We start from the raw sequence: 461,373 nt of genomic DNA, 5'->3' as shown, positions 1-461,373 counted from the left end.
TATTGCCATCCTCATGTACTCTTTTGTTATAATAAAGCTATCCTCATAGTTACGGTAGGTATAGTGTAAGTGCATTGTACTGTCGTGCTTCTCTTCATTTATAATTCGAATTTCTTTCTCCAGCATTTGTTGCTTCACTTTGGACAAGTCTTTGTAGATAGTCGTTGCAAGGATCTGGGCTGTTTTGGCATAAAGCGCTTTTAACGTTTCAGAGGAGACCTCAACTTCGTGAATTTTCTTGGTTACCAGTGTGTACATGACCGGAAGCAGAATATAATCACGCATTAATTCAATATCTTCCCTCTTCGGTTGGCTTGCTGTATCACTCGGTGTGTCACGTTGTCTGTTCAACAAAGCTTCCCGATGCTGCGGCAGCATCATCCGGCTGGACTCCCACAGGCCATTCTTCTCCAGCTTTTTACTCATTTATAATGCCCCCCGATCTTTATGGATCTTTCTAGCGCTTGACCTGCACCGGTAAGGGAGGAAGCTCTTACAATTGCTGCACTGCCGTATCGTTCTTTAATGGTATCGGTCACTTTATCCAATGCTCGAGTTTTCTCCTGATCCTCGAAGAGTGTCAGTTGATAGTGCTGGTCATCCACCAACGTGCTTAACATAACGCCCGCACGGCGTACAGGCATATGGTCCCAATATTGATAAAAGATTTTTTTTACCGTCTCAAATACTTTATTCGTATTGTTCGTCGGGTCTGGCATTTTCATTTGACGTGAAAATCCTGTAGGAGATTCATACGGACTGCACATGCAGCTCACGGTTACAACCCAGCCCATATATCCTTTCAACCGACAATCTCGGCATACCTCCTCCGTCAATTCAAGCAGAATTGTATCGATCTCTGCGGAAACTGCATAATCTCGGGGCAAGGTCATCATGTGGCCAATGGACTTTGGCGGCGTATGAAAGGTACTCGGTGTAACTGGGCTATCATCTAGTCCATTTGCCGTCCGCCACATCACTTCGGCGTGAATATCCGACTGCTTGCCAAAGCGAGCCCGAAATTTATCTTTAAGCTGCGGCAGCGGAGTTGTTGCAATATCCCCGATTGTCACCATTCCTAGTTTGGCAAAGTGCTTGCTCATCCGCGACCCGACACCAAACATTTTATGGACGGGTTCTTTCCAAAGGGTGGTTGTAATATCGGATGGGGGTAAGGTAAAAATACCGGTTTTATTTTTCTTTGCCCAGATGTCTGTCGCAATTTTAGCCAATATTTTATTGGTACTGATTCCGATACGAATCCTTACTCCTGTCTGCATCATTACTCGTTGTTGGATCGTCTTGGCAATGGTGATCGGGTCACCAAAGATCGATAGGCTTGCGGAGACATCTAGAAATTGTTCATCAATACTGAATACTTCAACTAAATCTGTAAAATCCTCATATATTTGAGTAATCATCAAAGAAACATCGATATAGTGCTGCATACGAGGACGCATAATAATAAGATCAGGACATTTTATGAGGGCTTCCCCTAACCGTTCGGCTGTCGTCACACCAAAACTTTTAGCAATCGGGCACGCGGCTAGAATAATACCTGACCTTCGTGTAGGGTCGCCAGCTACTGCTACTGGTTTATTTTTATATTCTGGATGTTCCGCTTTCTCTACGCTCGCATAAAAACTTTCGCAGTCTGCTAAAAAGATAACCCTTTCACTTTTTTGACTCACATTAAGCCCTCCAATTATTAAGACCGTGGTACTAACCTAAATTATGAACATTGTAAAGCCAGAGCGGCAAGTAATACTTAATTTATCCACGAAGGGAACGTATATTCTTGTTTTATTATATACCGAACATACATTCGTTATGCAAGTGAATTTTCTGGAATTACTTATACAAATAGCGTTGTTTTTACTAAAATTATAAGGGGGATTTATGTAAATATTGATATATTACTGTTTGACGTATAGGTGCCCTTAAAGTATAATTTGAGCATCTAATGGAAAGGCGGTGTCTATTTGGTGGTATGCCTGATAGATGCCTTATTACGCATAAAAGTGGGTATAGTCTAGTGCTATAGCTGCTTTTTCTTTGTAAAGCATTTTAAAAATGTTATATTTTTCATTAAAACACTTTTTCTAAAATAGGTGGTTAACTATGAGTATAGTAATAAGACAAGAAAGCATCGAAGATATTGACGAGGTATTTTATGTAGTGAGGAAGGCTTTTGAAAAGGCTGACTATTCAGATCATGATGAACATCATTTAGTAAACAGACTAAGAAAAAGCGACATGTTTATTCCAGCGTTGTCGCTTGTAGCTGTAGATGAAGACAGAATCGTTGGTTATATTCTGTTTACAGAAATAAAAGTTAGGGATCATATTCTGGTTGCTCTTGCGCCTGTTGCTGTACTGCCAGACGTGCAAAAGAAGAGCATAGGGAAGCTCCTGATTATGGAAGGTCATCAACTCGCCTCCCGGCTCGGATATAAAGGTTCTATTGTTATGGGCCATGAACAGTATTATCCTAAGTTTGGTTATCAAAAAGCTAGTCAATATCAGATTAAAGCTCCATTTGAAGTACCTGACGAATGTTATATGGCCATTGAGCTTACAGAGGGTGGTCTTTCAGGAGTACATGGTGTTGTGGAATATGCTAAAGAATTTTTCAGCAGTAGAAGCCAGTAAATGGTCTCTTGTTTCGTTTATTCAGGGCGTTCGATACAACCCGTAATAAAAAGTAGTCGATTCGATGAGATCGACTACTTTTCACAGGAGCTCTGTAATATGAACTGTCCTGGCTTAGCCTTGTCCTGATGCCATTACGGTGCGATCGTATCCGGTTGTGTCGAAGAATGAATATGCAAGTAACGCTTCATTAGGCCAGTGACCTCGGTGCGCAGCAGGCCGCGCAGCATATAGAAAGAATGCTCGTATCCTCTGCACATGTAATGTACGCGTATACCATGAGTTTGTCGCTCTTCATCGTATACTTTGATTCCTCTTTGTCTGAATTGCTTACGAATGCGATAGAGTTCTGCGGTCGCCTCGTCCTGAGCTTGGCGCAGACTTTCTATGTAAATATAAGCCATCTTCAGCGAGGAAGCAGCTAGTCTGGCTATATCACGCTCCAGAACATCGAGGACAAGCGTCTGCAGCACATAATGCTTTACGAGTAGTGCATCGTCGGTGTGGTGGGGCAGCGTCCCTCGAGGGGACATTGGACGGGAGCTCATCTGACTCCTCCTTCATATCGTTATAATTAATTAATATACGAACTTGTGTTCTTATTATATTCAATATAACGAACAAATATTCGATTATCAAGCGGAAGTGAGTGCCAAAGGGCAGGAATGAGAAGGACATTGTCGAAATGTATCAATGGCTATAACAAAGGAGTGTGGGCAGCAGATGATTAAATTAACGAAGGAACAACGGGAAGTGCTAGTAAGTGAAGTTCAGCATTATTATGAGGTTGAACGATCAGAAACAATTGGAGAGCTTGCATCGGCAGACATATTGGAATTTATGCTGAAGACGATAGGTCCGTACGTTTACAATCAAGCATTGGAAGATGCCCGTAAGATGTTAAATGATCGTTTTGCGGCTGTTGAGGATGAATTGTATGCGATGCACAAGCGTCCACTGAGATAATACCAAACAATCCCTATTCAAGCAGTCAAGTAAAAGGACCAAGTAGGCTGCAAGGAGTATCGATGCAGGTTCGTTCGAGCATTGAGGCGAGGAAGGGTATGATTTTACTGTACGTGCAAACAGGAATATTTTATATCCTGTTCAATGACATCCGATTACGATAATGTAGGATAGGGGGCATGTGTGATGCCGGATAGCAAGCAATGGCTGCTCTGGGCACGACAGCTTCAGGCCATTAGTCAGAACGGCTTGGCCTATTCAAAGGACCCGTTTGATGTGGAACGATTTGAACAGATTAGACATATAAGCGCAGCTATAGCTGCTTCGCATACGGATACAGATGCGGAGCAGCTTGTTCAATTGTGGTCAGGGGAGCAAGGCTATGCGACACCCAAAGTAGATGTAAGAGCCGTTATTTTGCATGAAGACAAGCTGCTGCTTGTGCGGGAGAACAGTGATAATCGTTGGGCGCTTCCAGGAGGCTGGGCGGACAGGGGATTGTCTGCCGCAGAGAACGTTGTGAAGGAAGTGTACGAGGAGGCAGGGTTCCAGGTGGAAGCCGTCAGACTACTCGCTGTGTTGGATAAGCACAAGCATGAGCACCCACTTGGCTGGAATGATGTGTACAAGTTATTTTTCCAGTGCACAATTACAGGAGGAAGTGCTGCACAAGGCATGGAGACGAGTGAGGTGGCATTTTTCCGCATAGGAGAATGGCCTGAACTCTCGGAATCACGCAACACTGCGCAGCAGTTAGATCGTGTGTGTCGTTTGGCGGTTAGCACGGACTTAGGGGTGTGGTTTGATTGATGAACCGTACGGATGGAGTCGGTAGATGGAGCTTCAATGAGGCAGAGCAGCGTATACTGGCCTGGATTGCTGAGGATGAGATCAGAATGTCAGAATTGCAGGCTGTTCGGGAGATGAACTTGCCAGATTGGTGTATCGGAGCGGGCTACGTACGCAATTTGGTATGGGACAAATTGCATCGTTATGCAGAGCCCACACCTTTGAATGATGTCGATGTTGTCTATTATGATTCGATATGTACACAGGAATCGATTGAGAAACAATATGAGCAAGCGTTTCAAGCAAAGCTGCCGCATCGAAAGTGGTCGTTTAAGAATCAAGCGCGCATGCATATGCTGAGACGAGACGAGCCATTTATTTCTACGGCAGACGCTATGATGCATTGGCCGGAGTTGATGACGGCTGTAGATGTACGAATGGAGGCTGATGGGGCGCTGACCTTCATATGTCCGTGGGGGGAGCAGGGCCTTCAAGACTTAATGGAGATGAACATTCGCCAAAGCCCCAAATTTACGGATCGTGCGTATTATGAGGCGCGGGTACGCAATAAGGGGTGGCTGGTCACATGGCCCCATGCGCGCATGAAGTAGCAGCTATAATCAGGGATGAACGGGGGATTATAGCAGAACGGAGGATACGAGTGATAAACCATGTACAATTTGAGCGGATTGCAGAGGAAGGAAGCAAGGCTACCTATGAATTTCGTGCGGAAGGAGCAGGACCTGATGAGGTCGTGCAGGGCATGTTTGATATCGATCTGGAGCGGTACCGGAACATGGAAGCCGAGGGGCATGACGAGGCAATGAATCAGGCCATTTATTGGTTGACACCAATTCAGAGCGATAAGCAATATTGGCTCGGGATGCGGGTCTTTTTCCGTATCTACAAGCATTACTTGGAGCAGGGCGTTTACATAGAACATCAGGAAGCTTAGACACTGTGTGGCTGATCCACAGACGTGGACAAGGCTGATCAAGCGCTGTTATGTATTTTGGAGCATGTACATGGCGAGAGAGACGCAGGTAACAGGGCGGTGTATGAGTATGGTCAGATGGAGGGGCATATAATGAAAATGACGTTGCACAAAGGGGAAGTGCTGTTCCATCAAGGGGATCCTGGCACTTATTTATACCGTATCATTAGTGGATTGTATAAAGTAACACGTCTGCATGAGAATGGGAATATTGTGTTGTTTAATATTTTATATCCGGGAGAGGTCGTGCCGCACCATTCGCTGATTTCTCCTAAAGATTTTCATGGCACAGCGACAGCCTTGACACATGGGGAAGTGGAGCGCATCTCCGCGAAGGATTGGTACGCGGAATTGGCTATAAGCACAGACAAAGCATTAGATGCCGCCAAGCTGCTGCAAGAGAAGCTGCGGTTTATGCAGCAGCGTATCGATCATCTGACAATTGGATCGCCGGCGGAACGACTGGAGCTGCTGAAGAGGTGGATGAACAGTTATGCCAAAGAAGAACGGGTGACGGATCTGCTCACGCAAGAAGAGATCGGCCAATTTATTGGTGTTCGTCGCGAGACAGTAAATCGGCTTATTCGGCAAGGGGTATAGTGATAACGATGAGCGTGTAAGAAGCGGATGTTGTATCCTGTTCCATATGATGTCGGTGTGCTGCAAGGAGTGCTGTCGAGCATCAGGCATTAAGGAAGCGTCAAATGGTGTGACTAATAAAGAAAGCCAAGAGACCGTTCCTGTAGGACGGTCTCTTGTGTATTTAATATGCAATATAAGGATATTATTTAAACAGGGTATGTTTTACTTTCCATTTTTCCAGTGCTATAAATAACCAAAAACTGTATATACCAAACGTGATAATACACAATAGCCACCACTTAATCCAATTGCCGAACAGACCGACTGCGGTTCCTGTAAACGCCAAACGTCGCCCCTCAATGACCGTATGCTCTACTTTCCAACGATACAGCATTGTAAAGCTCCATGGCAGACAAATGCCAAGCGTACACACCGTCACCATAATGCCTAGAATCGTTAACCCGATGTACTGCAGCAATCCTCCATCAAAATAAGAGTCTCCACTCACCTGATCCTGCGCATATGGACGCGCATTCATCGTCATACTCATCTTGTTTTCCCCTTTTCTATGTAATCTACAAGTATACTTCCATTTCCATGTTGCTTTTTCCTGCCTTGTTTTTAAATATGAACTTTTTTTCACATATTTAAAGCCGAAGCCTTGATGATAGCGCAATAAAGGCTCTGGACTAAATTCCAGAGCCTTTCATCTAATATATATTTTTAGTTGGTCGGGAGTATGGTTGATCGTCGTTATGATGAAGGGATAAATTCTATTGCTGATACTTAAAGATTCTAGGTTTTTTTGAACACGTCACACAATACTTAAATCTACGTATTAGCACTACCTTTTTTTTCGTTATCAATTTGCTGTTTGAAAATAGAACGAAAAGAGTAAAGGTATAATATCCACAAGACTAGAGCAACAACATCTATCACGTATGATTTTCCAAAAGAAATTGAAAGCAATAAACCACGGATACTCATGGCAATGCCTAGAAGTCCACATAAATATACGAATAGACGCCTGTATTTCATAGCTGCTTAACCTCCTGAATAATTGGACTAAAGAAAAAATCTGCATTTTACTCGTGCAGATTTTTCTTGTTTACCTACAAAATTGAGTATGCATTTTTCATGGCATCGTTAAGGTCTTTCCAAGCGCTGTAACCTTGATAGGCAAGTGCTATCGCAGTTCCTCCAGCAATTATTGCTGCAATGGCATTACGAATGGGATTGCTCCAGTTGTACCTGCGATAGCTAGTGCATACGCTATTCCGCTATTGTTATATATAGAAACCGAGTTAGCAGCTTGTGTTGCATAAAGCTTAAAGTCTGAAATTGTAGGGTTATTCGTACTGTTTTTCACTAAATACTTTTCTTTGTACGCGTTGTGTACATCTTGCAGATTGTAAGATACTCCAGAGCCAGTGTACAAGTAACATTGAGTTTGTGAGTCGCAATTATAATTGGTGTATTTCCAGTGGCCGCCAGAGTCGAGGGAAGAAAAGTCATCATTTACTTCTAGGGGAGTAACTAATTCGTTGTCGATATAATTGTTTCCGAGTTTGTCATGGGAAAATGTTGTAGTGCGTGTAGTAGTATTTAGCTTATCCTTTAAGTCAAAATCATCATTCAGTTCAAAAGAAATAACTTCTGTTACAGTAACGTGTATAGTTCCATTAGAATCATGAACAGGGGCTCCTAAAGTAACCTCTTTCTTTTGCTTTCCTACCACGTTCCCGTCGAGGTCAGTATAGTCGTAGTAGAAAACATTGCTAGTTGCAGTTGTATTCTGCGCTGAAACAGGTGTTGCGGTCAATAACAAACAGACGACTAGGAACAAAGACAAAGAATGAGAAAAAATTTCTTCAAAAGAGCACTCCTCTCAAAGTGTAATATATTTCCTTAAATAGAATAGCATTCAATCAGATAGATATCTATGGTTCTTTAGAATGAAAGTAATTCCATCTTCAAGTAGAATTTATGAGAGATTTTGGCGATTTTCAAGAAGGCCTGAAAAATTGTGAGGACAACAGGAAAAAAGTCCATGTTATATTGGATACATCGAATTAAGCGATGTTGAAACGCACAGTGGTTTAACACAGCACATTGACTTGTGGCGGGAACTGTTTTCTAAAATGCCGCTATGATTAACAAGTAGATTTGAGTGCAAAGGAGTTAGGTTCTCTGAGTAAGTAACCAGCCGCCGATTGATCTCGACGGCTGACTAAATTTTGCAAAGCGTTTTGATTCCTGTCTCAAAAATGTGATCGGCTCCTGCTATACAACAGACGGCTAATCATTATTGCTCCCAATACTTTCCTGTCGTCAGACGCTCGGCGAGTCGCTTGCTCGATTGACGGCGAATCTTGCGCAGCTCAGAGCGTTCCGCTGCCGATTCGTGCAGCAGGCATTCTTCTTCTGTCTCGGGAACGACAGGGGCTACCGGACAAGGCTTTCCATCCTCATCTCGGGAGACAAAGGTCAGGAACGAAGTGGCTGCGATGACACGTTCGCCTGTATATAAATTTTCAGCGACAATCTTAACGAATACTTCGATACTTGTTCTTCCCGTATGGGTGACAAACGACTCCAGGCATACGGAGTCCGTTTGATGGATCGGCCGCAGGAAATCAACGGAATCCGTGGAAGCTGTCACAACGTTGCAGCGGCTGTGCCGCATAGCGCTGATAGAGGCTACTTCATCGATCAAACTCATTAATTTGCCGCCGAACAATGTCTTATGATTGTTCACATCATTTGGAAATACACGGCCAGTCCGAAATACTCTGGATTCTTTGCACTTTTTCGGTTCAAGCTGGAAGTTAATTGATTCTGGTTGTTGAGACATGATGAGACGCCCTTTCATGAAAAATGACAATGGTCTAATTATAGCGGATTATAGCCAGATGTCGATATCAAATAGCATTGATGCTAATTACACCATTTATTCCTTACAGGGTCTAGCTTGCATGGAACTATTAACGACAAGAAGCCGTCAATCCACACCTGTTGGTGGAATTGACGGCTGTGCACAGCTTGAACAATCAAGCATACTTCGTATGCATAAGCGCCTGATAGATTGCCTTCATTATACAGACCACGCTTAGCAGGAAGTCTGGCCGTGGCTTAGGACAGCTTTCTTACTGCTCCAAGGAGCCGGCAGGACCAAAAAATTCATAATGTACGCGGGAGCGGTCCACTTGCAGTGTTTCCAGCGCCTGATAGATTGCCTTCATAAAAGGGACAGGTCCGCAAAAGTATACATCAGCTTCTGCCAAGATTGCAGCAGGTACAACGGAAGCCAGCCAAGCCGCATCTATATAGCCAACATGGTCGCATGTGTCACTGTCGCTGGCCTGCTCGTAGCAAACAAACGAATGGACACGCTCATGTTCCTCAACGAGCGCAGCGATCTCGCTGCTCAACGCGTGCATTGCGCGGTTCTGCGCCGCATGGATGTAATACACTTCGCGTTCCGGCTCCTCAGACGCGAGTGTATGCAGCATACTTGTCATCGGCGTTAAGCCTACGCCGCCGCTGAGCAGTAGAACCGGCGCGGAAGTACCGCGCTTCAGCGTAAAGTCACCAGCGGGCGCAGTCGCTTCAATGATATCACCTTCATGCACAGCAAGGTGAAGGTAGCTGGATACTACGCCAGCAGGGGAACTAGCGTTGCCGTCCTCCCGCTTTACACTGATGCGATAAGTGTCCGAACTCGGTGCATTCGACAGACTGTAGTGGCGATAATGCGTATTTTTATGGCCCTCGGGCTGCACACGAACAGTCAAGTATTGACCAGGCTCAAAAGAAGCGATCGCTTGGCCGTCCTCCGGCTTCAAATAAAAGGACGTGATAACATCGCTCTCTTCTACTTTGCGTGCGACCACAAAGCGACGCACGTCTTTCCAACCGCCGCTTTGTGTCTCTGCTTCCTTGTACATGTCCTTCTCGACTTGAATAAAGACGTCTGCGATTACACCGTACGCCTCCGCCCAAGCGTTTATAATATCGTCCGTAGCAGCTTCGCCAAGTACATCTTTGATAGCGAGCAGCAAATGCTTGCCGACAATTGGATAATGCTCAGGCTTAATGCTCAGCGCGCGATGCTTTTGGGCGATCTGCTTAACGACAGGGATAATCGTCTCCAACTGATCGATATTGGCTGCAGCTGCGTATACGGCGTTCGCGAGCGCCATCGGCTGACGGCCCTGACGTTGATTCGCATGGTTAAACACATTCAGAAGCTCAGGATGATTGGTAAACATCAATTCGTAAAATCGTGTTGTAATTGCAGGACCATGTTCCGCCAATACCGGAACGGTAGCTTTAACTAATTCAATTGTACGTGGACTTAACATGAGGACATCCTCCTTAATTATAGGTCAAAGTTAAAATGATACTGCTGGATTGTGAAGTGCTCTATAGCACCAAATGGTCAACATGGCTGAATGAGCTTGAGTCACATTAAAATGTCTGAGTTGTTCCTGCTGCCCGGACAAGCTCTTCGGTAGACGCATAACCTATCATGTAGGGCGGACAGCAAAGCGAAATGTTTATAACAGCAAGCAGCTTACAGTTGTCATTTTACGGATGTGATAAACATCACAGTGTGATCGAACGCACATCAAATGTGATCGCTTCTTGAACATCTGTATCATCTATTATGGTTATTTACCATAGTATGGATACGGGGGGGCAACTTAAGTAGGAAATGTTGGAAAAGTGTAAATGCGTCAAATTCACGAGCATAGCAGAGCAAATACAGCAGGAAGCAGACCATAGATGGGACTGGTTCAGGCTCGTTCCCGTTAAATGCGGTTAAATCCAGACGGCAGCGATATTTGAAGAATGGATGCGGTTTGGAGGGCATATAGATTGTGGTATAATATCTTTAGCTAAGGTTAACCCAAAAACAATTACAGAAAGGATCAGGATACCAATGCGTCCCCGAAGGATGATGCCCCAAAGGACAATCTGGAAACGTTATGATCTTTCCTACATCTAGCTTCTCTCGCAGATCGTGAAGTCACTTGACGAATGAGACTGACTGCGAAGGAAGCGTGACGAAGATGAATCGAAGGATGAAGTCCTCTATTTGTATTCCCGCAGTCAGTCATAGGCAAACTATGCGACAGACGAGAGGGAACAAAGATGAGGAAAAACGAACAATTACGTAACATAGGTTGGATGTTGTTAGGATCAATTTTACTTGCTTTTAGTTATTATCACATTAATTTTCAGAACCATTTAGCAGAAGGCGGGTTCGTAGGCTTGGCGCTTATCGGCAAATATACATTTGACTGGTCGCCTGCTCTCACCGTATTGCTGCTCGACATTCCGGTATTTATTGCGGCTTGGTTCTTCAAAGGCCGAACCTTTATTATGAACACAGCGATTGCTACAGGCGTATTCTCGCTTACTTATGAGCTGTGTGAACGGTTTTCGCCGTTTGTGTTTGATTTTGGTTCGAATTTACTGCTTGCGGCTATTGTGTCCGGGATACTGACTGGATTAGGCGCAGGAATTGTGCTTCGCTTCGGCGGCGCGACAGGCGGCGATGATATTGCAGCACTGTTTATAAGTCGTATTACGAAGCTGAGCGTAGGTACAGTATTTATATTGATTGATGTCGCGGTATTGCTTGTGTCGATGTTTTTCCTACCGCTTATGGATACGTTGTATACGATTTTGGCGGTAAGCGTAGCGGGCAAAGTGATCACGTGGACCGTTCAAGCAGGTACGGCACGTCGTCCGGTAAAGGTAGCTTCCAAAGTACCTGCAGTGCCGGCAGTTCGGCATCAGCATGGATAATAGACATTTAATAAGGAACCGTTCGATTGCTGCCTGTGAAGGGGAGGATCGAACGGTTCTTTTTGCCTTGCGCTGTACAGCTGATTGTGCCACAATGGGGGTAACTCAGGATGTATGTCGGACGTGATTAACGGGGGAGCTATGGAATACGAGAAAATTAGAAAAAGCATCGAAGCAGCGAAGCTGTATTATTTGCACGACTACAGCCAACAAGATATTGCAAGTCGACTCGGCGTGTCGCGTCCAACGGTATCGCGCCTGCTGCAGCAGGCCAAAGAAGAAGGATTCGTAGAAATTCGTATTATGGACCCAAGGGAAGACAGGAAGCAGCTTCAGGAGGAACTGGAGCAGGCGTTTGGGTTGGAGCAAGCGTTGGTCGCTTCGATTCCGGCATTTGATGAGCCGATCATTAAGCAGTACATTGGTATGCTTGCAGCGGAATACGTGAACAGCATCGTGAAGGATGGAGATATCATTGGCACGACATGGGGAACGACCTTGTATCAAGTTGCTGCACATCTGGAGCACAAAGCATTAAAGGATGTACAGATTGTACAGCTCAAGGGGGGCGTTAGCCATTCCGAACAGAAAACATATGCATCTGAGATTTTACATTTGTTCGGACAAGCCTATAACGCGATGCCTTATCATCTACCGCTGCCAGCCATTGTGGACCATGTAGTAGTGAAGCAAGCAATCGAAGCGGATCGCCATATCCGGAGGCTGCTGGATTTGGGCAGACAGGCGAATATTGCGTTATTTACAGTAGGTGTTCCGGATGCAAACGATTCGTTATTGTTCCACCTTGGTTATTTTACGGAAGAAGATATTCAATTGTTGTCCCAACATGCTGTTGGTGATATTGGATCGCGGTTTATCGACAGAGAGGGACGAATTTGCAACGAGCAGTTAAACGCAAGGACGATTGGAATTGAATTGGAGGAGTTAAGGCAGAAGGAAAAGTCGGTATTAATTGCGGGCGGAGCACAAAAGGTTGACGGTATTCGTGGAGCCTTGCAGGCGAAGTATGCCAATGTGCTGATTACAGATCAATTTACGGCAAGACTTCTGTTGAATCGGGATAATCTGAATTAGCTGTACAGCTCTTTCATAAAAATAGATCATACTAGAGATACTGTCATAAGGCAGTATCTCTTTTTGTGCTTGTGTGTACATAAATAGAAATTAACAATTTGAGATGTTATGATTTTACAAATGTTCAATATGGTATGTGAGGAGGTAAAGATTAAAGAGAAGATGATACAAAATAGTTGAATTGGGAATGAATACGTTGTGGAAATGCTGGAAATAAAGCAATATTGAATAATTTAAGAACATGAAGTCGAATGAATATAACATTTGTTCAAAATAGTATTTACAAAAGTTCAAATGCTTAGTATATTACATTCGTAAGGCGTACATGATTGCGGACGTGCGAATCAGGGTACTGATTAGCGTGTTATTCGTTAGAAAGTAAGCGCTATTATAAAGCAACACATTAAAGAGCTGGAGGCTATAGAATGAAATTTGTGTATGCCCTGTTAGGACTGCTGCTTGTCTTTGGACTGGCGTATGCGGTCAGCAATAACCGCAAAGGTATTCGTTACAAACCGATATTTGCGATGATCGTTACGCAATTGGTGCTCGGATTTATCGTATTAAATACGGAAATCGGGATTGTGTTGATTAAATTTGTATCAGGGCTCTTTGATAAGCTGATGCAGTTTGGTATAGGCGGCGTGGAGTTTGTATTTGGTGGTCTGCAGAATGAAGGGGCTTCTACATTCTTCTTAAACGTATTGCTGCCAATTGTCTTTATTTCGGTACTGATCGGAATATTAAACTTCATTAAAGTCCTGCCCTTTATTATCAAGTATGTCGGATTAGCTTTAAGCAAGCTGAACGGCATGGGCAAGCTGGAGAACTACGTTGCGGTGTCCGCAGCCGTGCTTGGACAATCGGAAGTGTTCCTAACGACAAAAAAACAATTGGGACAAGTGTCCAAACAGCGACTCTACACTTTGTGTACGTCAGCAATGAGCGCAGTAAGCGTGGCGATCGTTGGAGCGTACATGACGATGCTGGAACCTAAATATGTCGTAGTTGCGATCATCTTAAATATCTTCTCGGCACTTATTATAGCGAGTCTGATCAATCCTTATAAAGTGACGCCAGAGGAAGATGTTGCTGTTGTACAAGAGGAAGGCAAGAAGGAATCGTTCTTCCAAATGATTAGTGAGAGTATAATGGATGGCTTTAAAGTTGCCATTATCGTTGGCGCGATGTTGATTGGTTTTATCGCATTAATGAATATGATCAACTGGGTATTTGAAGCTATCTTCCAAATATCGTTCCAAAACGTACTTGGCTATATATTCGCTCCTGTCGCTTTCTTAATGGGAGTTCCTTGGTCCGAAGCCGTATCTGCGGGTGGCATTATGGCTACAAAGCTCGTAACCAATGAATTTGTGGCGATGCTTAACTTTAAAGAGATTGCGAGTGGTATGTCCGACCGCGCGGTTGGTATCGTATCTGTGTTCTTGGTAAGCTTTGCTAACTTCAGTTCCATTGGAATCATTACCGGTGCTGTCAAAGCACTAAATGACAAACGTGGTGACGAAGTGGCGCAGTTTGGCTTAAAGCTGCTGTTTGGATCTACGCTGGCTTCCATTTTATCGTCAACATTAATTGGATTATTCTTGTAATTGCGGTTTTACCGGCTAAGCCGGATCACTATAAACGCATCGTTGGAGAGGATGGCTTATGATGAGAATGGTTGACTTGATTACGAAAAAGCGGGATGGCGGACAACTGACGAAGCAAGAAATCGACTTTATTATTGAAGGTTACACAAAAGGTACGATTCCGGATTATCAGATGTCTTCCTTCTTAATGTCCGTATTTTTTAAGGGCATGACACCTCAGGAAACAGCAGACATGACAATGGCAATGGTGGATTCAGGCGATACGATTGACCTGTCCGCTATTAAAGGAATAAAAGTAGACAAGCACAGCACAGGTGGTGTGGGCGATACAACAACAATTGTGCTGGCTCCCCTAGTCGCAGCAGTAGGAGTACCAGTGGCAAAGCTGTCTGGGCGTGGTCTTGGCCATACCGGAGGCACGGTTGACAAGTTCGAAGCAATTCCTGGCTTCCATGCGGAAATTGACAATGAACAATTTATCAAGCAGGTGAATGAAGTTAAAGTTGCGGTTACAGGACCCACAGGCAACTTGACTCCTGCAGATAAGAAAATCTACGGATTGCGCGACGTAACAGGAACGGTAAACTCGATACCGTTGATGGCAAGCTCGATTATGAGCAAGAAGATCGCCTCCGGATCTGATGCGATTGTGCTTGATGTTAAGGTTGGCGCAGGTGCGTTTATGAAAGACTTGGAGGGGGCCAAAGCGCTTGCCGAAGCGATGGTTGAAATCGGCAGTAATGTTGGCCGCAACACGATGGCGGTCATTTCCGATATGAATCAGCCGCTCGGATATGCGATTGGTAATGCGCTTGAAGTGAAGGAAGCAATCGACACGCTGCGTGGCGAAGGTCCTGACGATCTGCACGAACTGTGCTTAACGCTTGGCAGCCATATGGTGTATTTGGCTGAACATGCCAAGAGTGTTGAAGAAGCGCGCCGTCAGTTGGAGGATGCGATTGAGAGCGGCAAAGCGCTGGCAACGTTTAAGGCGTTTATAGAGGCACAAGGCGGCGATGCATCCATCGTGGATGAGCCTTCCAAGCTTCCAGCAGCAAACTATCAGATCGCTGTTAAAGCGAAGCAGGACGGTTATGTATCCGAGATCGTTGCAGATAGCATTGGGACGGCCGCTATGATTCTAGGTGCTGGCCGTGCGACAAAAGAGTCTGAGATCGACCTTGCTGTCGGACTTATGCTGGAGAAGAAGATTGGTGATGAAGTGAAGCAGGGGGATACGATTGTAACGATCCACAGCAACCGCGAGGCAGTAGAAGATGTGATTGAGCGTATCTATGAGGCTTATACCATCACAAGCAATAAAGTGGAGCGTCCAACGCTGGTTCACGCAGAAATTCATTCCAAGTAAGCTGCAGCATAAGGAAGTGGCAAGTAAAATATAACCCAATTGAGTGGAGGAACCCTACATGAACACTGAACAAATTGCACGTTTAATCGATCATACTTTATTAAAGCCAGACGCAACGCGCGATGCGATTATCCGCCTAGCGGAGGAAGCAAAGCAGCATCATTTTGCATCAGTATGTGTGAACCCTGCTAATGTAAAGACGGCTTATGAAGTATTAAAAGATACGCCTGACGTCAAGGTGTGTACAGTAATTGGTTTCCCGCTAGGGGCTTCTACACCTGAGGCGAAGGCATTTGAGACACAAGATGCGATTGCTAACGGAGCCACAGAGGTAGACACCGTTATTAATGTAGGCGCGTTAAAAGACAAGTTGGATGAGCTTGTAGAGCGTGACATTCGTGTAGTTGTGGAAGCAGCAAAAGGTAAAGCGCTTGTTAAAGTTATTATCGAAACATGCTTGTTGACGGATGATGAGAAAGTTCGTGCTTGTGAGTTGTCTGTACGCGCAGGCGCTGACTTTGTAAAGACATCAACTGGTTTCTCGACAGGTGGCGCAACAGCGGCCGATATCGCGTTAATGCGTAAGACTGTAGGGCCTGACGTAGGCGTCAAAGCTTCGGGCGGTGTCCGCAGCGCAGAAGATTTCGCAGCAATGGTACAAGCTGGCGCGAGTCGGATTGGAACGAGTTCCGGTATTGCGCTGGTGAAGGGTGAGCAGTCTAATTCGGCTTACTAAGTCGGACGGATAAGATGTTTAAAAGACTTTGATATAAATAGAACGTCAGGAGCTGTCTTTGGTGTACGTGGCCAAAGGCAGCTCTTTTTTGCGCGGGTACATAGTTATAAACAGAATTAATAATGGAAATAAAAACAACCCTACCCATTAAGAATGCATGTTCGCCCATACCTGCGCATATGCTTGTATTATACAGGCATTATGATGCGGATGGAGGCGTTATGATGGAAGCGATCATAAAGGCAATGTTGGAGAAGCTGCCGCCTTGGGGCTATCATTTGTTTACCGTTGTTATATCTGCAGGCATCATATTTTATTTTTTTAAAACGCTGTATATTAATAAAAAATTGAGTGATATGGTATCAGACGTGATGACAAGAGATGAGCGCATGCAGACGTATCAGGAAAAGTTGGATACGCTTCGCACATCTCAAATGGACAGTGAGCACGCTGCTCAGCAATCTCTTTCCGCGCTGCGCAACTTGAAGACATTCACAGATACATGTAGTGACCTGCGAATGCTATTAGACCCTTACATGGCGCTGACAGAGTCGGCTTTTTTGCTACAGCGGATGCTGGACATGCTTGCAATCGACATGAAAATGAAGCCGGGAGGTCACCATCGTTGTGGAATATGGTTGTACGCAGATCAGACCTTAACGCTTCGCTTTGCGTCTGCGGGCTTCCCCAAAAAGTATGTTGGTGAGCGGCAGCTGCATGTCGATCGCTCCGTAGCAGGCCGCTCCTTTCGAAAGCAGACGGCAGTTCATTGTTCCGACGTTAAAAAGGATGAGGACTGGGAACGTAATCTAGATTCCAAAAGTCCGTATCAATCACTGCTCTGTCTTTCGTTAGGTGTGCATGGTGTATTAACTATTGATGGGCTGGAGCCCTTCCATGAAGCAGGCAGAGTCATTGCTGACATGTATGCCAGCCTTATGATAGGCGTGCTTGCAGACCATGCTGCCGCCTTCCAGCTATGGGCAGCTTCCAGGCTGGAAGAACAGGGGGGAAACGTAACCGCATAGGCCGCATAGGCGCCCTAGCTTTCTGCGGACCTCCTGCAGACTGTTAAGGATCAATATGAAACTCCGAACCGCATTAAAACGATAAAGGATAACTTCTATTTTACAGTGTGCATGCCTTACACTTAGCAGATGGAGCAGTTGCAAGGACAGACCATACGTTTTGATGATGTTGGAGTCCTGCTCATGATGCAGTCACCGTGCATAAGCCTTTAAGAATAACGAACACTACCTCTGTATTGTGATGAGATATGGAGGCTGATGTAGGCATGAATCGATTTGGTACACAAAATGTGCTTAAGTCCCGACAAACATCCCGATGTTTAGTACTGGGAGTCCTACTGTTAATCGGGCTGTGCAGCGGCACAGCAACTGTAAGTGCGAGGTCGGTCAACCATCCAGGACAAGAAGTGAATCAACAGATCGACTACCCGCAAGCTGCCTACATACGCGCTGGATCGCTGTGGATTAGCAAGGGTGGTGTGGAATACCGAGCTACTGATCAGACGAGGGCGAGCTTGCCCAAATGGTCCGCAGATGGCAAGTTTATTGCTTATTGGGTGGCAGAGCAGAACTTGTGGGTATATGACGTGGAGCGCAAGCGAAGTGCACTTGTAGTGGAGAGCGCAGATCAATACAGTTGGTCTCCCAAGGAGCATATACTGGCTGTTAGGGAAAATGGACTGCTAAGTGTTGTGGATATTGCACGGCTAGCGGCAGGACAGCTCCAGGTCCAGCAGCCAGTCGTATCAGGTGTCGGAAATTATTCATGGACACCTGACGGAAGTGGCTTTCTTGTGTCATCGCTAGCTCAATTGCAGCCTACAGGCTGGACCAATGTCAAATTGTATGTGGTTCCACTCACGGCCAACATGGACCCCAAGCAGGTAAAACAGCTTTATATGCTGCCAAGTCAATCGGACGACTTTTTTGCGGTAGGGACAAGTATATTTAAGTGGTCTTCAGATGGGAAGTGGATCGCCTTTATCGCCAAGCCTACCGCATCGTTGTCGGCGGACGGCAATCTATTATGTGTGTTGTCTCGTGACGGATCGAGATTTTACACGCTAGACAAAATGTTAGGTTATCCGTCTTGGTTTAATTGGGCACCACAAACGAATAAGCTGGCTTCTATTGCAGGTGAAGGGCGATTCTCTGTTGAAAATAAACAGCTAACAGTGGATGAACTTCCAGTGATCCAATCCAAATCCTATACACCAAGCGGGTATGCGGACCGAGACTTTACATGGCTTGATGACTATCATATCGTAGTTGCACGAGCAAAAGAGCGGGCATGGTCAAACACACCGGGAGAAAGACCACTACCCGCATTGTACAGAATTGGGTTAGATGATAACCAACAAATCCGAATAACAAACCCTCCATCGGGAAGTGGAGATTTCTTTCCTCAGCACATGAAGTCCCGTAGTGATCGTTTGACTTGGATCCGGACAACCCGAAAGCAAGCAGATGCATGGTCATCGGGACCATCAGGCGATAAACCGTATCTGATCATAAAGCAATTGGACATGCCAAATGAATATTATGATCATTTCAATTGGGAAGAAGTCATTGCGTGGTATGGGGGAGAAAGGGGGGACTTCCAATAAGAACTTCCTACGGACGGTTAACGCTGTCTCATATTTTCTGTCTGTAAATAAGAATGAGTTGGTAATTGTTTCTACCAACTGATATGATAATATGTACATTTGGAGTATATATTTCTTATAAGAGACGGAGAATCGTAGATGTGGAGAAATCGAAACGTATGGATCGTGTTGGCAGGTGAATTTATTGCGGGGCTAGGCATGTGGACCTCCATTATTGCGAATCTCGAATTTATGCAGCAGCATGTTCCATCTGACTTTATGAAGTCACTTATTTTATTTACAGGTTTGCTAGCGGGAATTATTGTAGGTCCTTTAGCTGGGAGAGTTGTTGATTCAAATCGAAAGAAGAAAGTATTGATTATATCAGGTGTAGGCCGGCTGATCAGTGTATGCTTTATGTTTCTGGCGTTGGCCTTTGACTCTGTGACATGGATGGTGGTGTTCGGGGTAGCGTTGCAATTGTCGATGGCATTTATGTTCCCGGCTTTGCAGGCGCTCATCCCGCAGATCGTGGCAGAGAAGGATCTGATGACACTGAATGGTGTATTTATGAATGCATCAACAATTGCAAGAATTTTGGGAACGGCTCTTGCGGGTGCACTGCTGCTTGTCATGAGCTTGTACACGTTGTATTTATGCTCCTTTATCGCGTATGCGTTGCTGCTTGTTTCTACCTGCTTCCTGAAAGTAGATGAGGAGATATCGACTGACAAGCAGGGCAAGAGTAACAGCAAAGGTGCGTTTAAAGAGATGATACCAGTATTAAAAACAATGCCTGTCGCGATGATGATGCTGGGTATTTCATTGCTGCCGATCTTGTTTCTTGGATCGTTTAATTTGATGGTTATTAATATCAGTGAACTGCAGAACAGCGTGCAGATTAAAGGTTTATTGTACGCAGCAGAGGGGATTTGCTTCTTTATCGCCGCATTGTTTGTCAAACGTATAATGGGTAAAGGCAGCACATTAAAAAAGCTGTTTGGATTATCGGTCGTTATTGCCATTTCACAATTCCTGTTATTTTTTGCGGACGTTCCAATCATCTCGATCGTGTCGTTTGGTCTGTTAGGATTTGCTCTGGGTTGTTTCTTCCCGCTCGTCGCAACTTATTTTCAAACGGGAATTCCCAAGGAGTATCATGGTAGATTCTTTTCGCTGCGCGGTATGTTAGAACGATTATTATTCCAAGTTGTACTGCTGTCATCCGGATTTTTCCTGGATACGATCGGATTAAAATACATGGTGCTGATCTTTGGCGCTTTATCCATTACTATAGTGCTGTATGGTCTATTTCAGGCTAAACGGTTATCCGCATATAAGCTGGAGGCTTCTAGCTCCGTTTCATAATCGGCGTCAATCAATTGCATATACGAAGACCTGTGACCTGTTGCTCCATTGGAGTTGGCAGGTCTTTTTTTATTTTAGGAATGCAGTGTAGAGTCTCGATTATAAAAGCTTAAATCAGAATTAAACAACCATAAGCGTACATAAATGATCAGTCACGAATCTGTTGTGAGAATTGCGGGCAAACTGAACGAGACATTGAACTTATTCCCATTCCTAATGTTCGAAGTGTCGAAGAAAGATAGGTTGAACATGGAAGCTAAGGGGGCTGGCACGATGAGTTTTGGATTAAAGTGCATGCTGCGAATAAGCTTATTTATAAGTTTAATAACAATAAGCACAGCAGGCTGTCTGTGGCCCGAATCAAGGGCGGTGTCCGTTGACGACAAGCCAAGCCAATTCAACGGATATATTGTGACACATCAGGTAAAAGAGGAGCAGGTGCTGTTTGTTTGGGGTAACATCAGAGCACAGGACTTGGAGGACAAATCGGTGCAGCAGCTTATACAGTTGGTCAAGCCGAATGCACTTTGGGTAGATATCCGCTCCATTCCACAATCATTCAGTCCAGGCGACAAGGTTCATTTATGGATTTCCGAACGCGATGAGATAGCTTATCCAGGTACGGCCAAGGCGATCAGATTGGAGATTATAAACGGATCAAAATAAGAAGCAGCTGCGTGCAAGAAAGCTGCTTCTCTGGCGTCAGCCGCGTAGATATGAATGTATGCTCCCTTGTTACATCAGTGCAATGACAAGAAGCTCAAATAACACTAAAGGTAAGATGACGTTGTTGTAGTAAGGATTGAAGGCACGGTAAAAATCGTAAGGGCTAGGGCTGTGACCGTAGGAGTGGCAGCCGCAGGACTGGCCGGGCATGGACTGCATAGGAGTCTGATGCATGTAAGTCATATCATATGAATAAGGCATAGGCTGTTGCGGTTGAGGCTGCGGCTGGCCTGCAATGCTTAAATGAAGGATGCTGCCCTCGACTTTGACAATGACTCCTTCATAAATTTGACCGTCAATGGTTGTGATTTTGACAGGGGAGTTAATATAAGGGCTAACGGCTTGCTGCGCCCGCTCGCGGACGCCTTTCAGATTGGTAACCGTATTTGGTGTGGCTTGATACACCACTGCAGATTCGCTAGCATTAGATGACATATGAATAACCTCCGATATTGTAAATAGGGATAATGTATCGTATGCGTTAGCCCATGGATAGGTTCACAAGTGCAGAATCGAGGGCAAAGATGATTTGTTCGGTAACAATGTGTATAATATGACATATATTAAACTGAATTCCGAGGTGAACAGGCAGAAATGAATATTGTAGTGGGAGTAACAATAATTGCACTTGTGATAGGAATGGGAATTGTGGCGGCGAGCTTATATTTTTACAAATTGGCGGTCAAACGATCGAGCAAGTCGTTTCTGTCAGGCGACCCGGATACGGAAATAGCCAAGGAATGGAAACGTCACGCAGAAGAGAACCAGCAATGGTTGAGCCGTCAAAGTTATGAAGATGTAGAGATTCAATCGTATGACGGGTTGAAGCTGCATGGCTACTATATGGCAGCGAAGCAGCCGACGAATAAGTTAGCCATATTAGTGCATGGTTATTCCGGTCAAGGACGCGACATGGTATCTTACGCAAGTATTTATTATGACTCGTTAGGATATAACGTGCTTATGCCGGACAATCGGGGACATGGTCTTAGTGAAGGCCATTACATCGGATTTGGTTGGCATGATCGCAAAGATTATTTAAAATGGATTGAGTATCTAATCACACGGTTCGGCAATGAGGTAGAACTTGTTTTGCATGGGGTATCTATGGGAGGGGCGACCGTATTGATGACTAGCGGGGAGGATCTTCCGGAACAAGTCAAAGTGATCGTGGCTGATTGTGCGTACACTTCTGTGTATGACCAATTGACTTACCAGCTCAAACAGATGTTTAGGTTACCCAGCTTTCCGCTATTATCCACAACCAGTCTGGTGTGCAGACTTCGCGCAGGCTATTCTTTTAAGGAGGCAACTGCACTGAAGCAGGTAGAGCGTGCCAAGACGCCAATTCTGTTTATACATGGGGAAGAAGATACGTTTGTTCCGACTCAGATGGTATATCCACTGCATGCGCGATGCAAGAGCGACAAGGAGTTATGGATCGTTCCTAAGGCAGCTCATGGTGCCTCGATCCTAGTGGATTACGATGGATACGTGGAGAAAGTGAAAAATTTTGTAAATCGATATATTCCCGTATAAACAACATGTTTAGATGGATCTGTTTATAGGCTTCCAATCGACTTAGGTGCACCATGAAGAGACATGTTGCAGCTCTTTCGATGGGGTCTATTTGGTCATTTTACCTCTAATTAAAAAACGGAAACCCACATACTGTCCGCGTCTTAATGTATGATCTATAGCTTTTGATCTCCTACTTGTTGCTGTTCTTACCAGGTGATGAAATGTGATTTGACCCGATACTGCACGTCATGAAAAAAGGCCCTCGGAACTAGTCCTACGGCCTTGGAATCAAAACGATATCGTCTTATATGTTAATTAGCGTAAAATGTAACCCCCGTCTGGGAACAGGGTACTGCCTGTTGTGTAGCCATTTGTCATCAAATAAATAACGGTATGTGCGGCTTCAGCAGCCTGCCCCACTCTCCCCAACAGATTCATACTGGTGTAGGCATCGTAAGCTTGATCTCTTACTTCCTGCGCCGCGTCTTCCCAATTAAATGCTGTATAGATGGTGCCAGGGGAAATGACATTTACCCGAACAGGAGCTAGTTCAACTGCTAACGCTTTGCCCAAGCTTTCGATGGCTCCGTTACAGGCGGCATATGAAGCACCGTCAGCCAGCGGTCGTTGACCAAAAGCGCCAGACATCAGCACGATCGAACCATGCGGATTAAGATATGGAGCCGCATATTTTGCTGCATTGTATTGTGGCCAGAACTTGGCGTCAAAGCAGCTGTGTGCTACCTCTGTACTAGAGGAGAGCGGACCTCTTACATAAGAGGCACCAGGTGTAAATAAGTGATCAAATTTGCCAACCTGCTCAAAAAAAGGCTGCAGCTCCGCTTCATTTTGATTATCTAAAGGGAAGGTTTCTACAGAATCATTGTTTAGATACTGAAGGGCGATATCAAGCTTAGTCTGCGAGCGACCTGCAATAATGACATGTGCTCCTTGTTCGATGGCTTGCTGGGCAGTAGCCAGACCTATACCTGAGCTGCCTCCAATTATGACCACACGTTGATTGTTTAGCGAAATGACGGGCATCTGTACTCTCTCCCTCTCCATAATTAAGCACTGCCAGTTATAGACTTGTTAGAGCTGTGCTCTTCTTATTATTGGGTACAACGGGAGCGTTGCAAAGTACGCACTTGGTTCGTACTTAGTACGAACATTCGTACCATAGTGCATATCATGGGCTTGCGAGCTGACAGAAGGATTCACAATAGTGGTGCAAGATGAAAAATCATTTTGTATGATGGACAAAGAGGTGAATCTGATGAACAGGAATAATCAGGAGCCGCGATTAACAGGCGTACTCACAACACTTGACATCGTCGGTGGCAAATGGAAGCCATTGATTTTATTTATTTTGCTGACGGATGGTACCAAACGTTTTGGCGAGCTTAAACGGATGATACCGGAAGTTTCACAAGGAACATTAACCAAGCAGCTGCGTGAGCTGGAACATGACCAACTGATCGAACGTGTGGTCTACCAAGAAATACCGCCGCGAGTGGAATATAGCGTATCAGAACATGGTCAATCTTTTAGATCTGTGCTGGATAGCATGTGTGTTTGGGGAAGAGCGCACACAGATTATATAAGTGCGGATGACGAGGAATAGGGGAACAGGAGATGGAGAATATAAGTTATCTATTGTAGATGTATTTTCACAAGGGAAATATAGATGCAGCCATTATGGCCGAAGTCCTACATATAGACCAAGATTGGATGGATGATCGTTATCCGATACAAGAGGTATCAACTGGACTTCCAGTCCTAGTTGTCCCTTTAAAGTTATTGGCAGCAGTTAGAAGTGTGCACACATTCAGATGGAGAAATATACGGAACTCATTAGGGATAGAGCGGCAAAAGCAGTAGTGATGTTTTCGCCAGATGCTGATCCGCTGATCATGGCAGTAGGGGATACGATTAAACTTAACAAAGCGGCCCAAAGTCCACAGAACTTGAGCCGCTTAGCAAGATCCTATTTGATTGCTCACGAAGAGCTTTGTAAGGGGCTGCTTTACCCTGCTGCTCCTCTATTTTTATCCTTATGATTATAAATTATGACTGCACACGGGACCATAATGCTGGTACGATAGACGGCTCCCAGCCCGTCAATGAGGTATGTGGCTGTATACATTTATATGCGAATCCACCATATGAGACAAGATCGCCAGCTTTGTAAGCAGTGCCTGCCCGCCATGGAGTGGTTCCCGTATCTTTGTCGGGCAGCTTCGTTGTTACAGGTGAGCTATGCGGCGACACTTTGCCCTCGGCATTTTTAGCCCTGACTGTAAATGTGTAGGTTTGCCCCGAAGTAAGCCCGGTTACCGTATAATTTTTCACCGCAGTAGTGGCGATAAGGTTCCCTTGATTAAATACTTCGTATTGGAGGCCGAGCGCAGTACCGTTAGGATCGATCCATGTCAGGCTGGCCGTATCATAAGTGACACCGGTCACCGTTAACTGCTCAGGTGCTTTCAGTACCACAGGCTCTGTATCACCGGGAACGATATCGGCATTATTACCTGACACCACTAATGCGAACGGTTGCGCGCCTTGTGGTACGTTGTAGCCTTTAATGGTCACAATGTAGTCGCCAGTTGACGGTGTGTTCAGATAGACGTTTTCAACGTTGTTGACGTGGTCAGAACTGGCGCATGTAGAGCTTGCTGTGTTCTGTACAAAACAGTTGCCTTTTAATATTTCATTATTTGGAGCTTTTACCTCAAGATCAAGATCGTTTACCAATTGCTTGCCTGCTTGGACTGCTCCTTGGTAATCGCTCCAAACGAGAGAGATTTTTAATGGCTTGCCTGCTGTAGATTTCACGCGGTACGATATGGAACCATTTGTATTTAATCCAGCTTGGTTGTCAATAAAGCCGCTTTGTCTTCCATCGGTTGGGGTAAGTGAGTTAACCAAATTCACACGGCCCCAGCCTGTCTCTCTACTCATCCAGCCATAACCTACATCTTCTGCTCCGTTAATAAGTGTAGCCTTGATGAGTGCCGACGATGGTGTTACCTGTTTATTTTGGATATAAAATTGGCGAACAATTGCAGCTGAACCAGCAACGGCTGGAGTGGCCATGGAAGTGCCTGATAAGCTGGTGTAATAATTGTTCGGGTTAGGCGTTCTGGTTGAAGCAGATGATCGTGCCGATATGATATTGGAACCGGTTACAACAAGATCCGGCTTAATCCGGCCATCAATGGCATACCCTCTGCTGGAAGTTGAGGCGATTTGATTCGGGTTCGATTTTTGTAGGTTACCAACCGTGATCGTGTTTTTGGCATTGCCGGGAGTTGAGATGGTATTGTTCGAGCTGCCGTCATTTCCAGCTGCGAACAGAACCGTGAAGTCCTTGTTGTTGAACGTAAATTCGTCAACACGCGAAGAATTGGCGTTATAGGAGTAATTCAAGCGGGCTCCCCAGGAGTTGGTATGGATGGCTGCTCCCTGCTGCTTCGCTGTACCGAACAAGTCGCGCACATCGCCAGGGCAAATGGAATCTCCACCGCAGCCTATCGCCTGGAAAAGTAGTTTGGCGCCGTAGGCAACACCTTTGTACTTACCGTTAGACATGGCTCCGCTGCCAAGCACGGTACCGGCTACGTGGGTACCATGGCCGTTCGCGTCAGACCAGGTACCAGTTGATGGGTTCGGGGCTGGCGTGGCATGAAGCTGTCCTTCAAAATCCTTGTGCAGCGTGCTTAAGCTTCCTGAATCCAGGCCGCTGTCAGCCACACTAACCACTTGGCCACTGCCTGTCCAACCTTTGCTCCACACACCGGTTGGTGTAGAGGCGTTTATTTGATTAGTAATAAAGTCATTGGATATTCCGTATTGTGGCTTTTGCTCAACGAAGGTTACATCTGAGTGCTGGAGTACTAGAGGAATTTGTTCATCACGCAGTACGGCTTCGATGAAGCCTTGCTGTACATCGGTAATTGTAATTGCTTGCTGCTGCAACGAACCGGCTACTTGTGATTCGCTTCCTTTGAATATGGAGATGACGTAATTGTTAGATTGGCTGTGTGTTGAAGATAGGGTGGTGCCGTCCTTCCATTGGGCTTGAAATGGAGTGACGTTGTAAATGAGTTCGTTTGCGGCGAGGATGCCGGCTTGTTGTGGATTCATACGTACGAGATAAGCATAATCAGGAAGATAGTCGCCAATTTCCGCCCCAGTCTGAAGCAGCAGCTGCTTGGATGACTCGGTTATGACATCCCTGAATTGAACGACGTACAATTTATGCTCCGTGCTGCCACTCTCCTCCAGGAGATCGTCGTTCCATGTTCCCTCCTGTAGATTGACACTTCCTGTCCTCAGATGGAGTAGTCTCTCAGACGGTCCGCTCATCTCAGACTTTTCGTATGCCCCGACTGCTGAGGGCATTAGGCTGAGCGCCATAGCAAGCGATAGAACAAGGGAAAGTATTCTTTTGTTTTTCATTTTTCATTAATTCCTCCTCTATAAAATAGGTATGCTTTCCGTAATTGCGGATAAACCAAATAACATCATCACTCCCTTGTATCAGGATTACATTTTCGCACCATTAAAGTTCATTAATAGTTCTTAATAGATTAATAATTTGGACAAAAATGTATATTGACATCTTATTAAAGATCATATTAGATTTCAATAGCTTTCTTGTATTTTTTAATATTTTTTTAATACTTCGTATAAGACAAGGGCAATAAAGACTGGAAGCCTATACTCACATGCATGTGCTCTGTTTTATCATGTTGAATCCTTTTTCATATATGATGTGTTCAAATTATAGGTCAATTCTTTCGTTTAATGATGGTATTTTGAACTATTTTGAGAGGCTTCTTGCACATGAAGTACCTTCATGAGAGAAAAAGGAGATCCATGCACACACCCATTTCAATGTTCTTAGGACTAAAATAGACCTAAGGTCAAGTTAAACATAAAATAACGTTACCTGACGTATAAATAGCTTGTTACAAAATTAGTTTACAAAATTGATTAACTGGAGTATTATACATTGCGGTCCAATAGAACAAATAAGAAAAATTTTAATTCGCTTAATTTCCAAAATGGAAAGCGGGGGAACCATTATGTGATGTATGCATACATGCATGTCCATCATATGTGGGTGAATCCTGATGCGTTGGACAATTATGAAGTCCGTTAACGAATCAGGTAGGGCTACTCTCACGGCCCGAATCCGTCAGCTAACCTCGTAAGCGTTGATTGGGAGGTACGAACTTAGGGTAGAAAACACAGGGTTAGATGCTGTGTTTTTTGTTTGCCTAAAAATGACTAAACGATTTAGATCCGGAGTTTATTTTTGAATTGCAGGGTACTATACAAATAAAAAAAGTGGAGTGAAACTCATGTGGTCTTCGCTAAAAAGATTTTTAATTGGGCGACCATTAAAATCGACTGAATTGGGCGAGCAGAAATTAAATAAAACAAAAGCGCTCGCTATTCTCTCTTCAGATGCTTTATCCTCAGTGGCATACGGCCCTGAACAAATATTGTTAGTCTTAATTACGGTTAGTGCTGCGGCTTATTGGTATTCGATCCCGATCGCTATTGGGGTGTTAGTGTTATTGACAGCCCTTATCTTGTCGTATCGCCAAATTATTTTTGCGTATCCTCATGGTGGAGGCGCTTATGTTGTCTCAAAAGAAAATCTAGGGAAGTACTCAGGGCTGATTGCGGGAGGATCTTTATTAGTTGACTATATTTTAACGGTTGCTGTAAGTGTATCAGCTGGGACGGATGCGATCACATCGGCGTTTCCAAGCATGCATGATCATAATGTAATTATCGCAATTGGATTCGTTATTTTTATAACGATATTAAATTTAAGAGGAGTAACAGAATCTGCTTCCATTTTAGCTTATCCGGTTTATTTGTTTGTTCTTGCTTTATTTATTCTCATTGGTGTAGGGGTTTACAATATTTTGTTTGGTCATGTATCACCTGAACTGCACACACCCATCGGAACACCCGTTGCTGGAGTTAGTTTATTTCTGCTTCTGCGAGCATTTGCCTCGGGCAGCTCCGCATTAACCGGGGTGGAAGCTATTTCAAATGCGATTCCTAACTTTAAAAGCCCAGCACCAAATAATGCTGCCAAAACGTTAATCGCAATGGGCTCCCTGCTTGCAATCTTATTTTCAGGAATCGTTATTTTAGCTTATTATTATGGAATTAGTCCTCTAGCAGAGGCAACGGTTGTTTCTCAAATTGCTGAACAAACGTTTGGCCGCAACTTTATGTATTACTTTATACAAGGCACTACTGCATTAATATTAATTCTGGCTGCGAATACCGGCTACTCTGCTTTTCCATTGCTGGCTGTTAATCTGGCGAAGGATAAGTTTATCCCGCGAATGTTTACGGTTAGAGGAGATCGATTAGGTTATTCCAATGGCATTGTTATTTTAGGGCTGTTTTCCATTCTGCTCATTATTGCTTTTGAAGGGCAGACCGAACATCTTATCCCCCTTTATGCAGTAGGGGTATTTATTCCATTTACACTGTCTCAGACAGGAATGATGCTGAAATGGATTCGTGAAAAACCTGCTGGCTGGATGTCGAAATTTATCATTAATACAACAGGAGCATTGATAAGCTTTATTGTTACGATGATGTTCTTTTTAACAAAATTTATGCAGGTTTGGACAGTGTTTGTATTTTTACCAATCATCATTTTTATTTTCCATCGTATTAACAAGCATTATGAAGCAGTGGCTGATCAATTGAGAATCACAACCTGTGAACCATCCGTGCCAATTGAGGGAAATGTGATCATTCTGCCTGTAGCGGGTATCACCCATGTAGTAGAGAACTCCTTAAATTATGCTAAATCATTGTCGGCTCATCAAATTATCGCTGTATATGTGCCATTTGAAAGAGAAGATGAATTGGCGTTTGAGGAGAAATGGAAAAAATGGCAGCCTGATGTGAGATTAGTGACATTAATCTCTCCATATAGAAGCATCATTCAGCCATTAACTAAATTTATTGATACCGTTCAGCGTAAAGCGAATGAATCCAATTATCAGGTTACTGTTATTATCCCACAATTTATACCTAAGAAAGGTTGGCAGAATATATTGCATAACCAATCCAGTTTGCTGATTCGTGCCCATTTGCTGTATCGAAGAAATGTGATTGTTACAACGGTACCGTACCATTTGAAGTTTTAAGATCTAGTTAACATTTATGATCCGGTTAACGTTAAGAGTCAAGGAAATAGGGGCTGCATCCCGTCAATGAGACAGGGATCAAAGCACCTCGCAAAATGTAAGCAGCCAGTCGTCGAAAATCAATCGGCGACTGGTTATTTTAATTCGTTTGAATAGGATAGAGTTTATCCGATGGCCTATTTTTTCAGCAGGACACATTTTTTGTTTTTTATTTTTTGAATCACCACCCCATATAAAATGAAAAACTGCAGACTATGGGAGTGGAAAGACCCCTATATTATTAATACATTAATGGTGCATACATAAGAAACGGTAACTAGTATGACTTTTTGTGGGTAAGAATCAAAGATGCTCAAAAACAGAAGATATTGCTCAATAATTGCAGGCAATACGGAAAATGTTAATGAGTGATGATTGATATTAGCAGTATGCTGCATTTTTTGTTTAGAAGGGAATGAATAAACGTGAAATTATGGGAGACGGCTTATCGTATTAACAATAGTAGTATAAGAACCACAGAGACTAATCATTCACCCTATAATCATCCAGATATGTATGTCGGTAAATTAATCGGAGAAAATTGGATTCCATTTGATGTATACACGTATGAAGAGGGAGAATATACAGATTTTTATAATTATTTTGGCGGTCTGCCTGTTATAAATAGAAAGACATATGAATGCCTAAGACCTTATTTGGAAGGTGAGGTAGAGTTTCTGCCTATTAATCATCCTGGAGCAGAACTGTTTGTCATGAACGTTGTCAGTGTACTTGATGTTCTAGATTATGAGAAGACAATTGTCCCAATATCACCGTTTGGTAATAATATGAGATATGTCGACTTTGTTTATTTTTCAGAGGAGAGAATAAATCAAAGTGTGTACATTTTCAAAGTTCCAGAAGCCGTTACCTCAAGATCGTTTGTTACTGAGCGTTTTGTAGAGTTGCTAGATCATTTTAAATTAAGAGGACCACAGCTCAATCTTAGTTGGAGAACTGAATTTATTTCTGATGTATCCCAGAACCAAATCGAACGTTATAATCAGGTATTACAACAATTATGGAATGATGTAACTAGTGAAAAAATTCCTTTTTCACAGGCTCTAATTGACATTCAATCAAACAAAACGTATAGAAGTGGCGAATATAAGCTTCGTTTCGAGTATGAGAGCATTAGGCTTGGGACACTAACCAATGAATGTAAAATTGCTTGGAGGAGCCTTAACTACATCACGCCTAAATTAGAAGGACTGTTATGGCACGAAGATGATACAAACGATTTTGGCGACTTTATTTAATACGGGCTCATGGAAATAAGCAGGATTTATTTTTACTTATCGGTACTATAGTTTTTCAAATTTATTGTTGTTTTACTATACAATTAAAGTGTGAAATACGGAGGAACCAATGCAAGGGATTATTTCGAAAATAAACGGTGCGTCACTTTGGCATATTGTTCAAGGTCAGGGTATACCAATTGTGCTTATACATGGGGGGCCAGGCTCGTATGACTATTTAGAACCTGTGGCTGAATTGTTGGATAAGAGTTGTTTCCAAATTATTCGATATGAACAACGAGGGAGCTGGAGGTCTGAGAAAACCGGTCCGTATGACGTAGAGACTTTTATAGAAGATTTAGAACAACTAAGGATACATTTAGGTGTGAAAAACTGGATTGTATGTGGACATTCTTGGGGTGCGTCACTGGCGTTGGCATATTCCACAAAATATAATTCTAATGTTACAGCACTGATCTATATATCGGGAACAGGGATAAATCCAGCTTGGCATGCTGACTATCGTGTAAACAGACTTAATAGAATGAGTCTCGCAGATAAAGAAGAATACATCTATTTACGATCAATTATAGAAACATTAAGAGACGAAGAAAGAGATCATACAAAAGATCGAATACGTGAGATCAGTTTAAGAACTGATTTAAATGATCAGGTTAACTATGATAAGCTGCCTCGTAGTGACGGACCATTTGTAAACAATGAAGTGAATCAAAAAGTTGGTGCAGAATGTAATGAGTATTTTGAAAATGAGAAATTTAAAACAACGGTTATATTAAATAGTTTTCCCTCTCTCTTTGTCCATGGAGAGACAGATCCTCGTCCGTATAAATATGTGAGAGAGCTTGCGTTCAATTTGCAAAATAGCGAATTTATATTGATTCCTAATGCTGGGCATTATCCATGGCTTGATAATCCTAATGCTATAGGAAAATCTCTTAATGAGTTCTTGACTAGAATTAACCTCTACTTGTAATTATTTCGTATAGCCTATCCATTATCACTTTTAATTGTTTGATTGACGAATGGAAATTATTGCAATAAACTAATGGTGTTCAAGCGTCTTGACAAATAATAGAAGGGAATGATGGATCAATGGTTAAAAAAGGCATATCAAGGGTGATGATACTTGCGCTTTTGTTGAGCTTTTCGTTAGGTACAAACGTAGGTGTGTTCACACCTTCTGCAGAAGCTGCCTCAAGCAGTGCCACGTTTAACTGTACTAGTTATGGAGTGACCACCATTGTACCCATCGGCACGACGCTGCCAGCTGGCTGGATCATTTCGCTGAAAAACGGCGACACATTCACTGCTCAGTGCTTAATTGGTGGTGCGACAGGCGTGACGGCCATTGCTATGCTTGGTTCTGCAGTTCCGAGCGGTTGGGTGGTCATCAATCAAACAAGCACTTATCTTAACCTTCAAAATACAAACGGAGCTAGTTATGGTGTAACATATACTGTCGTTCCTATCTCGCCGCTGCCAGCTGGCTGGGCGATGATAAACAGAACGGACAGTACAGTGTGGATCAAAAACCTCAATGGCGCACCTAAAGGTGCTCAGGTCACAGTTCTGATTGGTACTCCATTACCGAATGGATGGGCGATTGTCAATACAATAGGATCAACGATGACCATTAAGTACTTGATAGGAGCAAGCTTCGGCGAGATCACTACGATCTTACCGATCTCACCGCTCCCATCTGGTTGGGCGGTCGTTAACAAAACAGATAGTACGGTTTGGATTCAGAATCTGAACGGGGCTAGCGTGGGTACGACGGTGGATGTCCTTCCGGGTTTCCCTATACCAGCGGGCTGGACAGTAATAGGGACAGTAGGCACTGTTGTTAAGATTAAATATACAGGATAATTCCAGAGCAATCGCTAGCGCTCCGGAAGCATCAGCCATCATTTTGTACTGCCGCTAGGAAACGCAGTCCGCATGTGTGCAGAAGGGTGCCTTCGCATAGATATATGAGCGCATATACTGTATTTTTACAAAGAGTCGAGTAGAATCCTACGACTCTTTTTTTATGTAACATTTGTTTCAATGTGTCTGTTCAATTTACTGTAGCCGATTCAAAGAATGCAGGAATGAACAAGTAAATCTACAAGCAAGATCATGCAGTTATTAAGTACGTGCGATGTACTTGAAACGTCTGTTATATTACAAATCGAAAATGCTTTACTAATGAAATCAAGGGCTGTATCTGCGTATGCAGTTAAATGTGGGATTGATAAGGGTCAGAGATAGGAGAGGTCTAAAGTATTCATAAATAAGAAATCGTCCCCAATTGTACCCAATAGCTAAGATTGTGGTGTTATGAAAATGAAGGAAGATTACAAATCCCTTGATACATAAGGTTTAATAAACATTAATTGAGCGCCCTATTGCTAGGGCGCTCTCATGGGAGAGGAGAAACCGGACGAAGAGCTTATGGGGAAACGTAAGTCTTCTCCGCGGTTGTCTACGACATTCGATGATGTCGATAATTAAAGGATTGCCCATACGGGTTGAAATATACCTGCTTCATATAAAAAATTTACACAAGCATGAAATGGAAGGTCATACAAACGAGCAATAGGGTATTGCAGTTCATGTGAAGACGCATGTTATGGAGGATGTCTTTAACTGTGAAGATGCTGGTCGTCATCAACATTTTGGAGGAGGATATTTTGCCATGAAATATGTAGTTATTAACACACATCCGAACACAGAAAGCTTTAACTACGCGATACAAGAGACAGCAGTAGCAGCACTACAGGATGCAGGGCATGAAGTGCAGTTGCGCGACTTGTATACGCTGAACTTTAATCCCGTATTGTCTGTGGAAGACTTTGCGGGATCGAAGTCCGGCCAATTACCTGACGATATCAAGGCGGAGCAGGATTTAATTAGTTGGGCGGATGTTCTAGTTGTCATTTATCCACTATGGTGGGCCTCGCTGCCTGCCCTGCTAAAAGGGTACATTGATCGTGTATTCTCTTATGGATTCGCCTATTCAATGGATGGAAATGGACTTAATAAACTGCTTGTCGGAAAAAAAGCAATTTTGTTCACAACGATGGGAAATACAGAAGCACATTATCAGGAAACCGGTATGTTTGATTCTCTGGCGAACACAGTAGACAAGGGAATTTTTGATTTTGTAGGGATCGAAGTGCTGGAACATCGTTATTTTACTTCCGTAACGACCGTTGATGATGCAGAACGTAAAAAAATGTTAGACGATGTGAAAACAACGCTTGGCAAAGTAGGATCTTAATTCAATTTAGCGGTAGAGCTCCTTTCTATATACTTAGGAAGGGGCTTTATTTTATCGAATTAGCTTCCAAGTTCAAAATGGTTATTGTCATTAAACGTATGCTCATTCATATGAGCATTTTCCCGTTTATGTGGCGGTCTTATGACAGGATTGACTCAACAATCGATATAAAATGTGTTACGATATACGACGAAACAACGAAATTGACGTGTCAATTGAACAACGAAGAATGAAATGTGGTGAGCTATCGTGCGAGTGATATCGGGAACAGCCAAGGGGCGTCAGCTTAAAGCGGTGCCTGGCAAAGGGACACGTCCAACGACAGACAAAGTAAAAGAAGCGATGTTTAGCATGATCGGGCCGTATTTCGACGGCGGGCTAGTGCTGGATTTGTTTGCAGGTACAGGAGGTCTAGGGATTGAGGCGCTGAGTCGAGGTATGGACAAAGCTATTTTCATTGATATGGACCCTAAGGCTATAGAAGTAATCCGTCATAATGTGCAAGCTGCTGGTGTAGGCATCCGCTCTGAAATATATCGCAATGATGCTAGACGTGCGCTTAAAGCATTGGCTAAGCGAGGTACAACATTTGACCTTGTGTTTATGGATCCTCCTTATCGGTTAACGGATGCTGATACGTTACTGACAGATATGATGGAGAGTGACTTAATTGCGAATCATGCAACCATTGTTATGGAGCATGATACAGGTCATGAGTATCCGGAGCAGATAGGTCTTTTTGTAATATGGAAGAAAGCAAATTATGGCGAAACGACATTAACGATGTACCAGCAGCGTCCACGGACAGAGCATGTTGATTCAGATATGTAAAGGAGTCGAAAAGTAATGACAGTACCATTAACGCACCAACCGCGCATTGCCGTCTATCCAGGCAGCTTTGACCCGGTGACATTAGGACATCTTGATATTATAGAACGTGCGGCCAAGCAATTTGATCGTGTTATTGTAGCCGTATTAAATAATTTGAGCAAAAAGCCTTTATTCACGGTTGAGGAACGTAAGGAATTAATGAAGGAAACAACTGCTCATTTGCCTAACGTAGAGATTGACAGTTTCCGAGACCTGCTCGTGAACTATATGGATCAGAAACAAGCACATGTGATCGTACGTGGTATTCGTACCGTTACAGATTTTGAATACGAACTGCAGATGGCCAGCACGAATCAAAAGCTGAATCCGCGTATTGAGACTATCTTTATGATGACGAATCCGAAGTACTCCTACTTAAGCTCCAGCATGGTTAAAGAAATTGCACGTTTTCGTGGCTCTGTAGTGGACTTAGTTACGCCTGAGGTAGAGTCAGCTATGCGTAGCAAGTATTCCGAATTGAAGGAATAGGGACTGCAGTCATCGGGTAAGGCGGGATAATAAATAACAGATGGTACTCACGCAGACAAGCAAGCAGATAAAAAGAGTACATGCTGTTAGTAACACGAGTGGCTGCTGCCATCCTTCTATCTGAGCGACAATCTGTATAAAATGCAAAATGTCGAACGAACCAGCTTCTGTTACCATTTGGCTGCTTCCGTGAATGGTTGGGCTCGTCTCAAACACAGGTGCGGCTTGCTCTGAACCCCGCAGCCAGATTTGCATTGGAGCCCAAATTACATAAGTGAGGCCAAATGCTACAGCCGCATGAAGCAAACGGAACCGAAGAAAGCGTGAATAACGCAAATCGGTTCCTTTTATTAAGCTGTGAACTTGCAAATGGGCGCTGGCACCGCTCCAGGCGATTACGGCACCCATTAATGCAGCTTGAAATACAGGTGAATCGAATGCAGCGGTGCCGATCGCAAACGTACCCAGATTAATTTCAAGCAGCCCGTTTAGCATAAAGCTGCCAAATTGTTGGGGGATTGCGATTCGCAGAACCTGCACAATGACGGAAAAGATCATCATGTAACCGCCGATCATCATCAATGTCTGCACGGCGGTCGTGACGGCATCTCCAAGGAGTTTGCCTAATGGACGACTATCATGACGGTGAGCATTCTCCATAGCCATGATAAGGCTTGTGCTGAATGAAGAAGGGGGCGTCTTCTCTTGGTTATTAGAAGAGGTCCTGTCTGACACTGATGGCTTAACGGGTTCTTGAAAACTGCTGGAAGAACCAGTGCTGGTTCTATTCGAAATAATGTTATATTTTAGATTATCCAACACCCTGAGTAGCAGCATGGATAAGAGTGCAGCAGCCCAGTGCACAATAGCGATAATTAGCCCTGTGTCTGCATGCTGCATGAATCCGACACCTACAACGGCAATGATAAACACAGGGTTGCTGGCGTGAGACAAACCAAGCAATCTTTCACCTTCTTGCCGGTTAACGAGTTGTTGACGACGCAGCTTGACGACCGCCTCTGCACCAGCAGGATAGCCGGCCGTCCAACCAACTGCCCAAGCCCATCCGCCTACTCCAGGAAGCCGCAGCAGCCAGCGCATAATGGGATTGAAAAGCACACCTAAGCCATGCACCCATCCATAGGCCACGAGCATTTCCGATAGGACAAGGAATGGTAAGAGAGCAGGGAAAATAATGTTCCACCAGACTTTTAGCCCCTGCAAAGATGCTTTGAAAGCGGCATCTGGGTAAGATACAATGCAGACAACCAGAATAAGTGCGATAGAACCCGCAATAGCTGTATATAAAGGATGCTGCGATCGGTTAGAACGAAGAAAACGGGATAATTGCATCAATGGTCACCTCTTTGTAGAGTGGGGATCTTGTCCAATCAACGGATATGCACATATACCTTATGTTTACGTATCGAAAAAGGTCTTTAGACCTGTGACTGCTAGAGGAGGTACAACTTTATGACGGATGAGAACTTGCCATATAAGAATCCTGTAAAAAATTCTTGGTCTGCTTGGAAATGGTTTGTTGCCGGATTATTACTTATTTATTTTTTGGTGTTTATGCCGACTCCCTATGTAATATATGAGCCAGGCAGTGCAGAAGCAGTTAAACCGATGGTAGAGGTAGCAGCGGGGGACAATGTGGAACGGGGTACCTTTATGTTGACTACTGTTAGGCGTACATATGCCAATATGGCATTGCTGGCTTGGAGTTCACTGGACAAGACCACTCAGATCGCAAAGAAAGAGGATGCGCTTCAGGGACGTTCGGAGGCAGAATATTCAACAGCACTTACCTTTATGATGAGCGGGTCGCAGAGCAATGCAGTACTTGCTGCTTATAACAAAGTAGGAGTGCCTTATCAGATTGTTAAGCATGGAATTTTTGTGATATACAACGATCCGAAGATTGCACACAATGAGTTTGTGACCAACGATCGCATTGATACGATTGAAGGAGTAAAGACAAACGGGTATGAGGATATACAGAAGGCGCTTCACAATCGTAAAGCAGGAGAAACTTTAACGGTAAAGGTGGAACGCGAAGGTAAATTGATCGATGTGAAAGCAACGCTTGCCGCGTTTGTATCTTCACAGAGTCCTGATAAGAAGATAATCGGATTTGGTATTCAGTACGGGGAGAAAAAGGAAATTGTACCCGCTGACAGTGGAAAAAAAATAGTATTTAAAGACAGTGATATCGGTGGACCTTCTGCGGGGCTGATGTTTACGTTAGAGCTGATTAACCGTTTGACGCCAGGAGATTTGACACATGGCCATAAAATAGCAGGTACAGGTGAGATCACGCCTGATGGTCAGGTGGGTATTATCGGAGGCATTCAGCATAAAGTGGTTGCTGCGGACCGTGAGGGTGCTGTGATGTTCCTTGCGCCTGAGGGTAACTATGCAGAAGCTAAAGCGAAGGTGGACACGATGGACACCAAGATGAAGCTGGTGTCCGTGCGCACGCTGGATGATGCATTGCGTGCGCTGGACGAGCTTGACGCTGCGGGCAAATAAGCCGATTCACACGGCTTGTCCGCCAGTGTCTTGTTAAGGTGTGCGCCGTGGCGGCTCATAAAAGTCACGCCGCGCCGCGCGCCCATTCCATTGCGGGCTTGCGGCTGCATATACCGCAGTGGCCTGTGCATCGGCGGCGAGTCCGCAGGGGCCGCCAAGACCGCTGTTCTCTCTAGTCATCTGATGGATGACAGGAAGGGCAGCGGTCTTCTTCATGCGCTTCAAGAGTGCTTGTCCCCGTGCATTGAAGCCGAGCACTCGAATGTATGCAGGTCCTGATGCCAATGCTGGCGGGCCGAATGCTTCCTTCGTATGACCAAGCAGAATGTGCGTCAGCATGCGCTGCAGTTTCGTTCTGGTGTAACGTTTTGTCTTGAGCGCTTGCAGCAGCAATTCGACAGATGGAGCCTCCAGAGTGGACAATGTTTGCAGTAAACGATATTCGAGTCCCTCCGTTACTTCCAATATGTTCGTCAATTGTTCACGGGAATCGATGGACAGCTTATAGAATAACAAATGTGCGAATTGCTCCCAATTCATGGGCAGTCTTTCGCGTGATCTCTCATCTTGCAGGATACGTACAGTGGAGGTGGGAACGTATCCTGAGATAGGTGTGTTCTGCTTAGTGGCGCTGATCAAAGGAGCGTCTGTACTACCAAATAAGAGACGCCGAATAGCAGTAGCGCTCGCGATGGGGCTGTCGTTAACCTCCACATCGTGATACCCCGCTTCTTGCCTTGTAATCGTATATGCCTCGATACTACTGCCTAATCGCTGCAGCGCCATCATATAATGCAAGCCTAACGAATTGTTAGGCTTATCTAGCCAACCTTCAGCGGAAGCAGCCAAGGTAAAATCATCATCTTTATGAACCGCTTGTAGATGGGATACAAAATTGGACTTATGTGCCTGTCCCTCAGAAGTTATATGGGCTGCTTGTTGGCTGTCTTGAGCGGCATAAGCATAAGCGGATGGGTAACTGAACCCTTTTTTTAGGGCGGCTTGCAGCCGCTGCGTGAACACGGTTGTTTCACAAGTCAATTGACGTGCTGCTTCACTTATCGCAGCAATATTTCCGATCTCGCTGCCAAAGCAGAGCGCATCGACGACTCCTGTCGCGTGCAGTGTGGCAACTGCGCCGTGAGCAAACCATTCTGCAGGCTGCACGGCATAAGCAACAGGCAATTCCAACACAAGATCCACGCCTTGCGCAAGCGCCATATCTGCGCGAGCCCACTTATCGAGCAGCGCGGGCTCGCCTCGCTGCAGAAAATGACCGCTCATTACAGCTATTGATGCGTCTGCTCCGGCTACGATCTTGGATTGTTGGAGATGATATACATGTCCGTTGTGCATCGGATTATATTCGACAATGATGCCGACTGTACGCATACTAACACCCCCTTTAGATGAACAGATTCCTTCTTATTCCACATCATTAGACATAAGGAGGCTATTGTTTTTTTGATGAAACTATCATATCATGAAGCAATCGCTTCCGCACAAATAGGCGGCTGCTATGGTCCTTACAAACTGTCAAACGAATTTGGTTGACAAAGCATGAGAATAATCGCTATAATTAATTTTGTTTGTTTGGAGTGATAACATGAACTTTTCTTTTCGGGATACCATTAAAGGTCATAAAGTGCATATCCACGACACATTCCGTGCTGATGAAGTCATCAAGGGACGTAGCGATATTCGCCATATTGAACCGGTTGACGTCGACTTAACAGCTGTATCGGAAAGCGACGACAGAATTGGTGTTAGCGGCCAGTTGAAGGCAAATTTGGGCATTGTATGCTCACGTTGCTTGACACCGCATACCGAGACGGTTGTCATTCCGTTTCACGAGCAATTTAAGCTGACGGACTCTACTGATCTTCCAACAGATGACGAGGATGACGTCATTACATTGACGGATGATCGCGTTGATCTGACACCATATGTGGAGGAAGCGGTGTTCGTTCATTTGCCGTATGCGCCTCTATGCAGAGAGGACTGTCAGGGTTTGTGCCCTACTTGCGGTTCGAACCGCAATGACAATCCTTGCGGTTGCTCGAATGAACGAATTGATCCGAGACTTGCAGGGTTGAAAGATTTCTTTAAGAAATAACAACCAACAAAGTTGTAGTACGTAATTTTGGTAAGGAGGTGGGAACATGGCAGTACCTCAAAGAAGAACGTCCAAAACACGCCGCGACAAGCGTCGTACTCATTTTAAATTAGAGGTTCCAGGTATGGTCAAGTGCGAACAATGTGGTGAGTTGAAGTTGGCGCATCACGTATGTAAAGTTTGCGGAACATACAAAGCAAGAGAGATTATCAAACAATAATCTCATACTTATGGAGCGCGCTGCTGTAAGGCTGCACACACTCCAGTACGGGGAAAGTAGTATCTCATTTTGGATGAGGTACTACTTTTTTTGTTTTTAGGACACGCGTTTATCTATATGGGATACGTGCTGGTTACTAGAAGGAGTAATACTCGATTTTTAGGGGAAATAGCTGATTTTTGGCGCAGAACAAAAACTGGCGCTTTTCATCGGGCTGATTTTTATATATACTGGTTTAGTACCAGGTTCTAAGATGTGCCGTTAACGCTGTGAGAAGTAGCAGCTTTATTGGCTTACGTTACATAGCATACGATTACAAAGTATAACTTAACCAATATAGAGCCTTGGAGCGAGGTAAAGGTGGTGCGGGACATCGAACGGTTACCGAAACGACAACGGCAGCAGCAGCTTGTTCATATAATTGAGGATAATCCATTTATTACGGATCAGGAATTGACCCGCATGCTTCGAGTCAGTATACAGACGATTCGACTTGATCGCATGGAGCTTGGTATCCCTGAATTGAGGGAACGTCTCAAGTTGATGGCAGAACGCACTTACGATCAAGTACGATCCTTGCCTTTACATGAGGTAATTGGAGACATTATTGACTTGCAGCTTGATAAGAGCGGTATTTCCATCTTTGAAATAAGCGAAGAACATGTGTTTTCCCGTACGCAAATTGCAAGGGGACATCATCTGTTTGCACAGGCAAATTCCTTGGCTGTGGCGGTTATTAATGATGAAATTGCTCTGACTGCGTCAGCTGATATACGATTTGTGCGCTCAGTGAAGTTGGGAGAGAAATGTATTGCTAAGGCATATGTACGCTCCATTTCGGGCGAGCGCAGCAAGGCCAAAGTGGAAGTGTTTAGTTATGTGGGGGAAGAACTTGTTTTCCAGGGGCACTTTATCATTTTTCGCTCGACAACAGAGATAGCCAGCGTCGAAGGAGGATACAGTCATGAAGATCGTCATTGATGCAATGGGTGGAGACAACGCCCCGCAAAGTAATGTGGAGGGCGCGTGTGAAGCTGCGCGTAACTGGAAAGATATTGAGATTGTCCTTGTCGGTGATGAGGCGCAGATTAAGCCGTTTATGAAGCAAGCGCCAGCCAACATAACTGTCGTGCATACAGAAGAACGGATTGAGCCGGATGATGAGCCGGTTAAGGCGGTGCGTCGCAAGAAAGGCGCTTCTATGGTTATGGCAGGCCGAATGGTAAGAGAGGGCGAAGCCGATTGTATGATATCGGCCGGCAATACGGGCGCACTGATGACGACGGGGCTGCTCGTTGTAGGTCGTATGGATGGTGTGGAGCGTCCCGCCTTGGCGCCGATGATTCCAACGATGGATGGTAGAGGAGTATTGGCGCTTGACCTCGGGGCCAACATGGATGCCAAGCCAGAGCATCTGTTGCAATATGCGCTGATGGGCAGTATATACCGTGAGAAGGTGCACGGTATTGAACGACCTCGGATTGGATTGCTTAACGTCGGTACGGAAGCAAAAAAAGGTAATGATTTGACCAAAGAAGTTTATCCGCTGCTGGAAAAGGCACCCGTACACTTTGTTGGAAATGTAGAAGCAAGAGATGTACTGGAAAGCAACTGTGATGTGCTGGTATGTGACGGATTTGTTGGTAATATTATGTTGAAGTCGTTTGAAGGAACGGCTGGCTCCTTGTTTGGCGTATTAAAGCGCGAGTTTACGCGCAATTGGATGACCAAGCTCGCAGCGGCTGTGCTGATGCCTGCCTTGAAACGACTAAAGAAGACGATGGATTACAAAGAACATGGTGGTGCGCCGCTATTAGGATTGAACGGACTTGTGATCAAGGCCCATGGCTCATCAGACAGCAGGGCTATGCTGAATGCAATCCGACAAGCACGTACAGCCTTGCAGCATGATCTGATTCGGACGATCTCTGCTGAGATTAACGGGAATACTAGCGGGAAGTGAGTGATAGACAGTGAACATGCGATCAGTTGGGATCATTGGAACAGGGAAGTATGTGCCTGAGCGTATCTTAACAAATGAAGACCTGGCACAATTAGTAGATACAAACGATGAGTGGATTGTCAGTCGAACAGGAATGAAGGAGAGACGTATTGCTGCAGAGCATGAGGCAACATCGGATTTAGCTTACAAGGCTGCGGTGCGGGCTCTTGAATCATCAGGGATAACGGCTGAACAGTTGGACTTGATTGTTGTATGTACAGTTACGCCTGATATGGCTTTTCCGTCAACGGCGTGTCTTGTCCAAGAGAAGCTAGGTGCTAAGAAAGCTGCTGCATTTGATCTATCGGCTGCTTGCGCAGGATTTATATACGGATTAGCTACTGCCTCTAATTTTGTCAAAACGGGTATCTATAATTATACATTAGTTATTGGTGCAGAATGCTTGTCCCGCATTACAGATTACACGGATCGTAATACATGTGTACTGTTTGGTGACGGTGCAGGTGCAGCGGTACTCGGTCCTGTAGCAGAAGGGCGAGGATTCCAATCCTTTGAGCTTGGCGCAGATGGCACGGGGCAGGAACTATTAAAAATCGAAGGTGGCGGATCACGTCTTCCTGCTTCCGTAGAGTCACTTGAAGACAAGCGTCATTATATTTATATGAATGGACGTGAAGTGTTTAAGTTTGCTGTGCGCATCATGGGCAGTGCTGCTGAGGAAGCACTGGCTAAGGCCGGTAAAACCAAAGAGGATATCGACTTGTTCATTCCACATCAAGCCAATATGCGTATCATTCAATCGGCTATCGAACGACTGAATGTGCCAGTGGAAAAGTGTGTGATTAATTTGCCGCGCTATGCAAACACTTCGGCGGCTTCGATCCCGATCGCTTTGGCAGAGGCTGCTGAGGAAGGGCGCTTATCAGAAGGTGATATCGTTGTGTTGGTCGGCTTTGGTGGCGGACTGACGTGGGGCTCTTCTGTTATTACATGGTAGCTGGAATCAACGGAGTCAGGTTGTTAAGCGCATCATCGAGATATCGTCAAGTTAGAAGGAGTGGACATGTTGGGTAAAGTAGCATTTGTGTTTCCCGGTCAAGGCGCACAAGCTGTGGGCATGGGATATGACGTTTATGAGAACGTTGCTGCGTCGCGGCAAGTATTTGACATTGCTAACCGGGTTCTTGAATACTCGCTATCCGATCTGATCTTTAATGGTCCGGAAGATCTGCTTAAGCAAACGGCTCATACGCAGCCTGCACTGCTTACGACAAGTTATGCATTGTATAAAGCATTCGAAGAGAAGGGCGTTCGACCGGATTTCGTTGCAGGTCATAGCCTGGGCGAATACAGCGCGCTTGTTGCCGCAGGTGTCATGAAATTCGAGGAAGCAGTAGCGGTTGTTCGCAAGCGTGGACAGTTCATGGAAGAGGCGGTTCCAAATGGGGAAGGCGCGATGGCAGCTGTGCTTGGCGCAGATCGTGTGAATCTGGGTGCGTTGTGCGATGACATTACCGCTTATACAGGTCCTGTTGAGATGGCAAATGTCAATTGTCCGGGGCAGATTGTGGTCTCTGGTTCTACTGCGGGTGTACAAGCCATCGTGGAACGCGGCAAGGAAATCGGTGCAAAGCGTGTTATTCCGCTTGAAGTTAGCGGCCCGTTTCATTCAACTTTGATGAAGCCCGCAGCTGAGCGTTTGGAAGCGGCCCTGAGTGAACTTGACCTTCGCGACACGGACATACAGGTAGTCGCCAACGTATCCGCACGCCCGGAGCAATCAGCTGAACGTATCCGCGAATTGCTTGTAGAGCAGGTATGTTCCCCAGTGCTCTGGGAGGATAGCGTGCAGTATATGATTGAGCAAGGTGTAGACACTTTTATCGAGATTGGATCAGGTACGGTGTTGGCAGGGCTGATTAAGAAAATCAATCGTTCTGTTAAAGTCGTGTCGATTAATAGCTTGGAAGCTATTCAAGCTTATGAAGGGTAGATGAAATAACCTACGAGGACTCTGTTTGAGCTTCTGGTTATGAAGCTTTTGCGACGTTATTTAATAGCTGCATTATAACTAAAACATGCGGGCATACCCCGCTGCGGCGTATGCCCGTAAATGGGTCAAGGAGGGTAAAGGATGTCCAATGTGGAAGGTAAAGTGGCACTTGTCACCGGCGCATCCCGTGGAATCGGACGCGCAATCGCCATATCGCTGGCGGCTGCTGGAGCCGATGTTGTGGTGAACTATGCTGGCAGCACTGCCGCTGCATCCGAAACTGTCGCGTCGATTGAAGCGATGGGACGCCGCGCCATTGCGGTGCAAGCGAATGTTGGGAAGGCTGAAGAGGCAGAGCAACTGGTGAAGACGACGTTGGAGCAATTTGGACGCGTTGACATTCTTGTGAATAATGCCGGCATTACAAGAGATAATTTAATTATGCGGATGAAAGAGGAAGAATTTGATCAAGTCATTGAAACAAATCTAAAAGGCGTATTTAATTGCCTAAAGGCTGTTACAAGACCAATGATGAAGCAGCGCTCGGGCCGCATTATTAACATCTCTTCCGTAGTCGGAGTGCTCGGAAATGCAGGACAAGCCAACTACGTAGCAGCCAAAGCAGGAGTCATCGGCCTAACGAAGGCTTCGGCACGTGAACTGGCTTCGCGCGGTATTACCGTGAATTGTGTAGCCCCTGGCTTCATTGAAACGGAAATGACCGATGTGCTGTCAGAAGACATGAAGGCACAACTGTTGGCGGGCATTCCACTTGCTCGACTCGGACAACCTGAGGACATCGCCAAAGCCGTGTTGTTCCTTGCATCCGAAGATGCACAGTACATGACTGGCCAGACACTTCATGTTGATGGCGGTATGTATATGTAAGGCTTACCAGTCTATGTTTCATAGACTTTGAGCATTTTTTGTTAGTTGTGCTGTATGGCAATTTAAAAGGTTTTCTCGTATAATACCAAAGAGGAGGTGAACCGGATGTCTGCTGAAGTATTTGAGCGTGTTAAGCGTATCGTCATTGAGCGTCTTGGCGTTGACGAGGCTGAAGTTACTCTCGAAGCATCTTTTAAGGATGATCTTGGCGCTGATTCCCTCGATGTGGTGGAATTGGTAATGGAATTAGAAGATGAGTTTGATATGGAAATCTCTGATGAAGATGCAGAGAAGATTACATCAGTTGGTGAAGTAGTCAACTACATACAATCTCATACGTAAGATTGTTGAAAATGAGTCCCGTTCGTACGTAACGTAACGGGACTTCTCCTCATTAATGGAATGGAATAAGTAGTCATGGTAAGAGGTGTGAATGATACCATGCGTTGAAATATATTCGGGAACTGAAATAGGCTGAGGTGATTTCGATTGAAGCAAAACAGGGTTGTAGTGACCGGTATGGGTGTTGTAACTGCCCTCGGTTCGGACCTTGCCACGTTTTGGAGTAATCTGGTAGAAGGCAAGTCGGGAATATCCTTAATCGAGGCATTTGACGTGTCGGATTATCCGACCAAGATTGCAGCGTCCGTCAAGGACTTTAATCCGGAAGCATACATGGATAAGAAGGAAGCGCGTCGTATGGACCGCTTCGTTCAGTTCGCTGTTGCAGCCAGTGTTATGGCGCTGGAAGACGCAAAGCTGAACGTAAGAGAGCAGACAGACCCAGAACGCGTCGGCGTAATCGTCGGTTCGGGCATCGGTGGTTTAGGGACATGGGAAGATCAGCATACGGCCTTGATGGAGAAAGGCCCCAAGCGTGTGAGCCCGTTCTTTATTCCAATGATGATTGCCAACATGGCTTCGGGACAAGTGTCCATGACAGTTGGAGCTAAAGGGCCTAACACGGCGGCAGTATCCGCTTGTGCGACAGGCACGCATTCTATTGGCGATGCCTTTAAGATCATCCAACGCGGCGATGCTGACGTTATGATATGCGGTGGGGCCGAAGCAACGATTCGTCCGCTTGGTATGGCAGGCTTCTGCTCAATGCGTGCGATGTCGACGCGCAACGAGGAGCCAGAACGTGCCAGCCGCCCGTTCGACACAGGACGAGACGGCTTTATCATGGGCGAAGGTTCCGGCGTACTTGTCATTGAGTCGCTCGAACATGCGGTAGCACGCGGGGCCCATATTTATGCTGAGATCATTGGCTACGGTATGAGCGCCGATGCGCATCACATGACAGAACCAGATCCGACAGGACCAGCACATTGCATGAGACGCGCGCTCAAGGACGCAGGCTTAAATCCGGAGGACATTGACTATATCAATGCTCACGGTACATCGACTCCGGTTGGTGATAAGTCGGAGACGACTGCAATTAAGAACACGTTTGGCGATTATGCTTACAACGTTGCGATCAGTTCCACGAAGTCCATGACAGGACATCTGCTCGGCGCAGCCGGCGGCGTGGAGGCGGTAATATGTGGTCTTGTTTTGGAGAAGGGCTGTATACCTCCTACGATTAACCTTGAGAATCCGGACCCATTGTGTGATCTGGATTATGTACCAAATGTTGCGCGTCAAGCTGATGTCAACGTAGCGATGTCAAACTCGTTCGGTTTTGGCGGGCACAATGCAACGCTAGTATTAAAGAAATACGAAGCATAAGGGGTCAGGCAGTTGAGTGCAGATATGAAGCAATTACAACAGAAACTGAACATTTCATTTCGGAATCGGCAGCTGTTGAAAATGGCATTCACTCATGCATCCTACGTGAACGAACACCGCTTCGGACACCACCAAGATAATGAGCGTTTGGAATTCCTTGGTGATGCCGTGTTGGAGTTAACGGTCTCCGAGTTCTTGTTTGACCAATGCCCAACACGGCCTGAAGGTGAGCTAACGAAGATGCGTGCATCTATCGTATGCGAACCTTCACTCGTCAAATTTGCGAACCATCTCGAATTTGGACAGTACGTTTTGCTAGGCAAAGGCGAAGAGCTGACAGGGGGCCGGACACGGCCAGCTCTGTTGGCTGATGTGTTTGAGTCGTTTATTGGCGCGCTGTATTTGGATCAAGGACTTGATCCTGTCCGTGATTTCTTGCGGCGCTTCGTCTTTCCACACATTTCGCTCGATGGTAAGCTGCAGACGAATGATTATAAGACGCAGCTCCAGGAGCTAACGCAGCATCACAATTTAGGCGTGCTGGAATATCGCATTGTCGAGGAGCGTGGACCGGCGCATGAGCGCGAGTTCGTATCCGAGGTGTATATGGGAGAACAATGTTTGGGTCGCGGAGCAGGCCGCTCCAAGAAGGAAGCGGAGCAGCAAGCAGCAGCACAAGCTCTTGAACATGTAGTCATACCGAAATCATAACGTACTGAGGGCCGGCGCGATTGCCGCCGGCTCGTTTCGCAGAAAGAGCAAAGAACAGCGTGCGAGACGGGGCAGAAGCCATACCGTTAGTGGCTGGTTTTTGCTCTTTCTTTTCCGAATGGGAGAACTTGGCGAGGATATGGGCGCATAATCGCAGTCGGATAAGCGATTCGAGTACAAGAGAGACGTTGAGGTGAGTAAAGAAAGATGTTCTTAAAGCGGTTGGAACTGGCAGGCTTCAAGTCGTTCGCAGATCGAACCGAATTGGAGTTTGTGCAAGGGATTACAGGTGTCGTAGGTCCGAACGGCAGTGGTAAAAGTAACATATCGGACTCCATCCGCTGGGTACTTGGCGAGCAGAGCGCAAAGTCGCTGCGTGGAGGCAAGATGGAAGATATTATTTTTGCTGGCAGCGACGCACGCAAGGCAGTCAACTACGGGGAAGTGTCTTTGACGCTGGACAACAGCGATGAGGCGCTGCCGCTTGATTATAACGAAGTGACCGTCACACGTCGCGTTCATCGCAGTGGAGACAGTGAGTATTTTATTAACAAGCAGTCGTGTCGGCTGCGTGATATTACCGAGCTATTTATGGATACAGGTATCGGGAAAGAAGCCTATTCAATAATTGGGCAAGGGCGTATAGAGGAAATATTGAGCACCCGATCGGAAGATCGGCGCGGCATATTTGAAGAAGCGTCAGGAATTGTGAAGTACAAGTCGAGGAAAAAGGATGCTACAAGAAAGCTCGATGAGACGGAACAGAATCTGCTGCGGATCCATGACCTTGTGACAGAATTGGAAGATCAAATCGGGCCACTTCGAGAGCAATCGGAGAAGGCGCGCCATTTTAAGCAGCTTCGAGAATGGTTAAAAACAAAAGAAATTGCTGTATACGTACACCAGATCGAGCAGCTTCACCACAATTGGCAGGAAGCAAATGACAAGCTGGCTCGCTTGAAAGAAAGAGAGCTGTCGCTTTCTACGGTTGTGAGCGAGCATGATGCCAAACTAGAGGTCCACCGGATTGAACTTCGCAAGCTGGAAGAAGAATTGGAGAAGCATCAGGCCACGCTGCTTCATTACAGCGAAGAATACGAGAAATGCGAAGGACAGGGAGAAGTACTGCGCGAGCGTAAGCGTAACCTGGTTGCGAATGAGCAGCAGCTGAAGCAGTCCATCGCGTTGACCTCTGAACGGATGCAGGCTAAACAGATTGAGCTGCAGACTGTGCGAGACAAGCTGCGTGCTGTAGAGATTGAAATTCAAGAAGTCAACCACCTCATACAAGCGGAGCAGGAGCGGTTAGTCGGTGTTGCTGGTGGGGCTAGCTCTGATGCTGAGGAGTCGCTTAAAGGGCAATTGCTGGAGATTATGAACCAGATGGCCCAGCAGCGCAATGACATTCGGTATTATGACCAGCAGAAAGAAGCGCTTCAGAAGCGGCTTGATAAGATGTCTGCGGGGCGCAACAAGCGTGAAACCGAACAGAAAGAACTGCATAAGAAAATGGATGATACCAGACGTCGCATGGAATCGATGGCGAATGATCTGGTATATATACGCAATCGTTACATGCAGGAGAGCGAGCAACTGAAACAGGACGAACTTCTGCTCGAAGAAGGGCAACTTGCGGCTCGTAAGTGGCAGCAGAAGTATGATTCGATTCTATCACGTCGCGATACGATGCAGGAGCTTCAGGATGATCTAGACGGCTTTATGCTCGGCGTGCGCGAAGTGCTGAAAGCTGCCCGACGTCCGAATGGCTTAGCAGGTGTTCATGGTGCAGTAGCAGAGCTTATCAGAGTTCCGGAGCAATTGGAAACGGCGATGGAGACTGCTTTGGGAGCGGCGCTGCAGCATGTTGTGATGGAAAATGAATCTGTGTCCCGACAAGCCATTTCTTTTTTGAAGCAGCGTCAGCTTGGACGAGCAACATTTCTTCCATTAGACGTTATTCGTGCGCGCTCCATGCATGATTCGGATCGTCGGGTTGTTGACGGCATGGAAGGCTTTGTTGGTATTGCCGCCGATCTGGTAGAGACACAAAGCGCATATGCGCAAGTGGTTGGCAGCTTGCTTGGCAATGTTGTCATTTCCAAAACACTTGAAGATGCGAACCGGATTGCAGCAAAGCTTAATTACCGTTATCGTGTTGTCACCTTGGAAGGTGACGTCGTCAATGCCGGTGGCTCAATGACCGGGGGAAGTTTGAATAAGAAATCTGCAAATTTGCTTGGCCGCCAACGCCAACTGGAACAGCTTGGCAAGGAAATTACGGAAACAGAAGCTCAGCTCAAGAAGCTGACAGATTCAATAGCAGAGCTAAAGCAGCGCACAACTACTGGTGTGAAGCGGTTGGATGACTTGCGTGAGCAAGGAGAAGCCAAACGAATTAGCGAACAGCATCTGGCAAGTGAGCTTCAGCAAATAGAAAAAGAAGATCGACAGCTGCATATACAAGTAGAAGCGGAGCAACAGGAGCTTGCCCTTGCAAGTGACGAGATGAAAACGTTGGAGGCGGGACGTCACACAGCAGAACAGCGTTTGGCTGAGCTGAAGGTAGACGAAGACCGCATGCATGTGATGATTCAAACAGCAGAGTCGGCAAGACGAGCTAGTGAATCCGAAAAGGAAGAATTACAATCCCAATTGACTGATTTGAAGGTCCGCCAAGGTAAATTGGATCAAGAGCTATTCTCGTTAAGTGAGCAATCGCAGCGAGCTGAACAGGAATCTAAGACTTACGAGCGGGAATATTCTCATCAAACACAGTCGTTAATTCAGGTTCAGATTGATTTGGAGACTGTTGAACGTGAGACAATGAAACAGACGGAAGACTTGAATCATTTCGGTGTGAAAAAGCAGGAAGCTACTACTAGCATCGAATTCAAACGCGCAGATCGGGCGGTATCCGTACAAAAGCTGGATCTTGCGGAAAGTGAAACTCGTGAGCAGCGTACGGAATTAAAGCAGGTAGAAGAAGCGATGCGGCACACGGAGATTCAGGCGAATCGCCTGGATGTTGAGTTGGACAACTTACTGCGCAAGTTAAGCGAAGAATATGAGATGAGCTATGAACTGGCGAAGCATCGTTATCCGATGCCTGAGGACATACAAGCTGCACAGTTGGAAGTTAAGGATTTAAAGCGGCAAATCTCTCAGCTTGGCGAAGTCAATCTTGGCGCGATTGAAGAATATGAGCGTGTGAATGAACGCTATCAGTTTTTGAGTGAGCAGAAAAACGATCTAATCGAAGCCAAAACAACTCTTTATCAAGTCATTAAAGAAATGGATGACGAAATGTCCAAACGATTCAAACATACTTTTGACGCGATTCGCAAGCAATTTGTCGTCGTATTCTCGAAGTTGTTTGGTGGAGGACGAGCTGATTTGGTTCTGATTGAGCCAGACCGCATATTGGATACAGGCATTGATATTGTAGCCCAACCACCGGGCAAAAAGCTGCAAAATCTACAACTGCTATCTGGCGGAGAACGTGCACTGACAGCTATGGCGCTGTTGTTTGCCATTTTGCATGTGAAGCCTGTTCCGTTCTGTGTATTGGACGAAGTAGAAGCGGCGTTGGATGAAGCTAACGTTACACGATTTGCGCAATATTTACGTGAGTTTTCGGAGCAAACCCAGTTTATTGTGGTGACTCACCGCAAAGGTACGATGGAAGAAGCCGACGTTTTGTACGGTGTCACGATGGAAGAAGGCGGCGTATCGAAGCTCGTATCTGTGAGACTGGAAGATGAAGAAGCAATCATTGCATAGAGCGGAGGAAGACAATGAGCTTTTTTAAGAAGCTAAAAGACAGTATAGCGGCAAAAACAGAAGCAGTGACATCGATCTTTAAAGATGGTCTGGAAAAAACCCGCAAAGGATTTGTTGAAAAGGTTACAGATCTGATCACGCGACGTAAAAAAATTGATGAAGAATTTTATGAAGAATTAGAAGAAATTCTAATTGGTGCGGATGTCGGCGTTACGACTGTTATGAATTTGATTGATGATTTGCGTGCTGAAGTGAAGAAACGCAAGATAGAGGAAGCAAAGGATTTGCAACCGATTCTATCTGAGAAGCTAATTGAGCTGCTGCGTGGTGATGAAGCCAACGATTTGCGAATGAACCCTGACGGATTAACCATTATTCTATTTGTGGGTGTTAACGGAGTAGGGAAGACAACTACAATCGGCAAGCTTGCACACCGCTTTAAACAGCAAGGCAAAAGTGTACTCTTGGCAGCCGGGGATACATTCCGTGCGGGAGCGATCGAGCAGTTGGAAGTGTGGGGACAACGAGTTGGTGTGGATGTTGTGAAGCATCAATCTGGTTCAGACCCTGCAGCGGTCATGTATGATGCGGTACAGGCTGCTAAACAGCGAAATGTTGACGTACTGCTCTGTGATACAGCAGGTCGTTTGCAAAATAAGTCCAATCTGATGGAAGAGCTGAACAAAATATTCCGTGTTATTCAACGTGAAGTTCCTGACGCGCCGCATGAGGTACTGATGGTACTGGACGCAACGACTGGGCAAAATGCGCTATCACAAGCTAAGCTGTTCGGAGAGAAGAGTGGAGTTACAGGTTTAGTATTAACTAAACTTGATGGTACGGCCAAAGGTGGTATTGTTATTGCGATTCGCCAGGAGCTTAACTTGCCAGTGAAGTTTGTCGGTCTAGGCGAGAAGATGGATGATTTGCAGCGGTTTGATTCGGAACAATTTGTGCATGCCTTATTTGCAGGCTTGATTCAAGAGCAGGAACAGAAAGAACAGTCTGAAGAACAATAGGCTGCATAGAACAGGACTGTCTAACCTACGGTTGGACGGTCCCTTTTTATTTGTAGTGTTCAGTAGATAGGGGACTCGGTTTATTTAAAACATTGGGATACGCAAGGGGCGTCCTTTAGTTTAGTTCTTTTGCATGACTAAAGAGACGACCCTTCATAGGATGAATTCTGATAAAGTCAATGATGATGTGCTATACTCCATCTCGTCTACTGTACGGAATGCATAGACACTTTATTACTCTATGTAAACAGTGAAGGGTCCACATAAGCAGATTTTGTATGACGACGTAACCAAATACCAATTATGGAGGAGACAAAGAACATTAGACCACCTGTCAAATATACAGCTCTCGCTCCAAAAGTGTCGGCAATCAAACCGCAGAACACGATCGATAAACCAAACAGGATAGTGGATAAAGATTGTTGGGCCGCAAAAAGTATCGGCTGTTCCTCCAACGGAATGATGCGCTGAATATAGGTACGCTGAGCCACATCACGCAGCTGATAGCATGGACCCATAATAAGAACCAACAACAGGGCAACGTAGGGAGTGCTGTTCCAAGCATAGAACAATACCAGCAAACTGAAGCTGAACGAACCGATGATGATAGATCGTACCAGGTGATGCTCTACCTTATTTGCTAACTTGACAATTAATAATCCCCCAAGTAGAGTCCCTGCATAATAGGCTGCATTAATATACCCCCACCAAGCCTCTGTCTGGCCAAGAACTTGTTGGACAAACACAAGTGTAACCGCACCAATCCATATACCGCTGGCTATGCCTTCGATGATATCCATAATGGTGATCATCCTGACATGGGGCAGCGTAAAGAGAATGCTCCAACCAGACCTTAAAGAAGTCTTAGAAGTTGTCGATCCGTGACTTTCCTGCAGACGTACACAGAACAAAATTAAGCTGCTTAGTCCTAATAGAAGAGCACTTAGCTGGAGCACGGGAATTTCTCCAAGAGTATGTATAATGATCCCTCCAACGGTCCAGCCAAATAAGGATATCATTTGCGTGCCGGTTGAGACTAGGCTGTTGGATTTCACCCACTGATCTTGCCGTACAACTCGTGGAAATATAGCAGATGAAGCGGCAGATGCAGCACCTTCCGAATATCCGATACATGCTGCACAGACAAGAGCCGTCACAATAAGAAGGTTATTCGAGAAGTTGTTCTGAAAGGGCAGCAGAGCAAAGGTAAACAAGATACCAAGCATGAACTGTAACAGTTGAAAACGGTGGGCGACTATGTGCAAGGGGTACTTTTGATACCAAAAAGGTAACGATAAACCACTTAATAACACAGCTATGGAGCGTACAAAAGTAACGGCACCAGCCATCAAAGCGGACTCTGTTGCTCCGTATATAATGGCTATCCATGTCATTAACCAGAGCGAGCTTGCTAAACTGGACAGTGAACGGCTTGTCCAAAGCATGTAAAACAATCGATTCATCCTTGTCACGATCCCTTATCACTTAGTAAATAAAAATGTTTCATAAGTGTATAATCGTCTTCCATCATTTGTCTATACGGAGCTGCGCTGCAATTATCCAATTGCAATGCAACTGCATATATTGTTAATCCAAAAGGGAATAGGCAGGTGCGGAGGGGGATGATGCAATGACAAGTAATCGAGCACAGCGGGAAGAATGGGCAAATACTTGGACACATGGATGGGGGCTTATCCTAAGTATCATTGCAAGCACTGCACTCTTTATTAAAGTGGGATGGAGCGGGACGGCGAGTCAGCTATTAGGTGTAGTTGCTTATACATTATCATTAATGTTAATGTTTACAACTTCATCACTTATGCACCGATTGCCAGAGGGGGCGAAAAAAGAACGATACATTATGTACGATCATATGGCCATCTACATATGTATCGCAGGTACGTATACTCCATTTTTACTGTTAAAAATAGGTACTTTTGCAAGTGCTGTACTTCTAATAGGTATATGGATTCTTACCATTGCGGGTGTGGTGTGGAAAAGATATTATACCGGTAGATTTATATTATTATCTACACTTATATATCTAGTAATGGGCTGGTCTGTTGTACTGATCTGGGATAATTTAGCTGATGCCTTGTCGATTGAAGGTGTTGGATGGCTCTTGAGCGGCGGAATAGCTTATACAATCGGTATCATATTCTTTCTATGGCGGGGATTGGTCTATCATCATGCGATCTGGCACGTTATGATCATTATTGGCGCAGCTTGTCACTATATATGTATGTGGAGGTATGTATTCACATGAAGCAATGCCCAAATACCCCTGGTATCATCTCATCCATGAAAGGGGTATTGTAGTGGGGTTATTAGCCTGTGTGTTGTTCGCTGTCACTTGACCATTCGTTGTTAGTTCCATAATACTGCCGCAGTTCTTTCACATAGTGGCTCTGTTTTCTGGTGTCAAAGCCGTTAAATAACTGGTGCTGTTCAAGCACACAATCCCCGTTCAAGTGCGCAATGGTACGGTCGACGGTCTGAATAAGTGTCTGTAGACGTTCTGCTTTCTTTAATAGCAGTTCCCGGTGGTGGTTTAATGCTTCTAACTGATCGAATGAATCTTGAATGATCAGTTCTTGAATCGTTGACAGCGGCATATCTAGTTCACGAAAAAAAAGGATGTGTTGTAGCTGAACGAGCTGGGCTTGCTCATAATAGCGATAGCCGTTATCCCCATAGTAAGCGGGGTTCAACAATCCAATCTGATCATAGTAACGAAGTGTGCGGATACTTACGCCAGATAGTTCAGATACCTCTTGAACGGTGTAGGCCATGGGTCATCTCCTTTCGTGATACTAGCATAAAGGATGACGTAACGAGAGAGTCAAGTATTATTTCATCAATTGTTTATTGTCCATCCTTATTTATGTCTGTGATTTTTAATAATATGATTTGCTTATGAATCTCATAGTGACAACGCTATCATTTTGATATTATAATAGATTTGGAAGTGACAATATAATCCAACGGGAGGCGAATTGATGAATTTAAAATTTCCGTACTCGCGCAGCTTTATGGTGCGAAGTTTAAGCGCTTTGCTCGGGGTGACGATGCTAGCATCCGGAACCCTTACGCTAACGGCCAACGCTCAAGGGACAACAAGTGAAGTAGTCTCACAAGCAGCCGTGCAAGCATGGCAGGCGAACAAGGCATTTGTTGCCGGTGACATTGTGTCTTATAGTGGAAAGCTCTATAAGGCAAAGTGGTGGTCCTTTAACAGCAGACCAGATCTGAATGCCGATTCTTCCTGGGAACTGCTTAGCAGCGAAGATACAACGCCGCCAACAGCTCCTACCAACCTTGTTTCGACTTCACAAACCGCCTCATCGATTACGTTATCTTGGATTGCTTCTACTGACAACGTAGGTGTTATCGGATACGACATCTACCGTAATGACATCAAAGTGGGATTTACTGTCTCCAAACTTTTCACCGATTATGAATTACAGCCCGACACTTCTTACCAATATGTTGTTAAAGCCCTTGATGCGGCAGGCAACCAGACGAATAGCTCATCCATATCTGTGAAAACGATTACAGGAGCGCCAGAACTATCAGTAGGTGAAAGTCGGTTATTGACAGATTCTCAGATCATTTCTTTGTGGAACGGGATTGATTCGCAATATAGTCCCGACAAAGCAGAGGCAGCGATCAATGCAGCACTTCCTAAAGCACAATATGAAGACTTATTCCCGTTACGCGCGGGGACACCAGAGTGGCACGCTATTGCAAAAGGAAAGTACTACTATAAAGAAGGTCTTACAGATTATTACTCGTATGACAATTTGATAGCTGCTGTACGAGAGGTAGCTAACGTCAAGTACAAAGATGTATATCGTGAAGGCGACGTATTCGCCAAGCAGATTTACCGCCTTGATAAGGCATCAAAGAAAGAGACGCTAGTCTATCAGTCTGCTGACTTTAAAGCTCCTAAAAATGTGAACAAGCCGCTGATCAATCGGATTGTGGATTTTGGTACGTTTGTGAAGGAAGGGGCGGAGAACAACCGCAAGCGTGAGCTGGCAGCATTTCTAGCTAATATTGCCCATGAGACTGGCGGTGGCTGGGCGACTGCACCAGGCGGCGAACTACGTTGGGCACTGTTCTTTAACGAAGAGTTAAACTACGTCAATGGCACGGGTGGTATTGGCTATGTAGATCAAGATCATCCCGACTACCCTCCTGTTCCAGGCAAGTCATATCATGGTCGCGGTCCCATTCAATTAAGCTGGAACTACAATTATGGCTTGATTGGCGCCATCATTTATGGGGATCAGAATGTGCTGCTCCAGAATCCTGACGTTGTAGCTCAAGACGGTAAGATTGGGTTCATGACTGCACTCTTGTTCTGGATGATTCCGCAAGATCCAAAGCCATCCAACCATGACATTATGGTAGGAAATTATGTGCCTACGGCAGAGCAGTTGGCGAAAGGGCTTGTTCCTGGGTTTGGTGCTACTATTATGGTCATTAATGGTGGACAAGAAGGCAATTTGGATGAGTCTGATGTTCGTATCAAGCGCCGTGTAGGCCACTACCTTGATCTAACAACGCGCAGCGGGGCGAACATTGAAGGCGAGAAGCTGAACACACTTGGCATGCAGCCGTTCTAATTTAAGAGGAGGTATCTTCGTACAATTTGACTTACTCATACCAGTATTCATACGACAGGGAATATTTGGCCCTGAATCACACTAACTTAGGAGGCTTATTATGTACTCAAAATATCCTTTTTCGCGTGCCTTTATTCTTCGTAGTTTAAGTGCAGTGCTTGGGGTGACATTATTATTGTCCAACACTCCGATCGCGATGGCGGCTGGAGAGCCAGCACCAAGCGTACAGGACGCAACAACCCAATCGACCGCACCTGCGTGGCAGGCTGCTAAAGTCTACGTTGGCGGAGATATCGTATCGCATGAAGGCAAGCTGTTTAAAGCCAAGTGGTGGACACAAGGCGACAATCCTAATGCTGCACTAAGCAGTTCAGATTCACCTTGGCAGCATATTGGTTCTGATACAGGCGGAGGAACTGATACAACGCCTCCAAGCACCCCACCAGGACTTTCCTCGACAGCTCAGACTTCCACTTCGATAACGCTTGCTTGGAACGCAGCTACTGATAATGTAGGTGTGACACAGTATGATATTTACCGCAACAATGTTAAAGTTGGCTTCTCCGCGACGACTTCATTCACTGATAATGGCTTACAAGCAGATACGACTTACAGTTATACGGTCATCGCATTGGACGCTGCTGGAAACGCTTCAACGTTAAGTTCTGCCTTATCGGTCAAAACTGCAGTTGATAACGGTACTGGTGGACCGTTCCTGCAAGTCGGTCAAAGCCGTGTTATTACAGATGTGCAAATACAAGCGACTTGGGGGGGGATAGACCCGCATTATGCACCTTCTCAAGCAGCAGCATCCGTGACAGCGGCGCTTCCTCAAGCGGATTATGAAGCTTTATTCCCGCTTCGTATCGGATCTGCTGAATGGCACACGGTTGCGGTCGGCAAGCCATACTATAAGCCAGGTCAAGTTGACTATTATTCATATGATAACTTGATTGCTGCTGTACGTGATGCTGCAAATATTAAATACAAAGAAGTGTACCGTGGCGGCAGCACTTGGACCAAGCAAATCTGGCGCTTGGATAAAACGGCCAAGACAGAAACGCTGTTATACCAAGAGCCAGAGTTTAATGCTGAATGGAATCTTAATAAACCGACAACATCGCGTATTGTCGACTTTGGCACTTTCCTTAAGGAAGGTACAGAAACCAACAAGAAACGTGAGCTTGCTGCGTTCTTGGCAAATATCGCCCACGAAACAGGCGGTGGTTGGGCAACTGCGCCAGGCGGCACATTACGCTGGGGCCTGTTCTTTAATGAAGAAGTCTCTTATATTAATGGACAGGGCGGCGTTGGATATGTACAAGCCAATAGTGACTATCCAGCAGTTGCAGGCAAATCTTATCATGGTCGTGGCCCGCTTCAATTAAGCTGGAATTATAATTATGGACTTATCGGATCGATTATATTCGGCGACAAAAATGTCTTACTTCAAAATCCTGAAAAGATAACACAAGATGGCAAGCTCGGCTTTATGACAGCGATGCTGTTCTGGATGACACCACAGGATCCGAAGCCATCGAGTCATGACATTATGGTTGGCAACTATGTGCCGACCGCTGCTCAGATAGCCAAGGGACTCGTTCCGGGGTTCGGAGCGACAATCATGGTTATCAACGGCGCGTTCGAAGGCAACAAAGACGAAAGCGATGTCCGAGTCGGCCGCCGAATTGGCCATTATCTTGACATTACAGGACGATCAGGTGTTAATGTGCAAGGAGAGAAGCTGAATACGTTAGGTATGCAGCCTTTCTAAGGATTATATAAGTGGTTATAAAAGATCCAGTTCCCGAGGCAAACAGCTTCGGGAACTATTTTTTTGGATGTTGGTTTTATGTTAAGGTAAACCCCTTGACATCTGCTCTGTAATTCGATATGATAAGGAACGTCGATGGGCTGTAAAGTGTTTTTCCTTGACGAAAGGAGTGGCCCGTATGAACGATGAACAGTTGTTAGCCAAGACGAATCGCATTAATATGTTATTCGACTTTTACGATCAGTTGCTGACTGAGAAGCAACAGACTTTTCTGAAATGTTATTTTCAAGATGATTTTTCCTTAGGCGAAATTGCTGCAGAGTTTGGTATTAGCAGGCAGGCCGTGTATGAGCATATTAAGCGGGCGGAGCAGACGTTGGAGACTTACGAGAGCAAGCTTCAATTGCTTGTGAAGTTTGAAGCTCGCACGAAGCTGCATGCCCAACTGCAGAACGCCCTTTCGGATATAATGTACATACCCGACCCGCAGCGCGCGGAACTGCAGATGATTGTCCGTGAACTGCAGGCGTTGGAATAAGGGAACGGGGTGAAGGTTATGGCATTTGAAGGATTATCAAGCCGATTGCAGAACGTATTTAGCAAGTTGCGCGGCAAAGGCAAAGTTAACGAGGAAGATGTAAACGAAGCAATGCGCGAGGTGCGACTTGCACTTCTTGAGGCGGATGTTAACTTCAAAGTCGTTAAAGATTTTATTGCTAAAGTTAAAGAAAAAGCCATAGGCCAAGAAGTGATGAAGAGCTTCACGCCTGGGATGGTTATTATCGACATCGTTAATAAGGAATTAACGGAACTGATGGGTGGTACAGCTGCCAAGCTGGAGAAAGCAACCAAGCCTCCTACCGTCATTATGATGGCTGGTTTGCAAGGGGCAGGTAAGACAACGACGTCCGGCAAGTTGGCTAAGCTTCTTCAGAAACAGAACCACAAGCCACTTCTCGTGGCTGCGGATGTATATCGTCCGGCTGCAATTAAGCAGCTCCAAGTGTTGGGTAGCCAGATTAACGTGCCGGTGTTTGCTTTGGGAGATCAAGCAAATCCGGTTGATATCGCGAAGCAGGCGCTTGACCATGCACGTGAGAATCATCTAGATTATGTCATTATTGATACAGCAGGTCGACTGCATATTGATGAGGCATTAATGGATGAACTAAAGCAAATTCATGCCACAGTTAATCCGTCTGAAGTACTGCTCGTGGTTGATGCCATGACAGGTCAAGATGCTGTTAACGTTGCAGAAAGCTTTAACCAACAGCTTTCGTTGACAGGTGTTGTCTTAACGAAGCTGGATGGAGATACACGTGGTGGTGCAGCACTTTCCGTTAAAGCAGTAACGGGTTGTCCGATCAAGTTTGCGGCGCTCGGAGAGAAGATTGACGCACTGGAGCCGTTCCATCCGGAACGTATGGCTTCACGTATTCTCGGCATGGGGGACATGCTGTCGCTTATTGAGAAGGCGCAGGCAGGTATTGATGCAGATAAAGCTAAGGAAATGGAGATGAAGATGCGTAACGCATCATTTACCTTCGATGATTTCCTGGAGCAGATGCAGCAAGTTAAGCAGCTTGGGCCGATCGATCAGATTCTGGATATGATTCCTGGTATGAATAAGGTAAAGCAGACACAGAACTTGAAGGTTGATGAGCGTCAGATGGGACGCATCGAGGCGATTGTACGTTCAATGACACACGCAGAACGTCAAGACCCTGATCTGATTAACCACAGCCGTCGCAAGCGTATTGCTACGGGTAGCGGAACTACGCTGGCCGATGTGAATCGACTCATCAAGCAGTTTGATGAGATGCGTCGTGTGATGAAGCAGTTTTCAGATATGATGGGACCCAAAGGTCCGAAAATGATGAAGAATCTCAAAAGCAAAGCCGGTAAAGGGATGAAATTCCCGTTCCGTTAATGCCTATAGTTAGATAATTCCGTTAAGGAGGTGAATTTCGTGGCAGTACGTATTCGTTTGAAACGCATCGGTGCTCATAAAGCGCCTTTCTACCGTGTAGTTGTTTCTGATTCCCGTTCCCCGCGTGACGGTCGTTTTATCGAGGAAATCGGTTACTACAATCCGGTAGCACAACCTGCAGTAGTTAACATCGACGAAGAAAAAGCGTTGAAATGGCTGCAAACAGGTGCTCAGGCTTCTGACACGGTTCGCAACTTGCTTAGTCAAGCTGGCGTGATGAAGAAGTTTCATGAATCTAAATTGCAGAAATAAATAAATCGTTCGGAGGGTCGCGAATGATAGAGTTAGTGTCAGTAATTGCACGGGCTTTGGTCGATCATCCGGATGAGGTCCGTGTTGAAGTTGTCGAGAAAGAGCATGTTGTCATCTATGAGCTTTACGTTCACCCCGACGATGTCGGAAAAGTGATTGGGAAGCAGGGCCGCATTGCCAAGGCGCTTCGCACGGTCGTCACATCGGCAGCCGTTAAGGTTCCTAAACGGGTTGCTGTGGACATTATTTCTTAATAGGTCGATGAGGGTTAGGAGAAATCCTAACTCTTTTTCGTATGAATAGAGCAGTTGAATTACTGTACTGCGTTGTGTTCAGCAGTAGTCAGAGTCAGAAGTTGACTTTACATACACGTACTGATAGGCTTCATCTAGGCAATAATAAAGCATATTATGAAGATAACCCCGTTGCAGGAGGATAAAGATGGCTGAACAATTATTTACGGTGGGCAAGGTTGTTAATACACATGGCATCCGAGGTGAGATAAAGGTTATCTCCCATACCGATTTTCCAGAAGAACGATTTGCGCCTAAAAGTAATCTTGTATTATTTAACGAAGAGTCTCGTCAGACAGTAGATGTCACAGTTGAGAGCTCCCGCTCACATAAGAACTTATTTATTATGAAGCTGAAGCAATATTCCAATATTAATGAAGTGGAGAAATATAAAGGCTGGCTGTTAAAAGTATCAGATGAGCATCGTGCTGAGCTGGAAGAAGATGAATATTACTACAGTGATATTATTGGCTGCAGGGTTGTATCAGACGAAGGCGAGGAATTGGGTACAATTAGCGAAATATTAGCCCCAGGTGCCAACCATGTCTGGGTAGTTAAGCAGCCTAAGGGTAAGGAATTATTACTTCCCGTTATTGATGAGGTTGTGCTGAACGTCAATGTAGAGGACAAGCTTATCACGGTCCATGTGATGGAGGGATTGATCTAATGCGAATTGACGTGCTGACGCTGTTCCCGGAAATGTGTGAAGGTGTGTTCAGCACCAGCATTATGGGTAGAGCGCGGGAAAAAGGGCTCGTACAGCTCCAAGCAACGAACTTCCGTCAATTCTCGACAAACAAGCATTCGACCGTAGATGATTATCCGTATGGTGGAGGAGGCGGAATGGTATTGAAGCCAGAGCCGATCTTTGCTGCGGTTGAACATTTGATGGAATTAACATCGATGCAGCCTGCACAGGAGAGTACTCTGTTAACGGATGTACAAGTCTCTGCAGCAAGTGGGATACCTGAGCAGGATATGTCAAGAGATGCTGGCATGAAATTGCGAGAAACAGGGATCGACGATTCCTGCCATGAGGACCAGGTACATTCCTCTTCGAAGGCTGCTTCGCCCAGGATCATTCTGATGTGCCCACAAGGTGAAACGTTCACCCAAGCTAAGGCAGAAGAACTGGCTCAGGAAGAGCATCTTATATTTATTTGTGGCCATTATGAAGGATATGATGAGCGTATTCGTGAGCATCTTGTCACGGATGAATTGTCGATAGGTGATTACGTATTGACAGGAGGAGAGCTTCCCGCGATGGTCATCGCCGATGCGGTAGTACGTTTGCTGCCAGGTGTACTTGGCAACGAATCGTCAGCAGTAACCGATTCATTCAGTACTGGGCTACTTGAATATCCGCATTACACACGTCCAGTCGAATATAGAGGCTGGCAAGTGCCGGATGTGCTTATATCTGGTCATCATGCGAATGTGGACAAGTGGCGTCGTGAACAGTCGCTTAGACGTACATGGGAGCGCAGACCGGATTTGTTGAATAAGGTCGAGTTGAGCGCGAAGGAACGAAAGTGGCTGCAGGAACTGAAGTTGCAAGCTGTAGAGGCACGCAAAGACTAACAGAAGGAGGTCATCCTGTGTGGAAGAGGATGACTTCTTATATTTGCTTGTACGATGAATTTGCATTTGAATTTGAAGAACAACGTATATAAAAAAGGCCGCTTCAGAGGTTAGTGGGTACTCCATGAAACGGCCGCTTTAGTTCCTACTTGAGAATACTGCGGTGATCATATTTGGTTTAGCTAAAACGACAAAAGCCCTACCTCTCTTCCGTCCTTGCGGCTCCTTGACCGCGCCAGTGTGAATCAGTATTACCAATTGAATCGTCAATTCTTTAGGGTTAGTTGGGAATTAGACTTTCATATGAGGAGTTAGCTATTCTTGCTTGAGGAACTTAATGTGAGGATGGATCTCACATGCAACTATAATAGTATATCATTAATGTATAATTAAAGCTAGCAAGTTCTGTTGTATGGAAATTATTTCATTATTTCTGCTGTACCCATTTCAAAAAGTAGAAAACATAGGAGCGAGATATGAACCATTTGGACGTAAACATACTAACATTAAGAGCAGAAACAATCTTGAACGATTTAGATCAATCGGATGGCGAAGTTAGAATCGTAATGAAAGAAATGATTGATAACCTGCGAATGCTAGAAAAACAAAATGAAAGCTTACGTAAACAAATCGCAGCTCAACAAAAAAATAAAATGTCCAGTAAGCTAAGAGATGCATTGTATGAATAGCTATTTATAGCTCCTTTAATCAATCGTATTGTTAAAGTTATAGATGCTGTTTCTGCTGTTCAAATGTTTGATGTAAAAGTGACTATACAACTGAAAGAGCAGCGTTTATAGAGATGCAAGGTCCCTGTTAATAAATTGGTTATGCGCAACCGTGCCACACCACTTTATGCAACGGGGGCTTTTTTATTTTTTCATGAGGCTTATATTTTCCTTTAATGCAATTAAATGTTTAGACAATAAAATGATCATATGATAATTTATTTATTGCTTATGTCATATCCATTAAATTGTTTAAAAACTAAATAATTTTAAAAATGTATATTTTTTAAAAATTAAGACGTGGATAGACAGAGTTACAGCATATATAAAATTATCGGGGGAGTTTGGGATGAAGAGGCTTAAATTATCATTTGTTTTATTGTGTTCAGTAGTATTATTGTTAACGGTTAGTCCAGTATTTGCTGCAACAAGTCAATATACGAATGGTTTGTTGGATAAGGTGCCTATATATGTTGGCTCGGCGGTAGGAGAAGGTACTACAGTTTCCGAGATGACTGATGATAATCCAGCAAACAGAGCTATTGTAGATACAAATAAATTAGCATGGTATAAATTTTCCACTCCGCAGGTGATCAATTCGTTCGTTCTAAAAACGAATGGTGAAACAAAAATTGAGTTTTACGATGAGAAACTAGAATTGTTAGAAAAAGTTAATCCATTGCCTATTGATGGGATACAAACATTACCTAAGGCAATCACTAAGGTATCAATAATAGTCTTGAAACCAACTACCTCTGCTTATGTGCATGAGTGGAACGTATTTGAAACTCCTTCAACTCCGCCGTCTGCGACAACGATCACCTGGATTCAGGCAGGCGATAAAATGGTGAATTTCGACTGGAAGTCCACAGGTGCAAAGTCATACAATGTCAAACGAGCGACATCGTCTGGTGGGCCCTACACAATCACTGCATCTAATGTTACAACTACTACATATACAGACAAGACTGTAAATAACGGAACAACTTATTATTATGTTGTTTCAGCAGCGAATGAAGCAGGAGAAAGTGCGAATTCACCTGAAAAGGGAATAAAGCCAGAAGCAACACAGTATACGGGGGGGTACCTGGATCGTATTAAAATTAACTTAGGGCCAAACATAGGGAGTGTCTCGGAATCAGTAAAAGAGATGACTGATAACGATCCAAACAGTAGAGTTGCGATTTATGGTAATAAATTTGCATGGCACACCTTTGCAGATCCTGTGGACATAAGTTCAGTGGTCGCTAAATCGAATGGTGATACTATTATGGAATTTTATGATGATCAGTTCGGGTTGCTACTAAAATATAAGCCATTATTAAATGATGGCATTCAGACTTTGCCAGAGACTCTTACAGATGTGAAAACTATTGTTTTTAAGCTTACTTCACAATCTTCATCATATATTCATGAATGGAACGTTTTTGGAACACCATCTATGGCACCAGCGCAAACAAAAATTAATTGGATCTATGGTGGAGATAAGCTTGTTAAGCTAGAGTGGGTCGATACAGGTGCTAAATCATACAATATAAAACGTTCTACTTCAAAGGGAGGGCCCTATGCTTCACTCGCAGCAAACATAACGGGTACTTCATACATCGATAAAGCTGTCACTAATGGAACGACATATTATTATGTAGTAGCATCAGTAAATGAAGCAGGAGAAAGTGCATACTCACCTGAAAGATTTATCAAACCACAAGCAACCAATTACACTGGGGGCTTACTTGATGGCCTTACGTTAGATGCAGGTGACAGATTCTTGGATCCAACTACAACTACAAAAGTGCGAGAGTTAACAGATAATGATACAGATACTTCTTTATCAGTAGGTAGCAGAACGGCGGTAGTATGGTATACATTTGATTCTGCAAAAGAAATTTCATCTTTTATTGTTGGATCCCGTGCTTCATTTAAATTAGAACTATATGATAAAAAAAATAAATTGTTGTATGAGCAAGCAACTGCGGTAAAAGAAGGTGTTCAGCTACTTCCATCACCTATCGGAAACGTATGGACTGTTGTGCTAAAAGGTGAGAATTGGGCGAGTGAATGGAACGTGTTCGGTAAAAATGAACATCAACCTGTGCCAGCGCCGCTAAACCTGACTGCTACAGCTGGAGATAAATCAGTTGTTTTGAACTGGAGTAAGGTCAACAATGGAACAGGATATAATGTAAAACGCAGTACAAAAGCAGGTGGCCCGTATGTGACGGTTGCTACCGTAACAGGCAGTACTTACAGCTACACAGACAATACAGTCACAAATGGTACGACTTACTACTATGTAGTATCTGCAGTAGATGCGATTAGTGAAAGTGGAAATTCCAACGAAGCATCTGCTACGCTAAAAGGTGGAGACGTTGTTATTCCACCGATAACAGATGATGGCCAATCCGGTAATCGTGCATTGCTGCGCCTCATTCTGAACAACGGCATTGAAAAAGAATTTGATTTGTCGATGAAAGAAGTAAATGCTTTTATTACTTGGTACGAAGGCCGGGCAGCTGGAAAAGGATCTGTTATGTTTGCAATTGATAAGCACAACAATAATAAAGGTCCATTCAAAAATCGTAAAGATTATGTGTTCTACGATAAAATCATTACATTTGAAGTGAACGGCTATGATTCGGCTGATCAACCATCAGTACCAGAGCAAAAGCCGAATGGCAACGGTTCAAATGGCAACAACCAACCTGAGCCTGAAGAGCTAATGTAACAATAGTTTGAACGTTTATGATATGACTGTAAAGGTATTATCTCTTAGATGACAATTGGATAAATACTTAACAACAAAATATCATTGATATGTCTTAACAAGTTGGAATCCAATGCTTCATTTAGAAACAGAACTCCATATGATGGTTGTGTTGGCAAAGTTCGTTATTGCTTTTCATGAATTGTTCAGTCTCCTTCACTAAAATAGGTACAAAAGACTATTTTCTTATAGTGGAGGAGCCCGAGAGATGCAAGAAGAAACACAATCTGAAAAGGAATACTTATGGGTAGGGGCTTTATTAGTTGGTGTGTTTATCGGTTGCTGCTACGTTATAGGACAATCGTAATGTACTGATAAATGAGCTTGAAGTGTGCCTCTCTACATATTTGTTGTATTCCGCTGCAGGATATGCTACAATACATCTGTTGTGTTGAATACGGCGGTCCTCTACATACTGTGACGAGTAAGCCATTGATGCTGCTCTGAGGTGTAAGAACGTCTGTGTGGAAGGAGGGAGTCATAGATGAATATCGTACAAGCAATTACACAAGAACAACTTCGTAAAGATGTACCAAGCTTCCGCCCTGGTGATACTTTGAAAGTATTTGTTAAAGTTATCGAGGGAACTCGTGAGCGCGTTCAGCTGTTCGAAGGTGTTGTAATTAAGCGTCGTGGTGGTGGAATCAGTGAAACATTCACTGTTCGCAAAATTTCCTACGGTGTAGGTGTTGAGCGTACATTCCCAATTCACTCGCCAAAAATCGATAAAATCGAAGTGGCTCGCCGTGGTAAAGTGCGTCGTGCGAAGCTTTATTATCTTCGTAATCTTCGCGGTAAAGCAGCGAGAATTAAAGAAATTCGTTAATTGGAACAACCGGGGGCTTGCACATAGCGCAAGCCCCTTTTGCTATCTATTGCGAAATGGTTTACGCTTATAGCATGATATAGACAATCTATACGCATCCTAAGAAGAAAGCGGGGCAAGCTTGTGGAGCAAGAAAAGCAATTAAACGAAACGAATACAGTGGATCAATCCAGTGTACAAGCGCGTAAAAAAAATGAACTTGTTGAATGGATTAAAGCGATTGCAGTAGCTGTAGTGCTGGTTGTTGTAGTCAGATGGTTATTATTCGCCCCGTTTATAGTGGATGGTCCATCGATGGAACCTAATTTTTGGACGGGAGAGCGGCTTATCGTTAACAAAGTGCTGTATGATTTCCGAGATCCGAAGCCGGGAGAAGTAGTTGTATTTGAGGTACCGGCAGAGGGACGTGATCTCATTAAGCGTGTAATCGGCGTAGCTGGTGATACAATTGAGTACAAAGGTGACGATTTGTTCATAAACGGCAAAAAAGTAGAGGAGCCTTACATACAAGAAGCATTGGATAAAGCGCACCAGGACGGCGGGCTTTATAACAACAAGGATTTCCCGAATGAGATGCTAAAAGACAACAAAGTACCAGAGGGGTACATTTTTGTGATGGGGGACCATCGTAATAACAGTACGGATAGCCGAGTGCTTGGTTTTATACCATTAAAGGATATTATAGGTAGAGCGGATGTCATCTTCTGGCCTTTGAAGGATATTCAAATGATCAAACATCACTAACACATAAACATCAAGAGAACAGATAGGGGGTGGATAGCGATGTCGATTCAATGGTTCCCAGGACATATGACAAGGGCGCGGAGACAAATACAAGAGAAGCTTAAGCTGATCGATGTGACAATAGAGCTACTGGATGCTCGATTGCCGTTGTCTAGCCGCAACCCGATGATTCATGAGATACTCGGTGATAAGCCAAGGCTCATATTGCTTAACAAGTCAGATCTGGCTGATCCTGACGTGACAGCTAGATGGATAGACGTATTTCGTAAAGAAGGCCATACAGCAATTACGGTCGATGCTTCATCCGGAACGAATATACAGAGCATCCAGGTAGAGGCTCGCAAGCTGCTGGAAGAGAAATTTGCTCGTCAAGCGGCAAAAGGGATGAGACCACGTCCTGTAAGGGCTTTAATCGTAGGAATCCCGAATGTTGGCAAGTCAACCTTGATCAATAAACTTGCGGGTCGCCAAGTAGCAGCTACAGGCGATCGCCCCGGCGTCACGAAAGGGCAGCAATGGATTCGGGTTGGCAATGAGATGGAATTGCTCGATACACCAGGTATTTTATGGCCCAAGTTCGAGGATCAGATGGTTGGTTACCGTCTAGCTGCGACTGGTGCAATAAAGGACCAAATATTAAATGTTGAAGATGTAGCTTTCTATGCAATAAAATATTTATCCACCCATTACAGCGAGCGATTGCAGGAACGATTCGAACTAGAGTCGCTGCCTAATATTGAGAACGATGATCCGAATGAGATTGTTGCCGTGATGGAGCAGATCGGACGAAAGCGCGGCTGTCTTGTTAGCGGCGGACGTGTTGATTTGGAGAAGGCATCAGGGATCATTTTGCGTGAGCTGCGTGCAGGTAAGATGGGAAGGCTAACGTTCGAAGTACCTGAGGCGCGCAAGCGTTCTTAGAATACGAGACATGCAATAGTTATAATAAGTAAGCCGTCAGCACTTAGGGTGCTGACGGCTTTTAAGTGTTGCTCTCTTGAATGGATAAAGTAGCTCTATTAAACGAATAAAAATAAGATAATTGATGTAAATGTTTCTAGTTGTATTGCCGTCACTAGGCATCTGGATATACAATATACGGATGAACCGGAGAGGGGGATCGGAATGGCACGTGCAAAACAAGAGAGTGCAGATGTGGATCTGCTATTATGGGAGAAACGATATTGGGATCAGGGGTATGAATGGATAGCGGGAATCGATGAAGTAGGACGCGGCTGTCTGTTCGGAGACGTAATAGCCGCCGCTGTGATTTTACCTAAGGGAGTTATAATTAAGGGGATTAATGACTCTAAGAAGTTAACAGAGAAGAAGAGAGAGTTTTTATATGATCAGATTATTGGACAAGCTGCGGCTTGGGCTGTAGCAAGAATGGATGCAGCGAAGATTGACGAAGTTAATATTAAGCAAGCTACACGTTTAGCGATGAAAGAGGCAGTTACTCAACTGCAGATACGTCCTGATGTTTTATTAATAGATGCGGAACGGATAGAATGTAATTTACCTCAGGAATCCATCATTAAAGGGGATGCAACCAGTCAGTCAATAGCTGCAGCATCTATTGTTGCCAAGGTAACACGAGATCGCTTGTGTGCAGGTGAGTGGGATCAACTATACCCTGCATATGGGATTGGTGTACATAAAGGATACGGCACGAAACTCCACCGTGAGAAGCTATTGGAGCTGGGACCAACTCCTATGCATCGTAAATCCTTTTTAACAAAAATATGGGATGAACAGCTGACCTTATTCTAGTGAAATTAAAAGTATGCCTGATGAAGACATTCCCAAGGGAGTGTCTTTTTTCGATAGACTGAGCTGCATAATATTGCCGGTATATCCAAGCGAAATGATATGTTATGATATTCGTGCTTTTGAAGTGTACAAACGTCCATTCAAAGAGGACAAAATGCAAGGTTTGTCCGCAAGACAGCTAGAGAGGGGAACATCAATGAAAAAAGTGGGCCTGTTAAGCCGTATCATAATTGCGATCCTATTAGGAATCGGTCTTGGGATGATTGCTCCGGATTGGTTCATTCGAATATTTGCTACATTTAATGGGATTTTTGAAAGTTTTTTGAGCTTCTGCATTCCGCTAATTATCGTTGGGTTTATTGTGCCTGGTATTGGCGAACTTGGGCGGGGTGCTGGCAGAATGGTTGGACTAACTGCTATTATCGTATATGCCTCGACGATTGGGGCAGGCATGTTGGCTTACGGTACAGCAGAGCTGACGTTTGATTCGTTGTTGTCAGGATCTTCACTTGTCAATTCGGGTAATCCAGCGGAAAAGCTTTTGAAAGGTTACTTTTTACTAGAGATGCCACCGCTGTTTGATATAATGACTGCCCTTATCTTGGCGTTTATGTTAGGGATCGGGATAACGGTTGTGCAGGCAAAAACGCTAATGAGTGCCTCCGTTGAGCTAAAAGGTATTATAAGCAAAGTGATATCAACTATGATTGTTCCATTGCTTCCGTTTCATATTGCTGGAATCTTTATGAATATGACACAGGCAGGAACTGTTGCAACGATACTGCAGGTGTTTATTAAAGTGTTTGCTGTAATCTTATGTTTGCATGTCATCAGCTTGCTGCTGCAATACTCGATAGCAGGAGCTTTAAATAAGCGTAATCCATTTAAGATGCTGCGGACAATGCTGCCTGCATACTTAACTGCACTTGGTACTCAGTCCTCTGCTGTCACAATTCCTGTTACACTACAGCAGACTAAGAAGCTTGGGACTGACGAGGAAGTAGCAGACTTCGTTGTACCCTTGTGTGCTACGATTCATATCACGGGCTCTACGATTACGATCACATCTGTGGCAGCGGCTATTCTGATGTTGAACGGACATATGCTAACGCTGGAGCAGATGTTTCCATTTATCCTGATGCTAGGTGTTACCATGATTGCTGCGCCAAGTGTTCCAGGTGGTGGTGTGATGGCTGCGCTTGGATTGTTCCAGTCCATGTTAGGATTTGATGCTGCGATGATCAGTTTAGCGATTGCGTTGTACGTGGCGCAGGATAGCTTTGGAACTGCAGCAAATGTGACAGGAGATGGAGCGATTGCCCAAATCATTCATTATTTTAAAAATAAGAGCAAGCAGAAAGATCGTCTGAGGCTTCAGGAGAAGAGTGTTCCTGTGCAGGGATAGAATCAGTTGAATTGAAGTCATGACGCCGCTAATTTTGCGGCGTTTTTGTTATGATGCCATGATCAAAACGTCTGGAAGACCAGAAAATGGTGCATGCGGTTTGTTAGATATGAAAATGAATTTAACTGCCGCAAGTGGTAGGTAAATGTGATATGTTAAAATCAAAGATTGAATATATCAAATAAGTTCGGATGTCGCTTGAAGGGGAGAACTTTATGCCAAATATGATGTCTAAGCTGATATGGTTGATTGGCGCAATTGCGTTAGTATGGCTGAATAATAAGGTGCTGGACTATGGAAGTATGTGGTCTAGTAAGGAATACGTGAATACCTATAATGTTATTGCAAAAGTGCTGGTTGCATTTTGGTCAGGTGCGTACTTGGCTTTAATAGGAGGATTAAGAAGAAGAAAACCCATTCAGAAAATGTTGCTGCTAGGTGTCAGTCTTCCATGTTTGTTTATTGTAATTTTACCGTATTTATCATGGAATATACCCTACGTTAACGTGTGGTTGTTTGAGTTGATGAAAAATTCATATCATGTAACCTATTTTAGTATAGCTAGTGGTTTTACAGCCATGTTGTCCTTCTTCAGATTTCAGATTTGAAGAGGTAAAGTAAACACGCGGAGAACTGTTTTACTCTTTTTGCGATAGCTGTTATTAAAATGTCGATTAAATATATTGGATAAATTGCCGATAAAAAGTATATCAAAGGAAGTTGTAATAGGCGGGGGATCGCATTGAATATAACAAATATGGTGCGCGGTATGATGGGGGATGCAAAGCCCGGAGAGACACGCGCGTTAGAATTAAAAACAGGCCAACAGGTCAGAGGCGTTGTCATGAGTACGTCTGAAAATGGCCGTGAGGCAGTTGTGCAGATCAATGGTGTATCTGTGCGTGCTGTATTAGATACACCTATGCAGCCCGGACAGGCGACATGGCTGCAAGTTCAGGGTCAGCAAGAGGATGGGATGGTTATTCTTAAGCCGTCTGAAGGGCCTAACTCCAAGCCATTGCCATCCATTGCTGAGGCTTTGAAGCAGTCTGGACTGCCAAATGAGCCATGGGCAAGACAACTGCTGAGCGAGTTGCAGAAGAGTGGTATGCCACTTACAAAGGAACTTGTAGATAAGTTGGCGCAAGCGATGGTGATGAAGCCGTCAGGAGTTTCAACAGAACAATGGATGCAGGCTGCAGCAGTTGCGATGAAACGTCAGCTTCCGCTGACTGCGGATAGTTTGCGCGGCTTGCAGCAGGCGATGTTTGGCAAGCCATTGCATGATCTGCTTGCAGCCTTTTCGCGTGCGGGTGATATGCCAGCGCCCATCGGTGCAGGACAAGCTGCTTGGGCTGCGCCGCTCAAGGAAGCGCAAGCGCTTATGCGGGCTTTAGTAGCTGCGATGCCACAAGCAGAGGGGCAGTCTCCTCATTCGGGAAGTCAGTCAGGTACGCCTGTGTCAATGCTTCGTGCGTCAGCCGAAGGCGCACTCCAACAGGGAAGTGGAGCAGGGAATAAAGGCAATAGTACGGGGGCGAGCCAAGCGGGTACTTCGGCTCAAGCGTCACAAACTGGCTCTACGGGAACAACTGCTGGGAGCGGGACGGGCTCGGGGATTAATGGCACAGCTACGGGAGTTGGAAGCACCCAGGGAACAGCAGGGAGTGCTGCGAATATTGGCGCTACGGCCGGTAACGCTGCAGGAGCCTCTACTGTGGGGACATCCGCTAACGGCATAGGATCAGGTCAGCCTCAAGGATCAGCAGGTATTCATTCATCAACAGCAGCACAATCGAACAACGGTGTGTCTACACCAGCATCTGCACAATCAGGCAGTGTTGTTTCGTCAACAACGGGAGCAATAACAGGACAACAAGCTGGCACGAATCAAGTGGCTGGAGCTGGACATGCTGCACCTGAAGGGGCAGGGAATGTAATAGGTCGTATGTTGTCGTTGTTAGGCGTGTCACATGAGCGTGAAGTGCAGCGGGCCATACTGCCGCAACTCTCTCTTTCTGCATCGTCAAATGCATCTGCGCAAGCTCCGGCCTCGGCGCAAACTTCAGCGCCGAATGCACAAGCGGCCCTGGCGTCCGCGATGCCGGACGCAGCGCAGGACGCGTCGCGTGCCACACAGGCGGCACTGACGCGCACGGGCATAGACGCGGCATTGCCCGCTGCTATGCCGCAACAACATGCAGCAGGCACAGCTGCTGCTGCATCTGAGTCGCTGAAGAGCACGCTGCTTCAGCTCCTGCAGAGTGAAGGACTGCCGCCTCACATGAGGGAGGCAGCCCAGCAGATCGTGCAGCACATTACAGGGCAGCAGTTGCTGCTTACAAGTGATCGCTCCCTGCCGTTTTCGCATGTTACGCTGTTTGTCCCGCTTGTTACGCCAGATGGGACGCAGACTGCTGCAGTTCATATCCAATCTCGTCAAGGCGGGAAAGGGGAGCTTGACGCTTCGAACTGCCGTCTTTGGTTTGATTTGAATCTCAAATCAATGGGGCGTACATTGGTAGACGTTAATGTAGTTGATAAGTTAGTTGCCCTTAATGTTCATCATAACGATGAACAAGTACAGGAAATGCTGCAGCCGTTACGACCTGAGATCGATGCGGCCATATCTAAGATTGGCTATCAGTTGTCAGCGTTTAGAACTTTGCCGCTTCCTGATCGTGAGTCTGAGCTGCAGACGCCAGAGCGAACATTTGAGGATTACGCTCCTAAGAATTATAAAGGAGTGGATCTTCGTATATGAGCTCGGAGTCTGTTAATAAGAAGCACAACACGGCCAAACAGCCGGCCAATAAACGAGCAAAGGCAGTCGCCCTGACATATCAGCCAGGACAAAGCGAGGCTCCAGTCGTCGTCGCAAAAGGGCAGGGCCTCATTGCTGAGCAAATATTGTCCAAAGCTAAGGAAAGCGGAGTACCCATTCAAGAGGATGCTTCTCTTGTAGAGGTGCTGTCGAAGCTGGACATTGATCAACAAATTCCTGCAGAGTTGTATCAACTTGTAGCAGAGGTGCTCACGTTTATATACCGTTCTGATCAACGCGCTGCAAAAGGGAGGATGAATCATGAAACGTGATTCTTCCTCTGCCGACAATGGCAATAGTAAAGCAAGAGCTGCGCGTAATAAAGATGACCGCAGAGCACGCGGAGCTAGAGCAGAGCAACTTGCAGCTGCGTACATTGAATCATTGGGATGGATGATTGAAGCGCGTAACTGGCGCTGTCGATCAGGTGAAATAGATCTCATTGCTAGAGATGGGGATTGTATTGTATTTATTGAGGTGCGTAGCCGCAGCATGGCTGCCGCGTCTTTTGGCACGGCAAGAGAGGCACTTGATGTACGAAAGCAGTTGAAGGTCCGGTCGATTGCTGAAGTATACGCAGCTCGCAATCGGCTGGAAGGTAACAAGATGCGCTGTGACGCGGTTGTGATCACGTATTATGAGTTTGGGCAGGAACCGGTGTTGGAGCACATCCAGTCTGCTTTCTGAACGGGGGATGCACAGTAAGGAAATGGATTAAGTTTGTGAGCATTTGATAAATCTGTAATCTTATCTGAATGATTCCCAACGTACAAAGACTTTGTCTATGTTTTACCAATTGAAACAGAAATAATTTTGCAGGTCAATCCGCAAACCCTCTCTAAATTGAAATAGGCTTCACAGGAATACAATTCTTATCTATTACCACACATTCTCCAGTGGACTTCGATTTCACTTTTATGTCCAGAGCAGTCGTGCGGTGTCTGCAGCAAATTGTTAACTCTCCTAATAGATGTACCTCTAACGATTACTCACTATAATTACACTGAATGTGCTTGTCCGCTTAATCTACTTCATAGCTTTGTATTAGGGGCACACCTTATTTGCAGTCTTTTATAATCCCGATGCATTGTATTAATAAGTAAACAACACTACTCATCGTTTTCATTACTGATTTTAAAAAAATGTAGTGAGCGTCTGAGTAGTTGTAGTTTTGAGGCCCCTTTCGGGCAATTTATTTGGGCTGACTCAATTATGATACTTATAGAGCGTATTTGACCAAAGTAGCAGTTGACACAGGAGCGATGATTTTTTTGATTGTTCCTAACTATGAAGCCAGTTTATCATCCCATAAAACCATCGATGGTTCCGATAATTTACCGGATCTAACTGATATAAGGAGAGGGTTAGAATGGGTCTCTGTTTGTCTAACAACGCTTCAATTATTTTTAATTTCATGGTGTTTCTGAATCAAAAGGAGAACGAAAAAAGGGAGTTATTACATAATAACTTCCCTTCATTATTTACTATGAAATGGAACGGCCTTGTGGATGATTTTGTTCCTCAATCTGTGGATGAAACAAACAGAGATTTTGTTCGTTGGGATAACAAACATGTGCTAGAACGAACTGATTTTTTTGGCCCCATGTTTCGTGATAACAATTCTTTAGAGTATGCTTGGAACAGGTTCTCGGACATCTGGTATACAGACACATTCATGCATATTTTAGACATTAATTCAGATCAAGTAATTCCACGGATCGGTGAACACTTGATGCAGATGGGTAGGTCTGAAGGAATAGATATAAAAGGAAACTATTGCATTCAAGTTATAATAGATAAACCTAGCTATGATGTGACAATGCAAAATAAAAACTTCATCCTTGCAACGGTTAAAGAGCTTGAATCCATACTCGATATTTCGAAGAAATTATATGATATGATCAAAGTAAGTTAAATAGAAACCTGTACTTTCTTCTTGTGATAACCTAGCAAATTTTAATATTTTCACATCAAAATAATGCAGCAAAAGCATTATCACCCGCTGGTGCGCCTTCAGAATTACTTGCCTCAAATAACATTATAACTGTAATCCGTAAAAGCATGAATGTAGATGCCCTATCTGCCTCATCTCAGCCAGCTGTATGAATGACAATGTTTGCAACGTCGAAGGCTTGTTATGATAAATCTGTAAACATATGCTTATAGCAGTAACATGAAGTGTTTAATAATGCTCTAGCGACTTATTTTAATTTGTCCATATTACGATAAAGGACGGCCTCTGCGATATGAGCTACGTCTATTTGTTCACAATCATCAACGTCTGCGATCGTGCGTGCAACTTTTAAGATACGATCATGGGCCCTTATACTTAGGCCTAATTGCTCATATACATCCCGCAGCATCTGGGCAGCAGAAGAGGAGAGTGGGCAAAATCGTTGCAGGAGGCTTCCACGTAGCTCGCTATTAAACTGCAATGGGAGCTGCTTGTACCGCGATGCCTGCCTTTCCTGAGCTGCTATCACTTTTAGCTTCATGTCAGCAGAGGAGATGACGGTTCCCGTCCACTCGGCAAGTGGTGCGCGTGGCACCTCGAGCTGAATGTCAATTCGATCAAGCAATGGACCAGAAAGTCGAGAACGGTATTGACTCAGACGAGCAGGTGAACACGTGCAGGTATTCGGAGAAGATCCCCGGATTTTACCACAAGGACATGGATTCATCGAGGAAGCGAGCATAAAGTGAGCTGGGAAACGGAACACTGCGCGAGCCCGGCTGATAGTGACGTGCCTATCTTCCAGCGGTTGGCGTAGAACTTCCAGTGCTTGTCTAGGGAATTCAGGAAGCTCGTCAAGAAAGAGCACGCCGCGATGTGCAAGACTGACTTCTCCTGGCTTCGGAATGGAGCCTCCGCCGATTAATCCAGCTGCTGAAATGGAATGGTGGGGCGCACGAAATGGCCTGCTGCGGATAAGTCCATTTGAAGTTCGATCCCATTTGCCAGACACGCTGTATAACTTCGATACTTCAAGTGCTTCCGTGTCAGTCAAGGCAGGTAGAATTGAGGGCAGTCGACGGATCAGCATTGTTTTTCCTGTACCTGGGGGACCGCTGAGCAGAACGTTATGCATTCCTGCCGCAGTGATGGTTAAGGCTCGTTTAGCAGTTGCTTGTCCTCGTACGTCTGCATAGTCTTCTATATCATCGTCGTAAAGAGGGCGCATCTCGTTATAAGAGGAATCATCTTTATCATCCAGCCATTGCAGCGGAGCGAGCTGAATAATGCCTGCTGTTGAAGTACATTCACGAAGCTGGGATAAGCTGCGAAGACCGTATACGTGAATACCTTCAACTAGCGCTGCTTCTGCTGCATTCCCCTCGGGCAGTAGTACACTGGTTATGCCGTGGCGTTTTGCTTCGTCAACCAAAGAAAGCACCCCTGGGATGACACGTGTGGTGCCATCAAGTGCAAGCTCACCAATGATTAACATCGACTCAAATGGTGCTTCATTCATCTGTTCGCTCGTAAATAACAGTGCGATTGCAACCGCCAAGTCAAATGTTGTACCTTCTTTGCGCAAATCAGCTGGAGCTAAATTAATCGTTATCCGCTCTAGCGGGAATCGCCATCCACAGTTTCGAATCGCACTTCGGACACGATCAATAGATTCCCGCACCGCTGCGTCTGGAAGACCAACGACGTTGACTTGGGGCAGTCCGTGTGCAATATCTATTTCAATCTCAATCAGCTTGCCGTCCACGCCGTAGACGGATGCGCTGCATACTTTTCCATACATAAAAAACACCTCTCCCTTCACATTTCGGGTATGTCTGCCATACTGCGAAATGCGCAAAGAAAGGTGCTTCCTCTACCTTTACGCTTATCTTTAAATTCATTATATGAGCGTTTTCATGCAGTGGTCAATACGAGATTATTTAATAGAGACTGTATAACCAGTTAACAATTTACCATCTATATCAAAATGCGATTGAATCGATATCAAATAAATGTACATTCTTGACAATTTAGGGGCAGTCACGGCAATTGAATCATGATACAATGTGTTCGGATTGGTTTATATTACCGTCGATGCCGACCGTGTCGAAGCAGACGGAAGCGTTTACTTTTTTCGCGTTCTTGTCAGAGCGGTGGGAGATGCATTATGCACTGTGGTGGTTTTTTTAATAAGATTATAGCCAAGCACAGCATCGACATTTACCCAGCTCGCGTCAGTATTTACTTTTACAGGCAAACGATCGGATAGGGGGATTACAATGAATATCCATGAATATCAAGGCAAGCAAGTATTGAAACAATACGGCGTTGCCGTACCAAATGGCAAGGTTGCTTTCACAGCAGATGAAGCAGTAGCAGCAGCTCAGGAATTGGGTACACCGGTAGTTGTCGTAAAGGCTCAAATTCACGCAGGTGGACGCGGTAAAGCAGGTGGCGTCAAGATTGCGAAGAGCTTGGATGAAGTGCGCGAATATGCACAGGAACTGATCGGCAAGGTGCTTGTAACGCATCAGACGGGCCCAGAAGGAAAAGAAGTGAAACGTCTGCTCATCGAGCAAGGCTGCGACATTAAGAAAGAGTACTACGTAGGTATAGTTGTTGACCGCGCAACTGGCCGTGTCGTTATGATGGCATCTGAAGAAGGCGGTATGGAGATCGAAGAAGTGGCTGCACATTCTCCAGAGAAGATCATTAAAGAAATCGTAGATCCTGCGATTGGTCTGCAAACTTTCCAAGCGCGTCGTTTGGCGTACGCTATTAATATCCCAGCTGAGCTGGTGAATAAAGCAGCGCAGTTTATGCTGTCTTTATATCAAGCTTTCGTAGATAAAGACTGTTCAATTGCAGAAATTAATCCGCTTGTAGTGACAGGCGATGGACAAGTTATGGCACTCGATGCGAAGTTGAATTTTGACTCAAATGCGTTGTTCCGCCACAAAGATATCTTGGAACTGCGTGATCTGGATGAAGAAGATGAGAAAGAAATCGAAGCATCCAAATATGACCTTAGCTATATTGCCCTGGATGGCAACATCGGATGTATGGTGAACGGTGCGGGTCTGGCCATGGCTACAATGGACATTATCAAATATTATGGCGGCGAGCCTGCTAACTTCCTTGATGTAGGGGGCGGTGCGACGACCGAGAAAGTTACGGAAGCGTTTAAGATTATTTTGTCTGACAAGAATGTAAAAGGTATCTTCGTCAATATTTTTGGCGGTATTATGCAGTGTGACGTAATTGCGAATGGTGTGGTCGAAGCTGCTAAGCAGATTGGTCTGGATCGCCCGCTTGTTGTACGCTTGGAAGGTACCAATGTAGAACTTGGCAAACGTATTTTGGAAGAATCCGGCTTGAACATCGTATCTGCGGATTCCATGGCTGACGGCGCGCAAAAGATTGTCGCACTGGTTTAATAATCTGCAGACGAAAGGATGGATTGTCGATGAGCATCTTAATCAATAAAGATACAAAAGTAATTACACAAGGTATTACGGGCAAGACTGCTTTGTTCCATGCAAAGGGTGCCTTGGAGTATGGGACACAGATGGTAGGTGGCGTAACCCCTGGTAAAGGCGGCCTTACTGCCGACATCACGCTGGATAACGGAACACTTGTTCAACTGCCGATTTATAATACAGTTGTTGAAGCTAAGCAAGCGACTGGCGCTACAGCTAGTGTAATCTACGTTGCTCCAGCTTTTGCTGCAGACGCCATCATGGAAGCGGTTGACGCAGACTTGGATATCGTCATCTGCATTACAGAAGGTATTCCGGTTCTAGATATGGTCAAAGTGTCACGCTTTATGGAAGGCAAACGTACCGTGCTGATTGGACCAAACTGTCCTGGCGTCATCACGCCTGGAGAGTGCAAAATCGGAATTATGCCTGGATATATCCACACGCCTGGTCATGTAGGTGTTGTGTCACGTAGTGGAACATTGACTTACGAGGCTGTTCATCAATTAACGACTCGAGGAATTGGCCAGTCGACTGCTGTAGGTATCGGTGGAGATCCCGTTAAAGGATTTGAATTTATTGATGTATTAAGCCGTTTTAATGAAGACCCTAACACTTACGCTGTCATTATGATCGGAGAGATTGGTGGAACAGCAGAGGAAGAAGCTGCAGAATGGATTAAAGCCAACATGAAGAAACCTGTTGTGGGCTTTATCGGTGGCGCAACAGCACCTCCAGGTAAGCGCATGGGTCATGCTGGTGCAATTATTTCTGGTGGTAAGGGTACAGCGGCAGAAAAGATCGCCGTGCTTGAAGCATGTGGTGTTCAAGTAGCGCCTACACCTTCTGAGATGGGATCTACGCTTGTTAAAGTACTGGAAGAACAAGGATTGCTTGACAAGTGCATTACGCATCAACACGCTTAATAAGATGAAGGTAAGCAACCTTCCGACGCCATTGCGTTGGGAGGTTGTTTTTTTATTATCAGCCTGTAGGAACATAAGAACATCTGTGAACACAGCGCATTCATACTTGCAATATTTAACGGACTCAAGCACAATAAGGAAAGTGGTCTAACGCTTTCCTTCATTATAAGAGTGGAGGGTTAGAACGATGGGAATATGGTCTAAGCAGCAGCTGTTATTTGGGTTACATTGTATTTCGGGTGTGGGTTGGCATACGATTCAGTTATGCTCTCATACAGTTGGTCTGAATGGCTTGGAGGCATGGCTCGACCGTAATGAAAAGGATTGGCACGAGCTGGGTGTAAAGCCAGCAGTAGCGCAGCGATTGTCCGCCGGGTTTACTGTGGATAGTCTAGATAGACAATTAGAATTGACGTATAAATCAGGGACGCAATGGATTACGCTTATAGATGAGCCATATCCCGAACTGCTCAAGCATATACATGAACCTCCGTGGGTATTGTTTGGCCGCGGAGATATGTCACTTTTAAGCAGACCTTCAATTGCCATGGTGGGTACTCGACAGCCGACTGTATATGGCAAGAAAGTAGCCCATAAGCTAGCGGCGGAGCTGACAGAGCGCAAGTTAATTGTAGTTAGCGGTTTGGCAAGAGGGATCGACGCTGCGAGTCATGAAGGCGCTCTCACAAAAGGTGAGACGATTGCAGTCTTGGGAACTCCCTGCGAGGTTACCTATCCTCCCGAACATTCGGATCTGGCGAGACGTATATCATTAGCGGGTATAGTTATTTCCGAATATCCGATGGGAACAGCACCTCATCCAGGCCTTTTCCCTAGACGTAATCGTATTATTGCAGGCCTGACACTGGGGACAATTGTTGTTGAAGCTGCGCAAAGGAGCGGCGCCTTAATAACCGCCTATTCGGCAATGGAATCATCACGTGAAGTATACGTAATTCCAGGACCAATAACGTCACCTAAGTCTGCAGGAACCTTGCAATTACTGAAAGATTCAAGTGCTAAAGCGATTGATTCGGCAAACGATATTATAACTGATCTTCGGTGTCGGTTGACAACACTCCCCGAGACAGACAATAATGGAACGGTCATGAATTGTTTCAATGAAGCGGCATTGACTGCGTCAGAACAGGCAATACTGGACAGAATTGAAGATAAACCATCTACAATGGACGAATTGCTGCGTGATAGTGAACTGTCATTTGCAGAACTGCATCACATTTTGTTATCCTTACAGTTGAAAAAGCGAATTCATGAGCGCCCAGGCGCTGTATATGATTCGATATGGACGTGAAAGGTTGTTGGAGAGGAGGGTGCGCCTATGGCGGATTCACTAGTAATTGTAGAATCGCCTGCGAAAGCCAAGACCATTGGCAAGTATCTAGGCAGCAAATATATTGTTAAAGCATCTATGGGCCATGTACGTGACTTGCCCAAGAGTCAGATCGGGGTAGAGGTAGAGAATAATTTTAATCCCAAGTATATTACGATTCGCGGTAAGGGATCCGTACTTAAAGAGCTTAAAGATGCAAGTAAAAAAGTGAAAAAAATATATCTCGCGGCTGACCCGGATCGCGAAGGTGAAGCTATTGCATGGCACTTGGCGCATGTGCTTGATATAGATGAGACTCAAGCATGTCGAGTTGTATTTAATGAAATAACGAAGCAAGCGGTGAAGGATGCGTTTAAAACACCGCGTCAAATTAATATGGACCTCGTTCATGCCCAGCAAGCGAGACGTATCCTTGACCGTTTGGTCGGTTATAAGATTAGCCCGCTTTTGTGGAAAAAGGTTAAGAAGGGCTTATCGGCAGGTCGTGTTCAATCGGTGTCCGTTAAGCTAATCATTGATCGTGAGAATGAGATTGATGCCTTTATACCTGAAGAATATTGGACGATTACCGCAATGCTAGAGACGGGAAAAGCAGTCGTTGAAGCTAAGTTTCACAGCTTGAATGGTGCAAAGCGGGAACTTGGATCGGAGCAAGATGTACAGCTAGTGCTGCAAGCGATCCAAGACGGCGATTTTGCCGTTGCAGAGGTGAAAGAGAAAGAACGTTTGCGGAATCCATCTCCGCCATTTACAACGAGCTCAATGCAGCAGGAAGCAGCCCGTAAGCTGAATTTCCGTGCATCCAAGACGATGTCCGTCGCACAGCAGTTGTATGAAGGTGTGGATTTAGGCAAAGAAGGAACGGTCGGTCTGATTACATACATGCGTACGGATTCGACACGTGTTTCCCCTACAGCACAGGAAGAAGCCAATGGATACATTGTCGACAAGTACGGACCGGACTATTGGCCAGAAACGCCGAGACAATACGTGAAGAAATCTGCGAATGCACAAGATGCGCATGAAGCGATACGTCCGACTTCTGTGCTGCGTGATCCAGAGTCGATGAAGCCATTTTTGAGTCGGGATCAATTCCGTCTCTACAAGCTTGTGTGGGAGCGATTCGTCGCAAGTCAGATGACATCTGCCATCATGGATACGATGACGATTGAAATCACGTCAGGAGATGCTGGCTTCCGTGCTAACGGTTCCAAAGTGCGATTCCCTGGTTTCATGAAGGTATACGTGGAAGGTAACGATGACGGTACAGTAGAGACAGATAAGCTGCTGCCGCCGTTGTCTGTAGGAGATAAGCTAAAGAAGCAGGCACTAGAGCCAAAGCAGCATTTTACACAGCCGCCTCCGCGATATACAGAAGCTCGTTTGGTGAAGACGCTGGAAGAGTTGGGAATAGGACGGCCAAGTACTTATGCGCCAACGTTAGAGACGATCCAGAAGCGCGGCTACGTAGCTATTGAAGAGAAGAAATTCATGCCGACAGAGCTTGGGGAGCTTGTAATACAGCAGATGGAGCAGTTTTTCCCAGAAATACTGGATGCGGAATTTACTGCACACATGGAAGAAGATCTTGATCACGTTGAGGAAGGTCAACAGGATTGGGATAAAGTCCTTGCCAATTTCTATGAGTCTTTTGAAAAACGATTAGAAGTGGCAGAAGAAGAAATGAAGGAAATCGAAATCGAGGATGAAGTTTCCGATGAGATTTGCGAGAAATGCGGACGGCATTTTGTATATAAAATGGGGCGCTTTGGTAAGTTTCTTGCATGTTCGGGCTTCCCAGACTGTCGTAACACTAGACCTATCATCAAGGATACAGGGGTAGGTTGCCCTAAGTGCAAGGACGGCAAGCTAGTTGAAAGAAGAAGCAAGAAAGGACGTATCTTCTATGGATGCGACCAGTACCCCACTTGTGATTATGTGATGTGGGATAAACCATCTACGAAGCCTTGTCCATCATGCAGCAGCTTAATGATTGAGAAGCGATCCAAACAAGGCACGAAGCTGCAGTGTACACAGTGTGAGCATACAGAGCAAGTACAAGAATCAGATGACGATGAATAGAATTTAGAGGGATGGCCGCTGGAGCGTTCTGCGGCCATTTCGCTTAAGCAGCAATGAGGGGGAGCATATAGATGAGCAAGTCAAAAGTGACTGTGATTGGAGCGGGTCTAGCAGGAAGTGAGGCTGCTTGGCAGATTGCACAGCAAGGAGTACCCGTGACCTTATATGAGATGAGGCCTGTAGTCAAGACACCTGCCCACCACACGGACCAATTTGCTGAATTGGTGTGTAGTAACAGTTTACGGGCAAATGGTCTCACAAACGCAGTTGGAGTGCTTAAAGAAGAGATGCGAATGATGAATTCGTTAATTATGTACGCTGCGGACAAACATGCTGTTCCCGCAGGCGGTGCGCTTGCGGTGGACCGTGAAGGATTCTCGGAAGAAGTAACTCAGCAGCTGAAAAACCACCCGTTAGTGGAAGTTCGTCATGAGGAAATGGAGTCGATCCCTGTTGATGGCCTAACTGTCATTTCGACAGGTCCGCTGACGTCTCCTTCGTTGTCTGGGCAGATCAAACAATTAATGGGGGAAGAGTATTTCTACTTCTATGATGCAGCTGCGCCGATTGTTGATAAAGACTCTATCGACATGGAGAAAGTATATTTGGCTTCCCGGTATGACAAGGGCGAAGCAGCTTATTTAAACTGCCCGATGACGGAAGAAGAATTTAATGCCTTCTATGAGGCGTTAACTACAGCAGAGACGGCCGAGCTGAAAGAGTTCGAAAAAGAGATATATTTTGAAGGCTGCATGCCAATTGAAGTCATGATGAAACGGGGGAGGCAGACTGCATTATTTGGTCCAATGAAGCCAGTAGGGCTTCCTGATCCGCGTACAGGCAAGACGCCATTTGCGGTAATTCAGCTTCGCCAGGATAATGCAGCGGGTACTTTATATAACATTGTTGGTTTCCAGACACATTTAAAATGGGGCGAACAAAAACGTGTATTCCAGATGATTCCAGGATTGGAGCGGGCGGAATTTGTACGTTACGGTGTTATGCATCGTAATACATTTATTAATTCGCCAAGACTGCTTGAACCGACCTATCAGTTTAAAGAGCGTCCAAACTTGTTTTTTGCTGGTCAAATGACAGGTGTAGAAGGGTATGTAGAGTCGGCAGCTTCAGGATTAATCGCGGGAATTAACGCAGGACGCTGCGCTGCTGAAGAACAGTGTATTACGTTCCCGCATGAGACGGCACTTGGTAGTATGGCGCATTATATTACTACAGCAGACGCTAAGCATTTCCAACCAATGAATGCTAATTTTGGGCTGTTTCCTGCGCTTGAGACCCGTATCCGCAACAAGAAGGATAAGAATGATGCGTTGGCACAACGTGCATTGGATGTGCTGCGCAGCTTTAAAGAACAGCTTGGAACGAAACAACAGTAAAGCACGTATAAAGAAGCAGCCAGAATACTAGCTGTTTCTTTTCCATTTTGAAAGAAGGGTGTGGATACAGATGGAAATGCAATTTCATGCAACAACGATCTGTGCGGTCAGACATAATGGCCACGGCGCAATTGCCGGAGATGGGCAGGTTACTTTTGGGCAAAATATGGTAATGAAGCAGCATGCCCGCAAAGTTAGACGGTTGTACCGCGGTCAAGTTTTGGCTGGCTTTGCTGGATCTGTAGCGGATGCAATAACGTTGTTTGAGAAATTTGAAGGCAAGCTCGAGGAGCATCATGGTAATTTGCAGCGTGCTGCAGTGGAATTGGCTAAAGATTGGCGTCAAGATCGAGTGCTGCGCAAGCTTGAAGCATTAATGATTGTGATGGATGCCCAGCACATGCTGCTTATATCGGGTAATGGTGAAATTATTGAACCAGATGACCACGTCTTAGCGATTGGCTCAGGTGGTTCCTTTGCCTTATCGGCAGCTCGTGCATTGAAGCGACACGCGGCTGACATGACCGCAAAGGAAATGGTAGAAGCATCACTTCGTATCGCAAGTGAGATTTGTGTATATACGAATGACAATATCGTTGTAGAAGAATTGTAAACGCAACATAAAGAGTGGAGGGATTACAATGAGCGAGCAAGCATGGACGCCGCGACAAATCGTTGCTGAATTAGATAAATACATCGTAGGTCAGAAAAAAGCGAAGCGATCCGTTGCGATTGCACTACGCAACAGATACCGCCGCAGTTTATTGGATGAGTCGATTCGAGATGAAATCGTACCTAAAAATATTTTGATGATTGGGCCAACTGGTGTGGGCAAGACAGAGATTGCCCGACGATTAGCGAAGCTGGTCAAGGCTCCATTTGTCAAGGTGGAAGCGACGAAGTTTACAGAAGTAGGATATGTAGGCCGTGATGTGGAATCTATGGTTCGCGACCTTATCGAAACTTCTATTCGTATGGTGAAGCTGGAACGGACGGAGAAAGTAAAGGATAAAGCTGAGGAAATGGCTAATGATCGACTTGTTGAGCTATTGGTGCCATCTTCAGATAATCAAAAAAATCAGCGTAATCCGTTTGAAATGCTATTTGGACAAAATAACAATCAACAGGCGACAAAATCTGAGCCGGAACCAGACGCAGGCTTACAAGAGAAGCGGCGCAAAGTGAAATTTGATTTGCTGTCTGGCAACTTGGAGCAGGATATTGTCGAGATTGATGTGGAAGAAGCGACTCCAAATATGTTTGACATGTTTGCGGGACAGGGCAATGAGCAGATGGGGATGAATATGCAGGAAATGCTCGGAAGCCTTATGCCAAAGCGGACGAAGAAGCGTAAACTGTCCATTAAGGAAGCGCGTAAAGTGCTTACACAAGAAGAAGCAGGCAAGTTAATTGATATGGATGATGTAATACAGGAATCTATTCATCGTGCGGAACAGTCGGGTATTATTTTCATCGATGAGATCGATAAGATTGCTTCGGCCACACGTGGGTCAGGACCAGATGTATCCCGTGAAGGTGTGCAGCGCGATATCCTGCCCATCGTAGAGGGTTCTACGATCATGACGAAGTATGGTGCAGTAAAGACCGACTACATCTTGTTTATGGCAGCAGGTGCATTCCATATTGCGAAGCCGTCGGATTTGATCCCAGAGCTCCAGGGGCGTTTCCCGATTCGGGTCGAATTAACAAGTTTGTCCATGGAGGATTTCGTATCGATTCTTACGGAGCCTGAGAACGCATTAACTAAACAGTACGTGGAACTGCTAAAAACGGAACGCCTGGAATTGGAGTTTTCATATGATGCAATTGAAGAGATTGCCCGTATAGCCCAAAGTGTAAATCAAAATATGGAAAATATAGGGGCTAGACGCTTACACACCATTATGGAAAAGCTGCTCGAGGACCTCTCCTTTGAAGCGCCTGAACTAAATTTGGGGCAGTTTGTCATCACGCCAGAGTATGTCCGTGAAAAGTTAGTCGATATTTCACAAAACCGTGATCTTAGCCAGTATATTTTATAAAAACATGAACATATAGTCATATATAATACTTGTTTTGCACGCAGTATATATATGTTAATTAAATTGTTTTCCACTATTTGCCCTGTCTTTCAATCGAAAGATAGGGCTTTTTTCATATTGTTTTCTCTTGTAAAGTTTAAGATGATAAAAGTGCGCAATTTCAGACAAAATGTTTAATTTTGAGATGTCGAGTCGTTTTTTATGCAAGTTATGGCAAGGGATTTACGAATGCTCACGCCTGTCAGTAGTAATTTGTAATTTTTAATCGAATTTTGTCGATTAAAAGCAGGAAAAAGCAGTTTAACGTTGAATCATGAAATAAAGATTCATTTGTGGAGAAAGCGGGGGAGACCATGTGGATTTATTGAATGGCTTACAATTTAGACAACTTGAAGGTGCCATTCAGGCAGCTGCCGCAAGGCAGAACGCAACTGCCAACAATATCGCCAATGTAGATACACCATATTACAAGCGATCTGATGTTCAGTTCGAATCGATCCTTCGCGATCAAATGAATGGAGGATCGTTAACTGGCCGACGGACAAATGAAAAGCATTTTTATATTGGACCGTCACAAGGTGTGCCAGAGTTCAAAACCGTCCAAGACGAATCAACTGTTATGGGTAACAATGCAAATAACGTTGATATGGACCGGGAGATGGCGCTGCAGGCGGAGAACCAATTACGTTATTTTACATACGTACAGCAAGTCAATCATCACATTAACATGATGCGTACCGGTATGGATGTCAGGAGGTAAGTTGAGGAATGAACATTAGTAACAGCTTTCAGATCAGTTCTTCAGGATTAACGGCACAACGGTTACGGATGGATGTGATCTCTTCGAATATTGCGAATGGAGAGACAACTCGTGCTCAGGTAGTTAACGGGCAAGTCGTACCTTATCGTCGAAAAGTAGTTGTGATGTCGCAAACGCAGCCATCCTTTCAACAAACATTGGATTCTGCAATGCAAGGAACAAAATCAACAAGTGGCGTAAGAGTGAGTCGAATTCAAGATGATGCTTCGCCTTTTAAGCTTGTGTATCAACCAACCCATCCGGATGCGGATGCGAACGGTTATGTATCCATGCCGAATGTAGATATGGCTAGAGAAATGGTTGATATGATATCAGCTACTCGATCTTATGAAGCCAATGTCACAGCGTTAAATGCTTCAAAGTCCATGATTACAAAGGCATTGGAAATTGGAAGGGCATAACGGGCATTGAACTTGAACTAATGCGAAATGAGGGTACAGGATGATCACGAACACGATGATGTTGCCGATGCAACCATCTCAAGTGCAAGCCACAGTTAGTAACATCTCATCATCAGCTCCAGCAACACCAGCGGAAATGACCAAGTCATTTGGGGAATTTCTAGCGGATTCACTTCAACAAGTTGATGCACAAGAGCATCAAGTCCAAAGTATGAACAAACAATTTATGATCGGTGAAGTTAACGTAGACCAGCTCATGATCGCCTCAGAACGCGCGCTTCTAAGCTTACAGTTGACGACACAAGTACGAAATAAAGTAGTCGAAGCTTATCAAGAAGTCATGCGCATGCAAATGTAAAGACGTCTTGTCTTACACAGTTTTGGTGGGGTGACGAGAATTGAAAGAGAAAATAGGCCAGTATCGGGAACGAGCTTCTCAATACTGGAATCAATTTGGTAAAAGAACGAAGTGGATCCTAATATCCACCTTGGTACTGTTGGTTGTTGCGATTAGCTTAATAACCTATCAGCTATCTAAAACGGAATATGCGTTAGCATTCCGAGATCTGAACTCGAATGACGCAGCTGGAATTATTGAATATCTGAACACTAACAAGATACCTTACGAATTAAGTGCTGACGGCAGTTCAATTTCTGTCCCCGAGGCGTCTGCGTCCAAAGTAAAAGTAGACATCGGTGCACAAGGTATCGTTAAAAATGGCTCTATTGGCTTTGATTCATTTGGTGCCGACGGTCTTATGGGCGGCATGACGGATAACGTGTTTGATGTTCGTTACAAGGATGCCTTGAATGGCGAAATAGAACGACTCCTTCGGAACATGCAAGGGATTAACGATGCACAAGTACTGGTTAATCTGCCTAAAGAAAGTGTATTTGCAACAAATGAAGAACAACAAGCATCTGCATCTGTATTATTAAAGTTCAAACCAGGCTACAGCCCGAAACAAGAAGTTGTAGATGGATACTTTAATCTCGTCAAATCGGCAGTGCCTAACCTTACAGCTGACAACATTACGTTATCAAGCGATGAAGGACCTATGTATGCTTCCGGTTCGCCAGGTTCAGGGAAATCCGGAATTGCAAGTGAAGTCGAAGAGCAACTGGTCATCCAACGCCGCTATGAACGCGACTTGGGCGATAAAGTACGCAGCTTCTTAGCTGGTGTTGTCGGTCCCGAGAACGCAAATGTCTTGGTATCCGCCAATCTCAACTTTGATAAAGTGAACAAAGAAGAAAATATGGTGACTCCTGTTGATGCTGAGAACATGAAAGGTATTGAAATCAGTGTTCAAGAGCTGCAGGAAACATTCACGGGTAAAAGTGCGCAGCAAGGTGTAGCGGGTACAGGCAGTGAAGATGTTACCAATTACCCAGGTGCGACCGGAAACGGAGATACCTCATCAGAGAAGTCTCAGAAGACCGTAAACTATGAAGTGAACCGGATTAAAAACCTGATTCAGTCCAGCCCGTATGCTGTTAAAGATTTAACCATTCATGCTGCAGTTGAATCGCCTGATCTTACGGATGAGAAACTCAAATCCGTGGAGAAAGTTCTTCGTTCTATCGTAGCAGCTCAACTGAAAGAATCAGGCTCTACTATAACTGACGCGGAATTAGAAGGAAAAGTTTCTGTCATTTCACAAAATGGGACTAATGGCGGAGTTTTGAGTACGACTTCTATCCCGACTTGGGTATGGTATGGGGCTGGAGCACTTGCTCTATTGTTAATTGGTGGAGGAATTGCATTTGCAGTTGCTCGCAAACGCAAAAAGCGCGAAGAAGAATTTATCGATGAAGATGGAATGAGCTATATTCCAACGCATGTTGAACTTCCTTCGATTGATTTGGAATATGCAACAAACGAGAATCAGGTGCGCAAGCAATTGGAATCGTTGGCGAAGAAGAAACCAGAAGAATTCGTCAATTTGCTGCGGACTTGGCTAGTTGACGAATCGAGGTGAGCATAGATGGCTAGAAACAATCAAGGTTTAACAGGCAGACAAAAAGCGGCGATCTTGCTCATTTCATTAGGTCCTGAAGTATCGGCGCAAATATTTAAGCATTTAAGAGATGAAGAGATCGAGCAATTAACGCTTGAAATTGCAAATGTAAGAAAAGTTGACTCTGTTGATAAAGAAACCGTGTTAAGCGAATTTCATCAAATTTGTTTGGCGCAAGAATATATTTCGCAAGGTGGTATTACGTACGCCAAAGAAATATTGGAAAAAGCGCTGGGTGCTTCTAAAGCGGTGGACATTATTAACCGTTTGACGGCAACTTTGCAAGTTCGTCCGTTTGACTTTGCTCGCAAGGCTGATGCTTTGCAAATTTTGAACTTTATTCAGAACGAGAGCGCGCAAACTATTGCTCTCGTCCTATCCTATTTGCAGACCGAGCAGTCATCTCAGATCTTGTCATCGTTAAGCCCAGATAAACAAGCAGAGGTTGCACGCAGAATCGCGTTAATGGACAGCACTTCTCCAGAGGTAGTCAGTCAGGTGGAAAGTGTGCTTGAGCAGAAGTTGTCTGCTACAGTAACGCAAGATTATACAAGCGCAGGTGGTATCGAATCGATTGTCAATATCTTAAATGGCGTCGATCGCGGTACAGAACGTACCATTTTGGATTCTCTTGAAATCCAGGATCCTGAATTGGCAGAAGAGATCAAGAAACGGATGTTCGTGTTTGAGGATATTGTCAATATTGACAATCGATCGATCCAACGTATTATTCGGGACATTGATAACTCGGACTTGCAGCTTGCACTCAAAGTGGCAAGCGAAGATGTACGAGGTGTTATTTTCCGCAATATGTCGAAACGGATGGCGGATACTTTCAAAGAAGAAATGGAATTTATGGGACCTGTGCGGTTGCGTGACGTGGAGGAAGCGCAGACGCGCATCGTTGCTACAATTCGTCGCTTAGAGGAATCGGGCGAGATCATTATAGCGCGCGGCGGAGGAGACGATATCATTGTCTAACGTGATTAAATCTTCCCACTACATTCCTGTTGAACAAATGAGAATGCTGGAGGCAGTACGACGTCACCAAGAACGACTGTTAGAGCAACAAGAGCAGGCGGACGAGGAAGAACTAACGGGTGACAATTTGTTAGCCAAAGACACGCAGTTGGCTGCTTTGCGTCAAGATATTCTTGCAGACGCGCAAGCATTTGCAGAAGATCAAGTCCGAGTGGCATCAGAACAATCTGAACAGATGTTGGAAGATGCGCGTGCAGAGATCGAAGCCTGGTGGGATGAGCGCAGAACACAAGACGACGAGCTTCGCAGTGAGATTCAACAGCAAGCTCAGACCGAAGGATACGAAGCTGGAGTATCACAAGCCGAACAAGCTATTAAAGAGGCTTATGAGTTAAAAGTCAGCGAGGCGGGTGAATTGCTGAAGCAGGCCTATGCAGCAAAAGATCAATTGATTCAGGAAGCCGAACCTTTTGTTGTATCCTTGAGTTGTTCTATTGCGGAGAAGATTATTGATCAGCAACTGACGGTGCAGCCTGAGCTTATCTTGGAAATGGTGAAGAAGCAGCTATCGCGTAAGCGGGAAAGTGGAGTAATTACTCTTTGTGTATCTCCTGCGCAATTTATGTTTATCCATGCAGCACGCGAAGAATTAAGCATTGCGATTGATTCACAAGCGGAACTTCAGATTATTCCGGATGGAAGTGTTCAGGATCACGGCTGTGTCATTCGTTCGTCATTGGGAAGCATCGATGCGAGAATTGATACACAACTGGAAGAATTAAAGAAGGCGCTGATTCAAGTAGCCGTTCATCACGGGGAGCATGTCAACGATGAAATCTAATGCAGAGCACGTTTGGAATGTAGATAAATATACAGAGTTTCTCAAACACGTGGATCCCGTTCGCGTGAATGGAAAAGTAACTCAAGTTATTGGATTGACAGTAGAATCAGAAGGGCCAGATGCCAGCATCGGTGAGGTATGTTTTATTCATCCGAATAAAGGTAACGTCCCCTTAATGGCTGAGGTGGTAGGTTTCCGCGACAACAAAGTGCTGTTAATGCCGTTAGGTGAGCTTAACGATATTGGCCCAGGCTGTGATGTCGTTGGAACTGGCAAACCATTGACCGTACAGGTAGGATCGGAACTTCTGGGGAAAGTGCTGAACGGATTGGGTCAGCCTCTGGATGGGTCCTTCCTCCCAACGAGGATGGCCAAGTGTTCTACGTCGAACATTCCATCGAATCCGCTGAAGAGACCACGTGTTCAAGACCCCATTGGTGTTGGCGTACGTGCAATCGATGGGCTGCTTACGATTGGAAATGGACAGCGTGTAGGGATATTTGCTGGCTCCGGCGTTGGTAAAAGTACGCTGCTTGGTATGATTGCGCGTAATACCGCTGCCGATGTGAACGTCATAGCTCTTGTAGGAGAGCGAGGTCGAGAGGTACTCGAGTTTATCGAGCGAGATCTGGGTCCTGAAGGGTTGGCACGCTCGGTTGTTGTGGTGGCAACATCGGATCAACCAGCACTTGTTCGAATTAAGGGTGCGGTAATAGCAACTACGATAGCTGAATACTTCCGTGATCGGGGCATGAATGTCATGCTGATGATGGATTCCGTCACACGCTATGCGATGGCGATGCGGGAAGTAGGGCTTGCGATTGGTGAGCCGCCTGCAACCCGCGGGTACACGCCATCCGTATTTGCAAGCCTGCCCAAGCTGCTTGAGCGCAGCGGTACAGGCCCGAACGGCTCGATAACCGCATTTTATACGGTGCTTGTTGATGGTGATGACATGAACGAACCTATTGCTGATGCGGTGCGCGGGATATTAGATGGTCATATTGTGCTTAATCGTAATATTGCGCAAAAAGGACATTTTCCAGCGATCGATATATTGGCGAGTGTAAGTCGAGTCATGAAAGATATCGTACCTGAAGAACATCAGCTTGCGGCGGAACAATTAAAACGTTTGTTGGCCGTATATAGGGAATCAGAAGATCTCATTAATATTGGTGCGTATCAACGAGGTTCGAATGCTGCTATCGACGAAGCAATAGAAGCAATTGATGACATTTATGGTTTTACCAAGCAGCGTATCAATGAATCAATGTCATATGAAGAAACGATTGAGCGGTTGACCATGCAATTTCAAGGGAGATGAGTAGCGGATGCGCGCTTTTCAATACTCTTTTCAGAAAGTATTGGATCTGAAGACAAACACGAAAAAACAATCCGAGTGGATGCTTTCGCAGGCCATTGGACATTTGCAGATTGAAGAGGACCAATTGGTGCGAGTGAAGAATGAACGGAAAGAGGCTGCCGACACGCTACAGAGCATGATTGACTCAAGTGCCCCAGCTCATGAATTGCAGCTCTGGCAGCATTATATCGCCCATATGGATTCACAGATTTTTGCAGCCAATGAAAGAGTGCTGGCCGCTGAAGGGCGTGTTAGAGTCAGACAAGACAATCTGAAAGATTGCATGACAGATGAGAAGTTGTGGAAGAAAGCACGCGAGAAGGCGGAAGACCACTTTAAACAGCAACTTGCACTTATCGAACAAAATGAAATGGACGAAATGGCGACCGTACGTTTCCATATGGCAACTCGATAGAATTGTGACGGAAAAGGTTAACCGCCGCTGAAGCAGGAGGGATGGCAGTGGCTAAGGAAGTGCTGGAAGATAACGGAAGTCAGTATTCAGGTTTTGAACGATTTTTGTTTTTTGCAACGCCAATCTTGTTTACGATTGTGCTGTTAGTAGTCCTGCTAACGTTATTTAACGTCGACTGGCGAAATAATATTTTGAACTGGGCGCAGGATGTTCCTGTAATTAATAAAGTACTTCCTGCTCCAGATGAGAAGGAAGCAGAGAAAGACAGCAAGGACAAGAAAAGTAAAGAAGCAGCTCCTACAGAAGCAGAGCAAATTGCCGACTTGAAAAAGCTTCTGGCTTCCAAAGATAATGATCTGCGTGTGTTGGCCGAGAAACGTAAAACATTAGAGGACGAAGTCAACAAACTGACGCAGCAAGCCAATCAATCGGCGCAAAAACAAGAACAGCAGCGTGTAAACGCTGACCAGTATGATAAACAAGTGAAAGATCTCGCTGGTATGTATGCCAAAATGATGCCAAGCAAGGCTGCGCCAATACTAGAGAATTTGACGAAGGAAGAAATGGTTCTGGTGCTGCACGCGATGAAGCAGGAAGAACGCGTCAAAATACTAGAAAAAATGAATCCCAAAACTGCTGCGGAAGCATCTATTCAATTAAAAGATGTGCAGACGTCTGATAATTTGAAAATTGCTGCATTGCAGGCTCGTCTCAAGAAAAATGAAACGACTGCACCTGCAACAACAGGTTTGGACAAGACACAACTCAGCAAGACTTTCTCGAGTATGTCACCAAAGAGTGGTGCCAGCATCTTGCTAGAAACATCCAGAATAAATCCAGGAAAAGTCTTGGCCGTATTAAATGCAGTAGATGACGCAACACGCTCCAAATTGATTGATGCCATGACGGAAGCGGACAAGCAAGCAACTGCTAAGCTAGTGTCCAAGTTGTTCCCGAACAAATAAAGTAGCGTACTGCTGTGTTTGAAAGGAGGTGATATATATGTCAATGTCAGTTTCTTCAGTACCAACAGCTAATGCGGTATCCGGAGCAAGTGGCGTCTCCACAAAAGGAGGAGCTACTGATGCCGGTGTGTTTTTCGCCACTTTATCACAATGTATGAATACGGGTTCGACGGGTCAGGAAACAATGGCGTCTCTTATGCCACTGGTTGCTTTTGCCGAAGCAGGTTCGCTAACGGATGAAGCGCTTGGTTCACTTGACGAACTTATTCAATCTTTACTGGCTGCGCTGCAGAATAACGAGTCACAGCTAGAGACTGATCCAGCATTGCTTGAATTACTTCAGCAATGGATAGGTCAAGCACAGGCGCTGCTCACACCGCTGCAAGTAGATGTCACACCTGAGCAAGAGGCGTCAATTGATTTGCTCGCTAAGCAGCCTCAGACTGTTGCCTTTGTCGTTCGAGATCAACTGGAACAAATTCAACATTTGTTACGACAAGCGAACACGGGCACTACAGGAAATGCTGCATTGAATGAGCAAGCTGGCAAGTTGTTGCAGCAATTAGGTCAAGTGCTGAATCGACCTGCCGCACAAACGGATGCTGGATTATCGCAAGCTGCAGTTCCAGCCCAAGCACAGGCGGAAGTTGGTCATACAGCTGCTGTAGCCAAGGGGACAAACGTCAATTCACAAGCAGGGCAAGGTCAATCTTTCGCGAGCTTGATGGGAGGACAGGAGTCTACAGGTGTAACAGATGATGGATTGGACCTTAACAATCAAGTCATGACAGCAGGCCAATTTGCAATGAAAGCTGAAGGCTTAAATGCTACCAAGCAAGTTCCTGTTATTCGTGCACAGCATTTTGCTCAAGAAATGTCTGGATTTATGGTAAAACAAATGCTGATTACATCACGTAACGGTGTGTCCGAAGCCAAAATTACATTGTATCCAGAAAATCTGGGGCAAGTAAATGTGCGATTAACGATGCAGAATGGTCAGTTGGTGGCACAGTTTATGACGGAGCATGCTGCAGCTAAAGATATGCTTGATCAGCAAATGTCCATGCTGCGCGGTGCACTTCAGTCACAGGGAATTCAGGTAGAGAAGCTTGAGGTAAGTCAGCAGACTGCTGCTGCTTCAGAAGCTTCCATGTCCTTCTCTATGTTCCAAGGAGACAGACAACCTAATGCGAACCAAGAACAACGTTCTTCACGTCGTTCAGCGGGGGGCGGGGACGATAAAGAAAACAACGGAGAGCCGATAAACGGAGTAGATTCGGAAACGGCTCGAGCTGTTCAGTCCCTTACAGGGTCTTCCTTTACCGCTAGTGTGTAATTGGTCTCAATTAATCGAGTCATAAGGAGGTGTACACATTATGACTGCGAATGCAGGTGTGGTTAACAGCTTGTTGTGGCCGAACTACAGCAAAGAAAACCTGGATCGGCTCAAGCCGACAGGTGAGATGAAGCAGTTGGGTAAGGATGACTTCCTTAAAATCTTGATCACGCAGCTGTCTAATCAAGATCCTACTCAGCCACTGCAAGACAAAGACTTTATTGCTCAAATGGCACAATTTACGTCTGTGGAACAGTTGACGAACATTTCTTCGCAACTGAATTTCTTACAGCAATCGCTTGGAATGTCATCAAACCTGATTGGCAAGGAGATCTCTTGGATCGCAAAAGATCAATCAACTGGGGATGGTTCGGGCGAGACAGTAGTGTCATCTGGCGTGGTGGATTCGATCGTTGTTCGAGCGAATGTTCCATATGCTAAGGTCGGTGACGCTGAAGTTGAGTTAAAAGATATTACGGAGATTAAAGGTCCGCATGCTGAAAGTGGTGGCAATGGCGCTAATGCCAATGCAGGGGCCGCTGTCGGGGCGGGTGATAAGCAGTGAATATAAAGTTCCCGCTTGGAGGGATTGGCGCCAACACGCCGGTTCAACCGATACAGCAATCTTATCGTAAAGACAACAAACAACCGTTACATAACGGCCAGGACGTGTCGTTTAAGCAATTACTGAATCAGGAATTAATCCGATCAGATAAACTTAACTTCAGTCAACATGCTTCACAACGTATTCAGGAGCGCGGCTTAAAGATGACACCGGAGCTAGTCGGTAAAATGTCTGATGCGATTGAGCAGGCGGCTGCTAAGGGCTCCAAGCAGTCACTGCTGATTATCCAAAACGCAGCTTATATCGTTAATGTTCCGACACGTACAGTTATTACAGCGCTTGATGACCCTTTTAAGCAGGGGCATGTATTCACGGCAATTGATAGTGCTGTATGTATTGAATAACAGAAGCAAGGCAGGCTGGACCATTCTGGAGGCCTGTGCTCATGGAACGATTGAAGTGAGCAGAATGTGATCTATTTATAAAAAGGAGGAATAATTGGATGATTCGTTCGATGTATTCAGGTGTTTCGGGTATGCGCGGTTTCCAAACAAAGCTGGACGTAATCGGCAACAATATCGCTAACGTGAATACGACGGGCTTTAAAGCTGGTCGTGTCATGTTTAAGGATATTATGAGCCAGACGATGTCAGGCGTTACAGCACCTGAGGAAGGCGAGCGTGGCGGCGTTAATGCTATGCAGGTAGGCCTTGGAGTTCAAGTAGGTTCCATCGACACAGTCCACACAGGCGGTAGTGCGATGACAACAAACAAACCACTCGATTTGCGTATTGACGGAGATGGATTTTTTGCAGTCAAGCTGAACGGTGATCAAGAGGTACCGTTTTTGACTCGTGCAGGTGATTTTCATCTGGATGCAACGCGTCAATTAGTCACATCTGACGGTTTGTTGGTTTGTGGTGCAGACGGCGGTCCAATCCAGTTGGATGAAGACGTTACTGCATTTACCATCTCCCAAACGGGCCAAATTATCGCAAAACGGTCTGATGGTACAACAGAAGCAACGGATCTTCAAGTTGGGGTAGTAAAAGTAGTTAACCCAGAAGGTTTGGAGAAACTTGGAGGCAACTTGTACCGCACGACACCAAATGCGAATCCTGATGGAGAGATCGAAGTGGTAGCAGCTAACGATCCTACACTTGGAACGGGTGCTATCATTTCCGGTCAACTTGAAATGTCCAACGTTGATTTGACAAACGAGTTTACCGAGATGATCGTTGCACAACGTGGATTCCAGGCGAATTCACGTATCATTACGACGTCTGATGAAGTGCTGCAAGAAGTTGTTAATCTGAAACGATAACATTAAGATTGCAACGCCATGCCTGATAATCCTAAGCCGCTCTAGAGCGGCTTAGGAAATGGCGCGGTATAAGGGGGTAGAGGGACCATGATTCAAGTGACGAGATTAAACGGCTCTTCTGTATGGGTGAACGCGCTGCTTGTAGAGGCAGTTGAAGAAACACCTGACACTTACATCACACTTTTTAACGGTAAAAAACTAATCGTCTTAGAAAAGGCCCCTGAGATCATCCGCCTTATTACTGAGTACATACAAAAGGTCGGTGCGGTTGGAGGTACCATCAAGTTGCAATCAACGGAGGGACAATCATGAAACGAATGCTGCCATGGTTGGTAACCATGCTGTTGGCCATCACGTTAATCGCGCTTGTCTTTATTATGCTGATGAATTCGACGAACAGTTCGCCGTCGAAGGGCACTGACAGCGCGCAGGAAATGCAGATCAAACGACTTAGCGCAGATGAAATTGTAGAAATGACAGCTACGGTTACTGATGTAAAAACGAATCTGGCAACCAACGATTATGTGGTACTGACTGGATTTGCATTTCAGTTGGACAACAAGAAGACCAAAGAACAATTTGAGAAAATTAAGGATCTAAAGGTCAAGGCTGTCATCTTAAAGACGTTGGCAGATATGAAGCCTGAGGATTTACAAGGCACTAAAGGTCAGGATCAGTTATGCGCAAAGCTGCTGGATCTGATTAACAAGACATTGCCTGAAGGTAAAGTGATTCAAGTCGATATTACCGATTTTATTATGACTCGCATCTAGCATCTTACGAAATTGATGCAGCTGATACCTGTAAGGGGGTGAAACGATTGGTTGACGTTTTGTCGCAGAACGAGATAGATGCTTTGTTAGCAGCGCTGTCTTCTGGGGAAATGGATGCGGAGGAACTGAAAAAGGAAGAAACACAGCGTAAAATCCGTTCCTACGATTTCAAGCGAGCCGTTCGTTTTTCGAAAGATCATATTCGTACATTAACACGCATCCATGAAAATTTCGCGAGATATTTGACGACCTACTTCTCAGCGCAATTGCGCACATTTGTTCAAATTAATGTCGTTCAAGTCGAACAGTTACCTTACGATGAGTTTATTCGTTCTATACCGAAGATGACCATTTTGAACATTTTTGAAGCAGAGCCTCTAAAAGGCCGCATGGTGCTTGAAGTCAATCCGAACGTAGCTCTAGCCATGCTTGATCGTTTACTTGGAGGCGCAGGGCTCGCACCTTCCAAGATTCAAGGTTTGACCGAGATTGAAACGACAGTTATGGAGCGTATTTTTAGCAGAGCATTTGATAGTTTGCAAGAAGCGTGGAAGACGGTATTGGATATTCGTCCACGTCTTGAAAGTCTGGAAACCAATCCGCAATTTATGCAGATTGTGTCTCCCAATGAAACGATTGCCCTAATATCTTTAAGCACAAAAATCGGGGATACGACAGGCATGATCAATATATGTATTCCTCATGTCGTCATCGAGCCTATCATGCCGAAGCTGTCGGTGCATCACTGGTTTGTATCTGAGAAAAAAACAAGTGAACCGATAGAAATTGAAAAGCTGCGTGAACGTGTATCGCGAGCAGAGCTCCCAATAGTTGCTGAATTAGGTAATTCGCAAATAACGGTGCATGAGCTTATGCAGCTTTCGATTGGGGACGTCATCCCACTACGCAAAAAAGTAGAAGAGGGATTGACGATCCGTGTCGGGGATCGTGCCAAATATATTGGAACGCCAGGGAACGTTAAAGACCGGTTAGCTGTACAAATCGAGCAAGTGGTAGAGGAAGGAGTGGAAGAGCATGACGAGTAAAGAGTACTTGTCTCAGGAAGAGATCGATGCATTGTTGAGAAAGTCAGGAGAAGATTCCGTAGAAGCAACGCCAACTCCTTCAGTTGAACAGTTTCTAACACCTTTAGAGATTGATGCGCTTGGTGAAATTGGCAACATTACGTTTGGTAGCGCTGCTACTGCGTTATCTACTTTGCTTGGTCGTAAAGTTGACATTACAACTCCAATCATCAAATTGTTAGATAAGAAAAATCTGGAAAGTGAATTCCCGCATCCGCACGTAGCTGTTCATGTTCACTATGTGGATGGATTCCAAGGGGTTAATTCACTAGTGATTAAGACATCAGATGCCCAGATTATCGCTGACTTGATGTTGGGTGGAGACGGACGCAACGTTGCTGGTGAATTAAATGAAATTCATATTAGTGCAGTACAGGAAGCGATGAATCAAATGATGGGTTCATCAGCTACTTCCATGTCAACAATTTTCAATCAATTGGTTAATATTTCCCCTCCAGGCATCGGCATTTTAAATGCTGAAAAAGGGGAAGGGAATGAGATGCTGCCAGAAGATGACGTGCTGATCAAAATATCATTCCGCTTGACGATCGGCGATCTTATTGATTCTACAATTATGCAGTTATTGACCATCCCGTTTGCCAAAGACATGGTGAACCGCTTGATGGGTGCAGCGGAATCCATGACTGAGATGGAAACAGAGGCTCCCGCAGCAGTTGCCGTTGACCAACCGGTTTCTTCAGGACAGATCCCGAATACACCGACGCAGCCAACTGCAATGCCAAACCATTACGAGGAACATGTTGGAGGAGGATATCCGGTGGCTCATGAATCGTATCCGAATGCTCCGCAGCAACAGGCGAATATGCATGCTTCCATGAATGCACATCAAGGTTCAATGCATGGACACTATGCGGCAGCTTCAATGGGAACAGCACCTTCACGTCCAGTGAATGTACAGCCTGTTCAATTCGCAAATTTACAAACTTCGACATATGTGCCAGCTGATGATTCAAATATAAATTTATTGTTGGACATCCCGCTAAGAGTCACAGTAGAATTAGGTAGGACACACAAACAGATTAAAGATATTTTGGAACTATCACAAGGTTCTATCATTGAATTGGACAAGCTGGCAGGCGAACCTGTGGACATTCTGGTCAACAACAAGCTGATTGCCAAGGGTGAAGTCGTCGTTATTGATGAGAACTTCGGTGTGCGCGTTACAGATATCATTAACCAGTGGGATCGCATTCAAAAACTACAATAAAAGATTTAGGGAGGATTCTCAGCGATGGCAAACCGTATTTTAATCGTAGATGATGCAGCATTCATGCGCATGATGATTCGTGACATTTTAACTAAAAATGGTTACGAAGTCGTAGGTGAAGCAGCGGATGGTGCTCAAGCGATTGAAAAGTATAAAGAACACAAACCAGACCTCATTACAATGGACATTACAATGCCTGAGATGGACGGCATTACAGCATTAAAGGAAATTCGCAAGTCTGACCCAAGCGCAAAAGTAATTATGTGTTCAGCAATGGGACAACAAGCAATGGTTATCGATGCGATTCAAGCAGGAGCAAAGGACTTTATCGTCAAACCGTTCCAGGCTGATCGTGTTATTGAAGCGATTAAGAAAACGTTAGGATAAGGTATGGTTCCAGACACACAACTACAGCAAACGTCCGGTTTCGATTACATGGGTAGCTTGTTTACCGTACTGTTATCACTGGCTGTCATTATTATTCTGATTGTGCTATTCATCAAGTTGTTAAGCCGGAAAAATAAAATGTGGCAGATGAACCAGAGTATTCGTACGTTAGGCGGAACCGGACTAGGACAAAACAAGTCGCTGCAGGTGGTCGAAGTGGGAGATGTCGTATACTTGCTCGGTGTTGGTGAGGATATCACCTTGATCGACAAGGTAAGCGATCCTGAGCAGGTTGCACATCTTTTATCTACCTTTGAACGAGTACAGGTGGCACAAGGCGCTCTGCCTGTCTCTGTCTCGGCATGGATCAAGCAATTACGCAATAAGAGACGCTCCCACACGGATAATGCTGCGCCTCATCAAGAAGAGACGGACTCATCATCTGTATCCTTTCACGAGATGCTGCATGCGAAGCTGGAGAAACAGCCTGATCGCAGCGCTCGCGTGGAACGATTGTTGAATGACAATACCAAAGAAGATCGGTAGATGGATTCATGAAGAAGAAATGCTTAGTTGCTCTGACTGCAATGACCCTATTTTCTTGCTTTGCAGCCAATTGGGCGGGAGCAGCTCCTGTCATTCCCGGAATCGATATTAAGATCGGAGATGGCGGAGCACAGTCGGGCGTAACGTCGATGTCATTAGTGCTGTTAATTACGGTATTGAGTCTGGCTCCGGCTATTCTCATCCTCATGACTTCGTTCACTCGAATTGTGATTGTTCTGGGCTTTGTTCGTACTTCTTTAGGTACCCAGCAGATGCCGCCCAATCAGGTGTTAATCGGCTTGGCGCTCTTTATGACATTGTTTGTGATGTCCCCAACACTAGGTCAAGTTAACGAAGTAGCGCTGCAGCCTTATTTGAAGGGTGAAATTACCCAGACTGCTGCTTTAGAGAAAGCTGCAGTGCCAATGAAGAAATTTATGTTCTCTCATACGAGAGAGAAAGATTTACTATTGTTTATGAAATATACGAAGACAGAGAAGCCAAAGTCATATGAAGATATCCCGATTACCGTATTGGTTCCTGCTTATGCGATCAGTGAACTAAAGACGGCATTCCAGATGGGATTTATGATCTTTATACCGTTTTTGGTCGTTGATATGGTAGTAGCAAGTACCTTGATGTCAATGGGGATGATGATGCTGCCTCCGGTCATGATTTCATTACCTTTCAAAATACTGCTCTTCGTTATGGTAGATGGCTGGTATCTCGTTGTGAAGTCGCTCTTGATGAGCTTTAATACCTGAAGACGCTGCTTGGCAGTCCGGCAGCGATTCACGCGTGAATATCATTAGTGAGTGCAGGGAAGGGATCAGTCGATGAGTGCAGAGTTTATTATCGGATTGGCCGGCCAAGCAGTGTTTGCTGTATTAAAGATCAGCGCTCCGATGCTGATTGTAGCTCTGGTAGTCGGCTTGTTAATTAGTATATTTCAAGCGACAACCCAGATTCAAGAACAGACGCTTGCGTTTGTTCCAAAGATTGTCGCCGTGTTTATTATTATTTTAATTTTTGGACCGTGGATATTAACCACAATGATAGATTTTGCGTTTAATATTCTTAACAATTTGCATCAATATATCGGTTAGGCTGTGGAACCATGGAAATCGTAACTCAGGCGTTCCCTGTTTTTTTGCTTATGTTGTGTCGAATTAGCGCGTTCTTTGTCGCAGCACCTGTCTTTTCTTCGCGAGGCGTGCCGAATATGTTTAAGATTGGACTCGCTTTTTTTATCAGCATCATCGCCTATTTATTGTTTGGCCTGGGGCATAGTGTCCCTACGGATGGCACGTACATAATAATTGTTGTCCGTGAGATATTGATAGGGTTGCTCATTGGATTTATTGCGCAGTTGTTCTTTACAATTGTGCAGATTGCGGGTTCCTTTATCGACATGCAAATTGGCTTCGGGATCGCCAACGTTATCGATCCGCTTACTGGAGCTTCTGCACCGGTCATTGGTAATTTTAAGTACATATTTGTGGTACTGCTGTTTCTCGGTATGAATGGCCACCATTACTTTATCGACGGTGTGATGCAGAGCTTTAACTGGCTTCCCGTTAGCAACGATACTTTTTTTCAGCAGATCAGCAACGGCACTGTTCATCAGTTTGTACTGAAGTCGTTTGCTCAAGCTTTTATGATTGCGTTTCAAGTAGCTGCACCATTAATAGTTGCATTGTTTTTAGCAGATATTGCGCTTGGATTCCTGGCTCGAACTGCGCCGCAGTTTAACGTGTTTGTCATTGGGATCCCATTCAAGATTATTATCGGTTTGGCTATGTTGCTACTAATTGTACCGGGTTTTGTGTATGTGATGCAGCAAATATTCGAAACGCTGTTTAAAGCGATGGGCGAACTACTGCGTGTGCTGCCGGGAACGGGGGCCTAAATTAATGGAACATCTAAAACCTAAATATCGGCTCTCGTTGGATTTGCAGCTCTTTTCACAGGAGAAGACAGAAAAGGCAACACCTAAGAAACGCGATGATTCGCGGAAGAAAGGGCAAGTTGCCAAAAGTATGGACCTTTCGGGTTCATTCATTTTATTAATATCATTTATGAGTCTGTTTATGTTAGGCGGCTTTTTTAAGGAACGACTTATATCCATGTTCAGCGATCCGTTGCAGCATCGGCTTAACATGCAGTTGTCAGTGAACAATATTGTTGACTATTTTGGTCATTTATTGGTTCAGTTCCTTATTTTGCTTGCTCCAATCTTTATCGTTGCGGTTGTAATGGGATTGTTAGTGAATTACATGCAGATTGGCTTTCTATTTACTGGCGAGCCGCTAAAAATGCAATTCAGCAAAATCGATCCGATTAAGGGTTTTAAAAACATTTTTTCCATGCGTTCAGTAGTCGAATTCCTTAAGTCTATTATTAAGTTGACTGTGATCGGCGTGATTGCGTACATCTCCTTGTGGGGGGAACGGGATCGAATCATCGAGCTCAGTCATGTACCACTAGGCGGTATATTGTCTTATACGGCAGAACTTACAGTCATGCTGGGAATTAAGACAGGAGCAGCCTTAACGGTCTTGGCAGTATTCGACTATATGTATCAGAAGTATGAATTCGAGAAAAGCATCCGGATGTCGAAGCAAGATATTAAAGATGAATATAAGAAGATGGAAGGCGATCCGCTAATTAAAGGAAAGATCAAGGAACGCCAGCGTCGAATGGCTCTTATGAGAATGATGCAGGAAGTTCCAAATGCGGACGTTGTCATCACGAACCCGACGCACTTCGCCATTGCCTTGCGTTATGAGGGCAATTCGATGGAGGCTCCTAAAGTGATTGCGAAAGGACAAGATTATGTCGCTCTGAAGATAAAAGCAATTGCACAGGAGAACGGCGTCATGACTATGGAGAATAGGCCACTCGCGCGAGCGTTATACGAGCGAACTGAAATCGGCGATTCCATTCCGGCCGATTTGTTCCAAGCGGTCGCAGAAGTACTGGCATATGTATACAAATTAAAAGGCAAAGCAAAATGAGCGGACAGGGATGGAGGACAATTCCGTGAAAGCGAAAGCGAGAGACATATTCGTCCTGGTGGGCGTCATCGGCATCGTATTAATGATGGTTTTGCCGATACCCAAAGTATTATTGGATATTTTACTTATCATTAACATTTCAATAGCACTTATGATTTTGCTTATTGCGATGAATACGCGAGAAGCGTTGCAATTTTCCATCTTCCCAGCTTTGCTGCTGATCACAACGTTATTCCGATTGTCTCTGAATATTTCGACCACTAAGCTTATCTTAAGTGAAGGGGAAGCAGGAGACGTTGTTCACACGTTTGGTGAGTGGATTACACAAGGAAATATTGCTGTAGGTATGGTTGTCTTTCTAATTCTAGTAATCGTTCAGTTTATCGTTATTACGAAAGGATCTGAGCGCGTCGCAGAGGTGGCTGCTCGCTTTACTTTGGATGCAATGCCAGGTAAGCAGATGGCGATTGATGCGGATTTGAACGCAGGTCTAATTAACGAGATGCAAGCGAAAGAACGACGACAAAAGATTGAACGCGAAGCAGACTTCTTCGGGGCGATGGACGGTGCCAGCAAATTTGTCAAAGGGGATGCCATCGCAAGTATTATTATTCTAATTATAAATCTCTTAGGCGGATTTATTATCGGAATGGCCATGCATGGCATGGACTTTGGCACGGCAGCTCAGACTTATTCCATTCTCTCCATTGGTGATGGACTTGTGAGCCAGATTCCGGCGCTTCTTATTTCGACTGCTGCGGGTCTAATCGTTACACGTTCCGCATCAACAGGCAATCTGGCTGAGGATCTGAGTTCACAAGTGCTCGCTTATCCTAAGTTGTTGTACATCGTATCCGCCACAATTGCTATGCTTGGCTTATTTACTCCAATCGGCCCGCTTGCTACTTTGCCGTTTGCAGGATTGATGGGTTATGCAGGTTATAGAATGCAGCAGACGCTGGATCGAAATACGATATCTGAGGAGCAGCTTGAAGAAGAGCAGCAGATTGAAGAAGTTCGGAGTCCAGAAAGCGTCATTAATTTGCTGCAGGTGGACCCGATCGAGTTCGAATTCGGCTACGGCTTGATACCACTTGCTGATGTTCAGCAAGGCGGGGATCTGCTCGATCGTATCATCATGATTCGTCGCCAATGCGCACTGGAGCTAGGACTAGTGGTACCAGTGATTCGTATTCGCGATAACATTCAGCTTAAACCTAATGAGTATGTCATTAAGATTAAGGGTAATGTTGTGGCGCGAGGGGAATTGCTGCTTAATCACTACTTGGCGATGAGTCCAGGTTATGACGATGAGACTGTAACAGGCATTGAGACGGTAGAGCCTGCATTTGGTCTGCCGGCATTATGGGTAGACGAAACGATGAAGGAACGAGCAGAGATGTCTGGTTATACGGTCGTTGACCCGCCTTCTGTTGTGGCTACGCATTTGACGGAAATGGTTAAGAAGCATGCGCATGAACTAATTGGCCGTCAAGAAACAAGGGCATTGGTTGATACGGTCAGAGAGCAGTATCCTGCCATTGTCGATGAGTTAATTCCGAATATTCTGTCCATCGGTGATGTACAGAAAGTACTTGCCAAGTTGTTACGTGAGAAAATATCTATTCGTGATCTCGTATCCATATTCGAAACACTGGCGGATTACGGATCTTACACTAAAGATCCTGACGTATTAACGGAGTATGTAAGACAAGCGTTAGCGCGTCAGATTACGCAGCAGTTTGCTGTGCCAGGCGAAACACTTCGTGTCATAACGGTTGGACCAACGCTGGAGAAGAAAATTGCAGACAGTGTGCAGCAAAATGAGCATGGCTCTTATCTGGCAATGGACCCAGGAACGACACAGCAAGTGTTCCAACGGTTTCAAGATCAGATTGGCCGTATTATTCAATCAGGTTATCAGCCTATTGTGTTGGCATCTCCGACGATACGGATGTATCTTCGTCAGCTTATGGAACGTGCCATGCAAGATATACCGGTATTGTCATATAACGAATTAGAGCCAAATGTTGAAATTCAGAGCGTTGGAGTGGTGAATGTATGAGGGTGAAAAAATACCTGGTCGAGACGATGCCGGAGGCTATGAGCCAAATTCGTCAAGAGTTAGGAAAGGACGCCGTCATTGTCAGCACAAAAGAGGTTAAAAGCGGCGGAATTCTAGGCATGTTTGCGAAAAAGATGATTGAAGTCACAGCAGCAGTCGATGATTCCCCGGCTAAGCAGACTCCACAACCTAGGCCTGCGGCAAGACCTGCTGTCCCAGCCGCAATGGCTCGCAATGCCTATGCTGGTAAGCCGCCTAATCCACCGAAGTCGCCAGCTGTCACACAACGGCATGAGCTTGCCTCACCTGCTGCTGATCAGCTAGACGAAGCGTTGTTTAAGGACTTGCTGCAAGAATTACGTGGCGGTGGCGAAGCAAAACCTGCTGAGCCCACACAGATAGCACCAGCCACTATAACTAATTCCGTTAAGGCTCCTGTTACACAGCAGGAGCCTTGGCGGGATGAAATACGTGAAGTAAAAGAGATGGTTAAGTCTATGCTGCGTAAATCAGAGCATGAGAACTGGACAGCTTATGCGAAACAATTGGAGACACGATTGTTGGAGCAGGGAATTACTTCTGAGCTTAGCTACAGCATTATTGATCGTGCGATGTCTAGCTGTCGTACGGAAGGCTCCGCTGAACCAGCACCAACGCTGCTTCACAGTCGTGTGGAAAGCGTACTAGAAGAAAAATTGGCTCGTCAATGTAAGCCAGGCCTCTCACGAAGCACTAACGTCGTGTATTTTGTAGGTGCTACAGGTGTAGGTAAGACGACAACGATTGCCAAGCTTGCAGCGGACCAGATGTTCCATCATCAACGCAAAGTTGGATTTATTACTTCTGATACGTACAGGATCGCAGCTGTTGAACAGCTACGTACCTATGCGTCCATACTGAATGCTCCAATTGAAGTGGTTACTTCGCCTAATGACTTGCAGCGTGCACTGGAATCATTGCAGGATTGTGATCTTATCCTGATGGACACCGCTGGACGCAACTATCGGAATGACATGCATGTCAATGAGATTAATTCAATGTTGAAGCCTGTCGAAGGCTCCGAAACGTTCTTGGTGTTAAGTCTAACGTCTAAGACCGAAGACATGATGGCGATTATTAACCGATTTGCGAAACATACGATAGATCGCATTATCTTTACGAAAGCGGATGAGACCGACACTTGTGGTTCTATCGTTAATTTGACTGACAAGACGGATATTCCTTTTAGCTATGTGACTTGCGGTCAGAATGTGCCAGATGATATTAAGTCGTTTGAGCCGAAGGAAATCATTCGTTTGCTGTTAGGGGATTGACAACATGATGGACCAAGCGCAAGCACTGCGCAGATTAGTTGCGAGGTCAAATTCATCCGCCTCATCCGTTGACGATCCGTCAACACGCCAGCATCGCACGAGGGTTATTACTGTAACCAGTGGTAAAGGTGGAGTAGGCAAGTCTAACTTTACGTTGAACTTTGCAATGATGCTGCAGGAGGCCGGCTATCGGACATTGATATTTGATGCGGATATTGGCATGGCCAACATTGACGTGTTGATCGGTTCTCCTGCTTCCGTCAATTTGTATCATGTGCTTAGCGGCATGAAGCGTCTCGAAGATATCGTTCAGATCGGACCGAAAGGAATTCACTATGTCCCGGGCGGTTCCGGTTTTCAGGATTTGTTGAACATGCCGGAAGAGTCGCTGGAATCTTTTCTGTCTGAGCTTGAGAATTGGGCTGAACGTTACGATGTTATCCTTTTTGACACAGGTGCAGGTTTAAGTAAAGAAACGATCCGATTTGTTATGGCGGCCGATGAGACGTTTGTGATTACAACGCCTGAACCGACTGCAATTGCAGATGCTTACGCCTTAATCAAAGTTGTGTATGGCATGTTTCCTGATACCAAATTCCGTCTCGTCGTCAATCGAATATCGGATTGGGCGGAGGGCCAGCAGACGGCTGAACGGGTTACATCCGTCGCCAGAAGATTTTTGCAGCTTGAGATTCCGGTACTGGGTTACATGTTTGACGATCCGCATGTGATGCAAGCCGTTAAGAAACAAACACCTTTCTCCCTTTTGTATCCCAATATCCGGGTGACAGAACAGGTAAGGCAATTAGCTAGGGCTTATATGAACAACGGACAGCAGCCAAAGAACGATGGCGGAATGAAGAACTTTATTAGCAAGTGGTTAAAGCGTTGGACATGATTGTTGTAGTCGAAATGGCTCGTAACATGTAAGATGGAGATATAGCTAAGCAGCCATCCCACGATTCATCCATACGTATTCCATAACTAAGGAGTGTGTGGTAGATAATGACAACAAAGAAGATTCTTGTCGTGGACGACTCGCCTTTCATGCGCACGATTATTTCAGATTTGATTGCGCTGGATACTGGCTTTAACATTGTCGGAACCGCTCGAAATGGGGTAGAGGCAGTTGAGAAGGTCAAACTTCTTACTCCTGATGCGGTGACCATGGATGTGGAAATGCCAATACGCAATGGATTGCAGGCGTTGCAAGGAATTATGGCTGAGTGCCCAACGCCTGTCATCATGCTGTCCAGTCTGACGGAAGAAGGACGTCAAGAGACCTTATCGGCGCTTGAACTGGGTGCATTTGACTTTGTATGCAAGCCGAGTCCTACCAGCGGAAGTCAGGATATACATAAAGTTGGTGAGATGCTGCACGAGAAGCTGCATGCTGCAATTCTTTCTCACGAACGGCGCCAATTACTAAAGAGAATGCGCGAAGAGTTATCGAAGTCGTATGCCCGCGAAACAGAAGCACGCCAGCATAAGGTTAGCAAGTCAAAGGCACTGGAAGCTAAGCAGTCGACGGGCAATCATGAAACTCGCGTTTCTAAAGATACGGTTAACAAAGTACCAAAATATTCGGCAAATGATAGCACGACCAACTTAAAGCAGCAGCAGATGCTGCCCAAATCCGTCATGCCTGTGCCGAGTAAGTCAGTGCCAAGCTCAACCGCCTCAAGGCAGCAAGAATCTGTCACTCGAACGCAGTCTAGCGAGGAAAAGAAACAAGCACCGCGTAATATGGGTGCAGCGGACTCCCTTGATAAACAATCGGTGCAGAAGACGGAGCAGCAAACCTCCGGCAAGGACTTGAAGCAAGCGGTGGCATTGGATACTGGGGTTAAGAAAGTCTCTAGTAGTTCGACTGCGAGAAGTTCTCATTTCAAACATATTGTAGCTGTAGGAACTTCAACAGGAGGACCACGAGCACTAAAAGAGCTGTTGTCTCAGCTTCCAGGGACACTTAAAGCACCAGTGCTGATCGTTCAGCACATGCCGCCGAACTTTACGAAGTCTTTGTCTCAACGGCTTCATTCCTATAGTGAGCTTGAAGTACGAGAGGCACAGCATGGCGACGTTCTTCAGGCAGGGGTGGCCTATCTTGCTCCTGGAGGTCAGCATATGACTGTAGTCTTACAAGCAGACGGCAGTTATGCTGTGTCTCTGAATCGCCAAGAGCCACGCAGCGGTCATCGGCCATCGGTGGACATGATGTTCGAGTCTTTGCTTCCGTTTAAGCAGCTGCAGCGACACATTGTGCTCCTGACGGGAATGGGGAGCGATGGTGCACGGTCGATGCGGAAATTGTACGAGGAAGGGGTCCGCTCTACCTTTGCCGAAAGTGAAGATTCATGCGTTGTATTCGGAATGCCAAGAGCCGCTATTGAATTAGGCTGCGTCTCTCGTATCGTACCGATTCAAGATATGGCTCAAGAAATAGTCAGAGCAATCAATTAGCGGCTGAGGCCGACGAGGATACTGTTTAAGGGGGTGTTCGAGCATGGATTTGAATCAGTATTTGTCCATGTTTCTAGATGAAGCAAACGACCATCTGCAAGCTTTGAATGAGCACATGATGGAACTGGAGAATCAACCGGAAGATGTAAGTATCGTTCAAGTTATCTTCCGTTCGGCACATACGTTGAAAGGGATGTCAGCAACGATGGGCTTCGAAGATCTGGCATCTCTTACGCATGAGATGGAGAACGTGCTCGATTTGGTTCGCAACAATCAGTTAGCGATGGACGGTTTTATATTTGATACCTTGTTTAAGAGCTTGGATGCGTTAGAAGGTATGGTTTCTGATATCGCGAATGGCGGAGACGGCAAGGCAGATGTTTCCGCTATCGTGAAGTCACTTCAGTCTATTGTCAGTGGTGATCACAAGAAGCAGGAGCCAGCCGCGGCTGTTGAGGCTGAGGTTGTTCCAGAACAGAACACCGACGAACGTTTGGATGAATTCCAACGTAGTATCATAGAGCAGTCTATTGAAGCAGGAATGACTGCTGCCTACATAAATATTACACTTCGTGAAGATTGTGTGCTTAAAGCGGCACGTGCTTATATGGTATTTCAGGCGCTTGGCGAAATGGGTGAGGTCGTCAAGACATCCCCGCCAGCACACGATATCGAGCAGGAGAAGTTCGACAAGGGTTTCTCTATCTTCTATGTGACAACAGAAAGTGAAGAACAAGTTCGCAAAGAGGTCGCCAACGTATCTGAGGTGGAGCAGGTAGATCTGCAAGTGCTGACATTAGAGGCGCTTAAGGACTGGAATGCTCGAATCGAAGAAGTAAAAGCTGGCAAGTCTGAGGCTGCTGCTACCACTGCATCGGCAGGGGCTGCAACTGCAGAAGTAGCTGACGCACCTGCGAATCAGGTTGTTAGATCACCAGAAGGGCAAGTCAACAAAAATGCAGGGGCTACAGCGCAAGCCAAGCCGTCTCAAAATCGAACAATTCGTGTAGATATTGAACGTCTGGATGTACTGATGAACCTGATAAGCGAAATGCTAATTGACCGTGTTCGCCTGGAAGAGATTGCATCCGAAGTCAAAAAATCAGAACTGACAGAAACCGTTGAGCATTTGGTACGCGTAAGCGGTGACTTACAAAGCATCGTGCTCAAATTGCGGATGGTACCGATTGATGTTGTGTTTAATCGATTCCCACGAATGGTTCGTGACCTTGCAAAGACACTGGACAAAAAAGTCGACTTTGTTATTACAGGGGCCGATACAGAACTTGACCGTACTGTCATTGATGAGATTGGTGATCCGTTGGTTCACTTGCTGCGGAATTCACTTGACCACGGTGTAGAATCTATTGCAGAACGAAGAGCTACAGGCAAACCTGAGACAGGAACGGTACAACTACGAGCATATCAAAGCGGTAATCACGTCTTTATTGAGATTGAGGATGACGGCAAAGGGATCAACCGTGATATCGTCCTTAATAAAGCGATCAAAAATAACGTGGTCACACCAGAAAAAGCTGCTACGATGACAGATGAACAAGTTTATCAGCTATTATTCGCTTCTGGTTTTAGTACGGCTGAAGTTGTCTCGGATATTTCTGGTCGCGGAGTTGGTCTTGACGTTGTCAAATCAAAGATCTCTGCACTCGGTGGACATGTAGTAGTTAATTCCAAGCTGGGACAGGGTACTACATTTGTTGTGCAGCTTCCATTAACACTGTCGATCCTCTCGGCTATGCTGTTCCGTCTCGGAGATGAGAAGTACGCGATTCCGTTAACTTCGATCGTAGAGACTGGTCTGGTGCAGCGAGAGAACATTCGTCGTGTACATGGTGGCATCCGAATGATAGATTATCGGGATAGTGTTATTCCTTTACTGTCGCTTAGCGCTTTATTTGAATGCCCTAGCTACTCTGATTTTGACGAGGAAGAGGTTGAGATCATTATTATCCGTAAAGGAGATCGTATTGCAGCATTGGCTGTAGACGACTTCATCGGTCAAAATGAGATTGTGCTAAAACCGTTAGGCAACTATTTAAAATCAGTTCCTGGCGTATCTGGAGCGACCATTCTGGGAGACGGTCAGGTCGCACTGATTGTCGATCCGAATGCGCTATTAAAGTAATCATTGGGGAGGAACCATCATGGCGGAGGATTTAAAAGTTGTTGTCTTTAAGCTTGCTGATGAAGAATATGGAATTGAAGTAGATAAAGTACAGACGATTGAACGAATGATGCCGATCACACGTGTTCCCAAAACGTATTCCTTCATTAAAGGTGTTATTAATCTACGTGGCATTGTTGTGCCAGTGATGGATCTGAATGGTCGCTTCGGACTTCCAGAAACAGAGACGACAGATCAAACGCGTATCATTATTGTTAATGCGCATGAGATGGAAGTTGGATTTATCGTTGATTCTGCTAGTGATGTCATCGACATGAACGAAGAAAACATCGAGGAAGCACCCGAGATGGTAGGCGGAATTAAAGCGAAGTACTTGCGCGGCGTAGCCAAAATTGGAGATAGTCGGTTGCTCATCATGTTAAATTTGGCTGAGGTGCTGAATCGTAGCGAGATCATTCAATTGGAACAGTTAGAGGTTTAACGTCATGCAACTTCATGAGATTCTAGGCGAGTTTAAACTTGACGTACTGAAGGAGATCGGGAACATTGGTGCTGGCAACGCCGCAACAGCACTTTCCAGACTCTTGAACCGTCCAATCGATATGGCAGTACCTAAAGTACGGCTGCTTCCGTTTGAGTGTGTAGCGGATGAAGTCGGAGGTGCAGAGCAGGTTGTTATCGCCATTTATTTTCGGGTGGAAGGCGAGGCACCTGGGCACTTGTTCTTCATTTTTGAGATCGAGCCTGCCAAGAAACTATTGTCTTATTTGCTAAAAATGAGTACGGAAGAAGAATGTTTATTCTCAGATATGGAAATATCCGCATTATCTGAAATTGGAAATATATTGGCCGGGTCGTACTTATCTTCTTTAGCTGACTTTACCCATCTAGCAATGTCACCAACTGTTCCACAGCTTGCGATAGATATGGCGGGAGCTGTTCTGAATTATGGGCTCATTCAATATGGGGAAATGGGCGACAGTGCCCTGTTGATAGACACGAAGTTCTTGGAAGGGTGCGAAGAAATACAAGGGACGTTCTTTCTCATTCCAGACCCGGACTCATTCTCTAAAATATTTGCTGCATTGGGAGTGCCATCTGAATGATTGAAGAGTCTACAGTAGTAAAAGTCGGCATGGCCGACCTTAATATTACAAAAGTTGGAGCAATCCGGACGACGGGGCTTGGCTCTTGTGTCGGGCTGACTTTGTTTGATCCGATGATCAAGATCGGAGGGATGGCCCACGTCATGCTTCCGTCCTCCGACATCGCAAGAGAAGGTACGCTGAATATTGCAAAGTACGCCGATACGGCGATTCCTGAGCTGATTCGGCGTATGGAACTAGAGGGAGCTCGATTGTCCAGGCTAATTGCCAAGATGGCAGGGGGGGCCCAGATGTTTGCATTTTCATCAGGAAACGACATGATGCGAATCGGGCCTCGTAATGTAGAATCCTGCAAACAGATGCTCCAAATTCACAATATCCCTCTTTTGGCAGAGGATACAGGGGGAAACTACGGCCGTACGATCGAGCTGCGGTGTGAAGACGGTCTTTTAAATATTCGCAGTGTGCAAATGGGGATAAGGGATATCTGATGAGTGGATCAATACGTTGGAATTTTGGGCTTGGCGTTTTAGGTTTTTTTATTACGTTTTTGGCTTCTTTAAGTTCTAACCTGATGACAACAAGTCTCGTTAGGGGCGCAATTGCATTTGTTATATGGTTTGGATTAGCGTTTGCGATACGTTGGGTAGTAGGGGAACTCACTCAGCCTAATCGCCATGCTGACGGGGGCACAAGTGTATTCGAAGGGATTGAGTCCGATCGTGGATCTAACGTAGATATCACTACACCTGACGAGACTGAATCGCTGCATAATTTATTGAAAGACAATTCAGTAGCGGATCCAGCAGAGAAGAGTGAGGCCAATGAACAACAAACGGGCTTTGAGCCGTTGGCGCCACCTAAACTAGTTAGTAAAACGCCGTTGAAGGACGAACAATTGGCACAAGCCGTTCGTTACATGAAAGACAAGTAAGGAGGTTAAGAGTTCATGAGCGTGCAGAAGACTACCAAATGTTCTAATTATGAGCTGTGGGTGCAATGGAAAGAACATGACAACTTAGAAGCAAAGAAACAGCTAATAGAACTCTATTTACCGATTGTCGACTTTGTGTCTAACCGAATGGCTGCGGGATTGCCGCGCAGTGTTTCCAAGGATGATTTATCCAGCAATGGCGTGATGGGGCTGATTGATGCGATTGAAAAGTTTGATTACCGTCGGGGGCTGCAATTCGAAACCTATGCATCATGGCGAGTTCGCGGGTCCATACTTGATGGCCTGCGTTCTGGTGATTGGGTGCCTCGTTCAGCAAGAGAAAAGGCAAAGAAGATAGAAGAAGCATACCAACACTTGGAGCAGCATTATTTGCGTTCTGTCACTGACGCAGAAATGAGTGCATATTTGGATGTCACTGAACAAGAGTTTCATGGTATGCTTCAAGATGTAGCTATAATGTCGTTATGTTCATTGGAAGATCCGATTCGCGAAGAAGAATCGGAAATGCGCATTTCCGTTATGGTTGATGAAAAGGCAAAGAATCCGGAATATAAAGTAAATGAGCATTATTTGAAGCAAACTTTGATTGAAGGTATTCACAAGCTAACGGAAAAAGAACGAACGGTCGTATCGTTGTTCTACTACGAAGATTTGTCGTTAAGTGAGATTGCAGAAGTGATGACTTTATCCCCTTCGCGAATCTCGCAATTACATTCGAAAGCAATCATGCGTTTACGCTCCGTATTAGAGAAGAATAAATCGATGCTTCTGGAAGCATAAACGCTGTTACTTAATAAGTAGATAGACTAGGCGAAAGGGGGAGCGGCCATGAGTACAACTATCTTGTTGGAGGATTATTTGGATATTACGTTATCCGATGACAAAATGGAAGCTTATATGCATTTTTTGAAATTCGATGATACGTTTCAATGTCGCAAGGATGATCTAGAAGGGTTCTTGCTTAGCAATCAAATAAAATTTGGTGTTAGCCATGAAGTGTTACGTGAAATTACCCATCAGCCGCAATTGTTCACTAAGGGTCCTACTATGATAGCTAGTGGCAAAAGAGCAACAAACGGCAAAGACGGTCACATTAAAGTATTGTTGGCTACGGATGAAGCGGTTCGGCCACAAGAGCAAGAGGACGGCTCTGTTGATCTTAAAGAAATTAATCAACTAAACAATGTGAAGCGAGGCCAACGTATCGCTGAACGATTCCCAGCTAGCAATGGAGTACCTGGTATGAACGTGCTTGGTGAGCTCGTTGCTGGTAAAGACGGTAAGGAAGCACGCTTTAAGATTGGGAAAAATGTCGTATCGGATGATGCAGGAGTGGCTTTATATGCTGCAATAGACGGTCTCGTTGTTCGTACAGAAGGTGATAGACTTAACGTTTTCCCTGTCTATGAGGTTAACGGCGACGTTGATTATCGAACAGGAAATATTGATTTTGTAGGGACAGTAGTCATCAGAGGAAATGTATTAACAGGCTTCAAAATTAAAGCTTCCGGAGATATACGCATATATGGTGGGGTTGAAGGAGCACAACTCGAAGCGTTGGGCTCTATCGAAGTTATTGGTGGTATTATTGCCGGGAATAAAGGATACATACATGCTAGGCAACAAGTAAAATGTTCGTTTGTACAGGAGGCCAGAATTTCAGCAGGTACAGATGTTATTGTATCACAAAGTATTATGCACTCTCAGGTCCGGGCTGGCAGACAAGTCATTTGCAACGGGACTAAGGGACTTATTGTAGGCGGTACTATCCAAGCAGGAGAACGGGTGGAAGCGCGTACAGTTGGTAACGGTATGTCAACTGTCACTGTGATTGAAGTTGGTGTTGTACCCGAGACAAGAAACGAACTTCAAGAATTGCGCGTACAATACAAAAACAGTATGGATAATTTGGAGAAGACCGAAAAGGCTCTCCGTATTTTGGATCAATTTGCGTCTACTGGACAATTGACGGCAGATAGGATGGAAATGAGACATAAGCTGAATACAACGAAAAAAAGTGTGTTGGCTGAACAGGCGGACATGCGTGAGCGCATTTTTGATATTGAAAAAATGCTAGAGGACACCGTTGTTGCGCGTGTTGATGTAAATCAGACGATCTATGGAGGAACAAAGATAGTAATTGGGCGTTATACCCGTTTCGTCAAGGACGTATGTAAACGTGCTACATTCCGGCTTATAGATGGTGAAGTTAATATGAGTTCACTATAAGGCGTCATTCAGCTAGACTTTTTCATAAATGAGGTGATGAGATGAATATGAAGTCCGTTGAACTGCAAGTTGCAATTCCTCGTACACAAGAAGTATCATCCATTCATCAGCAGATGCAACAACGCCCCACGATAGAACAATCGATGCTGAATGAACAAGCAGCTAAGCTTACAGAGTCGCTAAGACAACGTAACGAGAAAGTAGATGCGTCTTCAGAAGGGCGAATCCGCGACGACGAAGAGCACGCTTCCCACCACGATTCTTCCACGCCAGATAAACAACCAGAAGACCCGGAGAAGAAGAATGCCGCAGTGCCGGCAGAACATCCCTATAAAGGCAAACACATAGACTTTTCGGTCTAAAGAGACGCCGTTGTTCCGGGAAACTGGAACACGGCGTTTGTGTGGTTAGCATGGTTAGGCGGGAGATAGGGAAACGTACATCGATAAATATCACGATCAGCGTCAGTAGATTAGAGGAGTCACAGCAAAGGTAAAGGGGGCACAACATGAACGAGCCGTGGATATATTTGGCGCTGCTTGGCGGCGTAGTTGCTGTTGTTGGTCTGGTCCGCCCAACTTCACAGGATAGTCATGCCAACTTGAAGCAGAACATTGAAGAAACATTAGAGCATTATGTACAAGAAATCAGTGAAGAAAATGAGAAGCTGCTGCAGGCAGTTGAGCGGCTCAAAAAGGAAGCTGATCTTCGCGATGAAGCGATGCGGCGCAGAATGGACATGCTGGAAGCGTCTGTGCAGCATGCGGGCGAACAACAGCGTCAACAGGTATCACAGATCGAGACTCTTTCTTCGTTAGTGAACAGACCGCAGATCGTTCAAACTGTGCAAAATAAGGACACTGCGGAGCAGAACACCTTTGAAGGTATGACAGCGGTAGAAGCAGCTAGTGGAGTAGAAGTTGTAGAAGATTCACCCCCAACAATACGAGATCGTTATGTTGATTTGTTTGCTTTACATATGAAAGGGGTAAAGGCGGAGCAAATTGCAGCACGATTAAATATGCCATTAGGTGAAGTGCAGCTTATATTACAACTCAGTCTGCAGGAGGATCAACGTGTTTAGAAATCGTTATTTTCTAATCGGATTAGGGACGGGCATTATTATTGGCGTATTATTACTACAGATCATGCTAATTGGTCAAAAGTCAGTGCCACAACTAACGGAGCAGCAATTAATCCGGGAGGCGGAGCGTCAAGGATTTGATCTGGTTCAAAAACGAAGTAGTGCGCTGTCAGAGCGTTCATCTACGACGGAAGCAAATCCTCCTGCGAAGGATACAGTCCGAACGTCAGCTCTCGATCAGCCTAGTAAAGCAGATAAGGCAAGTAAGGATGCTGGCGCTGTCAGCAGCATCAGCAAGCAGCAGCCCGATAATATAAAGATAAAGCAAGTTGACAAAACACAGGTATCATCAGTCCCAACAAATGTGAAGAAAGACAGCTCGCAGAAGACAAGTACCAAGCCCAAGGAAAAGCAGTCTAAAAGCATTCGAATTATTCCTAATTCGAGCGCCAGCTCCGTGTCCAAGCAGCTTGCTGATGCTGATATCGTGGATGATGCAGCCTCATTTGAAGCTTATATTAAGAAGCAAAAGAAGCAAACAAAACTTCGTGCAGGAACGTTTAATTTTGAGGTGTTATCTTCATACGAGAAAGCGTTGGCTGTATTAACATCACATCCAAATGCCTAGTTGTGAAAATGGTTGCATCTAATAGTTCATTGTGGTATATTAATTGACGGTGTTAAGAACACACGCTGATTAATTTTGTCAAGGGTGCTTGTTGTCGTGGGTAACCGTGGGGCAAGTCTTGTCGAAAGATGATATCGGCGGCGGAAAAATAACCATATGTAGGAGGTGTAGTGAAGATGGCAGTTATCTCCATGAAACAGCTTCTTGAAGCTGGTGTACATTTCGGTCACCAGACTCGTCGCTGGAACCCAAAGATGGACAGATATATCTTCACAGAACGTAACGGTATTTACATCATTGACTTGCAAAAGACAGTGAAAAAAGTCGAGGAAGCTTACAATTTCGTAAAATCCCTTGCAGCTGACGGCGGCACTATGCTGTTTGTTGGTACTAAGAAACAAGCTCAAGATTCCGTTAAGGAAGAAGCTGAGCGTTGTGGTATGTACTTCATCAACCAACGTTGGTTGGGTGGTACATTAACGAACTTCCAAACGATCCAAAAGCGTGTAGACCGTCTGAAACGTCTCGAAGCTATGGAAGAAGATGGAACATTCGAAGTATTGCCTAAGAAAGAAGTTATCTTGCTCCGCAAGGAGAAAGATCGTCTTGAGAAATTCTTGGGTGGTATCAAGAACATGAAAGACTTGCCAAGTGCATTGTTCGTAATCGATCCTCGTAAAGAGCGTATTGCTGTTGCAGAAGCTCGCAAATTGGGTATCCCAATTGTAGGTATCGTTGACACGAACTGTGATCCGGACGAAATCGACTATGTTATCCCTGGTAACGACGATGCAATCCGCGCGGTTAAGTTGTTGACATCCAAAATGGCTGAAGCCATTATGGAAGGTAACCAAGGCGAAGAAACAACAGCTTAATTCATACGAATGAGATGAACAAAAGGGTGGCAGGCAGGTGATACACCTATCTCCACCCTTTTTTTGAGTCGTAAAGTAATGCCAGCTTAGTTTCCATCAAGGAGATGGCGGCATAATAAACGGTTGGAGGTAAACGACATGGCAGTTAATGCTAGTGCAGTAAAAGAGCTTCGCGAGAAAACAGGCGCAGGTATGTTGGATTGCAAAAAAGCTTTGGAAGAAGCTAACGGCGATATCACTAAAGCTGGTGAGATTCTTCGTGAAAAAGGCTTGGCAGCAGCAGCAAGCAAAGCAGGCCGCATTGCAACAGAAGGTGTAGTTCAATCTTACATCCATGCTGGTGGACGTATCGGCGTATTGGTTGAGATCAACTGCGAGACAGACTTCGTAGCTAAGACAGACCAATTCCAAGAATTTGCTCGTGACATCGCAATGCATATCGCGGCATCTGCACCGAAGTATGTTCGTCGTGACGAAGTGCCTACTGAAGATCTTGAGAAAGAAAAAGAAATTTTGAAAGCTCAAGCGCTTAACGAAGGCAAGCCTGAAAAAATCGTTGAAAAAATGGTTGAAGGCCGCATCGGTAAGTACTATGAAGAGTTCTGCTTGATGGAGCAATCCTTCATTAAAGACCCAGACAAAACAATCGACAATCTGCTGAATGAGAAAATCGCAGCAATCGGTGAAAATATCTCAATCCGTCGCTTCGTTCGTTATGAACTTGGTGAAGGTATGGAGAAAAAACAAGATAACTTTGTTGAAGAGGTTATGGCACAAGCGAAAATGTAATCCTGCTGGATTGCATTTTACACGTAAGCCAATAGGCGATCAACAAACGCTCTGGAAAAGTTGGAACACATTGTGTTCCTTCTTTTTTAGCAGTCGTTCGGAAAAAGTGGAGGGTATACATTGGAACAACCGGTTTATAAACGCATCGTATTAAAAGTTAGCGGAGAGTCGTTAGCAGGTCAAGCTGGTTACGGCATTGAATCTGATATGATCAATTCAATTGCAGAACAAGTGAAGGAAGTCGTTGAACTTGGCGTGGAAGTAGCCATTGTATGTGGCGGCGGCAACATTTGGCGCGGCATTGCAGGCAGCGAAAAAGGAATTGACCGTGGAACGGCTGACTACATGGGAATGCTTGCTACGGTGATGAACTCGCTAGCCTTGCAAGATGCGCTGGAACAAATCGGCGTACCTACACGTGTCCAGACTTCGATTGCTATGCAGCAAATCGCTGAGCCATACATTAGACGTCGCGCAATCCGCCATTTAGAAAAAGGCCGCGTCGTTATTTTTGCAGCGGGCACAGGTAACCCGTTCTTCTCGACGGATACGACTGCAGCGCTGCGTGCTGCTGAGATTGAAGCAGATGTTATTTTGATGGCAAAAAACAAAGTTGATGGTGTGTATTCTGCTGATCCATTTAAGGATGACACAGCTGAGAAGTTCGATCAATTAACGTATTTGGAAGTGCTAAACCGCAACCTTGGCGTTATGGATTCGACAGCAACATCACTTTGTATGGATAACAACATTAACTTGCTTGTATTCTCCATTAGCGAACAAGGTAACATTAAACGAGTCGTACTCGGTGAGAAGATCGGAACAATTGTAAAAGGGAGTGTAGACTAATGCCACAATCCGTGAAGAAGCATGCCGAAGATCGTATGGAGAAAGCCATTGCAGCTCTTAGACGTGAATTAGCGACACTTCGCGCAGGTCGTGCTGCTCCAGCATTGCTTGACCGCGTGCAAGTGGAATACTACGGTGCAATGACTCCTGTTAACCAACTAGCGAATATTAATACACCTGATCCACGCACGTTGATGATTCAACCGTGGGACAAAACATCGATTGGTGCCATCGAGAAAGCGATTATGAAATCGGATCTCGGTTTGACACCTGCAAACGATGGCTCAATGATTCGGATCACGATACCTGCTCTGACGGAAGAACGTCGTGCTGAGTTGGTTAAGCAAACGAAGAAATACGGAGAAGAAGCTAAAGTTGCGATTCGTAATATTCGTCGTGATGCGAATGATGATATCAAGAAGATGGAGAAGACAGATATTTCAGAAGATGAATCTCGTCGTCATCAGGAAGATATCCAGAAATCAACAGACAAGTTTATTACGGAAGTCGACAAAGTGTTGGTTACAAAAGAAAAAGAAATTATGGAAGTGTAAGGAAAGACAACTTTCACAATTTATGCCCCTCCGAACGGTGGGGTTTGTTGTCTTTTTGTTTGAAGACTTCATGAGAACATCTTCTTATCCGTTAACTAACTGTTGTGTACAGCCATTCGGATGGTAGATGGCTTTAAAGTTACGTTAACTCATTACCGTGGTTGGAGGAGACCGAATGATTAAGCGAATCCAAGCGTGGTTTAAGCAAAAGGGAACAGACCATGCGCCACTGGAGCTTTCGTCTGACAATATCCCGAAGCATGTCGCCATCATTATGGATGGCAACGGGCGTTGGGCTAAAAAACGCGGTCTGCCCCGAATCGCTGGTCATCATAGTGGGATGAAGGCGGTTAAGCGTGTGACGATCGCGGCCAATGACTTAGGTGTCAAAGTGCTTACCATGTATGCTTTTTCAACAGAGAATTGGAAACGCCCAAAGGAAGAAGTCGATTTCTTAATGAAGCTGCCCCAGCAGTTTCTTGCGATTGAGTTAGATGAATTGATCGCTAACAATGTTCAAGTACGGATGATGGGATTACGTGATGGCCTGCCAAGTCATACGATTCAAGCGCTTGAAGAAGCAATTGAGCAGACCAAGCATAATACAGGACTCATTTTAAACTTCGCATTAAATTACGGTGGGCAGCGGGAATTGGTAGAAAGTGTGCGTTCGATTGCACAACATGTTCAAGCCGGCAAACTAAAGATTGAGGATATCGAAGAGGCCGTAGTACAGGAGCATCTGATGTCCAGCGAACTGCCCAATCCCGATCTGTTGATTCGAACGAGCGGTGAATTGCGTTTAAGCAACTTTATGTTATGGCAGATCGCATACAGCGAACTTTGGTTCACAGATGTGTATTGGCCAGAATTTAATGAACGGCATTTGAAAGAAGCTGTGGCTGAATATCAACGCCGTTCCCGGCGATACGGTGGACTACAATAGGTTGGAGGATTAATCGCTATGAAACAGCGCATCATCACGGGGGTTATTGGAGGAGCGATATTTGCAGGGTTCGTGTATATCGGTAGCATCCCTTATGAATTGCTGTTGATTGCTTTAGCACTCATCGGTTATTTCGAATTCGCTCGTATGCATCATGAAAAGGCATTTGATCTGGCATCAATTGTCGGTTATGCGCTTGTATTAATACTAGCTGTGCCGTGGGCCAAATGGGGAGTCAGCTTCCATGTGTCAATGGAATCAACGATGTGGCTCGTTATGTTTGCCTTTTTGTGTGTAACGGTTGTGACTAAGAATAGGGTGCCGATTCAGACCGCGTCTCAGTTATGGCTTGGCGCATTTTACATCGGTATCGGCTTTAAATATATGATACTTACTCGTACCATGCTAGACGAGGGTTTGTTCTGGACAATACTTATGTTTGCGGCAATTTGGGCCTCCGATATCGGGGCTTATTTTACAGGACGAGCTATCGGCAGGCATAAGCTTTGGCCTGCAATCAGTCCGAATAAGACAATTGAGGGAGCGGTAGGCGGCATTATATCAGCAATGGTTGTGTGTGTGCTTGCTCTCTTCGTTCGGCCCGATGTACTGGGTGTGCCGCAAGCTTTAGGAATCGGAATTGCTGCATCAATCGTTGGACAGATGGGGGATTTAATTCAATCGGCCTATAAACGAATTCGCGGTGTCAAGGATTCAGGTACTTTGCTGCCGGGTCATGGTGGCGTGCTTGATCGTTGTGACAGTTGGCTTATTGTATTCCCATTTATACATCTGATTGGCTTAATTACGCTATAGCCTATAATTTAATAGATAAAGAGGTGTTAGGATGAAGCGGATATCCGTACTTGGTTCGACAGGATCTATAGGTACTCAGACCCTAGATGTTGTTGCTAATCATCCCGAACATTTTCAGATTGAAGCAATGGCAGCAGGTAGAAATGCTGCCTTATTTTTAGAGCAAATTAAACAATTCCATCCCAAACTGGTCTCCGTTCAGGATAAAGCTACGGCTGACCAAATACGCCCTGAGCTGCCTCAAGGGACTAAGCTTGTTTATGGAGATGAAGGTTTAATTGAAGTCGCGGCTCATCCGGCTACCGATACCGTTGTGACAGCTGTCATGGGCAGTCTTGGACTGAAGTCAACTTTAGCTGCAATAGAGATGGGAAAATGGATTGGCCTTGCGAATAAGGAAACGCTCGTAACAGCAGGACACTTGGTTACTGCGGCGGCTGCACAAAATAACGTCAAGCTCATGCCTATAGACAGCGAACATTCAGCTATTTTCCAATGTCTAAATGGAGAACCAAGACGAGCACTTCAAAGCATTACGCTGACGGCTTCTGGTGGAAGTTTTCGCGATTTTTCGCGAGCGGAACTTGAGGGTGTATCAGTAGAGCAAGCGTTGCAGCATCCGAATTGGTCCATGGGAGCCAAGATTACGATTGACTCTGCAACGATGGCGAACAAAGGATTAGAAGTAATTGAGGCACATTGGTTATTTGGACTCAATTATGATGATATTCATGTGATGCTGCACCCAGAGAGTATTATTCATTCTTACGTGGAATACGTGGATGGCTCTGTTATTGCTCAATTGGGTACACCGGATATGCGTGTGCCGATTCAGTATGCACTCACTTACCCAGAACGTTTCCACAATTCATCTCCTAAGCTGAACTTGGCGCAGATTGGCACTCTTCATTTCCGTGAATTGGACATGGAAAGATACCCGATGGTCCGTTATGCTTATGAAAGCGGCAAATTGGGTGGTACAGCTACTACAGTATTTAACGCTGCCAATGAAGTTGCTGTTGCACGATTCCTTCGTGGAGAAATTTCATTTTTGGATATTGAGCGTATCGTAGAACAAGCATTGGAACGTCATCAAGTTGCGGCAGAACCTACGTTGGAAGAGATCGAAGAGACAGATCGCAAGACACGTCAGGAAGCAGATAAAGCTTTTCTATAAAAATAAAATACGGGGTAAATTGGCGCATTGCATCCATAAGTGGACAAAAGGGGATTCTCTTGTGCGAGATCGGAGAATAATGTTAATCTATAAGACATACGGCGACCCGAAAACGTAAAGGAGGATGCAACGCTGTGCAAATGGTTCAAGTCGTATTTTTATCAATACTCGTGTTTTTCGTAATCGTCACGATACATGAATGGGGACATTTCATCTTTGCGAAACGTGCGGGTATTCTGGTGCGTGAGTTCGCAATCGGGTTTGGGCCAAAGGTGTTCTCTCATACTCACAAAGAGACACGATATACCTTGAGGCTGCTGCCAGTAGGCGGGTTTGTTCGTATGGCAGGCGAAGACCCGGAAGTGGTTGATATACAGCCCGGCCAGACGATAGCCGTTCGATTAAAAGACAATCAAGTGACAAAGTTGTATCTCGATCAGCTTGACCTGCGCAAGCAGGTTATCCGTGGGGAAGTAGAGTCTATTGACATCGAGCATCAGTTAAGTGTCACGCTGGATGTGGAAGGGGAACATGTCACATACCCGATCCATCCCCAGGCCATGATGGTAGTTAAAGGACAAGAGATTCAGATTGCACCTTACAACCGTCAATTCGGCAGCAAGTCCGTTGGCAAGCGTGCAATGGCCATTTTTGCGGGCCCGCTGATGAATTTTATTTTGGCGTTTGTTTTGTTCGGGGTGTACATACAGCTGGCGGGTATGCCAGTGGAGAACCCGAGTTATGTCAAGATTGGTGAAGTCACAGACAAGATGCCAGCTGCCAAAGCTGGTTTGGTCAAAGGTGACGTCATCAACAATGTGAATGGTATTGCCATTGGCGGCGATCGTGAGCGATTAATTAAGATGATTGAAAATTCAGAGGGGAAACCGATGAATTGGAGCATCTTGCGTGATGGGAATCCATTAAACGTTACGCTGACACCTGTTAGCATGGCGGGACAGAAGGGCGGCAAAGTAGGTATTGCCCCGATCTTGCCGACACGAACGGCGTCTTTTGGTGAGACGATTAATTATGCCGGCAACGCTATGGTAACGATGACCAAAAATATATTTGAAGGCTTCAGACAACTTATTTTTGGTCAGTTCAAGTTGGATGACTTGGGTGGTCCAGTGCGAACATTTGAAGTAACTGGGCAATTTGCTAAGCAGGGTATTGACCAGCTCACGTTGTGGACGGCAATACTCAGCTTATATCTTGGTATATTCAACTTGCTGCCGATACCGGCATTGGACGGAAGCAGACTTGTGTTCTTAGGTATCGAGAGTGTGCGCGGCAAGCCTATAGATCCAAACCGCGAGAGTATGGTGCATTTTATTGGCTTTGCGATGCTGATGCTGCTCATGCTTGCGGTTACCTACAACGATATATTACGATTAGTCAAAGGTTAATAATGTTTAAGGCACATATGAGGTTTAGCTCTAAGCTATTTTGTATGTGCCTAATTACGGGAGGATCATATCCGTTATGTCGAAGGAGAAGCAGTTCGTTACTGAAATTACACCACAGCAAGAGGACTTCTCGCGCTGGTACATTGATGTGATAAAGAAAGCTGATTTGATGGATTATTCGCCTGTTCGCGGGTGTATCGTATTCCGTCCTGACGGCTTTGAGATTTGGGAACATATTCGTGAAGAATTGGACCGCCGCTTTAAGGAAACAGGACATCGTAATGCTTACTTTCCTATGTTTATTCCAGAGAGCTTTTTCCAGAAGGAAAAGGAGCACGTGGAAGGATTTAATCCAGAACTTCCATGGGTGACGGAAGCAGGTGGGGAGAAGCTCGAAGAAAGATTGGCAATACGTCCAACCTCAGAGACGATGATTGGGCATATGTATTCCAAGTGGATTCAATCTTACCGTGACTTGCCTGTACTCATTAACCAATGGGCTAACGTAGTCCGTTGGGAGAAGCGTACGCTTCCATTCCTACGTACAAGCGAATTTTTGTGGCAAGAAGGGCACACTGCTCATGAGACAGAAGATGAGGCTCGTCAAGAAACGATGCAAATGCTCGACATTTACCGTGATTTTGTGGAGAACTACTTGGCAATTCCGGTAATCGTAGGTCAGAAAACTCCTTCTGAGAAGTTTGCAGGAGCTGTAGACACATATTCCATCGAGGCGATGATGAAAGACGGTCGCGCCGTCCAAGCGGGCACCTCGCATTATTTAGGAACTAACTTTGCGGTTGCGTTTGATATTCAGTTTTTGGGCCGTGAAAATACTCAGGAATATGTGCATACAACCTCATGGGGTGTAAGTACTCGCCTTATCGGTTCGCTTATTATGGTGCATGGAGATGATCGCGGCTTGGTACTGCCTCCGAAGGTGGCGCCGACTCAAGTGATTATGATTCCAATCGGTCCTGCCAAGATGCGCGAGCAAGTCGTTAGTCGTGCAAATGAGCTGTTCGCAGAATTGAAGTCTGCGGGCATTCGTGTTGGTATGGATGACAGAGCGGACATGAGCCCAGGCTGGAAGTTTAATGAATACGAAATGCGCGGTGTTCCTGTCCGTTTGGAAATAGGGCCACGCGATATGGAAAATGGCGTTTGTGTACTCGTATCTCGAGTATCGGGTGAGAAACGGGTCGTAGAGCAAGCGAATCTTGCTGCAGAAGTGAAGAAAATGCTGGCGGACGTTCACGATGAGATGTTTAACCGTGCACTTGAATTCCGCAATGAGCATTACTACTCCGTGGAAACGATTGACGAGATGAAGCTGCTTATGGACGAGAAGCGCGGCTTCACAATTGCTGGTTGGTGTGGTTCTACGGCTTGTGAGAAGCATGTCAAGGACGAGACAGGTGCCACTAGCCGTAATATTCCGTTTGAGCCCCAAGAGAAGAAGACGAAATGTCTTGTTTGTGGAGAGGATTCAAAGCATACGGTAGTATTTGCCCGCGCTTATTAAGCACGATAGATTTATTGGAATGGATGAAATGGCTTCCTATGCGGGAACATCCAACGGAACACCGGACGATGACTCGACAGATGGGGGCCTTTTCTGTTCTTTTTGCACAGGGGGGATGAAGCAACTATGGATGATAAAAGACAACGATTGGAACTGTTAATGAAGCAGGTTGATTTGCCTTTTGAACTGGTGACCAACTATTTTCACGATAGCTGGATTCAACAGGTGGAGACAAGCCGCTCCAATCGGGAGTGGACAATTCATATCGGCAAAAAATCCGTCCTGCCTGCTGACGCTTACCGTACATTCTGTTTGAAGGTACAGGACAAGATGTCGCATATTGCAAAGATACGTATCATTTTTCATTATGAGGATATGGTACCGCATCAAGAAGTGGTAGAAGCGTATTGGCACTTGTTTGTCGAGTGGGTCAAACGTGAGGTTGCCTCTGTTAATGGCTGGTTGCATCGGGCGCAATTCGAAGTAGAAGGTGATCTCTTGCACCTGCTGTTAACCGACGCTATGACGTTGGAAATGGCGAAGAAGAAACAAATTGATACCTACATTAAAACGTTTTTTGAGACTTATTTTTCTCGTTCGCTGCGGGTTCAGATGAAGGTTGGCACGCAAGATCAAGAGGCAGTGGAAGCGTTCCAAGAGAAGCTAATGCAAGAAGAGCGCAAGGCTATCCAACAATTGATGGAAGATGCTGAGCGAGAAGCTGCTGATCAGGCGGCTGCTGAAATTGGAGAGATCCCAGATAAGCTGCAGTACGGCTATGACATCAAAGACGCACCAGTTTCTATTATGGATGTGCAGGATGAAGAGAAGCGTGTGACCCTTCAGGGGACAGTATTCGGTTTAGAAGTAAAGGAGTTAAGAAACGGCAGCACACTCTATACGTTTAACGTGACGGATTTCTCCGATTCTATGCTGGTAAAAATGTTCGGCAAAAACAAAGAAGATGTATTAAAGCTGAACTTAATCTCCAATGGTAAGTGGGTGAAGGTGCGCGGGCGTGTTGAATATGATCGCTTTATGATGACACCGGAGCTTGTTATGATCGCATCCGACATTCATGAAGTGACGGCCCCGCCGGAACGCAAAGACACAGCACAGGAGAAGCGGGTCGAATTCCATCTTCATACAACAATGAGTGCGATGGATGCTGTAGCCTCTGTAGATGCTTATGTGAAGCAGGCTGCAAAATGGGGACACAAAGCAATCGCGATTACGGATCATGCTAATGTTCAATGTTATCCGGATGCTGCTAAAGCAGGCAAGAAACATGGTGTTAAAGTGATCTATGGCCTTGAGGCCAATATAGTTAACGACGGCACTGAAGTTGTGTTAAATGCGGAGCCGCGCAATATTAAAGAAGCGGTTTATGTCGTATATGATATTGAAACTACAGGTCTGTCTGTATCCAACAATAAGATAATTGAACTTGCGGCTGTGAAGGTGCAGGATGGCAAGGAATTAGAGCGTTACAGTTCATTTGTTGACCCTCATGAGCGTATCCCGTACAACATTCAACAGTTAACTAATATTACAGATGAGATGGTTGCGGGCGCACCGGAAGTAGATGAAGTGCTAAAGGGCTTTATTGAGTTCGCAGGCGATGCTATTTTAGTTGCGCATAATGCTCGTTTTGATATGGGATTTATACAACATAATCTCAAAAAAATAGGACTGCCTGAGATGACGAATCCAGTATTGGATACGTTGGAACTGGCACGCTTGATTTTCCCAACTCTTAAAAATCACCGTTTGAACACATTGGCGGATAAATATAAAATCTCCCTTGATAATCATCACCGCGCGATTGATGACACGGCTGCATTATGTGGTATCCTTCAAGGCTTGTTAAATGATGCTTATCAGATCAAAGGGATAGAGATGCTCGATCGCCTTAATGATTATGTAGGTCAGAACTTATTTAACAGCCGCCCATTCCATTGCAACATTTATGCGCTTAACGATATCGGCAAGAAGAATTTGTATAAGCTTGTCTCTATGTCACATACGCAATATTTCCACAGAGTGGCTTGCATCCCGAAGAGCAAGCTTGTTGAAATGCGCGAAGGCTTGCTGCTGATGTCCGGTTGTGAGAAGGGTGAGTTCTTTGAGACCGTGCTGAACAAGTCGCAGGAAGAAGCGGAAGTTATTGCGGAATTTTATGACATACTAGAAATTCAACCCGTTACCATGTATATGCATTTGGTGGAGAAAGGGTTTGTTGGCTCCCCCTCTCAGATAGAGGACGCGTTGCGCAAAGTCTGTGATATCGGAGCCAAGCAGGGCAAGCCGGTAGTCGCGACAGGAAATGCTCATTATTTAAATCCACGAGACAAATTGTTCCGTGATATTACGATTCATGGCATTACCGGATTTAGCCCGTTAAAGGACATAAAGAAGCCGGATGCCCATTTCCGCACGACAACAGAGATGCTGCAAGAATTTGAATTTCTTGGCAAAGAACAAGCATATCAAGTCGTTGTCACTAATACAAATGAATTGGCGGATCGGTTCGAGACGATCAACTTGTTCCCTGATAAATTGTTTACACCAATTATTGATGGCGCTGATGAAGAGATGCGTAATACGTGTTATGATACCGCCAAGCGTATATACGGTGATGCCGTGCCAGAAATCGTGGTAGCACGACTTGAGAAAGAGCTGGAACCGATCATTAAATACGGATTTTCGGCCAACTATTTGATCTCGGAGCGTTTGGTGAAGAAATCCAATCAAGATGGGTATCTGGTTGGTTCCCGGGGGTCTGTCGGATCTTCTGTCGTAGCAATGTTCCTTGGGATATCAGAAGTTAATCCGCTCCCGCCTCACTATGTATGCCGTAATGAGTCCTGCAAGCACAGCGAGTGGTTCACGGATGGCAGCATTCCTAGTGGATTTGATTTGCCGGATAAAGCATGTCCGAACTGTGGCCAGACGATGAGAGGAGACGGACAAGATATTCCGTTTGAAACCTTCCTCGGCTTTAAAGGGGACAAGGTTCCAGATATCGACTTAAACTTCTCAGGTGAGTATCAGCCGATTGCCCACAACTATACGAAGGTTTTGTTTGGTGAGAAATGTGTGTTTCGTGCGGGTACGATTGGTACAGTAGCAGAGAAGACCGCATTTGGATTCGCTAAGAAATATGAGGAAAGCTACCATAAGAAATGGCGTGGAGCGGAGCTGAACCGGCTCGCGTCTGGCTGTACAGGAGTTAAGCGAAGCACAGGTCAGCATCCAGGTGGTATTGTCGTTGTACCTGACTATATGGATGTTGAAGATATTACACCAGTACAGTTTCCCGCTGATGATAAGAATGCGGAGTGGAAGACAACGCACTTTGATTATCACGCTTTTGACGCTAACTTGTTAAAGCTTGATATTCTCGGGCATGATGATCCGACGATGATGCGCATGCTGCAGGACTTAACGGGAGTGGATCCGACTACGATTCCGATGAATGACCCGAAGGTAATGAGCATGTTTAACTCCGTTGAAGCGCTTGGTGTCACATCAGACCGGATTCGTACTCCGGTAGCCACCTATGGAGTGCCTGAGATGGGGACGCGGTTTGTGCGACAGATGTTAGTTGAAGCGCAGCCGGCTACTTTTGCCGATTTACTCCAAATATCTGGACTTTCGCATGGTACAGGTGTATGGCTTGGCAATGCGCAGGAGTTAATCAAGAGCGGAATATGTACGATTAAGACCGTTATTGGTTGTCGTGATGAGATTATGTTATTTTTGATCTACAAGGCGGGGATGGACGCAGGCCTTGCCTTTAAGATTACGGAGAATGTCCGTAAAGGGAAAGGGCTGTCACAAGACTGGATTGACGAGATGAAGAAGTGTAACGTTCCGCAGTGGTATATTGATTCGTGTTTGAAAATTCAGTATATGTTCCCGAAGGCCCATGCTGCTGCATATGTCATCTCGGCTGTGCGAACTGCCTATTTTAAGCTGTATCATCCGATTGAGTTTTACGCCACTTACTTTACTGTGCGTGCGGAAGATTTTGATATCGAATTGTGCTGCCAAGGGTATGAAGCGATTGGTCGCAAGATAGATGAAATCGAGGCAAAGGGCTTCCAAGCAACAACGAAAGAAAAAAGTATGATCGCGATTCTGGAAATGGCGCTTGAGATGACCGCTCGCGGTTTCTCATTTAAGCCGATTGATCTATATCGGTCAGATGCGTCCAAATTCCAGGTTGACGGTAATTCGCTCGTTCCGCCGTTCTCTGCTGTGCAAGGAATTGGTGAGAATGCCGCGAAAAATATTGCAGCTTCCCGCGAAGGAACTGAATATTTATCTATTGAAGATTTCCAGCAGCGCTCGAAAGCTACCAAGACGATTGTAGAGATGCTGACGCAAATGGGCTGCTTCCGCGGCCTGCCTGAGAGCAATCAGCTCTCCTTGTTTTAAAAGTAAGTCGTGTGCACATGTGTCGAGAGGCCACTGGTAAAGGGGTTGTTAAGGTCACACCCTTGCCATTTGTCAACTGGCTATGATATAATTTTTTTGGTAATCATGTGGATACATCCGTTGCGTAAAGAGTGGGGAAACCCACTCTTTCATATTTGATACCGACTTTATTCGGGCTTGGTGCACCGCAGCGGGTTTCAACATATTAGTGAGTGACACCTTATTCGTCATTTGGGAGGTACCCAGCTTGAGCATACCGAACATCAGATCGGTCGTTGAAGACATGGTCAATCCGTACTTGGAAGAACATCAATTTGAATTGGTGGACGTTGAGTACGTAAAGGAAGGCAGCAGTTGGTTTTTACGAGTGTATGTGGACAAGGATGGCGGAATCGATATCGAAGATTGCGGCCGCGTCAGTGAATATTTGAGTCAGAAGCTGGATGAGAATGATCCGATTACTGACGCTTATTTTTTGGAGGTATCTTCTCCAGGAGCAGAGCGTCCACTCAAGAAAGCTAAAGATTTCATGAAGTCTATCGGTAAACATGTGTACGTGACTACATATGAGCCTATTGACGGCAATAAGGAATTCGAAGGAACACTTGTTTCATTTGATGAAGCAACAGTAGTCGTTCGAGTCGGCAAAAAAGAGCATTTGTTGCCTTATGATAAGGTTGCAAGCGCCCGATTGGCGATTATTTTCTAAATTGGTATGATTTTTAGTGCTCTGTACACACCACATTTTAATTCATATTCAAAGAACGCGAATGAGCCAGTTATTGGCTGAAAGGGGGAACCAATCACATGAGTATTGATTTTATCGAGGCACTAACCGAGATAGAGAGAGACAAAGGGATTAGCAAGGAGATTTTGATCGAGGCGATAGAAGCGGCCTTAATTTCCAGTTACAAGCGTAATTTCAACGCTGCGCAAAATGTCCGTGTGGATATTAACCGTTCAACAGGTGTTATTAAAGTATTCGCCCGCAAAACGGTTGTTGATGAAGTGATGGATCCGCGTCATGAAATCTCTGTTCACGCATCACGCGAGTATAATCCAAATTACATGGTAAATGATGTTTGTGACATTGAAGTTACACCGCGAGAATTTGGGCGTATTGCTGCACAAACGGCAAAACAAGTGGTAACACAGCGCATTCGTGAAGCGGAGCGCGGGCTTATCTATAACGCTTTTATCGACAAAGCGGATGATATTGTTACAGGGATTGTGCAGCGTCAAGATACACGCAATGTTTACATTGATCTGGGTAAAGTAGAGGCTGTGCTGCCATTAAACGAAATGATGCCAAACGAGAAGTTTAAGCACGGGGATCGTGTTAAGGCATACATTACGAAAGTGGAGAATACCACTAAGGGGCCACAAATCATTTTATCGCGTACACATCCAGGGTTGCTGAAGCGTTTGTTTGAACTGGAAGTACCTGAAATTTTCGAGGGTGTAGTAGAGATCAAATCCGTTGCTCGTGAAGCAGGTCAACGTTCCAAGATTGCGGTATATTCCCGCAACCCGGAAGTGGACCCGGTTGGATCATGCGTAGGGCCTAAAGGCTTGCGGGTCCAAACGATTGTAAATGAACTTCGCGGCGAGAAAATCGACATCGTTCGCTGGTCTGAAGATGTGGAAGAGTACGTAGCTAACGCACTCAGCCCGTCTAAGGTGGTCGAAGTTGATGTGCATGAAGAAGAGAAGATGGCGCGGGTTATCGTGCCTGACTACCAATTGTCATTGGCTATCGGCATTAAGGGCCAGAATGCCCGTCTTGCTGCGAAGTTAACGAGTTGGAAGATCGATATCAAGAGTGAATCCCAGGTCGAGCAGCCAGAGTCGAACTCAAGCGGCATAACATGGAGCGACGAGCTTGATATGAGATCGATGCATTAATTGTTGAAGGTGAACCAATACCGTATGACTCGGTCGCCTTCAGCTGTGGCTGGGGATGATAACTTCAGTCGTTGAAGGAAAGATCGGATCGTAAGGAGGGGGATCGTCATGAAACTAAGAAAAATTCCGCTGCGCAAATGTGTGGCGTGTCAACAAATGATGCCAAAGAAGGAACTTATCCGTGTGGTTAAGTCTCCAGAGGATGAAGTGCTGATTGACTTGACAGGCAAAAAGTCAGGAAGAGGCGCTTATCTGTGCGGTAAGTTATCGTGTTTTAAATTGGCTCACAAATCTAAAGCTCTTGACCGTGCACTGAAACATCCAGTGCACGCCAATATATATGAACAGTTAGCGCAAGATTTTATTCGCGTCGAAGATGAGTTTCTCGCGAGCAAGGAGCGGGATCATGATGATGAAGAATAAAGTGCTGTCTCAGCTAGGACTTGCACAGCGCGCCGGGAAGTTAGTTACCGGAGACGACATTGTGTTTAAAGCAATACGCAGCAATCAAGCTCGTTTAGTGTTTGTGGCAAGCGATGCTTCGGAGAACACTCAGAAGAAGTTTCGTGACAAATGCCAGACCTATAACGTACCGCTTGTCATTGGATTCACACGCGATGAGCTAGGGGAGAGCTTAGGGAAGCTGGACCGAGTAATTGTGGGTGTGACAGACAACGGCTTCGCGAGCATGATGAAGAACGGGCTTATTACTTTGTCGGAGGTGGAGTATATTGAGTAAACAAGAGAAGGAAAATAAGGATAAACTAAGAGTTTATGAGTATGCTAAGCAGTTGAATATGAGCAGTAAAGAAATTATTACGATTCTAAAGCGACTTGATTATCCTGTAAACAATCATATGAGTGTAATGGAGAATGATGCTGTGGGTAAAGTAGAACAGTTTTTTAAAGACGTCAAAGCAAATGCGCAAGCGAAGCGTGAAGGTCAGCCTTCGAAGCAAGAAGCGCAAGTCAGCCAAGTAAATCCATCTGCCGAGGCGCCGAAGCGCTCGGATCAGCCTGCTCGTCAAGAACGTGCAGAAGGACAACGCACGGGAGACCGAGACAGTCGTCCATCTCAAGACGGTCGTGAACGGACTGGTCAATCTGGCGGTAATCGTGACGGTCAACGTCGTGACGGTAATCGTCAAGGCCAAGGACAAGGAGATCGTCCGTCCCGTCCGTACAACAGCCAAGGCCGTCCGCAAGGACAAGGTGGCCAAGGTCAAGGACAAGGAGATCGTCCGTCCCGTCCGTACAACAGCCAAGGTCGTCCGCAAGGACAAGGTGGCCAAGGTCAAGGACAAGGAGATCGTCCGTCCCGTCCGTACAACAGCCAAGGCCGTCCGCAAGGACAAGGTGGCCAAGGTCAAGGACAAGGAGATCGTCCGTCCCGTCCATACAATAGCCAAGGCCGTCCGCAAGGACAAGGTGGCCAAAGTCAAGGACAAGGCAACCGTGATAACAGAGGCGGTCAAGACCGTCGTCCACAGAGCGGTGGAGCACCTGGTGCTAACCGCAGCTCCTTCCAGAAACCTGCTGCTCCAGCAGCAGCTCGTCCAGTTGGAGAGAAGCCGCAACCGGCTCGTTTGAACCAAGGTACCCGTCCTACTAAGTATGATGACAAAGGTGCAGGGGATCGAAACAAGCCAGGTGCAAGAGGCGCTGGCAAAGGCGGCAGAACGGATAATAAACGTTTTGACGACAGCCGTAATATGCGTGGTGGCAGAGGCAAAGGCAGAGGCAAGAACCAACGTCATGGTGAAGTACGCGAAAAGGTTGATAATACACCAAAGAAAATTATCGTGCGCGGAGATATGACTGTTGGTGATCTGGCAAAGCTGCTTCATAAAGATGCTTCCGAAGTTATCAAAAAGCTCTTTTTGATGGGTCTTATGGCTACAATTAACCAAGAGATCGATCTGGATACGATTCAATTAATTGCTGACGACTATAAGGTCGAGGTAGAAGTGAAGCTTCCAGTGCAAGAAGATCCGTTTGAAGAAGAAGAAGAAGTAGAAGAAGCGGAGAACTTAGTCGTACGACCTCCAGTTGTTACGATCATGGGTCACGTTGACCATGGTAAGACGACGCTGCTTGACTCGATTCGTAAAACAAACGTTACAAGCGCAGAAGCAGGCGGTATTACGCAGCATATCGGTGCGTACCAAGTCGAGATTAACAATAAAAAAATCACCTTCTTGGATACACCAGGTCACGAAGCATTTACATTAATGCGTGCTCGTGGTGCCCAAGTTACGGACATTACCATTATCGTTGTAGCAGCGGATGACGGCGTTATGCCGCAAACGGTAGAAGCAATCAGTCATGCTAAGGCAGCTGGTGTCCCTATTATTGTAGCTGTCAACAAAGTCGATAAGCCTGGTGCTGATCCAGACCGTGTTAAACAAGAATTAACAAACTATGAGCTCGTTCCAGAAGAGTGGGGCGGAGACACTATCTTTGTAAATGTGTCTGCTAAGCAGCGTACGGGCTTAGAAGAGTTGCTGGAAATGATTCTCCTTGTTTCTGAGGTGAATGAATTCAAAGCGAACCCTAATAAGCTGGCTCGTGGTACAGTTATTGAGGCTGAGCTAGACAAAGGTCGTGGACCAGTTGCACGTATTCTGGTTCAACAAGGTACGCTTAAAGTCGGTGATCCATTAATCGCTGGTACGTCCTTCGGGCGTGTGCGCGCCATGGTAAATGACCGAGGCCGTCGCTTAAAAGAAGCGGGTCCGTCTACTCCAATCGAGATTACTGGTTTGACTGAGGTTCCACAGGCAGGGGATCCGTTTATCGTATTCGAAGACGAGCGCAAAGCACGCTCCATTTCGGAGAAGCGTACAACGACACTTCGCCAAAGCCAATTAGGCGCCAATACACGCGTTACATTGGATGATCTCTTCAAGCACATCAAAGATGGTGAAATGAAAGAACTGAACGTAATCATCAAAGCCGACGTTCAAGGTTCTGTTGAAGCCCTCAAAGGCTCCCTTCAGAAGATTGAAGTAGAAGGCGTGCGCGTGAAGATTATTCTTTCCGGAGCGGGTGCGATTACGGAGTCTGATGTTATTTTGGCAACAGCATCCAATGCTATCGTTATCGGTTTTAACGTTCGTCCTGATGCACAAGCTAAGTTGACGGCAGATCAAGAGAAAGTTGACGTTCGCTTGCACCGTGTCATCTACAAGATCGTTGAAGAAATCGAACAAGCGATGAAGGGCATGCTTGATCCAGAATATAAAGAAGTAGTACTTGGTCATGCTGAAGTGCGTAACACGTTTAAGATCGGTAAAGTCGGTACAATCGCAGGTTGTATGGTAACATCCGGCAAGATCGTGCGCAACGCGGAGACTCGTGTTATCCGTGAGGGTATTGTAGTCTTCGAAGGCAAGATCGATTCCTTGAAACGTTTCAAAGATGATGCCAAAGAAGTGGCCCAAGGCTATGAGTGTGGTATTATGCTTGAGAAATATAATGATCTTAAGGAAGGCGACATCATCGAAGCGTTCGCAATGGAAACAGTAGAACGCAAGTAGTCGCTACCGAGAATAAGAGGTGATTTTTATGGCTAAGATTCGTACAGGTCGCGTCGGTGAGCAGATTAAGAAAGAATTAAGTCTGCTTATCCAGACAGAACTTAAAGACCCTCGTATCGGCTTTCTCACCGTCACAGGTGTAGATGTAACGAATGATCTGTCTTTGGCTAAAGTGTACTTGAGTGTTCTGGGAGATGAAGAAGCCCGCGAGAATTCTTTAAAGGCACTGGATAAAGCGAACGGATATCTTCGTTCGGAGCTGGGCAAACGTATTCGTTTTCGTCACACGCCAGAGCTTGTATTCAAGTTGGATACGTCCATTGAGTACGGCAGCCGCATTGAACGGTTGCTAAATGATGTTCGTGATGGGAACGAATCCCATGGCGAATAAGTTTGATGCTGCCAATCAATTAAATATGGGAATAACAACATCTGCAGTGAGTATGCATACTTCTGCAGATGGGTTGTTCCACCCTACATATGCGCACGATCTTGATCGTGCGTTGCGGTTTATTCAGGAACATGATCAGTTTCTGGTTGTGGCACATGTAAATCCTGACGGTGACGCTATAAGCTCTACGCTTGCTATCGGCTGGCTGCTGAACTTGTGGGACAAAACGTTTACCATGGTTAATGAGAATCAGATACCAGTCCGTTTGCAATTTATGGCTAATACAGACAACGTCATGATACATGAGGAGCTGGATCAGGCAGAAGCGCCTGCTTTTCAAGCGGTCATATGTGTAGATTGTGCGGATTATGACCGAATTGGCAGGATCAAGGAATGGATCACGTCAGACGTTCCTCTGCTGAACATCGATCATCATCCGACTAACAATCGTTATGGAAGTGTTGCATGTATTCGCGATAATGCTGCCGCAACGGCTGAGATCTTGTTTGATATGTTTGTACAAGGCAAGGTCACATTGGACCTTGACGTCTCTACGATGCTGTATACGGGATTGCTGACGGACACAGGCGGATTCCGCTATAGCAACACTACACCTCATGTAATGGCAATAGCCTCTGCACTGCTTGCGCTGGGTGTAGACGGCAATGATATAGCAGATCGTTTGTTAGAAAAGATGTCCTTTGCTCAAATGAGCCTGATTCAAAAAGGTCTTGGCCGACTTGCATTTTCAGATGATCACCGGATTGCTTGGTTGTATATAACACCAGAAGACATGACGGAGACGGGTGCTTTAAACGAGGATCTGGAAGGGCTGGTCAACTACCCGCGAAATGTAGAGGGTGTCGAGGTAGGTTTGTTGTTTAAAGTTAATGCGAATGGCCGTATCAAAGTGAGCATGCGTTCAGCTGGTAAAGTCAACGTAGCTGAGGTTGCACAAACGTTTGGCGGTGGAGGACACGTGAGAGCAGCAGGCTGTACGTTGACCGAGCCGCTGGATGACTCGATAAAAGCCGTATTAGAGCAGGTGAAACAACGATTATGACAAGTCTAAATGGCATCCTTCCGGTTTGGAAGCCAGAAGGATGGACATCACATGATGTCGTCGCCAAAGTGCGCGGCATCGTAAGAGAGAAGCGAATCGGCCACACGGGGACACTTGATCCGCAAGTAACCGGTGTGTTACCGCTATGTGTAGGCAAGGCAACTCGAATTGTGGAATATTTGCAAGAGCTGCCCAAGCAGTACGAAGCCGTGCTTCGTTTTGGAGTTGCTACGGACACGGAAGATAGCAGTGGAACTGTTATGGAAAGAATGGATGCTGCTCATCTTACAGAGGAACGGATTCGAGAAGTTATGGCATCATTCTCAGGTCAGATTGATCAGGTTCCACCGATGTATTCGGCCGTAAAAGTCAACGGACAGCGACTTTATGAATTAGCTCGTGAAGGCAAGACGGTGGAACGTAAATCACGCACCGTAACCATCCATGATATTGAAGTGTTGGATATGAATCTGGGTGTGAGCGAACCAACAGTTCGATTCCGGGTCACTTGTTCGAAAGGGACATATATTCGCACTTTATGCGTGGATATTGGACGGGCATTAGAGGTGCCATCTACGATGGAATCTTTAATTCGAACGATGTCTGCTCAGTATACTGCAGAACAATGTTATACGATAGAGCAGATTCAACAGGCGGCAAATGAAGGATCGGTCGAGGCGCTTCTGCAGCCAGTTGAGCAAGCGATGTCACATGTACCTGCTATACACATGCTTGACGCTTTTGCTCATTATGCCGTTCAAGGTCGAGGCATACCATTTCGAGCCTGTTCATTCCAACCTTTGACGAATCAGTTGTATCGGTTGTATGATGAACAAGAAGCATTTTACGGGTTGTTCCACGTACCTGTCGAAGATACGTGCTTGCGACCGGTTAAAGTGTTTTTACCATCAACAACTTAATTAAGATGGCGCAAGCATGAAGTCGCTGTTTAAGCTTGCGCCCTTTTCGCAGCAGATATTGTGAATGGAAGAACATACTAATCCCGGGGTGGATGTAGGAGTTTAGAGAACAATGCAGACAATAGTACTTCAAAATTCATTAGAGGATGCCACTTGGGAGCTGAACCAAGCGGAACAAGTGCTCGTTCTCGGTCACTTTGACGGCATACATCAAGGACATGCACATGTTATTGCGCGTGCTTTGAAGCATGGTAGAGAACATGGCCTTTCTGTAGGTATGATGACTTTTCATCCACATCCGAAGCATGTATTTGGCAGAACAGGTTACGACCGTTATTTAACGCCACTGCATGAGAAGGAACGTATTTTGGCTGAGATGGGACTGGATCGATTATATGTAGTCGACTTTGACACAGACTTTGCACTTATTACGCCAGAACAATTTGTACAAGCTGTATGCAGGCTTGGTGCCAAGCATGTGGTGTGTGGCTTTGATTATCGTTATGGCCATCGCGGAGCAGGAACTGCTGAGAACCTGAAGGTGGCTGGAAGCAATTGCTTTACAGTTGATATTGTAGAGCCTTGCGATGACGAGGGTGTGAAGGTTAGCAGTACACGGATTCGGGGTTGTCTGCTCGAAGGTGATATGAGGCAGGCTAACCATTTGCTTGGGCGCACTTATTCTATACGCGGCGAGGTTGTGCATGGTGAGAAACGTGGACGTACAATCGGGTATCCGACTGCTAATGTTCATCCAGAAGAGCCTTATTTTATTCCGCGTCTTGGCGTATATGCGGTTCGTGCATTTGTACGCGGCAAGATGTATGACAGCGTAATGAGTATAGGATTAAAGCCTACGTTCCGCAGCGATATCATGGAGCCGGTCATCGAAGCGCATCTGTTTGATTTCGATGAAGATATCTATGGCGAGACCATGACCGTGCACTTAGTAGAGTATTTGCGCTCCGAGAAGAAATTTTCTTCTGTACACGAGTTGATCGATCAGATTCAACGCGATGCGGATGCAGCACGGAAACGTCTGCAGGCGTTTCCGTCATAATGTTTTACTTTGCGTGGAATTGATGATATACTGATAACATTGTCGCGTTATTCGCGGCTTGTCCATAGCTTGGTTACTCGATCTCACCGACGGTGACGAGGCTTTCGGATATACTATATTATTTATTTTGGGAGGTGAATAGGATGGCTTTGACTCAAGAACGTAAGCAACAGCTTATCGAAGAGCACAAGACTCATGCTTCCGACACGGGTTCTCCGGAAGTTCAGATCGCTATCCTCACGGAAAACATTGTAAACTTAACAGATCACTTGCGTACGCATAAGAAAGACCATCATTCCCGTCGTGGATTGTTGAAAATGGTCGGTCAACGTCGTAAGCTGTTGGCTTACTTGAAAAACAAAGATGTTACCCGTTACAGCGCTTTGATCGCCAAACTCGGTCTGCGCCGTTAATAGCTTGAACCCAAGCAGCCTGGTTGTGATACGCCGCCGACAACGCGGCCTGCAACCGGGTTGCTTTTTATCGTAAAGCGGATGTTATTCACTGAGGCACCTTCGGGTGCTTTATACATAACTAATGGTTGTTGTCCTATAGATGGCATTAGTGCCGATTGCCCTTGTCATAATAAAGTTGGGAAGAGCACGGTTTTTGCGGCTTATAGCAGGAAATAATGGGATTAGCATAGAAAATAGTAACGTTACATTAAGGAGGGATTTCCCATGCATCGCATCGAGATGGATCTCGGCGGCAGACCGTTTGCCTTGGAGTATGGCCATTTGGCTAAACAAGCAAACGCAGCGGTTAAGGTGATTTACGGAGATACAGTTGTGTTGTGTACCGTAACCGCATCTAAAGAACCTAAAGATTTAGACTTTTTCCCGCTCACAGTTAACTATGAAGAGCGTTTGTACGCTGTAGGTAAAATTCCAGGTGGATTTATTAAACGCGAAGGACGTCCAAGCGAGAAAGCAATATTGGCAAGCCGCCTCATAGACCGTCCAATTCGTCCATTGTTCCCGGAAGGTTTCCGCAACGATATTCAGATTATGGATATCGTTATGAGCGTGGATCAAGATTGTCCACCAGAAATTGCAGCGATGATCGGTACTTCCGCAGCACTTTCGATATCGGACGTTCCATTTAACGGACCAATTGGCGGCGTAATCGTTGGCCGTGTTGACGGACAATTTATTATTAATCCAACGGTAGAGCAAGAAGAGAAAAGCGATCTGCACGTAGTTGTATCAGGTACTAAGGATGCCATTATGATGGTGGAAGCTGAAGCAAATGAAGTATCCGAAGAAACGATGCTGGAAGCTATCATGTTTGGTCACGATGTAATTAAAACAATCGTAGCTACGATTGAGAAATTTGTGGCTGAAGCTGGCAAAGAAAAGATGGCTGTAAAGCTTCATACGGTTGATGCAGAAGTGAATACAGAGGTTCGTGCATTTGCTCAGGAGCGCTTAGTGGAAGCTATCCGTATTCCTGAAAAGCATGCTCGGCAAGATGCAATTGATGTTATCAATCAAGAAACAGTTGAACATTTTACTGCAATGTACGCTGAACAACTGGACAAGCTGGATGACGTCAAAGAAACTCTTTATGACATCGTGAAGGAAGAAGTTCGTCGTTTAATTACACATGACAAAGTTCGTCCTGACGGTCGTCAATTGGCGGAAATTCGCGCTATCGAGTGTGATGTGAAGCAATTGCCACGTACGCACGGTTCTGGTCTGTTTACACGTGGTCAGACACAAGCTTTGTCGATTTGTACGCTAGGTGCACTTGGTGATGTGCAGATTCTTGATGGCATTGGCCTGGAAGAGTCCAAACGTTTTATGCATCATTACAACTTCCCTCCGTTTTCCGTTGGTGAAGCTCGTCCATTGCGTGCGCCAGGTCGTCGTGAGATCGGTCATGGTGCATTAGGTGAACGTGCTTTGTCCAAAGTTATTCCATCTGAAGTGGAATTCCCATATACGATCCGTCTCGTTTCCGAGGTATTGGAATCCAATGGTTCTACATCACAAGCGAGTATTTGTGCAAGTACTTTGGCTATGATGGATGCTGGCGTACCTATTAAAGCTCCTGTAGCGGGTATTGCAATGGGCTTGATCAAAGATGGAGAACATTTCTCAATCTTGTCTGATATTCAAGGGATGGAAGACCACCTTGGCGATATGGACTTTAAAGTAGCAGGTACAGCTGAAGGTGTGACTGCCATTCAGATGGATATTAAGATCAATGGTATTGACCGCGATATCTTGACGCAAGCGCTGGCACAAGCACGTGAAGGCCGACTTCATATACTCGGCAAGATGATGGAAGCCATTCAAGAGCCACGTGCAACGTTGTCTCCATATGCGCCTAAGATTTTGACGATGAATATTAATCCTGACAAGATCCGTGACGTAATCGGCGCTGGCGGTAAAGTCGTCAACAAGATTATTGAAGAAACTGGCGTCAAGATCGATATTGAGCAAGACGGCCGTATCTTCATCGCTTCACCGAGCCAGGAATCGAATGAACGTGCCCGTGAAATTATTGAAGGCATCGTTCGTGAGGTTGCTGTTGGTGAGGTGTACACAGGAACTGTTAAGCGGATTGAGAAATTTGGCTGCTTTGTTGAAGTACTTCCGAACAAAGAGGGCTTGGTTCATGTATCCCAGCTGTCGACAGAACGTGTGGCTAAGGTTGAGGATGTTGTAGCGATTGGCGATAAGATCGAGGTTAAAGTGACCGAGATTGATCAACAAGGTCGTATCAACTTGTCACGTCGTGTATTGCTTGAACCTGCGGGCGCAGAAGGAGCAGCAGCACCGGCTCCACAATCAAGACCGCAGCGCTCTGATCGTCCGGATCGCGATCGCAGACCAAACAGCGGACCACGTCCGCCGCGTAACGATCGTCCGACACAATCCTAATTGCCCAACCTCTTATTACAATATGTACTAAGAGGTTGTTTATACCGTTAAGGAAAGAGGCAGATCCAATTCTGGCTCTTTTTTTGCATTTGTAATATTAGGTTATTAGACTTGTCCGCATAACGTTATCCTTTTTAGCATAGAATGGAAAAGGACAATGGTATGAGAAGGGATGGACAAGATGGGGCCAAATATACGCAAAGCAATAACGGTCATAATGAGCTGCATCTTTGTATTAGCGATTGTACGGCTGACAGAGGTAGGCTCTTTTATCAAAGAGCAAAAAACCACTGCTTCATGGATGCATGCCTTTGACAGTAATGAACAGTCGGTTATGGTAGCTGATCCATTAATGGAACGTATTATGGATATAGCAAAATCTCGTTCAATTCAACCTATAAACGCAACGATAGATCGTGTGTGGAAAGCCATTCCAGGTTACAACGGGCTCGAAGTAGATGTTGAACAAAGTTATGCGCTTAATAAACGTGTGGATGAAACAAAGACGCCGCTTCAGCTTGCTTATCGCGAAACGGAGCCGACTGTTACATTGTCGCAGCTTCCCCCGAGCCCGGTATTTAAAGGTAATTCGAATAAACCTATGGCTGCTTTGATGATTAATGTGGCGTGGGGAAACGAATTTATCGAGCCCATATTAGAGACACTGCAAAGTGAGCAGGTAAAAGCGACCTTTTTCTTTGATGGATCTTGGCTAACCAAAAATCCAGAGCTGGCTAAAGCGATTTATAAGGCAGGACATGAGGTTGGCAACCACGCTTATACACATCCTAATATGAGTACGCTTAGTGAAGGACTTCAGCATCAAGAAATAGCAAAGACCGAGAAAGTAGTTAAAGCGACCTTTGGTGTGAATAGTAAGTGGTTTGCCCCACCTTCTGGTGATTTTAATGCTCTTACAGTCCGAACAGCTGCTTCGCTTGGGATGCGAACCGTTATGTGGACGTTTGATACGTTGGATTGGCGTCATCCAAGCCCTGCGACGATCGTCCAACGGCTAAGGGCGAAGCTCGAGGCGGGTACCTTAATTCTCATGCATCCGACATCGTCTTCAAGTTCAGCCCTTCAAAGTATGATTCATGTGATCAAACAGAAGAAGCTGGCTCTCGGAACGGTAAGCGAAATATTGTCGGAGAAGCGGCATGGGGAGTTAAAAGTTGAGCCGTGACCATTTTTTTGATAGGATTAGATAGGCATTGATCACGGTTGAGGAGGACCTCCGTTGAAGAAATTGCAATTGCGTAACGGCTTGAGAGTCGTATTAGAGAAAATACCTACATGCCGTTCGGTCTCGTTTGGTATCTGGGTCAAGACTGGATCCCGTAACGAGAATGAGACAACGAACGGAATTTCCCACTTTATTGAACATATGCTGTTCAAGGGAACAGAGAGATTCGATGCACAAGCAATCGCGGAATCATTCGATGCTATTGGCGGAAACGTTAATGCTTTTACATCGAAGGAATATACGTGTTACTATGCAAAAGTGTTAGATGAACATCTTCCGATCGCGGTAGATGTACTCTCAGATATGTTTTTCCGATCTAATTTTGACCCATCAGAATTGGATAAAGAGAAGAACGTCATTTTAGAAGAAATTGCGATGTATGATGACACACCGGACGATACGGTTCACGATCTGGTGACACGTGCGGCTTACGGATCTCATCCGCTTGCCTACCCGATCTTGGGAACTGAAGAGCGGCTGCAGCCGATGAAGGCCGAGCATTTGCGTCAGTACATGAAGCAGCATTATAGTGTAGCAAATACGGTTGTTGCGGTTGCTGGCAACTTTGATGACTCAATCATAGAGCTGTTAGAAAATCATTTTGGTCATTATCATAACGATCATGAAGAGCAGCAATATGATGCACCTGCATTTCACAGCGATTTGTTGTATCACGAGAAGAAGACAGAGCAGAACCATATTTGCTTGAGTCTTCCTGGTTGTTCAATGACAGATCCACGCTTATACGCGATGATTATTCTGAATAATGTCATTGGCGGCGGAATGAGTTCTCGTTTGTTCCAGGAGATACGTGAAAAGCGTGGTCTCGCCTATTCTGTATATTCTTATCATTCTTCTCATGCGGACAGCGGCCTATTTACGGTGTATGCGGGTACTGCGCCAAAGCAGACGACTGACGTGCTTAACCTAACGCTGGAAGTGCTTGAAGGGATGACAGCAAAAGGATTAACCAGTGACGAGCTGATGAAGGGCAAAGAGCAGCTCAAAGGCAGTCTCATCCTGAGTCTGGAAAGTACAGGCAGCAGAATGAATCGTCTAGGCAAGAACGAATTGATGGTAGGCAGACATTATACATTAGATGAAATTATCGCTCGCATTGAAGCTGTTACGATGGATGATGTGGATCACATCATTAAGCAAATGGTTTCCAAGCCCTTTGCTGTGTCCATGGTAGGTGCCAATGATCAGGCGATTTCGGCTTTTAGGAGGGATTATCTTGTTGCAAGCGACTTACGAGGTACAAATTAAGAAATTACCAGGTAACGAGGATGTTCCGATGCCACAGCAGATGTCTGAATTGGCAGCGGGATTTGATCTATATGCAGCAGTTGAACAGCCAATAACTCTCGCTCCAGGACATCGTGCGCTTGTACCCACTGGATTTGCGATGGCGCTACCGCCTCAGTTAGAAGCACAGGTTCGACCACGAAGCGGGTTAGCGTATAAACATGGCGTAACATGCCTTAACTCACCAGGCACAATTGATGCCGATTATCGTGGTGAGGTCAAGGTGTTATTAATTAACCATGGTCAGGTGGCATTTACGATCGAGCGAAATGAACGTATTGCTCAAATGGTGATTCAAAAAGTTCCAACCGTCCACCTTATTCAGGTTGATGATTTGTCTGAGACGGTACGTGGTGAAGGCGGATTTGGCCACACAGGTACTAAATAATGTCATAATGAACAGCACGACCTCCGTTAGGAGGCTGTGCTGTTTTTTTATCACTACGCGGAAATAAAGATATTCTTCTTTCATGAGTGCATCTCTACATTTTTAGTGCGACAGCTGCTGCACCCTTTCTAGGCTATTGCATAAAATGTTCTATATGTGTAGTAGGGCAATTAGAAAGGAGTGAAGGGCGAACATGTTGACCGGAGTTCATGTCGTGTTCATAGGCGGAGATGCCAGACAACTCGAAATGTTTCAGAAGCTTGCGGAGCTGGATGCCAGCGTGACCTTAATCGGATTTGACCAATTGTCGAATCCCTACCATGGTGTACAACGTCAACCGTTGTCTCCCGAGCTGCTGCAGTCCGCAGATGCACTTGTGCTGCCGGCAGTCGGAACGGACGAGAACGGTCGTGTACATGCGATATTCACTTCCGAAGAGTTAACGCTGACAGAAGAGCTAGTCGCAGCGCTTCCAAAGCATGCGGTTGTTTTTACAGGCATGGCCAAACCTTACTTAAGCAATCTTTGCGGAACACACAACATCCAGTTGGTGGAATTGTTCGAACGTGATGACGTAGCTATCTATAACTCGATTCCGACAGCGGAGGGTGCCATTATGATGGCGATCCAGCATACGGATATTACTCTTCATGGCTCTGAGACAATTGTTCTTGGCATGGGAAGAACAGGATTCACAATGGCTCGAAGCCTCTTAGGTCTGGGTGCAAATGTGCGTATTGGCGTGCGCCGAGATGAACATTTTGCACGAGCTACCGAGATGGGTTTTAAGCCGTTTTATGTGGGTGAATTGTCAACTCAAGTGACAAATATCGACTTGCTTTTTAATACGATACCGACTATGATAGTCACAGCACAGGTCATCGCTCAGATGCCGAACCGTGCGGTGCTTATAGATTTGGCTTCTAAGCCAGGAGGCATTGATTTTCGTTTCGCTGAGAAGCGTGGAATTAAAGCCATGTTAGCCCCTGGATTGCCAGGAATCGTAGCACCGAAGACCGCGGGCCGCATTCTCGCTCACATCATCAGCCAACTGCTGTCGGAGATTACGCAGAAGCGGGGGAATGAGGCATGAGCCTTGATTATAAGGGGATTACCGTCGGGTATGCTTTGACGGGATCTCATTGTACGTTCGAAGAAGTAATGCCGCAGATTCAGCGATTTGTAGATTTGGGTGCACGTGTTGTTCCCATCGTATCCAATACGCTTATGACAACAGATACCCGCTTCGGGAAATCGCAGTACTGGCAGCAGCAGTTGAAAGATATCACGGGGAATGATATGATTTCTTCAATTGTTGAGGCTGAACCATTAGGGCCTTCCAAGCTGCTGGATGTACTTGTTATCGCACCATGCACAGGGAATACAACAAGTAAGCTCGCAAACGCCGTAACAGACAGTCCAGTATTAATGGCTGCTAAAGCACAGATGCGCAACTTAAGGCCGCTAGTGCTTGCGATATCCACCAATGATGGGTTGGGTCTGAATGCAGCTAACATTGCGAAATTGCTTGTAACGAAGAACATATACTTTGTCCCGTATGGTCAGGATAATCCGGCACAGAAGCCGAATTCATTAGTTGCTAGAATGGAATTGATTCCTGAAGCGTGTGCAGCGGCTCTTGAAGGGAAACAGTTGCAGCCGCTCATCATTGAACGCTTTCAGTATAAATGACATGGCTTGACCGAGCGTGATGATCGATGATATCACGCTCTTTACGCACTTATGCGGGGTAGAGGGGAGAAACGACAAATGACGAATCAAAAGCGGTTTAATGTAGCAGTAGTAGGCGCAACAGGGGCAGTTGGGGAGCAGATTTTAAAGCTGCTCGCAGAACGCAATTTTCCTATTCAGGAACTTAAGCTCTTGTCTTCTGCCCGTTCCGCTGGCACCAAGATCAACTTTAATGGTGTAGAGCATACGGTGGAAGAAGCTCATCCAGAAAGCTTTAATGGAATTGATATCGCGTTATTCAGTGCAGGTGGAGATGTAACAAAAGCACTTGCTCCAGCGGCTGTCGAGCGTGGTGCGGTTTGTATCGACAATACGAATGCTTATCGTATGGACCCGAACACTCCGCTAATTGTTCCTGAAGTCAATGAGGATAAGATTAAAGAGCATAAGGGAATTATTGCAAATCCGAACTGTTCGACGATTCAAATGGTAGCAGCTCTCAAGCCGCTGTATGACCGTTATGGCATTGATCGTATTATCGTTTCTACTTACCAGGCAGTATCCGGCGCAGGTAGTCGCGCTATTGACGAACTGCTCCGTCAATCCAAGGAAGTATTGGATGGCAATGCGGTTGAGCCTGACCTTTTGCCGGTGTCTTCTTTACCGGTAAAGCATCAGATTGCATTTAACGCAGTTCCGCAGATTGATAAATTCCAAGATAACGGCTTTACGTTGGAAGAAATGAAGATGATCCGTGAAACGAAAAAGATTATGGATGATGAAGATCTCCAAGTTACTGCGACATGCGTACGTATACCGGTCGTGTATGGCCATTCGGAATCCGTATACGTTGAGTTGAAAGACGACTTTGACTTGGCAGAAGTTCGCCAATTGCTGCAAGATGCTCCTGGCATTACGCTGCAAGACGATATCGCCACTCAATCTTATCCGTTAGCTACAGAAGCAGCGGGCAAGCCAGATGTATTTGTTGGCCGCTTGCGTCGTGACTTATACCATCCTCGAGCACTCAATATGTGGGTCGTTTCCGACAATTTGTTAAAAGGCGCTGCTTGGAACGCGGTACAAATTGCAGAGTACATTGCATCGGAGCGGCAGGAGTAGCAAGACCGCTCCTGCTTTTTTGTCCAGACCTACGTTCTGGCAGTCAGTCTTCATTGTTGGAGGAATTACGCATGCGTATACTTGTACAGAAGTTCGGTGGAACTTCCTTATCTACATCTGAAGCCAGAGAACGGGTTATCCACCATATTCGCCGTGAATTGGCACAAGGGTATCACATTGCTGTTGTCGTTTCCGCCATGGGACGCAAAGGGGAACCTTACGCAACGGATACTTTGTTAGATTGGATCGATCATAATGGCAATCAACTACCTGCTCGCGAACAGGATTTATTGCTGTGCTGCGGTGAAATTATATCAGCTACCACTTTATGCAGTTTATTGTTAAGCGAAGGCATACCTGCCACGGTATTTACAGGAGCACAGGCAGGGTTTAAGACAGATCAGCATTTCGGCAATGCTCGCATTCTCGATATTCGTCCTGATCGTGTTCTAAATGCATTAAAAGAGAACAAGGTTGTTATCGTAACTGGGTTTCAGGGACAAACAGAACAAGGTGACTTTACGACATTGGGACGTGGTGGTAGTGATACTTCGGCAACAGCACTTGGTGCGGCATTACGTGCCGAAATCGTGGATATTTATACCGATGTTAACGGAATATTAACAGCAGACCCACGTCTGGTAGAGGATGCGAAGCCTTTAACGATTGTTAGCTATGCTGAAATATGCAATATGGCCCATCACGGGGCTAAAGTCATTCATCCTCGTGCGGTTGAGATTGCTATGCAGGCGCAAGTTCCTGTACGCGTACGGTCAACCTTCTCAGATGATGAAGGGACGTTGGTAACTCATCCCGAAGGGTTCAGTGATTTCCACCCAGGTATTGTTGATCGCTTTGTAACGGGAATTGCATACGTTAGTAACGTTACACAGATTACGGTTGAGGCACACGATGGTGCTGAAGACCTCCAGTTAAACGTATTTAAAGCGATGGCGCATAACCAGATAAGTGTTGACTTTATTAATGTTACCCCATCTGGCGCCGTATATACGGTGTTTGATAGTGATGCGGAGCGGGCACTTGAAGTACTTCACCAACTAGGCTATAAGCCGAAGTCATTGCCAGCGTGCGCTAAAGTATCTGTAATTGGGGGAGGCATCAATGGAGTGCCAGGTATTATGGCCCATATTGTAGAAGCACTTACGAAGCAGGAGATTCAAATTTTACAATCGGCAGATTCCAACACTACCATCTGGGTACTTGTTCGTAAGGAAGACATGGTACGTGCATTACGCGCATTGCATGCTAAGTTTGAACTTCATCGCTAAAGTCATTTGTTGTGTAATTGGTTTTCTTGGCTTGCAGAATGAATGCGCAAGAGAGGAGTCCACTAATGGAATTCGGAAGATTAATTACGGCGATGGTTACGCCGTTTCATGAGGACCTGACAATTAATTGGCAGCAAGCAGAACAATTAATCGATTACTTAATTGACGTTCAACGAAATGATAGTCTTGTCATTTGTGGGACAACTGGCGAATCACCTACGTTATCGGATGAAGAGAAAGAGGCCATGTTCCGCTTTGCTGTAGAGAAGGCTCGCGGTCGAGCACGTATTATTGCAGGAACAGGCAGCAACAATACAGCACATTCCATCCATCTGACGCGTATTGCTGAAATGTCAGGGGTAGACGGGGTGCTGCTTGTTGTTCCATACTACAATAAGCCAAATCAGGAAGGCATGTACCAGCATTTTAAAGCTATTGCAGAGTCTACTCGACTTCCTGTTATGTTGTACAATGTACCGGGGCGGACAGGTGCAAGCATCAGTGTAGATACAACACTTCGATTGGCACGAGACGTATCGAATATCGTTGCCACAAAGGAATGTGTTTCTATTGAACAGATGTCATTAATCGCTGCGGGAGCGCCCGCTTCATTCCGTGTGTACAGCGGAGATGATGCTGCTACCTTGCCATGTTTAAGTGTAGGCGGCTATGGTATCGTGAGCGTAGCAGCTCATCTTGTAGGTGCTCAAATGAAGCAGATGATAGAATCATATGTGGCTGGTCATGTGCAAGAGGCAGTGGACCTTAATCATCAGCTTCATCCTGTTTTTAAGGGGCTTTTCGAAGCGCCGCATCCCGTGCCGAACCCTGTGGCAGTCAAGTATGCTCTACAGCTAATAGGGTACGAGGTGGGCAGTGTACGGCTTCCTCTCGTACCGGCTTCGATTGATGAGCAGGCTTTTATTCGACAACTGGTTCAGAAATCAGTCGAACTTTAAGCTCCTAATTTTCGAGAATTTTATTATCATTTAAGTTATCAATAATACTTATTTACTGCTTGTTAATTATGGATACGTAAGAGGAGCGGCCTAAGGCCGCTTCTTTTTATGAGAACATTCTAGGATCGCTTATGATGTCTAACCAGCCATCCAATCGGTCATTTTAGCTATTTTTATGAGTGAAATGATAAGAAGTTTATCCGAATTAGCTGATATCAGCATCTCTTTTTCATTTTCAGGGGAAGATATTCGTATCAAAACGCTGACTTGTGTTTTTTCCTAACGTTCATGTATAATGATTATCAAGTGACTGGGTGCGGTATATTTTTCATAACAAAGAGTGTTCGTTGGTGCGACGGCCAACTGAATATATAGGAGGTTTAAGATTACATTGTCGAAGAAGACCAATACAGATAAATTGTCTATTTTTGCTTTGGGCGGCGTAGGTGAAATCGGAAAAAACATGTACGTCGTTCAGTACGGTAACGATATCGTAGTAATTGATGCCGGATTAAAGTTTCCTGAAGAGGATATGCTTGGAATCGATATCGTCATACCTGATATATCATACTTGACTGAGAATCGTGACAAAGTTAGAGGAATTATCATTACGCACGGACATGAAGACCATATAGGTGGTTTGCCGTATGTATTACGTCATTTGAACGTTCCGGTTTACGGCACACGTTTGACACTCGGCTTGATCGAAAGCAAGCTGCGTGAAGCGAATTTGCTTGGTGACACAAAGCGTATCTTGATAACAGCTGATTCGGAAGTGCCGCTTGGAACGATCACAGCGAGCTTCTTTAAGACAAATCACTCGATTCCAGATTCGGTCGGCGTATGTCTGGACACACCTGAAGGTGCAGTCGTACATACGGGGGACTTTAAGTTTGACCATACACCTGTGAACGCGCAGTATGCAGATCTTAACCGAATGGCCGAGATTGGCAAGCGCGGGGTGTTGGCATTACTGTCTGACAGTACTAATGCAGAACGTCCAGGCTTTACTCCCTCCGAGAGCAGTGTAGGAGTGAAACTGGAAGAGATCTTTAGAAAGTCTCAACAGCGAGTAGTAGTAGCTACATTCGCTTCCAATATTCATCGTGTGCAGCAAGTTATTGAAGCAGCACATGCCACTAATCGCAAGTTAACCGTAGTAGGTAGAAGCATGGTGAACGTCGTCACTATCGCTTCGGAACTCGGATACCTTAACATTCCAGATGGGATGTTGATCGAGCCAGAAGAAGTTAACAAGATGGCTGCTGATCGTGTTGTTATTTTGTCAACTGGAAGTCAAGGCGAACCGATGTCAGCATTGACTCGTATGGCTCGCTCTACGCACCGTAAAGTTGATATTTTACCAGGCGATACCGTCGTAATCGCTGCTACACCTATCCCAGGTAACGAGAAATATGTTGGACGAACTGTTGATGAATTGTATCGCCTAGGGGCTAACGTTATCTATGGCGGATCTTCTACAGGTGTCCATGTATCAGGTCACGGTAGTCAAGAAGAATTAAAGCTTATGCTGAATCTGATGCAGCCGAAGTATTTCATTCCTATCCACGGTGAGTATCGTATGCTTCGTCATCACGCGCAATTGGCGGAAGCTGTCGGTATTGAGCGTGAGAACATCTTTATCACAGATATCGGTGACACGGTAGAGATTCAGAATGGCGTTGCACGCCGCGGATCCAAGGTTCCATCCGGATATGTACTCATTGACGGACTTGGTGTAGGAGATGTGGGTAATATTGTGCTACGCGACCGCAAGCTGTTGTCGCAAGATGGCATCTTGGTAGTCGTGGTCACTTTGAGCAAGCAGGATGGCACGATTCTGTCGGGGCCAGACATCATCTCTCGCGGATTCGTTTATGTACGCGAGTCAGAAGGTCTGCTTGATGAGGCGAACCGAATCGTTACGTCGACTCTTCAGCGCTTAATGAGTGAGAACGTCAACGAATGGGCGTCATTGAAGACTCACGTCAAGGATGCGCTCGGTCGTTTCTTGTATGAGCAGACTCGACGTCGCCCAATGATTCTGCCGATAATAATGGAAGTTTAATGTTATTAATACCAGTAGTGTGACCTTTGGTCGCACTCAAGTCACTGCATGTCTAGAGCTCTTGGTGATATCCCTTTACCGCAGGGATACTGCCAAGAGCTTTTTTGGTTTCCGAATAAGTCTATACCGGATAGAGCAACCTATGACAGCATCGGTATAGAATGGAGGGAACGATGTGTCACAAAACGAAATACAGTCGGATCAGGGAACTCCCCAATTTAATAGGAATAAGGTGCCTAATTCAAATTGGATTACGAATGATCAACCGCCCCAGGTGCCTGCTTTTCCGCAAGAGCCGATCGGTGATAAAGCACCCCCAACTGTACAGAACATACAGCAGCTAGGTACTGCATCTATACCTAGTCCTGGGGAATCCAATATTTATTGCCTTAATATTATTGGGCAGGTGGAGGGGCATATTATTTTACCTCCGCAGAATAAAACAACAAAATACGAACATATCATTCCACAATTAGTCGCTGCAGAGCAGAATTCGAAGATTGAAGGCGTTCTTGTTATTCTTAATACGGTTGGAGGAGATGTGGAGGCTGGGTTGGCGATTGCTGAAATGATTTCCTCATTGTCTAAACCTACGGTCACATTGGTGTTGGGCGGAGGACATAGCATAGGTGTGCCTATAGCGGTAGCATCCAACGTCTCGATTATTGCAGAAACAGCAACGATGACGATCCATCCGATTCGACTTACTGGATTAGTTATCGGTGTGCCTCAGACTTTTGAATATTTGGATAAAATGCAGGAGCGGGTTGTTAGGTTTGTTGTAAGTCATTCAAATATCACAGATGTTGCCTTTAAAGAACTAATGTTTAAGACTGGTGAGCTGACAAGAGATATAGGTACAACCGTGATCGGCACAGACGCAGTGCGTGTAGGACTGATAGATGAGATTGGCGGTATTCAGACTGCTTTACAGCATCTAAATCGTCTTATTGAAGTGAAGCGGGCTACAGGGACCACGGATGGTATTGTGAATAAAAAAGGCCTCGTCGAAAACGGAAATATACAAAATAACTTAGCAGAGGGGCAGCAACCTACAGCACCGATGTATACAGAACATTCTCAGTCATCGATATCGCAACAAACGAACCCTCCAGGACGAGGGAACTAATCATGACGATGTATACAATAATGCCGCTTGAAGTGGTGACGCAGGGAATGGACAGTCATAAACCAGTATTTGAGGAAATGAGCTGGCAGGGCAGGATGCTCTTGGTTGAACGGATCTCTATGCATGAGGTGAGAATAGAGCGCTTGCTTCAAGGTACGACAATTAGCGACTACTTAGAAGCTGCTTTGCAACCCGGACATATTATTCGCTTCTCATAGTGAAAACGACACCCTGCGTGGTTAGTCTACAGAAATTGTCGGGGACTGACATAATGCATAGGATGGAACCGTACAGATCATGTACGGTTCTTTGTGCGGAATGCTGCAATGACAGCGCTAACGGCACATAGGAAGAACGGCTGTTCTGTGATATAATGTCCGTTGGAGGTGGCAACATTTGGCCCGAAGAAAACGCAAGAAGCAGTCGTTTAGCAAGAATCTCAAATATGAAATATACGGCATTTTGCTTATTACAAGCTCTATTCTCGCATTGTCTGGCGTAGGACCCTTTGGACGTGTGTTGTCCATGCTGTTTGGTTTTATGCTTGGTAAATTTTATTTTTTCATACCTTTAACCTTGATCTATTCAGGTCTTAGCGTGATGATCAGGCGCAATTGGCAGTTAAGCTGGAATCCTCGCATCTCAGGCATCGCGTGTATTCTTGTTGCGCTTACTTTAATCAGCACCATAGCAGCGGCTAATGAAGTCATCGTGCGCCATACACCAGTAATGCAAGGGGAGCTAAGTGCAGGCAAAATATTTAGCGAAGTTAACAAGGACATGCTTGCCGAGTTGTGGAAGCCTGTTCATACAGGCACAGTCAGTGATATGCTGCACAAAAATATTAGCGGTGGATACATAGGTCTGTTGGCGTATTGCTTCCTGTATGCGCTCTTCGGATCACTTGGCACGAAGTTAGTAACTATTGTACTTTTATTTATTGGTTTTATGTTGTCAACCCAATTATCGTATGTGGAATTGGTTCGACTCATTCAAACTCAAATGAAGAAAATTTATTCCGCCTTTATGAAGAAACGTAAGGCACGTTTGAATGAACGTCGACTGGAGGAAGGGACGCGACCCGCTAGAAAGTCTGAACGTGAACCGATTCCTGACTTCTCTGAGGATGATGATGAATATGGACCGCCTAAGAAAGGTTATAAGACACCTGTCTTTTTCCAATTGTTTAATATGAAACGAACACTGGAGCGCGGTCAAGATATGGAAGATGCAAATGATGATTGGGAAGCGCCAGAGGCGAAGCCAAGCAGAAGGCGCAGACGCGACGATAGTCAAGATGCTGATTGGCATGAATTCCATGAGGAGCAGGGACCAACAGCAAGTGTATCCAATCCAACGGCTACTAATGTTAATGCCAGACGATCTGCAGCTTTGGCTGCTGGTGGGGCTCATCTTACGTCAGCGATATCTGATGCGCAGCATGAAGGGCCTGTGTTCCATGATTTTACTGCCGAAGCGCATCAATCGTCATGGGACCAGCAGGATCATACGATACCTGGACAGGATGACATTGATGATGATTGGTCTGCACAACCCATAATACCAAACCCCCATGCACAAGCTCTTGGTGATATTCCAGTCGTGCTGGAAGAGGAATTGGAAGGTATGGGACTTGACAATAACATTTCGTCAGCCGTGGATCAACAAGAAGGCTTAAGCTTAGAGACTGAGGGGACAGATCAAGTGGAGTCAACTCCTGTTGAGCCACCCAAGCCTCCTGTGAAGCCCTATAAGCTGCCAAGCTTTCAATTGTTGTCCAAGCCGCAAGGCAGTGGCAAAGGCGGTGATCAGGCTGATTTTATGCAAACTGCACGTAAGCTTGAAGCAACGCTCGAAAGCTTCGGAGTAAGAGCAAAGGTGCTGCAAGTCGTTCGTGGCCCAGCAGTAACACGTTATGAGATTCAACCTGATATTGGGGTGAAAGTGAGCCGTATCGTTAGTTTGACGGATGATATTGCGCTGGCACTCGCTGCCAAAGATATTCGTATGGAAGCGCCAATACCAGGTAAGTCGGCTATAGGTATCGAAGTGCCTAACAATGATGTATCGATAGTTACGATGCGCGAAGTGATGGAAACGCCAACCTTTGTGGATGCTGCTTCGAGGATAACGATCTCGCTAGGTAGAGATATCGCCGGCACACCGATCATTGGCAACTTGGCAAGAATGCCCCATTTACTCGTTGCAGGAGCAACAGGCTCAGGTAAGTCTGTCTGTATAAACGGGATTATCACTAGCATTTTATATAAGGCGAAGCCAGATGAAGTGAAGTTTCTAATGGTGGACCCGAAAATGGTGGAGCTTAACGTGTATAACGGTATCCCGCATTTGCTGGCTCCTGTTGTAACAGACCCTAAGCGAGCATCGCTTGCACTCAAGAAGATTGTTGTTGAGATGGAGAAGCGGTATGAACTGTTCTCTAAGTCAGGCACACGTAATATAGAAGGATATAATAAGCATGTTGAAGCAGATAAGGATAAAGTGTTGCCTTATATTGTTGTTATCGTTGATGAATTGGCTGATTTAATGATGGTAGCAGCCAACGATGTAGAGGATGCAATATGCCGTTTGGCACAGATGGCGCGTGCGGCTGGTATCCATCTTATCATTGCAACGCAGCGCCCATCCGTTGATGTCATTACAGGTGTAATTAAAGCCAATATCCCATCTCGAATTGCTTTTGGAGTATCGTCACAAGTCGATTCCCGAACGATATTAGATATGGCTGGGGCTGAGAAACTGTTAGGCCGCGGAGACATGCTGTACTTGCCGATGGGCTCTTCCAAGCCAATTCGTGTGCAGGGAGCATTTTTATCCGATGAGGAAGTGGAAGCTGTTGTGTCCTACTGCAGCGATCAAGCTGCAGCTAATTACGATGAGGGACTTGTACCTGAAGTAGATGAAAATGGTATGGCTGCTGATGAACCAGTCGATGATTTGTATGAACAAGCTGTTCAGATTGTGCTAGAAGGGCAGCAAGCTTCGGCTTCGTTATTGCAGCGTAGACTGAGAGTCGGTTATAACCGTGCGAGCCGGCTAATTGAATTTATGCAAATGCAAGGCATTATCGGTCCTCCGGACGGTAGTCGTCCACGTGAAGTGCTTGTGACATTGGAGCAATACCAGCAGGCGAAGATATCCTCTTAAGGAATTCATGTATAGAACGATTACCATTTTCTCATAATAATGTTGCCAATCCTGTCAATACATCAAGAGAGAGGTAGACATTAGATATGAGAAAACGGATGATTTGGATTACAGCTTGCATCGTGCTCGTTCTGTTTGGCGCATATCAATTGAAGCACGTATCCGATACGGTTGCTACGTTCAGCAGCGCCACGTTGAAATACGGCTCTAAAGGCCAGGATGTTAACGAGCTTCAAGGACGTCTCAAATTTCTTGGTTATTATTATGGAAAAATAGATGGCGTATACGGGACGGCTACACAGAAGTCGGTCAAATGGTTCCAGTCCGAATTTGGTATTAAAGTGGATGGAATCGTGGGTGCTAAGACTAAGGATAAGCTGGTCAAAGCCACGAAAAACTGGAAGCCGTCCTCTTCGTCATCAGGAGGAAGTAAACCGCCAAGCTCAAAACCATCGGATTCTAACGTTAGCAACTCAAACAACATGGGTTACTCCGAGAATGACCTGAAGCTAATGGCAAACGCTGTGTACGGAGAGGCTAGGGGTGAGCCGTATGAAGGGCAAGTGGCTGTAGCTGCAGTCATATTGAATCGTGTGAAGTCGCCAAGCTTTCCAAATTCAGTCTCTGGCGTCATTTTTCAACCGAGAGCCTTTACTGCTGTTGCGGATGGTCAGATATGGTTAACACCTAATGAAAGAGCACGCCAAGCCGTTCAGGATGCGATAAACGGCTGGGACCCTTCGGGAGGTTGTTTGTATTATTTTAATCCCGTCACCGCTACTTCCAAGTGGATTTGGTCTAGACCTCAGGTAAAAACAATAGGCAAGCACATATTCTGTATGTAATGTATGTGCAGAAAGCGGGAGAAGCGATGGCAGAACCATCTGCTTCTTCGTTTTGTATTCAAGACTGCCCATAACGTTTATGCAGGCTAAAGAGATAGCAATGCTCTATAGCTGCATATATATCGAATATAAGATATGATCAACCGTAGTCTGCTTGATGCGGGAAAAGGAGAGCCTGCTATGATGACAACTCGGACACCTGCTTTTGAGAGAGGTGCTGTTAATGGCATACGATTGCATGTAATGCCTACGACACGATTTAAGACGTTTGCAATTGCTGTATATATTGGAATTCCGCTTCGGGAAGAGACGGTTACACCTGTGGCTTTGACGCCATTTGTGTTACGACGTGGAACTGCGGAGCTGCCTGAGACAATCCAATTTAGAGAACGATTGGATGAGTTGTATGGTGCTGGTTTTGGTTTTGATGTTTACAAACGGGGCGATTATCAGATCATTCAATTTCGTATGGATATCATTAATGATGCTTTTGTTCAAACGAAGGATCCCCTGTTAAAACGAGGGTTTCAATTCCTAGGCGATGTAATTACATCTCCAGCATTGGAAAACGGCATTTTTCGTTCGAAATATGTGCAGGAAGAAAAGGAAACGGTGCGAAAGCGCCTCGAGGCTATCGTTAATGATAAAATACGTTATGCGCAGGAACGATGCTTGGAAGAAATGTGTAAGGATGAGCCGTACCGACTTCATCCCCTTGGTAACCGGTCTGAGTTGCCTCCGCTTGAAGCAGAACAATTGCACGAGCGATATAAATGGTGGCTTGATCAAGCTTGTATTGATGTGTACGTCATAGGTGACACTAATTTGAATGAGATTGAACAATGTGTGAGTGAGCATTTTCATGTCAGTCGTCAAGAGATAGCCCCAAAATATGCAAGAACAGTGCCCGTCCCTCGCATAGGCGAAGCGCAGCAAGTCATTGATCGACTTGACGTCACACAAGGAAAGTTAAACATGGGGCTGCGCTCTACGATCACGTACCATGACGATTCGTACCCCGCTGCATTGTTATATAATGGTGTACTGGGCGGTTATCCACACTCTAAATTGTTTATTAATGTCCGCGAGAAAAACAGTTTGGCATATTATGCCTCTGCTCGGTATGACGGTCATAAAGGCATTTGCGCCATCCAATCTGGTGTGGAGTTTGATCTGATTGAGAAGGCTACTGCAATTATTAAGCAGCAATTGGATGCGATGCAGCAAGGGCAGATTGAAGCTTTGGAGTTGGATCAGACAAAGGCCATGCTGGCTAACCAGCTTCGTGAAATTGACGACTCCGCATTTGAAATGATCGGCTTTGATTTTAACCGTGTTTTGTCCGGCAAAGAACGAACTACAAGCAGCTTGATCGAACAGTTAATACACACGACAGCAGACCAGATTCAGACAGCGGCATCGACGTTCCACCTCGATACGATATATGTTCTGCGCAATCGAGAGGAGGTATGAGGAATGGAACAACGACAGTTTAAACAGGTGCAGGAAACGTTGTATTATGAACGAATGGATAATGGTTTAGATGTATTTGTACTGCCTAAGCCGGGCTTTCAAAAGACGTATGCGACGTTCTCAACTCGATACGGTTCGGTAGACAATCATTTTCAAGTGGAAGGCCAGACACCGATTCAAGTGCCGGATGGGATCGCACATTTTCTGGAGCACAAGATGTTTGAGGAGCCAGAGGGCGATATCTTCGCAACCTTTGCCCAGCAAGGTGCCTCGGCTAATGCTTTTACTACGTTTGATCGGACGGTTTATTTGTTCTCGGCAACAAATCACGTTGACCAGAACTTAAGTACACTGGTTGATTTTGTGCAGCGCCCTTATTTTACAGACGAAAACGTCAATAAAGAGAAAGGGATTATTGCTCAGGAAATAAACATGTATCGTGACAACGCGGATTGGCGCGTATATTTTGGATTGATTGAAGCTATGTATCATCAATATCCGATTTATATCGATATTGCGGGAACCGTTGAATCCATTAATACCATAACCAAAGAAACGTTGTTTACATGTTATCATACCTTCTACCACCCTACTAATATGATGCTATTTGTGGTAGGTGGTGTAGATCCTGAGGCGATTATGAAGCTCGTGCGCGACAATCAAGCAGCCAAGCCATTTAAACCGCAGGGTGAGATTAAGCGGATTTTTGAAAAAGAACCCGAAACGGTACGAACGCCTCGTTTTGTCACCAAGCTGCCGGTATCTAGTCCCAAGTGTCTGTTTGGCTGCAAAGAGCCTCGTCCTGGTTTAACTGGAACTGAGCTGCTTCGGTTTGAGCTCGAAACACGAGTTATGATGGATCTAATGCTCGGTAGCAGCTCACCCTTGTCCCAATCGTTGTATGAATCAGGACTGACGTCTGATAATATAGGTCATGAATATAACTGTGAGACCGAATATGCATTTTCTATCATGGGCGGCGAGACGAAGGACCCTGACGAATTGGTGAAGCGGGTACAGGCTGCGATTGAAGAAAAGAAGAAAGAAGGCTTTCAAGAAGCAGAGTTTGAACGGATTCGTAACAAACGAATTGGAACCTACTTAAGAATGTTGAATTCACCTGAATCTATTGCTAATGAGTTTACCAAATACAAGTTCCGTGAAACTGATTTGTTTGATATACTGTCGGTATACGAGTCCTTACAGTTGGATGAAGTTAACGACAGGCTGCGCAGTCATTTCCAATGGGACCGCTTGGCGGTATCGATCGTTGAGCAGCCTTAAGCATGGAATGTAACGATTTCAGGCGTACCTTCATTACCGAAGGTACGCCTTTTATTATGTGGCGTTATGTTTTACACACTCTTATATAGGGGAGCGGATGTCAATGAAATTATTATCAGAAACGACCGTGCTTATAACGGGAGGCAGTCGGGGAATTGGTGCAGCTATAGCTGAGCGCTTTGCTTCAGTAGGAATGCGGATTGTCATCCATTATTTAGAAGCACATGAAGCGGCAAATGAAGTTGCACGCCGTTGTATTGCGCTTGGGAGCGAAGTGATGACGATTAGTGCAGATTTGCGTTCCAAAGAACAGCTGCGTAGGATGAAGGAAAAGCTAGATGCCGAGGGCTTTGTTCCGGATATTGTGGTTAATAATGCGGGTGTGTCCTACTATGGATTATTTACAGATGTAACCGAGGAAGAATGGGACGAATGTATGGCGATCAATTTAAAAGGCACATTTATGTGCAGTCAATTATTTGTTCCACATATGATTCGTCAACGTTATGGCAGAATTATTAATGTATCCTCTGTCTGGGGAATAGCGGGCGCCTCTTGCGAGGTCATGTACTCAGCTGCAAAGGGTGGAATTAATGCCTTCACCAAGGCATTAGCTAAGGAGTTGGCTCCATCAGGCGTTACTGTTAATGCAGTAGCTCCTGGAGCCGTAGATACGGATATGATGAAACACTTGGATGAAGAAGAACGGATTTCTTTGCAAGCTGAGATTCCGGCAGGGAGAATGGCAAACCCCGATGAGATTGCGTCACTCATTTATTTCCTTGCGCTGCCTGAATCCAGCTACATAACCGGTCAGATCATTAGCCCTAATGGAGGTTGGCAGGCTTAAAGCTTTAGGAGCTAACATTCGATGGCGTTACGAATAAGCAAGCTGTCTTTCGCACATATTACGACTGTAAGTTGCTGTGTACAAACACAGGGCTAGTTACTATGCGCTTAAAGGAGGCTTACTTATGTCATCTGTATTAAAAAACTTCGATTCGTGGAAAAACTTTCTTGGAGACCGTGTTAAAACGGCAAAAAACTTAGGAATGAACGAAGAGACAATCGCTAAACTGGCGTTTGAAATCGGTTCTTTTCTCGACGAGAAAGTAGATCCACAGAACCTTCAAGAACGTGCTATCAAAGAACTATGGGATGTAGGCAGCGACGATGATCGCAAAACGATCGCTCGTTTAATGGTAAAGCTAGCCGAAAAAAACGGGTAATTGTGAATTTTTGCGGAGAGGACTTGACAAAAGTCCTTATTCCGCTTCTTTTTTTCAAATGACACATGAATACATGCTCACTATCTGCTATAATGAATAGCGGCTCCAACTTCACCAATGGGTTTCACTATGATAAGCGCTTTAATTTTAATTTTTAGGCTGTATAGTGGAATTCAGGTGGTTTGTATTGTAGAATGGAATCGGACAATCGCAGATTGGGGTGTGTCATGGAATATAAACAGTGGTATATGGAATATAAGATACATAAGAACCGTCCCGGACTATTAGGTGATATTGCTTCACTGCTCGGGATGTTAGAGGTTAATATATTAACGATCAACGGCGTCGAGGGCAAGACAAGAGGGATGCTCCTTCAGACAGACGACGACGAGAAAATTGAGATGATGGGACAGATGCTGAAAAAGGTGGACAACATCACGGTATCTGCACTGAGGCAGCCCAAGTTAGTGGATATCCTTGCTGTTCGTCACGGCCGTTATATCGAACGTGATTCAGACGATCGTAAAACATTTCGTTTTACGCGGGACGAGCTAGGTCTGTTGGTTGACTTTTTAGGTGAAATCTTCAAGCGTGATGGTCATCAAGTGATAGGTCTTCGCGGGATGCCAAGAGTCGGCAAGACAGAGTCAATTATTGCTGGCAGTGTATGTGCAATGAAGCGTTGGACATTTGTATCCTCAACACTGCTGCGCCAGACTGTTCGTAGTCAAATGTCCGAGGAAGAGATGAACCCACATAACATTTTTATCATTGACGGGATCGTGTCAACAATTCGTTCGAATGAGAAACACGAGATGCTGCTGCAGGAAATTATGAATATGCCTTCTACTAAAGTAATTGAGCATCCGGATATTTTTGTCCGTGAGACCCATTATGATTATGATTTCTTTGATTACATTATCGAGCTGCGCAACGCGCCTGATGAAGAAATTACGTACGAAACGTTTACCGTCAATTACAACGATTTATAATAGATATATATATAGTCTAAAAAGTTGGGACATACATTCTAGACAGGAGGTGAAATTGTGTCAGAATTAGGTCAATTGCTTAAAAAGGCCCGATTAGAGAAAGGTCTGTCACTGGATGATGTACAGGAAGCTACTAAGATTCGAAAACGGTATTTGGAAGCAATCGAAGAAGGGGATTATAAGATCCTTCCGGGATCGTTTTACGTACGCGCCTTTGTGAAGACATATGCGGAAACTGTCGGGCTGGATCCGGATGAGGTTGCTCAGTATTATCGTCAAGACATTCCTGCCGCAGAACCAGAGCCTACTATTGAACCTATGATTCGGAAAAAACGTTCCGTTCAACATAGTGACAAATTTGGGAAATGGGCGACGACACTGCTCATGTGGTCATTCGTTATTTTAATTATCGTTATTGTGTACTATTTCTGGGTGAAGGCGTCCGATACTGGCAATAATTCGAATAGTGCAGATTCGAGTAATATTACGAATGGCATTAATCAGAATGAAAAGCCAAACAGCGGTAACAACACACAAGGTAATGGCCAGACAACAACACCAGAGCCAACACCTGAACCGGAAGAAACTAAAGATCCGATTGTTGCTCAGGTTAGCCCTGCACTTGTAGTCGTCTCTGCTGCAGATGAGAAGCCGTTTAAGCTTGAAATTAAGATCGAAGACGGCGTGTGGCTTGGAGTTCGTACGATAACGAATGCCAACCAACTGGCTAAGGATGTATTTGACAAAGGGCAAGATCAGACGTTTGACTTGGGAAAAGACGGGCTGGATATCACGTTTGGTAATGCAGGACGTTGCAAAGTGCTCATTAATGGCCAGACTATTGACATTGGACAAGGAATGAACAAGAAAGTTCGGTTCGAATGGAAGACTTATGAAGAGGCATTGCAACTAAAACAAGGTTCGTCTGTGAGTGATGATACGGGAACCACTGCGGATACGAATAACGGATAACGTCCTAATCATAGCTGTTCGGAGAGGTGGATAATTTTTCTTGATTGCCATTACCGCATAATCTGATCTCCTCGGGAGAGAATAGGGAGGCGGCGATTTATTCTCATTTTAGAGAGGGGTCGTTATCATGGCAGCAAGTTGGGTTGTTACAGGTCTCGGTGTCATTGTCAGCTTGTTAGGTTATTATTTGACGCCTAGTGCATGGGGCTATGGGATTCTTGGTTTCGGCTTGGCCCATATTGTGCTTGGGGTGCTGGACATGTTTCGCACACCAGTTCGAGGCCGCTACTAAGCCCGGTTCAAACACGATGAACAGCAGCACATGGGCATTCTTTTGCGATTTCGATTGCAAGGGGATGCCCTTGTGCATTTTCTTACATAATTTAAGAATTATATGAACCTATTATGAAGGAGGATATCGCAAATGGCAGACAGTTCATTTGATATTGTATCTAAAACAGATTTGCAAGAGGTAAGCAACGCGGTTACACAGGCGGAGCGTGAGATCGAAACCCGATTTGATTTTAAAGGCAGCAAGAGTTCCATTAAGCTGGAAAAGGAAGAGTTGATTATTGCATCGGATGACGAATACAAGCTGAAAAGTGTCATAGATATTTTGCAATCCAAACTTATTAAGCGTGGAATCTCCATCAAAAACATGGAATTTGGCAAATTGGAAGGTGCATCAGGCGGCTCCGTGCGTCAGCGTGTAAAGATGAAGCAAGGAATTGAACAGGATATTTCTAAAAAGATCAATATTTTAATCCGTGATTCTAAGCTGAAAGTTAAGAGTCAAATTCAAGGAGATCAAATTCGTGTAACGGGTAAGAACAAGGATGATTTACAGGCAGTCATGAAATTGTTGGTCGATGCTGATTTGCCGCTTGACTTGCAATTCACGAATTATCGCTAGAGAAAAGCATATCCTTTCGCGGGAATTGCCGCTCTATAAGGTGATATGTTTAGTTTTGATTACGATTTTGACTAAGAGGTCACCCTGTATTATACTTGACTAGATAAAGAGGGCCGTTCAGAGAGGCTTCATTGCGCGGCAGAAGACGAACTGCAATACCTAATTGGGGGATGCATTCATGACAGAGAAGATTAAGATCGTGACATTAGGCTGCGACAAGAACTTGGTTGACTCCGAGATTATGTCCGGTCTGATTCATGAGCGTGGATATGAATTGGTCACTAATGAACTAGAAGCTACTGTTATTATTGTCAATACATGCGGATTTATTGATGCTGCCAAGGAAGAATCCGTTAACACTATTCTCGAGCTCGCAGACCTCAAAGAAACGGCACAACTCAAGGCATTGATTGTATCTGGCTGTTTAACACAGCGTTACAAAGAACAACTTCTGGACGAGATGCCTGAGATAGATGGTATCGTGGGTACGGGCGACTTTGACAAAATTGCTACAATCGTTGATGAAGCGCTTGCTGGCAGTAAGCCAATACATGTTGGTAATCCCGTATTTAACTATGATCAGGCGCTCCCGCGCAAGGTGGCAACTCCTAGATATACGGCTTACGTTAAGATTGCGGAAGGCTGCGACAACAATTGTACGTTTTGCAGTATTCCAATTATGCGTGGCAACTTCCGTAGTCGCACGATGGAGTCCATTCTGGCTGAAGTCACACAGCTTGCAACTCAGGGCGTTAAAGAAATCAGTCTCATTGCTCAAGATTCAACGAACTATGGTACTGACATTTACGATGGTTTTAAGCTGCCTGAGCTGATGAATCAAGTGAGCAATATTCAAGGTGTAGAATGGGTACGGCTCCATTACGCATATCCTGGATTTTTCTCGGATGAACTCATTGAGACCATTGCAAGCAACCCTAAGATTTGCAAATACATTGATATGCCGCTGCAGCATAGCGAAGATAATGTATTAAAACGTATGCGGCGGCCTGGCCGACAACGTGATGCTCGTGAATTAGTACAGAAGATTCGTACGCGCATCCCGAACGTTGCAATGCGAACATCCATTATTGTGGGGTTCCCTGGGGAGACGGAAGCAGACTTTAACCGTCTGTGTGAATTTGTTCGTGACATGCAGTTCGACAAGCTCGGAGTATTTACGTATTCTCGTGAAGAAGATACACCTGCTACACGACTGAAGGGGCATTTAGACGAAGAAGTGAAGGAATGGCGGGCCAATACGTTGATGGAGATTCAACGTGAGGTGTCGAAGCAAGTAAGTGAGAAGCGGATCGGACAAGTCATTGATGTGCTTGTTGAACGTTACGACGGGCGAAATGACGTGTTTATTGGTCGTTCGCAGTTTGATGCGCCAGAAATTGACGGCGAAGTATTTATTTCCAACAGCAAGCTCAGCATCGGAGAACTCGCACAGGTTCGGATTACGCATGCGTTGGAGTTTGATTTGGCTGGGGAGGGTATCCAGTGAATTTGCCTAATAAGATTACATTAGTTCGTATCTTCTTAGTGCCTATTATGATGTTCTTTTTGCTGGTTAATTTTGATTATTTCAAGCCTATCCAGATAAACGATTTCTCGATTACGTATAATCAAATCATAGCCGCGCTTATCTTTATCATTGCGGCTAGTACGGATGGGTTGGACGGTTACATCGCCAGAAGTCGGAAGATGGTCACAAATCTGGGCAAGCTGCTTGATCCGCTGGCGGACAAGCTGCTTGTTGCTGCCGTTCTTATCTCGCTAGTTGAGATGGGCAAGTGTGATGCATGGATAGCGATCGTCATTATTAGCCGGGAATTTGCCGTGACAGGCTTACGGCAAGTAGCTTTGCTTGAGGGAACAGTTGTGGCGGCAAGCAAATGGGGCAAATGGAAGACAGCAACGCAGATCACTGCGATTATTGCGATGCTGCTTAACAATTTCCCGTTTGTGTTGTTTGATATTCCATTTGATATCATTGCAACATGGCTTGCAGCTTTGATTACGGTTTATTCAGGCATCGATTATTTTGTTAAAAACAAAAGCGTACTACACATGTCATAATATACGGACACTTCAGTAATAGGTTCAATCCTTCGCAGCGCGAAAGGGCGGGGCCTATTACTGCTTTCAGAGGAGACGATTGTTATGAAAGCGGAAATGATTGCTGTAGGAACTGAATTGCTGCTAGGTCAAATCGTTAACACAAATGCACAATACTTATCCCAACAGCTCGCTCTATTGGGCGTGGACGTCTACTACCAAACAGTAGTCGGTGACAATCCCCATCGTCTTAGAGATGTGATTCAGACAGCCAGCAAGAGAGCAGACATCGTACTGCTCACAGGTGGTCTGGGCCCTACACTGGACGATATCACAAAAGATGTTGTCGCAGAACTGCTAGGGAGAGGCATGCTAATTCATGAGCCATCCATGCGCAAGATGGAGGATATGTTCAAGGGTAGAGGCATACATATGGTAGACAGCAACCGCCGTCAAGCCAATTGGATCGAAGGTTCGGATGCACTAGCCAATGAGGCAGGTTTAGCGGTGGGGAATGCTGTCCTGCATGAGGACGTGGCGTATATCTTATTGCCAGGACCGCCAAAAGAAATGAAGCCTATGTTTCAGTTGGAAGTTGTCCCTTGGCTGGAGAAGCATTTGTTTGATGAACGGACATCATTGTATACTCGTATGTTAAAGTTTGCGGGCATTGGAGAGTCGAATCTGGAAGCGCAGTTGCTTGACCTGATCGAGTCTCAGTCTGATCCGACGATTGCGCCTTATGCAAAGGAAGGAGAGGTTCTGATCCGACTCGCGACCAAAAGCGACTCGAAGCAAGAAGCAGGTCGCAAATTGGATGAATTGGAATCTGTTATCCGCGGAAGGTTGGGACAGCATATATTTGCAACAGAAGATGTCTCCTTGGAGCATGTCATCGTGGAACAAATGACAAAGCTAGGTCTAACCTTGTCTGCTGCTGAAAGCTGTACGGGGGGCTTGTTCTCCGAGCTGGTTACATCTGTACCGGGTAGCTCGGTGATGTTCCATGGAGGGGTAGTCTCGTATGCCAACGCACTCAAACAGAAGCTGCTTAACGTTCCCTCCGAGCTGTTAGAAGGAGAGAATGCTCCAGGGGCGGTTAGCCAAGAGACGGCGAGAGCGATGGCAGAAGGCCTGCTTCAGTTAACAGGTACTGATATTGCGGTATCCATAACGGGGGTTGCAGGTCCAGGTCAGTCGGAGCGTAAGCCAGCTGGCTTGGTATTTATCGGAATAGCGCAAGCTGGACAGGAGACGTTGATTGAGGAACTGCGGCTCAATGGTAATCGAGATATGATCAGGCTGCGTGCGGTCAAAATATTGCTGCATCGTATTTGGCGGCTATTGCAGGAGCGGAAGTAGTCGGCTTTTGTATGACAATCTACTTTTCTACTTCGCAAACCGCACGATGCGGTTGGACTTTCAGAACCTATGTCATATTTCGTGCCTATTATATCGGACTGCCGCCGTGTCATATTGTATATGATGAGATATGGTGAATGTTGGAGAGCAAGCATATAAGGTCTTGTGATTAGAATTGAAGTATGGTATATTTTTCATGATTTTAGCTGCGGAAGAACCGTAATAAGGCGCTATTAGCCTTGTTGCGGTTTTTTAGTATGAACAAAATGTAAAAAAGAGGTTTTACATCCATTTAGAAGGTGGTGTTGTTCTAAAAATCGAATGTATGTTCGAAAAAATGCTTGGCAAAGGTACAAAAACACGGTATTATGAGTATACAACGTTAATGAAGGAAGTGAGTATGTGTCAGATCGTCGTGCTGCATTAGAAATGGCATTGCGTCAAATAGAGAAGCAATTCGGTAAAGGTTCCATTATGAAGCTTGGAGAATCCAACCACATGCAAGTTGAAGTTGTACCTAGCGGATCGTTAGCACTTGATATCGCACTTGGTATTGGAGGATTGCCTCGTGGCCGTGTCATTGAGGTGTATGGACCTGAATCATCCGGTAAGACAACCGTATCCCTTCACGCGATTGCGGAAGTACAGAAGACAGGTGGACAAGCTGCATTTATTGATGCGGAGCATGCATTGGATCCTCAATATGCCAGCAAGTTAGGGGTCAACATTGATGAGTTGCTCTTGTCTCAGCCAGACACTGGGGAGCAGGCTTTGGAGATTGCTGAGGCGCTTGTACGAAGCGGAGCAGTGGATATTATCGTTATTGACTCCGTAGCTGCTTTGGTACCTAAGGCGGAGATTGAAGGCGAGATGGGAGATTCCCACGTAGGTCTTCAAGCACGACTTATGTCGCAAGCTCTTCGGAAGTTATCTGGAGCTATTAGCAAGTCCAAGACTATTGCAATCTTTATTAACCAGCTTCGTGAGAAAGTTGGCGTAATGTTTGGTAATCCAGAGACAACACCTGGCGGACGTGCCTTGAAGTTCTATTCTAGTGTTCGTTTGGATGTACGTCGTGTGGAATCAATCAAGCAAGGCAATGATATGGTAGGTAACAGAACCCGAATTAAGGTCGTGAAGAATAAAGTTGCACCTCCGTTTAAGCAAGCGGATGTTGACATAATGTATGGTGAAGGCATATCGAAAGAAGGCAGTATTGTAGACATTGGTACCGAGATGGATATCGTGCAGAAGAGCGGCGCATGGTATTCCTATGAAGGAGAACGACTTGGACAAGGACGTGAGAATGCCAAGCAGTTCTTAAAGGAACATACGGACATTTCTCTTGTTATTGAGAACAAGATACGTGAGGCAAGTAACTTGACTACTGTAATCTCTAGTGATGCTTCAGTTGATGACGAGGACGAAGCGGAATTGTTGGAATTGGAAAAGGAATAATAGCTTTGCAATAGCTGTTACTTGGGACAAGCACCTTCATCTAATGAGAGAGGGTGCTTGTCCTGTTGCATATAGGCACGTATGGAGAGCAGCAGAGGGGGCACGTTGTGAGTGAACAGGGACAGACAACTGTCATTATACGAGTAGAGCAAGATGAAGCACAAAAAGGACGGTATACGATCCACTTCGAACATGCGGCTCCATTGAACGTGCATGAAGATGTTATGATAAAGTACCGCTTGTTAAGAGGGGCCGAGGTATCGCTCGATTTTATGGAAGAGATTGTGCGAGCGGATGAGAAGACAAGGGCTTATGTGCAGGCACTTAAATATTTGCAGCGCAAGCCGCGGACAAGTACCGAAATTTCACGGAATCTCATCCAAAAAGGCTACGATGAGGAGATTATCCAAATCGTTGTGCAACAATTGGAACGGGAATGGCTGGTTGATGACGGTGCATACGCAGAGCAATGGACGGAACAGCGGGTGACCCGACATCTTAAGGGTAGAAGATGGGTGCAGCATGAGCTGAAGCAGAAAGGAGTCCATGAACGTCATATTGCAAATGCAATGGCCTCTCTAGACCCTGAACAGGAGTTGGAAAGTGCATTCCATGCAGCACGTAAGAAGTGGCGTCAGACAAGCGGAGAGGCGCATCTGAGACGGCAGAAGGTAGCTGCTTATCTGGCTCGCAGAGGGTTCCCAACAGACATGGCGAGAAAGGCAGCTTATGAAGCATCTCAACATATGGAAATAGCAGACGATGAAACTAGCGATGAATGACAAGGTATAGTTGACGATTGCTTGACAATATCTTTAACTGAATACTAAAATGAACATGTATCTTTATTTTCACGAAATCAATCTCTCCTTCCAGATATTGATTTCTAAATGATTCATTTCGCCAATGAATGGTTTCCGAATATCGCCGCAGGGCGATACACGTGTATGCAAGCGCGTGCACTTTCGCCGACATATGATGTCGGTCCTTCAATTGAATTGGAATGAAACGCACGAACAACCGAAAAAAAACCTAACCCAAGCAGTGCTTGGAGGAACCAACGGGGAGGTGGAAATGATGCCAATTTGGCTCGATATCGTTCTCGTTGTGGCCGCATTGTTCTTAGGGTTTGGAATCGGTTATCTGATTCGCAAATCGCTTGCGGAAGCGAAAATAACGAGTGCCGAGCACGCCGCGGAACAAATAGTGGAAAGCGCGCGTAAAGAAGCGGAGGCACTGAAGAAAGAAACAGTGCTCGAAGCTAAAGACGAGATCCATAAACTTCGCACCGAAGCGGAGAAGGATACCCGTGAACGCCGGAACGAGATTCAACGACTTGAACGACGTGTACTACAAAAAGAAGAGTCGCTGGACAAGAAGTTAGATTCGCTAGAACGTAAAGAAGAACAACTGGTTCTCAAAGAGAAACGAATTGAAGAAACACAAGAACAGGCTGATCGTATTCATCAGCAGCAGATTACCGAATTGGAACGCATTTCGAACCTGTCCATGGAGGATGCAAGACAGATTATTCTGACCAATGTGGAACAGGAAGTACGACATGAGACAGCCCAAATGATCAAGGAAATCGAGCAGCAAGCTCGCGAAGAAGCGGACAAGCGCTCGCGTGACATTATCACGCTTGCGATTCAACGTTGTGCAGCCGACCATGTAGCAGAGACAACCGTTTCTGTAGTCGCATTGCCTAATGAAGAGATGAAAGGCCGCATCATTGGCCGTGAAGGTCGAAACATTCGTGCGCTTGAGACGCTTACTGGTATTGACTTGATTATTGACGATACACCGGAAGCGGTTATATTGTCAGGGTTTGACCCGATTCGTCGCGAGATTGCTCGTACATCACTTGAGAAGCTGGTTGCGGATGGACGAATTCACCCTGCACGCATCGAAGAGATGGTCGAGAAATCACGTAAGGAAGTGGATGAGCGCATCCGTGAGTACGGGGAGCAAGCAACCTTTGAAGTTGGCGTGCATGGATTGCACCCTGATCTTATCAAGATTCTTGGCCGCTTGAAGTTCCGTACAAGTTACGGACAGAACGTGCTCAAGCACTCAATGGAAGTAGCTTATCTTGCTGGCCTAATGGCAGGAGAGCTAGGCGAGGATGTAACATTGGCAAAGCGTGCCGGTCTGTTGCATGATATCGGCAAAGCCTTGGATCATGAGGTGGAAGGATCTCACGTCGAAATCGGCGTAGAGTTGGCGAAGAAATATAAAGAACATCCTGTTGTTATTAACAGTATTGCGTCCCACCACGGTGATTGTGAAGCGACTTCTGTTATAGCTATGCTGGTTGGAGCAGCAGACGCCTTGTCTGCAGCACGTCCAGGCGCACGCCGCGAGACACTTGAGACGTACATTAAACGTCTGGAGAAGCTTGAGGATATTTCCGAATCATTTGAAGGTGTCGAGAAATCGTATGCTATTCAAGCGGGGCGTGAAGTGCGTGTCATGGTACAGCCAGATAAGATCGATGACAGTGAAGCTTATCGTCTTGCTCGTGAAATTACGAAGAAGATCGAGGGTGAACTCGATTATCCGGGGCATATTAAAGTCACGGTTATCCGAGAGACACGCGCAGTGGAATACGCGAAGTAAGTTGAATAACGGGAAGATGGAGAAGTGGCCGGTGGCGGCCACTTCTCTCATTTGTAAGGGGGACTGGATCCGATGAAAGTCATGTTTATCGGCGATATCGTCGGGAATACCGGCCGTAAGGCTCTGAAGCTTCTGCTGCCAGAACTGAAGCAGAAGTATAATCCGCACATCATTATTGCAAATGCGGAAAATGCTGCAGCTGGACGCGGGGTTACTGCTGCAATTATCAAGGAATTTATGGAATTGGGTGTTCATGGTTTTACGATGGGCAACCACACATGGGACAACAAAGATATATTTGATTGGATTGACGATGAGAAACGGGTCATCCGTCCGGCAAACTTCCCGCCAGGAACACCAGGTCATGGGATAGCAACAATTAAAGCGAACGGGAAAGAGCTTGTCATCATCAATCTGCAAGGCCGTACTTTCTTGCCAGCTATAGATTGTCCATTCCGCGAGGTTGATGATTTGATTGCTTCGCTAGGGAAAAAGCGCAAGCCTGTACTTGTTGATTTCCATGCTGAAGCTACTTCAGAAAAGATCGCAATGGGCTGGCATTTAGATGGCCGAGCTTCGATCGTTGTCGGCACACACACACACGTTCAGACAAACGATGAGACTATCTTGCCAGGCGGTACCGCTTATTTAACGGATTGCGGCATGGTCGGCTCAAAAGATGGCGTATTGGGTATGGAACGGGAAGCTGTGTTGCGCAAATTTAAGTCCCAACTTCCAGTTCGATTTACGGTATGTGAAGGAAAATGGCAGTTCCACGCCATCATTGTCGAAATAGACGATGAGACGGGGGCAGCCAAAAAGATAGAGAAGATTCGCCTGCGAGAAGATGAATGGATTATGAGCTAACAAATGGATAAGGTAGATCTAACGTGTAATCCGAACCTGTCAGGGGTGGATTACACGTTTTTATTACCAATTGATTGAACCGGCAAAAGAAGGTATTTCTAAAACTTCGGGAATGAGATGCCAAGCACGCGCATAGTAGTGATACATAGCGATAAACGTGCATGACCGTTGTGCAAGTGTTGTCCGTAAACCGCACATCAGGACAGGAATGTTTACGATGTTCACGAATATGCTGTATTAATGGAATCTCACCCACATTCCCGAGGAGGTACTTTCCATGGAAGTATTAAAAGTTTCAGCAAAATCCAATCCTAATTCGGTAGCTGGTGCTCTAGCAGGAGTGTTGCGCGAACGGGGAGCTGCCGAATTACAAGCGATTGGAGCCGGTGCTTTAAATCAGGCTATTAAAGCAGTTGCAATCGCACGGGGGTTCGTAGCGCCAAGCGGAGTAGATTTAATCTGTATACCCGCCTTCACCGATATTGTCATCGATGGAGAAGACCGCACGGCTATTAAGCTCATCGTGGAACCACGATAAGCACGAAATGCAGCAGACGTTGTACCTATGTCTTAACCTGTTTACGTTGTAAGCAGGTTTTTTGCTGTCATTAGATCAGGATCTTGATTACGATATCAGGGCTTGGGTGTGTTAATCTATATTGTAGAATGCATACTTGGATCGGACAAGCTGTAGACGGTGCGAAAGCTATGCAGAGCACGATTATCTGTAGGTGGATACAACGCGCTCGCACCAATTGAAGTCCAAGTCTATGTGAATAAAGGAAGGAATGACACGATTATGACTCGTCGAGTTATTGATTTTCATTGTGATGTACTATACAAGATGCTGTACGAGGGCAAGGTGAATATATCGCAAGAAGACCTTATGGACGTTACGATTCCAAGACTTCGGCAAGGAAATGTAGGTATCCAGGTACTTGCGTTGTTTCTTGAGCCTCATTTGCTAACAGGTCCACCACGGTTCTCACAAGTATTACGTGCAATTGATCTCTACCGGGAACATATCCAGTCACATGAGGATGTGATAGACATTCGCTGGCAGGAAGACTTGGTACGATGGAACGAACAGCCCGATAAGCTTGGGATGATTCTGTCACTGGAAGGTGTTGATGCACTGGAAGGGGATATGGTGTATCTGCGTACGATATACGAGCTTGGTGTGCGATTCCTGGGTCTTGCTTGGAACAATGCCAACTGGGCCGTAGACGGGGCGCAGGAGCCGCGTAAGGCCGGATTTACAAGAGAGGGGATCACTTTAATACAGGAGTGTGATCGTTTAGGAATCACACTTGATGTAAGTCACTTAAATGAGAAGGCATTCTGGCAATTGCTTGAATTAACGGACAAGCCGATTATCGCATCACATTCTAACAGTGCCTACATTATGCCGCACGTACGCAATTTGACAGACGAGCAGATTCGGGCGATTATTGCACGGGACGGCCGAATAGGGGTTACATATGTGCCGTATTTTGTAGCGGAAAAAGGGCGTGTTGAGATTGAAGATCTCGTGCGCCATATTGATCGGATATGTGAACTTGGAGGACGTAATCATATTATGTTAGGTTCTGACTTTGACGGAATCGATAAAAAGATTGTTGGCCTGGAACATGCTGGGATGCATGGAGATTTGTTATCTGTACTGGATAAGAAATACGGTGCGGCCTTCACAGATGAGATTGCTTCTGGCAACGCAAAGCGATTTTTGGCTGCGCACTTGCCAAGACGCGAACAATAAGCATTAATTCATCTCGCAACGGTATTAAATCTATCTAAAGTTGCTATTAAGAGGCGCAGCGAAAACGCTTGCTTTTTAAGAATACCGGACATACAATTGTGGTGACTCACGCATTAGAAAAATTTTACTTCTTACATTTGTCAAATCATAATGCGTCTCTGAAGTGGGAGAGGCCAGTGCGAGTCACTTTAAAGGAGTGGGCGAGCTTGATAAGTCAATTGTCATGGAAAATCGGGGGGCAACAAGGGGAAGGCGTAGAAAGTACGGATCGTATTTTCTCGACAGCATTAAATCGTTTAGGTTACTATTTGTACGGCTATCGTCACTTTTCTTCGCGGATTAAGGGTGGCCATACAAACAACAAGATTCGCATTAGTACGAAGCCAATTCGTGCAATCTCAGATGATCTGGATATTTTGGTCGCATTTGACCAAGAAACGATTGACTTGAACGCACATGAACTACGCCAGGGGGGCGTAATCGTAGCTGATGCCAAGTTTAATCCCGTGGTACCAGAAGGTGTAGAAGCACGGTTATTTGCCGTGCCGATTACGGCAATTGCCGAAGAGTTGGGAACGTCTTTAATGAAGAATATGGTTGCTTCCGGCGCATCTTGGGCGCTGCTCGGGCTGCCGCTTGAAGTATTTAATACAGCTGTAGAAGAAGAGTTCGGACGTAAAGGTCCAGCAGTCGTTGAGAAAAACGTGGAGGCTGTGCGTCGTGGAGCAGACTTCGTGTTGGAGCAAGCTGGAGGACCGCTTGGTGAGTTCCAATTGGAACCTGCTGATGGTGAGCAAAAGTTGTTTATGATTGGCAATGACGCGATGGCGCTAGGCGCGTTGGCGGCAGGGTGCCGGATTATGGCGGCTTATCCCATTACGCCTGCTTCCGAGATCATGGAATACCTGATTAAGCAGCTTCCGAAGTTTGGTGGTACGGTCGTGCAGACGGAAGACGAGATCGCTGCCGTTACGATGTCAATCGGTTCGAACTATGCTGGTGTTCGTTCGATGACGGCTTCTGCTGGGCCTGGCTTATCGTTGATGATGGAGGCTATCGGACTGGCAGGAATGACAGAAACGCCACTTGTCATCGTGAATACACAGCGCGGCGGTCCAAGTACAGGGTTGCCGACCAAGCAGGAGCAAAGTGATGTCAACGCCATGATCTACGGTACTCACGGGGAGATTCCGAAGATCGTAATTGCACCAAGCTCTATCGAAGAATGTTTTTATGACATGGTCGAAGCTTTTAATCTTGCTGAGCGTTACCAGTGTCCAGTTATCGTACTGACAGACTTGCAATTGTCGCTCGGCAAGCAGTCGTGTGAGCCTTTGGATTATGAGCGGATTATTATCGATCGCGGCAATCTTGTAACCAACGTACCGCCTTCCGAAGATAACGTGTTATTTAAACGTTATGAATTCGTTGAAGGAGGCGTATCTCCACGTGTTCTTCCAGGTGAAAAAGGTGGGCTGCATCATGTGACAGGCGTCGAGCATGATGAGACAGGACGCCCATCGGAAAGCGCGATTAACCGTAAGAAGATGATGGATAAGCGGCTTCACAAGCTGGATAATTTGCAAGTAACCAATGCAATTCGAGTGGATGCACCACATGAAGACGCAGATCTGCTTATTGTTGGTATGGGATCAACGGGCGGAACTATTGATCAGGCCCGTATGCAGCTCGAACAAGATGGCATTAAGACCAATCACGTTACCATCCGTCAAATCTATCCATTCCCGGTTGCACAGTTCAAGGCTTATGCCGATCGTGCTAAGCAGATTGTTGTATTGGAGAACAATGCAACAGGGCAGCTGGCAAATCAGATTAAGCTGAACGTTGGAGTTGGCGACAAAGTTCGTAACATTACGAAGTATGACGGTACCCCTTTCTTGCCTAGCGAAGTATATAAACAAAGCAAGGAGTTGGTCTAGCATGGCAACTTTTAAAGAGTTCCGCAACAATGTAAAGCCTAACTGGTGTCCGGGTTGCGGTGACTTTTCGGTACAGGCTGCCATTCAGCGTGCTGCGGCGAGCGCCGGCTTGGAGCCTGAAAAGCTTGCTGTCATCTCTGGAATTGGCTGTTCTGGCCGTATCTCAGGTTATATTAATGCTTATGGCTTCCACAGCATCCATGGACGCGCGCTGCCAATAGCCCAAGGCGTGAAGCTTGCGAATCGGGATTTGACTGTTATTGCTTCCGGGGGCGATGGCGACGGGTTTGCTATCGGGATGGGGCATACCGTTCATGCGATACGGCGTAACATCAACATGACCTACATTGTCATGGACAATCAGATTTATGGCTTGACCAAAGGACAGACATCTCCGCGGAGCGCTGTTGGCTTCAAGACCAAGAGCACGCCGGAGGGTTCGATAGAATCAACCTTGTCTCCACTGGAGATCGCACTCGCTGCGGGTGCTACCTTCGTAGCCCAGTCATTCTCAAGCGATCTCAAGCAGTTGACGTCGTTAATTGAGCAAGGCATCAATCATGAAGGCTTCTCCCTTATTAATGTATTTAGTCCTTGTGTCACGTTTAATAAGATTAATACGTATGACTGGTTTAAAGAAAATATTGTTAACCTAGATTCAGTAGAAGGTTACGATGCATCCAATCGTGTAATGGCGATGACCAAGCTTATGGAAACGAATGGTATGATAACAGGACTTATTTATCAGAATCAAGATAAGCGATCTTATGAGAATTTAATTACTGGTTTCCGCCCGGAGCCGTTAACTAATCAGAATTTGCAAATATCTGTGGAAGATTTTGATAAACTGCTGAAAGAATTCAAATAATTTTCGCAAAATTGTTGAAAAAGGCATGCGTCATTGACGTATGCCTTGTTTAATTTCGTAGTATAATACACTTTGGTACTTGAACTAGAGAGAAATCGAGAGGTGGAAGACACATGAAAACTGTACCTGTCGGCGTATCTGGACGTCATATTCATTTGACTCAAGAACATATTGAGGCTTTGTTTGGCCCAGGACACCAATTAACTGAATTCAAAGCATTATCCCAACCTGGCCAGTATGCAGCCAATGAAACGGTAGAAGTACACGGACCTAAAGGATCTTTTAAATCAGTTCGTATTCTTGGACCAGCTCGTCCTGCATCCCAATTGGAAGTATCCCGTACGGATGCTTTTTCGCTCGGCTTAAAACCTCCTGTGCGTGAGTCTGGCGACATTGCTGGAACACCAGGCGTGAAGCTTGTAGGTCCACATGGCGAAGTGGAGTTGGAAGAAGGAGTTATTGTGGCAGCTCGTCACATTCATTTCCATACTTCAGATGCTGCTAAGTGGAACATTGAGGATAAACAGAAGCTCCGTGTTCGTGTCGGTGGGGAACGTGGCGTCGTGTTTGAAAATGTTGTTGCACGTGTTCATGCGAACTTTGCATTGGACATGCATATCGATACAGACGAAGCTAATGCTGCAGGCGTTAAGAATGGTGACACTGCCGAGATCGTCGAATAATTCATACTTTGCATGGCAAGAACAATCAGAAAAGCGGTCCTCAGTGGGCCGTTTTTTTGTTTGCCAATTTAGATAAAAACAGGGGATATCCTAGCTTAATTGGGTCCATGCAGGATAAGTCTATATAAGCAGGACTCTAGTAGCGTAAGGGTGGAGGATATAGTGCCTTGCTCTTATTATTGATGAAGTATTTGTAATATGAACTGTCGTAACCTGTCTAGGGATTGATGCTTATGGCGGATTTTTTCGAACTGAGAAACGGTTATAATAAATGTACATCAAGCAAATATTTACTATGACATTTACCTACTTTTATATAATTCGGAGTCTGAACGATAATCCCCTCAATTGGAGAAGTTCCTCGGCAAGGACTGACAATTGATCGACTTAAGTTCATCCCGCCCCCGCATCTCCCGGCATGCTCATGTTGGGAGATGCTTTTGTGTGTCTTGGAAACGCAGGATGAGAATGTTATAATTAAAGGTATTGGTTGATTTAGCCATATTACTGCAATGTTTGAATATAGTCGACAGACATAGATAAAAGGAGTGACTATTGAGGATGGGTCAGGAGAAGAAGGATTATTCCAAATATTTTGATTTCTCTCAAGCTAAAGTCATTAAAGAGGATGAGCATGGCAAGAAGATTAGAATCAACGGACGTGAGATTCATATTATGTCCGAACCGAAGCATAACCAAGAGAAGCAGCGCGGCAAACAGAGCATTCAAGTACACTATGAAGAAGCGGTGCCGGAGTCTCTTCGCCAGCTAGGTCATGGTAAGCGCTATCTTATTTATACGTTCGGTTGCCAGATGAACGAGCATGATACGGAGACGATGAGTGGTCTGCTGGAGGAGATGGGTTACCAGAGGACAGAAGACCGCAAGCAGGCTGATCTTATTTTACTTAACACATGTGCGGTCCGTGAGAATGCTGAAGATAAAGTATTTGGAGAACTAGGGCACTTGAAGACGCTGAAATTGGAAAGACCGGGCCTGATCTTAGGTGTATGCGGCTGTATGTCTCAGGAAGAGAACGTAGTTAATCGTATTATGCAGAAGCATCAATTTGTAGATATGGTGTTTGGCACCCACAACATTCACCGTTTGCCGTACCTGGTTCAGGATGCGCTCTTTAATAAAGAGATGGTCGTTGATGTATGGTCCAAGGAAGGCGATATTATCGAGAATCTGCCTAAGAAGCGTTCAGGTATGCGTGGATGGGTGAACATTATGTACGGCTGCGATAAGTTTTGTACGTATTGCATCGTTCCTTATACGCGCGGCAAAGAACGAAGCAGGCGTCCAGAAGATGTAATCGCGGAAGTTCGTGAACTTGCTCGTCAAGGTTATAAAGAAATCACGCTGCTTGGACAAAACGTCAATGCTTACGGCAAGGACTTCGAAGATATCCATTATCGCTTCGGTGATTTGATGGATGATATGCGCAAAATTGATATTCCTCGTATTCGATTTACGACATCCCATCCACGTGATTTCGATGATCATTTAATCGAAGTGCTTGCGAAGCGGGGCAACCTGGTCGAGCACATCCATTTACCAGTCCAATCGGGCAGCAGTGAAGTGCTTAAGAAGATGAGCCGCAAATATGATCGGGAGCTGTTCTTGAATCTGGCGCGCAAGATTAAGCAGGCTATTCCAGACGTTGGGTTTACGACAGACATTATTGTTGGTTTCCCAGGTGAGACAGATGAGCAGTTTGAAGAGACGGTGTCATTAATTCAAGAAGTCGGATTTGATATGGCTTATACATTTATTTATTCACCTCGTGAGGGGACTCCAGCCGTACATATGGTTGACGACGTGCCAATGGAAGTTAAAAAGGCACGTCTGAAGAGGTTAAATGAAGTGATGGCAGAATTAAGTCGCAGCAGTAATGAACAAATGGTCAGTAAGACGGTTGAAGTGCTGGTAGAAGGCGAGTCAAAGAACAATAGCGAGATACTATCCGGCCGAACGCGTACGAATAAGCTGGTTCACTTTGCAGGCGGCAAAGAGTTGATTGGTCAATTTGTACAGGTTAAAGTGACGGACAGTAAGACATTTTATATTAAAGGTGACCTTGTCACAGAACCGATAAAAATGAGTTCTTAATATTATCGAGGTTATCAGTTACAATAGACTCAGCATGTTTAAAACCTCATTTGAGGAGATTGACGTTAGAGATGGGAGAGGTTCTCGTTGGCTGAACATATACAGGATTCGCATCAGGAACATGCGCACAACCATACAGGTTGTGGTATGCCTTCCTTTAATACGCGTGACCTGCTCGTGCGCGAAGATATCATGGAGAAGGCAAAGCAATTGGCCGATATGATTTGCACGACGGAAGAAGTGAAGCAGTATCAGCAAGCAGAGAAGCAGATTCAGGATCACACGCACATTCAAGAGGTTATTGCCAAGTTGAAGAAGAAGCAGAAAGAGATTGTAGCGTTCCAATCTTTCAAAAATAACCAAATGATTGAGAAGATTGAAGGCGAGATCAATGATCTGCAAGATGAACTGGATAATGTGCCGCTTGTGGTTGAATTCCAACAGAGTCAATCAGATGTAAACTACTTGCTGCAGCTTGTTATGTCTGTTGTTAGAGATACGGTGTCCGAAAGAATCAATGTAGAAGCCGGTGCCGAATCCGACCCGGATACGTGCAGTGATTAACGGTCGCTTATACTTATGATGCGCTTCGCTTGATGACGTCAGCGCATCATTTTATACGGATAATAGGACACCCCCGATACAATTAGTATTGGGGGTGTTTTGTGATTGGCGAAGCTGAATCGTTTCACGAATATATGATTAACATGATGAAAAAAACCAGCTGTCAAAGGGTGCGCTTTGTACCTTCAGGTTAACATTTTACGAAACTCGGATGTCAACAGCGGTATGATCTCAAATAAGTCACCCACTATGCCGTAATCAGCCACTTGAAAGATTGGCGCCTCGGGATCAATGTTAATCGCTACAATCACCCGCGATTGGCTCATGCCTGCGAGATGCTGGATCGCTCCGCTAATCCCACATGCAAAATAAATTTCTGGGGTGACTACCTTCCCAGTTTGGCCAACCTGAAGTGAATAGTCACAATATCCTGCATCACAAGCGCCTCGTGAAGCCCCCACAGCACCGTTTAATACAGATGCCAGCTGCTCCAATGGTTTAAAGCCGTCTGAGCTCTTAACGCCACGGCCGCCAGAAATAATAATTTTGGCTTCAGTCAGGTCTATAGCCCCAGACATCCGCTGAACCACCTCATGAACGACAGATCGTAGCGATGGGGAGGGGGTAGGCAGGAATGTCTGCTTAATGTCGGCGGCATTAGCTGACAGACTGTCCTCCAGGTGATCTATAGCTTTAAAGTTATTAGGACGTATCGTGATAATCCATGGGGTAGCTTGGTTAGCAAACTGGCGGGATTCGAACGCTTTTCCCGCATATACCGGGCGCCGGAAGGTCCAGCCTGTCTCAGAAGCCTGAAAAGAGACGACGTCAGACAATTGTCCGCTCTTTGTATGAGCTGCAAGCATAGGAGCTAAATCTCTGCCCATCGCAGTATGGCCAAACAGGACGATATCGGGTGATACGATATCGTTAAAAGTGCGCACAGCGGCAAAATAAACTTCAGGCTCATAGTACTTATACGATTCGTCGTCTGCGATAATGAGCTCTTGAATCCCAGTTTTCAATAGAACACTGCTGACGGCATCTAATTGATGACCGATAAGCAATGCTACAATTCGATCCCCAGGCGTATAAAGTAGTTCCGCAGCATGAAGCGCTTCGAAGGTTACCTGCCGCAATTGATTACCTCTCATCTCTGCAATGACTGCTATCGTGCGTCCCATGTGATCGCACTCCTTTCATCTATCGTTATCCGATACATTTGGCTTCATCACGCAAACTTCGAATCAATTGTTCGACCTGCTCAGCAGGGCTTCCTGCGAACAGCTTGCCAGACAGGCGGGGAGGCGGGAGCTCGATCGAGGTCCTCAGCGTACCGGCAGCTTGTGAGAAGTCAGGACACAAAGTCATTGCATCAATCTGGGTAAGCGGCTTCTTCTTTGCTTTCATAATGCCTGGAAGTGAAGGATAGCGCGGCTCATTTAATCCCTGCTGCGCTGTAAATAACGCAGGCAGTGTCACTTCAAGACGTTCCGTGTCCCCTTCGGCGTCTCGATCAGCTTTGGCACGCTGTCCTTCCATTCGTTCAAGCTTCGTAATAGCTGATACGTGTGGGATGTCCAAGAGCACAGATAAACGAATAGCTACTTGAGCGCTACCTTGATCAACGCTGAAATGGCCAGCTAACAGCAGCTGCGGCGGTTGATCCTTAAGCGCGGCGTACAACAGGCTTGATACCACATGCTCGTCAAGCTGTTCAGCAGCGCTGCTCTCGACATGGATGAGAACGGCTTCGTCTGCTCCCATCGCCAATGCTGTTCGTAACGCTTCCGCACAACGTTCAGGACCGACAGAAATGACGGTTACTTTGCCCCCATAGGCTTCCTTCCAACGCAGTGCTTCCTCAACGGCATATTCATCATAAGGATTTATCACCCATTTTACACCGTCTTGACTTACTTGTCCGTTAACAATGCTCACTCTTTCCTCCGTATCAAACGTTTGCTTCAGTAAGACAACAATATCAAGCGGTGAATGAGCTGATTCATTACTTAAAAAAGTCATAGCACACCTCGATTCTGCAGCATTGGTCTTAGGACCTTCATTTCAATCATTACTTGTCTATATATATGTGGGGAAGACAACGAACATTTCTTCATCAAGCATTTTTTACGTAATAAGTTCATATCCATCAACCATAAGGACTAATACGAGCTCAGAACGTGGAGCCGTATGTTGTCCTAATACCACCATGATGATCATAGATTGGCAGAAGAGAAGAAGGGGGAGATGATAATGCTTCTGCTGGTCAAATGGATTTTATGTCTGTCATGCATGTCCATCGGAATGACGATGTTTATACACGTGATAAGGATGCGCTGGCAGTATGTACGTCTTGGCATGCCTTCTACTGTTCTGGACAACGTGAGCGGCAGGGTGTGGCAAGCATTGCTAAAGACAATGAATCAAGGGAAATTGTGGAAGGATTGGCGCAGCGGGCTGATGCATCTGTTTTTGTTCTATGGCTTCCTTCATCTGCAGATTGGAGCAGTTGATATTATATGGAAGGGATTAACAGGGAATCATCTGCCACTGCCAGGATATGAGGCGTTTGTCATTGCACAGGAATACACGGTCATGATTGTGCTGGCTGCAATTCTTTACGCGGGATATCGACGTTACGTAGAACGGCTGGCGCGATTAAAACGAGGCATGAAGCCAGCTTGGGTACTGTTGTTTATCGTCTTGCTGATGGTAAGCGTAGTTGGAACGATGGTGTTTGATCGTGCGTTGGAGGGTGCAACAGAAGTGACAGGGTCGTTAACAGCATGGATTGCTTCCTCAATCGTACATTCGCCACTGTTTATATTGACCATTGGTTATGAAATTTCATGGTGGCTTCATCTAGTGGTGCTGCTTGTTTTTTTGGTGTATGTGCCGCAGTCCAAGCACTTTCATCTAATAGTAGCTCCAATCAATCTAGGCCTCCAACGTTCGTCGCATGAGATTGGCAAGCTGGAACCGCTTGATTTGGAGCAGGAGGAAGCGGAAAGCTTTGGTGTTGGTGCTATTGAGCAGTTTAGGCAGAACCAGCTTGTGGATTTGTATGCATGTGTAGAGTGTGGCCGTTGTACCAATGTATGTCCTGCAGCCAGTACAGGAAAATGGTTGTCACCGATGCATTTGATTACAAAGTTACGCGATCACTTAACGGAAAAAGGTGCTGCCGTTACTTCAACTACACCATGGGTTCCTGCTCTACATGCTGGCGTCATGACACATCGTTGGATAAATATGGGGAGTAATGAAAGTGAAGCGCTTGTCCAGTTAACGGATGCACATCCTGTTGCTGGAATTGAGCAATCAGGTGCTGATGTATTACAACGTGCCGCTGGAAAGTCTGCCGCGCCTATCTCATATACATTATCGATCCAGAAACAGCAATGGGTCGGTGAACGCTCACATATCAAATCAACCGAGAATGCTCATGATGCACGGTCATTGGAATTAATTGGTGATGTTATGTCTGAACAGGAATTGTGGGCTTGTACAACGTGCCGAAATTGCGAAGATCAATGTCCAGTCGGAAATGAGCACGTGGATAAGATTATTGACATGCGGCGATACCTCGTGCTGACACGCGGCGAGCTCCCGGCTGATGCTCAACGGGCAATGACCAATATTGAACGTCAAGGCAATCCTTGGGGCATCAATCGTAACGATCGGCATCAATGGGCACTGGATTGGGAGCGCAGCAGTGGCCGTCATGTACCGGTAGTAAAGGAATCAACGGCTTACGATGTATTGCTGCTTGTCGGTTCTATGGGTGCGTATGATCGTCGTTCTCAACGTGTCATCCGCTCGCTTATTCGTCTCATGGAGGCGGCCGGTATCCGATACGCTGTGCTAGGTAATGAAGAGCGCAGCTCAGGAGATACAGCTCGGCGACTAGGCAATGAATTTCTGTATCAGGAGTTAGCGCGCGACAATGTCGCCTTGTTCAAGAAGTATGACGTTAAGCAGATTGTAACAGCTTGCCCTCATACCTATCACACTATAAAGAAGGAATATCCAGACTTTGGGTTAAGCGCAGACATCGAAGTGTATCACCATACCGAATGGTTATGGACAATGTGGCAGGAAGGACGAATTCAGCTTAAACATGCGGTGAACGAAAAAGTGGTCTGGCACGATTCCTGTTATCTTGCTCGCTATAACAACATCGTCGATGCTCCACGCGAATTGGTAAGAGCTATCCCGCAACTATCCCTTGTTGAGATGGAACGGCACGGCAAAGATGCAATGTGCTGCGGAGCGGGCGGCGGCCGGATGTGGATGGAAGAGACAGAAGGCAAGCGAGTGAATGTGACCCGTGTAGAGCAGGCATTGCTCACGGAACCGACTGTGATCGGGAGCGCATGCCCGTATTGTCTCACGATGATGGAAGACGGTACAAAAAGCTTGGAGCGTGATGAGATACGATCGTATGACATTGCTGAATTGGTAGCGATGTCAGTCCTTGGCGAACGTGAGTAATCGATGAAACGATTAGGTATTCGCTGTGTTTTATTTCTTCTTACTAGTTACGCTTGCACAGAAGATGCGAGCGAACAATAAATGCAGCTGCTTCATGATACGCATAACACAAGTTGTTTTCCAATATAGCAGTAGTAAGGCTTTATAAGCGAGTAGGACTGTTAGCTGATTCATGGAACAACCAATCCATGAAACGACAGATTCCTAGAACGTAAAGGAGTGAACAATGTGGCGTTAAAACGATGGAATGAGGTACGGACCGCTGCGGTAATCGGATCAGGTGTTATGGGGGCTGCTATCGCTGCACATTTAGCGAATGCAGGCATACGATGTCTACTGCTTGATGTTGTACCGAACTCCATAACCGTCGAAGAAGAAATAAAAGGGCTCGCCCTAACAGATAAGGCTGTACGCAACCGCTTAGCAACTCAGGGCATAGCGCGACTGAAGAAAACAAATCCATCTCCCTTGTATATGGAAGCGTTTGCGGATCGGATAGCAGCAGGCAACACCGAGGATGATATGCCCCGTTTACGAGGCGTAGACTGGATTATAGAAGCTGTAACCGAACGTCTGGATATTAAGCGTGTCGTATGGGATGCGATCGAGGCACATTGGACGCCTGGCACGCTTGTCAGCTCCAATACCTCAGGAATTTCTCTGACTGCGATTGCAGAGGGCCGTGGGCAGGCATTCAAGGAATCGTTTGTAGGCACACATTTTTTTAACCCGCCGCGATACATGCACTTGGTTGAGGTGATTCCAACCGCGGATAGTGCTCACGATACAGTAGAGCAGGCACGCGAGTGGTGCGAGCGCAGACTTGGAAAAGGTGTCGTTATCGCTAAAGATACGCCCAACTTTATCGGCAATCGCATTGGTACCTACAGCCTCGTGACAACTCTTCGAGAAATGGAACGTGCAGGATTAACGATCGAGGAAGTGGATGCGATAACTGGGCCAGCGATGGGGAGGCCCAAGAGTGCAACCTTCCGCACGCTGGATCTTGTCGGACTGGATACGTTTATGCACGTTGTTGGTAACTTGACAGAACATGCGCCAACTGAATCTGAACGTCAATTGTTCAAGCTCCCGAGTTGGTATCACAAGCTGGTAGAACAAGGTCATATTGGAGAGAAAGCAGGTCAAGGCTTCTATAAAAAAGAGGGCAAGGGCCGTATTACAGCACTTCGGTTCGATACGATGCAGTATGCAGACAGACAACATGTTCAAGCCGCTTCACTTGAAGCCGCAAAGCGAGCTAATGGAACGGGCAACAAGCTGAAAGCACTGCTGAATACCAAGGATAAATATGGAACATTTGCTTGGGATACGACCAAACAAATGTTGGTTTATTCTGCATCGCTAGTTGGTGTTATCGCAGACGATATTCACAATATTGATCACGCGATACGCTGGGGCTTTAATTGGCAGTTGGGTCCATTTGAAATGTGGGATGCCATTGGAGTTAGAGAATCAACGGCCCGGATGCAGGCAGAGGGGGTGGACGTACCTGCTTGGGTGCTGGAGTGGCTGGCAGCAGGACACGAAACCTTCTATATGAAGCTACCGAGCAAGGGGAAAGCATATGCCCATCTTGGTGGTTATCGAAATGTGGAAACAGCCCCTCAACATATTTCGCTGCGTGAGCTAAAAGACGCTGGCGCGACGATTGCCAGTAACGCAGGAGCTAGTCTGATCGACCTTGGTGACGGCGTGGCTTGCCTGGAGTTTCATTCGCCGAACAACGCAATCGGTGGAGATATTTTGTCAATGATCCAACGCAGCGTAGAACTCGTGGAACAGCAATATCGTGGCTTAGTAGTGGCTAACGAAGGCAAGCATTTCTGTGTCGGCGCTAATATTATGCAGCTGCTTGCAGAGGCCCAAGCGGAAGAATGGGAAGAAATTGATGATATTATTAAGCATTTTCAGCAGTCGATGCTGCGGCTGAAGCGATTGCAGAAGCCAGTTGTGGCCGCGCCTCATCAGATGACGCTTGGCGGTGGTGTTGAAGCTTGCTTACCTGCTGACGTCATTTTATTCAGTGCAGAAACCTATTTTGGATTAGTTGAGACTGGAGTGGGCTTAATTCCGGCAGGTGGCGGCTGCAAAGAACTGCTGCAGCAGCTCTCGGCAAGGTTTCCTCATGCGGAGGATGATCTGACGCCGCATGTACTGCGGATATTCGAGACAATTGCGATGGCTAAAGTATCAACAAGTGGCTTTGATACAGAAAGGCTTGGTTACAGGCGGCCAAAGGATGAGGTGTTAATCGACAGTAAACGCCGCATTTATGAGGCGAAACAAATCGTGCTTGCAATGGATGCCTCTGGATTTAGCAGTGAGCATTCACCCGTCATTCGAGTGGCTGGCAGAGAAGCCAAAGCTGCGATGAAGCTGGCTATCCAGGGGATGCGCGAAGGTGGCTACATAAGCGAGCATGATGCTCTGATCGCAAATAAGCTTGCTCATATACTGTCAGGTGGCGACGTGCCGAGCGGAGCACTTGTATCGGAGCAATATGTGCTGGATTTGGAGCGGGAAGCATTCTTGTCGTTATGCGGCGAACAAAAGACACAGCAGCGGATGGAGCATATGCTGCGTACCGGTAAGCCATTACGCAATTGATGGAAGGGGGATGAATAGATGATGAAACCATCTTCAGGCACAAGAACACCAATACCGACACATCGGGAAGCGGTGATCGTATCTGTGGCAAGAACGGCTGTAGGCAAAGCAAAACGTGGGGCACTCGCAGAAACACGCGCAGAGGATATGGGGCGGGCTGTTATTGAAGCCGTGCTGGAACGGGCACCTGGCGTAAGCCGGGAAGTGATCGACGACGTCATCCTTGGCTGTGCAATGCCAGAGGGGGAGCAAGGGCTTAACGTAGCGCGAATTATCGCGTTGTATGCCGGTCTGCCATCATCCGTGCCTGCAGTGACGGTAAACCGCTTTTGTTCATCTGGGCTGCAGGCAATCGCTTACGCTGCCGAACAAATTCAATCAGGAAGTTCAGATATCGTGATTGCTGGGGGAGTAGAGAGCATGTCGCATGTGCCTATGACCGGCTTCAAGCTGGCGCCACATCCGCGAATTGCGGAGGAGATGCCAGAAGTATACATCGGCATGGGACATACGGCGGAGCGAGTTGCTGCTCTGTATGGCATTAGCCGCGAGCAGCAGGACGCCTTCGCCTTGAACAGCCACCGCAAAGCTGCGGCAGCACAAGCAGCTGGCCTGTTCAACGATGAGATCGTGCCCGTTCAGTCACTTCATTCTAAGGAATCGCCGAGTGGACATTACACACTTCATTATAAGCCCTTCGAGCATGATGAATGTGTTCGCGCTGATACGAGCATGGAGGCTCTTTTACGGCTGAAACCTTCGTTTGCAGCCAGAGGTACAGTGACGGCTGGCAATTCATCACCAATAAGCGACGGTGCTGCAGCTGTGCTGGTGATGAGCCGAGAACGCGCCGAGGCGCTTGGTTTGGAGCCGCTTGCCACATTTCGAGGCTTCACGGTAGCGGGAGTGGCCCCTGAAGTAATGGGAATCGGCCCTGTGGAAGCAATTCCAAAGCTGCTGCGACAAGTAGGATTGGAAAAGAACGATATTCACCAGTATGAAATAAACGAAGCATTCGCAGCGCAATGTCTCGCCATTATAAAGCAGCTAGAACTAGACGAGGCACAGATTAATGTAAATGGTGGTGCGATTGCACTGGGACATCCGCTCGGCTGTACCGGAGCTAAGCTTACTACGAGTTTGGTTCAGGATTTACGTCGAAAAGGAGGCGGATTCGGCATTGTATCGATGTGCATCGGTGGGGGTATGGGCGCGGCGGGTTTGTTCGAGGTTCATGCGACAAAAGCATCAGCAGAGGAGGGCGAATGAAATGGACGCAAAACATGTAGTCTCAAAACCGGTAGGCGGCGGTTTTTTGTTGTATGAATCATTACCGGATCAAATCGTTACCCCTGAAGACTTTACAGAAGAACAGCGTATGTTTGCGGACACTACTCAAGCATTTTTGGAAGGGGATGTGCTTCCAAATGATGAGCAGTTGGAGAAGCTGGATTATGAACTGACAGTTAAGCTGATGCGCAAGGCGGGTGAATTGGGCTTGCTGGCAGCAGATGTGCCGGAGGCTTACGGTGGTTTAGGCCTTGACAAAGTCAGCTCTACGATTATAAATGAGACGCTGGCGCAATCCTCCTCATTTGCCCTATCGATCGGCGCGCATGTTGGCATCGGAACGTTGCCAATCGTATTTTTTGGCTCGGAGGCGCAGAAGCAGAAGTATTTGCCTGAGCTGGCATCAGGCGCCAAGATCGCCGCATACTGCCTTACAGAGCCTGCATCCGGATCTGATGCGCTTGGCGCACGCACGACGGCTAAGCTGTCTGAGGACGGCAAGCACTACGTGCTGAATGGGTCAAAGATCTATATTACGAATGCAGGCTTTGCAGATTTGTTTATCGTTTATGCCAAAGTGGACGGCACCAAATTTACGGCCTTTATTGTGGAACGTTCGCTTCCTGGTTTTACGGTTGGTCCTGAAGAGAAAAAGATGGGTATTAAAGGCTCTTCCACGTGCCCGCTATATTTTGACAACATGCCTGTCCCGGTTGAGAATGTGCTTGGCGAGATCGGCAAAGGTCATTTAATCGCCTTTAACATTTTAAATATCGGCAGATTTAAGTTGGGAGCAGGTTGCCTGGGCGCAGCAAAGGAGGCGATTCGGTTGGCGTCTTCGTACGCCAATGTACGGACACAGTTCGGAAAGCCCATCAGCCACTTTACGCTTATTCGCCAGAAGTTGGCGGATATGAACGCCATTACTTATGTACTGGAAAGTATGGTCTATCGTACTTCCGGCTACATCGATGGCATGCTGAGCGATATGGATCATCAAAGTGCTGAAGCTGGCAAAGCATCCGCCAAGGCGATTGCAGAATATGCGCTCGAGTGTTCCATCAATAAAATATTTGCTAGCGAGGCGCTCCAATTCGTGGCAGATGAAGCGGTGCAGATTCACGGCGGTTATGGGTATACGCAGGAATACAAGGTCGAACGAATCTATCGGGATGCACGTATCAACCGTATATTTGAGGGGACCAATGAAATCAATCGCTTACTCATACCCGGTACACTGCTCAAAAAAGCGATGAAAGGAGAGCTCCCGCTCATTGAACGATTAGAGTCGCTGCAGCAGGAATTGCTTGCCCCTCTCCCGTCAGCATCGCCGATTCATGACTCATTGTCTGAGCAGAGCGAGTTGTTGTCGCGGTTAAAAACGATATTTTTATTTGTCGGAGGAAGCGCTGTTCAGAAATTTGGTCAGGGTATAGATGAGGAACAGGAAGTACTGGCACACTTATCAGATATGATTATATCGATTTATGCCGCTGAGAGTGCATTGCTGCGAGCTGAGAAGTTGGCTGAACGCTACGGGCAAGAGAAGTCCGCACTGGCTGCTGCAATGACATTAATCTACCTGCGCGATAGTATTGCTGCCACAGATATTAGCGCGAAAGAACTGCTGGCATATATATCGACGGGGGATACGTTAAAGACACAGCTCTCAATCTTAAAAAAATTAGTTCGCACCCAATCGTCTTCCTTGACCCCATTAAAGAGAACCATTGCCAGCCAAGTAGTTGCGCAAGAAGGTTATGTCACTGTCGCTACGTAGCCCATCACGTCTGTCAGCAGGGAATGACTATGGCCGCTCATCCGCGGCAGGAAGGAGTGGATAGTCATGTTGGGGGATCAACCATGGCTCGTCCATTATCCCGCAGAAGTCGCATCAACCTTCGACTATCCGAAGCACAATGTGGGGAGGCTGCTGATCGATGCAGCCTCTGCCTTTCCCACACACACAGCAGTGGAGTTTATGGGAGGGAAACTAACGTATCAGGAACTACTGGATGGTGCTTACCGTTTTGCAGATGGACTGCACAGTTTAGGCATCAAGCCTGGCGAGCGTGTCGCCATCATGCTGCCGAATTGTCCGCAGGTGATTATAGCCTATTTTGGCACATTGCTTTATGGAGGCATTGCCGTAATGACGAACCCGCTCTATATGGAGGGGGAACTGACACAACAATTGTCAGACTCAGGCGCAGTAGTCATTGTTACACTTGATTTGCTTTTCAAGCGTGTCCTCCGAGTCAAGCCGCATACGCAAGTACAGCATATTATAGTTGCTTCTATAGCTGAATATTTACCGTTCCCTAAAAACTGGATATATCCGATAAAAGCAAAAAAAGATGGTCAAGATTTGCATGTACCGGACCTTCCGTCTGTTTATAAATTTAAAGCTTGGCTGAAACGATGTCATCCTCATCAGGTATGCAAAGAGGTGGATGCCGAGCGTGATGTAGCAATCCTACAATATACGGGGGGGACAACGGGCATCGCTAAAGGTGTCATGTTAACCCATTACAATTTGATCGCAAATACGATCCAGACAGCAAACTGGTTCTATCAAGCCAGAAGAGGAAAAGAAGTATTTCTAGCGGCGCTGCCCTGTTTTCATGTATTTGGCTTGACAGTGCTGTTAAATCAAGCGGTACATTTGGCAGGACAAATTGTACTGCTGCCGCGATTTGATCCGAAGCAAGTGCTTGCGGTAATCGAAAAGAAACAAGTGTCCATTTTTCCAGGTGCTCCTACGATGTATATTGCCATTAACCATCACCCTGACGTGAAATCATATAATATTAGCTCTATACGTGCATGTGTAAGCGGTTCAGCGCCGCTGCCGCAAGAAGTGCAGGAGCAGTTTGAGGCGTTAACTGGAGGCAGACTGATTGAAGGTTATGGTTTAACCGAGGCTTCACCCGTAACCCATGCCAACAACGTGTGGGATTACCGGAAGCTGGGCTCAATCGGAATACCATTTCCAGATACGGAAGCAAGAATCGTGAACGCCGAAACGGGTGAACAACTGGCTGTTGGAGAAATTGGTGAGCTTATCGTACGCGGTCCGCAAGTGATGGTTGGGTATTGGCAGCGGCAAGCAGAGACGGCGGCGGTACTTCGTGATGGCTGGCTGTATACAGGAGATATGGGGAAAATGGATGCAGAGGGCTTCTTTTATATCGTAGACCGAAAAAAAGATATGATTAACGCGAGTGGGTTCAAAGTATATCCACGTGATGTGGAAGAAGTGTTATTTGAACATCCAGACATCAAAGAAGCCGTCGTGATTGGTGTTCCCGATGCTTACAGGGGGGAAACAGTGAAAGCCTACGTTATTCTCAAGGATGGCTCGGATGTGACGGCTGAGCAAATTATTGCGTGGTGCAGAGGACATCTTGCAGCTTTTAAAGTACCGCGGCTTGTTGAATTTCGGACAGAGCTGCCAAAGACGATGGTCGGTAAAGTGCTGCGACGCAAACTGCTTGAAGAGGTCGCACAAGAACAGATCGAGCAGGCACTGGCAGATGAAAAAGTGGTTGATAAGACGGAATAGCTTGATTGGACGTGTTGGAATGGGGTAATGTAGAATTAGGTACCATTTTACTCAGAGGTAATGTAGATACAATCATAGGTTGTGACTAAGCCGGTCGTTATGGCAACGGCCGGTTTATATGCAGCTTTATGGGCGAAAGCCTAACCCTTAACGCATACAAGTGAGGTGTCAGCATGGGGTACACTCAGGATGATTTAAAGGCGATGGAAAAGCAGGCACAGGCTACATTTTGGGGTCACTTGGGATGCGAAATAGTCAGTCTGACGGATGAAGAAGCGATCGTACGGATAGCGATAAAACCTCATCATTTAAATATGATGGGAATCGTTCACGGCGGGGTTACGTCCTCCCTGATTGACAATGCGATGGGCTTGATTACAAATGCAGCGCGTCCAGATACGCCGATGGTCACTAGTAATTTAAATTTACATTTTGTAGCGCCCCTAACGGGAGAAGTGCTTGAGGCGCGGGCCCATATTATACACGAAACGACCCGCTCGCTTACATGTTATGCAACGGTAACCGATGAATTTGGCCAGGTTGGCTCGATTGGGACAGGAACATTTCGGGCCAAGCGGAAATAGAACCAAAAATGGTTTTACATATTGGGAAGTTGACTTTTCGGTTTAATTTGTCATAATGACGTTAATCTGCAGCATTTGAACTGACTAAGACATATAGAAGGAGCACATGCCATGAAAGCACTTATTGTTATTGACTACACGGTTGACTTTGTAAATGGCAAGCTGCCATGCGGCGATCCAGCCATAGCGATTGAGAACAGGGTGGCTGCACTTGTGGAACAATTTGTTCAGCATGGGGATGAAGTCGTCATGGCGGTGGACGTTCATGATGAACATGACCCTTATCATCCTGAAACGAAGCTGTTTCCACCGCACAATATTCGAGGAACTTCAGGCAGAGATTTATATGGTAAAGTGATGAATGTGTACGAGACATCTAAGGACCAAATCTATTGGATGGATAAGACACGTTACAGCGCATTTTGCGGTACGGATCTGGATCTCCGGCTTCGTGCGCGAGGTGTATCAGAAGTGCATCTCATTGGGGTATGCACTGACATTTGCGTGCTTCACACGGCAGTAGAAGCCTATAACTTAGGCTACAAGATCGTCGTGCACGAAGACGCTGTAGCTACTTTTAACGGACAAGCCCATGAGTGGGCGCTTCAGCATTTCCGCAACTCACTCGGAGCATTGATTGTGAGTCAAGGCGTAACAACGGTATAATCCATCATATCGATGTTCATCTAGAAGAAAAGAGGATTACAATCATGAATACATCAATGGCCTTACATACGGACAAATATCAAATTAATATGATGTACGCACATTGGAAAAACGGCACGCATAACCAACGGACTGTGTTTGAGGCATTCTTTCGCAAGATGCCGTTCGGCAATGGCTACGCTGTATTTGCCGGTCTGGAGCGTATCATTGAATATATGGAGAATCTCAGTTTTACAGCAGACGATATTGACTACTTAAGCTTACAAGAAGAGCAGTATGACGCAGACTTCTTGGAGGAGCTGCGTGCATTTCGTTTTACCGGTCAGCTGGATGCTGTTAAGGAAGGTACGCTCGTATTTGCGAACGAACCGCTTATCCGCGTAGAAGGAAGAGTGTTCGAGACACAGCTCATCGAGACTGCTTTGCTTAATTTCATGAACTTCCAGACGTTGATTGCCACCAAAGCATCACGAATCAAGCAAGTCGCAAAAGACGACATTTTGATGGAATTTGGAACACGACGCGCCCAGGAAGCAGATGCCTCGTTATGGGGGGCGCGTGCCGCTTATGTTGCAGGATTCCATGCAACTTCCAATATGCTGGCGGGCAAACGGTTCGGCATTCCGACCAAAGGCACACATGCGCATGCGTGGGTGCAAAGTTTCACGAATGAGCTGGACGCGTTTGAAAAATTTGCAGAAGCGCTGCCAAATCAGGTCACTTTATTGGTGGATACGTACGATACGCTGCACAGCGGTATTCCGAATGCGATTCGTGTCGCACAAGAGCTTGAGCGGAAGGGCAAACGCTTACTTGGCATTCGTCTCGATAGCGGGGATTTGGCCTATTTATCCATTGAAGCACGTAAGATGCTGGATGCAGCTGGCTTAACAGATGTCCAGATCGTCGCTTCCAATGATCTGGATGAGAACACCATTTCCGATTTGAAGATGCAGGGTGCCAAGATTAACAGCTGGGGAGTAGGGACACAACTGATCACGGCTTCTGACCAACCAGCGCTTGGTGGTGTGTACAAGCTGGTGGAGAGAGAGATTGATGGTAAGATGGAGCCTACAATTAAGATCTCCGCTAATCCAGAGAAGGTGTCTTACCCTGGCAAGAAGGACGTATACCGTATTATTCATCCGAAAAAGAAAAAGGCGATTGCCGATTACATTTGCTTGGCAACAGAAGACGATGTGGAGCGTCAAGCAAGGCTCAAGCTGTTTGATCCGCTTCATCCTTATATGCACAAGCATGTAGATCATTACTTGTCAGAGCGGTTGCTGCAGCCGATCTATCAACAAGGCAAGCTTGTATATGATCGTCCAACGCTGGCGGAGATCCGCACCTACCATGAGAAGCAATTAAAGCGATTCTGGCCCGAATATTTGAGGAAGACCAACCCGGAGCCTTATCATGTCGATTTTAGCATAGAGGCTTGGAATTTAAAGCGTGATTTAATTGAAGAACACGTTCAGGAGAAAGCGCAGTGGCGGGCTGAGCGTCAAGATCATGATACAGAAGAAGTGCATGACGACGATTTGTGAATGTCGGCATATGAATAGAACAAATAGCAGCTATTTCGCATCCACAGTATAACACGTTTAAGAGCCGAGGTTATGACTAGTGCAGCAAGCAGATCTGTGATCGATGAGCGGTTTGTGACAAAAAGTAAAGCAGAGCAAGCGGGGGATCAGACATGGAGGTTGATAAGGAAATGTGTTTAGGCAGAAACACTTGTCTGAACCAGACTTATCAAATAAGGAAAGTCATTTCAAGAAGTCATCTGTCAATCGTATATGCTGCTCGACATAACGAGAGCAAGCTTACTTATGTGATCAAGGAATTTTTCCCAGACGCATTGGCAAAAAGGGAAATTGATCGTCGTACTGTGAAGTGCAGGCAGTCCGCAGCCTTTACGCAATTTGAGTCATTAAAACGTTCGTTTGATCAAGAAGCGGCATTGTTAAGTGAACTTGAACATCCCAATATCGTGCAACTTATTGACCATTTTGAAGAGAACGGCACTAGCTACGTGGTAACGGAATTTTGCCGTGGTGTAACGATGGATCAGTATTGTGGATCAGATGGCAGCAGGTTAAACTCTGAATTTCTGTCCAATACCATGTTATCGATAATCGACGCGTTAGCGTACATTCATAAGCAGGGGATTATTCATCGCGACTTAAAACCTGATAATGTGGTCATAGGAGAGGATGGGCAAGCCAAACTTATCGATTTTGGCTCTGCTGTACGTATACAATGCGCGGATGCGGGAAAGCCAGAACATGCTATCTTTACATCAACCGGTTATTCACCGCTTGAGCTGTATTCGGAGAGAGCTCAACAAGACAGTCTCGTTGATGTTTATAGTCTGGCGGCAACCCTATATTTTTGCCTTAGCGGCGCAGCTCCTACAGATGTTAAGAAACGTCTGTTTGATGATAGCCTCGTATCCGTTCGAACTAGAAACCGGATCGTGAGTCCAGTGCTGTCAAGTGTCATCCAATGGGGATTGGTTGTCAAGACGAATAAGAGGTGTCCCTCGCTGCACTGGTTCAAAAAAGCGGTGTACCTTGAGGGGCTCATATGGAAAGGCAAAGCACGCTGGCTGCCGTTTAAGGTTGGCAGGAATGTTAATTCCAGTGCTAAGTCTGATCGACAGTGACAATCGTATAAAGAGGGTTTATCGCAAGGAGTTTCTGGCTCTATTCCGAACCTAGAACGGATAGATGAGTACTCGACTTAATGGCTTTATATCGAAGCTCAATTTCTGGTTTACCATCCTCAACTGTAATGGACATTTTGTCATTATAGTTGAGGATTTCTTTGTGTGTAGAACGCTAGTTTTTTTTGCGCTTGCGAGGTATCCACACCAAGAGCCAGATTTGTGCTTGTGATGTGTTGGGTACGTAAAAGAAAATAAGCCCTGCACTTGCCACTTTGTATTCCATAAGCGATACTAAACATAAGTGGCTTGGCTAGTTTTGCTCGAACAAGTAACTTTGGTGCGAACCCCAGGTGCACATGAAATCCCCGGGAGATCCGCACCTCTTGCTGCACAAGGGATTCCGGCATTTTGTCAGTTGATTGTCAGTGAAGTTTGCCTTGTATTTTGGAGACCCGCACTTTTGGGGCTGGGAGCCCTAGTGGGACAAGGGCTTTTTGTACCCGCTGTCGCACTCTATACGAGTGCGTGGATAGAAACAATCAACCCTCACGATGTCCCCTACGTCGACCCAACGTCGCACTCTATACGAGTGCGTGGATAGAAACATTTTTGCAAATGCTACTGGATTTAAGTCAGTAAAATCAAATATTACTAGTGATAATGGCGCAATTATAGTTAATAATTTAGATGAGCTTGCAGCGTTACTTAGTTATTATGCTGATTTGGAGAATAGTGCAAACAATAGTCATCCTCCTATTTCTCCTTTTGCCCCCTCTTCCTATACTACAGTGGTCGAACAAACGATCTGGGGTGATGGACTTGCAGCAGGTGCTAATCTTTCTTGGATTACAGGTGTTGTAAAACTAAAAAAAGATTCTGACACTAACAAAATATTGGAAATAGTGGAAACTGGTAGCTCGTTAGAAGGCTTTCATCCTGGTAACTCGTGGGTACATAATTCAGCTAAAACAAGTTATGGAATTGATTCTAATAAAAAGTCAGGCTGGGCAACAATCGCAGGAACTAGAACGCTTTATGTAATCATTGGTGGTATTGGAAATCTATTCTCGAAGTCTGAATCATATAATATGACTTTTTAACATTTGTTTGTTTTACTTTTCATCAAAACTACCACTTTGCATAAGGCAAGTGGTAGTTTAATACGATGAGAAAAGGAATAGTTCCTGTAATGAATTAAAATTCATCTCCTACATAAAAGGAGGACTTATTACGTATGAATAATGATCATAAAGATCCAAATAATTTTGAAAATCGTTTAAGTACAGTAGAGAAACAATTAAATTCGCAAAACAAAAGATGGAAGCTAATTAAAACATTACTCTTTGTTATTGTCGCATTGCTTTTGTTATTATTTTCAATAGGGGTAGTTCAATTTATATTAGGCGGTTCATAATGTTGCGAATTGAAATGCGTTCACTTGCAACGGTCTTTTGAACTCACTGAAACGAATAGTTCTTTCCATTAATCATTTTGCGTATTTAATTAAGGGGGGGCAATTGCTCCTCTTTTTTCTGTGAAAATCTAAATGCTTGCTTGAACGATCTTCGTCTTAAAAATGGCAATATGCCTGCAAAGTAGTTGTTCCATTAATGCAAATCATCCAAGGACATGACCTCTCCATTAACGGCATGCACACCGAAATGACAGTCCAATTTTCCGCACAATATATACTTTTTCTGGGTCGCATCATAAACATAAACGGGTGACAGCTCAATCAAGTCTTTAAGCTTGGAGAAAGCCTCCTCGTGACTGACCTTAACATCTTCTGCGCTTTCAAATGGATCAAACATATGGAGCAATGTAATGTTGTCCATATGATTTACGACGGCACTACGCTCTGTATCTATGAACAGCAGCAGTTTGCGTTGAAACATATGATTCGTTGTCTTCTTTTTTCGGAGTACCGCTTGAATATACCCTCGATCACGTTGCAAGGCCTTGAGCACCCATTGTCCTGAATCGTCAGGATAAAGCTGTACCATTGCTCTTTTTACTACCGTGATGCATTTCTCTTGCTCCTCCGTTGTGATGGGAAAGGTGTCAGGATGAGGCTCGCGTACAACAGCCTGTTCTACGCTAATGATCTCAGACAAGTTCACGTCTACTCTTTCAAAAGGTTCGGTTTGTATATTTGTAAAATCCCACGCCACGACCTCATCGATAGTTAGGTGAGTTGGGCTGTTTGCTGTGAACTGAAATGGCAAAATCCCCTGTCCATCATTGCTCACATAAATTTCTTCCATTAAATAAAATGGAATGTAACGCTGTTGCTCTTGGGCGGGGTACTCAATCAGCTGCAATTGCTTCTTAGCAAACGATTCTACTTTATGCAGTGACAGCGAATACAACTCCTCTTGTATGCTGGCTGCAGGTGGATATTGACCATATATCGAATACTGCACAAGTTTTCCCATGTGATCGAGATGAACCTCGATTTGCCCAGAAGGAGCGATAGGAATGCCGCCTACACAAATGAAAAATTGGAACCTGTTATCTTTTTGTTGTGATAATTGAAACTGCTTGCCATAGACCAGAGTAGATTCCCTTTCCACCCATCTAATGATTTCATTTAAGCTGAGAGGTGAACAAATAGGCCCATTTGCGTATGACATCCCTTGTACAAAGATGACACTCCTGTATTGACCCGTGTCTAATTGATATTGAATGACAGCAGTCCCTTTCGGGTTTACTCCTTCCTCATCCTGTTCCATCATGTGTGCCGGATACCATTCCATACTGAGACTGTAGATCGTCTCATTAAACTCATTTATGCCTCGATAAAGTTCTTGCTGACCTAAATGATAGTTGTCCAATCCAAATTTGAGTTTGGTGGTCTCTATAATTTCTTTAATTTTATTTTCCATGGTTATCCACCTCGATTTATAGGTCTACAAATACGGCCAATCATTTATCTAATTTTTACTTTTCATTACTGGTTATCCATATGTGCTGTAAATGAGTAAGCTGTACATGAAACGGATTGGATAATTTATGAACCATTTTATACTGTTTCTGTCATAATTAAAAATCGCGTCATGAAGATAGGCTCAGGTTGTAGGTGTATATAATTGATCAATAGAGACAAATGAGGCTGCAGCAGGACCATTATATTTGTCCGAAAAGCGCATGAAACGGCAAAAATATTCGCTTATATCGATATTATGACTATCGCATTAGAGCGAAATACGCTACAATATCTCGTAAAATGGGACAATATCTCTTTTTCATGTTAAAGAATGAAAATCTTCATATTTTCAAAGTGGTATAATTCTCGTATACTGAACGTAAACCTGATCCGAAAGGTAGGTTATATATGTCAGAGGCCGATGTGAAGATCAACTCTTACATTCCGTTTTCGCATCCGTAGCAGCGAATCTGGTAGACAGCATAACGGCATGAAGATGCTGGCATGCATTGTATTATTGGATGGGCAATAGCTGAAAGTAAGTTGGATGAACCGCAGCTAAGAGCTGCCATTTATCAGAGCGTGAGCAACCACTATGATGTGATCAGAGTCGTGGTGCTATTTCACGAAGAGAACAGAATTCCGCACCAGCGTTTTGAACCCTTTAGACGATTTCCAATCCTTACATAAGACTTCACCTCAGACTCATCTCCAGAAGCTGCATCTCACGAATGTTTTCGATTCCGCAACACACATCATGTAAGAGTCTAACCTCAAGTTCAGGCATACCATATTGGCTTATTTTGCATTGAGCCGACAAGAATCGGCGACTACTCCTAATTGCACTACTTGATTGCCGATGGTTGGCTACTATGATGACTGACGGTACATGGAAGCGTTACTTTCAATATGTGCAGCTCAATAATCCATTTCCAGAAGATCACGACGAACCCTATTCACAGTCTACTTCACGCTTGTGTGCCACATACATGGAGCGAGAAGTATATTATTTCTCATCTTTGCCCAAGCAGCGCAATCATCTTTTCTGACGAGTACAATTTTGAACACCGCCGAACTGCCAACACCTATTCGATCTCCTTTTACAGGCTTGAACGTCAGGCGTGAACGATTGCGGATGCACAGATGTGTGTTGTGTCATACCTGACGAGACTTTACTAGGCGATGAATGGTCCTACTTGGAATTCTGTCGGTGGGTGAAGATTAGCGATATCATACCCCAAGTACATTCGCCTACAATACAAATTTCAGGATTAGACAAGACAACGGAATAGCCTTCATCGTGGAAGCCGCCTTTATGCAGACAACTTGCTTATATGATTTACACGTCAGGTTCAACCGGTCTATCCTTCAATTTAACGGTCACATCTCTATTTGTTCCACATCTTACGGTTACGCAGATTCGCTTGCATGACCATGCCGATGATGAATATCCAATTTTACGGGTGATAAGAGAAGGTTTAGCAACTGTAATTTAATATTCCATGTGGAGGTAAGGACAATGACAAAATGGGCAATTTGGTTTCCAGGCCAAGGATCGCAGCAGGTAGGTATGGGAAAGGCATTAACAGAAAAATACACAGAGGCCAGACAAGTATTTGAAGAAGCCAATGACGCATTAGGTTTTGACTTGACCAAGCTTTGCTTTGAAGGACCACTGGATCAGCTTACACGTACCGAATTTGCACAACCGGCTATTTTAGCAACTAGTATTGCATCATATCGAGTATTTCAAAATTATTTCTCAACCGCGCCTGACGTGCTGGCTGGGCACAGCTTGGGGGAATTGTCGGCACTTACAGCCGCAGGCACAATGAGTGTTGCTGATGCGGTTCGCCTCGTCAATCGCCGAGGCCAGCTCATGCAGGAAGCAGCAGTTAGCGGAGGGGCTATGGCTGCAATTCAAGGCTTGGAGGCACAGCAGGTCGACAAGGTATGTACCCAATGTTCAAATGAAAGCGGTACGGTTGTTGTTTCAAACTATAACAATCGTTCCCAAACGGTAATTTCGGGGGAATCTCAAGCTGTAGAACGGGCAATGTCCCAACTAGAAGCTTTGGGCGGAATTGCGATTCCCTTAAAGGTAAGCGCACCGTTCCATAGTCCTTATATGGAACAGGCATCGTTGAAGTTCCAATCCGAGCTGCAGGCGATCTCGTTTAAATCGCTTGCTGTTCCAGTACTATCTAACGTAACAGCCAAGCCATATGTCTCGGAGGCAGAGATCATCCCGCTGCTGACTCGGCAGATGACGTCAGCGGTGCAATGGCAGGCGATGATGGATTGGATGAAAGCAGAAGGAGTTGCGTATGCCGTCGAGATGGCTCCAAACCAAGTATTGACTCAGCTTGCGGCACGAGGCGGCATGCCATTTAAAACATATACATACAATCAGCCAAAAGAGTGGGAACAAGTACCGGCTGATTTACGAAACGCCATGCCAGCAGTCACTGCTGAGCATCCTTCTGGCGAGGATGTACACATCGTAAACGAGAAAGCCAAAAAATTTGTAATTCGAGCGCTTGCGATCGCTGTATGCACCAAAAATAGCAATTGGAACGATGATGAGTATCGTCGAGGAGTAATCGAACCTTACCGTGAAGTTCAACAAATTCAAGAGGAACTGGATCGAACGGGTGCTATTCCTACTCGGGATCAGATGGACAGGGCACTCCATATGCTTTGTTCAGTATTTGAAACCAAACGAACACCTGATCAAGAGCGAGATGAGCGGTTCGAGCAGCTGTTTGACGAGACGGATACAAAGCCGTTGTTTACGGTATGGAATTGGAGACAAGCTGTCTTAAGCTGAGCAGAGTAGGGGCTGAGTGTCCATACACCCGAAGACGGAAACCAAGGCTGAACGGGGGAGTTTGCTCCCCTCTTCAGAACGGGAAATCTGCTGGCGGGGAACGAGCACGTCTATATCAATCAAGTCATCATCCAGGTGCGCGGGCAATGAGATGAAGCGAAGGTTAGGCAGGCTGCTGCTTAGTTGGTGAGGCTGCACGCTGCATTACGGATGATTTTTGTCACCGAGCGGGTGGATCGCTTATGGCCTATGCAAACTTTTTATCATGGCGATGCCAAGCTGATCCGCAAGTCTGAAAAAGGAACGGAGACGATCTCTTGTTCGGTTGTCTTAATGGATAAAACAAGGGATTCCATTTGCAGAAGTCGAACATTATACGGTAAAGAAAGTGCATCGATTTAATAGGGAAGCTATAGTAGACAAAGAAGGCGTATCAGATGCGCTGGATAGTTAGCTGCTGGAGAAATTTCACTTGAAGATATGGAGCAGATCATATGGTAGCATATTCCGATCAAACCGCAGGAATAAAACAGGTTAATGCGGAATGCCAACATGGCAAATATTTGCCGGTGTCCGGGAAGAAACCGATAGTATGGTTCATTCGAGTACAGCCTGATCGCTATGAGCTGCAGCAAGGCGAGCAGGCAAATAAATGGAAAAGCAGGCTGCCTCTTTCTGAGTACTGTCGTGTGCTTTCTTATCGAATACACGCTGATCGAGTCCGATGCTTGGTTGGGTATTTGGCTGTTCGCCTGCTAACTGCTAAGATGACAGAAATAAAACCAGTTGATCAGCCTTGGAGCAGGACCCCGTATGGAAAATTGAGCTGGGGCTTTAATAAAGCAGGTCAACAGCAGATAAATCTTGATTCTGCAGAGGAAGAGGAAGATACGCTCGATCCTGACGATGTTAAGCACTCGTGGCATGTAAATCTGTCACACTCTGGTGATTGGATTGGGGTGATTGGGCATATAGAGCCAGTAGGCATCGATATTGAGGAGCGAGGACGCATCTCATATGACATAGCAGAGAGATGGTTCCATCCGGCTGAGGCAGAGCGGATTCAACAAGCGCTTGATCAGCAGGCTGCACTGGGTGACTGGTGGACGCTTAAAGAAAGTTATGTCAAGTGGGACGGCAGGGGGTTGTCTTACGGACTGAATCAGTTTGCTATTCTACCGCAGCAGCAAGTGCAAGCTGTTCCGTTGGAGCTGCAAACAAGGATGGACGTAGAGCCATTTTTGTGGCGTGAAGCAGGATGCTTTAAAGGTGATCAGCTGGAGCAAGATGAGCGTGTTAAGCTGCAGTATGGCAGTATAGCTGCAAATTACAGCGCATCGATATGCATGTCAAGCAACTCGCCTTCGCCTTTCGTGTGCATGTTAACGGACGAGATGCTCATCGAGATGTGGGAAGAGTATATGACACAGGAAAGGGGACGTCTATGAGTGAAATTAAAGTTAGACTGTGCTGCCTTCCCTATGCGGGGGCGTCTGCATCTGTCTATATGCGGTGGAAACGCCAATTGCCAAGTTATATCGAGTTAATCCCGCTTGAACTCGCTGCGCGAGGAAGAAGATTTGGAGAAGCACCATACTCTTCTGTTGAAGATGCCGTCAGTGATATAGATCTTATGATGCAAAATATTTTGTCAGACGATAAGCCCGTTATCCTATTTGGCCACAGTATGGGTGCTTTGTTGAGCTACGAATGGCTGCGGCGGCAGCACGAGAACAAGGGGCGACTCCCAGAACGTGCGATTTTGTCGGCTCGCTCTGCTCCTCAATTCGTTAAGATGGAGGAGTCGATTGTTGGTTTACCGGACGGACCCTTTATTGAGAAAGTGGCCGATTATGGTGCGGCAGATGCTTCTGTCCTAAGTCTACCTGAAATGCGGGATGTTTTTGTGCCCATATTACGGGCTGACTTTGCTATAATTGAACGCCACACGCAACAAAGGATCGAAAGCAAGAAAGTAGCGGACAAGATCCCCGTGCCTGTCCAGGTATGGTACGGCGAGGACGATAATTCATTACGCGGCGAGATGGAAGGCTGGAAAAATTGGTTCCAGCACGATTTTCAGGTAGATTGCTTCCCGGGGAACCATTTTTATATTGTTGAGCATGAGGAGTTAGTTGTCAGTAGGCTTGCGGCCTGCTGTTACTCGATAATGCAGGAGCAACTGCAGGTATAGAGTAAGAGTTATGGAACAGGTAAAGCAATATATTAAGCAATTCGCCTCGCTTGCATGCGCGCTGCCGGATTAACACCTGTGGATGGTCGATGAAGTGAATATATATTTACCCTTGGGGGGTATATATAAGATGATTGAGCTTTGATGAAGAATTATCTCGTGTTTTGCCAAAAGAAGCCGCCTTCATCGATCCGGTTTAACCAAGCCAGACGGAGAAGCTCAGGTGCGCAGCAGTGAACGTTTGGTGCATTTTTGCTGAATGGGACTAAGAACTACGAATTCAGTTACACCGACAATTAATCAACAGTCTTACATGAATACATGTACAAATATACACATAATTATGAACCATAACAGCCCCTGTCAGGAGGTTCGCAGAACCAGCCAAGACAAGGGCTGTTTATGGTTAATCGTTGCGGCTGTACAGTTTACAATTAAACATGCTCCGGGAATATGCTTTTAATGGCTTGTTTCATAACCGTAGCGGAATGTTCGAACTTCAGCTGTTCATTCGGTGTGAGCTTGAGCTCGATAATATCCCGAATGCCTTCTCGTCCGATAACAGCAGGTACACCGATATAAAGATCGTTTAGACCGTACTGGCCATCCATCCGAGCAGACACAGACAAGATGCTGTTCTCGTTGCGCAGCACCGCTTTGGTCAGGCGGGCCAGACCCATCGCGATCCCATAGTAGGTAGCACCTTTACGCTCGATTATATGATAGGCAGCATCCCGCACATTTACAAAGATTTCATCCAATTTCTCTTGTGAAGGATAACCATGGGTGGCTTGGAAATCTTCAAGCGGCATGCCTCCAACGTTCACATGACTCCAGATCGGCAATTCTGTATCGCCATGCTCTCCCATGATGACAGCATGGACGCTGCTCGGATCGACTTTAAGTTCGTTGCTGAGCAGAGAGCGAAGACGCGCGCTATCCAATATTGTGCCTGAACCGATCACACGGTTGGCAGGCAAGCCGGAGTACTTCCATGTTGCATAGGTAAGGACGTCGACCGGATTCGTGGCTACGATAAAGATTCCATCAAAGCCGCTCGCCATAACAGCGTCAATAATTTTTTTGAAAATAGCAGCATTTTTTCCGACAAGATCAAGTCTCGTCTCACCGGGAGCCTGATTGGCACCGGCTGTGATCACGACGATATCCGCATCTTTGCAATCACTGTAGTCGCCTGCCCAAATACGCATATTACTGGCAAATGGAATGCCATGGTTCAAATCCATTGCGTCGCCTTCTGCTTTTTTATGATTGAGATCGATAATAACAAATTCAGAAGCAACACCTTGATTGAGCATCGCAAAGGCATAACTCGCACCTACAAATCCAGAACCGATCAGGGCTACACGGGATACTTTTCCAGCGGGTTTCATAACAAACACTCCTTACATTCTTGGTGTGATCATATGTGATGTGAATCATATGTATCTAGTAAAATTTTAACCATTATACAGACAGTTTGGCAAATGTTAATCATAAATGGGCTTTATATCGGTTAAAATACCCATTTTAAGAAAAAATCATACCCGAGATAAAAATCACTTGAATAGGGGTGGGGGGTATGTTAATATGAATTCAAGAAGGAGGTTGTCGCTATGAATGAACACGATGTCCCGCATCATACACCAGACGACGGTAACTGTTGTTCCGATGATCATGAATCACATTGCGGAACGGGTGAACGCAGAAGCCATCATTCGGATGAGACGAAGAAGAAGCTTGTACATCGTTTGAACCGAATTGAAGGCCAGATCAGAGGTGTTAAAGCAATGATCGAACGGGATACGTACTGCGATGACGTTCTGCATCAGATCGCATCTGTTCAGTCAGCTCTGAATTCTGTGGGGCGCTTGCTGCTGGAAGGACACATGAAGAGCTGCGTGGTTGAACGCATACAGGCGGGAGAACATGAAGTGCTGGATGAGCTGCTGTTGACGATGAACAAGTTGATGAAGTAAACCATAATCTGAAGGAGGACGTCCAATATGACAAACGTTACATGGAATGTAGAAGGTATGACTTGTGGACATTGCAAGCAAGCAGTAGAGAAAGCGGTAGCGAATGCAGGAGCACAAGCAGAGGTGAATTTGGCGGATAAGCAAGTGACGATTACGTATGACGAAGAGAAAGTTACTCCGGAAGTATTGCGTGAAGCTATTGAAGATCAAGGTTACGATATTGTATAAGTAGACATGAAGTGCGCGTGACTGCTGGATCTGCCGGAATCGTGGTATAGCTGCTACGCTATCGGCACCAGCACTCACGCAGCAGCCTTATTCCTAACAACGTCTTCTAAGATGACGGGTAGGAATATTATTTTACCCTATAATATAGGGTGTGGGGGTATACCGAAGAGGAGCTGATACACCATGAATCATGAGGAACGGACATTTCAGATTGAAGGCATGACATGCGCAGCATGCTCGACTCGAATTGAGAAGGGCTTGAAGCGAATGAATGGCATGGAGAATGCATCTGTCAATCTCGCAATAGAACAAGCGACAGTGAAATATAACAGCGACACCATCAAATGGGAAGATGTTGTTCATAAAGTTGAACAATTAGGATATCAGGTTCCTAAAATGACGTATGAGCTGCAGATTGAGGGGATGACCTGTGCAGCCTGTGCGACCCGGATCGAGAAGGGTCTGTCAAGACTCAAGGGAGTTGAGCAGGCTGCGGTGAATCTGGCGACGGAAACGGCCCATATAGAAGCAAGCGGTGCAACATTGGATGATATCGTTGGCAAAGTGGATTCATTAGGCTACAAAGCGTATAAGAAGCAAGAGAGCCTGGAACAAGAGCAGTCACCAATTAATCGGAGCGCGCAGCAGCTAAAGACAACATTTATGATATCAGCAGTGTTATCGTTTCCGTTATTGTGGGCAATGGTGTCCCATTTTAGCTTCACCTCCTGGATATGGCTGCCTGAATTCCTAATGAACCCGTGGGTACAAATGGTTTTAGCTGCACCTGTGCAGTTTATTATCGGTTCGCGTTTCTATCGGGGGGCTTGGAAAGCACTGCGTAATAGCAGTGCGAACATGGATGTACTCGTATCTCTTGGGACTACAGCTGCGTATTTATACAGTGTGTATTTGGCCTGGCAGTGGCAGACAGGTGCCCTTCATCATGCAGAGATGTATTTCGAGACAAGTGCCGTATTGATTACACTGATTCTGCTTGGCAAATGGTTTGAGGCGTCCGCTAAGGGGCGTTCTTCACAAGCTATTCGTGCTCTAATGGGCTTACGGGCAAAGACGGCTACTGTTATACGTGATGGAGCTGACGTTGAAGTGCCTGTCGACCAAGTAAAGGTTGGAGAACTGCTTCGTGTACGCCCAGGCGATAAGATTCCAGTGGATGGTGAAGTGGTATCTGGAACGTCCACGATTGATGAGTCTATGCTCACAGGAGAGAGCATACCAGTAGATAAACAACAGGGTGATCAAGTGTACGGCGCTACGGTAAATGCACACGGATCACTTGTCATACGGGCAACACAAGTTGGCAGCGGCACGGCGCTGGCACAGATCGTTCGTATCGTCGAGGAAGCGCAAGGTTCTAAGGCGCCGATTCAGCGCGTTGCTGACCGGATATCCGCCATATTTGTTCCGATTGTAGTTGGCATTGCAGTATTAACATTTGTTTTGAGTTATTTTCTACTCGAACCGGAACAGTTTGGAACAGCATTAGAGCGTATGATTGCGGTTCTTGTGATCGCTTGTCCTTGTGCGCTCGGTTTGGCTACGCCAACTTCAATCATGGCGGGAACGGGCCGTTCGGCGGAATTTGGCATCCTTTTCCGGGGCGGGGAGCATTTAGAGACCGCTTACCGTGTAAATACAATTGTTTTGGATAAGACGGGAACGGTGACAGAAGGACAGCCTGCACTCACAGACTTTGTAGTTACGGGACAATTCGAAGAAATGATGGTAAAACGGATGGTGCTGGCGGCGGAGCGTCGTTCGGAGCACCCGTTGGCTAAAGCGATCGTCGAAGGGCTGCAGTCGCAGGTTGAGGCTGAGGAGCCCGAGACGTTCCAAGCGATTCCGGGATATGGTATTGAGGCATCAATCGAAGGCCATGAAGTTCTGATTGGAACGCGTCGTCTGCTTGCCAAACATGAGATTGATTATAGTCCTGTTGAAACGGATATGCAGAAGATGGAGTTGGACGGTAAAAGCGCCATGCTAATTGCAGTCAACGGGAAGTTGGCAGGTATCGTTGCTGCTGCTGACCGCGTGAAGCCGACTTCCCAAGCAGCCATCGCCCGTCTGCACGAGCAAGGATTGCATGTTGTTATGCTAACAGGTGACAACCAGCGAACAGCAGAAGCGATCGCGAAGGAAGTCGGCGTTGATCAGGTGTTCGCTGAGGTGCTGCCAGAGCAAAAAGCAGAATATGTGCGTCAGTTCCAGCAAGAAGGTCGGGTCGTTGGGATGGTCGGCGACGGCATTAACGACGCGCCAGCACTTGCCTCGGCGGATATCGGGTTTGCGATTGGTACGGGTACTGACGTAGCAATGGAGACGGCTGGCGTGACGCTAATGCGTGGCGACCTGAATGGTATTGCCGATGCGATGGATATGAGCCGTAGAACCATGCGTAATATTAAACAGAATTTATTCTGGGCGTTGTTCTACAACTCTGTTGGCATACCGGTTGCAGCACTTGGCCTATTAGCGCCATGGCTGGCAGGCGCGGCAATGGCTTTCAGTTCGGTATCGGTTGTGCTTAATGCGCTGCGCCTGCAACGGGTGAAAATGCAGCAAAATAATTAAAGCTTGTAATACAAAGAAGCAGAATCAATGCGCTGAGCATAGGCGCTGCTTCTTTTCTTAAATTTGGTAATAGATAATAGGGTATGAGTAGGCAATTTGGACATAACATGTTATGATCATTGTTACAGAAGTTCATCGCAAATACATCAGGATGAGCTAATAGAAGATGATAGAGGAGGAAGTCATATGCAATTGCGGGTAACCTCTGAAGCTGTACAACGTTTTCAATCTGAATGGGGATTTGTAGCTGGCGATAGCGTACGTGTCTTTGTCCGATACAGTGGATTCAGCGCGACAGGACCCTACTCATTTGGTATTATGAAGGATAGTCCGCGATATCCGGCTGTGACGGTGCAGTTGAACGGCATCACATTTTACATGGAGCAGAATGATATCTGGTTCTTGGAGAATGAGCAGCTGACAATTGACGAGCGGAACGAAGAAATAGTCTTTGTTCGGGAAGGCTAGTTGATCTTACTGGAAATTGGCGGTCGTTATATTCAATGAAGCGATGTATGGTTCGTATAACCGGCACATAGCTAAATTATATTCGTGCAACTACACTTGGATACCTTCGCCTTTATTAATAAAGTGCACCCCTTAGAATACACATTGGAACAACCCTTAGGGTATCCAATGATTCTAGGGGGTGCATTTTTGTGGCCAATAAGGGCCGAACAATTAAACGTTTACACATGTGAAGAAGGCGGAGGCCATAGCAACAAATTTTGAATGAGTATATTAATTTTGAATGAATATATTAAGAGGAGACATTTACAAATGGCTGTGCATATTGTAGAGGGTGATTTATTAAAAGCAACAGAAGATATCATTGGGCATCAAGTTAATTGTCAGGGTGTAATGGGATCAGGTATCGCCAAGTCGCTGAGGGCAGCCTATTCTAACCTCTATCCCATGTATAAAGATTTCTGCTCCAAACACCAGAGCCCGTCTCAATTGCTTGGCAAGTGTCAGATCATTAATACTGGATCGAATGAAGTAGCCAATCTATATGGGCAATTAAACTATGGAAGACAAAAAACAGTGTATACTAATTATGAAGCTCTTAAAGCTGCCCTAGAAACATTAAGAGATTACGCAGTACTAAATAATTTAAGTGTAGCTTTGCCTTATAACATTGGTTGCGGGTTGGCAAATGGGGATTGGGACGCAGTAAGTAGCATTTTAAGTGAAGTGTTTATGGAATATGAAGTCACTTTGTATAGGTTTAAATGACTATAAAGATAGATTATTAAATTTATACTTGCATGAGTACAGGAGGTTGACACATGGCAAAGGCAAAAGTACCAAAACGACCTACACGTGATGAATTTGTACTAGAGGAACTTGGTAATCAGATAACAGAAGCCTATCAAGAAGAATCTATTGTTGTCCTTACAGTATGGGGATGGGATGAGGGAGTGAAAGGACAGATTGTCCAATTGGACTCTCGTACAGGTAAAGTACATGTAAATCAAGAAGGTGCAACGATTAAGGTTCCGTTTATGGATATTATGAGTCTGGATTATCCAAGAGACTAAGTCTGAATCCAATGTGCGATCAGGTCGGATAGTGGAAAATGATAGAATGATCGTTGAATAGTGGCTTGAGCTAAAAATCAGTGTTATGGGAGCTGATTCGTTGAACAACATAAGCAAAGCTATTATACTCGCTACAAAAGCTCACGATGGACAAGTGGACAAAGGTGGTAATCCCTACATACTGCATCCGCTTCGTGTCATGTTGAAAATGAAAAGCGAGGAAGAAAAAATTGTAGCGGTTCTGCATGATGTTTTAGAGGATACCGAGCTCAATAGCAAAGAATTACTTGAGCTCGGATTATCCGAAGATACAGTATTTGCAATTGAATGTCTGACTAGACATAAAGATGAATCGTATATCGAGTTCATTCAGCGTTTGAAATCTGTTCCCGTTGCTAGAAGCGTTAAGATTGCAGATATTATGGATAACATGAACTTATCAAGAATTGAGTCGCCGACTGAACAAGATTATATAAGAAATTTGAAATATCAAAAAGCGCTAGACGAGCTGCTGTCAGATTAAATCAAAGCTATTAACAACTCCTTGTGCTGCATAACGTACTTATCGCTCAAACTGCAATGCAACATACGCCCTGTTATTACTTAGTTTTTTTGTTAAGGGTGCGGTAGCGGATGCCCCTAGTTAAATTTGCAAGCCTGCTGACGGCTATAAGTATTTTTAGTTATGGGGCTTGGTGAAGATGAATAAAATGAAATGGATTTTGGGAAGACGGATCAGCCCAAGACGCGAGAAAATTTTGTTTATTTGATTAATTTAATTGTATTTACCTCTATTCCGATAAATACACTAGATAATAAAAGCTTGTCATTTGTTCATGCAGCAGATATAATCAGGACAATTGGTTACGATAACCAACGCAATTGAATAGATGAGAACAGGTGCTTTGGGTAACGTCAAAGCTTAATAGGGAAGTCGGTGCAATACCGACGCGGTCCCGCCACTGTAACAGCTGAGATGCAGCTAACTATGCCACTGGTCTTGATGATCGGGAAGGCAGTTGACATCGATGAGGTTGAAGCCAGGAGACCTGCCCGTTCTGACGACACTGCATAACCTACGGGAGATAGGGAGGTGTTACGTGAACACGGATGTTCCTTCATAAGGCTTGATGGCTGGCATAGAACCAGACCGAGGAGAGCTTTATGTATCGCGGATAATCTTGGTGTTTAACTGCTGTCATATGCGTATAATACGCAAGACTGCATTCGTCTGACGTAAGCAGATAGAATGTAAGAGGTAGTTGAATTCAAGGAGCTATACGCACATCTGATGTTGTTCTTTGACATGACGTTTACGGGCATTGCTATCTTTGTATGCAAAGATAGCAATGCCCTTTTTTGTGTTTTCGAAGACGTAACGACGTAATGACGTAACAGCAAATTATAATTTGACATTCAATTTGGGGAGGCTGCAACAATGGGTCAATTAAACACTAGTGTCATCGGATATCCTCGTATCGGGTACAATCGTGAATGGAAAAAAGCATTGGAACAATATTGGGGAGGCAAAACTTCTTCTGCACAATTGGAAACGGAGTTAAACCGTATTGAAGCAGAGCGTCTTACGACGTTGGTTGACGCCAAGCTGTCTTATGTTCCTGTGCAAGATTATACGTGGTACGATCACGTACTGGATACTGCAGTTATGTTTGATATTATCCCTGAACGTTTCCGTCATGAGTTTGCCGATCAGTTGGACACATTGAAGTCATCACAAAGTGATGCTGCTGGTACACCCCAAGCGATAATAGATGTTACATTTGGCATGGCGCGCGGTACTGCACAATCAACTGCATGCGAGATGACAAAATGGTTTAATACCAACTATCATTACATCGTTCCAGAATGGGAAGGCCGTGCACCTGAACTGTTGTATAACCATCCGGTAGCAGCAGTACGCCGTGCGAAGCAGGCGGGAAGTGTGGACGTGTCCGTATGGAAGCCAGTCCTCGTCGGACCTTATACATTTGTTCGCTTAATGAAAGGAATTGCTGCGGCCGATCGTGCTGCTGTCGCAAAACAGTTTGCTGTCGTATATGGCGAAGTGCTTGTTGCTCTTGCTGCTGAAGGGGTTACAAATGTTCAGTTGGATGAACCGGGATTCGTGCTGCCGATGAATAAAGAAGAATGGGTAGCCGTCAAAGAGATATACACATATCTTCGTGCACAGTCTCCATCCCTCTCCATTTGGGTGCAAACTTACTTTGAAAGCGTATCTGACTATGAATCGTTTGTAGAGCTGCCTGTTGACGTACTTGGTCTCGATCTTGTACATGGGAAAGCGCGTAACCTGGAGGCAATTCAAAAACTTGGATTCCCTGCTGATAAGCGCATTGCTCTTGGCGTCATCGATGGACGCAACATTTGGAAGACCGATCTTGCCGCAGTGACAGAGCTGTTGACACAATATGTGAAGCCTCAAGTACCAGCTGAACGTTGGATCGTGCAGCCGTCCTGCAGCTTGCTGCATGTTCCATTGACGTTAAGCAGCGAGACTGAGCTTCCAGAATATGTACGTACGATCTTAACCGGAGCGGATGAGAAGCTGGTTGAACTCGAACTTCTGGCCCAGCATCTCGCGAATCCTACGGCGGACACGGAAGCTGGTATCGCTGCCAGTGCGCAAGCTGTTGCTGAATGGCGCAGCTTGCCAGAACGCAACCGCCCGCAGGTGAAAGAAGAATTATTACGGATTCAGTCGTCTGAGGAAGCGTGGACACGTGTTCCGTTCTCCGAACGTCTGGCATTACATCAAGCTCGCTGGTCCAACCTCCCGCTGCTGCCTACAACTTCAATCGGGAGTTTGCCGCAGACAGCTGAAGTTCGTAAAGCTCGCTTAAAGTTCCGCAAAGGCGAGTGGAGTGAGGCTGCATACACAGCGTATTTGCAAGCCGAAATGAAACGGTGGATTGATATTCAAGAACAAATTGGTATCGATGTGCTTGTTCATGGTGAATTTGAACGTACAGATATGGTAGAGTACTTTGGTGAGAAGTTGGAAGGGTTCGTATTTACCAAGAACGGTTGGGTGCAATCTTACGGTTCGCGCTGCGTGAAGCCGCCTGTATTGTACGGGGATGTAGCATTTGTGGAAGCGATGACGGTCGTCGAGACGGAATATGCCCAATCCCTTACCAGCAAACCGGTAAAAGGAATGTTAACAGGACCAGTGACCATCTTAAATTGGTCGTTCGTACGCGATGATATTTCACGTGAGGAAGCAGCCTACCAATTGTCATGGGCGCTTCGTCAAGAGATTCAAGCTTTGGAAGAAGCGGGCATTGGCATGATTCAGGTCGATGAGCCAGCGGTCAAAGAGGGTATGCCGCTGCATCCAGATGACAAGCAAGGATACCGTGAATGGACGGTTAAAGCGTTCCGCCTGACGACAAGTGGCGTAAAACCGGAGACGCAGGTGCATACACATATGTGTTACTGTGATTTCTCGGATATGGTCGACTTGATCCGGGAAATGGATGCAGATGTCATCTCCGTAGAGACAGCACGCAGCGGAGGAGACATCGTAGAAGTATTCGCTAAGCATCAATATGAGCTGGGCATCGGGCTTGGTGTCTATGATATTCACAGTCCGCGCATACCTGCTACAGCAGAAATGGCTTCCTTTATCGAATCGGTACTACAAGTGATGCCTGCACGTACCTTCTGGATTAATCCAGACTGCGGTTTGAAGACTAGAAATGAGCAGGAAACGATCGCTGCATTGTCCAATATGGTTAAAGCAGCGCAGCAAGCTCGTGAACATTTAACAACCAAAAACACCTAATTAATAAGCTAGAATTAACTTAACGCCGTGTTGCGTACGCTGCAATAGACAACAATCCTAATGATGGAATGAGGGACTCGTGTGTCTATAATTGTGCAGCGTATGCGGACACGGCTTTATTACGTTATTACACATATATTGTTTTTATAATTTAAATCTAAATATATGGAATTAGACAATAAAGGCTCTCAAGACAGCTAATTTGTGCTATAATATAATTGTAAGCGGATACAACATAGCGGTTTAATTATTTACTTTCTATAGTAATGCCGTATTGAGAGGAGTGTTCAGACATGAAATGGCTGACTAACTGGTACCGCAGCGTCGTTAAAGCGAAAAATAAAAATTATGAGTATGAAGAAGTAGTGGTCACTTTGAAAGATGTAAAGCGTGCCATGTTAGCTTGGGAACATGATATGCCTGAGCAGATGATACGTACACAATTATTACGTGAAGACCAGAGTATCGATTTATATCGATTGCGTCGTTATCTGGGCGGGATCTCCAATCAGAAGTTCTATATGTCCCGTTTCACGTATCAAATATTTGAAGAACAAGACAAGCATATTCCTCGTTATTTGGACATGGTACAAGCTGCGGTTGATGACTACATGGATGAGAATACCCAGTTGCCTGTCGTTAACGGGACAAGGAACCGTCAGGTTCACTATGATAAATTAATTCAAGGACACTATTTAAATGAATTACCTAACATTCCACTGTATGTAACAACAGAGGAGTTTTTGTTGACACACGATTCCGACTGGCATCAAAGCTATGTCAATTAAGTTGTTTTCAATTTATAAAGCAGGCCATTAATGGCCTGCTTTATTTGCGCCAACTATTAGTATCCGCAAGCGGTCCCGTTTCACTGTTTGAGTAAAAAGGAGTTGCCGTCCTCATCTTGAAACGTAGTGTAAGTACCCCATTGCATTTGCTGGGGTTCACCCTGGAATACAACACCCCTTGCCTTTAACGTATCGTAGGCCGCTTGGACGTCTTCGCACAGAAACACGACAGACGGCCGTTTTTCGTGCCAATCCTCCATCAAAGCACGAGGGTAGATGACAAGGCGGCTAGCAGCACCTGCTGGCCCGACCTCAAGCCAAGTTGCGTAAGGGCCCATCGGATATTCGGCTATAACTTTGAAGCCGATCTTCTCGACCCAGAATGCCTTGGCGCGTTGTTGATCTGCTACGTATACGGCCGCTGTCGCTATATGATTAATCATGATAACACCTCTGAATAGGACAAAGTTTGCTTTACCATGAATGTACACATGAACGTATATAAATGCAAGCTATAATGAGGGTTGGGCATGACATTTGCGACAGACCGGATAATAGGTATCATTCCCACCAATAAGAATCTGTTCTCCGCTATATACAGGCTGCCCGTGCTCGTTGACACGCAAGTTCATGGTTGCTTTTCGTTCACAGAACCAGCAAATCGTCTTCATTTCCTCAATCTTATCCGCGTAAAGAAGCATATATTTACTGCCTTCAAACAGCTCATTGCGAAAATCATTTTTTAATCCAAATCCCATCACAGGTATACGAAGTTCGTCAACAATTCTGGTTAGCTGCAAAATCTGGTTTTGATTCAAAAATTGTACTTCATCAATGAGCACGCAAGATATCTTTTCCTGGCAGCTTGCCGTAAGGGCATATACGTCTGTATCCGAATAAATAGCAGTTGCTTTGGCTCGTATGCCGATCCGAGACTTGACGTAGCCTACCTCATCGCGATTATCCAACGCCGAAGTAAAAATAAGTACGGATTTATTCTGTTCTTCATAGTTATGCGCCACTTTTAAAATTTCTATGGACTTACCGCTATTCATTGCGCCGTAGCGAAAATATAATTGAGCCAACCTCAGCCACTCCGATCTGATCAATATGGTCGAAAATATATCATAGCATATTGACCCCAAAAGTGAATAATAATCAGCAGCAGAATGGTTATTTTTTTAACTGTTTGTTGTGTGATTTGCGAAGAATTTATTGATATAACTCTTATCAAATAAATAGAACGATGCTTACATCAGTGTGTCGTCACCATTGTCTGGGCGCTGTCATAGGCTGATGTAATAGCGAATGGTGTAAAGGAGACAACAAGCATGAATGCTAATTCGAAGCGTCGGGCTGGTACGGCGCAGTCTGCAACGACATCGCGTCCACTTACTAACAAGCAAGCCATGTCACCTAAGGGAACTTATCGGAGCATGTCACGTCCTGATTTGTATCTCCCTGTTAATACTGCTGTCTTTAGCTCTTCTGCAGGGTCTTCTCTAGATTTGATGCAACAGATGAATAGAGTATTACAACGTATACGAGACTCTAAGGACTATGCAGCAGAAGTGATGGATGCCGCTCAACGTGGAAATGAAAAGGAAGTAATTCGCCTGTTAAAAAGTACGCAAGTAAGCGCAGATATAAGCGTCAAGTTCACACCAGACGGACTTCACATGCGTTTTTCAAGTGGTCCTACAGAAAATTATTGCTGCATTACGGAAGTGATGCTGCGTTGGACTAGGCGGAACGAGTAACTAAAGTTATAGGAAGTGATGGCTTAAAGAGAGGGCGTAATAGAAGTAAAATATAGGCGGACCGTGTCATTTGATGACTGAACGGTCCGCCTATATGTGCTGATATGAATTAAAACGTTTCTTGGATAACGGAACGCTCCAACGGGAAACGACCAGAACCGTGAGCTGGAGAAAGCGATTTGCCAATTGTAATCAGCATGACCGGTACATAACGCTCAGGAATGTTATACGTCTCAATCAGTTGGGCGGGATTAAAGCCGCCAATTGGACATGTGTCATAACCTTTTGCTTTGGCAGCGATCATAAGCTGCATGGAAGCAAGCGAGGCGTTACGAATGGCCTCTTCGCGGCCAATCGTTGTCGAATTGGCATAGGCACGGGTTACGTTTCCTACCAAAGTATCATGTACTTCTTGTGTAATATATCCACCAGCCAGTGCAGGGCCGTATACTTCTTCTGCTACTAAGTTGGCTTCTGTGTCGCCAAGTACAACGATAACTGCCGAGCTGTCAACGATCTGCTGCTGATTGTAGGCGATTGGCAGCAGCTTTTGCTTGTTGGCCTCTTCCTGGATAACAAGGAAACGCCAGTGCTGAAGGTTCCATGAAGAAGGAGCGGAAGCGGCAAGTTCAAGAATCTCATTCAGCTCTGCTTCAGGAATAAGATGTGCAGGGTCATATTTACGTACAGAATGGCGGGAGAGCATAGCTTCCGCTGCAGTCAGGTTAGTTGGTGTGGACAAGTGTCATACATCCTTTCATATCATTCAATTATAGTATTCGCATATGAAGCTTCTTAAACACCTTGGTTATTAACTTACTAAAACATAGTAACATGAAGTAAGCAACAAATCAAAGGTAAATTAATGGGGCGTCCGGTTTGTTCTCTTATTAAAATGACACCCTTGACACTGTAATTAATCCTATGTTAAAGTAACTCCACAAGAAATACAACTAAACTTATCGGAATATACAATTATAATGGTGTGACATGCTGACCTGTCAACAGGAGGCCCCTTACTTACAAAAGGGGCCTCCTGTTGTATTATGGGCCACATTGAGAATGTTAACCGCCCGCTGGTACATCCCAAAAGAAGGGAGAATGGATATGAACATCGATCATATAGAAGCCTTCATTTACATTTCTCACTATGGCAGCTTTAATAAAGCTGCTGAGGCATTATTTCTATCGCAGCCATCGGTATCAGCACGTATCCAGACGCTGGAAAGGGAGCTGAATTGCACACTATTTAACCGCGAGAGCAGACGAGTAGAGTTGTCTGAGCAAGGTAAAATATTTCTTCCATATGCTAAGCAATTACTTCAAGTCTATGAGCGGGGCATGCAAAAGCTTCAACTGCAGACGCCTGATCGACAAGAGCTTCGGATCGGCTGCACGATATCTGTGTCCAATTATATTCTTCCCTGGCTGCTTCCTGCTATTAGAGAGCAGCACGAACATTTTCAAGCAAGATTAACAACGGAGTTGACAGATCACATCGTATTAAAAGTGCTCAATAAAGAACTGGATGTGGGCTTTGTTCGTAATATCACACATCCAAGTCTGCAGTCCGTAGCTTTCTATGAGGATCCAATCAAACTGTTTGTACCGGAACATCATCCATTTGTAGGAGAGAGCTACATCTCATTGGAAAAGCTGGCAGGACAAGAACTCGTATTTTTCGAATGCGGTTCGCTGGATTGGGTTCGTATTCATCGTTTGTTCGAATCCCTCGATTACCCGCCACGAATTGTATACCACGTTGACCATGTAGAAACGGCTAAGAAATTGGTGCTTCAAGGTTGTGGCATATGCCTATTGCCAAGTCTGTGTGTGCAAGAAGAAGTCAAGAGCGGATCGCTGCATTCTATTGCGGTTCCTGAATTGGAAGACATCTCATTACGGACTAATCTAATTTATTTAAAAGAACAACCTTCGCCATTTATTTCAACACTTCTAGAGCTCCGCAAACGTATTTGGGTAAATTCCTTTCAAACTGTATCAAGCTTATCACATCCCCTAAACTAAGATGCATAGATAACTTCTATTAATAGATCTAAATACGCTATCGTAAAAATATTTACTAATAATGTAGGATGTGTTAGATTTGCTGAAATATATCCGATAAATCCGATATGAATTATTTAAGAGGAGGGCGTTTATGCGTACAAACAGACAATTAAAGCTTGGTGTCATGCTTCATGGAGCAGGTGGTCATATTGCAGCTTGGCGGCATCCTGATTCACCAGCTGATGCCAGCGTCAATTTTGAATTTTACAAGCGAATTGCCAAAAAAGCAGAATCAGGCAAGTTTGATCTCGCCTTTGTCGCTGATGGATTGTACATTACTGAAATATCACATCCAAATTTTTTAAATAGATTTGAACCGATTACAATTTTGTCTGCGCTTGCGGACAGCACATCGCACATCGGACTTGTTGGGACGTTGTCCACCTCATACAGCGAACCTTTTACAGTCGCGAGACAGTTTGCTTCATTGGATACGATTAGCGGTGGCCGTGCTGGATGGAATGCTGTAACCTCACCGCTGGAAGGTTCAGCCTTAAATTATGGCAAGGAACAACATGCGTCACATGAGCTCCGTTACCGTATTGCAAATGAGTATATACAAGTGGCTAAAGGTTTGTGGGATTCATGGGAAGATGACGCATTTGTACGTAACAAAGTGTCGGGCAAGTTCATCGATCCCGATAAGATGCATCGACTTCATCATAAAGGAGAATTTTTCTCTGTCCAAGGCCCGCTAAATATTGCAAGATCCAAGCAAGGACAGCCAGTGGTCTTTCAAGCTGGTTCATCCGAGGCGGGCAAGGATCTAGCTGCTCGTGAGGCAGACGCCGTTTTCACGGGACATGAGACAATTGAGGAAGCAATAGGCTTTTATCAGGATGTAAAGCAGCGTGCAGCAGCCTATGGTCGCTCCCCGGACGACATTTTAATATTTCCTGGTATATCACCCATCATTGGGGACACTGAGGACGAAGCGCTTGTTAAATATGAACAGATCGCGAGTTTAGTCGATATTCAAGTCGCACTCCATTACTTAGGGCGCTTCTTTAATCATTTTGACTTCGCACAATTTCCGCTTGATGAGCCGCTTCCTGATCTGGGCAATCTTGGTTCAGAGGGCTTTAAGAGCACTTCGGACAAGATTAAGAAGATTGCAAAGGAGCAGGGACTAACGCTGCGTCAACTCGCACTTCAAGTGACAACGCCAAAAAGTGCTTTTATCGGTACGCCAAACCAAGTAGCAGATCAGATCCAACGTTGGTTCGAGGCACGTGCAGCAGACGGGTTTATCGTCTCACCTCTAGTGCTGTCACAAGGGGTCAATGACTTTGTAGATAAAGTGGTTCCGATATTACAAGATCGGGGCTTATTCCGTAAGGACTATGAATCAGACACGCTGCGTGGCAACCTTGGGTTAGGCGTGCCTGAGAATCGATACAGAGCCGCAAAAGCACAGGTAGAAGTGCATCATCGCTAGAAACAGCGGTGATTACATACGGGGGGGAGCTAACATGATTCAACTCAGGAATATTCACAAATCGTTTGGCAAGCAGAAGGTGCTGAATGGTATCGATATGACGGTACAAAAAGGTGATGTTGTTGTTATATTAGGTCCAAGTGGATCTGGAAAGACCACGCTGCTGCGTTGTGTTAATTACTTGGAGAAACCGAATGAAGGGAGTCTAACGATCGGGGACCTTACCTTGAACTGTCCTCACGCCACTAAACAAGAGGTATTGTTACTACGGCGAAAGACAGCCATGGTGTTTCAGCATTACAATTTGTTTAAACACAAGACGGTGCTGCAAAATGTGATGGAAGGGCTTGTGGTCGTGCAGAAGCAGCCTGTTGAACAAGCCAAAGCCGTGAGCGTCAGCGTTCTTGAAAAAGTAGGTCTGCTCCACAAGCAGGATGCTTATCCTAGCCAGCTGTCAGGAGGACAGCAGCAGCGAGTTGGTATTGCAAGGGCGCTTGCTCTGAATCCGGAAGTTATTTTGTTTGATGAGCCGACTTCTGCCCTTGATCCTGAACTAGTAGGTGAGGTGTTACAAGTCATTAAACGTATCGCGCGGGAAGGAATTACGATGATTGTGGTTACCCATGAAATGGGCTTCGCTCGTGACATCGCTAACCATGTCATTTTTATGGATCAAGGTGTTATTGTGGAAGAAGGCAGGCCAAATGACATTTTTCATCATCCTCAGGAAGAACGCACCAAGCAATTTCTCAAGCGGATTACACCAGAGTGGAATTATTCTATTTAGCAAGGAATAGGTTGATATTTGGAAAATAATAGAATGTTGATTGGAGGTGCCAGCGCCTACTATGGGGGAGCCGATAGATTGCCTGCATGGAGCTGATGACGAGCTGGAAGCCAAGTTAATTGCGATACGCAGGCAGCTTCATCGTTATCCAGAGCTTGCGAATGAAGAATACGAAACAACAGAAGCGATACGGGAGTGGCTGCGAAACGTTGACATCCGGCTGCTTGATTTGCCGCTTGCGACGGGGGTTGTGGCTGAGATTGGCAGACAGGAGCCTGGACCTGTCGTGGCGCTGCGTGCTGACATCGACGCGCTGCCTATTCAGGAGGCAACGGGATTATCATATGCGTCAAGCGTAGCTGGCAAAATGCACGCGTGTGGTCATGATTTCCACACAGCTTCGTTGCTTGGAGCGGCCACGTTATTAAAGCGCAAAGAAAAGGAGCTGCGGGGCTGTGTGCGCCTCTTGTTCCAGCCTGCTGAAGAGAAGGGGATTGGGGCGCAGCAGATGATCAAATGTGGTGCATTGGACGGCGTCCAGCTCATCTTTGGTATGCACAATAAGCCAGATCTGCCCGTCGGAACGATTGGGATCAGACCAGGTTCGTTGATGTCGAGTGTCAATGGACTGCGTATCGAGATCAAGGGGGTAAGCACGCATGCAGCGATACCTCATGCAGGGGTTGATCCGATTTTAGTATCTGCTCATTTAATTACCGCGCTACAAACTGTTGTAAGTCGGAATGTAAGTGCTGTGGACAGTGCGGTTATCAGCATTACGAAGATTCATGCGGGAAATACATGGAATGTAATCCCTGAGCTTGCTGTATTAGAGGGAACTGTCCGCACTTTGCAGCCAGATTCCCGGATTTTTATTCGCCAGCGGATAGAAGAAATAGCGAAAGGTATCGCAGCGACGTTTGGTGCGGAGATCAAGCTGCGCTGGACAGATGGACCACCTGCAGTTCACAATAACAAGCTTGCAGCAGATATTGCAGGCTTGGCAGCACAGCAAGCAGGATTACACGTTATATTACCTGAGCCGTCAACAGCAAGTGAAGATTTTGCTTACTACCAGCAGCATGTGGCTGGTGCATTTGTATTTATGGGGACATCAGGTAATCATGAGTGGCATCACCCTGCATTTACAGTGAACGAACGTGCGATATGGAAAAGTGCACGCTACTTTGAAGCATTAGCGGAATTGGCACTGCTGAAATTGACGATTCCTGAGGCAGAAGAGATTAAGCATACTTGAGTGGGGGAGCTAGCTTTGGCGCAGCATTCGAGTGAAATAACCATTGGTGTTGCAATATAATGGAAATTAAATTGTTTAATAGTTGCTGTGAGGTAGTACACAAGGGAGAGAGGGAATCAGCATGCAATCGGGATATGACGTCATTGTTGTCGGAGCAGGATCGATGGGCATGAGTGCCGGGTATTACTTGGCAAGACGCGGTCTTAAGACGTTGATGATTGATGCGTTTGATCCACCGCATGAGCAGGGAAGCCATCATGGCGAGACTCGACTCATCCGACATGCGTATAGTGGTGATGCCTTGTATTCGGCTTGGGCGTTGAGGGCGGATGTGTTGTGGCAGGAACTTGAAGCTTTAACAGGGGAGCAGCTCCTGCTTCGATGCGGTGTACTTCATTTATCTGTAACAGGAGAAGCAGCGTTAGTGGAGAAAGCGCTGCGTGCCAAACAGCATTATATTCCATACGAAGTCATAAATGCTGAAGCCATAAGCAGGAAATGGCCGGGCATCTGTGCTGCCGATACGATGAGAGGATTATACGAGCCGAAGGCAGGCGTATTGTTTAGCGAAGCTTGTATTCGTGCTTACCGTCGACTTGCACTTGAAGCCGGAGCGCTGCTCTTGCCCTATACTAAAGTTGAACATATTCAAGTGGAGAAAGAACGGGCAAAGGGTGTTGCAGTGACAACAAATAATGGACAGTTTTTTGCTCGTCAAATGGTGATAACTACCGGTGCGTGGTATCAGATGCTGGAGCCGTTTGTGAAGCTGCCAATCCGACCCGTACGCAAAGTAATAGGCTGGTTTGAAGTGGATAACAAACTTTACGGTAGTGATTGCTTCCCGGGCTTCACAATGAGTACAGCTTCAGGTGATTATTATAGTGTACCTGACATTAACGGCAAGGGTCTCAAAATTGGCAGGCATGATGGAGGATTGCCTTGGCAGGCAAATGCTCCTTTACCGCCATTTGGCGATCACGCAGAAGATGAGGGGGATATACGTCATCTTCTGGAAACCTATATGCCCAAGGCAGCGGGAAGGCTGCTGCTGGGCGCTGTGTGCAAATATGAACTTACACCGGATGAACACTTTATTATAGATCGGCATCCGGTCTATGATAATGTTTGGTTGGCCGGTGGGTTTTCCGGGCATGGTTTTAAATTTGCGAGTGTGGTGGGTGAGACGCTGGCAGATCTGGTGGAGAAAGGGCAAACAGAATGGAAACTTGATCGGTTCCAATTAGCCAGATTCCATCAGCAGCAAGAACAAATCGCTTATTCTGATTAGGTGCAAGTTAGGTGCAATAATAAAGACATCAATTGAACGAGTATGGAATACTGCACTTTGGTTGTCGATAAACCTGTTGCTGTACTTATGCTGCGATCACATGTCTGTATTCGTACTTTGTAAGCGCAAATAGAGATTCTTATGCGTGAAATGTGACTGGACGAAATAGAAAAAGAAAAACCTTCTTGACACCATGTAGCGATGGCGCCAAGAAGGTTTTGTTGTTACATTTTGTCTGCGTAGCCAGCGATTTCATCAAGCAGCAGGTTAGCAGATTTGATGCTGCCAGACAGGTTCCAGATCACTTCATCAACTTTGAACGCTTTATTATTTTTGGCAACTCCAAGTGTTTTGTAAAGAGGATCATTCATCCATTCCTCTTGCATTTTAGTACCGGCTTTGCTTTCATCATAATCGGCATTAAAGTAGAACATGATGTCACCATCAATCAAGGACATTTGTTCTTTGGTGACAACCTCCATAAAGTTGTCCTTATCTTGGGAAGCTGGTCTTGCGAATCCGAGATCTTTCAAAATGATGCCGGAGAATGTATCTTTCTGATAAATGCGTACGGCTTTAGGCGTAAAGCGAACAACGGAAACTTTAGTGCTGAGCTTAGAGCCTGCTTTGTCTTTCACTTCAGCAACATGCTTATCATAGTTAGCGATTGCTTGATCGCCTTCTGCTTTTTTGTTTAACGCCTCAGCGTACAATGCTAAGTTAATTTTCCACTGCCCCGCCAAATCTTCTGACATAACGGTAGGAGCAATTTTATCTAATTGAGAGTAAATTTTTTCGTGACGGACTTTATTGCCGATAATGAGGTCGGGCTTCAAGCTAACGATCAGCTCCAAGTTAGGCTCGGTTTCTTCACCAAGTTCTGTGACACCGTCCATCTCAGCTTTGATATGAGGGAACCATGTCTCACCGGCCCCGGACTTCACAGCACCAACCGGTTTCACCCCTAATTCAAGCGCTACTTCAGTGCTCTCGTTGGTCAGAACAACGACCCGTTCAGGGGTACCTTTAATCTTGGCGATGCCCATGGCATGCTTTACTTCGCGTTCCGTATCAGCAGTCGCTGCTGGTGTTTCTGCAGATGTCCCTTGTGCAGCAGTTGGTTCGCTGGTTGCAGCTTTACTACCGCAGCCGGACACGAGTAAAGCAAAGATCGTACAGATAACCAATGTTACGGACAAACGAGACCCTCTTTGACGAATCATATTTGGTTATTCTCCCTTCAGTCTGTTATGCGTTCATGTTCCTATACGCATATTTTACAATGATAATCATTATCATTTTCTATTGTGGAACAACTAGTACAAGTATGTCAACAAAAATTTTCTAAAAAAGGGTTGATATATAATTAACAACATATAATTCTTTTAGTGCTAAATTAAACCAAAGTCACTATCCAGTTAGGCAGTTGAGCTGCGTCCTTTATACAGCAATAGCAGGAAAAAGGGTGCGCCAATTGCTGCCGTAAATACACCTGCCGGAATCTCAGTCGGCGAGAACACTGTTCGACCTGCCATATCCGCCACTAGCAGCAGTAAAGAGCCAATTAATGCTGATACTGGGATTAGTACGCCATGCAGCGGACCAACTAGCTTGCGGGCGATATGGGGTGCCATTAAGCCGATAAACGATATACCACCCGCAACCCCGACAGCAGCTCCAGACAGGGCGACACTAATAAACAACAGCAGCAAGCGATGGCGCTGAACGGTATTTCCTACGCCATAAGCAACCGGATCTCCTAGTAAATGCACATTGAGTACCCGTGCAAGCAGTAGAGATAAGGGCATAAAGATACAAAACCAAGGAAGTATTACCCAGACGTAATCCATCGACAAGCCATATATCGTACCTGTCATCCAGCCTAGTACCTGTGAGGCAAGATAGGCTGGACCGCTAATTAGCAGAAATGTCGTTAATGCAGACATCGCGGTCGAAAAACCGATGCCGATAAGTACGAGTCGATAAGGGGATACTCCGCCTTTCCAGGCACACAGATAATTCAGCATAGCAATGATCATGCCACCGATAATTGCGATAAAGGGTATCCAATGAATGCTCCATTGACCACCGCCGAGCGTCATAAAAGCGACGGCAGCTACGGAAGCACCACCGGTCACACCGGTTAATTCTGGCGAAGCCAATGGGTTGCGAATGACACCTTGAAGCAGCGTTCCAGATACGGCTAAAGCTGCACCGATCATAATCGCAAGCAGCGTCCGCGGCAAACGCAAGTCTAAAATGACAATGGAGTACATTTCATGATGAGCTCCAAGAAGGACAGAGATTACATCACCAAGCGGTATTTGCATGCTGCCAATCGAAATACTGATCACAGAGGTTGCAACAATGAGCATTATGAGAAGGGCAATAACACGAATTCCCCTTGACGATAGCTGGGTTGAAAATGCAGTCTTTGAACTTCGAATCGTGATTTGCTTATTCATACGTTCTCCTTCTGGCGATTGCAATTAAGAAAGGCACGCCAAGCAAAGCGGTAGTCACGCCAACGGGTACTTCCTTCGGCATAAGCAGAAATCTTGCTGCGGTGTCGGCTGATACTAGGAGAAGTGCCCCTGCTACTGCACAAAATGGGATTAGCCATTTGTGGTCATTGCCGATTAAATAACGGCAAATATGAGGGACAATGATGCCGATAAACGCAATCGGTCCAGCAAGAGCAACGGAGCTTCCAGCCAATAAAATAACAACGACCATGATCGTAATCTTGGTCAGCATAGTTCGTTGACCAAGGCCTTTGGCGACATCGTCACCGATAGCCATGACATTTAGCGGACGAAACATAAAAGCCACGATAACCCATCCTGCTAACATATAAGGCAGTACAGTAAGGAGCTCGCTCATCTCGCGGCCATATACCGCCCCAACTAACCAAAATAAAGCTTCCGTCAAGGAATCATTGTTAAGCAGCATTAATCCGGATGTAACAGAAGATGCAAAAGCCGCGATAGCCGCACCTGCAAGTGTAAGCTTAACGGGCATAAAGCCTTCTTTGCCTGCTGATCCGAGTGTAATCACCATAACGGCGGTGACGGCAGCACCTGCAAAGGCAATGTAAATCATCTGCTCAAAGGGCAAGTCCACTTTAAATACAGACAGGCTTAACACGATAAACATGACCGCTCCGGCATTAATTCCAAATACGGAAGGAGAAGCCAATGGATTTTTGGTTAGCGTTTGCATTAATGCGCCGGCAATCGCGAGGTTAGCTCCGACTACAGCGGCAATGCATGCAGCTGGAATTCGGACACCCCGCAGCACAAGATGCTCTTGTGATCCGTTAAATTGGGTGATGGAGAGCCATAACGTTTGAAGATCAAATATGTGTATGCCTAGCAACATGCTAGCTAACATACTAGAGAGCAGTGCAACGATTCCGAATCCGAGGAGTAGAAGCTTAAGGCTGCTTTTCTGGATCAGACTTACCACGCAAAAAGCTCCTTTCTTATGTATCAATGTATGAGGCAATTCGTATTAAACAGAAGAATTGTAAATAATTGCGTCTCCGTTGTCAATGAAAATGAGAATCAAACATGAATTTGTTTTAAATTATAAGTTTTTTCTCAAGATCTTCATTTAATGCTTGAAATGATAATTGCTATCACTTAAAATGAGCACGAGCGATAGTGAGAATTGTTCTCACAATATTTTTATTGGATAATGCGTCGACGCTTAATGCATGATGCAGAAGGAGCAAATACATGGTAAATGCTAAATCAGTTGCCGAGCACATGTCGATGCAGAGCCTGTTGAACTGCTATATTCGTGAGACGGGAGAGGGGACTTGGGTGGAAGGGGACCGCAGTCTGCTCAAGTTCTATCACGATATGGGAGTGCCGTTATCATCTACATCATTTTATAGGTGCTATTTACCGATACATGGGGCTGCTTGCTATATACCTGTTCGCTACCGGTCCTTGACAGGGATGCATAGCTTTCATTTTCCAGCTGTTTATCGTTTTGCACAGCAGTCACACTATATGGAGGCTGATTATGTTACGCTAACTGCACTATTAGTGAAAGAACTGACGATGACTTACGGCAGGAAAGGCAGCTATGACGAGCTTATGCTTCGCATGATTGAAAGCTGCAGGTGCATGCAGCGGTTTATTGAGGAAAGGAATCAGGACACAGAGCTTCTTTACGGCGAGAGGTTCAGCTTTATTGATTCGGAGCAATCTCTTCTGTTTGGCCATTGCGCTCATCCTACACCCAAGAGCCGTCAAGGCATCATCGATAGGCAAGTACCCCTCTACTCCCCTGAATTAGGAGGAAAATTTCAACTTCATTATTTCGAAGCACCTCAAGATCTAATTGAAGATCAATCTTCTTTGCCGTCATCGGCATCTGAATTGATACGTAACTGCTTACTTGGCGATGCCGCCGCTGAATCTAGTGCTGCAGAATTGCTGGAGCTGGATACTGCCAAGTGTCTGCTGCCGGTGCATCCTTTGCAAGCCGAGTGGCTCATGCAGCAGCAGGACGTAATCGAACGTATCCACAGCGGGCAGCTCGCTTATTTAGGACCGCTTGGACCTCATTATTATGCCACTTCATCCTTGAGAACGGTATACCACCCTGACAGAGCATATATGTTCAAATTATCATTTCCAGTGAAAGTAACAAATTCGATGCGAATTAACAAAGTAAAAGAATTGCCTAGTGGTGTTGAGATGAATCAACTGATGAATACGGAGCTTGGGGAGTTATTAAGAACGAATTTTCCACAATTTTGTATGATTGGTGATCCAGCCTCTATTACGCTAAAGCCACAGTATGAGGAGCAAATTGGCGCTGATGATTCTTCGCTGCTTGAAGAAGCTGTACGCAGAAAGGACATCGGTGTTAACTGCAGTTCAGGCAAGGGAGCAAAGAAGCTGCGGATGGAAGCATGTGGGGAAACTGGCTTTGAAGTTGTTATCAGGGCGAATCCTTTTGTTGGACAAGAAGCGGAGCAGGTAACCGTGCTGGCCTCCCTTGTACAAGAGCCCCTCCCAGATAGGCAGTCTAGACTATCTCGAATCATTCATCGTTTAGCGGAAGAAGAGCGCCGCACGGTGCGTGAGGTGAGTCTGGATTGGTTTGCGCGATATTTAAACATCTCGTTGAAGCCGATGGTCTGGTTGTACGTCGAACACGGGATCGCTTTAGAAGCACATCAGCAGAACAGTTTAGTCAAGATCCAGGATGGATACCCAACACAATATTATTATCGGGATAATCAAGGCTTTTATTATGTCGAATCCCAGAAAATGAAGCTGCAGCAGCTTGTTCCTGGTCTAGGCGAGAAGAGTCGTAATTGGTATTCTGATCAACTCGTAGAAGACAGATTCCGGTATTATGTCATCGTTAACCATATTTTTGGCCTGATTAACAGTTTCGGTCGTGATAATTTGGCAGGTGAGCATGAGCTTCTCAGCGTGTTGCGTGATGAGTTGTCGGCTTATGTGTCTTCTGGGGATGAGACTCCAAGTATTGTTAAAAAGTTATTAGAAGAAGATACAATTCCTTGCAAAGCCAACCTTATGACCCGATTCTATGACATTGATGAACTGGAGGGAATTGATGAGACCCCATCCGTATACATCCGCATTCTCAACCCGCTCGCATACCTTACTCGAAATCAAGTTGACATTCCCTCAGTGCAAGAATCCCTTCTGCCTGCGGAAGAAACGTTATCAGTTGCACCATAAGTACGCAGTTTATTCGTCAAAAGCTATATAGGACAACGAAGGTTGCAGCCGTATGAGCTTTTTCATGTACGAATCGATAAGTAATTGAAGTGTTAAAAGCGTTCAGGGGGACAAGCATGCGAGCACCTATTAGTAAAACATATAGGCCATTTCTTCAGCAACAACCACCGTTCATTACGCATGAAAGTAATCAAAGCGTGTTGCACACCGTTCAACGCAGAGTTATTCGTCAATTTATAGAAGCAGGACTTTATGAGGGGATGTTCCAAGTCGAGGTGCAGCCTCAAAGCATGGACAGACCAGAGCACACATCGCTATTCATTATAAAAGGGCATCCAGTAACTGCAAGGTATAAGGAGTCGGCTCAGCGTACAAGCTGTGATGCTGTTCCTGATATTACATACCGTTGCTCGGGGAGCAGGATGATGTCTTATGGACGTTATTGTCTAGACCATGGGCCTGTGATTCGGATTCAAGATGGTATCGAGGCTGAAGCATTGGATATCGAGCAATGCGTGCTTGAATTGTTGGCTCATCATAACGTGGAAGGCAGGTTGACACTTCGCTTTATTGACGAGCTCCAGCAAACCGTAATTAACGATAGTATGTGTCAGAAACGGCGCATAGAGAAAGGCATCGCATTAGCCGGGAAAAGTTATGAAGAGCTGGAAAGCGCATTAATGGAGGGTCACTTGTACCACCCGTGCTACAAATCTCGTATGGGGTGGGACGTGAATGATCATAGGGCTTACAGCCCTGAATTCAGTCCAAGCATTGAACTCATTTGGCTGGCCGTGCGTACATCGTATGTACACCTTGCAATGCCTATCGGGCATTCATATAAACAGACGTGGCAAAGTGCGATGGGACAGCAGCAATGGGATTTCCTGACCCGCATGCTGCGAGCAGCCGGACAATCTGAGAAAGAGTATGCATTTGTTCCCGTTCATCCTTGGCAATGGCATAACCAGTTATACAGAGAGGTTGAGCCACTTATAGCTCAAAAATGGGTTGTTGTATTGGGGACGACTGGCACGATCTATCGTCCGCAACAGTCATTGCGTACGCTAACCAATTATACGGATGCATTGCTACCTTATATTAAATTATCCCTTCATATGACCAATACCTCCTCGGTACGATCCATTACACCACATTCAATCGCCAGCGCTCCAGCGATATCCGCGTGGCTTCATGGAATTGTAGAGAGGGATTCATTTTTATGCCAGGAAGCAAAAGTAATCATCCTGCAAGAGTATGCCGGCTGCTACTGTCATTGGGATCGAACTTCCAATTCCGATACCGATGGGAACGATTCGATAGCTTATAAGACAGGAAGCATTTGGCGTGAAAGCCTCGTTGATAAGCTGGAAGACGGGGAGCAAGCAGCCCCTTTTCATGCCTTATTCGCGCTAGATCTGGATGGGCAATTGTATGTAAAACGCTGGTTGGAAGCATATGGTGCAGTTGAGTGGCTTAAGCAGTTAATAGAAACTTGTGTACTTCCTGTGATTCATTTGCTGGTGCAGCATGGCATAGCGCTTGAAGCCCATGGGCAGAACATGATTATAGTTCACCGTGATGGACGTCCTGTCCGTGTTGCCCTCAAGGACTTCCATGAAGGAGTCGAGTTTGTACATGCTCACCTGGCAGAACCTGAACATTGTCCGGATTTTGCTAGTCTGCACCCAGTCTATCAAAGCTGTGACCGTGATGAACATTATGAGATGAGCGACATCAACTATTTGACTGCATTAACGCATGACTGCTTGTTTGTGTTTAATCTTAGTGAGCTTGCTATCAAGCTGCAGCACGCTAATCTTATTACTGAGAAGGAGTTCTGGCGTGTGGTTGTTGATGTGATTGAGAGCCACCGTCAGCAAGACAATACGTTTAACGAGAAGTTTGCAGCTTATGATCTTTATCGAGAAGAATGCGCTGTCGAAAAGCTTGCATATCGGAGATTGGTCAATGGCAGTGAGTGGCTGCTTCATCATGTGCCGAACCCGTTACATACGGCATATACGTTAAAGATGAAATCACGGTAAATACACGTACAGGAGGAACGGTTATGTTTAGCATCAATCGAGAGTATGTGGATAGAAAGACGTATGATGAACGTATAAAAACTTATCAATCCATTGAATATCTTCAAAATCCTTCTGGATGCAGCTACGCGATTTGCATACAATCTGTGTTGGATACGATTGCCCTTGTCTTGTATTTTAAGGAACACGGGGCATCTGTCATGCTGGTGAGAGCGGACACGCCCTTACAAACTGTCATGAGATTGGCAGAAAAAGCGGGTTGCCGCATCGTTATTTATGATGAGATCGATCAGTTCCACCTTATAGCCGAGGGTGAAGTTTCTTTATCCCGTGAGGCACCTTCGCTGCTGCAGTTCAGTTCCGGCACTACGGGGGAACCGAAGCTTATAGAACGAACCTGGCAGAGCATTGACCTCGAAATAAGTTCTTATAATGAAGCCATTCAATTGGACAAGGCAGAGGTGCCTATCGTACTGTCCTCGGTTACACACTCATACGGCCTGCTGTGTGGCGTCCTGGCTGCATTCCAAAGAGGAGCAGAACCTATCATTGTCACTGCTGCCAACCCCAAATTAACACTAAGCGTGATACGGCAGCTGCCAGCGCATATCGTGTATGGAGTGCCTGCGCAGCTGCGCATGCTGGACGAGATGACAGGGAAACGGACGTTGTTCCATCGTCTGATGACATCGGGAATGCCTATTCCCCCTGGTGTATTCGACGAGTTGAGGCAGCGGACTGCATTTATGATGCAGCAATATGGCTGCTCGGAGGCAGGATGTATTAGCATCAGCAGCCAGATGGACTCACATTTGGATCTTGGCTTTGCGCTTAATCATTATCAAGTCACTGCTGGAACGGATATCGAGCATCCTGGTGAGATTGTAGTTAGGCAGTCAGAAACTATTATACATACGGCGGATCTTGGTTATATGACAACAGCAGGGGGATTACGGTACGTTTCCCGCATGGATGACGTCATTAATGTATCCGGGCTTAAAGTATTCCCGCTGGAAGTCGAGCAAATTATCCTTCAGATGCCTGGTGTTGCGGAGTCAGTTGTATTTCGCGGTATACACCCGGTGATGGGAGAACAAGTTTTATGCCACGTTGTAGCAGACTCACAGCTCACACCAGATATGATTCGGGAATGGTGCATCCAGCAGCTTCCTACCTATCAAGTGCCAGCTCACATTAGCTGTGTGAATAATATTCCTAAGTCACCCACTGGCAAAATAAGCCGCACACAATTGGAAAAGGAGGTCACGTTCAGATGAATCGTGATCAGTGCAAACAACAATTACTGGAAGTCATGCGTACCAAGCTTAACCTGCATCATATCGAAAGGCTAGAGGAGAAGATGCATCTACAAGAAGAACTGCGAATCGATTCTGTTACGCTGATTCAGTTATTGGTGTACATTGAGCTGGAGATGGGGTATGAAGTGCCTGACGAGGATATCGAACCGAGTACCTTTAAAACAGTGGAAGGGCTTATAGACTTTATAGCTACATTAGAACGAAATGATCTGCATCAGGTGAGCGTACAGTCCAACACGGAGGATAAACAATGATTAAAGTACATTGTATTGTCAGCTGCTTATGTGAAATTGTAAAACGTCGCAGCATGATTGATTATCGGCCTTTCTACTTTGGGGTGTGGGATGCGAATTTTGAGCAAACAGACCGTGGCGAGATCACTTATTATTCGGACGGCGATGATTACTCCTCTTACATGACCTGGTATGAGAAGCTGTTTGGTACAAAAGTAGTGCAGTGGTACGATCAAACTAAGACGAAGCAGGACAATGTGGCCCGTCTTCTAGAGCTTGTCGCTAACAAGCAAGAGCATCAGCATATTATTTTACAATTGGATATGTCGTTGCTGCCAGAGCGCGAGAACAAGTTTAATCAAAGTCCTTTCCCGCATTATTTAATGGTGGAACAAGCTGAAACAGAAGACGAATGGTTTGTACTGGACCCAGACTTTCGTTGGGAAGGCATTATGAAAAAGGAACGCATCCTTCAAGCAGTAGAACATAACCCGCTAGGCGGTGGTTTTGTAGTAGATGCTTCGCAATTGCGAGCTCCATCTGCGAAGGAAGTGGAAGAAATTTTTGAAGCTCATTGTCATTCTTCCTACAATGAACTGACATCAGTCCTTCGTCATCTGATTCTGACGATGGCTGAGGAGAAGAATGGCTTTACGTTATCGATGCTAACACCTGCCGTGAAGCAGATGAAAGTGATCGCTATTCGTAAGTATAGCTATGAATATGCATTTATGTATTTTAAAGATCGGCTTTATTATTCAGAGGAACGATTTGAATACTGGACGGATCGCGTGGAAGATATCGTAAAAGGACTTAATAAGATTCAATACTTGGCGATAAAAATGTCAATGTCTGGACACACGAAACTGCTGCCCTCTGTGCTGCAAACGTGTGACCTTATCGATCAAATGGAACTTGCGATTAAGCGAGAACTTGTTATGCAGTATGAGCTTTGGAAAGAAATGACCATTGATGCGGAACGCAGACTGCTTCCCTTTGGGGATTCAACTGGCGGTTTCGACCTAAATGTGAAGACTGACGTCAGGCCAACGGTACAAACATAAACCGGTTATCCAAGCAAGATACTATCGGATCAACGAGAAACTAGAGGTGGGATTTACATGAAGCTGTCCGTATGCACGATATCGTTCCGTCATCATCTGGTGGGGTTGTCCGATATCGCACGTTTTGCTCATAGCCAGGAAGCGAACGGAATTGAATTATGGGGCGTACATGCCCTTAATGAGATGGAGCAGGGAAAAGAGCACGTTTCCGAGATTATTGCTTATATGCGCTTGCATCATCTAGCTATTCCATTAATTAGTGACTACTTGGACATTAACGGTCCTATGCTTAAAGCATCCACGGTAACTCGCTGCTTTAGGCTGCTTGAAGCGGCTCATTTGTTTGGGGTGCCTTATATTCGCACGTTTGCGGGTCAGTTGCCGAGTGCATCTGTGGAGCGGGAAGAACGCAGAAGAATGGTTTCTCAACTTCGACTGCTTGCTGATGAGTGCGGCAGATACGGAAAAGGCTTATTAGTTGAGACACATCCGAATACGCTCGCGGATTCGTTGTCCTCTACGATCGAGCTGATGGAAGAAGTTAATCATGAAGGAATAGGTGTTAACTTAGACTTTCTTCATATATGGGAGGCAGGGACCGATCCCGTTGTAGCGGATAGAGCCCTAAAACAGTGGACAAGACACTATCATCTAAAAAATATTCATTCCCGCAGCCAACTTCGTATATTTGACCCACATAATGTGTACGCTTCAAGCGGCAATCGTGAGGGTATGGTCGCGCTGCGGAATGGAGAAATCCGCTATGACTATATATTAAAGGAAATTCAACATGCTGATCATTTTGCTTCATTAGAGTGGTTTGGCGATTCTCCTTATAAAGTGTTATCTGAAGATCTGGCTTGGACGCGCAATCAGCTTCACGCCTATCCGTGCCTCCCTACTTGACAACTGACTGATTCTCTAGGAAGATGTTGAGAGTTGCGCGCACTTTGAATCAAGTGGTGTGCTTGTACTCTATAGTATTAGGAGAATTAGAAACAGATGAGCTTGTTAACGGTAGAGGAATTAGGCCACAGCTACGGTGGGCGTGTATTGTTTAACGATGTATCGTTCCGGCTGTTGCCAGGTGAGCATGTTGGTTTAGTTGGTGCAAATGGAGCAGGTAAGTCCACCTTAATGAACATCCTGACAGGAAGTGTATTGAAAGACAATGGACGAGTGGATTGGACACCACGTATTCGTTACGGATATTTGGATCAGCATACGAAGCTAACGCCAGGGAAAACGATTCGTGATGTATTACGTGACGCTTTTCTGCCTTTGTTTGAGGCAGAAAAGGAAATGATTGAGATTACGGAGCAGATGGCTGATGCCGATCCTGATACATTAGAACAATTACTGGAGCGTATGGGTGAGATCCAAGAAGAACTCGATCACAGCGGCTTTTATATGATTGATGTTAAGGTGGAAGAGACGGCAAATGGGCTTGGATTAGGTGCTATCGGCCTCGACCGTGACGTTGCTTCATTAAGCGGTGGCCAGCGCACAAAGGTTCTGTTGGCGAAGTTGCTGCTTGAGCAGCCGAACGTTCTGCTGTTGGACGAGCCTACCAACTATTTGGACGTCGAACACATTGGATGGCTAACGAATTATTTGCAGAACTATCCGTATGCGTTTATGTTGATTTCTCATGATACGGAATTTATGAACAAGGTTGTTAATGTTATCTACCATCTAGAATTTGCAAAGCTGACTCGTTATTCGGCGAACTACGAGAAGTTTTTGGAGATGGCGGAAATGAACAAGAATCAGCATATCAATGCTTATGAGAAGCAGCAGGAATTTATTAAAAAGCAAGAAGATTTTATTCAACGGAACAAAGCACGCTATTCAACGTCGAGCCGAGCCAAGTCACGTGAGAAGCAATTGGATCGTTTAGAACGAATCGACAAACCGGAAGATGCGATCAAGCCAACCTTTAACTTTAAGGAGTCCCGTGCGAGTGGACGTCTTGTGGTTGAAGCTAAAGAACTGCAGGTAGGGTATGACTATGCACTGCTGCCCAAGATGAATATTACGATTGAACGTGGCGAGAAGATCGCAATCGTCGGCTGCAATGGTGTCGGCAAATCAACATTGCTGAAGACGATGCTCGGGGTTATCAAGCCCTTTGGCGGTGAGGTGTTTATGGGTGATTTTCTGTATCCGGCATACTTTGAGCAGGAAGTCAAAGCACCTAACTTGACACCAATCGATGATGTGTGGAATGAGTATCCGCATATGAATCAGCATGAGGTTCGTGCGGCCCTTGCTCGTTGCGGATTAAAGAATGAACATATTACTCGTCAGCTTAGTCACTTGAGCGGTGGTGAGCAGGCAAAGGTTCGCTTGTGCAAGCTTTTGATGCAGGAAAGCAACTGGATCGTGTTTGACGAGCCTACCAATCATTTGGATGTGCTGGCCAAAGAAGAACTGAAGCGAGCCTTAATAGCATTTAAAGGGACAGTTGTCATCGTCTGCCATGAACCAGACTTCTATGAAGGCTGGGTGTCCAAGGTTTGGGACGTGGAACAATGGTCGATGCAAAGCTAGACAAGGATAAGCAAAGAGGCGGTAACCTAATAGGGGTTACTGCCTCTTTTTGCGTCGGAAATACTCTTTGCTTATACTCGTCAGTGTTGTAATAGCAAGTACGATACTGACGCTTATGCCAGTAAAGGTAACCGCAAGTGCCAAATATTCAAACAAGGAATAATGCAGTGCCTTTGTCCAGTCAATCGGAGCCTTTAGGTCCTCAATCACTTGATTCATGCCATAGATGCCGCTAATAACGGTAAATATGGTCAGGACCGTCAGAATGTAGTCAGAACGCTTGCTGGTGGCGTTGGACTGATAGTCGTACAAAGCGGACAGTGTCAGCTTTACATCTTTGAGCAGTTCATCGTTGCCATGCAGACGACGCAGCAGATGAAAGATATCGTGAAGCTGGGACTCTGCTACCATCTCGCGATAATAGAAGCGAGAGGAGAACAGCGTAATGCCGCGTATCAGGTCTTCTACGCGCTCGCGATTGCGGTCTAGCCGCAGTCTTCCGTAGTGATTCGATAACTTTAATAGTACGATCTTGTGGAATAAGTTTAGCAAAAATGCATAATAGTAGCTGCCGAACATTTTACTTGCCAATGATTTAACAACGGCATTGGTTTCATTGGTGACACAGCTAAATACATGTTCGTCTGCAATGTGGTAGGTGCTAGGGGCCCATCGGTCATACACACGCTGATGCACATAATTAGCAATATAGTCTGCGTTGCTTGAGCCAATATAAGGCTGCCCTTTTGAATCAAGGCCATTCAGCCGCACGGCACGGAACAAGTCGGCATTTGTCACCGTTTCATCTGCATCAAGTCCATAAAGCGCAATCGTAAACATTCGTTCGTTAATAAAAAAGGGTAGGTTTGCAAATACATTATCATCATTCTCTTCTTGATCCATCCAGTCGAACAGTCCAGGGAAAAGCTCATCGTTGCAGAAAGAAACAATTTCCCTGTGGACGGCATGTTCAGTCTTTACATAAGTGACCTCGTCTTCTGGCTCTAAATTTTCCAGCGTACGGAATCGCTTGGCAAATTCGAGCCCTTGACTGTAGGAGACATCCTGCTCCAGTTCGGTTCTAATGGTTAACATCCCGATCTCATAGGGGCACAAAATGACGTCAACAGAATGGATTCGAAACGGGATAATAGTATCCGGCATATAAAATTCACAATCTAAATCTATCTTCTTGGAGTAACGTTGAAAGCTGAGCGATTCATTCGCCTTGATCGGAAACAAAAACTGATTTGTGAAAGGCAAAAACATATGCTCCATTTCCCGGTGGGAAACTTGATAGTGGGAACCGTAATATTCATGTTCCAGCTCTGTATTTGTTAATTGGAACGGACAGAAGCCTTTAAGCTGCAGATCGTGCTTCATCTCGGCATATGCCGCTTTCCGAATAGAGAACGGAAATATAAACTGGTGCAAGACAGTGCTAGCTGTTTTCTCTTTAAGCGATATTTGCTGCATGGATTGGCCTCCAACTTGTTCCGGTCTGTATTGCATAGTCTATTTTAAACCAAAGACAGCTATAAATAACATAGGGCGTCGGTGATCTGTTTGAAAACATGATAACATTTGCCAAATAACCATTTGATGGTGTTAAATATGAATGTATAATCAATAATACATAATACACGAGAGGTGTTTGAGAGGAATGATATGTTAGGGAAAGCAGATCTAGCCTCAATTGAATAGTTGCACAAGGTGATCCAATACACTTTACACTTTATTAGAATCATTAATCGAACACCGTGGAGGAATAGTGGATGAACGTATTTGAGCTAACAATGGAAATAGAGGGGAATCATGCTTCATTTGCGGGAAGTATTCTAGTACATGATGGTGAGCAAACTGTTCTTCAACAGGCGTATGGACTGGCTAATCGGAGCGAGCAAATGGCTAACCAAGTAGATACAAGATATGGAATGGCCTCTGGATGCAAAATATTTACGGCAGTTGCCATTTGTAAATTAGTGGAGCGTGGATTGCTAACATTTGAGACCCCGCTTCACACTTGTATGGACATATCGGGCACAAGCTGGAGCCAAGAAATTACGATCCATCATTTGCTAACGCACAGTTCCGGTGTGCCAGATTACTTTGATGAAGAATATATGACAGATTATAGTGAATTGTGGCAAACTACTCCGATGTATACGATCTTATCGCCGCGGGATATGCTGCCTTTGTTCCAAGACCAGCCAATGAAGTTTAACCCCGGGGAGCGCTTTTCTTATAATAATTCAGGTTATATTCTATTAGGTATTATTGTGGAAAATGTATCGGGTATGCCGTTTCATGCGTTTGTTACACAGCATGTGTTTGAAGCCTGTGGGATGAGAGATTCCGGTTACTATCGGTTGGACCAGCTTCCGGAGCGTACGGCGACAGGATATATGCTCGATAAAGAAGGAGCTTGGCGGACGAATATGTATTCTATTCCGATTATGAGCTTGCCTGACGGCGGTGCATTTACGACTACGGCGGATATGGATATCTTTTGGACGTCGTTAGTGAACAATCGTTTGCTTACTGAGGAGATCACACGTACGATGCTGACACCATTTGTGAAATCAAGCGAGTATGTAAGTTACGGGTACGGTGTATGGATCAACACCGTTGATAATGAAGTAATTAAATATTATGTGATGGGATGTGACCCTGGAGTAGGGCTGATATCTTCCTTATACATGAAAACGAAGGCACGGGTACATGTTCTAAGTAACCTTACAAATGGAGCAAGCAAGCTCGGTCATCGGATCAATGAACTTCTTTTTCAAGTGTCGAAGCGGTAATAGACAAACTTACTAGGGTTTTTCTGTTTGTATCAAATAGATATTTTTAGCTGAGCCTTGCAATGTGCAAGGCTTTTTATGTTGTTAGCACCGCCTATAATCTATGACAGTGATACCGAAACCTATTGGACTTCTTGTTCCAGATATTCTCACTCTCTATCTCACCCAGTCAAACTACCTTTCCAAAACATAGAATATGTCTGAGAAGATACAAAAATGATCGATGTAGGAGGATGAATGTCTGATGAGTGAAGATCAAAAAGATCAAAAACCAGCTTCGCTTCTGCTGCCAAACAGTGTATTGAATTTACTAATATCAGATTCGTTTCACCGTAATGGCATAACACCTGATGATCAACTCCCCATTGCAGATGGACATAAGACACAAATTAAAACCATGGTAGAAGATTTGTCTAAGCAGGTTCAACAGTATATGGAGTCGCAGAAAAAGTTGGAGGAACAGCAGAAGAAGGCTGAAATGAAACCAGAGTACGTTCAATTTATGAAAGAAGAACGAAGAAAAGCAGAACGGGCAGAAAAGCCGCAGCGGATAAAACCTGCCGAAATGAAGACTTCGAAGCCGCCGGTCAAGAAACCAGCCGCTTCTTCCAAGAAAGAGAGTGAAGAAAGAAAAAAACTTATTAAAAAGCAAAAGGAACAAAAAAGCGAGGAAAAAAAGAAACCGAAGAAAAAGTAACCTCATAAAAAGCGCCTTAGGGCGCTTTTTAAAATACTTCTCCCCATATATTAATAGAATGTGCGTTTTAATAGAGAATTCATCTATACCATTTGGTTGTTTATCGAATAGAAATAGAGTATCAAGGAGGAGGTGAAGTTCATGAGCAGAGGAGATGTTAACCAAGAGGCTGATCAAATCTCGAGCACATGGCAAGGCTCAGAAGAACTCATATTTATACAAGACTCCTGTGGTGTCACGGTGGAATCCACCGATACAAAGATTACAGCAACCTTACAAATAGCTTTGCAAGCTGCAATTGCAATCGTCGTCAATCTGACGATTGCGGATGGGGAGCGTGCGAAGGCGGTTACGCAAGAATTACTGCAAAAGGTACAAGTGAAACAACAGAGCTATCAAAGAACCATCATCAAACGCTCCGCTAATGTTAACGTTTCGACGACAAGCACAGATGTATCGTTAAATATACAGGCCTTGCTGCAAATCTTGTTGGCGTTGGTCATTAAGATTGATGTCTTGTAAAAATACTAAAGTGAGGTGTGAACCCTATGAGCTGCCAAGATAAACATGAGAAAAAACACAAAAAGTGCAACGATGATCACAAGAAACATTATCACTGGTCGGCACTGGAGCATTGCTGTCATCCATTGGATCATTCTACGGTTAACCAAGACGCAGATCAGATTATCGAAAATGTACAGGCATCCTATGAGGAAGTCATTATTAAGGATTCCTGTGATGTCAATGTGACAACAACGGATACGAAGATCGCAGCGTCCCTGCAGGCTTCCTTGCAAGCAGCATTAGTGGTTGTTATCAGCATTTCGATCGGTAGTTCGACTCGTGCAGAATCGATCGTGAACGATTTGCTGCAAAAAATCGATGTGAAGCAGACGAATCGTCAACGCGTCGTGATCCAAAATTCGAAAGGTGTTGTCGTATCCACTACGGATTCATTCGTTTCGGTCAACATTCAAGTACTCCTGCAAATCTTGCTTGCTCTGGTCATTCAAATTGATGTGCTGTAATACGTGAAGATGCTAATTTTACCGAAGGGAGGAGGGATTCCTTTGGAAAACATTAATAATATGGAAGACGTACTCGCTCAAATTAAGAAATTCAATGAACGTAAGATGGAATCATTGATGGCGCAGCTTAGAGAAGCAAGAGCACAACGTAAACTTGAGCGGCTGCAAGCACCAGATGAAGTATCTAAAGAAGTAGAAGCTCCAGCCTCTGCCTCATCCCCTTCTGATGTTACGATGGAAAAATGGGTGTCGCTGCTTCAAGAATTATCCAAAAAATAAGTGGTTGGATCATGAGGGTACCATCATTTCCCCTGCCGTTAAATACGGCAGGTATACATAGTATACGGTGAAGCGGTGCCAACTTGTGAGCACTGAAAAGGCACGAGCTAGCCCCAGGAGGCCCGAGGCTGCTCGGATGTGAGATTGCCGTGAGGTGGTATTTATAAGAGGACAGCAGCGATGGCTTTACGACCTTGTCTATGAGCTGAAACAACAATAGGAATTGGAGAATAAATCATTGGTTTGTAGGGTAAGACGGTGTTATTTTCTACGGCTGGAACGGTTTTTCCCCTTTGTTTTGTGTAATGGCTTGCTGGATGTTCTGGTTTTCTTCAGGGCCTGCTTTTGCTTGCTGTTAATATTGATACCATCGTCACCATATCCACCAAATCCGTCGTTAAAATTGTTCTCAACACGACGATGACACTCATGGATGTGTCTAGGTACGGGGACACAATGAATACGTTCTACGATCTCAATCGGGTGAATGATGGGGATAATTTGGGGGACGAAACGATCCTGAAAGATTACCGTTGGGCGGCAATGAATCGGATCAATTGGACGGCACTCACGATGACCAGACATGCAAACAACTCCTTTCAGTGATAGTTCATTATATTAAAGCCCATTATGAAAGGGATGTTCCTTTGTCCTCGTTCTATTTGTATTGATAAAAAATGGGTGCTCATGTTAAAAAGCCTGCTTGTACGGTATTAGCCGATACAAGCAGGCGAGGGCTGCGATTGCAGCCCTAATTGACTGACAAAAATGAGTTGTTAACTACACGCACAGTTCAGTACGGGCTTACGTGCTGCTTGTGTCTCGTCTAGACGACGGACTTGGGTAGAGTAAGGTGCATTTAATAACAGCTCCGGATTCTCCTTTGCTTCTTGTGCAATCTGTATCATTGTATCAATGAAAGAATCCAGTGTTTCCTTACTTTCAGTCTCGGTCGGTTCAATCATCATACATTCCTCTACATTAAGCGGGAAGTAGATGGTAGGCGGGTGGAAACCAAAGTCCAGCAATCGTTTGGCTACATCCAGCGTGCGGACGCCGTATTGCTTAAGCGCACGTCCAGACATGACGAATTCGTGTTTGCATACTTGGTCATATGGAAGTTCAAAGTATGGTGCAAGGCGGCGCATCATGTAATTGGCGTTCAGGACGGCACATTCAGATACAGTGCGAAGCCCCTCAGGTCCGTAAGTACGCATATAGGTATATGCGCGCACAAGTATGCCGAAGTTGCCGTAATAAGCTTTGACACGTCCAATCGATGAAGGACGATCATAGTCCAGATAGTAGGTGCCGTCTGCACGTACTGCGACAATCGGCTTCGGCAGGAATGGAATCAGCTTGCTCTTCACGCCGACAGGGCCTGCACCTGGACCACCGCCACCGTGTGGCGTGCTCATTGTCTTGTGCAAGTTCAAGTGAACGACATCAAAGCCCATGTCGCCGGGACGGGTGATTCCCATAATGGCATTAGAGTTAGCTCCATCATAATAGAGTAATCCGCCAGCCTTATGCACGATTTCGGCAATTTCGACAATGTGTTCTTCGAATAAGCCGAGTGTGCTTGGGTTCGTCAGCATAAGTGCAGCTGTGTCTGGACCAACTGCAGCTCGCAAGGCATCAAGATCGACCATTCCTTGTTCGTTGGACTTGATTGTTATCGTCTCTAACCCTGCGACAGTCGCACTTGCTGGATTCGTGCCGTGTGAAGAGTCAGGCACGATAACTTTAGTACGCATTTCGCCGCGGCTTTCATGATAGGCACGGATCATCATCAGCCCAGTCCATTCACCATGAGCACCTGCAGCTGGCTGTAGCGTCACTTGATCCATTCCCGTTAATGCTCCGAGATCCTGCTGCAGCGTATACATCATCTCCAACGCGCCTTGCAGGCTGGATTCTGGCTGATACGGGTGGATTTTGGCAAAGCCATTAAAGCGTGCCGTGTCTTCGTTTATCTTAGGGTTATATTTCATCGTACACGAACCAAGCGGATAGAAGCCATTGTCAATCCCAAAGTTGCGGCGGGATAACTCTGTATAATGGCGAATGACATCAACTTCATATACCTCTGGAAGTTCGGCCGGTTGACTGCGTAAAAAGTTAGCAGGAATCAGACTCCCCACATCTTCAATAGGTACATCGCAAGCGGAATGGGAATAAGCGACACGCCCTGGTCGGCTTAGCTCGAAGATTAGCTTTTTATCCTGCTGGATAGGGGCTTGCGCTCGAGATTGAGCTTCGGGTTGTGTGTGTTGGTCCGTCATACGAGCACCTCCTTGAGCTGCGCCTTAAAGGCGTCGATTTCTTCCTTCGTACGTCGTTCAGTTACGGCAAGCAGCAGATGTCCAGATAGTTCTGGATACGCCTGACCGAGATCATAGCCGCCGATGTAACCTTTAGCAATCAGCTTCTCGTTAATGGCTGTTATCGATGCTCCGTCAGGAAGCTTAACTACAAATTCATTAAAGAATGGGGCATAGAAGGCAAGCTGCAGGCTGTCGTCTTGTTCATATTGCTTGGCTGCGTAATGCGCTTTCTGAACGTTAAGTTGTGCGACTTCTTGCAGGCCTGCTTTGCCCATGGTGGACAAGTATACAGATGCACATAAAGCAAGCAGCGCCTGATTCGAGCATATGTTGGACGTTGCTTTCTCACGACGGATATGCTGCTCTCGTGCTTGCAAGGTCAGTACAAAGCCACGCTTACCATCGAGGTCTACGGTCTGTCCAACGATACGTCCAGGCATACGGCGCATGAGCGCTTCCGATACAGCGAAGAATCCGCATGTCGGTCCGCCAAGTGAAGCGGATATGCCAAATGGCTGTGCGTCTCCAACGACAACGTCAGCACCGAGCTTGGCTGGTGTTTCCAATAATCCCAGTGAGAGCGGATTGGTGCTCATCACGAGCAAACCTTTATGGGCATGTACAATGTCACTTATGGTTCTCACATCTTCAATGGCACCAAAGAAGTTAGGGGACTGAACGACAACCGCAGCTGTCTGATCCGATACAAGTTCCTTAAGCTTGTTGAGGTCCGTAGTGCCCTCGTTATAATCAACCTCAACGACGTCCAGATCAAGTCCTTTTGCGGTCGTGTATACAATTTCACGTGCTTCAGGATGAACGGTTCGAGAGATCACGATTTGCTTGCGCTTTGTATGTGCACTGGCGAGTGCGCTTGCTTCACCGAGCGCGGTTGCCCCGTCATACATGCTTGCATTGGCAACGGCCATCCCAGTTAGTTCACATATAAAGGACTGAAATTCGAATATTGCTTGCAGCTCGCCTTGGCTGATCTCTGGCTGATACGGTGTATAGGCGGTATAAAATTCCGAGCGAGAAATGACATGATTGATAACCACTGGCACATGGTGATCGTAGATGCCTGCTCCAAGAAAGCTGACATACTGTTCGAAGTCGGCGTTGCGCTCAGCAAGCTGTTTCATATGCTTCAAGAGCGCCGGCTCATCCAGCGCTTCTGACATCGGCAGCGTACCTTGGTAACGAACAGCTTCGGGAATATCGTGGAACAGCTCCTCCACGGAGGAAATGCCAATAACCTTCATCATCTCGGCTTGATCCTGTTCCGTCATCGGAATGTAACGATGCTTCTGCTTCATCTTGTAGTTCTCTCCTTCGGTCAGGATGGATTAGTCAACAGATGCTTGCTGTATGAAGTATGAAATGAACATAGTGTCATTATGCTTGATTACGTTTGTAAAATGGCGCTTTGATTACTTGGGCTTTCAACTGCTTTCCGCGTATTTCCACGTACACTTCGGTTCCGAGGTCCGCGTATTTGGTATCGATGAGAGCTAAAGCAAGATTACGCTTGAGTGTTGGTGATTGTGTACCTGTTGTTACTTCGCCGATCTGCTCGCCATCAGCGTATACGGGGTAGTGCGAACGGGCGATGCCTTTATCAATCATTTCCAATCCGATAAGCTTGCGCTTAAGGCCAGCTTGCTTTTGCTGCTGAAGGGCATCACTTCCGATAAATGGCCCGCTGTCCAGCTTAACAAACATGCCAAGTGAGGCTTCAAGCGGCGATATATCCTGTGAGAGCTCTTGCCCGTACAGTGGAAGTCTCGCTTCGAAGCGCAGGGTGTCACGCGCGCCAAGTCCTGCTGGCACGAGTCCGTGAGGCTCCCCAGCAGCCATAATGATGTCCCACAGCTTAGGTGCATCTACGGATGCAGCATATAACTCAAAGCCGTCCTCTCCAGTGTATCCCGTACGGGATACGAGTGCAGTCAGACCTTGAATATCTACGCGCTCCTTAAAGTGAAAAGGCTTCAATTCTGCCACAGGTGTGTCTGTAAGTGAACTTAGAATGGCTACGGCATTTGGTCCTTGCAGCGCAATCAATGCAGTCTCGTCGGATACATTACGGAGGCTAACGCCACTATCGGGTAAATGCTGCTCCAGCCATTCGAAATCCTTGTCGATATTAGAGGCATTAACGACTAACATATAACGACCCTCGGCAACACGATAGACAAGCAGATCGTCTACGACGCCGCCGTGTGGGTAGCAGAGCAAAGAATATTGTGCTTGACCATCAACTATGCGGGTAACGTCATTTGTGGTCATTCCTTGAATAAATGCTTCAGCATGAGGGCCTTCAATCCAAAATTCACCCATATGCGACACATCAAACAAGCCGGCTTGTTGACGAACGGCATCATGTTCTTTTTGAATACCGGAAAATTGAACAGGAAGTTCCCAGCCACCGAAGTCAATGCAACGGGCGCCAAGATAGTTGGCATATTGCGGAAATAAGGGGGTTCGCTTCAATTCTGTCATGTCATCACCTCGTATTATCTGTTTGACCAGCAACACATGCAAAAAAGGACAGGCAAAAGAAACGCAGGCTTAATAAATCAGCCTTCATATCTTCCGCTCTGTCCTTTGTACCTGAGAGTGTCCTCATAGCTTAGAAGCGATCGCGTTACTCGGGGTGAACGCTTACATCATTCTTTATGAGTTTCCCCTTGGGTGACCTTGTCACAAGTACAAGCCGTTGGCTCGCGACTGGCAAGATTCTCTCCAGAGGTGCGTCCGGTAAAAGTCCTTTTGCCTGAGAGATTCACCTTCATGGCTTACTCCTTCGGCGTTACGCGCTAGATTGCTAAGCCGTAATCTCTCCCTTTACCTTCATCCGCTGTTTTTAATTGTTATATCTACATTATTACTTGAACATTCCTGACATTGTCAATCCATTTATTCAATTTTGACGAAAAAGATAAGAGTATTGACAGGCACTATCCAACTGCACTACCCTAGAGGTAACTCGGGGACGCCTGCATAGGCGTTAATAATAAATGGAACATATAAGCAATTTGTTTGCACACGCAGAATCAGTCAGTTGTCTGTATGTTTAAAGTAGTGTATTCATTCCTTTATATATTCTTTATGGTCATTTTGTTATGATTACGCAAAGAAGAGAGGGTTCTATGATGAGCGAAATTAAGAACAACCTGCTGTACAGTGAGGAACATGAGTGGGCACTGGTTATTGATGAGCGCACAGTGCGCATCGGCATTACAGATCATGCACAGCATCAACTGGGCGACATCGTTTTTATTGAGTTTCCTGAGGTAGGTACAGCGTTGTCTGCTGGCGACAGTATGGGTTCCATTGAATCGGTAAAGACGGTGTCTGAATTGTATACACCGGTTACAGGTAAAGTGGCAAAAGTTAATACAGGGCTTGAAGATGCGCCCGAGCAAGTAAATACAGAACCTTATGAGGGTGGCTGGATTGTTGAGATCGAAGTTGAAGGCAGTATGGAAGACGCCTTAAAACAGCTGCTTTCTCCTGAACGTTACGCAGCTATTACAGAATAAGGGTACTATAATACGAGTGTTACATATTTCGAGTCTGTACATCTGTGAATACGGGGATTATCGTATACCTACAAGTTTATACTTTATTATATGAACGATAGGGACTGATGCTCTCTACTACCATTGCCCTGCACTTTTTCTGCAGGGCAATGGCAGTAGAACTCAGTCCTTTTTGGCGTTGAGCCGTGTGTCAGATTCGCGGGCTCTATGTATGCCTCTTACTAGTGCTGCGCGGGTTGCGTATGCTTACACTACAATCCGTGCAGACTCAAACTTCTAATTAGACTGCACTTGTTGAGTGACATGGACAACAACTTTTGAAACAATAAATAAAAATAATGCTTGAAATGGTAAGACATGCTCCTTTTCTGGCATCAGTCTCTATAGAAGCGGATAATCATGGCAAGAACAACAAAGATTTTGTAACTTGCAGCAGAGGAAATGAGGTTGGATGATGGTGATGACAACAGGCGAATTGTTCCGTCAGAGCGCAGCTGCGCAATCTATTGATACGACAGCGGCAGCGGAAATTTCCACAGTTCATGACACAGAGGAGGAGAAGCAAACGCGTGAAGAGTCAGAGCTTGTGAGGCTGGCTCAGCTTGGGGATCGCAGTGCATTTGGCGAACTCGTGCGCAGACATCGGCAAGAGGCATTTCGTTGGGCGAGGCAGATAACCAAGCAGGATGCGCTGGCGGAAGATATCGTACAAGATGCTTTATTAAAAGCATTCTTGCATGTGGGATCGGTAACGGATGCAAGCCGATTTGTACCTTGGCTCCATCGTATTGTTCGCAACCAAGCCTACACGAAGCTGCGCCGTGGCGGTCCATATGCCAAAGAAACGCCTGTTTCATATGATGAAGCGCCTCCTCATAACTTTGGGGTGGACTGTGCCAATGTAGAGAGCATTGCCAGACACGTGGCCTCGAGACAAGCAGGCACTTTAGCGAGTACTTCGGGCTCTACCGCCAGTGAGAGTAGAGGTAATGAGACACTGGAGAAAGTGATGCGCGGCGAAACAGCCGTTTTTATGGTGCAGATGCTGCAGCATCTAAAGCCCAAAGAACGACGCATCTTTGAGGCTCATTTCTTTGAGCAGCTGGCGCCTGCCGAGATCGCCGAACTGCTGCAAGTATCAACGGGTGTTATCTACACGTCTATCCATCGATCCAAAGCTAAGCTTCAGCAGCAAGTTATTCGTTCAACGCTCCGCTTCATGATACACGAGAGGAAGGAGCATGGCCTGATGAAACGCAAAGTGCTGGATGCGGAACGTTATAAGCAATTGTTCCGCAGGGCAAATGGCAAGCCATGTGCATGGTCATCAGCAGGATTGGCGATGTATGGAATGTTATCAAGTGCAGAACCGGAGCGGAACATCTCTTTGCATGAAGTCATGGGCTTGAGCTCGTTGCCATTCCGTCTGCAAGTTAAGGAGGGCACCGTAGATATTGCTGGCCCGACAGCTTACGATTGGCAGTATGTCTTTCGGCAAGGGATGCAGCGCTGTGGGGCTGAGATTCGTGTTGTTGGCACCGATTGCTTTCAAGCCCCGACTGCAGACCAGTTGAGTGATGCCCTTCGTCTTATTACGGAGAGCGTTGATAAGGGAGTTCCGGTTATGGTGTGGGATATGCACGTATCTGAATTTGGTCTGATTTATGGCTACGATGACAAACAACAGGTTGTGTATGCGATTGATCCGCTTGGGGATGGACCAATTTCTTATGAACAGTTGGGCCGTAGACAATTGGGAGAGCTGTTTGTAGCAGCTTATCGCTACCAGCAAAAGCTTAGGCCCGTAGATACATTCCGCATGACTTTACAGGATGCTGTACGGCATCTTCGCGGGGAAGATTGGCACATTTTACATTTTACCCATGGGCTTGAAGCATACACGGCGTGGGTTCATGCGCTGCGCAGCGGTACGGCTGATGTTTTAGGGAACGCCTATCAAGCAGCAACGGCGGCTGATGATCGCAGCTACGCTGCGCAATTTTTTTCGAGCTGGGTAACATACTTCAAATCGAAGCAGCAGCAATCCACAAGCGAGAAGATACAGTACGAGGCGTGGATGAATGATGCCGCGTGTTTGCAACAACTGTATGATCGAGCCGGTCAAGCACTCCTCAAAGTTGCGAAACGGTTCCCTTTCCCAACTGGGGGAAACCCGCGTGATCCAATAGCAGTTGACTATGCGGTCGCGGATCTAACAGAGGCTCAAGATGCGGAGCGGGAAGCGGCAGCAGTGATGCAGGAACTTATTTATAAAATGGAACGCTCTTTAGAGACGAAAGGATGATGAAAATGTTTAAATCCATACATTGTGCAGCTTTATATACAGAGGACATTGAGAAGTCAAAAGCATTTTACGGCAAGTTGGGCGTTCAGCCTGCCTGGGAAGTGAAACGACCGCTAGGAGGTGGGCAAGAGTGGACGCTCACCGGTCTGAAATTTCCTGATGGCGGGGCGCAACTGGTTCTGCAAAATAATCCGCAGCTAAAAGAGATCGATATTGAAGTTCAAGTAGAGAGTGTCAGTTTGGTGTATCAGCTCTTAAGCCAAGATCCTGAAGTAAAATGGATTCAGCCCCCTTTTCAAGTAGAAGACGGAAATGTTGCTGTTATGCAAGCGCCTGATGGGAATGTGTTGGTGCTAGTAGGCCCTTAATAGGATAAATGTGCTTTGCCAGTCATAATAAATAATTACAAACGCTGCCCCGTCTACCTATCAATAGAAGTGGACGGGGCTATTGACTGTCTGGCTAATGCTGTTTCTAATGCCCTGTGGCGATTGTAACAAGATCAGATGGCTGTGACCGTGGAAGCATAACAATAAATGTAGTTCCTTGTTCTATTAAGCTCTCTGCTCGTAATGTGCCTCCATGAAGTGCTGTGAGCTTAGCGGCGATGGCAAGGCCGAGTCCAGAGCCGCCATGTTCGCGTGAACGTGACTTTTCCACGCGGTAGAAGCGTTCAAATATGTAGGGCAACTCCGCTTCTGGAATACCTTGACCGGTGTCCCTAATATGGATTTGAACTTGCGCCTCGGAGGGGAGAATAGATACATGAATGCTGCCCTGCTTCGTGTACCGAATGGCGTTGTCGAGTAAATTTAACAACAATTGTTCCAGTCGTACCGGGTCGCCCCATACGAATAATGGCGGGTCCCCAGCTTCGACTTCAAGATTAAGCCCTTTCTCAGTCGCGAGGCGTAATACTTTTTCTACGGCATACGCCGTAATTAAACGAATATCAACGTGCTCCAATTTCATGCTGATCTGACCTTCTTCCATTTTGGACAAATCAAACAGATCGTGGATGATTCGATCCAATCTTCTGGCCTCTGAGCCGATAATTGCCAAGTATCGCTTCTTTTCCTCCTCACTTTCGTATAATTCCTCCTCGATCACCTGCGCGTATCCTTCTAAATAAGTTATCGGTGTCTTTAATTCATGCGAAATATTAGCGATAAATTCATTGCGTGAATCCCGATAATGCTTTAATTCAACAGCCAGCTCATTAATAGAACGTGCGAGCACACCAATCTCATCGTCGGAATGAACCGGAACGCGCGTATTCAGCTTGCCTGCCGCAATATGTCGTGTTGCGCTTGCCATCTGGAGCAGGGGCTTGGACATTTTCCGTGACAACAAATAGGTGAATCCAATGGCAATGACAATCAAGCCAAGCGTAGACAGCAACAGAACTTGTCGAACTTCTGCAATAAATTCCTCCACTGTTTGCAAGGAGCTCGCCACAATAACGGCTCCGCGAAAGCGATCCTCAATCATCATAGGCAGTCCTGCCACGATGTAATTTTCTTTGTTTAAACGCATCTCTGTGTCGAGTGGGTGACCCTGGCGCAACTGTTCCAAGTTCGCTGCTGTCAAAAAGGTAAAGCCGATCCCATGATGATGCTTGCTCTTGGCCGCAAGCTTACCCTCTGGATCAAGGACAAACACATGAACCTGCGTAAACTCTGCCATAGTTGATATGGCATCCAAATTAATATTGTCACCTGCGCTCATCATCGTAATAAGGTGTATAGCCAGTTCATTTGTTTTCCGATGCTCTTGCTGGACATTATAGCTCGTTAAAATACGTTCTGTGATCAAACTCATCGGGACAATGATGATAAGAAACAACGACATGATCGTAAATCCGATCTTAACATCAATTCGTTTCCACGGTCTGTTCATATCGGAGTACCTTTTAGATTGAATTTGTAGCCGACGCCCCATACCGTCTGAATTGGATCATAGCCAAGCCCGGCGCGATCCGATTTATCGCGAATGTTCTTGACATGATTATCAACGGAGCGGCTGTCTCCAACAAAGTCGATAGACCAGAGCTTGTCTAGGATGAGATCGCGCGAATAAGCCCGCTGCGGGCTTGCCGCGAGCAGATGCAGTAGTTCAAATTCTTTTGGCGTAAAGTCAATAAGGGTGCCGTTGATACTAACTTCATGACTATCCACATTAATTTCCAAGTTAGGAAATCGTATTTGCAGCTGCTCTTCTTTGCTTTCTGCCATGTTGAACTGATGCGTACGCCTAAGCAAAGCCCCAATACGCGCGATGAGCTCGGCCGGAATAAAGGGCTTAACCAGATAATCATCTGCTCCGTGGTTAAAGCCGCTGACAAGATCCTGCGTATCGCTGCGTGCAGTCAGCATTAATATGGGAATGTTCATCGTTTCGCGGATCGTGGAGCATACTTCCCAGCCGTCTATGCCGGGCATCATAATATCAAGGATAATGAGATCGTACTTCTCTTCACGGAGCAGTCGAAGTGCTTCTTCACCGCTTGCCGTTTCCGTTATCCCATATCCGTGACGTTTCAGATGAATCCGTAATAAATTGCGCATGTTAGCCTCATCATCAACGACAAGGATACGATATTGTGCAGGAGTCTCAGCAAACCTCATTAGGAATTCCCCCAGTATTAAAAAAGTACGTAAGTGCATTGTACCTTGAATAAACCATTTTCGAAAATTGGAGCTCGAATAGAAAGTTAGTCATTTCTCCCTGCTGATGATATCAGATAAATGTATGGAATATGTGTACGGGGCCCTTTTGAGCGATTTGTCATATATTCGGGTTATTTGTCACTGATGGCACTGCTTATTTAGGCAGGTACATGTGAAAAAGAGCATACCGAAACGCTGCGACAATTCGATATAATGGCTTATCCAACATCGATCCTATACATACGAAGACTATAACAAGACAGGGGTTGTCATAAAATGAAAAGAAACCGCGTGTTTTTCATTACGCTGGCTGCGGCAGTGATCTTGGTGGGTGTGTTTATACTAGGCATGACTTCATGGGAGAAGAAAAAAACGGATGACCAACAGGTGGCAACTGCAACGCTAGCTTTGGATACAGTTACTGCACAAATGAATCTATCGCAACAGCCTGTAAAGGGAGACCGAAAAGCTTCAGTCCAAATCGTAGAATTTGGTGACTACAAATGTCCGTCTTGCAAAGTATGGACGGATACGATATATCCGCTGCTTGAGCGTGACTATGTGAAGACAGGGAAAGCTGCATTTTATTATATGAATGACCCTTTTCTAGCTCCTGACTCCACATTAGCGGCGTTAGCGGGAGAGTACCTCCACAAGCAGGATGAAGGTTTGTTCTGGCGCTATCATGAATTAATGAATGAGAAGCAAGGTGCTAAAAAAGAGGCATGGGCCAACGAAACATTTCTCATTCAATTAATGGAGGAGCATTTTCCAGAAGTAGATCAAAGTGATTTCCAAAGCAAGCTTCAAGCCAAGGAATTCGAATCTATGGTAAATGCGGATATTGAAGTGGCACGCAAGTTTGAAGTAGGCGGTACACCAACTATATTTATAAATGGGAAGATGGCGCCAGATGGGGATTATGAGTCTTTAAAAGCCATGATTGAAGCGGAGCTTCAGGCGACAACTAACAAATCTACTAACTGATGGCCAAAATATCAAGTGAAACGTAGCTATTAGATGGATTACATCAATTCTACACAATTTGAAGATATACTGGAGCCAGAGGAGGAGATCAACATGAAAAAACGTCGTTGGATATTTACAGCTAGTTTGGTGCTCACCTTGGCGCTAGGTACAGGTGCTTATGCCGCTTCGGCATGGATGAACAAGGATATGACAAGCAAGACAGATCGAATGTCTTATATGAGAGAGATGCATCCTGAGATGACGGAGAAACAGATTGATCAAATGGAAAAGAACTGCCATGGAAAATCAGATCGCAATCGTCAAGTTCATGACGGTTCAATGATGAGAGATCGAAATGATATGTCACATATGATGGGCCAAATGTAAGATTGATGAGCAGCACAAAAAATAGGCTGTGTCAGACCGTTGATGGAAGGGGGAAGCACTCTTTCAACAACGGTTTTTTACGTATATTATGAAAAGAAAATGAGGTTTGCTCTAGTTGTCCAATATAATATAATCATAGAAATGAAAGGAGCATTAACGAGGTAAGTTAGCTCACACGCTGTAAACAGGAGGATCACAATGAAAATTGGCTTAATGAGGCACTTTAAAGTGGATTGGACGCCTGCTAACCATTGGATGACAGCAGATGAATTCGACCAATGGATAGTAGACTATAACCATTCGAACATTATTCCCGATCAGACTCAGGTAATGGATACGGATTGGAATATATGTTTATCAAGTGACCTGATACGTCCACGAGACACGGCAAATATCGTATATTCAGGTGATATTCAATGTCTGAACCTTTTAAGAGAAATTGACATAGCTCCAATTCTGCGATTGCGAGTGCGGCTTCATACTAATATATGGCTAGCGTTAGGCCGGATTGCGTGGTACTTTGCACACCGTTCTCAGCTGGAATCGAGAGTTCAAGTTACTGCACGTGCGCAGCACGTAATCGATCTAATAGAGTCGTATCAAGTAGACAACGTATTGGTCGTCAGCCATGGGATGTTTATTAAAGTATTAAATAAACAGCTGCGGGTGCGGGGCTATGAAGGACCATCCGTTAATGTCCCTCGTAATGGGGACTTGTATACGTACGAGAAATTGTAAGGAGCTGCTTATTACAATCATCACAGGGATTTAATGTAAAGAAGCTGAGGATGATGTATACTATATCCAAAGCTTTACTCAACCTCATATGGCAAGTGTTGACGCTGAACGTGAATAGGTCTTCATTCAGAAATAATACGACAAGTCATTTTAGAAGCTTGTGAACTGGAGGAAACAAGGGATGCCAGAACGACCATTAATTGGAGAGTATGATATTTATTATGAGAAGTACATAGGTTTAGTCTCTGAAGGGAACGTAATTGAGCGTCTAAAGGAGCAGATCCTAGTCAGTGTTAATCTGTTGGATACGCTAACGGAAACCCAGGCAAATCATAAGTACGCTCCAGATAAATGGAGTATAAAGCAAGTGTTTGGCCATCTTGCTGATACGGAGCGTATTATGAGCTACCGCTTGCTTCGCATCGCTCGGGGAGATGCCACGCCGCTGGCAGGTTATGATGATGAGGCGTATGTGAAAAGCGCATCTTTTGCAACCCATTCCATCCAACAGCTTCAAGCGGATTATCTCGCAGTTCGTCATGCTACGATCTCATTGTGTAATGGGATGGAAGAATCAGCTTGGCTAAGGGAAGGTATTGCTAATAGCAGCAGAGTAACCGCCCGCGCGCTTGCTTATATCATAGCAGGGCATGAAATCCATCATCTTAATATCATTCAAGAGCGGTACTTAAAGTAATCCAGTATTGGAATCATTTACTCACGCTATTCATCCTAAGGCAGTCAGAATCAATTTAAGCGTTGTTTTGAATCTGCCTTAGTTCGTAATAGATAGAATGGCCTTATCCTCGTAGTTGACGTTCACCGTCGATGACCAGCGTCATTGTAAGCGTGGTCGCGTCATAAACTAGGCAGAGGCCGATTAAATCTAAGTTGAGGTGAGTTCAATGGAGATCAATTACGTGTCGGATCAAGATTATCATGTATCGGGGTTAATGATTCACAATATTCAAGCACAAAGGTTCTGCGTATTTGATGTTGAAGCAACAGGGCTTAACCACGAAACAGAACATATTATTCAGATCGGCGCGGTCATCATTGAGCATCAGCAGATTCAACAAGCCAAAGTATTTAAGACCAATATTAAGTCCCCGAAGCCGATTCCAGCCGCAATTGAACGATTTACTGGCATCTATAATGCAGATATCGAAGATGCTCCCCCCTTACAAGTTATTTACAAAGATTTTGTTGAATTTACAAAAGATAGTATTCTAGTCACACACGCCGGTTACGAATTCGACCTCCCCTTATTACATCAGGAATGTTCTAGAAATCGCTTACAAATGCTCGATTCACCATGTCTGGACATTAAAGCACTATTTTCATATCTTCATCCGGAAATTTCGGATATTTTGTTTATGGATTATTTAATTCAATACTATAACGTCGCTGATACTAATATTAGAAGGCATGATGCGCTTGGAGACAGCGTGTTGACAGGGCGTATATTGTTGAAAATGTTGGATGAAATGGCCGAGCGTAATATTGAGCATGTTCAGTTCGCACAACCAGTGACTGTGAAAAGGTATCAAGTGAAGCCTTTATTGTAGATGAATTTTTTAGTGAGTGAGGACGATATGCCTAGATTGATCTACATGAAGAGTTTATGCCAACTTATAGGGGCCGCCTCATTTGATCCTGATAGGTATCGCGCTGACGGTGGCCCTCTTACATCTAATGTATTTAAATCAATATCCCAATATCGATTTCTATAATTGTTGACATACATGATGGGCATTGTAGTTTCCATGATCATAGGGGATGCAGTGCATTGATACGCCATCTTTAAAGAAAGAAAATGGAGGAAGTTGGCATGAACTGATGATGGATGTCTTTGTATACATTTCTACGTAGGAATGGAGGGTACTCGTTTGCTGCGGATGAAGCATGTGCAAAGCAGACTGGCAATACTCGGTATTTTATGTGCGTTCTCGCTAGCTTGTTTGTTCTTGGCAAGTTATATAAGACAGTATACAGGACGCAACGTGTATACCTTTTTACATTGGGATATATTTTTGGCATGGGTCCCTGTTTTCTGTGTACTGCTGATTGAACTCGTATATTGGGGCAAGTGGACAAGTCATAGGATCAGAGTCTTAATCATGTCGCTGTTAGGTCTGGTATGGTTGGCTTTTTATCCCAATTCAGCTTACTTGATTACGGACATGCTCCATCCCTTTGTGCATTATAAGCCTGCGGCAGGGATCCGGTTTACGCATGACATCGAATTTTGGCATCATCTGCTTGTCTTTGTTTCCGCAGCTTGGATAGGCTTAACGCTTGGGATCTATTCCCTCTACATCCTGCACTCGTTAGTGGCCCGATCGTTCGGCTGGATTACGGGCTGGTCGTTTGCTATCGTCGTGTTGGCTCTGAGCAGTGTGGGCATCTATATTGGCAGGTTTGTGCGCTGGAACAGTTGGGACCTGCTCACCAAGCCGGGTATTCGGATACAAGAGTTGTACCATATGCTCTTTGATCCCGTTCGTTTATATCACCTCAGCTCTTTTTCGCTCCTTATTTTCGGCATTACCATTTTAAGTTACGGGTGTGTGTACTGTTTTACATTTATCCGCAAGTAATAGGGTTACAGGGCCGCTAAATTAGCGGTTTTTTGCTGTAAATGGAAATTAGATATGGAGGAACTATGAGGAACTTGGACGGGAGTGTTACACGAATGATCATGAAGTTATATAATAATGGAATGGAAATAGAAAGATTTATGAGAAATATGGACAACTCGTACGTCTGATGGGTTGTTCAATGTTTGATTAGGGCGATTCCTCTATACGCGCAACATCATCGTTAACGACATGGTGAGCGCTTAACTAATAAGGAGGCCACAATGGAGACACTGCAATAATAATCTATTAGACGGTTCAGTAGTAGCACCGATCCTTAACTTACTAACTAAGGGGCATGCTAATTCTCAGATGATTACTGAATCGATCTACTGGTAATGGAGTTGAAATAGGAATGACCAACAGCCTGATCGTAGTATTTATTCTTACAATGATTATCCATACGGCTGAGACTTTGTCTTATTCGGTAAGATATGCTGGTGTTAAATTAAACAAGATAGCGGTTGCGTTATCTTTAACAGGAATTATCGTACTCGTGTCAAGAACAGCTAATTTGATTCAAGCGCCGCTAACCGCCAAATTTGTTGATTACGCAAAATTGCATCCCACTTTTGACTTGCTTGGCCATCTTCGTATTATTTTATTTGCAGCGTCCATTGGGACGATCATGGCTATTATTTTGTTTCCGACGTTTGTAAATTTGTTTGGCAGAATAATTGCAAAACTGGAGATAGCAGGCTCGATTCCGCGATTAGTATCAAGCGTGACGATTGGCCAATTAAAAAACACCAAGCACTACTTGAAGAGACCATCATTAAGATTGCAGCAATTCAGAGTGCTGGGCATACCCAAGCGCTTTATCTTATTAAATGTCATTGTGACGGCCTTTTACACGGTGGGTGTACTCTCGTCCTTATATGCAGCTCATCTATTACCGGCGTTCAGTACAACCGCTTCTCAAGCTTCTGGCATCATTAATGGCGTTGCGACGATTTTACTTACTATATTTATTGACCCGCAATTGGGGCTCATTACCGATAAAGCCCTGCGTGATGAACAGTCAAGACAGCAACTGGGGAAGATTTATACTTTGCTTATGACCTCACGCTTTTTGGGTACGTTGCTGGCACAAGCACTAATCGTGCCTGCAGCTTATTTTATTAGTTGGGTTGTAGGGCTGATCTAGGGCAATATTATACATGATCATGTTCTCATCTAGCATCTGCGGATGTTATTTCTGAAAGAGCCGTGTATTTGTTATCGCAGAAAAGGTGATGCAATTTGAACGAATGATGGTGGAGGAATCAGATGACGCAGCGAGGTTATGAATTCTATGATAATCAGCAAACTTTTGATAACTATATTGAACGGAGATCTTGGAACGATAATGTAAATGACACAATAGAGAAACCTATTGTGATGGAGATGATTGGCAATGTTGGCATGAAGCACATTTGTGATTTGGGATGCGGCACAGGTTCATTTGGAAATGAGTTGTTAGATCTTGGAGCTTCTTCTTATATTGGTATTGAAGGCTCGCAGAACATGGTAGCTCGGTCGAAGCAGGTGCTTAATCGCAGCAACAGTAAAGTCATACATACCGCTATGGAAGATTGGATGAATCCAACCAACACGTATGATCTAGTCATTTCAAGATTAGCTTTACATTACATTGAGGATTTGGACGCTTTGTTTGGCAAAGTGTTTGCTTCGTTGTGTTCAGGCGGAAGTTTTGTCTTCTCTGTGGAACATCCTGTTATGACTTCCTCCTTTGGTATGACCAGACAGGAGGGGCTAAAGCAGGATTGGATAGTGGACGGATACTTTGATACAGGTGTCCGTAAACAGGAGTGGCTGGGTGGAATAGCGTTGAAGTTCCATCGGACAGTGGAGGATTATTATGTTGCCCTGCAGGGAGCAGGCTTTGTTGTGGGCAGTCTTCGTGAATCCAAGCCACGAAGGGTACAATTTGCTAATGAAGAGGCTTTTCTGAGGAGAATGCGGATTCCGCTATTCTTGTTCCTGGAAGGTAATAAAAATTAGCGCGGAGAAGTCAGATAGCAGAGGGAAACAGATTCTATGATTCATGGATCTTTAAACATACGGGCTCCATACGAATTGTTGTATTTGTGCCCGTATGTTCTAATCTTATTTAATTAGGCTATTGGGGTCCCGTTCGCGACAGGAAACTCAGGCGCTAACAATATAACGTCCCCTTCCTCTGGCACGCCGCCCAGGACAAGAACTTCTGACTTATAACCTGCAATTCGACGCGGCGGAAAATTAACCACAGCTACAATTTGTCGTCCAATAAGTTTGTTCGGCTCATAACGTCTCGTTATTTGTGCAGAAGATGCCTTAATGCCCAATGAACCAAAATCAATCTGCAATTTAATAGCGGGCTTGGCTGCCTCCGGAAAGGGCTCAGCATGAATGACGGTACCGATCCGAATATCCAGCTTAATAAGGTCTTCAATTGTTGCCATATCCGATGTCATAACTAATCTCCTCGTTCTTTGAAAGGTAAATTGGAAAGTATTTAATACTAGCATTATAATTGAATGTGCGTTGCAATGGAAATAAGAAAGAAGTTGGAATCATGAGTGTGCAGAATGCAAGAGTAGCACAAGGACGAACAGCAGAAATACTTGGTTATGGCGAATGCTACGTACTAAAATGGTTCAGACCTCACATTCCTCGATCATTTGCGGAAGAAGAGTTTCGTATTAGTCAACTTGTATATCAGATGGGTGTTTCCGGGCCTAAGCCAATTGAACTTCTCGAATATGAACAACGTATAGGTATTGTATATGAACGTTTAGCTGGGAGGACAATGTTAAGTTTGATCGGAAGCAGACCGTGGAACATACGGAGCGAAGGGAAACGTCTTGCTAGGCTGCATACGGCCATACACGCTGCATCCATTCAGGAGCTGCCACAGCAGCATCGTGTGTTGGCAGAGAGAATTGAGCAGGCCCCCAGTTTAACCCACGCTGAGAAAAAGAGGGTCATGGACCAATTGCTCAGCTTACCAGAAGGCAGACAATTATGCCACGGAGACTTCCATCCTGATAATGTCATGATTGACCGGAAACAAGAATGGGTCTTAGATTGGATGACCGGGATGTCTGGCAATCCTGCTGGAGACGCAGCGAGAACGATATTGTTGTTGGAGATGGGAGCAGTGCCTGAAGGAACTTCCCGCTGGTTACAATCATTGCTTTCTTATATAAGGAGGCAGCTCGTGTACCATTATAAAAAGTCTTATGTGCAGTTAACTGGAATGCAGCTGAAGGAGATAGAGGATTGGATGATCCCGGTAGCAGCCGCAAGGCTAGTTGAAGGTGTGCCTGAAGTGGAGAAGTCTCAGTTGACTACTTATATTCGCAAACAGCTGCATATCATGAGCATTTGAATGTTGATCTGAATCACAACATGTTTTCATTTATCGCTTTAATAAGGTTTGAGGTGGCATGGATCGCCTAGTCTTTAGGTAGGCGGGACAATTTACCTGTTCTTAGGGAGAAATGAAGCACAATTTTGTGTTAAAATAGAGTGGTTACTTGTAGGGAAGGAGAATATTACTATTATGAATAAGCCCAATAAACCGGATTCACTACAGCACGTTGGTATTGAGCTGACGGCACTTGAGATTCACGAGAAAGAATTTGCAACCCGTATGCGGGGATATGATTCGGATGAGGTCAACGAGTTTTTGGACCGCATTATTGTGGACTACCAGAAGTTCGCTGTGGTTATTCGAGATATGCAGAAGCAGATTGACGAACTTAATGCACGTGCTGCTCATCAGCGGCAGCAGCCGTCGATTCCTGTGCAGCCTCCTCAATTTATGCAGCCGTCTCAGCCTGCACAACCACCAGTTACGCAGCCTGTTCAACAACGTTCTATGCTGCCTCACTTTGAGTTGGAGGAACTGCTGTTCCGTGTTCGTGAACTAGAGAAGCAAGTGTTTGGGAGATATCGCGACTAATTATACTTGTGCTACATATAGGATATAAGATGGGGTCTGCAGCTTATGCTGCAGATTTTTTTGTTTTTGGCCGATACTTAGCGTGGTGCAGCGGCAGCGGAGCATGTGCAGGGAACGTAATTGGCTCGTCAAAATCGATGAAGATGGAATATAATGTATCGTAACAGCAGGTAGAATTTACAGAGCTTTTTTACCCCTGATAATCAAATATGTGGTTTGCAGAATGGAGGAAGTATAATGGATCACGTGATCTTGATGAAGAGCTCGATACCGATGCTGCGCATATTTGACGTGGCAAAAGCTCGAGAATTCTACGTGGAGTACTTGGGCTTCCAAGTGGACTGGGAGCATCGTTACGGTGATGACTTCCCACTGTATATGCAGGTATCTTGGGGCGAATGCGTCATTCATTTGACAGAACATTATGGAGATTGCTGCCCAGGTGGAGGACTTCGAATAGAAGTCAGTGATATTCAAGCATTCCATCAGCTGCTTCATTCCCGGCCATATCGATATGCACGACCTGGACTTGACGATCAGGCGACAGAAATGGCTATTAGCGATCCATTTGGTAACCGTCTGATTTTCCACAAAGCCAGATAAATGCAGATCCTCTATTCTATAGCAGTCATCCGATTGTTGTAAAAGTGGATGCAGGATGCGTATATTTGTAAGTGTTGATTATAACATAAACATAAGGCATAGAAGGGGGGTAATCATGATGTCCAGTCGTGAACACGTAAGCACAGGCTCTCCATGGGAGCCTCTAGTAGGCTATAGTAGAGCGATTAGAGTAGGGAATGTTGTGGAGGTAGCGGGGACAACAGCAATGAAGGATGGGAAAGTCATAGCAGTTGGCAATGCGTATGAACAGACCAGATACATTTTACAGACGATTGAACAGGTGCTGGCACAGGTGGGAGCAAGCCTATCGGATGTAGTACGGACCCGTATGTTTGTGACGGATATTTCTGCATGGGAGGATATTGGGAGGGCCCATGGGGAGTACTTTAACACGATTAGGCCGGTAGCAACGATGGTGGAAGTAAAGGCATTAATTGATCCGGATTTACTTGTAGAAATCGAGGTTCAAGCCATCGTGGACAACGATAGAGCGATTGGATAAGCGTAGTGCCTCATATTTTACGCCGATCTAACAACTTAAAATATATTACAAATTAATGGTATTGTTAGGTTAAGATTTTGTATAATAGAACGTAGATTATAAATTGAAAGGAAGCGTGTACTATGAAGTTTAATGAATTTAAGTATGAACGTCCTGACATTAAAGAAATTGAACAACGGTTTAAAGAATTGTTAAATGGCTTTAATTCAGCTTCCAGCTTCGAAGAGCAGGATAAATACATGGCAGACATTAATCATTTACGCGGCAGCATCGACACACAAGCAACAATCGTAAGCGTGCGACATTCTATCGACACGACGGACGAATTTTACAAAGCAGAACAAGAGTATATGGATGAAATGGGTCCGGTCATTCAAGAGTACATAACGGATTACTATCGTGCGTTAGTTAATTCTAAATTTAGAACAGAGCTTGAGGATAAGTGGGGCGCCCAATTGTTCCAATTAGCTGAGCTGTCCTTGAAGACTTTTAGCCCAGACGTAATTGAAGATTTACAATTGGAAAATAAATTAACGACGGAGTATTCCCAATTAATTGCTTCCGCTAAAATTGTTTTTGAAGGTGAAGAGCGTACATTGTCTCAATTGACTCCGTTCGAACAGTCTACAGATCGTGAGATGAGACGCCGTGCTTCTGAAGCACGTTATCAGTTCATGGCGGAGAATGAAGAAACATTTGACCGTATATACAGTGATCTGGTAAAAGTACGCACGAAAATTGCAAAGAAGCTTGGTTATGACAATTATGTAGGGCTTGGCTACGCTCGTATGAACCGGACCGACTACAATGCGGATATGGTTGCGAACTTCCGCAATCAGGTATTAGAACATATCGTCCCAGTAGCAACGAAGCTGAGAGAACGCCAAAGCAACCGAATTGGTGTAGACACACTTAAGTTTTATGATGAAGGTTTCAGCTTTAAGTCTGGCAACCCGACTCCTAAAGGAGATCCAGACTGGATCGTCGCTAACGGTTCAACCATGTATTCAGAGTTGTCTCCAGAGATGAATGAATTCTTCTCCTTTATGGTAAACAACGGCTTGATGGATTTGGTTAGTAAGAAGGGCAAACAAAGCGGCGGCTACTGTACTTATTTCCCTGAATACAAAGCGCCATTTATTTTCTCGAACTTTAACGGAACATCAGGCGATATTGACGTACTGACTCATGAAGCAGGGCATGCGTTCCAAGTATATGAGAGCAAGCACTTTGAAGTGCCGGAATACAACTGGCCAACCTATGAAGCATGTGAAATCCACTCCATGAGTATGGAGTTCTTTACATGGCCATGGATGAAGCTCTTCTTTAAAGAAGATACAGATAAGTATCATTTTGATCATTTGTCATCCGGATTGCTGTTTATTCCTTACGGTGTGTCTGTCGACGAGTTCCAGCACTTTGTATACGAGAACCCGGATGCAACACCTGCTGAACGTAAGAGTGCTTGGCGTGCAATTGAGAAGAAATATTTACCACATCGCAATTATGACAACAATGACTACTTGGAGCGCGGTGGCTTCTGGCACAAGCAAGGTCATATCTTCTCAACTCCGTTCTATTACATTGACTATACTTTGGCTCAACTATGTGCTTTCCAATTCTGGAAACGTATGAATGCTGATTTCAAACCAGCCTGGGATGACTACTTGAAGCTGTGTCAAGCTGGTGGCAGCCAATCGTTTGTTAATTTGGTTGAATATGCAGGTCTTATTTCTCCCTTCCAGGATGGCTGTATTGCTTCCGTTATTGGTGAGATTGAAAATTGGCTTAACAGCGTAGACGACACCATATTGTAACAATCTCAGAATCAACTGAAACGCTTGAAAGCCGCATGCACACGCATGCGGCTTCTTTCATTTAGAGCAGCAAGCTATTCAGAAATAGTAGAAATGTGTTATGATTAAACTTTAGAGGAACAATATGGATATTGTAAAGAGAGGATAGATTATGTTAGACCAACAGCAATGGATCAGGCTTACGGAGGATTACGTCCAGCAGCAGCTTCAACATGACAGCAGCGGACATGATTGGTGGCATATCGTTCGGGTACGGAATATGGCTGTCAAGCTTGCCCAGAAAGAAGGGGCAGATGTCTTTATTTGCGAATTGGCGGCTCTGCTCCATGATGTAGCAGATGAGAAATTAAATCCGACAAAAGAAGCTGGACTTGCCAAAGTAAACGATTGGATGGCTTCGATTGATCTGGATGAAGCAGTGCAGCAGCGAGTGATGCTTATCATCTCGACGATGTCATACAATGGAGGCCATAATCCATTGATGGAGACATTGGAAGGGATGGTTGTTCAGGATGCCGATCGTTTGGATGCAATCGGTGCCGTAGGGATCGCTCGTGTCTTTGCCTATTCCGGCTCCAGGAACCGAGTCATTCATGATCCGGGAATAGAGCCGATTCATTTTGATACGAATGCTGCCTATCGTCAGCACCAGGGCACTGCGATCAATCATTTCTATGAGAAATTGCTGAAATTAAAAGAACTGATGAATACGGAGCAGGGTAAGTTAATGGCTGCAAGCCGGCACCAGTACATGGTAGACTATTTGGCACGCTTTTATGAGGAATGGGATGGACGAGATACCTAACAAAGGGGACATAGATGGTTGGCCTGTTGTGGTATGCCGCAATAAATGCTGCGATTTATGGTGTACTTGAAGCCTGCTTATTTGACTCATAGGGTAAGGGAGGGTAAATATGACATTTCCGGAATTACACACGGATCGATTGCTATTAAGACAATTACGAGCAGATGATGCAGAAGATTTGTTTAGTTACTTTTCACTGGATCAGGTGACTGAATTTTATGATCTGGACAGCTTTACGAACTGTGAGCAGGCTCGTGAGCTCATCTTGAGTTGGGTGAGCCGATATGAACGGCAAGAGGGCATCCGTTGGGGAATTACCTTAAAGTCCGAAAACCGTGTTATCGGTACATGTGGTTTTCACAACTGGTTTAAGGAACATTTTAAAGCGGAAGTCGGATACGAGCTTCATCCAGACTATTGGCGGCAGGGGATCATGTCGGAGGCTGTAAATGCGATCGTCGGATATGGTTTCGAGCAGTTGGAGCTGAATCGTATTGAAGCGTTTATTGATCCTGCGAATGAAGCCTCCAGAAGGCTGTTGACAAAGATCGGCATGCAAGAGGAAGGTTTGCTCAGAGCGTGCTTCTTTGAAAAAGGTAAGTTTGTAGATGCTTCATTGTTTGCCATTTTGCAAAAAGGTAATAGAGATAAATAACAGAGACATAGGGGTAGAGGAATAAGATGAGTATGGGAATTAATGAAGTTGTGAACAAGCAAGCGGAGTCGTTGCCTCCTTTGGGCGTGTCGGGTCTAGGTGGATGGCTTATTATAGTTCAAATGGGGCTTTTCGCTGCTGTAGCAATGAATCTTGCAGGGATTTATCAAAGTTGGGATTTTGTTTTTGCAGAAAATATGTGGGATATGATCACAACGGAAAGTTGGGAATTTTATCACCCTTTATTGGCGCCAACTATTTTATTTGAAATTGTCCTTAACCTAGTAGTAGGTGGCCTTTCGATTTTTGCTTTGGTCCAGATGTATCGCAAGAAATCAAGTTTTCCAAAGTTAATCATAACCCTTTACATTATGTTTGCAATTATCCAAATCATTGATTATGCACTAATTATGCAGATTCCGCTGTTAAATGAAATGTCTGACATGAATTCGCCTAAAGATTTGGTACGGAGTATCCTCAATTGTGTAGTTTGGATCCCTTATTTTCTTCGTTCGGAGCGTGTGCAGAATACGTTTAGACGATGACATAATATGTTTGTATCGAATGTATCATGCTAAAGAACAGCCAGAGAGAATTCTTTCTGGCTGTTTGCTGTGCCTATAACAGATAAATTTGAATGCGACTTCTTGACGGAATGAAGGGATGGTCTTATGATAAATACGTCATCGATAATCATTATCAATTAATGTGGTCGATGCTTATCTATACAGTAGAAAGTTAATGGATGATGGAATTGGCAAATTAAGCCTTAATGTTAACATATTGGCTGAGACTGCTGTCTAAAATGGGGAAATAGCTAGGAGTGTAAGTCATGAAGAAGAGAGCTCATAATAGAACTAACACCACAGAGAATAAGGTCGACTCTGAATCTTCTGGTGCTGACAGTAAGCTAAGTCGTAGAGAATTATTAAAAATGGCTGGTGTTGGGGGAATTGGGTTGTTGCTTGGAGGGACTAGTGTAGGGAGTCTTCTTTCTGCTACAAGCAGTGATTCCTCCACAACGAACAGTCTACCTTCATCCACTGAAGATAAAGTTTCATTTTATGGAACACATCAGTCTGGCATCACGACACCTGCTCAGAACTTTGTTTGTTTTGGCGCGTTTGACTTAACCACAACGTCCATCGAAGATGTACGCAAGCTTCTTCAAACATGGACAAAAGCTGCTGCTGTGATGTCCGCTGGTCAGATGATTGGAGATATGAACGATAATCTGAATATGCCTCCTTCCGACACGGGGGAAGCAGTGGGCTTATCAACTTCGCGGCTGACGATTACCTTTGGAGCAGGTCCCGCGTTGTTTGACAGCCGCTTTGGACTGGCAAGCAAGCGTCCGGCTGCATTTCCGGACTTGCCCAAATTTGTGGCAGATGATATTCAGCCGCAATGGTCAGGCGGAGATCTTTGCGTACAGGTATGCGCGGACGATCTGCAAGTTGCGTTCCATGCGCTGCGTAATCTTACGCGGATTGCTCGCGGTACAGCCGTATTACGGTGGACGCAGGACGGATTCCAGCGCTCCAGCCATGCTGATCCATCGGGCAGCACGCCGCGTAATCTAATGGGCTTCAAGGATGGGACGGGTAATCCAGATGCTAATGATAAGCAGAAGATGAATGAGGTCGTGTGGGTCCAACCAGGCAGTGGAGCTTCCTGGATGGAGGGCGGCAGTTACATGGTCGTGCGCAGAATTCGGATGCGAATCGAAGTATGGGATCGCTCTAACCTTCAAGATCAGGAAGTGACCTTCGGAAGGCATAGAACGACAGGAGCTCCACTTGGCGGCACCGATGAATTCGAGCCTCTTGATCTGGAGAAGCGAGATGCTGCCGGAGAACTTGTGATCCCAGCCACAGCACATTCTCGACTGGCGCATATGGATGGCAAAGTTCAAATTTTACGTCGTGCATTTTCGTATTCTAGTGGTCTTGATGCAAAAACAGGGCAGATTGATGCCGGTTTGTTTTTTATTTGCTACCAACAAGATTTGCGTACTCAATTTATTCCCATGCAGAAGAAACTGGCAGCTACGGATAAGTTAAATGAGTATATTGTTCACGTAGGCAGTGCTACGTTTGCCTGCTTCCCTGGTGCTCGTGAAGGGGGATATATTGGAGAAACCCTGTTATAGCTCATAAGCAAGACAAAGCGGATCAGGTCATTGAATGCCTAATCCGCTTTGTCATGTGTTGGGGTGTCATTGAAGGCTATTTCATCGCGGTTATGCGATGGAGCTGTGCTTCTTGATAAGTGAGGAATATGCGCTCTTAGCACGCAGTCCAACCAGCTTGTCAGCAGCCTCTGCTTGTTTTAGGAACAACACGGTTGGGGTAGACATAATGCCATATGCCGCTGCTGTGGCAGGCGATTCGTCTACATTTACTGCTAGTATCGTAACCGTCTTGCTGTGTTCTTGTTCGAGTTCTTCCAATAGGGGGGCTAGTGCCCTGCAGGGTGAACACCATGGAGCACTAAAGTATAATAAAGTTACACCAATATTTTGAATATATTCAGTCACATTGTGATCCGTTACATATTGCATGGATCGTCCTCCTTTGGATGAGCCATATCGGCTGTAATCGATGAAATACGCTCTACCAGATTAGATCTGATCATCGTTAACAGTGTAATTTGACGATCGATCTCCTCCAGTTTTTGCTGGTATACTGGCAATACTTCCTCGCAAAAGGCTTCTTTATTTTTTAGCACACAATGCAAAAAGCTTGATATTTGTTCAGTTGACAAACCTAATTTTAAATACAATTGAATCGTCTGTACTTGTTCGACAGCAAGGGATGAATATTCTCGATAACCGTTCGGCTGCCGAATTGGTTTTATTAAGCCTTGCTGTTCATAATAGCGAAGCGAGCGCAGGCTTGCGCCGGTACGTGCCGACAGTTCCCCAATTTTCATATCTGTTCTCTCCTCGCGAGGGATTGTGTATATCATAATCCCTATCATTAGTGTTAGGGTCAAGTAAAATTTCTTAGGATAGGCATGCTCGGCTCAATCCGTTATAATGCTTGATAATAGTTATCAATTACAAGTGATCAATACGATATCGGAGCGAAGCGTATGAAAGAAAGAAATTATCAGCCTGATTTTCATCACAATTTTAATCAATTTTTTGATGTGCTGCAGTTGGATAGATCAGATCGAGCGAGGACAGAAAGTATGGCATTCCATGCTCAATTAGGTCATGGTAGCATACATCGATATGTACCGCGTATGGATATGGAAGTGATCATTTCGGAGTATCAATTTCACCAACAACACCATATCAGCTTATATGCCAACAATCCTATGGTGGAATTAAGTTATTGTGTCAAAGGCAGACGAGCCGTGAGTATAGGGGGCAGCGAGCACGAAGTCGTGCCTGGTACGTGTATGCTGCAATTTATTGATGATGTTCAGGTTCATTTTGAGTTTGACAGCAGCCAGCCTTTTTATATGGTAAGTATGGCGATCCCTGTCGCCACTTTCCATCATTTCATCGAGCAGGCAAATGGTGATAGAGCTATTGAGTTTAAGGATATCATGGATAGACGTCCATATCGGATGTTTAATCAAATGATTCAGCCTGCGGATTCAATCCTTCTGAACCGAATCATTCGGGCATCCCAACTGCCCAGCACCCGTAATATTGAAATGGAGTGCGGTGTGTTGGAATTGCTTTCATCAGCTTTTCGTTCCTTTCTACTAGAAGGCCAAGCAGAATCGAGCAAGTTGACAAGAAGTGATATGAACATGTTGAAGCATGCCCGGGACATTATGCTGCAGCAAATGATAAATCCACCGACGTTGTTAGAACTGTCGCGAATGATCGGAATGAACGATTATAAGTTAAAGATTGGCTTTAAGGAGATGTATGGCAACACCGTATTTGGTTATTTGCGTGAGAAACGGCTTGAGAAAGCTTTTTTATTGCTGCAGGAAGGAAACGTAAATGTGACAGAGGCTTGCTGTGCTGTCGGATATTCCAACCCGAGCTATTTTGCGGAGGCATTCCGCGACAAGTACGGCATTAATCCTGGAGAGTTCGTTAGACGCATATAAACGTATTTTTCAGCATCGAATGTGTATTGCAATATTTTAGGAGTCAGCCTGATCAACAGGCTGGCTTTTTTGTGCTGCATGCTGCTGGCACTTATCCCGCCAACCAGTGCCGTATTCCGTCTACTGGTAGATGTGTGACCGCTGCACATTGTAACATGCAAATGACGATAATGAGAATCGTTATTATATGGTTGCCATAAGTGCCACCGAGAAAAGGGAGAGAAATATTACGTATGTGGAGAAAAAAGACAATAGCAATGATGATGGTTGCGATAACGGTATTATTTTCGGTGGGTTGTGCATCCTCCAGTGAAAATTCTAGTGAAGGTCGGTTAGCGACGCCTTTAAATGATAACCAAGAAGTTGTTCAACAATCAGAAGCGACCTTCCCGAAAACGATTACTCATTTGAGCGGTGAGACTGTGATTGCTCATAGGCCAATCAAGATTGCGACCCCATATATCGCTTTTGTGGATTATTTGGCGGTACTGGACGTATATCCGGTTGCGGGGCAAGGGATAGGCACGATTAATCAAAATTTTCCGAATCTAAGCAAGCTGCTGCAAGGTAAGGAGATCATTGACCTTGGTATGGAAGTGAGCATGGAGAAGCTGCTAGCCGCAAATCCAGATCTCATTATTGCTGCGGATGACATGATCGATAAGTACGACCAACTTCAGCAGATAGCACCTACCGTCATCCTGCCTCAGGCTGGAAATTGGCGGGAGACGTTAATCCAGCTTGCTGACATGATCGGCAGGGAAGGGAAGGCGGAGAGTGTACTGGCTGCCTTTGACAAGAAATCGGCAGCGTACAAAGCGAAGCTTGCCGAGCGCGGACATGAGACTGTACTGTTTGCGATGTACAGCGGCAAGGAACAATTCATCACTTGGGAATGGGAGCGATTCGAACCATTCTACAATGGATTAGGACTTAAACCAGTACCAGGTACGGAAAAAGGGGGGCCTTTAACTTTAGAAGGCCTGGCAGTTCTAAATCCGAATCATATATTTGTCATAAATAATTGGCAAAATCCGATCCAGGGAGGCGTAAGCAAGGCGTTAAAGGATAATGAGGTTTGGCGGAGCATGGAGGCTGTTAAGAAGGATCAGGTTTATTATCTGGAAGACCCATCACTTCCAGGACCGATGGCACTAGCCAAGATTAACGGCATCGAAGATATCATTCAAGCGATGGGACACTAGTGCTTTACGAGAATGTGAAGGAGAGAATAAGAGATGAAAAGTCGATTCATGATCATGTTCTGCATCGTGCTAGGTGCCATGATTTCGATTGCTGCCTTTAATCCTATAATTGGACCCTTGTCTCGTAACTTGGGATTAAGCGAGTTCCAATCGGGATGTCTGGTAGCGATATCGGGATTATGCTGGCTTCTTGGAGGCTATTACTGGGAAAGAAAACGATTTATGCCGAGGAAAGCGATGCTAATTATGGTCATGGTCGTGTATTTGTTGACACTGCTCGGATTCGGCTGGCTTGCGGATCATGCAACTGCTATTACATCAAGCACTACCGGCTTGTTTTGGATTTTTTTTGTACTACGTACAGTAGCAGGCTTCTTTTATGGCGGAATTCCTTCCTTGGCTCAGGCCTACATCATGGGATGGACAACAGCAGATACCCGGACGAAGGGAATGGCGCTTTTTGGGGCTGCTAATGGACTCGGCTTTGTCATGGGCCCTGCACTTAGCGGTGCAATGGCACCGATTAGTTTAACAGCACCGATGTATACGGCAGCGATATTCCTACTCTTAATGGCAATTTTATTCGGGATATGGATTCCCAATATGCCATATCAAGAGACGAGAACTCGTACGGCCTCATTATCGCCAAATGATAGCCGTATCCGCCTTTATTTAGGGATAGGCCTAATTTTATCCGTCGCGCTAAATATCGTTCAAGTGACGATCGGATTTTACATCCAAGATCAGCTGCACTATGATGCCAGCGCTACGATGCAATTAATTGGAACGGGCTTGGCCCTTTCTGGTGTAATGGTAGTCGTGTCTCAGGTCGTGATCAGTAAATTTTTACGCTGGAGTACAACCGGTCAGCTTTATTTGGGTCTTAGCTGTGTTGGAATAGGATTGTTGGGCTTTGTTTTGTTTGTGGATTATGCATACGTTGCTTTTATCATACTAGGGGTTGGTATCGGATTTACGATGCTTGGATACAGCGCAGGTGCATCACTGGCTGTGCAGGATCATGAACAAGGAAGTGTGGCGTCATATATTGCTTCTTTACAAGGTGGAGGTGCATTTGTAGGTCCGTTACTCGGAACAATGCTGTATACGACGTATATTAAGCTTCCCTATGTGCTCGGCATTACGTTAATGGGGTTGTCGTTACTGTTTGTATGGCGCAAAAGACAAGTGCGGCAAACCGCAATGTAATTATTTCCTTCACGAGAAGAGAGAATTAAAGTATAATCAAAATATTGATAATGATTATCATTATTTATTGTAATGTAATTTTATAGTTTTAACGGATTTACTTAGACGATAAGGGAGATGGTGATAGCAGTCCAGTCAATAGAGAGCAGTTAGAAAGACTGCTATTGTGTATGTACATGATAAGCTCGGGTAATTGATGGGGAATTGTTCAGCCCGCTAATTGAAATAAAGCTTTTCAGTCGAAGGACTGAAAAGCTTCTATTTATGTGTTGCTTGTCTATTTTGTACAAAAAAACAGTTCAGTTTGTCCATTGCAGTGTGGTTAGGCTCTGGCCTACAATATGTTTTATGTGCGATTGAGAATCAATATCAATATAATTTACTTTTTTGGAACATCATCTCGAGAACAAGGGTGGCAATCATGAGTCAAACTATTCGTTCAGCAGTTGAAGCAGAAGCAGAACCAGCAGTTAAGTTCCAATCTCGGCCATTGACTGCAACGTTGATCCTTATTGGGGGTGTCATTGCCTTAATATTTGGGATCGGTATTTCGGTATCCTTGGGTGCAGCAGATATTAAGCTGCCTACTGTATGGGATGCAATCTTTAACTTTAATGGAGAAGTGACGCAGCATCAGATCATACAGGAGCTTCGCCTTCCTCGTGTATTAGCAGCAGCTATGGTAGGTGCGTGCTTTGCAGTTGCCGGTGCGATTATGCAGGGGATGACACGTAATCCGCTGGCGGATTCAGGTCTCCTAGGCATCAATGCAGGCTCAGGCTTTGTGTTAGCGTTATGCTTTGCCTTTTTACCTGGACTGCCGTACATGTATCTCATCATGTATTCCTTTATCGGGGCGGCTGTGGGTGCTGGGCTGATATATGGTATTGGATCACTTGCGAAAGGCGGTTTAACGCCTGTACGTCTAGTATTGGCAGGTGCAGCATTAAGCGCACTGTTATCTGCATTAGGAGAAGGAATTTCATTATACTTCCGCATTGGTCAGGATTTGGCCTTTTGGAGCGCAGGTGGAGTAGCGGGTACGAAGTGGTACCATTTGGAGATTATGTTTCCTTGGATTGCAGCGGCAATAATTGGAGGGCTGATTCTGTCCCGTTCGATTACGATGTTAAGTCTTGGGGAGGATATTGCAAAAGGCTTGGGTCAACGAACCGGTCTGGTTAAGCTCGCTGGTACCATCATTGTACTTATTCTAGCGGGTGCTGCGGTTTCGGTTGCGGGTGCGGTCAGCTTCGTCGGCTTGATTATTCCTCACTTGACTCGTTATCTGGTTGGTGTTGATTACCGTTGGATTATACCGTGTTCTGCTGTGCTTGGTAGTTTGTTAGTTGTTTTTGCAGATTTAGCGGCTAGAATGATTAACCCACCGTACGAGACGCCAATTGGCGCTCTTATCGCCCTTATCGGTGTTCCTTTCTTCTTATATCTAGCACGTAAAGAAAGAAGGGAGCTGTAGAGATGGAAAATACAATTATAGCGTTAAGTGAGCGGCGGAGGAAAAAGCGTGGCGTAACTGTGCTTGTCATATTAGGTGTATTAATCGTTATTGCTTTAATGATCAGTGTAAATACCGGGCACATCCGGCTATCCCCGATGGAGTTGATCCGTACGTTGTTCGGCTCGGGCACAGCAAAGCAAAATCTGATCTTATTTGAATTCCGCCTGCCTCGAATTGTTATAGCTGCCTTAATTGGGGCGGGATTGGCTGTATCAGGGTGCATTATGCAAGGGATCTCACGGAATGCATTAGCGGACCCCGGCATTCTGGGTATCAATGCAGGAGCAGGGTTAATGGTGATGCTGTTTATCTCCTTCTATCCGACGACGGCTGCTGCACCAGTGTATTTGCTCCCAGTGCTGGCATTGATTGGAGCAGGCTTAACAGCAGCTCTCATTTACGCGCTTGCTTACAAGCCGCATGAAGGTCTGTCTCCGACGCGCTTGCTGCTGACAGGGATTGCAGTTGCAGCGGGAATAAGCGCTGCGATGATCGTATTGACCTTAAAGCTGAGCCCGGAAAAATATCAATTTGTAGCGACCTGGTTGGCCGGAAGTATTTGGGGCTCCAATTGGAAGTTTGTGCTGGCGCTACTCCCATGGATTGTCATTCTGCTTCCATATGTGTTCTATAAAGCACGAGTAATGAACATTTTAAATCTGGGAGACCAGACGGCAACTGGACTTGGTGCCCCTGTAGAAAAGGAACGCTTCGCCTTGATTGCGGCTGCAGTCGGACTTGCGGGGGCGTGTGTAGCAGTAAGCGGCGGGATTGGCTTTGTCGGCTTGATAGGTCCGCATTTAGCACGGAGACTAGTTGGTCCGAAGCATCAGCTGCTGCTGCCTGCCTCTGCATTAGCTGGAGCACTGCTTGTCCTCGTATCGGACACGATTGGACGCTGGATCATCCAGCCTTCTGAGGTACCTACTGGAATCGTAGTTGCTGTGGTAGGTGCACCGTACTTTTTATACCTGCTTGCAAAGTCCAAAGCATAGGTATGTTACTAGCGCAGTGTCAAAGAACTTTAAGATGAGAGTGAGGGAATATAATTGCTGCGACGCTTTTTCGCCTATTACAGGCCATACAAATGGCTGTTTATATTAGATTTCTCTTGTGCCATTATTGCTGCGGCATTAGAACTTGCATTCCCGCTAGCCGTAAACCAGGTAGTAGATAAGCTGCTGCCAAGCGGACATTGGGATTGGATTCTTTGGGGTTGCGCAGGATTACTAGGAATTTATGTTATCAGCTCATTCCTGCACTTTGTTGTTACTTATTGGGGCCATAAATTGGGGATCAACATTGAAACAGATATGCGAAAGAAATTGTTTGATCACGTACAAAAGCTGCCGTTTCGGTTCTTTGACAACAACAAGACAGGACATCTTGTGTCTCGTATGACCAATGACCTGATGGATATCGGGGAGATTGCACACCACGGCCCTGAGGACTTGGTTATTGCGATTATGACGCTGGCAGGCGCATTCGGCATTATGCTGGGGATTAATTGGCAGTTGGCGGTGCTTACCTTTGTCATTATTCCACTTATGATTTATTTATCATTATATTTCAGCCGCAAGATGTCGCGAGCTTTTGATCGATTGTTCAAAGATATAGCTGATTATAATGCCCGCGTTGAGAACAACGTCAGCGGCATTCGAGTCGTGCAAGCATTTGCAAACGAGAAGCACGAGATTGCTCGTTTCGCCGAGCGTAATGAACGTTTCCGTCTAACCAAGTTGATCACGTATAAGATTATGGCGTGGAACTCTTCACTAAGTTATATTTTAATGAAATTTGTATCGTTATTTGTGCTCGTGTGCGGTACTTGGTTTGTTATTGAAGGAAAAATGACATACGGTGAATTTATAGCTTTTGTGATGCTTTCAGCGGTGTTTCTACAACCTATTCAGCAGATCAACTCCGTTATTGAGACCTACCCTAAAGGTATCGAGGGCTTCAAACGATATCTAGAACTGCTGGAAATGGCGCCTGATATTGCAGATGCTGAACATGCCAAGCCTGTCAAGCATTTAAAGGGAGATATTGCTTATAAAGGTGTTACCTTCGGATACGAAAATAAAGATAAGGTGCTGCGTCAAGTTGATCTCACGATCAAAGCGGGTGAGACTGTGGCGCTTGTTGGACCTTCTGGCGCAGGCAAGACGACGATTTGCAGCCTGCTGCCTCGCTTCTATGAGATTGATGAAGGTGCAATCACCATTGATGACATCGATATTCGAGATATGACTTTAGAATCATTGCGCAGTCATATTGGTATCGTGCAGCAGGACGTCTTTTTATTTGATGGGACGATTCGCGAAAATATTGCTTACGGTAAATTAGGTGCTCCCGAACATGAAATCTGGGAAGCAGCGCGGCGTGCGCAGCTGGAAGAAGTAATTTTGGCGCAGCCAGAGGGTCTGGATACCGTAATTGGGGAACGCGGCGTGAAGCTCTCAGGGGGGCAGAAGCAACGTTTGTCTATTGCACGTATGTTTTTGAAGAATCCTCCGATCCTCATACTCGACGAGGCAACGTCGGCGCTTGACACTGAGACGGAAGCTGCTATCCAGTTGGCACTTACTCAATTATCGAAAGGAAGAACAACGCTTGTTATAGCACACCGTCTAGCTACCATTAAGAATGCGGATCGTATCGTCGTGGTTGCGGATCAAGGAATTGCAGAGCAGGGCAGCCATGCACAGCTTCTTGAAGTAGGCGGTACTTACAGCAGATTACACGAGGCACAATTTGGCGCGTAACATATCAAGCTGCTGCTAGCATCAAAGTCTTGATCGTTCGTAATCTAACAATACACCATTGGACCTTGGGGGATTTGACATGTCAGAACAATTGGAACTGTATGATGTCACCATTATAGGAGGCGGCCCCGCCGGCATGTACACGACTTTCTACAGCGGCATGCGTGATCTGAAGACCAAACTGATCGAAGCGAAGAACGAACTGGGCGGACGTATGCTGATATATCCAGAGAAGATGATCTGGGATGTGGGTGGCGTTACTCCTATTTTATGCGGAAAGCTGATTGAGCAATTGGAACAGCAAGCTAAGACGTTTGACCCGACTATCGTGCTTGGACAGCAGATCACGGGCTTGGAGAAGCAGGCAGACGGAACTTTTATATTAATGTCAGACACAGGTGAGAGGCATCATACACGTACCATTATTTTGGCAATCGGTTATGGAATCTTAACGATGCAAAAATTGGAGATAGAAGGTGCGGACCGTTATGAGGTGACTAATCTGCACTATACGGTGCAGGAACTCGAGGTATTTAGAGACAAGCGGGTTGTCATCTCAGGTGGTGGGAACTCGGCCGTTGACTGGGCCAATGAATTGGAGCCAATTGCTGCAAGTGTTACTATTGTCCATCGTCGCGATCAATTTGGCGGTCATGAGCGCAATGTTGTGAAGATGAAAGAATCCTCTGTTCAAGTCAAAACGCCTTATGCAGTTAGTCAATTGCACAGTAATGGCGAATCCATTCAACAGGTAACAATCTCTCATATCGAAACGGGGGAGACCGAGCTGGTGGATGTGGATGCAGTTATTGTAAACCATGGCCTGAAATGTGATTATGGTCCGCTAGCGCAGTGGGGATTAGCGATGGAGGACGAGACAGCGTTAGTTAGTCCGAAAATGGAAACTAACATACCAGGCATCTATGCCGCTGGAGATTTTGTTAATTTTGAGAGCAAAGTTCGCTTAATTGCAGGTGCGTTTACAGATGCAGCTCTTGCATTAAATAGTGCCAAGACTTACATGGACCCGGAAGCACCTGCAGTGGCCTATGTTTCCTCTCACAACGAACGGTTTAAAGAAAAAAACAAGGCGCTTGGTGTAGAGAGCTAAGTGCGGCCTGTCTACATTAGGTATATGTTGTAGCTTTCATCATACTGCACGTCATAAAGGCATCATCTGATATTAAGAAGGAGGCATCCAGGATGCAAGTGCTAAAAGAACGTCTTCATACCGAGCAGCTCCAAATTGCATATGGGGATACGCCAATCGTTAAAAATTTGAATTTGACGATACCTGATGGAAAAATCACGGCGTTAGTTGGCGCCAACGGTTCAGGCAAATCTACGATTCTAAAGGCGATGGCGCGACTTATGCGACCCAATGCAGGAGCAGTACTGCTGGACGGACAGTCCATACAATCGAAGTCAACCAAGGAAGTAGCAAAGCAATTGGCTATACTGCCGCAGAATCCAACTGCGCCCGATGGATTAACAGTGTCTGAACTAGTCTCTTACGGGAGATTCCCGCACCAGAAGGGCTTTGGCTCCTTGACGGGTGAGGACAAGAAGATCATTCAATGGTCGCTTGAAGTGACGGGCATGACTTCATTTCATGATCGTCCAGTAGATAGGTTGTCTGGTGGTCAACGTCAACGTGCTTGGATTGCGATGTCGCTGGCGCAGCAGACGGACATTTTATTTTTGGACGAACCGACAACGTTTTTGGATATGGCACATCAACTGGAAGTACTGCAATTGCTTCATAAGCTGAATCGGGAAGAGAAACGAACGATCGTTATGGTTGTACACGATTTAAATCATGCCTCAAGATATGCACAGCATATGGTTGCCATCAAGGCGGGGACTGTTATTTGTGAAGGTACTCCCGTTGAAGTTATGAATAAGAAGGTGCTGCGGGAAGTGTTTGCGATAGAAGCAGATATTATGCCTGATCCGAGGTCCGGGGTTCCGCTTTGCTTGCCGTACGAATTGGCCGCTTTGTCTGCTGTGAAAGCATAAAGACGGGAGGGGGATGGGATGGATGCACAATCCATATACACGATCCGTCAAATTATTCGCAAGTGGCATCGCTATTTAAACAGTAAAATGTTCGGGACAAAGTATGTCATTCTGGAAATTATGAGCGAGCATAACAATTGTACAGTTGCCGATCTGGCCAATATGCTATCTTTAACGTCTGCTGCAGTTGAAGAGGCTATCCATAGCTTGGTCATTAGCGGCTTGGCGCAATGGGTGCCCGGCAAAGAATCAGTGATCGTTCCTACAAGCACGGGCATTAAAATAGCGCATTCTGTTCGTGCAGGCCGAATGAAGTGGGCGCAGCAGCATGTTGGCGGCAGTGCTGTTCAAGAATTTCAGCAACTCTTTGAATTGTTAAATGAAATGGTATGTGATGTTGAACAACAAACCGCAGCAGCGGCCCAACTTCAGAGTGCGGACGATTCTGTTATAGATCCTTTTGGATACATGGTAGAAAAAGAGGCGAGCAGTCCATAAGCGGGACCGCTCGCCTCTCATTTCGTTCAGGAGTTGTATCGCTTACATTTTTAGCTCGGAATCTCAAAAAGGTTTCATGCCCAATGTATCCAGCTTCTCATTGGAAATATTAATTCCCATCTTTCCAGTAATATCACGGTAATGTCCAGCACGACGCTTAACTGGGCTGCCATCTGTTTCGCCAAGATTGGCCTCGAGTCCATTCAGAACCATGATCGTAACACCAAATCCTGGCGAACTTAGTCCTTTCGCAGTCAGTTCCTTGGTTGGTTTCCACTTTCCGACCATAACGTCATGTGCGGATGGCTTTGGCGCTTGTGGAGTCATCCAGAACAGAATGGCTGTCATAAATCCGACCTTTCCATCTGCGGCAACAATTTCAGGATTTTTGAGCAGGATCTCTTTGTCTCCATAAATAACGGAGCTGAACAAGCCGTAGTTAAAGTTCCAACTCAACATGATCGGCCCCCGGCCATAGTATCTTTTGTCCTTGTAGCCAGGGTAGAGTTCGCTGCTATTCGGATCCACAAAATTTGATGTGTTTTTACCGGTTCTACCTGCAATATTTTCGTTCCAGAACAGTCCCCAACGCAGCGGACCGCCTGGAGCTGTGTCCCAGCCGCCGCCTGTCTCATGCGAGAGATTTGCGAGTAAAGCCGCAAGTTCCCGCTTACGGTCTTTCTTGGTACCTTCTTTCAAAAACGAGCCGTAATCGACAATCTGGACGACTAAATTGCGCTTGCGGTTGATATCAGAGTTAAAGTTTGCAGAACGAGATACTAGCGTTTCTGCTCTGGCATCTTTATCGAATCGGTATACTTCCTGTGCATTAAGGTCACCTTCTCGGCTAATGACCTTGTACTTAATGTTTGCAACTTCAGCTACGGCTTGAATCAAATTGTCGTAGGAGAAATAATCCGTCTGGTTGGCATTGTAATAATCTTTGCCTTTGGCTGCTTTGTGCCACTCGGTAGAACCTAACCGATAAGGAAATAATTGTTCATAATCTTGTTGTGGTAACGCTGCCTTGACCGCCTCTACCGCTTTATCCGGCACATAGTCAGGGTCAATACCGTCCCATTCTTTACGAATTTCCTTTCGAGTGAGAAGTCTGCTCTCGCCAACTTGCAGCGAACTTTCTTGATTATACCGATCGCCAGTGTGAGATTTGTGATGGGAACTACTGTTATGTACCTGCTCGGTAGAATAGGTTGAGATGTTTCTGCCTGCAGCAGAGAGGTCAGATGCAAAGGCTGTAAGCGGTGTCATAACAAGTGATGCGCCAACAGATAAAGAGACAGTCCGGTGCACCAGGCGGCGTGTTAAGCAATTTTTCCTTGCGGACATAATCATCCTCCTTTAATTAGGGAATGGTTCATACATATTCACCTACTCAACTAATCATGTACAATTTGACTGTTTGACATGTTCTTAACCAGAAACAGATAGTATGAGCAGCCTTATACGTGAGGAAGCCGTCGAGAATAATCGACGGCTTCGAAGGTATAGGAAGTCAATTATGAATTCTTAGGAGGTTTGGCTTAACAGTAAGGGAAGTGCCTGAAGGAGTCGCTCTCTTGTTAGAGCATCGCTGAGATTCCAGTGTAAGGCGTTTACTTGGTATACGTACCCAGCGCGAACGGCCGAAAGTTGTTGCCAGCTATCGCTGCACATAAGCCGTCTTGTTGCTTGCCTGGAGAGCTCATTGCCGTTGATCAGCATAAAGATACGGTCTCCAGCATAGTCGGCAACTTGTCCAGAATTAATCTCCATAAAGCCAGATCCAGAATCTAAAATATGTTGGATCTTGTCCACTGGTCTAAATCCAACAGGATGATATAGAGCAGATGACAGCCCTGTAGTGCCCATCACAAAGAGTCGATCACCGTGATCATAAATAAAGACAGAAGCTGTCTCACCGGGCTTGATATGGGCTCGTAGTTCACGCCACATGGCATTTTCTTTGGCCGTATAGGTGTCAAGCCATTGCTGGGCCTCACGCTGCTTGCCAAGAAGGCTGCCAAGTGTATGCAGGCGTTGATCCAATGGAGCAAAGGAATTAAACGTAACAGTTGGCGCAATCTGTGAAATGGAACGATACAAGCTTTCGTCTTCATTTGCCATGATAATTAAGTCAGGTTCCAGCATTCGAGAGGCGTGCGGATTGCAAGGATGACCAACATCCTCAATCCGATGCACATATTCCTCACAGATTGTACCTTGAATAAAATAGGAGGAGCCGCCAACAGCCTTTACACCTAACGCAACTAGATCACCATAAGTCTCACCATGATAAATAATACGCTGTGGTGTAACGGGTATGTCCACTTCATGACCGGTCCAATCTTTGACACGAACTTTGCCTTGCATCCGTCGTGCATATTGTTTAGGTGTAATGCCAGTAGTATGGCGAAAACGACGGTTAAAATAGTATTCGTCCGTAAAACCCACGCGCTCAGCAATCTCACGTAAAGGCTGATCTGAACAGCTTAACAGCTCTTTGGCACGGGTTATACGAAGTTCTGTCAAGTAGTCAAGCGGTCTTCTTCCCGTTAATTCTTGGAATATTGGCGTATAGCGCCATTGTGACACATTGGCAAGTTGAGCAAGCTGCTTGACGGTAATTGGATTCATGTAATTGTGCTGCATATATTGGATGGTGTTCTGCACCGATTGACTCGTTCCTTGAGAATGGTTTGAGCGAAGGTTGTGCTCCAGTATGAAGCCCATTAGCTGTACGAAACGAACTTGTTGTGTATACCAATCCATTTCCGTCTTGCCTGGCTTACCAGCGTATAATTCTTCAATCATTCTTAGCAGTCTTGACCAAGGATAAGTTGATATTTCAAAACGGCCTGGAAACAGCTGCTGTGAGTAACTTAAATGCTCACCATCTGAATGGGTCTGAATAATTGTAAATGCGATCCGGTAAACACAAATTTCACTACTACCGTCGCTATCTACACGAAGTGAAGTTCCTGGCGATACGAGGTAACTCTTTCCAGCCATATATTCAAAAGTCGTCTGATTGATATGGAGGCTGCCGCTGCCACGCTCAAATACGAGTAAAGTGTGCATCGTACAATCCGTTGAAGTAGAGTGCCAATCAGCCAACTGTTCGACTCGAGTAATATCGGACAATTGGAAGGACAAGGAACGTAATGGAGGAGTATGTATGCTAAGTTGTGTCAATGGGTGTAACTCCTCTCTTTGATGATAATCATTATCAATGATATCATTGTATTAAATATAGTAAAGCTTTTCAACGTAAAGAAAGATCCAGCCCATAAATAAATATGATGTTTCAACAGGAAAACGTGGTAAGTACATAGAATTATGAATATATGAGTTGATAATGATATATTGCAGATAAGGGGAAAACAACATGTACGACAAACAGCAGCTTATTACGCAATTTAAAATATGGATTCCATTTTTGCAGCAGCTTCTTGAAATAGAAGAAATATGGAGTCAGCCGATAGCGGAGAACAAGTGGACCGTCAAAGAAGTAGTCAGCCACATCATGTTATGGGATCAATTTTTTTATGAAGAGGCGATTCGAAAACTAGCAGACCATGCTCCTTTATCATTTCAGCACGTTGATTTTGATTCTTTTAACGAGCATGCCAAGCTGTATGGGCATTCCAATACGATCTCTCGCATCGTATCGGAATCAATTGTGTATCGAAGCGCTATTCTGGATTGCATCGAGTCGATGTCGCCACAACAGTGTGAGCAAGATTATCCGATGATAGATGGAAATCAATTTAATGTGTTACAATATTTACATGATTTTATTAGGCACGATCAACACCATATGAGTCAGATCGAGGCGTTAATGGCCAACACATTGGTACACGAGCAGGCGTAAAGGAGTCAAGTCAAGTTGAGTGATTTTGAACGCAGGAGAGCAGGCATGTGATGGTGTGCGGGAACAAGAAGGGGAACTTGGCATCCAAGTTGAGTGTGAACAATTAACGGCCTGTGGTACAGCAACTGAGGAACAACAGATAAGTGATTCAGTGATGGATAGGGAATCTTGCCACGTACATATATACTACTGTATACTTCCGTTGGAACAGTTCCGACGTCAGCTCGAAGAAGTGGCCGGGCTATATTTTATCAAGTTAACAGCCGTTATGGCTATGATCGAGGGAAATGCTGCTTCCGTGTGCGGCCTGGGAATAATCGTTGAGACAAACACCGATAGTACGACACCACATACAGCCATCTTCGATTCATCTCATTTCGTACCCCATTCGATCGTATACTACAAACGAATATGGAGTGCTATTATGCAAGACTAGCAGTATAATGAGTGGAGATGAACGGAATGGGGGGGCCACGTAGATGGAACCGATAATTGTGGAAAGACCTGAACTAAAGTTAATTGTGCTACATGCCGAACAGAACGGCGCTGATGTTAGAAGAGCGTGGTCTGAGATTCAGCACCAACTGGAGACACACGAGGTGAATTGGAATAATAGAAGTATAGGGTATGTGATCGTGCCGGAGTGGCAGTGGGCTAGTGGGGTGAAAGAACTGTGGGTTGGTGTGGAGACGCACAGCTTGGAACATATTCCTGAAAGGCTCGATACAAAGGTCATTCCAGCAGGGATGTATATGAAAGTGCGCTGCACTGGTGATCGCAATCATATGCTGTCGATCTATGCTTCAATCGATAGATGGATCAGTGAACACGAATACGGACGATTAAGCGGCCATGGAAGCTACAGCGTAGAGGCGAATCGCTTGCAACCGGTTAATCCCTTCCAGATACCAGCTGACGTAATTGAACAATTTGACTATGACATCTATGTTCCGGTCAAGTCACTGCATGATTGATTAGTCTATATATAAGGCAAGAAGGAGGGGATGGTACCCCTCCTTCTTCTTTGTATTTTATGAGGGATTAGAATGTAATTAATGAATTCATAAAGCTATGGTTTCTCCATTCCCAATATAGTGGACTCAATGGCCCCTTCTTTGTCTGCCATGACGAAGAAGGGGCTTTCGTGCGATGCATTGTTGGTTGATCCAGTTGCAGTTGTTTAAATTCCGTTTACATTCACGCATTATGATGTATCCCATAAGCAATGCTGTCAAGATGAGGGAGTGGAAGTTATGGAAGATAAGAGAGAATTAACAGCATCACAAAAAGGGTCTATCAGCAACTGGCGGCAATTCATGAACTTAATTAACGAGACGAAGCCTTCCAAATTAATGTTAATGGTCGCGCTGCTCATGAGTATCGGTTCGACTGCGGTGTCGCTGGTCATTCCGATGTTTACAAAGGGGATGGTAGACAATTTTTCCATGTCCAAGTTAGATGCAATGCAGATTGCTTTACTTGCGGGAGCCTTTATTGTACAGACGATTGCTGCAGGGCTGTCCATTTACTTGCTGAATTTGATCGGACAGAAAGCTGTTGCAGGCTTAAGAGATCGGTTGTGGAAAAAGATGCTCGTACTTCCGGTCTTGTACTACGATCAGAATAAAACAGGCGAAACGGTCAGTCGAATAACAAATGATACTGGTATCGTTAAGGCCTTTATAACCGAGCACCTTGCGAGCTTCTTTACGGGAATAGTATCCGTCGTCGGTTCGTTTATCGTGTTATTGTACCTTGACTGGCAGATGACGCTGATTATGCTCATTGTCATTCCGTTAGCGGCACTTATTTTAATTCCACTCGGCAAGCAAATGTTTAAAATCTCAAAAGGCCTTCAGGATGAGACGGCTTCGTTTACGGCTGTATTAAGTCAGGTGTTGTCGGAAATTAGGTTGGTAAAGGCTTCTAATGCGGAAGCTCGTGAGTACGAGAATGGCAGCAAAGGCATTAACAGCCTGCAGCGATTTGGGATTAAAGAAGGGGTTGTGCAGGCACTAATTTCACCGATTATGTCTTTTGTTCTTATGGTACTGCTTGTCGTTGTGATCGGATATGGCGGCATGAGGGTGTCATCTGGAGCGTTGTCAGCAGGTGAACTGGTTGCATTTATACTGTATTTAATTCAAATTGTGATGCCGATGAGTCAATTGTCGATGTTCTTTACCCAACTACAGAAGGCTATTGGCGCTACCGAGCATATGATCTCCATACTGGACACAAAAGAAGAGGATCATAGCGGTGGCGAAGAAGTCAAGCAGGCCAACCAGCCGATCACGGTTGAACAAGTTCACTTCTCTTATTCAGAAGCAGATCCTGTTCTGGAGAATATTAACTTTACGATCAAGCCAGGGAAAGTAACGGCCATTGTTGGACCGAGTGGTGGTGGCAAAACAACATTGTTCTCGTTGTTCGAGCGCTTCTACTTGCCAACTTCGGGTATAATCAAGTTAGGGCAGCAGGGAATTAATGAATTTTCATTGCAATCCTGGCGTTCACAGATCGGTTATGTATCTCAAGAAAGCCCTTTAATTGATGGGACAATTCGGGAAAATATATGTTATGGCATGAGTGAGGAAGTATCGCAGGAAGCATTGGAGCGGGCAGCTGAAATGGCTTATGCTGACGGATTTATCCGTGAGCTGACGGACGGATATGAGACAGAAGTTGGCGAACGCGGCATTAAGCTGTCAGGTGGCCAGCGGCAAAGGATCGCGATTGCGCGTGCTCTGCTTCGTAACCCTCAGATTCTGATGCTGGATGAAGCGACATCCAGTCTGGATAGCAGGTCCGAGATTGTGGTACAGAAAGCTCTAAACAACTTGATGAAAGGTCGGACCACGTTAGTGATAGCCCATCGACTGTCAACCGTGGTGGATGCAGATCAGATCTTGTTTATAGAGAAAGGGAAACTGACAGGCAGCGGCAACCATAATAAATTGCTGGAAAGCCATGCGATGTATCGAGAATTTGCGACGCAGCAATTGCGCATTCAAGAGCAGCACAGTTCATAAAAGTAATTACCCGTGAAAGGCGGAGTGTCAGTATGAACACGATCTTAATCGTTGATGATGATCCACATATTCGTGAATTAGTGACCGTGTTTCTTCAGAAGGAGGGCTTCCGGACAACGGAAGCCTCGGACGGAGTCGAGGCCATGCAGCTGATGGAGATCGATCGAGCGGATCTCGTCATACTCGATATTATGATGCCTAATATGGATGGATGGGAATTATGCCGCGAGTTGAAATCTTTATATGAGATTCCGCTGCTCATGCTGACCGCCAAAGGGGAAACCTCGCAAAAGGTAAAGGGATTTAATTTGGGAACGGACGATTATTTAGTTAAGCCGTTTGATCCTATGGAGTTGGTTGTGCGAGTGAAGGCGCTTCTGAAACGCTATCAGATCGCGTTATCGCAGACGGTTCAGTTCGGGCAAATGACGATGAACCGTCAGACGTTTGAAGTAACCTTGTCCAATCAAAAGATTCCGCTGCCCATGAAAGAGTTTGAACTGCTCTTTAAGCTGGGGGGATACCCTGGGAAGACCTTTTCTAGAGAACAGTTGATCGAAGACATCTGGGGATATGACTTTGAGGGGAACGAAAGAACACTTGATGTACACATCAATCGTTTGCGTGAACGATTCCCAGAGCATGACCATACGTTTAAAATCAAAACGATAAGAGGTTTAGGCTACCGATTAGAGGTGCTTGAATGAGTCTAAGACAACGTCTTAGAAAACTAAAGACGAACAAGATGTGGCGAGTTTGCAAACTGGTATTTGGCATCGTCGTCATTTTGTTGTTTATGCTTGCATGCTGGTCTATTTCCTATTTCATTACACCGTATTTGATGACCTGGGCAGGTTGGAGTCTTACAGACTACTGGGCATTTGTCATGGTTTGTATCGTGGCCTTACTCCTATTAAGCGCAGTTATAGGCATATTCCTTCCATTAGCACGCAATAAACACTTGGTGTTCTACCTATCTATCGTTGATGCCGTCAAACAAATATCCCGTGGTGATTTTGATGTTAAGATTACGCCGGAGGAAGACTTTGAGGAGGAATTTGGCGCATTGGTGGAAAGTATTAACCACATGGCAGGAGAACTAGGACAAATGGAGAAAATGCGCCAAGAGTTTATCTCCAATGTTTCTCATGAGATTCAGTCTCCTTTAACGTCCATTCGTGGGTTTGCTCGTGTGTTACAGAATAGGGAGTTAAGTGAGGACGAGCGGCACCACTATTTACAAATCATTGAGATGGAAACGATGCGCTTATCCAAATTGAGTGATAACTTACTGAAATTAACATCATTAGAATCGGATCATCATCTGATTGAACCGGTATTGTTTCGACTGGACAGCCAAATTCGCAAACTGATCCTTGTTAGTGAGCCACAATGGTCGACAAAAGAACTGGAAATCGACCTGAACTTGGCGAAGGTAGATATTGTCGCGGATGAAGATATGTTTAGTCAGGTGTGGGTGAATCTGATTCATAATGCGATCAAGTTTACACCGGATAAGGGGCTAATTCGCATCAATATGAAGGCATCCGATCATGAGGTGGAAGTGGTTGTGCAGGATAGCGGTATCGGAATTGAGGCGGATTATGTGCCACACGTGTTCGAACGTTTTTTTAAGGCGGACTCATCACGTAATCGTGCGCAAGGCGGCAATGGATTAGGGTTGTCGATTGTGCAAAAGATCGTGCAGCTTCATCAAGGAACAATTGATGTGGAAAGCACAAGAGGAGTAGGTACAACCTTTACGCTGAAGCTGCCGCTGCGGACCACTAATGTTGGGGAATTGGTTGTTCGTAACCCGACAACGAAATAAGCGCCTTTCTCATGAACGAGGGAAGGGCGCTTTTTAGCATTTGTTTATCCAAAATTACGGTACCGTTTATTTCCTGCGAGGTATCGTTAAAGAGGACCACTCATCGGCTCGAAGCAGCTTGGCAATGTATATGATCTGTCCGACATGATAGGCATAATGGGACAGTTGACGTTCTATGGCCTGCAAGACGGTATGTGGCTGTTGACGAATAAATACCGTGTGCTGCAGGTGTTCAGGTCTTAATTCTCCCAGCGCTTCGAGAAATACGTCCCATCCTTGATCCCAGACGTTTAACAGCCTGTTCCTTGTTAGGGTATTATCCTCATCTTCAAACTCACAATCCCGATTGCGATTCGGTTTCTCGCCGTCCGATGTCAGGAAGTCGGTCCAGCGTGAGATCATATTGCCGCTCATATGCTTGACGATTGTTGCAATACTATTCGAGTCTGCATTCATGCTCCAGTTCCACTCGTCCTCGCGTAGTTGGTCAAATGTACGTTCTGTCACCGATTTTAATCCCAGAAACTTCTCTACCACGACTTGTAAATAATGTTCTCCTAATGAAACTGACTGATCTGCTGTCATTGGACATAACCTCCATCAAGTGGATTATGATGCCGACACTATTGTGATGAATCATATCCATAACATATCATTTCGTGGAAATGATGACTAAATCGTATAATTTCTTAGGTCTATTAATACAATTAATCACATCATAAGAAAATAAAACTGAGAGAGACGTACAGCGTGGAATATATGAACAAATTGTGAAATGTGAATAATATTCTACAAACAACTGATTATATGGAATATTTTTCCTTATAATTGATTTTAGAACATGTCATATTTTAGTTGTTCTACCTGCCATACATGATGAAACGGGGGATAATGAGTGAGCAAATCGCAATTGTATCTGATTACGACTTTGGAAGGCCTAACACCTCAGATCGGCAGATTAGTGTCCATGATGAATTATGTACGGCACACGACGTTAGAGAGTGTTCAGGGATGTACCGTTGATGAACTGGATTATCGTATGGATGAAACTTCAAATTCAATTGGCTCTTTATTGCTTCACGCCGCAGCGGTTGAATATGCGTATCAACGAGAAACATTTGATAACAGGGAGTTGACAGAGGAAGAGCTGGAGCTGTGGGGGGCTGCTCTAGATCTGGGTGAACGTGGTCGTCATATACATGGCAATCCATTAACTTACTACTTGGAAGCAATGCAAGAGGTAAGGGAGAATACGATACGTCAACTGCAATTGCGGGAGGATGAATGGTTGGAACAAACGACTTCATTCTGGTATAATCAACCAGCTAACCATTATTTTAAATGGTTCCATGTGTTCGAGGATGAAATTAACCATCGGGGTCAGATCAGATGGATTCGTAAGCGCATACCTATTAGCCAGACATAGTAAGGTATAAGATGAAGGCCGACTTCTGCTTGCCAGAGGCTCGGCCTGTTTGATTTCGTAATCTGAATTTTTAGCGATCATAAACGGAGGTCACTGAATGGAAGAAGTCATTGTGGTAGAATACTCGACTAATTGGGTGCATGAGTATGAGATAGAGCGTATTAAAATTGAGGAGGCGCTACTAGATCTGTCCATCCAGATAGAGCATATAGGCAGCACTGCAATAAAGGGTCTAGGTGCGAAACCTGTTATAGATATTATGGTGGGTATAGCTGAATTGTCAGTTGTAAAGGAGCACCATATGGATCGCCTGCTGCAATTCGGCTATGAATATGTGCCTAAGCCTGAATTTCCAGATCGATTATTTTTTCGCCGTGGTAAGTGGAGGGCAGGAACTCATCATCTTCATATGTATGCTTTGGGAAGTGAATGTTGGTCGAATCAATTGTTGTTCCGAAATTACTTGCGTGATCATCCTCTAGAAGCGGAGCAATATTATAAATTAAAAAAACAGCTTGAGCAGTGCCATAAGTATGACCGAGTTGCTTACACGAGTGGCAAGGATAGTTATATTAAGCATATCCTTCTTAAAGCCGCGACAGCAAAAACAACCTTATAGACGTTATGGAGCAGGAATGGATGTATTTTCAAGCTGAATACCTTTAATTAGAATTGAATACTCATACAAACGTGATAGTATATGTTATTAATCAGCATAGCCAATAGTAGATTCAGGAGGGGTTCATATTATCACTCGCTGTACTCGATTACCCCGCTGTACATAAACGAATGGATGAGTCTTGGGCTGACGCTTATATTCATGAGTATTTAATTCCATTTGCACGAACATCTCACATCAGATCTGAGGCGGTTTACCGAATACAACAGGAATCGGTGGAGGTGGAACTGCAAGTACCTTCTCAAATCCGGTTGCTCGTAATGCGGGGCACATTAGCTGGATCACTCGTTCAGGATGCTGACCTTGATCATTATTTGACCAGCCATCCTGACGCTGAAATCGTTCATTTTGCTCATTCCGGCCATGATGTTGAACGTACAGAGCCTTAGATACGCGGATATAAAGTGTTCTTGTCCTTATCATCGCCTTCGTCGTCCTCTTCTTCTTTCTCCTGCTTTTCCTCGTGGAATTCAACGGATGATTGACCTGTAATGTAGTCAAATGGCGTATAGTCATTGCTTGGGAGAGCTCGCCCCCGAATAATCTTTAGTGAAATAATAACAAGAATAGCAATGATGGGGACAATTAAGGATAATATCATAAATGGTACGATATCCAAGCTAATCATGCCTCCTATGCTTTGGTTTAGAAGCTATTACGATTCAGATGGTGGGTGGTTGCAACTTAAAGTTATTCAATCCAGCAGAAAAATGGTTCTTAATATATTTAAAAATGTGTCAATTGAGCAGGTAGGACGAGGGTCAACCTAGCCCTGTAAGTAGAAATACCTAAAATCACCTAGTATAATATAAGAAGAATATAGTAAATAAACATATTATTTACTATATATTTACGAGGTGGTGAGTTCCTTCACATGATTCGTGGTTTAAGATACGCGTCAAAATGGAAGATTTCAGCTGTCGTTATCTTGTACTTAATACTGTTTGCAGTGTCGGCTTGGTACCGATTTAATGAACGAGAGCAGTTAGAGATGACGGATGTGGGACGAGTCATGTCTGCTCGAATCTTTGAGAAGATCAACGTGTCGACTGACGCTGACATCCAACAAGCGCTATCCAAGGCGCGGCGTCTGCATAAGAAAATATCCGTCTCAGGTGCGAAGCATAGCCAGGGAGGCCATACCTTTTACGAAGATGCAATAGTTCTTGATATGCGCTCTTACAATAAGATGCTAGGGCTGGACAAGTCGCATAAGGTGCTGCGTGTTCAGAGTGGGGCGACTTGGGAGCAGATACAGGATTATATTAATCCTCACGGTTTAGCTATTCGTATTATGCAGTCTCCTAATATTTTTACAGTCGGAGGTTCGATGAGCACCAATGTGCATGGTCGTGATCCGAATGAAGGCCCGCTGATTGAGAGTATCCAGTCCTTTAGGCTTATGACAATGGATGGACGAATCATTCAAGCAAGCCGCACAGAGAACAAGGAACTTTTCCGAGCTGTAAATGGCGGATTTGGCTTAATGGGAGTTATTTTGGACGTAGACTTGCAATTGACAGATGATGAGTTATACGTTGAGCATATGGTGCCTATGACTTACAAACAGTTTCCGAAATACTTTGACAATAATATAATGTCCAACCCTATGGTAGCATTGACAGTCGCAAGATTATCGACTGCACCTCATTCTTTCTTGACCCAAATGTACACGATTAATTATGAGCGTACTGATCAGCCATTAACGCCCGAATACAGTGAACTGCAGGACCAACGCGGTATAGGCACGGCAAAATTTATATTCGGGTTGGCACGCAAATGGGATTGGGGTAAAAATACAAGCTGGAAGCTGCAAAAACGTCTTTTCGCTCATGACGAAGGTAAGTTGATATCCCGCAACAATGCTATGCGACCGGACATTACATTCACCGAATATCGAGATGTGCAGAAGACGGATGTGCTGCAAGAATACTTCGTTCCTGTACAACAATTTGTACCATTTGTAGATGGATTAAGACGTATCTTAAAGGATGAGAACCTAAATGTTGTTAACATTACTGTGCGGTACGTACCTAGGTCGAGCACAGCACTGCTCTCGTACGCCAGACAGGACAGCTTTGGTATCGTATTGTTAATCAACCATAAAAAAAGCGCTGCGGACATGCTGCATCTGCAAACAGCTACGCAACGTCTTGTGGAACTGTCACTGCAATTCAAAGGGAGCTACTATTTAACGTATTTACCTTTTGCAACTAAAGAGCAGTTCAGACGGGCCTATCCACAGGCGGAACTGTTTTTCCGCATAAAGCGGATTTGGGATCCGGAAGAGCTATTTATGAACGAATTTTATGCGAGGTACAATTAAATGAAGTCTATTGTTCAAGCACGAACGGCTGCCACTTCTAGGTTAAGATGGCTGATGCTCTCCCAAAGCATGATGACTTTTGGGGCGGGTATCGTATTTCCGTTTTATATCATATTTGTAAAAGAGATCGGTGGAGACTTTACTGAGTTTGGCTTAGCCTATGGATTGTTTACACTATGTGCAGCCCTGCTTAGTATATGGTTTGGCAAGTCCTCTGACCGTTACGGCAAAGTACGTTACTTGGTCCTAAGTGCGTGGGGAACATCGGTGTTATTTTTGATATTTCCTTTAGTAACGGATATTGTGCAGATTTATGTGCTTCAAGTCGTAATGGGAATTTTCGGCGCCATGCAGCGTACTTGTGAACGGGCGTTGTTAGCTGATATGACAGATAGCGGGCGAAGCGGGGAACAGATCGGAAGATATCAGGCAAGTGTATCCTTATGCGCGGGACTGGCGGTGATTGCTGGGGGATTCCTGATCGATTTATTTACGCTAGACCTCATGTTTTATTTTGGCTCTATATTGTCGTTTGTTAGTGGAATCTTGGTGCTGCGAGTCAAAGAGCAGCGCGCTGAGGTCGATCATACATAGGCTCTTATGAATGGAGTCAGGTACCTGCTTTTATGCTTTTAACGATAACGAGTATCAAGTCAGAATCATTATAGAGAGGATGTTGAAAATGTCTACACTTCAAGCACGACCGTTTTCCTATTATGTATCAGATGCTCAGCAGAGCTTTACAGGCTGGGACTTTTCTTATCTGGCAGCTACAGGTCGGATGTGTGAAAGTCCGCTTCCCTGGAACTTGTATACGATGATCGAGCCTATTATACGAGATGCAGAAAGCATGCTTGACATGGGTACAGGGGGTGGTGAATTCTTAAGTCGACTGGCGCCATTGCCAGCTAATACATATGCCACCGAGGGATACATGCCTAACGTACTCATCGCTGCAGAAAGATTGAAGCCTTGGGACGTCAAAGTGATTGCATATGAAGATGAGCAACAATTGCCGCTGCCTTCTGCTCACTTTGATCTGATTATGAATCGGCATGAATCATTTGCACCGCAAGAAGTGTATCGGATGCTGAAACCGAATGCCTTGTTTATAACGCAGCAGTGCGGCGGGCACAATGATATTGAGTTTAATCATATGTTGGGTGTTTCAGACCCTGAATACGTGCATTGGAACATGGAGAGTGCTGCTGAAGGATTAAGGGCTACGGGTTTGGAAATAATAGCGCAGCAGGAATATAAGGGGATCACTCGATTTTTTGATGTAGGTGCCATTATATATTATTTGAACATTATCGAGTGGCAAGTGGAGGATTTTAGTGTGGAACGTTATGAACAGCAGTTACGAAATATACATGATCGAATTGTGACGGAAGGTTATGTGGACGTGACATGTCACAGATTTCTGCTTGCTGCTCGCAAAAAGGAATCGTAACTTAAGCCGTCATAGTGGTATAATGATTTTTATGATGATATGGAGCGCTTGGGTGAAGACATCAAGAAACACAGACTTGGTGTCTTTTGTTGCTTATTGAAGAATGACTGGGCGGTCGGTGAAGCAAAAACGAGTCGAATAAATAATAGAGATCCACAAAAAAAGGTGAAGCAGGGGATAAATCAAGTAGAGATGAGGTGGCTGCATGAGACTTATTATTCAAGCGTTACATTCGGAGAAGGTATTGGAAGAGTGGCAGGAAGCCTTTACGGTTCATGGTGTACAACGACCAGAAGGTTATTTCGAACGCTGTTATCATGAATGTAATCAAGGTGACCGCGTTAGTCTGCTGGCTTACGTTGATGACAAACTGGCGGGATGCATTCACTTAAAGTTGATATCGGATTATGCTTACTTCGCACTGCATGATGTCCCTGAGATTAATGATTTGTTTGTATTTCCCATATATCGACGCTTAGGAGTTGCCACACGTTTGATAAGCGAACTTGAGTTGGAAGCGGTGAATCGTGGCAAAAACTATGTTGGGATTGGCGTAGGCTTATATCCTGATTACGGACCTGCCCAGAGATGTTATGCACGTCTCGGATACGTGCCAGATGGCAAAGGCATTCAGTATAACAATCAGACGGTAACACCTGGCGCAACGGTATGTGTAGATGATGATCTGCTCATCTACTTGGCGAAGCCGCTCGCAGAGCATCAGGGTCATGTTCCTTTTGATTAATGGGGGAGCGGATATGCAGGCAGGTAAGTGTGTGAAACGAAAGGAGTCAAACACGTGAATAGCAAGAAGATTGCAGCTGAACGTGCGGTAGCCTCTGTTGCAGACGGAATGATTGTCGGTTTGGGAACAGGCTCTACTGCTTATTGGGCAATTGAGGCAATAGGTAGAAGAGTGCAAGCAGGTCTGCGCATTCAAGCAGTTGCCACCTCGCGCGCCTCTGAAGAGCAAGCGAGTGGACTTGGCATCCCTCTGCTTCCGTGGTCTTCCATCGATCGGATTGATCTTACGATCGATGGCGCGGATGAGGTGGATGGTGATTTGCAGCTGGTCAAAGGCGGTGGGGGCGCACTGCTTCGTGAGAAAATTGTTGCATTCGCAAGCGAGCGGCTGATCATTATTGTGGACGACACAAAAGTGGTGACACAACTTGGTCAGTTTCCGCTTCCGGTAGAAGTAGTGCCCTTTGCTTGGGAAATGACCAATCGACATATTCAAGCATTAGGCTGTCGCTCATCCCTGCGAATGCGAGATAATTCCGTATATGTTAGCGATAACGGAAATTATATTCTAGATTGTCAGTTCGAATGGATTCAGCATGCTGCTGAACTGCATAAGCAGCTTAATTTGATTCCAGGTGTTGTTGAAAATGGACTTTTCATCAGCCTGGCTTCCACTCTCATCATTGGATATGAAGATGGCCATTGTGAGGTCAGACAGGCCAGCAATTAACTTTATTAGACTAGACTACACATAGTGTAGTTCTGGTCTTTTTTTATGCCTTTACAACATCCTACGCCGTGTATTAGAGGCACCACACTTATCTTCTGCTTTACGAGCATGAACATCTCTTTACTTGAACATGTGCATGATATGCAGTAAAGAAGGGAACAATTCGGATACATTGTTAGCAGACTAGCTTATATAGAGCAAAGACATATTGTCATGGAATGCGACAGGTGAAAGGAGATCCGGAAATTGTCAACATTCAGTTATCAAATCTTTGATAAATTAAGAAAGCTGCTAAATAACAGCTCTGATTTGGTCGTAAAGAGTGTGGGCAATGATATGGCAGTTGCGTATATGTCGTGCGTGGTACAATGCAGCGAACTGAACACACACATCCTGTCTGTGCTGATGAACCAGGATCACCGACTTACATTGGAGCAGGTACTAACGGTAATTCCGATAGGCAGGAGCGAAATCCTACCTGACATAGATGACACGGCAGCTATTATGCTGCTGCAAGGCCGAGTATTAATCGCCGTGAGCGGACAGCAGGGTTGTGTGATGATTAATGCAGCAGACATCCCAACCCGCCAGCCATCCAACGCGGAAAATGAAACGTTAATGTTTGGGACGATGCAGGCCTTTATTGAATCGCTCGACAGAAACGTTGCGCTGATGCGTGCTTTTATTACGGACCCGGCTCTCTGCAATGAACAGTACGCAGTGGGCGAACGGACACGAACACAAGCTTGCTTACTTTATTTGGACGATGTGGCGGATCATCAATATGTAGACTTGGTGCGAACGCGGATTATAAACATGAAAAGCGATGGTGTCATTGGAAGCGCACAGTTTCTACAGTTAATTCAAGACAGCGGCTACTATTTATTTCCGATGCTTAGTTTGACGGAAAGGCCAGATCGAGCAGCACAAGCCTTGCTGGAGGGAAAAATTGTTGTCATTGTGGAAGGTAATTCGCAAGTGATCATTGGTCCCAATTCGTTTGTTGATTTCTTCGTGTCTACCGAGGATCGTTTCTCTTCATGGGGCTTAGGGACTTTTTATCGTATGATTCGTCTTATCGGTTTGTTTATGTCGGTATTTCTAACCCCTGGGTATGTGGCGGCGTTAACTTTCCACTATGAAATCATCCCAACAACTTTGCTGGCACCTCTAATTATATCCCGCTCTTTGGTTCCGTTTCCACCACTAATTGAAACGTTAGTTTTGGAGCTGACGATGGAATTGCTGCGGGAAGCAGGGGCGAGGCTGCCAACGAAGGTTGGTCAGACGATGGGCATCGTAGGCGGTATTGTTATTGGACAGGCTGCTGTACAGGCTGGCTTTACAAGTAATATTCTTATCATGCTTGTGGCTTTGGCCGCACTAGGGTCGTACACGACACCAAACTATATGATGAGCGGAGCGATCAGATTTGTCAGATTTCCGATCATCGTATTCGCTGGCTTGTGGGGAGTAATAGGTATCGTTTTTATGACTGCGCTCATTATCATTCATTTGTTGAAAATGACCAGTCTCGGCAGGCCTTACATGTACCCGATTTTCCCATTTCGTGTCAAGGAAATTTGGAGAGACATGCTGGTGACTCACGATTCCCATTTTCTACATAAGTCAGGCTTTACCCAAAATGAGCATACGCATGATGAGCATGCCCATGATGAGCAAGAGCAGGGTAAGGAGCACAGCAACCAACACAACAACCAACACCAACAGGCCAAGACAGGCGTTAAGGAATAAAATGGAGATAGATGAGGTAACCAGATGGACATCACGATTCGGCCCAAGCCCCATTATATGTTTCAAGCTTATATGCTTATCTTTATGGTGCTCAATAGTCAGATAGGCGTAGGTATTTTTGGTTTTCAGCGATATATATACAGGGAGTCGGGACATGATGCATGGGTGTCTGTACTCGTAGCCGCGCTGTTTTGCCATGGCTCCGCCTGGCTGATCGTATCCGTATTAAGACGTTACGAATCTACAGACTTGTACGGAATTCACCGGGATGTTTTTGGAAAATGGATTGGTGGTTTTCTCAGCGTCTTGCTTATGATTCACTTTAGCTCTATCACAATCACGATCATACGTACTTATATTGAGGCGGTTCAATCCTGGATCTTCCCTAGTTTCCCGACTTGGCTAATGGTGTTGATGATGCTGAGTCTGGCATTGTACGGTGGGGCAGGTGGTATTCGTGTGATCGTGGGCATGAGCCTGATCAGCTTTGTCATTATATTCTTGATTGCAAGCCTGTACTATTATCCTTTAAGATACGCGCAGTGGACACGACTGTTACCGTTTCTGGAAGCAAGTCCATCCCAGATATTAGCTGGTGCAAAGCATATGGGTTTTACAATGACGGGCTTCGAGGTCATTTATTTTCTATATCCCTTTGTTCGCGACAAGCCAAAAACAATGAGAAATATACAAATTAGTATTGCCATTTCAAGTGTGCTGCTTATTTTGGTAATGGTCATATCCATTGTCTATTTTAGTGAAAACCAGCTGTTAAAAGGAACGTGGAGTTCGATCAACATGCAGAAAATCGTAAAGTATCCGTTCATCGAGAGGTTGGAGTTTGTTACGCTTGCTTTGTGGATGATTACTTTAATTCCGACCATCATGCTGATCACGTGGATTACGTCCAATGGATTAAACCGATTATTTGGTTTTCGCCAATATCGCATGAGGTATGTCATCTCAGGATTTATCTTTATTTGTTCGATTTTATTTGTCAACCGCGGACAGATCGACAAGTTAAATGACTACATAAGTGAATCTGCTGTGATTTTCAGCTTTGCATACCCCCTTTTTATTTATGTTGCCATTCTCATTAAGTCGAGTCTGGACAAGAATCGTGCCAGCAGCAAGGAGGAAGTATGAACAGAACTTTTAAGCGTGCTGCGCTTCTGGTTTGTTCTTTGTTCTTGACGACAGGCTGCGTCCGTACATCGGTGCTAGAGCGGTTATCTTTAGGTGTAGCCGTTGGGTACGACCGTTTGCCGGATAATAAGATGTCTGTCACAACGGTTACACTGGCGTCTGTGCCAGAGGCAAAGGAGAAACGCCAAGTCGTGTCAGTTGAAGCTTTGACAAGCAAAGGTGCAAGAATGGCCATGAATCAGCAGATGGCCCGCCTGCTCGTGAGCGGCCAGATCCGAGTTATTTTATATAATGATAAATTAGCAAAAGAAGGCGTCATTGATATTGCGGATACGTTAAGTCGCGATCCTTCCTATGGAGATATGATCTATCTTGTCGTCAGTGACATGTCGACACGTGAACTATTAAGCTTTGATTATGCTGAATATCCGAATATAGGGCTGTACTTGTATGGAATGATTGATCAGAATGTACGGAATGAATGGGTCCCTTCCTGTACCGTTCATGAATTTCGTAGAGATTATTACAGTATTGGCAAGCAGCCGGTACTGCCGATAGTTGCTCGTCAAAACGGCAAAATTCTCATTAAGTCCCTTGCTTTGTTCAGAGGTGGCAAGATGGTCGGTGAGGCAACAAGAGAGCAAGGGTCCTATTTAAAGCTGCTGTTGAGGGAGAGGCAGCCGAGTCAATTTGAAGTTGTTATGCCAATGGACGGAATGCGCAAGTTTATCAAAAAAGGGGAGACGGTACACAACAAAGTAAATGCAGTGATTTCAAACTTAAGCAGCTCATCTTCGCTTAAGCTTGTATCATCCTCTCCACTAACATTTAAGGTACGAATAAAGATGAAGGCCGAGTTGCAAGAAATCTCTGAAAATTATGATTTCACAGATAAAGAGGCAATTGGAAATCTACAAGCAGAGCTCAGTAAAAATATGAGCGCGAAACTGATGGAAGCCTTGAATCATTTTCAAAAGCTAGATGCGGATGTTGTAGGGTTTGGGGAGGTGTATCGAAGTTCAATCCGAAACTCCAAACTAAATCCAGAAGTCTGGCAAAAATTATTTACAAATGCTCGCTTTGATGCTCAAGTGGAGGTTAACCTCATTAGAACCGGGACGATTGAGTAACTTTTGTGCACTGAATCGACATAATTGGTGTGAGTGTAATCACTAATTTATTGTGCCGTCTATTTTAATGTAAAGATAAAGAGTGAACTGTAATGCACATGATGAGGAAAGTCAGGCAACAGTTCACTTTTTTTACTTAACTATGTGAAAATAATAACATTATTATTTCTAGCCATTGATGAATATGACAACTGAAGTGCAAGAGTAGATGAGGCGTTTCCATGACTGACTGCAATTGGAAATGAGGAGGAAACAACGATGACAGAGAAACAGAAATTGGTCGTAATCGGCAATGGAATGGCAGGTATGAATGCAATTGAGCAATTGTTAAAGCTTACTGATCGGTATGAGATTATCGTAATTGGTGCAGAACCACACCCGAACTATAACCGCATTATGCTGTCTTATGTGTTGGAAGGAAGCAAGTCAATTGATGATATTATCATAAATAATCGGGAATGGTATGCGTCAGCTGGCATTCAGTTAATCACTGGCTGCAAGGCAGTACGACTGGATACAACACTTCAACAAGTAATCATGGAAGATGGATCGGCAACCGCGTATGATCGTGTGTTGATCGCAACGGGCTCGAATCCGTTTATCCTGCCTGTACCCGGATCGACTTTGGAAGGTGTCATTGGATTCCGTTCGATAGAAGATTGTGATTCGATGATGGAAGCTGCTAAACAATATAAGAAAGCAGCGGTGATAGGTGGTGGACTGCTTGGTCTTGAGGCAGCCAAGGGGCTTGTCCAATTGGGCATGGACGTTACAGTAGTACACTTGCCGGATTACTTGATGGAGCGGCAGCTGGATGTACCATCGGCCAAGATGCTGCAGCAGGAGTTAGAACGGCAAGGCCTAAAGTTTGCCCTTGGCAAACAGACGACAGCCTTAACGGGGAGCACCCGAGTGACGGGGCTAACCTTTGCTGACGGCACATCACTCGAAGCTGATTTGGTCGTCATGTCTGTTGGGATTCGGCCTAACATTGACATCGCGATGGGGAGTGACATTCAGGTAAACCGTGGAATTGTGGTAGATGATTATATGCAGACTTCGGTGCCGGGCGTATATGCAGTAGGCGAGTGTACCGAACATCGCGGAATCTGCTATGGACTGGTAGCGCCTTTATTTGAGCAGGGAGCTGTGCTGGCGAAGACACTTGCGGGTGTTGAAACAGCACCTTATGAGGGATCCATTGTATCTACAAAGCTAAAAGTATCCGGCGTGGACGTGTTTTCTACAGGAACATTCTTAGAAGAACCTCATCATGACATTATTAGACTTCATGACGGGTGGAATCGAACATACAAGAAAATTGTATTGCATGATCGTGTCGTTGTAGGGGCTGTTCTGTTCGGCAACATCGATGATTCGTCAAGACTTGAGCGTCTGGTCAAAAAGGGCGAGCAGATGACGGAGGAATTGTATCAGGAGTTAACAGGTTCGGGAGGCTGCTGCGGAGGCAAAGCCAAGTCCAATATGGTCGCTGAACTGGTCGATGATGATATCGTGTGCGGCTGTAACGGTGTGACCAAAAAGATGATCGTGGATGCGATTCAGATCGATGGCTTAACTACATTGGATGCTGTGAAAATGAAAACAGGTGCTTCCCGTTCCTGCGGCGGCTGTAAGCCTATGGTGGAGCAGCTCTTGCAGCATGTGTTGGGCGAAAGCTTCCAATCAACACAAACCAAGCAAGGTATTTGTGGATGTACCTCGATGTCTAGAGACGAGATTGTAACGGCGATAAAGGAACAAAATCTGCATACCATTGCGGAGGTGACACAAGCGCTGGCATGGAGTCAATCCGAGGGCTGCTCGAAGTGCAGACCGGCTTTAAATTATTACTTGGGAATGCTGTGGCCGGAAACCTATGAGGATGAGCGGGCTTCGAGATTTGTAAACGAACGGATGAATGCGAATATTCAGAAAGACGGTACGTATACGGTAGTTCCACGTATGTACGGTGGGATGACAACACCAGAGGATCTGAAGAAAATCGCGGACGTTTCGATTAAATATAAAGCGTCACTCGTGAAAATGACGGGTGGACAGCGAATTGGCATCATTGGGATTCAAAAAGAAGACCTTCCAAAAGTGTGGGAAGAGCTGGAGATGCCTTCTGGCTACGCTTATGCCAAGGCTCTTCGTACAGTTAAGACCTGTGTAGGCTCTACTTATTGTCGCTTTGGCACACAAGACTCGCTTGGGATCGGAGATTTGATAGAACGGAAGTTTGAACGGGTTGATATGCCTGCTAAGTTCAAATTTGCTGTGAATGGATGTCCACGAAATTGCGCAGAATCGTGCACAAAAGATATTGGCATCGTTGGTAATGACGGTGGCTGGGAGATTTATGTTGGCGGTAATGGCGGGATTAAAGCAAGGCTCGCTGATTTATTGTGCAAGGTAAAGACAGATGATGAACTGATGGAAATGATATCTGCAACAATGCAGTATTACCGGGAAACCGCCAATTATTTGGAACGGACGTCAGAATGGATTGAACGGATTGGACTAGAGCAAGTTCAAAATATGATCGTGCATGATGCAGAACAACGGAAGCAACTAACTGCTAGAATGGAAATTGCACTTAGCAAGCTCGAAGATCCGTGGAAGAAAATGGTGGGGGATCAAAAACTGCGAAATGCATTGTTCGAAAAAGTTATCGTCACTGAAAAAGTTGCACATTAAACGAAAGAAAGAGGTGTTAGCTTATGTCTCAAGCTGTAGCTGAAAGAAAGGTATGCATCGGCAAGCAGGATGATTTCTTGGAGCGGGTAGGGCGGGCCGTTGAGGTTGAAGGAGAAGTAATAGCGGTGTTTAGAACGTCTGAGCAAATGTATGCACTGCTCGATCGCAGTCCCCATCCGAAGGGCGGCCCGTTAAATGAAGGCATCGTCTCGGGATGCTACGTGTACGATCCATTGTACGATTGGAAGATAGATATGCGAGATGGCAAGGTGCAAGAACCTGATACCGGCCAAGTCCAGACGTTTCCACTTGTTGTTGAAGGCGAGCATGTGTATCTCTTACTAGCAGGGGATCAGTTGATCAGTAAGTAAGTAAGTAGATGGTAGATCGTGAAATGAGGGAGAGAGATGTATCAGGCTACGATCGAGCAGATTAATGAGGCGGTAGAAGTTAAGAAGTCGTTAATGAAATCAAGCTTTATGCGTTATGTAGTCGCCACTTTGCTTGCTGGTGCTTACGTCGGATTTGGAATTATGCTGATCTTTACAGTAGGTGGCCCGTTTAAAGCTGAGGGAGCGGCAGCTACTCCAGTGGTGATGGGGATGTCATTTGGTATCGCACTCACGCTTGTCATTTTCGCTGGATCTGAGTTGTTTACGGGAAATAACATGTTGTTTACTGTAAGCAGCTTATCCAAACGGACACCGTGGTCGCTTACTTTTACGAACTGGATTGTTGTTTTCTTCGGTAATTTGCTTGGCGCTGTCTTGTTCAGCTTGCTAGTATACGGTTCTGGCATATTCGGCAAGATCGCTCCAGACCATTTGTTGTTTTTGGCTACTGCGAATAAGATGAGTATGCCTATATCTGAATTGTTTTTCCGAGGCATCCTATGTAATTGGCTCGTTTGTCTGGCAATCTGGACCTCGATGCGTGCTAAAGAGGATACGGCCAAATTAATTTTGATCTGGTGGATGCTTTATGCCTTCATCGCGTCTGGATATGAGCACAGTGTTGCCAATATGTCCTTAATGACGGTTGCTCTAATATTACCCCAACATCCAGAGACAATTACATTAGGTGGTTGGCTGCACAATATGATTCCCGTAACATTGGGAAATGTAATCGGTGGTGCAGTCTTTGTAGCGATGGCTTATTGGTACACAAGTTCAGCAAAAACATCTAAATAAGCGAACCAAGCTAATTACGAACCGTGTTTCACTTACATCTCAGGCAGAGAAAATGACAATAAATCAGTTGAACTGAACCTTAGCACCCCTGCTCTTGGTCGAGATAGCGGGTGCGGGTTCTTTTTGTGTTTTCTGCCTTGGGTCAATTGATTTGCTTTCACGCAGGAGAGTGTCTTGTCTAGAAAAAAACAGGAAAACAAATAGAACCCTATTACAAATAACGCAATTGTGCGGAAATGCTTTTTACGAAACTACCGTAATATGTGGTATTATTTCTTCACAGCGATGATAACGCAATCCATTTTAAACCAGAGAGGAAGATCCAATATGCAGAAAAGACTGACTCGGGTTGACGTGCCCTTGGAAGCAACATGGAGACTGGAAGATTTATTTGCAACATCTGCATTATGGCTTCAGGAAGCAGATCAGCTCTTAAATGATTTGCGTACTGTCACACAATATGCAGGTAGATTGGGAGAAAGCGCTAATACGCTGCTTGCATGTCTGGAGTCGCTAGAGGATGTGCAGGCCCGCATCTCGAGATTTGCTTCATACGCACATCTACATACCTCAGGAGACAATACCAATCCGGATAATCAAGCACGTTCAGCGCGATCCGGTGACATCGTGTCCAAAGCTTCAGCAGCACTATCTTTTGTGTCGTCAGAAATATTGTCTCTTCCAGAAGGGGCATTGGAACAGTACTATAAAGATCAGCCGAAGTTGGAGTTGTACCGTCGTTACTTGAGCCGCTTAATGGCCGTTCAGCCTCATCAATTAAGTGCGGAGACAGAAGCTGTGCTTGCTTCTCTAGGTGAAGTATGGGGGGCACCGTATCGCATTTATCTGCGCAGTAAATTGTCGGATATGTCTTTTGAGTCTGTACAGGACAGTGAAGGAGAGACATGGCCTGTATCCTTTGCATTATATGAGAATAAATATATTCAATCGCCTGACACGGCGCTGAGAAGAGCATCTTATGATTCCTTTACGAAGACGCTGGCTGCTTATCAGAATACATTTGCCGAGACATATGCAACAGAAGTGAAGAAGCAAGTGGTCATGTCGGGATTGCGGAAGTACGATTCAGTAACCGATATGCTGCTGCAGCCGCAGGAAGTATCGCAAGAGTTGTATCATAATATTTTGGATACCATTCAAGAGGAACTGGCTCCGCATATGAGACGTTTCGCCAGTCTGAAGCAGCGCGTGCTTGGGCTGGACAAGATGCTGTACAGCGATCTTAAAGCCCCGCTCGATCCTGATTATAATCCGGAAACAACTTATGCGGACGCATGTCGTCTCATTCAGGATGCTCTTCAAATTATGGGGCCTGAATACAGTGCTATTGTAGAGGAGGCTTTTTCCGATCGCTGGGTAGATTATGCGGACAATGTCGGTAAGTCTACAGGGGCGTTCTGTTCAACAGCATACGGTAGCCATTCCTACATACTAATCTCATGGGCAGACAATATGCGCGGTGCATTTACATTAGCGCATGAAGTCGGGCATGCTGGTCACTTTACGCTCACAGGGCGTCACCAAAGCTATATTAACGCGCGACCTTCCATGTATTTTATTGAAGCGCCGTCTACGATGAATGAGCTGCTGCTTGCACAACACATTATGAAGCAGTCTGATGATAAACGAATGCGTAGATGGGTCATTGAACAGCTTTTGAACACGTATTATCATAACTATGTCACCCACTTGTTAGAGGGGGAGATGCAGCGTAAGGTTTATGCAGCAGCCACGGCAGGCGAGGCATTAAATGCAACAAGATTAAATGAATTAAAGTTGAGCGCACTGTCTACCTTCTGGGGTGACACCGTTGAGCTTGACGAGGGCGCGGGTCTAACCTGGATGCGCCAGCCTCATTATTATATGTCGTTGTATCCATATACGTATGCAGCCGGACTGACGGCTTCAACAGCGGCAGCCCAGCTTATTCAAGAAGAAGGCCAACCAGCTGTTGATCGCTGGCTGCAAGCATTACGGGCAGGCGGAACATTAAGCCCTCTTGAATTAATGAAGCTTGCTGGCGTCGATATGTCCACCAAGCAGCCGATTCAGGCAGCTGTTCGTTATGTTGGTGAATTGATTACAGAGCTAGAGCAATTATTCGATGATATAGACGGATAGAAGGTGTGGCTATGTCAGAGGGAATGAAGCTTGTATTAGAGGATCAATTTGCTGCTTGTTACAACGATAAAAGCTGGTTCCCAACTCTGCAGGAAGCCTTGGAAGGTTTGGATGCACAGCAAGCAGGTCATGTTGGAAGTGAAGGTCTGAACTCGATCTGGCAGCTGACCAGCCATCTGTTGTATTGGAATCGTGTGTACTTGGAACGCTTCAAGCAGAAGGCAATTACAGATAGCGGTCATCGCAACGAAGAAACGTTTCATCTTCCTCAGTTGACAGAAGAGGCGTGGCAAACGACGGTGGTGGATCTGTTTCAAGTGATGCAGGCTTGGAGAGACGTGCTGGCTGCTGGGCAGGAGCAGGATCTTCTCGATCAGATCTCACACAAGGGGTATGATGTCGCGTGGTGGCAATTCATCTCAAATGTGAGCATTCATAACGCGTATCATATTGGCCAAATCATTGTACTTCGCAAATTATATGGGAATTGGACGAATAAGTATTAGCGATAAGCGTCCCTGCTGCACAATGTTGTTGATGTGCAGCAGGGACGCTTTTTATGGAGGGACCTATGTTGTTTACCCATTGACTGTCGCAGCTATTATTTTTACAATTTAAATATTAAATGATTTATTTGTTTCAGGGCATACATATAATAGCGATAACATAATCGAAAGGAACATATATGATGGACGATATACAGGATTACGCTAACCGAATCGGCATGTCCATGTGGCGCACGCAGCGGAAAATGTCCTCGGAAGTGATGGAGCATAAGCAGATGGGCCTTACAGGGCCTCAATTTTACTTGCTTAATTTAATTGATGAGGAAGGGGCTGCCAAGGTAGCCAAGCTTGCAGAGCGGATGGATGTGAAGCCAAGCGCTGCTACGGTTATGTTAGACCGCTTAGAGCAAAGCGGCTTTATCGAGCGTCAGATGGACAAGCAGGATAGACGAGCGGTTATTATTACGTTAACGGATAACGGCAGCCACATACTGGATCAGACACGACAGGCTTCGCGTGAGGTGTTTATTCGTTATTTATCGGTGTTTACTCCACAGGAGCTTGAGACGTTTGCTGCGCTGTTTGAAAAGTTAGAGCAGCATACACATGCCTCACAAGAAGAGATTTAGCCAGCTTACAGGTTCCCCCTCTCTGCTGTATGGCTAATTTCAGGGGTTTCAGTGAATAGTGATGCGATGATATGCGCTGCGCGTATCTTTTTGAGGATATCAATCGTTAATAAGGTGTATCCATTAATTCTAAGGTCATAGGAGGCCTGCACATGACTCATCACCAGCAAGTGGAATCGACTGAGAGGGCGGCTGTGGGCGAATGGGGCCAGATGAGATCCGTCATCTTTCGCTACTGTACGGGACTAACGGGTTCTCGTTGGGATGCAGAAGACTTGACGCAAGATACATTTTTGAAAATGCTGCCTGTTTTACAGGGGAACGAGGGCCATCCTAGTCCTGTCGCGTTTGCACTGCGGATTGCGAAGAACAAGTGGACGGATCAGCGCCGAAGACAGCACATGTCAAAGGGGAAGGTAGAACTGCTTGCGAACGAGATGCAGCTGAATTCCTGTTCGAGCGACAAAGTGATGGATATCGAGTTAGCTGTTGCCCTGCTTCTACAGCGTGTACAGCCGCTTCAACGTACTGTATTTCTGCTGCGTGAGGTGCTGGGTTATTCTACTATGGAAGTGGCTTCTATGTTGAAACGAACTGAAGGTGCAATCAAGTCGCTGCTTAATCGGGCACGTCTTGTTGTCCGTTCGATTCGTGAAGATGACCCTGAATTCGTGCTGCAGGCCGTTTGTCTACAGGAGCTGGAAGATAAACAAATGCTGAAGGCGTATGTGTCAGCGATTATGGAAGAGGACGCCCAGCGGCTGTTGTCCCTTATTCAGGATGAACTTGTTAGCCAGACGTATGCAGCAAGCCAAGTGAGGGTGTCGCCAACTGCAGGCGGCTATCGAGCAGTTCCACAAACAGATGACGCAACGCGATTATTGATGGCTGCCTGACGAAGTGTGAAGGGGGATGTAATATGGGGGTAATTCCTTATGTAATCGAGCAGTCCAAGGGCGGAGAGCGCAGTTATGACATCTATTCGCGATTGCTCAGGGATCGGATCGTTATCGTAGGCGATGAGATTCAGGATCAGATGTCGAATGCCATCGTTGCCCAACTGCTGTTTTTGGCTGCAGATGATCCGGACCGTGACATCCAAATGTATATCAATAGCCCGGGCGGTTCTGTCACAGCGGGCTTTGCTATCTACGACACAATGCAGCATATTAAGCCGGATGTGTCGACAATCTGTATCGGCATGGCGGCCAGCTTTGGAGCGGTGCTGCTGGCAGGCGGCCAGAAGGGCAAACGCTTCGCCCTGCCGAACAGCGAAGTCATGATCCATCAGCCTCTGGGAGGCGCGCGGGGCCAAGCAAGTGATATTCATATTCACGCGCAATGGATTTTGAAGACACGCACAAAAATCAATGAGCTGTTGGCTGAACGGACGGGGCAGCAGCTGGAACAAATTGCGCGCGATTCAGACCGCGATTTCTTTATGAGCGCGGATGACGCCAAGGCCTATGGGCTCATTGATGGTGTTATTACACGATAGACGAAATGCCTTCGAATGTAATGGATTGCATTTCTATTCACGACACACATGTACAGTAAAGGGGATATCCCTCTAGTCATTTTGGATGACTGTGGGATATCCCCTTTGTTCAATGATACGTCGTTACATAATAAAGACGAAATAAATAATGGCAGCCAGCACCAAACGGTAAATCGCAAAAGGTACCAGCTTAATGCGGTTAATCAGTTTCAAGAAGAAACGAATTGAAATTAGAGCAAAAATAAATGCGCTGATAAAGCCTACAATAAAGAAGGGCAGGGAATCCAACGTGAAGTTCTCCCAGTGCTTCAGCAGTGACAGGCCACTAGCGCCTGCCATGACCGGCACGGCCATAATAAACGTAAAGTCAGATGCAGCGCGATGACTCATACCAAGTAGAACGCCGCCCGATATCGTTGATCCGGAGCGGGAGAAGCCAGGCCACAATCCTAAGCATTGGAAGAGTCCGATCCCAAATGCTTGACCATACGTAATCTGATCGACTGTCTCTGCTTTAGCTCTTCGAGGACGGAACCAATCTGCTGCAATCATCAGAATTGCTCCGATGACGAGACCAATGACAACGGTCTTTGTTGAGAACAAATATTCGTCAATGTAATCGTTGAAAAGTACACCCAACACACCTGCTGGAATAAGCCCAACCAAGACTTGCAAAAGATTGAGATGTCCACCCCGTCCAAGTTGGACAGCATCTTGTGAACGTCTACGCTTAAGTCCAAGCAAATCTAGAAATCTGTCTTTGAATACAACAACGACTGCCAAAATGGACCCAAGCTGAATAACTACTTTAAAGGTGTTTGCTACCTCTGGAGAAAACAAGTCTTTCGATTGAAACCAAAAATCATCCACAATAATCATATGTCCCGTTGAAGATACCGGAGCAAATTCCGTTAATCCTTCAACGACGCCTAGTATAAAGGCGACAAACGTTTCCCACCAATTCAAGCTGATTCACTCTCCTACATACATTCCTTCTATAATGACAAGCACACAAACTGTATTATATAGCTTTTTGCGAGAGTGTGAAAGTAGTACTCCTTGAAATGATTGTCAGATGAAGCGCTGACGGTATTGGCGGGGGGAGATGCCTTCAAGCTTGGCAAAGCATGCCGTAAAGTAAGCAGCTTGATTAAAGCCAACTAAAGCGGCTACTCTAGCAATTGAGTCATCGGTTTGCAAGAGCAGCAGCTTGGCCTGTTCAATTCGATATTTTTGCAAGTATTCAAATGGAGAACAGCCGAACTGCTTCTGCATGCACCTTGCAATATAAACGGGATGAAAGTTAATATTCTCACCCAGCAACTCTGCGGTGATATGATCTTGATAATGATCGCGCAAGTACGTCGCCGCTAGTACAGCGCATTCGGAAGCGGATGAGTGACCTACAGCCTCGCCTGTGCTGGCTAGCTGTAAGAGCAGTTGTTGAAAGAGTAGCTGCTGCTGCCACCGATTGTGAGTTAGGTGATCGTTCAGAAGGGGTGACGAGAGCTGATTTAACGCAGCAATAAATGGATCAGGCTGCTCAATAGCACTGAACTGCGGCAGCCGCAGTTGGAATTGCTGCGCAAAGATAGGGATGTCAGGATATTCTAATCCGGTGTCGGTTGACTGTGTGTTGGAAGTGGCAGAGTCAATCTGTAGTGGTACATGTTCTGTGTTGGTCAACGTCCAGCAGCCCTTTGTTTGAAAATGAATCCAATCATATGTGGTCTCTTCCTGGCATACGCTTGTCGGAAAATGATATTTGTTCGGAAGTAATATCAGTGCGTGTTGAGCGGATAGTTCGTAGTGTTGTTCTTCCGCTCCGATATACAGACATCCTTGTCGGACAACGATTAATTGAAATAGATCGATATGACGTCTGGCAGGCGGCTTGTTCCCTGGTGGCATAATACGATGACCGCTATTGATGAAATGAGGCAGGGGTGGGGCGGATAAATGAATTGTTGGCATGAGGGCACCTTTTCTTATGAAGAATATTTAGGTTGGGATATCATAAATGAAATCTTCTAACATGGCACTCATGTCTGAGTATACCATCTATAATTTATATGTTCTATACTTTGAACAATCTGCTCGTATCCCGTTGGCACATCTGGACGCTGTGCTATGTCACGCCCAGCGCTAGTTTACGCTCGATTGCAAATAGGTTGTGTAACTTGTCATAGGGGTGTCACAACTGTATGCTACGATAACCATAAACGTTGTAAAGGAGCTTACTTATGGCAAGTTATGATTATCCGTCTAAAGAGGCACTAAAGAATACTATACATACCGCATACTTATTGCTAGATCAGGAATTTGAGGACATTGATAATAATAAAAAGGATGTGCTTATTCCGGAAGTAGACAAAACGCCTGCACAAATAATCGCTTATCAGCTCGGTTGGCTTGACCTGGTTATGGGCTGGGAGAAGGCTGAGCGATCGGGGCAAGAAGTGCACATGCCAGCACTCGGTTATAAATGGAATCAACTCGGTGCGTTATACAATTCTTTTTATGCAGCTTATGCGAGCTATTCTCTAAATGAGCTGCGTTTGCTGCTTCAGCAGGCGGAGCAGCAGTGGCTCTGCTGGGTAGATACATTAAGCGAGGAGGAACTATTTACACAAGGGGCTCGTAAATGGACAGGGGAGAAGCCGAACTGGCCTATGGCCAGATGGATTCATATTAATTCTGCTGCGCCATTTAAGACATTTCGTGCAAAGCTGAGAAGATGGAAAAAGTATGAACATTAGTTCATACTTTTTTTCTGTAATTCTGTTATATAGTATTAGTTAAGTTGTGTTATTCCAATGCTGAAAGAGGGCTAAATGAGCTTATGATTGGAATCGATTTGGGAACGACAAACAGTTTGGTTGCTTACTGGGATGGTGAACAGGCTGTGCTGATCCCGAATGTGTTGGGGGAAAGATTGACGCCTTCTGTTGTAAGTGTTGATGATAATGGAGCAATATTGATAGGAAGAATTGCACAGGAACGTCTAATTACACACCCCCATCTAACCGGAGCTTCCTTTAAGAGATTTATGGGGTCAGAGAAAAAATATAAGCTGGGTTCGTTTGAGTTTACATCGGAGGAAATGTCTTCCTTCATTTTGCGAACGTTAAAAGAAGATGCCGAGGTTCATCTTGGAAAAGCAGTCGATGAAGCGGTCATTAGTGTCCCGGCCTACTTTAATGATGCCCAGCGTAAAGCGACCAAAAAAGCAGCGGAACTTGCTGGCTTGAAGGTGGAGCGTCTGATTAGCGAACCTACAGCGGCGGCTCTGGCATATGGCCTGCATCAAGGGCAGGAGGAGATACGGTTTTTGGTTTTTGATCTCGGTGGTGGAACTTTCGACGTGTCCGTTTTAGAACTGTTTGAGGGCGTGATGGACGTCAAAGCCATTGCCGGCGACAATTATCTGGGTGGGGATGACTTTACAGAGTTGCTTGTTTCTCATTTTGTACAGCATCATCAGCTTAAGCTGGACCAGCTTGATGATAAAACTGTATCTTCACTTTACAAGCAAGCGGAGCAATGCAAGCGCAGTCTAGGTTCTGAAACTGCAGGATGCATACGGACGGTTATGGAGGAACGGGAACTTATACTTCATATAACCAAGTCAGAGTTTGAGCAGTTGGCACAGCCTCTCCTTATCCGATTGCGCCAGCCGGTAGAGCGCGCGCTGCGGGACGCAGAACTGCTGCCCTCCGATTTGGACGGTATTGTAATGGTAGGCGGTGCAACCCGAATGCCGCTCGTGAAGCATGTCATTGGTCGGATGTTTGGTCAGATGCCGTACGCTTCCATTGATCCGGATGAGGCTGTTGTACTTGGGACGGCCATTCAAGCTGCCTTGAAGGAGCGGAATCAGGCGTTGGAAGAAATCATTCTAACGGATGTTTGTCCTTATACATTGGGTACTAGTGTGATACAGGAAGGTGCAAAAGGAAAGCTAAGCGGCGGTCACTATTTACCGATTATCGAACGAAATACGCCTATTCCCGTCAGCCGGGTGGAGCGTTTGTGTACAGTTTATGATAGGCAAAAAGTGTTGAACGTGGATGTGTACCAGGGCGAGAGTAGGCTGGTTGAGAACAATCTGAAGCTTGGTAAAATGGATATCTGTGTTCCAGCGGCCAAAGCAGGAGAACAGCGTATCGATGTCCGTTACACTTATGATATTAACGGTATTCTTGAGGTCGAGGTTATCAGCGTGGCAACAGGTGAGAAGAAGCAGATGATCATTGAACAGCATGTGGGGGCAATGAGCAAGGAACAGATTGCAGCCCGTCTGCTAGAGATTGCAAGTATTAAGATTCACCCCCGGGATCGAACGGAGAACAGGCTGCTTATTGCCAAAGGAGAACGGTTATATGAGGAGTCACTTGGTCAGCGGCGGGAATTTATTGCGAAGTGTCTAAAGGAATTCGAGGATGCACTACATACGCAAGACGACCGGATAATTAAAAAAGTAGCCCAGTGGTACAAGGAGCAGCTTGCACAGATGGAAGGATGGAGTTACTTCTCGTGATAAATTGGAAAATGTTAGACATAAACCCGACTGACGATAAGGCTGTTATTAAAAAAGCTTATGCCAAGCAGCTCCGCATCTATCACCCCGAAGATAATCCAGAAGAGTATCAGCGGCTTAGGGAGGCATACGATGCAGCGATAAAGCAGGCTGGCAAACCGGAGCACTTTGCCGGAGGGCGATCCAGACCAGAGATAGCTCTTCCTATGCTTGTCGAAGATGCTGCGCCAGATTCAGATCGTTTGAATAGGGTCTCGCTATTGTCATCTGTAATGGAATCCGAAATCATTGACGATATGGTTTATGGATCACAAGACGATGTTGCAGATGAGTCTCTAGCGAAGTTGCATCTGGATCCACTTCAGTTATTTTGGCAGGAGCTCCATGAACGTTATAGGGATTTTAATCGTCGTGTAGACCCACAGCAGTGGGAAACATTAACGAAAGAAGATTTTATGTGGGATGTGGGGTCTGTGGAGAAGCGGTTTGATGTGCTTATTCGCTTTTTAACCCAAAACCGATACATGCCGCTTGACGTATGGACCATGCTTGATTCCATGTTTGAGCTGAGTAACAATTTCGAGTATATGCAGGAGCGCTATGATAACGATGTGATCGAGTATATCACATTACAAATTAGCGGCGCGTTGGAATTGGGATATGAATGTTTACTAGATCGGCAGCTTGAATGTGACGTTGATGATTACCTGAGACTTAGAGAAGAAGCACAGTTTTTTCTCATGAGAAGACAGTTGGAGGATGCCCAACAGCGATTGGCTCAGGCAAATGAGTTATTTCAGGAGGACCCGGATCTGCAACTGATGCGGGCCAAATTAGCCCTAATGAATGGAACGTCTAATGAAGCACTGGATATTCTCAATCAAGTGATCAGTTATAATCCAAAGGAATGGGAAGCTTATTTGCTGCGGGGACGATTACTGTTCAACTGGAAAAAGTATATTGAAGCACAGCAAGATGCTGAACTGCTGCTTCAGCATGTTCCGGACTCGCAGGATGTAATATGTCTAGCTATGGAATGTCGTATCGCCCTAAATCAACTAGAAGGAGCATGGGCGATAAAGCATGACTCAAACAAGGCCCATTTCCGATATTATGCTGTTATGATGGCTCTTTGCAACAAACATTTATATTCACAGAAGTCTCGAAAGAAAACCTTTAAGAACACACTAAATGTTATGGGATATCGGATAATGGACTTTTTCCTTCTACTCTGGAAGCTAAATTGGCTGCTCCTGTTCATCTATGCTGCTAGTGGCTTTTTTATTGGTTTTGGGTCTCTGCCCGCATATGTTGCGGTAGGGGCTATGCTGTGGCGGACATGGAAGGCCATTCGAACTACATATTTGCTGTTGACCTAATGACAGGAGGGCAACCTTATGTTTCAAAATTATCAATCTATAAAGAAGTATAAGCTGGATCTCTATTTTCGTTGTCTATCGGCTAATTGCTTCAATGGGGCAATGGGGGACTATTTTGTTGTACATGAATTCTCATCTAACTTTTTCGCGTCCAGCAAGGGACAAATCTCCAAGGTACTTAGACACTGGAATGTATCAAATGCTGATGAATTGAAGAGCCAAATCAATGTGCTGCTAGGAAACAATTTCTGTCTAGAATATCAATTACTCCATGCACAGTTGAATGGGCTGTCAGAGAAGGCGCGCATCAAATATCTGGAGTCGTATCGCAGCCATGAGGATTATGCGAAGCTGGTGCTGGTTCATGCTTGTCTGCATCAGCTGTCTTCCGGCAACATTGTTGGCTATGGTGCTTCATGGGTCATTGCTCTTTGTCGAGTGGGTCAGGCTGCAGGAATGCTTACAGCAGAGGAGTCCTGGGCCTATAAAGTGCAAGCAGCCAGATTGGTTCAAGCAGCTTATGATAACTGGGGAGATTTCTTCATTGCCTTCTCCATCGGTAGCTACTTCAACCAAGCTAAACCGGAACTCCAAAAGTATATGTCGCCTACAAGCATGTTTACACTGATCAATAACAGTTCACTGTTGTACAAGCGGGTGGCGTGGAATCAGAATTTAGAACACCCAGTCGTGCATAAGAAGATAACGTAACTGAGGGTAAGGCTTTTAAGGAATAGACATCAAAGACACAGAGTATGGTGGGACTGAGACTCATCTGCTCTGTTTTTTTATGTCTAAGAAGAACTGGGTTTCATGCGCAGCCGCAGCATTTTTTAACGAAGCCTGACATGATTTTACGCTATTTACTTCGCCATACTTCCGCCATGTTCAGATGCATTTTATACATACATAATGTTGTTAACGAGTTCAGATATTGTCTATAACTAACCTTTTTTGGAGGAAATCGCATGTTAAATAAAACGGTGGCGTTACAGCCCTTTGTTGATATCTCAGCACATGTTGAGGGTTTTGAGATTATATCAACACAGTTCGGTGCAGATGGACGCGTATATGTCCTGCTCATAAACCAGATCCCAGAACGCGAACGTGGCATGTTCGTCCCAGCGGCTTTAAAGGAAACGTATACTTACAAGGTCCTAATCGTAACGGATCAACATATCGACGAAGTGGTGATTTGGGGCCAGTATTATAATTATCATTTTGTACAGCCGCTCCAGAATCATCTACTGTTGGTCGGAGCGCGCTGCACTTACTATGACAAAGGCAAATATGATTTGAACGCCAAAGTGTGTGATTATGAAGGTCACACCGTTCGAGAGTTCTTACTTGGAGATGGGATTCAAAGTGTTCAGGTGACAGAGAAAGATACCATTTGGACCAGTTATTTCGATGAGGGCGTATTTGGGAATTACGGTTGGAATAACCCCATTGGCGCGTACGGCCTTCTGGCTTGGGATGAGCATGGCAATAAAATATACGAAAATCACACAGCGGATATTGCCGATTGTTATGCGTTGAACGCGGTTAATGAAAAGGAGATCTGGTTTTATTATTATACGGACTTCTCGTTAGGCTGTATCACTGGCGGACACGAGCAAGCCAAGGTCACCTTTATGAACCCGGGAATTTCCGGCTCCTCCGGGTTTTGTACGGATGGTTATCACTTTTTATTCGACGGCGGTTATGGGAAACACGGAACGTTTGTGCTCAAGAAAAATGAAAAACCGGGGATTTTGACCAAAGGGTGCAAGGTACACTTTTTAAATGAACAAGCAAAGCCACTCGTGGCGACTACACAAGACTTCCGAAAAAACCGTGTGCTGTTCGGTGCAGGGAATTTGTTGTATCAGGTGGCGGTTGAAGAGTTGGTCTAATTTTAAGTTCCTGTCCTAAATAGGGCTGCTGCTTCGAATGTCGCCTGATGTTGCTAGCTGGGGAAGATAGCATGCTGAAAGAAGTAGAGAAAGGGCATTATGCTATAATAAGACTTGTAAGGCAAGGTGTGTTCTATTATTTGTAGGAAGAGACGGAAACTTAAAAGATGCTGCATAGTTTGGATATAAACAGCACGGTTGATTGGCTGCGCAGCTTTGGTCCATGGGCTATTGTAGTCAGCTTGCTCATGAATGTGCTGATTAGTGCTGCCGGATTTATCCCCAGCGTATTTTTAACAGGTGCTAACGTACTTGTATTTGGCACAGGGTACGGATTTATTATTTCTCTGCTTGGAGAAACGATCGGAGCTGGCATCACGATACTGCTCTATCGTAAAGGTTTATCGCGCCTGCCATTTATTCACTCGGACAGATGGGGATGGCTGCAAAGGTTGAATCAAGCGCCGCGGCGACGGCAGCTGGCGATTATTGCTGTCGCAAGACTTATTCCGCTTATGCCGTCCGGCTTGGTTAATGCGGTTGCCGCTCTATCCAGCATGCGGCTTGCAGATTTTGTACTCGTAACTTTTGTGGGCAAAGCTCCTTCCATTTACATCGAGACAATGGTGGGTGAAGCTTTTCTGACAAATGACCTTTTATTTAAATTGTGCATATCGGTTATATTGTTAGGATTGCTATATTATGGGATCAAACGGATAAATAAGAGGAATGGAGACTAGGGCATGCATATCGTTACATCTATACCGTTACGGCCTGAATTCATGAATCGTTTACAGCAGTTATGTCCTCAGGATGAGATTGACATCGTTAATCCGATAGAGCAATACGAAGATACGTTAGGTACGGCAGAAATCGTAATTACTTATGGTACGGATATTACAGCTGCGATGCTAGATCAATTGAAACAGGTTCGTTGGATTCAGGTGTTCAGCGCAGGCGTGGACCAAATGCCATTGCGGACATTAGCCGAGCGGAATATTACCGTGACGAATGCACGCGGCATTCATGCTGTGCCGATGTCTGAATTTGCGATCGGACTCATGCTGCAAGAGTCGAAGCAATTTGTACCGATGTATCGGCATCAACAGCGTTCGGAATGGAGCCGCAAGCTGGAAATCAGTGAATTGCACGGCAAGACGCTATGCATTGTTGGCACTGGTGCCATCGGGCAAGAGATCGCTCGCAAAGCTGGCGTATTTGGCATAACCTGTATCGGCGTTAACTATACAGGTCGGAGCGTACTAGGATTTGAAAAAGTGTATCCATATACGATGGCTGATCAAGCTCTTCCAGCCGCAGATTATGTTATTGTGGTAGCTCCTTTAACAGCAGAGACTAGACATTGGTTTAACAAGGATAGGCTAAGCCTGCTGCAGAAAGATGCCGTACTAATCAATTTGGGTAGAGGCGAAATTGTAGTGGAAACGGAACTTGCTGCCGTTCTTCAAGATCGGCGCATACGACGTGCGTACTTGGATGTGTTTGAGGTGGAGCCGTTGCCAGAACATTCACCATTATGGCAGCTTGATAATTGTATAATTACTCCGCATATTTCGGGGATATCCAAAATGTATTTGCCTCGCTGCATATCCATATTTGAACACAATCTGAATCTGTACCGCCGTGGAGAAGGCTTAATCAATATAGTTGATTTGGATAAGGGATATTGATTCCTATTCAGGCTAAACGGGTACAATAGATATATAGAGATTTATAGCTGTTCATACGGCAGGATATAGAAAGAAGGTTTGCTCGATGACTACTAAACTTGTACTTATTCGTCATGGTCAAAGCGTGTGGAATCTGGAAAATCGATTCACCGGGTGGACAGACGTAGACCTGTCAGAGCAAGGTTTAAATGAAGCACGGCAGGCGGGGGTTATTTTACGTCAAAATGGCTTTATCTTTGATACGGCTCATACTTCCGTGCTGAAGCGAGCGATACGAACGTTATGGATTGTGCTGCATGAGATGGATCTTGTGTGGATTCCTGTGACCAAGACGTGGATGTTGAATGAACGCCATTACGGTGCACTTCAAGGATTAAATAAGACAGAAACGGCAGAAAAGTATGGTGAAGATCAAGTTCATCTCTGGCGCCGATCTGTTGATGTTAGACCTCCGGCTTTAGAGATGGATGATGAGCGGTATGAAGCAGAACATCCTAAATATGCAGAGCTTGTCAAAGGAGAATTTCCTTTAACAGAGAATCTGGAGGATACAGAGGAACGTGTAATCAAGTATTGGAACATGCGTATTTTGCCAGATTTACATGCCGGTAAACGGATTGTTATTGCGGCTCACGGCAATACAATCAGAGCACTTGTCCAGTACCTGGACGATGTGCCAAGCGATGGTATCGCCAATCTGAATATACCAACTGGCGTTCCGCTCGTATATGAGCTGGATGATGTCACGCTGAAGCCAATTAGGCATTATTACATAGGGGCAGATGGTGAACTGCCAGCAGACGAAATTCCTAATAAAATATAAAGTATTAACTCCTCCAAGCCGTCGATAAGGTAGGAGATATCAGTCAGAACAAACCTTGACGATTCCGTGAAGTTAATGTTAAAATCGATTAATCCACTAGGGATAATTAGATTATTACTTTCGCTTTAATCATTGACCAAACTGTTGGAGACGATAGATATGTTATCGTCTCCTTTTTTTAGATTTGTGCAGTTTAATAGTAATAACGAGAACCCATCATACGCATCAAGCTGTGTAGAAGATCCAGCAGTGCGAATGGTTTTTTTTGCTGTTCAGACATTGCGGCCAACCAGAGCGTCTTATGCAGCAAAATTTACAAGTTAGAAGTGAGTCGAAAAGGATCAAGACATACGTGAGACACCGTACAAGCAAATTTGCATAAAGGTTGTAGGGTGATGATGAACTAACCTGTGCTTGCTCTAACGGTAGATACGTTGCTGCGGCTGACTGGAATTTGTGAGTTTGTGCTAGCGTTGACACGTCTACACGATTTGTACACAATTGGTGGTTATACTCCTTAACAGAGATCGAAGTAAAGGAGACAAAGCAATGACTAAACGCACACTATTGAGATGGACAACAATCATAATTCTTACTACCCTATTGGTTTCAGGCTGTTCAACGAATGACGAGGCTCAGCAGATGAATCAGATGAATCAGATGAATCAGATGGATCACTCCAAGATGAATCATGGTTCTACGCAGGAGAGGGGCCGTCAGGGCGGGATGCCGAAGCCTGGCACTGAACCCGATAAAGGGTCATTGGCCAAGGCACCTCAACGAGTTGACGGTACACAGGTCACACTTACTGCGCAGCCTGCCAACCTGCGGGCAACAGAGGGAATTACACTGCCGGTCTGGACTTTTAACGGGAGTATACCAGGTCCTGAGATTCGAGTGAAAGTAGGAGAAACCGTGAAGGTCACTTTGAAAAATGAGCTGCAGCAACCTGTCTCCATCCATTGGCATGGATACCCCGTACCTAACGAGATGGATGGAATCCCTGGTGTGACACAAGATGCTGTTGTACCCGGAGCCTCTTTCGTATACGAATTTAAGGCGACTGTGCCTGGAACGTATTGGTACCATTCGCATCAGGACAGCGTAAATCAAGTTGATAAAGGGCTATATGGCGCAATTGTCGTTGAGGATGTGCGTAAGTCTTATGACCGGGATTATACGCTTGTGCTTGATGAATGGATGAGTATGGTTAACGGCAATATCAACAATCAGCCTCATTCTGCTGAAAATTCAGCGGGGAATGAGACAGCTCATAGCAGCATGACACACGGAGAAACGAATGATAAGTCAGAATCTGCCGAGCATGACATGAGTATGTACGACCTGTACACGATAAATGGTAAAAGCGGTGCCTCCATCCCTCAGCTTCAAGTTAAGCATGGCGAAAAGATCCGCATTCGGCTCATAAATGCAGGCTATTTGTCTCATCGTATCCACCTGCACGGCCATGAATTTAAAGTTGTTGCAACGGATGGACAAGCTATTAATAGTCCCGCAGTGGTGAAGGATCAGGTAATCGCCATTGCCCCTGGGGAAAGGTATGATATTGAATTTGTGGCAGATAATCCGGGTAATTGGCTGTTAGAGGCACATGGAATCAACAAAGCGGTAATTGGCATGAGGGCTGTCATTCATTATACAAATGATAATTCTCCTATATCTGCATCCAACACTGCTGCTGATCTTCCACTGCTTGACCTTGTTCAATACGGCGCCACGGCGAATAACGTGTTTTCATTGGAAACAACGTTTGATCAGCACGTGCAGATGGATCTGGACACTAAGGTTGTTAATGGGAGCACCGTCTACACAATTAACGGAAATACATTTCCAAATACAGACAAGATCAGGGTGAAAAAAGGTGATAAAGTGCAGGTTACGTTTGTGAATAAGTCGAAGTCAGATGATCATCCTATGCATTTACATGGGCACTTTTTTCAGATATTGAGTAAAAATGGCACAGTTGTTCAAGGTTCGCCTCTGATTAAGGATACACTGAACGTTAAGCCTGGTGAACGATATGTGATTGCATTTGAAGCAGACAATCCCGGAGATTGGATGTTCCATTGCCATGATCTACATCATGCCGCTGCAGGAATGATCACGGACGTCCATTATCCAGAACATAAAAAGACATATGTACCTGATCCAAAAGTAGGAAACAAGGCGGAGTAATCAAGATCGTAATCAAAAATGCTAAAATGAGAGAGCAGAATTCTACAAATTTGGAGCGTGACGTATGTACGATTTTGACGAAATGTGGGATTATCAGCACCCGGACGCAACAGAGCAGAAGTTCAGGCTCAAGCTGGAACAGGTTCGTAGTTCTGAAGAGGTGGGCTACTTGGCTGCGCTATTAACTCAGATTGCACGCGCGCAGGGGTTGCAGGGAAAATTTATAGACGCCCATGAAACGCTTGATCAAGTTGAAGCGCAGCTGCCTAAGTCAGACGATACTGCCCGCATTCGTTATTTGTTGGAACGGGGCAGAGTCTATAATTCTTCCTCGCAACAGGAAGAGGCAATTCCATTATTTCTAAAAGCTTGGGAAATAGGAGTTCAGGCTAAAGAGGATTACTACGCGGTTGATGCGGCACATATGCTGGGAATATCCGAGTCCACCCCGGAGACACGTCTGGCATGGAACATGAAGGCTTTGTCTCACGCGGAACAGAGTCCTAAAGCCGGAAAATGGTTGGGTTCTTTGTATAACAATATCGGGTGGGCAAAGGTAGAGACGGGGGCTCTTGATGAGGCGCTTGACCTATTTGAGCGTGCTTTAGAATTTCGCAAGTCTCAAGGGGAACCGGGTGCACTGTTTATTGCCAGATGGTGTGTGGCGAAAGTACTGCGCCTGCTAAAGCGGGTAGAGGAGTCGCTAGTAATTCAGCAAGCCTTGCTGGCAGAAACAGAGTTAACGAGTACGCCAGATGGATATGTGTATGAAGAGATGGCGGAATGCCTGCTTATGCTGCATCGCAAGGAAGAAGCAAGACGTTACTTTGCTCGGAGTTACGAATGCTTACGCCACGATAATTGGCTGATCGCACATGAGCCGGAGCGCATAGCACGTATCCAGCAGTATGCGAACGGGGTTTAAGGACTTGTTGGTAGACAAACCATTTTGATGATAACAGGAAACGGTCACCAGCAGTTCAAACATCTGTTGTGACCGTTTTCTTTGTCCTGCTTGAATGTTAAAATGATGGATTTCAACACATTTTATAAGTTAAAGCGCTTGATCTGCCCCCATTGACCTTCTTGTTCAAGAATAGGCCTTTGACGTGTTCCGATCAGATCAAAATGAGGAAAGGGAATTCGATTATGGATATATTGAACCGGCAGTTTGTGCTTGACACACCATTCCTGTAAACGTATGATGTCCGCGCAGCCAACCTTTGTGACGGAAGTGATGCCTGGATAGCGATCATCCAACCAATAGTGGGTAAGATACGCAATTTCACCACGTAGTACGTCCTGCTTCCACTGGATGAGTTCCTGTCTATTGATGCCAAAAGCCATTCCATACTTCACCCTTTATCTTCACAATTTGTTGTAGATTACTTGTGTCTAATTTCAGTATAACAAAATGAATGCACAAGATAAGTGTAACAACATTAATAATAAATGGGATTAAGTGGTTATTAAAATTGTCTGTTTGCTAAAGATTAGGTAAAATTTTATTCAGCTTGATGCTATTTGAACATGAGAAAAAATCTAAAAAACATTGATGCAGCAACAAATTAGAGCGCTTATCTTTTTTACAGTTCTCGACATATTATGATTTGTTCACGCTTTGGACCCTTGAAAAGCTAAATCGCACTTGCTAATATAAAAATAGATTCGCAAGAATCCGCAAGATCTACATCGAGATTATTTCTGCATACTAGGCATTCCCCGGCTGTATAGCTGCTGTTTCATACATTGCGGACATCCTGAACACACCCTTCCGCGATACACCTTTCCTGTTGTTACGCATTATTTCCAATACACTGAATGTCGCTATTATGAATCTCATATGATGGGGGATTGACTATGAGCCATACAGCTCATCTCGCACCTGAACCAATTGTTCTGCATGAGCTGACTCATCCGCAGAAACGTATTTGGTATATCGAAAACATTTATCCATCGATTCCGATTCATAACATCGGAGGAACGATCCGTATTAAAGGTCACGTTGACTTGGATGTGCTGGAGGCAGCGATCAGACATGTCATTCAGCAGCACGATGGTTTGCGGATTCGTCTTCGTGAGGTGGATCATGTAATATACCAATATGTGAGTACAGTACCAGAAGAGCGCTTAAATTTTGTTGACTTCTCTGGCAGCAGCGATCCTGAAGCTTCCTATCAGCTATGGCTGTCAGAACAAGCGCGTACACCATTTCAGCTTACAGAGTCTCCACTGTACGATTTGAAATTATTCAGAATCTCAGACGGTGAGAGCGGATATTTGATTAAGCTGCACCATATTATTGCTGACGGTTGGTCCACGCAGATCATGACGGAGCAAATATACGATGCATACAACAAATTTAGTAATGGCGAAAATAGCGAATCAGCAGCAGCCCCTTCCTATTTGGACGTCATTGATTCGGAACGCAATTATTTACAATCCGAACGTTATAACAAGAATAGACACTTTTGGATTAATAAGTTTACGCCATTGCCTGATGTGAATATGTCCTACGGCACAGATCATATCGTCGGAACTAGGATCACCCACACCTTAGACCCGCTAACTTCTGCTCGCATGCAAAGTTTCACCGCAATACATAAGACCTCTCTTAATACGCTGTTTGTGATGCTATACCTACTCTTTATGTACAAAACAACCAACCAACAAGAAATAGTGATCGGTACGCCAGTCTTGAACCGTTCAGGTCGCAAGGAGAAGAGAACAATCGGTATGTTTACGAGTACAATGCCGTTTGCTTATCAGATAGACGGAAATCGATCTGCTATTGACACGCTGACTCATATGGGCAAGCAGCTAATTGAATGCTATTTCCACCAAAAATACCCATATGATTTGCTCGTGCAGGACCTGGAACTTAAACGACAGGGATTCGATCAATTGTTTCACGTATGTGTCAATTACTACAATTCCAAGCACGTTAATGATTGGAATGGCTGTCCAGTAGTAAATGAAGAATTCTATAATGGATATCAATTGTACGCGAAACAGCTTGTCATCAAGGAATGGTCTGATACAGGATGTATTACGCTGGATGTCGACTATAAACCGACTGATTATGATGAACAGTATGTGTCCATGATGATAAACGGAATGATGAGTATGTCAGAACAGATCATGTCGCATCCAGAACGACCGCTTGACGAGCTTAGCTTGCTCTCAGAGCAGCAATATCAGCAGCAAATCATTCGATTTAATGATACAAAAGTACCTTATCCGGAACAAACAACGATAACAAGACTGTTTGAAGAGCAGGTCGAACGGACACCGCATGACATTGCCGTGAAATTTAAGGGAGAACAGTGCAGTTATCAGCAGTTAAATGAGAAGTCAAACCAATTAGCACGCGTGTTGCATGCCAAAGGTGTACGCAGCGGTTCGATTGTGGGATTGTACACGGAGCACGGGATGGAGTCGATTATTGGCATATTGGCCATTATGAAAGCAGGCGGAGCCTATCTCCCCTTAGATCCGAAACATCCTGAAGAACGAATTGCCTATATGCTGGCGGATACAAGAGCTGCCGTATTGTTGACGAATACCAATCTATTTGCAGATATAGGGTATGTAGGTGAAGTGATTGATCTCCGTCAGGCATCCCTTTATCGCGGAGATGCGTCAAACTTAGCGAATGGAAGTGATCCTTCCGATCTAGCCTATATTATTTACACATCGGGCTCTACAGGTACCCCAAAAGGAACAATGATTGAACATCGCGGGTTGGTCAATTATAGTTGGTGGGCCAAAGAAACTTATATGAAAAATGAACGCGCCGTATTCCCTCTATATTCTTCACTAGCGTTTGACCTGACGATAACGTCTATCTTCACACCGTTAATTGGTGGAGGACTGGTCACAATATACCGTGATGACGAGGATGAGTTCGTGTTGTTTCGTATATTGGCAGACAACGAAGCAACAGTTATCAAGCTGACACCAGCCCACTTGTCCTTGTTGCAAGAACGTCGTTATCCGAACAGCTCAGTCAAACGTTTTATCGTAGGCGGAGAGGACTTAAAGACGTCACTTGCTTCGCAGGTAGAGGACTGCTTTGATCATGAGATCGAAATTTATAATGAATATGGACCAACAGAGACAGTAGTTGGTTGTATGATTCATCAATACGATCGTACGGAGTTAACTTTGTCTGTCCCGATTGGTGTTCCTGCGGACAATGTAATGATCTATATTTTGGACGCTCATTTGAACCCACTTCCGTGTTACGGTATCGGTGAGCTTTATATCTCAGGCCACGGTGTCGCCAGAGGGTATTGGAACCAGCCAGAGTTATCCGCAGCCCGTTTTATCGACAATCCCTTCCATCCTGAATATCGGATGTATCGGACTGGAGACCTTGCGTTCATGAGGGAAGATGGCTCGATTATCTATATGGGACGAATTGATCATCAGGTGAAAATCAGAGGTTATCGTATAGAATTGGGCGAGATTGTTCATGCCCTTACCAGTATGACAGCGATCAAGGAATCGGTTGTGATTGATCGAACGCGCGATAATGGCGAAGTGTATTTATGTGCCTATATCATCAAGCAAGAGTCAATTACCGAGCATGAGATCCGAGTTATCCTGAAGCAAAGCCTGCCAGATTATATGATTCCCGCTTATTTCGTCGAACTAGATTCCATTCCTTTAACGGCAAATGGAAAAGTAGACCGTAAACAGCTGCCAGAGCCCTTAGTTGCGAAGATAGCTAGTGATAGGATCGAGCGGAGTATACCGATTGATGGACTGGAAGCTATCTTTATGGCCACAGTTGAACAAGTGCTCAATCAGTACAGCTTGTCATGGCAAGACCATTTCTTTTATCTGGGCGGCGATTCAATTAAAGCCATTCAACTGGCATCTAAGTTCAAAAGCATAGGCTATCAATTAAAGGTGAAAGACATACTATCCAACCCTGTATTAATCGAAATGGTGAAGCAGGTACGTCAATTACACGATGAAATTAAAATCGATCAGTCCCCTCGTACAGGGACAATCGGCGCAACACCAATCATAACCTGGTTTCGTGAATTGGCGTTGCAGCACCCTAACCATTATACACAGTCCGTACTGCTGCAATTAAAGCAGGATGTGAGTACAGAACGACTGACAGAAATGTTAAATGTCTTATTTTATCATCACGATTCCCTACGAATCTATGTTAGAGCAGAGGATCAGCAATTAGCTTATATGGAACATGCAGAATATGCAGATCGTACGATTTCCATAGGAAAGACCGATCTGACTGGATACAGTGCAGAAGAACAGCGTAAAAGACTGGAGTCGACAGGCTGTCAACTTAAGTCGGAAATGGATATCCATCGCGGAATGATGTTTAAAGCCCATCTGTTTGATCTGGGAGAGCAAGGAATTCGCCTGCTGCTAATCGGCCATCATCTTGTTGTAGACGGTGTGTCATGGCGTATTTTGCTGGAGGATTTGGTTCAGTTGCTGGAGCAATCGGTGTTGGACTACGGGAAGATTAACTTGCCGGACAAGACATCTTCTTATCAAGATTGGTCTGGATATATGACTAGACTTGAGGCAGAAGCAAGAAAAGAGCAGGCGTATTGGGAAGCCGTCATTCATGATCCCCCTGTTATTCCCGTTCAGGACTCAACAAAAGGGGCAGTGCTTGCAACTTCACATACGCACCATCACGTATTTGACAAAAGTATAACCGCTAATCTTTTAAGGGATGCAAATAAAGCATACCGAACAGAGCCTAAGGACTTACTAATCACGGCGTTAGCCTTGACCATATTCCATAAGTTCGAGCTTGATGAAGTGGTATTAGAGCTTGAGGGACATGGTAGAGAACTGTTAGACAGCAGCTTGGACTTGTCGAGGACAGTAGGATGGTTTACTTCAATCTATCCAGTGCGGATTCAGAATAATACGGGACCTATTACCCATAAAATTAAAACGATTAAAGAATTACTGCGATCTATTCCCTATAACGGAATTGGGTATGGGGTACTTCGGTATTATACAAAGACGTTAAAGGATACCCGTCTCCAGCCACCTATACGATTTAATTACTTGGGCGATGTGGATACCACCTTTAACAACGATTGGTTCTGCATGGCACATGAGCCTTCAGGTTCAGAGAGTGATTTGCGAAACGTAATGACTGCTTTACTTGATGTACAGGCGATTGTGATCGATCAACAATTGCATGTTGAAGTGGTTTGCAGTCACATGCATTTTAATGAAAGTGAAGGAAAAGAACTAGTTGCCATGTATGTGGATGAGTTGAGTCAACTCGTGAACCACTGTTGCAGTAAGACAGATCAGGACTATACGCCATCCGATTTTGATGCCGTTCAGATTACTCAGGATGATTTGGACGAGCTGTTTAATTGAAACTATAAATGAAAGAGCCAGATTATTTAGATTAGAGACAACAAATCTATAAGTGGGGGATGGGGGGCTACTATGGCAAAGGTGCTATATTTTAGCGTGGATCTCCATGGTCACGTAAATCCGACGTTGGGGTTGATTCACAAGCTGGTTGAATCCGGCGAGGAAGTCATCTATTATGCCAGCAATCAGTTTCAGGGGAAGGTCGAACAGACGGGGGCGCAGTTTCGAAGTTATGAGGGAACCGTTGGTTTTGCTACCCATGATGGGCACGGCATCGATACATTTCTAGTGTTTGCTGACTTTATTTTGAGTCGAACCGAAGCTGTGCTAGAACGTTTCTATGACGAGATCGCCGCTTGGAAGCCTGATTATATTATTCATGACGCCTTTTGTTATTGGGGAAAAGTATGTGCTGAACGTCTCGGAGTGCCAGGTATATCCTTATGTGCTAACTTTCCGTATATCGATGAGATGGCGGATCTGGATCCGGATTTTTTCGTGGAACATGTTCTAAGGGCATCCAATGATCCCTTATATCAGAAATTTAAAGGTAGCAGCATCCTTTATCGCAAGCTGCTCGACAAGATGTCAATGCTTATTAGCAAGAAATACGGCTTGTTGCATGTGAATGTCATCAATGACATTTTTTGCAGCAAGCAGCCGTTGAATCTTATTTTTTCCTCACGTTTTTTTCAACTTCATGAAGAAGCGTTTGACGACAGTTACTTGTTTTTGGGGTACCCGATCTTTCCGCGTGCAGAAGCTGTAGAATTTCCGTTTGAACGATTAGATGGCAGACCATTGATCTATTTGGCATTTGGCACAATCTATAATCAGCTGATAGATACGTACAAAGCGTGCTTTGAAGCTTTTGCAGATTCAGATTGCCAAGTCATCATGTCGGTAGGACATCAAGTTGCCCTTACCGAGCTTGGGCATATTCCAGATAACTTTATCGTTCGGCCCTATGTCCCACAATTACAAATATTAGAGCGGGCAGACGTGTTTATTACGCACGGTGGAGCAAACAGTATTTATGAAAGTATTGCCCACGGCGTCCCAATGGTCGTTGTCCCACAAGTGTTCGACGAATTTATGGGAGCGATGATGGTGGATCGAGTTGGAGCAGGCCTGTATGTGACGGATCGTGAGCCGACTGCGGTTATGCTTCAACAGGCTGTAGAGCGGGTGCTTGGTGACGATTGCTACCGTACAAACTGTCTGGATGTGAAGCGAAGATTCGACGAGGCAGGTGGACTAGCTGCCGCAGTGGAGCGAATTTTCCAGTACGTAAACCAGTTTTACGGCAGTACAGTCCATAGTTGAGGCGCTTATTCCATAACCATTAAATCGTAAATGAGGGTCCGATATGATTCGACTAAAGCATTTTCCGATATTGGCTATTATCTGCTGTTTGCTGCTAATTCCAATGGGATCAGTGTCGGCGGCTGATCTGTTCGCGGGCAAGGAAAAAGAGATTGAAGCCTACATTGAGCAGCAGATGTCCAAAGGGGACATACCAGGGGTATCCATTGTCATTCTCCAGAATAATAAGCCGGTGTTTACAAAGGGGTTTGGTTATGCTGACCAATCGTCGTCTACTCCGGTAACGTCTGATACAGTCTTCGAATTAGGCTCGACAAGTAAAGCATTTACGGGAATTGCTGTGCTTCGCCTTGTGGAAGAAGGCAAATTACATTTGGAGGATACCGTAAATCGATATATTCCTACATTTAAGGTTACGTATGAAGGAAAACCTGTAGATATTACACTGTATCAGCTTCTTCACCACACAAGCGGAATTCCGTTTGACACGATCGGTGACATACCGATAGCAGACGGAGATGATGCGCTTCTACAGACGGTGAAGACACTCGAAGGTCTTGAGTTGGACGATAAGCCTGGGGAAACGTATTCTTACGCTACGATTAACTATGATGTGCTCGGTTATATCATCCAACTCGTAACAGGTAAGACCTATGAGCAATATGTGACTGAGCAAGTACTCAATCCGCTTGGATTACAGCATACTTATTTATTTCGGGGCGACGTTCCTGCTGAAGAGATGGCTAAAGGATATAAGTTCAATCTGCTCAGAACCATTGAATACGATGCACCTGTATATAGAGGGAACACGCCAGCCGGTTATGTCATGTCCAGTGCCAATGATATCGGCAGATGGTTGAGCATCCAGCTTGGTCAGAAAGAGGGTATCGCACCTACATTTCCACAGCAAATTATCGATAAGTCGCATGCACCTGATCGGACGGTGATGCCAGGTGGAGATGGATCGTCCTACGCTGCTGGTTGGACGGTTCACCAACGGGGCAGCGGTGAAATTACACACGGGGGAGAGAACCCCAACTTTTCATCCGCCTTTTTGTTTAGACCGCAGGATGGGATCGGCGTAGGTGTACTCGCTAATCTGAACTCGACGTATACACAGACTATTGGACACGGGATTATGCAAATGCTGTTAGGCAAAGAGCTTCCCGATCCTGCTACAGATCAATATAAAAGCATGGACAATACCGCATCTGCTATCTTATTTATCTCTATTCCCGCGATGCTTATGATCATTTGGTTCTCGGGTACTGCTGTATGGGAAGCAGTGAGAGGCAAGCGGCGGTATGCCGGTAGCGGCAGCAAGCTGGCAGCCAATCTGCTTATTTCCCTGCTGTTTATGTCAGGATTCACGTACTGCTTGTACCGGATTCCAGATGTGATTTATGGCGGGTTATCGTGGAGTTTTGTGAAGGTGTGGGCTCCACAGAGCTTTATCACAGCAATTATATTGTTATTTTTTGCAGTGCTGCTGTTTAACTTTTACTTCATTTGGACCACGTTATTTCCTAAGAAGAATGATCGCTCGATGTTTACGCTGACGCTGTTAAGCATAGCGAGTGGATTCGGGAACGCACTTATTATTTTTATCGTCAATGAAACCCTTAATCGGGATGATGGCTTTCAGGGTGGGCTTCTGCTGTACTTTGCGGTGGGGATTGCGATCTACGTAGTTGGTCAGAAGCTGGTTCGGACAAGATTAATTTACATTGCAAATGACATGGTTTATGAGAAAAGGGCAGAGTTGATCGATAAAATTCTGGATACTCCCTACCAGCGGATCGAAGGTTTAGAGGACGGATCGATTCAGGCCTCACTTAACAACGACACAGAAACGATCAGCGAATTTTCCGGTATCGTAATTACCGGGGCGACCAGCTTTGTTACGTTAATATGCTGTTTTGTATATATGGGCATTATCAGCGTGTATGGCCTAATTGTGTCGGTAGCTTTTATTTTTATTGCAGCAGGATTACACTTTGCAATTGGTCGTCAGGCCAACAAGTTGTGGGAACAAACAAGAGATATTCAAAATGTATTTTTTAAGTTTATAAATGACTTGATTACCGGCTTTAAAGAACTGAGTCTGCATAACGGCAAAAAGCAGGACTTTAAGGCGGATATGCAAGCAAGCTGCAACACGTATCGTGAGAAACGGATTCAAGGTGGATTGAAGTTTGCCAACGTCAACGTTATCGGGGAATTATTGTTTACTTTAGTTATTGGAGCTGTGGCCTTTCTATTTCCGCTGTTATTCACTGATCTTAAAGTGAACGCATTAAGAAACTATGTCTTTGTTCTTTTATACATGACAGGACCTGTCCATGGCATATTAGGAACGATTCCGAATATATTCCGAGTTCGGATAAGTTGGAATCGGATCAGTGAGTTATCAAAGCAGTTGGACGAATATCGGGCACAACAGCAACGGATACAAGTTGATCATACGTCACCTAATACGAAGGTGGAGGAGCAGCCGCTTGATGTAGAACTGCGAGCTGTAGAGTATCAGTATGACAATAAGGAAGGTGATACCTTTACGGTAGGGCCGATTCATTTTTCCTTCCGGGCGGGAGAGATTACGTTCATTACTGGAGGTAACGGAAGTGGAAAGTCAACACTTGCCAAGCTGATCACAGGTCTCTATACACCGACAAAGGGTGAGGTGTTTATCAATGGACAGGTCGTTGACAGTCTAACACTTGGTCAGAAATACGCTGCCATTTTTAGCGATTTTCATCTGTTCGAGAAACTATACGGACTGGAAACAGAACATAAAGAAACAGAAATTCAAACTTATTTACGTACACTGCATCTGCAGGACAAAGTCAATATTGAAGACGGTAAGCTGAATACGATTAAGCTCTCAACCGGTCAACGCAAGCGGTTGGCGCTGCTGATCAGTTATTTAGAAGACAGGCCCATCTATTTGTTTGATGAATGGGCGGCAGATCAAGATCCAGAATTCCGTGCCTTTTTCTACCATACGCTGCTGCCAGAGCTTCGGCAGCGGGGCAAATGTATCATAGCGATTACACATGATGATCGATTCTTCGAACTGGCGGATCACATTATTAAGATGGACATGGGCCAGATTGTACGTCAGGAAGCTGGACGCTTGCCTGAGATCGCAGCAACTGCAAGTTCCGAGAAGAAATCATTGTCGTAAGCAATATATGGAGCACAATGGAACATGGAGAGGATGAATGTTGTGGCTGCTACTGGGCAATCCAACAAAATAGACAAGTCAAATGTAGAGGACATCGTATCGTTAACACCTACGCAGGAAGGCATGCTGTTTCATTATGTTAGACAGGAAAATCGCTCGTTTTATGTGCAGCAGCTTGTATTAACACTGACAGGCCAAATTGCTGTCGATCATATGCGTTCGGCGTGGGATGCCGTCATCTCACGAAATGAGATGTTAAGAACACTCTATCGTTGGGATAAACTGGAGAGTCCGATTCAAGTTGTACTAAAGCATAAACCTGCTGTACTGCATGTGTACGATGGAACCACATTGGCAGAAGACGAACTGCTTGCAAGGCGAGCAGAACTGTCATGTACGGAACAGCTTGCAATCACGTTAGAGGAGCAACCGTTTCGTATTGCGCTGCTGTTAATCCAGGCGGATCAATGCGAGATGATCATCAGTTGGCACCATATTTTATATGACGGGTGGAGCAATGGAGTTGTCTTGAAGGAATGGATGGAGGAATATGAACGGTTAGCAACACAATCAATGTCTTCCGGAGAGACTCCGCCCCAAAAAACAAAATTTAAAGAGCTGGTAAAGTGGCTAAAGAATCAGGACGCCGACAAACAGCGTAGATATTGGAATGACTTGCTTAGCGGTGTAGAAGCAGGAAAGTCGCTTCCGCTGGCTAACGAGGCTTTTATTGCGCAAAGAGCAGCCTCATCTGTAAAGCATGTAACTGTCAACCTATCCGGTATAGAGTCGGATGAGGTTTCTGCTTTTGTACGACAGCATGGAATAACTCTCGCATCCCTTTTATACTCGGCGTGGGGAAGTGTGCTGCAAAAGTACTTACAGTCTTCTGACATCGTAATAGGCACTACGGTGTCGGGAAGAGTGCCGGAATTAGATGGTGTGGAAGATATGGTGGGGTTGTTTATTAATACCATTCCGCTGCGTATCACAATGAAGGAAGAAGAGCCAGCATTGGAACTGGTGAACCGTATTCATGAGCAATGTACAAGACGAGAAGAATTTGAGCATACACCGTTGATCGACATTGGAACTTACAGCGGGTTGTCTGGGGCGGAATCATTGTTTAACACGATTGTCGTTCTGGAAAATTATCCATTGGATGAACGAATACGCTCAAATCGTATCTTGAAGATTGACAGCTATCATATGCATGAAATGACACATTACGACGTTACTTTAGGTGTCATGACGATGGACATAATTGAATTTGATCTCTCCTTTGATCCGCAGCGCATTTCAATGGACATGATGGTACGAATGGCTGGTCATCTGAAGACGATGCTTCTTGGCATCATTCGAGACGCTCAGCAGCCGGTATGCCAGTTAGCTATGCTGACCGAGGAAGAGTGGAGCGTCATCACCACTTGTTTTAACAAGCCTGCTGCTGCGCAGGATGCGGTTGAACCCGTACATCGTTTATTTGAGCGACAAGCTGCAGTCTTTGGTGATCAACCGGCAATTGTGCATCGCGGCAATTCTATCAATTATAAGCAGGTGAACGAACAGGCGAATCGACTGGCTAAGCGTCTAATTGAACAAGGACTCTTGTCAGAACAGCCGGTTGCGATTCTGTTGGAACGATCAGCTTGCACGATTATTGCCATGCTTGGAGTTCTAAAGGCTGGCGGTGTCTATATTCCGATAGATGATCAATATAGCGAGGAACGAATTCAATACATGTTACAGGACAGCCACGCTAGGGTGCTAATCACAAGTGAGGAATGGCAGTGCCGTATTTCATTTAATGGTGCAATACTGCAGATGGAACCTGGATTGGAGACGGCGGAGTCTGACTGCGTAGAACAGCGAGACTTTGAGAATTTGCCACAACACGTAGAAGCCCAACAAGCTGCTTATATCATTTATACCTCTGGTTCAACTGGCAAGCCTAAAGGAGTAATCGTTGAACATCGTCAGTTATTGGCTTACACTGCAGCCTTTCAACAAGAGTTTCAGCTGACAAGTGCAGATCGCTTTCTTCAACAGTCCTCTTGTTCTTTTGATCAATTCGTGGAAGAAGTGTATCCCGTGCTCCTAGTAGGAGGAACCGTCATTGTTGCCGACAAGCAGGATGTGCTCGATCTGGAACGGTTGGCACAGCTCACACGCGATCATAACGTAAGTATCGTGTCGTGCTCGCCGCTGTTGTTGAATGAGATCAACAAGCGCCATGGTTTGCCAAACGTGCACACATATATTAGTGGAGGAGATGTGTTAAAGCCCGAGTATATCCGGCAGCTAGTCCAAGTGGGGCGGGTTTACAATACGTACGGACCCACAGAAGCAACCGTGTGTGCGGCTTATCATCGTTGTACAGGCAGCGAGCAGCAGGATGTGCCGATCGGACGACCTATTTTCAATTATAACGTGTATATAATGGACGATTATCTTCAACTGCTGCCAATTGGTGTGGTTGGTGAAATATGTATAGCAGGACATGGTGTTGCAAGAGGTTATATGAATAGGAGTGAGTTAACGGCAGAGAAGTTTGTACTCGATCCTGTACACCGACAAAGTCTAATGTATCGGACAGGTGATCTTGGCAAGTGGTTGCCGGATGGAAGCATCCACTATGTCGGCCGCAGCGATGAACAAGTCAAAATCAGGGGATATCGAGTTGAATTAGGAGAGATTGAACACCATTTGCGCAATCATACGGCAGTTCAGGAAGCTATAGTGTTGGCAGTAGATGATGGCTATGGCAGCAAGATGCTGGCGGCTTATATTCAGCTAATAGATGATTCGGAGACTGAGCGTGCAGGGCTAACATTACGAGAATACGCAGCGGACAAACTGCCTGCGTACATGGTTCCAGCGGTGATGTACCGCATGGATGCCGTACCGTTAACCATTAACGGTAAAGTGGACAAAAAGGCGCTGCAGGCGATTAACCAAAGACTGCATGATCCACTGGAAGATGGCGATCAGACAGATTTGACCAGCACGGAGGCGCTTATTCTTGAGGCTTGGCAGGACGTGTTGAGAAGAGAACATATAGGACGACACGAGCCGTTTTTTGAGGCAGGAGGCAATTCGATCCTGCTTATGCAGCTCCATACTAAGCTGGAGAAGAAGTACAACTGGGGGACGACCGTTACTGATTTATTTACACATACGACTATTGCTAAGCTTGCAAAGTATGTCGATCTGAAGCATGCACAAGCTTCAGAGGTTCCCCAAATTGCCTATCAGCGCCTGCCAGCTGAATACTTTTCGCACCAACCCTTAGCTGGTGGTTCAATGTCTATTAAATGCCAGCTTGAGCATGGAACAGTAACTTCTTTAAGACAAATGGCGCTTGATCATGAAACGGAGTTAGTTGATCTCCTGCTTTCCATGTATGCCTATTTGCTAACACAGATTAACGGCAGCACGGAATCGACGATCCAGTTAATGGATGAAGATGGTCAACAAGTCATTCCACTAGCCATTAACTTGTCAGAATTGCAGGGGTTTGCACAGTTGTTCAGTATTGTGCATACAACACGCTCAGAACCTCAGGTACGCTATTCGATAAACACAGCGCCTCGTATGTTAGTTCATAAGTCTAAAGGAAGTGAAGAAATACTTTCGCTGGCAGCGTATAACACGGAGGTGTCACAGCGAGGCGAATGGTTAAGGACATACGATCTGATGCTTCTATTGGACGAAGAAGAGGTAGGGTCAGGCCTGACTGCAAGCTTTAGATTTAATGATAAGCGACTGAAGAAAGAGAAAATATCGGCATTGCTGCAAGCTTATCAAGATATGCTGCATCAGTTGTCAGAACGTTATGCTCGTACGTAAAAGAACGTGTGCTTGATGAGAAGGAGGTGGGATTGTTGGATTTTAGCTCCATTACATTAAAAAACTCGCTATTTGAGGAGTCAGCAGCAGCTCCCGATCCATTCCAGAGCGACGTAGATGAGGCCTACGATATTGCGATTATCGGAATCGGGTTAAAGCTGCCGCTTGCCGACACTGTGGAACAATATTGGCACAATCTCAGAGAAGGAAAAGATTGTGTCCGTGATCTTCCAGAAGCGCGCCGAAAGGATACGGATCGGTACTTTTATCATATCGGCAAAGATCCCCATACCATTCAATATGGTGCAGCGGCATATGTGGAGGGCATTGATCAGTTTGATTATGGCTACTTTAAGTTGTCACCCAAAGAAGCAGCATTGATGGACCCCAATCAACGTCTGTTTCTACAGACGGCATGGAAAGCCATCGAAGATGCAGGATATGGGGGAGCAATGCTGACGGGCAGCAACACGGGCGTATATCTTGGTTATGGTTCAGATGCTGATTACAAAAACATGATTAGCCTAGTGGAGCCTGAGGCCTATTCCATGTCTATGCCAGGCAATGTTAGGCCGATGATCGCGAGTCGAATTGCGTATTTGCTGGATCTGAAAGGCCCTAACATGACCGTAGATACGACCTGTTCCTCGTCATTGGTTGCCATTCATCTGGCTTGTCAGGCGATTCGCAATGGAGAGTGCGATCTAGCGATTGCAGGCGGAATACAGCTTCATCTCATTCCAGTGCGTGATTTTGAAGTGGGGGTGGAATCATCCACATCAAGAACACGAGCACTGGATGATAGCGCTGATGGAACAGGCACGGGAGAAGGCGCTGTAGCCATATTGTTGAAGCCGCTGCGACAAGCGCAGGAAGACCGCGACGCGATCTACGCGGTCATCAAGTCAAGCGCAGTCAACCAAGATGGTACTTCTGTAGGTATAACCGCACCAAATGCGGAAGCGCAGGAGCAGGTGCTTGCCGAAGCATGGTCTCGTGCCAATATTAATCCCGAAGCAATGGGATATATTGAGATTCACGGAACCGGAACCAAATTAGGTGACCCGATTGAAATGGATGGCATCCGGCGTGCGTTCCAGCGATATACGAACAAGGTGCAATTCTGTGCGATAAGTGGCGTGAAGAGTAATATCGGACATCTGGACAGCTCGGCTGGTATTGCCGGTCTTGTCAAAGCAGCACTGTCTTTAAAGTATAAGGAGCTGTTCCCTACACTTCACTTTATGCGCCCGAATCGTAAGATCAGCTTCGAGGATTCACCCGTTTATGTAAATGACAAGCTGCGCGAGTGGACCAGCAATCCTGCTGAAAAACGGTGCTGCGGCGTTAGTTCATTTGGTATCAGCGGCACGAATTGCCATATTGTTCTGGAAGAAGCGAATCAACCAGTCAAAAATCGTCAATCGACGGATCTGAATTCCGCTCCCCGATTACAGACGGATAAGAAGGATTACATTTTTGTACTGTCTGCCTTAACAAGGGACGCGTTGCAGCAGTCGGTTAAAGATTACATCCATTATTTAGACGTTGGAACTGATATGAATTTAAGTGATCTATGTTATACGCTGCAGACGGGTAGAGGCGAATATCAGCATCGGCTGGCCGTAGTGACGGGAAGTAGTGAGCATCTCAGATCCACTCTGCTTACGATACAGCAAGAAGGACTCCGCCAGGGACAAGTGCATTACTACTATTATGATGCTGGACCTGAATCCGATAGTGACCGCAAAGAACTGTCATTAGCAGGTAATAGAGCATTGCTTAATTATATGGAGTCGGACCAACTAGCGTGTTACCAAGTAGCTGAGAAATATACGCATGGTGCCGAAATTCAATGGAATACGCTGTATCGCAGAGTAAGGCCAAACAGGCTGCATGCACCTAGCTATCCGTTTGAAGGCAAACGTTGCTGGCTGAATTTGGCGGATTATGATCAGCACACAACCGCGACCACAGATGACAATCGCTACTACCATACCGTATGGCAGCCACAGCCCTTATCCGGAGACTACTCGGTTGGGATGAGACGAGCTACAACGCTTGTATTCAAAAATGACGATGGGGCTGCTGCAGCTTTTAATGATAAGCTTCGCCAGTCAGGAACAACTGTTATTGAAGTTGGTTACGCCGGACGTTACAAGCAAGTTGATAGGGATGCATACCTGATAGAAGACAGCGAAGCCGACTATGACAAGCTGCTGCAGCAGCTTAAGGAAAGAAACGTTCGCCACATTGTATTTATGTGCACGATACAAGAAGCGACAGTACCTGCAACACTTACGGATCTCCAGAATCGTTTGGAGAGCGGGGCATATCGACTCCACCGCATCATTAAAGCGATCATTCGTCAAGAGTGGAATGAAGCATTGGAGTTAACGATCATTGCCCGCCGCGGCACCTCGACAATCGGAGGCAAGATGCAGGCATCGTTTGAAGGTCTGCCTGATCCGTTGCTGCCTGAGCATGCGTCCTTATTTGGATTCAGCAAAGCAATAGGATGGGAATATCCATACATCCACATCAGATGTTTGGATATGGATTCGGATTCAGACATGGATTGCTGTATACATGAAATCAGTGCACCCGCAGCAGAGTATGTAACAGCCTACCGACAAGGTATCCGTTATGTAGAGCGTTTGGACAAGCTGGACTTGCCAAATGCAAACAAAGAAATGGATGACAATCAGCCAGTGATCAAACCTCATGGCGTGTACGTGATCTCCGGGGGACTTGGAGGCATCGGACTTCACATAGCCCGATACTTGGCTTGGCAACAGCCTGTTCAGATCATCTTGCTTAACCGATCTCCGTTCCCGGAGCAAACACAATGGAACCATATTCTTCAAGAACAACCCACCCACCACGAGTACGTTTTACATCAGGAACGTTTATCCGATCATAATCACCATTTTACAATTGACAATTCTTACGACGTTTCACATACAGCTGTACATGAAATTTCTAATACAGATCCATCTCATCATGCACCACCTCAAATGAAACAGCATATGACAGGTGGCTACTTAAGTCGTACCATCGCTACTCTACAAGAAATAGAGCGATCAGGCTCAAAGATTGTATGTGTACAAGCTGATATTACGAGCGAAACGCACATAAAGGCAATCATGGACGATATTAGATCACGATACGGTTCCGTTACAGGTGTTATTCATGCAGCAGGAATTGCTGAAGGAGACATAAGCGGACGGTTGACACAGGATCATTTCGAAAAAGTGATGGCAGCGAAGGTGCAGGGCACATGGGTATTGGATCAGGTACTGCGAGATGACAATCTGGAATTTCTTGCTTTGTTCTCCTCTGCCATTACACTTGTCGGTGGTATGGGCTCGGGACCTTACACGGCTGCCAACGCTTATCTTGATGCTGTTGCGGCAAACCGTTCATTGATTCAAGGCAAGCGGACGTTTGTCTTGAATTGGCCAGCATGGGATAACACGGGTCTGTCAGAGAACACAGAAGTTGATGAAGACAAAGAGCTGTTTAAAGTACTGCCAGTAAAAAAAGGGATCGAAGCTTTTGCTGACGCGTTAAGGCATGATGTTACACAAATGTATGTAGGTCCATTAAATGTAAATTCCGTCTTGTTCCAGTTAGGGGACAAGCTGCCGTTCCGCATGACTGAACGTGTTCAAGAACAGTTGGAGAAACGGGTAAGCGGGATTGAAGCGAAACATCACGTCAAGGGACAAGGCATAGGCAGCCCTGCTTTGCAAATTAAAGCAAGTGCAATTGCTCTTAAGGGGAAGGCAGATAGTCATTATACGAACATCGAGCGGAGTATTGCTGAAGCCTGGCGGCACATTCTAGGTTATGAGGAATTGGATATTAACGCTAACTTTTTTGAAATTGGCGGCGACTCAATACTGGTCACAAAAGTACATGCGCTGGTTGAAGCTCAATATCCGGGCATGGTGACGATATCTGATATGTTCTCCTATGCCACCATTGCCAAGCTAGCTGAATATGTTAGCTTTGGCCTGCAAGCTTCGGCGCCAGTCCCAATGGAAGAGGAAGACCGTTTTGAGGCCGAGGTGTCCGCGTGGTTCGATCATATTGAGGCAGGAACGTTGACGATCGCTGAAGCTGTTGAACGTTACCGTTTAATGGAGGTGGCCCGAGTATGAAAGCTGCTCAGATCATATTTGAACATGTGGCTGCCGGCAAGATGGATCGAGCGACAGGACTTCAAGTTCTGAAGGCTCTCAAGTTGCAGGAACACGTGCCCAACGTGAAGGATATTGCGGTGATTGGCGTTGGTGTGGATATGCCTCAAGCGAACACATTAGAGCAGTTCTGGGCTAATATTCGCGATGGCCAACAATTTGTCAGACCCTTGCCGCTTGAGAGGCAGCAGGATACTCGACCGTTTATTACACAATTTACGAGCCTTGATGAACAAGAAATTACTTTCAGCCAAGGCGGATATTTGGATAGAATTGATCAATTTGATTACGGATTTTTTAACTTATCTCCCAAAGAAGCGGCATTAATGGACCCGAATCAGCGCCTGTTTCTGGAAACGGCTTGGAAAACAATCGAGGACGCTGGATATGGCGGGAATCGGTTGAAAGGAAGTCGTACTGGGGTATACCTAGGTTATGCAGATTGGCCCGTATATGGTCAATACATTTCGAAGCGGCAGCCAACACTGGTGGATATGGCTAGTATTGGGAATACGCCCTCTCTAATCGCGAGCCGGATTTCTTATTTGCTAGATTTTAAAGGACCAGCCTTTCTGGTGGATACGGCTTGCTCTTCCTCCTTGGTAGCTGTACACCTGGCTTGTATGGCTCTACGAAACGGGGATTGTGATCAAGCGCTCACTGGAGGGGTGAAGGTATGCCTCATGCCAGTGGACGATGTGTTTGCGATTGGAATCGAATCGTCAAATGCTAGAACAAGCACTTTTGACGACAGCTCAGACGGTACGGTCTGGGGAGAAGGTACAGCAGCATTGCTGCTGAAGCCATTGGAGCGGGCTATCGAGGACGGGGACCGTATTTATGCGGTCATCAAAGGCAGCGCGGTTAATCAGGATGGAGCATCAGCAGGCATTACTGCACCCAACGCGCAGGCGCAGGAACAACTGCTTCTGCAAGCATGGAAAGACGCAGGTATTCCGCCGGAGTCGATCACCTACATCGAAGCTCACGGCACGGGTACCAAGCTTGGTGACCCAATCGAAATTGACGGTATCCAGCGCGCCTTTAGACGACGCACAAGTAAGCAGCAGTTTTGCGCGGTGGGCTCGGTCAAAACGAATGTGGGCCATTTGGACAGCGCTTCTGGCATAGCTGGGCTTCTGAAAGCGATAGCTGCGCTTCAATATAAGCAGCTTCCGCCAACCCTTCATTTTACGAGGCCCAACCGCAAAATTTCATTTGAAAGCTCGCCAGTTTACGTAAATGACCAACTACGTAACTGGGAAGGAGGGGATACCCCACTGAGATGTGGAGTCAGTTCTTTTGGCTTTAGCGGAACGAATTGTCATGTTGTGTTGGAGGAAGCGCCTACTGAGCATGCGCTCTTGACCACTAATCGAGTGGCTGCCCAGCCTAAGCAAGAGCTGGTGGCCTTGTGCTTATCGGCTAAAAGCAAACTAGGAATTAAGCAGCTTATTGATGAGTATGCAGTTTTACTGCCTAACTCATCAGCGGATCTACAATCCATCTGTTATACAGCAAATACGGGTAGAGGACATTACGGATATCGATTAGCTTTGACCGCACACGACAAGAAAGAACTTTGGCAAAAGCTGACTCAACTTCAACAAACAGACCTAACTCCAGTTCTTCAGCTCGAGGGCGTGTACTACGGCGAGCATCGGATTCGAAATGTACAGCGAGGAGAAAGCCAAGTAGGGGCACTGACAAGTGAAGAACTACGAACTAAGAACGAGCGGTGCAGGGAACTGATTCAACAGATGCTGGCTCGTACATCAGCGTATTCAGACGGACTGTATGAGGTATGTCATCTTTATACGCAAGGTGCCGACATCGAGTGGGAACTGCTTTATTTGGATGAAGAACGATATACGGTCAGTGTACCGACCTACCCGTTTCAGCGGTCACGCTGCTGGTTGGAATCAATGACTGATTATACAGAAGAGAACAGAAAGGCAGAAAAAGGGGGTGATAAGTACTCGTCTGATATTGGTGAGCGAGGTCCTGTCTTACCTGATCAAGCGGCAGTTGTGAGTGCAGCTTCGTCTTCGATTGCGTTTGTGAAATTAACGGGCAGGGACAGCAGGCAATACAGCGAGACGGAACAGACAATTGCAAATGTATGGGGAATGCTGCTTGGGATAACTGAAATTGACGTCTACGATTCATTCTTTGAGCTAGGCGGCAACTCCATTCAAGCTATCCGAATGGAGGTAGAGTTGGAGCGGCAACACGTCACGATCAACTCAGATGATCTGTATCGATTTAGCTCAATCACAGAGCTGGCTGCATACGTAGTCGGTTCAAGTCATGAGGCAATATCAAATGATATACAAGAGCCAAGCGCTACAATGTCAGTCGCTCATACAGAAGCTGCTGCGACTATTGCAGAAGTGTCTCAAGCTGAAGCAGCACTCGTTGAGTTGACCGACTCTGAGATGAATAGAACACCGCTACAGGTGATCATTCCGGCGATTGAGCCATTTAACGATGTGTTCTACAAAAATTGTTTCTTTAACTCGGTATTTCCAATCGTGCGGCACTTTGGTCAAGACCCACTGCGCATAATGCTTAACGATCTAATTCTATATGAATATGACCACGAGGCAGAGAGCGGGCAGCATGAGGCAAATCTGGACAAAGGGTACCGCATCCGTTACGACGAGCAATATCCGATGCAGCAGATGTTTAAGCAATTGAATATTAAGGTGGATATACGAGCAGATTCCAGTAACATTGTGGCCGAGCTAATAGAAGCAATTTCACATGGTAGTCCTGTAGTGGTGTGGGTCGATGCTTACCACGAATCGATACGCAAAGATACTTTTGAAAAGGAACATCTGGATCATACGCTGCTTGTATATGGTTATAACGAGGCGGCACAGATGTTCCATGTGATAGAGCATGACCGTCGAGAAAACTTGTCATACAAGAAATGTGTTCTGTCCTTCACAGACCTGGAGCAGGGACACCTTGGCTTCCGTGAACGCTTTTTGCATCGCGGACATGAGGCGACTCACTATATTTTCAGCGCTGAATCTTCCTCCCTGACAATCCATGGAGAAGTCAAACAGCCGCTTCACGCTTATGTCTCACTGCTGAATGGACGCTTGAATTTGTTGGAACAAAGTGTGCAGGCGCTTACCCTTTATATCGAGTCATTCCGTCGCTGGACATCCGATGAGGAGCAGCTCAAACTCCATTTGGACGATACGATTACATTCTGCAACGAAGTGATTAACGCCAAACATGTGGACAGCTATCGCATAAGGCAGTTATACGGAGTTGAGAGTGATACTTTGCAGTCCATCGAACGCATCATTAAAAAATGGGATGAAGTACGTAAAGGCGTCGTTCGTTTTTTGTATCTGCCTGTGTACAAGCCAGAAGTGTTCCAATCCTGCTGCATCAGGTTGCAGGAAGTTGTGGAGGAAGAACGTCGCTTGACCCAACTGCTGCTTACACCTTGCAATTAAATATATAAATCCATCATTCAAACATTTTAGGAGGAATTTACAATGACAACCGAACTTCAAAACGACTTGCGGGCACGTGTAATTGAAATGCTGAAGGACAATGTTGATGACAGTGATGCTTTGGACCAACTAGGCCCAGATGATGAGCTGACGGTGTTAGGAGTCAACTCGGTTACGTTTATTAAGCTGGTCATTGCTGCAGAAATGGAGTTTGGCGTGACTTGGAAAGATGAAGATTTGGATTTTCGTAATTTTATGACAATTAACAGCATTATGAACTACATTTTATCTTCGGATGGCGAGAACGAATAATCCTGCTATGTGCCTGTTGACCCTGCAACACAACCCTATATATAGAAGATGAAGGCGAGGAAACTAATATGTTAACTGAAGCAATAGGTTTAAGAGATGAAGCATTAAATGATTATGTCCGCAATTTAACACCAGAGATTAAACAATTAACTCTTTTCCCGTCTGAGATGTGCAATTATCGTTGCAGCTTCTGCCACATTTGGGGGGAGACAGGTTGGGCGTTAAAGGAGCCGCAGCGTGTCATTCGTGAACAGCTCGACATTAACGTTCTGAAAGGGTTTATCGATCAGGTGACGGCGAACAACAAGAAGTTGGGTGTCATAATTACGGGCGGAGAACCGATGCTGTACAAGCATTTAAATGAGCTGGTTGAACATCTGCGCAGTAAAAAGGCCAACATTTATTTGTTGACAAATGGTTCATTAATGAAAAAGCAGATTCCGTTTATTATGAAAAATATTGTAGCCATGAATATTTCTCTTGACGGACCTGAAGAATTCCACGATTCCATTCGAGGCAAAGGCAGCTTTAATACGGTCTGTGAAAATGTTGAAATGTTGATTCAAGAGAAAAAACGAAACAATAAAATGTTTCCCTTTATTAACATTACGATGGTATTGTCCAAGTACAACTACAAAAGTACCAAAAACTTCATGCAAGCGCTCAGAGATCGCTTCAAGGACGCCAACATTGTCCTGCATGACACGAAGACACCTTGGACAAAGCGCCGCGATATGTCGGTTAACTTCGCTCCACTGCTGTTTACGTCACAGGAACGCGGTTTAATGTACGCAGAACAAATGAAAGAGCATCTGGATTGCAACGTATCTCCTGCTTGGCAGGGCTTTGTTGAGGAAGATATCGGCATCGATACCCAATTATTAAAACGTGATATGGAAGAAATATGGCGCTCTGAGGGAGTCGATTCCTCGCAGTATATCGATATTCATGAATATTTCACCGACATTGATAACGTATTTGGCCATACCAAATGTGTTGCACCATGGCATGAGCTGGTTGTCCGTCGTACTGGGGATGTATACCCTTGTGTAGATTTCCCGGATTATAAATATGGCAACATTTACGAAGATACGTTCCAGGATATGTGGGAAGGGGAACGTGCAGTCAAATTCCGCAATTATATGCGAAATGACAATTTATTGGTTTGTAATCGATGTGTCCGCATGTTTGCAGATAAAGATTCTTTCTAATCCATTTTATTGACCTACTATACTACTCAGATAAGAAATGAGGATTTTCATGCGGGAGAACATATTACCTTTTAGCCAGCCACAATTGTATGGTTTTCTGGGGCATGCCTATGTACTTGGTGTTCTTCAAGATGACGAGCGCTGTATGGATTGGTTTTACACAAACTATGTTCAGCTTCATATAACACAGCAGTACATTGATCTAGGTGAGTATCGATTGGATTTTTACCCGGACCTGTTAATTATTTTTGGCAATGTGCCTTGGCTGGATTATCATCGTACGGATAAAGAGATGTTGACCCGAATGAATATCAACATACGTGATTTTATTATCGATCATATTGACCGGGGCTTTTACTTCTTCTCTTATATCGATGAATATTACATTCCAAACACGTTGTGCTATAATTTCCGACACATGACCCATGATCTGCTAGTGTTAGGGTACAATTTGGACAAACAGACTTATACGGTTGCGGGTTTTAATAGGGATCGGGCTTTTAGCTGCCGGGAAATTAGTTTTGAAGAGTTTGAGACGGCCTACAATAGTCCAACAACACACAACTATATTAGTATGTTCCGTAAAGCTGACAATTATGAACAAACCAAGTATGACTTGAAATACGGATTATATGATTTTGATCTCGGTGTGATGATGGAATCATTGACAGAGTATCTCCACGGCATTAACTCATCCCGGCGGATGGGCTTATATCGCAACTTGGAACCAGGTGTATATGGAATGAAAGTTTATCAGGCGCTACAGCATTATTTCAAACTGCTGGGGAAGGATCAGATTGCCTTAGACGTTCGTCCTCTGCATTTGCTCTGGGAGCACAAAAGATTTATGGTGCAGCGAATTCGTTATTTGCAACAGCATGGGTATCTAAATGCCGACAGCACAACACTTCAGGCATATGAAAGTATGGAGCGTTTGGCACTGAAGCTGAGAAATTTGTTGTTAAAGTATTATTTTACAACGCTTCCCGCTTTGTTGGATAAAATAGATGAAGGTCTTGAGACACTGTTCACGACTGAAAAAGTAGTGTTGGATCAACTGCTTGACGAGCTCTGTGTCAATAATGGCATCGAGCGGTCTTCCCTTGATAAAAGGGTTGTAACTGTATATACAAGTGAGCCTGCCACAATATCATAAATAAGAAGAGCAGACGCTTCCATGCTACTGGAAGGTCTGCTCTTTTTGATTGAACTTCTTAAGTTCTAATTAATAAGGCGCCGCAATGCTGTATGACCATTTATCAGCACCGCCGTCAGCATATACTCGGATCACATATTGGCCAGGATCAAGTTGGAAGAAGGTATCAACCACCGTTTTGATACGATAGGCATTAGGATGAGGCTTGGGCTCTGATAAATCAAAATTAATAAAAATATCATTTTCTCCAGGCATCTCACCCCAAGGGGTAATCTTAAACAATCTAACGACAAACTGACGTGTACCGCTTGTTTCAGGACCTTTATATGCAACATCAATTTTGACATTCAGATGGCTATATGTGTTGTGTTGATAATATTGATAACCTTCATATGCAGATGCTGGTGAGGAGAATAAGAGTGCTACCATAACATACAAAAAAATAACACCGGACAATCTTTTCATCAATCATCATCACCCTTCGATTTGTATAAGCTACATGTGTCGACCCATAGCTGTGAGCAAGCTAAACAGTATGAGCTGCAACCACCTCCCCCAGCACTCTATTATTTCGAGCCAGTCCATCTGTATCGTCTATTAGTGAGAATATCCGAATTAATAAAGAAAGAAAGTAGAGGCTAACATGGGATGATGAAAAGTTGAGTGTCGAGCAAAAATTAATGAGGGTATGAGGATTAATAATTGTCGGCGGCCAAACGTTACGAAGCGGGTTGTTAAATGGCAATTCTATTAACATTATTTATATCACACTTGGTTAGTTGTTTCAATTGTTTTGGAAGCGTTTTTTTACATTTTATTATTCTTGGCATCACAAAGAGCGGAGCCCTGATATCTCCGCCGAAATGTGATAGCCTCTTATTCTGAAACGTATTGAATGTATGTGAACCAGTGTTCACAGTGATCCGTTACTCGGACAATGGGAGCTTATTGCGTGACAGCTGAGCCCGTGCAACAAAAATAAATGGCAAGTAAAGCAATATAAACAATACAAACGCCACAGCTTCTAAAGATAGTAAATACCATGGATATGGACCTAACAGATCAAGCATAGAGGCTGTGTCCGGTTTCTTCATCAGGAACATATAGTTCCCACCTACGGCATAGTTAATGGAGCCGACTACTACCAGCAATACATTTAAGAATGCCATCGCTAGCCCTACGGATTTAAACGTCGGCCTGTATTGTTCCACCCATACCATATAGAGCACAGCCAACATGATTGCAAAGTGGGCAATAAAAAACTCAAGAAAGCGATAATGAGGGAAATCAAAGGTGAGAGCGGGCGTAAGTATGGCTTGAAGTGCCCCACCAATTCCAGTGAAATAGACAATCTGAAATAGAAACCGATTATTAAACAGCAGCATAAAAACACATAGATATAATGAAATGCTGCATAATTCCAACGGGAGTGTGTCCTGAAGACGGAAAACGCCTTGTGTGATGTACCATATATTAAGTGTCACCTCACATAGTACTAGAACAGCAGCCAAGATAAATCGTCCGTATTTACGATAGTGGCTTTTGTGAAGGCGCTGACGATTGACATATAACAAAATCAGGCATAACACAAATACAGATAATGCACTTAAGTGTGCAGGTGAATAAAACGTAAAGAGCTGGGTATGATTGACATCAAAATAACGATTCATATCGGAAGCCTCGTCACCCCTTTCCAAGTGATGTACTTTTATTATTTATTTTACAATAAAAGGAACAAGATGCATATATAATTTGAGTAGGGGAAACGACATTTTAACAAAATAAAAGTAAGTTACTTGATTGTTGTAACTATAAGAGTTACAATGGGTGTACTTAATTAAATATGATGACAATCAAATGAGGAGGTCTATTATGAAAGTTGAAATTTGGTCTGACTATATGTGTCCATTTTGTTATATTGGTAAACGCCGTTTTGAGGAGGCGCTGGATCAATTCCCGCATAAGGATAAAGTAGAAGTGATCTACCGCAGCTTTGAGCTTGATCCTGAAGCTGCCCGTGATGTTGATTATGATGTCCATACGATGCTGTCGAAAAAGTACAATATGAGTGTACAGCAAGCAAAATCAATGAATGATAACATTACGGAGCAAGCGAAGAGTGTCGGATTGACTTACCATTTTGATACGATGGTGCTGAGCAATTCGTTTGATGCTCATCGATTGACTCACTTTGCCGCTCAGAACGGCAAGATGCGAGAGATGAACGAAGCTTTGTTCCGTGCCGTATTTACGGACTCCAAGCACATTGGCAATCATGACGTGTTGTCTGATTTAGCTGTTGGTGTTGGCCTCGATCGAGAGGCAGTTCTAGAGATGCTGGCGAGCGAGCAATATGCTCAGGATGCGCGTTTTGATGAGCAATTAGCGGGACGACTTGGCATTCGTGCGGTGCCGTTTTTTGTCTTGAACGAGAAGTATGGTATTTCTGGTGCGCAACCAACGGAAGCATTTGCAGAACAACTGCTTAAAGCCTGGAACGAAGCCGCAACACAAGAAGGGGTAGCGGGGTCAAGCACAGGAGATTCATGCTCAGATGGTGCTTGTTCGATTTAAGATGGTGAACTTGCTTGGCGTTATTGTTCATATAATGAAATGTAAATAACATGTAACCTTATTGGTCAAGCTTACGTCTATTTTACAGAAGCTTGTAAGAGATGAATGTATGCTGCTGCCGAGGAGGATCCATGTGTTTATTCGAAGCAGGATTTTGTGGGCTCGTGTAATAGGAATAGTTCTGCTGCTTAATGTCTACGTTCACGATCAGGTGCACGCCACCAGCTGGATTCGGATGGAGCCAGAAATGGTCGTTCAGCGGGCTCAACTTGTAGTTACAGGCATATATACGTTTAACGACCCCACCGCAGATCAATCATCGATGTGGGAAGGATATAATTTTACGGTCTCTCACGTTATAAAGGGGTATTGCCCCAGAATGATAATCGCAGGAATTGACCGAGATGATCAACAGGGAGCTCTTGATCATCAGAATGCAGGCGGGGAGTATCTATTGTTTCTGGAGCGGGACTTAGATACTAATCTCATGACACCTGTCGGCGGAACTAATGGCATGGTGCGCATAAAGGACACAAAAGTGCAGCAGCAGGATGATCCCCATGCACAATTGTATTTTACGCAATATTTGGCTGTACATGGTATAGAGGCCAAGCTGCCTAAGCCTAGTCGTCAGCTTGATTCTACCTTTAGTCCATTGCTGTTATTTGTGCTCGTTAGTGTTATTCTGACAACATTAGGTTGGATTATTATTCAGAGTCGCTTAACTGGCAGCAAGAAGATGTAACATTTTGTATGCAGTAGAGGAGTCGTGGGGAATTGTCCACGGCTCTTTTTGTTATCCCTTTTTCAGAAAAACAAGCAGCATCTTATGAAACTGGCGTATTGTATCCTATATTCTCTATCTATTGGGAAATGCTGCTGTTTAGTCGTATAATAAATAAATGAGAGAAGGATCAGAAATGTCAGAAATAGTCTCTTGCTAGGCTCGTTATTTTTGTGGAGGTATCAACTGTATGCTTCAAGTAAGTCAACTTACATATCGATATAAAAACAGAAGGGTACTTGACGACTTATCCCTGGTTGTGGAGTCAAGTCAACTGCTTGTACTAGTTGGTGAAAACGGCTCTGGAAAAAGTACCTTGTTGAGAGTGCTAGCTGGGCTGGCCGCGCCTGATAAAGGCAAGATCAGCATAGACCCGCGCGTGGATGCTATAGGTTATGCACCTGAACGAATGCCGCTGTTGCAGCTTACGCCGAGCGAATACCTCACCGCTATGGGGCGTGTTCACCGGATAAGCAAGACAATACTAAGTCAACGAATAGAAGAATTGCACCGGCAGTGGGGCATAAGCCACTCGCAGTATAAGCGCATGGGCACCTTCTCAAAAGGCATGCTGCAGAAAGTCAATCTGATGCAAGCAATGCTTCATCAACCCGACTTTCTGCTGCTCGACGAGCCGATGTCTGGTCTCGATCAGGAGGCTCAACAGGAGCTGAGACGACAATTGTTGGCATATAGGGAGCGGGGGGCCACGATTGTTGCGGCGTGCCACGAATCCATATTAACGAAAGATGCAGATCAAGTGGTGGAATTGAGCGGCGGCAAGCTATTAAAGTCCTACTCCAAGGCAGACCATTTAGAGTCCTTGGTCATAGGCATGGAGTATAGTGAGTGTCACAACACGTCTCAACATAACAAGCGCATTAAATGCTACTTGCGGCACAACGATCAAATGACGGTGATTCAGCAGCAGATCGGATTTATGGGCTGGATAACTGAAGAAGAGCGGCATACGCTGGTAGTTGCCGCCGATCATTGTGATGACATGCTGCGTCTGCTGCTTAAAATAGATGCTACGATCTGTACCGTGTCTGATGAGGAGGATTGTTCAGCATGAGCACGATGATTACATATTTACTACGGCAATATGTGCGCTCTAATCGTTATTTTCCGCCTTTGGCGGTGTTAGGATTGTGTCTGATGATGCTGTACTCCATGCAACCTAATCCAGTATTAGATAGTTATGCAGCTAGTGCCGTGATGCTGTTTTTTATTTCGGCATGGTTCTGTTATGGGTTCGGCCACACGGAGCATCCTTATCAAGAGATGATATCAATTGTCCACATAAAGAACCCGAATTTATATTTCTTAAGTAAATTAATTGCAGCAAGCGTATTAATAGGCATCAGTTGCTTGTTTGTTGTCCTTTTACCGGTGCTCATGCAAGTATTTGATCGACCAGTCACATGGAAAGATATGCTATTGGGATTGATCGGCCATTTAGAGTTAGCCATTCTAGCCGCGTGTATTACAGCATGTTTTCAATCCAAAGGAGTGGGCAAGCGGAGCGTGGTTCTCGGAGGATTAGTGCTAACTTTAATCCTATCTTTATGTCAAGGAGCTTTTTTGCACAACTTTCCAGATTGGCTGCTGCCGCTTAGCTGGTTCATTCCGCCTGCTTACCATGTAATGGACGTGCTAATGAATGCAGGCAAACGATCAAACTGGGACTTATACTGTGTACTTCTGATGACGCCAGTTTACATAGGGGCGCTAGTTCTGGTGCTTCTCAGGCTAAACAGTCGTCATTATCGATAATCGGATTAACTGTGCATTTACCTTACTTGGCCTGCTTGCTTAGCGATTATCCTGATTTAATGGGCTTCTTTCTCACTAAGATTCTGCTTAACCATATTTATAAAATGCTGGGCAGGCTTGGATAAATAATGATCACGCATCCAAATCAGAGCTGTGGAAGAAGTGGCATGCAGATCTTCGATGGTATAAACGTTTAATTCTGTTGCACGATGAACTTGCAGTAGTGATTCAGGGACAATAGCTGCACCAAATCCAGACCTGACCAGCTCCAACATGGTGTAAATATCCGAGCACTCGCATATAAAGCAGGGATTTAAACTTCTTTTGGCAAATTGCTCCACAATAATGTGATGCAGACCTAAACCTTCTGTACTGGGGACAAGAAGAGCCGTTTGTTCCATCTCAGCGAAAGTGACTTGCTTGCGGGGATACCGATAGGTAGGTGACGCTATATAACGAAGCGGTTCCGTTATTAAGTTAATTACGGAGAAATCCTGCAGCTCCAAAGGCAATTTAATAATCGCTAAATCGATCTGGCGGTCCCGTAAAAGCTGACATAGATGGGCAGATTCATTCTGTTTAATCTTATAGTCTATCATTGGGAAAGACGAGCGAAATTGAACGAGCAGGTTAGGCAGGTCGGGATAAGGTAAGGTGTTGACTCCAATGGATAACTTGCCACGTTGCCCCGCACCTGTCTCTTGAACCTCAAGTTGTGATTCCTCCATTAAAGCAGTAATTCGCAAAGCATGTTTATACAAGGTACGACCGGCTTCTGTGAGTTCTAGTGTTCTACCTCTTCGTGCAATCAATTCCACTCCTAATTGATGTTCCATAAGTTTGAGCTGCTGGCTTAGAGGAGGCTGCGCGATATGCAGCCGTCTGGCTGCAGAAGTAATATTTTGTTCTTCGGCGATGGCTATAAAGTAACGAAGCTGTCTAATATCCATGCTGATTGCACCACCTTTTCATATGTTAAAGATATGATAACCCAATCTATTATATATTTTTCATATATGAAATCCAATGGTACCATAAGTGTGCAGCGTGCATGAGGCATGGAGTGATTGCTGAAGCGCATCTATATAATAATAGGCAGGGACAACCTCGTATTATCAAGACGATGGACTTAGCTGGATATTGGAGGTATTAAGATGAAAACGTCATATTGGATTAAAAATGTCAGTCTGGACACAGGATACTTATATGAAGACGAGCAAGTGGTAGGAACCTGTACGGGATTGTTACACATTCGGATAGCCGATGGACTCATCCAGGAAATTGTTCCGAGATCTAGTATAATCGTTGACGAGCAGTTGACAACGTATGATGCAAATGGAAAGCTTCTGATTCCTTCCTTCCATGACGCGCACATTCACTTGGACAAGACATTTTATGGTGGAAGTTGGCGAGCTGTTCGCCCGGCAGCGAGCATATTTGAGCGTATAGAGCAGGAACGTAAACTACTCCCGGAGTTAATTCCTGTAGCCCGTCAGCGTACGGGCCATCTCCTTGATCTTCTGTTATCTCATGGGTCGACTCATGTGAGAGGACATGTGAATATCGATCCAGTGAGCGGCTTGAGGATGCTGGAGTCGACACTTTCGGCACTCGATGATTACAAAGGCCGAGTTACGTCTGCGCTTGTCGCTTTTCCGCAGCATGGTCTGCTTCACTCCGACTCCGCAGCACTTGTCAGAGCAGCCGTGCAAAATGGTGCCCAGTTTGTAGGGGCTGTTGATCCGGCGACTGTAGATCGTGATATCGAGCGCTCCTTGCAAACGGTCATGGATATTGCTGTTGAGACGGGAGCAGGCATTGATGTGCATATTCATGATCAGGGTGCCGTGGGATTAGAAACGCTTGTCAGGTTGGCCGACCTGACGGAGGAAGCAGGATGGCAGGACAAAGTTACCGTGAGCCATGCGTTTGCATTTGCTACTAATGCATTGGAAGAAGTTACTGCGCTTGCCAAACGGTTTGGAGAGCTTGGCATAGCTGTAACTTCAACGGTGCCGATAGGCAGGATGAATATGCCCATCCCACTTATGTCCCATCATGGAGTACCTGTCATGCTTGGGACTGACAGCGTGACGGATCATTGGTCTCCATTCGGCAATGGAGACAATCTGGAGAAGGTAGGACGTTTGGCTGAATTGTACGGGTATAGCTCTGAGTTCGCATTATCCCAGTCGATTAAATATATTACCAATGGAATTTCACCTTTAGACGAACAGGGAAACCAAGTGTGGCCATCTATTGGCGATGAAGCCAGCCTTGTGCTAGTAGAAGCAAGCTGCACAGCCGAAGCTGTAGCCAGACGAGCAGTGAGAAAAGCGGTTATTCACAAAGGTGCACTAGTGTATGGAAGCATGTGCGAGGAGTAAAGCTGTACATTTTTGATGCTTAAGCTAGAGGAATAGTAGCGTAATACAACCGATTGGGCAAAGATTTCTTTTGCTCAATCGTGTTATATATTGTGCACACGTTGTGGGATTCTGGGCTTGATACAGTCGCTCCATTCGTAATGCTGCCTGTATCAGGTGCTGTTAGAAGTATTAAAAAGTCTTGCCTTTTTCATCGCTTGTCTGCTTCTTGCTCCGTATGATAAGATTATGCTTTAAATCATGGTAGGGGGGTGTGGCAAGTTGACGAAGCAGACTCATAGTCGATATCATTTCTTCACAGTTATAATGATGGTGCTCGTGCTGCTGGGTTCGTTATGCCTTCCACTGCTTGCAGCACAGAGTGAACCTACTATCCACCAAACAATAGAATTTGGAAGTAACTTGGAATCGGCAGATGCGATGCTTGTACGCAAGTCGGCTCTATCTGTTAAATATACACTGCTGCATTTGATATTAATTGTAGTGATGTATCGTTTGTTTATCAGCTCCATTAGACGAATATGCTTCCCTTATCATTCCACGTATATTGCTACCGCTATAAGACGTTTATTTCTAATGCCCATCAAACGGACAACGACAGCCATTATCTGCTCTCTTTAACAGCAAACAGGGCAGCCTGTTTATTTTGTGCTGCTCTTTTTCAGCCTACATTGCCGATAAAGGGAGCGTTAACGTTATGAAAATGAAAAGACTTGCTGCATTTATATGTACGGTTATGATCACTTTTATAATCATTGCAGTGACATCACCACAGCTCATCCAGAACACGAAGCTCGGACTTGATCTCAAAGGTGGCTTTGAGATTCTGTATGAAGCACAGCCAGTAGAAGAAGGCGGAACGATCACGAAGGAAGCGCTTCGTCAGACGGCACGGAGCTTAGAAAAGCGTGCCGATGCTTACGGAGTTGCTGAGCCGGAAGTGACACCTGAGGGCACGAACCGAATTCGTGCGCGAATTGCCGGCGTAGCCGACGAACAAACTGTCCGGGAAATGATGAAGAAGCCAGCTAACTTGACGTTTAGAGGTCCTGACGGCAAGATCGAGCTGCATGGCAGTGATTTTGTGGAAGGTGCTGCTCAGGTAGGCTTTGATGATCTTCATCAACCGTTAATCCAGATCAAAGTACGCGACAAGGATAAACTGAAGCAAGTCACAGAGAAGCTGCTTCACCAGCCGCTCTCCATTTATTTGGATGAGGAAGAGCTGTCGGCACCTGTTGTCAGATCCGTGTTGACAGATGGCAACGCGTCGATTACAGGCAGCTATACTCAAGCTGAGGCACGCGAGTTGGCTGAGGTTATTAATATGGGGGCACTGCCGCTTAAGCTGACCGAAAAATATACGCAATCTGTAGGCGCAACATTAGGGCAGCAATCGTTAGAACAGACGGTAAAGGCAGGAACGCTGGCCTCTATATTTATTTTGCTGTTTATGATTATTTTGTACCGGGTTCCCGGAATTGTGGCCAGCATCTCGTTAATTACGTATGCCTGGGCGCTTCTCCTAGTTATGAATGCTATACAGTCAACACTCACTTTGCCTGGGATTGCCGCATTTGTACTAGGAATTGGGATGGCAGTGGACGCTAATATCATTACCTATGAACGGATCAAAGAGGAGATTCGAAGCGGAAAAAGCATGGTCTCCGCGTTAAAGGCAGGATCTAAACATTCCTTCCGGACGATTATGGATGCCAATATCACGACTATTTTAGCCGGTGCTGTACTTTATTATATGGGGACAGGTGCGATCCAAGGCTTTGCACTAACCCTTATTTTAAGTATTTTGCTGAGCATCGTCACGAATGTAATCTTTGCTCGATTCTTGCTGCAATTATTGCTCAAGAGTAATTTGATTACGAAGCCTGGATACTTGGGAGTAAAGCCATCACAGATCACGTCTATTGCTGAACAAGCAAACACTACTCGCCAGATCACAGAAACTAATGGGAAGTTTGACTTTGTAAAATACCGCAAGGTGGCATTCAGTCTGTCTATTGCAATGACAGTGGCGGGAATTATTTCGCTTATGACGTTAGGTTTTAATTTCGGAGTGGACTTTAAGGCAGGCACATCCATAGACATTACGATAGGGAAATCAATAACAAAGCCCGAAGCGGATCAGATTGTTCAATCGACAGGACTAGTACCTGGCACAATGACAATCGGTGGAACAGAGCAGGATCGTATTACAATTCGCTTTGACAAGGTGCTTAATAGTGACAAAGGAGAGGCTGAATCGATTATACAGGCTTTCCGCAAGGCATATGGAGATCAAGTATCTGGCGAAGAACATACGGTCGACCCGGGAATTGCGCAAGAGCTTGGTTTAAAAGCCATTTATGCTGTCTTACTCGCCAGTATTGGCATTATCATCTACGTAGCTGTTAGATTTGAATGGCGTTTTGCACTTGCTTCTGTACTTGCTTTGTTATACAGCGCATTTATGGTAATTACCCTATTCTCACTACTGCAGTTGGAAGTGAATCTGCCGTTTATCGCTGCGATTCTAACGATTATCGGGTACTCGATCAATGATACGATTGTTATTTTTGACCGCATACGGGAAAATTTAAGATTTGCTACACTGAAAAACGTGAACGACTTGTCGGCACTTGTTAATAACAGCATCAAGCAGACTTTTGTACGGTCGATGAATACGGGACTTACAGTAATGGTGGCCTCGCTAATTTTATATGTATTCGGAAGTGAATCGATCCAGTTATTTTCCCTTGCGATGACACTTGGACTTATATTTGGTGTATGCTCTTCCTTGTTTATTGCGGGACAAGTATGGCTCGTATTAAAAAAATCAGCTTTATCTGGCAAATCTTCATGAGGTGAGGAATGGAACAGTTTATTATTGACATCGTGCATCAGTTTAAACAATTATCTTATGCTGGTATTATTATGGCGCTAACCTTTGAATTTATCCCTGCGGAAATCGTGCTGCCTTTAGTAGGCTATTGGGTGTTTCAAGGTGATATGAACTTGTGGCTTGCCATATTAGCGGGTTCGATAGGAGGCGTTACAGGACCTCTCACCTTATATGCACTTGGCAAATATGGTGGGCGACCTTTAATTTTGAAGTATGGAAAGTATTTCTTGATTCGCGAACGGGAAATAGTAGCTTCGGAACGTTTCTTTGCTAAATATGGCGCGGGAGTTGCATTTTTTGGGCGATTTATTCCGGGCGTAAGAACTGCCATATCATTGCCATGCGGTATGGCTAACATGAGTCTTGTTAAATTTATTGCATACACTTACGCTGCCATGCTGCCGATTACCAGCTTATATGTGTATCTGGGTTATCGTCTGGGGCCAAAATGGAAGGACGTTGCTCCACTCGCAAAAGCCTACTTGATGCCTGTAGCGATAGTAATCGCAGTACTTCTAGTTTGTTTTGTTGTTTATCATTATGTAAAACGAAAAGTAAAGCTTGTCTGAATTAATACAACCGACTGCTCTCAATTAGGGCAGTCGGTTGTATTTCGTTAAGCTTATTTTTTCGTAGGAGGTCTCTTTTGAATCTCTTCTGTCACGATGTAAGCCAAATCCTCGTTTCCAAATAAGGAAAGGACAGCAAGCAGCGTGTGATCTGGTATCTCACCAGCTTCATCTGCTGGAACGGTCAATTCTATTGCTTGTTGCAGTGCGTGATTAGCAGTCTGTTGGGGATATGCACGCTGGTACAATTGTTCCGGGTCCAGCTTATGGTTAACGCACCATTGCGCAAATACAAGAATCATCATGTTTTCATCCTGCTGATAACTTTGAATCATTTGTTCTTCCATTTCTTTAGAGTTCATTGCTTAATCTCCTTAATCACGTTAATATGGGTTCATTATAGCGAAGCTAAAGGGGTTATCACAATGATAAAGAATGAAAAAATAAAAGCCGCAGAAGTTCATGTGACGGGTATCAGTGGTGAAGACTTGGGTATTATGTCCACAAAAGCGGCACTGGTCTTGGCAAAGGAGCACAAAGTCGATTTAGTGTGCACCTCATTAATGAGCAGTCCACCACCTTGCAGGTTAGTTCGATCAGGTGCGGTGAAAGAAGAAGCACAGCAGTCCCGCAAACGGGAACAGAATTCTAAAGTAAAAGAAATTAGACTAACGGCAAGAATTGAAGATCACGATTATGAAACCAAGCTTAATCAGGCAGAAAGATTGTTAAAGTCTGGAGATTCGGTACAATTGGTTGTCAAAATAACCGGTAAGGAAGGGGAGCAGGCCAAAGCGCTGCTGCAGCGAATGCTGGTGGACTTGGCACATGCCGGCAACAAGCAATCGGGTATTCAATTAAGCGGTAAACAAGCATGCGTTCAAGTGAATCCACTATAAAGTAACGGGGTACATAAATGTACAGGCATAAATAAGGTCATTGACGTGCAGATTATCATTTTAGGAAGCTGTTTAAGGTCCGTAAATGGGTTATTTGTGCGGAGGTGTGCCGATTTTGCAAGCTGACAAGCGATCTGATTTATTAGCGCTTTCATCTATTCCCTTAATTATGACGTTAGGCAATTCCATGTTGATTCCCGTCTTACCGGAGATAAGGAGACAGCTTAAAGTCAGTTCTTTTCAAACAAGCCTGCTCATTACCGCTTACTCCGTCATGGCCATTATTTTAATACCAATCGCAGGATATTTATCAGACCGCATTGGGCGTAAAGCGGTTATTATTCCGAGTCTTGCTATTGCGGGTATAGGTGGTGGTATATGCGGCGCTGCAGCAGTTTGGATGGATAAGTCCTATTCCATTATTTTAATCGGCAGGGTGCTGCAAGGGATTGGAGCAGCGGGGGCGATGCCGATTGTGCTTCCGTTAGTCGGGGACATGTTCAAAAATGAAAAAGATGTAAGCAGTGGTCTTGGCTTGATTGAAACCTCCAACACAATCGGGAAAGTTTTAAGCCCTATTTTGGGCTCGGCTTTGGTTGCCATTGTCTGGTATTTACCTTTTTGGGCTGTGCCAGTATTATGCTTTATTTCCATATTGTTGGTGCTGTTTCTAGTCAAAAAACCGACTGCTGCAACCGAGCATAAATCCGTCCCTGTGCGAGACTTTTTGCGTACCACAATCCAATTGATTAAAGATAATTTCAGATGGTTAATGGCACTGTTTGTTATCGGCGGCATAGGCATGTTTATGTTATTTGGCTCGCTATTTTATTTGTCTGAGACATTAGAAGAAGCCCATGGCTACAAAGGTATTGTAAAAGGCTGCATTATCGCGATTCCATTAGCCGTCTTGAGTGTGGCTTCATACATTGCAGGCAAGTCGATAGGCGAAAACAAGTATGCAATGAAATGGATCGTCTGTATCGGATTCACAGTGTCCACCATCGCAGTTATCCTTTGTCTGTTGTTTCAGTCAGTGGTTGGAATAATGACTTGCCTCAGCGCTGCAGGATTGGGGTTAGGCGCGTCTTTGCCGTGTTTAGACTCTTTTATAACAGAGGGAATTGAGAAGGAACAGCGAGGTACGATTAGTTCTTTATACAGCAGTATGCGCTTCGTAGGGGTGGCAGCAGGACCTATGGCTGCTTCACTGCTCATGAATGGTTCGAATAAGAGCTTGTTCCTGACACTTGCGATTACTGGAGCCGTAGCGGCCGTATTAGCATTAACGGCAGTAAAGGTTAGAAAAGCACCTGCTAAAATGTAGCGGTGCTTATTTTTGTGCCGCCGTAGAAATACAGAGGAAGCTCCTAAAGAGCTAGGAGCTTCAAGCTAACGCATTTTATTTATAGGATTACAAATAATTTATTCGATGCCAAAATAAATTTTTGCAGCAGCGATGTCGGCCTCATATTGTGCATTCTGTTCGTCAAGCTCCCATTGGTCATGCGCATTGCTGCCATCAGTCCAGTATTGCTTTGTTAGTGCATCCAGATAAGTGTTAAAGCTGGTATAACTGTGAAGGTTCACTAGAGGATGAGCAGAAGCAGCTGAAGTCGAACCCCACATGGAAACAACTACTGCGGCACATAAAACGGCAGACCTTAATCCTTTGTGCATTGAAGTCCCTCCACAACTAATTAGTATGATTCTTCCTGCTACTAGAGCATATAAGAACAAGTAGAGAGAAACAATGACTTTACCATAATATAACATTAGCTTACGCACTGGAATAGAATCATTAGAAAGCGTGTTGGCAGTCATTATGGACGCCGTGAACTAATAAACTAAATATAAAATGCTTTCTCAATGAAAAAGAGGTGAGCAATTAGATGATTTCCTCACGGTGGTTAAGCGATTTATCGCTGCCGGTCATTGTTGCCCCGATGTTTCTCGTTTCCAATCCCCGTATGGTTATTGAAAGCTGTCTAGCAGGCCTAGTTGGAACCTTTCCCCTCTTAAATGCTCGTACGACCGTACAACTCGATCAATGGATGACATCCATTGCACAGGAATTAACAGCGTTCCGCGACTCCCATCCAGAACAGAAGATTGGCCCGTGGGGGGTTAACTTGATTGTTCATCGCAGTAATAAACGATGGATGGAGGACACTACGCTGATTCGTAAACACCAGCCGCCAATCGTCATTACTTCACTTGGCAATCCTGCATCGGTTGTTGAATTCGTACATGATTATGGAGGAATTGTACTATCTGATGTGAGTACGATTACACATGCGAGAAAGGCAGCCGATTGCGGCGTTGATGGTCTTATCTTGGTATGCAATGGAGCTGGTGGTCATGGTGGAACCATCCATCCCTATGCTTTTGTGGCAGAGGTAAAGCGCTGGTGGAAGGGCATAACAATACTGGCAGGCTGCATCTCCAATGGTCAGCATATTCGTGCTTCCATAGCAATCGGAGCGGACGCGGTCTATATGGGGACGCGCTTTATCGCAACAGTCGAGAGCGGAGCGAATGATGCTTATCGGCAGATGCTGATCGAGTCAACTTTAGACGATATTATTTATACAGATGCTGTAAGTGGGGTAAAGGCTAATTACTTAAAGAGCAGTTTAGAGAACGCTGGAATAAGCCTAAGCCTCTCTGATCCGCATCGTCATGCTGGTATGGTGAATCTGGATACGAAGGCGAAGGCGTGGAAAGATATATGGTCGGCTGGGCAGGGAGTAGGAGACGTAGATAGGGTGCTACCACTTAGTGAGCTTGTGAATCAACTAAAGCAAGAGTTCAGACAATCTGCTGGCTTTACGGAGAGATGGAACACCCTTGGCTGAAAGACCAAGGGTGTTCACTTTTCTCAGCATACACGATTTACAAAAATCAGCGCTTGCCAGCAATTAGCTCATCCAAGCTAACAAATTGATAGCCTTGTCTATTCGCCTCGTCTATAATGCGGCCTAAGGCGCCATCATTGTCTTTTGAGATAGCATGCAAAAGAATGACAGCCCCAGGATGCAATTGTTTAATGACATTATCATATGCGTATTGCGCCCCTCGCTGCTGATTTACATCCCAGTCTTTATAAGCGATGGACCAAAACACATTCACATACCCTAATTGTCGGCTCGCATCCAACGTTTGCTCGTTAAAGATGCCACGTGGCGGACGAAGATACCGCATCTCTTGTTGGCCGGTTACTTGGGACACTGCTGTCTGCACTTTGTCTAATTCTTCTCGCAAGCGTAGGGAGGTCACTTGAGTCATATCAGGGTGACTCCAAGAGTGATTGCCGATAATGTGACCCTCAGCATACATCCGTTTCAGTAGATCGGGCTGCGTCTTTACATAATGGCCTGTTACAAAAAATGCAGCTGGCACTTTTTTAACCTTTAGTGTATCCAGGATACTACCAGTAAATCCATTTTCATAGCCGTTGTCGAAGGTTAAATATAATACTTTGCGGTTTGTATCTCCTAGAAATACGGCTCCATATTTGTCGACGATGGGCTTGAATCCTTCCTCGTTAATTGATGGCATACTTCCGTTTTGGCTTTTTTTGAAACCAAAGTGATAGGCTGGGCCTTGATGTGCATGAACGTTAGTACACCATGCTGCCGTTGAGGCCAACATAAGTACCACGATTACCATCGAAGCTAGATATGGTTTTAGCATGTGACTCCTCCAATTTTGTTATTTCACAACTTGCTTTGATTTGGAGCGTTGATCCGGGTGAATGACCTTCTGCTGATTGCCGCTGATACGTATTAGCTCTGAAACGGTAACAAGCTGGAACCCTTTTTTTTGTAATTCAGGCAAAATAGTTTCAAGCGCTTGCTTGGTCTGAGTTTTTCCAGGCACATAATCATGGAATAGTACAATATCTCCGTTGTGCGCGTTTTTAAGCACCTTATCACATATTTTGCCGACACCGGGATGCGTCCAATCCTTGGTGTCTTGATGCCATGACCACATCACTGATTTTAAGCCCAGCAGGTGAGCTGTGTTGATGATTCGATCGTTGTAATTACCTCCTGGTGGTCGAAACAAAGTAGGCTTTGCTCCTGTCACCTCATAAACAGCGAGTTGGGTCCGTTCAATCTCTTGACGGATAAAGGAAGCGGTCGATCTGGCGTTGAAATAGGTATGAGAGAACGTGTGATTAGCAATCTCATGCCCCTCGGCAATAATTTTTTTAACGACTTCGGGATGCTGCTTCACTCTGCGACCGAGCACAAAGAAAGTGCTTTTTACACCATACTGTTTTAAAACATTTAATATGGCGGTTGTTTGAATCGGATCAGGCCCGTCATCAAAAGTTAAAGCCATAACGCGTTGATCCGTCTTTGCCTCCCATATTATGTGGCCCTGCTTCTCATAATCTTCTCTGCTCTTTTGGGTAGGCCAGGCGTTAACTTCTATTGTTAAAAAGGACAAGCAAAAGCAGAGTATTACACTCACAACTATTCGTAACATATGTATCCCCTTTTCAGGAAGCTTAAGTCTTTCCAGCAGGTATTATTTACTCTATTGTGCGAATCTTGAAGTTGAAATAAACTGAATGTTTTTGGAAATAAAAAAGCCTATGTAGAGCGATTATTTCTGTAACACTTCGTATACGAAAACATTCGAAGAGCAGATAAAGTCCTTGCCGAAAGTAAAATCTGGCAAGGACTTCCGGTCGTTTAGAACGGCAATGTTGTTCCGCTGTATTACAAAACGAACTTCTACTTTGTTGTGAAATCCATTCTTTGGCCAGATCGATCCCTTGACCGAGACAATGCTGGAGCAGACAAGTAAATAAGTTCACTACGGAAACCACAGGATGCAGGACAGGAATGCCATACATTGCAGTTTCTTTTATAAGATTCGCTTCTGCTGCCAGAAGTAGAGTATAGTAAGAGTTGTTGAAATATATTCCAGGAGGCGACAGCCCGTGTCACAGGAGATTTGGATTAACCTGCCGGTCAAAGATGTTGAGAGGTCAACTGCCTTTTTCAATGAGATTGGATTCCATGCGGTGAGCGTTGGTAACGAGAGAGCGAAGCTTGCTATAGGTCAAACAACAATTCTGCTGTTCCCGGATGCGGCGTTTGAGAAATTTACAGGTTCAAAAACCGCAGATACTTCCCACAGCGCAGAAGTAATATTTTCGATTGGTGCGGAAAGCAGAGAAGAAGTAGATGCCTTTATTCAAAAAGTAGAGTTTGCCGGAGGAAGCATCTTTGGCAAGCCAAGTGAAATGGACGGCTGGATGTACGGCGCAGGATTTGCCGACCTGGACGGTCACCGCTGGAACCTGCTGTACATGGATGAGAGCAAAATGCCGAAACGCTAATATGGAAACGCCGGCCACCTGCTTAAGGTCACCGGCGTTTTTTACACCCGGATAATCTCATTTCTGTCATTACTGAGGCATATTTATATTTTCGATTTTCAACGTTGGTAACCCTTTCACAAGTAAATACACTGATGCAGCGGATTACATCTCGTTATCTGCATATAAGTCCAATATTGTCAATTACATAAATCATCATTGCTCTATAGTGAAATGACGTTATAATAAATAACGGGACTAGTCATCTATCGTATTCGAGTTGACTTTGTTACTACATAAATTGAAATAGGATCTTCAGGGCAGGGTGAAATTCCTGACCGGCGGTAAGGCGTTATTTGACGCTAAGCCCGCGACTCGTAGTACAGCAAGCGTGTACAGCGACTGACTTGGTGGGAATCCAAGGCCGACGGTAAAGTCCGGATGGAAGAAGATCGCATGTTAGCAAGCATTTCCACAGGATGAACTGTAACTACAGATCGAAAGTGAAATTCGCTGATACCACAACCAGCTATAGTTCTATAGTTGGGTGGGGTATGTCTTCTTCAAGCACGTCTAGATCCTATATTCAACGACCTTGGGAGGTTATTGAATATGGAGAACCGATTGAACGTGGATCAAGGCAGAATGGGGAGTTCGCGCACTGGCGTATGGCTGGTTGCAATGGGAGCTGCTTTATGGGGCATTGGACCTCTGTTCCGTGTGCTGTTGTTGGAGTTATTAACTTCATCACAGATTGTACTGATTGAGCATTTGATCTTGTTTGTCTTTGCGGCGCCTGTCTTATGGCTGCATCGCCATGAGTTAAAGGGGTGTTCATGGCGTCACTTGTTTGCGTTGCTCTTTATTTCGTGGGGCGGTTCTGTGTTTGCCACCATTATGTTTACAGATGCATTCGCACAAGGCAATCCAAATGGTGTACTGCTGCTGCAAAAGCTGCAACCTATTTTCGCCGTATTGTTGGCGAGAATCCTGCTTAAGGAGTCACTGCCGAAAGGTTTCTCATCGTTGCTATTGCTAGCTGTCATAGGAACGTATTTATTAACATTCGGCTGGTCATCACCTGTTGGTCATATGAGCGATGTCATTGGAACAAGCAGTTTGCTGGCACTAGGGGCGGCGTTTTTATGGGGCGGCTCAACAGTCATGGGCAGATATATGCTCGGCAAGATGAAATACGAAACCGTAACTTCACTGCGCTTCTTGCTAGCGCTCCCGTTGTTGTTTGTCATCACATGGACGGAAGCTCCAAGCTGGAATGTGCCCGGCTCCGAATGGGGCACGGTGACGTTCTATATTCTGCTGCAGGCGCTGCTTCCAGGACTTGTGAGCTTGCTGCTGTACTACCGGGGCTTGTCTACAACGAAGGCTTCTTATGCAACGCTGGCAGAACTTTCATTTCCACTGGTAGGCATGTTGATGAACTGGATTGTGTTTCAAGAAATTGTGACGACAGCTCAAGTCACAGGGTTTGCACTTATATGGGTAGCCTTGTATCTTGTATCCAGGCAGCAATGATCATGGTTGAAAGTAGCCTAGCTCATATCAAAATCTAATTAGCTTGTTGGATCACCGGATCGAACTTTATATATGGTTAATAACCAGGCACTGCCGAGCGGCTTGTCTGGTTATTTTTATGATAGGAGAAAAAATTGGAAGAAACCACGACAATCATGAATAAGTATGTATAGAGGAGCTGTACAAGGTGTGCTTCATTGTATATTTAAAAAGAACATGCTCACTATTTGTAAAATAATTGGACAGACGTTATGATAATGAAGTATTTGTTTCTTTTCATGAAGTCATACGTATAGTCAATTGTTCAGTCTACTTAAATAGAATTGAGGAATCTTATGGATTGGAAGAGGATTGTTGAGAGTAAGAGCGTTAGACGATTTGCCATACTGGCTCTTTTCTGTTTTGTGTTGTACAGCGTTAGAAGTATGATGAATGTTATATTGCTGACGTTTATCTTTACTTTTCTGATGGGCAGGCTGCATGAGATGGTGACCAAGCCGCTTAACCGGGTTATGCGAATTCACCCCAAGATTGTCCTGCCAATATTGTACGTCTTGCTTGTAGCAATTATCGTACTCGGTTCGTATAAGTTGTTCCCGATGATATGGGAGCAGGTACTGCAGTTGTATCATTATATTGTGGCCATTTATACACATCCTAGGGCTAACGGACTTCCTGATTACGTGGTGTCATTCTTGCATTCATTTGACATTAAAGGATACATCAAGCCTGGTATGGATTTTGTGTTTAAGATAAGCCATTTTGGTTTACAATTGTTTATTTCTTTAATTTTGAGTCTGTTCTTCTTGCTGGAGAAGACGAAGGTTACGCAATTTACAGCACAATTCAAGTCCAGTAAACTATCTTGGTTCTTTGATGAAGTAGCTTACTTTGGCGTCAAATTTGTACAGACATTCGGAAAAGTACTCGAAACTCAGTTGTTGATCGCATTGATCAATTGTATTCTGACTACACTTGCTTTGTGGATGCTTGGCTTCCCTCAGCTTATCGGATTAGCGCTTATCATTTTTGTATTGGGTCTTATTCCAGTAGCTGGTGTATTTATATCATTAGTGCCGCTGTGTACGATTGCGTTCAGCATTGGCGGACTGAAGTATATCATTTACGTAATCATATTAATTACGGTCATCCATGCTGTAGAGGCATACATGCTGAATCCGAAGCTGATGTCTTCCAAGACACACCTTCCTGTCTTCTATACGTTCCTAGTCCTCTTGTTCTCCGAGCATTTTATGGGGGTATGGGGCTTAATTATCGGTATTCCGATCTTTGTCTTCCTGTTGGATATATTAGATGTGAAGAAACAGGTCGATTAACGATTCATAACAGATGTCTACAGTCAACTAGTCGAAATAAGGGCAGGCTCACCCGCAATAATTGCGGAGAGCTGCCCTTTTTGTATTCCACCATTTATCAGTTAGACTTATAAGCTAAATTGGTGTGGGACGTCAACTAGAAGGGGAGACGTATCGATTTTTTGTAAAGAGGAAATAGCCACTTCACACCTCTTGGCGTGACGGTGTCTGCTGCTAAATGAGAGACGTATCCTGCGATTGCTGTCCACATGATTCCTTCAAGCTGCAAATAGCCTTCCAGTCCAGATCCGATATACCCCCAGAGGATGACTGCCCAGATCGTATGTGTCATGCCCCGGTGTTTAAGCCAAGGGGCAATTGCGATAAACAAGCCGAGCAGAAGCAGCCAATCCATCTGTTCTCGATAACCGAAGTAAACGACTACGCAGCCTGCTAGGCAGGCGAGTACATTACGGATAAATCCATCCCGTGCTACGATACCGAGCAACATGACTGCGATTGCGCATAAGGAGAGACCAGGAGGTACCTCGTAATTATTGGCATATAGATAAATGATACCCGTCACCATCAGGGCCCCTATCCACAGTCCTAGCTCACGAAGCAGCTTGGATACCTTCCCAAGCTTGCTCGTTAATAGACTTGGGCCATCCAGATCAGCACTCAGCGCTGAGAAGGCCGACACTGCAATGTAGAGTGTGGCATTCTGCCAGGTAAATGGGTAGTAGGCTGCAGCTGCCACTCCAATTGCGCAGCCTATCCCAAGATGTGTCCTTCCTTTCATTGTGTCCTCCTTCGTTATGTATCTCTAGATGTTAATGCAAACATATGTTTGCTAATTGATTATACAGCAATGCGACGAAGGAGACAACAGAGGGCAACCCTTAAGTTATAACTCGCTTATTGCGGGGTTACTAGCGTAACTAAGTATATTGCCATATCTCAGGATGAGGCGACGACTGGAAACTGGAACCATGCGCAGCGTGTAGCTGACATTAGATTGAATCGGGTGAGCACTTCGTATAAGCTGATAAAGAGAATTGCGGGAGTTATATAAAGAATAAGTGTTGTGACTCTACATCTGTTCGAAGACTGTCATTCCTGTGTAGTTACCTTGGGCCAAGTTACTGCAATGACGAAACTATGTATGTAAATATGAAAGGGATGTTAATATATGCCTTTTACGTTAGCACACCCAGCTGTTGTTGTTCCCTTATATAAGCGAAAACATATGTTTTGCTTTACAGCGCTAGTGCTCGGCAGTATGGCACCAGATTTTGAGTACTTTATATATTTCGCACCGCATGGGCTTATCGGACATTCATGGTCAGGTTTTTTATACTTTAATTTGCCGCTTGTTTTCTTATGCAGTTATGTGTATCACGGTATCGTAAAACGAATGCTCATTCCACATTTGCCGGAACCGATCTCAACTTGGTATAGGACACATGCAGTTCAAACATGGGGGATACACTCACTTCATTCCTTTATTATATTTGTTTATTCTGCGCTGCTAGGAATGGCGACACATGTGGCGTGGGATGCATTTACGCATGTACAAGGTTATGCGGTCACCCGAATCCCTTTATTGGCTGCTTCGATAGAGATCGGGTACTGGCACATTCCATTCTATAAGTTGGCTCAGCATGGCAGCACGCTCATCGGCGGGATCTGTGTGATCGTGTGGGCTTATCGGCTAAGAGATAAGGGGCAAAATCTTGCTCCTATTGTATCAGTATCTGTTAAATTGAAATTCTGGCTGCTAATTGCGATTGTTGCGCTAGTCATCCTCGGGCTAAGCAGTTATTTACGGGGAGGAATCTCTGTTTATGCATACGGAGTATGGATTGTAACGATGATGAGCAGTGTAACATCTGCGATCATTATCGTTTCTTGTGGATATGTCATCGCTCATTCAAGAACTGAGTCTTAAGTCATTTCCTAAACGGAATGCCGATGTCTGAAGTAATAAAGTATTGGACTCGGAATTATCATGACCTAAACTTAAGAACATCAAATCATATAAAGGGTTCTGCATATTAGTCATGACTAATATGCAGAACCCTTTATTATTACAGAAATTTATAAATTTAGGTCTTGATAAACTGGAAAAATAAAGTTGTAGACTGACGAGTTTTCATTAAGCGGGGCAGGATAGTTGAAAATGTAAAATGCGTATCAGAGCAAACGGTATTGAAAAACTAACTATTTAGTGTTACTTTATAGTGGTAGTAAGTAATACTGCATACCAGTGATACAAAATAGATAAAGGAGGGATTGTTCTGGAAAACCTGACGGAAATGCTCAAAGGCGTGCTTGAGGGCTGCGTACTTGAAATTTTAAGCCGCAAAGAAACTTACGGCTACGAAATCACGCGACAGCTGAACGCTCTCGGCTTCACCGATGTGGTAGAAGGAACGGTATACACCATACTGCTCCGGCTTGAAAAAAACAAGCTGGTACATGTCACCAAAAAGCCATCCGACAAGGGGCCAGCACGAAACTTCTTCAGTCTCAACGATGCAGGGTACGAGGAACTGCGTCGGTTCTGGAAAAAGTGGGAGTTCGTCGCGTCGAAAATTAATCAATTAAGGGAGGAATAATCAAATGTCTGAGTTTTTTAATAATTACTTGAATATCAAAAAAATCATTGAGAGCAAGCGCGAATACAAGCTACAGATGGCAAGAGTAGAGGCTCTGCCGGAAGACTATCAATATGTATTCAAGAAAATTCAGGGTCACATGTGGAAGTTCGCGGCGGGATCCGGATATGACATGATGGAGATCCATTATGGCCTGATAGATCTATTTGAGGCCGGTGCGGCGGACGGCAAACATGTTTTGGAGATTACTGGCGAGGACGTAGCCGCGTTCTGCGAGGAGCTTTTACGCAGTGTCAGCACATACACGGAAAACTGGCGCGAAGCGTTCAACCGTGACATTCTGAAAAAACTGGGAAAGTAATGGATAAAGAGATCAGGGAGCAGACTACCACGGACAGCGACAGTCCAGGACTTTATTTTTCGTCCTTGGCTATCGCTGTTTCCATTTCTAGGCTCAGTCTAATGCTTTCTTTTCTGACAGCTGAAGGCTCAGTTTGATGATCAGCGCAAGTGGGATGGTGGCATGTTGGATGTACGATTAATAATAGAACAAGGCAGTACCAGCTTGCGCGCAGGTTGTTCATTGTTCTGAATGCGCTCGATAAGCATCTGCATGCCGAGGACGCCAAATTGGTAAGCAGGTTGTGAGGCGACGGTCAGAAACGGTGACACCTCGTCGGCTTGTCCGAAGTCATCAAAGCTCACCAGCGAAATGTCGTCCGGCACACGAATGTCCATCGAACGAAGCAGCTTTAACGTTTCCAGTGCGAGTATATTATTAGCTGCGAAGATTGCCGTAGGCCGATCCTCTCGTTCCATCCAGCCTCGAATCACTTCACGGTCACCGCCAGTCTGATTATATTTCCATTCGGTAACATAGCTTGGATCTACTGGCAGATCGTTCAGTTTTAAAGCTTCCATGTATCCATTTAAACGCTCACGTGCCGTGGATACATGACTAGAACCATTCACAAGCGCAATTCGCGTATGCCCCTGCTGGATGAGCAGCTCAACCAGCTTGCGTGCACCATCTTTACTATCCCCGATGACAGCATCAGCTGTAATGCCAGGCACCTCTCTGTCGATTAAGACAAGCGGCATATTATTCTGCTGCAGCCGCTCTAGATGCGGCTTGGAATCGTCGCCGACCGGCGCAAACAAGACACCATCAACTCGCATAGAGAGAAAAGTATCTACATACTCCTGCTCTTTAAACAGACTTTCATCCGTGTTGCCGAACATCAACTTGTAGCCATTACGGTTTGCAGCATCTTCCGCGCCACGTGCGACGGTGGTATAGAACGGATTCGCGATATCTGTAATGAGCAGCGTAATGATGTGGCTTTGCTGCAGGACAAGGCTTCGTGCCATGGAATTTGGCACGTAATGCAATTCTTTCATTATCTTTTTTACTTTGGCCCGAGTCTTATCGCTCACTCTGCCATTATTGTTAATAACTCTCGACACCGTCATCGGTGAAACATTAGCAAGCTTGGCAATATCATATATCGTGGTCATTCGTTGTTATCACTCCGTGTGAAATGTGATCATCCATTAAAAAAAGTGCTATCTCTATTGTAGTCTAAATTTTGAATTGACAGCAAGGGGGTTAAATGATAGTTTTGAGATATCGGTATCATCCCAGTAAATGGAGGTGTTTATATGTCCACTCCGATTCAAACCAATGCCAAAATTATCGTCATGGATGAACGGGATCATGTTGCTACAGCTTTACAGTTCCTTCAGTCTGGCGAGCAGGTTAGTTATATCGTACAAGGGCAAGAGTATAGTGTTCGGTTGAAACAGGACATTATATTAGGTCATAAACTAGCACTCTTAGACATGGAGGCTGGTGTGCTGGTACGCAAATATGGAGAAGTGATAGGCAGAGCTGCACGTACAATTGTTGTAGGTGAGCATGTGCACGTCCACAATCTAGAAGGTATTAGAGGACGGGGAGATCAAGCCCGTCAGTAGGAGGAGATTTGATATGATATCTACGTTTCAAGGCTATCGTCGCAATAAAAATGTTATCGGTATCAGAAATCATTTGCTTCTTATTCCGACGGTCATTTGTGCAAATCAAGTTTGTAATCGTATTCAGCAGCTTGTTCCAAGCAGCATTGCAATTCCCCATCAGCATGGTTGCAGCCAGATTGGGGCAGACAAGCAGCGGACTTTTGATGTATTAGCAGGTACAGGCAAGAACCCGAACGTAGGCGGTGTTATTATCGTTAGTCTGGGATGTGAAGTAGTCGATCCGATCGCATTAGCAGACGAGATACGCAGCACAGGCAAGCTGGTAGAAGTATTTGATATCCAATCTATTGGTGGCTCCATTAAGGCGATAGAGCATGGGGTAGGCCTTGCAACTGAGATGCAAGCGAAGCTGGATATGATGCAAAAGGAAGCGATCCCATTTAGCGAGCTGAAGATCGGTGTAAAATGCGGTGGATCAGATGCAACATCAGGGATCGCTTCTAACCCTGCTTTGGGCGTGGCAGCAGACCGACTGATTGAATTTGGCGGGACGGTTGTTATTGGCGAGACAACCGAGATCATCGGAGCTGAGCATGTACTGGCGGAACGGTGCCGCAGCGAGGAGACATCTAAACGTCTTTACCACATTGTGAATCGCTTTGAGCGAGAAGTGGAGCGCATGGGAGCGGATATGCGCGGTGGCAATCCGAGTCCAGGCAATATCGCAGGCGGCCTAAGTACGATTGAAGAAAAGTCGCTCGGCTGTATCAGCAAATGTGGAACGGCGCCAATTGAAGGAATTGTCGAGTATGCGGAGCAGGTGCCGAGTGGTGGGTTGTACTTTATGGATTCGCCTGGCAACGATATCGAATGTGTGTCCGGGATGGCGGCAGGCGGAGTTCATCTTGTATGCTTCACGACGGGGCGGGGCACACCTACAGGCGCTGCCGTTATCCCAGTTATCAAGATTACTGGGAATGCGGCGATGTACAAACAAATGTCTGACAATATGGACATAGACGTAAGCGCGCTAATGGGAGGGGGAACGAGTCTCGAGGATAGCGGTCACACCATATGGTCAGAAATTCAGGCTGTAGCAGGGGGCAAGCTAACTAAAGCTGAGATTCTGGGGCATACCGAATTTAGCATCAATCGTATTGGTCCGAGTCTATAAGTTTGTCGATGACTTGTGAAGCTTACAGCATTTATCGCTAAGGTAATTAATTTGATAATGAATAGTGGAGGTACAGGACTATGCGTTTACTTCATAAAATTGCACTTGTAACCGGTGGAAGCCGCGGAATCGGAGAAGCCATCGTTATTCGATTAGCTGAGGAGGGGGCTGACATCGCCATTAATTATCATACCGATGGGTCTAAAGCCAAGGCTGAAGAAGTGAAGCTGAAGGTCGAGGAGATCGGGCGTCGAGCTATTATCGTGAAAGCGGATATCGGTAAATTTGATGATGTGCAAACCATGTTCCAAGAAGTGGAGAGTCAGTTGGGTAAAGTAGAGATCCTCGTGAACAATGCTGGCATAGCACCGTTCGAGTCCTTTTTGAAGGTCACGGAAGAAACGTGGGATCGCACTTACAATACAAATGTCAAATCGATCTTTTTATGTTCGCAGCGGGCATCTGCTTCCATGATCGAACAGGGATACGGCAAGATTGTAAACGTATTGTCCACGGCAAGTCTTGTCGTGACTAGTCCGGTGATCCCACATTATCAATCCTCCAAAGCAGCAGCGCATATGCTGACCAAAGGAATGGCAATTGAGCTTGGTCCGTACAACATTAATGTGAATGCGGTCGGGCCGAGTACAGTGGACACGGACATGTGTACGGAGTATTTAGCGGCACCTGGTATGCGCGAAAAAGAAATCCAAGCAAATCCGATGAAACGACTCGGCACAGCGCGGCAGATTGGTGATGCCGTTGTGTTCCTTGCTTCCGACGAGGCCATGCAGGTGAATGGGCATCTGTTGATGGTGGATGGCGGATTGACGGTAAAGGCGGCACAGCCAGATGACCATATGGAACGGTAGGTGAGTGTCGAGTGAATAATATACCAAGCATCAAAAAGATGATTGACCTGTCGCAGGACATATATCATCTGTGCCCAGTGCTTCCCGCATTTGAGCCGCCAAAGTTGGATTATATTTGTGTAGGCCCCCGCGACGGCTGGAAGCTGGAGCAGATTACAATGAATCTTCACACTGCCACGCATATGGATGCACCTGCTCATATGGGGGAATTTGAGAAGACGCTTGATCAATTTCCCATCGATCAGTTCCAAGGAAAGATGGTTCTGGTGGATGTGTCTTCTAAAATTGCAGGTGAACAGATTGCAGTTTCAGATATCATACCCTACAGTAAACAATTAACTGCGGACTCGATCGTATTATTTTATACAGGGTGGGGTGAGAAACGGGCTTGGACAAAGGAATGGATTTATGAGTCGCCTTATTTGTCGAATGAGGCTGCCCGCTATTTAATAGATAACCAGGTAAAAGCTGTTGGCATCGATCATTTCAGCATTGGGGGAACCGGACACGACAATGAAGAAACGCATCGTATTCTGCTAGGAGCGGGTATCTGGATCGCGGAAGGTTTACAGCTAAATGATACGGAGCTGCTGCAGGGGGATTGGCATGTGTTTGCGATGCCTGTCAAGATTAGGGACAGCAGTGGAGCTCCTGCCCGAATTGTAGCGTTGCAATGGACGTGTTCGAGATAGAGATGTACAAAGGAGAGTGCCAAATGTACGTACAGTGGGAGTATATGAGCACAGAATCAATAACAAAGCTGCAGGAAGTGGGGATCTTAGGATGGGAATTAGTTAGTGTTACCTGTTGCAATCAAGCTGAAAGATACCATCTTAAGCGTCCTCTGCCTACATTGCGGGAACAGATCACTTTGGAGCAGCGTGCCGATTTAAATCAGCAAAGCATGGTGGAGGCAGAACAATGAGAAAAGGCGGCATTCTTCATCCTCAGCTTAACCGCGTGTTGGCTGAGACAGGACATACAGACTATATCACAGTGGCAGACCGCGGCTTTCCGATTCCTGTTCAGGTAGAACGGGTAGATCTGGCGCTGACGGACAATCTGCCAACGGTATTGGATGTTGTGCGCAGCATTCATGCAGAGTTTAGCATTGATCGGATTATTCTTACCGAGGAGATGCAAAGCATTAGTCCCAAACATGTTGAAGCATTGGAACTGGCGCTGCCGCACATCAAAATAGTTGCTGTTCCGCACGTTCAATTTAAAGCGTTAAGTGAACAATCTCGGGCAGTCGTTCGTACAGGGGATACAATTCCATATGCAAACGTCATATTAGTATCTGGTTAGGAGGGATGATAGATGCGTCTTCAGCAAAAAGTGTGTCTTATAACTGGTTCAGGCTCTGGCATCGGACAAAGTACTGCATTATTATTTGCTAGAGAAGGAGCGACCGTAATCATAAATGATCTTGACGAGCAAAAAGGTGAAGAGACGGTTGCACTCATTCAGCAAGCAGGTGGGCAAGCTGTTTTTATCAAGGCAGACGTGACGAGCCCGGAGCAAGTTCAGGAGATGGTGACACAAGTCATCCATCAATATGGTGTCATCGATGTATTGTTTAACAATGCAGGCGTAAGCGGCATAGGTGCTATCCATGAAATTGAACACGATGCTTGGGATCGTGTGATCAACATTAACATCCGGGGCGTGTTTTTGCCCTGTAAGTATATAATTCCCCACATGATGAAGCAAGGTGGGGGCTCTATCATCAACATGTCTTCTTGCATTGCCGAGATAGGTCTTGCTCGGCGGGCTTCTTATTCGGCAACTAAAGGAGCTGTGCTGTCCTTAACCAAGTCGATGCAGGTCGATTATGCATCTTATCATATACGAGTAAATGCGCTGCTTCCGGGCACGATTCTAACGCCATTTGTCGAGCAATACTTGCGTCAATCCTATGACAATCCAGATGAAGCCTATGAATCGTTGAAGAAACGTCAGTTGAGCGGCGATCTCGGTACACCTGAAGATGTGGCGCAAGCTGCTTTGTTTTTAGCTTCAGATGAATCCAAGTTTATGATGGGCTCTCCTTTATATATTGATGGGGGCGTTGTATTTGGGAAAAACGCATAAAACGCATAATAAACTGATGTGAGAAGTAAAGGAAAAAGAGGAGGCATAATACGAAGATGAAGCTGCTTACTTATTACGAAAATCATTCTCTTAAAACAGGAGTCAAGACCAGTCATGGGATAGTTGATATTAGCAATGTGGGAACTATGCATGAGATTATTGCCGATAAGGTGAAGCTCGAACAAGCGCGTACAGCGGCTGAGCAATCAGATCACTATCTGGATGAAACTAAGCTGCAGCTTGGGCCTTGTGTTCCTGATCCTGGGAAAATCATCTGTGTAGGCTTAAATTATCGCAAGCATGCGGAAGAGACCAACGCCTCCATCCCGCAGCACCCGATCTTGTTTAACAAATTCAACAATACGGTTGCGGCATGCGGTGATGACATTGCTTTGCCTGTCAAAGTGACGTCTGAAGTGGATTATGAGGCAGAGCTTGTTATTGTAATAGGCAAAGCGGCAAAGTACGTGGATAAGGATCAAGCGCTTGCGCACGTATTTGGTTATTGTAATGTCAATGATTTATCTGCGCGTGATTTGCAAATGCGCACGCAGCAATGGCTGCTCGGCAAATCGTGTGACGGTTTTAGTCCGCTTGGTCCTTATCTGGTTACTGCGGATGAGGTGGGCAACCCGAATCAGTTGGCTATCTCCTGTACTGTTAATGGAGAAGTGCGGCAATCTTCCAACACATCGGATATGATCTTTTATTGTGATGAGATCGTCAGTTATATTTCGCAGCATATGAGCTTGGCGCCAGGAGATATCATATTGACGGGAACTCCCGAGGGTGTAGTCCTTGGGCTGCCACCGGAAGAACGAGTCTATTTGCAGGATGGAGACATTGTTACTATTGAAATAGAAGGTTTGGGCAAACTGACAAATCGGATGGTCAATGAAATGATCAAGGAATGAAATGCACCAAACTTAAATGAGTGCGAACCTGGTCTTGCGATAAATAAATATGAAATCGACGATAAACATTCGAACGGGACTTGACAGAATGCCATACTCATGTGATAGTGGAACAAATGGTTAAAAATACCTGAGAAAAGAGTGTGGCTCATGATTTTTATCGATCATCGAAGATGTGATAACAATTTCATAGTTCACTCTTTTAATAAGAGGCTGTGTGGAAGAGAGTACCTTCCGCACAGCCTCTTTCTTTTGCTAAAGCAAGAAAGGGGATGACAAAATTGAGCGTACAATCAACACCTAACGACTTTGTTCCAACTGCTATCGTATTGAATGGAGAAGAATTAACTTTACAGCAAGTTCGTGCAATTGCTTATGACTTTACACCTGTAGTCCTTGCAGAAGAAGCGGTGCAGCGCGTTGCGGATTGTAGAACGATGGTCGAAAAATTAGTGGCGTCAAACAAGGTTGTATATGGTGTCACAACCGGGTTCGGCAAGTTCAGTGATGTGACCATCTCCCCTGAGGACAGCGCCCAACTGCAAGCAAATTTGATTCGAAGCCATGCTTGCGCTGTTGGTCAGCCGCTGCCGGAGTCTACGGTGAGAGCATTAATGCTGTTGCGCGCAAATGCGCTCTCAAAAGGCTATTCCGGTATTCGACTTGACACATTACAATTGCTGCTTGATTGTCTGAACAGACGAGTACATCCTGTCGTGCCAGAGCAGGGTTCACTAGGAGCGAGCGGTGATCTGGCACCTTTGTCGCATCTGGCTCTTGTACTAATGGGAGAAGGAGAGGCCATTTATCTAGGTGAGCGTATGTCAGGCAAAGAAGCGCTGGCCCGCGCAGGACTTAAGCCAATTCAATTGCAGGCGAAAGAAGGACTCTCGCTTATTAATGGCACCCAGATTATGACGTCAATAGGTGCATTGGCATATATTCAATCACAAAATCTGGCGAAGATGGCCGACGTGATCGCGGCGCTGACTACCGAATGCCTGCAAGGCATTACAGATGCGTTTGCAGAGGAGATCCAGCGGGTTCGTCCTTATCCAGAGCAGATCGGAGTGGCCAAGAACTTGCGGGTCTTGTTGACTGGCAGCAAGCTTGCAACGCGACAAGGTGAATTGCGTGTGCAGGATGCTTACTCTCTGCGCTGTTTGCCGCAAGTGCACGGTGCAACTCGTCAAGTGTTAGCTTATGTTGAAGATAAGCTCATGATCGAAATGAACGCGGCTACCGACAATCCGTTACTGTTCATGGAGGAGGGGGTTGTCATATCGGGTGGCAATTTTCACGGCCAGCCGATCGCTTTTGCAATGGATTTCCTCAAGATTGGCATGAGCGAGCTTGCTAACATTTCAGAGCGCCGAACAGAACGGTTGGTGAATCCAGCACTGTCAGGTGGTTTGCCAGCCTTTTTAAGCCATACTCCTGGCATCGCGTCTGGGATGATGATTCCACAATATGTAAGCGCATCCTTAGTGTCGGAAAATAAAGTGCTTGCTCATCCGGCAAGCGTTGATTCTATTCCATCATCCGCGAACCAGGAAGATCATGTCTCCATGGGGACAACCGCGGCGCGGCATGCCGCACAAGTGATCGCCAATTCAGCCAAGGTGCTTGCTATTGAGCTGATCTGCGCGGCAGAAGCGATTCAGTTTCGCGGGGAAGAACTGTTGGCCCCGGCTACACGTGTATTATTTGACAAGGTGCGAGAGCTGGTGCCTCCCGTATTAACGGATCGTTCGACGAGCGCTGATATTGAGCGGATCGCTGCCGCTTTGCTTCAGGGGGAATTTTTGCCTTTTATTGAGGATGTTAGTGGGCCACTTTACTAGGTAGAGCTAAAATTTCGCAGCTCATGTTCAGTCATTAAGGCAGCTGCGTGATTGCTGTAAGGTCGTTCGTAGAAGTGTTTGTTTGCGATTCAACAATATAGTTTCTCTTGAGGAGGAGTATGTCCATGAATACAACAACAAGAACGATTCGCGCACCGAGAGGAACCGAACTGTCCTGTAAAGGCTGGGTTCAAGAGGCGGCAATGCGTATGCTGATGAACAATTTAGACCCAGATGTGGCTGAGCGGCCAGAAGATTTGGTCGTATATGGAGGTATTGGCAAAGCTGCTCGCAACTGGCCTTCCTATGAGGCTATCGTGCGTGAGCTTCAACGACTGGAAAGTGATGAGACACTGCTTATTCAATCCGGCAAGCCTGTAGGTGTATTTCGTACGCATGAGCGTGCGCCACGCGTATTGCTGTCGAATTCCGTGCTTGTACCCAATTGGGCGAATTGGGAGCATTTCCGCGAGCTTGAGCAAAAAGGCTTGATGATGTATGGACAGATGACGGCTGGCAGTTGGATTTATATTGGCACACAAGGTATTTTACAGGGGACTTATGAAACATTTGCAGAAGCGGCACGGCAGCATACAGGTGGTACTCTTTCAGGTACGTTAACGCTGACGGCGGGATTAGGTGGTATGGGGGGAGCACAGCCTTTAGCTGTTACGATGAACGGCGGGGTCGTCATTGCGGTTGAAGTGGACCGAACGCGAATTGTACGCCGCATTGAAACACGTTATTGCGATGTCATTGCGGAGACGCTGGATGAAGCACTTGCATTAGCTATGACCGCAAAAAACGAAAAAAAATCGTTGTCGATCGGTTTGCTAGGCAACGCCGCCGAAATATATCCAGAAATCGTTCGTCGCGGTATTAAGCCCGATTTTGTGACGGACCAGACTTCCGCACATGATCCGTTGATTGGATACATTCCAGCAGGTATGGGCTTATCAGAAGCTGCGGAGCTCCGTGCACAAGATCCAGATCGTTATATTGCGCTGTCAAAGGCCAGTATAGCCTTGCATGTGCAAGCTATGCTGGATCTGCAGCAGGCAGGGTCGATCGTATTTGATTATGGCAACAATATCCGCCAAGTTGCTTATGACGAAGGTGTGAAAGAGGCGTTTCAATTTCCTGGGTTTGTGCCGGCTTATATCCGGCCGCTGTTCTGTGAAGGAAAGGGACCTTTCCGCTGGGCAGCTTTGTCGGGGGATCCAGAAGACATTCGAAAGACAGATGAGCTTGTTCTGAAGTTATTTCCGGAAAATGAGCATCTGCGCCGCTGGATCACGATGGCACGCGAACGGGTCGCGTTTCAAGGTCTTCCAGCCAGAATCTGTTGGCTAGGATACGGAGAGCGTGCCAAGTTTGGCCTTGCTATTAACGAGATGGTCAAGAGCGGCGAATTAAGCGCACCGATTGTCATTGGCCGCGATCATCTGGATTGTGGTTCAGTCGCATCACCTAACCGTGAGACGGAAAGTATGAAGGACGGGTCTGACGCAGTAGGCGACTGGGCGATATTAAATGCGCTTATTAATACATCAGCAGGTGCATCATGGGTGTCTGTTCATCATGGGGGAGGCGTAGGCATGGGATACTCTCTACATGCCGGCATGGTAGTAGTTGCAGATGGTACAGATGAGGCTGCTGAACGATTGCGCAGCGTGCTGACATCTGATCCTGGCATGGGTGTGATTCGACACGTGGACGCGGGTTATGAGGAAGCTATTCAGACGGCCGAGCAGCATCAGATTCGAATTCCGATGCGAATCCAGTCATAGAACAGGAGGATCTTCATATGTCACAGCTTGATCTGCTAGTAAAGGGAATCGGAAGGCTTGTTACCCCGATTGGGCAGCAGGCACGCCGAGGTCGGGACATGAGCGAGGTCTGCGAAATTACAAACGCGGCCATTGCCGTACATGAAGGCTATATCGTAGCTATAGGCAAGGAAGCGGAGTTACAGCAAGAGCTGGAGGGACGTTCTATTCACAGAACGCTTGATGCAGCGGGCAACATGGTAACACCAGGCTTGATTGATCCGCATACACATCTCGTTCACGGTGGTTCGCGCGAGCATGAACTGGCTTTAAAACGATCAGGGGTACCGTACTTGGACATTCTGGCTCAAGGTGGAGGCATCTTAAGTACGGTACGTTCGACACGTGAAGCAAGTGAAGAGCAGTTGTATCATCAAGCCAAGCGAAGTCTTGACGAGATGCTATTACAAGGCTTGACTACGATTGAAGCGAAGAGTGGCTACGGTCTAGAACTCGAAGCTGAGTTAAAACAGCTTCGAGTGGTGCAGCGCTTGCAGGAGTCACACCCCATTGACTTGGTCTCGACCTTTATGGGAGCGCATGCTGTTCCGATTGAATATGCGGGCAGAACCGATGAATTTGTAAATCATATTATTGAAAAAATGCTGCCTGTAATTGCTGCAGAGAGGTTGGCTGAATTTTGTGACGTGTTCTGTGAACATGGCGTCTTTTCAGTGGAGCAATCTAGACGTATTTTGGAGGCAGGGAAGCGTTATGGACTTAAGCCCAAAATCCATGCTGATGAAATCGTCGCTCTAGGTGGAGCTGAGTTGGCTGGTGAAATTCATGCTATTTCCGCGGAGCATCTATTGGCAGCAACTGACCAAGGGCTCTCTGCAATGTCGGCATCAGGTGTCGTTCCTGTGGTACTGCCTGGTACATCGTTTAATTTAGGGCTGACGAAGCATGCGCGTGCCCGCGACATGATCGATAAATTCGCATTGCCAGTTGCGCTGTCAACAGACTATAATCCAGGATCATGCCCAACAGAATCGATTCAGCTTATCATGATGCTTGCTTCATTAAATCTTAAGATGTCGCCAGAGGAAATCTTAACGGCCTGTACGCTGAATGCGGCTGCTGCCATTGGGCGTGAGTCCTCAATAGGCTCTATCGAGATTGGGAAGCAAGCGGACTTAACCGTGTGGAATGCGACTAATCTTTCCTACTTGCCTTACCATTTTGGCATCAATCATACATTTGGCGTAGTGAAGCGTGGTCAGACAGTCGTGTGGAATCGTCAGCGCGTCAGCAGAGAGGGCGATGTTGAATGAGCAGCCATTTTCCCTATTTGACGGCTCCAGAGGCGGCCGTATTCCGAGATCAGATGGAGACTAAAGTAGCTCATTGGCTGAGACAGTGGGATGGCGAGGAACGACTGCTAGCAGGGATTGTTGGGATTCCGCTCTCGAAGTCCTCTATCTCCCATTCCGGTGCGTTCAGCACGCCTGCAGCGGTTCGCGCCGCGTTTAAATCCTTTACGACATATAGCATGGAGTATGACGTAGACTTGCAGCATCTTCCGGTACGTGACCTCGGGGATATTCGAATGCACGCAACTGATATTGGCGAATGTCATCGACGCATTGAAGAGAGCATGCAAAGTCTGTACACCGTCCAACCCCATATTGTACCTATTATTGTTGGTGGGGATCATTCCATTACGTGTCCTTCTGTGAAAGCATTCGCCGAACGATACAGCTCAAAAAAGGTGGGCATTATCCATTTTGATGCCCATCATGACGTACGGAACTTTGAAGATGGGGGCGTCACGAATGGGACCCCATTCCGTGGAATATTGGAGTCGGGCTCCGTCGAAGGGAAACACATTGTCCAGATTGGCATTCGAGGGTTTATGAATTCTAAGCCTTATCATGATTACGTGAAGAGCCATGGTGTGCATATCTATACATCGCGAGATATACGTAGACTCGGAATTGATGCTGTGCTGGATCAGGCAGTAGCGTTAGCTGGGGATGGAACAGAAGCCATTTACGTCAGCTTTGATGTGGATGTCATTGACCAAGCATATGCCCCTGGCTGTCCTGCCGTAGGGACAGGGGGAATGAATCCATGGGACGCACTGGATGCGCTTTATCGGCTGGGCGCAATGCCGCAGGTGCAGGGACTCGACTTTGTGTGTATTGATCCCACGGTTGATGTACGGAACGTGACTTCACGGATGGCTGTCCAATTTATGTTAAGTTTTCTCAGCGGCATGGCACGTCGGTGTTAAACGAAACAGTATATGAACCTTAGACGCCTGCTTTTCATCTGGCAGCAAGAGGGTTGTGAAGCACAATGTCTGTACGGATAAGGATACGTCCGTCAAATGGATACTAAAAAGTAGAAACCTAAAGAGCTGCCGATTTAGAATCCGGCAGCTCTTCATGTATATTAAAAGGTTCGTTCAATTACATAATAGGATACATCCCCGCGGAAAATGCCATACGTATACTCAAGCGGTACTTCATCGTCAAGATAAGATAACGTAACGACTTGCAGGCACGGAGTGCCCTCTTCAATGCCCAGCAGCCTGCTGGCTGTGTTATCGGCGAGTACAGGTTTCAGCTTTTCAGTGGAGGTTCGAACATGCAGATTGTATTTGCACTGCAATAGTTCATATAATGACCCATCCGTTAATTCACTGGCAAGTCCGGGTGCGTGATTCCACGGAATATGACATTGTTCGTACAGGACAGGCTCATCATCGGCGTAACGGACACGCAGTACTTGGTGCACCGCCGAGTTCAACGGGATGCCTAGCAGTTCGTCCAGTGGTGCGGTGGCAGGCACAACTGCTGTCTTCACAACTTTACTGCTGGGCCGTTTGCCGTAAGCAAGCACATCATCAGCAAAGCTGCGGGTTGGCTTCATCTGAAGCTCATGTTTCTTCACAAACGTACCTCGGCCTTGTGTACGTTCTAGTAAACGGTCACGTTCTAAATCTTGCAGGGCCGTACGGATTGTCGTGCGGCTTACTTTGTACATCCTGCACATTTCCACTTCTGTGGGTATTTTGGAGCCGACCGGATAAACGCCTGAGTGGATATGCTTTAGGATTTGTTCCTTAACTTTTACATACAATGAATCCGTGTGTCTCTTTGTCATAACCAATTTCCCCCGATACGAAGTCTATAAAGTTATTATATAGAAGTTTGGAGTGTATTCCCAGATATTTGCATGAGATACAGTGATAGCGTAATAAAGTTAGTTAAGAATGAAATTGACATATGTCATTACAAAAGCTATGATTTAGAAAAGGTAATTACCAATTGTATGGTCAATTCCAGGATTCACTCCTCTTTAATCCACTCCTGTGTGCAACCCAAATGAAACCGTTTATGTCATCACTTACCCATCACAAATCCAACAAAATAAAAAAAGCTGCTTGGTGCTGTGATTGTAACCTTCAATCGCAAGCATAACTGCGATGTCATACTGTAAACGTGGTCTGTTTATGAAGGAGGTGGTGTAAGAAGTTCAAATCCAACGTAGAACGATACAAATGAGAACAAGCCCACATGGATAATCACAGAAGTTAGGCTGCTGTAATGAGGCAAATGTAACTTGTCACATGGACTGAAGAAACCCAATTCATGATGAAGGAGTGTTTACCTTTATGTTCAAGAGCTATAAGCTTAAGGCGACGGCGATGATTGCTCTTCTAGTGGCAATGCTTGTTCCCGTGAGCGGAATCGTGTCTGCAGCGGGTCCAGACAGACCATTTCCGCAGCATACTAGTTACACAAGTGGATCTATTAAGCCAAATCATGTTACGCAAAGCGCGATGGATAATACAGTTAAAAGTAAATGGAACAGTTGGAAATCCAAATACTTAAAACCAGCAGGTACAGGAAAATATTATGTCAAATACAATTCAAAAGGAGAAACGGTGTCCGAAGCGCATGGTTACGGCATGCTGCTCACCGTAATTATGGCAGGGCATGAAGCAAACGCTCAAGGCTACTTCGATGGATTGTATCAATATTACAAAGCCCACCCGAGCAACAATAATTCATACTTGATGGCTTGGAAGCAGAACAGCAGCTTCCAAAATATCGGAGGGGCGAATTCTGCTACAGATGGCGACATGGATATTGCCTACGCTTTGCTGCTTGCTGACAAACAATGGGGCAGCAGTGGCACAATCAACTATTTGCAGGCAGCGATTAACATGATCAATGCGATCATGGCAAAAGATGTGAATCAATCCAAATGGACCACAAGGCTGGGTGATTGGGCTACAAGCGGAACTGAGGACACGGCTACACGTCCTTCTGATTTTATGTTGAGTCATATGAAAGCGTTTGGGGCAGCTACGGGCGATGCCAAATGGACGAACGTCATTAACAAAACCTACAGCATCATTAACACTTTATATACGAACAATAGTCCGAATACCGGGCTGCTGCCTGATTTTGTCATCTTATCAGGTGGAGTCTATAAGCCAGTCTCAGGAGAATTAATCGAATCTGAACATGACGGTCATTATCATTACAATTCCTGCCGCACACCTTGGCGTATTACAACCGATTACTTAATTAGCGGGGATAACCGTGCACTGTCACAGTTGAATCAATTAAACAGCTGGATCAAGGCAAAAACAGGTAATTCACCTGCCAACATTGTTGACGGCTATAAGCTGAATGGCAGCAATTATGGCTCGTACAACAGCGGTGCTTTCCACGCACCATTTGGTGTAAGTGCCATGACTAACAGCTCCAATCAGAGCTGGCTAAATTCGGTGTGGACACATGTTGCCAATAGTGCTGCGGAAGAATATTATGAGGACAGCATCAAGCTGTTTTCCTTGATTGTGATGTCTGGTAATTGGTGGACACCTTAAAAGCATATGACAAAAATCAGGCTATCCTGCACATGCAGGATAGCCTGATTTAAATGTTTAGAAATAATATAATTGCATGCTCACAGAGACAGTCAATATCCCTATACCTCCGCCGAGAAAATAGGCACTCAGCTTTTGAACAGCAGCGTTCTTCCACGCGAACGGAGCAGTGTGGGAAGAATGCTTCTCTTCCTCTTGCAATGCCCTAGACTTTGGTAGAAAAGCCGAACTGATCGTCGCAAAGCCTCGATACACTGGCGTGAGAAATCCAGTTCGGATCACGTACATAACGGCCCCAATTATACACGCGGATAGGCCGTACAGGAATAATGAATTGATGATTGTTAAATCTACGTTCCTGTAGCCGGACACGATCGGAATATATCCGCCGCAGAGCATGACAGTGGCCAGGCTAAAGGCAAGTATATAATGCTTACGCATGCTTAATTCTCAACTCGTGTTGCAAAGCGCAGATCCGGATTGGAGCGAGCATCAAAAATGATGCCGGTTACTTTCGGACTAACAAGTGCGGTATCCGCCGAGAATAGAATAGGGATAATCGGCAAGTCTTCCATAAGTACTTTCTCGGCTTGCTGGGTCAGTGCCACGCGTTTGTTCGCATCTAATTCATACGTTGACTTTTCAATCAACTCATCATAAGTTTTGTTGCTCCAATTCGTAAAGTTATTGGAGTTGCTGGACGTATAATGACCAAGAACACCGAGCGGGTCTAAATAGTTGCCTTCCCATCCCATGCGGGCAATTTGGAAGTTCTTTTGTTTAAATGTATCGATGTACGTTTTCCATTCCTGATTTTCGAGCTTTACTTCAACTCCTAGATTTTCCAATAGCATCGCTTGCAGTGCTTCGGCAATTTTTTTATGATTGTCAGCTGTGTTGTATTTAAACGTCACAGTAGGCAGCTGCGTCAAGCCTTCTTCTTTTAATCCTTCTGCAAGCAACTGCTTTGCTTTCTCTGCGTTGAACTCATAGTATTTTTCAGGTGCCTCGTCACGATAATCTTTGCCTGATGGATTGGAAACACCATAAGGAACATAACCGAAGGCCGCTTTTTCTCCGCCTTTTGTCACGTTCTTTGTGAGTATTTCGCGGTTGATTGCATATGAGAAGGCTTGTCTAATTTTACGATTAGTAAATGGCTTTTCCTTCACATTAAACGAGTATGTATACACGCTGAACGAAGGATGGGACAAGTATTCTTTGTTGTCTTTCTCCTGATCGATTGTATCAAGTGGAAGTGCCAGAATCAGATCCAGATCTCCCGTTTTGTACATTTGATAGTAGGTTGTTGCATCTTGTACCATCTTGAAATGGATCGTCTCCATAGAGATCGCATCCTTATTCCAATATTGCGCATTTTTAGTGAGTGTAATTTGCTCATTATGTTTCCATTCTTGTGTGCTGTAAGGTCCGTTGCCAACGATCGTATTGGATTCCGCTGCCCATTTGTCATTTTTGTCTACAACTGTCGAGCGGACTGGAAGATAAGCATGGCCTACTGCAATCGTTGGGAAAATACCGAGCGGAGCCTTAAGCTCAACAAGAAGCGTGCGGTCATCTTTGGCCGTGACCCCGACATTTTCAACACTGCCTTTTCCCTTGTTATATTCTTCTGCTCCCTTGATGTAATACAAGGAAGACGGATCGTAGGCTGCTGTTTTCGGATTTAAAATACGTTTCCATGAATATTCGAAATCGTGTGCAGTTACAGGGTCGCCATTGGACCATTTAGCACCGTCACGAATGGTAAACGTATAGATTTTGGCATCAGAGGATATGTCTACTTTACTAGCAGCACCCTCCACAATTTTGCCGGACTTATCATAGGTGTACAGGCCTTCGTACAGATTGTCGATAATAAAATAAGAAGTCGTATCAGATGCAAAGGCAGGATCTAATGTATAAGGCTCGCCTCCTGATAGATTCGCAGTTAGTACTTGCGGCACACCAGCTGCGGCAGTGTCCTTAGAAGCCTCAGTTGCTTTCGCGCCGCTGTTATCGCTGCCGGAGCAGCCAGTAAGCGCCGCCGCAGTGAGAATTAAAATTGCCAACATGATGTTCCATTTTTTCATGATTGTTCCTCCATTACATAAGATTAAATGTTGAGCTTCATAACAGGTTTTACATCGAGAAAGTTAAAACAGGTGACATGCAACCCAATGATTAGGACGTACTTCTTTGCTTTCTGGCATGTGACTTACACATATTTCAGTTGCAGCCGGGCATCTAGCATGAAAGGGACATCCAGCTGGCGGTGAGAGCGGACTTGGCGGGTCCCCGTGTAAAACTATGCGTTCTCGCAGTCGTCTGGCTGATGGATTAGAAGCTGGTATTGCGGACAACAATGCCTTTGTATAGGGATGTAGTGGTTCCGCAAATAGAGAATTGCGGTCTGCAAGCTCCATCATCTTGCCTAGATACATCACCCCAATGCGATCACTTATATGCTTGACCATGGCGAGATCGTGTGCGATAAACAGGTAGCTGAGTCCTTCTTCTTTCTGCAAGTCTTTGAGCAGATTAACAATTTGAGCTTGAATGGATACATCGAGTGCCGAGATCGGTTCATCTGCAACGATGAATTGCGGTTTTACCGCTAACGCTCGTGCAATGCCGATCCGTTGTCTTTGCCCACCGCTGAATTCATATGGATATCGTGCAGCGTGATCCGGGTGCAGACCAACTCGCTCTAACAGCTCGGCCACACGATCTCTTCTTGCTTGCCCTCGCGCTAAGCGATGGGCATCAATACCCTCAGCGATAATATCTCCAATTCGAAATCTTGGATTAAGGGAAGCGTGCGGGTCTTGAAAGATCATCTGCATGTTGCGATTCAGTTCTCGTTTCTGACTGCCTCGGGCAGCTGCAATGTCTTGTCCATGAAACACCACCTTTCCAGAAGTCGCCTCAAGCAGTCCGACGACTGTTTTGCCAAGGGTTGACTTGCCACTTCCGCTTTCCCCTACAAGCCCCAACGTTTCACCCGGTTGAATCGTTAAGCTTATGCCGTCAACTGACTTGACGACCTGATCCGCTGCGGTACTAAAATGTTTGCGCAGCTCATGAACCTCAAGAATAGGCTTCGGCATAGTTATCCCTCCTAGATGCGGCGGGCGTGTGCAGGGCAGGAGATCGAGGATCGTTCAGCCAGCAGCGCGCGCTATGTTGCTCTGTAAATGATATGGATGCAGGTAAATGATGGACACAGACATCCATGGCGTAAGGACATCGCTCGGCGAAAGGGCATCCATCAATTGATGCGTGCAGGGAAGGCGGCGTCCCTTCAATGGGAATAAGGCGCTCCTGATCATCTGCATCCAGCTTTGGAGTGGATTGCAACAATCCCCATGTATAAGGATGTTTAGGGCGATCAAATATGTCCGCTACCGTACCTGTCTCCACAATGATTCCGGCATACATGACGGCAACCCGATGGGCCACTTCTGCTACCACGCCCAAGTCATGGGTGATGAGCAAAATAGAGCTCCCCATTTGTTCTTGCAGAGCAGTCAGCATATCCAATATTTGTGCTTGGATCGTCACATCAAGAGCCGTCGTTGGTTCATCCGCAATGAGCAGTTTTGGGCTGCAGGCAAGTGCGATTGCAATGGAAACACGCTGCCGCATGCCGCCACTGAATTCGTGCGGGTACTGCTGATAACGATTATTGGCATCGGGAATGCCTACAAGCTTCAGTAATTCGATTGTTTTGTTACGAGCAGCGGATCTTGTTAATTTTTGATGTTGGCGTAAACCCTCACTGATTTGTTCGCCGACTTTCATGGTCGGGTTCAGGGACGACATCGGATCTTGGAAGACCATACCGATCTCAGAGCCTCTAATTTTTTGCATTTCCTTTTTGGAGAGGCGTGTAATATTCCGTTCCTTAAATTGAATCTCCCCATCTTTAATCAGTCCATATGGAGAGGGGAGCATCCCCATGATGGCGCGAGCTGTTACGCTTTTGCCGCTTCCGCTTTCGCCTACAATGGCTAACGTCTCTCGTTCGTTAATATGAAAGGACACGTCACGCACGGCTTGAAGTTCCTTCTCACGGGAGCGGAACACGACATTCAGATGATGAACCTCGAGCAAATGCTTCATGTGAGCACCTCCTTTAGTGATGTGAGCGGGGATCCAGAACGTCCTGCAGCCCGTCACCGAATGCATTAAACGCAAACATCGTAAGGGATATCATAAATCCCGGGAAAAACAGTCGCCACCATTGTCCGCTTAAAATGACACCAAGTGAGTCATTGGCCATAGTGCCCCAACTGGCAATAGGGGCTTGCACACCCAAGCCGAGAAAGCTCAGGAACGACTCGGAAAATATGGCTGCCGGAATTGTAAATGTCAAATTGACGATAATGATGCCTGCTGCATTTGGCAGCAGGTGCTTAAAAATAATTTTGGCATGTGATGTCCCCAGCTTTGAAGCGGCCAGCACGTACTCCTGCTGCTTCAGCAGCAGCATTTGCCCGCGCACGACCCGGGCCATGCCTACCCAACCTGTAATGGATAGCGCTACGATCATTGTCAATATACCTGGCTTCATGACAACCAAAAGCAAGATAATCACCAACAGGTACGGAATGCTATACAAAATTTCCACAATCCGCATCAATATGCTATCGATCCGATCCCCCAAACGGCTTCTGCCAGCCATGTAGCCGGAAACTCCTCCGACTATAATGCCGATGACCAAGTCTATGGCAGCTGCCGCAAATCCAATCAGGAGAGAAATTCGTGCTCCTGCCCACGTTCGTGCCCATACATCGCGACCGAGATCATCTGTACCGAACCAGTGCTCCGCGGATGGCGGCAGATTCGTTTGTGTCAAGGACTGCGCACTTGGCGAGTGGGGCAGCAATGAAGGGCCTATTGCTGCAAGCAGCATAATCAACAGCAGCAGGGCTAGCCCAATGACTGCTAGTTTGTTTCGTACAAGCTTTCTTATTTTGTCTTTCCACATCGGTACACTTGTATAGGCTAATGTCTGATCAGCTAATGTACTACGGTCTACAGGATGGAACAAATGATCCAAAGGCTGATCCAACTTGGTTGAAGTAACGTTCATGCTAAGCTCCTTTGCTGGACAATTTGATTCTTGGATCGATAAAGCGGTATGACAGATCTATCAAGAACAAGGTTACAACGAGGACAATACTATAAAATATTGTCGTTCCCATAATGACGGGGTAATCTCGATTAAAAATACTGTCCACAAAATACTTTCCAATTCCAGGTATGGCGAATATCTTTTCTACGACAAAAGTACCTGTGACAACAGAGGCAAATAATGGTCCGATAAAGGACAGCACCGGGATCAATGAATTCCTTAAGCCGTGCTTGAGTACGATTTTCCATGTCGGCAATCCCTTGGCTTCTGCCGTATGAATGTATTCCTGATGAAGGACTTCGAGCATACTTGTCCTCACGAATCTCGCAATGATCGCAATAGGTGTGACGGCCAATGCGAATGTTGGCAGCAGCGTATGCTTCCATGTGCCCCACGCCGCGACGGGAAGCAATCCCCACTGCACAGCCATATACTTAATAAGCAAGGGCGCCAAAATAAAGCTTGGGATAGAAATCCCTAACATCGCAATAAACATGGATATAAAGTCCAAGGGGCGATTATGGTGCAGCGCGGCTATCGTGCCCAGCATAATGCCTGCAAAAAGCGCCAACAGCATAGACTGAATTCCCAATAAGGCAGAGGGGACAAACCCTCTGGCAATAAGTGTGTTCACATCCGTGGTCTTCGACTGGATGGAAGGGCCTAGATCAAAAGTCAGCAAATTTTTTAAATACAATACATATTGCGTGGACAAGGGCTTGTCCAGGTTGTACCTGGCCCGCATATTTTCCAGTACGGCTTCAGGAATGGCCTTGGAATCAGTAGCAAATGGATCCCCAGGTATTAGATGCATAATGAGAAAGGTTAAGGTGACGATAACCCATAAAGTCACTAGCATCGTAAACAGCCGTTTTACAACATACATAACATCTTCTTCTCCTGTCTATTTAAATTAAGTAATACACTATGTATAGTAGGATAAATAGCTATGGAAAAGTGTTAACGCTGATCTTTTTAACCAGTTGTTAAATATTAAATCTGATAGGATTAGTATGAATAATAGGGCAGTGAAGGGGGAATGTCAACGTGTCAATATGTAAAACTTTCATTTTTTGAGGGCCATAAGGTCGTAATAATAGGGGGAAAACGAGACGTGCTGTGCTTGTTAGCGCATTCAAAAAAAGATTAAAATAATTAGTTCGCATATGAGAATTTATATGAACTAAACAGATATTTGAGTTTTTTTACAGCAAAATTTTAACTTTTAACACAGCAGGATCCTGTCAGGAAAACGCAGCGCGGATGACGTTACAAGGTAAAAACATTGCTGATCGTAATGGAAGGTCTGATTCAAAAATATGTGGATGCAAGACATGATGAGCAATTATCCTGTAACAAATGAAGTGAACGATAGCTTCCTTACAAAAATGCCAGTTAACTGAAAGGGAATTAAATAGGACATGAAGATGACTCGTGGGATAATGGGACTATCAACAAGAGATAAACAATAAACCACGAGGTGATTGAATATGAAAACCAATAATGTTCTATCTTCTTTATGCTACTTCAGTATTTTTTTTGCACCGTTTCTGCTGCCCATTATCGTGTGGCTTGTAGCTGAAGATGAAGTCAAAGCACATGCCAAAAAAGCTCTGTGGACGCATTTTGTACCCTATGCGTTACTGGTCACAGGATTAATTGTCTCTGCAGGCGTTGGATTTGGCATCCAGAATGTGACATCTCTTGGGATTGGAATATCCTTAACATATATCGTTTCCTTTGTAGTTGGCATTTATTATTTTGTATGGAATGTAGTTAAGGGTGTTCGTGTATTAAAAGAAGTTTAATTTAATCCTTTTGCTGCCGTATTCGAACGAGAGAAGAAAAGTAACGAACTGGATAACGAAATAGGCTTTGAAATATCATTTGGCACGACTGCTTCCCATTAGAGAAGCAGTCGTTTTGTGTTATCAGGATTTTTTTTGACTTGAATACGGTATCAGTGATATATTTTCTACTCAGTCTTGTGTTACTAGCAGAGAGAAAGGGATGTAATAAAGTGACAACTATGGAAGAAGAAAAACCGCAATTAATGCCTACCAAGATTTTGAAGTGCAGAAATGCAGATTGTAAAGCATGGGTCAGAGAAGAATTTGCAGTTGCAGACCAAGTATGTCCGCTATGTAAAGGACCTATGATTCGCAGTATTAAGCATCTAGCTAAGGTTCAGAATAAAGTAAAGCCTAAGCCGCGCAAACCTAAATCCGAATTCTAAACGATTACACAGCAAAACGGCTGCGTGCGACAAGCCCGCGACCGTTTTTATTTATTTGATCCGTTACTTGAGATTCACTTCATAAGCAGCCCGTATTCCTGATTCAATGGCTCCCTGCACCCATCCATGGGTAAACGTCGTATGCTCACCAGCAAAGAATACTTTGCCCTCTTGTGTGCATAGATGTGGATACAGTTCTCTTGCCTGGTTGGGAATTAAGTATGAAAAAGCCCCGCATGAATAGGGGTTATGGTTCCAACTAAATGAGGTTCCTTTAACGAAATGTGTGTAGACTTGTTCACCGTGCAGCACGGCGAGATGCTGCAGAGCAGAACGGACTCGCTCCTCATTGTTTAAACCGTCCCAACTTGTCGTATCATTGCCTAATGTATAGCTAGCTAATATAATACCAGGGCCTGCGGAGACGGGCACATGATCGGGGTAATACGTCATTCGCAGCGGTAGATCCGAGACAGTGAGACGATCATTCAGATCTTGCTCTATCCAAAAGCGATGCTTAAATTCAATCGCTACCTTGGTACCTGACATATATCTCAGTTCACGAATGGCTTGACGCTTAGGAAGCGAGAAGCTCGTAAAAGGCAGGAGTTCCACTTGTCGAAGAACGGAAAAGGGCAGGGTGATGATGCAATAATCTGCTGAAAAGGTGGACACTTGATTTGTACGTGTTTGTCTGGCTGATAGGGTTACCTGGTCAGCATGCTGTATCACTTTGGTTACCTTGTTATTATAGTGGATCAAATCTGACAACTGGGGGAGAAATGCATCAGGAAGCAGGTCCATTCCGCCTACCAGCTCGTAAAATGTGACTCCCGGCTGATTGTAGGTTAGTGCGGACATAAGAAATTCGAGCAAGGAATACTCTTTCATTCCTTCGTTATCAAGCAAGACGTTAATCATTTCTATGGCGCCAGCAGACAGGGGGACACCGAAGGCAGACGGGCACTGCCTCAAGTAGTTATCCAAGGACAATGAATCGTAGCTGCTTACGATATGCGGCCAATGCTGCGTGGGATCTTGATGAAAGTAATCTACAACTGGCTGAAGCGCGAGCTGATATAAAGTGGATGCAGTTAGTCCTTCTTCGTGGGGAGCTACTTGGTATCGAAGCAAAGCGGGATTGCGCTCATACTCAATCCGGCGTATTTTTTGACCGTTTACATATAATAGATCCAATGGATCTGATTGTCGTAGTTTGTCGAGAGGCAAATTATACTTTTTTACATATGCCATCGTTAAATAATGGACATCTGGAATCCGGTAGGCTCCTGCATTATAAAATAAACCATTGCTAAACGGGGTGCGGATCGTGAACACACGGCCGCCAGCTCGGCTGTTCGCTTCGATAATCTCAACTTCATGTCCAGCTGATCGCAGAAGCGATGCAGCGACTAGTCCTGACATGCCAGCTCCTACAATTAGGATGCGGTGCGGCTGCTTGGCAGCAGGTAGTCCGTTATGAATCATATCAATCATCTGTTGAGGTGGCAGTTGATAGGCAGCGGCAAGAGACATTCGAATTGCTCCTCTCACGATAGGCTTAGAGTCAGCTTACCCATTTTATGTGCTGATATGGGCATATATGCTCTGTTTTGTCTATATTTAGCCACAAGAATACAATTAGGGTGAGAGGTATTAAGCTTGAATATTTACGTCCTCCCAAACGCAAGAAAAGCAGACCTAATCGTCTGCTTTTCTTGCGTGTGTGCAACTGTGAATCACTAATCTACTGCACCGACACCCATTAATTTGAAGTTAACGTCAACGTTAACCTCAGCCTCCTTAAACGCTTCGCTCCAATTCTCCTGCACTTTTTTCCATTCTGGATAAGCATAAGCTCTTGCGTACATACCAAAGCCAGCAGGGTCGATGGTGGCTCGTTGCAACTTCGTGACTAACTTTATAAAATCTCGCTTCATCAGCGCGCTAATCTTATGTTCCATCTCATGAAAACTGTTACGGATCCCTTTTGTGAACAACTTTTCAGTTAGGTAGATTTGACCATTTACACGTACATTAAATTTAAACCTGCCTTCGCTGTACGACGCTTTTACCTTTGTGTTAATATTTTGGATATTAAAACTAAGGATGTTCTGATTAATAAGCCCTACAGGCTCGTTCATAGGCATAATCAGTGTATAGGGAAACTCTCCTCGTGTCTTATTCTCTAAAATATAGAGCAGTCTTGTCTCGCCAGGTGTAATGTTCATTTGAAATGCAGCTTGCCGATCTAGCAAGGCCGTCCCCAGTAATACAATATCTTTTTCTTTCCGCAGAGCAGTAAGGCTTGGGGTAATTCCTTTCTCGTGGATCTGACGATGAAAGTCCTGGATCGTAGTTCTGGTCGTATCATTGCGCTTCAGGGCTGTGTCTATGAGCTTAGACAGATGAAAAGGCAGTCGTGGCTTGTCTTTTGGTTTGAAGTTAATGATGTCACTTACAGGCCCATCGACGTAGACCATACGTGAACTTACAGTGTTTCGAGAGTCCCGAAAGAAGACGTCAATCAAGCTTTGCCAGCCCTTTACCTTGGTTAGATTCCTCCCAATTAGCACGACCTGCGCCTTATTTGACGAAGTGAGACCTAGTGCAAGTGTATCGAAACGATCCCGCGCGCTGCGCAAGGAGTTGGCAACCACTTCATAGTCTTCTTCGTTTTCTTTAGACTCTGAACTGAATACGGGACTTGATTGTGAAATAATGAGCTGTCCATCTTCGTTGACGTCCACACCTACTACCATCGTAATTGTAAGATTCTCGATACTGTGCTGATCAAAGCAGCCTGAAATTGTCGACATGGTTAAGAGGCACACAAGGAGTAACAGCCAGCGATTTATCATGTATGGACCTCTTTCTTCGGAACTAGCTGTATCAACTTGATATACAGCAGCAGCAGCACCGGGAGTACATAAGCGACAATCAGCCCTGAATAGCCAGCCCATGTCTTCCATAGTTCAGATTGATTCCATGACGGCTGTGTAATGGTAACAAGCACAAGCGAAGCTAGACAAAACACAAGCACATGCATGGAATGATTGGATGTACCGAGCAGGCGAGAACTGCAATACGCGGCGGAATAAATATAAGGTACCCATGCTGTTGAGACGACAAATAAATACATCGCTAAAAAGATAATGTCGAACCGCTCTAGAAAGCGGAATTCCACCACTTTAAGCAGCGATAAGAATGGCTGGTTGTATTGTGTAATCTCATCAGGACTGAAATACACAAAACAACCAATCGTACTGAATACATAAAGCAGCAGCGTAAAGGTATTTCCTAGCAAAACACCACGTATGGCCAACTCTTTCCGCTTCAGAAATGGATAGGTCAGAAAGATAATCTCAAATCCAATAAATGAAAAGGTTGTCGTGTTTACAGCATTAAGGATAGGCTGCCACCCCTCCTTAATGAGAGGAAGCATGTGTATCAACTGACCCTCGCGCAAAGGAATGATAAATACTAAGCCCATCCATAACGAGAGAAAAAAAACAAATTCGCAGTATCTGGCTACTGCTAAAATATGATGGCGTGCCATCATATAAGCAGGAACAACAAACAAAGCCATAATCATCGTCATGGACATTGAAGGCAGGAACCAGGCTTGAATAAACAACATGGTGTTCACCAGCACGCTCCAACTGAAAAACACAAAATGAATGACCAGCAGCAGAATAAATACTCGCCCAATTACTTTGCCAAACAGGCGCATACACAAGTCGGGCAGTGTATCATTCGGATATTGTCGCATAACCAAAACCATAACGATGCCAAACCCTACATTCATCATCCAGGCCAGTATGATGGAGATCCAGCCGTCTGTTCCCGCAACTTCAGCCAGCTGCCGTGGGAGTGACAATATTCCCGTGCCAACTTGCATGCTGTGGATCAGGAGCGAGAATTGCAGGAATGTAATGACGGGTTTTCTTTTCATGTTGCATCACCATCTGGTTTGTTGTTTCCCTGCCGCTTACTTTGCTTTGGCATGGAACTGGTGGGGCGGGAACTCATTTTCCAAAGTGGTAATCGAACAAATGCATCCTTCCAATCTGAAAATTTTAAGGGTGACAACGGGCTGCCATAAGGAGCTCCTAACGAGGTCAGGGCTGTTAGGTGTGAAACAAGCATCATGGCTCCGGAGACTAGGCCTACTATGCCAAACATAAACGCAAGCAGCATCATCGGAAATCGGAGGAAACGAATGGCCGCGCCCATATCATAGTTCGGGATGATAAACGAGGCAATGGCCGTAACGGATACTACGATAACCATAATGTTACTTACAATTCCTGCCTGTACTGCGGTCTGTCCAATTATTATGCCCCCTACCAAGCCGACGGTTTGCCCAATAGGTGCAGGTAGACGAATGCCAGCTTCGCGCATCATCTCCAGTGTTATTTCCATCATCACGGCCTCTAGGAACGGATGAAAGGGAACTTTTTCTCTGGACTCGGCGATCGATAGTACGAGTTGGATCGGGATGACTTCGAAATTATAGGTTAAAAATGAGATATAAATAGAAGGTAAAAACAAGGCGATCATAAACGCAAAAATGCGTAGTAAACGAATAAAGGTCGCAATCGACCATCTCATACTGTAATCATCTACACTTTGAAAGAACGACACAAAAGTGACAGGAGCGATTAAGACACTTGGTGAACGGTCGACGACAATCACATATCGCCCCTGCAAGATGTGGGATGCGGCAGAGTCTGGACGCTCAGTCATTAAGAGCTGTGGAAAAGGGGAGAGCGAGCGATCCTCCACAAATTCTGATAATTCTCCCGTATTAATAATGGCATCAACTTTAACTTTGCCAATACGTTCAACAAGCTCTTCAAGTATCTCGGGATTGGCGACATCATTGAGATACATAATGGAGATGCTTGTTTTGCCGCGCTCGCCAACCATCAACTGCGTTATCTTTAATTCACGATTAGGAATGTATCTGCGAATAAGCGCAATGTTCAGCTGCGCTGTCTCCACGAACCCTTGATGAGCACCTTTAATCGAAGCTTCTATCTGTGGATCTTCAATGGCGCGCTGTGGCCATCCACTCGTGTCTAACAGATAAGCTTCTGCTTGTCCTTCCATAAAAACGACAGATTTACCGATTAATAAACCGTGTTCTATTTCACTCCACATCGTTGTGTTCTTGATGTTGCCAACAGTAACAGGAACAACACCTTCCTGATTTTGAATGCTTTGGAAAAAGGGACGAAGCACATCGTTATTAATGGAATTCATGTCTACAAGTCCTTCAAAGTAGGCAACAACTGCAGACGCACCTTGCTCGGTATCCATGCTCCGTATGACAAGGTCTGGAGCCAGCGTAAAGATCGATTGCAATTGTGAAATATTTTGCTGCAACTGTTCGTGTACTGTTCCATTGGAACTTGCCATAGTCTCATCCCCAACATTATTCATAATGTGGGAAGTTTGCGTAAATATTTCTTTTTTTATGCAGTAGCGCATTGAATGTGAACATGGGATCGTAGGTATGATGCGGAAGTAAGGGGGAGGTAGTTGAAAGCAGCCTCGATCAACATGCAGCTGATGAGGCCATTTTCGATAAGTGACTGTGTGACTGTTGAGTTAGTGCTGATGGCGTAGAAATAAATGTAAAATGTGCATGGCCGAATCTTGCTCGATAAATGACAGATCTTTTGCTTCGGCTAGAAGAATGGACTGAAGGCAAACTAGAAAGTAATAAGCGAGCACACTTGGTGATCCGTCAACGATATGTCCGGAAGCTTGGCCATCCGCCATTATGGAGGCAACCATCTGTAAATTATCATTCATCTGCAGTTTCACAGCAGCCTTTAATTCCACACTAGTCGAATCGGATGTCATAAATTGTTCCATAAACAATTGATGAAATAAAGCATCATCCCAGTTGTATACATATACTTGTTCCACGAGACACTTTAATTTTACGTCTGCAGTTGCTTGCATTTGCGTAATACGAGCCAATTCATGCTTAAAGCTGTTTATATTTTTATTTAAAAGAGATACATAGATTTCATCTTTGGATTTGAAATAATTATAGACAAGCCCGTGACTCATGCCGGCTTGCTTGGCGATATCAGATATCTTCGTAGAGTTCATTCCATTCTTGGCAAATAACTCAACTGCCGCAGACATAATCTGCTCGCAACGTTCCTTGCGAAGCTCTCGGTCCTTCTCTTCATTTCTGGCCACTTTGCCATCCTCCCCTCTACTGGTTTACATATGTAAGACCTATTTATGATAGAGCGTGTCTGAAAGAACTGTCAAGCAATTGGCTAAAGGGAAAAATTTAATATCTCACAGATTGACTTTGGGTCAATCTGTGAGATATACTTCTTCTTACAGAAAAAAAGATAGTAACAAACCAATCATGCAGAATGGAAATAAGTGTTCTGCAGTGGAGGAGAGCAAACAACTATGTCTGGTAAGGAAATGAATAAAGGGCCATTGCTGATCTTGATGGTTAACATGTTTATTGCCATGTTAGGTATCGGTCTGATTATCCCGGTGCTGCCTGAGTTTTTGAAGGAATTCGGTGCTAGTGGTAAGGCTGCGGGGTATCTGGTGGCAGCGATGGGATTGACGCAGTTTATTTTTTCACCGATCGCAGGTGAGTGGTCCGATCGATTCGGACGCAAAAAGTTAATCATTGCAGGTCTTCTTCTGTTTAGTGGTTCCAATTTAATCTTTGCAGTTGCAGATCAAATGTGGATGCTTTATGTATCTCGGTTTGTTGGAGGAATAGGTGCTGCGGCTATGATTCCTTCTATGATGGCCTATGTAGCGGATGTAACCAGTGTTGAAAGTCGAGGCAAAGGACTAGGCATGCTTGGTGCTTCGATGTCACTAGGATTTGTAATTGGGCCTGGCATTGGCGGATTTTTAGCTGAACTGGGCATTCGTGCGCCATTTTATGTATCGGCAGGTGTAGGTGCGATCGCTATGATTGTCTCCTTGCTCGTACTCCCAGAGACGTTGTCGGTTGAACAGCGGCAACAGTTGATGAAGCATAAGCAGAAAGCCGAAAATATTTTCAAACAATTGGCTCAGTCTATAAAAGCTCCCTATTGGATCTTTTTGTTCCTCATGTTTACTTTAACGTTTGGCTTGGCGAATTTTGAAGCTATTTTTCCACTCTTTGTTGATCAAAGATATGGTTATACAGCACGTGACATTTCGATTTTAATTACTGTGGGAGCATTGGTTGGTGTGTTTATTCAAGCGTTGTTTATCGATAAATTACTGAAGAAGTTTGGGGAGCGTAGGCTGATTAATGTAACCTTCCTGGCATCAGCAGTTACGTTGGTGTTGATGTTATTTTCAGGGAATATGTCGTATATGCTTGTGATGATCGTGCTCTTCTTTACGTTTACATCGATATTACGTCCTGCGATTAACACGTTATTGTCTAAGCTTGCAGGCGAGGAGCAAGGGTTCGTAGCTGGTATGAACAATGCGTACATGAGTCTAGGTAACATCTTTGGTCCGGCGCTTGCAGGTATATTATTTGACATTCATTTGGATCTGCCCTATTCGTTTGGTGCCATCATTCTTGTGATAAGTTTTGGTTTGTCGGTCATATGGGGAAGGAACTCTTCTAAGTCGGCGAACAAAGCAGCCATTGAATCCCACATGAGTTAATGCTTATAAAATGCTCATTTATGCTGATTGAAGTTGGGGTTGTTTCTCTTATAGTGTAGCACCACTTCTAAGTAATTAAACGAACCCCCCGCACCACTACGGTAGTGATGCGGGGGGTTCTATTTTTATGAACAATGATCTATTCTGTTGGAAAATCGATCACTCGTTCTATCAAATGCCTCATTGACGCACTCTTTATTGTGGAGAGATAGGTTGTGAAGCCGCATGATGTGACGCGGTTGAAGGCCTATCATTCCGCAGAAAGATCCAGACACCGAGAATGAGCAGCACACAAGCAAACAACTGTAACGTACCAAGCGTCTCACCGAGCAGTATCCAAGCCAGCAAGCTAGCACCCACCGGTTCTCCAAGGATACTCATCGAGATCGAAGTGGCGCTTAAATACTTGAGCAGCCAGTTAAACAACATATGGCCAAGCACAGTTGGAATGACTGCCATTAAGACGAATAGGAGCCATTCATTGGAAGAGTACCCGCCTAGAGCAATACCTGCACATAAATTGTATACGGCCAAGCTGACCCCAGCTACTAGAAATACGGAAAAATTGTAGACGTATGAGGTGACGCGGCTCCTTAAGTCTTGACCCAATAACATATGTATAACAACAGCAATCGTGCCAAGCACGGATAAAAGGTCCCCGTATAAGGCCTGACCAGAAAGCTGAAAATCTCCCCAACCGATCAATACCATACCAATTAAGGCAAGACCAAGACCATAGATTGCGGAACGCTTAATACGATGCTGAAACAGCCAGTATGAAGCAATAAGGATCAGTACAGGTTCTAAGGTCAAGATGACAGTAGAGCTGGATACGGAGGTGTAACGCAGTGATTCCATCCACAGCAAAAAATGAATGCCTAAGAATAATCCAGATGCTGCCAGCCTTAACCAATCGTTCACACGAACGGCCTTCCACTCCTCACGATAAGACCACATCCATGGCAGCAACAGCAGATTAGTAAGCAGCAGTCGATACATGCCCAGAATGGAAGCGGGGGCCTCCGACCATTTGACGATAATAGCCGAAAATGAAATCGCAATGATACCGATAAACATACAAATATACAAATGCAGTGATTTCTTGGACGCCATACTGCTTAACACCTCGACACGATGGATTTAGATCAACTCAACCATCAGCAAGTATACAGTAAATTTAGCGCTAAGTGAATCTTAATTGTGGTCTTGTATTCGTTTGCGAAGCACTCGCTCGATACGTGTCTGTTGTCGCAAGTGGTGAGCAACGTGCATCACAATATGCTCATACCATTCTTCTGCATTCAAATAACCCAGATAGGGCTGTTTCATTTTTTGATCGCGAGGAATGGTAGATACAAGGGTCTCCAGTTCTCTCATCGTATTCAGAAATGAATGCCAGCGCTCCAATAGCTGTTCTTTGCTGCACGGTTGGAAAGGTGTGTGTTCAATAGTCTCTGGCATTTTGACTTTAATTGGCGGTATGGAACCGATAAAGTAGACAATCCTTCCAGACCAGGATTTCTTCTTTGGCAGTGCCGCGGCTGTCCTGCAATTCATTAAAGTCTCCATCTGAATGAAGCCAGTACCCACTACATGGTTATTCAACTCGCCAAGCGACCAGGAAGTAGGAGAGGGTTTAAATAGTAGGTCCTCGTAGCTATAGCGTTTAATGGTTGTTATGTAGTCTTGCGAGAGTTCTTCAAACCTTGTAAAGGCTTGTTTGGAATCCATGTCTGCTCCTCCAGTTTTTATATTTAATATTTCATCGAATCTCGTTTCAGTCAAATAAAATCAACACAAAATGATGAATTTCCCATTTGCGTTTAGATCATAATATTTAAATTTTTGAGTATCTAATGCAATGATTAAAATATGGTATTTATTGAAGGAGTGGTCAAAATATCAATCATAATAATACACTGGTTAAAATTATGTGATGAAAATCATAAGATTATAATAGATAAGTATGGTAATCAATGGTATACTTACCCTGTAAACGCTTACTAGTGTGTTACTGATTTGTTTTCTATTACCTACAGAAAGAAAGTGAATCCTATGGCTACACTTTTAACAAGAACAGAGAAAGATTTCCTTGGAGAAAAAGAAGTGCCCCACGAGGCATACTATGGTATTCAGACGCTGCGGGCAGTAGAGAACTTCCCAATTACCGGATATCGGATGAGTGAAGAGTTGATCCGTGCGTTAGCGATCGTCAAGAAGTCGGCAGCGATTGCCAATATGGAAGTGAAGCAATTACAGCCTAACTTGTGCCAAGCGATTACACAAGCGGCTGATGAGATTATTCAAGGTCAGTGGCACGAGCAATTTATCGTTGACCCGATTCAAGGTGGAGCCGGTACTTCGATCAATATGAATGCCAATGAAGTCATTGCGAACCGCGCGCTGGAGCTGCTCGGCAAGGCTAAAGGCGATTATGCGAGCTTAAGCCCAAATAACCATGTGAATCGCGCACAATCTACTAATGATGCTTTTCCGACTGCGATACACATCGCTGTCTTAACGCTTATAGATAAGCTGCTTATCACGATGCGAGAACTGCATCAGACCTTTAGCGATAAGGCTGAGCAGTTTGATCATGTAATTAAGATGGGACGTACGCATCTTCAGGATGCCGTTCCTATTCGTCTAGGTCAAGAGTTTGAAGCTTATTGCCGAATGCTTGCTCGAGACATTAAGCGAATCGAGCACACAAAGGAACATTTGTATGAAGTAAATATGGGCGCTACTGCGGTTGGAACAGGCTTAAATGCCGACCCGCGTTATATTCAACGAGTGGTGGAATTGTTAGCACAGTTAAGCGGATTGCCTCTTAAGCATGCTGAGCATCTTATCGATGCCACGCAAAATACGGATGCGTATACGGAAGTGTCCGCCTCGTTAAAGGTCTGTATGATGAATATGTCCAAGATTGCAAATGATTTGCGTCTGCTTGCATCTGGACCCCGTACCGGATTCGGGGAGATTCGCTTACCGGCACGCCAACCTGGCTCTTCGATAATGCCAGGGAAAGTGAATCCGGTCATGTGTGAAGTGGTGAACCAAGTCGCATTCCAAGTGATTGGCAATGATCATACGATCTGTCTTGCATCTGAGGCAGGGCAGTTGGAGCTTAATGTGATGGAGCCGGTACTGGTGTTTAACTTGCTGCAATCACTGAGTATGATGAACAACGTCTTTAAAGTATTCCGCACACATTGCCTTGAAGGAATCGAAGCCAATGAGGAACGTTGTCGCTTGTACGTTGAGAATAGTGTAGGGATCATTACAGCGATTAGCCCGCATCTGGGTTATGAGGTTGCTGCACGTATTGCTCGCGAAGCGACAGAAAGCGGGAAGTCCGTTCGAGAGCTATGCTTGATGTATCAAGTGTTAACAGAAGAGGAACTGGATGTTATTTTGGACGCTCATGAGATGACCAAGCCTGGGATTGCAGGCGCAGCTTTATTTGATAGAGAATAGAACATACTTTATTTATTGACGAGGCAGCCCCTAAGGGCTGCCTTTTGTGATATAAATATCCATTAAATGCTGACATTCTTTATTTAATGGCAAACAGAAAGCAAGCCATTTTGAAAGCTAATGTAACATCAGTTTGTATCATAGAACTATCTTTGTTACGACAACAGGACCTGTGAGACAATAATAGAACTTATAGGTTCTTGGAAGGTGTAATCAAAATGACCGATCCGTCTAATGGCTTATTGCCAGATAAAATGACGACCATATTGTTATCCGCAACGAACTTGTTTTGCTTCCAAAGGATATATGCAAACGACGATTCAGGAAGTGGCAAAGTACTGCAAAACTTCTAAAGGAAGTGTATAGCTGCGAACTATGGATAAACTGCGCAATCTGGAGTCAGTACAACTATTCAGTCTATTTATAAGCAGCTTGAAGGTGCTATTCGTGAGACGATATTCGTATAAGTAGGTCGTTGCTGTAGAGGGAATGAACCGAGATGATACATCAAGGGTTCGGAATGGCCAAAAATGAGTGGGGAATACCGAATGCGACTCAGATGAGGTTTCGAATTGGCTCGGTGACCGAGTAACTGTTAGGCTCAACCCTATATGTATGCTTCATTTTTAGTTCCAGCGCATCATAAAGTGTTATTTGAGGGGGAGACGATTATGAATATCAAACTTCGTAGGTTTACGAAATTCGATGATTATCGTTACTATGAGATGTCGCAAGAAATGGGACCGGGCGAGAACGGATTTCACAATAGCTTGTACGGATTAACACCCAAGCAGTTCAGACTTGCTTTGAGTCAGTCTGAGAAGATGTCACGTGGGCTAGCTTTGGCTCCAAATTTTGTGCCGCAAACCTCTTACTGGCTTCTCTCGAATGATCAGCCTGTTGGACTTGGGAAGTTACGGCATTATCTAAATGAATCTTTAGCAGAGAGAGGCGGCCATATTGGCTATGCAATCAGACCAAGCGAACGGAATAAAGGATATGGGACGATTATTTTAAAGTTATTACTAGAGGAAGCATGTAACAGAGCGCTGCAGGAAGTACTGCTAACTGTAGATGAAACCAATATGGCGTCCAGGAGGGTGGTTGAAGCCAACCATGGACGCCTTACGTCAATTCAGAACGGGATATGCAAGTATTGGATTCCCATTGTTCCGTCATAGGGATAGACGACAATGGGAAGAGGAGATCTGTGTCCCTTAATTAAGAAGGGGTTCCAAAGTGCTTCAATCTTTATCGTCTGTTTGATCTATGCTGGTATTATTGTCACTGATGATCGTACCTTGCAGTACAAATGCAATAAGCGTAATGGCAATAATAGCAAGGGTGCGAACCATACCACTAGGTACAAGCGCAATAATAACACCTAATACTATAGCTGCAAATGCCACAATACCAAATTTTTTATAGGTGACTGTACTGAGACGTGACATCATACATGAATGCCTCCTCTTCGAATTCCATTTTACAGACGATACGAAAGCGGTGCTAAACTGGTTTCGGGTTATGTGTGGATTGTGAGCGTATCATCTTATTCCAAACGAGTTGAGCATGGCCCAAACAAATCATATAATAAAATGAAAACTCAACCAATTGATGAAAAGTTCACCATAGGCTTGCCAATAACACTCAGAATAATGCTGACATTTATGACGCTTATGATCAACTTTGTGCGTAGTACATTGGACAGGGAGTAGAGAAAGATCTCTCTTATATACAATATAATAAGGAGTGAGTCGTACTTGAATTCGGACGAATCGCGTGTCAAGTCACCAACCAATTGGAGCGGTAAACTGCTGCAATTTTTCCTCCACCAGAAATTTGTTCTGTTCTTACTTATTCTGCTGCTGGTTGGATTAAACGTATATGTATTTACCAAAATATCATACGTTTTTGAGCCCTTTAAAGTACTGCTCACAACCGTCTCACTGCCCATTATTTTAGCAGGTGTGGCGTATTATTTACTTAATCCGATCGTGGATGTGCTGGAGCGTTTTCGGATCAAACGTATTTATTCCATACTGGTGTTGTATTTGCTCATTGCTGGATTGGTGACATTCCTGATCGTTGCCATCGTTCCATTTGTACGTGATCAAATCATAAGTTTATCGGAGAACTTCCCTAAGTATTATCATGAAGCACAGCTGTTGTTCCAAACCTGGATTGGCAGTGATGTATTTAATCAGGTCCAGCAAAGTCTAGGCTTTAACGCCTCTGAGCTTGTGCAGAACCTAACCGCGAAAGCATCGTCCTTCTTTAATGATACGTTTAAAGGATTAGGGGCATTTTTAGGGAAAATAACAGAGTTTGTGTTGGCTTTTGTCATTGTGCCGTTTATATTATTTTATTTGCTCAAGGATGGGAAAAAGCTTCCAGGCTATATCACCAACTTTGTCCCGATGGGTCTCCGCTCGCGCTCTTACAAAGTGATGTCAGATATTAACGGTCAAATCAGTTCCTATATCCGTGGACAAATTATTGTCAGCTTCTGTATCGGGATCTTATTGTATATTGGCTACTTGATTATCGGTCTTGAGTATTCGCTTGTGCTGGCTGTTATAGCGGCATGTACGAGCATCGTTCCTTATCTGGGCCCAGCGATTGCTATTACGCCAGCTTTAATCATCGCACTTGTTACATCTCCCGTTATGCTGCTAAAGATGGTTATTGTCTGGACTGTCGTCCAACTGGTGGAGGGTAAATTTATTTCTCCGCAAATTATGGGCAAGACTTTAAAAATCCATCCTATTACGATTATTTTTGTTATTTTAACAGCCGGTAACCTATTTGGTATCGTAGGCATAATACTAGCCGTACCAGGCTATGCTGTGCTGAAAGTAGTTGCTACCCATTTGTTCCAATGGTTCAAGTCGCGTTCTGGACTGTATGACACATAGCCCGTGTCGGATCGTGAGCTCAGCAAGTGAACTAAGGCTGTTCAGATTATAAGTTACACCTAGATAGTACCACTGCGGTTGCTATCATCATGTAAGCAACAGGACTGCTTCGGTTTACGCCGGATGTGGTCTTTTTTTTGCTTATTTCAACTGTAATAAATAAAAAAGCACAACCTATCAAAATGGGACTGAGAACATCATGTACAATAACGATACATCATTATGTCTGGAAGGGAGCAGAGATAGATGGACCATTATAATAGGATCCAAGCAGCTATCGATTTCATGGAACTGCACTTACAAGAGGATCTCCGTATTGAGCAAATCGCAAGGTCTGCATGCTTTTCAGCTTTTCATTTTCAGAGGTTGTTTCAGGCGATTTCTGGTTTCTCGGTCCAAACTTATATTCGCAGACGACGCTTATCAGAAGCAGCCATCGTACTTAAGTCAACAGACCGGAACATATTAGATGTGGCTTTAGACTACCAGTACAGTTCACAAGAGGCGTTTACCCGTGCTTTTGATAGTTGCTTTGGCGTTACACCAGCTAAATATCGAGCATCTGGCCAGCAGTTGGCGTATCAATTGAAGATAAACTTTATAGATTATCGAAATCAGGCAAAAGGAGACTTGCAAATGAATAAACCTCGTATTACCACGCTGGCGACCGTAGATATCGTTGGGTATGAGTATATAACCAATCTTCAGCAGGAAGCTTATTTTCACGACATTCCAGGCTTCTATCATCACTTTGGTGAACAGCAGTATTACTTGCACATTCCCCATCAAGCTGCTCCAGGGATGGCATACGGCGTTTCGTGCCGATTTCAGGACAATGGTCAATTTTCGTTTATCGTAGGTGAGGCTGTATACCCTTCAGATGATGTACTGACAAAAGATCTTATTCGATATAGCCTTCCAAAAGGCCTATATGCTGAATTTAAGGTTCATGGACATGCTGATGAGGTACAGAATACAAGACGTTTTATATACGGAACCTGGTTGCCCAATTCCAATTATGAACGATTGGAAGGACCTGACTTCGAAATAACAGACGTGGGTCACTCCCGTTATCCGGATCAGATGAAGATGTCTATTTATATCCCAATCAAGCAATCCGTCTAGTTTGCAGGTTATTAGCCAAGTAAGCAGGAAGGAAGCAGAACTAATTCTCGAGTCTCCCGTGCAGCAATTAGCCATATTTTATGGCTGCCTAATATGGCTGCGTATCGGTCATACATAAGTTGTAATAAAACTATGTTTTTAAACGTCTGCATGGATGTGACAATATTCTTGTCGAACAAAACACTTGGGTTTCCAAGTGTTTTTGTGTAATTTAGAAAGGCAGGAGTCGTTTGTGTATACTATTAGTATAGATTCATCTAACAACTAACATGATTACGGAGGATATCTCATGACAAGATTTGGCATTATACGACATGGCAGCACACCTTGGAATAAAGAAGGCAGAGCACAGGGGAACTCCGATATTTCGCTTGATGAAGCAGGTGAACGTGACGCTCACCTCTTGGGGGAAAGACTTTGCTTAGAAACGTGGGATTTAATCGTGTCGAGCTCTCTCTTGAGGGCCAAGCAAACGGCAGAAATTATTCAGGGAAAGTTCGGCAGCATTCCACTTCTGTTGGATGATCGATTAAGAGAAGCTAGCGGAGGACAGATAGAAGGAACGACAGAAGCGGAGCGTGTAGCAAAATGGGGCTTAAAATGGTGGGAAATCGATCTAGGTATGGAGAGTAAAGAGAGTGTAGTGGCACGCGGTATGTCCGCGTTTGAGGTGCTGCTTCGTGAACACTACGGAAAGAACGTACTTGTGGTGAGCCACGGTGCCTTTATTAAACATATGTTAAACGAGATTGTTCCTCATCCAGACCGTGATGGACCACTGGACAATACCTCTCTCACTTGTGTGGTCCATGCCGAAAAGGGATGGTCCTGCGAACTGCACAATTGTACACAGCATCTGACATCAACAAATCTATAACGAACGCGACTTGAGAAGGTCGTAGGCCTGTTCAAATGGTCAGTGAGGCATAACTTTGTGATGTATGGCAAATATTAAATCCAACAGCACGTTAAAAGAATGGAGGAACATACTTGCTTGAGGGATTTGAAATTGCCATACGAACATTGGTATCCGTTGTTGTACTCTTTTTTTTAACCAAGTTGCTAGGGAAAAGACAGGTATCACAACTTTCACTATTTGAGTATATTACAGGCATAACGATTGGCAGCATTGCTGCTTACATTTCGTTGGACGCAGAAGCAAAGTGGTATTTGGGCATAATTTCTTTAGTGGTGTGGGTTGGATTCTCACTCGGAATCGAATATCTGCAGATCAAAACGAAAAAATTGCGGAACTTTATTGACAGCAAATCAACCGTGTTAATAAAGGGTGGTAGAGTACTTGAGAAAAATTTACATAAAGAACGCATTACCTCAGATGAACTTATGCAGCAGTTACGCAAGAATAATGCATTCCGAGTAGCTGATGTAGAATTTGCGGTGATTGAACCGAGTGGCGAAATCAATGTGCTGTTGAAGAAGGAAAATCAACCGTTGACAGCCAAGGATTTAGGAATTGTGCTGCCGAACGAGAAAGAACCCCAACTCGTTATTATGGATGGCAAGCTGCTGCCTGAACCGCTGCGAGCATTGGGATTAGACCTTAATTGGCTTCATCATGAGCTGGAGAAGGTTGGGTATAAGTTGGAAGAAGTATTTCTTGGACAAGTGGATTCCAATAATCAGTTGTATATTGATCTGTATGACGATCAATTAAGTGTAGGGACGCAGCAGAAACCGAACGTGCAATTAACTATGCTGCTTAAGCAATGCGAGGCAGAATTGAGGAAGTTAAAAGGTACAGATGATGATGTGAAACTACAGCAGTTGTATGAACGTTTTAGGTCTGATTTGGAACGGGTAATGCCCGATATTACCGAGCTTTCAAAGAAATGACCTAAGCTTCAGGTGTAGCAGATTAGCATTTTTCATCTTAATACATGTAATAGAGCGCTTAGGGGTTGACCTCTTAAGCGCTCTATTTAGTATGTACTGACGACGTGAGGACATCAAGCCTTCGGAATAACAATCAACCTTGTAGCTGTCGCAAATCAGGAAAAAGCGAATGTTTTTGCAGAACACATGTAAACAGCCGCATGTTATTTTGGAGGAATTCGATTCTTAATGAGTGCCCGCGTAGCTGTTCGTAACTGCGTTTTTCACTTGTAGTGTCTTATTTTTCGAAGCGGCTCGACGACGAAGGGGGGGATATAAGTCACGTCCCGCCTGATTTTGTTTTGTTCTTATGTTGTCAAGGTGAATTTAATGAGAATTTTATAATGGTCTTTTCATAGAATCGCTTGAAGCATGAGCAGTACTGGCTTACAACAATCGGCGGTAAATTGTGGGGAAATACCTTGTGTTATCTTAGGAAAGGGTTAACCACCCCAAAAAAATAACTGAAGGAGATGAGTTCGATTGTTGAATAAAGTCAAATTCGGCAAATTGCTCGTATGTGTAAGTTTAAGTGCATCATTTTTGTTTGCGGGGAGCGTAGTTGCTCCATTGCAATCTGCGGAAGCGGCTACAATAACTTCAAGTTCAAAGGCAAATCAAATTATTGCGACTGGGAAAAAATATATGGGAGTTCGATATAAGTTCGGAGCTGCAACTGGACAAACAAGATCCTTTGATTGCTCCTCCTTTACTCAATATATTTTTAAAAAGCATGGAATTAAATTGCCAAGGGACTCTAGGCAGCAGTCCAAAGTGGGTCATGCAGTAAAGAAAAGCCAACTCAAAAAAGGAGACTTAATCTTCTTCTACTCTCCGATTCATCATGTAGCTGTGTACATGGGTAACGGCAAGATATTGCACACTTATGGTAAACCGGGTGTGACGGTGTCCAAGCTCAGCACTTGGAATTCACGAATCACTAAGATTCGTCGAGTTTTGTAACGTGCCATTTATTCGAGTATTCGTACTGTGTAGCTCATACACGCAGTGATTTATAGATAGACCGGACAAGCCTATAGAAAGGAGCCACGTTCACTCCGTTTCTATAGCTTGCCGTACATAGCTTAGACAGGTGAAGGAAAACAGACGGTAAACGTACTGCCGCGTCCCAACTCGCTCTCAACCGTTATCGTTCCATTATGGTTGTTGACTAATTGCCTTGCAATCGACAACCCGAGACCGGTGCCTCCGGTTACACGAGAGCGTGCTTTGTCTACGCGATAGAAACGGTCAAATATTTTGCTTTGTTCTGCTTGCGGAATACCAATCCCGGTATCCGCAACGGAGAAACATACGTGTTGTGGGCTTTGCGTTACACATATATCGATACGACCATATGGATTGGTGTAGCGAATCGCATTCTCGATTAAGATGACGGCAACTTGTCTTAATTGCTCTCTATCGCCTATGACATAAATGGGTTGGTCATAATGAACCTGAAGCGATATTTGATACTCTTGCTTCCATAACTGACGTAGTACCTCTTCAAGTAGCGAGGTCAAATCGACTTTATCCTTTTTAATGGATATATTTGCGTTTCGTGCAACAGCCAGTAATTGAATAATGAGCCGCTGCATGCGTTGACTTTCTTGATCCAGCGCTTGAATGGACTGATTCAGCACAACTGGATTCTGATTACCCCAACGTTTGATCAAGTTGACGTGCCCGCGAAAAGCAGTAAGCGGTGTACGCAATTCGTGTGAAGCGTTCGTAATAAAGTGCATCTCACGCTCCAGCAGTCCCTTATGCTCGTCTAATAGCTGATTAATCGTACGTGCCAGATTTGTTAGCTCGATTGGTGTTACAGGAATCGGGATACGCTGATTCAAGTTCGGCAGATTACGCATTCTACGAACGGCATTGGTAATGGAGAACAGGGGGGACAAGTTTCTGCGTGTAATATGGTAAATGAGAAACGTCCCTAGCGTTCCACTAATAATGGCCGTAAATAATAGTACTTTAATAATAATTTTTAACAAACGTTCGATTGCATTGAGGTGAACATGAATATAGAAGGTACCCCATTTTCCATTAGCTTGCCGCCACTTGACTTCATCCTGAAAGAACAAGCCGCCTTTCCAGCTCCACCAGATGGTATCGGTCCATTTAAGGTCAACTTCGATTTCCTCATTGCTAATATTATCATCCCAACCTCTTGATTGAGCCATTGTGTTACCCGCGGCATCTACGATCCTGACGTCGTAGTTCACATGCTCGGGGTAAAGCAGATCATTTAAAGTCAGATTCCAGTCCTCATGAATTTCATCTTGAAGGGTACTTTTTAGTTTTTGCTCGACGGCAAGCAGCTCCAACTTTGTATCGGCAATAAAGTAATGACTCACGTTGCCGATGATAAACAAGCCTATCCATAAGATAACCGTTAGCAAACTGAGCACATACCAAAATGTAAATCGAAACATGAGGGTATTCATTTTGAGCACAAGCCGTGCTCTTAGTGTCTGTTTCCCATGCTGGGGCATAGCTTCCTCATTCTGATCGTATGACATATCCCACGCCTCGAACCGTATGTATAAGTTTTGTATTATATTTACGATCCAATTTGTTTCGAAGATATCGAATGTAAACATCAACAACGTTTGTCTCTCCTACAAAATCAAAGCCCCATACAGCAGATAACAGCCTCTCTCTTGAGATGACTTCACCTTGATGCTCTAGCAGGAATAAGAGGAGATCAAATTCTCTTTGTGTCAGTTCAATGCGTGACTCGGCTCTGCTCACAAGACGCTTTTTTACATCAACGACTAAATCTTCAATTTGATGTAGAGCAGCATTCGGCGTACCAACAGCGCAATTATATCTGCGGAGAACAGTTCGGATACGAGCCAGCATTTCTTCAATTTCGAATGGCTTGGTAATATAATCGTCAGCTCCAGTATCCAGGCCCGCAATCAGGTCGCCAATATCATCTCGTGCAGTCACTAATATAATAGGAACATCACTCGTCTTGCGGATTCGGCGGCATACTTCAAGTCCATTCAGTTTTGGAATCATCCAGTCGAGCAGGATGAGACTCCAACTGTCCTGACTGATATATTCCAATGCCTGTTCGCCATCTTGTGCCACTGTTACTTCATAACCCTCATGTTCAAGCTCTAATTGAATAAATTGAGATACGTTGTGTTCATCTTCTACTAGCAAAATTTTGTCTGCATCCATCATGCTCAACTCGCATTACGATTAATTTGCATTTATTATGTCCGAGGAGCAGGGGAACATGCTAATCCATGGATATTAAGATTTTTTACTCAAACAGATCCAACTGCCGTGGTCCGAGCCCTTCATAGGTAATCCCTAGCAATTGGATTAAATCTTTTGCGTTCTGGGCTGCATGCCCACCAGAGTTATTATTAAAGATGACATAAATATGCTTTGAATGCTGCTGCAGGGTAAGCAAGCGCTCCCTCCATTCCGATAATTCTTGCTTATTGTAATGATACAAGTACCTGACATCACGCCAGTTCGTCTGGCCATGTGATTTCCATCCACTAACGTTACGTCCATGAAACCGTACAAGGGTCACATCAGGGTTTGTTGGATGCGGCACTATGGGGACAGATCCTTGTCCTGCTTGAGGCTCGTCACATATGCTGTGCGCCCAGTGCTGCTGTTCCATAAAGGTTAGAGTTCTTGCCCTCATATCAGGGGTAAACCAGCTCTGATGGCGAAATTCAAGCGACAAGGGCATATTACCCATGAGGTGCCGAGCTTTTTTTAGCGTATGTACATGTTCACGTGTACAGTCAAACCATGGCGGATATTGGAACAAGACCGATTTGAGCTTACCTGACTGTCTTATTGGTTCAATAGAGTGGATAAACTTGCGGAACATTTCTGCTTCAGCCTCATAAGCCATCCCTTTGCGGTCATGTCCGGTCATTCCTTGATAGGCTTTGACGATGAATCCAAACTCATTAGGTGTTTCTTTCGACCATTTCTCAAATGTTGAAGCTGCTTGAATCGCGTAAAAGGAACTATCAACTTCCACAACGGGAAAATGGGAGCTGTATGCTTTTAATTTGTTGCGGGCTGCGACTCCGCTGCGATACAGGTCGTTATGATCTCCCCAACCCGCAAGACCAATTTCAATCATTGCTGTTCCCCTCCTGTTATAAAAAAGATATAGGGTTCTAAGCTTAAAATCAAATAAAGGGTATTACAAAGACCAAAAAGCCCCGTTCCAGTGTGACGGAACGAGGCTATAGATTTGCAGGCTGGAAAATAGGATAGATTTATGTGTTATTTATACGCGATAGCGTATTTGGATATGGAAAAATGTCCTATGAAATCGGTCCAGACAGAAGCAGACTGATCAATGCTGCTGCTTCTTTACGTTCCAAGTTACGTTTAGAGCCATAGTCTACTGAACCGTCAGCACGAGGGGATACCTCGGGACCATAAATCTGGCTTGCGACAGCATACTTCACCGCAGTCAGGGCCCATTTATCAGTTTCGCCAACCAGCTTGGCATCCAGAGGATCAGCCCCCATAAGTTGGACTAATCTCCATATGACTACGGCTGCTTCTTGACGTGTTATAGGTGTGTCCGGGCTAAATTGATTCGTATGTGTTCCTGTAACTAGACCAAACTCGACAGCCGTTTGAATGTCTTTTGCATACTTATGTCCTTTAATGTCCGCAAAGGAAGACGTATTATCCGATTTTCTAATATGCATACTGGAAATGAGCAGTGAGATGAAGTCACCACGTGTTAGTTCTTGATCTGGTAAAAATGTATTCCCTGTTCCCAATTCAATGCCACCGCGCAGGAGCAGATCATCTATATAGTTGCGATAAGGATGATTCTCGTTAATGTCACTAATGGTTACGCTTGGTGCTGGCAGCTTCTGCAGCCATGACACATTTCCCTGATCCATGTACGTTATATTCCCTTTAGGATCACGTTTGAAACCAATGAGTTTGTTCGACTTGGTCTTAAATAGGAGCGGGCCGACTTGCTGTAATTGCTGTTTGGCCGTTGAGCTTGATAATTCCAGCACGCCTTCAGGTTTTGTTTCTACTCGTATAAGTTCAAAGCCTAAGCGAAGATCACGATAAGCTCCTGCAAACTGCTGCAATTCTTGTTGCGTTGACTTTAGAATAGTGGGAGCCGGTTTATTGTCCGGGTAATAATGGTTCATAAAAGAGGTAAAAGTGTGCTCACGGAAGTAGGCATTAGCCGCGTCATTACGATTAAAGATAACAAATGCCCCAGTCTTTTGATCAGGCAATAACCACATCCAGGAACTAAATCCGGGGAGATCACCACCCTTGGCAAGCACTTTCTGACCGTTGAAGTTTTCACGGAAAAGGGATTCAAATCCGTACGAAGTGTTAGGCAGTTCGGCAACTGAAGATACTTTAACCTCAAGCATGCTGCGTACGGACTCTTGTTTTAAGATTTGTTGACCATTATAGCTGCCTGCATTAAGCATAGCGAACATAAACTTGGCCATGTCACCACCCGTGGACAATAAACTGCCATCCGGGGAGTCAGCTGGATTAATCTCATATGGAGGCATTGGTTCGCCATTCGAATCATATGACAGCGACAACGAAGTTTTTGTGTCAGGGGTCATAATAAAACTGCTATGTGTCATGCCAAGCGGATCAAGCAAGCTTTTCTTTGCATATTTGTGAAAAGGCTCACCTGTAATTTTCTCAACAATATACCCTTGAAGGCTAAAGCCCATATTGTCATACATATAGGATTCTCCCGGTTTGCGAACAACCGTAGGCGTGTAGTGTCGTAAGTATTCAGCGTTAGTTGTCAAATGGGTACTTAAAGGGGGATCAGGGAATTCAAATCCGCTTGTATGGGTCATTAAGTGCTCGGCAGTTAAATCACCCTCTACTTTGCGAGGAATGTGTAGGTCCTCCAAATATGCGGATATGTCTTTCTTTAAGTCTAGCTTCCCTTGCTCGGCAAGCTGCAGCAGCACCGCAGTTGTAAATGGCTTGGTGATGGATGCCACTCGCATAACCGTTTTGTCTGGGTCCATCGGTTTTTTTGCTTTAACATCCGAATATCCATATCCCTTATTTAATAACAGCTTCCCATCCTTTACGACTACAAATACAGCGCCAGGGATATCTTTCATCTTGGATGACGCGAATAGTTTGTCGGCAAATGCTTCTACTTCTTGGGGAGAGGTCGGACCTGCTGTTGTAGGTAAAGTTTGATGTGAAGCTGTAGTCGGGGACTCGGCTGCGGATACATCTGATAAACAGAGCGGGTGGAAAAAGGTGATGGCTGTTGCTAGCGCAATTGTGGTGATAAGCGCTTTTTTGCCGGACCGGCGGGGAGCGGCATGTCGTTCAATGGTCATTACACGTTCCTCCTTTATTTAGATGAGTGAAAGGCAAACCATATTAGGGCTTCGTTCGTTACTATCCAATAAGACAGGAGTATCCTTTCACTGCCCTTCAAAATATTCAAAAATGAAGTTTTTCTAAGCTTTTTATGTTGGAAAAAATAGTGATATTTTTGCTAGTTGATCATCTATACTGATTGATAACTTGAGGATAAATAAAAACGCTGATAAGAGCACTGGTCAAATAATTGGGAAATGTATAGTACAATTAAAAGATTAATTCCATTTTTAATTTTGGGAATGTACTGATGTTTAAAAAGATAGATATCATCGTGTTGGCCGTCGATTATCGTCTGGCTCCTGAGTATCTATAAGGATGAGGATTACCGCAGCAGTTTAGGCAGCATGTACTGCCGCAATGACAACAAGGGGGCATCTGATGTTATCAGCTGTATGTACACCATGTATAACATCAGGGAGAACGTGCCCGATCCAGCTCGAATTGTAATAAAAAATTACAATCTTCCCGTGCAAACAACGGATTCGATAACTATTAATTTAGCACAATTAAAGACACAAGCTGCTGTTTGGAAGACACAAGGTGATGTGCTGACTGTAGAGAAAGTAGTTGGATTCGCAGATTCACGTCCTTATGTTGAGCACGGTAAAGGAACTTCTTTAAAGCTGATCGTCTCGGGTGAGTTTGTTAATAACTTTACTCATGATGAATGGGTGGCTGTTGATGAAAACGGTCAGGATTATCAGGTATACATCAATGGATCGGGCTCAGCTTCTTATCATCATGTACAAGATGATCGAATGACACTTACCTTAAGCGGGGGGACCCCTGAAGCACGACCATTTGCCCTCATTGACGGTTTGCAGCATGTACCGGAGCAGCTCACGTTAACACGGAAAGTAACAGATAAATTATTTACAGGTCTGAATTGGAGTATTCCAGTACCTGAACGTATTAATGTTGAATAGCTTTAGTCTTCATTATAACAATTACTTGTACTATTAGGAAAGAAAATGGGCAGCACTAACGTAATATACTTCATCTATCCTGCAGACTGCGTACTGCGGGATTTTTTTATTACAGAATGGAACATATCCTTGCTATCTTTGGAAAAGTTTTAAACCTCTTCATAATGAATAGGTTGAGGTATGATATAATAACGTATATTTTGTCGTTTTTGAGGTGAATTCTACATCGATGATGATTAATTTGGTAGCGAATCTCTCACTTATGTTAGCCGTATCGTTTTTGTTTAGTTTGATATACAAGAGTAAACCTTTCGGTATTCATTCGGACATCAAAACGAAAATGATAGTAGGAGTGATATACGGATCGTTTGGTATTTTGTTAATGCTGTTCAGCGTGAATGCAACACCAACCGTCATTTTGGATTTCAGGCAAATTGTAATTATTAGCGCAGCTTTTTTTGGTGGCATCCCATCTGCTCTCATAAGCAGTTTAATCATTGTGATCGGTAGGGGAATATTTTCTGGCACATTAAACTCTTCATCCATTATTGCGATGACAAGTGCGTTGACGGTCGGCATCGGCTGTGGTTTCATTTGCACTTACACTCGAGGTTATTGGAGGAAATGGATTTATAGTCTTGTATTTAGTATTATCGTGGTGTCGACTTGTACTTATATTTTGTTGGGTGACGAAGGTCATGCCATCCTGCCTCTATTTGGCGTGCTCGTGATGGTAGGTGGATTGTTTAAAGCTTTTCTTGTTCGCTACTTTATGTCCACTAACAAACAGGAGACCGAGCTGAGGGCTAATGAAGAACGTTATCGGCTCCTTCACTCTCATTTGGAAGCTATTCTTCAATCAGCAACTGGCGTCGCCATCATTGCTACAGACCACAAGGGCCGCATTTCGTTATTTAATAAGGGGGCTGAGGTCCTTCTCGGCTATACAGAACAGCAGATGGTCGGTAGATCAACTAGCATGCTGTTTGACCATGTCATTGAAATTTCGGAACTTACACGCAGTCAATCCGAGTCAGCGGCTTATCAACTATCGGGTAGTGAAATATTTCTGAATGTACTTCATACATCGAATTCATATGAAAGTGAATGGACTTATCGGAAATCGGATGGAAATGTTATCACTGTTAACCTAATCGTAACATCGATTACGGACAGCTCCGGTCAGGCGGCTGGTTATTTGGGAGTCGCGACTGATATAACGGAACGGAAAGAAGCCGAAGCCAAGATGAGAGAGGCAAATGCAATGCTGCAAAAGCTTTCTACAATAGACGGGCTGACGGATATTCCAAATCGGAGAAGCTTTGATCAGGATATGATAAAATTATGGGAGCAGTCCTCAAAGCACGATGTCGAATTATCACTAATTATGCTTGATATTGACTGCTTTAAACAATACAATGACACTTACGGTCATCAGAGTGGTGACGATTGCCTGAAGAAAGTAGCGAGAGAGTTACAGAGTACTCTTGCTAATGATGATGTGCTGGCTCGTTACGGGGGAGAAGAGTTTGCCATTTTGCTGCCGGGCTCTGATCTGGAGCAAGCGCGTATAACGGCTGAACGAGTTCGAAGCCAAATAGAGGAGACTGCGATACCTCATGAATCGTCAAAAGCAGGTCGAGTGGTATCTATTAGCGCTGGGGTTGCATCTCGACGTCAGCAAGGCATAGCAGCATCCTCGGATCTCGTCCGTCTAGCGGATAAGGCTTTATATGAAGCGAAGACGGAAGGTAGAAATAGAGTCAAAGCTGCAGGTGCTGCTTGCGCTATAAAATGATAGCAATATTCAAAAAACGCGGGATACGCGTTTTTGGGGTATTATGCGAGAGATTAGAGGCTATCTAGCTTCATCAGACGGCCTAAGAATGAACTTGATTATTGTGTAGAAATTGTTTATGCTACAACGTAACACTACATTTAGTGAGAAATAATTTGTTATCATACTATATGTTGAGTAAATAAATGGAATGTGACGCTGGAGCTGGGATTCTGGTATAATCCAGAGCTGACCCTGCAACTTGGTCAAACTGCCTGCTCTTGATGGTTTCGCAGTATACAAAATGGAGAAAAGATACGGCTGGACGAGGCTTGATATGTATCTGTTTGTTAAAAGATACATTATTTGGGCTGTCATGACTGCTGTCGTTTCTTTCATTTGCTGCGAGACAAGCTTATTTCGTTTGTTGCACCAAACATAGTAACGGAGGGATCACGTGCTTATTGCCTATGATTCTAAGACTGGTAACGTGAAACGATTCGTGGACAAGCTTGATTTGCAGTGTGTGCGGGTGTCCGAAGATGCAGAGACAAACGAACCGTTTGTCCTTGTCACCTATACGACAGGCTTTGGGCAGGCGCCACAGTCAACGATGGACTTCTTGAAGCAGCGAAGCCATCTGCTGCGAGGTGTCGTTTCCAGCGGAAACATGAACTGGGGGATGCGTTATGGAATGGCTGCGGATCATATTGCCGAGCTCTATTCCGTACCTGTTCTGATGAAATTTGAGCTTAGCGGCACAAGAAAAGACGTAGAACAATTTATACAGGAGGTCCATAACATTGATACCAAAGTGGATACAGCTTAACAATGAGATCATGGTTCAGAAAAATGGAAGCTTTCAATTCGATAAGGATCGTGAAGCGGCAAAAAGTTATTTTGTCGATTACGTGAATCAAAATACAGTATTTTTCCACAACCTCGAAGAAAAGATTCATTATTTAATCGAGCACGAGTACTATGAGGACAATCTGTTTAACAAATATGAGTTTAAAGAAGTCAAAAAATTGTATGAGTATATTTATTCAAAAAAATTCCGTTTCCCTTCATTTATGAGCGCGTTTAAGTTCTACAACAATTACGCGATGAAAACAAATGACGATACGAAGTTCCTGGAACGGTATGAAGATCGCCTGGCAGTTGTCTCCTTGTTCTTGGCAAACGGGGATATGAAGAAAGCGATGGAATATGCAGATTTACTCATCTCGCAAGAGTACCAGCCTGCAACACCAACGTTCTTAAATGCAGGTAAGAAGCGCAGAGGTGAATTGGTAAGCTGCTTCCTTCTGGAAGTAGATGATTCTATGAATTCGATCGGTTTTGCGATCAACTCAGCATTGCAGCTCAGCAAGATCGGTGGAGGCGTCAGCCTTAACTTAAGTAAGATTCGCGGCTCTAGCGAACAGATCAAAGGACTGGACGGCAAGGCGAGTGGCGTGCTTCCTGTCATGAAGTTGTTTGAAGATGCGTTCTCCTACGCGAATCAACTCGGGCAGCGTGACGGCAGCGGCGTCGTTTACTTAAACGTGTTCCATGCTGACATTCATGAGTTCCTGGACACGAAGAAGATTAACAGTGACGAGAAAATCCGAATCAAGACGTTATCGCTTGGTGTTGTCGCACCAAATAAGTTTATTGAGCTGGTTGAGAAAGATAAAGATATGTATCTGTTCTATCCGCACACGATATACCAGGAATATGGTGTACATATGGACGATATGGACATCTCTGAAATGTACGATGAACTGGTCAACAATCCGAACGTCCGCAAGAAAAAGATTGTTGCACGTGACCTCATACTGAAGATCGCCCAGATCCAAATGGAATCCGGTTATCCGTACATCATGTTTGTAGATAATACAAACGAGTACCATGCGTTAAAAGAGCTTGGGCGAGTGAAATTCTCTAACCTTTGCAGCGAAATCGCGCAACTTAGCGAGGTTTCAACCATTAACGATTACGGCGTAGATGACGTCATAAACCGTGATATATCATGTAACCTCGGCTCGCTTAATATCGTAAATGTTATGGCTAACAAACGAATGCAAGAAACGGTTCACCGTTCAATGGACGCTTTAACAGAAGTGACGGATAAGAGCAATATCAGCATCGTGCCATCAGTCGCAAAAGCGAATCGCGAGCTTCACTCCGTTGGCTTGGGCGCCATGAACTTGCACGGGTATTTGGCCAAAAATAAAATTGCTTACGAATCGAAGGAAGCTAGAGACTTCGTACGTGCCTTCTTTATGATGCTCAATTTCTATTCCCTTGAACGTTCGATGTTAATTGCCAAGGAGCGTAATGAGACGTTTAAAGATTTTGAGAAGAGTGAGTACGCAAGTGGCGCTTACTTTGATGTTTATATGAAAAAGGATTTCCGTCCACAAACGGAACGTGTGCAGCAGTTGTTTGAAGGGCATGCGATGCCAACGATGGAAGATTGGAAACGTCTGAAAGAGCAGGTAATGGAGCATGGCTTGTATCATGCTTATCGCCTGGCGATTGCCCCAACAGGTTCAATTTCTTATTTGCAGTCTTCAACGGCTTCTATTGCCCCGATTACACAGAAGATTGAAGAACGAGAATATGGTGACTCCAAAACTATATATCCAATGCCGTTTATAAGCGAAGAGAACTATTTCTACTATAAAGAAGCTTATGACATGGACATGTTTAATTTGATCGACTTGGTAGCTGATGTACAGGTTCATATTGATCAGGCTATCTCAACTGTTTTGTTTGTCAAAGACGATCTGACAACACGTGATCTGGCTAAATACTACATCTACGCACAGAAAAAAGGCTTAAAAACGCTGTATTATACACGTACGAGAAAAAAGACGATTGATGAATGTGTCAGTTGTGTCATCTAAGGAGAGTTGATCCATGAGAAAATTTGAAGCTGTAAACTGGAATGCTCCTGAATCTGACTATATCGAGATGCTCTGGACTCAGAACACTTCTCAATTTTGGTTAGATACGGAAATTCCGATATCCAAAGATTTAAAAGCGTGGTCCAAGATGAGTGACGATGAAAAATTGACCTATATGCACGTATTGGGCGGCTTAACGTTGCTTGATACGGAGCAAGGTAATGTGGGAATGCCTCTAATCGCTCAACATGTGGAAGGCAAGCAGAAGAAAGCGATTCTTATCTTTCAAGCTGCAATGGAAGAAATTCATGCGAAGAGCTACAGCACGATCTTTACGACTGTAGCAAGCTCTGACATGATCGAAGAGACGTTTGAGTGGGTTAAAGACAACAAGCATCTGCAGCATAAAACAGAAATCATTGACGATATTTATAAAGGAATTACGGACAATGATCCTGTCAGCTTGTATAAAGCGATGGTTGCCTCTGTATTTTTGGAGAGCTTCTTGTTCTATTCCGGATTCTTCTATCCTTTATTCCTCGCAGGACAAGGCAAAATGGTGGCGAGCGGCGAGATTATTAAGCTTATTATTCGCGATGAGAGTGTTCATGGTGTCTATGTGGGCTTGTTGGCGCAAGAAATTTATAGCCGCCTTAGCGAACAGGAACAGCAAACGTTGTACACCTATGTACATGAGCTTCTTATCCAGCTATATGAGAATGAGTTGGAGTATACCGAGAACCTGTACGATGCAATCGGCCTGACCCACGAGGTTAAGAAGTATATCCGCTACAACGGTAATAAAGCATTGATGAACTTGGGCTTCGAACCGCATTTCCCAGAAGAAGAAGTGAATCCTGTTGTTCTTAACGGTATCCGTACAGAGACGAGCACGCATGATTTCTTCTCAACAAAGGGCAGCGGATATCAGAAGGGCAAAGTCGAGCCATTACAGGACAAGGACTTTGTGGTGCTGAATGATCGTGTTAAGCAATCCGATATCTTCTAAGTAATAAACAACAACTGGGTTGAAAGACCCAGTTGTTTTGTTATAAATGAGAGATACAAGCAGTTGTACGTGGTGTATATACGATATGACATAACGTTGCACCGTTACTCATCCATCTCCATATTGTTCACGAGGTGTATACGACTACACGAATAGGGGATGGCACATCTGGGTTAAGACATCTAGGGGGTTACAGCTTGAAGGGCATATCAAACAAAAATGTATTTTTTATCGGCTTAATGTTGTTTTCTTTGTTTTTCGGCGCGGGAAACCTTATATTCCCACCCATTTTAGGTCAGCAAGCAGGAGAGCATTTTATCCCTGCGATTGCAGGTTTTATATTTACAGGTGTTGGTCTGCCGTTGCTGGCTGTGATTGCAATTGCGTTAACCGGTCGGGACATGCAGTACCTTGCTAGCCGGGTCAGTCCGAAGTTTGGTATCTTTTTTGCGATTGTTGTATACGTATCGCTTGGACCATCCATGGGGATCCCTCGTGTGGCTAACGTTTCTTATGAGATGGGCTTCAGCACTTTTCTTGGTACAGACCTGGCTACTAACCATTGGCCGCTGTTCTTGTACACGTTCTTATTTTTTGTGCTCGTATTTTGGCTGAGCTTAAATCCTTCCAAACTTGTTGGAACGATAGGTAGTATTTTAACGCCTTTACTGCTTCTTTCGATAGCTGCTTTATTTATTGCGGCCATGCTATTTCCGCTTGGTGAAAGCGGCCCTGCTCTCAATGAATACGTGGACTCTCCAGGTATTAAAGGTTTTATGGAAGGCTACTTGACACTGGATGCCATTGCCGCATTAGCATTTGGTATTATCGTTATTAATTCGATCCGTGATCAGGGTGTGGAAGACAAGAAGATGATTACCAAAGCAACCATTCAAGCTGGTGTGATCGCTGGTATTGGCCTATCGTTAGTATATGCGGCTTTAGGTTATATGGGCGTTACAAGCGTGTCACTAGGATATGCGAATAACGGCGGTCAACTGCTGACACTTGTCGTGCAGCAATTGTTTGGTGACTCTGGCTTGATTCTGCTGGCCGTAATTGTGACTTTGGCTTGTTTGACGACATGCATTGGGCTTGTATCCGCATGCAGTCAATATTTTGCATCTTTGCAGACACGGGTATCCTATGGCTGGGTTACATTCGGGATCTGCTTGTTAGGATTAATAGTCGCAAATCTAGGGCTGGATACCATCTTATCGATATCTAAGCCGATATTGCTTATTATCTACCCGGTATCGATTACACTTATCTTGTTATCCTTCCTGCATAAATGGTTTAGAGGCATCCCAGCCGTGTACGGAGGCGCATTGCTAGGAGCAGCACTGATTAGTTTGTTTGATGGATTAAAGGCAGCTAAGATATCCATTGACTTTGCTGTACCGTACTTAGAGCATATTCCGATGTACAAACAAGGGGTAGGCTGGGTCATCCCAGCGATAGTCGGTGCATGTATTGGATATGTGTGGGGACGAATAAATAGCAAACACTCCCAAGCCACTGGGAAATAAATCACTTCATAAATAAGGAACGATAATGCATGCAGCCTTTCAGGGGATTTATTCTGAAAGGCTCTTTTATTTGGCGATCGAATGATGAAAAACGATGATCAGGCCGCATGATAATTAACAAGACAAGATATTGTTAAGCGGAGTATTATCGATCTCGACGATTCAGATGTACATCGCTAGGTCGCGTAAATGGGTAGGCATAATCGTAGATGGATTCCAATTGCTTGGCCATATATTCAGGGGTATGAGGTGTATCCTGCTCCAACCAACTGACTAATACACCTAGATGGGCAAATAGTACATAGTGGCTCACAATATCTTTGTTCATACCGTTTACAGTGCAGGGCATCAGCTTTAACGTCTCAAAGGCTTGGCTGAATTGCTGGTACAGCATTTCCAGAAAACGCTTGTGAAAGTACGTTCTTGCATCGTGGCTGAACATCGTTTTGTAAAAAGCACGATGAAGATGAAAATGGGTAAATAATCGGATTACCTGCTGTTCTGGATAAGTGTGGGAGGTGTTCCGCTTCTCATTATCCGTTGGGCCAATGGATTTAGATAGTTCTTCCAGCATATCATCTCCCATTCGCTCAAATAAGTCATACTTATCTTGATAATGCAAATAAAAGGTTCCCCTGTTAATATCAGCTCGCTCGGCAATATCCTGCACCGTGACGGCCCCGAAATCTTTCTCGTTTAACAATTCGATTAGTGCGCGTCTTATTTTTCTTTTTGTTCTTTTGACCCGTCGATCCGCCGTGTTGGACTTATTGGGCATTCCTAATCACCTTCTTGTTCGAAAAATAATTTACAAATAATCAACAAATCGGCTTCCTTTGTACGGTAATGAACAGAAGAGAGAAACCTGCGCATTGAACAACTAACAACTCTTGGTAGAATTATAAACATCCAATTGGATGAATAGCAACAATACATGCATGAACTAGCATTAGTGGGGATTAAAACCTATCTTTATGAAGGAGTTGAAGCTGTTGGCGATTCATATCCTGCATTTGGAGCAAGTAAATCGAACCCATTTGCCATTCGTGGGTGGAAAAGGTTCTAATTTAGGAGAACTAATACAAGCAAAGTTTTCTGTTCCTCCCGGATTTTGTGTCCCTACTTCGGCGTATGACTCAGTTATCGAGCAATCGGATCGAATGTCTTGTTTCTACACTGAGCTTGACCGCTTACAGGTTCAGGATGCAGCTGCGATTCGACGCGTCAGCCAAGATATGCAGCAGCATATCTTAGGTTTATCTATCCCGAGTGACCTGATGACAGCTATTTTGGACGCTTGGTATCAGATGGGGGAACATGGCGTATATGCCGTTCGTTCCAGTGCGACGGCTGAGGATCTGCCTACTGCCTCTTTTGCGGGGCAGCAAGATACGCTGCTTAATGTGAAGGGCGAGCAGCAGCTATTTGAAGCTATACGACAGTGCTGGTCATCATTGTTCACCGAGCGAGCGATTGCGTACCGAATAAGAAATGGCTTTGATCATCGTGCAGTTCGTATAGCTGTCATTATCCAGCGTATGATCATACCTGAAGTGGCAGGGGTTATGTTCACGGCTGATCCCGTTACAGGACATCGCGGCACGATTTCAATCGATGCGAGTTTTGGGTTGGGAGAGGCTCTTGTCGCGGGACTTGTGACACCTGACTTGTACCAGGTACGACACGGTGCAATTGTGAAGAAACAAGTCTCGCGTAAACAGACGACGGTGCTTCCCCGTGACAATGGAGGTACAGTCATTGAAAGATTGCCTGATCACAAGCAGATGGTACAGGCACTGTCAGATGAACAGATTGTAGTTCTGGCCCAATTAGGCGAGCAAATTCAACACCATTATGGATCGGCGCAAGACATCGAATGGTGCTTGTCAGAAGGACAATTTTTTATCGTACAGGCTCGACCGATTACTTCCCTGTTCCCAATACCCATTGTGGGGGATGATAGACTGCGCGTTTTTTGCTCGTTTGGCCATTTGCAAATGATGACAGATGTGATGTCACCAGCAGCTATTTCGCTGTGGAAAATACCAATGGAACGAGGCTCTTCGGATGACAACCGCGTAGATTCATTTCTAGAAGCAGGCGGCAGATTATTTATGGATATGACACATACGCTGCAGTCTGGCTTAGGCGGAAAAATAATGCTGCAGATTCTTGGGAAGATGGATGCTCTGATCGGTAACGCAGCTAAACAACTTATGGATCGTATACCTGCACAAGAAGCGCCGTCACCACATCAAGATCAAATGGCAGAGCTGATTCCCATCCTTGCTACACAGGTATTAAAGGATTTATTTGATGGAGACGGAAAAGTTGCATATGCAGAGGTGGAAGGGAATGCGCAGGATAGCTTGGAACTGTGCCGTCAACAATTACAAGCAAGTCAGGGAGCCAACAAAATAACGTATATTCAGCAAAATTGCGAGTTTGTATTCCAAAATTTTATGAGTAAAGACTTTCATTATATGATGGCAGCGGTCGTCGCACAGCAGCTGCTTGAACTGCTTGCAAAATGGTGGGAATTTGATAGTGGAGAGTTAATTACGCTTAATAAATCCTTGCCTTATAATGTCACAGGTGAAATGGGACTTGAATTAGGTGATTTGGCTGATATTGCCCGGGCATACCCAGAACTGGCTGACTATTTAAGACATGCTCCAGAACCTGGATTTATGGAAGGTCTAGCGGCTGTTGACGGGGGAACGGAATTTAAGGCAGCCTTCGAGCGGTGGCTCGTACGATATGGACCGCGCTGTCCTGGTGAGATCGACATCGCGAGAATACGCTGGTCGGAACGTCCATACATGCTGATCTCATCAATTGTAGGACATATGGACAGCGTTAAACAAGGGGAGCACCGTGAACGTTTCCAGCAAGGAGAACTTGCGGCTGACAGGGCGGCTGCACATATTTTATCACAAGTTCGCAGCAGGGAAGATGGACTTTTTAAGGAACGTATCATTTCCAGACTTATTACGGTATATCGCAGTTTTATGGGTTTAAGAGAGCATCATAAGTTCGTGCTGGTCCGTCATTTTTGGCACTATAAGCGGGCTTTGCTTGATCTTGCCGATAGCTTCATCACACAAGGTATTCTTCAGCAAAGAGATGATATTTTTTATCTGACCCTGCCTGAAATGAAGGAGGTCATATCGGGTTCAATGCAGCAAGACATTCAGTCGCTGATCATGACTCGCAAAGAGAGTTACAGGCACTATCGAAGATTGCATCCACCTCGTGTTATGACAAGTGAAGGTGAAATCATTGAAGGCAGAATGGATAGTGGAGATGCGCCAGTAGGTTCATTAATTGGAACACCAGTTTCGCCTGGCGTCGTTGAGGGAAAAGCAAGAATCATATTGGACCCAAGCACGGCTGCTCTTAAAGCGGGCGAGATATTAATAGCGCCGTATACAGATCCGGGTTGGACACCACTATTTTTGCAGGCGAAGGGACTTATTACTGAAATCGGCGGTGTGATGACACACGGCGCGGTCGTTGCCCGTGAGTATGGCATCCCTGCTGTTGTTGGTATTGAACGTGCAACAACACGCATCCAAGATGGCGATTGGATTCGATTGGATGGGACCCAAGGGCATGTAATGGTGCTACAGGAAGCTCAGCAACGAGTGTAGTACAATACGGACGTCGATAGGAGTAGACCCTCTTATCGACGTTTTTGTGCTCCAAAACAGTGTGAAATATACATTTTAAGCGAGAACAATACAAAAACATGGCAAAAAGGGTGCAAACATGTATATATCTGAAGAAATACGCATATTTTCATGATTGCATATAGCTAATATCGTATTTTCCCGTATTGACTAACGTTTTTAGCTTGGATATAATTCATGAATTGTGTGTCAAAACGGACTAATATTTGTGTTTGTTACGGAGAACATTAATAACGCAAATTTGCTGTCTTATAAAGGGTGGGCATTTCATGAAGAAGACAATTAAAGATATACTAATCATTATGGCAGGCGCTTTTATTTTTGCATTAGCTGTTAATCTTTTTGTTATCCCCAATCAATTTGGTGAAGGTGGAGTTACCGGCATAACGATTATCCTTTATTACTTATTTAGCTGGTCGCCGGGCCTAGTTAACCTCATCCTAAACGCTATTTTATTGATTGTAGGCTATAAATTCTTAGATAAGACTACAACGGTTTATACGATTATAGCTGTCCTTTTTAACTCCTTGTTTTTACATTTGACGAAAAATTGGCATATTCCTTCAGATGAGCTGATGATCAACGCTATATTTGGCGGCGTCTTTGCAGGTGTGGGCATTGGCATGATTATTCGAGTAGGAGGCACGACAGCTGGGACAACGATCTTGGCTCGAATTACAAACAAATATTTGGATTGGAATATTAGTTACGGTCTTTTATTTTTTGATTTGATAGTAGCATTCTCTTCTTATTTTATCATTGGTGCTGAAAGTCTGATGTTAACGATAGCGATGCTGTACGTCGGCACAAAAGTGATGGACTTTATTATTGAAGGGGTCAATCCAAAGAAAGCCGTGACGATTATTTCGACGGAACCTGACAAAATAGCTGAGCAAGTGAATGTACAGATGGATCGCGGGGTTACCGTATATTCAGGGCATGGCTATTACACCAAAGATCCAAAAGAAATTTTATATATAGTCATCAGCAAGCAGGAAGTATCTGCATTAAAGAAGATCGTCAGATCAACCGACAAGGATGCCTTCATTACGATCCACGATGTACGCGATGTGTTTGGTGAGGGGTTTATTGATATTACGAAGTAGTATATTACAGTGGCCCACTGGATATTGAAGTTGATGAATGGACATGCGCTATTCTTAATATGCAGAATATTTGATCATACGGTCGTGAATATTTGTATTGATAACAAGATAGGGGCTAAACAAGAGGCTGTATTTCCAATTGAGATGTTGGAAATAGCCTCTTTTTTTGCAACAAGGACAAAGGGCAGGTCTGGATTAAGGGCTAACCAAAGTAGTAAATGCACAAATGCACAATTTATAAATATATAAACCATTTGAAGACAAAGTGTGAGATAATACGGAGGACTACCCACTCAAAGGAGGAGTATGACCTTGGTACAAAAGTGGTTCGAACAAGCCAAGCTTGGCATTTTTATTCATTATGGGATTTATGCAGTTGACGGCATAGCTGAATCCTGGTCGTTTTACAACGGACGCGTTTCCCACGAGGAGTACATGAAGCAACTAGGCGGCTTTACTGCCAGCAAGTTCGATGCGGACAAGTGGGCTGACTTGATCGAGCAGTCAGGTGCTAAGTATGCGGTGCTTACAACAAAGCATCATGATGGAGTAGCGTTATGGGATACGTTGTACAGCGATCTTAATGTTGTGAAGCAGACGCCTGTGCAGCGTGACCTCATAAAAGAGTATGCAGATGCCATCACCAAGAAGGGAATCAGGCTTGGGATGTACTATTCCTTAATTGACTGGTCCCATCCGGATTATCCAAGCGTATTTGAAGGTGGCAAAGTACCAGAGGATCTGAGTTCGGTTAATCGATTCTCTAGCCCAATCGACGGTGTTCAAGATGAAGAGAAATGGAAGCGGTTCCTTGAATTTAATAATAACCAGCTGCGCGAATTGTTAACGAATTATGGCCAGGTGGATCTTCTCTGGTTTGACGGTGATTGGGAAAGAAGCGCAGAACAATGGAATTTGCCGGAGTTCAAGCAGTATTTGCAATCATTTAACCCAAACATTATTATAAACTCCCGTCTGCAAGGACATGGTGATTATAAAACGCCGGAACAAGGGATACCGATAACTCGGCCAGAAGGGCCTTGGGAGTTCTGTACGACGATTAATAGTTCTTGGGGATATCAGCCGAAAGATGACCATTATAAATCACTTCATCAGATTATTCGTATGTTCTGTGATTGTATCACCATGGGAGGTAACATGCTGCTTGATATTGGACCATTGGAAGATGGAACCATTGATAAGCGGCAGGAAGATATTTTGCTTGGCTTGGGTGACTGGATTCGTACGCATGAGGAAGCTGTGTTTGGTACAACTGAAGGTATCCATACACGTTACTACCTTGGCGGCAGTACGGTATCGGAGGACAAACGATCTTTATACTTGTTCGTATATGATGCTCCTAAGGAAAATATTTGTTTAAAAGGTCTTTCTAATAAGATTAATAAAATTACCGTTCTGCATTCAGGTAAAGAGCTAACACATGATATACATGGTGGTGTGCCTTGGTTTAACATTCCAGGAACGACATGGATTCATATGACCCCAGAGGATACACATGAGCAGGTCACTGTGCTTAAATTGGAACTTGAAGGTGAGCTTGATATGTACGGAGGTTCTGGTGCTGTAGTTACCCATAATTAAGGGGAAGAACCATTTGAATGCTAGGTTCAGGTAGTTTAATTATCTATTTTGAGATATCGATAACTCATAAAAACAACGTGGGAACGTCCCCGTTGTTTTTATTTTTGTCCTTAAAATGAAACGACACAAATATGATGCTGATATCGTGCGGCTCTGGCTGTACTGAACTAGCGGCTGTGGGAGATAGTGGGCAGCATATTGTATATGTTTGTTAATGTTGAGAAGATGTAAAATTATTTATTTGCTTTGAGCAAACAAATAAATTATATTTAACTATATAATTTATCGGAGGGTTCATATGTCATCTTCACACGACGAGTTACGCAAGCTCGCGCTCGGAACCATTCGTCTCGTTCAAGAGTTCAAGAAAGCGCAGGAGCTGCGAACTGAAGTGGATCGCATTACGTTTGAAATATTGATGATGGTCAAGAATCGAGGTAGAATACGACCGTCTGATATTGCCAACGAGCTTCATTTTAACCCTTCTTCCATTACTAGACGTATTCAAGCTTTAAAGCAATCCGGTCATATTTCGGTGACGTCAGATCCTGCTGATCTGCGATCCAGTATGATTAGTATCTCCTTGACAGGGGAAGAGGAGCTGTTGAAGTTTTTGGATAAGAGTGCATATGGATTAGAAAGAATATTGGAGCAATGGGATGAAGGCGATATCAAGCAGTTTGCTGACCTATTGTGTCGATATACGGATACGATGAAGGATTGGCGGTTAAACAATCTATAACCCTTGCAGGTATGCTTAAAAAAGTCGTGTGTAGTAAAGCTTTGGCACGGTTTTGTAAGGGTTATCGATCACTTTAGTGCTTCGTTTCACAAAGTGATATAATTAGGTAAGGATTTTCAGGATCAACAGCATGAGGGAGCTGAGTATATGGACAAGATAGGCGAATATATGAGCTGCAAAAAGAGAATGAATAAGATGAAGACGTAAGTTGCATGTCTGAATATTACATACATTCTACATATGAATTAGGGGCTCGGACATGGATATTAACTTCTGGATATTGGGATTAGTTATTGTACTGGCACTTTCTTTTGACTTTATAAATGGATTTCACGATACAGCTAATGCGATCGCCACTTCCGTTTCAACAAGGGCGTTAACACCAAAGGCTGCGATTATCCTTGCCGCTGTAATGAATTTTATCGGTGCTATCTTATTCACAGGGGTAGCTGAAACGATAGGGGGAAGCGTTGCTAACCCCGCCGAGTTGGATAATGGTATTCAGATTGTTATCGCCACACTTATTGCCGCGATAATATGGAATTTGGTGACCTGGTGGTTTGGCATTCCCTCTTCCTCGTCTCACGCCTTAATTGGGGCGCTGACAGGGGCAGTTTTTGTTGGAGCTGGCTCTAGCATGGTAAAGTGGAATGGTTTTATCGATATTGTAAAGGCGCTCATCTTCTCACCGCTGATTGGGTTTGCAATTGGGTACATCATTATGAAGCTGCTCAAATGGATATTTGCCAGCCGTAATCCGCATTCCGTCAATAGAGGATTTCGTACCATGCAAATTTTTACGGCTGCACTTCAAGCCTTTACGCATGGCACAAATGATGCGCAGAAAGCGATGGGCATTATTACGTTTGCCCTCGTCTCAGCAGGCACACAGGATACATTGGCTGTGCCGCTTTGGGTGAAGTTGTCTGCCGCCACAGCAATTGCATTAGGTTCATCCGTTGGCGGTTGGAAGATCATTAAGACGATGGGCTCCAAAATATTCAAGATCGAACCGATTAATGGATTTGCAGCCGATATTACTGGAGCCAGTGTAATCTTTACGGCAACGATGCTCCATCTGCCGGTCAGTACGACACATGTTATCACTTCTGCTATTCTTGGTGTCGGCTCTGCCAAGCGTTTCTCTTCAGTCAAATGGTCACTTGCTGGACGAATCGTTGTTACATGGTTTATTACGATTCCGATAACTGCCTTGCTAGCTGGCATATTATATAAGATATTGTTCTAAGAGAAAGGGTCGAATGGCTCGCCAGTTGTGGCGATTCATTCAACCCTTTTTTAATGAGGATATGCTTCGTTAACATTTATGATTGAATTGTGATTTATCATTTGTGTTATTGATTTTAGCAGGTAATAATTTGTTCTCTCCGTGGGCCAACTGATATGGTTGCAACTTTTACTCCAATTGCAGCCTCTACAAAATGGACGTACTGTTGGGCTTCCACTGGAAGATCTGCAAATGATCTCACATGTGATATATTACATTTCCAACCTGGTAGATGTTGCAGGACAGGAGTTGCAGCTTCCAGTTGGGCTGTTGCAGGAAAATGACTGATTACGCTTGTATCGCTCAGCTTGTAGCCGATACACACCGGAATTTCATCCAGATAACCAAGTACATCCAGATTCGTTAACGCAACTTCGGTTGCACCTTGAAGCTTGCATCCATAACGAGTCGCGACTGTATCCAACCAACCGACACGGCGCGGTCTGCCTGTAGTTGCACCGTATTCGCCCGCATCGCCACCAAGTCGCCGTAATTGTTCTGCCTCAGCTCCATGCAATTCGGTAACAAAAGGTCCGGCACCGACGCAGCTCGAATATGCTTTGACAACGGCCATGACCCTTGTTATCGCATAGGGAGGAAGTCCTGCTCCTACAGGAGCGAATCCCGCAAGCGTTGAGGAAGAGGTCGAGTAAGGATAGATCCCGTGATCAGGATCGCGAAGTGCACCAAGCTGTCCTTCCAGTAAGATATCTTCACCATTGGCATAAGCTTCATGCAGCATAGCAGTCGTATCGCCAACAAATGGCTTCAGCAGCTCTGCTTGCTCTAGAAGCTCCGTCAGCATCTGCTCAAGTTGTACAGGCTTGTGCTGATATAAATGCTCCAACAATACATTTTTAGATGCTAGTGATTGTTCAAGACGGCTGCGAAGTCGCACTTTATCATATAAATCAGCAACCTGGATGCCCAGCTTGGCATATTTATCTGCGTAGAATGGAGCGATGCCTCGCTTGGTTGAACCAAAACCCTGAGCACCTAGACGCAGCTCCTCCAGTTCATCAAACAGGCGATGCACAGGCAGGACAATCTGCGCACGATCAGATATAACAAGTTTTGGTTCTGGCACGCCTCTTGTTATTAATGCTGCTCGCTCTTGCAGCAATACATTAACGTCTAGCGCTGTGCCTGGGCCAATTATATTGGTCACATTGGAGTAAAATACACCCGATGGCAACATATGCAATGAGAACTTTCCAAAGTCGTTAATGATGGTATGTCCCGCATTACTGCCGCCTTGATAACGTACGACATAACTTGACGCTGTAGCAAGAACATCCGTCATCTTTCCTTTGCCTTCATCGCCCCAGTTTGCACCCACTATTGCTGTAACTGTCAATTTCTCCGCCTCCCGAGCTTGTGATTATGCTACATCCCTTATTATAATGAAGTCATATTCATAAATAAAATTGATATTAGTTATATCTATCATAAGGAGTGATAATGAGTGATGGAGATTAATATGGAATGGTATCGTGTCTTTTATTGGACCGCTTGCACGAGCAGCTTAACGAGAGCAGCCGAGCGGCTGCACATTTCGCAGCCTGCGGTAAGTCACACCTTGAAGCAATTGGAGATGAAGCTTGGAGGGCAATTGTTTGTTCGCACATCTAGGGGAGTAAAGTTAACAACTGAAGGGGAGGTGTTGTTCAAATATGTAGAGCAAGCGTTCAGCTTTATGGCGGCTGGCGAGAAAAAAATTGGTGAGATGCACCAGCTCCAAACAGGAGAAATAAATATCGGAGCAAGTGATACGTTATGCAAACATTATTTACTGCCGTATTTGGAGCAGTATCATGAGCAGTACCCCGACATTCGGATTCGAGTCACTAACCGTACAACGCCGGAGACACTTTCGCTGTTGAAAGAAGGGAAAATCGATTTTGGCATCGTTAATTTGCCGGTGGAAGACCACAAAGTGGATTTCCGTACAAGCTCCATATTACAAGATTGTCTTGTGGGGGGCAGACGTTACGCAGACAACCAAGGTGTAGCTTTGCCGCTTCAACATATTCATAATTATCCACTATTGATGCTGGAATTAGGAGGCAGTACCAGGCATTTTATTGATGCGTATGCTTCCAAACTTGGTGTAACCCTTCAACCTGAATTCGAATTGGGCAGCATCGATTTGCTTGTACAGTTTGCGCGCAGCGGCTTTGGACTCGCTTTTGTGATACGTAACTACGTGGAGAACGAACTTTTTTCTGGAGATTTAGTTGAGATTCCTCTAGTTCCTCCTATACCTGAGCGTCAAATAGGTATTGCGACACTGCGTGGAGTACCGCTTTCTGCTGCTTCTGCCCGGTTCTTAGAACTGCTACCTTAGGGGGTGATACATCATGATAGTAGTAAGTAAATGATAACTTTATTTAGAAGTGTGATCTTATGTATGCGGACAGGAATTACTATTAACTGCATATATCTGTTGTAGTGGTCGAGTAGGTAGCTGGATTGAATACAATTCAGCTATTGACGATTTAGCTTAGCATCTATATTATATTAGTTATATTAATATGATGACGTCATTACCTGTTATTCTATTGATTGTCAGGTGGAACCACGCTCATCGCGCTCGTCTCCTTAATGAGGTCACCCAGACTTTCCTCCGTGCATTACACACCATTCGAATGTAGAACATCCTTCCCAACTGCTTGGCTGTGAGCTGCTTACTCCTATCGTATTCATCCATTAACTTGAATTTTGGAATAGTGATCTCCATTTGAATTGAATCCACATGATCTGCTTTCTCAATATCGTCTTTCTATGTGCTCTCCTTCATTACTCACTTCTCATACCTCCAGACTACATTATATTCAAATGATGCATAACTTCTGTTTATGTTGCATGAACTCTACATTCATTAACAGTAGTAACCTCTCCTAATCGTTTATTAGAAAAATGTTCAGCAATTGCCCCTTGTTTTCTGAATAGGCCATACTTTTTTTTAGCTATGAAAGCGCCTCAGATTTTTACTGGATTTGAGTAGGTTTATTTCATTATGTCTACATTTGAATTGAATGCGCTTACAAAATATACCCCTTGGAATGGTAATAACAATTATTCCTTTGTCAGAGAAATATAACCATGTCCATTTACATGATCTCTGGTTATCAAAATAGAGAAAATTTGTTTTAAATTAATATTCTAAATCTACTTGACATTCGAAAAAAAGATGTATATTATAGCATTACAAACAAGAAAATACATATATGAAATAATTATCCATTTATATTTGAAGGGAGGTTATCCAGATGGGTAGAATTCTCAATCTTCAAAAGCTGCAAACGGCAAGCAAGTGGTCTGACTTGGATCAAGAGGCAATCAGCATTTCTTCTTGTGATTCTCAAAGCTGCTAATTGTAAATGGATGAGCGAAGGACAGTGTGATTCACACTGTCCTTCTACTTAATTGTAGTCGTGTGTATTTGGAATAAAGGAGGCATGTTGATCCTATGAAGCAGGAATTTCTGAGGTATCAATTAAACCGAGTAATTAAAAGTGAATATTATGAATCTTTTGATAGATACATCCCAACGCATGAACTTATGGCGGTCATTCACCCCATGCTGCCGTCAGAATGGGTAACCCGCCAATCTAATGTATGGTGCTATGTAACACCATTCGGATATAAGCAGCCGCGTCAGGGATGGAAAATCCATATCTCTTCAATTCCCCAACATTGCTGTGAAGTACTGCAGGTAGTTGCAGATATGTTGTTTGCAGAGGGCATACCTTTTAAATTTTTACGAGATACAAGGTTAGCTCGATTGTCAGGGGGAAAGATGTGGCGACGTGAGGCCGGAGGAAAGTTTATTACTATATACCCAAAAAATGAAGATATATTTACCTCAATCATCGAACAGTTGAGACAAGCCTTGCAACTATACAAAGGACCTTACATATTAACGGACCGCAGGTACAAAGATTCCAGTACGGTCTATTATCGGTACGGAGGGTTTGATGGATTCTCGTTATTAACGCCGATGGGGGACCGACGGCACTACTTAGTGTCACCAGAGGGAGATTACCACCCCGATATGCGCATGCCGTATTTCACTCCACCGCCATGGGTGGATGATCCTTTCCCCGACAATGAAGACAGCAGTGATTCCCCTTATCTAAAGGATGGACGTTACCGTATTGATAGTGCATTAAGCTTCTCCATGCATGGTGGTGTGTACATCGCGACAGATATGACGACCAATCAGGAAGTCATTGTGAAGGAAGCGAGACCATACACACAAGTGGATGAACAAGGACACGATGCTGTATATCGTCTCCGAAAAGAATATGATATTTTGAGGCTCCTCTCTGAAGCGAAAGTGGCCCCACAACCCCTTGATCTGTTCCAGGATTGGGAGCATACCTTTCTGGTGGAAGAGTTCATTACTGGCATACCACTTAACCGCTTCTTTGTGACACACACACCGCTTATGTATGGTGACCCAAGTGACGAAATGAAACACCATTATTTATGCACCTTAAAAAAGATATGGATGTCACTCGCTCTTTGTGTTGCGAAATGCCATGAGCACAATCTGGTTTGCTGTGACCTATCTATCACTAATGTTATACTGCGTGATGTAGAAGAAGGGTGCGTAACGCTCATTGACATGGAATCAGGTTTTCGTAATGGAACGGATCGCTACAGTTCAATTTTTACGCCTGGCTATTCTACGCGAGATGTGAACCAGGCACCAAGGTTCGAGGATGATATCTATTCATTAGGAGCCATTATGCTGGCGCTGCTGCTGCCTGTAAATAGTATTTATGAACTTGATCCCTCAAAAAAAGATACATTTTTAGAAGCGTTTGCGATGGATCTGGGTATGCCGACGGGTATGCAGCATTTAATACGGTCTTGTATACATCCTGATCCTTCAACGCGTCCAACCGCTCAGAACATCGTGGAATGCTTGAAGAACTTGCAAATTGAAATCGTTCCGGAGCAACCACTCGTACGAATAACGGAGGAACAATTACTAGACACAATCGATGGCATGGTCAGATACGTCATGCATAACGCAGATTATTATCGGACGGACCGTCTATTTCCAGGAGATCCCATACTATTCCAACTGAATCCGCTTAGTATTGCGCATGGTGCAGCCGGGGTTGCCCATTCGCTGCGCATTATTACGGGCGAAGTGCCTAAGCCGGTGTTGTCTTGGATGTTGGCACGTACGATGTCAATCGAACATATTCCGCCAGGGCTATTTACAGGAACCTCTGGAATAGCATGGGTACTGTTAGATGCAGGTTTGCGAGAACCGGCCGAACGTCTGATGCACAACATTCAGGAGCACCCAATGTTATGGCAATCAGCGAATTTATTTACAGGAGCTTCAGGATATGGCATGGCTTGTTTACACTTTTACCGTGCAACAAAAGACGATCATTGGTTGCAGCAAGCTATACGGGTAGGTGATTATATTCTTGCTTCCAAGCAGGATGCACAGGAGGGGAGTTATTGGCTGGATGCTGAAGGTGAAGCTTGGTACGGTCTCGCGAATGGATCAAGCGGTGTCGCGTTGTATTTGTTGTACTTGAGCATTGCGACGAATGACTCCAGCTATTTGAAGGCAGGTGAACAAGCGCTTGCATTTGAGCTTGGACATTTAGGGGAAATCGAGGAAGGTCATTTAAGTGTTCCACGCGGCAAGGTGGATGCCCCAGACCATGTGTTATCGCATTATTGGCAGGACGGTTCAGCAGGCGTGGCCAGTGTGCTGGTTCGATACTGGGCACATACTGCAAAGTCCCCATACTATCATGTTTTAACAAGGCTTGCGAAAGATACGTGCAAAAAGTACACCAATTTCCCTTGCTTATTCAAAGGGCTGTCTGGCTTAGGCAACTTGCTTATAGATATGTACCAATTTACAAATGATGAGCACTATCTTGAAGCAGCGCATCGAGCTGCAAGTGGTGTGATGCTGTACCGATTGGAGCGACCTAACGGCATTGCGTTCCCAGGTGAACAACTAATGAAAATATCAACAGATTATGCAACCGGCTCAGCAGGCGTGGCATTATTTTTGCATCGTCTGGCACACAGCGAGCAGAAGTTGAACAATTTTAACTTTACACTTGATTATCTCTTGGAGCCTGACAGCAAAACTCATCTATGTAAGGATTCCAGCGTTATGGTGTAATGCATCATATAGAGTGCCAAGGAAGAGTGATGATCGTATGAAGCCTTCATTTAATCTATCTACTTATTCGCAGTTGTTCAGGAATCGTACGTTGATGATGCTGTGGAGCGGCGGGATTATTTCCTTAGTTGGAGATATATTTTTTAACATTGCGATTGTTTGGGCTGTCTATTCGCATAGTCAATCCATGCTTCAATCTTCACTTGTACAAGTCGTCTGGCATGTCAATCGTCTGTTGATGGGATTTGTAGCAGGTACTGTAGCTGATCGTTACAATCGTAAATTGATTATGGTAACAACAAATATTTTGGCAAGTTCAATTATTGGGTTATTGGCTGTTGTTGTCTGGAAGTGGGATAATCCTCCCGTCATTGTAACACTTTGTTTTGTATTTCTCCTCAATGGTATCACGACATTTATGACGCCTGCACAAAGTTCAGTTATACCTGATGTGGTAGGACCTCAATTGCTCGCAGACGCTACTGGCACTTATTCCATCTTATCTCGTGTATTTTATATCGTAGGTAGTAGTGTTGCAGGTATTTTCATTTCCTTTTACGGAGTATTATCAGCGATTATAGTTAATGCATGCTCTTTTCTGGCGGCGGCACTATTTATTCTCCCCCTCCAATTGCCGGCAAACACAAAGTCGGATAAAGATCCAGTTAAAAAGTCTTCCTTCTTGCGCGAGATGAGGAATGGTTGGCAGGAAGTAACTAAAATCCCTGTATTAAAAACGATTATTATGTTAGGCATGCTCATTAATGTAGCTTCATTTATGGGGCCTCTGCTGCCAGGATTGGTTGATCAACAGCTTCATGCTGGAGCAGCGGCATTGGGCAGCATTGAGGCAGCTGCCGTTGTTGGAGCAATTCTGGCCGGGTTATTCGCTGGCTCTCTGGAACGCAAAATTGGTGCTGGACGTGTCATGATCATAGGTTTATGTATTGTTGGCTTGTCTGTACTAGGTATTGCGATGTCTTCCTGGCTTCCGCTTACATTGTTACTGTTTACCATTCGTATGCTTGGCATGACGATGACTAATATTGCGATGGGAACAGCGATCCAATTAGTGATCTCCCAAGAATATCGAGGTAGAGCTTGGGGAATCTCATCCAGTCTTGCGGTGATTGCTATCCCTATAAGCAGTTTAATAGGGGGATATGCAGCAGATTTCTTTGGAGCAGCACCACTCTATATTGTAGGGGGGATTTGGTTTTTGTGCTGTGCTTCCTTTATAGGAGTTAAAAAGGAAATAAGGACGCTTCGCCTGCACACCATTTATGAGTCGCACACAAAGAAGGATCTGGTTGCGCAAACGGGTATAACTTCCTCACAGTGATTGCCTAAAGCGCTTAGTTTCTTCCTCCTGATAAGTACATTCAGTGTTCCAATAGGGTGATCTCAGAAAAGAGTCGTAGCAATCGTTTGCGGCTCTTTTGCTTGTCTTGTCAGCACTCCAACGTCATCAAATGTAAAGCAGTGTGATTTTTGTACCATCAGTACATGCCAGCAAGGTGTTGAGTTGCTGCATAATGTAAATGAACTAGAAATTAGTGTTGTGGTGATTGCTGCACCACCGTATAAGATGATGTTAAATGCGCATGCTACAACAAGTCGAATTGAATTTTAGTCAGATAGGAGTGCGCATTTATGAATATGAGGGTTGTTGTATGGAGTGTCATAGCCAGCAGCGTGCTTGTGATTGGAATGACAGGTTGTGGTTCAAATAATAATATGGAAGCAAAAACGTCACATCCACAGACACAGACAGCAATTCATCCCAAATCAAACAAATCATCCAATATCAGCGCTAAACAGTTGGAACGACGGTACTATACTTATAACGTTAACCATACACAAACGGCTAATCCGATAGATCGAAATTATGTCACCACTAACAATGGCTCCAAACATTCTTTTAAAAAGATGGTTATGAACGATAAGATTGCTAAACGATTAGAAGGCATACATGAGATTCAGTCCGCAAAAGTACTGGTAACGGATCGAAATGCTTACGTTGGCGTTGCCTTGAAATTAAGGGCATCCATAACTAATAAACAAGGCAGTCGTAACAGCCGCATGAAGACGGATTATATGGATACTGAACGTATGGGTTCTTATCATGCACGAACGTCCAATACCGGGATGCAATCCCAAATATTAAGTAATCAATTGATCTCCCAGATTAAAAATGAAGTAAAACAAATGGAACCGAACTGTCAAGAAGTGTTCGTTTCTACTGATTCAAGCTTGATCGAACGTTTAAATCAGTACACGCAGTACGTCAAACAAGGTCACCAATTAAGCGGCCTGAATGTGGAATTTCAAAATTTAGCGAATTATGTATTCCCGCTGGATAGGCTTGATGATAAACGTACCCGCATGCTGCCTAGAAATCAGTAGCTTGAACTGTTAGACTGTGCTCTGTGCCATAAATAACGAGAAGCTCGTCCTCCAGTTGTATGAGGTGAGCTTTTTTGATGTGCAGCACGTAAAAAAAGACACTTCGTATTAAGCAAGAAGCTTAAAAAGGAAGTGTCTGCTAACTTGAACCTGAATGCATGATAGGCAAGTGCTTATTATTAATGAAAGTCGCGGAACAAGCCAACAACTTTGCCAAGAATAGTGACATGCGTCAAACGAATGGGCTCCATGGCCGAGTTCTCTGGTTGAAGACGGATATGATCTTTCTCTTTATAAAATGTCTTCACCGTAGCTTCGTTCTCTTCTGTCATAGCAACCACAATATCGCCATTATTCGCAGTCTGCTGCTGACGAACGATAACGAAGTCTCCATTATGTATGCCGGCTTCAATCATACTTTCCCCATGAACCGACAACATAAAGACGTTATCATCGTCGCCTGCCATATGGAACGGCAATGGGAAATAATCTTCAATATTCTCTGTTGCTGTGATTGGCTCGCCAGCGGTTACTTTACCAACGATCGGCACACGTACAACAGTGTGACTGAACTCGCTGCCGCGCTCAGATTGATCATGGCTTAACAGTTCTATCGCTCTAGGCTTGGTTGGGTCACGCCGAATAAAGCCCTTCTTCTCTAGACGATCTAAATGCCCGTGAACAGTGGAACTGGAAGCTAAGCCTACTGCTTCACCAATCTCTCGGACAGAAGGGGGATAACCTTTCAATCGAACTTCAGTACGTATAAATTCAAGAATCGCTTGTTGACGGCTTGAAATTTTCGACAATAGAATCAACTCCAATGAGTACACTTTTGCAAAGATTATATCACAGAACCTCCGTTCGTACAAACATAAGTTCTAAGGGATAGCGATAACTAAAAAAAGGGAACGAATGTTCTAAGAAAAGTGTTGACTCAAACGTGTGTTCGTGCTAAATTTTTGCTTAAATAAGAGAACGCACGTTTGGAGGGGAATTACCATGATGTATACTACATATCGTTCAATTTACACTCAATCAACTAGACCTACATATAACGGAAAGTCAGCTCGCAAGTTGCGTATCAAGAGATTTACTTTGGCGATAACCGTAATTATTGGACTGTTTATTGCATTTGGTACCATTGTTCAAGCTATTTCCTCTAATGATAATGATAATGATAGTGAGAGGGGGATACCTGCCAAGACTTCTATCCGTGTTATCATCCAACCGGGAGATACACTGTGGGCCATTGCAAAGGAACATCTGTCCGCTGACATGGACATCCGAGATTACGTTTATATCATTATGAAGAACAACGACTTGAATGGCGGGCTAATCCAAGCAGGTGATGTGATCGAGGTTCCTCTTTTTTCTTCACCATAGAGAAGCTAGAGCTCACGTTCATACTCGAGCTGTTATTGTTATAGGCTGTCATACCATCAAGCTTGACAACGATCTTCCACCATGTCAAAGTAAAGGTTAACGCCAGTACAACATGGAGGTAGAATATGAACATCGATATGATGATAGCGCGTATTAATGAGCTGGCACGCAAGCATAAGACGGTTGGTCTGACTCAAGAGGAAGTAGCAGAACGTGCCCAGTTGCGTGAACAGTATTTAGCCTTATTCAGGAAGCAAGTACGTAATAATTTGGACACTATTCGGTGGGCGGAAGACGAAGAGCAACAAGGTCCGTCTTCAGGTACGGTTCACTAAATTAAATAGATCATGTGAGATGCGAACACTACTATAGTGGTTCGCTTCTTGCACATTTTCGAGCAAGATTGGCTGTGGCATGAGCGTGATTAGATTTAGGCGATCATCTGTTTACAATGAACAAGTGCTGTACTATCCAGCAAACGGTCGCAATCTATCATGCTATGTGAATTTTTTTTCGATCTTTGCTTGATGTATATAGCCGTTTACACCTATATCTAGGAGGTAGTTATTGTAATGTCACGCAGTTGGGAACGTAAAGTACGCAAGAATAGTTCAGTATTGAACAAGAAGCTGCAGAAGGACGGCAAGCCGGTTATTCAAGCTGGGCAAGAGCAATATGACGAGTATAGGGGGAGAAACTTTATTCTGCCATCTGTTCTCATTATTTTAGCACTGATGTATGCTGTCATCGGAAGTATGTTCTGGAGCAAGGAACAATCTACATTGATGTATTGGGTGACTGTAATTGCGTATATCGGACTTGGCTTGGTGTTGTTTGCAAAGCGGCCGTTCCTGAAGGTTGGTCGAGACAACATTATGACTACCAAATGGAATCGAGTACGTGTATTGTACGCTAAGGATATCAAGAAGATTACGATTCAACCTGGATATGTTGTTGTTCAGCAATCAAAGCGCGGTACTAATTGGGTATTCTCTCGCGTGATGAATCGTTACGATACAGAGCTAATGGGTGCGCGTTTAACTAAGTTTGCAAATCAACATCAGATTGAGCTTGAGCAACTGTCGAAGTAAGTGGAAGCGGGGGGAAAGGGATGACGATCAGAGCAGTATTGTTTGATCTGGACGATACGTTATTATGGGATGACCGCAGTGTAGAGGAAGCATTTTCAGAAACATGCAAGTATGCTCAAACGGTGTCGGGAGTTAATCCCGACGCCCTGCAACAAGAAGTACGTGAAGCAGCTCGCACGTTATATGCATCATATGATACGTTTGAGTTTACGAAGCTGATTGGCATTAACCCATTTGAAGCTTTGTGGGCTCATTTCACAGGCGGGGAGCATGAAGAGTTTCGCAGGTTGGAGCATGTTGTTCCGCAGTATCGCGTTGAAGCGTGGACGCATGGACTTCGTGCGCTTGGCATAGAAGATGAGGGTCTAGGAAGAGTCTGCGCTGATTTATTTATGAAAGAACGCCGGCAGAGACCTTATGTATATGCAGAAACATTTGAAGTATTGGCACAGCTAAAGGCACAATACCCGTTGTTGCTCCTTACGAACGGAGCTCCATGCCTTCAACAGGAGAAGCTTGATGGCGTGCCGGGTATCCTTGAGTACTTTGACCATATTGTGATATCTGGCAATTTTGCAGAGGGCAAGCCAGCCATTAGTTTGTTTGAACATGCAATGTCTTTACTTGGCATTGAGCCACATGAAGGATTGATGATAGGGGATAAATTGACCACTGACATACAAGGTTCTATTAATGTCGGCATGCATAACGCTTGGGTTAACCGAACTAATCAAGAGCTATCAGGAGTTGTACATCCGGAGTTTGAAATCAACAGTTTACAACAAATATCCGAAATTATCCGCATAATTAACAATCAGCAAGCTGCTGTATAAGGACGATCATTAACGTGAGCTTGATTTGCAGCAATTATGTAACAACTAAACTAAATGGATCATCATTTAAGAGGGAGCCTGCACATGTGCAGGTTCTTTTTCGTAGGAGGAGTTAGAAGTAAACCTATTACTTATGTTATGTTGTATGTGATAATTGTCATAATTAGTTCACAGTTAAAGTGATGATATAGCCCTATCGGGCCATAACGAAAAGGTATATCATGGATATAATGTAAACAAACACAGTGTGACAAGTATACATAAGGAGTGAACTTGCGATGTGGAAGAAAACAGCCTTATCAGCCATGCTGGTATTAGCGCTTATAACGGGGTGCTCGAATGACAAAGGGACCAACTCAAGTCATGAAGGGCACAGTATGGAGATGGAGACCCAAGCAACTGGTGGTCAGATGGAGTTGATTGCCGTTGAACTAAAAATTCCCGAAAATATAAAGGTCAATGAGCCAGCTGTATTTACAGCACATGTTACGTTAAAGGAACAACCGATCAATGACGCTGAAAAAGTTGAATTCGAATGGTGGCTGGAAGGTGCAGAGCATCAGAAGAGGGAAGTCAGTGTTAAAGCGGATGGTAACTATGAATTAGAACAAACATTTGATCAGCCAGGTAAGTATACGATCATCTCTCATGTCTCGGCGAATGGAATGCATTCGATGCCAAAGAAATCGTTTGAAGTTAAGAATTAAGGTAGGAAGATGAAATAAGGGGGACAGGCTCTAAGCATAAGAGGCTGTTCTTTTTGTATTCAAAATATGTTAATACACGCAAGAGTGGTAAGGCGCAGCAGGGTGAAAATATCCCGACAGGAGCAGCCTGTCGGGATCGTAAGCTAAGCTTATTAAGCTTTAATAAATGCAGGGTCTTCGAAAGGATGTGCAATCCAGCCCTCTGTCTCAATGAATAGGCGGACAGCGACAATTTCACGTCTTTCCGATAATGTAAAGAAATGAGGAATGTTTTCTGGTACAGAGATAACGTCGCCTTGCTCAACTAGCACATCCATATAACCAACATCGTCGGAACCTTTAATAACAAAGTATCCTTCGCCAGCTGTAATCGCACGTACCTCGTCTTCCGTATGCGTGTGGACCTGCTCGAATTTTTTCAATAATTCTTCGATATTTGGTGTAGCGTCTGATAGTGAGATCAAGTCCCACGTCAAGTAACCACGACGTTGCGCCAGATCACGAATCTCAACATCAAACGTTTCCAGAATCTGTTGCTTCTCATCATCTGATAAAGCAAATTTATCTCTTAATGCCGGTGCAAGCTTGCCAGCATCCCAATGTTCGTATAGTACGCCCTGTGCCTCCAGAAAGGCTTGAATGTTCTCTTCTCCGGTGATTAATTCGTCCGTGTTGCGAATTCGAATCTGTGCCATGTGAATCCCTCACTTCTCCAATATGATTACTTTATTCGTATTATAGTACAGAGGAAATGATTGGGCAAGAAACATTTTCATTCATGTTAATCCCCATCTTTCCTATTGGTAAGAGTTCTGTTAAACTTAGTTCTAACGTTTTTAGACAGAGCAGACATAGAGGGTGGGCTGAGGAATGAATAAACCGGCATTACAAGCGCGTCTTCAAGACCGCATTCTCATTTTAGATGGTGCCATGGGTACTATGATACAGCAAGCTGATCTCACGCCGGAAGACTTTGGCGGGGAGCATTTGGACGGCTGTAATGAAATGCTTGTATTAACTCGTCCGGATGTCATTTCCAGCATCCATGATCAATATTTTGCGGCAGGTGCCGACATTATTGAAACCAATACGTTCGGTTCTACTAGTGTTGTTCTTGCTGAATATGATCTGCAAGACCGTGCAGTAGAGTTAAACTTGGAAGCAGCTAGACTTGCCGTTGAATCTGCTAATAAGTATACAACGGCAGACCATCCGCGCTATGTAGCAGGGGCTATGGGACCTACAACCAAGACGCTATCGGTAACAGGTGGGGTCACGTTTGACGAATTGGTTGAGAGTTATTACGAGCAGGCACTTGCATTAATAGACGGTGGCGTAGATGCCCTTTTGCTAGAGACATCACAGGACACGCTTAACGTGAAGGCAGGCTCAATTGGTATCCAACGTGCAATGGAAACAAGGGGGAAAATACTCCCCATTATGATATCCGGCACGATTGAACCGATGGGAACGACACTTGCTGGGCAAAATATTGAATCTTTCTATGTATCGTTAGAACATCTGCAGCCGATTTCAATCGGCTTGAACTGTGCAACAGGTCCGGAATTTATGAGAGATCACCTCAGAACGTTGGCTGGAATCGCCAACGCAGCGGTTAGCTGCTATCCAAATGCAGGCTTGCCCGATGAGAATGGACACTATCATGAATCACCGGAATCATTAGCACGCAAAATAGCTGCATTTGCAGAGCAGGGCTGGTTGAACATTGCTGGAGGGTGTTGTGGTACGACACCTGAACATATCCGTGTACTTGCGGAGACACTTGCTCGATATGAGCCTAGACGTCAGTTTGGCGAGCATCCACCTGCTGTATCTGGAATTGAGACCGTATATATCGAAAATGAAGGCCGACCTTACATGGTTGGTGAACGTACGAATGTACTTGGATCAAGAAAGTTTAAGCGGTTAATTGCTGAGGGTAAAATAGAGGAAGCGGCAGAAGTAGCACGCGCTCAAGTCAAGAACGGTGCACATGTCATTGACGTCTGCTTGCAGGATCCAGACCGAGACGAAGCTGAAGATTTGAAATTATTTTTACAAGAAGTTGTGAAGAAGGTCAAAGTGCCGCTTGTCATTGATACGACAGATTCGAAGGCACTTGAATTGGCATTAAAATATACACAAGGCAAAGCGATCATCAATTCAGTTAATCTCGAAGACGGCTTGGAGAAGTTCGAACAGGTTGTTCCACTCGTCCATCGTTATGGAGGGGCGCTTGTTGTGGGTACGATTGATGAGCGCGGTCAGGCGATTACTAGAGCAGACAAATTAGAAGTTGCCAAGCGTTCCTTTGATATTTTAGTTCATCAATTTGGTATCCAAGCGAAGGATATTATTTTTGATCCGCTCGTGTTCCCGGTAGGGACAGGCGATGAGCAATATATCGGCTCAGCCAAAGAGACGATAGAAGGAATACGCCTGATCAAAGAAGCTTTGCCGAACTGTCAGACGATACTTGGTGTCAGCAACATCTCGTTCGGGCTGCCTGAGGCTGGGCGAGAAGTGCTGAACTCTGTGTTCTTATATGAGTGTACAAAGGCAGGACTTGACTATGCAATCGTGAACACGGAAAAGCTGGAACGTTATGCCTCTATCCCTGAACATGAACGGAAGTTATCTGAAGCGCTGCTTTATGATACTAATGATGAGACACTTGCTACCTTTGTAGCAGCATTCCGGGACCGCAAGGTGGAGAAGAAAGAGAAAACTAGCAATTTACCTTTGGAAGAGCGGCTAGGCGCCTATATTGTAGAAGGAACAAAAGAAGGACTAATTCCAGACCTCACTTTGGCGCTCGACAAATATACATCGCTCGAAATCATCAACGGCCCGTTGATGGCGGGGATGGAGGAAGTCGGTCGATTGTTTAACAACAATGAACTGATCGTGGCTGAAGTTCTCCAGAGTGCTGAAGTGATGAAAGCATCTGTTGCTTTCCTTGAACCTTATATGGAAAAGAACGAATCCGCTGTTAAAGGGAAAATTTTGTTGGCTACTGTAAAAGGTGATGTACACGATATCGGTAAGAACTTGGTAGAGATCATACTTGCCAATAATGGCTACCAGATCGTTAATTTAGGCATAAAAGTTCCTCCCCAGGATCTAATCGAAGCTTATCGCCGCGAGAAACCAGACGCAATCGGGTTGTCGGGCTTGCTTGTGAAATCAGCGCAGCAGATGGTCATTACAGCTCAAGACATGCGCACAGCAGGTATTGATGTGCCTATTATGGTCGGTGGCGCAGCATTAACTCGAAAGTTTACAAAGAATCGGATTAGTCCGGAATATGACGGACTTGTGTTATATGCGAAGGATGCCATGGACGGGTTAGACTTGGCGAATAAGATTATGAACTCAAATGAACGTCGAGTGCTTGTAGAAGAGCTGCGCTCCCATAAGGAACGATTGGCAAGGGAAGGCGAACAACAGCAATCGCTGCCTAAGCTGACAAGAGCGGTGCGTTCCAACATCAAGGAGGCAGATGTATACATCCCACCTGACTTGGATCGCCATGTGCTGCGGGACATACCTACTCCGCAGATCATTCCTTATGTCAATATGCAGATGCTGCTCGGTCACCATCTTGGCTTAAAAGGGAATGTTGATCAGCTATTCGCGGCAAGAGATCCAAAGGCACTTGATCTAAAGGAAACGATTGATCAATTGTTCCGTGAAGGCTCGCAGAAAGGCTGGCTTCAGGCTAATGCCATGTATCGCTTTTTCCCAGCTCAATCCGAAGGCGATTCCATTCTCGTTTATAACCCGGACAATGTGTCAGAGGTGCTGCATACATTTACATTCCCACGTCAACAAGTGGAGCCGTACTTGTGTCTGTCCGACTTCCTTCGCTCCAAGGAAAGCGGCGTAATGGATTACGTAGGTTTTATGGTTGTGACAGCCGGAAGAGGAATACGCGATCATGCTGAAGTAATGAAGCAGGAAGGGCAGTATTTGCGCTCGCATGCGCTGCAATCGCTGGCCCTTGAGATGGCTGAAGGCTTGGCCGAACGTATCCATCATATGATGCGTGAGACTTGGGGTTATCCAGACCGTGAGGATATGACGATGAAGGAACGGTTTGGTGCACGATATCAAGGGATTCGAGTATCGTTTGGTTATCCTGCGTGTCCGAATTTGGAGGACCAGGAGCCGCTGTTTCGCTTAATGCAGCCAGAGGATATTGGTGTTATACTAACAGAGGGCTGCATGATGGAACCGGAGGCGTCTGTAAGCGCGATGGTGTTTGCACATCCACAAGCACAATACTTTAACGTGGATAAAGCATAGGGAAATGTAGGGATAATAAAGCCTCTGTATCTAGGACTAGATGCAGGGGCTTTTCGGCAATACCATAACATATAACATGTTTCTTGATATAACTACGTTAAATATTAATTACATCAATAATGATTGGAAGTGTTATTTTGGACGTTTACTTCTTAGGTACAGGAGCAGGTATGCCAACGACAAGACGTAATGTCAGCAGTATGGCTCTTCGATTGTATGAAGAACGAGGAAGTTTTTGGATGTTTGACTGTGGAGAAGGGACGCAGCATCAAATCCTGCGTTCGCCTCTCAAACTAAGTAAGTGTGAATTTATTTTTATTACCCATCTGCACGGAGATCACTTATTTGGGCTCCCAGGCCTGCTATCCAGCAGGGCTCATCAAGGTGGCACAACACCCTTAACCGTGTTTGGACCAAGAGGGCTCGGAAAGTATATGAAGACTGTATTTGAGGTCAGCCAGACGGAGGTACCGTATCCATTGCTGATCAAAGAAATTGAAGCAGGAGTCATCTGGTCTGATGACCAGTTCTCAGTTACGGCACTGCCGTTAGAACACCGTGTTCCCAGCTTTGGTTATCGAATTCAAGAGAAAGATCGTCCTGGCCGGTTAAAGTTTGAGATGCTGCGAGATAAGGGAATTCCGCCAGGACCTTTATATGGACAATTAAAGCAAGGTATAGACGTACAATTACCAGACGGCGAGTTAGTATTTGCAGCTTCTGTGCTGGGAGAGGCGATTCCAGGCAAGAAAATAGCAATAATGGGGGATACCCGACCTTGTGACAATGCAGTTCGATTAGCACGTCATGTTGATTTGTTGGTGCATGAAGCGACTTTCTTGGAGGAGAAGGCGGAAAATGCACATGAATTTGGGCATTCTACTGCGAAGCAGGCGGCTACGATTGCACAAAGAGCAGGCGCCAAGAAGTTGGCATTGACCCATTTCAGTTCTAGATACAAAGATGATGATTTAATACAACAATTGCTCGAAGAGGCTGTGTCTATTTTTCCAAATACGGAACTGGCAGACGAACATCACATCATTACGACATCTTAACATGGATAAAATGTTCTGTTAACGCTCCTTAGGTATGCTCTTGCTAGGAAGGGCTATGGTATGTGCTGAACGTCAATGTCAATACGAAAGCTTAGCACAAGAATGCCACGCTCTAATGCCGAGGAGGAGTTCTTATGGATACGGGAAGTCATTTGTTGTTTGGCGCCACTTTGGCAGGGTTGGCATGCGCGGACCCTTCTGTTGCCGGACATACAGAATTATTTTATGCAGTTTTGACTGCATCGTTGATTGGTGCTCACGCACCAGACTTTGATACCGTAACCCGGCTTCATAGCTATTCAGCGTATATAAGGCATCATCGGGGGTGGACTCATACGCTCCCAGCCATTTTACTGTGGCCTCTCCTTATTGCTTTGCCAATCGCGGCCTTGTTTGGTGTGTGGGATTATTGGCCAATCATAGCGATTTGGAGCTGTGCTTCTGTCATGATTCATATCGTCCTTGATACATTTAACGCATATGGTATACAGGTACTTAGGCCCTGGACACGTAAATGGGTGCATTTAGATGTGTTGTGTTTGTTTGATCCTTTTTTGTTTATCATTCATGCTGCTGCGTTGTCCAGTTGGCTATGGCTGCCACGAACAGATGCAGTGATGTGGTTTGTTAGTGTGTATGTGCTTACCGCTTTGTATATTGGCTGGAGAACGCTTGTGCATGAGTATGTACGTTCAATGCTTCGACTGGCCTATGCAGATGCGGTTCATGTACAGCTAATTCCCGGCATCCGATGGTCGCGCTGGCAGTTCCTAGTGGAACAGGAAGATTGCTTTGTAACTGGCTGGATTATTAACAATCGATTCATTAGAGAAGAAGACACCTATGTTAAATCGCCTACGCAGCCGGAGGCGGTTAGCCGAGCGATGACAACAGATGGGGTACGAGCATTTCTGTCTTTTGCGGAGCGAGTAAACGTGCAATGTCAACAATGGCAGGAAGGCTATCGGGTCATTTGCAGTGATGTTCGTTTCTGGCACAACCACCGGCTTCCGTTTCGAGTCGAAGTGGAGCTGGACGTGGAATATAATGTGATAGATACCAAAATGGGCTGGAATAAGAAGGGCTGGGAGCCACCTTACGTTTAATAAATATGATACACTAAAATGAAAACAAGAGACGGTGAAATATCCGTTTCTTTTTTCATCCGCCAGAAGTTAAAGTATCCAATTTATTATTATTTTCCGGGAAAGCGCAGGAAATGACAGCTTTGTCCTTTAAGAACCCTTAGATGGGAGTAATTCTGCCATAACTTCCGTTGACAACGTCATTTTTCGTCGAAACTGCTGTGCTCCAGCCCTTGCATGCTGTCGAGTGGTTCATTACAATGAATGAAGCTGCATCGGTAGTGAACGCACACATGTTGCATACATAGAAAGGTGGTAACCCCATGAGCAAGCTTGGTTTTACAATTGTAGGATTCGGGGCGATTGCCAAAACGCATATGGTAGCATTACGCACCATGCCGATTATAAAGTCACTTCCGGTTACACCGGTTCTGGATACATTAGTTACTCGTCGACCTGATACATTGCGTGAACAGGCAGAACAGATTGGGTTTCGTCATGTAACGAGCAATTTGCAGGAAGCGCTGGCTGAGGGGACTTCTCAGGCTATAAGCATTTGTACGCCTAATGCAATGCATGCGGACCAAGTTCGTCTAGCAGTGTCCAATCAACTAGCTATATATTGTGAAAAGCCAGTAACAGAATCTGCGGTTCAGACTGCGTCGCTGCTTCAGGATGTGCCGGTTGGTTATCCGCAACAGCTTGCATTTGTATTTCGTTATCATCCGGCTGTTCTGCGGACAAGAGCTTGGCTGCAAGAGGGTATTATTGGGGATGTGCTGCAATGCAAGATTTCGTATATGCGTTCTGGCTACCTTAATGCAAATCGGCCTGTTAGTTGGCGTTTAAGCGACTCCATGTCAGGGGGAGGCGCTATAACAGACATCGGAGTTCATGCATTAGATTTGATTCGTCACTTGTTCGGTGAATATAAGTACGTAGAAGGCAAGACGCATACATTTGTCCCCCGCAGGCCAACGGCTGCTGGCTCTGCTGAAATGACCAACATTAACGTAGATGATTGGGCAACGATGACTTACGAGACTGAGCAGGGAGTCAGAGGACAAGTTGAAGTGTCACGAATAGCATTGGGCGCGGATGAATTCCGAATAGATATCGTAGGTTCAAAAGGCAGTATTATCTGCGACTTGGAACGGGATACACAACCTTCGCTGCACCTCATTAGCGGTTCATCTTCTACACTACCTGTGCCTGATTCCATACAGTTACTTCCAGATGAGAAAGCTACGATGGGCGTATTTCAGGATAGTCATTTTGCGGCGCTTCATCACTTTGTGCTTCGACAAGCAGGGGATCTGAGATGGACTGATATTGCTCCTACGCTAGCAGATGGATATGCGGTAGAACGCTGGATAGATCATATTATTGCTTCACAATCCCGCAAATAGAGGTCTGAGCATGAGGAGTAGATGAGATTTAAGGGTGTGAAGAACGAAAAAAACCTGAATATTTTGGTATCATAAGGTACATTGACCGCTCGATATCTTCTACTCGAGGATTTGTCATGCTGTTAACATAAGCAGTTGTCGAGAAAGAAAGGAATTATGAGATGAATGTAACGAATCAGCGTCGGCTTCACGCTCTTATCGATCTGGACGGAACGATGTTTCAGGGGTCAACAAGAATCGAAGGGGCAGATGAACTCATACACGCCATGTTAGAGTGGCACGTTCCATTTTTATTTGTCACTAACAATTCATCACGTTCGCCAGAGCAAGTAGCGGATGTACTTCAATCAATGGGGATTCCGGCGAAGGCGGAAGATGTGCTTACTTCTGCTCAGGCAGCAGCTCAATATATTTCCAGCATGTTTGCTGGAAAGACTGTTTATATGATTGGAGAACTAGGACTTCGTGCGGCGCTTACAGAAGCAGGGGTGGAATGGACGGATCAACCCGCAGATGTATGGCAAAAGCAGATTGACGTAGTTGTGCAGGGAATTGACCGCCAGTATTCATATGAGAAACTTGAGGCGGCCGCTTGTGCGATTCGAGGCGGGGCAGCTTTTGTTGCCACCAATCCGGATTACATGCTACCTTCAGATAAAGGATTTTCTCCGGGGGCAGGGACGTTAATGGCGGCGCTTCAAGCTGCATCCGCAACAGAACCTATTATTATCGGCAAGCCATCGTCGATCATTATGAATGTTGCATTGGATCGATTAAACTGTCAGGCGGAAGAGACGCTTGTAATCGGGGATAATATGATGACGGATATGTTAGCAGGGGCTAGCGCGGGGTGCCGCACGGCATTAGTCCTTACAGGTGTGACCACTTCTGATAATTTAGCATCGTATAAAGAGAAGTCTGGTGTAAACCCTGAGGTTGTCTGTCAGCATCTTCATGAAATGAAAAAGTGGCTGGCGAAACAACTGGGCCGATAATTATAGAGATAGAGAGGAAGATGTAAGCATGATTGAATTGCCGCAAATTGAACAGCAGCGTAGAAAGATCGACCAACATTTTGTAGGACAGCGCATATGTGAAATACAGGTGCAAAAGGAATCCTGGATAAATATTTCTCTAGGCGAGTTGTCTGCTGCTGTGACAGGTCGTCAGTTACTTTTTGTTGAACGTAGAGGTAAGGCATTTATTTTTCATTTGGATGATGGAAAACGTCTATTGCTGCATGTAGGCGTAGATGCATATTTCAGCTTTAGCCATGATGATGCTGAGGCCGAAGTGGATTCGAGCAAACAGCAATTGGAAATTAAATTTGAACAAGGCAGCTGGCGCATAGCTGGAGCACGCACGCTGTCGCTCCAATGGATAACGGCAAAAGAGCTTGATGAGCAGCTAAAAGCTTGGGGACCAGAGCCGCTGTCGCGTAATTTGACGTTCGAATTATTCAAACGTCGATTTGCCAAACGTCGTTCTTCTTTAAAAACGGCGTTAACAAATCCGGCTTTAATTGCAGGTTTGACACCATTGATAGCAGATGAGATCAGTTTCCGAGCAGGTCTACTCCCTTCTGTTCGCATTGAAACGTTAACGGAGGAAGATTGGGCGGAATTGTACCGGGCGATGGTAGAATGGCTGCATGAAGCGATTGATGAATCACAAGCTACTCCGCATACTTATGCGGTAACAGGGCGCACGGGAGAACCTTGTTTCCAATGTGAAACAAAACTAGAAGAGCTGCGCATAAATGGAAAAACGGCGGTATACTGTCCGAGTTGCCAACATGAGCATGTAAAGGTTAGTGAACCGCAAGGCGTCTAGCGGCTGCGGCTTGCATGCCGGATATGTAGCTGTTGATGGGCTTTTGGTACGGCGGTCAGCGTAGGGATGTATACGATGAAAGGTACACTTCGTTACGGATGTCACCTTCGTTCACATGGCAGCTTTACACAAATGGGGAACAAAGCCATCCGGTTAGCTGAACTAGAGGGATGCAGCTGCTTTCAGTTTTTTGCTAAAAATCCACGCAGCTTACAGCTAAAGTTGGATTACGAGCAGGATGCTCACGAGTGCAGGTCATTGTTAGAAACGGCTTCAATTAAGACGATTATTCACTCTGCATATGTGTTGAATATAGCTACATCGATGCAACCGGACAGTACATTGTTTACGGCTCATGCGATGAGCTTGCTTAATGATCTTGTCATCGCTGATGCCTGTGGGGCAGTTGGGGTTGTCGTTCATTTTGGTGTGATTAAGCACAGTGACAAATTACAGGGATATCGTGATATAATCACGATGCTGAATGTAGTAACTGACTCTTGGCATGGAAATGCATTGATCTTGTTGGAGAATCAGGCGGGTCTACATGGCGGATTGGGTGTCACGCTGGATGAATGTGTACAGATTCGTAAATTGTGCCATAAACCAGACCAGATCGGTTTCTGTCTAGATACCTGCCATGCCTATGTCAGTGGGATGTGGAATGCAGATCATACGGAAGGAACGTCCCAATTGCTGGAGCATGGACGGAATATGGACTATTGGCCATATGTTTCTGCTGTTCATGTGAATGATGCCCAAGAGGCCTATGGCAGTAAGCGAGACAGACACGCGGGAATTGGGCAGGGCAGGATCAGTCCTACAGCGATGGAGCAGTTGTTAACGTCTGCAGAACTCCGAGATAAGCTGTTGATTTTAGAAACGCCTGAATCGGGTGAACGGCTGCATAGTAAAGAGTGGCAATTAATACGAGCATGGTATGCTCTGGACCATCATACATCCCATCATAAATAGCAGAATAGTTAACTTATTGTGATGAGGTAACTTCCTACACAGAATGAATGGCATGGGGGTGTACAGCATGATACATGTTTATTTGGATGACTGGCGGCGATGCCCGGCGGGATTCATATTAGCTAAAAATGCTGAGGAATGCTTGCTGCTGCTTGAAAATGAAGAGACGGATATTTTATCGCTCGATCATGACCTAGGACCAGATGAGCCAACAGGTACTGAACTCGTTCGTGAGATGATTAATCGAAAGCTGTTTGCTCGTCGTATCTATTTGCATACTTCCAGTGCAATTGGGAGACAACGTATGTATCAGATGTTATATGAGCATAAGCCTGATCATGTGCTGCTTATAAATGGTCCTATGCCTCCTGAAGTGCTGTTGGAAGTAAGTGCAGGGAGGCTATGAAGTCGATATCCGCGCAACAGCTAATAGATCAGGTGCAGGATGGCACTTTACGAGATAGGTTGGATGCTGTGTATGTCTACTCGCCTTTATGCGGAACTTGTGCGTTAGGTGAGACGATGCTGACGATTGCACTTGAAGCACTGCCACAATGTCGAGTATATCGGATGAACATTAATGATGCAGCGAAGGCGGCTATTTTATTACAAATAACAAGTGTGCCCTGTCTTATTATATGGGATCGTCAAGACACATCAGCACCTGCTCAATACATATACGCCATGCAATCGGTGACTTATTTGTATGAGCAGCTCAGTAGAGGACGTGGCTGAATAATAGAACTGGGCAAACGCAAAGAAACAAGCAGTCGTGGAGGAATTTTATTTTGTCAGAAATAAATATGCAGGAAATACAATTACCAGTAAATTATGAGAGATCGTCGCACTGGATTATAACGTCTAACCATGGTTATATCCCATACGCTCAGGAAGAGCTGCGACGTAGGTATGCTGAGCTCAAAAGTCAGATCTTTGTCTCGGGTGAAGTGGCACTTATGGAACTTCCGCGTGCAGTCCAAGACATTTGGCAGGATATGAACGCCGAACCTGTTATTTTTGTTAGGGACATGTTTCCAGTTCAAGTCGTAGTGGAAGCAGTAGAACTAACTACCGCAGAGCAAGCTGAGCAGATCTTAGTGATCATGCAAGAACGAAGTGGTATTGCGTTTAAATCTATGGATGCTGTATCGATCCATTTGCGTCGAAGTGGCAAAGGAGCGGATGAAGCGGAGCAGCGTTCGCTAAAGTCATTTATTAAAGATGCGTTGGAACGGCATGGGGCCCAGGTGGTCCTTCAGCAGCCTCAGTATATCGTTTCAATTTTTGAACATCAAGGTAATATCTACGCAGGTTTGGCGACACTTTCTAATCAAGGTTCTGACTGGCCTGGTGGAGCAATTCGTTTCCAACGTGAAGAAGGACAAATATCCCGTGCGAAGTTTAAGCTGCTGGAGGCTGAACGCACGTTAGGGCTTGATTTGTCCGCTTATCAGCATGCGTTGGATATAGGAGCAGCCCCAGGCGGATGGACAAGCCTGCTATTAGAGCGAGGTCTGACAGTAACAGCAGTGGATCCTGCCAATATGCATCCGAGTCTGATTGACCATCCGCAATTATCGATTATTAAAGGAAATGCAGGAGAGGTTGCATTTGAACCGCATGAGTTCGACTTGCTCGTATGTGATATGAGTTGGAGCCCAAAACATACAGCTCAGCTTGTCATCCAGTTGCTTGAAGCTGTAATGCCAGGGGGAACAGTTATCGTTACGGTCAAGTTGATGCACAAGAAGCCACTGCAAACAATACGGGATTGTATGGAGATGTTTGCAGAACATCTACAGATTGTTCGTGCGAAGCAGTTGTTTCACAATCGAGATGAAATTACGTTGTATATGATGAAGTATTAATGTAGTACAATATTTAATTCGATTAACCTTGTAAAAATGCCTTTCTGGATTTTTGTATGGAAAAAAGTGTAGACAAATGAACGTGTGCCTTTTATAATGACATCAACACGTACCAAAATATTCAAATGTGGGAAAGCATCCCGAGCGCGGCCATAGGCTGTGTTCGGGTTTTTTTGTGTTTATTTACATGAATAAGGAGGGATAAAGTGCGTGTACCATCAAGGTTGCAGGAGGGAAGATTGTTTGAGCAGCGTTATCGCATTATGAAGCTAATTGGCTCTGGAGGAATGAGCTACGTTTACCTTGCCAAGGATGAGAGACTAATGGGCAAGCAATGGGCTATTAAAGAATCCATCCCGTTAAGGCATAATCAGTCCCATTTAGCTAGGGAGGCCCAATGGCTAACGGAATTAAAGCATCCTAATTTGCCATTAATTGTAGACTTCTTTCCCCCGGATGATAAGCGCAGCCACGCTTATCTAGTGATGGAATATATCGAGGGGGAGACTATTGCCGAGCGTATGATACGAAAGTCATTTTCATTTTTGGAAACGATTGATTGCAGCATTCAGTTATGCGCAGCAATGGCCTATTTACACCAGCATGTTCCCCCTATTATTTATCGGGATATGAAGCCATCTAACGTGATGCTCACAGTTCAAGGCGGAGTTAAGTTAATTGATTTTGGTATCGCGCGACAGATGCGGGAGGATACACAAGGAGACACAATCAAGCTAGGTACAGTTGGATTTGCAGCACCGGAGCAATATGCCGGCAAGCAAAGTGATGCGCGTACAGACTTATATGCAGTTGGTGCTTTGATGGCACATATGCTAACGGATGGGCGGTGGTATGGCATGTCTGATTTTAGATGTGAAATGCTTCGTTCGGACGTGCCTGAACAATTTGCAATCGTATTGCTGCGGCTGTTAGAAAAGAATCCGCAGGATAGGTACCAGAGCGCAGAACAATTACGAGATGTCTTACAAGAGTATACGGAAAGTAACGATATTGATTTAAGAACACGGGGATCTGTTGCCCCTCCTAAAGGCAAATCGGGTAAGAGTATGCAATCATCACGGGGAGAAGTGTTTGCCGTCATGGGATCAGGCGCTGGCATGGGCACTACCCATACATCGATTATGATAGCACATGCGTTAAGTAATTGGCTTAAGGTTCAGGTTGCTTATATGGACTATAGTAACGAGAAACATTCTTGTTCGGTTGTCGAGCCAATTATGCAGGCGGTAGAAGGGGGAGAAGGATGGCGAGATACAGAGGAGCCGTTTGAGTGGAGAGGGGTGACGTACTTAAGCTTGCAGCAACTTAAAGAACAGCATGAAGGTCACATATTACCGCATTTGCAGACGCAATACAGCTACGTTGTTCTTGACTTGGGAAGTGTGCGCGCACATACCGGTATTGATGAGTTTATGAGAGCATCCTACAGTTTATTAGTGGGATCGTCTGCTATTTGGCGTCAACAAGAGACGATAGCAGCTGTTAACATTTTTGCATCGAGAAAATATAGCTATTGGTGTTATGGCGTGCCACATTGTGAGACCGCTGATCTCCTCAAGCATCCTGCACAGAAGGCTAGTCAGCATGTCGTTTCTATACCGACTTGTGCTGACCCGTTTAGTGGAAATGAAGATGTATGGGAGTGGGTACGATCCTGGACGGGGATCAATAGACACGCAAGGCGCAGACTTTTATGGCCGAAGTGGCTTATTCCTTCAGGAAAATTATAAGCAAAGTGAGATTGTGATAAGGATGTGAAGCTGTGATCAGACGTTGGACGAGAAGAACGAAGCTGATTGTAGTTGCTGTAACAATAAGTGCAGGCTGTGTAGGTATTATTAGTGGAACTGTTATGATCTACTCGCAGCAAGTGTGGTCACAGGAACGCCAACAATTGGAATTAGCTTTAGAGAAAGCGAGGAAGCAAGCGGCATCCTCCCCTAAGTTGATCACAAATTCCTCATCTGGAGTTAAGCATGTATGGAGATTCAAGAAGCCTTTGGTATCGGGATATCGATTAACTGAGCAGGACATTGAACGGATTGTGCTTCCGTCAATTTGGATTCCTGACCAGCAAATTACGAAAAAGGAGGATATCGTGGGCAAGTTGCTCAAATTGGATGTGACCGCAAGGACGCCTGTGTTGGCATCCATGCTTATAGAAGGGGATGGATTAGTGGACGATGTCCGCTGGATTGAGACAACAGCTATTCAACTTCCGCTTGAATTATTGGAAGGTGACGTTTTGGATGTGCGAATCCGGTTTGCAGATGGGCAAGATTTTGTTGTGTTGTCTTATAAAAGGGTGGAGAAACTCAAATCGGCTATCATATGGATGCAGTTTTCAGAGCAGGAACTGTTGATGATGTCCAGTGCTTGTGTCGATGCTTATGTGAATAGTGCTCAATTATA

General features: G+C 45.0%; 424 protein-coding genes and 4 riboswitches (2 of these 428 only partly in view). Of the genes, 349 read left to right on the top strand and 75 right to left on the bottom strand.

The window, feature by feature from the left end; genetic code table 11:
• Positions 1 to 426 carry the 5' portion of a YhjD family protein gene (locus tag MH117_RS09125; protein WP_239328341.1) on the bottom strand. 57 nt of this gene lie to the left of the window's left edge, so the window shows 426 of its 483 coding nt (coding positions 1-426); it begins with the start codon at positions 424 to 426; its stop codon lies beyond the left edge, outside the window.
• Positions 423 to 1,691: a DNA polymerase IV gene (locus MH117_RS09120; RefSeq protein WP_239328340.1), complete on the bottom strand. Its 1,269-nt coding sequence runs from the start codon at positions 1,689 to 1,691 to the stop codon at positions 423 to 425. The genes MH117_RS09125 and MH117_RS09120 overlap by 4 nt, the downstream gene beginning before the upstream one ends.
• 430 nt (positions 1,692 to 2,121) lie before the next feature.
• Between MH117_RS09120 and MH117_RS09115 the strand changes: the two genes are divergently transcribed.
• Positions 2,122 to 2,652, top strand: coding sequence for a GNAT family N-acetyltransferase (locus tag MH117_RS09115; RefSeq protein ID WP_239328339.1), 531 nt, complete (start codon positions 2,122 to 2,124; stop codon positions 2,650 to 2,652).
• Positions 2,653 to 2,786: 134 nt separating this feature from the next.
• On the opposite strand, the gene MH117_RS09110 is transcribed toward MH117_RS09115, so the two are convergent.
• Positions 2,787 to 3,200, bottom strand: coding sequence for a YhjD family protein (locus MH117_RS09110; protein ID WP_239328338.1), 414 nt, complete (start codon positions 3,198 to 3,200; stop codon positions 2,787 to 2,789).
• Between the two features lie 145 nt (positions 3,201 to 3,345).
• Between MH117_RS09110 and MH117_RS09105 the strand changes: the two genes are divergently transcribed.
• The 5 genes from MH117_RS09105 (at position 3,346) to MH117_RS09085 (ending at position 6,001) form a co-directional block, all read left to right on the top strand.
• The gene (locus tag MH117_RS09105) at positions 3,346 to 3,618 is read left to right on the top strand and encodes a DUF2164 domain-containing protein (RefSeq protein ID WP_239328337.1); all 273 of its coding nucleotides are present in this window, start codon (positions 3,346 to 3,348) and stop codon (positions 3,616 to 3,618) included.
• Between the two features lie 186 nt (positions 3,619 to 3,804).
• Positions 3,805 to 4,428 (top strand): NUDIX hydrolase, encoded by a 624-nt coding sequence (locus MH117_RS09100; RefSeq protein WP_239328336.1) that lies wholly within the window; start codon positions 3,805 to 3,807, stop codon positions 4,426 to 4,428.
• Positions 4,428 to 5,018 (top strand): nucleotidyltransferase family protein, encoded by a 591-nt coding sequence (locus MH117_RS09095; RefSeq protein ID WP_239328335.1) that lies wholly within the window; start codon positions 4,428 to 4,430, stop codon positions 5,016 to 5,018. Before MH117_RS09100 ends, MH117_RS09095 begins: the two co-directional genes overlap by 1 nt.
• A 50-nt stretch (positions 5,019 to 5,068) precedes the next feature.
• Entirely contained in the window at positions 5,069 to 5,362 is a 294-nt protein-coding gene (locus MH117_RS09090) for a hypothetical protein (RefSeq protein ID WP_239328334.1), read from the top strand.
• A gap of 132 nt (positions 5,363 to 5,494) precedes the next feature.
• The gene (locus MH117_RS09085; protein WP_239328703.1) at positions 5,495 to 6,001 is read left to right on the top strand and encodes a Crp/Fnr family transcriptional regulator; all 507 of its coding nucleotides are present in this window, start codon (positions 5,495 to 5,497) and stop codon (positions 5,999 to 6,001) included.
• 184 nt (positions 6,002 to 6,185) lie between these two features.
• On the opposite strand, the gene MH117_RS09080 is transcribed toward MH117_RS09085, so the two are convergent.
• From MH117_RS09080 to MH117_RS09070, 3 genes are all read right to left on the bottom strand, one after another.
• A complete protein-coding gene (locus tag MH117_RS09080) occupies positions 6,186 to 6,521 on the bottom strand; it encodes a DUF898 domain-containing protein (RefSeq protein WP_239328702.1) in 336 nt (111 codons plus the stop codon).
• Positions 6,522 to 7,190: 669 nt separating this feature from the next.
• A complete protein-coding gene (locus MH117_RS09075) occupies positions 7,191 to 7,811 on the bottom strand; it encodes a hypothetical protein (protein WP_239328333.1) in 621 nt (206 codons plus the stop codon).
• Positions 7,812 to 8,288: 477 nt separating this feature from the next.
• Positions 8,289 to 8,837 carry an acyl-CoA thioesterase gene (locus MH117_RS09070; RefSeq protein WP_239328332.1) on the bottom strand — a complete coding sequence of 183 codons (549 nt, stop codon included), beginning with the start codon at positions 8,835 to 8,837 and terminating at the stop codon, positions 8,289 to 8,291.
• A 16-nt stretch (positions 8,838 to 8,853) separates the two neighbouring features.
• On the opposite strand from MH117_RS09070, the gene MH117_RS09065 reads away from it, so the two are divergent.
• A complete protein-coding gene (locus MH117_RS09065) occupies positions 8,854 to 9,096 on the top strand; it encodes a hypothetical protein (RefSeq protein WP_239328331.1) in 243 nt (80 codons plus the stop codon).
• A 33-nt stretch (positions 9,097 to 9,129) separates the two neighbouring features.
• Here MH117_RS09065 and hmpA read toward each other — a convergent pair whose 3' ends face one another.
• Positions 9,130 to 10,347, bottom strand: coding sequence for an NO-inducible flavohemoprotein (gene hmpA / locus MH117_RS09060; RefSeq protein WP_239328330.1), 1,218 nt, complete (start codon positions 10,345 to 10,347; stop codon positions 9,130 to 9,132).
• Positions 10,348 to 11,140: 793 nt separating this feature from the next.
• Here hmpA and MH117_RS09055 point away from each other — a divergent pair.
• From MH117_RS09055 to MH117_RS09015, 9 genes are all read left to right on the top strand, one after another.
• On the top strand, positions 11,141 to 11,800 hold the full coding sequence (locus MH117_RS09055) for a YitT family protein (RefSeq protein ID WP_239328329.1): 660 nt from the start codon (positions 11,141 to 11,143) through the stop codon (positions 11,798 to 11,800).
• A 141-nt stretch (positions 11,801 to 11,941) separates the two neighbouring features.
• Positions 11,942 to 12,895 carry a sugar-binding transcriptional regulator gene (locus MH117_RS09050; protein ID WP_239328701.1) on the top strand — a complete coding sequence of 318 codons (954 nt, stop codon included), beginning with the start codon at positions 11,942 to 11,944 and terminating at the stop codon, positions 12,893 to 12,895.
• A 425-nt stretch (positions 12,896 to 13,320) separates the two neighbouring features.
• Positions 13,321 to 14,505 carry a NupC/NupG family nucleoside CNT transporter gene (locus MH117_RS09045; protein WP_239328328.1) on the top strand — a complete coding sequence of 395 codons (1,185 nt, stop codon included), beginning with the start codon at positions 13,321 to 13,323 and terminating at the stop codon, positions 14,503 to 14,505.
• Between the two features lie 61 nt (positions 14,506 to 14,566).
• Positions 14,567 to 15,874, top strand: coding sequence for a pyrimidine-nucleoside phosphorylase (locus MH117_RS09040; RefSeq protein ID WP_239328700.1), 1,308 nt, complete (start codon positions 14,567 to 14,569; stop codon positions 15,872 to 15,874).
• Positions 15,875 to 15,932: 58 nt separating this feature from the next.
• Complete coding sequence (gene deoC / locus MH117_RS09035) at positions 15,933 to 16,610, top strand: deoxyribose-phosphate aldolase (RefSeq protein WP_239328327.1); 678 nt, start codon at positions 15,933 to 15,935, stop codon at positions 16,608 to 16,610.
• Positions 16,611 to 16,834: 224 nt separating this feature from the next.
• Positions 16,835 to 17,638 carry a GAF domain-containing protein gene (locus MH117_RS09030; RefSeq protein WP_239328326.1) on the top strand — a complete coding sequence of 268 codons (804 nt, stop codon included), beginning with the start codon at positions 16,835 to 16,837 and terminating at the stop codon, positions 17,636 to 17,638.
• A 266-nt stretch (positions 17,639 to 17,904) separates the two neighbouring features.
• Positions 17,905 to 19,245 carry a translocation protein TolB gene (locus tag MH117_RS09025; RefSeq protein WP_239328325.1) on the top strand — a complete coding sequence of 447 codons (1,341 nt, stop codon included), beginning with the start codon at positions 17,905 to 17,907 and terminating at the stop codon, positions 19,243 to 19,245.
• Between the two features lie 138 nt (positions 19,246 to 19,383).
• Positions 19,384 to 20,592, top strand: coding sequence for an MFS transporter (locus MH117_RS09020; RefSeq protein ID WP_239328324.1), 1,209 nt, complete (start codon positions 19,384 to 19,386; stop codon positions 20,590 to 20,592).
• 273 nt (positions 20,593 to 20,865) lie between these two features.
• Positions 20,866 to 21,258, top strand: coding sequence for a DUF3221 domain-containing protein (locus MH117_RS09015; RefSeq protein WP_239328323.1), 393 nt, complete (start codon positions 20,866 to 20,868; stop codon positions 21,256 to 21,258).
• A 69-nt stretch (positions 21,259 to 21,327) separates the two neighbouring features.
• Here MH117_RS09015 and MH117_RS09010 read toward each other — a convergent pair whose 3' ends face one another.
• A complete protein-coding gene (locus MH117_RS09010; RefSeq protein WP_239328322.1) occupies positions 21,328 to 21,753 on the bottom strand; it encodes a hypothetical protein in 426 nt (141 codons plus the stop codon).
• Between the two features lie 159 nt (positions 21,754 to 21,912).
• Here MH117_RS09010 and MH117_RS09005 point away from each other — a divergent pair, with 159 nt between their 5' ends.
• Positions 21,913 to 22,857 carry an alpha/beta hydrolase gene (locus tag MH117_RS09005; RefSeq protein WP_239328321.1) on the top strand — a complete coding sequence of 315 codons (945 nt, stop codon included), beginning with the start codon at positions 21,913 to 21,915 and terminating at the stop codon, positions 22,855 to 22,857.
• A gap of 297 nt (positions 22,858 to 23,154) precedes the next feature.
• Here the strand turns inward: MH117_RS09005 and MH117_RS09000 are convergent, their stop codons facing one another.
• Positions 23,155 to 23,883 carry an SDR family oxidoreductase gene (locus tag MH117_RS09000; RefSeq protein ID WP_239328320.1) on the bottom strand — a complete coding sequence of 243 codons (729 nt, stop codon included), beginning with the start codon at positions 23,881 to 23,883 and terminating at the stop codon, positions 23,155 to 23,157.
• Positions 23,884 to 24,115: 232 nt separating this feature from the next.
• On the opposite strand from MH117_RS09000, the gene MH117_RS08995 reads away from it, so the two are divergent.
• Positions 24,116 to 24,463: a winged helix-turn-helix transcriptional regulator gene (locus tag MH117_RS08995; protein WP_239328319.1), complete on the top strand. Its 348-nt coding sequence runs from the start codon at positions 24,116 to 24,118 to the stop codon at positions 24,461 to 24,463.
• 208 nt (positions 24,464 to 24,671) lie between these two features.
• Positions 24,672 to 24,899: a hypothetical protein gene (locus MH117_RS08990; RefSeq protein WP_239328318.1), complete on the top strand. Its 228-nt coding sequence runs from the start codon at positions 24,672 to 24,674 to the stop codon at positions 24,897 to 24,899.
• Positions 24,900 to 24,906: 7 nt separating this feature from the next.
• Here the strand turns inward: MH117_RS08990 and MH117_RS08985 are convergent, their stop codons facing one another.
• Positions 24,907 to 27,303 (bottom strand): S8 family serine peptidase, encoded by a 2,397-nt coding sequence (locus MH117_RS08985; RefSeq protein WP_239328317.1) that lies wholly within the window; start codon positions 27,301 to 27,303, stop codon positions 24,907 to 24,909.
• Positions 27,304 to 27,886: 583 nt separating this feature from the next.
• Positions 27,887 to 28,080: riboswitch (cyclic di-AMP (ydaO/yuaA leader) on the top strand.
• Positions 28,081 to 28,211: 131 nt separating this feature from the next.
• Between MH117_RS08985 and MH117_RS08980 the strand changes: the two genes are divergently transcribed.
• The 7 genes from MH117_RS08980 (at position 28,212) to coaD (ending at position 35,957) form a co-directional block, all read left to right on the top strand.
• Positions 28,212 to 30,038, top strand: coding sequence for an APC family permease (locus MH117_RS08980; RefSeq protein WP_239328316.1), 1,827 nt, complete (start codon positions 28,212 to 28,214; stop codon positions 30,036 to 30,038).
• A gap of 464 nt (positions 30,039 to 30,502) precedes the next feature.
• Positions 30,503 to 31,336, top strand: a complete 834-nt coding sequence (locus MH117_RS08975; protein WP_239328315.1) for an imm11 family protein — start codon at positions 30,503 to 30,505, stop codon at positions 31,334 to 31,336.
• A gap of 109 nt (positions 31,337 to 31,445) precedes the next feature.
• Positions 31,446 to 32,309: an alpha/beta fold hydrolase gene (locus MH117_RS08970; protein WP_239328314.1), complete on the top strand. Its 864-nt coding sequence runs from the start codon at positions 31,446 to 31,448 to the stop codon at positions 32,307 to 32,309.
• A 146-nt stretch (positions 32,310 to 32,455) separates the two neighbouring features.
• Positions 32,456 to 33,202: a hypothetical protein gene (locus MH117_RS08965; RefSeq protein WP_239328313.1), complete on the top strand. Its 747-nt coding sequence runs from the start codon at positions 32,456 to 32,458 to the stop codon at positions 33,200 to 33,202.
• Positions 33,203 to 34,013: 811 nt separating this feature from the next.
• Positions 34,014 to 34,598, top strand: coding sequence for an NAD(P)H-dependent oxidoreductase (locus MH117_RS08960; protein WP_239328312.1), 585 nt, complete (start codon positions 34,014 to 34,016; stop codon positions 34,596 to 34,598).
• A gap of 249 nt (positions 34,599 to 34,847) precedes the next feature.
• Positions 34,848 to 35,429: a 16S rRNA (guanine(966)-N(2))-methyltransferase RsmD gene (gene rsmD, locus MH117_RS08955; RefSeq protein WP_239328311.1), complete on the top strand. Its 582-nt coding sequence runs from the start codon at positions 34,848 to 34,850 to the stop codon at positions 35,427 to 35,429.
• A gap of 15 nt (positions 35,430 to 35,444) precedes the next feature.
• Complete coding sequence (coaD, locus tag MH117_RS08950) at positions 35,445 to 35,957, top strand: pantetheine-phosphate adenylyltransferase (RefSeq protein WP_239328310.1); 513 nt, start codon at positions 35,445 to 35,447, stop codon at positions 35,955 to 35,957.
• A 9-nt stretch (positions 35,958 to 35,966) separates the two neighbouring features.
• Here coaD and MH117_RS08945 read toward each other — a convergent pair whose 3' ends face one another.
• On the bottom strand, positions 35,967 to 37,310 hold the full coding sequence (locus tag MH117_RS08945) for a nucleoside recognition domain-containing protein (RefSeq protein ID WP_239328309.1): 1,344 nt from the start codon (positions 37,308 to 37,310) through the stop codon (positions 35,967 to 35,969).
• 120 nt (positions 37,311 to 37,430) lie between these two features.
• Here MH117_RS08945 and MH117_RS08940 point away from each other — a divergent pair, with 120 nt between their 5' ends.
• Positions 37,431 to 38,492, top strand: coding sequence for a YlbL family protein (locus MH117_RS08940; RefSeq protein ID WP_239328308.1), 1,062 nt, complete (start codon positions 37,431 to 37,433; stop codon positions 38,490 to 38,492).
• Between the two features lie 33 nt (positions 38,493 to 38,525).
• On the opposite strand, the gene MH117_RS08935 is transcribed toward MH117_RS08940, so the two are convergent.
• Positions 38,526 to 39,884, bottom strand: coding sequence for a nucleotidyltransferase (locus MH117_RS08935; RefSeq protein ID WP_239328307.1), 1,359 nt, complete (start codon positions 39,882 to 39,884; stop codon positions 38,526 to 38,528).
• A gap of 214 nt (positions 39,885 to 40,098) precedes the next feature.
• On the opposite strand from MH117_RS08935, the gene MH117_RS08930 reads away from it, so the two are divergent.
• The 12 genes from MH117_RS08930 to ftsY all read left to right on the top strand — a co-directional run bounded on the left by MH117_RS08930 (position 40,099) and on the right by ftsY (position 52,913).
• The gene (locus tag MH117_RS08930; RefSeq protein WP_239328306.1) at positions 40,099 to 40,608 is read left to right on the top strand and encodes a YceD family protein; all 510 of its coding nucleotides are present in this window, start codon (positions 40,099 to 40,101) and stop codon (positions 40,606 to 40,608) included.
• A 46-nt stretch (positions 40,609 to 40,654) separates the two neighbouring features.
• A complete protein-coding gene (gene rpmF / locus MH117_RS08925) occupies positions 40,655 to 40,828 on the top strand; it encodes a 50S ribosomal protein L32 (RefSeq protein ID WP_028545111.1) in 174 nt (57 codons plus the stop codon).
• Between the two features lie 360 nt (positions 40,829 to 41,188).
• A complete protein-coding gene (fapR, locus tag MH117_RS08920) occupies positions 41,189 to 41,809 on the top strand; it encodes a transcription factor FapR (RefSeq protein WP_239328305.1) in 621 nt (206 codons plus the stop codon).
• Entirely contained in the window at positions 41,793 to 42,791 is a 999-nt protein-coding gene (plsX, locus tag MH117_RS08915) for a phosphate acyltransferase PlsX (protein ID WP_239328304.1), read from the top strand. Before fapR ends, plsX begins: the two co-directional genes overlap by 17 nt.
• Before the next feature lie 16 nt (positions 42,792 to 42,807).
• Positions 42,808 to 43,788, top strand: coding sequence for a beta-ketoacyl-ACP synthase III (locus MH117_RS08910; RefSeq protein ID WP_239328699.1), 981 nt, complete (start codon positions 42,808 to 42,810; stop codon positions 43,786 to 43,788).
• A 69-nt stretch (positions 43,789 to 43,857) separates the two neighbouring features.
• Positions 43,858 to 44,784: an ACP S-malonyltransferase gene (gene fabD / locus MH117_RS08905; RefSeq protein ID WP_239328698.1), complete on the top strand. Its 927-nt coding sequence runs from the start codon at positions 43,858 to 43,860 to the stop codon at positions 44,782 to 44,784.
• Between the two features lie 141 nt (positions 44,785 to 44,925).
• The gene (fabG, locus tag MH117_RS08900) at positions 44,926 to 45,672 is read left to right on the top strand and encodes a 3-oxoacyl-[acyl-carrier-protein] reductase (RefSeq protein ID WP_239328303.1); all 747 of its coding nucleotides are present in this window, start codon (positions 44,926 to 44,928) and stop codon (positions 45,670 to 45,672) included.
• Positions 45,673 to 45,777: 105 nt separating this feature from the next.
• A complete protein-coding gene (gene acpP, locus MH117_RS08895; protein ID WP_028545117.1) occupies positions 45,778 to 46,014 on the top strand; it encodes an acyl carrier protein in 237 nt (78 codons plus the stop codon).
• Positions 46,015 to 46,161: 147 nt separating this feature from the next.
• Entirely contained in the window at positions 46,162 to 47,403 is a 1,242-nt protein-coding gene (gene fabF / locus MH117_RS08890; RefSeq protein ID WP_239328302.1) for a beta-ketoacyl-ACP synthase II, read from the top strand.
• Positions 47,404 to 47,415: 12 nt separating this feature from the next.
• Positions 47,416 to 48,114 (top strand): ribonuclease III, encoded by a 699-nt coding sequence (gene rnc / locus MH117_RS08885; protein ID WP_028545119.1) that lies wholly within the window; start codon positions 47,416 to 47,418, stop codon positions 48,112 to 48,114.
• A 207-nt stretch (positions 48,115 to 48,321) separates the two neighbouring features.
• Positions 48,322 to 51,894 (top strand): chromosome segregation protein SMC, encoded by a 3,573-nt coding sequence (gene smc / locus MH117_RS08880; protein WP_239328301.1) that lies wholly within the window; start codon positions 48,322 to 48,324, stop codon positions 51,892 to 51,894.
• A 14-nt stretch (positions 51,895 to 51,908) separates the two neighbouring features.
• On the top strand, positions 51,909 to 52,913 hold the full coding sequence (gene ftsY / locus MH117_RS08875; RefSeq protein ID WP_239328300.1) for a signal recognition particle-docking protein FtsY: 1,005 nt from the start codon (positions 51,909 to 51,911) through the stop codon (positions 52,911 to 52,913).
• 239 nt (positions 52,914 to 53,152) lie between these two features.
• On the opposite strand, the gene MH117_RS08870 is transcribed toward ftsY, so the two are convergent.
• Entirely contained in the window at positions 53,153 to 54,376 is a 1,224-nt protein-coding gene (locus MH117_RS08870; protein WP_239328299.1) for an MFS transporter, read from the bottom strand.
• Positions 54,377 to 54,543: 167 nt separating this feature from the next.
• On the opposite strand from MH117_RS08870, the gene trhA reads away from it, so the two are divergent.
• A complete protein-coding gene (gene trhA / locus MH117_RS08865; protein ID WP_239328298.1) occupies positions 54,544 to 55,179 on the top strand; it encodes a PAQR family membrane homeostasis protein TrhA in 636 nt (211 codons plus the stop codon).
• A 61-nt stretch (positions 55,180 to 55,240) separates the two neighbouring features.
• Here the strand turns inward: trhA and MH117_RS08860 are convergent, their stop codons facing one another.
• Complete coding sequence (locus tag MH117_RS08860; protein ID WP_239328297.1) at positions 55,241 to 55,705, bottom strand: MerR family transcriptional regulator; 465 nt, start codon at positions 55,703 to 55,705, stop codon at positions 55,241 to 55,243.
• Between the two features lie 207 nt (positions 55,706 to 55,912).
• Here MH117_RS08860 and MH117_RS08855 point away from each other — a divergent pair, with 207 nt between their 5' ends.
• The 20 genes from MH117_RS08855 to MH117_RS08755 all read left to right on the top strand — a co-directional run bounded on the left by MH117_RS08855 (position 55,913) and on the right by MH117_RS08755 (position 76,413).
• The gene (locus tag MH117_RS08855) at positions 55,913 to 57,544 is read left to right on the top strand and encodes a glycoside hydrolase family 19 protein (protein WP_239328296.1); all 1,632 of its coding nucleotides are present in this window, start codon (positions 55,913 to 55,915) and stop codon (positions 57,542 to 57,544) included.
• Positions 57,545 to 57,644: 100 nt separating this feature from the next.
• Positions 57,645 to 59,318 (top strand): glycoside hydrolase family 19 protein, encoded by a 1,674-nt coding sequence (locus tag MH117_RS08845; protein WP_275444561.1) that lies wholly within the window; start codon positions 57,645 to 57,647, stop codon positions 59,316 to 59,318.
• Between the two features lie 178 nt (positions 59,319 to 59,496).
• Positions 59,497 to 59,856: a putative DNA-binding protein gene (locus MH117_RS08840; RefSeq protein WP_239328295.1), complete on the top strand. Its 360-nt coding sequence runs from the start codon at positions 59,497 to 59,499 to the stop codon at positions 59,854 to 59,856.
• 18 nt (positions 59,857 to 59,874) lie between these two features.
• Positions 59,875 to 61,248, top strand: a complete 1,374-nt coding sequence (gene ffh, locus MH117_RS08835) for a signal recognition particle protein (RefSeq protein ID WP_028545127.1) — start codon at positions 59,875 to 59,877, stop codon at positions 61,246 to 61,248.
• Between the two features lie 39 nt (positions 61,249 to 61,287).
• Positions 61,288 to 61,560 (top strand): 30S ribosomal protein S16, encoded by a 273-nt coding sequence (gene rpsP, locus MH117_RS08830; RefSeq protein ID WP_028545128.1) that lies wholly within the window; start codon positions 61,288 to 61,290, stop codon positions 61,558 to 61,560.
• A 23-nt stretch (positions 61,561 to 61,583) separates the two neighbouring features.
• Positions 61,584 to 61,814 carry a KH domain-containing protein gene (locus MH117_RS08825; RefSeq protein ID WP_028545129.1) on the top strand — a complete coding sequence of 77 codons (231 nt, stop codon included), beginning with the start codon at positions 61,584 to 61,586 and terminating at the stop codon, positions 61,812 to 61,814.
• 187 nt (positions 61,815 to 62,001) lie between these two features.
• Positions 62,002 to 62,520 carry a ribosome maturation factor RimM gene (gene rimM, locus MH117_RS08820; protein WP_239328294.1) on the top strand — a complete coding sequence of 173 codons (519 nt, stop codon included), beginning with the start codon at positions 62,002 to 62,004 and terminating at the stop codon, positions 62,518 to 62,520.
• Positions 62,520 to 63,434: a tRNA (guanosine(37)-N1)-methyltransferase TrmD gene (trmD, locus tag MH117_RS08815; RefSeq protein ID WP_239328293.1), complete on the top strand. Its 915-nt coding sequence runs from the start codon at positions 62,520 to 62,522 to the stop codon at positions 63,432 to 63,434. Before rimM ends, trmD begins: the two co-directional genes overlap by 1 nt.
• 476 nt (positions 63,435 to 63,910) lie before the next feature.
• On the top strand, positions 63,911 to 64,123 hold the full coding sequence (locus MH117_RS08810; protein WP_239328292.1) for a hypothetical protein: 213 nt from the start codon (positions 63,911 to 63,913) through the stop codon (positions 64,121 to 64,123).
• Positions 64,124 to 64,511: 388 nt separating this feature from the next.
• Positions 64,512 to 66,887, top strand: a complete 2,376-nt coding sequence (locus MH117_RS08805; protein WP_239328291.1) for a fibronectin type III domain-containing protein — start codon at positions 64,512 to 64,514, stop codon at positions 66,885 to 66,887.
• A gap of 523 nt (positions 66,888 to 67,410) precedes the next feature.
• A complete protein-coding gene (gene rplS / locus MH117_RS08800) occupies positions 67,411 to 67,752 on the top strand; it encodes a 50S ribosomal protein L19 (RefSeq protein ID WP_028545133.1) in 342 nt (113 codons plus the stop codon).
• 123 nt (positions 67,753 to 67,875) lie between these two features.
• Positions 67,876 to 68,496, top strand: coding sequence for a signal peptidase I (gene lepB, locus MH117_RS08795; protein ID WP_481857252.1), 621 nt, complete (start codon positions 67,876 to 67,878; stop codon positions 68,494 to 68,496).
• 39 nt (positions 68,497 to 68,535) lie between these two features.
• Positions 68,536 to 69,417: a ribosome biogenesis GTPase YlqF gene (gene ylqF, locus MH117_RS08790; protein ID WP_239328290.1), complete on the top strand. Its 882-nt coding sequence runs from the start codon at positions 68,536 to 68,538 to the stop codon at positions 69,415 to 69,417.
• A gap of 204 nt (positions 69,418 to 69,621) precedes the next feature.
• On the top strand, positions 69,622 to 70,269 hold the full coding sequence (locus MH117_RS08785; RefSeq protein ID WP_239328289.1) for a ribonuclease HII: 648 nt from the start codon (positions 69,622 to 69,624) through the stop codon (positions 70,267 to 70,269).
• 196 nt (positions 70,270 to 70,465) lie between these two features.
• Complete coding sequence (locus MH117_RS08780) at positions 70,466 to 71,674, top strand: dicarboxylate/amino acid:cation symporter (RefSeq protein WP_239328694.1); 1,209 nt, start codon at positions 70,466 to 70,468, stop codon at positions 71,672 to 71,674.
• A gap of 215 nt (positions 71,675 to 71,889) precedes the next feature.
• Positions 71,890 to 72,282 carry a hypothetical protein gene (locus MH117_RS08775; RefSeq protein WP_239328288.1) on the top strand — a complete coding sequence of 131 codons (393 nt, stop codon included), beginning with the start codon at positions 71,890 to 71,892 and terminating at the stop codon, positions 72,280 to 72,282.
• 134 nt (positions 72,283 to 72,416) lie between these two features.
• A complete protein-coding gene (locus MH117_RS08770) occupies positions 72,417 to 74,438 on the top strand; it encodes a DNA ligase (protein WP_239328287.1) in 2,022 nt (673 codons plus the stop codon).
• The gene (locus tag MH117_RS08765) at positions 74,435 to 74,770 is read left to right on the top strand and encodes an EscU/YscU/HrcU family type III secretion system export apparatus switch protein (RefSeq protein ID WP_239328286.1); all 336 of its coding nucleotides are present in this window, start codon (positions 74,435 to 74,437) and stop codon (positions 74,768 to 74,770) included. The genes MH117_RS08770 and MH117_RS08765 overlap by 4 nt, the downstream gene beginning before the upstream one ends.
• Positions 74,760 to 75,185: a YraN family protein gene (locus MH117_RS08760; RefSeq protein ID WP_239328285.1), complete on the top strand. Its 426-nt coding sequence runs from the start codon at positions 74,760 to 74,762 to the stop codon at positions 75,183 to 75,185. Before MH117_RS08765 ends, MH117_RS08760 begins: the two co-directional genes overlap by 11 nt.
• A gap of 694 nt (positions 75,186 to 75,879) precedes the next feature.
• Complete coding sequence (locus MH117_RS08755; protein ID WP_239328284.1) at positions 75,880 to 76,413, top strand: hypothetical protein; 534 nt, start codon at positions 75,880 to 75,882, stop codon at positions 76,411 to 76,413.
• Positions 76,414 to 76,699: 286 nt separating this feature from the next.
• Here MH117_RS08755 and MH117_RS08750 read toward each other — a convergent pair whose 3' ends face one another.
• Entirely contained in the window at positions 76,700 to 78,253 is a 1,554-nt protein-coding gene (locus MH117_RS08750) for a YifB family Mg chelatase-like AAA ATPase (protein ID WP_239328283.1), read from the bottom strand.
• 248 nt (positions 78,254 to 78,501) lie between these two features.
• Here MH117_RS08750 and MH117_RS08745 point away from each other — a divergent pair, with 248 nt between their 5' ends.
• The 65 genes from MH117_RS08745 to rpsO all read left to right on the top strand — a co-directional run bounded on the left by MH117_RS08745 (position 78,502) and on the right by rpsO (position 142,457).
• Positions 78,502 to 78,642 (top strand): hypothetical protein, encoded by a 141-nt coding sequence (locus tag MH117_RS08745; protein ID WP_239328282.1) that lies wholly within the window; start codon positions 78,502 to 78,504, stop codon positions 78,640 to 78,642.
• An 89-nt stretch (positions 78,643 to 78,731) separates the two neighbouring features.
• Positions 78,732 to 79,889, top strand: a complete 1,158-nt coding sequence (gene sucC, locus MH117_RS08740) for an ADP-forming succinate--CoA ligase subunit beta (protein ID WP_239328281.1) — start codon at positions 78,732 to 78,734, stop codon at positions 79,887 to 79,889.
• Between the two features lie 29 nt (positions 79,890 to 79,918).
• A complete protein-coding gene (gene sucD / locus MH117_RS08735) occupies positions 79,919 to 80,857 on the top strand; it encodes a succinate--CoA ligase subunit alpha (protein WP_239328280.1) in 939 nt (312 codons plus the stop codon).
• A 187-nt stretch (positions 80,858 to 81,044) separates the two neighbouring features.
• The gene (dprA, locus tag MH117_RS08730; protein ID WP_239328279.1) at positions 81,045 to 82,169 is read left to right on the top strand and encodes a DNA-processing protein DprA; all 1,125 of its coding nucleotides are present in this window, start codon (positions 81,045 to 81,047) and stop codon (positions 82,167 to 82,169) included.
• Positions 82,170 to 82,196: 27 nt separating this feature from the next.
• Positions 82,197 to 84,290, top strand: coding sequence for a type I DNA topoisomerase (gene topA / locus MH117_RS08725; protein WP_239328278.1), 2,094 nt, complete (start codon positions 82,197 to 82,199; stop codon positions 84,288 to 84,290).
• Between the two features lie 71 nt (positions 84,291 to 84,361).
• Complete coding sequence (gene trmFO, locus MH117_RS08720) at positions 84,362 to 85,687, top strand: FADH(2)-oxidizing methylenetetrahydrofolate--tRNA-(uracil(54)-C(5))-methyltransferase TrmFO (protein ID WP_239328277.1); 1,326 nt, start codon at positions 84,362 to 84,364, stop codon at positions 85,685 to 85,687.
• A gap of 70 nt (positions 85,688 to 85,757) precedes the next feature.
• The gene (gene hslV / locus MH117_RS08715; protein WP_239328276.1) at positions 85,758 to 86,300 is read left to right on the top strand and encodes an ATP-dependent protease subunit HslV; all 543 of its coding nucleotides are present in this window, start codon (positions 85,758 to 85,760) and stop codon (positions 86,298 to 86,300) included.
• A 28-nt stretch (positions 86,301 to 86,328) separates the two neighbouring features.
• Entirely contained in the window at positions 86,329 to 87,729 is a 1,401-nt protein-coding gene (hslU, locus tag MH117_RS08710; RefSeq protein WP_239328275.1) for an ATP-dependent protease ATPase subunit HslU, read from the top strand.
• 355 nt (positions 87,730 to 88,084) lie between these two features.
• Positions 88,085 to 88,489, top strand: coding sequence for a flagellar basal body rod protein FlgB (gene flgB, locus MH117_RS08705; RefSeq protein ID WP_239328274.1), 405 nt, complete (start codon positions 88,085 to 88,087; stop codon positions 88,487 to 88,489).
• Positions 88,490 to 88,497: 8 nt separating this feature from the next.
• A complete protein-coding gene (gene flgC, locus MH117_RS08700; RefSeq protein WP_239328273.1) occupies positions 88,498 to 88,950 on the top strand; it encodes a flagellar basal body rod protein FlgC in 453 nt (150 codons plus the stop codon).
• 40 nt (positions 88,951 to 88,990) lie between these two features.
• Positions 88,991 to 89,308, top strand: a complete 318-nt coding sequence (fliE, locus tag MH117_RS08695) for a flagellar hook-basal body complex protein FliE (protein WP_239328272.1) — start codon at positions 88,991 to 88,993, stop codon at positions 89,306 to 89,308.
• 40 nt (positions 89,309 to 89,348) lie between these two features.
• Positions 89,349 to 90,932 carry a flagellar basal-body MS-ring/collar protein FliF gene (gene fliF, locus MH117_RS08690; RefSeq protein WP_239328271.1) on the top strand — a complete coding sequence of 528 codons (1,584 nt, stop codon included), beginning with the start codon at positions 89,349 to 89,351 and terminating at the stop codon, positions 90,930 to 90,932.
• A 6-nt stretch (positions 90,933 to 90,938) separates the two neighbouring features.
• Positions 90,939 to 91,952, top strand: a complete 1,014-nt coding sequence (gene fliG, locus MH117_RS08685) for a flagellar motor switch protein FliG (protein ID WP_239328270.1) — start codon at positions 90,939 to 90,941, stop codon at positions 91,950 to 91,952.
• A 1-nt stretch (position 91,953) separates the two neighbouring features.
• A complete protein-coding gene (locus MH117_RS08680; protein WP_343224456.1) occupies positions 91,954 to 92,793 on the top strand; it encodes a FliH/SctL family protein in 840 nt (279 codons plus the stop codon).
• The gene (gene fliI, locus MH117_RS08675; RefSeq protein WP_028545154.1) at positions 92,783 to 94,117 is read left to right on the top strand and encodes a flagellar protein export ATPase FliI; all 1,335 of its coding nucleotides are present in this window, start codon (positions 92,783 to 92,785) and stop codon (positions 94,115 to 94,117) included. Before MH117_RS08680 ends, fliI begins: the two co-directional genes overlap by 11 nt.
• A 7-nt stretch (positions 94,118 to 94,124) precedes the next feature.
• The gene (gene fliJ, locus MH117_RS08670; protein WP_239328268.1) at positions 94,125 to 94,571 is read left to right on the top strand and encodes a flagellar export protein FliJ; all 447 of its coding nucleotides are present in this window, start codon (positions 94,125 to 94,127) and stop codon (positions 94,569 to 94,571) included.
• Between the two features lie 47 nt (positions 94,572 to 94,618).
• The gene (locus MH117_RS08665; RefSeq protein WP_239328267.1) at positions 94,619 to 95,536 is read left to right on the top strand and encodes a MotE family protein; all 918 of its coding nucleotides are present in this window, start codon (positions 94,619 to 94,621) and stop codon (positions 95,534 to 95,536) included.
• 37 nt (positions 95,537 to 95,573) lie between these two features.
• The gene (locus MH117_RS08660; RefSeq protein ID WP_239328266.1) at positions 95,574 to 96,872 is read left to right on the top strand and encodes a flagellar hook-length control protein FliK; all 1,299 of its coding nucleotides are present in this window, start codon (positions 95,574 to 95,576) and stop codon (positions 96,870 to 96,872) included.
• A gap of 40 nt (positions 96,873 to 96,912) precedes the next feature.
• Positions 96,913 to 97,437, top strand: a complete 525-nt coding sequence (locus MH117_RS08655; protein ID WP_239328265.1) for a flagellar hook capping FlgD N-terminal domain-containing protein — start codon at positions 96,913 to 96,915, stop codon at positions 97,435 to 97,437.
• Positions 97,434 to 97,841: a TIGR02530 family flagellar biosynthesis protein gene (locus MH117_RS08650; RefSeq protein WP_239328264.1), complete on the top strand. Its 408-nt coding sequence runs from the start codon at positions 97,434 to 97,436 to the stop codon at positions 97,839 to 97,841. Before MH117_RS08655 ends, MH117_RS08650 begins: the two co-directional genes overlap by 4 nt.
• 98 nt (positions 97,842 to 97,939) lie before the next feature.
• Entirely contained in the window at positions 97,940 to 98,761 is an 822-nt protein-coding gene (gene flgG, locus MH117_RS08645; protein WP_239328263.1) for a flagellar basal body rod protein FlgG, read from the top strand.
• 87 nt (positions 98,762 to 98,848) lie between these two features.
• Positions 98,849 to 99,073, top strand: coding sequence for a flagellar FlbD family protein (locus MH117_RS08640; protein WP_028545161.1), 225 nt, complete (start codon positions 98,849 to 98,851; stop codon positions 99,071 to 99,073).
• Positions 99,070 to 99,534 carry a flagellar basal body-associated FliL family protein gene (locus MH117_RS08635; RefSeq protein ID WP_239328262.1) on the top strand — a complete coding sequence of 155 codons (465 nt, stop codon included), beginning with the start codon at positions 99,070 to 99,072 and terminating at the stop codon, positions 99,532 to 99,534. Before MH117_RS08640 ends, MH117_RS08635 begins: the two co-directional genes overlap by 4 nt.
• A gap of 47 nt (positions 99,535 to 99,581) precedes the next feature.
• The gene (fliM, locus tag MH117_RS08630; RefSeq protein ID WP_028545163.1) at positions 99,582 to 100,580 is read left to right on the top strand and encodes a flagellar motor switch protein FliM; all 999 of its coding nucleotides are present in this window, start codon (positions 99,582 to 99,584) and stop codon (positions 100,578 to 100,580) included.
• Positions 100,570 to 101,847, top strand: a complete 1,278-nt coding sequence (fliY, locus tag MH117_RS08625) for a flagellar motor switch phosphatase FliY (RefSeq protein WP_239328261.1) — start codon at positions 100,570 to 100,572, stop codon at positions 101,845 to 101,847. The genes fliM and fliY overlap by 11 nt, the downstream gene beginning before the upstream one ends.
• 24 nt (positions 101,848 to 101,871) lie before the next feature.
• Positions 101,872 to 102,234, top strand: a complete 363-nt coding sequence (locus tag MH117_RS08620; RefSeq protein ID WP_239328260.1) for a response regulator — start codon at positions 101,872 to 101,874, stop codon at positions 102,232 to 102,234.
• Between the two features lie 3 nt (positions 102,235 to 102,237).
• Positions 102,238 to 102,780, top strand: coding sequence for a flagellar biosynthetic protein FliO (locus tag MH117_RS08615; RefSeq protein ID WP_239328259.1), 543 nt, complete (start codon positions 102,238 to 102,240; stop codon positions 102,778 to 102,780).
• Positions 102,781 to 102,788: 8 nt separating this feature from the next.
• Positions 102,789 to 103,544 (top strand): flagellar type III secretion system pore protein FliP, encoded by a 756-nt coding sequence (gene fliP, locus MH117_RS08610; RefSeq protein WP_028545167.1) that lies wholly within the window; start codon positions 102,789 to 102,791, stop codon positions 103,542 to 103,544.
• Between the two features lie 72 nt (positions 103,545 to 103,616).
• Positions 103,617 to 103,886 (top strand): flagellar biosynthesis protein FliQ, encoded by a 270-nt coding sequence (gene fliQ / locus MH117_RS08605; RefSeq protein WP_028545168.1) that lies wholly within the window; start codon positions 103,617 to 103,619, stop codon positions 103,884 to 103,886.
• A gap of 11 nt (positions 103,887 to 103,897) precedes the next feature.
• On the top strand, positions 103,898 to 104,689 hold the full coding sequence (fliR, locus tag MH117_RS08600) for a flagellar biosynthetic protein FliR (RefSeq protein ID WP_028545169.1): 792 nt from the start codon (positions 103,898 to 103,900) through the stop codon (positions 104,687 to 104,689).
• A 4-nt stretch (positions 104,690 to 104,693) separates the two neighbouring features.
• A complete protein-coding gene (gene flhB / locus MH117_RS08595) occupies positions 104,694 to 105,797 on the top strand; it encodes a flagellar biosynthesis protein FlhB (RefSeq protein ID WP_239328258.1) in 1,104 nt (367 codons plus the stop codon).
• A 25-nt stretch (positions 105,798 to 105,822) separates the two neighbouring features.
• Positions 105,823 to 107,862: a flagellar biosynthesis protein FlhA gene (gene flhA, locus MH117_RS08590; RefSeq protein WP_239328257.1), complete on the top strand. Its 2,040-nt coding sequence runs from the start codon at positions 105,823 to 105,825 to the stop codon at positions 107,860 to 107,862.
• Positions 107,859 to 109,175 carry a flagellar biosynthesis GTPase FlhF gene (gene flhF / locus MH117_RS08585; protein ID WP_239328256.1) on the top strand — a complete coding sequence of 439 codons (1,317 nt, stop codon included), beginning with the start codon at positions 107,859 to 107,861 and terminating at the stop codon, positions 109,173 to 109,175. Before flhA ends, flhF begins: the two co-directional genes overlap by 4 nt.
• Before the next feature lie 4 nt (positions 109,176 to 109,179).
• A complete protein-coding gene (locus MH117_RS08580) occupies positions 109,180 to 110,073 on the top strand; it encodes a MinD/ParA family protein (RefSeq protein WP_239328255.1) in 894 nt (297 codons plus the stop codon).
• A 107-nt stretch (positions 110,074 to 110,180) separates the two neighbouring features.
• Positions 110,181 to 111,638: a protein-glutamate methylesterase/protein-glutamine glutaminase gene (locus MH117_RS08575; RefSeq protein ID WP_239328254.1), complete on the top strand. Its 1,458-nt coding sequence runs from the start codon at positions 110,181 to 110,183 to the stop codon at positions 111,636 to 111,638.
• A gap of 43 nt (positions 111,639 to 111,681) precedes the next feature.
• Positions 111,682 to 113,781: a chemotaxis protein CheA gene (locus MH117_RS08570; protein WP_239328253.1), complete on the top strand. Its 2,100-nt coding sequence runs from the start codon at positions 111,682 to 111,684 to the stop codon at positions 113,779 to 113,781.
• A 19-nt stretch (positions 113,782 to 113,800) separates the two neighbouring features.
• The gene (locus MH117_RS08565) at positions 113,801 to 114,262 is read left to right on the top strand and encodes a chemotaxis protein CheW (RefSeq protein ID WP_239328252.1); all 462 of its coding nucleotides are present in this window, start codon (positions 113,801 to 113,803) and stop codon (positions 114,260 to 114,262) included.
• Between the two features lie 4 nt (positions 114,263 to 114,266).
• Positions 114,267 to 114,887, top strand: a complete 621-nt coding sequence (locus MH117_RS08560; RefSeq protein WP_239328251.1) for a chemotaxis protein CheC — start codon at positions 114,267 to 114,269, stop codon at positions 114,885 to 114,887.
• Entirely contained in the window at positions 114,884 to 115,378 is a 495-nt protein-coding gene (locus tag MH117_RS08555; RefSeq protein ID WP_239328250.1) for a chemotaxis protein CheD, read from the top strand. Before MH117_RS08560 ends, MH117_RS08555 begins: the two co-directional genes overlap by 4 nt.
• Entirely contained in the window at positions 115,378 to 115,821 is a 444-nt protein-coding gene (locus MH117_RS08550; RefSeq protein ID WP_239328249.1) for a hypothetical protein, read from the top strand. Before MH117_RS08555 ends, MH117_RS08550 begins: the two co-directional genes overlap by 1 nt.
• A gap of 15 nt (positions 115,822 to 115,836) precedes the next feature.
• Positions 115,837 to 116,622 carry a FliA/WhiG family RNA polymerase sigma factor gene (locus MH117_RS08545; protein ID WP_239328248.1) on the top strand — a complete coding sequence of 262 codons (786 nt, stop codon included), beginning with the start codon at positions 115,837 to 115,839 and terminating at the stop codon, positions 116,620 to 116,622.
• A 48-nt stretch (positions 116,623 to 116,670) separates the two neighbouring features.
• Positions 116,671 to 118,071 carry a DUF342 domain-containing protein gene (locus MH117_RS08540; RefSeq protein WP_239328247.1) on the top strand — a complete coding sequence of 467 codons (1,401 nt, stop codon included), beginning with the start codon at positions 116,671 to 116,673 and terminating at the stop codon, positions 118,069 to 118,071.
• Between the two features lie 41 nt (positions 118,072 to 118,112).
• The gene (locus MH117_RS08535; RefSeq protein WP_239328246.1) at positions 118,113 to 118,433 is read left to right on the top strand and encodes a hypothetical protein; all 321 of its coding nucleotides are present in this window, start codon (positions 118,113 to 118,115) and stop codon (positions 118,431 to 118,433) included.
• A gap of 146 nt (positions 118,434 to 118,579) precedes the next feature.
• Positions 118,580 to 119,155, top strand: coding sequence for a hypothetical protein (locus MH117_RS08530; RefSeq protein WP_239328245.1), 576 nt, complete (start codon positions 118,580 to 118,582; stop codon positions 119,153 to 119,155).
• On the top strand, positions 119,148 to 119,783 hold the full coding sequence (locus MH117_RS08525; protein ID WP_239328244.1) for a hypothetical protein: 636 nt from the start codon (positions 119,148 to 119,150) through the stop codon (positions 119,781 to 119,783). The genes MH117_RS08530 and MH117_RS08525 overlap by 8 nt, the downstream gene beginning before the upstream one ends.
• A 176-nt stretch (positions 119,784 to 119,959) precedes the next feature.
• Entirely contained in the window at positions 119,960 to 120,658 is a 699-nt protein-coding gene (rpsB, locus tag MH117_RS08520) for a 30S ribosomal protein S2 (RefSeq protein WP_239328243.1), read from the top strand.
• A 138-nt stretch (positions 120,659 to 120,796) separates the two neighbouring features.
• Positions 120,797 to 121,447, top strand: a complete 651-nt coding sequence (tsf, locus tag MH117_RS08515) for a translation elongation factor Ts (RefSeq protein ID WP_239328242.1) — start codon at positions 120,797 to 120,799, stop codon at positions 121,445 to 121,447.
• A gap of 120 nt (positions 121,448 to 121,567) precedes the next feature.
• Positions 121,568 to 122,296, top strand: a complete 729-nt coding sequence (gene pyrH / locus MH117_RS08510) for a UMP kinase (RefSeq protein WP_028545186.1) — start codon at positions 121,568 to 121,570, stop codon at positions 122,294 to 122,296.
• Positions 122,296 to 122,850 carry a ribosome recycling factor gene (gene frr, locus MH117_RS08505; RefSeq protein ID WP_239328241.1) on the top strand — a complete coding sequence of 185 codons (555 nt, stop codon included), beginning with the start codon at positions 122,296 to 122,298 and terminating at the stop codon, positions 122,848 to 122,850. Before pyrH ends, frr begins: the two co-directional genes overlap by 1 nt.
• A gap of 175 nt (positions 122,851 to 123,025) precedes the next feature.
• On the top strand, positions 123,026 to 123,796 hold the full coding sequence (locus MH117_RS08500; RefSeq protein ID WP_239328240.1) for an isoprenyl transferase: 771 nt from the start codon (positions 123,026 to 123,028) through the stop codon (positions 123,794 to 123,796).
• 18 nt (positions 123,797 to 123,814) lie between these two features.
• Positions 123,815 to 124,612 carry a phosphatidate cytidylyltransferase gene (locus tag MH117_RS08495; RefSeq protein ID WP_239328239.1) on the top strand — a complete coding sequence of 266 codons (798 nt, stop codon included), beginning with the start codon at positions 123,815 to 123,817 and terminating at the stop codon, positions 124,610 to 124,612.
• 31 nt (positions 124,613 to 124,643) lie between these two features.
• Complete coding sequence (locus MH117_RS08490) at positions 124,644 to 125,789, top strand: 1-deoxy-D-xylulose-5-phosphate reductoisomerase (protein ID WP_239328238.1); 1,146 nt, start codon at positions 124,644 to 124,646, stop codon at positions 125,787 to 125,789.
• Between the two features lie 134 nt (positions 125,790 to 125,923).
• On the top strand, positions 125,924 to 127,198 hold the full coding sequence (gene rseP, locus MH117_RS08485) for an RIP metalloprotease RseP (RefSeq protein ID WP_239328237.1): 1,275 nt from the start codon (positions 125,924 to 125,926) through the stop codon (positions 127,196 to 127,198).
• Between the two features lie 76 nt (positions 127,199 to 127,274).
• Complete coding sequence (proS, locus tag MH117_RS08480) at positions 127,275 to 128,723, top strand: proline--tRNA ligase (protein ID WP_239328236.1); 1,449 nt, start codon at positions 127,275 to 127,277, stop codon at positions 128,721 to 128,723.
• Positions 128,724 to 128,849: 126 nt separating this feature from the next.
• The gene (locus MH117_RS08475) at positions 128,850 to 133,166 is read left to right on the top strand and encodes a PolC-type DNA polymerase III (protein ID WP_239328235.1); all 4,317 of its coding nucleotides are present in this window, start codon (positions 128,850 to 128,852) and stop codon (positions 133,164 to 133,166) included.
• Positions 133,167 to 133,413: 247 nt separating this feature from the next.
• Positions 133,414 to 133,875 carry a ribosome maturation factor RimP gene (rimP, locus tag MH117_RS08470; protein ID WP_239328234.1) on the top strand — a complete coding sequence of 154 codons (462 nt, stop codon included), beginning with the start codon at positions 133,414 to 133,416 and terminating at the stop codon, positions 133,873 to 133,875.
• A 98-nt stretch (positions 133,876 to 133,973) separates the two neighbouring features.
• On the top strand, positions 133,974 to 135,071 hold the full coding sequence (gene nusA / locus MH117_RS08465; protein ID WP_028545195.1) for a transcription termination factor NusA: 1,098 nt from the start codon (positions 133,974 to 133,976) through the stop codon (positions 135,069 to 135,071).
• 108 nt (positions 135,072 to 135,179) lie between these two features.
• Positions 135,180 to 135,494 (top strand): RNase P modulator RnpM, encoded by a 315-nt coding sequence (rnpM, locus tag MH117_RS08460; RefSeq protein ID WP_239328233.1) that lies wholly within the window; start codon positions 135,180 to 135,182, stop codon positions 135,492 to 135,494.
• Positions 135,481 to 135,810, top strand: coding sequence for a L7Ae/L30e/S12e/Gadd45 family ribosomal protein (locus MH117_RS08455; RefSeq protein ID WP_239328693.1), 330 nt, complete (start codon positions 135,481 to 135,483; stop codon positions 135,808 to 135,810). The genes rnpM and MH117_RS08455 overlap by 14 nt, the downstream gene beginning before the upstream one ends.
• Positions 135,803 to 138,610, top strand: coding sequence for a translation initiation factor IF-2 (infB, locus tag MH117_RS08450; protein ID WP_239328232.1), 2,808 nt, complete (start codon positions 135,803 to 135,805; stop codon positions 138,608 to 138,610). The genes MH117_RS08455 and infB overlap by 8 nt, the downstream gene beginning before the upstream one ends.
• 28 nt (positions 138,611 to 138,638) lie before the next feature.
• Complete coding sequence (rbfA, locus tag MH117_RS08445) at positions 138,639 to 139,001, top strand: 30S ribosome-binding factor RbfA (RefSeq protein ID WP_239328231.1); 363 nt, start codon at positions 138,639 to 138,641, stop codon at positions 138,999 to 139,001.
• 52 nt (positions 139,002 to 139,053) lie between these two features.
• Entirely contained in the window at positions 139,054 to 140,064 is a 1,011-nt protein-coding gene (locus MH117_RS08440; RefSeq protein WP_239328692.1) for a DHH family phosphoesterase, read from the top strand.
• Positions 140,061 to 140,984, top strand: coding sequence for a tRNA pseudouridine(55) synthase TruB (gene truB / locus MH117_RS08435; protein ID WP_239328230.1), 924 nt, complete (start codon positions 140,061 to 140,063; stop codon positions 140,982 to 140,984). Before MH117_RS08440 ends, truB begins: the two co-directional genes overlap by 4 nt.
• Positions 140,985 to 141,096: 112 nt before the next feature.
• Positions 141,097 to 142,044 (top strand): bifunctional riboflavin kinase/FAD synthetase, encoded by a 948-nt coding sequence (locus MH117_RS08430; protein ID WP_239328229.1) that lies wholly within the window; start codon positions 141,097 to 141,099, stop codon positions 142,042 to 142,044.
• A 143-nt stretch (positions 142,045 to 142,187) separates the two neighbouring features.
• Entirely contained in the window at positions 142,188 to 142,457 is a 270-nt protein-coding gene (rpsO, locus tag MH117_RS08425; protein ID WP_028545203.1) for a 30S ribosomal protein S15, read from the top strand.
• On the opposite strand, the gene MH117_RS08420 is transcribed toward rpsO, so the two are convergent.
• Positions 142,454 to 142,606, bottom strand: coding sequence for a hypothetical protein (locus tag MH117_RS08420; protein ID WP_239328228.1), 153 nt, complete (start codon positions 142,604 to 142,606; stop codon positions 142,454 to 142,456). The two genes, rpsO and MH117_RS08420, sit on opposite strands and share 4 nt — an antisense overlap.
• A gap of 118 nt (positions 142,607 to 142,724) precedes the next feature.
• Here MH117_RS08420 and pnp point away from each other — a divergent pair, with 118 nt between their 5' ends.
• The 36 genes from pnp to MH117_RS08240 all read left to right on the top strand — a co-directional run bounded on the left by pnp (position 142,725) and on the right by MH117_RS08240 (position 183,305).
• Positions 142,725 to 144,932: a polyribonucleotide nucleotidyltransferase gene (gene pnp, locus MH117_RS08415; RefSeq protein WP_239328227.1), complete on the top strand. Its 2,208-nt coding sequence runs from the start codon at positions 142,725 to 142,727 to the stop codon at positions 144,930 to 144,932.
• A 172-nt stretch (positions 144,933 to 145,104) separates the two neighbouring features.
• Complete coding sequence (locus MH117_RS08410) at positions 145,105 to 146,118, top strand: polysaccharide deacetylase family protein (protein ID WP_239328226.1); 1,014 nt, start codon at positions 145,105 to 145,107, stop codon at positions 146,116 to 146,118.
• 54 nt (positions 146,119 to 146,172) lie between these two features.
• Entirely contained in the window at positions 146,173 to 147,447 is a 1,275-nt protein-coding gene (locus MH117_RS08405) for a M16 family metallopeptidase (RefSeq protein WP_239328225.1), read from the top strand.
• The gene (gene dut, locus MH117_RS08400) at positions 147,416 to 147,874 is read left to right on the top strand and encodes a dUTP diphosphatase (RefSeq protein WP_275444560.1); all 459 of its coding nucleotides are present in this window, start codon (positions 147,416 to 147,418) and stop codon (positions 147,872 to 147,874) included. Before MH117_RS08405 ends, dut begins: the two co-directional genes overlap by 32 nt.
• 193 nt (positions 147,875 to 148,067) lie before the next feature.
• Positions 148,068 to 148,967, top strand: a complete 900-nt coding sequence (dpsA, locus tag MH117_RS08395; RefSeq protein WP_239328224.1) for a dipicolinate synthase subunit DpsA — start codon at positions 148,068 to 148,070, stop codon at positions 148,965 to 148,967.
• Positions 148,964 to 149,566, top strand: a complete 603-nt coding sequence (locus MH117_RS08390; protein WP_239328223.1) for a dipicolinate synthase subunit B — start codon at positions 148,964 to 148,966, stop codon at positions 149,564 to 149,566. The genes dpsA and MH117_RS08390 overlap by 4 nt, the downstream gene beginning before the upstream one ends.
• A 78-nt stretch (positions 149,567 to 149,644) precedes the next feature.
• On the top strand, positions 149,645 to 150,688 hold the full coding sequence (locus MH117_RS08385) for an aspartate-semialdehyde dehydrogenase (protein WP_239328222.1): 1,044 nt from the start codon (positions 149,645 to 149,647) through the stop codon (positions 150,686 to 150,688).
• 71 nt (positions 150,689 to 150,759) lie between these two features.
• Entirely contained in the window at positions 150,760 to 151,977 is a 1,218-nt protein-coding gene (gene dapG / locus MH117_RS08380; protein WP_239328221.1) for an aspartate kinase, read from the top strand.
• A gap of 65 nt (positions 151,978 to 152,042) precedes the next feature.
• Positions 152,043 to 152,936, top strand: coding sequence for a 4-hydroxy-tetrahydrodipicolinate synthase (gene dapA / locus MH117_RS08375; RefSeq protein WP_239328220.1), 894 nt, complete (start codon positions 152,043 to 152,045; stop codon positions 152,934 to 152,936).
• A 391-nt stretch (positions 152,937 to 153,327) separates the two neighbouring features.
• Entirely contained in the window at positions 153,328 to 155,004 is a 1,677-nt protein-coding gene (locus MH117_RS08370; protein ID WP_028545212.1) for a ribonuclease J, read from the top strand.
• 232 nt (positions 155,005 to 155,236) lie between these two features.
• Positions 155,237 to 156,133: a ClpP family protease gene (locus MH117_RS08365; protein ID WP_481857260.1), complete on the top strand. Its 897-nt coding sequence runs from the start codon at positions 155,237 to 155,239 to the stop codon at positions 156,131 to 156,133.
• Between the two features lie 2 nt (positions 156,134 to 156,135).
• Positions 156,136 to 156,351, top strand: coding sequence for a YlzJ-like family protein (locus MH117_RS08360; protein ID WP_239328219.1), 216 nt, complete (start codon positions 156,136 to 156,138; stop codon positions 156,349 to 156,351).
• A gap of 178 nt (positions 156,352 to 156,529) precedes the next feature.
• Positions 156,530 to 159,301, top strand: a complete 2,772-nt coding sequence (locus MH117_RS08355) for an FtsK/SpoIIIE family DNA translocase (protein WP_239328218.1) — start codon at positions 156,530 to 156,532, stop codon at positions 159,299 to 159,301.
• 86 nt (positions 159,302 to 159,387) lie between these two features.
• Positions 159,388 to 160,146, top strand: coding sequence for a spore cortex-lytic enzyme (sleB, locus tag MH117_RS08350; protein ID WP_239328217.1), 759 nt, complete (start codon positions 159,388 to 159,390; stop codon positions 160,144 to 160,146).
• 180 nt (positions 160,147 to 160,326) lie between these two features.
• Positions 160,327 to 161,619: an EF-P 5-aminopentanol modification-associated protein YfmF gene (yfmF, locus tag MH117_RS08345; RefSeq protein ID WP_239328216.1), complete on the top strand. Its 1,293-nt coding sequence runs from the start codon at positions 160,327 to 160,329 to the stop codon at positions 161,617 to 161,619.
• A gap of 3 nt (positions 161,620 to 161,622) precedes the next feature.
• Positions 161,623 to 162,903, top strand: coding sequence for an EF-P 5-aminopentanol modification-associated protein YfmH (yfmH, locus tag MH117_RS08340; protein WP_239328215.1), 1,281 nt, complete (start codon positions 161,623 to 161,625; stop codon positions 162,901 to 162,903).
• A gap of 103 nt (positions 162,904 to 163,006) precedes the next feature.
• Complete coding sequence (gene ymfI / locus MH117_RS08335) at positions 163,007 to 163,753, top strand: elongation factor P 5-aminopentanone reductase (RefSeq protein WP_239328214.1); 747 nt, start codon at positions 163,007 to 163,009, stop codon at positions 163,751 to 163,753.
• A 124-nt stretch (positions 163,754 to 163,877) separates the two neighbouring features.
• A complete protein-coding gene (locus MH117_RS08330; RefSeq protein WP_239328213.1) occupies positions 163,878 to 164,132 on the top strand; it encodes a DUF3243 domain-containing protein in 255 nt (84 codons plus the stop codon).
• 227 nt (positions 164,133 to 164,359) lie between these two features.
• Complete coding sequence (locus MH117_RS08325) at positions 164,360 to 165,124, top strand: DUF3388 domain-containing protein (RefSeq protein WP_239328689.1); 765 nt, start codon at positions 164,360 to 164,362, stop codon at positions 165,122 to 165,124.
• A 57-nt stretch (positions 165,125 to 165,181) separates the two neighbouring features.
• Positions 165,182 to 166,096 (top strand): helix-turn-helix domain-containing protein, encoded by a 915-nt coding sequence (locus MH117_RS08320; RefSeq protein WP_239328212.1) that lies wholly within the window; start codon positions 165,182 to 165,184, stop codon positions 166,094 to 166,096.
• Between the two features lie 127 nt (positions 166,097 to 166,223).
• Entirely contained in the window at positions 166,224 to 166,388 is a 165-nt protein-coding gene (locus MH117_RS08315; protein WP_211234327.1) for a hypothetical protein, read from the top strand.
• Between the two features lie 132 nt (positions 166,389 to 166,520).
• Positions 166,521 to 167,009, top strand: a complete 489-nt coding sequence (locus tag MH117_RS08310; RefSeq protein ID WP_239328211.1) for a YajQ family cyclic di-GMP-binding protein — start codon at positions 166,521 to 166,523, stop codon at positions 167,007 to 167,009.
• A gap of 178 nt (positions 167,010 to 167,187) precedes the next feature.
• Positions 167,188 to 168,516, top strand: a complete 1,329-nt coding sequence (gene rimO / locus MH117_RS08305) for a 30S ribosomal protein S12 methylthiotransferase RimO (RefSeq protein ID WP_239328210.1) — start codon at positions 167,188 to 167,190, stop codon at positions 168,514 to 168,516.
• A complete protein-coding gene (pgsA, locus tag MH117_RS08300; protein WP_028545224.1) occupies positions 168,513 to 169,091 on the top strand; it encodes a CDP-diacylglycerol--glycerol-3-phosphate 3-phosphatidyltransferase in 579 nt (192 codons plus the stop codon). The genes rimO and pgsA overlap by 4 nt, the downstream gene beginning before the upstream one ends.
• Positions 169,092 to 169,175: 84 nt before the next feature.
• Complete coding sequence (locus MH117_RS08295; protein ID WP_239328209.1) at positions 169,176 to 170,432, top strand: competence/damage-inducible protein A; 1,257 nt, start codon at positions 169,176 to 169,178, stop codon at positions 170,430 to 170,432.
• Positions 170,433 to 170,834: 402 nt separating this feature from the next.
• Positions 170,835 to 171,890 carry a recombinase RecA gene (gene recA / locus MH117_RS08290; protein WP_285104860.1) on the top strand — a complete coding sequence of 352 codons (1,056 nt, stop codon included), beginning with the start codon at positions 170,835 to 170,837 and terminating at the stop codon, positions 171,888 to 171,890.
• Between the two features lie 107 nt (positions 171,891 to 171,997).
• Entirely contained in the window at positions 171,998 to 172,672 is a 675-nt protein-coding gene (locus tag MH117_RS08285) for a regulatory protein RecX (RefSeq protein ID WP_239328208.1), read from the top strand.
• A 292-nt stretch (positions 172,673 to 172,964) separates the two neighbouring features.
• Positions 172,965 to 174,509 (top strand): ribonuclease Y, encoded by a 1,545-nt coding sequence (gene rny, locus MH117_RS08280; RefSeq protein ID WP_028545228.1) that lies wholly within the window; start codon positions 172,965 to 172,967, stop codon positions 174,507 to 174,509.
• Between the two features lie 72 nt (positions 174,510 to 174,581).
• Complete coding sequence (locus tag MH117_RS08275) at positions 174,582 to 175,376, top strand: TIGR00282 family metallophosphoesterase (protein WP_239328207.1); 795 nt, start codon at positions 174,582 to 174,584, stop codon at positions 175,374 to 175,376.
• Between the two features lie 277 nt (positions 175,377 to 175,653).
• Positions 175,654 to 175,914, top strand: a complete 261-nt coding sequence (locus tag MH117_RS08270; protein WP_006286829.1) for a stage V sporulation protein S — start codon at positions 175,654 to 175,656, stop codon at positions 175,912 to 175,914.
• Positions 175,915 to 176,073: 159 nt separating this feature from the next.
• A complete protein-coding gene (locus tag MH117_RS08265; RefSeq protein WP_239328206.1) occupies positions 176,074 to 177,135 on the top strand; it encodes a dipeptidase in 1,062 nt (353 codons plus the stop codon).
• Between the two features lie 206 nt (positions 177,136 to 177,341).
• On the top strand, positions 177,342 to 179,075 hold the full coding sequence (locus tag MH117_RS08260; protein ID WP_239328205.1) for a 2-oxoacid:acceptor oxidoreductase subunit alpha: 1,734 nt from the start codon (positions 177,342 to 177,344) through the stop codon (positions 179,073 to 179,075).
• A gap of 1 nt (position 179,076) precedes the next feature.
• Positions 179,077 to 179,943: a 2-oxoacid:ferredoxin oxidoreductase subunit beta gene (locus MH117_RS08255; protein ID WP_239328204.1), complete on the top strand. Its 867-nt coding sequence runs from the start codon at positions 179,077 to 179,079 to the stop codon at positions 179,941 to 179,943.
• Positions 179,944 to 180,056: 113 nt separating this feature from the next.
• Entirely contained in the window at positions 180,057 to 180,626 is a 570-nt protein-coding gene (gene pduL, locus MH117_RS08250) for a phosphate propanoyltransferase (RefSeq protein WP_239328203.1), read from the top strand.
• Positions 180,627 to 181,187: 561 nt separating this feature from the next.
• A complete protein-coding gene (miaB, locus tag MH117_RS08245) occupies positions 181,188 to 182,741 on the top strand; it encodes a tRNA (N6-isopentenyl adenosine(37)-C2)-methylthiotransferase MiaB (protein ID WP_239328202.1) in 1,554 nt (517 codons plus the stop codon).
• 147 nt (positions 182,742 to 182,888) lie between these two features.
• Positions 182,889 to 183,305 carry a YlbF/YmcA family competence regulator gene (locus MH117_RS08240; protein WP_239328687.1) on the top strand — a complete coding sequence of 139 codons (417 nt, stop codon included), beginning with the start codon at positions 182,889 to 182,891 and terminating at the stop codon, positions 183,303 to 183,305.
• 185 nt (positions 183,306 to 183,490) lie between these two features.
• Here the strand turns inward: MH117_RS08240 and MH117_RS08235 are convergent, their stop codons facing one another.
• Positions 183,491 to 184,489: an electron transfer flavoprotein subunit alpha/FixB family protein gene (locus MH117_RS08235; protein ID WP_239328201.1), complete on the bottom strand. Its 999-nt coding sequence runs from the start codon at positions 184,487 to 184,489 to the stop codon at positions 183,491 to 183,493.
• Positions 184,490 to 184,514: 25 nt separating this feature from the next.
• Positions 184,515 to 185,330, bottom strand: coding sequence for an electron transfer flavoprotein subunit beta/FixA family protein (locus tag MH117_RS08230; protein WP_239328200.1), 816 nt, complete (start codon positions 185,328 to 185,330; stop codon positions 184,515 to 184,517).
• Positions 185,331 to 185,600: 270 nt separating this feature from the next.
• Between MH117_RS08230 and MH117_RS08225 the strand changes: the two genes are divergently transcribed.
• The 11 genes from MH117_RS08225 (at position 185,601) to MH117_RS08175 (ending at position 200,626) form a co-directional block, all read left to right on the top strand.
• The gene (locus MH117_RS08225; RefSeq protein ID WP_239328198.1) at positions 185,601 to 187,802 is read left to right on the top strand and encodes a (Fe-S)-binding protein; all 2,202 of its coding nucleotides are present in this window, start codon (positions 185,601 to 185,603) and stop codon (positions 187,800 to 187,802) included.
• 228 nt (positions 187,803 to 188,030) lie between these two features.
• Complete coding sequence (locus MH117_RS08220) at positions 188,031 to 190,433, top strand: 3-hydroxyacyl-CoA dehydrogenase/enoyl-CoA hydratase family protein (RefSeq protein WP_343224449.1); 2,403 nt, start codon at positions 188,031 to 188,033, stop codon at positions 190,431 to 190,433.
• Positions 190,434 to 190,451: 18 nt separating this feature from the next.
• Positions 190,452 to 191,702: an acetyl-CoA C-acyltransferase gene (locus tag MH117_RS08215; RefSeq protein ID WP_481857251.1), complete on the top strand. Its 1,251-nt coding sequence runs from the start codon at positions 190,452 to 190,454 to the stop codon at positions 191,700 to 191,702.
• Position 191,703: 1 nt separating this feature from the next.
• The gene (locus MH117_RS08210) at positions 191,704 to 193,503 is read left to right on the top strand and encodes an acyl-CoA dehydrogenase family protein (protein ID WP_239328196.1); all 1,800 of its coding nucleotides are present in this window, start codon (positions 191,704 to 191,706) and stop codon (positions 193,501 to 193,503) included.
• Positions 193,504 to 193,569: 66 nt separating this feature from the next.
• On the top strand, positions 193,570 to 195,288 hold the full coding sequence (locus MH117_RS08205; RefSeq protein ID WP_239328195.1) for a long-chain-fatty-acid--CoA ligase: 1,719 nt from the start codon (positions 193,570 to 193,572) through the stop codon (positions 195,286 to 195,288).
• 173 nt (positions 195,289 to 195,461) lie between these two features.
• The gene (locus tag MH117_RS08200; RefSeq protein WP_239328194.1) at positions 195,462 to 195,872 is read left to right on the top strand and encodes a PaaI family thioesterase; all 411 of its coding nucleotides are present in this window, start codon (positions 195,462 to 195,464) and stop codon (positions 195,870 to 195,872) included.
• A gap of 111 nt (positions 195,873 to 195,983) precedes the next feature.
• Positions 195,984 to 196,538 (top strand): cysteine hydrolase family protein, encoded by a 555-nt coding sequence (locus MH117_RS08195; protein ID WP_239328193.1) that lies wholly within the window; start codon positions 195,984 to 195,986, stop codon positions 196,536 to 196,538.
• A gap of 44 nt (positions 196,539 to 196,582) precedes the next feature.
• On the top strand, positions 196,583 to 198,088 hold the full coding sequence (locus MH117_RS08190) for a nicotinate phosphoribosyltransferase (RefSeq protein WP_239328192.1): 1,506 nt from the start codon (positions 196,583 to 196,585) through the stop codon (positions 198,086 to 198,088).
• Between the two features lie 152 nt (positions 198,089 to 198,240).
• Positions 198,241 to 199,209 (top strand): serine/threonine protein kinase, encoded by a 969-nt coding sequence (locus tag MH117_RS08185; RefSeq protein WP_239328191.1) that lies wholly within the window; start codon positions 198,241 to 198,243, stop codon positions 199,207 to 199,209.
• A gap of 596 nt (positions 199,210 to 199,805) precedes the next feature.
• Entirely contained in the window at positions 199,806 to 200,312 is a 507-nt protein-coding gene (locus MH117_RS08180; RefSeq protein ID WP_239328190.1) for a hypothetical protein, read from the top strand.
• A gap of 134 nt (positions 200,313 to 200,446) precedes the next feature.
• Positions 200,447 to 200,626, top strand: coding sequence for a hypothetical protein (locus MH117_RS08175; protein ID WP_239328189.1), 180 nt, complete (start codon positions 200,447 to 200,449; stop codon positions 200,624 to 200,626).
• Between the two features lie 193 nt (positions 200,627 to 200,819).
• Here MH117_RS08175 and MH117_RS08170 read toward each other — a convergent pair whose 3' ends face one another.
• Positions 200,820 to 202,097 carry a hypothetical protein gene (locus MH117_RS08170; protein ID WP_239328188.1) on the bottom strand — a complete coding sequence of 426 codons (1,278 nt, stop codon included), beginning with the start codon at positions 202,095 to 202,097 and terminating at the stop codon, positions 200,820 to 200,822.
• Positions 202,098 to 203,657: 1,560 nt separating this feature from the next.
• On the opposite strand from MH117_RS08170, the gene fabD (MH117_RS08165) reads away from it, so the two are divergent.
• The 4 genes from fabD (MH117_RS08165) to MH117_RS08150 all read left to right on the top strand — a co-directional run bounded on the left by fabD (MH117_RS08165) (position 203,658) and on the right by MH117_RS08150 (position 207,162).
• Positions 203,658 to 204,968 carry an ACP S-malonyltransferase gene (gene fabD, locus MH117_RS08165; RefSeq protein WP_239328187.1) on the top strand — a complete coding sequence of 437 codons (1,311 nt, stop codon included), beginning with the start codon at positions 203,658 to 203,660 and terminating at the stop codon, positions 204,966 to 204,968.
• A gap of 186 nt (positions 204,969 to 205,154) precedes the next feature.
• On the top strand, positions 205,155 to 205,370 hold the full coding sequence (locus tag MH117_RS08160) for a hypothetical protein (protein WP_239328186.1): 216 nt from the start codon (positions 205,155 to 205,157) through the stop codon (positions 205,368 to 205,370).
• A gap of 92 nt (positions 205,371 to 205,462) precedes the next feature.
• A complete protein-coding gene (locus MH117_RS08155; RefSeq protein WP_239328185.1) occupies positions 205,463 to 206,416 on the top strand; it encodes a 4'-phosphopantetheinyl transferase family protein in 954 nt (317 codons plus the stop codon).
• Positions 206,413 to 207,162, top strand: a complete 750-nt coding sequence (locus MH117_RS08150) for a thioesterase II family protein (protein ID WP_239328184.1) — start codon at positions 206,413 to 206,415, stop codon at positions 207,160 to 207,162. Before MH117_RS08155 ends, MH117_RS08150 begins: the two co-directional genes overlap by 4 nt.
• Positions 207,163 to 207,596: 434 nt before the next feature.
• Here the strand turns inward: MH117_RS08150 and MH117_RS08145 are convergent, their stop codons facing one another.
• Positions 207,597 to 208,556: an L-lactate dehydrogenase gene (locus MH117_RS08145; RefSeq protein ID WP_239328183.1), complete on the bottom strand. Its 960-nt coding sequence runs from the start codon at positions 208,554 to 208,556 to the stop codon at positions 207,597 to 207,599.
• 222 nt (positions 208,557 to 208,778) lie between these two features.
• Here MH117_RS08145 and MH117_RS08140 point away from each other — a divergent pair, with 222 nt between their 5' ends.
• The 9 genes from MH117_RS08140 to MH117_RS08100 all read left to right on the top strand — a co-directional run bounded on the left by MH117_RS08140 (position 208,779) and on the right by MH117_RS08100 (position 218,101).
• The gene (locus tag MH117_RS08140; protein ID WP_239328182.1) at positions 208,779 to 209,141 is read left to right on the top strand and encodes a metal-sensitive transcriptional regulator; all 363 of its coding nucleotides are present in this window, start codon (positions 208,779 to 208,781) and stop codon (positions 209,139 to 209,141) included.
• A gap of 27 nt (positions 209,142 to 209,168) precedes the next feature.
• Positions 209,169 to 209,369, top strand: coding sequence for a cation transporter (locus MH117_RS08135; RefSeq protein WP_239328181.1), 201 nt, complete (start codon positions 209,169 to 209,171; stop codon positions 209,367 to 209,369).
• 183 nt (positions 209,370 to 209,552) lie between these two features.
• Positions 209,553 to 211,967, top strand: coding sequence for a heavy metal translocating P-type ATPase (locus tag MH117_RS08130; protein WP_239328180.1), 2,415 nt, complete (start codon positions 209,553 to 209,555; stop codon positions 211,965 to 211,967).
• A gap of 186 nt (positions 211,968 to 212,153) precedes the next feature.
• The gene (locus tag MH117_RS08125; protein ID WP_239328179.1) at positions 212,154 to 212,435 is read left to right on the top strand and encodes a HesB/YadR/YfhF family protein; all 282 of its coding nucleotides are present in this window, start codon (positions 212,154 to 212,156) and stop codon (positions 212,433 to 212,435) included.
• Positions 212,436 to 212,747: 312 nt separating this feature from the next.
• On the top strand, positions 212,748 to 213,203 hold the full coding sequence (locus MH117_RS08120) for a macro domain-containing protein (RefSeq protein WP_239328178.1): 456 nt from the start codon (positions 212,748 to 212,750) through the stop codon (positions 213,201 to 213,203).
• A gap of 53 nt (positions 213,204 to 213,256) precedes the next feature.
• A complete protein-coding gene (locus MH117_RS08115; protein WP_239328177.1) occupies positions 213,257 to 213,508 on the top strand; it encodes a YolD-like family protein in 252 nt (83 codons plus the stop codon).
• A 100-nt stretch (positions 213,509 to 213,608) separates the two neighbouring features.
• A complete protein-coding gene (locus MH117_RS08110; protein WP_239328176.1) occupies positions 213,609 to 214,031 on the top strand; it encodes a GTP pyrophosphokinase in 423 nt (140 codons plus the stop codon).
• Positions 214,032 to 214,389: 358 nt separating this feature from the next.
• A riboswitch (cobalamin riboswitch) is annotated at positions 214,390 to 214,579 on the top strand.
• A 367-nt stretch (positions 214,580 to 214,946) separates the two neighbouring features.
• Positions 214,947 to 217,313, top strand: a complete 2,367-nt coding sequence (gene metE / locus MH117_RS08105; protein ID WP_239328175.1) for a 5-methyltetrahydropteroyltriglutamate--homocysteine S-methyltransferase — start codon at positions 214,947 to 214,949, stop codon at positions 217,311 to 217,313.
• Between the two features lie 293 nt (positions 217,314 to 217,606).
• Positions 217,607 to 218,101 (top strand): DUF3939 domain-containing protein, encoded by a 495-nt coding sequence (locus MH117_RS08100; RefSeq protein ID WP_239328174.1) that lies wholly within the window; start codon positions 217,607 to 217,609, stop codon positions 218,099 to 218,101.
• Positions 218,102 to 218,181: 80 nt separating this feature from the next.
• On the opposite strand, the gene MH117_RS08095 is transcribed toward MH117_RS08100, so the two are convergent.
• Both MH117_RS08095 and MH117_RS08090 read right to left on the bottom strand, forming a co-directional pair.
• Positions 218,182 to 218,544, bottom strand: a complete 363-nt coding sequence (locus MH117_RS08095) for a VOC family protein (RefSeq protein ID WP_239328173.1) — start codon at positions 218,542 to 218,544, stop codon at positions 218,182 to 218,184.
• Between the two features lie 69 nt (positions 218,545 to 218,613).
• The gene (locus MH117_RS08090) at positions 218,614 to 219,186 is read right to left on the bottom strand and encodes a thymidine kinase (protein WP_239328172.1); all 573 of its coding nucleotides are present in this window, start codon (positions 219,184 to 219,186) and stop codon (positions 218,614 to 218,616) included.
• Between the two features lie 246 nt (positions 219,187 to 219,432).
• On the opposite strand from MH117_RS08090, the gene MH117_RS08085 reads away from it, so the two are divergent.
• Positions 219,433 to 219,861 carry a YuzC family spore coat inner layer protein gene (locus MH117_RS08085; RefSeq protein ID WP_239328171.1) on the top strand — a complete coding sequence of 143 codons (429 nt, stop codon included), beginning with the start codon at positions 219,433 to 219,435 and terminating at the stop codon, positions 219,859 to 219,861.
• A gap of 109 nt (positions 219,862 to 219,970) precedes the next feature.
• Here MH117_RS08085 and MH117_RS08080 read toward each other — a convergent pair whose 3' ends face one another.
• Entirely contained in the window at positions 219,971 to 220,603 is a 633-nt protein-coding gene (locus tag MH117_RS08080; protein ID WP_239328170.1) for a nitroreductase family protein, read from the bottom strand.
• Between the two features lie 365 nt (positions 220,604 to 220,968).
• Here MH117_RS08080 and MH117_RS08075 point away from each other — a divergent pair, with 365 nt between their 5' ends.
• The 5 genes from MH117_RS08075 (at position 220,969) to solA (ending at position 226,705) form a co-directional block, all read left to right on the top strand.
• Positions 220,969 to 221,889, top strand: coding sequence for a LysR family transcriptional regulator (locus MH117_RS08075; RefSeq protein WP_239328169.1), 921 nt, complete (start codon positions 220,969 to 220,971; stop codon positions 221,887 to 221,889).
• Between the two features lie 133 nt (positions 221,890 to 222,022).
• A complete protein-coding gene (locus MH117_RS08070; RefSeq protein ID WP_239328168.1) occupies positions 222,023 to 223,369 on the top strand; it encodes an LLM class flavin-dependent oxidoreductase in 1,347 nt (448 codons plus the stop codon).
• A gap of 34 nt (positions 223,370 to 223,403) precedes the next feature.
• Complete coding sequence (locus tag MH117_RS08065) at positions 223,404 to 224,156, top strand: amino acid ABC transporter ATP-binding protein (RefSeq protein WP_239328167.1); 753 nt, start codon at positions 223,404 to 223,406, stop codon at positions 224,154 to 224,156.
• A 61-nt stretch (positions 224,157 to 224,217) separates the two neighbouring features.
• On the top strand, positions 224,218 to 225,414 hold the full coding sequence (locus tag MH117_RS08060) for an amidohydrolase (protein ID WP_239328166.1): 1,197 nt from the start codon (positions 224,218 to 224,220) through the stop codon (positions 225,412 to 225,414).
• Positions 225,415 to 225,535: 121 nt separating this feature from the next.
• Positions 225,536 to 226,705: an N-methyl-L-tryptophan oxidase gene (gene solA / locus MH117_RS08055; protein ID WP_239328165.1), complete on the top strand. Its 1,170-nt coding sequence runs from the start codon at positions 225,536 to 225,538 to the stop codon at positions 226,703 to 226,705.
• Between the two features lie 224 nt (positions 226,706 to 226,929).
• On the opposite strand, the gene MH117_RS08050 is transcribed toward solA, so the two are convergent.
• From MH117_RS08050 to MH117_RS08040, 3 genes are all read right to left on the bottom strand, one after another.
• Entirely contained in the window at positions 226,930 to 227,928 is a 999-nt protein-coding gene (locus MH117_RS08050; RefSeq protein ID WP_239328164.1) for an ABC transporter substrate-binding protein, read from the bottom strand.
• A 195-nt stretch (positions 227,929 to 228,123) separates the two neighbouring features.
• Positions 228,124 to 229,170, bottom strand: coding sequence for a FecCD family ABC transporter permease (locus MH117_RS08045; RefSeq protein WP_239328163.1), 1,047 nt, complete (start codon positions 229,168 to 229,170; stop codon positions 228,124 to 228,126).
• Positions 229,163 to 230,173, bottom strand: a complete 1,011-nt coding sequence (locus MH117_RS08040; RefSeq protein WP_239328162.1) for a FecCD family ABC transporter permease — start codon at positions 230,171 to 230,173, stop codon at positions 229,163 to 229,165. The genes MH117_RS08045 and MH117_RS08040 overlap by 8 nt, the downstream gene beginning before the upstream one ends.
• Before the next feature lie 272 nt (positions 230,174 to 230,445).
• Between MH117_RS08040 and MH117_RS08035 the strand changes: the two genes are divergently transcribed.
• From MH117_RS08035 to MH117_RS08005, 7 genes are all read left to right on the top strand, one after another.
• Positions 230,446 to 232,437 carry an IucA/IucC family protein gene (locus MH117_RS08035; RefSeq protein ID WP_239328161.1) on the top strand — a complete coding sequence of 664 codons (1,992 nt, stop codon included), beginning with the start codon at positions 230,446 to 230,448 and terminating at the stop codon, positions 232,435 to 232,437.
• Positions 232,438 to 232,553: 116 nt separating this feature from the next.
• Positions 232,554 to 234,485 (top strand): IucA/IucC family protein, encoded by a 1,932-nt coding sequence (locus MH117_RS08030; protein ID WP_239328160.1) that lies wholly within the window; start codon positions 232,554 to 232,556, stop codon positions 234,483 to 234,485.
• Positions 234,486 to 234,508: 23 nt separating this feature from the next.
• Positions 234,509 to 235,762, top strand: coding sequence for an AMP-binding protein (locus MH117_RS08025; protein ID WP_239328159.1), 1,254 nt, complete (start codon positions 234,509 to 234,511; stop codon positions 235,760 to 235,762).
• On the top strand, positions 235,759 to 236,058 hold the full coding sequence (locus tag MH117_RS08020) for a phosphopantetheine-binding protein (protein WP_239328158.1): 300 nt from the start codon (positions 235,759 to 235,761) through the stop codon (positions 236,056 to 236,058). Before MH117_RS08025 ends, MH117_RS08020 begins: the two co-directional genes overlap by 4 nt.
• Complete coding sequence (locus MH117_RS08015; protein ID WP_239328157.1) at positions 236,055 to 237,101, top strand: DUF6005 family protein; 1,047 nt, start codon at positions 236,055 to 236,057, stop codon at positions 237,099 to 237,101. Before MH117_RS08020 ends, MH117_RS08015 begins: the two co-directional genes overlap by 4 nt.
• Before the next feature lie 57 nt (positions 237,102 to 237,158).
• Complete coding sequence (locus MH117_RS08010; protein ID WP_239328156.1) at positions 237,159 to 238,007, top strand: sugar phosphate isomerase/epimerase family protein; 849 nt, start codon at positions 237,159 to 237,161, stop codon at positions 238,005 to 238,007.
• A 96-nt stretch (positions 238,008 to 238,103) separates the two neighbouring features.
• On the top strand, positions 238,104 to 239,654 hold the full coding sequence (locus tag MH117_RS08005; protein ID WP_239328155.1) for an ABC-F family ATP-binding cassette domain-containing protein: 1,551 nt from the start codon (positions 238,104 to 238,106) through the stop codon (positions 239,652 to 239,654).
• Between the two features lie 36 nt (positions 239,655 to 239,690).
• Here MH117_RS08005 and MH117_RS08000 read toward each other — a convergent pair whose 3' ends face one another.
• On the bottom strand, positions 239,691 to 241,130 hold the full coding sequence (locus tag MH117_RS08000) for a magnesium transporter CorA family protein (RefSeq protein ID WP_239328154.1): 1,440 nt from the start codon (positions 241,128 to 241,130) through the stop codon (positions 239,691 to 239,693).
• Between the two features lie 299 nt (positions 241,131 to 241,429).
• Here MH117_RS08000 and MH117_RS07995 point away from each other — a divergent pair, with 299 nt between their 5' ends.
• The 5 genes from MH117_RS07995 (at position 241,430) to MH117_RS07975 (ending at position 244,462) form a co-directional block, all read left to right on the top strand.
• Complete coding sequence (locus MH117_RS07995) at positions 241,430 to 242,458, top strand: serine hydrolase domain-containing protein (protein WP_239328153.1); 1,029 nt, start codon at positions 241,430 to 241,432, stop codon at positions 242,456 to 242,458.
• Between the two features lie 244 nt (positions 242,459 to 242,702).
• Positions 242,703 to 243,155, top strand: coding sequence for a hypothetical protein (locus tag MH117_RS07990; protein WP_239328152.1), 453 nt, complete (start codon positions 242,703 to 242,705; stop codon positions 243,153 to 243,155).
• A gap of 141 nt (positions 243,156 to 243,296) precedes the next feature.
• A complete protein-coding gene (locus MH117_RS07985; RefSeq protein WP_239328151.1) occupies positions 243,297 to 243,677 on the top strand; it encodes a spore coat protein in 381 nt (126 codons plus the stop codon).
• Positions 243,678 to 243,703: 26 nt separating this feature from the next.
• On the top strand, positions 243,704 to 244,183 hold the full coding sequence (locus tag MH117_RS07980; RefSeq protein WP_239328150.1) for a spore coat protein: 480 nt from the start codon (positions 243,704 to 243,706) through the stop codon (positions 244,181 to 244,183).
• Between the two features lie 42 nt (positions 244,184 to 244,225).
• The gene (locus MH117_RS07975; protein WP_239328149.1) at positions 244,226 to 244,462 is read left to right on the top strand and encodes a hypothetical protein; all 237 of its coding nucleotides are present in this window, start codon (positions 244,226 to 244,228) and stop codon (positions 244,460 to 244,462) included.
• A 261-nt stretch (positions 244,463 to 244,723) separates the two neighbouring features.
• Here the strand turns inward: MH117_RS07975 and MH117_RS07970 are convergent, their stop codons facing one another.
• The 4 genes from MH117_RS07970 to gcvT form a co-directional block, all read right to left on the bottom strand.
• The gene (locus MH117_RS07970; protein ID WP_239328148.1) at positions 244,724 to 245,047 is read right to left on the bottom strand and encodes a hypothetical protein; all 324 of its coding nucleotides are present in this window, start codon (positions 245,045 to 245,047) and stop codon (positions 244,724 to 244,726) included.
• 191 nt (positions 245,048 to 245,238) lie between these two features.
• On the bottom strand, positions 245,239 to 246,747 hold the full coding sequence (gene gcvPB / locus MH117_RS07965) for an aminomethyl-transferring glycine dehydrogenase subunit GcvPB (RefSeq protein WP_239328147.1): 1,509 nt from the start codon (positions 246,745 to 246,747) through the stop codon (positions 245,239 to 245,241).
• The gene (gene gcvPA, locus MH117_RS07960; protein WP_239328146.1) at positions 246,744 to 248,105 is read right to left on the bottom strand and encodes an aminomethyl-transferring glycine dehydrogenase subunit GcvPA; all 1,362 of its coding nucleotides are present in this window, start codon (positions 248,103 to 248,105) and stop codon (positions 246,744 to 246,746) included. Before gcvPA ends, gcvPB begins: the two co-directional genes overlap by 4 nt.
• A 79-nt stretch (positions 248,106 to 248,184) precedes the next feature.
• Entirely contained in the window at positions 248,185 to 249,291 is a 1,107-nt protein-coding gene (gcvT, locus tag MH117_RS07955; protein ID WP_239328145.1) for a glycine cleavage system aminomethyltransferase GcvT, read from the bottom strand.
• 252 nt (positions 249,292 to 249,543) lie between these two features.
• Positions 249,544 to 249,646: riboswitch (glycine riboswitch) on the bottom strand.
• Positions 249,647 to 249,944: 298 nt separating this feature from the next.
• Between gcvT and gcvH the strand changes: the two genes are divergently transcribed.
• The 3 genes from gcvH to MH117_RS07940 all read left to right on the top strand — a co-directional run bounded on the left by gcvH (position 249,945) and on the right by MH117_RS07940 (position 253,007).
• Positions 249,945 to 250,334, top strand: coding sequence for a glycine cleavage system protein GcvH (gene gcvH, locus MH117_RS07950; protein WP_239328144.1), 390 nt, complete (start codon positions 249,945 to 249,947; stop codon positions 250,332 to 250,334).
• Positions 250,335 to 250,788: 454 nt separating this feature from the next.
• Positions 250,789 to 252,639 carry a sigma-70 family RNA polymerase sigma factor gene (locus MH117_RS07945; protein WP_239328143.1) on the top strand — a complete coding sequence of 617 codons (1,851 nt, stop codon included), beginning with the start codon at positions 250,789 to 250,791 and terminating at the stop codon, positions 252,637 to 252,639.
• A 5-nt stretch (positions 252,640 to 252,644) separates the two neighbouring features.
• Complete coding sequence (locus MH117_RS07940) at positions 252,645 to 253,007, top strand: VOC family protein (protein ID WP_239328142.1); 363 nt, start codon at positions 252,645 to 252,647, stop codon at positions 253,005 to 253,007.
• Positions 253,008 to 253,113: 106 nt separating this feature from the next.
• Here MH117_RS07940 and MH117_RS07935 read toward each other — a convergent pair whose 3' ends face one another.
• Both MH117_RS07935 and MH117_RS07930 read right to left on the bottom strand, forming a co-directional pair.
• Positions 253,114 to 254,538, bottom strand: a complete 1,425-nt coding sequence (locus MH117_RS07935; protein ID WP_239328141.1) for a sensor histidine kinase — start codon at positions 254,536 to 254,538, stop codon at positions 253,114 to 253,116.
• Complete coding sequence (locus MH117_RS07930) at positions 254,535 to 255,266, bottom strand: response regulator transcription factor (protein ID WP_239328140.1); 732 nt, start codon at positions 255,264 to 255,266, stop codon at positions 254,535 to 254,537. Before MH117_RS07930 ends, MH117_RS07935 begins: the two co-directional genes overlap by 4 nt.
• A gap of 318 nt (positions 255,267 to 255,584) precedes the next feature.
• Here MH117_RS07930 and MH117_RS07925 point away from each other — a divergent pair, with 318 nt between their 5' ends.
• The 8 genes from MH117_RS07925 to MH117_RS07890 all read left to right on the top strand — a co-directional run bounded on the left by MH117_RS07925 (position 255,585) and on the right by MH117_RS07890 (position 262,045).
• Positions 255,585 to 256,295 (top strand): DsbA family protein, encoded by a 711-nt coding sequence (locus MH117_RS07925; RefSeq protein ID WP_239328139.1) that lies wholly within the window; start codon positions 255,585 to 255,587, stop codon positions 256,293 to 256,295.
• 93 nt (positions 256,296 to 256,388) lie between these two features.
• Positions 256,389 to 256,664 carry a hypothetical protein gene (locus MH117_RS07920; RefSeq protein WP_239328138.1) on the top strand — a complete coding sequence of 92 codons (276 nt, stop codon included), beginning with the start codon at positions 256,389 to 256,391 and terminating at the stop codon, positions 256,662 to 256,664.
• Positions 256,665 to 256,862: 198 nt separating this feature from the next.
• Positions 256,863 to 257,402 (top strand): histidine phosphatase family protein, encoded by a 540-nt coding sequence (locus MH117_RS07915; RefSeq protein WP_239328137.1) that lies wholly within the window; start codon positions 256,863 to 256,865, stop codon positions 257,400 to 257,402.
• Positions 257,403 to 257,583: 181 nt separating this feature from the next.
• The gene (locus tag MH117_RS07910) at positions 257,584 to 258,099 is read left to right on the top strand and encodes a DinB family protein (protein ID WP_239328136.1); all 516 of its coding nucleotides are present in this window, start codon (positions 257,584 to 257,586) and stop codon (positions 258,097 to 258,099) included.
• Between the two features lie 223 nt (positions 258,100 to 258,322).
• Complete coding sequence (locus MH117_RS07905) at positions 258,323 to 258,970, top strand: 3'-5' exonuclease (protein WP_239328135.1); 648 nt, start codon at positions 258,323 to 258,325, stop codon at positions 258,968 to 258,970.
• Between the two features lie 330 nt (positions 258,971 to 259,300).
• The gene (locus tag MH117_RS07900) at positions 259,301 to 260,002 is read left to right on the top strand and encodes a DUF1361 domain-containing protein (protein ID WP_239328683.1); all 702 of its coding nucleotides are present in this window, start codon (positions 259,301 to 259,303) and stop codon (positions 260,000 to 260,002) included.
• A 394-nt stretch (positions 260,003 to 260,396) separates the two neighbouring features.
• Positions 260,397 to 261,188 carry a lipid II flippase Amj family protein gene (locus tag MH117_RS07895; RefSeq protein WP_239328134.1) on the top strand — a complete coding sequence of 264 codons (792 nt, stop codon included), beginning with the start codon at positions 260,397 to 260,399 and terminating at the stop codon, positions 261,186 to 261,188.
• A gap of 122 nt (positions 261,189 to 261,310) precedes the next feature.
• Positions 261,311 to 262,045, top strand: a complete 735-nt coding sequence (locus MH117_RS07890; RefSeq protein ID WP_239328133.1) for a class I SAM-dependent DNA methyltransferase — start codon at positions 261,311 to 261,313, stop codon at positions 262,043 to 262,045.
• Between the two features lie 113 nt (positions 262,046 to 262,158).
• On the opposite strand, the gene csaA is transcribed toward MH117_RS07890, so the two are convergent.
• Entirely contained in the window at positions 262,159 to 262,488 is a 330-nt protein-coding gene (gene csaA, locus MH117_RS07885; protein WP_239328682.1) for a chaperone CsaA, read from the bottom strand.
• A gap of 113 nt (positions 262,489 to 262,601) precedes the next feature.
• On the opposite strand from csaA, the gene MH117_RS07880 reads away from it, so the two are divergent.
• The 9 genes from MH117_RS07880 to efeB all read left to right on the top strand — a co-directional run bounded on the left by MH117_RS07880 (position 262,602) and on the right by efeB (position 270,548).
• Positions 262,602 to 263,417 carry an aminoglycoside phosphotransferase family protein gene (locus MH117_RS07880; RefSeq protein ID WP_239328132.1) on the top strand — a complete coding sequence of 272 codons (816 nt, stop codon included), beginning with the start codon at positions 262,602 to 262,604 and terminating at the stop codon, positions 263,415 to 263,417.
• A 174-nt stretch (positions 263,418 to 263,591) separates the two neighbouring features.
• Positions 263,592 to 263,993: a DivIVA domain-containing protein gene (locus MH117_RS07875; protein ID WP_239328131.1), complete on the top strand. Its 402-nt coding sequence runs from the start codon at positions 263,592 to 263,594 to the stop codon at positions 263,991 to 263,993.
• 237 nt (positions 263,994 to 264,230) lie between these two features.
• Complete coding sequence (locus MH117_RS07870) at positions 264,231 to 264,596, top strand: glyoxalase superfamily protein (RefSeq protein WP_239328130.1); 366 nt, start codon at positions 264,231 to 264,233, stop codon at positions 264,594 to 264,596.
• 118 nt (positions 264,597 to 264,714) lie between these two features.
• On the top strand, positions 264,715 to 265,119 hold the full coding sequence (locus MH117_RS07865) for a RidA family protein (protein WP_239328129.1): 405 nt from the start codon (positions 264,715 to 264,717) through the stop codon (positions 265,117 to 265,119).
• A gap of 122 nt (positions 265,120 to 265,241) precedes the next feature.
• Positions 265,242 to 266,936 carry a M3 family oligoendopeptidase gene (locus tag MH117_RS07860; protein WP_239328128.1) on the top strand — a complete coding sequence of 565 codons (1,695 nt, stop codon included), beginning with the start codon at positions 265,242 to 265,244 and terminating at the stop codon, positions 266,934 to 266,936.
• Positions 266,937 to 267,087: 151 nt separating this feature from the next.
• Positions 267,088 to 267,741, top strand: coding sequence for an HD domain-containing protein (locus MH117_RS07855; RefSeq protein WP_239328127.1), 654 nt, complete (start codon positions 267,088 to 267,090; stop codon positions 267,739 to 267,741).
• A 109-nt stretch (positions 267,742 to 267,850) separates the two neighbouring features.
• A complete protein-coding gene (locus tag MH117_RS07850; protein WP_239328126.1) occupies positions 267,851 to 268,396 on the top strand; it encodes a GNAT family N-acetyltransferase in 546 nt (181 codons plus the stop codon).
• A gap of 26 nt (positions 268,397 to 268,422) precedes the next feature.
• Complete coding sequence (locus MH117_RS07845) at positions 268,423 to 268,941, top strand: DUF2569 domain-containing protein (RefSeq protein WP_239328125.1); 519 nt, start codon at positions 268,423 to 268,425, stop codon at positions 268,939 to 268,941.
• 287 nt (positions 268,942 to 269,228) lie between these two features.
• Positions 269,229 to 270,548, top strand: a complete 1,320-nt coding sequence (gene efeB, locus MH117_RS07840) for an iron uptake transporter deferrochelatase/peroxidase subunit (RefSeq protein WP_239328124.1) — start codon at positions 269,229 to 269,231, stop codon at positions 270,546 to 270,548.
• A gap of 90 nt (positions 270,549 to 270,638) precedes the next feature.
• Here the strand turns inward: efeB and MH117_RS07835 are convergent, their stop codons facing one another.
• Positions 270,639 to 270,959: a thioredoxin family protein gene (locus MH117_RS07835; protein WP_239328123.1), complete on the bottom strand. Its 321-nt coding sequence runs from the start codon at positions 270,957 to 270,959 to the stop codon at positions 270,639 to 270,641.
• Positions 270,947 to 271,330, bottom strand: coding sequence for a MerR family transcriptional regulator (locus tag MH117_RS07830; RefSeq protein WP_239328122.1), 384 nt, complete (start codon positions 271,328 to 271,330; stop codon positions 270,947 to 270,949). Before MH117_RS07830 ends, MH117_RS07835 begins: the two co-directional genes overlap by 13 nt.
• A gap of 162 nt (positions 271,331 to 271,492) precedes the next feature.
• Between MH117_RS07830 and MH117_RS07825 the strand changes: the two genes are divergently transcribed.
• The 9 genes from MH117_RS07825 to MH117_RS07785 all read left to right on the top strand — a co-directional run bounded on the left by MH117_RS07825 (position 271,493) and on the right by MH117_RS07785 (position 281,688).
• A complete protein-coding gene (locus MH117_RS07825; protein ID WP_239328121.1) occupies positions 271,493 to 272,473 on the top strand; it encodes an AraC family transcriptional regulator in 981 nt (326 codons plus the stop codon).
• 233 nt (positions 272,474 to 272,706) lie between these two features.
• Positions 272,707 to 273,678, top strand: coding sequence for an ABC transporter substrate-binding protein (locus MH117_RS07820; RefSeq protein ID WP_239328120.1), 972 nt, complete (start codon positions 272,707 to 272,709; stop codon positions 273,676 to 273,678).
• Between the two features lie 33 nt (positions 273,679 to 273,711).
• Positions 273,712 to 274,887, top strand: a complete 1,176-nt coding sequence (locus MH117_RS07815) for an MFS transporter (RefSeq protein WP_239328119.1) — start codon at positions 273,712 to 273,714, stop codon at positions 274,885 to 274,887.
• 421 nt (positions 274,888 to 275,308) lie between these two features.
• Positions 275,309 to 276,364 carry a FecCD family ABC transporter permease gene (locus MH117_RS07810; protein WP_239328118.1) on the top strand — a complete coding sequence of 352 codons (1,056 nt, stop codon included), beginning with the start codon at positions 275,309 to 275,311 and terminating at the stop codon, positions 276,362 to 276,364.
• Between the two features lie 2 nt (positions 276,365 to 276,366).
• Positions 276,367 to 277,401: a FecCD family ABC transporter permease gene (locus MH117_RS07805; RefSeq protein ID WP_239328117.1), complete on the top strand. Its 1,035-nt coding sequence runs from the start codon at positions 276,367 to 276,369 to the stop codon at positions 277,399 to 277,401.
• A 54-nt stretch (positions 277,402 to 277,455) separates the two neighbouring features.
• Positions 277,456 to 279,171 carry an ABC transporter ATP-binding protein gene (locus MH117_RS07800; RefSeq protein ID WP_239328116.1) on the top strand — a complete coding sequence of 572 codons (1,716 nt, stop codon included), beginning with the start codon at positions 277,456 to 277,458 and terminating at the stop codon, positions 279,169 to 279,171.
• Between the two features lie 79 nt (positions 279,172 to 279,250).
• Positions 279,251 to 280,282, top strand: a complete 1,032-nt coding sequence (locus MH117_RS07795; RefSeq protein ID WP_239328115.1) for an NAD(P)/FAD-dependent oxidoreductase — start codon at positions 279,251 to 279,253, stop codon at positions 280,280 to 280,282.
• A 92-nt stretch (positions 280,283 to 280,374) separates the two neighbouring features.
• Entirely contained in the window at positions 280,375 to 281,190 is an 816-nt protein-coding gene (locus tag MH117_RS07790; RefSeq protein WP_239328114.1) for an ABC transporter ATP-binding protein, read from the top strand.
• Between the two features lie 18 nt (positions 281,191 to 281,208).
• The gene (locus MH117_RS07785; RefSeq protein ID WP_239328113.1) at positions 281,209 to 281,688 is read left to right on the top strand and encodes a MarR family winged helix-turn-helix transcriptional regulator; all 480 of its coding nucleotides are present in this window, start codon (positions 281,209 to 281,211) and stop codon (positions 281,686 to 281,688) included.
• Between the two features lie 63 nt (positions 281,689 to 281,751).
• Here MH117_RS07785 and MH117_RS07780 read toward each other — a convergent pair whose 3' ends face one another.
• Together MH117_RS07780 and MH117_RS07775 are read right to left on the bottom strand one after the other, a co-directional pair.
• Entirely contained in the window at positions 281,752 to 283,035 is a 1,284-nt protein-coding gene (locus tag MH117_RS07780) for a chitinase (protein WP_239328112.1), read from the bottom strand.
• 180 nt (positions 283,036 to 283,215) lie between these two features.
• A complete protein-coding gene (locus MH117_RS07775) occupies positions 283,216 to 284,880 on the bottom strand; it encodes a helix-turn-helix domain-containing protein (RefSeq protein WP_239328111.1) in 1,665 nt (554 codons plus the stop codon).
• A gap of 193 nt (positions 284,881 to 285,073) precedes the next feature.
• On the opposite strand from MH117_RS07775, the gene MH117_RS07770 reads away from it, so the two are divergent.
• The 6 genes from MH117_RS07770 (at position 285,074) to MH117_RS07745 (ending at position 290,422) form a co-directional block, all read left to right on the top strand.
• Positions 285,074 to 285,559 (top strand): DinB family protein, encoded by a 486-nt coding sequence (locus MH117_RS07770; protein WP_239328110.1) that lies wholly within the window; start codon positions 285,074 to 285,076, stop codon positions 285,557 to 285,559.
• A gap of 19 nt (positions 285,560 to 285,578) precedes the next feature.
• Positions 285,579 to 285,995 (top strand): NUDIX hydrolase, encoded by a 417-nt coding sequence (locus MH117_RS07765; RefSeq protein ID WP_239328109.1) that lies wholly within the window; start codon positions 285,579 to 285,581, stop codon positions 285,993 to 285,995.
• A gap of 43 nt (positions 285,996 to 286,038) precedes the next feature.
• Positions 286,039 to 286,533 carry a GyrI-like domain-containing protein gene (locus tag MH117_RS07760; protein ID WP_239328108.1) on the top strand — a complete coding sequence of 165 codons (495 nt, stop codon included), beginning with the start codon at positions 286,039 to 286,041 and terminating at the stop codon, positions 286,531 to 286,533.
• A gap of 279 nt (positions 286,534 to 286,812) precedes the next feature.
• Positions 286,813 to 288,591: an ABC transporter ATP-binding protein gene (locus MH117_RS07755; protein ID WP_239328107.1), complete on the top strand. Its 1,779-nt coding sequence runs from the start codon at positions 286,813 to 286,815 to the stop codon at positions 288,589 to 288,591.
• 32 nt (positions 288,592 to 288,623) lie between these two features.
• The gene (locus MH117_RS07750; protein WP_239328106.1) at positions 288,624 to 289,298 is read left to right on the top strand and encodes a response regulator transcription factor; all 675 of its coding nucleotides are present in this window, start codon (positions 288,624 to 288,626) and stop codon (positions 289,296 to 289,298) included.
• Positions 289,295 to 290,422, top strand: a complete 1,128-nt coding sequence (locus MH117_RS07745) for a sensor histidine kinase (RefSeq protein WP_239328105.1) — start codon at positions 289,295 to 289,297, stop codon at positions 290,420 to 290,422. The genes MH117_RS07750 and MH117_RS07745 overlap by 4 nt, the downstream gene beginning before the upstream one ends.
• Before the next feature lie 66 nt (positions 290,423 to 290,488).
• Here MH117_RS07745 and MH117_RS07740 read toward each other — a convergent pair whose 3' ends face one another.
• Positions 290,489 to 291,007, bottom strand: coding sequence for a DUF1572 family protein (locus MH117_RS07740; RefSeq protein WP_239328104.1), 519 nt, complete (start codon positions 291,005 to 291,007; stop codon positions 290,489 to 290,491).
• Between the two features lie 382 nt (positions 291,008 to 291,389).
• Here MH117_RS07740 and MH117_RS07735 point away from each other — a divergent pair, with 382 nt between their 5' ends.
• From MH117_RS07735 to MH117_RS07725, 3 genes are all read left to right on the top strand, one after another.
• Positions 291,390 to 291,848 carry a DinB family protein gene (locus MH117_RS07735; RefSeq protein ID WP_239328681.1) on the top strand — a complete coding sequence of 153 codons (459 nt, stop codon included), beginning with the start codon at positions 291,390 to 291,392 and terminating at the stop codon, positions 291,846 to 291,848.
• A 97-nt stretch (positions 291,849 to 291,945) separates the two neighbouring features.
• Positions 291,946 to 292,467, top strand: a complete 522-nt coding sequence (locus MH117_RS07730) for a GrpB family protein (protein WP_239328103.1) — start codon at positions 291,946 to 291,948, stop codon at positions 292,465 to 292,467.
• A gap of 170 nt (positions 292,468 to 292,637) precedes the next feature.
• The gene (locus tag MH117_RS07725) at positions 292,638 to 292,916 is read left to right on the top strand and encodes a hypothetical protein (RefSeq protein WP_239328102.1); all 279 of its coding nucleotides are present in this window, start codon (positions 292,638 to 292,640) and stop codon (positions 292,914 to 292,916) included.
• Here MH117_RS07725 and MH117_RS07720 read toward each other — a convergent pair.
• Entirely contained in the window at positions 292,913 to 293,146 is a 234-nt protein-coding gene (locus tag MH117_RS07720; RefSeq protein WP_239328101.1) for a DUF3951 domain-containing protein, read from the bottom strand. The two genes, MH117_RS07725 and MH117_RS07720, sit on opposite strands and share 4 nt — an antisense overlap.
• Positions 293,147 to 293,401: 255 nt before the next feature.
• On the opposite strand from MH117_RS07720, the gene MH117_RS07715 reads away from it, so the two are divergent.
• The 16 genes from MH117_RS07715 to clpP all read left to right on the top strand — a co-directional run bounded on the left by MH117_RS07715 (position 293,402) and on the right by clpP (position 310,476).
• Positions 293,402 to 294,853, top strand: coding sequence for an FAD-binding oxidoreductase (locus MH117_RS07715; protein WP_239328100.1), 1,452 nt, complete (start codon positions 293,402 to 293,404; stop codon positions 294,851 to 294,853).
• Complete coding sequence (locus MH117_RS07710; protein WP_239328099.1) at positions 294,854 to 295,447, top strand: MFS transporter; 594 nt, start codon at positions 294,854 to 294,856, stop codon at positions 295,445 to 295,447. It abuts the gene before it with no gap.
• Between the two features lie 88 nt (positions 295,448 to 295,535).
• Positions 295,536 to 296,306: a class I SAM-dependent methyltransferase gene (locus tag MH117_RS07705; RefSeq protein WP_239328098.1), complete on the top strand. Its 771-nt coding sequence runs from the start codon at positions 295,536 to 295,538 to the stop codon at positions 296,304 to 296,306.
• 205 nt (positions 296,307 to 296,511) lie between these two features.
• Positions 296,512 to 297,051, top strand: a complete 540-nt coding sequence (locus MH117_RS07700; RefSeq protein WP_239328097.1) for a GNAT family N-acetyltransferase — start codon at positions 296,512 to 296,514, stop codon at positions 297,049 to 297,051.
• A gap of 54 nt (positions 297,052 to 297,105) precedes the next feature.
• Positions 297,106 to 297,780: a ribose-5-phosphate isomerase RpiA gene (gene rpiA, locus MH117_RS07695; protein WP_239328096.1), complete on the top strand. Its 675-nt coding sequence runs from the start codon at positions 297,106 to 297,108 to the stop codon at positions 297,778 to 297,780.
• 246 nt (positions 297,781 to 298,026) lie between these two features.
• Positions 298,027 to 299,535, top strand: a complete 1,509-nt coding sequence (locus MH117_RS07690) for a spore germination protein (protein WP_239328095.1) — start codon at positions 298,027 to 298,029, stop codon at positions 299,533 to 299,535.
• 24 nt (positions 299,536 to 299,559) lie between these two features.
• On the top strand, positions 299,560 to 300,681 hold the full coding sequence (locus MH117_RS07685; RefSeq protein WP_239328094.1) for a GerAB/ArcD/ProY family transporter: 1,122 nt from the start codon (positions 299,560 to 299,562) through the stop codon (positions 300,679 to 300,681).
• Positions 300,678 to 301,811: a Ger(x)C family spore germination protein gene (locus MH117_RS07680; protein ID WP_239328093.1), complete on the top strand. Its 1,134-nt coding sequence runs from the start codon at positions 300,678 to 300,680 to the stop codon at positions 301,809 to 301,811. Before MH117_RS07685 ends, MH117_RS07680 begins: the two co-directional genes overlap by 4 nt.
• A 258-nt stretch (positions 301,812 to 302,069) precedes the next feature.
• Positions 302,070 to 304,511: a nitrite reductase large subunit NirB gene (gene nirB / locus MH117_RS07675; protein ID WP_239328092.1), complete on the top strand. Its 2,442-nt coding sequence runs from the start codon at positions 302,070 to 302,072 to the stop codon at positions 304,509 to 304,511.
• A gap of 23 nt (positions 304,512 to 304,534) precedes the next feature.
• On the top strand, positions 304,535 to 304,882 hold the full coding sequence (gene nirD, locus MH117_RS07670) for a nitrite reductase small subunit NirD (protein WP_239328091.1): 348 nt from the start codon (positions 304,535 to 304,537) through the stop codon (positions 304,880 to 304,882).
• A 36-nt stretch (positions 304,883 to 304,918) separates the two neighbouring features.
• Positions 304,919 to 305,701 carry a formate/nitrite transporter family protein gene (locus MH117_RS07665; RefSeq protein WP_239328090.1) on the top strand — a complete coding sequence of 261 codons (783 nt, stop codon included), beginning with the start codon at positions 304,919 to 304,921 and terminating at the stop codon, positions 305,699 to 305,701.
• A gap of 327 nt (positions 305,702 to 306,028) precedes the next feature.
• The gene (pepF, locus tag MH117_RS07660; RefSeq protein ID WP_239328089.1) at positions 306,029 to 307,843 is read left to right on the top strand and encodes an oligoendopeptidase F; all 1,815 of its coding nucleotides are present in this window, start codon (positions 306,029 to 306,031) and stop codon (positions 307,841 to 307,843) included.
• A gap of 11 nt (positions 307,844 to 307,854) precedes the next feature.
• Complete coding sequence (locus MH117_RS07655; RefSeq protein WP_239328088.1) at positions 307,855 to 308,349, top strand: DinB family protein; 495 nt, start codon at positions 307,855 to 307,857, stop codon at positions 308,347 to 308,349.
• Positions 308,350 to 308,531: 182 nt separating this feature from the next.
• Positions 308,532 to 308,978: a MarR family winged helix-turn-helix transcriptional regulator gene (locus MH117_RS07650; RefSeq protein ID WP_239328087.1), complete on the top strand. Its 447-nt coding sequence runs from the start codon at positions 308,532 to 308,534 to the stop codon at positions 308,976 to 308,978.
• A gap of 152 nt (positions 308,979 to 309,130) precedes the next feature.
• Entirely contained in the window at positions 309,131 to 309,874 is a 744-nt protein-coding gene (locus MH117_RS07645) for an RNA polymerase sigma factor (protein WP_239328086.1), read from the top strand.
• Between the two features lie 23 nt (positions 309,875 to 309,897).
• Positions 309,898 to 310,476 carry an ATP-dependent Clp endopeptidase proteolytic subunit ClpP gene (clpP, locus tag MH117_RS07640; RefSeq protein WP_239328085.1) on the top strand — a complete coding sequence of 193 codons (579 nt, stop codon included), beginning with the start codon at positions 309,898 to 309,900 and terminating at the stop codon, positions 310,474 to 310,476.
• Positions 310,477 to 310,599: 123 nt separating this feature from the next.
• On the opposite strand, the gene MH117_RS07635 is transcribed toward clpP, so the two are convergent.
• The gene (locus tag MH117_RS07635) at positions 310,600 to 311,442 is read right to left on the bottom strand and encodes an undecaprenyl-diphosphate phosphatase (RefSeq protein WP_239328084.1); all 843 of its coding nucleotides are present in this window, start codon (positions 311,440 to 311,442) and stop codon (positions 310,600 to 310,602) included.
• A gap of 105 nt (positions 311,443 to 311,547) precedes the next feature.
• The gene (locus MH117_RS07630; RefSeq protein ID WP_239328083.1) at positions 311,548 to 312,450 is read right to left on the bottom strand and encodes a helix-turn-helix transcriptional regulator; all 903 of its coding nucleotides are present in this window, start codon (positions 312,448 to 312,450) and stop codon (positions 311,548 to 311,550) included.
• 269 nt (positions 312,451 to 312,719) lie between these two features.
• On the opposite strand from MH117_RS07630, the gene MH117_RS07625 reads away from it, so the two are divergent.
• The 10 genes from MH117_RS07625 (at position 312,720) to MH117_RS07580 (ending at position 323,925) form a co-directional block, all read left to right on the top strand.
• A complete protein-coding gene (locus tag MH117_RS07625) occupies positions 312,720 to 313,235 on the top strand; it encodes a ClbS/DfsB family four-helix bundle protein (RefSeq protein WP_239328082.1) in 516 nt (171 codons plus the stop codon).
• Between the two features lie 83 nt (positions 313,236 to 313,318).
• Positions 313,319 to 315,016, top strand: a complete 1,698-nt coding sequence (locus MH117_RS07620) for a molecular chaperone HscC (RefSeq protein WP_239328081.1) — start codon at positions 313,319 to 313,321, stop codon at positions 315,014 to 315,016.
• Positions 315,013 to 316,395, top strand: coding sequence for a J domain-containing protein (locus MH117_RS26680; protein WP_239328080.1), 1,383 nt, complete (start codon positions 315,013 to 315,015; stop codon positions 316,393 to 316,395). The genes MH117_RS07620 and MH117_RS26680 overlap by 4 nt, the downstream gene beginning before the upstream one ends.
• An 18-nt stretch (positions 316,396 to 316,413) precedes the next feature.
• Positions 316,414 to 317,106 (top strand): DUF1266 domain-containing protein, encoded by a 693-nt coding sequence (locus MH117_RS07610; protein ID WP_239328079.1) that lies wholly within the window; start codon positions 316,414 to 316,416, stop codon positions 317,104 to 317,106.
• A 257-nt stretch (positions 317,107 to 317,363) separates the two neighbouring features.
• Positions 317,364 to 318,290: a hypothetical protein gene (locus MH117_RS07605; protein ID WP_239328078.1), complete on the top strand. Its 927-nt coding sequence runs from the start codon at positions 317,364 to 317,366 to the stop codon at positions 318,288 to 318,290.
• 179 nt (positions 318,291 to 318,469) lie between these two features.
• Entirely contained in the window at positions 318,470 to 319,030 is a 561-nt protein-coding gene (locus MH117_RS07600) for a TVP38/TMEM64 family protein (protein ID WP_239328077.1), read from the top strand.
• A gap of 3 nt (positions 319,031 to 319,033) precedes the next feature.
• Positions 319,034 to 319,981, top strand: a complete 948-nt coding sequence (locus MH117_RS07595; RefSeq protein WP_239328076.1) for a D-2-hydroxyacid dehydrogenase — start codon at positions 319,034 to 319,036, stop codon at positions 319,979 to 319,981.
• Between the two features lie 85 nt (positions 319,982 to 320,066).
• On the top strand, positions 320,067 to 320,804 hold the full coding sequence (gene gpmA, locus MH117_RS07590; protein WP_239328075.1) for a 2,3-diphosphoglycerate-dependent phosphoglycerate mutase: 738 nt from the start codon (positions 320,067 to 320,069) through the stop codon (positions 320,802 to 320,804).
• Positions 320,805 to 321,353: 549 nt separating this feature from the next.
• On the top strand, positions 321,354 to 323,000 hold the full coding sequence (locus MH117_RS07585) for a multicopper oxidase family protein (RefSeq protein WP_481857250.1): 1,647 nt from the start codon (positions 321,354 to 321,356) through the stop codon (positions 322,998 to 323,000).
• A 64-nt stretch (positions 323,001 to 323,064) separates the two neighbouring features.
• The gene (locus tag MH117_RS07580; protein WP_239328074.1) at positions 323,065 to 323,925 is read left to right on the top strand and encodes a tetratricopeptide repeat protein; all 861 of its coding nucleotides are present in this window, start codon (positions 323,065 to 323,067) and stop codon (positions 323,923 to 323,925) included.
• A 122-nt stretch (positions 323,926 to 324,047) separates the two neighbouring features.
• On the opposite strand, the gene MH117_RS07575 is transcribed toward MH117_RS07580, so the two are convergent.
• Entirely contained in the window at positions 324,048 to 324,347 is a 300-nt protein-coding gene (locus MH117_RS07575; RefSeq protein WP_239328679.1) for a hypothetical protein, read from the bottom strand.
• Positions 324,348 to 324,860: 513 nt separating this feature from the next.
• On the opposite strand from MH117_RS07575, the gene MH117_RS07570 reads away from it, so the two are divergent.
• From MH117_RS07570 to MH117_RS07530, 9 genes are all read left to right on the top strand, one after another.
• Positions 324,861 to 329,390, top strand: a complete 4,530-nt coding sequence (locus tag MH117_RS07570; RefSeq protein WP_239328073.1) for a non-ribosomal peptide synthetase — start codon at positions 324,861 to 324,863, stop codon at positions 329,388 to 329,390.
• A 72-nt stretch (positions 329,391 to 329,462) separates the two neighbouring features.
• A complete protein-coding gene (locus tag MH117_RS07565; protein WP_239328072.1) occupies positions 329,463 to 330,716 on the top strand; it encodes a macrolide family glycosyltransferase in 1,254 nt (417 codons plus the stop codon).
• Positions 330,717 to 330,759: 43 nt separating this feature from the next.
• Positions 330,760 to 333,903 (top strand): cyclic peptide export ABC transporter, encoded by a 3,144-nt coding sequence (locus MH117_RS07560; RefSeq protein ID WP_239328071.1) that lies wholly within the window; start codon positions 330,760 to 330,762, stop codon positions 333,901 to 333,903.
• 24 nt (positions 333,904 to 333,927) lie between these two features.
• Positions 333,928 to 337,752: a non-ribosomal peptide synthetase gene (locus MH117_RS07555; RefSeq protein WP_239328070.1), complete on the top strand. Its 3,825-nt coding sequence runs from the start codon at positions 333,928 to 333,930 to the stop codon at positions 337,750 to 337,752.
• Between the two features lie 35 nt (positions 337,753 to 337,787).
• Positions 337,788 to 341,918: a type I polyketide synthase gene (locus MH117_RS07550; protein ID WP_239328069.1), complete on the top strand. Its 4,131-nt coding sequence runs from the start codon at positions 337,788 to 337,790 to the stop codon at positions 341,916 to 341,918.
• On the top strand, positions 341,915 to 345,433 hold the full coding sequence (locus MH117_RS07545) for a beta-ketoacyl synthase N-terminal-like domain-containing protein (RefSeq protein WP_239328068.1): 3,519 nt from the start codon (positions 341,915 to 341,917) through the stop codon (positions 345,431 to 345,433). Before MH117_RS07550 ends, MH117_RS07545 begins: the two co-directional genes overlap by 4 nt.
• Positions 345,434 to 345,475: 42 nt before the next feature.
• Positions 345,476 to 345,745 carry an acyl carrier protein gene (locus MH117_RS07540; protein ID WP_239328067.1) on the top strand — a complete coding sequence of 90 codons (270 nt, stop codon included), beginning with the start codon at positions 345,476 to 345,478 and terminating at the stop codon, positions 345,743 to 345,745.
• A 68-nt stretch (positions 345,746 to 345,813) separates the two neighbouring features.
• The gene (locus MH117_RS07535; RefSeq protein WP_239328066.1) at positions 345,814 to 346,956 is read left to right on the top strand and encodes a radical SAM/SPASM domain-containing protein; all 1,143 of its coding nucleotides are present in this window, start codon (positions 345,814 to 345,816) and stop codon (positions 346,954 to 346,956) included.
• 49 nt (positions 346,957 to 347,005) lie between these two features.
• The gene (locus tag MH117_RS07530) at positions 347,006 to 348,112 is read left to right on the top strand and encodes a hypothetical protein (protein WP_239328065.1); all 1,107 of its coding nucleotides are present in this window, start codon (positions 347,006 to 347,008) and stop codon (positions 348,110 to 348,112) included.
• A 69-nt stretch (positions 348,113 to 348,181) separates the two neighbouring features.
• Here MH117_RS07530 and MH117_RS07525 read toward each other — a convergent pair whose 3' ends face one another.
• Both MH117_RS07525 and MH117_RS07520 read right to left on the bottom strand, forming a co-directional pair.
• The gene (locus tag MH117_RS07525) at positions 348,182 to 348,577 is read right to left on the bottom strand and encodes a hypothetical protein (RefSeq protein ID WP_239328064.1); all 396 of its coding nucleotides are present in this window, start codon (positions 348,575 to 348,577) and stop codon (positions 348,182 to 348,184) included.
• 461 nt (positions 348,578 to 349,038) lie between these two features.
• A complete protein-coding gene (locus MH117_RS07520; RefSeq protein WP_239328063.1) occupies positions 349,039 to 349,782 on the bottom strand; it encodes a YwaF family protein in 744 nt (247 codons plus the stop codon).
• Between the two features lie 202 nt (positions 349,783 to 349,984).
• On the opposite strand from MH117_RS07520, the gene MH117_RS07515 reads away from it, so the two are divergent.
• The 4 genes from MH117_RS07515 to MH117_RS07500 all read left to right on the top strand — a co-directional run bounded on the left by MH117_RS07515 (position 349,985) and on the right by MH117_RS07500 (position 353,246).
• Complete coding sequence (locus tag MH117_RS07515) at positions 349,985 to 350,686, top strand: DsbA family oxidoreductase (protein ID WP_239328062.1); 702 nt, start codon at positions 349,985 to 349,987, stop codon at positions 350,684 to 350,686.
• A gap of 133 nt (positions 350,687 to 350,819) precedes the next feature.
• The gene (locus MH117_RS07510) at positions 350,820 to 351,431 is read left to right on the top strand and encodes a hypothetical protein (protein WP_239328061.1); all 612 of its coding nucleotides are present in this window, start codon (positions 350,820 to 350,822) and stop codon (positions 351,429 to 351,431) included.
• Positions 351,432 to 351,660: 229 nt separating this feature from the next.
• Positions 351,661 to 352,545, top strand: a complete 885-nt coding sequence (locus tag MH117_RS07505) for an ABC transporter ATP-binding protein (RefSeq protein WP_239328060.1) — start codon at positions 351,661 to 351,663, stop codon at positions 352,543 to 352,545.
• On the top strand, positions 352,542 to 353,246 hold the full coding sequence (locus MH117_RS07500; RefSeq protein ID WP_239328059.1) for a hypothetical protein: 705 nt from the start codon (positions 352,542 to 352,544) through the stop codon (positions 353,244 to 353,246). The genes MH117_RS07505 and MH117_RS07500 overlap by 4 nt, the downstream gene beginning before the upstream one ends.
• Before the next feature lie 56 nt (positions 353,247 to 353,302).
• Here the strand turns inward: MH117_RS07500 and MH117_RS07495 are convergent, their stop codons facing one another.
• Positions 353,303 to 354,196 carry a LysR family transcriptional regulator gene (locus MH117_RS07495; protein WP_239328058.1) on the bottom strand — a complete coding sequence of 298 codons (894 nt, stop codon included), beginning with the start codon at positions 354,194 to 354,196 and terminating at the stop codon, positions 353,303 to 353,305.
• A 204-nt stretch (positions 354,197 to 354,400) separates the two neighbouring features.
• On the opposite strand from MH117_RS07495, the gene MH117_RS07490 reads away from it, so the two are divergent.
• The 4 genes from MH117_RS07490 to MH117_RS07475 all read left to right on the top strand — a co-directional run bounded on the left by MH117_RS07490 (position 354,401) and on the right by MH117_RS07475 (position 359,101).
• A complete protein-coding gene (locus tag MH117_RS07490) occupies positions 354,401 to 355,633 on the top strand; it encodes an amidohydrolase (RefSeq protein WP_239328057.1) in 1,233 nt (410 codons plus the stop codon).
• 261 nt (positions 355,634 to 355,894) lie between these two features.
• Complete coding sequence (locus MH117_RS07485; RefSeq protein WP_239328056.1) at positions 355,895 to 356,254, top strand: hypothetical protein; 360 nt, start codon at positions 355,895 to 355,897, stop codon at positions 356,252 to 356,254.
• Positions 356,255 to 356,330: 76 nt separating this feature from the next.
• Positions 356,331 to 358,493, top strand: a complete 2,163-nt coding sequence (secD, locus tag MH117_RS07480) for a protein translocase subunit SecD (RefSeq protein ID WP_239328055.1) — start codon at positions 356,331 to 356,333, stop codon at positions 358,491 to 358,493.
• 8 nt (positions 358,494 to 358,501) lie between these two features.
• Entirely contained in the window at positions 358,502 to 359,101 is a 600-nt protein-coding gene (locus MH117_RS07475) for a DedA family protein (RefSeq protein ID WP_239328054.1), read from the top strand.
• Between the two features lie 53 nt (positions 359,102 to 359,154).
• On the opposite strand, the gene MH117_RS07470 is transcribed toward MH117_RS07475, so the two are convergent.
• Entirely contained in the window at positions 359,155 to 359,463 is a 309-nt protein-coding gene (locus tag MH117_RS07470; RefSeq protein ID WP_239328053.1) for a hypothetical protein, read from the bottom strand.
• 63 nt (positions 359,464 to 359,526) lie between these two features.
• On the opposite strand from MH117_RS07470, the gene infC reads away from it, so the two are divergent.
• On the top strand, positions 359,527 to 360,000 hold the full coding sequence (gene infC / locus MH117_RS07465) for a translation initiation factor IF-3 (RefSeq protein WP_239328052.1): 474 nt from the start codon (positions 359,527 to 359,529) through the stop codon (positions 359,998 to 360,000).
• A 169-nt stretch (positions 360,001 to 360,169) separates the two neighbouring features.
• Positions 360,170 to 361,327, top strand: coding sequence for an MFS transporter (locus tag MH117_RS07460; protein ID WP_275444585.1), 1,158 nt, complete (start codon positions 360,170 to 360,172; stop codon positions 361,325 to 361,327).
• A 98-nt stretch (positions 361,328 to 361,425) separates the two neighbouring features.
• Here the strand turns inward: MH117_RS07460 and MH117_RS07455 are convergent, their stop codons facing one another.
• Positions 361,426 to 361,680, bottom strand: coding sequence for a hypothetical protein (locus tag MH117_RS07455; RefSeq protein ID WP_239328050.1), 255 nt, complete (start codon positions 361,678 to 361,680; stop codon positions 361,426 to 361,428).
• Positions 361,681 to 361,892: 212 nt separating this feature from the next.
• Between MH117_RS07455 and MH117_RS07450 the strand changes: the two genes are divergently transcribed.
• Positions 361,893 to 362,858, top strand: coding sequence for an NAD(P)H-dependent flavin oxidoreductase (locus tag MH117_RS07450; protein ID WP_239328049.1), 966 nt, complete (start codon positions 361,893 to 361,895; stop codon positions 362,856 to 362,858).
• 46 nt (positions 362,859 to 362,904) lie between these two features.
• Here the strand turns inward: MH117_RS07450 and pdaA are convergent, their stop codons facing one another.
• Positions 362,905 to 363,654: a delta-lactam-biosynthetic de-N-acetylase gene (pdaA, locus tag MH117_RS07445; RefSeq protein ID WP_481857259.1), complete on the bottom strand. Its 750-nt coding sequence runs from the start codon at positions 363,652 to 363,654 to the stop codon at positions 362,905 to 362,907.
• A 60-nt stretch (positions 363,655 to 363,714) separates the two neighbouring features.
• Positions 363,715 to 364,497 carry a polysaccharide deacetylase family protein gene (locus MH117_RS07440; protein ID WP_239328047.1) on the bottom strand — a complete coding sequence of 261 codons (783 nt, stop codon included), beginning with the start codon at positions 364,495 to 364,497 and terminating at the stop codon, positions 363,715 to 363,717.
• Between the two features lie 460 nt (positions 364,498 to 364,957).
• Here MH117_RS07440 and MH117_RS07435 point away from each other — a divergent pair, with 460 nt between their 5' ends.
• The 3 genes from MH117_RS07435 (at position 364,958) to MH117_RS07425 (ending at position 368,211) form a co-directional block, all read left to right on the top strand.
• Positions 364,958 to 365,359: a VOC family protein gene (locus MH117_RS07435; RefSeq protein WP_239328046.1), complete on the top strand. Its 402-nt coding sequence runs from the start codon at positions 364,958 to 364,960 to the stop codon at positions 365,357 to 365,359.
• Positions 365,360 to 365,645: 286 nt separating this feature from the next.
• Positions 365,646 to 365,795, top strand: a riboswitch (FMN riboswitch).
• A gap of 155 nt (positions 365,796 to 365,950) precedes the next feature.
• The gene (locus MH117_RS07430; RefSeq protein WP_239328045.1) at positions 365,951 to 366,874 is read left to right on the top strand and encodes a DMT family transporter; all 924 of its coding nucleotides are present in this window, start codon (positions 365,951 to 365,953) and stop codon (positions 366,872 to 366,874) included.
• Between the two features lie 335 nt (positions 366,875 to 367,209).
• Positions 367,210 to 368,211 (top strand): AI-2E family transporter, encoded by a 1,002-nt coding sequence (locus tag MH117_RS07425; protein WP_239328044.1) that lies wholly within the window; start codon positions 367,210 to 367,212, stop codon positions 368,209 to 368,211.
• 136 nt (positions 368,212 to 368,347) lie between these two features.
• Here MH117_RS07425 and MH117_RS07420 read toward each other — a convergent pair whose 3' ends face one another.
• Complete coding sequence (locus MH117_RS07420; RefSeq protein WP_239328043.1) at positions 368,348 to 368,992, bottom strand: metal-dependent hydrolase; 645 nt, start codon at positions 368,990 to 368,992, stop codon at positions 368,348 to 368,350.
• A gap of 390 nt (positions 368,993 to 369,382) precedes the next feature.
• Between MH117_RS07420 and MH117_RS07415 the strand changes: the two genes are divergently transcribed.
• From MH117_RS07415 to MH117_RS07405, 3 genes are all read left to right on the top strand, one after another.
• The gene (locus MH117_RS07415; RefSeq protein WP_239328042.1) at positions 369,383 to 370,141 is read left to right on the top strand and encodes a DUF4184 family protein; all 759 of its coding nucleotides are present in this window, start codon (positions 369,383 to 369,385) and stop codon (positions 370,139 to 370,141) included.
• Positions 370,142 to 370,508: 367 nt separating this feature from the next.
• Positions 370,509 to 370,811 carry a PadR family transcriptional regulator gene (locus MH117_RS07410; RefSeq protein ID WP_275444559.1) on the top strand — a complete coding sequence of 101 codons (303 nt, stop codon included), beginning with the start codon at positions 370,509 to 370,511 and terminating at the stop codon, positions 370,809 to 370,811.
• 4 nt (positions 370,812 to 370,815) lie between these two features.
• Positions 370,816 to 371,172: a DUF1048 domain-containing protein gene (locus MH117_RS07405; RefSeq protein WP_239328041.1), complete on the top strand. Its 357-nt coding sequence runs from the start codon at positions 370,816 to 370,818 to the stop codon at positions 371,170 to 371,172.
• Between the two features lie 140 nt (positions 371,173 to 371,312).
• On the opposite strand, the gene MH117_RS07400 is transcribed toward MH117_RS07405, so the two are convergent.
• Positions 371,313 to 372,329, bottom strand: a complete 1,017-nt coding sequence (locus MH117_RS07400) for a LacI family DNA-binding transcriptional regulator (RefSeq protein WP_239328040.1) — start codon at positions 372,327 to 372,329, stop codon at positions 371,313 to 371,315.
• Positions 372,330 to 372,473: 144 nt separating this feature from the next.
• Between MH117_RS07400 and MH117_RS07395 the strand changes: the two genes are divergently transcribed.
• The 12 genes from MH117_RS07395 (at position 372,474) to hutG (ending at position 383,754) form a co-directional block, all read left to right on the top strand.
• The gene (locus tag MH117_RS07395) at positions 372,474 to 372,788 is read left to right on the top strand and encodes a UxaA family hydrolase (protein WP_239328039.1); all 315 of its coding nucleotides are present in this window, start codon (positions 372,474 to 372,476) and stop codon (positions 372,786 to 372,788) included.
• Between the two features lie 16 nt (positions 372,789 to 372,804).
• On the top strand, positions 372,805 to 373,965 hold the full coding sequence (locus MH117_RS07390; protein ID WP_481857258.1) for a UxaA family hydrolase: 1,161 nt from the start codon (positions 372,805 to 372,807) through the stop codon (positions 373,963 to 373,965).
• Between the two features lie 80 nt (positions 373,966 to 374,045).
• Complete coding sequence (locus MH117_RS07385; RefSeq protein ID WP_239328037.1) at positions 374,046 to 374,837, top strand: SDR family NAD(P)-dependent oxidoreductase; 792 nt, start codon at positions 374,046 to 374,048, stop codon at positions 374,835 to 374,837.
• Between the two features lie 11 nt (positions 374,838 to 374,848).
• The gene (locus MH117_RS07380) at positions 374,849 to 375,529 is read left to right on the top strand and encodes a cyclase family protein (RefSeq protein WP_239328036.1); all 681 of its coding nucleotides are present in this window, start codon (positions 374,849 to 374,851) and stop codon (positions 375,527 to 375,529) included.
• A 23-nt stretch (positions 375,530 to 375,552) separates the two neighbouring features.
• Positions 375,553 to 375,762 (top strand): hypothetical protein, encoded by a 210-nt coding sequence (locus tag MH117_RS07375; RefSeq protein WP_239328035.1) that lies wholly within the window; start codon positions 375,553 to 375,555, stop codon positions 375,760 to 375,762.
• Entirely contained in the window at positions 375,759 to 376,145 is a 387-nt protein-coding gene (gene rbsD, locus MH117_RS07370) for a D-ribose pyranase (RefSeq protein WP_239328034.1), read from the top strand. Before MH117_RS07375 ends, rbsD begins: the two co-directional genes overlap by 4 nt.
• A gap of 12 nt (positions 376,146 to 376,157) precedes the next feature.
• Complete coding sequence (locus tag MH117_RS07365; RefSeq protein WP_239328033.1) at positions 376,158 to 376,931, top strand: SDR family NAD(P)-dependent oxidoreductase; 774 nt, start codon at positions 376,158 to 376,160, stop codon at positions 376,929 to 376,931.
• A 56-nt stretch (positions 376,932 to 376,987) separates the two neighbouring features.
• Positions 376,988 to 377,845, top strand: a complete 858-nt coding sequence (locus MH117_RS07360) for a fumarylacetoacetate hydrolase family protein (protein ID WP_239328032.1) — start codon at positions 376,988 to 376,990, stop codon at positions 377,843 to 377,845.
• A 281-nt stretch (positions 377,846 to 378,126) separates the two neighbouring features.
• Positions 378,127 to 379,689, top strand: coding sequence for a histidine ammonia-lyase (gene hutH / locus MH117_RS07355; protein ID WP_481857249.1), 1,563 nt, complete (start codon positions 378,127 to 378,129; stop codon positions 379,687 to 379,689).
• 125 nt (positions 379,690 to 379,814) lie between these two features.
• Positions 379,815 to 381,479 (top strand): urocanate hydratase, encoded by a 1,665-nt coding sequence (gene hutU / locus MH117_RS07350; protein ID WP_239328031.1) that lies wholly within the window; start codon positions 379,815 to 379,817, stop codon positions 381,477 to 381,479.
• 17 nt (positions 381,480 to 381,496) lie between these two features.
• On the top strand, positions 381,497 to 382,792 hold the full coding sequence (hutI, locus tag MH117_RS07345) for an imidazolonepropionase (protein WP_239328030.1): 1,296 nt from the start codon (positions 381,497 to 381,499) through the stop codon (positions 382,790 to 382,792).
• Positions 382,789 to 383,754, top strand: a complete 966-nt coding sequence (hutG, locus tag MH117_RS07340; protein ID WP_239328029.1) for a formimidoylglutamase — start codon at positions 382,789 to 382,791, stop codon at positions 383,752 to 383,754. The genes hutI and hutG overlap by 4 nt, the downstream gene beginning before the upstream one ends.
• Positions 383,755 to 383,915: 161 nt before the next feature.
• Here the strand turns inward: hutG and MH117_RS07335 are convergent, their stop codons facing one another.
• Positions 383,916 to 384,629: a GntR family transcriptional regulator gene (locus tag MH117_RS07335; RefSeq protein ID WP_239328028.1), complete on the bottom strand. Its 714-nt coding sequence runs from the start codon at positions 384,627 to 384,629 to the stop codon at positions 383,916 to 383,918.
• 511 nt (positions 384,630 to 385,140) lie between these two features.
• Between MH117_RS07335 and MH117_RS07330 the strand changes: the two genes are divergently transcribed.
• The gene (locus MH117_RS07330) at positions 385,141 to 386,367 is read left to right on the top strand and encodes a family 8 glycosyl hydrolase (RefSeq protein ID WP_239328027.1); all 1,227 of its coding nucleotides are present in this window, start codon (positions 385,141 to 385,143) and stop codon (positions 386,365 to 386,367) included.
• A gap of 57 nt (positions 386,368 to 386,424) precedes the next feature.
• On the opposite strand, the gene MH117_RS07325 is transcribed toward MH117_RS07330, so the two are convergent.
• The 6 genes from MH117_RS07325 to MH117_RS07300 form a co-directional block, all read right to left on the bottom strand.
• A complete protein-coding gene (locus tag MH117_RS07325) occupies positions 386,425 to 386,808 on the bottom strand; it encodes a DUF3899 domain-containing protein (RefSeq protein WP_239328026.1) in 384 nt (127 codons plus the stop codon).
• 2 nt (positions 386,809 to 386,810) lie between these two features.
• Positions 386,811 to 388,460 (bottom strand): peptide ABC transporter substrate-binding protein, encoded by a 1,650-nt coding sequence (locus tag MH117_RS07320; RefSeq protein ID WP_239328025.1) that lies wholly within the window; start codon positions 388,458 to 388,460, stop codon positions 386,811 to 386,813.
• 63 nt (positions 388,461 to 388,523) lie between these two features.
• A complete protein-coding gene (locus MH117_RS07315; protein ID WP_239328024.1) occupies positions 388,524 to 389,477 on the bottom strand; it encodes an ABC transporter ATP-binding protein in 954 nt (317 codons plus the stop codon).
• Complete coding sequence (locus tag MH117_RS07310) at positions 389,458 to 390,492, bottom strand: ABC transporter ATP-binding protein (protein WP_239328023.1); 1,035 nt, start codon at positions 390,490 to 390,492, stop codon at positions 389,458 to 389,460. Before MH117_RS07310 ends, MH117_RS07315 begins: the two co-directional genes overlap by 20 nt.
• 13 nt (positions 390,493 to 390,505) lie before the next feature.
• A complete protein-coding gene (locus MH117_RS07305; protein WP_239328022.1) occupies positions 390,506 to 391,465 on the bottom strand; it encodes an ABC transporter permease in 960 nt (319 codons plus the stop codon).
• A gap of 1 nt (position 391,466) precedes the next feature.
• On the bottom strand, positions 391,467 to 392,393 hold the full coding sequence (locus MH117_RS07300) for an ABC transporter permease (RefSeq protein ID WP_239328021.1): 927 nt from the start codon (positions 392,391 to 392,393) through the stop codon (positions 391,467 to 391,469).
• Between the two features lie 604 nt (positions 392,394 to 392,997).
• On the opposite strand from MH117_RS07300, the gene MH117_RS07295 reads away from it, so the two are divergent.
• Positions 392,998 to 393,315, top strand: a complete 318-nt coding sequence (locus MH117_RS07295) for a magnetosome magnetite crystal formation protein family (protein WP_239328020.1) — start codon at positions 392,998 to 393,000, stop codon at positions 393,313 to 393,315.
• 221 nt (positions 393,316 to 393,536) lie between these two features.
• Complete coding sequence (locus MH117_RS07290; protein WP_028545394.1) at positions 393,537 to 393,743, top strand: cold-inducible protein YdjO-related protein; 207 nt, start codon at positions 393,537 to 393,539, stop codon at positions 393,741 to 393,743.
• A gap of 63 nt (positions 393,744 to 393,806) precedes the next feature.
• On the opposite strand, the gene MH117_RS07285 is transcribed toward MH117_RS07290, so the two are convergent.
• The 5 genes from MH117_RS07285 to MH117_RS07265 form a co-directional block, all read right to left on the bottom strand.
• On the bottom strand, positions 393,807 to 395,279 hold the full coding sequence (locus MH117_RS07285; protein WP_239328019.1) for a flavin monoamine oxidase family protein: 1,473 nt from the start codon (positions 395,277 to 395,279) through the stop codon (positions 393,807 to 393,809).
• Positions 395,280 to 395,485: 206 nt separating this feature from the next.
• Positions 395,486 to 396,604 (bottom strand): Ger(x)C family spore germination protein, encoded by a 1,119-nt coding sequence (locus MH117_RS07280; protein ID WP_275444558.1) that lies wholly within the window; start codon positions 396,602 to 396,604, stop codon positions 395,486 to 395,488.
• A complete protein-coding gene (locus MH117_RS07275) occupies positions 396,601 to 397,698 on the bottom strand; it encodes a GerAB/ArcD/ProY family transporter (RefSeq protein WP_239328017.1) in 1,098 nt (365 codons plus the stop codon). Before MH117_RS07275 ends, MH117_RS07280 begins: the two co-directional genes overlap by 4 nt.
• Positions 397,695 to 399,167 carry a spore germination protein gene (locus tag MH117_RS07270; protein WP_239328016.1) on the bottom strand — a complete coding sequence of 491 codons (1,473 nt, stop codon included), beginning with the start codon at positions 399,165 to 399,167 and terminating at the stop codon, positions 397,695 to 397,697. The genes MH117_RS07275 and MH117_RS07270 overlap by 4 nt, the downstream gene beginning before the upstream one ends.
• Before the next feature lie 192 nt (positions 399,168 to 399,359).
• Positions 399,360 to 399,965 (bottom strand): TetR/AcrR family transcriptional regulator, encoded by a 606-nt coding sequence (locus MH117_RS07265; RefSeq protein WP_239328015.1) that lies wholly within the window; start codon positions 399,963 to 399,965, stop codon positions 399,360 to 399,362.
• A 225-nt stretch (positions 399,966 to 400,190) separates the two neighbouring features.
• Here MH117_RS07265 and MH117_RS07260 point away from each other — a divergent pair, with 225 nt between their 5' ends.
• Complete coding sequence (locus tag MH117_RS07260) at positions 400,191 to 401,414, top strand: MFS transporter (protein WP_239328014.1); 1,224 nt, start codon at positions 400,191 to 400,193, stop codon at positions 401,412 to 401,414.
• A gap of 195 nt (positions 401,415 to 401,609) precedes the next feature.
• On the opposite strand, the gene MH117_RS07255 is transcribed toward MH117_RS07260, so the two are convergent.
• Both MH117_RS07255 and MH117_RS07250 read right to left on the bottom strand, forming a co-directional pair.
• Complete coding sequence (locus MH117_RS07255; protein ID WP_239328013.1) at positions 401,610 to 402,527, bottom strand: DMT family transporter; 918 nt, start codon at positions 402,525 to 402,527, stop codon at positions 401,610 to 401,612.
• An 81-nt stretch (positions 402,528 to 402,608) separates the two neighbouring features.
• Complete coding sequence (locus MH117_RS07250; protein WP_239328012.1) at positions 402,609 to 403,145, bottom strand: DinB family protein; 537 nt, start codon at positions 403,143 to 403,145, stop codon at positions 402,609 to 402,611.
• Positions 403,146 to 403,469: 324 nt separating this feature from the next.
• On the opposite strand from MH117_RS07250, the gene aspA reads away from it, so the two are divergent.
• The 3 genes from aspA (at position 403,470) to MH117_RS07240 (ending at position 406,075) form a co-directional block, all read left to right on the top strand.
• A complete protein-coding gene (gene aspA, locus MH117_RS07245) occupies positions 403,470 to 404,894 on the top strand; it encodes an aspartate ammonia-lyase (protein ID WP_239328011.1) in 1,425 nt (474 codons plus the stop codon).
• A 306-nt stretch (positions 404,895 to 405,200) separates the two neighbouring features.
• Positions 405,201 to 405,260, top strand: a complete 60-nt coding sequence (locus MH117_RS26810) for a hypothetical protein (protein WP_481857257.1) — start codon at positions 405,201 to 405,203, stop codon at positions 405,258 to 405,260.
• A 305-nt stretch (positions 405,261 to 405,565) separates the two neighbouring features.
• Entirely contained in the window at positions 405,566 to 406,075 is a 510-nt protein-coding gene (locus MH117_RS07240; protein ID WP_239328010.1) for a GNAT family N-acetyltransferase, read from the top strand.
• A gap of 63 nt (positions 406,076 to 406,138) precedes the next feature.
• Here the strand turns inward: MH117_RS07240 and MH117_RS07235 are convergent, their stop codons facing one another.
• Positions 406,139 to 406,348, bottom strand: a complete 210-nt coding sequence (locus MH117_RS07235) for a hypothetical protein (protein WP_239328009.1) — start codon at positions 406,346 to 406,348, stop codon at positions 406,139 to 406,141.
• Positions 406,349 to 406,654: 306 nt separating this feature from the next.
• On the opposite strand from MH117_RS07235, the gene MH117_RS07230 reads away from it, so the two are divergent.
• From MH117_RS07230 to MH117_RS07210, 5 genes are all read left to right on the top strand, one after another.
• A complete protein-coding gene (locus tag MH117_RS07230) occupies positions 406,655 to 407,809 on the top strand; it encodes an AI-2E family transporter (RefSeq protein WP_239328008.1) in 1,155 nt (384 codons plus the stop codon).
• 246 nt (positions 407,810 to 408,055) lie between these two features.
• Positions 408,056 to 408,934, top strand: coding sequence for an AraC family transcriptional regulator (locus MH117_RS07225; RefSeq protein ID WP_239328007.1), 879 nt, complete (start codon positions 408,056 to 408,058; stop codon positions 408,932 to 408,934).
• Positions 408,935 to 409,223: 289 nt separating this feature from the next.
• Entirely contained in the window at positions 409,224 to 409,811 is a 588-nt protein-coding gene (locus MH117_RS07220) for a histidine phosphatase family protein (protein WP_239328006.1), read from the top strand.
• Positions 409,812 to 409,924: 113 nt separating this feature from the next.
• Complete coding sequence (locus MH117_RS07215; RefSeq protein ID WP_239328005.1) at positions 409,925 to 410,788, top strand: DUF421 domain-containing protein; 864 nt, start codon at positions 409,925 to 409,927, stop codon at positions 410,786 to 410,788.
• A gap of 525 nt (positions 410,789 to 411,313) precedes the next feature.
• On the top strand, positions 411,314 to 411,790 hold the full coding sequence (locus MH117_RS07210; protein ID WP_239328004.1) for a C40 family peptidase: 477 nt from the start codon (positions 411,314 to 411,316) through the stop codon (positions 411,788 to 411,790).
• Between the two features lie 122 nt (positions 411,791 to 411,912).
• On the opposite strand, the gene MH117_RS07205 is transcribed toward MH117_RS07210, so the two are convergent.
• The 4 genes from MH117_RS07205 to MH117_RS07190 form a co-directional block, all read right to left on the bottom strand.
• A complete protein-coding gene (locus MH117_RS07205) occupies positions 411,913 to 413,355 on the bottom strand; it encodes a sensor histidine kinase (protein ID WP_239328003.1) in 1,443 nt (480 codons plus the stop codon).
• Complete coding sequence (locus MH117_RS07200) at positions 413,336 to 414,025, bottom strand: response regulator transcription factor (RefSeq protein ID WP_239328002.1); 690 nt, start codon at positions 414,023 to 414,025, stop codon at positions 413,336 to 413,338. Before MH117_RS07200 ends, MH117_RS07205 begins: the two co-directional genes overlap by 20 nt.
• A gap of 85 nt (positions 414,026 to 414,110) precedes the next feature.
• Positions 414,111 to 414,959, bottom strand: a complete 849-nt coding sequence (locus MH117_RS07195; RefSeq protein WP_239328001.1) for a DUF72 domain-containing protein — start codon at positions 414,957 to 414,959, stop codon at positions 414,111 to 414,113.
• Positions 414,960 to 415,146: 187 nt separating this feature from the next.
• Positions 415,147 to 417,195 carry a serine hydrolase domain-containing protein gene (locus MH117_RS07190; protein ID WP_239328000.1) on the bottom strand — a complete coding sequence of 683 codons (2,049 nt, stop codon included), beginning with the start codon at positions 417,193 to 417,195 and terminating at the stop codon, positions 415,147 to 415,149.
• Between the two features lie 390 nt (positions 417,196 to 417,585).
• Between MH117_RS07190 and MH117_RS07185 the strand changes: the two genes are divergently transcribed.
• The 6 genes from MH117_RS07185 to brnQ all read left to right on the top strand — a co-directional run bounded on the left by MH117_RS07185 (position 417,586) and on the right by brnQ (position 425,376).
• Positions 417,586 to 418,167, top strand: coding sequence for a hypothetical protein (locus MH117_RS07185; RefSeq protein WP_239327999.1), 582 nt, complete (start codon positions 417,586 to 417,588; stop codon positions 418,165 to 418,167).
• Positions 418,168 to 418,381: 214 nt separating this feature from the next.
• Entirely contained in the window at positions 418,382 to 419,965 is a 1,584-nt protein-coding gene (locus MH117_RS07180) for a diguanylate cyclase domain-containing protein (RefSeq protein WP_239327998.1), read from the top strand.
• 436 nt (positions 419,966 to 420,401) lie between these two features.
• Entirely contained in the window at positions 420,402 to 420,773 is a 372-nt protein-coding gene (gene nrdI / locus MH117_RS07175; protein WP_239327997.1) for a class Ib ribonucleoside-diphosphate reductase assembly flavoprotein NrdI, read from the top strand.
• A 10-nt stretch (positions 420,774 to 420,783) separates the two neighbouring features.
• Positions 420,784 to 422,838, top strand: a complete 2,055-nt coding sequence (gene nrdE / locus MH117_RS07170) for a class 1b ribonucleoside-diphosphate reductase subunit alpha (RefSeq protein WP_239328675.1) — start codon at positions 420,784 to 420,786, stop codon at positions 422,836 to 422,838.
• A gap of 13 nt (positions 422,839 to 422,851) precedes the next feature.
• Positions 422,852 to 423,847, top strand: a complete 996-nt coding sequence (gene nrdF / locus MH117_RS07165) for a class 1b ribonucleoside-diphosphate reductase subunit beta (RefSeq protein ID WP_239327996.1) — start codon at positions 422,852 to 422,854, stop codon at positions 423,845 to 423,847.
• 197 nt (positions 423,848 to 424,044) lie between these two features.
• A complete protein-coding gene (gene brnQ / locus MH117_RS07160; protein ID WP_239327995.1) occupies positions 424,045 to 425,376 on the top strand; it encodes a branched-chain amino acid transport system II carrier protein in 1,332 nt (443 codons plus the stop codon).
• 145 nt (positions 425,377 to 425,521) lie between these two features.
• Here brnQ and MH117_RS07155 read toward each other — a convergent pair whose 3' ends face one another.
• On the bottom strand, positions 425,522 to 426,154 hold the full coding sequence (locus MH117_RS07155) for a TetR/AcrR family transcriptional regulator (protein ID WP_239327994.1): 633 nt from the start codon (positions 426,152 to 426,154) through the stop codon (positions 425,522 to 425,524).
• A 214-nt stretch (positions 426,155 to 426,368) separates the two neighbouring features.
• Here MH117_RS07155 and MH117_RS07150 point away from each other — a divergent pair, with 214 nt between their 5' ends.
• The 5 genes from MH117_RS07150 (at position 426,369) to MH117_RS07130 (ending at position 433,767) form a co-directional block, all read left to right on the top strand.
• On the top strand, positions 426,369 to 429,029 hold the full coding sequence (locus MH117_RS07150; RefSeq protein ID WP_239327993.1) for a phosphoenolpyruvate synthase: 2,661 nt from the start codon (positions 426,369 to 426,371) through the stop codon (positions 429,027 to 429,029).
• Between the two features lie 308 nt (positions 429,030 to 429,337).
• Positions 429,338 to 430,174, top strand: a complete 837-nt coding sequence (locus MH117_RS07145) for a YitT family protein (protein WP_239327992.1) — start codon at positions 429,338 to 429,340, stop codon at positions 430,172 to 430,174.
• A 312-nt stretch (positions 430,175 to 430,486) separates the two neighbouring features.
• The gene (locus tag MH117_RS07140) at positions 430,487 to 431,776 is read left to right on the top strand and encodes an alpha-L-fucosidase (protein WP_239327991.1); all 1,290 of its coding nucleotides are present in this window, start codon (positions 430,487 to 430,489) and stop codon (positions 431,774 to 431,776) included.
• Positions 431,777 to 432,074: 298 nt separating this feature from the next.
• Positions 432,075 to 432,518, top strand: coding sequence for a MarR family winged helix-turn-helix transcriptional regulator (locus MH117_RS07135; protein WP_239327990.1), 444 nt, complete (start codon positions 432,075 to 432,077; stop codon positions 432,516 to 432,518).
• 259 nt (positions 432,519 to 432,777) lie between these two features.
• The gene (locus tag MH117_RS07130) at positions 432,778 to 433,767 is read left to right on the top strand and encodes an inorganic phosphate transporter (protein ID WP_239327989.1); all 990 of its coding nucleotides are present in this window, start codon (positions 432,778 to 432,780) and stop codon (positions 433,765 to 433,767) included.
• Positions 433,768 to 433,882: 115 nt separating this feature from the next.
• Here MH117_RS07130 and MH117_RS07125 read toward each other — a convergent pair whose 3' ends face one another.
• On the bottom strand, positions 433,883 to 435,163 hold the full coding sequence (locus MH117_RS07125) for an adenylosuccinate synthase (RefSeq protein ID WP_239327988.1): 1,281 nt from the start codon (positions 435,161 to 435,163) through the stop codon (positions 433,883 to 433,885).
• A 111-nt stretch (positions 435,164 to 435,274) separates the two neighbouring features.
• On the opposite strand from MH117_RS07125, the gene MH117_RS07120 reads away from it, so the two are divergent.
• From MH117_RS07120 to MH117_RS07105, 4 genes are all read left to right on the top strand, one after another.
• Positions 435,275 to 436,153 (top strand): LysR family transcriptional regulator, encoded by an 879-nt coding sequence (locus MH117_RS07120; RefSeq protein ID WP_239328674.1) that lies wholly within the window; start codon positions 435,275 to 435,277, stop codon positions 436,151 to 436,153.
• Between the two features lie 1,125 nt (positions 436,154 to 437,278).
• The gene (lanKC, locus tag MH117_RS07115) at positions 437,279 to 439,981 is read left to right on the top strand and encodes a class III lanthionine synthetase LanKC (protein WP_239327987.1); all 2,703 of its coding nucleotides are present in this window, start codon (positions 437,279 to 437,281) and stop codon (positions 439,979 to 439,981) included.
• A 37-nt stretch (positions 439,982 to 440,018) separates the two neighbouring features.
• A complete protein-coding gene (locus tag MH117_RS07110; protein WP_239327986.1) occupies positions 440,019 to 441,323 on the top strand; it encodes an MFS transporter in 1,305 nt (434 codons plus the stop codon).
• A gap of 311 nt (positions 441,324 to 441,634) precedes the next feature.
• Entirely contained in the window at positions 441,635 to 442,387 is a 753-nt protein-coding gene (locus MH117_RS07105) for a YhcN/YlaJ family sporulation lipoprotein (protein WP_239327985.1), read from the top strand.
• Positions 442,388 to 442,566: 179 nt separating this feature from the next.
• Here MH117_RS07105 and lexA read toward each other — a convergent pair whose 3' ends face one another.
• Positions 442,567 to 443,196, bottom strand: coding sequence for a transcriptional repressor LexA (lexA, locus tag MH117_RS07100; RefSeq protein ID WP_239327984.1), 630 nt, complete (start codon positions 443,194 to 443,196; stop codon positions 442,567 to 442,569).
• 193 nt (positions 443,197 to 443,389) lie between these two features.
• Here lexA and MH117_RS07095 point away from each other — a divergent pair, with 193 nt between their 5' ends.
• The 5 genes from MH117_RS07095 (at position 443,390) to MH117_RS07075 (ending at position 446,404) form a co-directional block, all read left to right on the top strand.
• Entirely contained in the window at positions 443,390 to 443,773 is a 384-nt protein-coding gene (locus MH117_RS07095; protein WP_239327983.1) for a LysM peptidoglycan-binding domain-containing protein, read from the top strand.
• 125 nt (positions 443,774 to 443,898) lie between these two features.
• Positions 443,899 to 444,108, top strand: coding sequence for a DUF896 domain-containing protein (locus tag MH117_RS07090; protein WP_239327982.1), 210 nt, complete (start codon positions 443,899 to 443,901; stop codon positions 444,106 to 444,108).
• Positions 444,109 to 444,345: 237 nt separating this feature from the next.
• On the top strand, positions 444,346 to 444,864 hold the full coding sequence (locus MH117_RS07085) for a methyltransferase (protein WP_239327981.1): 519 nt from the start codon (positions 444,346 to 444,348) through the stop codon (positions 444,862 to 444,864).
• Positions 444,865 to 444,884: 20 nt separating this feature from the next.
• Positions 444,885 to 445,697, top strand: coding sequence for an HAD family hydrolase (locus MH117_RS07080; RefSeq protein WP_239327980.1), 813 nt, complete (start codon positions 444,885 to 444,887; stop codon positions 445,695 to 445,697).
• Between the two features lie 278 nt (positions 445,698 to 445,975).
• Entirely contained in the window at positions 445,976 to 446,404 is a 429-nt protein-coding gene (locus MH117_RS07075) for a FixH family protein (RefSeq protein ID WP_239327979.1), read from the top strand.
• A gap of 152 nt (positions 446,405 to 446,556) precedes the next feature.
• Here the strand turns inward: MH117_RS07075 and MH117_RS07070 are convergent, their stop codons facing one another.
• Entirely contained in the window at positions 446,557 to 447,099 is a 543-nt protein-coding gene (locus tag MH117_RS07070; protein WP_239327978.1) for a 1,2-dihydroxy-3-keto-5-methylthiopentene dioxygenase, read from the bottom strand.
• A 175-nt stretch (positions 447,100 to 447,274) separates the two neighbouring features.
• On the opposite strand from MH117_RS07070, the gene metH reads away from it, so the two are divergent.
• The 12 genes from metH to MH117_RS07010 form a co-directional block, all read left to right on the top strand.
• Positions 447,275 to 450,712, top strand: a complete 3,438-nt coding sequence (gene metH, locus MH117_RS07065; RefSeq protein ID WP_239327977.1) for a methionine synthase — start codon at positions 447,275 to 447,277, stop codon at positions 450,710 to 450,712.
• A gap of 137 nt (positions 450,713 to 450,849) precedes the next feature.
• A complete protein-coding gene (rnz, locus tag MH117_RS07060; protein WP_239328673.1) occupies positions 450,850 to 451,770 on the top strand; it encodes a ribonuclease Z in 921 nt (306 codons plus the stop codon).
• A 134-nt stretch (positions 451,771 to 451,904) separates the two neighbouring features.
• On the top strand, positions 451,905 to 452,876 hold the full coding sequence (locus MH117_RS07055; protein ID WP_239327976.1) for a metal-dependent hydrolase: 972 nt from the start codon (positions 451,905 to 451,907) through the stop codon (positions 452,874 to 452,876).
• 302 nt (positions 452,877 to 453,178) lie between these two features.
• Entirely contained in the window at positions 453,179 to 454,264 is a 1,086-nt protein-coding gene (locus MH117_RS07050; RefSeq protein ID WP_239327975.1) for a Gfo/Idh/MocA family protein, read from the top strand.
• Between the two features lie 161 nt (positions 454,265 to 454,425).
• The gene (locus MH117_RS07045; protein WP_239327974.1) at positions 454,426 to 455,259 is read left to right on the top strand and encodes a TIGR01457 family HAD-type hydrolase; all 834 of its coding nucleotides are present in this window, start codon (positions 454,426 to 454,428) and stop codon (positions 455,257 to 455,259) included.
• 28 nt (positions 455,260 to 455,287) lie between these two features.
• Positions 455,288 to 456,097 carry a DNA-formamidopyrimidine glycosylase family protein gene (locus MH117_RS07040; RefSeq protein WP_239327973.1) on the top strand — a complete coding sequence of 270 codons (810 nt, stop codon included), beginning with the start codon at positions 455,288 to 455,290 and terminating at the stop codon, positions 456,095 to 456,097.
• 75 nt (positions 456,098 to 456,172) lie between these two features.
• Positions 456,173 to 457,072 carry a deoxyribonuclease IV gene (locus tag MH117_RS07035; protein ID WP_239327972.1) on the top strand — a complete coding sequence of 300 codons (900 nt, stop codon included), beginning with the start codon at positions 456,173 to 456,175 and terminating at the stop codon, positions 457,070 to 457,072.
• Positions 457,073 to 457,139: 67 nt separating this feature from the next.
• The gene (locus MH117_RS07030) at positions 457,140 to 457,478 is read left to right on the top strand and encodes a cyclic-phosphate processing receiver domain-containing protein (protein ID WP_239327971.1); all 339 of its coding nucleotides are present in this window, start codon (positions 457,140 to 457,142) and stop codon (positions 457,476 to 457,478) included.
• Positions 457,475 to 457,807, top strand: a complete 333-nt coding sequence (locus tag MH117_RS07025; RefSeq protein WP_239327970.1) for a thioredoxin family protein — start codon at positions 457,475 to 457,477, stop codon at positions 457,805 to 457,807. The genes MH117_RS07030 and MH117_RS07025 overlap by 4 nt, the downstream gene beginning before the upstream one ends.
• A gap of 53 nt (positions 457,808 to 457,860) precedes the next feature.
• Positions 457,861 to 458,940: an SAM-dependent methyltransferase gene (locus MH117_RS07020; protein ID WP_239327969.1), complete on the top strand. Its 1,080-nt coding sequence runs from the start codon at positions 457,861 to 457,863 to the stop codon at positions 458,938 to 458,940.
• A 206-nt stretch (positions 458,941 to 459,146) separates the two neighbouring features.
• On the top strand, positions 459,147 to 460,691 hold the full coding sequence (locus tag MH117_RS07015; RefSeq protein ID WP_239327968.1) for a serine/threonine protein kinase: 1,545 nt from the start codon (positions 459,147 to 459,149) through the stop codon (positions 460,689 to 460,691).
• 32 nt (positions 460,692 to 460,723) lie between these two features.
• On the top strand, positions 460,724 to 461,373 hold the 5' portion of the coding sequence (locus MH117_RS07010; protein ID WP_239327967.1) for an SAF domain-containing protein. It continues 541 nt past the right edge of the window; 650 of the gene's 1,191 nt are visible here — the first part of the coding sequence; its start codon is at positions 460,724 to 460,726; the stop codon falls past the right edge of the window.

The organism is Paenibacillus sp. ACRRX, from assembly GCF_022346885.1.
Taxonomy (GTDB): Bacteria; Bacillota; Bacilli; order Paenibacillales; family Paenibacillaceae; genus Paenibacillus_B.
The sequence above is the reverse complement of the archived record's forward strand: the minus strand, read 5'-3'. Positions and strand labels throughout refer to the sequence as shown.

Bases quoted from the DNA above. Each gene is read 5' to 3' on its own strand.
- MH117_RS07685 (WP_239328094.1), top strand. From the start codon at position 299,560: ATGGACATCACGATTCGGCCCAAGCCCCATTATATGTTTCAAGCTTAT.
- MH117_RS08810 (WP_239328292.1), top strand. From the start codon at position 63,911: ATGAACCATTTGGACGTAAACATACTAACATTAAGAGCAGAAACAATC.
- MH117_RS07520 (WP_239328063.1), bottom strand. From the start codon at position 349,782: ATGAATCGTTATTTTGATGTCAATCATACCCAGCTCTTTACGTTTTAT.
- MH117_RS08620 (WP_239328260.1), top strand. From the start codon at position 101,872: ATGGCAAACCGTATTTTAATCGTAGATGATGCAGCATTCATGCGCATG.
- MH117_RS07665 (WP_239328090.1), top strand. From the start codon at position 304,919: ATGTATCAGGCTACGATCGAGCAGATTAATGAGGCGGTAGAAGTTAAG.
- MH117_RS07820 (WP_239328120.1), top strand. From the start codon at position 272,707: ATGTGGAGAAAAAAGACAATAGCAATGATGATGGTTGCGATAACGGTA.
- MH117_RS07530 (WP_239328065.1), top strand. From the start codon at position 347,006: ATGCGGGAGAACATATTACCTTTTAGCCAGCCACAATTGTATGGTTTT.
- MH117_RS08560 (WP_239328251.1), top strand. From the start codon at position 114,267: ATGCAACTTCATGAGATTCTAGGCGAGTTTAAACTTGACGTACTGAAG.
- MH117_RS07915 (WP_239328137.1), top strand. From the start codon at position 256,863: ATGAAAATTGGCTTAATGAGGCACTTTAAAGTGGATTGGACGCCTGCT.
- MH117_RS07940 (WP_239328142.1), top strand. From the start codon at position 252,645: ATGTTTAAATCCATACATTGTGCAGCTTTATATACAGAGGACATTGAG.
- ffh (WP_028545127.1), top strand. From the start codon at position 59,875: ATGGCATTTGAAGGATTATCAAGCCGATTGCAGAACGTATTTAGCAAG.
- MH117_RS07450 (WP_239328049.1), top strand. From the start codon at position 361,893: ATGATTTCCTCACGGTGGTTAAGCGATTTATCGCTGCCGGTCATTGTT.
- MH117_RS08070 (WP_239328168.1), top strand. From the start codon at position 222,023: ATGCGTACAAACAGACAATTAAAGCTTGGTGTCATGCTTCATGGAGCA.
- MH117_RS07810 (WP_239328118.1), top strand. From the start codon at position 275,309: ATGAGTCAAACTATTCGTTCAGCAGTTGAAGCAGAAGCAGAACCAGCA.
- MH117_RS09000 (WP_239328320.1), bottom strand. From the start codon at position 23,883: ATGCCCGTCATTTCGCTAAACAATCAACGTGTGGTCATAATTGGAGGC.
- lanKC (WP_239327987.1), top strand. From the start codon at position 437,279: ATGAAGCAGGAATTTCTGAGGTATCAATTAAACCGAGTAATTAAAAGT.
- MH117_RS08410 (WP_239328226.1), top strand. From the start codon at position 145,105: ATGGACAAGATGGGGCCAAATATACGCAAAGCAATAACGGTCATAATG.
- MH117_RS07405 (WP_239328041.1), top strand. From the start codon at position 370,816: ATGTCTGAGTTTTTTAATAATTACTTGAATATCAAAAAAATCATTGAG.
- MH117_RS08545 (WP_239328248.1), top strand. From the start codon at position 115,837: ATGAGCGTGCAGAAGACTACCAAATGTTCTAATTATGAGCTGTGGGTG.
- MH117_RS08490 (WP_239328238.1), top strand. From the start codon at position 124,644: ATGAAGCGGATATCCGTACTTGGTTCGACAGGATCTATAGGTACTCAG.
- MH117_RS07430 (WP_239328045.1), top strand. From the start codon at position 365,951: ATGGAGAACCGATTGAACGTGGATCAAGGCAGAATGGGGAGTTCGCGC.
- MH117_RS07030 (WP_239327971.1), top strand. From the start codon at position 457,140: ATGATACATGTTTATTTGGATGACTGGCGGCGATGCCCGGCGGGATTC.
- MH117_RS09020 (WP_239328324.1), top strand. From the start codon at position 19,384: ATGTGGAGAAATCGAAACGTATGGATCGTGTTGGCAGGTGAATTTATT.
- MH117_RS07565 (WP_239328072.1), top strand. From the start codon at position 329,463: ATGGCAAAGGTGCTATATTTTAGCGTGGATCTCCATGGTCACGTAAAT.
- MH117_RS07860 (WP_239328128.1), top strand. From the start codon at position 265,242: ATGAAGTTTAATGAATTTAAGTATGAACGTCCTGACATTAAAGAAATT.
- MH117_RS07290 (WP_028545394.1), top strand. From the start codon at position 393,537: ATGGAAGAAGAAAAACCGCAATTAATGCCTACCAAGATTTTGAAGTGC.
- MH117_RS07645 (WP_239328086.1), top strand. From the start codon at position 309,131: ATGACTCATCACCAGCAAGTGGAATCGACTGAGAGGGCGGCTGTGGGC.
- MH117_RS07875 (WP_239328131.1), top strand. From the start codon at position 263,592: ATGAATAAGCCCAATAAACCGGATTCACTACAGCACGTTGGTATTGAG.
- MH117_RS08945 (WP_239328309.1), bottom strand. From the start codon at position 37,310: ATGCAATTATCCCGTTTTCTTCGTTCTAACCGATCGCAGCATCCTTTA.
- acpP (WP_028545117.1), top strand. From the start codon at position 45,778: ATGTCTGCTGAAGTATTTGAGCGTGTTAAGCGTATCGTCATTGAGCGT.
- hmpA (WP_239328330.1), bottom strand. From the start codon at position 10,347: ATGTTAAGTCCACGTACAATTGAATTAGTTAAAGCTACCGTTCCGGTA.
- MH117_RS07200 (WP_239328002.1), bottom strand. From the start codon at position 414,025: ATGGATGCAGACAAAATTTTGCTAGTAGAAGATGAACACAACGTATCT.
- MH117_RS08635 (WP_239328262.1), top strand. From the start codon at position 99,070: ATGAAACGAATGCTGCCATGGTTGGTAACCATGCTGTTGGCCATCACG.
- MH117_RS08660 (WP_239328266.1), top strand. From the start codon at position 95,574: ATGTCAATGTCAGTTTCTTCAGTACCAACAGCTAATGCGGTATCCGGA.
- MH117_RS08935 (WP_239328307.1), bottom strand. From the start codon at position 39,884: ATGCGTACAGTCGGCATCATTGTCGAATATAATCCGATGCACAACGGA.
- MH117_RS07470 (WP_239328053.1), bottom strand. From the start codon at position 359,463: ATGAACTCTAAAGAAATGGAAGAACAAATGATTCAAAGTTATCAGCAG.
- MH117_RS07145 (WP_239327992.1), top strand. From the start codon at position 429,338: ATGAAGAAGACAATTAAAGATATACTAATCATTATGGCAGGCGCTTTT.
- fliP (WP_028545167.1), top strand. From the start codon at position 102,789: ATGAAGAAGAAATGCTTAGTTGCTCTGACTGCAATGACCCTATTTTCT.
- fabD (WP_239328187.1), top strand. From the start codon at position 203,658: ATGACAAAATGGGCAATTTGGTTTCCAGGCCAAGGATCGCAGCAGGTA.
- MH117_RS07460 (WP_275444585.1), top strand. From the start codon at position 360,170: ATGACGTTAGGCAATTCCATGTTGATTCCCGTCTTACCGGAGATAAGG.
- proS (WP_239328236.1), top strand. From the start codon at position 127,275: ATGTCGAAGGAGAAGCAGTTCGTTACTGAAATTACACCACAGCAAGAG.
- gpmA (WP_239328075.1), top strand. From the start codon at position 320,067: ATGACTACTAAACTTGTACTTATTCGTCATGGTCAAAGCGTGTGGAAT.
- MH117_RS08195 (WP_239328193.1), top strand. From the start codon at position 195,984: ATGAAAGCACTTATTGTTATTGACTACACGGTTGACTTTGTAAATGGC.
- fabG (WP_239328303.1), top strand. From the start codon at position 44,926: ATGTCCAATGTGGAAGGTAAAGTGGCACTTGTCACCGGCGCATCCCGT.
- MH117_RS08775 (WP_239328288.1), top strand. From the start codon at position 71,890: ATGCCAAATATGATGTCTAAGCTGATATGGTTGATTGGCGCAATTGCG.
- MH117_RS07780 (WP_239328112.1), bottom strand. From the start codon at position 283,035: ATGTCCGCAAGGAAAAATTGCTTAACACGCCGCCTGGTGCACCGGACT.
- dapG (WP_239328221.1), top strand. From the start codon at position 150,760: ATGCGTATACTTGTACAGAAGTTCGGTGGAACTTCCTTATCTACATCT.
- MH117_RS07185 (WP_239327999.1), top strand. From the start codon at position 417,586: ATGTACTGCCGCAATGACAACAAGGGGGCATCTGATGTTATCAGCTGT.
- MH117_RS07455 (WP_239328050.1), bottom strand. From the start codon at position 361,680: ATGCACAAAGGATTAAGGTCTGCCGTTTTATGTGCCGCAGTAGTTGTT.
- MH117_RS09085 (WP_239328703.1), top strand. From the start codon at position 5,495: ATGAAAATGACGTTGCACAAAGGGGAAGTGCTGTTCCATCAAGGGGAT.
- MH117_RS08170 (WP_239328188.1), bottom strand. From the start codon at position 202,097: ATGGAAAATAAAATTAAAGAAATTATAGAGACCACCAAACTCAAATTT.
- MH117_RS07575 (WP_239328679.1), bottom strand. From the start codon at position 324,347: ATGGCTTTTGGCATCAATAGACAGGAACTCATCCAGTGGAAGCAGGAC.
- MH117_RS08020 (WP_239328158.1), top strand. From the start codon at position 235,759: ATGAATCGTGATCAGTGCAAACAACAATTACTGGAAGTCATGCGTACC.
- MH117_RS07945 (WP_239328143.1), top strand. From the start codon at position 250,789: ATGGTGATGACAACAGGCGAATTGTTCCGTCAGAGCGCAGCTGCGCAA.
- MH117_RS07110 (WP_239327986.1), top strand. From the start codon at position 440,019: ATGAAGCCTTCATTTAATCTATCTACTTATTCGCAGTTGTTCAGGAAT.
- MH117_RS09010 (WP_239328322.1), bottom strand. From the start codon at position 21,753: ATGTCATCTAATGCTAGCGAATCTGCAGTGGTGTATCAAGCCACACCA.
- MH117_RS07710 (WP_239328099.1), top strand. From the start codon at position 294,854: ATGAAGTCTATTGTTCAAGCACGAACGGCTGCCACTTCTAGGTTAAGA.
- MH117_RS08805 (WP_239328291.1), top strand. From the start codon at position 64,512: ATGAAGAGGCTTAAATTATCATTTGTTTTATTGTGTTCAGTAGTATTA.
- MH117_RS07735 (WP_239328681.1), top strand. From the start codon at position 291,390: ATGATGAATTATGTACGGCACACGACGTTAGAGAGTGTTCAGGGATGT.
- MH117_RS07990 (WP_239328152.1), top strand. From the start codon at position 242,703: ATGAGTGAAGATCAAAAAGATCAAAAACCAGCTTCGCTTCTGCTGCCA.
- MH117_RS08075 (WP_239328169.1), top strand. From the start codon at position 220,969: ATGAACATCGATCATATAGAAGCCTTCATTTACATTTCTCACTATGGC.
- MH117_RS08555 (WP_239328250.1), top strand. From the start codon at position 114,884: ATGATTGAAGAGTCTACAGTAGTAAAAGTCGGCATGGCCGACCTTAAT.
- dpsA (WP_239328224.1), top strand. From the start codon at position 148,068: ATGTTGACCGGAGTTCATGTCGTGTTCATAGGCGGAGATGCCAGACAA.
- gcvPB (WP_239328147.1), bottom strand. From the start codon at position 246,747: ATGACGGACCAACACACACAACCCGAAGCTCAATCTCGAGCGCAAGCC.
- sleB (WP_239328217.1), top strand. From the start codon at position 159,388: ATGAGAAAACGGATGATTTGGATTACAGCTTGCATCGTGCTCGTTCTG.
- rplS (WP_028545133.1), top strand. From the start codon at position 67,411: ATGAATATCGTACAAGCAATTACACAAGAACAACTTCGTAAAGATGTA.
- MH117_RS07680 (WP_239328093.1), top strand. From the start codon at position 300,678: ATGAACAGAACTTTTAAGCGTGCTGCGCTTCTGGTTTGTTCTTTGTTC.
- MH117_RS08970 (WP_239328314.1), top strand. From the start codon at position 31,446: ATGCAAGGGATTATTTCGAAAATAAACGGTGCGTCACTTTGGCATATT.
- MH117_RS07760 (WP_239328108.1), top strand. From the start codon at position 286,039: ATGGAACCGATAATTGTGGAAAGACCTGAACTAAAGTTAATTGTGCTA.
- sucC (WP_239328281.1), top strand. From the start codon at position 78,732: ATGAATATCCATGAATATCAAGGCAAGCAAGTATTGAAACAATACGGC.
- MH117_RS07730 (WP_239328103.1), top strand. From the start codon at position 291,946: ATGGAAGAAGTCATTGTGGTAGAATACTCGACTAATTGGGTGCATGAG.
- MH117_RS08985 (WP_239328317.1), bottom strand. From the start codon at position 27,303: ATGAAAAACAAAAGAATACTTTCCCTTGTTCTATCGCTTGCTATGGCG.
- truB (WP_239328230.1), top strand. From the start codon at position 140,061: ATGACAAGTCTAAATGGCATCCTTCCGGTTTGGAAGCCAGAAGGATGG.
- metH (WP_239327977.1), top strand. From the start codon at position 447,275: ATGAATAAACCGGCATTACAAGCGCGTCTTCAAGACCGCATTCTCATT.
- MH117_RS07155 (WP_239327994.1), bottom strand. From the start codon at position 426,154: ATGCCCAATAAGTCCAACACGGCGGATCGACGGGTCAAAAGAACAAAA.
- MH117_RS08065 (WP_239328167.1), top strand. From the start codon at position 223,404: ATGATTCAACTCAGGAATATTCACAAATCGTTTGGCAAGCAGAAGGTG.
- nirB (WP_239328092.1), top strand. From the start codon at position 302,070: ATGACAGAGAAACAGAAATTGGTCGTAATCGGCAATGGAATGGCAGGT.
- MH117_RS08640 (WP_028545161.1), top strand. From the start codon at position 98,849: ATGATTCAAGTGACGAGATTAAACGGCTCTTCTGTATGGGTGAACGCG.
- MH117_RS08210 (WP_239328196.1), top strand. From the start codon at position 191,704: ATGGACGCAAAACATGTAGTCTCAAAACCGGTAGGCGGCGGTTTTTTG.
- frr (WP_239328241.1), top strand. From the start codon at position 122,296: ATGCCACAATCCGTGAAGAAGCATGCCGAAGATCGTATGGAGAAAGCC.
- infC (WP_239328052.1), top strand. From the start codon at position 359,527: ATGATAAAGAATGAAAAAATAAAAGCCGCAGAAGTTCATGTGACGGGT.
- MH117_RS08440 (WP_239328692.1), top strand. From the start codon at position 139,054: ATGCATACTTCTGCAGATGGGTTGTTCCACCCTACATATGCGCACGAT.
- fliG (WP_239328270.1), top strand. From the start codon at position 90,939: ATGGCTAGAAACAATCAAGGTTTAACAGGCAGACAAAAAGCGGCGATC.
- MH117_RS07360 (WP_239328032.1), top strand. From the start codon at position 376,988: ATGAAGCTGCTTACTTATTACGAAAATCATTCTCTTAAAACAGGAGTC.
- solA (WP_239328165.1), top strand. From the start codon at position 225,536: ATGCAATCGGGATATGACGTCATTGTTGTCGGAGCAGGATCGATGGGC.
- metE (WP_239328175.1), top strand. From the start codon at position 214,947: ATGGGTCAATTAAACACTAGTGTCATCGGATATCCTCGTATCGGGTAC.
- rpsO (WP_028545203.1), top strand. From the start codon at position 142,188: ATGGCTTTGACTCAAGAACGTAAGCAACAGCTTATCGAAGAGCACAAG.
- MH117_RS07045 (WP_239327974.1), top strand. From the start codon at position 454,426: ATGAATGTAACGAATCAGCGTCGGCTTCACGCTCTTATCGATCTGGAC.
- trmFO (WP_239328277.1), top strand. From the start codon at position 84,362: ATGAGCAAGTCAAAAGTGACTGTGATTGGAGCGGGTCTAGCAGGAAGT.
- MH117_RS07095 (WP_239327983.1), top strand. From the start codon at position 443,390: ATGATGTATACTACATATCGTTCAATTTACACTCAATCAACTAGACCT.
- MH117_RS08095 (WP_239328173.1), bottom strand. From the start codon at position 218,544: ATGATTAATCATATAGCGACAGCGGCCGTATACGTAGCAGATCAACAA.
- MH117_RS07795 (WP_239328115.1), top strand. From the start codon at position 279,251: ATGTCAGAACAATTGGAACTGTATGATGTCACCATTATAGGAGGCGGC.
- MH117_RS08240 (WP_239328687.1), top strand. From the start codon at position 182,889: ATGCCTTCCTTTAATACGCGTGACCTGCTCGTGCGCGAAGATATCATG.
- MH117_RS08085 (WP_239328171.1), top strand. From the start codon at position 219,433: ATGAATGCTAATTCGAAGCGTCGGGCTGGTACGGCGCAGTCTGCAACG.
- MH117_RS07255 (WP_239328013.1), bottom strand. From the start codon at position 402,527: ATGGCGTCCAAGAAATCACTGCATTTGTATATTTGTATGTTTATCGGT.
- MH117_RS07375 (WP_239328035.1), top strand. From the start codon at position 375,553: ATGTACGTACAGTGGGAGTATATGAGCACAGAATCAATAACAAAGCTG.
- MH117_RS07130 (WP_239327989.1), top strand. From the start codon at position 432,778: ATGGATATTAACTTCTGGATATTGGGATTAGTTATTGTACTGGCACTT.
- MH117_RS07920 (WP_239328138.1), top strand. From the start codon at position 256,389: ATGAAAAAACGTCGTTGGATATTTACAGCTAGTTTGGTGCTCACCTTG.
- MH117_RS08940 (WP_239328308.1), top strand. From the start codon at position 37,431: ATGACGGATGAGAACTTGCCATATAAGAATCCTGTAAAAAATTCTTGG.
- flgC (WP_239328273.1), top strand. From the start codon at position 88,498: ATGAACATTAGTAACAGCTTTCAGATCAGTTCTTCAGGATTAACGGCA.
- MH117_RS07385 (WP_239328037.1), top strand. From the start codon at position 374,046: ATGCGTTTACTTCATAAAATTGCACTTGTAACCGGTGGAAGCCGCGGA.
- MH117_RS08010 (WP_239328156.1), top strand. From the start codon at position 237,159: ATGAAGCTGTCCGTATGCACGATATCGTTCCGTCATCATCTGGTGGGG.
- MH117_RS07085 (WP_239327981.1), top strand. From the start codon at position 444,346: ATGTCACGCAGTTGGGAACGTAAAGTACGCAAGAATAGTTCAGTATTG.
- MH117_RS08225 (WP_239328198.1), top strand. From the start codon at position 185,601: ATGTCCATCGGAATGACGATGTTTATACACGTGATAAGGATGCGCTGG.
- MH117_RS09070 (WP_239328332.1), bottom strand. From the start codon at position 8,837: ATGTCTCAACAACCAGAATCAATTAACTTCCAGCTTGAACCGAAAAAG.
- MH117_RS07495 (WP_239328058.1), bottom strand. From the start codon at position 354,196: ATGGATATTAGACAGCTTCGTTACTTTATAGCCATCGCCGAAGAACAA.
- MH117_RS07910 (WP_239328136.1), top strand. From the start codon at position 257,584: ATGCCAGAACGACCATTAATTGGAGAGTATGATATTTATTATGAGAAG.
- MH117_RS08540 (WP_239328247.1), top strand. From the start codon at position 116,671: ATGAGTACAACTATCTTGTTGGAGGATTATTTGGATATTACGTTATCC.
- MH117_RS07705 (WP_239328098.1), top strand. From the start codon at position 295,536: ATGTCTACACTTCAAGCACGACCGTTTTCCTATTATGTATCAGATGCT.
- MH117_RS07880 (WP_239328132.1), top strand. From the start codon at position 262,602: ATGAGTGTGCAGAATGCAAGAGTAGCACAAGGACGAACAGCAGAAATA.
- MH117_RS08750 (WP_239328283.1), bottom strand. From the start codon at position 78,253: ATGTATGGAAAAGTATGCAGCGCATCCGTCTACGGCGTGGACGGCAAG.
- dapA (WP_239328220.1), top strand. From the start codon at position 152,043: ATGGAATTCGGAAGATTAATTACGGCGATGGTTACGCCGTTTCATGAG.
- MH117_RS09065 (WP_239328331.1), top strand. From the start codon at position 8,854: ATGAAAAATGACAATGGTCTAATTATAGCGGATTATAGCCAGATGTCG.
- MH117_RS07285 (WP_239328019.1), bottom strand. From the start codon at position 395,279: ATGTCTCTTGCCGCTGCCTATCAACTGCCACCTCAACAGATGATTGAT.
- MH117_RS09055 (WP_239328329.1), top strand. From the start codon at position 11,141: ATGAGGAAAAACGAACAATTACGTAACATAGGTTGGATGTTGTTAGGA.
- MH117_RS07835 (WP_239328123.1), bottom strand. From the start codon at position 270,959: ATGCAATATGTAACGGATCACAATGTGACTGAATATATTCAAAATATT.
- MH117_RS07610 (WP_239328079.1), top strand. From the start codon at position 316,414: ATGTTTCAAAATTATCAATCTATAAAGAAGTATAAGCTGGATCTCTAT.
- MH117_RS08455 (WP_239328693.1), top strand. From the start codon at position 135,481: ATGATGAAGAATAAAGTGCTGTCTCAGCTAGGACTTGCACAGCGCGCC.
- MH117_RS07745 (WP_239328105.1), top strand. From the start codon at position 289,295: ATGAGTCTAAGACAACGTCTTAGAAAACTAAAGACGAACAAGATGTGG.
- MH117_RS07815 (WP_239328119.1), top strand. From the start codon at position 273,712: ATGAAAAGTCGATTCATGATCATGTTCTGCATCGTGCTAGGTGCCATG.
- MH117_RS08175 (WP_239328189.1), top strand. From the start codon at position 200,447: ATGAATAATGATCATAAAGATCCAAATAATTTTGAAAATCGTTTAAGT.
- MH117_RS07525 (WP_239328064.1), bottom strand. From the start codon at position 348,577: ATGAAAAGATTGTCCGGTGTTATTTTTTTGTATGTTATGGTAGCACTC.
- flhF (WP_239328256.1), top strand. From the start codon at position 107,859: ATGAGGGTGAAAAAATACCTGGTCGAGACGATGCCGGAGGCTATGAGC.
- yfmH (WP_239328215.1), top strand. From the start codon at position 161,623: ATGGAACAACGACAGTTTAAACAGGTGCAGGAAACGTTGTATTATGAA.
- MH117_RS07280 (WP_275444558.1), bottom strand. From the start codon at position 396,604: ATGATAAATCGCTGGCTGTTACTCCTTGTGTGCCTCTTAACCATGTCG.
- tsf (WP_239328242.1), top strand. From the start codon at position 120,797: ATGGCAGTTAATGCTAGTGCAGTAAAAGAGCTTCGCGAGAAAACAGGC.
- MH117_RS09040 (WP_239328700.1), top strand. From the start codon at position 14,567: ATGAGAATGGTTGACTTGATTACGAAAAAGCGGGATGGCGGACAACTG.
- MH117_RS07320 (WP_239328025.1), bottom strand. From the start codon at position 388,460: ATGAAAAAATGGAACATCATGTTGGCAATTTTAATTCTCACTGCGGCG.
- MH117_RS08140 (WP_239328182.1), top strand. From the start codon at position 208,779: ATGAATGAACACGATGTCCCGCATCATACACCAGACGACGGTAACTGT.
- MH117_RS08960 (WP_239328312.1), top strand. From the start codon at position 34,014: ATGAAATATGTAGTTATTAACACACATCCGAACACAGAAAGCTTTAAC.
- hutI (WP_239328030.1), top strand. From the start codon at position 381,497: ATGTCACAGCTTGATCTGCTAGTAAAGGGAATCGGAAGGCTTGTTACC.
- MH117_RS08275 (WP_239328207.1), top strand. From the start codon at position 174,582: ATGAAAGTCATGTTTATCGGCGATATCGTCGGGAATACCGGCCGTAAG.
- MH117_RS07040 (WP_239327973.1), top strand. From the start codon at position 455,288: ATGATTGAATTGCCGCAAATTGAACAGCAGCGTAGAAAGATCGACCAA.
- MH117_RS07925 (WP_239328139.1), top strand. From the start codon at position 255,585: ATGAAAAGAAACCGCGTGTTTTTCATTACGCTGGCTGCGGCAGTGATC.
- rbsD (WP_239328034.1), top strand. From the start codon at position 375,759: ATGAGAAAAGGCGGCATTCTTCATCCTCAGCTTAACCGCGTGTTGGCT.
- MH117_RS08205 (WP_239328195.1), top strand. From the start codon at position 193,570: ATGTTGGGGGATCAACCATGGCTCGTCCATTATCCCGCAGAAGTCGCA.
- MH117_RS08185 (WP_239328191.1), top strand. From the start codon at position 198,241: ATGGAGGTTGATAAGGAAATGTGTTTAGGCAGAAACACTTGTCTGAAC.
- fliJ (WP_239328268.1), top strand. From the start codon at position 94,125: ATGCGCGCTTTTCAATACTCTTTTCAGAAAGTATTGGATCTGAAGACA.
- MH117_RS09100 (WP_239328336.1), top strand. From the start codon at position 3,805: ATGCCGGATAGCAAGCAATGGCTGCTCTGGGCACGACAGCTTCAGGCC.
- rpsB (WP_239328243.1), top strand. From the start codon at position 119,960: ATGGCAGTTATCTCCATGAAACAGCTTCTTGAAGCTGGTGTACATTTC.
- MH117_RS07225 (WP_239328007.1), top strand. From the start codon at position 408,056: ATGGACCATTATAATAGGATCCAAGCAGCTATCGATTTCATGGAACTG.
- coaD (WP_239328310.1), top strand. From the start codon at position 35,445: ATGACAGTACCATTAACGCACCAACCGCGCATTGCCGTCTATCCAGGC.
- MH117_RS08125 (WP_239328179.1), top strand. From the start codon at position 212,154: ATGCAATTGCGGGTAACCTCTGAAGCTGTACAACGTTTTCAATCTGAA.
- MH117_RS08840 (WP_239328295.1), top strand. From the start codon at position 59,497: ATGAACGATGAACAGTTGTTAGCCAAGACGAATCGCATTAATATGTTA.
- MH117_RS07025 (WP_239327970.1), top strand. From the start codon at position 457,475: ATGAAGTCGATATCCGCGCAACAGCTAATAGATCAGGTGCAGGATGGC.
- smc (WP_239328301.1), top strand. From the start codon at position 48,322: ATGTTCTTAAAGCGGTTGGAACTGGCAGGCTTCAAGTCGTTCGCAGAT.
- MH117_RS07845 (WP_239328125.1), top strand. From the start codon at position 268,423: ATGAGTATGGGAATTAATGAAGTTGTGAACAAGCAAGCGGAGTCGTTG.
- MH117_RS07270 (WP_239328016.1), bottom strand. From the start codon at position 399,167: ATGGCAAGTTCCAATGGAACAGTACACGAACAGTTGCAGCAAAATATT.
- MH117_RS08295 (WP_239328209.1), top strand. From the start codon at position 169,176: ATGAAAGCGGAAATGATTGCTGTAGGAACTGAATTGCTGCTAGGTCAA.
- MH117_RS08050 (WP_239328164.1), bottom strand. From the start codon at position 227,928: ATGATTCGTCAAAGAGGGTCTCGTTTGTCCGTAACATTGGTTATCTGT.
- pdaA (WP_481857259.1), bottom strand. From the start codon at position 363,654: ATGTTGGCCTCAACGGCAGCATGGTGTACTAACGTTCATGCACATCAA.
- MH117_RS07195 (WP_239328001.1), bottom strand. From the start codon at position 414,959: ATGATTGAAATTGGTCTTGCGGGTTGGGGAGATCATAACGACCTGTAT.
- MH117_RS07655 (WP_239328088.1), top strand. From the start codon at position 307,855: ATGTCAGAGGGAATGAAGCTTGTATTAGAGGATCAATTTGCTGCTTGT.
- MH117_RS09015 (WP_239328323.1), top strand. From the start codon at position 20,866: ATGAGTTTTGGATTAAAGTGCATGCTGCGAATAAGCTTATTTATAAGT.
- secD (WP_239328055.1), top strand. From the start codon at position 356,331: ATGAAAATGAAAAGACTTGCTGCATTTATATGTACGGTTATGATCACT.
- fliY (WP_239328261.1), top strand. From the start codon at position 100,570: ATGACGAGTAAAGAGTACTTGTCTCAGGAAGAGATCGATGCATTGTTG.
- miaB (WP_239328202.1), top strand. From the start codon at position 181,188: ATGGGTCAGGAGAAGAAGGATTATTCCAAATATTTTGATTTCTCTCAA.
- MH117_RS09030 (WP_239328326.1), top strand. From the start codon at position 16,835: ATGGAAGCGATCATAAAGGCAATGTTGGAGAAGCTGCCGCCTTGGGGC.
- MH117_RS08930 (WP_239328306.1), top strand. From the start codon at position 40,099: ATGAACTTTTCTTTTCGGGATACCATTAAAGGTCATAAAGTGCATATC.
- MH117_RS08115 (WP_239328177.1), top strand. From the start codon at position 213,257: ATGGCAAAGGCAAAAGTACCAAAACGACCTACACGTGATGAATTTGTA.
- MH117_RS09095 (WP_239328335.1), top strand. From the start codon at position 4,428: ATGAACCGTACGGATGGAGTCGGTAGATGGAGCTTCAATGAGGCAGAG.
- MH117_RS07415 (WP_239328042.1), top strand. From the start codon at position 369,383: ATGCCTTTTACGTTAGCACACCCAGCTGTTGTTGTTCCCTTATATAAG.
- MH117_RS09045 (WP_239328328.1), top strand. From the start codon at position 13,321: ATGAAATTTGTGTATGCCCTGTTAGGACTGCTGCTTGTCTTTGGACTG.
- plsX (WP_239328304.1), top strand. From the start codon at position 41,793: ATGAAGATCGTCATTGATGCAATGGGTGGAGACAACGCCCCGCAAAGT.
- MH117_RS08845 (WP_275444561.1), top strand. From the start codon at position 57,645: ATGTACTCAAAATATCCTTTTTCGCGTGCCTTTATTCTTCGTAGTTTA.
- MH117_RS08570 (WP_239328253.1), top strand. From the start codon at position 111,682: ATGGATTTGAATCAGTATTTGTCCATGTTTCTAGATGAAGCAAACGAC.
- MH117_RS07475 (WP_239328054.1), top strand. From the start codon at position 358,502: ATGGAACAGTTTATTATTGACATCGTGCATCAGTTTAAACAATTATCT.
- pepF (WP_239328089.1), top strand. From the start codon at position 306,029: ATGCAGAAAAGACTGACTCGGGTTGACGTGCCCTTGGAAGCAACATGG.
- MH117_RS07995 (WP_239328153.1), top strand. From the start codon at position 241,430: ATGAACGTATTTGAGCTAACAATGGAAATAGAGGGGAATCATGCTTCA.
- MH117_RS08230 (WP_239328200.1), bottom strand. From the start codon at position 185,330: ATGACTTTTTTAAGTAATGAATCAGCTCATTCACCGCTTGATATTGTT.
- topA (WP_239328278.1), top strand. From the start codon at position 82,197: ATGGCGGATTCACTAGTAATTGTAGAATCGCCTGCGAAAGCCAAGACC.
- MH117_RS07935 (WP_239328141.1), bottom strand. From the start codon at position 254,538: ATGAACAGACCGTGGAAACGAATTGATGTTAAGATCGGATTTACGATC.
- flgG (WP_239328263.1), top strand. From the start codon at position 97,940: ATGATTCGTTCGATGTATTCAGGTGTTTCGGGTATGCGCGGTTTCCAA.
- MH117_RS08315 (WP_211234327.1), top strand. From the start codon at position 166,224: ATGGCAGCAAGTTGGGTTGTTACAGGTCTCGGTGTCATTGTCAGCTTG.
- MH117_RS07980 (WP_239328150.1), top strand. From the start codon at position 243,704: ATGAGCTGCCAAGATAAACATGAGAAAAAACACAAAAAGTGCAACGAT.
- deoC (WP_239328327.1), top strand. From the start codon at position 15,933: ATGAACACTGAACAAATTGCACGTTTAATCGATCATACTTTATTAAAG.
- MH117_RS08025 (WP_239328159.1), top strand. From the start codon at position 234,509: ATGTTTAGCATCAATCGAGAGTATGTGGATAGAAAGACGTATGATGAA.
- MH117_RS08130 (WP_239328180.1), top strand. From the start codon at position 209,553: ATGAATCATGAGGAACGGACATTTCAGATTGAAGGCATGACATGCGCA.
- MH117_RS08150 (WP_239328184.1), top strand. From the start codon at position 206,413: ATGAGTGAAATTAAAGTTAGACTGTGCTGCCTTCCCTATGCGGGGGCG.
- MH117_RS07440 (WP_239328047.1), bottom strand. From the start codon at position 364,497: ATGTTACGAATAGTTGTGAGTGTAATACTCTGCTTTTGCTTGTCCTTT.
- MH117_RS08575 (WP_239328254.1), top strand. From the start codon at position 110,181: ATGACAACAAAGAAGATTCTTGTCGTGGACGACTCGCCTTTCATGCGC.
- MH117_RS07425 (WP_239328044.1), top strand. From the start codon at position 367,210: ATGGATTGGAAGAGGATTGTTGAGAGTAAGAGCGTTAGACGATTTGCC.
- MH117_RS07335 (WP_239328028.1), bottom strand. From the start codon at position 384,629: ATGACAAAGAGACACACGGATTCATTGTATGTAAAAGTTAAGGAACAA.
- MH117_RS07650 (WP_239328087.1), top strand. From the start codon at position 308,532: ATGGACGATATACAGGATTACGCTAACCGAATCGGCATGTCCATGTGG.
- MH117_RS08475 (WP_239328235.1), top strand. From the start codon at position 128,850: ATGGATGATAAAAGACAACGATTGGAACTGTTAATGAAGCAGGTTGAT.
- MH117_RS08045 (WP_239328163.1), bottom strand. From the start codon at position 229,170: ATGAATAAGCAAATCACGATTCGAAGTTCAAAGACTGCATTTTCAACC.
- efeB (WP_239328124.1), top strand. From the start codon at position 269,229: ATGAAGAAGAGAGCTCATAATAGAACTAACACCACAGAGAATAAGGTC.
- rnpM (WP_239328233.1), top strand. From the start codon at position 135,180: ATGAAACTAAGAAAAATTCCGCTGCGCAAATGTGTGGCGTGTCAACAA.
- MH117_RS07295 (WP_239328020.1), top strand. From the start codon at position 392,998: ATGAAAACCAATAATGTTCTATCTTCTTTATGCTACTTCAGTATTTTT.
- fliE (WP_239328272.1), top strand. From the start codon at position 88,991: ATGATCACGAACACGATGATGTTGCCGATGCAACCATCTCAAGTGCAA.
- MH117_RS07205 (WP_239328003.1), bottom strand. From the start codon at position 413,355: ATGTCATACGATCAGAATGAGGAAGCTATGCCCCAGCATGGGAAACAG.
- MH117_RS08855 (WP_239328296.1), top strand. From the start codon at position 55,913: ATGAATTTAAAATTTCCGTACTCGCGCAGCTTTATGGTGCGAAGTTTA.
- rbfA (WP_239328231.1), top strand. From the start codon at position 138,639: ATGGCTAAGATTCGTACAGGTCGCGTCGGTGAGCAGATTAAGAAAGAA.
- MH117_RS09115 (WP_239328339.1), top strand. From the start codon at position 2,122: ATGAGTATAGTAATAAGACAAGAAAGCATCGAAGATATTGACGAGGTA.
- MH117_RS07250 (WP_239328012.1), bottom strand. From the start codon at position 403,145: ATGGATTCCAAACAAGCCTTTACAAGGTTTGAAGAACTCTCGCAAGAC.
- dprA (WP_239328279.1), top strand. From the start codon at position 81,045: ATGGGAATATGGTCTAAGCAGCAGCTGTTATTTGGGTTACATTGTATT.
- MH117_RS07830 (WP_239328122.1), bottom strand. From the start codon at position 271,330: ATGAAAATTGGGGAACTGTCGGCACGTACCGGCGCAAGCCTGCGCTCG.
- MH117_RS07260 (WP_239328014.1), top strand. From the start codon at position 400,191: ATGTCTGGTAAGGAAATGAATAAAGGGCCATTGCTGATCTTGATGGTT.
- MH117_RS07075 (WP_239327979.1), top strand. From the start codon at position 445,976: ATGTGGAAGAAAACAGCCTTATCAGCCATGCTGGTATTAGCGCTTATA.
- MH117_RS08655 (WP_239328265.1), top strand. From the start codon at position 96,913: ATGACTGCGAATGCAGGTGTGGTTAACAGCTTGTTGTGGCCGAACTAC.
- MH117_RS07120 (WP_239328674.1), top strand. From the start codon at position 435,275: ATGGAGATTAATATGGAATGGTATCGTGTCTTTTATTGGACCGCTTGC.
- MH117_RS07220 (WP_239328006.1), top strand. From the start codon at position 409,224: ATGACAAGATTTGGCATTATACGACATGGCAGCACACCTTGGAATAAA.
- MH117_RS07625 (WP_239328082.1), top strand. From the start codon at position 312,720: ATGGCAAGTTATGATTATCCGTCTAAAGAGGCACTAAAGAATACTATA.
- MH117_RS08495 (WP_239328239.1), top strand. From the start codon at position 123,815: ATGAAACAGCGCATCATCACGGGGGTTATTGGAGGAGCGATATTTGCA.
- MH117_RS07970 (WP_239328148.1), bottom strand. From the start codon at position 245,047: ATGTCTGGTCATCGTGAGTGCCGTCCAATTGATCCGATTCATTGCCGC.
- MH117_RS07070 (WP_239327978.1), bottom strand. From the start codon at position 447,099: ATGGCACAGATTCGAATTCGCAACACGGACGAATTAATCACCGGAGAA.
- MH117_RS08565 (WP_239328252.1), top strand. From the start codon at position 113,801: ATGGCGGAGGATTTAAAAGTTGTTGTCTTTAAGCTTGCTGATGAAGAA.
- MH117_RS07895 (WP_239328134.1), top strand. From the start codon at position 260,397: ATGACCAACAGCCTGATCGTAGTATTTATTCTTACAATGATTATCCAT.
- hslV (WP_239328276.1), top strand. From the start codon at position 85,758: ATGGAAATGCAATTTCATGCAACAACGATCTGTGCGGTCAGACATAAT.
- yfmF (WP_239328216.1), top strand. From the start codon at position 160,327: ATGATGACAACTCGGACACCTGCTTTTGAGAGAGGTGCTGTTAATGGC.
- gcvT (WP_239328145.1), bottom strand. From the start codon at position 249,291: ATGACAGAATTGAAGCGAACCCCCTTATTTCCGCAATATGCCAACTAT.
- MH117_RS07505 (WP_239328060.1), top strand. From the start codon at position 351,661: ATGCTTCAAGTAAGTCAACTTACATATCGATATAAAAACAGAAGGGTA.
- MH117_RS08385 (WP_239328222.1), top strand. From the start codon at position 149,645: ATGACGAATCAAAAGCGGTTTAATGTAGCAGTAGTAGGCGCAACAGGG.
- MH117_RS07090 (WP_239327982.1), top strand. From the start codon at position 443,899: ATGAACATCGATATGATGATAGCGCGTATTAATGAGCTGGCACGCAAG.
- MH117_RS08120 (WP_239328178.1), top strand. From the start codon at position 212,748: ATGGCTGTGCATATTGTAGAGGGTGATTTATTAAAAGCAACAGAAGAT.
- MH117_RS08860 (WP_239328297.1), bottom strand. From the start codon at position 55,705: ATGGCCTACACCGTTCAAGAGGTATCTGAACTATCTGGCGTAAGTATC.
- MH117_RS07275 (WP_239328017.1), bottom strand. From the start codon at position 397,698: ATGAAAAGAAAACCCGTCATTACATTCCTGCAATTCTCGCTCCTGATC.
- MH117_RS07630 (WP_239328083.1), bottom strand. From the start codon at position 312,450: ATGCCAACAATTCATTTATCCGCCCCACCCCTGCCTCATTTCATCAAT.
- MH117_RS08420 (WP_239328228.1), bottom strand. From the start codon at position 142,606: ATGCCATCTATAGGACAACAACCATTAGTTATGTATAAAGCACCCGAA.
- ftsY (WP_239328300.1), top strand. From the start codon at position 51,909: ATGAGCTTTTTTAAGAAGCTAAAAGACAGTATAGCGGCAAAAACAGAA.
- MH117_RS07570 (WP_239328073.1), top strand. From the start codon at position 324,861: ATGAGCCATACAGCTCATCTCGCACCTGAACCAATTGTTCTGCATGAG.
- rimM (WP_239328294.1), top strand. From the start codon at position 62,002: ATGGCTGAACAATTATTTACGGTGGGCAAGGTTGTTAATACACATGGC.
- MH117_RS08990 (WP_239328318.1), top strand. From the start codon at position 24,672: ATGGAGAAATATACGGAACTCATTAGGGATAGAGCGGCAAAAGCAGTA.
- ymfI (WP_239328214.1), top strand. From the start codon at position 163,007: ATGAAATTATTATCAGAAACGACCGTGCTTATAACGGGAGGCAGTCGG.
- MH117_RS07595 (WP_239328076.1), top strand. From the start codon at position 319,034: ATGCATATCGTTACATCTATACCGTTACGGCCTGAATTCATGAATCGT.
- MH117_RS09005 (WP_239328321.1), top strand. From the start codon at position 21,913: ATGAATATTGTAGTGGGAGTAACAATAATTGCACTTGTGATAGGAATG.
- MH117_RS07420 (WP_239328043.1), bottom strand. From the start codon at position 368,992: ATGAAAGGAAGGACACATCTTGGGATAGGCTGCGCAATTGGAGTGGCA.
- nirD (WP_239328091.1), top strand. From the start codon at position 304,535: ATGTCTCAAGCTGTAGCTGAAAGAAAGGTATGCATCGGCAAGCAGGAT.
- ylqF (WP_239328290.1), top strand. From the start codon at position 68,536: ATGTCGATTCAATGGTTCCCAGGACATATGACAAGGGCGCGGAGACAA.
- MH117_RS07325 (WP_239328026.1), bottom strand. From the start codon at position 386,808: ATGCGTAAGCATTATATACTTGCCTTTAGCCTGGCCACTGTCATGCTC.
- rpmF (WP_028545111.1), top strand. From the start codon at position 40,655: ATGGCAGTACCTCAAAGAAGAACGTCCAAAACACGCCGCGACAAGCGT.
- MH117_RS08200 (WP_239328194.1), top strand. From the start codon at position 195,462: ATGGGGTACACTCAGGATGATTTAAAGGCGATGGAAAAGCAGGCACAG.
- MH117_RS07790 (WP_239328114.1), top strand. From the start codon at position 280,375: ATGCAAGTGCTAAAAGAACGTCTTCATACCGAGCAGCTCCAAATTGCA.
- MH117_RS07190 (WP_239328000.1), bottom strand. From the start codon at position 417,195: ATGACCATTGAACGACATGCCGCTCCCCGCCGGTCCGGCAAAAAAGCG.
- MH117_RS07560 (WP_239328071.1), top strand. From the start codon at position 330,760: ATGATTCGACTAAAGCATTTTCCGATATTGGCTATTATCTGCTGTTTG.
- MH117_RS08155 (WP_239328185.1), top strand. From the start codon at position 205,463: ATGGTAGCATATTCCGATCAAACCGCAGGAATAAAACAGGTTAATGCG.
- MH117_RS08135 (WP_239328181.1), top strand. From the start codon at position 209,169: ATGACAAACGTTACATGGAATGTAGAAGGTATGACTTGTGGACATTGC.
- csaA (WP_239328682.1), bottom strand. From the start codon at position 262,488: ATGGCAACAATTGAAGACCTTATTAAGCTGGATATTCGGATCGGTACC.
- MH117_RS07545 (WP_239328068.1), top strand. From the start codon at position 341,915: ATGAAAGCTGCTCAGATCATATTTGAACATGTGGCTGCCGGCAAGATG.
- nusA (WP_028545195.1), top strand. From the start codon at position 133,974: ATGAGTATTGATTTTATCGAGGCACTAACCGAGATAGAGAGAGACAAA.
- flhB (WP_239328258.1), top strand. From the start codon at position 104,694: ATGGAACATCTAAAACCTAAATATCGGCTCTCGTTGGATTTGCAGCTC.
- MH117_RS07930 (WP_239328140.1), bottom strand. From the start codon at position 255,266: ATGAGGTTTGCTGAGACTCCTGCACAATATCGTATCCTTGTCGTTGAT.
- MH117_RS07305 (WP_239328022.1), bottom strand. From the start codon at position 391,465: ATGAACGTTACTTCAACCAAGTTGGATCAGCCTTTGGATCATTTGTTC.
- pduL (WP_239328203.1), top strand. From the start codon at position 180,057: ATGAAAACTGTACCTGTCGGCGTATCTGGACGTCATATTCATTTGACT.
- MH117_RS08145 (WP_239328183.1), bottom strand. From the start codon at position 208,556: ATGAAACCCGCTGGAAAAGTATCCCGTGTAGCCCTGATCGGTTCTGGA.
- MH117_RS07315 (WP_239328024.1), bottom strand. From the start codon at position 389,477: ATGCCGAAGCCTATTCTTGAGGTTCATGAGCTGCGCAAACATTTTAGT.
- MH117_RS07855 (WP_239328127.1), top strand. From the start codon at position 267,088: ATGTTAGACCAACAGCAATGGATCAGGCTTACGGAGGATTACGTCCAG.
- MH117_RS08825 (WP_028545129.1), top strand. From the start codon at position 61,584: ATGATAGAGTTAGTGTCAGTAATTGCACGGGCTTTGGTCGATCATCCG.
- MH117_RS08030 (WP_239328160.1), top strand. From the start codon at position 232,554: ATGCGAGCACCTATTAGTAAAACATATAGGCCATTTCTTCAGCAACAA.
- fliR (WP_028545169.1), top strand. From the start codon at position 103,898: ATGGAAATCGTAACTCAGGCGTTCCCTGTTTTTTTGCTTATGTTGTGT.
- rny (WP_028545228.1), top strand. From the start codon at position 172,965: ATGATGCCAATTTGGCTCGATATCGTTCTCGTTGTGGCCGCATTGTTC.
- MH117_RS08550 (WP_239328249.1), top strand. From the start codon at position 115,378: ATGAGTGGATCAATACGTTGGAATTTTGGGCTTGGCGTTTTAGGTTTT.
- MH117_RS07135 (WP_239327990.1), top strand. From the start codon at position 432,075: ATGTCATCTTCACACGACGAGTTACGCAAGCTCGCGCTCGGAACCATT.
- MH117_RS07365 (WP_239328033.1), top strand. From the start codon at position 376,158: ATGCGTCTTCAGCAAAAAGTGTGTCTTATAACTGGTTCAGGCTCTGGC.
- gcvPA (WP_239328146.1), bottom strand. From the start codon at position 248,105: ATGAAGCAGAAGCATCGTTACATTCCGATGACGGAACAGGATCAAGCC.
- MH117_RS07515 (WP_239328062.1), top strand. From the start codon at position 349,985: ATGAAAGTTGAAATTTGGTCTGACTATATGTGTCCATTTTGTTATATT.
- MH117_RS08000 (WP_239328154.1), bottom strand. From the start codon at position 241,130: ATGCAGCAAATATCGCTTAAAGAGAAAACAGCTAGCACTGTCTTGCAC.
- fliQ (WP_028545168.1), top strand. From the start codon at position 103,617: ATGAGTGCAGAGTTTATTATCGGATTGGCCGGCCAAGCAGTGTTTGCT.
- MH117_RS08500 (WP_239328240.1), top strand. From the start codon at position 123,026: ATGATTAAGCGAATCCAAGCGTGGTTTAAGCAAAAGGGAACAGACCAT.
- MH117_RS08255 (WP_239328204.1), top strand. From the start codon at position 179,077: ATGGCAACTTTTAAAGAGTTCCGCAACAATGTAAAGCCTAACTGGTGT.
- MH117_RS08535 (WP_239328246.1), top strand. From the start codon at position 118,113: ATGAATATGAAGTCCGTTGAACTGCAAGTTGCAATTCCTCGTACACAA.
- MH117_RS07870 (WP_239328130.1), top strand. From the start codon at position 264,231: ATGGATCACGTGATCTTGATGAAGAGCTCGATACCGATGCTGCGCATA.
- MH117_RS08390 (WP_239328223.1), top strand. From the start codon at position 148,964: ATGAGCCTTGATTATAAGGGGATTACCGTCGGGTATGCTTTGACGGGA.
- MH117_RS08005 (WP_239328155.1), top strand. From the start codon at position 238,104: ATGAGCTTGTTAACGGTAGAGGAATTAGGCCACAGCTACGGTGGGCGT.
- MH117_RS09050 (WP_239328701.1), top strand. From the start codon at position 11,942: ATGGAATACGAGAAAATTAGAAAAAGCATCGAAGCAGCGAAGCTGTAT.
- MH117_RS08530 (WP_239328245.1), top strand. From the start codon at position 118,580: ATGAACGAGCCGTGGATATATTTGGCGCTGCTTGGCGGCGTAGTTGCT.
- MH117_RS07770 (WP_239328110.1), top strand. From the start codon at position 285,074: ATGTACGACAAACAGCAGCTTATTACGCAATTTAAAATATGGATTCCA.
- hslU (WP_239328275.1), top strand. From the start codon at position 86,329: ATGAGCGAGCAAGCATGGACGCCGCGACAAATCGTTGCTGAATTAGAT.
- MH117_RS07535 (WP_239328066.1), top strand. From the start codon at position 345,814: ATGTTAACTGAAGCAATAGGTTTAAGAGATGAAGCATTAAATGATTAT.
- trmD (WP_239328293.1), top strand. From the start codon at position 62,520: ATGCGAATTGACGTGCTGACGCTGTTCCCGGAAATGTGTGAAGGTGTG.
- fliI (WP_028545154.1), top strand. From the start codon at position 92,783: ATGAAATCTAATGCAGAGCACGTTTGGAATGTAGATAAATATACAGAG.
- MH117_RS07400 (WP_239328040.1), bottom strand. From the start codon at position 372,329: ATGACCACGATATATGATATTGCCAAGCTTGCTAATGTTTCACCGATG.
- MH117_RS07105 (WP_239327985.1), top strand. From the start codon at position 441,635: ATGAATATGAGGGTTGTTGTATGGAGTGTCATAGCCAGCAGCGTGCTT.
- MH117_RS07785 (WP_239328113.1), top strand. From the start codon at position 281,209: ATGGATGCACAATCCATATACACGATCCGTCAAATTATTCGCAAGTGG.
- MH117_RS07985 (WP_239328151.1), top strand. From the start codon at position 243,297: ATGAGCAGAGGAGATGTTAACCAAGAGGCTGATCAAATCTCGAGCACA.
- MH117_RS07750 (WP_239328106.1), top strand. From the start codon at position 288,624: ATGAACACGATCTTAATCGTTGATGATGATCCACATATTCGTGAATTA.
- pnp (WP_239328227.1), top strand. From the start codon at position 142,725: ATGCATCGCATCGAGATGGATCTCGGCGGCAGACCGTTTGCCTTGGAG.
- MH117_RS07330 (WP_239328027.1), top strand. From the start codon at position 385,141: ATGTTCAAGAGCTATAAGCTTAAGGCGACGGCGATGATTGCTCTTCTA.
- MH117_RS07605 (WP_239328078.1), top strand. From the start codon at position 317,364: ATGTTAAATAAAACGGTGGCGTTACAGCCCTTTGTTGATATCTCAGCA.
- MH117_RS07490 (WP_239328057.1), top strand. From the start codon at position 354,401: ATGAAAACGTCATATTGGATTAAAAATGTCAGTCTGGACACAGGATAC.
- MH117_RS08330 (WP_239328213.1), top strand. From the start codon at position 163,878: ATGTCATCTGTATTAAAAAACTTCGATTCGTGGAAAAACTTTCTTGGA.
- MH117_RS07410 (WP_275444559.1), top strand. From the start codon at position 370,509: ATGCTCAAAGGCGTGCTTGAGGGCTGCGTACTTGAAATTTTAAGCCGC.
- MH117_RS08780 (WP_239328694.1), top strand. From the start codon at position 70,466: ATGAAAAAAGTGGGCCTGTTAAGCCGTATCATAATTGCGATCCTATTA.
- MH117_RS08910 (WP_239328699.1), top strand. From the start codon at position 42,808: ATGCGATCAGTTGGGATCATTGGAACAGGGAAGTATGTGCCTGAGCGT.
- MH117_RS08615 (WP_239328259.1), top strand. From the start codon at position 102,238: ATGGTTCCAGACACACAACTACAGCAAACGTCCGGTTTCGATTACATG.
- MH117_RS08270 (WP_006286829.1), top strand. From the start codon at position 175,654: ATGGAAGTATTAAAAGTTTCAGCAAAATCCAATCCTAATTCGGTAGCT.
- MH117_RS07555 (WP_239328070.1), top strand. From the start codon at position 333,928: ATGGAGAGGATGAATGTTGTGGCTGCTACTGGGCAATCCAACAAAATA.
- MH117_RS08760 (WP_239328285.1), top strand. From the start codon at position 74,760: ATGAAACGTGATTCTTCCTCTGCCGACAATGGCAATAGTAAAGCAAGA.
- clpP (WP_239328085.1), top strand. From the start codon at position 309,898: ATGGGGGTAATTCCTTATGTAATCGAGCAGTCCAAGGGCGGAGAGCGC.
- MH117_RS08015 (WP_239328157.1), top strand. From the start codon at position 236,055: ATGATTAAAGTACATTGTATTGTCAGCTGCTTATGTGAAATTGTAAAA.
- nrdE (WP_239328675.1), top strand. From the start codon at position 420,784: ATGGTTCAGAAAAATGGAAGCTTTCAATTCGATAAGGATCGTGAAGCG.
- gcvH (WP_239328144.1), top strand. From the start codon at position 249,945: ATGAGCGAAATTAAGAACAACCTGCTGTACAGTGAGGAACATGAGTGG.
- MH117_RS08235 (WP_239328201.1), bottom strand. From the start codon at position 184,489: ATGGGACGCACGATAGCAGTCATTGCAGAGATGAGAGGTAATCAATTG.
- MH117_RS08580 (WP_239328255.1), top strand. From the start codon at position 109,180: ATGATGGACCAAGCGCAAGCACTGCGCAGATTAGTTGCGAGGTCAAAT.
- MH117_RS09110 (WP_239328338.1), bottom strand. From the start codon at position 3,200: ATGAGCTCCCGTCCAATGTCCCCTCGAGGGACGCTGCCCCACCACACC.
- MH117_RS08190 (WP_239328192.1), top strand. From the start codon at position 196,583: ATGAATACATCAATGGCCTTACATACGGACAAATATCAAATTAATATG.
- MH117_RS07035 (WP_239327972.1), top strand. From the start codon at position 456,173: ATGAAAGGTACACTTCGTTACGGATGTCACCTTCGTTCACATGGCAGC.
- MH117_RS07240 (WP_239328010.1), top strand. From the start codon at position 405,566: ATGAATATCAAACTTCGTAGGTTTACGAAATTCGATGATTATCGTTAC.
- MH117_RS08965 (WP_239328313.1), top strand. From the start codon at position 32,456: ATGATACTTGCGCTTTTGTTGAGCTTTTCGTTAGGTACAAACGTAGGT.
- MH117_RS07700 (WP_239328097.1), top strand. From the start codon at position 296,512: ATGAGACTTATTATTCAAGCGTTACATTCGGAGAAGGTATTGGAAGAG.
- MH117_RS08785 (WP_239328289.1), top strand. From the start codon at position 69,622: ATGGCACGTGCAAAACAAGAGAGTGCAGATGTGGATCTGCTATTATGG.
- rimO (WP_239328210.1), top strand. From the start codon at position 167,188: ATGACAGAGAAGATTAAGATCGTGACATTAGGCTGCGACAAGAACTTG.
- MH117_RS09080 (WP_239328702.1), bottom strand. From the start codon at position 6,521: ATGAATGCGCGTCCATATGCGCAGGATCAGGTGAGTGGAGACTCTTAT.
- aspA (WP_239328011.1), top strand. From the start codon at position 403,470: ATGGCTACACTTTTAACAAGAACAGAGAAAGATTTCCTTGGAGAAAAA.
- MH117_RS07900 (WP_239328683.1), top strand. From the start codon at position 259,301: ATGAAGCATGTGCAAAGCAGACTGGCAATACTCGGTATTTTATGTGCG.
- MH117_RS08100 (WP_239328174.1), top strand. From the start codon at position 217,607: ATGAAATGGCTGACTAACTGGTACCGCAGCGTCGTTAAAGCGAAAAAT.
- MH117_RS07725 (WP_239328102.1), top strand. From the start codon at position 292,638: ATGGATGAGTCTTGGGCTGACGCTTATATTCATGAGTATTTAATTCCA.
- MH117_RS07850 (WP_239328126.1), top strand. From the start codon at position 267,851: ATGACATTTCCGGAATTACACACGGATCGATTGCTATTAAGACAATTA.
- MH117_RS08980 (WP_239328316.1), top strand. From the start codon at position 28,212: ATGTGGTCTTCGCTAAAAAGATTTTTAATTGGGCGACCATTAAAATCG.
- MH117_RS09105 (WP_239328337.1), top strand. From the start codon at position 3,346: ATGGCTATAACAAAGGAGTGTGGGCAGCAGATGATTAAATTAACGAAG.
- MH117_RS07050 (WP_239327975.1), top strand. From the start codon at position 453,179: ATGAGCAAGCTTGGTTTTACAATTGTAGGATTCGGGGCGATTGCCAAA.
- MH117_RS08995 (WP_239328319.1), top strand. From the start codon at position 24,116: ATGAACAGGAATAATCAGGAGCCGCGATTAACAGGCGTACTCACAACA.
- trhA (WP_239328298.1), top strand. From the start codon at position 54,544: ATGACAAGTAATCGAGCACAGCGGGAAGAATGGGCAAATACTTGGACA.
- MH117_RS07805 (WP_239328117.1), top strand. From the start codon at position 276,367: ATGGAAAATACAATTATAGCGTTAAGTGAGCGGCGGAGGAAAAAGCGT.
- MH117_RS09025 (WP_239328325.1), top strand. From the start codon at position 17,905: ATGAATCGATTTGGTACACAAAATGTGCTTAAGTCCCGACAAACATCC.
- hutG (WP_239328029.1), top strand. From the start codon at position 382,789: ATGAGCAGCCATTTTCCCTATTTGACGGCTCCAGAGGCGGCCGTATTC.
- MH117_RS07740 (WP_239328104.1), bottom strand. From the start codon at position 291,007: ATGACAGCAGATCAGTCAGTTTCATTAGGAGAACATTATTTACAAGTC.
- MH117_RS07620 (WP_239328081.1), top strand. From the start codon at position 313,319: ATGATTGGAATCGATTTGGGAACGACAAACAGTTTGGTTGCTTACTGG.
- nrdF (WP_239327996.1), top strand. From the start codon at position 422,852: ATGAGAAAATTTGAAGCTGTAAACTGGAATGCTCCTGAATCTGACTAT.
- MH117_RS07300 (WP_239328021.1), bottom strand. From the start codon at position 392,393: ATGTATGTTGTAAAACGGCTGTTTACGATGCTAGTGACTTTATGGGTT.
- MH117_RS07715 (WP_239328100.1), top strand. From the start codon at position 293,402: ATGATTCGTGGTTTAAGATACGCGTCAAAATGGAAGATTTCAGCTGTC.
- MH117_RS08325 (WP_239328689.1), top strand. From the start codon at position 164,360: ATGGAATATAAACAGTGGTATATGGAATATAAGATACATAAGAACCGT.
- hutU (WP_239328031.1), top strand. From the start codon at position 379,815: ATGAATACAACAACAAGAACGATTCGCGCACCGAGAGGAACCGAACTG.
- MH117_RS07055 (WP_239327976.1), top strand. From the start codon at position 451,905: ATGGATACGGGAAGTCATTTGTTGTTTGGCGCCACTTTGGCAGGGTTG.
- MH117_RS08870 (WP_239328299.1), bottom strand. From the start codon at position 54,376: ATGAATCGATTGTTTTACATGCTTTGGACAAGCCGTTCACTGTCCAGT.
- MH117_RS08035 (WP_239328161.1), top strand. From the start codon at position 230,446: ATGGTAAATGCTAAATCAGTTGCCGAGCACATGTCGATGCAGAGCCTG.
- MH117_RS07865 (WP_239328129.1), top strand. From the start codon at position 264,715: ATGTCCAGTCGTGAACACGTAAGCACAGGCTCTCCATGGGAGCCTCTA.
- MH117_RS07755 (WP_239328107.1), top strand. From the start codon at position 286,813: ATGGAAGATAAGAGAGAATTAACAGCATCACAAAAAGGGTCTATCAGC.
- MH117_RS08060 (WP_239328166.1), top strand. From the start codon at position 224,218: ATGGGGGAGCCGATAGATTGCCTGCATGGAGCTGATGACGAGCTGGAA.
- MH117_RS08310 (WP_239328211.1), top strand. From the start codon at position 166,521: ATGGCAGACAGTTCATTTGATATTGTATCTAAAACAGATTTGCAAGAG.
- MH117_RS07825 (WP_239328121.1), top strand. From the start codon at position 271,493: ATGAAAGAAAGAAATTATCAGCCTGATTTTCATCACAATTTTAATCAA.
- sucD (WP_239328280.1), top strand. From the start codon at position 79,919: ATGAGCATCTTAATCAATAAAGATACAAAAGTAATTACACAAGGTATT.
- MH117_RS07235 (WP_239328009.1), bottom strand. From the start codon at position 406,348: ATGATGTCACGTCTCAGTACAGTCACCTATAAAAAATTTGGTATTGTG.
- MH117_RS07080 (WP_239327980.1), top strand. From the start codon at position 444,885: ATGACGATCAGAGCAGTATTGTTTGATCTGGACGATACGTTATTATGG.
- MH117_RS07540 (WP_239328067.1), top strand. From the start codon at position 345,476: ATGACAACCGAACTTCAAAACGACTTGCGGGCACGTGTAATTGAAATG.
- MH117_RS07310 (WP_239328023.1), bottom strand. From the start codon at position 390,492: ATGAAGCATTTGCTCGAGGTTCATCATCTGAATGTCGTGTTCCGCTCC.
- MH117_RS08360 (WP_239328219.1), top strand. From the start codon at position 156,136: ATGACGATGTATACAATAATGCCGCTTGAAGTGGTGACGCAGGGAATG.
- MH117_RS08430 (WP_239328229.1), top strand. From the start codon at position 141,097: ATGCAGACAATAGTACTTCAAAATTCATTAGAGGATGCCACTTGGGAG.
- MH117_RS07500 (WP_239328059.1), top strand. From the start codon at position 352,542: ATGAGCACGATGATTACATATTTACTACGGCAATATGTGCGCTCTAAT.
- MH117_RS07585 (WP_481857250.1), top strand. From the start codon at position 321,354: ATGACTAAACGCACACTATTGAGATGGACAACAATCATAATTCTTACT.
- MH117_RS08215 (WP_481857251.1), top strand. From the start codon at position 190,452: ATGATGAAACCATCTTCAGGCACAAGAACACCAATACCGACACATCGG.
- MH117_RS08765 (WP_239328286.1), top strand. From the start codon at position 74,435: ATGAGCTCGGAGTCTGTTAATAAGAAGCACAACACGGCCAAACAGCCG.
- MH117_RS07580 (WP_239328074.1), top strand. From the start codon at position 323,065: ATGTACGATTTTGACGAAATGTGGGATTATCAGCACCCGGACGCAACA.
- MH117_RS07395 (WP_239328039.1), top strand. From the start codon at position 372,474: ATGTCCACTCCGATTCAAACCAATGCCAAAATTATCGTCATGGATGAA.
- MH117_RS07890 (WP_239328133.1), top strand. From the start codon at position 261,311: ATGACGCAGCGAGGTTATGAATTCTATGATAATCAGCAAACTTTTGAT.